Raw genomic sequence first — 444635 nt, forward strand, 5'->3', positions numbered from 1 at the left:
CCCATGGCTTTCGCCCCAGGTGGTGACGCGGAAAAGATGACCGAAACTATTGTGCGACATGAGCGGACCCGGACCCGATAAACCTTCGCCCCCTCCTTAGTGGAAAAGGCGGGGGCGGGACAAGGGTTTCGCGTCAAGTCCGGTCAGGAAGCGAGCTTCCAGCGCATCTCGCTGCCGAAGGCCAGAAAATCCTCGCGCGACAGCGGCTTGGCGAAGGCGTAGCCTTGCAGGAGGTCGCAGCCGAGCAGGCCGAGCATTTCGGCGTGATCCATGGTCTCGACGCCTTCGGCGACGATCTCGATATTGAGAGAGCGGCCGATCTCGATGATCGAACGCACCAGCGCCTGTTCGTTGTGCGAATTGAGGATGGGGGCGACGAGCTGGCGGTCGATCTTCAGGCGCTTGGGCTTCAGCTTCAGCAGGCTGACGATCGAGGTGTGGCCCGTGCCGAAATCGTCGATTTCGATATCGATGCCGAGCGCCTTGATGCGTTCGAGATTGGAGAGAACAATGTCGTCGCTCTCGTCGAGGAAGATCGATTCCACCAGTTCGAAGGAAATCTGGCCGGGCTGGATGGACAGACCGGTCAGGCTGTCGATCAGGCTTTCGTCGCGCAGGCGGCGCGCCGAGACGTTGACGGAAATCTTCGGCATGATCAGGCCGCGGGCGGCCCAGCGGGCGCAGTCGATGAGCGCCTTTTCCAGCACGATCCGGTCCAGCGTCGCCATGACGTTGAGGTCCTCGGCGATCTTGAGGAAGCGGTCGGGCGTCAGCAGGCCGTCGCGCGGATGGTTCCAGCGGATCAGCGCCTCGGCACCGGCGAGCTTCAGCGTGCCGGCGTCGATCTGCGGCTGGTAGTAGGGCACGAATTCGTTGTTCTCGATGCCAGCTAGAATGTCGTCGGCGATGCGCTTGTTCGAGATGATCTCGGCCTGCAGCATCTCGGTGAAGAATTCGTGGCGGTTGCGGCCCATGGCTTTCGCCCGGTAGAGCGCGATATCGGCATTGACGAGCAGCTTTGCCGTATTGACCGAATGCCCCTCGGCCAGCGCGACGCCGATGCTGACGCCGAAGCGGCAAAGATGCCCCTCATACTCCACCGGCTGCTGCATCAGCGTGATGATGCGGCGCGCCAGGGTGCTGAGATAGGCCTGGTCGGTGGTATTGGTGACGACCACCACGAACTCGTCGCCGCCGATGCGCGCGACGATATCGCCCTTGCGGGTGGAGGCGCGCAGCACTTCAGACGCGTGCACGAGCAACGCATCGCCGGCCGCATGCCCCAGTGTGTCGTTGATCTGCTTGAAGCGGTCGAGGTCGATATGGAGGATGGCTACACGCACCTCCATCGTCTCGCTGAGTTCGGCAATGCCGGTCAGCTCGTCGTCCAGCATGCGCCGGTTGCCAAGCCCCGTCAGCGGGTCGTGCAGGGCGTTATGCTCGATGCGGTCCTTCGCCTGTTCCAGTTCGACGTTCTTTGCGTCCGCCTGTTCCTTGGCAGCCTTCAGGTTCTGCTTGAGAATGACATCCTCGGTCACGTCGAAGGCGAGGCCGACGAGCCTGCGGGTGCCGCCGTGCCCGTGATGGATCTTGCCGACGGAGCGCACGTGACGGATTTCCCCACTCGACAGTATCACGCGGGCTTCGTGCACATAGGGCAGTTCCAGGTCGATGCAGCGGCCGACATTCTCGATGATTCCGTCCCGATCATACGGGTGAATGGCTGAAAGCCAGTCGTCGCGCGTCACCAGACCGTTGGTGAAGGTCAGCCCGTAGAGCTGGTGCATGCGCGGATCCCAGAAGGTCCTGTTGAGGTCGAGATCGGCCTCCCAGAGGCCGCACTGATAGGAATCGAGCGCAAGATCAAGGCGACGGGTGGTCTGTTCCAGCTCGGTGTTCTGCAGATCCGAGCGCTCCTTCGCGTCCTTGAGGCGGGCGTTGACCAGCACGTCCTCCGTCACGTCGAAGGCGAGGCCCACCAGCTTGCGTCGGCCGTCCTGCTCGACATGCAGCTTGCCGACAGATTGGACATGGCGGATCGTGCCATCAGGGTGGACGACCCGCGAGGTGCGCATGTAGGGCACGTTGTCCTCGATGGTCGTGTCGGCCTTGCGCTGGGCGTCCTCGCGATCGTCGGGATGGATGGCGTTGATCCAGGTCTCATGGGCGATGCGCGTGCCGGTGTTCTTCACACCGTAAAGCTGGTGCATGCGGTCGTCCCACAGCGTCAGCCCGTCTTCGAGGTCGGCTTCCCAGAGGCCGCACTGATAGGCGTCGAGCGCGAGGTCGAGACGTCGCGTGAGCTTGGCAAGCTCGGTGTTCTGGACCTCCGCATGCTCCTTGGCGGTCTTCAGCGCCTCGTTGAGCAGAACGTCCTCGGTGACGTCCCAGCTGATGCCGGTGAGCTTTTCCTCGCCGTTCGGACCGATGAGGCGCGAGCCGACATTGCGGATGTGGCGCCAGCTGCCGTCAGGCATGCGGATGCGGTACTGCGACTTGTAGTCGTTGCCGCCGGCGCGGATGAGGTCCATCGCGGCCTTGGCGCTTTCGATGTCATCGGGGTGAAGGGCGGCGCGCCATTCCACGTCGTGCGGGGTTTCGCCTTCAGGGAAGCCATGCAGCCGGTGCATTTGCGCATCCCAATTGCGTGCGCCGCTCGCGAAGTCGAATTCCCAGATGCCGATTTTCGACGCATCGAGCGCGATGTCGAGGCGCTGCGAGAGAGACTGCACCTGCCGCTCGCGCGCCCTCAGACGCGCGATGTTGCGCTGGCGCTCGCTGACGAGGCTGCCCGTCAGGAGGATGGGCACGATGACGACGAGGGCTGCGGCGAGGATGGACATCCGGATCTGCTGCAGGTTTTCCGGCGGATGCTGCCAGCCCTTTTTGGGAACCGCCGCAAGCTCCCAGCGCCCGCCGGGAAAATCGAGAACCTGCACGACCGGATCGTTCTCGAAGATTTCGGCATCGCCGAAGAACGGGTCGATGATGTTGTCGGGTACACTGACATCGCGGATGGCCAGATCGATGTCCGTCGCGTGCTGGGCCATGTCTCCGTGAGCGCGCGTATCGGCACCGAGGAGGCCGGCATCGGAAAAAAGTTTGCGCGCATCGACCAGTCCGTCGATATAGCCCCAGAAATAGGGCCGGGCATCGACCGTCGTGAAAACGGGCATGAAGAGGTGGAAGCCGCGTCCGCCCTTGGCGAATTCGACCGGACCGAACATCAGGGGGCGCCCGCGCGAACGATCCGTCTGGGCGGCCCGGCGGAAGGAGGGGAAGCGGTTGAAGTCGGTTCCGAGATATCGCTGGTTGCCGTCGAGCGGGAAAGCCTGGGAGATGACGCCGCCCGGGGCAACGCCAACACGGCGGAAATGGCTGTTCTGCAGGAGCAGTTTGCGGGCGAAGACGTTGAACTGGAGCGAGGCCTGCTGCGGCGCTACGGCGAACATGTTGGCGACGCTGCGCAGGGCCGAGACATTGCTGTTGACCTCGCTCTGCAGCCGTGCCCCGATCAATGCCAGGTCGCCTGCAACATGGGCCTGAAGTTCGGCGTGGTAGATGCGTTCGTTCTGCCGCTCATAGAAGACGCCTGCCGCCAGGATGACGACGCCCGCGATCGCCGCCGGCACGAGCGAAGGCCGGGCCCATTCTGCGATGGACGCCAGATGATGGCGAAGAGCGGCACGCAAAGGCAACAAACAATCCCCGATTATCCCGAAACGGTACGGGTGCGGTCCTTAAAATTGAATTTATAAGCAACTGAAATACTTGTATTTCCGCCGGTTCGCGTGCGTGTTTTTCCCACTTTGGGGCAAGAGACGGGAGCCAATTGTCTGACAATTCAGGGGATGACATGACAGCCCGCCTTGATTCAGGGGGGCTTTCCAGCCATCCATTGCGGCATTGTGCGCGACAAGGGCGAATTTTGCCATATTTGGGGGGCATCTGACGTGACCAGCAAAAAGACTGATTCATTTCCAGGGGTTCGTACGATGCGGTTGTTGATCGCAGCTTTGATGGCTATGGCCGTTTTCCTTTCGCCGCTCGTCGCATCGGCCGAAAGCGCCGATGTGGAGGCCACGATCACCGGCGTCGATACCGGCAACCTCTCCCTGTCGCTCGACGACGGCAAGAAGTACCAGGCACCGGAGGAGTTCAACTTCGAAGGTCTGGAGCCGGGTGTGAAGGTGCTGGTGTTCTACACCGAAATCGACGGCAAGCGCGTCATCAACGATCTCGAGATCATCCAGTAACAGGCCGCTGATGCGGGTCTGTCCTCAGAGCCAGCGCATGCCCGTTCCGTCCAGCCTGAGCACACGGTCCTGGAAGATGGGCGTGTTGGCCGCTTCTTCCTCTGCCATGCCGTTGAGCCGGAATGCCGCGCGGAAAACGCCGCCGTGGCTGACGCAGACGGTCGGCCGGTCGATCTCGGCGAGAAACGAGCCGATGCGCCAGCAGAGGATTTCGTAACTTTCGGCCGTCTCGCCCGGCGGAATGAAATTCCACTTCGAGCGTCGGCGCTCGCCCACCCGGTCCGGCGTCATCGCCTCCAGCTCATCGAGCGTGTGACCTTCCCAGTCGCCAAAGGAGACTTCGACGAGGCGCTTGTCGGTGCGGTAGGCAAGGGGAGGAAGATCCATGGCACGGCGCAGGATTTCCATCGTCTCGCGCGTGCGCCCGAGCGGGCTTGCCACGAAATCGAAATCCGAAACGGTCTCGCCGAGAAGCGCCTTGAGGGCGCGACCGTTGCCGGCCGCTTGCGCGCGGCCGGTATCATTGAGCGGAATGTCCTTCTGTCCCTGTAGCCTGCCCTCAGCATTCCACGCGGTCTGGCCGTGGCGGATCATGTAGATGAGCAAGATGCGGGGCTCCGGGTCAGTCCTTGATGACGGAGATGTCGGGCGCGTCCACAGCCTTCATGCCGACCACATGGTAGCCGCTGTCGGCGTGATGCGTCTCGCCGGTCACCGAGCGCGACAGGTCCGACAGCATGTAGAGGCCGACATCGCCCACTTCCTCGATGGTGACGGTGCGGCGCAGCGGCGCATTGTATTCGTTCCACTTGAGGATGTAGCGGAAGTCGCCGATGCCGGAGGCGGCCAGCGTCTTGATCGGGCCGGCTGAAATGGCGTTGACGCGGATGTTCTTCGGGCCGAGGTCGACGGCGAGATACTTGACGCTCGCCTCCAGCGCGGCCTTTGCAACGCCCATGACGTTATAGTTCGGCATGACCTTCTCAGCGCCGTAATAGGTCAGCGTCAGCATGGACCCGCCGTCGGTCATCAGCTTTTCTGCGCGACGGGCGACCGAGGTGAAGGAATAGACCGAGATCTGCATCGTCTTGGCGAAGTTGCCCGGCGTCGTGTCGACGTAGCGGCCCGTCAGTTCGTCCTTGTCGGAAAAGCCGATGGCGTGCACGAGGAAGTCGATCTTGCCCCAGGTCCTTTCGATGTTGTCGAAGACGGCATCGATCGACGCTTCGTCGGAGACGTCGCAATCGCCGGCCAGCACGGCGCCGATTTCGGCGGCCAGCGGCTCGACGCGCTTCTTCAGCGCATCGCCCTGATAGGTGAGGGCGATCTCGCCGCCCTGTGCGTGGATGGCCTTGGCGATGCCCCAGGCGATGGAACGGTTGTTGGCGACGCCCATGATGACGCCACGCTTGCCCTTCATCAGACCAGATGCCTGAACCATGGTTTGCCCCTTTGAAATCTAGAGCAACCCCCGCAAAGACGCAAAAAGGCTTTGCGTTCTTGGAGTTGCCTGAAATAAGTCGAAATTGCCTATGGCATAGGCGGCAATGCGGTTCAAGCGCGTGCCAGTTCAGGAACTGTTAGCATCCGTAACAATGGGTGCATCTTTCACTGAAACTTCGTAAATCGATTAAAGGTAGAGGCCTTCGCGCAATGACCGCATGAGGTCGATCATCTTGGCATCCGGCTTTTCCCACAGGAGCAGGCGGATTTCGGCGATGAGATCGCCACGCTCGCCGTTCTCCTTGACGAGGCCTTCGTCGGGAATGCGGATCGTCTGGTCGGAACCGGACCAGGCCGGGACCGTGACCGTAAGCGGACCGGCCGGACCCTCGATGGTCATATCGCAGCCGAGAACGGCATTCTCGATCGTCACCGGCAGATCGACCCTGAGGTCGAAGCCATCGACTCGGAAGCGGCCGGGCGCCACGCGCACGGTCACGACGGCATCGCCGCGCCTGAGGTTCTCGATGCGATGGCCAGCCTCCTTGAGGCGGATCACCTGTCCATCGGTCGTGCCCGCGCCGACCGGCACGCGGATGGTCTGCCCCTCCGGCGTTTCGATGGTCGGACGCACACGGTTGAGGATGTCCTCCACGCTGACGGTAACGTCGGCGACGAGATCCGGCGCCTTTTCAACCGTGGCGCGCGTGCCGCGGATACGGCGGATGATGGCGGAGATGATGGCCGCACCCGGCGCAGTGCCGCGGGCGGGCATCGGCGCTTGCTCGGCCGCCGGGTCTTCGGCTGTCTTGCGGGCCTCCTGGGTGGGGGCGGCTGCACCGGCCTGCGCCTGCGCCTGGGGTTGCGGCTGCGGGCGCGGCTTTGCCTCGGCGGGCTGGCCGCGGGAATCGACGCCGAAGATGCGGGCGATCATGTCTTCGGCGGCCTCGCCGGAGACGCGCGGACCGTCCTGCTGGCGGGGGGCTTCAGCCCGCGCCTTGCGGTCGGCCTGCTGCTGGCGCATCTGCTCCATGCGGCGAAGCTCGGCCTCGCGCTGCTGGCGGTCGTAGCGGGAGCGCTTGTCGGGATCGCGCAACAGATCATAGGCGCGGCCGGCCTCGGTGAAGCGCACGGTCGCGTTGGGGTCGTCGTGATTCTGGTCGGGATGCACGGCTTTGGCCACCGAACGCCACGCTGCCTTGATTTCGTCCTGGCCGGCATTCCGCTTCACGCCGAGAACCGAATAGGGATCACGCATAACTACCACCCGTTTTCGTTTTACCGCTCATGGTAGCGGGCGACGTTCTAACCGCCGGTTACGCGTTAGGGTTTACGGATTGCTAAGATCAGCCCTGAAGGTCGAAGGACAGCAGGAGCCATTCGCCGGAATTTCCAAGGCAGGTGCGCCCGGAATAGTTGGCGATGCCCTGGTAGGAGTGTTTCGTCGTCACGAAATCGCGGCAGGTGCGGCCGGCCTCGTCACGGTTTTCGGCAATCGCGCTGATGACGCCGGCACTGCCCGAGGCGGAATTCGCCCACGGAATCGGGTTGCCTGCGGCCTGGGCGAGATCGGCGGAAGAGACGGCGTTGCGCACGGTCACCTCATCGGAGAGGCGTTCGCCGTTGCCGTTCGCAGCGGCGCTCGTGCGGATGGTGTTGTCGACCTTGCTGTCGGCGAAAAGATCAAGGTCGTTCATGCAGCCGGACAGGAACGCAGCCGCGGTCATTACCCCAGCGATCGCGATGCAACGCGCCCAGTATGGCTTTGTCTCCGGCCGCGATTTTGCTATGACGTCCACTCCATCTGCCTCATGCAGTCAATAGATCGGCATTGAATCGAATATGAGCGAAAATGCGTTAACAAGCGGTGACTTCACCGAGGAAAACGAACCCTATGCCCTGTTCGGAAGCTGGCTCGCAGACGCCGGCAAGAGCGAGCCGAACGACGCCAATGCGCTGTCGCTCGCCACGGTCGACGAGACGGGCCTGCCCAATGTGCGCATGGTTCTCCTGAAGGGGTTCGATGAGCGGGGCTTCGTCTTCTACACGAATTTCGAGAGCCGCAAGGGCCAGGAAATCCTCTCCGCCGGCAAGGCCGCGATGTGCTTCCACTGGAAATCGCTGCGCCGCCAGATCCGCATCCGCGGCGAGATCGAGGTGGTCAGCGATGCCGAGGCCGACGAGTATTATGCCTCGCGGCCGCGCGGCAGCCGCATAGGCGCCTGGGCTTCGAAGCAGTCGCGGCCGCTCGAAAGCCGCTTCGCGCTGGAAAAGGCCGTCGCCGAATACACCGCCCGTTACGCCATCGGCGAAATTCCCCGTCCGCCGCACTGGTCCGGCTTCCGCCTGAAACCCGTTTCGATCGAATTCTGGCACGACCGCCCCTTCCGCCTGCACGACCGCGTGGAATTCCGCCACGCGGACGACGCCAGGGGCTGGACGAAAGTCAGGATGTATCCCTGAGGGGGAGGTTAGTGCCGCATCAGCCGGAAGGGGATGCCGGAGGCGAGCGCCCCGACATATTTCGGCTTCTGATACAGTCCGTTCAGCGAAATGCGGGGCAGTGCCGCTGGCGTGTCAAAGGAGCGGGCTGAGAGCGTACCGGGATCCGTGAGAACGGCCACGCGGAAGCCGAGATCCTTGGCAAGCTGGTGCTCGCGCGGCGAGACGGCGGCACGATTGCCATAGGGATAGGCGAAGGTATCCGGGCGGCGGCCGGTGATTGCGGCGATGCGCTCGGCGGATTCGTCCATTTCGCGGCGGGCTTCGGCGTCCGACAGCCGGGCCAATGCCCGGTGGCTCACCGTATGCGCGCCGATGGTCGCGAAAGGGTTGAGCACGAGGCTCTTCAATTCCGGCTCGCGCATGACCAGCCGTTCCGTGATCATCAGCGGATCGACGCCATGGGCGCGGGCGGAGGCGTCAAGCCTCTCAATGGCCGCGCTTTCCTCGGCATGTGTGTGAATGAACTGGGCGAAGCGCTCGTAAGCCGCCTGCTTCTGAAAGGGGGTGGCGAGCGGCAGGGTGACGGCGCCGGAGCCGAAATCGAAATCGAGATGGGGCGCGACGCGCAAGAGCTCGGTCAGCGTTTCCCACCAGATGCCATGGGTCTTGCAGGCAAAGCCGGGGGCGACGAACACGGTGAACGGCACCTTGTGGCGCGTGAAGACCGGTTGCGCATGCACCGCGTTGTTGCGGTAGCCGTCGTCGAGCGTGAAGGCGGCGAAGCGTTCGCCCGGCCGCGCGATGGCAAGGCGCGCCGGCATGTCGGCGAGCGGCACGAACTGATAGCCTTCTTCCGTCAGATGTCCGATGGCGGCATCGAGGAATTCCGGTGTGATCTCGAGATGGGCGTTCGGGTCGAAGACCTGCGGCATCTTCGGCCGCACATGGTGCAGCGTGAAGATCGCGCCCATGCCGCGCGCCGACGCCATGAGGCCGGCACGCTCCGCCAGATGCGCGACTTCGAGCCCGCCGGTGATGACGGCGCGCTTCAGCCCCTGTCGCATGACGCTACGGATCGGCATTCCCGCCTCCTGATGGTTGAACCAGCCGCCTTTATGAGGTGTGCATGGTATCCGAGGCGTTAACGCGGCCGATCCGCATCGCATTCTCGCCCGAAGGAACGGTTTCTCGGCGTGTCAGCACCTTTCGGCCTGTGGAAGAAGCTGCGATCTCGCCGCCGTCTTGTGTTGTAGTTCCGGCCGCCGCGCCGCAGCGGAGGCGAGAACCGTTGCGGGGCGTTCGGCAGGCGGGAGATCGTGTTCCGCCTCGGGGCAGGGGCGTCGGAACGGGATGCTTCCCTCGACCCGCGGCGGCTGGAACGTGAACAGGCGGACGACGTCCGAAAAGATGGTGATGATCGGGATGAACATGTCATCTCCTCCAGGCAAACTTGAACTGTCCTTATTGTCCGCCTGCTTGCCTCTTTCGCTCAAACGAGTTTATCGTCGATTTCAGATGACTTGAGGTTATGCGATGAAGCGCGGACGGTTGCCTTTGACGGCATTGCGGAGTTTCGAGGTGGCGGGGCGGCTTGGCAGCTTCACGCTGGCGGCCGACGAGCTTGCGGTCTCGCAAGCTGCCGTCAGCCGGCAGGTGAAGGAGCTAGAGGCCGAGCTTGGCAAGCCGCTCTTCGAACGACGCCACCGGTCCGTTCGCCTCACGTCGTCAGGCCATGCGCTGCTTGGCGTGCTCTCGCGCAGCTTCGACGCGATGGATGCGAGCCTGTCGGAAATCCGTGGCCGGCGCGGCGGCGGTCTGCTGGAAATCAGCGCCGAACCGTCCTTTGCCGCCGGTTGGCTCGTCTCGCATCTCGATGATTTCCGCGCCTGTTATCCCGAGGTGGATGTGGCGGTCGATTCCGACATGCGGCTCATCGAATTCCGCACCCACGAGGCGGAGATCGCCATTCGCCACGGCATGGACGCCAAAGCCTGGCCGCGCACGGAGGTCGATCACCTGACGGACGTGGACATGGTGGCGGTCATCGCACCCGGCCTGCTGGCGAACAGCCCGCCGCTTGAAACGCCCGCCGATCTTCTGGCGCATACCCTGCTGCACGAGGAAACCCGCAGCGTCTGGGAGCGCTGGTTCACCGCCGCCGGCCTGCCGGCAGTGCCGCTCGGCCGCGCTCAAATCTTCGCTGAGGGAAATCTGGTGCTGCAGGCGGTGCTGCGCGGCCACGGCGTCGCGCTGGTCGATCGTTTCCTGGCCGCCGAGGACATCGCCGCCGGTCGCCTCGTCCAGCCCTTCGATCTCTCGATCCGCCACGGCGCCTATTGGCTGGTGGCGCGCAGCTTCAAACGCCTTTCGCCGGAAGCGCAGGCTTTCAGGCTGTGGCTTTTGAAGCGTCTCGATGCGCGCGCAGGGGGCGGCCCTTAGGTTTTGGTGCCACCAACCGTGATCTGGTCCATGCGCAGATGCGGCTGGCCGACGCCGACCGGCACCCATTGGCCGGCCTTGCCGCAATTGCCGATGCCGGTGTCGAGCTTGGTGTCGTTGCCGACCATCGAGACGCGGCGCATGGCGTCCGGGCCGTTGCCGATCAGCATGGCGCCCTTGACGGGGGCCGTCACCTTGCCGTTCTCGATGAGATAGGCTTCCGTGCAGCCGAAGACGAATTTGCCGGAGGTGATATCCACCTGCCCGCCACCGAAGGAGACGGCGTAGATGCCGTTCTTGACGGAGGCGATGATCTCGTCCGGCGTCTTGTCGCCCGAGAGCATGTAGGTGTTGGTCATGCGCGGCATCGGGCGGTAGGCATAGCCCTGGCGGCGGCCATTGCCGGTCGCCTTCATGCCCATCAGCCGGGCATTCTGCCGGTCCTGCATATAGCCGACCAGTTTGCCGTCCTCGATCAGCACATTATAGGCCGAGGGCGTGCCTTCGTCATCGACGGTGATCGAGCCGCGGCGGTTGTCGATCGTGCCGTCATCGACGACGGTGACGCCCTTGGCCGCCACCTGCTCGCCCATCAGCCCGGCAAAGGCCGAGGTCTTCTTGCGGTTGAAATCGCCTTCGAGACCGTGGCCGACGGCCTCGTGCAGCATGACGCCCGGCCAGCCGTTGGAGAGCACGATATCCATCGTGCCCGCCGGCGCTTCGATCGCTTCGAGGTTTACAAGCGCCTGACGCAGCGCCTCGTCGGCGCCGGCATGCCAGCTTTCCTCGGTGAGGAAGGCATCGAAGGTCGTGCGTCCGCCAATGCCGTAGCTGCCGGTCTCCTGCCGGTCGCCCTGGCCGACGACGACGGAAATGTTGATGCGGGTCATCGGCCTGATATCGGTGACGCGGTGGCCATCGGCGCGCAGGATGTTGACGACCTGCCAGCTGGCTGCAACCGACGCCGTGACCTGCCGCACCTTCGGGTCCTTGGCGCGCAGATAGGCGTCGATCTCGGTCAAGAGCGCCACTTTGGCTTCAAAGGTCGGCGAACCGATCGGATTGTCCGGGCTGTAGAGCTGGCGGTTGGTGCCCTGGGGGGCTGCGGCATAGGTGCCGGAATAGCCGCGCGTCACGGCGCCGGCCGAATCGGCCGCGCGCTTCAGTGCAGACAGCGTCATCTCGCCGGAATGCGCATAGCCGACGGCTTCACCCGCGACGGTCCGCAGGCCAAAACCCTGGTCGGTGTTGAAGCTGCCGCCCTTGAGGCGGCCATTGTCGAAGGACAGCGATTCCGCCTGCGCATGTTCGAGAAACAGCTCGCCGTCGTCAGCGCTCTTCAAGGTTTCCCGAAGCACCGCCTGCACGGATGCCTCGTCGGCATCGAAAAGGGAGAGGAGGTCGGTGTTCATGGCAGGCTCCGCGAGCATTGAAAGACCGGGCTCATGTAGGTCCCCCGGCGGCGGGCGGCAAGCCCGCCGGGCGCCAGGCTTACGGCAGCGCGTCGTAGCCTTCGCCGAAACCCTTGAGGTCGACGGGGATGCCGATGCCTTCTTCCGGCGACTGGAAGACGATGAAGGTGGCCGTCGCGCCAGAGCGGAAGGTCTTCAAAAGCTCGTCCTCGAGCACGACTTCGGCATAGCAGCCATCGGCGAAGCAGCGCACGAAATAGGCGCGGCCGATATCCTTGCCGTCGACATTGAGGCCGAGCCCATTGGGCAGCAGCACGCCGAGCGGTGCGAGCACACGCAGAATCTTGGCCTTGCGGTCGGCGGTCTTCAGCACGACGACGGAGAGGCCGAGTTCCGGACGGTCTTCGGCCAGCACGTTCTGCATCAGCGCGCATTGTTCGCCCGAGGCGCCGGCCGGCTGGTCGCAGACGATGGACCAGGCGCCATGGTTCGATTTCACGGTGCCGGGCTGCTGGGCCGCTGCAAGCGACGGAAGCGCCATGGTGCCGAGCGAGAAGACGGCAAGGCCGAATGCCGCCCGGGACAGCCGGGAAAGGGAAGCAAAACCCATGAAAACCTCGGAATCTCGAATCAGTCGGGGTATCTTTGAAGGGACGGCGGAGAAATGAAAAGCCCCGAGCGCTCCTTTCCGATTGATTGAAGGCGGAAATTGGACGCTCGGGGCTGCACTTTATAATAAGGCGCGGTTAACGCGTCTCAGGCTGCGGGTCGGTAGAGCCGCACGGGACTGTTCGGCGCCCGCCGGATGACGCCCTTCGCTTCGAGGTCGAGTTGCACGGCCTTCAGCCACCAGCCAGCCTTGTCGCCGCCGGGAAACAGCTCTTCCGAGAGATGCGGCAGAAGCGCGTCGCGCGCGGCGGGTACGGTCAAGCCGGGAGCGTCCCCCGGCAGGATGGTCAGAAGGGCCGCCCGCATCGCCTCGTATTTCGCGCGGTCGGCGCGATAGGTCTTGCCGGGTCGAAGCACGTTTTCGATGGATATCTTTTCGCTAGGCATCGATTACTCCTCTCACATCGATCTTGGGGGTGCGGAAACCCATCGCGATCCAGGCTTTCAACAGCTTGGCGTAGAACGCCAGGTGATGGGTCTTCAGGTTGAGAATGTCGGCGGGAAGGGCGGAGGCGTCCTTGAGGTCGCCGACCATGGTGCGCAGTTCCGGCTTCGGCCGGGTCTCGACGGGCCAGAGATGCAGATAGACGCTCAGCCAGTGTGCGCCCTTCATCTCGAGGAAAGCCGGCGTGTTGCAGCAGGTCGCGACGATGCGGCGCGAGCCGGCATCGACGGTAAGGCGAAATTCCCGGAGGTTTTCCGCACCGGACAGGATCCTGATGCGATCCTTGCGGTATTCCGCACTCGGTGTCGCCTGGTAGGGCGTCAGCATGGGCCTTGCGCCGGGCAGGCGTTCGAGACGGGCGGCAGCCGCCCGGCAGCTGTTGCACAGGCATTCCGAAACGAGGATCGGTTCGCCCGTCACCTCGAAATGCGTTTTGCCGCATCGGCATCCGATGATCGTGGTCTTCGTCATGCTGCATGCTCCCTGGTTAAGTGAAACAGGTGCCGGATGTATCGATCGAGATGGTCGAGGCTTTCGCGGGCCATCGCCGGGTCGTTAGCGGCCTTGGCGAGCACGAAGGCGCCCTGGATGACGGTCTGCGTGTGGCGCGCAAGGCTCTCGGCCGTCCAGTCGGCATCGATGCCGCGTGCCTGCCGGGCAGCCTCGATATCTGCCTCAAGCGTCGCTGCATGGCCGAACATGCTGCGCGCGCAGGCATCGCGAATGTCGGGCGCGCTGGCATAGACCTCCTGCGCCAGCGTGCCGACGAGGCAGGTGAATTCGGCGATCTCGCCAGCAATGATCGCCTTGCGGAACGCGACATAGGCGAGCACGCGGTCGAGCGGATTGGTTGGCCCGTGATAGGGCGCAGCCTCGAAGAAGGCGCTGGTCGTCTCCGCCCAGAAATCCGCCGCGGCGACGCCGAGCGCCTCCTTGCTGGAAAAGTGGTGGAAGAAGGCCCCCTTCGTGACATTCGCCGCCTTGCAGAGATCATCGACGCTGGTGCCGGCGAAGCCCTTGGCGCGAATAAGGTCGCGGGCGGCTTCGAGAAGCCGGGTGCGGGCATTGCCCCGTTCTGGCGCGTGTTTGGTCGGTCTGGGCATGTAAAAAAACACACCATACGGTCGGTATGTGTCAAGCGAAGCAAATTTCGGCCAGGAGACTGGTGTCGGCAGCCTTTTAAAAAGGGCGGTTGCGGTATTGGTGGTGCAGCGAGGGGAGGGGTGCCGACACGATTGGACAGATCGCGCGCCAAAATGTGGTTTGGCCAGCGCAAAATGAGTCGCGGTGGCGGGGTACCGCGTGCGCCGACACGAGGGTCGCGGTGGCCAAACCTTTCATGCTATAGGGAATTGTGTGGAAACTGTGGGGATCGGCGGGAGGCTTTTGCTTTTGCGCAAAAATGCCGCACAGACGCAGCCCCATGGCTGTTGCGGCGAGCATGAAACTGTGGTTTTAAGCACTCAGTATAGCAGGGATTCTGCGCGTCTGTTTGATCCCAATCAAACGCCTTGGGGAGATACGTTGTGAAAAACAAAGCTTTTGCAGTTCTGGCCGCCATCGGCTGTCTGCTCTTTGCTTCGACCGCTTTCGCTGATCAGCCGTTTCCGTGGCAGAAGGGCCTTCAGCCCGCCGCCACCTCGATCATGGAAGAAATTCGCTGGTTCGAGCAGTACACACTCTGGTTCATCGTCCCGGTCACGCTGTTCGTTCTCGTCCTGCTTATCATCGTCGTCGTGAAGTTCCGCGAAAGCGCGAATCCGGTCCCGTCGAAGACCAGCCACAACACGGCAATCGAGGTCGTCTGGACGCTCGGCCCGGTCATCATCCTGCTGTTCCTCGCGGTTCCCTCCTTCCAGCTTCTCACCAAGCAGCTCGCGCCGACGGAAGAGCCGGAGTTGACGATCAAGGCTACCGGTTTCCAGTGGTACTGGGGTTACGAGTATCAGGTTGCCGACAAGCCGGTTTCCTTCGACAGTCTCCTGCTTGCAGATGGCGACCGCGCCGCGGCCGGCAAGGAAGACAAGTCGATCTATCCGCGCCTTCTTACCGTCGACAACGAAGTCATCATTCCCGTTGGCAAGCATGTTCGTCTCCTCGTCACCGCTGCCGACGTAATCCACGCTTTCGCGATGCCGTCCTTCGGCGTGAAGATCGACGCCATTCCGGGTCGCCTCAACGAGACCTGGTTCAAGGCCGACCGTGAAGGTCTGTTCTACGGCCAGTGTTCCGAGCTCTGCGGCAAGGACCACGCGTATATGCCGATCGCCATCCGCGTCGTCTCGCAGGAGAAGTTCGATACCTGGCTTGCTGCCGCCGCGACGAATGTCGGCGAGGCAAACAAGGCCCTGATGGCGTCTGTCGACGGTGCGGTTAAGGCCGTAGACGTCGCCCAGAACGCCGCGCAGTAATACCTAGGGAGTCTGATCCATGGCCGGAACATCCGCTGCCCACGGCGATCACCACGATCACCACGAACACAAGCCGCTCACCTTCTTCCAGCGTTGGTTCCTGTCGACCAACCACAAGGACATCGGCACCCTCTACCTCATCTTCGCGATCTGTGCGGGCATCATCGGCGGTACGCTGTCGGTGGTGATGCGCATGGAACTGCAGGAGCCGGGCATCCAGATCTTCCACGGTCTCGCCCAGATGGTCTACGGCTTCGAGGGCGATGCTGCCATCGACGGCGGCAAGCACATGTTCAACGTCTTCACGACGGCGCATGCGCTCATCATGATCTTCTTCATGGTCATGCCGGCCCTCATCGGCGGCTTCGCCAACTGGATGGTTCCGATCATGATCGGCGCGCCTGACATGGCGTTCCCGCGCATGAACAACATTTCGTTCTGGCTGATCATCCCGGCCTTCCTGCTCGTGCTGCTTTCGATGTTCGTCGAAGGCCCGGCAGGTGCGTATGGCGCGGGCGGCGGCTGGACGATCTATCCGCCGTTCTCGACGGCCGGCCAGCCCGGTCCCGCGATGGACTTCGTGATCCTCGGCCTCCATATCGCCGGTGCATCCTCGATCCTCGGTGCGATCAACTTCATCACCACGATCCTGAACATGCGCGCTCCGGGCATGACGCTGCACAAGATGCCGCTGTTTGCCTGGTCGGTTCTGATCACCGCTTTCCTGCTTCTGCTTTCGCTGCCGGTTCTGGCAGGCGGCATCACCATGCTGCTCACCGACCGCAACTTCGGCACGGCCTTCTTCGCCCCGGAAAACGGCGGTGACCCAATCCTCTTCCAGCACCTGTTCTGGTTCTTTGGTCACCCGGAAGTGTACATCCTGATCCTGCCCGGCTTCGGCATCGTCAGCCACATCGTGTCGACCTTCTCGAAGAAGCCGATCTTCGGCTACCTCGGCATGGCCTACGCCATGGTCGCGATCGGCGCCGTTGGCTTCATCGTGTGGGCGCACCACATGTACACGGTCGGCATGTCGCTCGACACGCAGCGCTACTTCGTCTTCGCGACGATGGTCATCGCGGTTCCGACGGGCGTGAAGATCTTCTCCTGGATCGCGACGATGTGGGGCGGTTCCATCCGCTTCACGACACCGATGGTCTGGGCGATCGGCTTCATCTTCCTGTTCACCGTCGGCGGCGTCACGGGCGTCCAGCTCGCCAATGCCGGCCTCGACCGCGCCCTGCACGACACCTACTACGTGGTTGCTCACTTCCACTACGTTCTGTCGCTCGGCGCCGTCTTCGCCATCTTCGCGGCCTGGTACTACTGGTTCCCGAAGATGACCGGCTACATGTACTCGGAATTCCTCGGCAAGCTGCACTTCTGGATCATGTTCATCGGCGTGAACCTGATCTTCTTCCCGCAGCACTTCCTCGGCCTCGCCGGCATGCCGCGCCGCTACATCGACTATCCGGATGCTTTCGCAGGCTGGAACGCGGTGTCGTCCTACGGTTCGTACATCTCGGCCTTCGCCGTGCTGATCTTCCTCTTCGGCGTCTTCGAAGCCTTCGCCAAGAAGCGCGTCGCCGGCGACAATCCTTGGGGTGAAGGTGCAAACACGCTGGAATGGCAGCTGTCTTCGCCGCCGCCGTTCCACCAGTGGGAACAGCTCCCGAAGATCAAGTAAGATCTTCCGAGATTTGGGGCCGCCGGCAACGGCGGCCTCAGTACTGGAAAATACCGGCGGAGGCCGGACGGTTCGTTGGATAACCCGACGCTTACCCCGCCCTCCGTCATCCTCGGGCTTGACCCGAGGATCCACTCTCCACGGTACACCGGAGGGTGTGGCATGGATCCTCGGGTCAAGCCCGAGGATGACGGAGGGCGGGGCATGAGGCTTGCCCACTCTGACAACGGAACGATACGGAAAGAACATGGCGGTTATCGAGCATCACGAAACGGTTCCGGGCGGCGGCGAGGTCTACTTCTCCGAAGCGTCGCCGCGTGATTTCTTCGAGCTCCTCAAGCCGCGCGTCATGTCGCTCGTCGTCTTCACGGCCTTTGCCGGCCTGGTCCTGGCGCCCGGCACGATCAACCCGTTCATCGGCGCCATCGCCATTCTCTGTATCGCCGTGGGCGCCGGAGCCTCCGGTGCCCTGAACATGTGGTATGACGCTGATATCGATGCGGTCATGACCCGCACCGCCAAGCGTCCCATCCCCTCGGGCCGTATCCGGCCGCAGGAAGCGCTCGCCTTCGGCCTGACGCTCTCGGCCTTCTCGGTCTGCATCCTCGGCCTTGCGGTCAACTGGCTCTCGGCCGGCCTGCTTGCCTTCACCATCTTCTTCTACGCCGTCATCTACACGATGTGGCTCAAGCGCTCGACGCCGCAGAACATCGTCATCGGCGGTGCGGCCGGCGCTTTCCCGCCGATGATCGGCTGGGCCTGCGTGACGGGCGGCGTGTCCATCGAGAGCGTCGTGCTCTTCCTCATCACCTTCCTGTGGACCCCGGCGCATTTCTGGGCGCTCGCGCTCTTCAAGATGCGCGACTACGAGGCCGTCGGCGTGCCGATGCTGCCGAACGTCTCGGGCGAAGCCACCACGAAGGTGCAGATCCTCATTTATGCGGTGCTGACCGCCGTCATCGCGGTCGTGCCGACCTGGCTCGGCTTTGCGAGCTTCGGTTACGGTCTCTTTGCCGCAGCGCTCGGCCTGGGCTTCGTGTGGTACTCCATCGGCGTGTTGCGCATGCCGGAAGGCGACAGTGCGATGGTGCCGGCCAAGAAGCTCTTCGCCTTCTCCATCGTCTATCTGTTCGCGGTCTTCTCCGGTCTGATGTTCGACCACCTGATCGCTTCCTTCGGATGGGTGTTTTAATGGAAACCGTCAATCTCACTGAAAGCCAGAAGAAGGCCCGCCGCGGCCGCAACATCGCGCTCGGCGCGGTGCTTCTGGGGCTTGTCGTCGTGTTCTACATCGTGACGCTGATCAAGTTCGGCGGCGGAATGGCGGGCTGACGATGAGTGAACCCCGCAAGACCGAAAAAAGCAGCATGGGCAATGGCGCGGTCGTCGCCATGTGCTGTTCCTTCGTGATCGGCATGGGCGCGATGGCCTTTGCCGCCGTGCCGCTCTATGAGATGTTCTGCAAGGTCACCGGCTACGGCGGTACGACGCAGCGCGTCGAACAGGCTTCGGACGTCATTCTCGACAAGACGATCAAGGTGCGCTTCGACGCCAATGTCGGTCCGGGCCTGCCCTGGACCTTCGAGCCGGTCGAGCGCGAGGTCGAGCTGAAGATCGGCGAGACCGTCCAGATTCTTTACAAGGCGCGCAACAATGCGTCCAAGGCGACGACCGGCCAGGCGACGTTCAACGTCACGCCGCAGGCCGCAGGCGCCTATTTCAACAAGGTCCAGTGCTTCTGCTTCACCGAAACAACGCTGAAGCCCGGAGAGGAACTGGAAATGCCCGTCGTCTTCTTCGTCGATCCGGAGATCGTCAAGCCGGTCGAAACGAAGGGCATCCACACGATCACGCTGTCCTACACCTTCTTTCCGCATGAGGCGTCGAAGCCGGTGGCTTCGGCTGCGGACGTGAAGACGGACGACGCGAACAAGCTTTGAAATTTATGCGTTTCCGGCTATGCCGGGAATGGAACGCGATACATTGGGGATACGTTACATGGCCGATGCGCACCAGAAGAAACACGACTACCACATCATCGACCCCAGCCCGTGGCCGCTGCTTGCCTCCATCGGTGCTTTCGTGCTCGCCTTCGGCGGCATCGGCTACATGCGCTATCTCTCGGGCGGCGCCTTCCACCTGTTCGGTGTGAACCTCGCCAATCCCTGGATCTTCTACATCGGCCTCGTGATCACGCTCTACACGATGTACGCCTGGTGGGCGGACACGGTGAAGGAAGCGCATGAGGGTCACCACACCCGCGTCGTCTCGCTGCACCTGCGCTACGGCATGATCATGTTCATCGCGTCGGAAGTGATGTTCTTCGTCGCCTGGTTCTGGGCTTTCTTCGATGCCAGCCTCTTCCCGGGCGAAGCCATTCAGGCCGCTCGCGTCGAGCACACCGGTGGCGTCTGGCCGCCGAAGGGCATCGAGGTTCTCGATCCCTGGCATCTGCCGCTCTACAACACCGTCATCCTGCTGCTTTCGGGCACATGCGTGACCTGGGCGCACCATGCGCTGCTGCACAACGACCGCAAGGGCCTCATCAACGGCCTGACGCTGACTGTGCTGCTCGGCGTCCTGTTCTCCTTCGTGCAAGGCTACGAATACGCGCACGCCCCGTTCGCCTTCAAGGACTCGATCTACGGCGCGACCTTCTTCATGGCGACCGGTTTCCACGGCTTCCACGTTCTGGTCGGCACGATCTTCCTGATCGTCTGCCTGGTGCGCGCGCTGCGCGGCGACTTCACCCCCAAGCAGCACTTCGGCTTCGAGGCCGCTGCCTGGTACTGGCACTTCGTCGACGTCGTCTGGCTCTTCCTCTTCTTCTCCATCTACATCTGGGGTGGCTGGGGCGCGCCGATCGCGCACATGTAAGCCCAGACGGCAAAACTGTTTCGAACGGCCGCAGCGATGCGGCCGTTTGTTTTTGGGGTATGGCCCGGCGCTTTGTCGCAGCTTTAATGTTGGACGCGCGGGCAGGGCGGCGTTACCTATCGACATCGGGCCGAAGGGCCGGCGACCTCTTTGACTGGAATGCATCATGGACGAGGACAAGGCACTCTATCCCCCGGTCGATCCGATCAGCGCGGGCCTACGCGGCTGTTGCCCGCGCTGCGGCCAAGGCAAGCTGTTCGACGGCCTGTTGAAGGTGAAGCCCGTCTGCGCAAGTTGCGGCCTCGACTACGCCTTCGCCGATTCGGGCGATGGTCCCGTCGTCTTCGTGCTCCTGATCGTCGGCTTCATCGTCGTCGGCTCGGCGCTGTGGATGGAGGTGAACTACAATCCGCCGCTCTGGGTGCACTTCCTGCTGTGGATACCCCTGGTCATCGTGCTCGGCCTTGCCCTGACGCGTGTGCTCAAGGGCCTGCTCATCACCCTGCAGTACCGCAACAATGCCCGCCCCGGCGAGATCGATCGTGGCTGAGGTTCCGGCAAGCCATCGCCCGCGTTCACCCGCAGGCAAGGGAAAGCTGGTCCTGACGGGCTTTGCCTTCTTTATTGCGCTCGCCATCCTGCTGTCGCTCGGCACCTGGCAGGTCCAGCGCCTGCACTGGAAGGAAAAGCTGCTCGCCGACATGACCGAGCGCCGGGTCGCCGCACCCGTAAGTCTTGCCGATATCGAGGCGATGGCCGCGAGGGGCGAGGATATCGAATATCGCCCGGTCACCGTTACAGGTGTCTTCGCCAACAACCGCGAACGCCATTTCTTCGCCACCTGGAACGGCCAGACCGGTTACTACGTCTACACGCCGCTTCAGCTCGCCGATGGCCGCTTTCTCTTCATCAACCGCGGCTTCGTGCCCTTCGAGGCGAAGGAGCCGGAAATGCGCAAGCAGGGCCAGCTCACCGGGGAGCAGACCGTGACCGGCCTTGCCCGCGCCCGCCTTGCCGAAAAGCCGTCCTCCATCGTGCCGGACAACGATATCGCCAAGAACATCTTCTATTGGAAGGACCTCGACGTCATGGCGTCCAGCACCGGTATTGCCGCCGACAGACTGGTGCCGTTCTTCGTCGATGCCGGCGATGCCCTGAACCCCAAGGGCCTGCCGATCGGCGGCGTCACCCAGTTCGACCTGCCGAACAACCACCTGCAATATGCCGTCACCTGGTACGGTCTTGCGGCCGCCCTTGTCGGTGTCGGGCTCTATGCACTGTTCCGGCGAAAAGGTGATCGCCCGGCGTCCTGAAATACCGTAGGAAGAACGAGGGCAGAGGGAGAGGGACATGCATGCAATCGCAACCATACTTGTCGCGCTCATAGCACTCGAGCACGTCTATATCCTCATCCTCGAAATGTTTCTCTGGGCAACACCACGCGGCCAGAAAGCCTTCGGCATGACGCCGGCGCAGGCGGAAGCCACGAAGGTGCTCGCCGCCAACCAGGGCCTCTATAACGGCTTCCTCGCCGTCGGCCTCTTCTGGTCGCTCGTCCACCCCGATCCGGGCTTCGCCTACCAGATCAAATTGTTTTTCCTTGGCTGTGTGCTGGTCGCCGGCCTATATGGGGGCGCAACGGCCGCGCGAAAAATTTTCGTCATTCAGGCGCTTCCCGCGGCCATCGCCCTTGTTGCCGTCCTCATTGCCGGATAACCGAGACGCATGAACGAGAACCGACCGGATTTGACCATCAGGCTGTGCGGCCCGCGCGGCTTCTGCGCCGGCGTCGACCGCGCCATCCAGATCGTCGTGCTGGCGCTGAAGGCCTATGGCGCGCCCGTCTATGTGCGCCACGAGATCGTGCACAACCGCTATGTCGTGGAAGGGCTCGAAGCCAAGGGCGCGATCTTCGTCGAAGAACTCGACGAGATCCCCGAGGAGCATCGCAAGCAGCCCGTCGTCTTCTCCGCCCATGGCGTGCCGAAGTCGGTGCCTGCCGATGCGGAAAGCCGCAACCTGTTCTATCTCGATGCGACCTGCCCGCTGGTCTCCAAGGTGCACAAGCAGGCGATGCGCCACCAGCGCCTCGGCCGCCATGTCGTGCTGATCGGCCATCATGGCCATCCCGAGGTCATCGGCACGATGGGCCAGTTGCCGGAGGGTTCCGTAGATCTGATCGAGACCGTCGAGGACGCCGACAAATATACGCCGCCGGATCCGGACAATCTCGGCTTCGTGACGCAGACGACGCTGTCGGTGGACGACACGGCCGGCGTCATCAAGCGCCTGCACGAGCGCTTCCCGAACCTCACCGCGCCAGCCGCGGATTCCATCTGCTATGCCACGACCAACCGCCAGGAGGCCGTCAAGCAGGCAGCACCCGGCTGCGATCTCTTCCTCATCGTCGGCGCGCCCAACTCGTCGAATTCCAAGCGCCTCGTCGAAGTGGCGTTGCGTGCCGGTGCCACCAAGTCGGTGCTCGTGCAGCGCGCCTCGGAAATCGACTGGGAGACGATCGGCGATATCAGGACCGTCGGCCTGTCGGCCGGCGCATCCGCGCCCGAAGTCATCGTCAACGAGATCATCGAGGCTTTCCGCATGCGCTACAATGCGGTGGTGGAGCTGGCCGATACGGTCGAGGAAAACGAACATTTCCTCGTCAATCGCGAGCTGCGGTCCATCGAGCTCACCTCCGCCGACATGGCCTTCGTCAATGGGGAATAGGGCGCTCCAGCGCGCCCGCTCTCCCTTCTTCACCCCGCAAGCCTGAGACCCGCCGTGGCCGTCTATACCGACATCACCGAAGACGATCTTTCCCGCTTCCTGACCGCCTATGACGCGGGCACTTTGCTTTCCTACAAGGGCATCGCCGAGGGCGTGGAGAACTCCAATTTCCTGCTGCACACCACCCAGGGCGCTTTCATCCTGACGCTCTACGAGAAGCGCGTGGATCGCAATGACCTGCCGTTCTTCCTCGGCCTGATGCACCATCTGGCGGAGAACGGCTTGTCCTGCCCGCTGCCGCTGCCGCGCAACGACGGTGCGCTTCTGGGCGAACTTTCCGGCCGCCCCGCCGCGATGATCTCCTTCCTCGAGGGCATGTGGCTGAGGAAGCCGGCGGCAAAACATTGCCGCGAGGTCGGTCGGGCGCTCGCCACGATGCATGTGGCTGGCGAGGGTTTCGAGATCACCCGCGAGAATGCGCTCTCCGTCGGCGCCTGGCGGCCGCTGTGGGAGAAGTCGGTCGATCGCGTCGATGAGGTCGAGAAGGGCCTGCGGGACGAGATCGCCGATGAACTAGCAGCCCTGGAAGCCAACTGGCCCGAAGGCCTGCCTTCGGGCGTCATCCACGCCGATCTCTTCCCCGACAACGTCTTCTTCCTTGGCGACGAGCTCTCCGGCCTGATCGACTTCTACTTTGCCTGCAACGATCTGCTGGCCTATGACGTCGCCATCTGCCTCAATGCCTGGTGCTTCGAGAAGGACGGTTCGTTCAATCTCACCAAGGGCATGGCGCTGCTGGAGGGCTACGAGAGCGTGCGCCCGCTGTCCGACGAGGAGGCTGCCGCCCTGCCGCTGCTTTCGCGCGGTTCGGCCCTACGCTTCTTCCTGACCCGCCTCTACGACTGGCTGATGACCCCGCCCGGCGCGCTGGTCGTCAAGAAGGATCCGCTGGAATATCTGCGCAAGCTGCGCTTCCACCGGCAGGTCCGGAATCCCGCGGAATACGGTCTCTCGCGATGAAACATGTCGATATCTATACGGACGGCGCCTGCTCGGGCAATCCCGGTCCCGGCGGCTGGGGCGCGGTGCTGCGTTATGGCGAGGTCGAGAAGGAACTCTGCGGCGGCGAGGCCGAGACCACCAACAACCGCATGGAACTGACGGCGGCGATGAGCGCGCTGACGGCGCTGAAGACGCCCTGCGAGGTCGATCTCTACACGGATTCGAAATACGTCATGGACGGCATTTCGAAATGGATTTTCGGCTGGAAGAAAAACGGCTGGAAGACCGCCGACAAGAAGCCGGTGAAGAATGGCGATCTCTGGCAGGCGCTCGATGCGGCACGCCTGAAGCACAAGGTCGAATGGCACTGGGTCAAGGGCCATGCCGGCCATCCCGAAAACGAACGGGCCGACGAACTCGCCCGCAAGGGCATGGCGCCGTTCAAGAAGGGCGGCTGACGCTACCGCTCACGGATCGAGAAACACGTCCTTCAGACCTTCGGCCGCCATGGCGACCTGAAGCGGAATGATCTCAACCGTCGCAAGCCCGTGCTGCTGGAACGGATCGGTCTCCAGCAGCGCTTCGACCGCCTCGAGGCTCTCGCCGCGTGTCAGGATGACGCCGCCGGTTCGCGGCACGCGCCGGCCGGAAAGCAGGAACGTGCCGTCGGCATAGTGCTTGCGCAGCCAGGCGATATGGGCATCGACATGCTGGTCGATCTCGTCCAGCGGCCTGACATAGGTGAGGATGGCGACATAGATCGGCGGCACGGCAAAGGCTCCAGGCGCGAAAACGGGCCACGGCGAGGCCGTGACCCGCAAGGATCAGCTCAGAGCTGCTCGATCATCGCGGCGGCGCCGGAGACGGTCGCCTGGCCGGGGCTTTCCTCGACATTCAGCGTCTTCACCACGCCATCCTCGACGAGCATGGAATAGCGCTTGGAGCGCACACCGAGCGTGCCGGCGGAGAGATCGATATCCATGCCGAGCGCCTTGGTGAAGGCAGCGTCCCAGTCGGCGAGGAAGCGCAGCTTGCCGGCGCCGCCGGTGGAATTGGCCCAGGCGCCCATGACGTGATGGTCGTTGACGGCGACGACGGCGATGTCGTCCACGCCCTTGCCGAGAATGGCGTCGCGGTTTTCCAGATAGCCCGGCAGGTGGTTCAGCGAGCAAGTGGGCGTGAACGCGCCGGGCACGGCGAAGAGCACGACGCGCTTGCCCTTGAAGAGGTCCTCGGTCGAAACCTCGGCGGGACCATCCGGCGTGCGTTCCTTGATCTTGAGCTCGGGCAGCTTGTCTCCAACGGCAATGGTCACGGCGTCTCTCCTATGAGGTCGGTATCGTATCGGCGGGCGGCCGAAAAAGGCCGGGGAGGGGGACTATAGGCGACAGTCACTCGATGGCAAGCGGGCTTTCCATCGTCTTGTCGCCGGCCCTGACCGTGAGCTTGATCGGGTTTTTGGCGAGATCGAAGACCTTCGGCTTGTGCAGCACCGGTACCTCGGCGACGAAGACGCCACCATCGCGCCGCACGGGGCCGGCCGCGCCGAACTCGAAGGTCGAGGTGCCTGACAGGAAGACGTCCGGCAGCGCGCCCTCGGCGGGCGCCTCGAAGCGCACGGAAATGCTCTTGCCGTCGGCCGCCCATTGCCCGGACAACGGCTTGAAGCCGTCGCCCGCGCCATGCGGCAGCGTGGCATCGGCATCGGAAATCGCCATTTCCTCCAGCGGGTTGGCGAAGTTCTCGGCGCTCGCATCCGCCGTCAACTCCGCCTGCACGGGGATACAGATGTCCTTGCAGACGCCGAGGAAGACCGTGGCGGTGATCGCGCCGCCCTCCGGCTTGGCAAGCGTCAGCGGCAGGCGCACGGGCGCGTCATAGCCGATATAGTGATTGGTCTGGTCGCCGAGGCGCTTTGGTGCGGGGAAGCCGACGGCGGTCAATTCCGCGCCGCTGATGGCGACCGACGGCGGAATGCCGCTGCCGCCGGGATCGCGCCAATAGGTCTTCCAGCCGTCATGCAACCGGATGTCGAGCATGGCGCGCACCGTGCCGTCGGCATTGGCCGGCAGTGCGATGAGGCGCACGTCGCCGCCCGGCGTCTCGACCCAGGGCGAGGTCGCGGCCATGGCGGGGGAACAGGCGAAAAGCAGCGCGAATGCAGCGGTTTCCAAGCGTTTCATGGACAAATATCTAGCGCCGCCCGTGCCGGCTTTCCAGCGACAAACGCGGATGGCGTCATCATAAATGCTTGATCGGCCGTGAACGCGCCATAGCTCTTCTGTGAGGGCCGGCATGCCGCGCCGGTCAAAAAGAATGCTTTTCATTTGGCGGCGAATTGGTAGGCTGTTTCCATCATGGCTATCTCGGTTCTGAAAAACAAACGAGAACGTGGCTTCCTTGACGGTCAGTTCCTGATCGCCATGCCGGGGATGGCCGATGCGAATTTTGCCCGCACCGTCGTCTATATTTGCGCACATTCCGAAGACGGTGCCATGGGCTTCGTCATCAACCGGCCGCAGCAATTGAGCTTTTCCGACGTGCTCTTGCATCTCGACCTTGTCGGCGAGGACGAGGTGATCCGCCTGCCGGGCTCGACGCTGAATTTCCCCATCCGCTGCGGCGGGCCGGTCGAAAGCGGCCGCGGCTTCGTGCTGCATTCGGATGACTATATGTCCGAATCGTCCATTCCCGTCAGCGACGATATTTCGTTGACGGCGACGCTCGATATCGTGCGCGCCATTTCGCGCGGGCACGGGCCGCAACGCGGCCTGATGATGCTCGGTTATGCCGGCTGGGGCGCGGGGCAGATCGAAAACGAGATCGGCGCCAATGGTTGGCTGTCCTGCCCGGCGCAGGAAGAGCTGATCTTCGACACGGATCTCGACAGCAAGTACGATCGGGCACTTGCTTTGATGGGCATCCAGCCTGCCATGCTGTCGGTGGAAGCCGGTCACGCCTGACGGCTCGCGGCAATCCAAATCTCTTTGGAACTTGTGCGGCGCTTCGCCGTTGTCTCGCCGCGTGAAGGAACACGCCGCAAGCAACAGGAGTATGACGGTGGGTAGCACGAGCGACAAGATCAAGGGCACGGCCAACGAACTGGCCGGCAAGGCCAAGCAGGCCGCCGGCAAGGCAACCGACAATCCGCGCCTGCGCGCCGAAGGCGCCGGCCAGGAAGCCAAGGGCAAGACCCAGAAGGCCGTCGGCAAGGCCAAGGATGCCGTCAAGGGCGCGGTCGACCGCCTCTGACAGGCCGTGGGGCTGTCGAGCCCCTAACACCGCGTTTCGATGCCCGTATCGGTGAAGGCCGATGCGGGTATCGTGCTGAGAGCATCCCCTCATCCCGGAAAGACCATGAAGCTTTTCACCTGCGAAACCTGCGGCCAGACCACCCATTTCGACAATCGCCTCTGCGTGCGCTGCGGCTCCTCGCTCGGCTTCCTTCCCGAGGACATGACGCTGCATGCACTGGTTCCCGAAGGTGAAGGGGGCTGGCGGATTTCTCCGCGGGAGGGGCTTTACCGCTTTTGCGACAACGCTGCGCATGACGTCTGCAACTGGATCCTTCCCGCCGACAGCGCCCATGCCTTCTGCCCCGCCTGCCGGCATAATCGCATCGTGCCCACGACGGATTCCAAGGGATTGGAGCGCTGGCGCCGTATCGGTGCTGCGCAGCGCCATCTCTTCTACTCCATCCTGCGCTGGAAACTGCCGCATCCGACGCGTGAAGAGGATCCCGCCGGCGGTCTCGTCTTCGACTTTCTCGCCGACGAACTGGATGCGGACGGCAATGTGATCGCGGCCGCCATGACCGGCCACGAGGATGGCCTGATCAGCCTGCGCGCCGCCGAAGCCGATGACGAGGTGCGCGAAAGCGTGCGCGTCTCGATGGACGAGCCCTATCGCACGCTGCTCGGCCATTTCCGCCACGAGATCGGCCATTTCTACTGGACGCAGCTCGTTCGCGACGATGTGACGCTAGCGGAGGCGCGCCGCCTTTTCGGCGATGAGCGCGCAGACTATGCCGCCGCCCTCCAGCACAATTACGAGCAGGGCCCGCCCGCCGACTGGCCGCTGAACTACATCAGCACCTATGCGAGCTGCCACCCGGCGGAGGATTTCGCCGAATGCTGGGCGCATTTCTTCCACATCGTCGACACGCTGGAAACCGCGCGCGCCTTCGGCCTCAACACAGATCCGAAGGGGCATGAGGAGCTGGAAGCCGAAATTACCTTCGACCCCTATCGCGCGCCGAATGCCGGGCGTTTGGTCGAAAGCTGGATCCCGCTCTCCGTCGCCATGAATGCCATCCAGCGCTCCATGGGCCAGCCGGACAGCTATCCCTTCGTGCTGCCGCCGCCGGTCGTGGAAAAACTCGATTTCATCAACCAATTAGTGCAACAGAGCGGCAATCGACAATAAGTCAGGTCAGGAGCATGGCAGGTCCGCGTCATCCGAAGATGAGAGATCAAGCGGCTCGCCGATTTCGATCGCGTGTCCATCAGGATCATAGAACCGGAACACTCGCTGCCCCCACTCCTGCCGTTCGACGGGGTGTATTAGAGCCACATGTGGCGCGATGGCTTCAAAGGCGGCATCGACGTCGTCATGCTCAAAATAGAGCAGAAGGTTTCGTCGTCCGTAAGGCGTGTTGTCCGATATCGGCGTCCCCCAGATGGTTCGCTCGAGAGTGCTTCCTTGGTGAATCGCAAAGCCCGTTTCAAAGAGGACGAAGTCTCCAAAGTCTCCGCTAATCTTCAAGCCGATCCGCGTTTCGTAGAACTCCTTCGAGCGCTCGATATTACGGACGAAGGGGATGGGATTGATGAAGCGCATCGCATTTCCCTTCGACCTTAAACCGTATTACGCCCGCTTCATCAGCGGAAACCGCTCCTTCAGAAGCCGCTGCACCGAATCGTAGCCGATCGGCGGGCCGAAGAGGTAGCTCTGGCCGAACTCGCAGCCCATATTGGCGAGTTCGATCGCATCCTCTTCGGATTCGATACCCTCGGCCACAACCTGCATCTCCAGCTCCCGCGCCATCGAAATGACGGAGCGCAGCAGCACCGTGCGCTTGTCGGAGCCGTCGCGCACCAGCGCCTTGTCGATCTTGATCGTATCGAAGGGGAAACGCGTGAGGTAGGAGAGCGAGGAATGGCCCGTGCCGAAATCATCGAGCGCGAGACCGAGGCCGATATCCTTCAGCTTGGAGAGGATGAGGCGTGCCTGCTCCGGGTTCTCCATGACGATGGATTCGGTGAGTTCCAGCTTCAGCTTCTGCGGCTCGCAGCGGGTCTTGGCGAGTGCTGCGCGCACGTCGTTGTAGAGCTCGTTGTTGAGGAGCTGCGCGCTCGACAGGTTGACCGAGACGAAGACGGGCAGGTCGCCGGTCTGCAATTGCCAGTCCATCAGGTCGCTCGCCGCCTTGTCGAAGGCGAAGAGGCCGAGCTGGTTGATGAGATCGGACGCCTCGGCGATCGGGATGAATTCGGCCGGCGAGATATTGCCGCGCTTGGGATGATCCCAGCGCATCAAGGCCTCGAAGCCGGCGATCTCGGCATCCTTGAGCCGCACGATCGGCTGGTAGACGAGGGACAGTTCCTTGCGCTCGATGGCGCGACGCAGGTCCGTCTCGATCTGAAGACGGTCGGCACCGAAGGTGCGGAAGGCGGGGCGGAACGGCTCGACGCGGTTGCCGCCGGCCTTTTTCGCCCGGTACATGGCAAGCTCGGCATCGTTGAGTAGGCCCGGCGCATCTTCCTGCTGGTCGACCCAGGAGACGAGGCCGATGGAGGCGGTGAGTATGATCTCGCGGCCGCCGAAATTGATCGGCACCATGATCGCCTTGCTCACCGCATCGGCGAAATCCGCGACCTTTGCCGGATCGCGCTCCGACATCAGGATCAGGCCGAACTGGTCGCCCGAGAGGCGCGCCAGCGTGTCCTGCGGCTTCAGGAGACGGCGCAGGCGGCGGGTGAGCGCGATGAGAATATTGTCGCCGGCAGCGATGCCGAGCGCATCGTTGACCTGCTTGTAGCGGTCGATGTCGATGGTCAGCACGGTCGGGCGCACATTGTCGGAACTGCCGGTCAAGGATAGGATCGACTGGAGGCGGTCGAGGAAGACCTGGCGGTTCGGCAGGCCGGTCAGGTTGTCGTGCAAGGCGTCCTGCAACAGACGGTCGACGGAATTGCGCTGTTCGGTGATGTCGATGATCGTACCGACGCAGCGGATGATCTCGCCATTGGCGCCGAGCACGGGGCGGGCGCGGATGGAGAGCCAGTGATAGTGTCCATCCTCGGCGCGCACGCGGAACTGATGGTTAAGCCGGCCCTTGCGGTGTTCCAAAAGCACGTCCAGCGTCGCGCGGAAACGGTCGCGGTCGTCGGGGTGCAGGCGCGGCAGCCAGTTGCGTGCCGGGCCGTGCATGACGCCGGGGGCAAGGCCGAGCTGGATGGAAATGTCGGGAATGGTGACGACGCGGTCGCGCGCAACGTCCCAGTCCCAGACGGTATCGCCGGAGCCTGTCAGCGCCAGCGACTGGCGCTCCAGATCGGAGAACAGGCCCTGGCTATAGGCGCCGCCGGCAAAGGCGTGCTGCATCACCGTGAAGCCGATGAGCAGCACGATCAGCACGAGGCCGCCGCCGAGCGCGGGCTGGATGATGTCGTTGTTGAGCTGGCCCGTCACCGTCAGCCAGGCGCCGAACAGCCAGACGAGGATCAGCGCCCAGGCGGGCACCAGCAGGATGGCGCGGTCGTAGCGGTTGAAGCCGAGATAGGCGATGAGCACGATGCCGACGGTGCCGGTCAGCGCGAAGGACAGGCGGGCGATGCCCGAGGCGATCGGCGGATCGTAGATCGCCACGCCGAAGAGCAGGCCAAGACCGAGGATCCAGGCGAGTGTCGCGTAGGAGAGATGCGCGTGCCAGCGATTGAGGTTCAGGTATGTGAAGAGGAAGACCACAAGGCCCGCCGCCAGGAACACCTCCGTTCCCGCGCGCCATATTCGTTCATCGCCGGCGGTGATGGATATGAGCTTGGAGAGGAAGCCGAAATCGACGCAGATATAGCCGAGCACCGCCCATGCGAGTGCCGCTGTCGCCGGCAGCATGGAGGTGCCCTTCACCACGAAAAGGATGGTCAGGAACACCGCAAGCAGGCCGGCGATGCCGAGCACGATGCCGCGATAGAGCGTGAAGGCGTTGACCGTGTCCTTGTAGGCGTCCGGCTCCCAGAGATAGATCTGCGGCAGATCGGGTGTGGCAAGCTCCGCCACGAAGGTGACGACCGTGCCGGGATTGAGCGTGATGCGGAAGACGTCGGCTTCCTCGCTCTGCTGGCGGTCAAGCGCAAAACCTTCGCTCGGGGTGATCGAGATGATGCGCTTGGCGCCGAGATCCGGCCAGAACAGTTTCGACTGCACGAGGCGAAAGTGCGGGGCTACGATCAGGCGGTCGATCTGCTCTTCCGAGACATTGGCGAGCGCGAAGACCGCCCAGTCGCCCTGGTGGTCCTCAGAAGTGGCACGCACCTCGATGCGGCGCACGATGCCGTCGGTGCCGGGGGCCGTGGAAACCTGGAAGGCCTCGCCGCGGCCGCTGTAGATCTCGGTGGTGGCCGTCAGATCGAGTGCGGTGTCGTCACGGGAAATTTTTACCGGCTCGACGGCGAAGGCGCGGCCGGTCAGCATGCCGACGAAGAGCATCGTTGTCAGAAGGATGAGGGCGAGCAACCGGCTGGCACGCGGCGTTTGCGGCACGGATGAAGACGTCATTGAAAGCGCATTGTCCTTAGGTAACTGCCCAGTCCTGTCGCGCCCCGATGTCGCTCACGACGGCCTGTCGGCTGCCAGAAGCGAAAACATCACGTGGTCGCGCCACTCCCCGTTTATCTTCAGATACTCCCGAAGGTAGCCTTCCTGCCGAAAGCCGGCCTTTTCAAGGAGACGGATGCTTCTTGTGTTGTCTGGAATACAGGCTGCCTCGATACGGTGCAACTGAAGGCTGGAAAAGATATAGGGTATGACCAGTTTCAGGGCACCGAACATGTGGCCCTGACCGGCATGGCGCTCGCCCATCCAGTAGCCGACCATGCAGCATTGCGCAGCACCACGCCTGATATAGCCGACCGTGAGGCCGCCCAGCAGCGTTTTCTCCGCCCGCTCGAAGACGAGCAGCGGCACGGCCTGGCCGGATGAAAATTCCTGTTCATTTCGGATGACGCGGGCCCGAAACGAACTTTCCGTCAGCTCGTCTCCCCGCCAGGTCGGCTCCCATGGCTCGAGAAAGCGTCGGCTTTCGGAGCGAAGCTGGTACCATTGCCGGTAATCATGAAAGCGCGGAAGGCGAAGCAGATGCCGGTCGTCGGCAAGTTCCACGGTGTCGGACTGCCGGGACAGAAACCGAAAAACCGATCGTGTCATTCATTCCTCCGCCCGCCTTGCCCAAAGCGCGTCTTTTTAAGAGATTATTCCGAGAGGCGCGATGACGTCAAATGTGGATGGTGCAAGAGAATGAAGGGCTGTTTCGAGCCGGATGCGCGCAAAGTGTCAGGCCAAGAAGCTTGGCACCTCGGACTGTCCACGGGCGCTGCCGCATCTCGGTCAGATGCTTGAGATTTGGGTATCTGCGGCCTATCCAGGAATTGTCATGTAGAACATCGCCGCTTGCCTGCGATGGAGGCGAGAGAGCTTGTTATGGAAGCTGGGCGGATCATTCTGCTAAACGGCACATCCAGTTCAGGCAAGTCGACCCTGGCGAGGGTGCTGCGGACGGCGCTACCCGAGCCATTCTGCTATTATGCTTCTGACCAACTGGCCGACGCGGGGTTCCGCACGATCAAGCGTGATGCCCGTCGGCATGGTCTTGAGCGCGCCCGGTTTTTCGACGGCTTCCATCGCTCCATTCTGTCCTTTGCCGAAGCCGGCAATGACCTGCTCGTCGAACATATCGTGGAGGAGGAAAGCTGGGCGCGCAGCCTGCAGCAATTGCTGGCGCCGCTGGATGTGTTCTGGATAGGCGTGCATGCTCCGATGGCGGAACTGGAGCGGAGAGAGTTGCAACGCGGCGACCGTTCTCCAGGCGAGGCAGTCTTTCACCTGAAAACCCACGACTATTGCACCTACGACCTGACGGTCGATACCAGCGAGCCGGAAGATGTCGTGGTTGAAAAGATCGTGACGGCATGGCGTGGTCGAACCCGCCGAGCGTTTAAAGCGTAGCAAGCCGCACGTTCTGCGTGATGGACGAAATCGGCCATCGGACGTCTGGAGACGGTTTATCTACCTGATCGATGTCCTCACGAAGAAGAAGGAGGCCAAGCCAACTACCGGCCACTATCGCGGGAAAATGGTCTTGTTTTGGTGCCATGCAAAAGCCGCATGCCTGCGGTGTAAGCATATGCATTTTCTCTGAGCAGGGGATCGACTATCTATTGATCAACGCAAGAGACACAGACGAAACAAACCCAAAGGATCAGACACATGAACATCTTCGCAAAGCTCAAGAAGAGTGCCGCTGAACGCCGCGCCGTCCGTGAACTCGGTGCCCTTGATGACCGCGCCCTGCAGGACCTCGGCATCTCCCGCGCCAACATCCAGGCTGCCGTCAAGGGCATGGTCGTTTTCGGCTGATACGGCTTCGGGGCAAGCGCCCCGCGCTACGAGGGATGACATCGGTGCGCCCGATGCGGCAGCGCCAGCCCGGTCATCCCTGATACCCGATCGGGATTCTCCCCCCAAGTCCCGACCAAGCAACCCGCCGCAAGGCGGGTTTTGTTTTTTGGGCACCCACCGTTGTCGACGCTCTCGTGTCCCGCTGCTATCACCGCAGGGCATGGACATCGAAAAAGCGGCCCCGTGAAAAACGTTCTCTTCATCTGCAGCCAGAACAAGCTCCGCAGCCCGACCGCCGAACAGGTGTTCGCAGACTGGCCGGGGATCGAAACCTCGTCGGCCGGCACCAACAATGACGCGGACAATCCGCTCTCAGCGGAAGAGATAGAATGGGCGAATATCGTGTTCGTGATGGAGAAGGCTCATCGCAGCAAGGTGCAGGCGCGATATCGCCGGGCTCTCAATGGAAAGCGGCTGATCTGCCTCGATATTCCGGATGACTATGTTTTCATGGACCCCGCGCTCATCGAGTTGCTGAAGGCGAAAGTGCCTCCGCATCTTTGAATGAGCTTGTCAGGCGAGGCAGTCTTCCCCTGACGGCCACAGTCGGGCCGTCAGGGATTTCAGGCTGCTCAGCTCGCCGCGCGATCGATGGTCCCGCGCGACAGCGAGCGGGTGATGTCGCCGGTCGGGACGAGGTGTTCCAGCGGGCCGATGGCCGAGATCGTCGGGACCGTGTCGAAGAACAGGCGGCCGGCGAGGTCGGTCAGGCGCTCGACGGTGATGCCTTCGAGGCGTTCCATCAGCTCTTCATTGGGGATCGGGCGGCCGTAGAGCATCATCTGGCGGGCGATCTGGCCGGCGCGGGCGGCCGGGCTTTCCTGGCCCATCAGAAGCTGGGCGCGGATTTGCGCGCGCGCGCGCTCGATTTCCTGCTGGTGGATGGTTTCCGACGACTTCTTCAGCTCGTCGAAGATGACGGGCATCAGTTCCGGCAGGTTTTCGCCGCCGGTTGCGGCATGGATGCCGAAGATGCCGGTATCGGAAAAGCCCCAGTGGAAGGCGTAGATCGAATAACACAGGCCGCGATGCTCGCGCACTTCCTGGAAGAGGCGGGAGGACATGCCGCCGCCGAGGATGTTGGCGAGGATCTGCGAACAGTAGAAATCGCGGGCGTGATAGGCCTTGCCCTCGAAGCCGAGCAGCACCTGCGCATCCATCAGGTCGCGCGTCTCGCGCACGTCGCCGCCGGTATAACGGGCGGGCTCGAAGACCGGCGAGACTTTTGGCGCGGTGGGCAGGCTCGAGAAGCGTTCTTCGACCTGCTTGACGAATTCGTCGTGCTTCACGGCGCCGGCCGCTACGACGAACATGCGGTCCGTCGTATAGTTGCGGTCGAGATAGCTGCGGATTTCGCCGGGCGAGAAGGAGAGGACTGTGTCCGGCGTGCCGAGAATGGCGCGGCCGATGATCTGGTCGCGATAGGCAACCTCGGAGAACTTGTCGAAGACGACGTCGTCGGGCGTGTCGTTGGCCGCGCCGATTTCCTGCAGGATGACGTGTTTCTCGCGGCGCAGCTCTTCGTCATCGAAGACGGATTCCGTCAGGATGTCGGCGAGGATGTCGACTGCGAGCGGGACGTGGTCCTTCAGCACGCGGGCATAGTAAGAGGTGGTTTCCGTCGAGGTGGCGGCGTTGACTTCGCCGCCGACATTTTCGATTTCCTCGGCGATCTGGCGGGCGGAGCGGCGCTCGGTGCCCTTGAAGGCCATGTGTTCCAGAAGATGGGCGATGCCGTGCTCGTCCGCGGTTTCGTTTCGCGACCCCGACTTGATCCATACGCCGAGAGCCACACTCTCGAGATGGGGCATGTTTTCGGTCACCACGGTCAACCCGGAAGCAAGCCGGGTGCACTCAACTTTCATCATGCGCACTTTCTGCGTTTTCAGCCTTTCCGCCGCCCGCGGGAAACCGGAAAGGCCCTCCCTTTAAACACGCAAATGCCGGGTGCAACCGCTCCCGGCCTTGCCTTAGCCCCGGATTCGCGAATGGTCGCCGATGAAGGCTTCCACGACGTCGAGCTCTGCGCTCAGCACGTCAAAACGCTCCTCCCTTTGCATCAAATCAGCAAGCCACGATGGAAGCGCCGGGTCAATACCGCACGCCGATTTTACTGCGGCGGGGAATTTTGCCGGATGCGCGGTGGCGAGCGTCACCATCGGAGAGCCCGGCTTTTCGTGTTTTGCAGCGACGAACACGCCGATCGCCGAATGTGGATCGAGCAGGTAGCCGGTCTCGGCGAGCGTCGTCTTGATGGTCTTTGCGACCTCTTTTTCCGAAGCGCGGCCCGCGCGGAATTTTTTCCGGATCGCCTTCAGTGCCTTGTCCTCAATCTCGAAGGCGCCCGACTGCTTGAGGCTTTCCATCGCGCGACGCACGGCACCCGCATCGCGGTCATAGGCTTCAAACAGCAGACGCTCGAAGTTCGAGGAGATCTGGATGTCCATCGACGGCGAGGTAGTCGCCTTGACGCCCTTCATCTCGTAACGGCCGGTCTTCATCGTGCGGGCGAGAATGTCGTTCTCGTTGGTGGCGATGACCAGTTTGTCGATCGGCAGGCCCATGCGCTTGGCGCCGTAGCCGGCGAAGATATCGCCGAAATTGCCGGTGGGAACGGTGAAGGAGACTTTCCGGTCCGGCGCGCCGAGGGCGACCGCCGTCGTGAAGTAATAGACGATCTGGGCCATGATGCGCGCCCAGTTGATCGAGTTGACGCCCGAGAGCTTCATGCCGTCACGGAATTTCGTGTCGTTGAACATCGCCTTCACGAGGTTCTGGCAGTCGTCGAAATTGCCTTTGATGGCGAGCGCGTGGACGTTCTTTTCCTTGGAGGTGGTCATCTGGCGCTGCTGCACCGGCGAGACCTTGCCCTCGGGGAAGAGGATGAAGATGTCGGTGCGCTCGCGGCCGGCAAAGGCGTCGATGGCGGCGCCACCCGTGTCGCCCGAGGTCGCGCCAACGATGGTGGCGCGCTCGCCGCGAACGGCAAGCGCATGGTCCATCAGGCGGGCGAGCAGCTGCATCGCCACGTCCTTGAAGGCGAGCGTCGTGCCATGGAACAGTTCCATGACGAAGGAATTCGGGCCGGTCTGCACCAGCGGCGCAATCGCCGGATGGCGGAACGTGGCATAGGCCTCGTCGATCATCGCGCGGAATTTATCGGCAGGGATGTCACCCTCGACGAAGGGCGAGAGAACCGTAAACGCGATCTCCTGATAGGATTTGCCGCGCAGCGCCCGGATCTCCTTCTTGGAGAAGGTCGGCCATTCGCGCGGTACATAGAGACCGCCGTCGCGGGCAAGCCCGGCGAGAAGCGCATCGGAGAAGCCGAGGGAAGGGGCCTCGCCCCGCGTCGAAACATAATCCACGTTCACAGGTCCTTGGAATGGTTGGGGGTTGCGGACGGGATCGTCCACCGGTCGTTCGGTCGCTGTGCTGCCATCGTCCTTCCGACCTTACCCGAAAGGCCACGCCTGCTGCAGGTCTCTTTGCGGCAGATCGTGGCAATGCCGTTGCGTGCGGCCCGTCGAAACGGGCCTCTCCGAAATTCTGCGGGCGGTTTCATTCGACAATCGATTTTTCGCCGCGTCGCTGCTATAGACCATCGCCTAGGGTCGTGAAAAGGCCCGTGAAACGAGTTCCGAAAGGCTTGGTCGCTGGGGGCGGGGCCTGATCGCAGGGGTAAAAGTAACGTGTTTGCAATGACGATCCGCCGCTTTCTCGGCATCTCCCTTCTCGCCCTCGTGGCCGGCTGCAACCAGACGGACAAGCCCGCCGATCTCGGCGTTTCCAGCGATACGGCCGGCGCCGGCACGCAGGTGACCGCCAATGCGCAACAGACGCAGGGCTCTGCCGTGATTCAGGGCGCCTGCCCGCAGGTCTATCTGCGCGACGGTACGTCCGTGCTGCGCCGCTACGCCAAGGGCGCCAAGGATGATCCATCGAAGTTGCTCTACCAGGTGACGCTTGCCGAAACGACGCGCCGCTGCGTGGTCAACGAAAGCCAGCTCGTTATGACGGTCATGGTCCAGGGCCGTATCGTCGTCGGCCCGGCCGGAAGCGCCGGCACCTCGGTCAATGTCCCAATCCGCGTGGCCGCCGCCGATGGCGACAACACGCTCTTCACGGATCTCGTGCAGTTCCCGGTCAACATTCCGGCCGAAGGCACGGCGCAGTTCGTCTTCACGAAGGACAACGTCACCATTCCCGGCGGCTCGGGCGGTTTCGTGCGCGCCTTCGTCGGCTTCGACGAAGGCCCGTACAACACGAAGTAACGGTCTCAACGCCATCCAGCAAAACGGCCGCGGAAGCATCTTCCGCGGCCGTTTTGTTTTCAGGTCTGAAAATAGATCAGATCGCTTCCTGCCATTCGGCAAGTGCCGCGATCACTTCGGGCAGGTCGGTCATGCGCGAGATCACGGTCTCGGCGCCGGCTTCCGTCAGACGGTCGGCATGCGAGGGATAGGTGTGCGAGGCGCCGGTGAAGCCGACGACGCGCATGCCGGCGGCGCGCGCACCGGCAATGCCATGCACCGAATCCTCTATGACCAGGGTGCGGGCCGGATTGGCGCCGAACTGCTTTGCGCCATGCAGGAAGATGTCCGGCTTCGGCTTGACGCGATCCGGACCGAGATCCTTGGCGGAATAGACATGGGGGGCGAAGACCTGCTTGAGGCCGACCTTCGAGAGCATCATGTCGAGGCGGTGCGAGGCCGAATTCGAGCAGATGCAATAGGGCTTGCGGATGCGCGACAGCATCGACTTGACGCCGTCGATGACCTTCACCTCGGCGGCAAGGCGCGCATCGAGCAGCTTTTCAGACTTGTCGAGCAGCGAGGCCGAGAGCGGAATGGAGGCTTCCCGCTCGATCGTCAGCAGGATGTTCTGCCAGGTCATGCCGGCGAAGCGCTCGCCCATTTCCTCGACGCCGATCGGATAGCCGGCCTCCGTCAGAAGCCGGGACTCGACCTCCGCCGCGATGATTTCCGAATCGACCAGAACACCGTCGCAGTCGAAAATGATGAGGTCGAAACCGTCCATGTCGTCGTCTTTCCTTTGGGAGCACCGATACGCCCGGCAAGCGTGGCTTCCCTACACCAAAGGGCCGAAGGCGACAATTGCCAGATTGGCAGGACTGTCGTGCTGCGACCCTGTGTTGAGGTTTTGCGAGGGTGAGTTGTGTTTTGCCGCTGCGCGCTGTTACCCTGGGAACAAGAATGTCGTGGGCGCGCCCTATAGTGCAGCCATTGACAGCACCAGTTCTACCAGGAGATCGAAATGGCAAGAGATCCGAATGGCAAGATCAAAGGCACCAGCGGCAATGACGTCCTGTGGGGCACTGCACGTGTTCTAAGCGACGGCACCTATGACAATTTCGTCGATTCCGATAGCGCAAGCGTCAATGGCGCCATCCGCGGCTACGGCGGCAACGACACCATCTTCGGGGATATCTACCAGAATCCCAAGGAAAACACGGAAGGTGACGTTGCCTATGGCGGTGACGGCGACGACCGTATCTTCGGCGATACAGGCACGGACGAGCCGAATTGGCAATACAACAGCCGCGGTGGTTCCGATACGCTCTATGGCGATGCCGGCAACGACAAGATCTACGGTCAGGGCGGCAACGACTATCTCCATGGCGGTGCCGGCAACGACCTGCTGGTCGGCGGCCTCAGCGGCGATACGCTCTATGGCGGTGACGGCGACGATGTTCTCTGGGCCGATATCGAGGGCGTCACCTATGCCGCGCAATCGCTGAACCGCCTTTACGGCGGCACGGGCCACGATACTCTCCGCGGTGGGGCCGGCAGCGACGATCTTTACGGCGAGGCCGGCAACGACAAGCTCTATGGCGGCGCGGGAGACGACGACATGGAGGGCGGCGACGGTGCCGATATTCTCTATGGCGGCGCCGGCAATGACGTCATGAATGGAGCCGATCTCTACGGAAAGGCCGACGGCGTCGACCGCCTCTACGGCGAAGCCGGCAATGACGACATGAAGGGCGGTGCCGGTAACGATTATCTTTCGGGCGGCTCTGGCGACGACTACTTGGATGGCGGTGTCGGCAACGACTATGTCGATGGCGGCACGGGCGCCGACACTTTCGTCTGCGGCGCCGGTAACGACACCTATGTCATCGACAATGCCAAGGATACGCTCCGCTTCGACTACTATGATACCGGGACGGACACCATCAGGTCCTCTATCAGCTGGAGCCTCGGCAACTATCAGGAAAACCTCACCCTGACCGGCACGGCCGCCATCTCCGGCACCGGCAATGACGCACGCAACATCATGCGTGGCAATGACGGGGCGAATACCCTGAACGGCAAGGGCGGAAACGACTTGATTTCCGCCGGAGCGGGCCTGGACAAGGTCTATGGTGGAATGGGCGCCGATGATCTCTATGGCGGCTCCGGCAAGGATATCTTCGTCTTCAAGTCGATCAAGGAATCGACTGTTGCCGCAAGCGGCCAGGATACGATCTACGATTTTGTCCGCGGTGATCGTATCGACCTGTCGGCCATCGATGCCAACACCACGGTCACCAACAACCAGGCCTTTACCTTCATTGCCAACGAAGGCGGCTTTACCGGCAAGGCGGGGCAGCTGATATACGACAGGCAGGCATCAGATACCTACATTTACGGCGATGTGAACGGCGACAAGACGGCCGACTTCAAGATCCACCTCGATGACGCCGTGACACTGCTGAAGGGCGATTTCATCCTGTAGCCGGTATCGCGTCGCAGGAGGCTTTGAGGGGCGGCTTACGGGCCGCCCTTTGCATTTACGGAAACAGCGCCGTGAATTGCCGTTCGCCTTCGGGCGTGAAGCGGATGGCACGGCTGTCCTTCTCGCGTCTGGCCCAGCCGTCGGCGATGAAGCGGCCAAGCAGCGCCTCGCCGAGCGAACCGGCAAGATGCGAGCGCCGTTCGCTCCAGTCGAGACAGGTGCGGCAGACCGGACGGCGCTGGGCTTTCAGCGATGACACGTCGATGCCGAGAGCCGCGATGCGGGCCTCGCCGCTCAGTGTCAGGTCCGCCTCGTCACCGTCGAGCATGACATCACCGTCTGCCACCAGCCGATCCAGCATGCGCACGCCAAAATCGCCGGCGAGATGGTTGTAGCAGACCCTCGCCTTGCGCAGCGCCGGATCCTTCGGGCCGGGGCGGGTGCGCATGAGGCCGCGATTAGCGGCAAAGCCCATGATGTTTTCGAGAAGCAGGCCCACCTCGTCGTCGGATAGAGCGAAATAGCGGTGCCGCCCCTGCTTGCGCTGGGCGACGAGGCCACCGGTCTCGAGCTTCGACAGATGGGAACTGGCCGTCTGCAGCGTGATGCCGGCCGCGCCCGCAAGCTCGGTCGCCGTCAGCGCCTGGCCGCCCATCAGGGCGGTCAGCATGTTGGCGCGGGCGGGATCGCCGATCAGCGCGCCGATCTGAGAAATGTCAGGTCCTTCCTTCATACTTCGATCATAGTCGAAGCATTCGCGCATGGCAATGTGGGAGAAGGGGGCATCGCGAAAACAAGGAGACGACGATGATCACCTGCTTCATCCGCTACGAAATCGACCCCTTCCGCAAGGATGCTTTCGCCACCTATGCGCAGACCTGGGGCCAGGCGATCCCGCGCTGCGGCGCCGATCTCATCGGCTATTTCGGCCCGCATGAGGGCTCGTCGACCACGGCCTACGGCGTCTACAATATCGAGAGCTTCGCCGCCTACGAGGCCTATCGCGCTCGGCTTGCTGCCGATCCGCTCGGGCGGGAGAACTACGATTTTGCCCGCAAGGAGCGTTTCATCCTGAAGGAAGACCGCATCTTCCTGAAGAACGTCTCGTTGCCGCATGCGCCGAGGATTGCGTCATGATCGCCGTCATCTTCGAAGTGGTGCCCGCACCCGGCCGCATGGATCTCTATCTCGACACCGCCCGCGACCTGCGCCCGCTGCTCGACGGCATCGATGGTTTCCTGTCCATCGAGCGCTTTCGCAGCCTCACCGACCCGACCCGTCTTCTCTCGCTCTCCTTCTGGCGCGACGAGACGGCGGTGAAGGCATGGCGCACGACCGAGGAACACCGCGCCGCCCAGTCCCTTGGCCGTGGCGGCGTATTCGACGCCTATCGGCTGCGCATCGCGAGCGTGGTGAGGGATTATGGGCTGAACGACCGGGATGAGGCGCCGGAGGACAGCCGAAGCTTTCATGCGGCGTAGCTATATCGAGCCGACGTCACGTATCCTCCCCATTCCGGGAGAGCAAGGCGCACTCTCTGCTCCAAAGAATGTGCCGTCCCTCTCCTACGTCATCCTCGGCCTTGAGCCGAGGATCCATACATCCCCACCGCATCGCTTGTGCGTGGATCCTCCGGGTCAAGCCCGAGGATGACTTTGGAGGGGAGGAGGCCTTCCGCCTTCTATCGCACTACTGAACCGTCACTTCCGAGCGCTCCCCGGCCTTGACGGTCGCCTTGCCCTCCTTCGGTGCCGTGTCGCCCTCATACTTCACGCGCACAACATAGTCGCCGGGTGGCAGGGTGTCCTGCCATTCGGTGCCGTAATTGTAGGACATGGATTTCTGGTTGCCCTGGATGTCCTTGGCGGCGCTGAGGATTTCGATGAAGCTGCCGCCCGGTGCCGAGATCGCCAGCACGCCGGCATTGAGGTTGACGACCACCTCCTTCATCTCGCCTGCCTTGAGGCTGATCGGAACCTCGCCGGTCGCCGAGCCGAGCTTGGCGGTGAGCACGAGGTCGCCGGTGGGAACGTCGAGTTTGGTGCCGGTGCCATAGCCATAGGTGACGCTCTTGCGCGTGCCGTCGATGGCTTTCTTCGCCTCGACAACCTCGAAGAATACGTTGCCGGAATCGACTTCCGGTCCGCCCTCGGCATAGACGGCCTTGTTGATCACGCTGCCGGAGCCGATGACGAGGTCGCGTTCGAGCGTTTCGCCGGCCTTGACCGAGAAGCTCTCCGAGACCTTGGAGGGGCCGATCGTGCCGTTGACCGTCACATCGCCGGCCGAGGCATAGAATTTCGCCTTGCCGTAATAGGTGGTGGAATAGCCGCCGAAAGCGATCTCGAGGGCGGCATTGCCATCGGCCTCCGTATCCTGCGGCGTGCGCTTCGGCGTGAGGATGACCAGGCCGGCGTCGAAATTGACGAAGGGTTTTGCGACCGCACCGTCCTTCGTCTCGAAGGGCACCTCCCGCTTGATCGCGCTTTGCAGCGTGGCCACGGCCACATATCTGCCCGGCGGGTAGTTGCCGGAATATTTGCCCTTGTACTGCGTTTCGACCGTGTCGCCGGCCGGCGCTCCATTGGCATCCGCCTTGTAGATCTGCCAGAAGACGTCGCTGTTATCGCCAAGCGAGGGGCCACCCTCGGAAAGCACGCTGTCGAACTCGGTGTTGAACTCGATAGCGGGCGCGGGTTCCGGTTCGGCGACCGCCACCTCTTCCTGCTTCGGCTTCGCCATCGGCGCTTCCGCCACCGTCTCGGTCAGTGCCGCGACGAGCTGGGTGGCGTCGGAGGCCTGGAAATATTTGCCGCCGGTGTTTTCGGCAAGGCAGGCCACCTGCTTGCCTTCCTCTTCCGTCAGGCCAAAGCCGACGACATGGGTGGTGAAATCGACGCCCTTCTTCTCCAGTGCGGAGGCGAGTGCGCAAGGATCGGCCTCGCAGGTCTCCAGCCCATCCGTCACCAGCACGACGGTCGCCTTTTCCTCGGTATATTTGAGGATATCGGCCGCCTGCTCGACGGACTGGCTGAGCGGCGTCTTGCCCTTCGGGCTGAGCCCGTTGACGAAGGCGGTGATCGCGTTCTCCGTGCCCGCACCCGGCGGCACGGCAAGCTCGATGTCGCTGCACGAGCCCTTTTCCCGGTGGCCGTAGACCATCAGGCCAAGCTCGGTTCCCACGGGTACCGATTTCAGCACCGTGCCGAGCGTCTCGCGGGCGATGTCGATCTTCGAGCGCCCGTCGATCTGGCCCCACATGGAGCCGGAGGCGTCGAGCACGATCATCGTCTTGTCGGCGGCAATGGTCTCAGTGGCGGCAAGAAGCCCCGCCAGAAGCAGGAAGGCGGCTTTCAGTCGCAAGGCAAATCCTCCTCGTTTTCACCGCAAAACCCGGCCGTCCGCGCCGGCAGGCTCAGCTCTCTCCCTTCGGAAACGTGCGGGCAGCGGAGGATATTCGCAACGGCTTGAATTCATCCGGAAAGTGCCGCGACGAAACGGTTTTCGCTTTTTCTCCAAAGCCTTCAGCCTTTGGTAACCATCTTCGGTAACCATAAGCACCATCACGTTCCGTTCCGAGTCAGCGTATCAGCGAGTATCACATGCCATCTGTTCTTTCGCTTGCAGACGTCTCCCGTTCGCCCCGCAAGAGCGGTTGGCTCGATACGATCATCAAGGGCGATTGCGTCGCGGCGCTCGAAGCGCTTCCCGACCAGTCCGTCGACGTCATCTTCGCGGATCCGCCGTACAACCTCCAGCTTGGCGGTGCGCTGCATCGTCCCGACCAGAGCCTCGTCGATGCCTGCGACGACGAATGGGACCAGTTCGCCTCCTTCCAGGCCTACGATGCCTTCACCCGCGCCTGGCTGCTGGCCTGCCGCCGCGTGCTGAAGCCCTCGGGCACCATCTGGGTCATCGGCTCCTACCACAACATTTTCCGCGTCGGCGTGACGCTGCAGGATCTCAATTTCTGGATCCTCAACGACATCGTCTGGCGCAAGACCAACCCGATGCCGAACTTCAAGGGTCGCCGGTTCCAGAACGCGCACGAGACGATGATCTGGGCGACGCGCGATCCCAAGGCCAAGGGCTATACGTTCAACTACGATGCCATGAAGGCGGCCAATGACGACGTGCAGATGCGTTCGGACTGGCTGTTCCCGATCTGCAGCGGCGGCGAGCGCCTGAAGGGCGACGACGGCAAGAAGGTGCATCCGACGCAGAAGCCCGAAGCGCTGCTCGCCCGCATCCTGATGGCCTCCTCCAAGCCCGGCGACGTGGTGCTCGACCCGTTCTTCGGCTCCGGCACGACGGGCGCGGTAGCCAAGCGCCTCGGCCGCCACTTCGTCGGCATCGAGCGCGAGCAGGCCTATATCGATGCCGCCCGCGAGCGTATCGATGCGGTGGAACCGCTCGGCAGCGGCACGCTTTCGGTGATGACCGGCAAGAAGGCCGAACCGCGCGTCGCCTTCAACACGCTGATCGAAAGCGGCCTGATCGCACCCGGCACGGTGCTGACGGACGCCCGCCGCCGCCACAGCGCCATCGTGCGCGCAGACGGCACGCTCGCCTCGGGCAATGACGCCGGCTCGATCCACCGCGTCGGCGCCAAGGTGCAGGGGCTCGATGCCTGCAACGGCTGGACCTTCTGGCACTATGCCGATGGGGCCGAGCTGAAGCCGATCGACGACCTGCGCGCCGTGGTGCGCGCCGGAATGGCCGGCATCGAGTAAGCTGCCCAACCCGAATTATACGTTTCTCCAGCTGCGGCCTCCGGTGTTCCCTGCATCGGGGGCTGTGGCTGTTTTGAGGGGGCGGACGGCTCTATCTTTTCGACAGGATTCCCAAACTTCCACGCCGCCGATTCAGGTGATGTTAACCATCAGCGGCTTACTGTGATCCAGCAAATACATCAGGCCAAGCAACGGAAATCGTTGTGAAAAGCTAGGGCCGATCAACCGGCCCGGCAGGCAGGATATCGCTTTTCCGGTTTTTGTACCTTCAGTCCCGGAAATGCGAAAACGCCCGGAGCTCACAAGGCTCCGGGCGTTTCGGTTTTGGGCTCGTTGCGGCTCTGCTTAGAGCGCGATGCCATGGGCGGCGAGATCGCTCTTCAGCTTTTCCGGATCGGTGAACAGCACGGCATTCCAGCCGGCCAGCCGCGCACCCTCGACATTGGCCGGCGCGTCGTCGATGAACAGCGTGTGGGCGGGCGAGAGGCCGAAATCGCGACTATGCTTCTCATAGATCGCGCGGTCCGGCTTGATCAGGCCGATCTCGCCCGAAACGGTCACACCGCGCGGCATGTCGAGGAAGGGAAACAGCTTGCGCGCTTCCTTAAACGTGTCGGCCGCGAAATTCGTCAGCATGGTCACGTCGCGGCCCTCCTGGATAAGCGCCTCCATGATCGCGACGCTCTCGACATAGGCGTGCGAGACCATTTCATGCCAGTGTTTGCGGAATGCGCGGATGTGCTCGACCCGGTCGGGATGCGCCTCGATCAAAAGTGCCTCGGCATCCTCCCACTTGCGGCCGCGATCCTGCTCCAGGTTCCAGTCGTGTGTGCAGACATTGGTGAAGAACCAGTTGCGTTCCGCATCGTCGGGAATGAGGCGGGTGAACGGGATATGCGGATCGTAATGGATCAGCACCTTGCCGATGTCGAAAACGATGTGGCGGATTTCGATGCTGGTCATGCGTTCCTCGTTTTGTCGAATGCGTCGGGTATGGCCTGTTTTATTGCCTTCTTCATGACGGTCGGCAGCGCCTCGCCGTCGAGCGTCGCCTTCGGTTGCCACCATCCGCCGTCCTTTGCCGTGCCGCGCGGCACGCGCGAGCGATAGACGGTGAGGCGCAGCTCGAAATGCGTGAAGACATGGGTGACGGTGCCGGTGGGGTGCCAGTCGGCGGGGAAGGGGGCGGCGGTGGTCGCGGTGTCGCCGTCGATGCGCGCCGTCCAGGCGCTGCCGGGCACTTCCGTCATGCCGCCGAGCAGGCCGCTCTCGATGCGCTTGCGCAGAAACACCGCACCGTCCTCATCCTCAGCCACGAAGGCAGCCCCCAGGCGCACCGGCTTCTCCTTCTTCGCCGCCTTGCGCGGAAAAAGTTCGGGATCGTCGCGGCCGAGCACGCGACAGTCCGCATTGAGCGGACAGAGCGCACAGGCGGGCCGGCGCGGCGTGCAGATCGTGGCGCCGAGATCCATCATCGCCTGGGCGAAATCGCCCGGCCGGTCCTCCGGTGTCATCGCGGCGACAAGTGCCCGCATTTCCGGCTTTGCCGCGGGAAGCGGCGTCTCGATGGCATGAAGGCGCGAGATGACGCGCTCGACATTGCCGTCGAGCACCGCGCTTTTACGGTTGAAGGCGATGGCGGCAATGGCGGCGGCGGTATAGTCGCCGATGCCGGGCAGGGCCTTCAGCCCATCCTCCGTATCGGGAAACACCCCGCCATGCTCGAAGGCGACCGCCTCGGCGCATTTCTTGAGATTGCGCGCGCGGGCATAATAGCCGAGCCCCGCCCAGGACTTCATCACATCCTCGTTGTCGGCCTTGGCAAGATCCGCAACCGTTGGCCAGCGCGCGGTGAAGAGCGCGAAATAGGATTTTACCGCCTGCACCGTCGTCTGCTGCAGCATGACCTCCGACAGCCAGATGCGATAGGGATCGGGTTTGACCCCGGCCGCTGCCATCGGCGGGCTCACGCGCCAGGGCAGGTCGCGGTGGTGCTTGTCGTACCAGGCGAGGATAAGGTCGGCGGGCGCCATGGTCCGGTAAGCTTGGGTCATGATTTGCCTGAACGGGATCGAAGCGCCTATAACTGGCGGACTGATCCGTGATGTTCAAGTGCTTCGCGGGTGAAACAGGAATATTTTCCCGCCAGGGGTAAAACGTGAACACGAAGACCCAGCAAAAGCCGCGGCGCGGCATCGTGCAGATCAGCGAAGTGGCCAATGGCCTCATCGATCCGGTGCTCGCCAAGCGCGCCGGCATTAACACCATGCTGCTCGGCTCGTGGGACGAGATTGCCGGTTCGGAATTCGCCGAATGCACAAGGCCGGAGCGCATCGCCTGGCCGCGCCGCGCCTCCGAAATGGCGGGCGAGGGGGGCGGTTACCAGGCTGGAGTGCTGACGATCGCCTGCGAGGGCGCGCGGGCGCTGTTCCTCAGCCATCAGCAGGGCGAGATCATCCAGCGCATCAACGGTTTTTTCGGCTTTCCGGCGGTCAACCAGATCAAGATCGTGCAGAAGCCGGTCAGCATCCAGAGCAACCGCCGGCCCAAGCCACGCCCGCTGACGGGGGCCGCCGCCCAGCATCTCGATCATCTCGTCGAAGGCATCGAGGGGGACGCGCTGAAGGCGGCGCTGAAGCGGCTCGGCACGGCGGTGCTCGGCCGGCGCAAATGAAGCGCAAAAGCCCGCGCCGGCAACCATCGAACGGTCACAATTCTTTGAAGTTACTAGCATTAACTCCGCTTGTTCCCGCCCCAAAGCAGGTATAACGGGAGAGCCGACAGCAAATCTGGACGCGTGTCAGCGGTTTCCGCCCGGATTGCGCCGAAAGATTCGAATTCCTATCCCTTCCCACAGGAGAGACCATGTCCCTTTCCGAAATGAGCCTGATGAAGCGCCTCTTCTCCGGCGTCGCCGTCGCCGCACTTGCCGTGACGCTGGCCGCCTGCAGCGACGAGAAGAAGGAGACCGCCAAGGCTCCCGAGACCAGCCAGACGACGACGGAAAGCGCAAGCTCGACGCCGGCCACGTCGACGGAAACGACGACCGAGACCGCGACGACGCCGACGACGAGCACGGCGAGCGGCACGGCTGCGACGACGACCACGACGACCACCGAGACCGCCCAGGCGCCCGCCGCCGAAGCCAAGTCCGTCGAACTGCCGACCTCCGAAGGCGATGTCGACATGGCGGAAGTGCTCAAGCCCGGCGCGCTGCCGGATATGGCGCTCGGCGAAGCCAACGCCCCCGTGACGATCGTCGAATACATGTCGACGACCTGCCCGCACTGCGCGGCCTTCCACAACAACACCTTCGACGCCATCAAGGCGAAGTATGTCGATGGCGGCAAGGTTCGCTTCATCGTACGCGAATTCCCCTTCGATCCGCGTGCTGCCGCCGCCTTCATGCTGGCGCGCTGCAACCCGCAGGACACGACGAAGCTCACGGAAGCCGCACAGTATTACCCGATGATCTCCATGCTGATGAAGCAGCAGGAAACCTGGGCTGCCGCGCAGGATGGCCGCGAAGCCCTGCTTCAGATGTCCAAACTCGCCGGTTTTACACAGGAGAGCTTCCAGGCCTGCTTGACGAACCAGAAGCTTCTGGATGATGTGAACGCGGTACGTGAACGCGGTGCCAAGGATTTCGGCGTCGCGGCGACCCCGACCTTCCTGATCAACGGCAAGCGCTATTCGGGAGACATGTCGGTTGACACCATGTCGGCCCTTATCGACAGCCTTCTCTGATCCTTCGACCGGTTTTGAAGCGGGCGGTGGCGGAAGCCGTGCGCCCGCTTTTTACGTTGAGGGGCAGGTGAACGCATGAAGTTCACCAAACTCCGCCTGCTCGGCTTCAAGTCTTTCGTCGAGCCCTCCGAATTCGTCATCGAGCGCGGCCTGACCGGTGTCGTCGGGCCGAATGGCTGCGGCAAGTCGAACCTCGTCGAGGCGTTGCGCTGGGTGATGGGGGAGAACTCCTACAAGAACATGCGCGCGTCCGGCATGGACGATGTCATCTTCTCCGGCTCCGGCAACCGCCCGGCGAGAAACACCGCTGAAGTCGGCCTCTATCTCGACAATTCCGACCGCACCGCGCCGGCTGCGTTCAACGATCAGGACGAGATTCAGGTCACGCGCCGCATCGAGCGCGAAAACGGCTCGGTCTACCGCATCAACGGCAAGGAGGCGCGCGCCAAGGATGTGCAGCTGCTCTTTGCCGATGCCTCCACCGGCGCCCGCTCGCCGTCCATGGTGGGGCAGGGCCGTATCGGCGAACTGATCCAGGCAAAACCGCAGGCGCGCCGCCAGCTGCTCGAAGAGGCGGCCGGCATTTCCGGCCTGCATTCCCGCCGTCATGAGGCGGAGCTTCGCCTGCGCGCCGCCGAGACCAATCTGGAGCGGCTGGAAGACGTCACCTCGCAGCTCGAAAGCCAGATCGAAAGCCTGAAGCGCCAGTCGCGCCAGGCGAACCGTTTCAAGATGCTCTCGGCCGATATCCGTCGGCACGAGGCGATGCTCTTGCATATCCGCTGGGTGCAGGCCAAGGAGGCCGAGGGTGAGGCGGAAAGCCAGCTCAACCAGGCCACCTCCATCGTCGCCGAGCGGGCGAATGCGCAGATGCATGCCGCCAAGGAACAGGCCGTCGCCAGCCTGAAGCTGCCGGAACTGCGCGAGAACGAGGCGAAGCTCGCCGCCGTGCTGCAACGCCTGCAGATCGCCCGCGCACAGCTGGAAGAGGATTCCGCCCGCCTGCTGCGCCGCCGCGATGAGCTCAGCCGCCGTTTGGCGCAGCTTGCCGAGGATATCGTGCGCGAAGAGCGCATGGTGGCCGACAACGCCGCCGTGCTGGACCGGCTGACGGCGGAGGAAGAGGAGATCGGCGAGATCCTCGCCGAGGCCGACGAGCGCGCCGAAGCCGCCCGCGAAACGATGGACGAGGCCGCCGCAAAGCTTGCGGAAAGCGAGGCTGCCCTAGCTGCCGTCACCGCCGAACGCGCGGAAGCCGCTGCCGTGCGCAACCAGCTGGAAAAGGCGATCCGCGATCTCTCGGAGCGCCATTTCCGGCTCGGCCAGCAATTGGATGCACAGGCGCGCGACCTCGACGAAATGGATGCGCGCATCCATGCGCTGCCCGATCCGGAAGAGCGCCGCGCCGCCGTGCAGCTTGCCGAAGAGGCCCTGGAGGCGGCCGGCGAAATGCTGGTCGCCGTGGAAGAGGCGCTGGAGGAGGCTCGTTTTGCCGAGAGCGCCCTGCGCCCCCCGGTCGATACCGCCCGCGCCCGCTTCGCCGGCATCGAGACCGAGGCTCGTACGATCAGGCGCATGCTGGAGGCCGGCGCTGCCGGCGGGTCCTTCGCGCCTGTCGTCGAGGATGTCGATGTTGATCGCGGTTATGAAACCGCGCTCGGTGCCGCCCTCGGTGACGATCTCGATTCCCCCGCCGACAGCGATGCGCCCGTGCACTGGCGCCTGTCAGGCGACGCGTCCGGCGATCCCGCCCTGCCATCCGGCGTCGCCGCTCTGATCACCCATGTCCGTGCGCCAAAAGTCCTGCATCGGCGGCTGGCGCAGATCGGCATTGCCGGAAGCGTCGAGGAGGCGCTGGCCCTGCTGCCGCAGCTGAAGCCCGGCCAGCGGCTCGTCACCCGCGACGGCGCCGTCTTCCGCTGGGATGGTCACGTCACTGGTGCCGATGCTCCGAGTGCCGCCGCGCTGCGCCTCGAACAGAAAAACCGTCTCGCCGAACTCGAAATCGAACTGGAAGACGCCCGCACGGCGCTCGCCGAAGCCGAAGCCGATCTCGCCCGCGCCGGCGAGACGATCCGCGCCGAGACGCTGCGCCAGCAGGCCGCCCGCGAAACGCAGCGCGCCGCCACCCGCGCGCTCGCCGAGGCCCGCGAGGCGCTGGAGGCTGCCGAGCGCGCTGCCGGTGATCTCATCCGCCGCCGCGCCGTGCTTGCCGAAACGCGTGCACAGATCGAGGCGCAGGTGGATGAGGCCGCGACCGCACTCGAGGATGCGCGTGGTGCGCTGGAGGATGCCCCCGATCTCGCCGATCTGGAGCTTCGCCTGCGCACCCACACGATGGATGTTGCCACCGACCGTGCGACGCTCGCCGAAGCCCGCGCCGCCCATGACGGCCTCGCCCGCGAAATGGCCGACCGCCAGCGCCGCCTGATGGCGATTGCCGCCGAGCGCGAGACCTGGAAGACCCGCGCCGCCAGCGCCGAAAACCACATCGCGACGTTGCGCGACCGCGAGGCGGAAGCGCGCGAGGAAATGGAAGAGCTGGCCGAAGCCCCCGACGAGATCGAGGACAAACGCCGCGAGCTGCTGACCGGCCTCACCAATGCCGAAGCCGCCCGCCGTGACGCCGCCGATGCCCTGCAGGAGGCCGAAAACCGCCAGCGCGAAGCCGACCGCATCGCCGCCACCGCGCTTTCGCAGCTCGCCGAATCCCGCGAGGTCAGGGGCCGCTCGGAAGAGCGTCTCGTCTCCGCCCGCGAGCGCCGTGTCGAGGGCGAGGCGCGCATCCGCGAAGCCCTGTCCTGCGCGCCGCACGAGGCGCTGCGTTTGACCGGCCATCCCGTCGATGCGCCGCTGCCCGATCCGCGCGAGCGTGAACGCGAACTCGACCGTCTCAAGATCGAGCGCGAACGGCTGGGCGCGGTGAACCTGCGCGCCGAGGAGGAGCAGAAGGAGCTGACGGAGAAGCTCGATGCTCTCGTTGCCGAGCGCGAGGATATCATCGAGGCGATCCGCAAGCTGCGCTCGGCCATCCACAGCCTCAACCGCGAGGGCCGCGAACGGCTGCTGGCCGCCTTCGATGTGGTCAATGTGCAGTTTCAGCGCCTGTTCACCCACCTCTTCGGCGGCGGTACGGCGGAATTGCAGCTGATCGAGAGCGACGACCCGCTCGATGCCGGCCTTGAAATCCTCGCCCGCCCGCCCGGCAAGAAGCCGCAGACCATGACACTGCTCTCCGGCGGCGAACAGGCGCTGACCGCCATGGCGCTGATCTTCGCCGTCTTCCTCACCAATCCCGCGCCGATCTGCGTGCTGGACGAGGTGGACGCGCCGCTCGACGACCACAATGTCGAACGCTACTGCAACCTGATGGACGAGATGGCGGCCTCCACCGAAACCCGCTTCATCATCATCACCCACAACCCCATCACCATGGCCCGCATGAACCGCCTCTTCGGCGTCACCATGGCCGAGCAGGGCGTGTCGCAACTGGTATCGGTCGACCTCCAGACGGCCGAGCAGTTGCGCGAGGCATCGTAGCCGCCGAAGACTGGCCGTGCTAGAATAGCTCCTTGTCGGAGGCAACGAATGAAGCTGTCCATCGCGAAAGAGCTCGAAAACTACATTGCGGACGAAGTTGAAAGCGGCCGCTTCGCGGATGCGAGTGCCGTGGTCAACGACGCATTGCGCCTGCATGAAAGCTATCTGGCGTCGGTTCGTGAAGACGTCGGCAAGGGGCTCGATGATCTCGCCAACGGCCGGTTCCGCTCGATAACGGCGGAAGAATTCCTGACCAAGGCACGCGCCGGGGCCGTGTGATCGTGGGCGCATTCCGCTTTACGGAAAGCGCCGAAACGGATGTAGATACCGTTATTTCCTACACGATGGCGACATGGGGAGACGCGCAGGCAGATGCCTATATCGGCGGCCTTTTCCATATTCTGGAGCTGATATCCGAAAACCCGTCGCTTGGCCGTGCTCGTTCCGAGTTGGCGGAGGGGTTGCACAGCTTTCCCTATCGCGAGCATCTCATCTTCTATTTGATCCATGACGACGCCATTCTGGTGGTCCGCGTCCTGGCCGCGAAACAGGGTTTGAAATCCAGTTTCTTCAAACGGTAGCAACGGAACAAAACCCCGCCTGATGCATTCATAACCGCCCGCGCGTTCTTGCGGGCGAGACATGCAATTGGGGATCAATTCAGTGAGCAGAGACGCACTTTACATGGTTATCGGCGCCCTCATCGTCGTGGTGGCCGGGTTTTCCTATTATGCCTATCAGCAGGAGAAGAAACCTGACGGTGTCGAGATCCGGGTGGACGAGCAGGGGCTTTCCATCGAGGGGAACTGACGGCGGCGGCCTTTGGCCGTCGATCTATATCATCGCCACGTAATATTGCATCGCCGTCGCAATTTTGACGCAGTGCAGCAAAATTACTATCGCGCCGCGTTTTCAAAGGGATGCAGTTCCTGTAGATTGAGAAAACGCATTTGGGGAGGCGTCGATGGAGAAGTGGGTCTATACCTTTGGGGATGGTCGCGCCGAAGGCAGCGCTGCAGACAAGAACCTGCTGGGCGGCAAGGGCGCGAACCTTGCCGAAATGTGCAATCTCGGCCTGCCGGTGCCGCCCGGCCTCACCATCGTCACCGCCGCCTGCAATCACTACTACGACAGCGGCCGCACCCTGCCGGCCGCACTGAAGGACCAGGTTCGCGACGCGCTTCGCCAGATGGAGGCGGTCACGGGTCGTACCTTCGGCGACACGACGAAGCCGCTCCTGCTGTCCGTCCGTTCCGGCGCGCGTGCTTCCATGCCGGGCATGATGGACACGGTGCTCAATCTCGGCCTCAATGACAGGACCGTCGAGGCGCTCGGCCACGATGCGGGCGACGCCCGCTTCGCCTGGGACAGCTATCGCCGATTCATCCAGATGTATGGCGATGTCGTCATGGGCCTCGACCACGAGGTCTTCGAAGAGATTCTGGAAGACGAGAAGGGCAGGCTCGGTCACGAGCAGGATACCGAACTCTCCGCGGTTGAATGGCAGCATGTCATTGCGCTCTACAAGGAGGTCATCCGCGAGGAACTGGGCGAGGAGTTCCCGCAGGACCCGGAAGTCCAGCTCTGGGGCGCCATCGGCGCGGTGTTCGCAAGCTGGATGAATGCGCGCGCCGTCACCTACCGAACGCTGCACAATATCCCCGCCGTCTGGGGCACGGCCGTCAATGTCCAGGCCATGGTCTTCGGCAATCTCGGCAATTCCTCGGCGACCGGCGTCGCCTTCACGCGCAATCCCTCGACGGGCGAAAACAAGCTCTACGGCGAGTTCCTCGTCAATGCGCAGGGCGAGGATGTCGTCGCCGGCATTCGTACACCGCAGAACATAACCGAAGAGGCGCGCATCGCGTCCGGTTCCGACCGCCCGTCTCTGGAAAAGCTGATGCCGGAAGCCTTCGCGGAGTTCCGTGGTATCTGCGACCGGCTGGAGCGGCATTATCGCGACATGCAGGACCTCGAATTCACCATCGAGCGCGGCAAGCTCTGGATGCTCCAGACCCGTTCCGGCAAGCGCACCGCCAAGGCGGCGTTGCGGATCGCCGTCGACATGGCGACGGAAGGGCTGATCAGCGAGGGCGAGGCCGTCGCGCGCATCGACCCCGCCTCGCTCGACCAGCTGCTGCATCCGACCATAGACCCGCGCGCGCGGCGCGACGTCATCGGATCCGGCCTGCCGGCGTCGCCGGGTGCGGCCACCGGCGCCATCGTCTTCACCTCCGAAGATGCGGTTCAGGCGCAGGAAGAGGGCCGCAAGGTCATTCTCGTGCGCATCGAGACGAGCCCGGAAGACATTCACGGCATGCATGCCGCCGAAGGCATTTTGACCACCCGCGGCGGCATGACCAGCCATGCGGCGGTCGTGGCGCGCGGCATGGGCACCCCTTGCGTTTCCGGCGCCGGTACGCTGCGCGTCGATCTGCGCAACGAGCTCCTGGTCGCGCATGGCGTCACGCTGAAGAAGGGCGACGTCATCACCATCGACGGCTCCTCCGGCCAAGTGCTGAAGGGCGAGATCCCCATGCTCCAGCCCGAATTGTCGGGCGATTTCGGCCGCATCATGGAATGGGCCGACCGCACGCGCCGCATGAAGGTGCGCACCAATGCCGAAACTCCGGCGGATGCGCGCGCCGCGCGCTCCTTCGGTGCCGAAGGCATCGGCCTGTGTCGCACCGAGCACATGTTCTTCGAGGGGACCCGCATCAATGTGATGCGCGAGATGATCCTCGCGGAGGATGAAGCCGGTCGCCGGGCCTCGCTTGCCAAGCTCCTGCCCATGCAGCGTTCGGACTTCGTCGAGCTCTTCGAGATCATGCATGGCCTGCCGGTGACGATCCGTCTGCTCGATCCGCCGCTGCATGAATTCCTGCCGAAGAGCGACGAGGAAATCGCCGAAGTGGCGAACGCCCTTTCCATCGACGAGGCCGTGCTGCGCCGTCGGGTGGATACGCTGCACGAATTCAACCCGATGCTCGGCCATCGCGGCTGCCGTCTGGCCATCTCCTATCCGGAGATCGCCGAAATGCAGGCGCGCGCCATTTTCGAGGCGGCCGCGGAAGCCGCAAAAACCACCGGTGCCGCCGTTGAGCCGGAGATCATGGTGCCGCTCGTCGGCCTCAAAGCGGAGCTGGACTATGTGAAGGCGCGCATCGACGGCATCGCCAAGGCCGTCATCGCCGAAAGCGGCGTAGCGATAGACTATCTCGTCGGCACGATGATCGAGCTGCCGCGCGCGGCACTGCGCGCGCATGTCATCGCCGAGTCGGCCGAATTCTTCTCCTTCGGCACCAACGACCTGACGCAGACGACCTTCGGCATTTCGCGCGACGACGCCTCGGCCTTCCTGTCGACCTATATCCAGAAGGGCATCGTCGAGCAGGACCCGTTCGTACAGCTCGATTTCGATGGCGTGGGCGAACTCATCCGCATCGCCGCCGAGCGCGGCCGGCGCACCCGCAACGATCTCAAGCTCGGCATCTGCGGCGAGCATGGCGGCGACCCGGCCTCGATCCATTTCTGCGAGGAGGCGGGGCTGGACTACGTGTCGTGCTCACCCTTCCGCGTGCCGATCGCCCGTCTTGCGGCGGCACAGGCCGCCTTCAACGGCAAGGCCTGATACGCCAGGCCTTCAATGGCGGCGCGGGCGCGCGTAGATCACGACCGGCCGGCTCCACATGACCGGCTCCATGCGGGTGGCACGGAAATCGGCCCGGCGATCGAGATCGATGCGCTGCAGGCATTCAGCGAAGGCATCGGTGTTCGGGCGGAAGCCATAGGCGCGGCACTTGTTCTCGTCATTGGCGCGCACCTCTGCGGCCGTCTGGCAACCGGCGAGGAAAAGCGCGGTCGCGGCAAGGGCGGCCAGGCGAATCAGGATCTTCGACATGGGAACTCCGGCAAACTGTTATGCGACAGAACTATCTCAAGTCGCTCGACAGTGTACAGCGCATTTGTGTTCGCCACGGATGTGACCGCCGGATCCGGACCGCGCGGTCAGGATGAAAGCCCTCATATGCGTTGCAGCACATCGACGAAAGCGTCGGCGAAGCGCTTCAGGCCCTCGGTTTTCGCATCCGGATTTTCCACACGGATGCCGGATCCCTCGGCATCGAGCAGCGCGAAGACCACGCTCAGCGCACCTTCGTCGCCTTTCGGCACGCGCAGTGCGGCAATGCGCAGGCAGTCGTCCGCCAGCCCGGAAGCGGGGAGATCGAAGAGGTAGTCTCCGCCAAGCTGGCTGGCGGCGGTGCGCACGGCCTCGGCAAATCCGGCCTCGTTTCCCGAGAAACCGTCGAGCGACAACTCGAGTTCGAGAAGCTCCAGGGGAAGGGCGGGTTCGCCGGTCGTGATGGCGACAGGCGTGTCGGCGGCAGTCTGCGTCGGCAACATCGTCTTGCTCCTAAAGCTGTTCCGGCAACGTGCGATGCTGTCCACCATTCGCGCGCGCGGCAAAGATCCATTACCCCCGTTTATGAAAACTCGTTAACGAGCGTGGCAATTTTACGGCACGCAAGGTTTTTCGCGTCGCTCGGCCAGAAACCCGGGGGATGGTGTCCACCACGACACCGATGGAAAAACCCGTCGTCCTGCGTTAGGGAAGGGAGCGGCAGCGGTGCCGCGGAGACATCGGGTAAGGCCATGGCGATCACGATCCAGTATGAACGGCCCGTTTCCCATGCGGCGCACTGGGCGCGGCGGCTCGCGCTGTTTTCCTGCGTCCTGTTTGTCGCCGTCGTGCTGTCGCATCGCTTTGGTCCGCTGACCACGCCGCATTTCCTGGTGCTTGCCGGCTTTGCCGCGGCAATGGCGGCGCTTGCCGTGCTGCTGGCGGCGCTCGGCCTTGCCCGGCTCTGGCAGGTCGGTGCGCGGGGCGGCAAGGCGGCGCTGGCGGCGCTGCTCTTTTCGCTTCTGCCGCTCGGCATTTCGGGCGCCGCGGCCTATGCCTATTTCTACCGGCCGCCGCTCTACGATGTCACGACGGATATGATCGCTCCGCCGCCCTGGCTTGTCGAACCCGCCGCCCGGCAGGACTGGCTACCCCGCGCCGGTGTCGTGACGGCGCGCGACCGCGAGGTGCAGCTCCAGGCCTATCCGGCCCTGTCCGGCCGGCGCTACGAGGGCGCGCTCGACCGCGTCTACGAGGGCGCCCGCAAGGTTGCCGCCGCCTACGGCATCACCATCACCGGCGAGGCCGGCCTCGACAATATCCTGGCGGATCTCGAAGACCTCGTCGTCGATCCGAGCAAGGTGGCCAGAAGCCAGGAAGACCTCGGCGAGGTGCCGATCCCCGAGACCCGCCCGGGCGCCATCCCGACCTCGCCTGCAATCGGCGGCTCGGGCGACGTGCTGCTGCAGGGCGAATGGCGCTCTCCTCTTTTCGGCTTCCGCTTCGACGTGGTCATTCGCCTGCGCGAAGAAGCGGAGACGACGCTGGTCGACATGCGGGCCGCGTCGCGCTACGGACCGCACGACCTCGGCATAGGCGCCGGGCTGGTCGAGGGCTATTTGAAGGCGCTCGATGCCGAACTGCTCGGCATTGCCGGAGATTAGCGCGTTTCCGGACGCGCGATCACTGCGCGTGGTCTGGAAATGCCTTAGGCGCCCGGTGCCGGGAAATAGAGGCCTTTCAGCAGGGCCGGCCCCTCGGTCACTACCTCGCCGCGCGCCAGCAGATCCTCCAGATGCGCCAGCACCGAAAGCGCCGCCGCGCCGTGCAGGCGCGGGTCGGTGTCGCGGTAGATCGCCTTCACCATGTCTGAAATCAGCCGGTCGCCCGCGCGAATGCGTTCGCGCACGGCGCGTTCACGCATGCGCCGGTGGGTCCGGAGCCCCCGCAGGAAGGAGGCCGGCTCCTGCACCGGGCCACCATGGCCGGGAAAATAGAGGCGGTCGTCTCTCTCCAGCAGCCGTTCCAGCGAAGCCATGTAGTCCGCCATGGCGCCGTCCGGCGGCGCGACGATGGTCGTCGCCCAGGCCATGACGTGATCGGCGGAAAAAACGATGCCGTCTTCTCCGTCAAGCGCGAAGGCTGCGTGATTGGCGGTGTGGCCGGGCGTCAAAAGCGTCGTCAGCGCCCAGCCGTCGCCCGCCAAACGCTCGCCGTTGCCAAGCGCGATGTCGGGCACGAAATCCGTGTCTGAACTCTCCGCAAAGGGATTGCTCTCGTCCTCATGTAACGGCCGCGCCGCCCGGTGCGGCCCTTCCGCGACGATGATGGCGCCCGTCTCGGCTTTCAATCGGCGGGCGAGGGGGGAGTGGTCGCGGTGCGTATGGCTGACGGCGATATGCGTCACCTCGCGCCCGGCAAGCGCGCGCATCAGCGCAGCGAAATGCGCCTCGTCCTCCGGGCCGGGATCGATGACGGCCACGGATTTGTCGCCGACGATGTAGCTGTTCGTGCCATGAAAGGTGAAGGGGCTCGGATTGTTGACCGTGATGCGCTGGACGCGCGGCGCGACAGGCACCGCCTCGCCATAGGCAGGCTTGAAGTCACGGTCGAAGGACGGAGCCTCGTTTTGCGGAGCACTGGACACGATCGTCACTTGTATTCGATTTCGATAAAGCTCATCGGCTTGTCGCCGCCATTGACGACATTGTGCGCCACGCCCGCCTCGCGCCGGTAGACGGCGCCCGTCTTGGTGTGCACGCGCCGCTCGCCCGTCTCTTCCTCGATCAGGAAGTCGCAATCGGTCATCGGCACGACGACATAGCCGAGCCCATGCACGTGATGGCCCGTATCGGCTCCCGGCTCGAAATCCCAGCGCGTGACGCGCACGACGGCATCGTCGAGCAGAACGGTGGGCACGGCCGGCGGACGGGCGCGAAACTGGGACATCAAGGCTCCTCGCGAGAAGGGCGGGCCCGTCGGCCTGCAAGGCAGCCGCGGGCCGCCCAAAGACGGTGATGCCGCGACCCTATCCGCCACCGCCGCGCCTGCCAAGCACCAAGCCGTCCTGCACACGAAATCAGCGGGGCCGCGAGAATTAAATCGCCGGAAGACAGAATACCCATTGTCCACCCCCGCGCCCTTTGCTAATCAGGCTCCCGCCGTGTTGGGGCGTCGCCAAGCGGTAAGGCACCGGTTTTTGGTACCGGCATTCGGAGGTTCGAATCCTCCCGCCCCAGCCACAGTTCCGGTGATGCAGCGATCCTCATCGTTTTGCACCATGCCGCCCTTTCGGCTTTCCAGCACTCTCCCCATCTTCCCCGGGTCAACCACTGGGAGAGCGAGATGCCCGAGACCATGGAATGCAGGCAGTGCGAAAGCACCTATACGGTTCACTATAATCACCACAAGCCATGGGAGACCAACGTGTTGCTCTGCCCTGAATGCGGCAACGACCTTGATCTCTATGTCGACGGTCCACGGCGCTATCTGATCCGCCAACGGGGGCGGCCGAAAGGGTGACGACGGGCGGCTACGCCGTGGATCGGGCCAAGGTGCCGAGGGGGATCAGTTCCTTCGCTCCCTCGTGCCAGGCATTGCCCTCCCAGTCGCCCAGCCAGCGCTCCACTCTCAGGCCCGCTTCGACAAGCAGGCCCTCCAGTTCCGTCTTTTCCGGAAAGGCGATGCGCGATGCGGCCGAGAGGCGTTTTCCGGTGGCCTGAATTTCGTAGTGGGTACCATAGGTCACGATACCGGTGGCGGGATCGTGGGTGACGTCGTTCCAGGCAGCGACGGTGCCGAAGCGCGGATGCTCGACGAGGCGTCGCGATTCGTCCGGTCCCCACTCTTCCCATTCGCGGCAGGCGGGATTGCGGCTGTCGAAGATGAAGCGGCCGCCGGGGGCAAGATGCGCGGCGATGGTGGCGAGCGCGGCGCGGCGGTCTTCCGGCGTCAGAAAGACCTGGAAGGCATGGCCGGTGAGCAGCACGAGATCGAAACGGCGGCCGAGTCGGAGCGTACGGGCGTCGCCCTCTATGAACTCCGCCATGCCGGGTTTTGCCCGGGCGATGGCGAGCATGGCGGGGGCCGGGTCGACGCCGACGACGATACGATCCTCCGCGAGCGCCGCCGCCAGTTCGCCGGTGCCGCAACCGAGATCGAGCACGCTTGCGGCATTCACGGCGAGAGCCTGACAATAGTCGAAGTCGGGCGCTCGCGCCCAGCCGTTTTCCAGATCGTAGAAATCGGCGAGATCGGGGTCGTGGTAGAGGCGGTCGTCGTCCATCTCGGGTCTCCAAATGAAATGGCCGCGCGTCTCCGCACGGCCATCAAGGATCGATCGACGCGCCGGCTTACTTCGCGGCGTCGAGAACCTTTTCGCAGTGCGAGGGGCCGCCCTTCGGATCGGGACGATCGGCGACGGCGCGGATGTTGATGATCTTGTAGCTCTCGCTCACGGTGAGCTCGACCGTGCAGGACTTGCCCTTGGCAAAACCGCCACGCCACTTGTAGAGCGTCGAACCACCCGAGCCCGCGGTGTCGGACTGCGGCGGGCCATAGGCCGCAAAGAAGCTGCCGGCGGTCTTGCCGTTCCAGCGGGCCTGCAGCGGGTTGGACGCGATTGTGGCGGTGGTGCATCCGGCGAGTGCAAGCGCGACGCCGGCCAGAATTGCAATGCGGGAGTTCATATGTGCCATTTCCTTGGACTTCGTGCGGCCGTGTGGAGGGCGACTCGAAAGAGAGCCTTGATTCGCCATAGCGCAGCCGGCGTGAAAGGGGAATCACTCACGACGAACTTTGTGTTTGTCCCCGTCGAAGCGCCGGAAATCTTGCGAATTTGCAACAGTGGGAGCGTGTCGAAAAGGGGGGCTTGCGCCGGATACCGATTAAAAAAATTTTTCGGGAAAGTGGCCCGTCGGGAGGCTTTTCAGCTGGTCGGAGTGGAGTGATTCGAACACTCGACCCCCACGTCCCGAACGTGGTGCGCTACCAGACTGCGCTACACTCCGTGACCAGCGGCGCCTCTATAGAACAGGGTTTTCGGTTCGACAAGCGCAAAATATCAAAAAAATTCGCGATCTTGGGGAAAGTGCCGGTGCGCCGGGAAATTTTTCTGTTTCGCTGGAACCGCTTTCCCGCTCTGCCGTTTGGGAGGCCATGGAACAGATAGCCGCCGATCTCTTCGGGAAGACCGAAATCCCCTATCCCGTCATGCTCGCGCGCATGACGGGCGCCATTCTTCTTGGCGCCGTTATCGGGGCGGAGCGGGAATATCGTGACCGGGCGGCGGGGCTGCGCACGCATATTCTCGTCGCGCTCGCGGCCTGCGTCTTCGCGCTGCTCTCCATCGAAAGCGTGCACATGGCCGGCTTTTCCGACGAGCAGGTGCGCATCGATCCGCTGCGTGTCATCGAGGCGGTCACGTCGGGCGTGGCCTTTCTTGCCGCTGGCATGATCGTTTTTTCGCGCGGCGAGGTGCAGGGATTGACCACCGGCGCCGGCATGTGGCTTGCGGGGGCCGTCGGGCTCTCGGTGGGGCTCGGCTACTGGTTCGTCGCAGTCTTTGCCACGGCGGCCTGCTTCATCGTATTGTTCATTCTCGGTAAAATCCAGGTTGCCAAGGCAAATGACGGCGACCGGGGCCGTGAATAAACATGATGCGTTCGATCATGTTCCTGCGCCGCCGGTCGAAATTCTGTTGCTTTACGAATAAATCGCGCACTATACCGTCTTTCATCAAGGCCGCGCGCTAGACGTGCGTTCGGCCCCGCATCCGGCCGATGAGGGCGGAGCGGTCGAGGGGCCCTTCGCCGCTCGGACAACGGCCCATCCCGGCCGGACATCCGGCGTCGATCTTTAAAGAGATAGTGTCATGCGATCATCGGGCAAGTCCGGTGTGGACGAACTCAGAGCCGTGCTGAAGGCGAGCGCCGCGGGCTTTCTGGCCATCGGCCTTTTCAGCTTCTTCGTGAACCTGCTGGTTCTGACCGGACCGCTCTTCATGCTGCAGATCTACGACCGGGTGCTCGCCTCCCGCTCGGAGGCGACGCTGGTGGCGCTGACCGGCCTCATCGTCGGGCTCTACCTCATCATGGGCGTGCTCGACCACCTGCGCAGCCGCATCGCCGCGCGTATCGGCGCCCGCTTCCAGGCCCGCTTCGACAAGCGCGTCTTCAACGCCGTGCTCGACCGCACGGCGCTGCACGCGCAGGGCATCTCCACGGTCACCGGCATGCGCGACCTCGACGCCATCCAGAAGGTGCTGTCATCGCCTGCCGTCTTCACGGTGTTCGACATTCCCTGGACGCCGCTCTTCATCTTCGTCATCTTCACCTTCCATCCTTGGATGGGCCTGCTCGGCGTCGTCGGCGGCCTCATCCTGGTGGCGCTCACCTGGCTCAACCAGAACGGCACGAAGGAAGACCAGGAACGGGCGATGATCGCCGGTCGCCAGTCCGACGAGATGACGCAGACGCTGCAGAAGGAGAGCGACACGGTTCGCGCGCTCGGCATGCGCCGCGCCGTTGCCGGCCGCTGGCAGCTGTTGCGCGACAAGGCGCTGGAAGCCAACATCCATTATTCCGACAGCAACGGTTTCTATTCGATCGCCTCGAAAACCTTCCGTGTTTTCCTGCAGTCGGCGATCCTGGCGCTCGGCGCCTATCTGGTGCTGCAGAACGAAATCACCGCTGGCGCGATGATCGCAAGCTCCATCATCATCGGCCGTGCGTTGGCACCGATCGAAGGCGCCATCGGTCATTGGGCGCTGATCCAGCGTGCGGTGCAGGGCTGGCGCCAGCTTTCCGAGCTGCTGACCCGCGTGCCGGAAGAAGACCCGCGCACCGCGCTGCCGAAGCCGCGCGCCATCCTCGACGTCGAGCAGGTCACGGTCGTGCCGCCGGGTGAAAAGGTCGCCACGGTGCGCATGCTGAGCCTTGAGCTTCGCCCCGGCCAGGCGCTCGGCGTCATCGGCCAGAGCGCGTCCGGCAAGTCGACGCTGGCGCGCGTGCTGACCGGCATCTGGCCGCCCGCCGGCGGCAAGGTGCGTCTCGACGGTGCGGCGCTGGAGCAGTACGGCACGGACGGCCTGGCCGACCATGTCGGCTACCTGCCTCAGGACGTCGTGCTCTTCGAGGGAACGATCGCCGAAAACATCGCCCGCATGACGCTCGATCCCGATCCGGTGAAGGTGGTGGAAGCAGCCAAGAAGGCTGGCGCGCATGACATGATCCTGCGCCTGCCCGATGGTTACGACACCAAGCTGCCGGCCATGGGCGGCCGTCTTTCGGGCGGCCAGAAGCAGCGTGTCGGCCTTGCCCGCGCGCTTTATGGCGATCCGGTGCTGCTGGTGCTCGACGAACCGAACTCCAACCTCGATGCCGAGGGCTCGATGGCGCTCAACCTTGCCATCCGCAACATGAAGGCCGAAGGCAAGTCCATCGTCATCATGGCGCACCGCCCGGCAGCGATCGAGGAATGCGAACTCATTCTCATCATGGAAAACGGCCAGCGCCTCGCCTTCGGCCCGCGCGACGACGTTTTGCGTGCGCACCTGCGAAACCATACGCAGGTCGTGGCCGGTACCGGCACCGGCGGCAGCAATAAGTAAGGACTAGGTCAATGGTTCGGGAAACGGGTTCCAGGGACAAGGTGTGGAGCGGTCGTCGCTATGCGATTGCCGGCTATACGACGGTTTTCGTGCTGCTCGGCGGCATGGGGGCCTGGGCGGCGCTGACACGCATCAACGGCGCGGTCGTCGCAGCCGGCATCATCGAGGTCGCCAGCAACCGCCAGGTCGTGCAGCACCTGACGGGCGGCGTGGTGGGAGAAATCCGCGTCAAGGAAGGCGATACGGTCAAGGTCGGCGACGTGCTGATGCGTCTCGATGACACATTTGACCGCTCCGAGCTCGCCGTCATCGAAGGTCAGCTGTTCAGCCTGCTCGGCACCGCCGCCCGGCTTCAGGCCGAGCAGGACGACAAGACGGAGATCACCTTCGATCCCGATCTTCTGAAAGCCGCCGCCACCGATCCGGAGGCTGCCGAAATCGTCACCGGCCAGAAGCGGCTGATGGCGGCGCGCGCTGAAACCCGCGACAAGCAGGCCGCGCAGCTGCAGGAAAAGAAGGCGCAGATCGCCAAGCAGAACGAAGGTCTGGAGAGCCGCATCCAGGCGCTGCAAACGCAGGTGAGCCTGATCGGCAAGGAGCTGGATGCGCAGAACAAGCTGCTTGCCCAGTCGCTGACGAATGCCAGCCGCGTTCTGGCGCTCCAGCGCGAGGAGGCGGAAATTCGCGGCACGATCAGCCAGGCGCGCTCCAATATCGCGGAGAATTCCGGCCGGGTCGCCGAAATCGAGATCGCCATTCTCAACATCCACTCCACGGTGCGTGAGGAAGCCACGACGGCGCTGCGCGAGATCGAGGCGAAGATCGCCGAACTCAAGGAAAACCGCAACGCCAAGCACGAGACGCTGAGCCGCATGGATATCACCGCGCCGATGTCCGGCGTCGTGCTCGGCATGCAGGTCCATGCGCTTCGCTCGGTCATCCGGCCGGCGGATCCGCTGCTCTACATCATTCCGCAGGAGCAGAACCTCGTCATTTCCACGCAGATTTCGCCGACCCAGATCGACCAGGTCCATGTCGGCCAGATGGCCCATATCCGTTTTGGCGCCTTCGACCACCGCTCGACGCCTGAAATATTCGGTCACGTGACGAAGGTCGCCGCCGACGTGCTGTCCGACCAGCGCACGGGCGCCACCTTCTACAAGGCGGAGATCAAGCCGGATGCCGGCGAAATGGCCAAGCTCGCCGACAAGCATGTCATGCCCGGCATGCCGGTGGAAACCTTCATCCAGACAGCCGAACGGTCGCCGCTCGAATATTTGGTGAAGCCGCTCGCCGATTATTTCACTAAGGCTTTCCGCGAGCGGTAGAGCTCCCGGCACGTTGCTTCGTCAAGGATCGAAGGGCGCTGCGGCGCCCTTTATCATGACGTGCTCAAGGAACAAATTCGCCCTTGGCGCATTCCTTTTGCAACAGACAAAGGGAAAGGAAATTTCAATGGCTCGGGCTTTGATACTCTGGTTGATGGGCGTTCCGCTCTTCGTTGTCCTGCTGCTCTGGTACTTCTTCTTCTGAGCAGCATACGGCAAACAAAAAGGGGCCTTTCGGCCCCTTTTTCAATGGCTTGGCAAGCGCCTCACTTGAGGGACTGTGCGGCGACCGTGGCATGGATGGTCGGGTCAAGCCCGACCATGACGTAGGAGGGGTTTGCGGTCCGTTACCCGAGAGCACTTTGCCCGAGTACACAAGGAACCTTCAGCCTCATCTTCAATGGTATGCAACGCCTCCTCCCCACGACGTCATCTTCGGCCTTGAGCCGAGGATCCACGCGGCATCCGCGGCGTGGGTGGATGGACCAAGCCCAACGGTGGTGAGAATAGGAGAGCACTTCGTTCTCCGCGAACGAAAAAGGGGCCTTTCGGCCCCTTCCGTCTTTTCTGGCAGGCCAGCTGCCACTACTCGTCGAGATCCGCAAGAATCTCCGCCGCGCGGCCGACGCTGGTGTGGCGCACGTCCACGTCCTGGCGGCGGCCCGCGAAGAGTTCGGTCGCCATGATCTTTTCGGCGAGATCGGCCGGGAGCGAGAGCAGCACGCGCTGGTCGTCCTTGTGGATGCCGCCGAGTTCCGAGCGGCGGCCCGAGATCATGCCGCCGGCCACCGTGTTGTTGGTGTCGGGGTCGATCAGGATGAAGGCGCCGGTCGTGCGGTTCTGCTCGTAGGTGTCGAAGATCGCCTGTTCGTCGAAGGTGAGATGCACCTTGCCGATGGCGTTCATGCCGAGCTTGTCCGCCGAAGCCCATTTCGAGGTCTTCAGGTCGAGCTGGCTGATCGGATCGACGCTGACGCGCTGGCGGCGCGAGCCGCTCTTCAACCAGTAGCGTTTGCCGGGCTCGATGCCCTCGGGCTGGAGCGCCACGAGCTGGGCGTCGAAGCCGCGGCCGGTCATCGGCTGGCTGTCGATGGCGACGATCATGTCACCGCGCGACACGTCCACCTGACGGTCGAGCACCAGCGTGATGGCGTCGCCGGCGACGGCGGCGTTGCGCACGAGATCGAAGGTGACGATCTTGGTGACGTTGGCGACCATGCCCGAGGGCAGGATGACGACCGAGTCGCCCGGCTTCACCGAGCCGCCGGCAACCGTGCCCTGATAGCCGCGGAAGCTTTCACCGGGGCGCGAGACGCGCTGCACCGGCAGGCGGAAACCGACCGTCTGGTTGGAACGCGTGGTGGCCTTTTCCAGCGTCTCGACGAGCGTCGGGCCTTCATACCAGGGCATGGCGGCGCGGCCGTCATAGACGACGTTCTCGCCCTTCAGCGCCGACATCGGGATGGCGGTGATCTGCTTGACGCCGAGCGTCAGCGCGATCTCTCTGAATTCATGCGTGATCTGCTCGAAGCGGGCACGGTCGTAGTTCGTCAGGTCGATCTTGTTGACGGCCAGCACGAACTGACGGATGCCCATCAGCGAGGCGATCGTGGCGTGGCGGCGGGTCTGTTCAAGAATGCCGGCACGCGCATCGACGAGCAGCACGGCGAGGTCGGCCGTCGAGGCGCCGGTCGCCATGTTGCGGGTATATTGCTCGTGGCCGGGCGTATCGGCAACGATGAACGAGCGGCGGTCCGTCGAGAAATAGCGGTAGGCGACATCGATCGTGATGCCCTGTTCACGCTCGGCCTGGAGACCGTCGAGCAGCAGGGCGAAATCAGGTAGGCCGAGATCGTTCTGCTTGCCGGAACTGTCGCGCTCCAGCGTCGCGGCCTGGTCTTCCTTGACGGCCTTGGTGTCCCAGAGCAGGCGGCCGATCAGCGTCGACTTGCCGTCGTCGACCGAGCCGCAGGTGATGAGACGAAGCGGGCGGGAGTCACGAATAGCCTTAGCCGTTTCGAGAGCCGGTTCTTCCACAGTGAAAACCTCGGCGGTTGCGGTGGCGGAAACGGTCATCTCAGAAATACCCTTCGCGTTTCTTCTTTTCCATGGAGCCGGACTGATCGCGGTCGATCGCGCGGCCCTGGCGTTCGGAGACGGTGGCCGTCTCCAGCTCGGCGATGATGTCGTCGAGCGTCGTGGCGCTGGAGCGGATGGCGCCCGTCAGCGGGAAGCAGCCGAGCGTGCGGAAGCGGATGACGCCCTCCTGCTTGACCTCGCCGGGCAGCAATTCGAGACGCGGGTCCTCGGCAAGGATCATCATGCCGTCGCGTTCCACATAGGGACGCTTTTCCGCGAAATAGAGCGGTACGATCGGGATATCCTCCGCCTGGATGTAGCGCCAGATATCGACCTCGGTCCAGTTGGACAGCGGGAAGGCGCGCACGCTCTCGCCCTGGCGGATCATGCCGTTATAGACGTTCCACAGTTCCGGGCGCTGGTTGCGCGGGTCCCAGCGGTGGTCCGGCGTGCGGAAGGAGTAGATGCGCTCCTTGGCACGCGAGGCCTCTTCGTCGCGGCGCGCGCCGCCGAAGGCCGCATCATACTTGCCGGCGTCGAGCGCCTGGCGCAGCGCCTCGGTCTTCATGATGTCGGTATAGCGCGACGAACCGTGCGTGAAGGGCGTGATGTTTTCCGCCGCGCCGCGCGGGTTCTTGTGCTCGATCAGGTCGAGATCGTAGTCAGCGACCATCTTGTCGCGGAAGGCGATCATTTCGGCGAACTTCCAGCCCGTGTTGACATGCAGCAGCGGGAAGGGGACGCGGCCGGGATAGAAGGCCTTGCGCGCGAGATGCAGCAGGACGGAACTGTCCTTGCCGACGGAATAGAGCATGACGGGACGCTCGAACTCGGCAGCCACTTCACGGAAGATGTGGATCGCTTCGTTTTCCAGCGCTTTCAGATGCGGATCGAGCGGCGGCTTGTGCGGTGCGTTCTGCTTCGCTTCCGCTTCGTGACGGGTATCGGACATGTAAACTCTTAACTCCGGGTGGATCGCCTTGGGAGGGCTTGTTTGGATCAGGCGGCGCTCGAGGCCGGGATGGGGGTGGCTTCGGGAACGTGCAGACCGCATTCGCGCTTCTCGTCGTTTTCCCACCACCAGCGGCCGGCCCGTTCGGGCTCGCCCGGCTTGATGGCGCGCGTACAGGGCTCGCAACCGATCGAGGGATAACCGCGGGCATGCATCGGGTTGATCGGCACGGCATGGTCGGCCACGTAGGCCTTGATGCGATCGATGTCCCAATCCACCAGCGGGTTGATCTTGATCAGGTTGCGCTCGGCGTCGAACTCCGCGAACGGCGTGTCGGCACGGTTGCCGGACTGGCCGCGGCGCAGACCGGTGATCCAGAAGGATGCCCCTTCGAGTGCGCGCGCAAGCGGCTTCAGCTTGCGCACGCCGCAACAGGCGTGACGGGCTTCGACGCTCTCGTAGAAGCCGTTGAGGCCGTATTGCGCGGCATAGGCGTCGATATCGTCCTGTGCCGGCACGTAGCGGGTGATGGTGATGCCGTACTGGCTCTCGGTCTCGTCGATGAGATCGACGGTCTCCTTGAACAGCCGGCCAGTCTCCAGCGTCACCACGTCGATGGCGAGGCGCTCCGTGCCGATGGCGGCGGTGATCACCTGGTCCTCGATGCCGAGGCTGGTGGTGAAGACGGCGCGCCCCGCAAGCTCGGCCACGAGCGAAAGACGGGTCGCGAGGTCGAGATTAGCGAGCTTGTCATTGAGGGCCTGCGCGGTCCCGTTTCCGGTGAGAGCAGTCATTCTATTCCATGCCTTTGCGAGAAGTTGCCGGATTATCGCAGCCCCGTCTCCCGGAAGACAGCAAAACGGATTTCCAAACTTTCAGCGCAGGAGCAAATATCTCTCCATCCGGCGCTCGCCGCAGAAATCCTGACGCTTCCGATGCATCGAAAACTTCCCGAAAAAACACGCGAAAAAATCTTGACAGAAAAATTCAGATTTAATAGCTGAGTTTGGTATTCAAGTTTATAGCGGGCGTGGGGCCCGCAGGGAAGGATTGGGCACTATGGCTATCACGATCAATGTCAGCGACGCCAACAAAGACGGCAAGGGCATCAACTTCGACGCCTATCTCGCGAAGTACGCCTCGACCTTCGTTCGTTCGGGTTACGGCGGCTTCAACAGCACCAATCCGATGGCGATGAGCGGCACGCAGTACTCGACCAACGATGCCAAGAAGTACGGCGTCGTGCTGACGTCGGGCAAGACGGCCTGGAACTACGACTTCATGACGCACAAGATCAGCGGCTCGCTCGACACCGTCGAGTTCGGCAACTCGATCGCTCTCAATGCCACCACCAGCAAGTTCACGCTCGTCTCCGACGTGAAGATCTCCGGCCTCAACGTGACTGACAAGGCGCTCGGCGGCGAGATCCTGAGTGCTCTCATGGGCGGCAAGGCCACCGTGGAAGGTGCCACCGCCGGCCTGCTCAAGGTTCTGAACGCTTCGCCGGTCACCTTCAAGGGCAGCACGGGCTCGGATTCGTTCAGCGGTTTTGCCAAGGCTGACAAGATTTACGGCGGCGACGGCAACGACACGCTGAAGGGCGCCGGTGGTGCCGATACGCTGTCCGGCGGCAACGGCAACGACACGCTTCACGGCGATGCCGGCCATGACCTGCTGAGCGGCGGCGCCGGCAACGACAAGCTCTACGGCGGCACGGGCGGCGACACGCTGAAGGGCGGCGCCGGCATCGACACGGCCGTCTACGCCAACGCGGCAAAGGGCGTAACGGCAAGCCTCGCCAAGTCGTCCATCAACACCGGCGAAGCCAAGGGCGACACCTACTCCTCGATCGAGAACCTGACCGGCAGCAAGTTCAACGACACGCTCGTCGGCAACAGCGGCAACAACCGTTTGAGCGGTTTGCAGGGCGACGACACGCTGACCGGCGGCAAGGGTGCGGACGACTTCGTCTTCGCTAAGGGCTACGGCAAGGACACGATCACCGACTTCCAGAACAATGTCGACGACATCGATCTGCGCACCTACAACTTCTCTTCGGTCGACAAGGTCCTGGACAAGGCCGTGCAGGTCGGCGATGACGTCCACATCAACTTCACGAAGACGGACATCGTCGTCATCGAGGACTTCCAGCTGAAGGACCTCGATGCCCGCGACTTCCTGCTCTAAGCAGTCTTGAGACGACCAGCATACGAAAGGCCGGGGTATCCCCGGCCTTTTTGCTTTGACGCCGGCTATCCGCCGATGCGTGCGGGCACGAGGCGGCCCCACTGCTCCTCCCAGAGATCGTGCGCATCGACCACGACCAGCCTGCGGGGATTGAGATCGCCCGAGATCATCTGCCGGGCACTGGCGAGCGCCTCCTCGACGGGCAATGGAATGGTATCGCGCGCCTGCGCGGGATCCGTGATGAAGGCGCACGGGCCGCCGACGCCATCGATGATGGTGACGACGAGGTCGGTTTCCTTGCTGATGTCGTGCTGTGAAACCTTGTGGTAGACGGGCATGGGCTCCTCCGGCAATGCCGGGCTAAACCCACGCCATCCTCAATGGTTCCAGATATTTAGCGGTCGCTCACGGCGGCGCGCGGATTGGCCCACGGCTCCTGGTTGGAACGGGCGAGCGGTTGCCTGCCAAGGATGTGGTCCGCCGCCTTCTCGCCGGTCATGATCGATGGCGCGTTGAGGTTGCCATAGGTCACATGCGGGAAGATCGAACTGTCGGCGACCCGCAGGCCCTCGACGCCGATGACACGGGTTTCCGGATCGACCACCGCCATCGGGTCGCTTGCCGCACCCATGCGGCAGGTGCCGGAGGGGTGATAGGCGCTTTCCAGATGTTCGCGCAGGAAGGCATCGATCTGATCGTCCGTCTGCACCTTCTCGCCCGGCTGGATTTCCGGCCCGCGGAAATCGTCAAAAGCCTTCTGGCCGAAGATCTCGCGGGTGAGGCGCACGCAGTGGCGGAATTTGATCCAGTCTTCCTCGTGGCTCATATAGTTGAACTTGATGACCGGGTCGGCCATCGGATCGGCGGAGCGCAGGGTCACGTTGCCGCGCGACTTCGACAGGTTGTAGCCGACATGCACCTGGAAGCCGTGGCTCTTCGCCGCCGCCTTGCCGTCATAGGAAATGGCGACGGGCAGGAAGTGATACTGGATATCCGGCTGCTTCAGCCCCGGCGCGGAGCGCAGGAAGGCGCAGGCCTCGAACTGGTTGGAGGCGCCAAGCCCGCCCTTGGAGAGCAGCCATTGCGCGCCCGCCACGCCCTGCCAGAACCACGGCAGCCAGGAATAGAGCGAGACCGGCTTGGTGGAGACCTGCTGGAAGTAGAATTCCATATGGTCCTGCAGGTTGGCGCCGACACCCGGCCGGTCGACCTTTACCTCGATGCCCATGTCCTTGAGGTGCTGCGCCGGGCCGATGCCGGAGAGCATCAGCAGTTTCGGCGAGTTGAAGGAGGAGGCCGAGACGATGACCTCCCTGTTGGCCCTGACCACCTCGATCTTGCCGCCGCGCTCGATCTCGACGCCGACGGCCCGGCCGTTCTCGATGACGATTTTTCGCGCAAAGCAGCGGACCAGCGAGACGTTCGGCCGCTTCATGGCGGGGCGCAGATAGGCGTTCGCCGCCGACCAGCGCCGGCCGTTGTAGATCGTCTGCTCCATCAGGCCGAAACCTTCTTGCTTGGAGCCGTTGTAATCCTCCGTCGTCTCGAAACCGGCCTGCTGGCCCGCCTGGATGAAGGCGTGGAAGAGCGGGTTCGTCACGGGGCCGCGGCGCACATGCAGCGGACCGTTGGTGCCGCGCCAGCCAGCCTCGCCGCCCAGCGACGTCTCCAGCCGCTTGTAGTAGGGCAGCACGTCCGCATAGGCCCAGCCGCGCGCGCCAAGCTCTTCCCAGCGGTTGAAGTCCTCCGCATGGCCGCGCACATAGACGAGGCCGTTGATGGAGGATGATCCGCCGAGCACCTTGCCGCGCGGTGCCGTGATGCGCCGGTTGTTGAGATGCGGCTCGGGCTCGGAGAGATAGCCCCAGTTATAGCGCTTCATGCTCATCGGCCAGGCAAGCGCCGCCGGCATCTGGATGAACGGCCCAATATCCGAGCCGCCATATTCCAGCACCATGACCCTATGCTTGCCATCCTCCGAGAGACGATAGGCAATGGCTGATCCGGCCGAGCCGGAGCCGATGATGATGTAGTCTGCGTTCTGCATGGTGGTGGCCCGCTTAAGCTTTGTTAGGCATGGTTGAGGTTTTCGATGCTGGGTGGCGCGTCTGGATTGAAAATCGGAAGGCACGATACAACCTTTATTGTCGAGTTCATCTTTGAGGTTGCGCGTGCGGAGCGATGAGTAAGAGTTTCCAGGAAAACCTGCTGCAGAAATTGAGCGCAGCCCAGCGAACACGCTTGGAAGCCGAGGCAGTGCGTAAGAAGAACACGCCGAGCCCCAAAATCGAAATATGGGGTGATTTTCGCCGTAGTTTTGTTTGGCAATTGAAGAGAGATGCCAGAGTGGCGGGATTGCTCTCGGTCGGTTTTCTTTGTGTGTGGGTCGGTTTTCTTTTGGCGAAAGTCTCGGCGGTTCTTGCTGTTTTGTGGTTGTCCGTGTGCGTTTTCATTGTCGTGTACGTTGCGCTTGCCATGTGCGATGCTGTTTTCAAGACGATGCGCACGATATACGGTCTCCTGACATTTCAGGACAGCAAATGACAGGCGAGCAAGCAACTCCGTGCGGGAGATGCCTTGTAATTTTTCGAAGATGCGCACCGCAGTCTTCAGTCATCACGGATCCACTCACCGTAAGTTTAACAATCAATACGGCGCCTCGACCTTGCCCATCGACACGTAGACCGTCTTCAGCTCCGAATAGTGCTCCAGCGCGGCCAACGAGTTCTCGCGGCCGAAACCGGACTGCTTGGAGCCGCCGAAGGGGATTTCCACGGGAGCGAGGTTGTAGGTGTTGATCCACAGCGTGCCGGCTTCCAGCTGGTCGACGACGCGGTGGGCGCGGGTGATGTCGGAGGTGAAGACACCGCCGGAGAGGCCGAATTCGGTCGCGTTGCCGCGTTCGATCACTTCGTCTTCGCTATCGAAATCGAGCACGCACATGACCGGGCCGAAGATCTCTTCGCGCGCGATGGTCATATCGTCGGTGACCTCGGCGAAGACGGTCGGCTGGATGTAATATCCCTCAGCCGAAACGGCATTGGGAATGCCGCCGCCGGTCAGCAGCGTCGCGCCCTCCGCCTTGCCCTTTTCGATATACTCCATGACCTTGTCGCGCTGCGCCTTGGAAACCATCGGGCCGAGCTGGGTCGCCTCGTCCAGCGGATCGCCGATCACGATCTTCTCGGTGCGCTCCTTCAGGCGGGACAGGAACCTGTCCTTGATGCCCTTCTGCACGAAGACGCGGGTGCCGTTCGAGCAGACCTGGCCGGTCGAATAGAAGTTGCCGAGCATGGCGCCGCCGATGGCGCTTTCGAGATCGGCATCGTCAAAGACGATGAGCGGCGACTTGCCGCCGAGTTCCATCGTGACATGCTTGAGATCGGAAGCCGCAGCCCCGGCGACCTTCTTGCCCGTCGGCACGGAGCCGGTCAGCGAGACCTTGGCGACGTCCTTGTGGTTGACGAGCAGAGGCCCCGTCGTGCGGTCGCCCTGGATGACATTGTAGAGGCCCTTCGGCAGGCCGGCCTCGACGAGGATCTCGGCGATCTTCAGCGCGCCGAGCGGCGTGTTTTCCGAGGGCTTGAAGACCATGGCATTGCCGCAGACCAGCGCCGGCGCGCCCTTCCAGCAGGCGATCTGCTGCGGATAGTTCCAGGCGCCGATGCCGACGCAGACACCGAGCGGCACGCGCTTGGTGAAGGCGAAATCCTGGCCGAGCGGGATGTAATCGCCGTTGAGGCCGGCCGCCGCGATACCGCCGAAGAATTCGAAGGCATCCGCACCCGAGGTCGGGTCGGCGATGATCGTCTCTTGGATCGGCTTGCCGGTGTCGAGCGTTTCGAGTTCGGAAAGCTCGCGGTTCCTCTCGCGCATGATCTCGGCGGCGCGCTTGAGGATGCGGCCGCGCGCCGTCGGGCTCATCGCCGCCCATTCCTTCTGGGCGCGCTTGGCGGACGCGATCGCCTTTTCCACGATGGCGGGCGTTGCCGCATGGAGCTTCGCGATCACCTCGCCGGTGGCGGGGTAGAGGCTCTCGAAGGGCGTGCCGGCGGTGTCTTCGACGTATTCGCCGTCGATGAAATGCGAGGCTTTGGGTTGGGCTCTCATCTTATTCTCCCCGCGGATAGCGTTTGGATTCCTCGAGATTGTCGAGGTTCATGTGGTTGCGCATGTAGCGTTCGGATGCCTTTTGCAGCGGCTGGTGATCCCACGGGTAGTAGGATCCGTTGCGCAGCGCCTCGTAGACCACCCAGCGCCGCGCCTGGCTTTCGCGCACGGCGGCGTCGAATTCGGCCATATCCCAGCGCGCCTCGCGCATCTGCCGGAAGGCGGCGAGCGTCGCCTTGATGACCGTGTCTTCCGACGTGGCAAGGTTGTTGAGTTCGTGCGGATCGGCCTCAAGGTCGTAGAGCTGCTCAGGGTCGAGTTCGCAGTGAATGTATTTCCACTTGCCCTCGCGGATGCCGACGAGCGGCGCGTAGGAGGCTTCCGCCGCATATTCCATCAGCACGGGCGAGATACGCTCCGCGCCGTTGATGATCGGCGCGAGGCTCTCGCCATCCGTCCAGGGCATCACCTCGTCCATGGAAATGCCGGCGAGATCGCAGAGCGTCGGCGTCACATCGAGATTGGAGGAGGGGGCGAGGTGCAGGCCGGGTGTCACGCCGGGACCGGCGATCATCAAAGGCACGCGGGCGGACCCTTCGAAAAAATTCATCTTGAACCACAGGCCGCGCTCGCCGAGCATGTCGCCGTGGTCGGAGCAGAAGAAGATCAGCGTGTCATCCAGCATGCGCGTGCGCGTCAGCGTGTCGACAAGCTCGCCGACTTTCTCGTCGAGATAGGAGATATTGGCGAAATAGGCCTGGCGCGAGCGGCGCACATGCTCGCCGTTGATGGCGAACTTGGCATAGTCGCAGGAATGCAGGATGCGCGCGGAATGCGGATCCTGCTCGTCCAGCATGCCGACGTCGGGCAAGAGGTGCTCGCAGTCTTCGTAGAGATCCCAGAACTTCTTGCGCGCGACATAGGGATCGTGCGGGTGGGTGAAGGAGACGGTCACGCACCAGGGGCGGCGGTACTCGTCGTCATTGTCGCGCGAGAGCTGGTAGAGCTTCTGGTTGGCGAGGAAGGCGACCTCGTCGTCATATTCCATCTGGTTGGTGATCTCGGCGACACCCGCGCCCGTCACCGAGCCCATATTGTGATACCACCAGTCGATGCGCTCGCCCGGCTTGCGATAATCCGGCGTCCAGCCGAAATCGGCCGGGTAGATGTCGGTGGTCAGCCGCTCCTCGAAGCCATGCAGCTGGTCCGGCCCGACGAAATGCATCTTCCCCGACAGCGCCGTGTAATAGCCGGCGCGGCGCAGGTGGTGCGCGAAGGTCGGGATGGAGGAGACATATTCCGCCGCATTGTCATAGACCCGCGTGCGGCTCGGCAGCTGGCCGGCCATGAAGGAGGCGCGGGCCGGCGCGCAGAGCGGCGAGGACGTGTAGTTGTTGCGGAAGCGCGCCGAGCGGGCGGCGAGCGCCTTCATATGCGGCGCATGCAGCCAGTCCGCCGGCCCGTCGGGGAAAAACGTCCCGTTGAGCTGGTCGACCATGATGATCAGGATATTCGGCTTGCTGGCGGTCACGGACAGGTCCTTGGAAAATGAAAAATCAGATTTAGCGTTTCTCTGTGACGGGCGCTCGCCGGCCCGCGTCGGGTGAAGCAGTACTCGCGACAGCGGCAAGCTGTGCATCCACGTAACTCTCGGTCAGCGCGATCGAGGTGGCGATGCTGACCGGAGCCGAACGCAGCCCCTGCCGCAGATAGAGCCCGTCGATCATGGCGGCGGCGCCATCGGCGATTTGCGCTGCGTCCTCGGCCGGGCAGAGCTGCTTGAGGCTGGAGACCAGGCTGGAATTCAGCCGCCGCGCATAGACGACGAGCAAGCGGCGTACCGCCTCGGAGCGCTGTGCCTCGGAATAGAAGGCAAGCCAGGCCGCCACCGTCTCGGGCGCGAACTGGTGCGCCTGGAAATTGACGCGGATAACAGCCGAAAGCCGCTCCCGCGGCGTTGCTGCCTCCCGGAGTGCGGCCACGGCATCTGCCCGCAACTGGCGCAGCAGGCTGCGGATCGTCTCGATGACGAGCTGTTCCTTGGAGCCGAAATAGTGATGGGCAAGGGCGGGGGATACGCCCGCATGGCGAGCGATTTCCGACATGGTCACGGTCAGCGAGCCGTGGTCGCCGACCGCTCTCAGCGTCGCGTCCACCAGCGCCTTGCGGCGCACCGGCTCCATCCCAACCTTCGGCATGTCATTCCCCTGATTTTTATCAAGCGTATTTTTAATTGATCGATCAATCAATAAAAATCTTCAGCGTTGGAGAGAGTTCAATCAGATGTCGCAAAGGTGCGTTATTTCGTGTTAGGCTGGCTTTGTTTTCATTCAATTTTCGAGGTGCGTCATGGTTCTCTCTCCCGGAATGAACCCACTCTCCGACGTCCGTGCCAAATGGGGCTGGTTCGTCGCCCTCGGCGCCGTCCTACTCCTTTTCGGCGGCATCGCGGCAGCCAATCTCTTCATCGCGACGGTCGCCTCGGTCTATTATGTCGGCGTGCTGATGATCGTCGGCGGGGCAGTGCATCTCGCCCATGCCTTCCAGGTCAAGGCCTGGCGGGAGACGATCGCCTGGGCGCTGAGCGCGCTGCTCTATCTGGCGGCCGGCGTGCTCGCCTTCGTCAATCCGGTTCTGACCTCCGCCGTTCTGACCCTGCTGATGGCCGCGGCACTGCTCGTCGCCGGCATCTTCCGCATCTTTGCCGCGTGGCGCGTACGGCCGGACAAGGGCTGGGGCTGGCTGATGGCGGGCGGTATCGTGACCGTACTCGCCGGCCTCGTCTTCCTGCTTGGCTGGCCGGTCAACAGCCTGTGGCTGCTCGGCCTTTTCCTCGCCTTCGATCTTGCCATGCAGGGCTGGGCGCTCATTGGCTTCGGCCTCGCGCTGCGCAAATAGGCAGCGCCCTTTACCTCTCGCCGCCATCGGCCCATCATGTCGGCGGGAGGATTGTTCATGGACGTTTCGGTCATCGGCTGGGCGCATACGCGCTTTGGCAAGCTTGAAGGCGAGACGGTCGAGAGCCTGATCGTGACGGTCGCGCGCGAGGCGATCGCCCATGCGGGGCTGTCGGCCGGCGATATCGACGAGATCGTGCTCGGCCATTTCAACGCTGGTTTTTCACAGCAGGATTTTACTGCAAGCCTCGTCTTGCAGGCGGACAACGCGTTGCGCTTCAAGCCGGCGACGCGGGTGGAAAATGCCTGTGCCACGGGCTCGGCCGCCGTGCATCAGGGCATTCGTGCCATCCGCGCCGGTGCGGCCCGCCATGTGCTGGTCGTCGGCGTCGAGCAGATGGCGAAAACACCAGCCGCCGAGATCGGTGCGAACCTGCTCAAGGCCTCCTATCTGCCGGAAGACGGCGACACGCCGGCCGGTTTTGCCGGCGTTTTCGGCCGTATTGCGTCCGCCTATTTCCAGCGCCACGGCGACCAGTCCGATGCGCTGGCCGCCATCGCCGCCAAGAACCATAAAAACGGTGTCGCCAATCCCTATGCGCAGATGCAGAAGGATCTCGGTTTCGATTTCTGCCGCACCGAAAGCGAGAAGAACCCCTTCGTTGCCGGTCCGCTGAAGCGCACCGATTGCTCATTGGTCTCCGACGGAGCCGCCGCCCTCGTGCTGGCCTCTTCGGATGCCGCCGCCAGCGCGCCGCGAGCCATTGGTTTCCGCGCCGCTGCGCATGTGCAGGATTTCCTGCCGATGTCGAAGCGCGACATCCTGAAATTCGATGGCTGCGCGGAAGCCTGGCGGCAGGCGCTCGCGCAGGCCGGGGCCACGCTCGACGATCTCTCCTTCGTCGAAACGCATGACTGCTTCACCGTCGCCGAGCTGATCGAATACGAGGCGATGGGTCTTGCCAAGCGGGGCGAGGGCGGCCGTCTGGCCCTCTCGGGCGAAACGGCCAGGGATGGCCGCCTGCCCATAAACCCTTCCGGTGGCCTGAAATCCAAGGGGCACCCGATCGGCGCGACGGGTGTTTCCATGCATGTTCTGACAGCCATGCAGCTTGCCGGCGAGGCGGGTGGTATCCAGGTGCCCGGCGTCACGCTCGGCGGCCTGTTCAACATGGGCGGGGCGGCCGTCGCGAACTATGTCTCCATCCTCGAACGGAAGCATTGAGACGAGGGCGGCCTATGCGACCGCCTTTGCCACGAGGTCAGGATGCTGCCCGATCACCCGCACATAGGCGACGGCGAAATCCGGGGCGGTTGCGCGGGCCTGTTCCCAGTCGCGCAAGGTCCCGACCGGCACGCGGAAACGATCGGCGAATTCGGTCTGCGACAGGCCAAGTGCGGTTCTGGTCCTGCGGATCAGTCGGGCGCGCTGACCGCGGTCCATGGCCTCGGCCGTCACGTCAAAGTCCTCCGGATCGGCCGGATCAGAAGGAAGAATGATAGGCTCTTTCTTCACTCTTGTTGCTCCTTCTCACCGAAATGAAGCGGGGCAGATCGTCCCGCCAGACAAAAACACCGGTAAACAGTTTCTCTTCGACACAGCCGATCACCTTGAACCGTTCTTCGCCGTCTTGCGGACGAAGGGATGGAAGGATCAGGTGATTTTCGTCCTCGAAGAGGTCATCGCCAAAGCCAAGAGATAGCCCGTGCTTCTCCCGGTTGACGGCGTCCTTTGCGGGATCGAACCTGTTCGTCATAAGGAATCATACGGAAATTCCGTAGATACGGCAAGCGGAAGTGCGGGATTCCCGTAGCGTGGCGGAATATGAGGGCAATCGACATGACCTATCTGATCGTCTTTTTGGGCGCGGGCATCGGCGGGGCCGGCCGGCATGGGGTGAATGTGCTGGCGGCAAAGCTGTTCGGCACGCATTTTCCAGCCGGTACCCTGATCATCAATGTGCTCGGTTGCCTGCTGATGGGTCTGATTGCCGGCGTCTTCGCCTTCAAGGTCAGCCTGCCGCAGGAGGCGCGGCTGTTTTTGACCACCGGCATCCTCGGCGGCTTCACTACTTTCTCCGCCTTTTCGCTCGATGCAGCCCTGCTCTGGGAGCGCGGCGAGATGGGGCTGGCGGCGCTTTATGTTGGTGCGTCGGTTTTTGTTTCGCTGCTGGCGGTCGCCGCCGGACTTGCGCTGACGCGGGTCATGCTCGCAGGAGGTGCAGTGTGAAGACCTTTCTAACCTCCTGGCAGGTCTGGGCGCTCGGCTCGGCAGTCTTCGCCGCGCTGACGGCGATCTTCGCCAAGATCGGCATATCGGATGTCAATTCCGACTTCGCCACCTTGGTGCGCACCGTGGTCATCCTGCTGGCTATCGCCTTCATTCTGACGCTTGCCGGCAACTGGCAGGCGCCCGGCACGGTGCCGGCGAAGAGCTGGATCTTCCTCATTCTCTCGGGATTGGCGACCGGTGCCTCCTGGCTCTGCTATTTCCGCGCGCTGCAAATCGGCAAGGCCGCACAGGTCGCTCCGGTCGATAAACTTTCCGTCGTGCTTGTCGCCGTCTTCGCCGTGCTCTTCCTCGGCGAGCAGCTTTCCACGACGCACTGGATCGCGGTTGCGATGATCGGCGGCGGCGCGTTGCTGCTTGCCTTGCCCATATGAGGGATTTCTTTTTCAACCCTTTGTAGTCGTTGTAGTTTCATCGAATTGTCACACTACGGAAACGGATTTTTTAGGGATCGCAAGAGAGACTTCGCGGCATTGTAGAAGCCTCGGAGCGCCCCATGTCCGCCGCCGAACTGCTCGCCCTTCGTCGCTTCGGCGATGGTGAGATCGTCACGCTCGCCAAGCTGGTCATCGAAACGGCGTTCCAGCCGATTGTCGAGGCCGCCACCGGTGCCGTCTTCGGCTACGAGTCGCTGATGCGTGGCTTCGACCGGCTGGGCTTCCGCTCGCCGCTTGATCTCCTCGACCGGGCGCATGAGGCCGGCCAGCTTCTTGCACTCGAGCACATGGTCAATAGCCGGGCGATCGCGGCCTTTGCGGCATTGCCTGATTTCCGCTCGCGCACGCTTTTCATCAATCTCGATTCCCGGCTGGTGGCCGAGGGTTCCGATCTCGTCGAGCGCCTGGCCGGCCATTTGTCTCGCGCCGGCATTCCGGCATCGTCGATCTGCTTCGAGATTTCCGAGCGCTTCAACAACGATCAGCTGCCGGATTTCGCATTGCTGGTGCGCAAGCTGCGGCTCGCTGGCTTCAAGCTCGCCATCGACGATTTCGGCGTCGGGCACAACGGCCTGAAGCTGCTCTGCGATCACCCGGTCGATTATCTCAAGATCGACCGCCACTTCATCTCCGGCATGGAGAGCGATGCGCGAAAGCGCCATCTGGTGCGCAACACCGTCAACGCCGCGCATGTGCTCGGCATCCGCGTCATAGCGGAAGGCGTGGAGAGCGAGGCCGAGTTCATCGCCTGCCGCGAAGCGGGCTGCGATCTCGTGCAGGGCTGGTTCGTCTCGCGCCCCGTCACGGATTTTTCGGCGCTGAGCCCCGTTTACGCGCAGGTGGCGCGGGCCGGCGGCACGCGCCGCTCCTCAAGCACGCTGGACAGCATTCTCATCCGCCGCGAAATCGAGCAGGTTGCGGTGCTCCGGGAAAACGAGAGCCTGGAGTCGGTCTTCGAATTCTTCCGGCGCGATCCCAAGCGCACCTTCTTCCCGGTGCTGAATGCCAATGACGAGCCGCGCGGCATCCTGCACGAATATCACGTGAAGGAGCTGAGCTATCATCCGTTCGGCCGCGACCTGCTGAAGAACAAGCTCTACCAGAAGAGCCTGTCGCATTTCGTCACCATGGCGCCCATCGCCGATCTCGATACGCCGGCCGAACAGCTGCTGGATGTCTTCACCGGCATGGGCGGCAATGAATGTGTGATCCTGACGGAGAACCTGCGTTATGCCGGCATCCTCTCGGCCTCGTCGCTGCTCAAGATCATCAACGAGAAGCGGCTGAAGACGGCAGAGGACCAGAACCCGCTGACCGGGCTGCCGGGCAACCGCTCGATCCGCGATTACCTGCAGGACAAGGCGCTCGACGGCGACCAGCTACGCTGCCTGTGCTACTTCGATTTCGACAATTTCAAACCGTTCAACGATCACTACGGCTTCCACAAGGGCGACCTCGCGCTGTCGCTCTTCGCCTCGCTGCTGCGCCGCGAATTCGTCGGCGAGGATGTCTTTGTCGGCCATGTCGGCGGGGACGATTTCTTCGCCGGTGTTTCCGGCCGGTCGGTGGAGGCGGTGCAGGATATCCTGGAACGGCTGCTTTCTGATTTCGCCCGCGAGGTGCGTTCGTTCTATTCGCCGGAGGATCAGCTGGCGGGCGAAATCCGCGGCCGTGACCGGGCGGGCCATCAGACAAAATTCCCGCTGATGCGCTGTTCGGCCGTCGTGCTGGTGGTGCCGGAAGGCGAGGTGATCGGCGAGGCGGGGCAGATCAGCAGCCGCATCGCCGCCCTGAAGGCGGATGCCAAGGAGAGCGACGGGGGGCTCGTGCTCTCCTCGGTTTCGGGCGAAATGCAGCCTGCGGCGGCTACACGTCGTCATTCCTAGAGCTTCCGGGCACCGGAAGCTCAGGGGCGGGCCCTTGCGGACCCGCCCCGTGCCACGTCAGCGAAGAATCTTCACCGTCTTCGCTTCGTGGTTCTTGCCGGACATGCCGAAGGAAATGGCCACCTTCTCGCCAGCCTTCAGTCCGGGATCGTGAAACCCCTTGGGCAGTTGGTAGACCGTGCCATCGGCAAGCGTCAGAGACATCGACGCCTTGTTGTATTCCTTGACCGTACCGGTCGCCGACTGGGCGGCGAGGGCAAGGCCCGGGGTGGCAAGAAGGGAAACGATGGCGAGATTGGAAAGAAGAACACGCATCTGTGTGATCCTGAAAAGCCCCTGATGGGGCTGCGAAGCCGTCCGGGAGACGTCGCGTCGCAGCTCGTCAAGCGACGGGCTGCCGGCGCTCCCCGGCTTCGGAAGAAAAGCTAGGCCCGGAAAAATCCGTTTTCAAATTAACAAGATTTAATTTTCGACGTCGTGAAACAGCCGGAATTTCAGGGCTTTGGGGCGGAAACTTGGCGATGTTCAAGCGCCACGTGATGTCGCAGCAAAGGCGCCCAAGCGATTCAAAAGATTCGGACTTTGGGTTAGAATCACCAGGACGATGCGGTCACAACATGCGGGGAGGCTCAATCCATGCCGGTTCCATCATCCATGTCCTATATCGGGCTCAGCGAACATGGCGGCCCTGATGTGCTGGTGCCGATGGAGGGGCGCACGCCGCAGCCGCGTAGCGGCGAGATTCTCGTGCGGGTCGAGGCGGCCGGCATCAACCGGCCCGACGTGCTCCAGCGCAAGGGCGACTATCCGCCGCCGCCGGATGCGAGCCCTATCCTCGGCCTGGAGATCGCGGGCGTGGTGGTGGCGATCGGCGAGGACGTCACCGGCTACCATCTCGGCGACAAGGTCTGCGCACTGGCCAATGGCGGCGGCTATGCGCAATATTGCGCGGTGCCGGCCACCCAGGCGCTGCCCTTCCCGAAAGACTATGATGCGGTGAAGGCGGCGGCGTTGCCGGAAACCTTCTTCACCGTCTGGGCGAACCTCTTCATGATGGCAGAGTTGAAGCCCGGTGAGAGCGTGCTCATCCATGGCGGATCGAGCGGCATCGGCACGACGGCGATCCAGCTTGCCGCAGCGCTGGGCTCGCGTGTCTTCACGACGGCCGGCACGGCGGACAAATGCGAGGCCTGCCTTAATCTCGGCGCCAGCCGCGCGATCAACTACCGCAACGAGGACTTTTGCACCGTCATCGCCGAAGAGACGGGCAAGGCCGGCGTCGATGTCATCCTCGACATGATAGGGGCCGCCTATTTCGAGCGGAACCTGAAGTCGCTCGCCCGTGACGGACGCCTGTCGATCATCGCCTTCCTAGGCGGCACCTTCGCAGAAAAGGTCAGCCTCGCGCCCATCCTGCAAAAACGCCTGCGCCTGATGGGCTCGGCCATGCGGCCGCGCACCGCGGCGGAAAAACAGGAGATCCGCGATGCCCTGCTGGAAAGGGTATGGCCACTGCTGGAGGAGGGGCGCATCGCCCCCGTCATCCACGCCGTCATGCCTTACACGGAGGCTGCGGCCGGCCATCGCATGATGGAGCATGGTGATCACATCGGAAAGATCGTGCTGACTTTCGACTAAGATCTATTCGGCACAGGTAATGCGGTCGCGGCCGAGATGTTTGGCCCGGTAGAGCGCCCGGTCGGCGCGTTCGAAGAGGTCTTCCGCCACCGTGCCGCAGAATTCGGCGATGCCGGCCGACATGGTGTAGCTGCAACACAGATCGGCCCGGTTCTCCGCCCGTGCCATGTGGCTGCGCAGCCGCTCGATCGCGTCGGTCGCCTGGCGCAGGCCGGTGCCCGGCATCAGCACCAGAAATTCCTCCCCGCCGATACGCGCGAAAAAATCGCCGCCGCGCAATTCCTGCCGGCCGGCGGCGGCGAAATGTTTCAGCACGCGGTCGCCATTGGCATGGCCGTAGCGGTCGTTGATGCTCTTGAAATTGTCGAGGTCGATCAGAACCAGCGAGAGCGGCGTGCCGTCGCGCAACGCCGCCTGCATGTCCGTCTCCAGCCGTTCCATGGCCGCACGGCGGTTGAACAGGCCGGTCAGCGGATCCGTGTCGGCGGCGAGCTGTGCGGCGTCGCGGGCAAGCTGCAGCACGCGCTCGTTGGATTTGAGCATGGTGATGTCGGTGAAGACATGCCACAGCCAGCCGCCCGGCAGCAGTGTCTCGTTGACCAGGAACCAGCGGCCGTCATTGATGTCGATCTCGAAGGTGCGCTGTGGGCTGCTGCGCCGCTTCCTGCACGCCATGTCGAGAAACGCCTCGACCGGCGTGCCGATCTTGGGGCCGACACGCTTGTCATGGCAGTTGCGCATGATGTCGGTGAATGTCGACGCGTTGGGCTGTACGTCGAAAAGCAGGCGGAACGCGCAGGAGCCGTAGGCGAGCTCGTCTTCCGGCGAAAACAGCGCGAAGGCGACGCCGGACGCATCGAGGCCGGACAGGATAAGGTCGGTCGTGGCGCGGTCGCGGAGAAGGGCGAGTGGCAGGATCGTATCGATCCTCGCCATGCCGCTTTCCTCCAGCCAGCCATGCCCTTCGCTCAACCGCACACGTTCTTCCTTTCCGGGACAGAATCATCGGGCGTCGCCCCGAGACAGGTGCCCTTTGTGGCAGAAGGCGGCGGTGTCGCAATCGCGACCGCCTGACGGCGTTAACAAATCCTCAATCGGCCCCGCCGGAGCGCGCGTGCGGAAGGCCAATGGCAAGAAGGATCGCGAATGCTGCCGGAAGCGCCAGCAGCGCATAGAGCCAGCGCGCAGCCGTCACCGCCCCATCGATGCCGCCCGGCTGCAACAGGCCGGTCGAATTGACGATGATGCCGGCGAGCGCCGCGCCGAAGGCGGCACCGAGCGCCTGCATGGTGGTGATCGCCGCCGAGGCCTTGTCCGTCTCGCCCGCCGGCGCAAGACGCATGACATGGGTCACGAGATGCGCCCAGCCCATGCCGATGCCGAAGCCCATGAGGAAGGTGAAGACCGTCGATAGCGCCAGAAAAAGCAGGTCGCTCCCGGGATTGTGCCGGGCGAGCGTGAAGACAAGCGCCGCAGTCGCCAGCGTTTCCAGCACCGCACCGATGAGGATGACCCGGTTGGCGCGCCGGCCGCTAAGGCTTGCGGTGAGGAAGGCTGCGGCCGTCCAGCCAAGCGCCAGAAGCGCCACGAGATAACCGGACACGAGCGGTGTCACACCGTGCAGCACCTGCAGGAAATAGGGAATGTAGACATCCGAGCATATCGTCACCAGCAGCATCAGCATGATGAGATAGACGCGGGCAAGGGGCGAGCCGACGCTGATCGTGCCGACCGGCAGGAGTCGGGCCTGTGCATGGCGCTCGATGGTGATGGCGGCGATGACGCCGAGCACTGCCGCGCCGGCAAGAACGCCCCGCAGCGCCGGCGCGGCCACCGAGCTTGCGAAGGACAAGAGCAGCACGGCCGTCACCAGAAGCACGATCTGCACGAAGGGCGTCTTCGTGGTCACGCGTTCGCCGTCGCCCGAGGGCAAGAGACGGGGCGCGACGAAGGCCATGATGACGGAGAGCGGCACAAGCAGCGCGAAGGCCTCGCGCCAGGCGCTCCCGGCGGCGAAGATGCCGCCGATGGTCGGCCCGAGGAAGGTCGCGATGCCCCAGACGGCGGCGTAGAGCGTGGACGCCGTGCTCCACAGTGGTTCGGGATAGACATAGCGGATGAAGGCATAGCCGAGCGCGACGAGGAAACCGGCGCCGAGTCCCTGGATCGCACGCCCCGCCAACACGATCTCCATGGTCGGCGCGATGGTGCAAACGAGGCTGCCGATGCCGAACAGCACCGCGCCGAAGACATAGCAGCGGTTGAGCGTGACGCTTTCAGGCCGGACGGCGACGAAGGTCGAGCCCAGCACGGAGGCCGCGACATAGATCGTCGTCGCCCAGGCGAAGAGTTCCAGTCCGCCGATATCGCGCACGATCGAGGGCATCAGCGTCGCGGTGATATAGGTCTCCACCGCATGCAGCATGATGCCGCCGCCGAGCATCAGCGTCCCGAAAAGATAGTCGCGGTGAAACAGGCTGGACAGCCGCGGCGCGGCCTCCTGGGAGGGGATGACACTTTCGGACATGACGGCGCCTTGCGAATTGGAGGTCGAAGACCTCGCACGGGGCACACGGCAGTTCAAGCCGTGACTTTTGAGTGTGAAGAGGAATGTCGTGTAAGGGCAGGTTGCTGCGCCATGAGGGCGGAAGCAGGCCCTGTGTCTCTACAGATGCCCGGTCCACCAGCCACGATCGCTGGAGACCCGGATCAGCACCATGATGACGGTCGCAACGATCCCGCCGATGAACAGCTTCGTGGCATGTCGGACGAGAGCCGGAGAGTCCGGGCCGGCCGCCGGCACCATCGGCTTGATGATGAAAAGCGAGATCATCACGAGGATGTCGAAGATAAGATAGACGAGGGGCCACGGCGGCAGGGCATACTCCGTGCCCGGGGTGAACACACGCCACAGGCAACGGACGATCACGAAGCCGGAGACAACCGCAAGGGTGATCGCTGCTCTGGATTGAGAACCCTGTTCGGCCATGGCTTCTGCCTTTGAAAGAGATGCCGGTATGAAAGCACGGCGCTGATGAAACGGCAATCATGGCCGTGGTGCAGGCCGGCCCCATTTCCCATGAAAGACGGGGCCGGCCTGCGGGCAGGCAGGGCTTACGGATTCCATTCGCCGGCAACCTGCCGGGTCGCCACGTTGAAGCGGTTCCACACATTGATCGCTGCGATCTCTACGACGAGGGCGGCCAACGTCTTCTCGTCATAGTGGCGGGCGGCCTCGTTCCAGACCGTGTCCGGAACCGGCTCCTCGCGGTCGGCGATGCGGGTCAGCGCCTCGGTCAGGGCCAGCGCCGCGCGCTCGGCGTCGGTATAGAACGGCGCCTCGCGCCAGGCGGCGACGGAGAGGATGCGGCGGTCGCTCTCGCCGGCCTTCTTCATCATGCGCGGATGCAGATCGACGCAGAAGCCGCAGCCATTGATCTGGCTGGCGCGCAGGTGCACGAGATGGGCGGTCTTTTCCGGCAGCTCTGTCTTCTGGGCCGCACCCTGCAACGCCTGCATGGCCTTCATGACTTCGGGGAGGACGGTAACGATATTGGTCATACGGGATTGCATTTTGGTGCTCCTTGCACTGTTTTCGCTTCGACGGTTGCGAGCCCTGTCACACCGGTGCGGCTTCGTTCGTCATGGCCATGACGCCACGAACCGAGGGAGTGTGACCGATGAGCGAAAAAAAATTTTGGACTGAGCGTTTCGAGGCCGAGCGCGGCCGTTTGCGCACCGTCGCCTTCCGCATGCTGGGCTCGCATGCGGAGGCGGAAGACGCCGTGCAGGAGGCATGGCTCCGGCTGGAGCGGGCCGGCGACGGCATCGAAAATCCGGCGGGCTGGCTGACGACCGTCGTCGGCCGCATCTGCCTCGACATGCTGCGCGCCCGCACGAAGCGCCGCGAAGACCCGATCGACGGCGACGAGGGGGAAGTTCAGCACGCCGACCCTGCGGCCGGTGCGGATGAACAGGCGGCACTCGCCGACTCGGTTGGCCTCGCGCTGCTCGTCGTGCTGGAGCGGCTCGCGCCCGTCGAGCGCCTCGCATTCGTGCTGCACGACATGTTTGACGTACCCTTCGAGGAGATCGGCCGCATCGTCGATCGCTCGCCGGTTGCCGCCCGCCAGCTGGCGAGCCGCGCCCGCCGCCGCGTGCAGGGCCTGCCGGAAACGCCGTCCGCCGATTACGACCGCCGCAAGAATGTCGTCGCCGCCTTCCTCGCCGCCTCGCGCGACGGCGATTTCTCCGGCCTGCTCGCGGTGCTCGATCCCGAGGTCGTCTTCCACGCAGATGCGGATGCGGTCCGGCTCGGTTCGCTTGCGGAGATGCATGGCGCCCAGGCCGTGGCGACCAATTTCAAGGGCAAGGCGACGGCGGCCAAGCTCGCCCTCATCGACGGCCAGCTCGGCCTCGCCGTCATTCTCGGCGGCCAGCTCAAGGTGGTCGTGCTCATGGAGGTCGAGGGCGATCAGATCATCGCGATCGACTCCATCGCCGACCCCGCGCGCATCGCGGCCTGCGAGGTGGAGTATCTGTAGGAGGCGGTCACGAGGAGATAGCCGAAGCCTCGACAACCCCCCACCCACCGACGTCATCCTCGGGCTTGACCCGAGGATCCACGCCACAAGCGAGGCGGTGCGGATGTATGGATCCTCGGGTCAAGCCCGAGGATGACGGAGAGGGACGAGAGCAGCCGGCGCGCGGCTGCGCGCTAAATCCCGATCCGTCCGATCGCCGGGATCTTGATCGCCGGCCGCATCACGTCGATGCCGGCGACGAGGCCCATGATGTGCAGCTCCAGCCCGCTGCGCATGCCGGCGGAGACCCCGAGCAGGCCGTAGAGCGTGGCATGCACATCCCTGCCATCGGCATCCACGGCAAACAGCTTTCCTTCCGGCAGGTAGTCGCGCCCCACGGCATCCGGCGGCAGCACGACGCCGAGCTCCGGCACGCTGCGCAGCACATGGGCGACGAAGGTGTTGGAGTTCGGCCCCGGCCAGATGCGGTAGGCGCCGGGCGTCGAATAGGGATAGGCGGCAATCGCCTTCTCGATCTTCGGGATCAGCCGTGCCGCCTCTTCGCCGCTCACGGAGGCGACGGTGCGCGGCGTGTTGGAATACCAGAAGGCATCGGGTGCATAGGCGTTCTTGCGCACCGGCGTGCCCCAGCCGACCTTGTCATAACGGTTGTAGCCTGCGGCATTCGCCTCCTTGGTGACGATCCAGGCGTGGCTTGCCACCGCGCCCTTCATGCCGCCTGTCGCGGCGGAGAAGATGTGGATCGTCGCCTGCGGCGTCGTCTTCGCCGCCGGCAGGATGCCGGCGGAGGTCCAGTTCGCTTCGCGCCAATTGGCCGGACGGTCCTTGATATACCAGTAGCCGGCGGCGCCCAATGCGGGCATCAGATAGATCACGAGAAAGAGGACAAGGACGTTCCTCAGCAATTTCATGCGGGGCGCTCCGAAACCGAGTGGGCAGTTCGATCGATTTCGGATAATACCGCAGCGGAAATCGGAAATTTGAGGGCACGATCATGGCAAATCCGGTACTTGTCGAAGTCACACGCGGCAATCTCGTCGAAAGCCGCCATCGCGGCATGGTCGTGGTGGTCGATGGCGATGGATCGGTGGTGTTTTCGCAGGGCGATATCGATGGCGGCGTTTTCCCGCGCTCGGCCTGCAAGGCCATGCAGGCATTGCCGCTGATCGAAAGCGGTGCCGCCGATGCGCACGCCTTCGGCAACCAGGAACTGGCGCTCGCCTGCTCCTCGCATAGTGGTGAAGCGGCCCATGCCCGGCTAGCCGGCTCGATGCTCGCCGCCGCCGGCGTCGATGAGAGCGTGCTGGAATGCGGCGCCCACTGGTCCTTCGAGCAGCCCGTGCTGATCGGCCAGGCCCGTCTGCTCGATCGCCCGACGGCCCTGCACAACAATTGCTCCGGCAAACATGCCGGCTTCGTCTGCGCCGCCTGCCACACCGGCAAGGACCTGAAAGGCTATGTGCGCTACGAGCATCCCGTGCAGGCCGAAATCCGCGGCATCATGGAAAGCCTGACGGGCGCGGCGCTTGCCGTCGACAATTGCGGCGTCGATGGTTGCTCGATCCCGACCTATGCCGTGCCGATGAAGGGCCTCGCCCACGGTTTTGCAAAAATGGCGACCGGCGTCGGCCTTGGCCCCGAGCGCGCAAAAGCCTCGCGCCGCCTGATGGAGGCCTGCATGGCCGAACCCTTCTTCGTTGCCGGCACGGGCCGCGCCTGCACGCGCCTGATGGAAACCGCCCCCGGTCGCATCTTTGCGAAGACCGGCGCCGAAGGCGTCTTCTGCGCCGCCATCCCGGAAAAGGGCCTCGCCATCGCGCTGAAATGCGAGGACGGCACGACCCGCGCCGCCGAAAGCATGGTCGCCGCCACGCTTGCCCGTTTCTTCACGGAAGAGCCCGACATCCACGCCGCCCTGATGGCCCAGGCCAACCGCTCCATGAAGAACTGGAACGGCATCCATGTCGGCGATATCAGGGTGACCGAGGCGTTTGCCGCCTGATCAGGCTTCCAGTATCTCCGCATCCAGCTCCCGATAGGGCGCCAGGACCTCCGGCGCCAGTCCGCTCGGCACGATAAGGCCGGTGGCGGAGCCAGTCGGCATGATTTTCCAGGGGGAGGCGCGGCCGAGTTTTTCGGCTGTGAGCAGGACCCAGGTGGCGGCGGCGTTTTCGGCGATGAGGCGCTTTGTGGCGGCTTCCTCCATATCGCCGGTCGTCAGGCCATGTGTCGGATGGGCGGCCGTCACGCCCATGAAATAGAGGTCGGCCTTCAGGCCGCGGATCGCCTCCAGCGCGAGTGCCCCCGTTGTCACCATCGAATGTTTGTAGAGCCGGCCGCCGATCAGCACGACCTCGGCCGTGGGGTGGCGTTCGAGTTCGCAGGCGATCGTCGGACTGTGCGTGACGACCGTGAAGGCGAAGCTGCGCGGCAGCGCGCGGGCAAGCGCCGCCGTCGTCGTGCCGCCATCGAGAAAGATCACCTGTCCCGGTTCGACCATCGCCGCCGCACGGGCGCCGAGTGCCGCCTTCTCATCGGTCGCCAGCGTCTGGCGTTCGGCAAGATCCGGCAGGGCGGGCGCAAGCGGCAGCGCCCCGCCATGCACGCGCTTCAACAGCCCCTCGGCCGCCATTTCCCGCAGATCCCGGCGGATCGTGTCCTCGGACAGATCCAGTTCTGCCGCGAGCGTCTTGGCGACGATTTCCCCGTCGCGGCTCAGGCGTTGGGCGATGAGCGCCTTTCTTTGGCTGGTCAGCATATCCGAACTCCGTCTTGATTATGCACGAAATTACACGAATAATCGTAAAATATCCAGAATAATCCGGATATTTCGTGCAAAATGTAAGGAGTAAGACATGTTGATCCTGATTGCCGGCCCCTATCGTTCGGGCACCGGGGATGACCCGCAGAAGATGGCGGAGAATTTGAAGCGGCTGGAGGCGCCGTCCTATGCGCTGTTCAAGGCCGGCCATGTGCCCATGATCGGCGAATGGGTGGCGCTGCCGGTCTGGCACGCGGCCGGTGGCCGGGAGATCGGTGACGCCCTGCACGAAGAAATCTTTTACCCGACGGCGCATCGCCTGCTCGAACTCTGCGAGGGCGTGCTGCGCCTGCCCGGCGACAGCAAGGGTGCCGACAATGATGTGCGCATCGCCCGCGAGCGCGGCATTCCGGTCTGGCATCGGCTGGAGGATGTGCCGGGCTGCGCGGCGGCGGCGTAATTTTTTCGAAAGCCTTGTCGGGAAGGGGCGGCGTGTTACGTCCTTGTGGCATGACGGGGTGAAAACGCCCCGCATCGCCAAAACCAAGGAGGACTTCCATGCGCATGATCTTCGTCAACCTGCCCGTCAAGGACCTGCCGGCGACCCGCCGCTTCTTCGGTGCCCTGGGCTTTACCTTCAACGAGCAGTTCTCCGACGACACCGCCGCCTGCATGGTGGTGGACGAAAACATCTTCGTCATGCACCTGACCGAGGAGAAATTCGCCCAGTTCATCAACGGCAAGGTCGGCGATCCCGAGCAGCAGACGCAGGCGCTCACCTGCTTCTCCGCCACGAGCCGCCAGGAGGTCGACGACTTCAAGGCCAAGGCGCTGGCCGCCGGTGGCCGCGAATGGAAGCCGAACATCGAATTCGGCCCGATGTACGGCTGCTCCTTCCAGGACATCAACGGCAATGTCTGGGAATTCATGCATATGGATCAGTCGGGCGGCCAGGGCTGACCAATCCCGTCTTAAAGTGAGGCCTACGCCTGATGGCGCAGGCCTTTTTGTTTAGTCGTCGTGGCTATGCGCCTCCGCGACGAAGCTGAGCGTCGCTGTGTAGCCTATCTGGTCCGCTTTCTGGTCGTTTTCCAGCGGCACGCTGTGATCGACGGCCAGCACGTTCAGTCCGTCATTGCGGATCGCCACCACGACCTCGCCGTCGGCATCGGTCGGTTCGCTCTTGAGGGAAGCCTGGTTGACGTAATCGAGCGTCACCACCGCGCCGGCAAGCGGTTTGCCGTCGTGCAGCACGCGCAAGCGGATCGGATCACCGGCCTTGCGGCCGATCGGGTTGTCGAGCGGTACGATCTGCAGATCCTGCTTCGGGAAGGCGGGCAGGGCGCCGTGGGCGTGGAGGAGCGACAGGCTGTTCTTGATGTAGTGGCCGGCGGCCTTGGCGTCCGCCACCTTGTCCTTCGCCTCGTTCACCCATTTGCCATCCGTCTTCTCCGTCCAGTAACCGTTGTCGAAGGTGAGAAGGATCGCGGCGGGTTCGCCCTCGGGCTTCAGGATCGCGTGTTTCTCGCGTTTGTCGATCTCCACCGGCGTTGCCGCGCCCTCCTCGGAGATCGCCAGCGCCTGCGTGATGCGCGCGGGATCATAGGGATCGTCACCCGCGCCATGGCCATAGACGACGCCGAGATTGCCCCAGCGCTCCGCCACCCAGGCGCCATGCGCCCCGGCGGTGAGGGGCAGCGAGAGGACGAGCGCGAGCGCGCCCGAAACAGCGAGAATCTGCTTCAGCATTCTGGTCTCCAAGTTAGTAATGTTATTACGTTACTGAAGCGGTGTAGCGTTCAGCCTTGCGGCCTGTCAAGCGGGCAGCGCGAAAGATCAATCCAGCAATTTGCGCAGCTTGGCTGGCGCCTTGAGGCGCCAGGACTCGGTTAGGCGGTGCCGAAGCTCCCCATCATCGATGACGGCGGCGCGCACCAGAAGCGCCGGCCAGCCTTTGTAATGGTCTGTTTCGTAATAGAGCTCGGGCGCCATCTCGATCAGGCGTTCCTTGTCGTCGAGCGGCACCATCAGCACCAGCGTTTCGGCATCCTTGATGCGCACGAAGAGCTTTCCGGCCACTTTCAGCGCCGGGGTGCCATAGGACGTGCCGGTCTCGACGCCGGGCAGGTCCTCGGCGAGGCGCTGAAGCCGCGCCAGAAGCGGATTGTCGGACATGCGAAATCCTCCCCGCCCAGGTTATACCAGGGCGGGGAGGACGGCGAGTGGGAGGATCAGGGGCGGCAAGCCGCTTCGCCGGGCTGGCTTTGCGCGCGGAAGAGGCCGAAGGGCAGGTCGCCCAGCGCGCGGGAATCCATCGTCTCGATTTCGGGATGGGCCAGCGGGTCGCGCATCCAGACGGGCGTCTCCGCAGGTTCGGCTTCGGCCTTCAAGGCCGTTGCGATCATGGAGAAAATCTTGAGCATTGCCTTCTCCTTTCGGTTCGCTACCATGGGTGATGGTTGATAATCGCGCCGAAAGGGCGTTTCTTCAATCGAGCACTTCGTGATCTGAATATAGAAAAACTATATGCGAAATCTCAGCCTCGTCCATTTGAACGGCCTTCGCGCGCTGGAGGCGGTGGGGCGGCTCGGCTCCCTGCAGGCGGCGGCCGAGGAGCTAGGCGTCACCGTCGGCGCCGTCAGCCAGCAGGTCATTCGCGCCGAGGAGCAGTTGGGGCGGGCGATCTTCGACCGCACCAACCGCGGCCTCGCGCAGACGGCCTTCGGCGCGCCCTTTCTCGCGCGCCTCTCGGCGGGCTTCGGGCAGATTTCCGAGGCGGTCGCCACCACTCAGCGCCGAGACGATGCGATCCTGACGATCTCCGTCGCGCCGATCTTCGCCTCGCGCTGGCTCATCCACCGCATCGATCGCTTCGCCGCCGCCCATCCCGATATCAGCCTGCGCATCGAGGCGACGACGACGCTGGTCGATCTCGCCCGCTCGGATGTCGATCTCGGCATTCGCGTCGGGCCGGGCACCTGGCCGGATGTGCGGGCGGAGTTTCTGATCCCGCAGGTGATGTTTCCGGTCTGCGCGCCTGTTCTGGCGGAGAAAATCAAAACACCGGATGATCTCGCCACGCAGCCGGCCGTGATCGATGGCAATGACCAATTCACCTGGGAGCGCTGGCTGAAGGCGGCGGGGCTCGATATACCGGCTCCCAAGGCCCGCCATGTCTTTTCCGATGCCTCGCTCTGCCTCGATGCGGCGCTAGCCGGGCAGGGGGTGCTGCTCGCCTGGCCGGTGCTCGCCTCCTGGGCGTTGAAGGAAGGGCGGCTCGTCGCGCCGTTTCCGCTGCGGGTCGAAACCGGCAACGGCTATTATTTCGTCACGGCTCCGGGTGTTCCGGAGCCGCGCAAAGTTTCTATCTTCAAGCGGTGGCTGCGGGCCGCCATCGCCGAGGATGAGGACGGTTTTGCCGGTGCCGTCATTCCAGCTCTTTCGCCCGCGTCTCCATCATCGCCCTGAAGGCCGGGCGCGCCTGGCAGCGCTCCAGCCAGGCCTTGACGTTCGGTGCCGCATCAAAGAGCTGCGGCTGGCTCATCGCATAGCGGAAGACTTCCGCGACATTGAGATCGGCCACGGTGAAGCGGTCGCCGACGACATGGCCGGTGGCGGCGAGATGCTGGTCGAAGCGCCGGAAGCATGTCTTCAGCGCCTTGGCCGCGCCGCGAATAGTCAGGCGCCCCGCCTCGCTCTCGGCCGCATTGGTATCGAGCGCCAAAATGATCTTCACGGCATGCGGCTCCACCTCGGTCGCCGCCCACATCGTCCATTGCAGCATTTCGGCCTCTTCCGTCACCGTCTGGCCGGAAAGCGGGCCGCCATGTTTGCGGGCGAGATAGAGGTTGATCGCCAGCGATTCGGTCATCACGAAGCCGCCGTCGTCGATGCAGGGAATGAGGCCGGTCGGGTTGACGGCGAGGAACTCCGGCGACTGCGTGTTGAGGGGAGCATCGGCCGCATGGGGATCGTCCACCCGGCGGGTCTGCACGACCGGCACGGAAACGAAGGGCAGGCCGAGTTCGCCGGCCAGCCAGTAGTTGCGCGAGGCGCGGGAGCGGTAGACGCCGTAAATGCTGAGCATGGATCCTCCTGATGCAAGCGGTTCGGCGACCGGACTTGCGATAGAACAATGTGCCCCGGCGTTTTCCGCCTTAGAACGGCATGAGACGCACGGGACCTGCCGACACAATAGGCGGCCGGTTGGTCGTGCGGTAGGCCGGTCGCCTGATCGATCGATGAATTGTCGTGATGGCGCGCTGCCTTTGCCGCATTGACCTCCTCTCGGCATGGGGCTATGGGCGAAAGGGTCCGCGCGATCGTGGATGGGGACGAAGAATGAACCGAGGGATGACACATTGGGGGATCTGCCTGCGCATGCTGTGCGCGGTCGCCCTGCTGTTCGTCGGTCTCGCCCATCGTCCGGCCATGGCCGCGATGCCCGCCGGTGTCTCGCTTGCGGAGTATGTCCTGCCCGACGGCACCTTCGCCGACCTCTGCCTGAACAATGTCGTTGATGGCAAGACGAAGCAGGCCATGCCGGGCAAATGCGAGGCTTGTCGCATCGGCGGCGCCATGCTGATGCCCGAGCCGGCGACGTTTGCCGCCACCGTTCTCACCTTCCGCCAGGTCGCCGCCCTTCCGCTCGTCGAAGAGGCGCTGCATTCCCGGCGCGAGCGGCCCGGCGCCCCGCCGCGCGCGCCACCCTTCCTGTCCGTCTGATTTTTGCAGTTCGCGCGGCGAAAACGCCGCCGTGCGCCCGAAATCCAGCCTGACAGGACTTCTTCATGTCCGTAATCTCCGACGCGCCGGTCCTTGCCGCCGCTGAACCCTCCGCGCTCGCGCAGCGCCTCTACCGCGCGATCTGGCGCTGGCATTTCTTCGCCGGCCTCATATCCGTGCCCTTCATGATCAGCCTCGCCATCACCGGCGGCCTCTATCTGTTCAACGACGAGATCGATGCCAGCCTGTTCCGCTACCGCAACTATGTCGCGGTGGGCGACACGGTTCTGCCGCCGTCGAAGATCGTCGAAAAGGCGATCGAGGCGGTGCCCGGCGGCACGCTCTCCTCCTATCGCACGCCGGCCGGTGCCGACCGTTCCGCCCGCGTGACGCTCTCGACCGATGCCGGCCGCGAACTGGTCTTCGTCGATCCCTATGACGGCGCCGTGCTCGACACGGTCGGTGCCAAGGAGGAGTTCAACGAGGTCGTGCAGGACCTGCACAGCCTCGATTATTTCGGCACCTCCTGGGAGCGGATCATCGAGGTGGTCGCCGGCTTCGCCATCGTGCTGACGCTGACGGGCATCTATCTCTGGTGGCCGCGCAACCAGACGGGCGGCGTTCTCAGTGTACGCGGCACGCCGAAAAAACGCGTCTTCTGGCGCGACCTGCATGCCGTCACCGGCATTTTCGCCAGCGTCGTCATCCTGTTCCTCGCCTTCAGCGGCCTGCTCTGGTCGGGCTTCTGGGGCGCCAAGCTCAATGCCAATCTCTCGGCCAACGGCATGGGCTATCCCGTCCAGCTCTGGGACAACGTGCCCCATTCCATGCTGATCACCACGGATGTGCAGCCCAACGCCTCCTGGCTGATGGAGAATGCACCCGTGCCGGAATCGAGCCTGCCTGCATCCGGCCAGACCGCTCTGCCGCCGATCGGCCTCGACAATGCCGTGACGATCGCGGATGCCGCCGGCATGCTGCCTGGCTATGAAATGTCGCCGCCGTCGAGCGAGACCGGCGTCTACACCGCCGCGATCTACCCGGCGGACCTGCACTATGAGCGGACCCTGCATCTCGACCAGTACACCGGCGAGCGCCTGGTCGATATCGCCTTTGCCGATTACCCGGCGACGGGCAAGGCGATCGAATGGAGCGTCAATGTTCACAAGGGGCAGGAATGGGGCCTTTTCAACCAGCTCCTGATGCTCGCGACCTGCCTTATCGTCATCGCCATGAGCGTGTCGGGCGTCATCATGTGGTGGAAGCGCCGCCCCGCAGGCCGTATCGGCGTGCCGCCCGCGCCGCGCGAAAAGCGCATCTACATCGGCCTCTGGGCAATCGCCGCCGTTTTCGGCGTGCTTTTCCCGCTGACGGGCCTGACCATTCTGGCGATGATCGTCATCGACCAGTTCATTCTCCACGTCGTGCCGCTGGCGCGCCGGCTCTTTACCTTCGCTTGATCATCGAAAGGATCTCCCCGTGAAAAACCTTCTCGCCTCCATCGTCGCACTGGCGCTTTCGGCCTCGGTCGCCTTCGCCCATGACTTCACTGTCGGCACGCTTGAAGTCCATCACCCCGCCTCGAAGGCCACGCTGCCCGGCCAGCCCGTCGGCGGCGGCTTCATGAGCATCGCCAACAAGGGAGCCGAGGCCGACCGCCTCGTCTCTATCACCGCGCCCGACGTTTCCGACGACGTGCAGATCCACGAAATGGCGATCGAGAATGACGTCATGAAGATGCGCCAGCTGCCGGATGGCATCGAAATCCCAGCCGGCGCGACGGTCGAGCTGAAGTCCGGCGGTCTGCATGTCATGTTCATGAAGATCAAGCACCCCTTCAAGGAAGGCGAAAGCTTCAAGGCGACGCTGAATTTCGAAAATGCCGGCGCCCTCGATGTCGATTTCACGATCGGATCCGCCAAGCCCGGCAATGCCACAGACGCCGAGGGCGGCGCCAACCATGAGGGCCATGGCGGCTGAGAACAGCGGATGAGGGGGCGCCTGGATATACCCCCTCATCCACCATGGCGTCTCTCCGTTCGGGCAAAAAGAAGAGACGCGTTCAGGGACGGATTACCCCGTCCGGTTCCGTTCGATCGTCAGGTGCGCGTAGCTGGACGATTCGCTGGCAAGATCGTCGGTGGTGCGTTCGTTCCAGCGGTAGCCGACGATGGCGCCATCCGGCGTGTCGTCGAAGATATTGCCGGAAATCAGCGCCGAGCCGGCCTCCTCGACCACGCTGACCGCGCAGCCGACCGGGCTCTTGCGCACGAGATTGCCCGAGACGACGAGGCCGCGCATATAGGGTCCCCAGCCGAGCATCAGGCCCCATTTCGGCGCGTTTTCCACCGTGTTTCCGGAGACGACCGTGTCGGCCTCCACCGCGATGCCGAAGCCGAAGCCCGCGCCGTCGTGGATATAGGGGCCATCGAGCTTGAGGTTGCGCACGACATTGCCGGTGACGGTGGCGAGCCGGCCGCCCTCGTTGAAATTGACGATCAGGATGCCGTTCGCCGCGCCGTCGATAAGATTGCCGTTGACGATGGCGCCCTCGAAGCCGAATTCCGAGTAGATCGCCGTCTCTCCGCTGTCGAGGCAGGTATTGCCCGCGATCTGGATGTTCGAGCCGGCATTGGACCGGATGGCGGAGAAGGCGCAACCCGAGACGTGGTTGTTCGTCACCATCACATCGTCGGCGCGAAAAATGTTGATGCCGTTGCCATATTCGCCGGTGCCGCCGCGCGTGGCGGAGATGCGGGCGATGCGATTGCCCGAGACGATGGTGCCGTCGCGGCCCTTCTGCCAACGATGGACGAGGATGCCGCCATTGCCGCAATCGAAGACCTGGTTGCCGGTGACGGAGAGGTCCTGGCTCTCGACGGCATAGAGCGCATAGTCGGCCGCGCCGGACAGCTTGTTGCGCTCGATACGCCCGCCGGAACGCTCCAGGCTGACGGCGGTCTTCGACGAGCCCTGGATCTCGCAGTTCTCGATGACGACATTGGCGACGTTGCTCAGATGGACGAGGCCTTCCACCGTGTCGCCGAGCCAGCGGTTCGCCCCGTCGATGACGAGATTGGCAAGCTCGATGCGGGAAACGCCATCGGCTGCGAAGAGATGGCCGCCGCCGCCATAGACGATGCGGGTGGCGCCCGGCACGCCGGTCAGCCGCGTGTTGTCGGGCAGGGTGATGTTGGAAATCGCATAGTCGCCGGGCGGCAGGAAGACCGGCGTGTTCCTGGTGGCCGCGTCCTTCAGCAGCTTTTCGAAGGCCTTGCTCTTGCGGTCGTCGGCGCCGGGGCGAATCCCATGCGCAGACGCATCGATGCTGCCGCGCAGATCGACGTCGACAATGGGCAGGCGTGTGTTGCCAGCCGCAACCGCCGGGGCGGTAAATCCGGCGGCGCCAAGACCGAGACCTGAAAGAAAGAACCGTCTGGTAACCATGGAAGCTCCTTGCCGAACAAAAGAGCAGGAACCGTGCCAGTTGCTTTCGTGCCGAAACGGAACAGTTTGGGTGATGCTCGCCCGGGTTGTTGGAAACGTCCCGGGAAAGGCCGGATTGGTGGCATTTCGCCGGTTTCCTTTAGGTTTGGATAACGACTCCAGATGTAGCTTTGGTTGTTCCGGGAAGAGCGGCGGCAGGCTGTGGCTTCCTTGCGTTTGGACTTTGCAGGGAACCATGTCGACGAAACTGTCCCACCTTGGCAATGATGACGCCGATGCGACCGCGCGTCTGATGTCCGCCAGCCAGCGTCTCATCACGGAGGCGGCGCGGCTTTTCCCGCTCGCCGCAGCGCAGAACGAGCGCACGATGTGGCTGGAAGCCATGATCGACGAGGTGCCGGACTACCTCTATTTCAAGGACCGCAACAGCCGCTTCGTCGTGGCCAACCGCGCCATCGTCAACGACAACAGGCGCGAGGGGCTGGAAAGCCTGGAAGGCCTGTCGGATTTCGATATCCACCCGGACCATGTTGCGCGCGGCTTCTTCGAGACCGAGCAGGAGATCATCCGCACCGGCCGGCCCATGCTCGATATGGAAGAGCTGATCCGCGATTCCAGCGGCAAGCTGAAATGGCTGCTCACCTCCAAGCTGCCGGTGCGCGACAGCAAGGGCGAGGTGATCGGCATCGTCGGCATCGCCCGCGATATCACCGAGCGCAAGCGCTCCGAAAGCCTGCATGTCGGCCAGGCGCATCTGCTGAAGATGATCGCGCTCGGCTCGCCGCTGGTCGATGTCTTCTCCTCACTCATCCTGCTGATCGAGGCGCATGTCTCCGATGTCACCGGCTCGATCCTGATGCTGGCGCCCGATGGAAAGCACATCGTCAATGGTGCAGCACCCAATCTCGACCCGGCCTATTGCCGGATGATCGAGGGGGCCGAGATAGGCCCGGCCATGGGCTCCTGCGGAACGGCCATGTGGCGCGGCGAGCAGGTCATTGTTTCCGATATCGAGACGGATCCGCTCTGGGCCGACTACAAGGCGCTCGTCGCGCCCTATGGTTTCCGTGCCTGCTGGTCGGCGCCCATACGCTCCTATCAGGGCAAGGTGCTCGGCACTTTCGCGCTCTATTCGCGCACGCCAGGCGAGCCGACGGCGGAATGCATGAAGCTCGTCGGCATGGCGACGCACATTGCCGGCATCGCCATCGAGCGCAAGGAAGCCGAAGATAGCATCCAGTTCATGGCGCATCACGACACGCTGACGGGCCTGCCGAACCGCAGCATGCTCGATGAGCGCGTGGCCTCGGCCATCGAGGCGGCGGACGATCGCGGCGGCTCCATGACGCTCGCCTTCATCGACCTCGACAATTTCAAGCTGGTCAATGACAGCCTCGGCCACCATGCCGGCGATGAGCTTTTGAAGATCGTCGCCACGCGCATGCTGCGCTGCGTGCGCGCCAGCGACAGCATCGTGCGCCTCGGCGGCGATGAATTCGTCATCCTCATCAACGGCGCCATGCGGCGAGGCGAAAACGTGGACGACCGGCTGCGCGCGGTGCGCGAAGCGATCGCCGAACCCGTCGTCATCGAAGGCCGGTCCTTCCAGGTCACCTGTTCGATGGGCGTCGCCGCCTATCCCGAGCATGGCCGCAACGTCACCGAACTGCTCGCGCGCGCCGACGTCGCAATGTACCGCGCCAAGGAAATCGGCCGCGATGCCATGCAGGTCTTCACCGCCGAGCTTGCCAACCGCGCGCATGAAAAGCTGGAGCGGCAGGAGGAGCTGCGCCGCGCTCTGGCCAAGGGCGAACTCTTCCTGCAATACCAGCCACAGATGGACCTTTCGACCGGCCGCATCTTCGCCGTCGAGGCGCTGATCCGCTGGCGTCACCCCGAGCGTGGCCTGATCGGCCCCGGCGATTTCATTCCGCTTGCTGAAGAGACCGGCCTGATCGGCCCGATCGGCGACTGGACGCTGCGTGCCGCCTGCCGACAGAACAAGGCTTGGCAGGTCTCCGGCCTGCCGCCCATCGTCGTCAGCGTCAACGTCTCGGCCCGCCAGTTCCAGGAGAAGGACTGGGTGGAGCGCGTGGCGGCGGCGCTTGCCGAGAGCGGACTGGAAGCGCGCTATCTCGAGCTGGAGCTGACCGAAAGCCTGATCATGCAGGATGTGCAGCAGGCGGTGGAGACCATGCACCGGCTGGAAAAGCTCGGCGTGCATCTGGCCATCGACGATTTCGGCACGGGCTATTCCAGCCTCGCCTCGCTGAAGAGCTTCCCTGTCGGCCGCCTCAAGATCGATCGTTCCTTCGTGAAGGATCTGCCCGAGGATGGCGACGATGCCGCGATCGCCCGTGCCGTCATTTCGCTGGCGCGCACGCTGCAGCTGCGCGTCATTGCCGAGGGCGTGGAAACCCGCGACCAGGTCGATTTTCTGCGCGAGGCTGGCTGCGACGAAATCCAAGGCTATTACCTGAGCCGCCCGATCGATGCCCGCGCCCTCCAGGCAATCCTCTGCATCCCGAATCTCTGACGATACGGGCCGGGAAGCCTCCTCGCTCTTGACATTGTTACGTTGATATCAACAGTAAGAACCATGTCCGACGATGTGTTGATTCCCTACGAGACCACGCTTTTCGTGCGTGACCATTGCCTGTGCCTGCATGCGCAGCGCGCGGCCCGCGCGCTCGCCCGCCGCTTCGACGATGCGCTGCGCCCGCTGGCGCTGACCAACGGCCAGTTCTCCCTGCTGATGGCGCTGAACCGCCCGGAGCCGCCGCCGATGGGGCCGGTTGCCGCGGTGCTGGCCATGGACCGCACGACGCTGACGGCCGCGCTGAAACCGCTCGAACGCCGGGGCCTCGTGCGCGTCGAGGCCGATCCGCGCGACCGTCGCGGCCGCTTGCTGCGCCTGACGCCCGAGGGCCGGCGCCTGTTGACGGATGCCTTCCCGATCTGGAAGGAAACCCACGAAAAGATCGACCGCCAGCTTTCCGCCGTTGATATGGGCGCGTTGCGCGCGGGCATGATGGCAATCGCCTGAGCGCCACTGGCAGAGCGCGCGAAAGCCGCTATCTTTCCTGCCATGAAGCCCGATCAGCTCCTCAAGCCGGCGCCCGCCGGTCTCTATTGCCCTGCCGGCGATTTCTACATCGATCCCGTCCGCCCTGTGGCGCGGGCGCTGATCACGCATGGCCATTCCGACCACGCTCGCGCCGGCCATGGTGCGGTGCTGGCGACGCGCGAGACGCTGGACATCATGGCGATCCGCTACGGCGAGGATTTTTGCGGCACGATGCAGGCCGCCGCCTTCGGCGAGCGCATCGACCTCGGCGGCGTCACCGTGTCGTTGCATCCCGCGGGCCACGTGCTCGGTTCCGCGCAGATCGCGGTCGAGAAGGACGGCCTGCGCATCGTCGCCTCGGGCGATTACAAGCGCGGCGCCGACCCCACCTGCGCGCCCTACGAGCCGGTGCCCTGCGACGTGTTCATCACCGAGGCGACATTCGGTTTGCCGGTCTTTCATCACCCGGATCCCAAAGCCGAGATGGGCAAGCTGCTCACGTCGCTCCGGCAATTTCCCGAACGCAGCCACCTGGTTGGTGCCTACTCGCTCGGCAAGTCGCAGCGCGTTCTGCGGCTGCTGCGCGATTGCGGCTATGATGCGCCGATCTATATCCATGGCTCGCTCGCGCGCCTGTGCGACTACTATGTCAGCCGCGGCATCGATCTCGGCGACCTGCGCCCCGCCACCACGGAAAAGAGCAGTCCCGCCGATTTCCGCGGCGCGGTCGTCGTCGGTCCGCCCTCGGCCTTTGCCGACCGCTGGGCGCGCCGCTTCAACGAACCGCTCATCGCGTTTGCCTCCGGCTGGATGATGGTGCGCCAGCGCGCCAAGCAGGGCGGCGTGGAGCTGCCGCTCGTCATCTCCGACCATTGCGACTGGCCGGAACTCACCGAGACGATCCGCGACCTCGCACCTCAGGAGGTCTGGGTCACGCACGGCCGCGAGGAAGCGCTCGTTCGCTGGTGCGAACTCTCCGGCGTGCCGGCCAGGCCGCTGCATCTGGTGGGCTATGAGGATGAGGGGGATTGATGCGCGCGACGATGCACCACCCGATATCAGGAGAAAAGCGTCAGGAGCCTGATATGCAGCATGCCGATGGTGCAGCCCACGAAGGCGCCCACGGGAGCAAAGGTGATTGCGCCGAGGATGCCCGCGATGTCGTAGCCGCCCCAAAGGCCGACAAAGAGACCCACCGTGCTGAGAATGGTGGTGATGGCATTGTGTATTTTTCCCATGAAATGGCACTTGGGGAGCCGCGCTGGACATCGCAAGAGGCAGCCTCGCCATGAGAGCCTTCGCCACCCTGCTGGACCGCCTTGTCCTCACCCCCTCGCGCAATGGCAAGCTGAAACTGCTCGCCGACTATTTTCGCGACACGCCGGATCCCGACCGCGGCTACGGCCTCGCCGCCATCGCCGGCACCCTGGACCTGAAGAGCGTTAAACCGGCGCTGCTGCGCGAACTCGTGCTGGAGCGTATGGACGAGGTGCTGTTCCGCTATTCCTACGACTATGTCGGCGATCTCGCCGAAACCATCGCGCTCGTCTGGGATCAGGAGCGCAAGGAGCGTGTGCCGGATGAAGCCCAGCCGCGCCTCGGCGCCGTCGTCAGCCGCATGAACGCGCTCGGCCGTACGGAAGTGCGCGGTGCGGTGCGCGATCTGCTCGATCGGTTGGATCCCTCGGCCCGTTTCGCCTTCCTGAAGCTTGCGACCGGCGGCCTGCGCATCGGTGTGTCGGCGCGGCTCGCCAAGCAGGCGCTCGCCGAATTCTCCGGCATGGACGTCACGGAAATAGAGACGCTGTGGCACGGATTGCAGCCGCCCTATGAATCGCTCTTCGCCTGGCTGGAAGGCACGGCCGACCGGCCGGTTCTGGCGACCCCCGCCATCTTCCACTCCGTCATGCTCGCCAATCCGGTGGGCGAGGGCGATCTCGACACTCTCGACCCTGCCGATTTCGCCGCCGAATGGAAATGGGACGGCATCCGCGTGCAGATGTCATCGTCCGGTGAAACGCGGCGGCTCTATTCCCGCTCCGGCGACGATATCTCCGCCGCCTTCCCGGATGTGCTCGACGCCATGAATTTCGAGGGTGTGGTGGATGGCGAGCTTCTGGTCGGCGGTACGGCGCGCACCAACAGCCCGACACGCACGTTCTCCGATCTCCAGCAACGGCTGAACCGCAAGACGGTGAACGCGAAAATGCTGGAGGACTTCCCGGCCTTCGTGCGCGCCTATGATATCCTGTTCGAAGGGGAGGCGGATGTGCGGCCTACCGCCTTCATCGAGCGCCGCGAGCGCCTCGCCGGCCTCATCGAAAAGGCGCCGCACGATCGCTTCGACCTCTCGCCGCTCGTGCCCTTCAAAAGCTGGGAAGAACTCGAGACGATCCGCCGCGACCCGCCCGACCCGGTCATCGAGGGCGTGATGATCAAGCGGCTCGACAGCGCCTACCAGGCCGGCCGCATGAAGGGGCCGTGGTTCAAGTGGAAGCGCGATCCGTTCAATGTGGATGCCGTGATGATGTATGCCCAGCGAGGCCACGGCAAACGCTCGAGCTACTATTCCGATTTCACCTTCGGTGTCTGGACAGCAGGACCCGACGGCGACGTTCTGGTGCCCGTCGGAAAAGCCTATTTCGGCTTTACCGATGCGGAACTGGAGGTGCTCGACCGCTATGTGCGCAACAACACGACCGAGCGCTTCGGCCCCGTGCGGGCGGTCCGGGCCGAGCCCGCCTACGGCTTCGTGCTGGAGGTCGCTTTCGAGGGCATCAATCGCTCCACCCGCCACAAATCCGGCGTCGCCATGCGCTTCCCCCGCATCGCGCGCCTGCGGCAGGACAAACTGCCGGCGGACGCCGACCGGCTGGAAACGCTGATGGCGATGGTGGAGGCCAAGGAGGCGTAAGCATCAGCGCGCGCGAAACCACGCGATCAGCCGCCATGCGGCAACCGGCAGCGCGATGATCAGCATGGCAAAGGCGCCAAGGCTTGCGATGAGCAGCATGTCGCCATAACCGGCGACCGGGCTGTTGCACTGGAAGCCGCCAAAACCGAAGGCGCAGTGGCGTTCGGAAATCGTGCTGGAGACCGCCAGAATGACGGCCGCGATGGCCGTCAGTGCAATGCTCGCAACGGGGAATGGGCGCGTGCTCATCGGCGGCGACAATTCCGTATAGGACCTTTGCGGTCAAGGCTTTGCTGGAGCGAAGCGAAACGAAGTTCTAGCTGTTGTAGGCGGCCGCGCTGGTGCCGTATCCGAAAAGCATTGAAACCCAGAAAAAGAAGGCGCCGGCCAGCAAGATACCGCCTGCGACAATGCCCGCCGAAAAATTGTACTTGCGACCGAGAATGACCGCGATGGCGGCGGGCGCCATCACAATCATCAACGCATGCCAGGCGTGGAAATAGGCAGGAACGGGCGATGTGTAATTATTCACCGTCGTTGCTATTATCCAGGCTGCGACGATAGCCGAGAGGACTGGCCACACCAGCCCGGTCAACAAAATCCCGTGGCGGCGATAGAGTCGCCGCGCCTCGGGAAAGGTAGCCAACAGGCCGATGGCCAATCCGGCGAATGCCACGATCTGCATATCACAGCCCCAGCGCGGAAAGATCCGGCCCGAGCGGCACGATGCGGTTGGGGTTGAGCGACTTGATCGAATAGTAGCCGTGCTTGATATGGTCGATGTTGACGGTCCCGCGCACGCCGGGAAGGTCGAGCACCCGTTTCGTGTAGGCCGAGAGCGCCGCATAGTCGGCAAGGCGCCGGCGGTTGCATTTGAAGAGGCCGAAATAGGCGGCGTCGAAGCGGATGAGGGTGACGAAGAGGCGGATGTCGGCCTCGGTGAAGGTGTTGCCCGTCAGGAACGCACGGCCATCGGAAAGGCGGTTTTCGAGCTCGTCCAGCATGGCGAAGACACCCTGGTAGGCTTCCTCGTAGGCGACCTGCGTGGTGGCGAAGCCGGCGCGGTAGACACCGTTGTTGAGCGCGGGATAGATGCGTTCGTTGAGCGCATCGATTTCGGCGCGAAGCGGCTCGGGATAGAGATCCACGCTCTCGTCGGCCAGCGTGCCGAAGCCGCTGTTGAGCATGCGCACGATATCGGCGGACTCGTTGTTGACGATGGTCTTCTTCTCGTTGTCCCAGAGCACGGGCACGGTGGCGCGGCCGGTGAAGGTCGATGCGGCGTGTGTGTAGAGCTCGTGCATGTAGGTCGCGCCGTTGAGCGCGTCGCGGTTGGAGCCGGGAAAGTCGCCGAATTGCCAGCCCTGGTCCGACAGCGCCGGCTCGACGACGGAGAGGGAGATCACATCGTCCAGTTTCTTCAGTTTGCGGGCGATCAGCGTGCGCGAGGCCCAGGGGCAGATGAGCGCGACATAGAGGTGGTAGCGGCCCTTGGCGGCGGCGAAACCGCCTTCACCGGTCGGGCCGGCGCTGCCGTCCGGCGTCACCCAGTTGCGGAAGCTCGAAACCTGCCGCACGAAGCCGCCCTTGGCGTCCGTGGCCTGTACCGGCTGCCAGTCTTCCGTCCATTTGCCGTTGACCAGCATTGCGTCACCTCGCGTCGTTTGATCGTGCATCCGAAGTAACGCCCGCGCGCGAAAACGGCAATTCGCGCGCCGATTGACACAGCGTTCACATCTTAGGCCATCAGCCGGTCGATGAGCGCCGAAGCGGCATCCGCGATCACCGTGCCCGGCGGGAAGATCGCGTCGGCGCCGGCCTGTTCGAGGGCTGCAAAATCCTGCGGGGGAATGACGCCGCCGACCGCGATCAACATGTCGCGCGCACCACGCCTGACGAGGGCAGCCTTCAGCTCCGGCACCAGCGTCAGGTGGCCGGCGGCAAGCGAGGAGGCACCGACGATATGCGCACCCTCGCGGATGGCCAGCTCAGCCACTTCCTCCGGCGTCTGGAACATGGCGCCGACGATGACGTTGAAGCCGAGGTCGGCGAAGGCCGTGGCGATCACTTTCTGGCCGCGGTCGTGGCCGTCCTGGCCCATCTTGGCGACGAGGATCGCGGGCTTTTCGCGCTTCAGCTTCTCGAAGGCGGCGACCTTGTCGACGGCCGTGTTGAAGGCACGGTCGTTGGCGCCCATCTCCTTGCGGTAGACGCCGGAGATGGTGCGGATTTCCGCGACATGGCGGCCGAAGGCCTTTTCCAGCGCCAGCGCGATCTCGCCGACCGTGGCGCGGGCGCGGGCGGCCTTCACCGCGAATTCCAAGAGGTTGCCGTCGCCGCTTTTCGCCACGTCGGTCAACCGGTCGAGCGTGCTTTCGGCGGCGGCCGTGTCGCGGGTGCCCTTCAACTGCTGAAGCTTGGCAAGCTGGCGGGCACGCACCTCGGAATTGTCGACCTTCAGCACGTCGACCTCGATGTCGCGCTCGGGTCGTGAGAAATTCACGCCGACGACGGTCTGCTGGCCGGAGTCGATGCGTGCCTGCGTGCGGGCGGCGGCCTCCTCGATCCGGAGCTTGGGAATGCCCTTTTCGATGGCTTTGGCCATGCCGCCGAGCGCCTCGACCTCCTCGATATGCGAGAGCGCACGCGCCGCAAGATCATGTGTCAGCCGTTCGACATAGGCCGAGCCGCCCCAGGGATCGATGATGCGCGTCGTGCCGCTCTCCTTCTGGAGGAGGATCTGCGTGTTGCGGGCGATGCGGGCGGAATGGTCGGTCGGCAGCGCCAGCGCCTCGTCGAAGGAGTTGGTGTGCAGCGATTGCGTGTGGCCCTGCGTGGCGGCCATCGCTTCCACCATGGTGCGCATGACGTTGTTCATCGGGTCCTGCGCCGTCAGCGACCAGCCGGAGGTCTGGCAATGGGTGCGCAGCGCAAGCGACCGGGCATCTTTGGGCGCAAAATTCTTCTTCATCAGCGTGGCCCAGATCAGGCGGGCGGCCCGCATCTTGGCGACTTCCATGAAGAAGTTCATGCCGATCGCCCAGAAGAAGGAGAGGCGAGGCGCGAAGGTGTCGATGTCGAGCCCGGCCGCGACACCCGCCCGGGCATAGTCGATCCCGTCGGCGATGGTATAGGCGAGCTCCAGGTCCGCTGTCGCACCCGCCTCCTGCATATGGTAGCCGGAGATCGAGATGGAGTTGAATTTCGGCATGCGCCGGCTGGTATAGCTGAAGATGTCGGAGATGATCCGCATCGAGGGCTGCGGCGGGTAGATATAGGTGTTGCGGACCATGAACTCCTTCAGGATGTCGTTCTGGATGGTCCCGGACAGCTTGTCCTCGGAAACGCCCTGTTCCTCCGCCGCGACGATGAACAGCGCCATGATCGGCAGTACCGCGCCGTTCATGGTCATCGACACGCTCATCTCGTCGAGCGGGATGCCGTCGAAGAGCTGGCGCATGTCGAGGATGGAATCGATCGCCACGCCCGCCATGCCGACATCGCCCGCCACGCGGGGATGATCGCTGTCATAGCCGCGATGGGTGGCAAGGTCGAAGGCGACGGACAGGCCCTTCTGGCCTGCCGCGAGGTTGCGGCGGTAGAAGGCATTGGACTCTTCCGCCGTCGAGAAGCCGGCATATTGCCGGATCGTCCAGGGTTGCTGGACATACATCGTCGGGTAGGGGCCGCGCAGATAGGGAGCAGCACCCGGCCAGGTGTCGAGATAGGCGAGATCGGCAAGGTCCGCCGCACCGTAGGCACCGCTGACGGCGATGCCTTCCGGGGTGAGCCAGGAAGCCTCGCCGGTCGCGGTCGTCGGGGCGGCGGCTTTCGACCAGGCGACCGTCGAAAAATCGGGAATCCGGCTCATGCGGCGGCTCCTGCGGTGAGATCGGCGAGCAGCACGGGCGTGAGCCTTGTCTTCGCGGCGGCTTCCGCCAGCGGCCCGAGCACGGTGAACGGCCGTTCCGTCTTCAGCGGGAAGAGCGTGGTGCCGACGATGGGCTTTGCCTTGCGGTCCGCTCGCGCCGTCTCCACCAGCGCCTTGATCTTGCCCGAGGCGATGGCGGCGGAGAGGCCGCCATCCCTTTCGATCCCGGCGAACGTCTCCCAGGCCTTTTCCGCCAGAGCATCCGTCAGCGCCTCGATACCGCCGGCGCCGGCTGCGGGATCGGCGACATGGGCGAGGTTGCTTTCGGTGATCAGCACGACCTGCGTGTTGCGTGCGATGCGGCGCGCCAGTGGATCGGGTACGCCGAGCGCCAGCGTGTGCGGCAGCACCGTGATCTCGTCCGCCCCGCCGGTGCCGGCGGAGAAGACGGCGATGGTGTTGCGCAGGATGTTGGTTTCCGGGTCGAGCCGGGTCAGCATGCGCCAGCTCGTCTCGGCATGAAGATGGGCGGGCTTCGGTTCGGCTATGCCGCAGGCAGCCTGCATGCGGGCGTGGATCCGCCGCGCGGCGCGCAGTTTCGCCGTCGTCAGGAACTGGTCCTGATCGGCCGCGAGCGACAGGCCCGTCAGGGCGAAGGTGGTTTCGGGGGCCATGCCCGCTGTATCGAGGAGGCGCAGGATTTCGGCGAGTGCCGCGGCGGCGACGGCAAGCTCCAGCGCTTCGCCGGCACCTGCATTGTGTACCAGACGCCCGTCCGCATTGAGCACGGTGCCGGAAAAACCGAAGCCGGCCAACTCCTTGACCAGGGCTGCGAGATCCGTTGTGCCGGACGCGGTGCCGGCAAGGGCCGCGCTGAAGGGATCGAGGCCGAAATGGACCGGCGCGCGCCGTGCGTCGGCTGCATCGAGCGCGCGGGCGAGCGTGCCGGCGAGCGCCCGGTCGGCATGCGGGGCTTCGAGGCGCAGCGAAAAGGCGGCGGCGGCGCGCGACGCTGCCGTCTTGCGGAAGGCGGTCTCGTCGCCGGCCGTCAGGCCCGCGCCATGGGCGCTGGCGCTGCCGGCAAAGACCAGCGCTATGCCGGTTGCGCCGTTTTCGAGATCGTCGGCCATTTGCGCGCGGGCGCGGACGAGATCAGCGTCGTCGCGGCGCTGGTTCACGGTCCAGGCGTCGCCCGCATGCGGCGTGCCGGCATGGTTGTGGGCGAGGGGCTCTGCGTCCACCCGGCGGGTGTAGATCGGCCGAATCGGCAGGCCGTCGTCGCTCTGCGAGACCAGCGTCGCGTCGAAATCGGCGCCCTTGAGGGCTTTTTCCGCCAGTTGGCGCCAGCCGGCTTCATCGATGGGCTGGAAACCCGCCTCGGTCAAAATGCTCGCGTCCATCCCGTCGCGCTCTCCGTTTTCCGGCATTCATATCCATTCGGGATACAGGGTAAAGAACCACTTTGGTAGAGTGCGCGCGCGGCCACAGTCCGGCGAAAAAGGTCACGCGCAAGCCTCGGGTCAGCCGCAAATGCCACAATTATGGCAGGGTTGTGGACCTAGTTTGCGCCTCGTTAGTTAGTGATTCAGCCTCCTCGTTCATCCTGCCTTTCCGTCAAACGGATACCGATCCCTTCCATGACCGACACTGCGCTCTCCCGCCGCCGCTTCCTTCAGTTTTCCGGGCTCGCCATGGCGACCGGCCTTGCAGGCTGCACCTCGTCCATGAATACGGACCGTTTCCGCGAGGAAACCCGGCCCTATTTCCGCAATCCCGCTCTGGAAGGCCGACCGGAAATCCTTGCCGACCGTCGCGGCCCCATCAGCATCTACGGCCAGACGCCGCCCTCGGGCCTGTTGCCCGATTCGTCGCACTATGCGGCAATGTACGGCCCCGTGAACGACGGCGGCTTCCAGGTTCCGGCGATCCCCTATCAGCAGATCGATGCGCGCTTCTACCGTCATGAGGTGGACAGTCCCTTCGCCGAGCCGCCGGGCACGATCATCGTCGATACCGGCAACCGCTTCCTTTATCTCATCCAGCCGAACGGCCGCGCCATGCGCTACGGCGTCGGCATCGGCCGGCAGGGTTTTGCCTGGTCAGGCCGTGGTGTTATCCAGTGGAAACAGGCCTGGCCGAAATGGACGCCGCCGGACGAAATGGTCCAGCGCCAGCCGGAGCTCGTCAAATATTCCGGCGCCAATGGCGGCATGGCCGGCGGTCTCAACAACCCGCTCGGCGCCCGCGCCCTCTATATCTTCAAGGACGGGCAGGACACGCTTTATCGCCTGCACGGTTCGCCGGAATGGAAATCCATCGGCAAGGCGGTGTCGTCCGGTTGCGTGCGTATGCTCAACCAGGACGTCATGGATCTCTATGACCGCGTGCGCGGCAAGGCACCGATCCTCGTCATCTGACGATCCGCCGATAGAGGCAAAGGGCCCGGATTGCATCCGGGCCTTTTCCGTTTTGCAGGCCTTAAAGTGCCGCTTGCACAGCGTCCAGGCGAGTGCGCTGTGCTTCATGCAACCATTAATAAGTCATTTCTAATTTTAATTACTACTTAAATAAAGCCTGCCACGCTGGGGTATCCAAAAGTCCCGAACGGCAAGGCATTTCCATGCAGATATCCACGAAACTCGGCGCGGTGACGCTCTTCCTGACGCTGCTGCTCGCCGGCGCCATTCTTTCCACCTATCTCGTTCTCAACACCATGTCGGCCAAGATGGGCACCATCGTCGTCGATCGGCTGGTTCCCGCCGCAAGCCTCAAGAAGGTCGGCGATCTCTACGCCGTCAACATCGTGGACACCGCGCACAAGGTGCGCAGCGGCGCGCTCTCCTGGGAAGAGGGGCACCGGCTGAACACCGAGGCCGTCGCCGAGATCCAGACGATCTGGGATGCCTATGCCGCGACCTATCTGACCGACGAAGAGCGTGGCCTCGCCAGGCAAATGACCGAGGAGATGCAGAAGCAGTCCGGCAGCATCAACGATCTGCTGGCCATCATGCAGAAGAAGGATCAGGCGGCGCTCGATACCTATGTGACGACCCGGCTTTATCCTACGATCGACCCGATCGGCACCTATGTCGCGGCCCTGATCGATCTCCAGATTCGTGTCGGCCAGGAAGAATATGCCGCGGCGGAGACGCATGAACATGATTACCGGCTGCTTCTCGCCCTGTTCGGCGCTGTCGCCGTTGCGGTCGCCGGCCTGTCCTTCTGGATCATCGTCGCCGGTGTCTCGCGCCCGCTGCGCACCATCACCAAGGTGATGCAGACGCTGGCGCAGGGCGTCACGGATTTCGAGGTGCCGTTCCGCAACCGCAAGGACGAGATCGGCCATATCGCCGGCGCCGTGGAAGTCTTCCGCCAGTCCGAGATCGCCAAGGTCAGGTTGCAGCACGAGGCGGAAGCCGCGCGTCTCCAGGCCGAGCAGGACCGCGTGCGCCTGCAGGAGGAGGCCGAGGCGGCCGCCCAGAAGCGACTCCAGCAGGCAACATCGGGCCTTGCCGCCGGCCTGCGCCGTCTGGCGGGCGGCGACCTGAGCTTCCAGCTCGACGAACCCTTCGCGCCGGATTTCGAGCAGTTGCGCAGCGACCTGAACTCCGCCGTGGCCGAACTCGGCGAGACGCTGCGCGCGGTCTCGCAGGCCATCGACGAGATGGACACCGGCACGCGCGAAATCAGTACCGGCGCCGATTCGCTCTCCAAGCGCACGGAACAGCAGGCCGCCTCGCTGGAGGAGACCGCCGCCGCCCTCGACGAGATCACCGCCAATGTCGCCAATTCGACGCGGCGCGCCGAGGAGGCCCGTTCCGTCGCGGCCGAGGCCAATGGCAGCGCCGCGCAGTCGGGTACCGTCGTCGCCAATGCCGTCAATGCCATGCAGCGCATCGAACAGTCGTCGAGCCAGATTTCGTCGATCATCGGCGTGATTGACGAAATCGCCTTCCAGACCAATCTTCTGGCGCTCAATGCCGGCGTCGAGGCGGCGCGTGCCGGGGAGGCGGGCAAGGGCTTCGCGGTGGTTGCTCAGGAGGTGCGCGAGCTCGCCCAGCGTTCGGCGCAGGCCGCCCGCGAGATCAAGGACCTCATTCGCAATTCGGAAGCGGAGGTGCGCAGCGGCGTCAAGCTCGTCAGTGAGACCGGCGATGCCCTGCAGGCGATCGGCGGCCATGTCGCGACGATCAACCAGCACATGGAGGCGATCGCAGTGTCCGCCCGTGAACAGTCCGTGGGACTTTCGGAAATCAACACCGCCGTCAACCAGATGGACCAGACGACGCAGCAGAACGCCGCGATGGTGGAGGAAACCAACGCTGCCTCCGCCACCCTGGTTACCCAGGCGGATCGCCTGCGCGGCCTGATCGAGCGGTTCTCCCTCGGCCAGCGGGTGCAGGCACCTCAGCCGGTACGCGCCATCCCGCAGCGTTCGGTGTCCGCCCGGCCGCGCGTTTCCGGCAATGCGGCGCTGAAGGCCGAGAACTGGGAAGAGTTCTGAGCCTCGTTTCAGGCAAATGAAAAAAGCCGCCCGGATCGCTCCGGGCGGCTTTTCATTGGGGAAAGGCCAATCAGGCGACGGTCGTCTTGACGTCGAGATTGCCGCGCGTGGCGTGGCTGTAGGGGCAGACGACGTGAGCCTTCTTGACGAGGTCTTCGACCACGGCCTTGTCGACGCCGGGTACGGAAACTTCAAGCGCTGCTTCGATGCCGAAGCCGCCGCCGTCTTCGCGCGGGCCGATGCCGACCGTCGCCGTGACCTTGGCCTCATCCGGAATCTTGACCTTTTCCTGGCCTGCGACGAACTTCAGCGCGCCGAGGAAGCAGGCGGAATAGCCGATGGCGAAGAGCTTTTCCGGGTTGGCACCGGCTGCGCCGTCGCCACCGAGTTCCTTCGGCAGTGTCAGCGTCACATCGACGGTGCCGTCTTCGGTTGCGCCATGGCCGGCGCGGCCGCCCGTTGCGAAAGCCTTGGTCGTGTAGAGAATGGGCATGGGTGTCTCCTTCCTGCTGTCGTTGTTGATGGGATTTAAATAGCGCAAAATTAAATTGCGCGCAATATGATTTTGCAAATTGCAATTTTTGCCGCTTGTGCGACAATGGAGCATGGTCGACAAACGTGACGAAGCTGAGACAGGCGCAATTCCCCCGGGCATGCTGGCACTCGACCAGCAGCTCTGTTTCGCCGTCTATTCCGCCGCCCACGCGCTCAACCGCACCTACAAGCCGCTGCTCGATCCCTATGGCCTCACCTATCCGCAATATATCGCGCTGATGACGCTTTGGCAGGAGGACGGCCGCACCGTGAAGGCGCTTGGCGCGACGCTCGGGCTGGATTCCGGTACGCTCTCGCCGTTGCTCAAACGTCTGGAGGCGGCGGGCTACATCACACGTGCCCGCGACAAGGCCGACGAGCGGCAGGTTCTCGTCACCCTCACCGACAAGGGCAGGGCCATGCAGCACGATGCCGTCGCCATCCGCACGGAGATCGGCAAGGCGACCGGTTGCACGCTGGAGGCCCTGCAGGCGCTGACGGCCGATCTACAGGCGATGACCGAACGGCTCGAGGCCGGCGCCGCGCGCGACGACGCCGCCTGAAAAGTACGATTTTACCGTAAAGCTTGTCCTGCGGCACCTGTTCGCGATTCAACCTTCGCGCTAGAGTGCGCGCGACGGCGAGTGAGCTGCCGAAGGGGGCACGGTTGAATTTCACATGGTCCTGGGAGAGGGCGACCGGCGCGGCGAGCCTGTGGTGCATCGCCGTGGGCGTCATCATGATGACGCTGTGGCTTGCCGAACCCGCCGGCCTTGCGGCCGCGCATCCGGGTCTGTTCGGCATGAAGTTCAACGCCGCGCTTGCCTTCGTGGTGCTCGGTGCAGGGCTTTACCTTGCCGCGCGCGGGCGGGTTCGCCTGGCCGTGCTGATGATGGTGCCGGTTTTCATCTATGGCGCGATCGCGTTTTCCCAGCATCTCTTCGGCATCGATACCGGCATAGACACGCTGCTCAACGAGCCCTTCGTCGACATCGGCACGAGCCGGCCGGGGCGTATCGCACCCAACACGGCGCTCTGCTTCATGCTGATGAGCCTCGCCATTGCCAGGCGTGCGCTTTGCCGGAAGAACGACATCGTTCAGGTCGCCCTCGGTTTTGCGACCTTCATTATCGCCGCCGCCGCTCTGGTCGGCTACGCGATCTCGCTCGACTTCGCGCATGACTGGATCCGCTTCACCCGCATGTCGTTCCAGAGTGCCAGTTGCTTCGTGGCGCTCAGCATCGCCATCATCTTCGTGGGCACGGAGAAAGCCGGTTACAACCGCCTGACCATTGCCGCCATTCTCGGTCTTCTGACCTATCTCATTCTGCTGGCGATGACCTATTACGAGCTGGCGCGCTACGAGACGGCCTTCGGCATCACCTTTTCGATCAACGACATCAACGCACGCGGGACGCTCTCCTCGCTCGTGTTGATTTCGGGCGCGCTCTATGGTGCGCTCGTCGTGCATCTCTACTACTCCTCCCGCCGCGTCCGCGCCATGGCGGCCGACCTTGCCGAAAGCCGGGGGCGTCTCGCCGCCATCATCGACAACGCGGTGGACGGTATCATCACCATCGACCAGCACGGCCTCATCCAGTCCGTCAACGACGCCTGCACGCGTATCTTCGGTTATGCGCCGGAAGAGATGATCGGCCGCAACGTCAAGATGCTGATGCCCGAGCCCTATCACAGCGCGCATGACGGCTATCTCGGCAACTACCACCGCACCGGTGAGGCGAAGATCATCGGCAGCGGGCGCGAGGTCGAGGGCCGGCGCAAGGATGGCTTCATCTTTCCGCTCGATCTCGCTGTCGCGAGGGTGGAGCTGAACGGCGCCACCATCTACAGCGGCATCGTGCGCGACATTTCCGAGCGCAAAGCAAGCGAACAGGCGCTGATCGAGGCGAATGCCGAGCTGGAGGAATTCGCCTACCGCACCTCGCACGATCTGCGCTCGCCGATCGCTTCCTCGCTGGGGCTGCTGGGTATTTCCAAGGATATGCTGGCGGAGGGCAATACGCCCGCGCTCGGCCAGATGCTGCAGCGCATGGAGGTGAATTTCCGGCGGCTCGACCATCTCATCCAGAACATCATCACGGTGACGCGCACCCGGCTGATGGAGGAGGACGAAAGGCCGATCGAGCTCCACGCGCTTGTCGCCGAGGCAATCGAGGCGCTCTCGCATCTCGACGATTTCAAGCGGATCCGCATCGAAAATCATGTGCCGGCCGAATTGACAATCGTCAGCAAGCCGTCGAAATTCCAGGTCATCGTCGGCAACATGCTCTCCAACGCGGTCAAGTATCATGACCCGAAGGAGGCCGAGCCGGCGATCGATGTCCGCGCTTTCCGCTATGGCGGGCGATTGCGGTTGTCGGTGGAGGACAACGGCCTGGGCGTTCCGCCCGCAAGCCGTCATTTGTTGTTCAAGATGTTCAAACGGCTGCACCCCAACCGATCCTTCGGCAGCGGGCTCGGCCTCTACATATTGAGAAAGAGCGCGGAGGCCCTCGGCGGCGCGGCGCTCTATGAAGCAAGAGATAAGGGCAGCCGCTTTATGATCGAGCTGCCCGACGGGGATTAAGATGAGAATCCATTCGATCCTGGTCGTCGATGACGACGAGAACGACCAGTTCATTTGTGAATACACGATCCGCAAGTTCGACCCGTCGATTCGCGTCCTCAAGGCGTTCGACGGCACGGAGGCGCTCGATATCCTGCGGAACGAGGAAATACCCGACGCCATCATCCTCGATATCAACATGCCGGTGATGAACGGCTTCGAGTTCCTTGACCGCTATGCGGAGGAATTCGAGCAGCACGCCCCCGTCGTCGCCATGCTCACCAGCTCGCATCTCGGCAAGGACCGTGAGCGGGCCATGCAATACAGTTTCGTGAAGAGCTATTTCGAAAAGCCGCTGCAGTCCGACCACCTGCGCATCATGGCCGAGCTTCTCGGCCATAAAGAGCCGTAACCTTGTCTTTGGAAAAATAGTTGCTATATTCTTTCCATGGAAAGGATTAAGGCCATGCAGCGCAAACCCATACAGCAGGTCAATGCGGAGGGCGCCGTACTCACCAAGGCGGCCGTCAATGCGGCGGACCGGCTGGGGCTGACGGCGCGCATCCTCTCGGCGGTCATCGGCGTGTCGGAGGCGACGGTCTCGCGGCTGAAGCGGCAGGACGTGCTGCTGGAGCGTGGCACGAAGCCGTTCGAGCTCGCCGTGCTGCTGGTTCGCCTGTTCCGCTCGCTCGACGCCATCGTGGGTGGTGACGAGACTGTCGCGCGAAACTGGATGACGGCGGAAAACACCGCGCTCGGTGCCCGCCCGGTCGATCGTATCGTCTCCATATCCGGCCTTGTCGATGTCCTTGCCTATCTGGACGCCCGCCGCGCTCTCGTCTGAGGCGCGGCCCTTCGCGGGCAGCGTCTGGCGGTTCGTCGAGGCGCAGCACCGCGTCTCGACGTTGAAACTCGTCGATACGCTGGATGAGCAGGCATTGCTCGAAGACATTCTCGAAGAAAGCAAACCGGTGCTGCCGCCCGAATGCGCCGGCCTCGATTACCTGCTTGCCACACCCTTCCGCTATGGCGCCATCTATCCGCACGGCTCGCGTTTCCGTCGGGCAGGCCGCACGCTCGGCGTCTATTATGCGGCGCTGACGGTGGAGACGGCACTGGCCGAAATGGCCTTCTACCGTCTCCTGTTCTTCTCGGAATCGCCAGCCACGCCGCTGCCGGCCAATGCGGCCGACTACACCGCCTTTTCCGCCGCCGTGGCGACCGGTGAGGCGATCGACCTCACGCTGCCGCCGCTCGACCGGGATGAGGCCTTATGGACGCACCCGACCGACTATGCCGCTTGCCAATCGCTGGCCGAAAGCGCGCGGGAAGGCGGGCTCGCCGCTATCCTCTACCGTTCGGTGCGCGATCCCGGTGCCGGCAACAACCTCGCGCTCCTAACGGCCAAAGCCTTTGCCACACCGAAGCCGGTGGAGCGCCAGACCTGGCGCATCCGCCTTTCAGCACTCGGCGTGCAGGCTTTGTGCGACCACCCGCCGAGGCGCATCGGCTTCTCCCGCGAGGATTTTTCCGCCGATCCGCGCATCGCCTCACGCGGATAAGGCGGCCTCCTCGAAGAAGTCCTCCGGGCCGTCCACCTCGATCAGCCGGCGCTTCTCGATCAGCCAGAAACGGTTGGCCACCGCCCGCACGAAGGCGCGGTCGTGCGAGACGAAGAGGCAGCTCGCCTGCTGCGCGGTCAGCTCCCGCTCCAAGGCTTCCTGACCCTCGATGTCGAGATGGTTGGTCGGCTCGTCGAGCAGATAGAAGTTCGGATTGGTGAGCCTGAGCACCAGCATGCCGAGCCGCGCCTTCTGCCCGCCCGAGAGCAACCCGACCGGCCGCCCCTGCATTTCCACGGAAAAGCCGGCACCGGCGAGCAGGCTGCGCGCCCGCTGATCGCCGACGTCGAAGCGGTGGATGATCGTGCCATGCGGCGTCTCCGTATCGGAGAGATCCGACAGCGCCTGGTCGCCATAACCGAGCACCAGCGACGGCGTCGGCTTGATGCCTTCCCGTGCCGCGCCATCGATTGCTTCGCGCAGCCGCAGCACGAACCGCGTCTTGCCGGTGCCGTTCAGCCCGAGCAGCACGATACGGTCGCCCTGGCAGATGAATTTTTGGGCGGTGCGGAAGAGCAGCGTGCCATCGGGGGTCTCGACCGGGCTATCCTCCAGCGTCACCAGCACCTTGGCATGGGTGCCGCGGTTGGCGAGCCGGATGGCGCCGGCGGAGTTCTCCTGGTGGGCGGGACGCGCCGCGTCCTCGATGCGCTCGGCGCGCGCCTTCAGTTGCTTGGTCTTCACCACCAGCAGGTCGCTGCCCGAATTGATGCCGATATTGTTGAGCTTCGCCGCCTGCTGACGCAGCTGAGCGGCGGCCTTCATGTCCTTCTCGAAGCGCCGCTCCTCGGCCGCATCCGCCTCGTCCAGTGCGGCGCGGGCGCGGGAATAGGGCAGGGCGAAGAGCTGCGAGCGTTCGGGCCGCAAGAACAGCGTGCGGTTCGTCACGGCATCGAGGAAGGCGCGGTCGTGGCTGGAGAGGATAACCGGCATATCGCGCGGCAGCGTGCCGAGCCAGCTTTCCAGCCGGGCGATCTTTTCGAGGTCGAGATGGTTGGTCGGCTCGTCGAGCAGCAGCACATCCGGCTCGCTGACGCGCACGCGGGCAATCAGCGCGATACGTTGCCAGCCGCCGCTGAGCGCCGCCAGCGGGCGTTCGCGTAACGCCTCGGGCACCTCGAGTTCTTCGAGCGTCACATCCGCCCGCCAGCTTTCGCTGTCCTGCTGTTCGAGTGAGAGCGCGTCGAGCACGGCCTCGCGAAAGGTCAGTTTCTCCAGGCCTGGGGCGAGGTTCTGTTCCATATGCCCGACGGTGAGGCCGCGGGCGCGGGTAATCTCGCCGCTGGTCGGCTCGACATCGCCGGTGATGCAGCGGAGCAGGGTGGATTTGCCGCGCCCGTTGGCGGCGACGAGGCCGATACGGTCGCCAGCGGCGATCGCCAGGTTGAGATTGGCAAAGAGGGGGGTGGAGAGCGTGACGCCGAGCGCACGGATATTGATGAGCGACATGAAAAATCTCTGGTCTTCAAGGCCTCGCGGCGCGGCATCAGCCGTCGATCACGCGAAAAGGCACAAGGAAATTGGATGCGGGGAAACCGCATCGCCGGACAGGCGGACCAGAAGAAAAGTGTGTTCGTTCCGATCAGCCCTGCAAACGCATCTGCAGGGCAAGATTGGGACCGTGCGTGCGGTGTGGCAGAAATTCGTGTTTCACGCGCAGTCCTCTCTTACGTGTTGCGAACGGGCAAGCGATACCATCGGTAGGCGCAATTGGCAACCGGGAGAGGGGAAGGGGGCAAGCCGGAGGCTCAGATCTTCTCCGCGAGGAAGTCGATAAACGCCCGGATGCGGGCCGCCAGATGCTCGTGGCCGACATAGACGGCATGCACCTGTTCCGGCTGCTCCGGATTGTAATCCGCAAGCACCTCGACCAGAACGCCCGCTGCAATGTCGCCTTCGACATGGAACTTGCCGATGCGCGCGATGCCGAGCCCCTGAAGGCAGAGCAGCCGCGCGACGGAGCCGCTGGCAGCCATCAGATTGCCGGCGGCCGGCGCTGGATAGACCATGCTTTCGCCGGGATCGCGGAACGGCCATTCGCCCGGCGTGCGGCCGAAGGTGAAGGTGATGCAATTGTGCGTGGCGAGATCCGTCGGCGTGCGCGGCGTGCCGCGCCGCGCAAGATAGCCGGGCGTGGCGACGGTCACGCGATGGCTGACCAGCAGCTTACGCGCCTTGAGCGCGGAATCGGCCATCGGCGCGGTGCGGAAGGCGATATCGGTGCGTTCCTCCACGAGGTCGATCAGGCCGTCGCTCAGCGACAATTCCAGCTTCACATCCGGATAGAGCGCCAGGAATTCGCCGACGAGCGGGATGATGTAGCACTCGCCGAAGCCGATCGTGGCGTTGATGCGCAGCAGGCCGCGCGGTTTCGCCTGCGCGCCGCGCGCGACCAGCCGCTCCATCTCGTCGATTTCCGCCAGCACGCGCCGCGCCCGCGCCAGATAGGTTTCGCCTTCCGGCGTCAAGAGGAGAGAGCGGGTGGTGCGCACCAGCAGGCGCGTGCCCAGGCGATCCTCGATGCGGGTCACCAGCTTGCTCACCGCCGAGGGCGTCAGCTTCAGCAACCGGGCCGCGGCGGAAAAGCTGCCGGTCTCGGCGGCCGCGACGAAGACATCCATTTCACCGGTGCGATTATCCATGGTTTGATCCTGTGAATTTATTTCACAGTCCTTTATCCATTGCAGATTCTTATCATTCAAGTGGCCGCACCGCATATTCCCGCCGTAACTCCCGCACGGCGTCCGATTGCGCCGCCCAAGCTCCTAAGGTGCTCCATGCCACTTGCTCTCTTCGCACTTACCGTCGCGGCCTACGCGATCGGCACCACAGAATTCGTGATCGTCGGCCTGTTGCCGACCGTCGCCTCCGATCTTCACATCACCCTGCAGCTCGCCGGCCTCATCGTCTCCGTCTACGCTCTCGGCGTCACCTTTGGCGCGCCGGTGCTCACCGCGCTTACCGGAAAGCTCGGCCGCAAGCCTTTGCTGCTCGGGCTCATGGCGCTCTTCATCGCCGGCAATGCCATCGCTGCCCTGTCGCCGAGTTATGAAATGCTGCTCGTCGGCCGCGTGCTCTCGGCCTTTGCGCATGGCGTCTTCTTCTCCGTCGGCGCCACCATCGCGGCCGATCTCGTGGCACCCGATCGCCGCGCCTCGGCCATCGCCATGATGTTCATGGGCCTGACCGTCGCCATCGTGACCGGCGTGCCGCTCGGCACCTTCATCGGCCAGACCTTCGGCTGGCGCGCCACCTTCTGGGCCGTCGCCGGCCTCGGCCTCGTCGCTTTCGCGGCCGTCGCCCTGCTGCTTCCGAACAACCTCAAGCGCGAAAAGCCGGCGGGCCTGATGGACCAGGTGCGCGTGCTCGGTTCCGGCCGCCTCATCATCGTCTTCGCCATGACGGCGCTGGGCTATGGCGGCACGTTCGTCACCTTCACCTTCCTGTCGCCGCTGCTGCAGGAGATTACCGGCTTCTCCGCCAACACGGTCAGCCTCGTTCTGGTGCTCTATGGCGCGGCCATCGCGGCCGGCAATATCTTCGGCGGCAAGGTCGCGGACAAGGATCCCGTCAAGGCGCTCGTCGTGCTCTTCGCCCTGCAAGCCATCGTGCTCGTCGTGCTCACCTTCACCGCACCGTCGCCGGTCTTCGCCCTGGTCACGCTCGCCGCGCTCGGCTTCCTGTCCTTCGCCAATGTGCCGGGTCTCCAGCTCTATGTCGTCGACATGGCCAAGCGCCATCGCCCGGCCGGCATCGATGTCGCCTCGGCCCTCAATATCGCCGCCTTCAATCTCGGCATCGCGGCCGGCGCCTGGATCGGCGGATTGGTCGTCGCTTCCCCGCTCGGCCTCGGCGCCACGCCCTGGGTCGGTGCCATCCTCGTCGCCGGTGCTCTCGGCCTGACGCTCATCAGCGGCGCGCTCGACCGCCGTGAGCACAGCCAGTCCGATGCCGTCTGCCAGCCGGCCTGAACCCTTTCAAACCCATCAGGAGAATTCCATGAAAACCATCAACGCCAATGGCGCCCACATTCCCCAACTGGGCTTCGGCACCTTCCGCATGCCGGAAGCCGATGTCCTCTCCATCCTGCCGAGGGCGCTCCAGAGCGGCTTCACCCATGTCGATACCGCCCAGATCTACGAGAACGAGGCGGCCGTCGGCGACGCCATCCAAAAGTCCGGCGTCGCGCGCGAAACCATCTTCCTGACCACCAAGGTCTGGGTTGCGAATTATGCAAAGGATGCCTTCGCGGTTTCCGTCGCGGAAAGCCTGCGCAAGCTGAAGACCGACCATGTCGATCTTCTCCTGCTGCACTGGCCAAACGAGGCGGTGCCGCTCGAGGTGCAGATCGCCGAACTCAACGCCGTGCGCGAAAAGGGTCTTGCCCGGCATATCGGCGTCAGCAATTTCAACACGGCGCTGATGGCCGAGGCCGTGCGCCTGAGTGCCGCGCCGCTCGTCACCAACCAGGTCGAGTACCATCCCTTCCTCGACCAGACGGCGGTGCTGGAGGCAGCCGGGAAACACGGCATGGCGCTGACCGCCTATTTCGCCATGGCCGATGGCAAGGTGCCGGCCGATCCTGTTCTCAATGAGATCGCCGCTGCCCATGGCAAGTCCGCCGCGCAGATCGCGCTGCGCTGGTTGATCCAGCAGCCGGACGTGGTGGCGCTGACCAAGACGGTAACGGAAGCGCGGCTTGCCGAAAACCTGGCGATCTTCGACTTCGCGCTGACGCCAGACGAGATGGCACGCATCCATGCGCTCGCCCGTCCCGATGGCCGCATCGTCAGCCCGGATGGCCTGGCGCCGGTCTGGGACCGCGCGGCTTAATGATATCAGGCGGGGCTCCAATCTCCGCCGATTCCGCCCTGGGGAGAGGCCGGCTTTCCAAATCGCTGCCGGGCAGGTATGGGTATCGCGCCGCCCGGTGTGCGGCAGGGAGCCCTTCATGCAGTCCTCGTCTTCATCCGTCCTCGCGCCGGATTGGTCGGCCATTGTTGCCGTCGTGCTTGGCGCGACGGCGTTTTCCGTGGCGCAGGGGCTCACCTATCCGCTCGTCTCGCTGACGCTGGAATCGCGCGGCTATTCCTCGTCGATGATCGGCGTTAACGCCATCGCCTATGCCGCCGGCATGGGGGCCTCGACCCTGCTCGTCGGCAGCCTCACCGCGCGCTGGCGGCCGGATCGGCTGATCATCTTCAGCCTCATCATCTGCTCGCTGTGCCTGGCAACCTTCGCGGCCACGTCGTCCTTCGTCGTCTGGGGGCTCGCCCGCTTCCTGCTCGGCTTCTTCGCCAGCGTCATCTTCATGCTCGGCGAGGCCTGGCTGAACGCCGCCTGCCCGGACCGCCTGCGCGGTCGCGTCTCCGGCCTCTACGGCATGGGAATCTGCGGTGGCTTCGCCGCGGGACCGCTGGCGATCCCGCTGTTCGGCAGCGCTGGCGGGCTCGGTTTTGCGCTGACGGCCGTCTATCTCGCCATCGTCGCCTTTGCGACCGCCATGCTGATGTTCTCGACAAAAACGGCGCCCGAACCGTCGTCCACGGTCGATGTCTTCCGCTTCTTCAAGGCCGCGCCCATTCTCGTCGGCATGGTCTATGTCTTCGGCTTTGCCGATATCGCCGCGATCTCCGCCATGCCGGTCTATTTCGTGAAGACGGGCTACAGCGAGGCCTTCGCCGCCATCACCGTGACGGTGATGGCGCTGCCCACCGCGCTCGCCCAACCCTTCATCGGCGTGCTGCTCGACAAGTTTCCGCGCGAGCGGGTGGCGCTCGCCACGGTCATTGTTGCTGCCGCGAGCTATCTCGTCCTGCCGTCGGTAACATCGGAAATCGCGATCCTGGCGCTTCTGGCGGTGATGGGAACGGCGATCTTCTCGCTCTATACCTGCGCACTCACCATGCTTGGCGAACGCTACAGCGGCTCCATGCTGGTTGCCGGTTCGGCTGCTTTCGCGCTCGTCTATGCGGCAGGCAGCGCCACCGGCTCGGGCCTCACCGGCGCGATCATGGAAGCCGGTGGCCCGCAGGCCGGGCCGCTCTCGGTCGGCCTCGGCCTCACCGCCTTCACCGCCCTGCTGATTCTGACGCGCAGGCGCTAGAGCCGCCGTGGCCGTTCCGCAGAACAAGGACGAACTGCTTGCCGCCATCGCGCTGGAATCCGGCAAGCTCCTGAAGGCGCTGGACGATGTTGCGCCGGATCGCGTGCAGATGCGCACGATGGAGGGGCATGCCAAGGGCACGCTCATGAGCCCGTGCGATCTCGTGGCCTACCTTACCGGCTGGAACGAGCTTGTGCTGAAATGGCTGGAGCGGGATGCGGCCGGCGAGCCGATCGATTTTCCGGAAACCGGTTTCCAATGGAACGAGCTTGGAAAGCTCGCCCAGAAATTCTACCGCGACTATGCGGATGTTCCCTATCCCGCACTTGTCGCGCGCCTTGAGGCGGCGAAGGGGAGGATCGTCGAAGCCATCGGCCGGCACGACGATGCGGCGCTCTACGGCCGCCCTTGGTATGGAAAATGGACGATGGGCCGGATGATCCAGTTCAACACGTCGTCACCCTATGCCAATGCGCGTGGCCGGCTGCGCAAATGGTTGAAATCCCAGGGCAGCGCGTGAGAAGGCCATCCCGCGCGGACGCGGGATGGCGAAGGCAAAAATCAGACGAACTGGCTGAGGCCCGGCACGGAGGCGACGACTTCGTCGACCACGTCGGCACCGGCATGTTCGCGGGCAACGGCCATGGTTTCCTTGGCGAGGCCGGAGATCTCGCCCATGCCGAGACCCTGGCTCATCAGCTGCTGGCCGAGACCCATGATGCCGCCGCCGCCGATGGCGCTCATCAGGCCGCCAAGCAGGCCGCCGCCGCCGGTGCCTTCGCCATTGTACTGGGCGACCAGCTCGGAGGCGCCGGGAATGGATTCGATCATCCTGGCGACCGGGCCGTCCGCCGCTTCGCGCTGCAGGAAGCCGAGCATCATGCCGATGGCCTTTTCAGCAAGGGCCGGGTCGATGCCGACGGCATCGGCAACGCGGGTGACGAGATCGTTCATGGAAAATCCTCCGAAGAAATTGACGTTGACGTCAAGGTAAATGAACTCTCCGGCAAATTCAAGCCGGCTTCGCATTCCGTGGCAGGGGCACGAAGGCCTTGAAATCGTGTTGTTCCCGTGCCGGACTATCCTTATAACTTGCCTGAGACGATTCAATGAAAACCGTCGGCGCGCGGCAATCCGCGCTTTCGGGAATCGGACGAGGAACCGGCAGTCAGGGAGTTTTCAGCGTGACGGATTCCATTCTTCAGGACGGCAAGCTTTATATCGGCACCAGCCGCAAGCCTGACGACACCAACAACAAGCCGGAATATCTGGAGCTGAAGTTCGGCAACCGCCACGGCCTCGTGACGGGCGCGACCGGCACCGGCAAGACCGTGACGCTGCAGATCCTCGCCGAAGGCTTTTCGAATGCCGGCGTGCCGGTGTTCTGCGCCGACGTGAAGGGCGACCTCTCGGGCATCGGCGCCATGGGCGAGCCGAAGGACTTTCTCCAGAAGCGCGCCGACCAGATCGGGCTCACGCCCTACGACTTCCAGGAATTCCCCGTCATATTCTGGGATCTCTACGGCGAGAAGGGCCACCGCGTCCGCACGACCATGTCCGAGATGGGGCCGCTTTTGCTCTCGCGCCTGATGAACGCGACGGATGCGCAGGAAGGCGTCATCAACATCGCCTTCAAGATCGCCGATCAGGGTGGCCTGCCGCTGCTCGACCTCAAGGATTTCCAGGCGCTGCTCAACTATATGGGCGAGAACGCCACGACGCTGTCCAACCAGTTCGGCTTCATCTCCAAGGCCTCCGTCGGCTCGATCCAGCGCGAATTGCTGATCCTCGAGCAGCAGGGCGCCGAACAGTTCTTCGGCGAGCCGGCGCTCAAGATCTCCGACATCATGCGCACCACCAATGACGGCCGTGGCGCGATCTCGGTGCTTGCCGCCGACAAGCTGATGATGAACCCGCGCCTCTATGGCACCTTCCTCTTGTGGATGCTCTCCGAGCTGTTCGAAGTGCTGCCGGAAGTCGGCGACCCGGAAAAGCCCAAGCTGGTGTTCTTCTTCGATGAGGCGCATCTGCTGTTCAACGATGCACCGAAGGTTTTGACCGAGCGGGTCGAGCAGGTCGTGCGCCTCATCCGCTCCAAGGGCGTGGGCGTCTATTTCGTCACGCAGAACCCGCTCGACGTGCCGGAAACGGTGCTCGCCCAGCTCGGCAACCGCGTGCAGCATGCGCTGCGCGCCTATACGCCGCGCGAGCAGAAGGCGGTGAAGACGGCGGCCGATACGTTCCGCCCCAACCCGGAATTCGACTGCGCCACCGTCATCACCAATCTCGGCACCGGCGAGGCTCTGGTCTCGACGCTGGAAGGCAAGGGCGCGCCCTCGATGGTGGAACGCACCCTGATCCGGCCGCCGGCCTCGCGGCTCGGCCCGGTCACGGATGCCGAGCGCAAGCAGATCATGGGCGTCAGCCCCGTCGCCGGCCTTTACGACGAGGATTTCGACCGCGAATCCGCCTATGAAATCCTCATGGCGCGCGCCAAGAAGGCGGCCGATTCGGCTGCTGCGCAGGAGCAGGCGCAGGCCGAACAGTCCGCCGGGCAATCCTCTGGCGGCAGCCGCTGGACGCTGCCCGGTTTCGGCGACGACGAGCCGGCGGCACCCGCAGCACCCAAGCAGGCAAAGCCGCGCTCCGGCTATCAGCGCGAGACGGTGGCGGAAGCGGCGATGAAATCGGTGGCGCGAACCGTCGCGTCCTCGCTCGGGCGCGCGCTGGTGCGCGGCATTCTGGGCAGCCTGCGGCGCTAGGCGTCGCGTGTTCTGAACGGAAAACTGAGGCGAGGGGATATCATTCCCTCGCCTTTTTCGTCAGGCCTTCACCGCCACGATGAACAGCCGCGGGAAGCGCAACAGCCGTCGGCCGTCGGCCATCGGCGCGTAGGCCTTGGCGATGCGGTTTTCGTAGTCGGCAAGGAAGCCATCACGCTGCCCGGCCGGGATACGGTCGAGATAGGGCCGCAGCCCCGTGCCCTTCACCCATTCGACGATCGCCGCCGCATCGGCCATCGGATGATTGTAGGCGGTGTGCCAGACATCGACGCGCGCCGCCTTCGGGCCGAGCGCGTCGATGTAGGCGGCGGGCGCGGGCAGCGGCTTGCGGCGCGGCGTGCCGGCCTCGAAGGCCCTCTTCCAGGGGCCGGCCATCGCACTTTCCTCCATCAGCAGATGGGAGGGTTCGGAAAGATTATCCGGCATCTGCACGGCGAGCACGCCGCCCGGACGCAGGCCATCCATCAGCTCGGCCAGAAGCGGCAGGTGATCCGGCAGCCACTGGAAGACGGCGTTGGCGTAGAGCAGGGCGGACGGCATCGGCGGGCGCCATTTCGCCAGATCGCATTCGACGAAATCGATACCCGGCAGGCGCTGGCGGGCAGCCTTCAGCATGTCCGCGGCATTGTCGACACCCTTGACGCCGCGCCCGGGAAAACGCTTCGCCAGCAGCTCCGTCGAGTTGCCGGGGCCGCAGCCGAGATCGAAGACCAGACCGGCGACGAGATCGTCGGGCACCTGGGCGAGCAGGTCGCGCGCCGGGCGTGTGCGTTCGTCCTCGAATTTCAGGTATTGGGTGGCGGACCAGGCCATGTCAGAGGCTTTCGAGCGAGGGCAGGATCAGCGAGGGGCCGAGATCGAAATATTCGTCCGGCATGTTGGCGCGGTTGATCCACACGGTGCGGAACCCGAACTTCGTGGCGCCGGCAATGTCCCAGCGGTTGGAGGACTGGAAGGAGACGACATTGGGATAGAGCCGGTAATGCGTCGTCACGAGATCGTAGACGCTCGGCGCCGTCTTGTAGGTCTTCAGGGTATCGACGGAAAAAATGTCGTCGATGACGGTGTCGAGCGCGGCGTTCTTCACCGCCGAGGCGAGCATGGAGGGCGAGCCGTTCGACAGGATGGCGATATGCGCGCCCCGGCTTCTCAGCGCCTTGAGCACGGCGGGCACCTCCGGGTAGCAATCGAGCTTCCAATAGGCATCGAGCAGCTTCTGCCTGAGCGCCGGATCGACCCCGCCGACCCGCTTGAACGTATAGTCGAGCGCCTGTTCGGTCAGCTGCCAGAAATCGGCGTAAGCGCCCATCAGGGCCCGCGTCCAGGAATATTCCAGCTGCTTGGCGCGCCACATCTCCGAAAACGCCTGATAATTCGGCCCCACATCCCCGGCATGCCGCCGCACCGCCGCATGCACATCGAACAGCGTGCCATAGGCATCGAACACATAGGCGGCATGGGACATGAACGGCGATTCCTCCAGCATTTACGGGGGATTGGGTGGTATCGGCGGGGGAATGTCAATTGTGGAGTTGAGGAATGCGGTTCTCGACAACGTTGGCGGCATACACCAAAGGCGAGCTCGATGGCGTATGTCTCGCGGCCTCTGGGCACCGCATTTCTACGAGCGCTCGATAACTGGCAAATGATGGCGGCCCTCGGTCCGTGCGATGCCCCACGCGAAACCCATTGCCTAACGCCCTTGGTGCACGACCAAAAGCATGCCTACAACAATTTCATTTTTGTGGGCCGATATTAAAAATGGCCATCGTCGCCCCGCCGGTGATCCAGGCCTGCTTGCTGTCCGAGGAAAAGCCAAGCGTCAGGCTGCCCCAGCCTGGCATCCGAAATCGCTGAAGAACAGAGCCATCAGTCATCGACACAAGGCCGATATCTTCATGGTCACCGGGCATTGTTATCAAGGCATATTGGTCATCCGGGCTGATCGCAGGGAGATCGCTGTTCGAGAACTGCTTGGCAGTTCCCATTATAGACCAAACCAGCCGACCCGAGCTTACGTCTCTCAACTCCGCGATCATGCCTGACTGTGGCGTCGGCGTCGGGCAGGGATTATGAAATTCGCATATCAATCCGGTTGCGCTCAGATTTCCCATGATCAGCACCTTGGTGCCGTCCATGGAAAGCGTGTAACTCGCTCTAGCTGTCTTGTTGTGGATAGGCAGAATGCGCGGGCTCTCACCTTGATCCCAGAGCAACCAAGTATTTGGCAGCCAGGCAGTCAAAACACGCGCCCGCCCGCTCTTGTCGACACGAGAAGATATCCCGGTTAAGTTTTTGTAGCTGGGTAGACCTGATATCGCTGCGGTTTCAACGTCTTCCAAAATCTGCCCGACCTTCGCGTCAACGAGAGATATCGTCGGGTTTAGGTCTTCATGTTCTGGTTTGTAGTACGCGCCCTTGGTCCCGAACGTCGCGAATGCCAAGCCTGAGCCGCCGATCCAAAAGATTTCGTCCAGCGGTCCATTCGGATGCGAGAGAGCCGGCAAACGCGTTTGCCTGCCATCGTTCGTGAACAAATAGGGTTGCAGTGGCCCAAGCGCAAAACCCCCTCTATTGCTATTCCGCTTGACACCGATGACCTCGGACGAGTCGGCAAGCCATTCGAAGGGCACCGTCTTGTCGCTGAAGACGGATGAAAGTACACGCCCCGGAAAAGTGTGGTTTGCATCGGACCGATTGAGGCCACCGATCCATAGTCCCTCAATACTGTGAAAGCTGAATATCTTGCTTCCGTCGGGCGAAAGTGAAACCGGGTAGCCGCTTTGCGGGAGAGGTAGGCAACGGATCGCCGACAGAGTTGCCGGCCCCTCAGGTTGTGGCTCAAGGGATTCAATGGTCTTGGCCCAATTGCCAGTGCAGTTGATCGCCAGTGGAGCGCTGATCGCGACTGGAGCGAAAGCAAAGCTAAGCACTACCAATGCGGCCGATCTAAGCATATGCCACTCTCCATTTTTACTGACACCGTATCGTGTTCGGAAACCTAAAAGTTCCTGAATCGCGTGGCGGCATTCGATGAGTCGGAATAGAACACAACAGTTCCACGGTGGCAGCCGAATGGCGCGCCGCTATCGGTTTCGTCGAAATTGGAACCTGTCGCAATGCCCGCTTCCGGCAAGGCGGCTATCGTTATGTGTCGGCTGTCGAGCAGCCGCGTATTTCAGCCCGCCGCCAACGTTCCTGGAAAGAAGATACCTCGTTCGTGAGGGGAACGCCCCGAAGAACCTACCCCCTCAGAACCGCGTAATCACGCTGATCCCCAGATCCGCCGCCTTGTCCATCGCCATCAGCGCCGGAACGGCCTCTTCCAGGCTGATATGGCGGCCGATCAATTTTTGCGGCGTAAGCTTGCCACTTTCAATCATCGCCAGCATCGCGTCGTAGCGCCAGGCCTGCATGCCGTGGCTGCCGTAGATTTCGAGTTCGTGGCCGATGACCTGGGCCATGGGGATCTGTGGCGTCGCATGATCGGCGAGCATCAGGCCGACCTGCACGTGCCGTCCGCGGCGGCGCAGGTTCTTGATGGAGTTGAAGCAGGTGACGGGTGAACCCAGGGCATCGACGGAGGCATGCGCGCCGCCGCCGGTGAGGTCCCGCACAGCCTCGGCGACGTCGGCGACCTCGCGGGCATTGATGGTGGCGACGGCGCCCATCTTGCGGGCGAAGTCCAGCTTCTCGGCAGAAATGTCGATGGCGATGGGGTTGGCGCCGAGCGCCGCTGCGATCATGATGGCGGAGAGGCCGACGCCGCCGCAGCCATGCACCGCCACCCATTCGCCGCCCGTCACGCGCGCCTGATCGACCACCGCGCGGAAGGATGTGGCGAAGCGGCAGCCGAGGCTGGCGGCGGTGGCGTAGTCCACCGTTTCCGGCAGATGCACGAGATTGTGGTCCGCGTAGTCGATCGCGACATATTCGGCAAACGAGCCCCAATGGGTAAAGCCGGGCTGGAACTGTTCCTCGCAGACCTGCTGGTTGCCCGAGCGGCATTCGCCGCAATGGCCGCAACCGGAGACGAAGGGCACCGTCACGCGCTGGCCTTCGCGGAACCGGCGCACGCCCTTTCCGACCGCGACGACCTTGCCGGCCAGCTCGTGGCCCGGCACATGCGGCAGCTTGATATCGGCATCGTGGCCCATCCAGCCATGCCAGTCGCTGCGGCAAAGCCCCGTCGCTTCCACCTTGATCACCACGCCGCCTTCGGCCGGCGTCGGGTCGGGCAGGGTGCGGATTTCAGGGGTGGTCTCGAAGGCCTCGTAATACATCGCGCGCATGATCGTCTCCCTTTGCTTCCTGTATTGCATGCACCCCGAAGGGCCTCAATCGCGCGACCCATGATAAGACCTGATACACCCATTCAACATCTTGAATGGACAAGCGGCGTGCGCTGTCGGAAGGCAGATGCAGCTTGACCGGCCCTGCCGGCCGGGCGTTTGATGGGCGAAAAGGAGTAGAACAATGCCAGTCGATACATCACCACGCTCGACGACCTGGACCTTCGTGGACGGCGAATGGATTTCGGGCAACCCGCCGCTGATCGGCCCCACCTCGCACGCCATGTGGCTCGGCTCGACCGTGTTCGACGGCGGCCGCTGGTTCGACGGCATCGCGCCGGACCTCGACCTGCATTGCCAGCGCGTCAACCGCTCGGCGCAAGCGCTGGGCCTCAAGGCGACGATGCGGGCGGAAGAAATCGAGACGCTCGCCTGGGAAGGCGTCAAGAGGTTCGACGGCAAGACGGCGATCTATATCAAGCCGATGTACTGGGCCGAGCACGGTTCTCCCAGTGGCGTCGTCGCGCCGGATGACGAGTCGACGCGCTTCGCGCTCTGCCTCTTCGAAGCCCCGATGGGCGATCCGAAGGCAGCGTCCTCGCTGACCGTCTCGCCCTTCCGCCGTCCGACGGTGGAATGCATGCCGACGGATGCCAAGGCCGGCTGCCTCTACCCCAACAATGCCCGCATGCAGATAGAGGCGCGCAAGCGCGGCTTCGACAACGCGCTGGTGCGCGACATGCTCGGAAATGTTGCGGAAACGGCGTCGTCCAACGTCTTCATGGTCCGGGACGGCGTCGTCTTCACGCCGGCCGCCAACCGCACGTTCCTCGCCGGCATCACTCGCAGCCGGGTCATCGGCCTGCTCCGCGAAGCCGGCTTCGAGGTGGTCGAAACCACCCTGACGGTCGCCGATTTCGAGGCCGCCGACGAGATCTTCACCTCGGGCAACTATTCCAAGGTCGTTCCGGTAACGCGTCTCGACGGCCGCGACCTGCAGCCCGGCCCGATCACCGCCAAGGCCCGCGACCTCTATTTTGACTGGGCCCATTCCAGCGGGGATGCGTAAACGACAAGAAAGCCGGTCAAACGACCGGCTTTCTGCTTTCAAAGGCCAGTTTCGCGACGCCTATTCCTGCCCCGCGGCATCCTCCGTCTTGTTGTCGCCGGTCGCGGCCTTCTGCTCGGCCGCCGCGGCGCGCTCGCTTTCGCGCACCACATGCAGAAACTCGGCGGCGATCGGTGGCGACACCTCCACCGTCTTCTTCTGCTTGTCGTATATGCAGACATAGGTGATCTGGCTCTTGGCCTCCGGCGAAAGCCCTTCGACGGCGGCGATGCCGAAAGACTCCGTACCGGTCGGCTCGACGAACACGGTCGGCGTTCCCAGCGCCTCGGGCAGGCTCGCCAGGCAGCTTTTCTCCACATCAGCGCGGAATTCCTCCCAGGCGTCGGAGGAGGAGGCGTGGGCCAGCGGGGCGGCGAGCGAAAGGGCGAGGAGGGCAAGGGGGATGGCGCGCATGAAAAACTCCACATTGGCGGGGGACGGGCGAAATGCTGCAAATCACAATTCGTTCCGCTTCACCTTTGATCTAACAGGAAAAACCGGAAGGATTTTGTCGAAGGTCAGGAAATTTTGGAACCCGGGCGGTTGCCTCTTCCAGTTGCCGCTCCTATGTTCCGGTCACGGATTTCCTTTAAAAATTCCGTCGCCAAGAGGAGACACCACAATGGCTTTCGAACTTCCGCCGCTTCCCTATGATTACGACGCCCTCGCGCCCTTCATGTCGCGCGAAACGCTCGAATATCACCACGACAAGCACCACAAGGCCTATGTCGATAACGGCAACAAGCTGGCGGAAGAAGCCGGTCTGGCCGATCTCTCGCTCGAAGAGATCGTCAAGAAGTCCTACGGCACCAACCAGGGCCTCTTCAACAATGCCGGCCAGCACTACAACCACATCCATTTCTGGAAGTGGCTGAAGAAGGACGGCGGCGGCAAGAGCCTGCCGGGCGCCCTCCAGAAGGCCATCGACAGCGATCTCGGCGGCTACGACAAGTTCCGCACCGATTTCATCGCCGCCGGCACGACGCAGTTCGGTTCGGGCTGGGCCTGGCTCTCCGTCAAGGACGGCAAGCTCGCGATCTCCAAGACCCCGAACGGCGAAAACCCGCTGGTGCACGGCGCAGAGCCGATCCTCGGCGTCGACGTCTGGGAACACTCCTATTACATCGACTACCGCAACGCCCGCCCGAAGTACCTCGAAGCCTTCGTCGACAGCCTGATCAACTGGGACTACGTCCTGGAGCGCTACGAAGCCGCCACGAAGTAATTTTCGCACGCAGTGGCATTTCGGAAACCCCGGTCGTAAACGGCCGGGGTTTTTGTTTGCTCTGTCATTTCACCTGCGTTGTGCTAGTTTGTACACATCTCAACACAGGTGGCGACCATGAGCAGCACAACGATGACGATCCGCGTCAGTACGGATCTGAAGGAACGGCTGGACAGACTGGCGGCGGATACACGGCGAAGCCGGTCGTTTCTCGCGGCGGAAGCCGTCGAGGCCTATGTGGCGAGGGAGCTTGCCATCGTCGATGGTATCAATGAAGCGCTTGGCGATGTCCGTGGCGGGCGGACGATAGCGCATGACGATGCGATGGCCGAATTGAATGCCGCAATCGATGCTGCCGAGCGCGAAAGAAGGTGAAGCGGCCCGTCCGCTGGTCGCGCGCGGCGCTCGATGATCTCACTGAGCAGGTGCGCCATATCGCTCTCGATGACCCCGCGGCCGCCCGCGCCGTTGCCCAGCGAATTGGCGCCGCCGTTCGCCTGCTGGGTGAGCGCGCCATTGGGCGGCCGGGCCGTGTCGGTGGCACCTATGAGAAATCGGTGACCGGCTTTCCCTATGTGATCGCCTATAGCCTGGAAATGATGGACGGCCGCGAAACGCTGTTCGTCCTGCGTGTCATTCATACGGCGCGTGACTGGCCATCCGGCGAATGGCCGGACTAGGGCGCCGCCGCCCGGTTCTCCACCCATCCGGCAATCCACAACTGCCGCAGCCCATCCCCTTCGCCGCGAAAATACGCCTCCGTCCTCTCGCAAGCCTCCACTCGGTCTGCGCGAAAATTGCGGATGGCCTGGCGCAGCTCGCACCAGGCGACGATGTTGGCCGTTTCCGAATAGTAGATGAGGGCGATGGGGTGGATGGTGCGTTCGGTGGCGCGGGCATATTCGTCGCGGTAGTCGATCAGCAATTTTTCTTCGTCGCGAATGGCGCGGCGCGCGGTGGCGAGGTCGATGCCTTCGGGCTGGCGCGGCACGCTGCCCCAGGCATGCAGCGCGCGGGCCGAGAGCGTCTGGCGCAGCGGCGGCGGCACCGCACCGGCGATTTTTTTCGCGACGCGGCCGGCGGCGGCCCTCAGTTCGGTGTCGCCGGTGCGCTCGAGAAGCGCGAGCGCCAGAACGATCGCCTCCGTCTCCTCGATGGAAAACATCAGCGGCGGCAGATCGAAGCCGGGGCGCAGGATATAGCCGATGCCGCGTTCGCCCTCGACGGGCACGCGCATCGCCTGCAGGGCGGCGATATCACGGTAGATCGAGCGCACTGTCACCTCCAACCGGGCGGCGATCTCGGCGGCCGTTATCGGGTTGCGGGCAAGCCGCAAAATCTGGATGATCTCGAACAGCCGCGAGGCCTTGCGCATCGGTTTCCCCATCACAACTGACACATCCCTGTCAGTTGGCTTCCTTTATAGCACGCCCCAAGCGCTTGAAACAAAAGGCAGCATAGGGCCGCCGCGCAGAAAACGGCAATGGACAACTGACATGACCTACAGTGAAAATCTCTGGCTCTTCTTCCTGCTCGTCTCGGGCATCATCATCGTGCCGGGCATGGACATGGTTTTCGTCATGGCGAGCTCCCTGTCGGGCGGGCGCAAGGCCGGTCTTTCGGCGACCTTCGGCATCATGGCGGGCGGGCTGGTGCACACGCTCTATGCCGCGCTCGGCGTCGGCGTGCTCCTGCATTTCGCGCCGCAGCTCTTCAATGCGCTGCTGGTCGCCGGCGCGCTCTATGTCGCCTGGATCGGCTGGCAACTTTTTCGAAGCTCGATTGTCATCGATTCCGTCGATGGCATCGACCGGCGCGGTCTCGTCACCCGCTTCCGCCAGGGCGCGCTGACGAGCCTGATGAACCCGAAGGCCTATCTCTTCATGCTTGCGGTTTTCCCGCAGTTCCTGCGCCCGGAATTCGGCCCCGTCTGGCGGCAGGCAACGATCATGCTGCTGGTGATCTGGGTGACGCAGCTCGCGGTCTATGGCGGGCTGGCGCTGGCCGCCGCCCGCAGCCGCGATGCGCTGACCGGCAATCCGGCGGTTACCCGCTTCATCGGCCGCGCGGCCGGCGTGCTCCTGGTGGTCATCGCCGTTTTCACACTGTGGCGGGGCTGGGGCAGCCTCTGATCCAAAAGGATTTCGGCCGTCAAAAAGATTTTACTTTCATCGGGTTCCTAAAATGCAATCATGCCCCTGCATCGTCAAACCGGCGGCGCGGAGACAGCCGCCCGCCAGAATCGGGAGCAATCGATGAAGTTCAGAACTTTGGCAGCCGCGGCCGCGCTTGCCGTCATCGGCGCAGGCGCCGTCGTGGCGGCGGATGAACCGCAGGTCGTCCGCCAGGAGATGATGAAGAAGGTCGGCGGCGCCATGGGCGCGCTCGCCGGCATCGCCAAAGGCGAAAAGCCCTACGACGCCGAGATCGTCAAGGCATCCCTGACCACGATGAGCGAAGTGGCCAAGGCCTTCCCGGAACAGTTCCCGGCCGGCTCCGAAACGGGTCACGAGACGGAAGCAAGCCCGAAGATCTGGGAGCAGATGGACGACTTCAAGGCGAAGTCCGCCAAGCTAGGCGCGGATGCCGACGCCGTGCTGGCGAGCCTGCCGGCGGATCAGGCGGCGGTGGGGGCGGCCCTCGGGGCGATCGGCCCCAATTGCGGGGCCTGTCATGAGGTCTACCGCATCAAGAAGTAAGCGGTAGGCCGGACAATCCCTCACAAGACATGCACTGTCCCGGCGCCGGCCGCCGGGGCGGTGCGTCTACGGCTTTGCGCGGCGGGGCGCTGATCCCCCGGGGCGAAGCCTCGAAGCAACGGGTTCTGGCGAGAGGACACGCCCATGGCGCTCAAAAAACTCCTTGGCGGCATCGTTCTGCTCGGCGCGGTCGGCGCCGGAGCGTTCCTGTTCATCACCCGGCCGGAGCGTCTGACGGCGGAAACCTGGGCCGCCGCGGGCGATCCCGATCTTGTCAACGGCGAGCGCATCTTTCATGCCGGGGGATGTGTCAGCTGTCACGCGGCGCCCGGCGCGCCCGACGACCAGAAGCTGGTGCTGGCCGGAGGGCTTTCGCTCAAAAGCCCGTTCGGCACGTTCCACGCACCGAACATCTCGCCGGACGAGACGGCCGGCATCGGCGCCTGGACGCTCGCCGAATTCGGCGATGCGATGCGGCGCGGCACGGGCCGCGACGGCGAACACCTCTATCCGTCCTTCCCCTACGCTTCCTATGCGCGCATGACGGTGAAGGATGTGAACGACCTTTACGGCTACCTGAAAACGCTGCCAAAGAGCGCCAATGTTGCGCCCGGACACGACCTGCCGTTCCCCTTCAACATCCGCCTGGCCCTCGGCGGCTGGAAGTTCCTCTATCTCAACGAGGATCCGCGCGTGACGCTCGCCGATGCCGACGAGACGGTGAAGCGCGGGCAATATCTCGTCGAGGGGCCTGGCCATTGCGGCGAATGTCACACTCCGCGCGACCTGCTCGGCGGCCTGAAGGTCGATCAGTGGCTTGCTGGCGGGCCGAATCCGGAAGGCGAGGGGCGCATTCCCAACATCACGCCGGCGGAAGGCGGCTTCGGCAGCTGGAGCGCCGGCGACATCGCCAGCTACCTCGAAACCGGCTTCACTCCGGATTTCGACAGCGTCGGCGGTTCGATGGTGTCGGTCCAGAAGAACATGGCGCAATTGCCGAAGGAGGACCGCGAGGCGATCGCGGCCTATCTGAAGGCGGTGCCGGCACATTGAGGTGACTGCGGTTCCCCGTCACCCGGCATTATCCACCGCTCGCAGACGAGCGGTGGATGATGCATCGCTGGGCTGCGGCGGTGCTAGAGGATGAAATCGCCGGCCGACAGGGCTTTCGTGCCATCCAGAACAATGGCGAAATCGGCAGTGCCGTTGCCGTCCGTATCGCCGTAGACGAATGCATTCCCGCCTGACACCTTGTAGATCAGTTCGCCCGCGACCTTCGAAAACGCGACGGCACCCTTGAAGGCGAAGGCCTGATCGCCGCCGATTTTGTCGTTCGCATCGATTGCCTTGAGGTCGATCCTGTCCTGGCCGGACTTGAAGTCGGTGATCGTGTCGCGACCCGCCTTCGCAACCGTCGAATCCGATTTGGATTTGAAGACGAACGTGTCGCGGTTGTTGTTTCCAGACAGGATGTCCGCGCCCGCGCCGCCATAGAGCGTATCGTCGCCAAAGCCGCCGGAGAGCGTGTCGTTCCCGTTGCCGCCATCCAGCGTGTCGGCGTTGGAATCGCCGAAAAGCTTGTCGTTGCCGTCCTGGCCGAACAGGGTGTCATTGCCATATCCGCCGCGCAGCGTATCGTTCCCGGCGCCGCCATAGGCTTTGTCGACACCGGAATCGCCGTTGATGGCGTCGTTGCCGGCTCCGCCCTTCAAGGTGTCGTTCCCCAGGCCACCGAGAATTTTGTCATTGCCGGCATTGCCGTTGATCGTGTCGTTTCCGCGTGCGCCATAAAGGACGTCGCCATAGCGCGTGCCGTTGATCGTGTCGTTGGCGCGCAGAAGATAGTTCAGCGCCCCCTTGGCGTCGGCGGCGATATAATAGTCGAACAGCTGGGCCGCGGTTATGTTCAGGTCGCTGACCGACAGAACCTTCGTCCCCGCAACCGCCAGCTCCGCCGCGGTGATCGTGCCGGACGTCACATCGGTGAGCGAACCGTTGCTGGTCACATAACCAAAGTTCGTCCCTGTCAGCAGGGTATAGTTCTTCGAGTCGTCGAAGAATTTCGCGCTGGTTTTCGTCAGTTTCGCGTCGTCGTAGGTCAACAGGTCCGCGATATCCAGCGCGGACAAATCGAACCCTCTGGTCCCGATGTTTTTCAGTGTTATGACGGCCATGTAAATCCCCTCCAGGACGGTACAGGCTCCCGAAAATTATCGGCAGCCGACGCGATAGACATTGAGTCCAAGTTCTGCACGAGTATTGCGAAGGGAAGACGACAGTCGCGGCATCGGTGAATGCAACTCCCTGTACGCTTCAGGTATGCGGGCAGGCTTCGAGAACCAGACTTGAAGCTTTCAGCTTGCAGGCACTCATGGCAAAGCGTGTGACAGACGGTCTGTTTTGCCGGTGTTATGGCACGGTGCAACCGACATCCGCCGTATTGTCGAAGGTGGGGATGGGGACTGGCGGGTCGTCAGCCGCCAGCCTTGCGGTGCTCGTTGCCATACATGTCGAGATAGTCGAACAGTTCCGGCGAGCCGAGCCCGATGGCGTCGAGGATTTCCCGTGCAAAGGAGACCGGCGCGGCGCCCGACGCGGTGATGACGCCGCCGCCGCGCACGGCCTGCGGCTGGTCGCGGTACAGGGCGGCACCCCGATAGTCCGGCACGAGGTCGCGCAACTCGCTGGGGTGGTTGCCGGTATGCGCGCGGGTATCCAGCAGGCCCATGCGTCCGAGCGCCAGCGTGGCGTCGCAGATGCCGGCGACCGGCTTGCCCGCCGCGACGAAGCGTGCGACCGCAGCCGAGAGATCGGGCACGTCGTCGCTCTGCCAGATGGTGCCGCCGCACAGGACCAGCACGTCGAAATCGGCGGGCTGGGCATCCTCCGCTGCCCCCGACGACTTGATGGAGACGCCGCCGAGTGACGTTACGTCCCGGCCGCCGGGTGTCAGGGCAGCGGTCCGGGCTGCGCATACATGGCGCGCGCTCGCCATCAGCAGGCCGCATTCCCAGTCCGCGTAGCCCTCGGTGAGTACGATCGCCAGTCGCTTCGTCATATCCTGTCCTCTTTTCGTGCGTTTCAGCCCAAGGCCTGTACGTAGCGCATGCCCGTGACAGGGCCGGCGCGGAAATTCATCTGCTCGTAGAAACGGTGCGCGCCGAAATTGCCGGTGGCGGCGCTGACGGAGAGATAGCCGCAGCCGGCGATGCGGGCATGCTCGCGGGCGCGCGAAACGAGGTGGCGGCCGATGCCATGGCCGCGATGATCCTTGCGCACGAAGATCTGGTGCAGTTCCATGCCGCGCATGCCCTCGGCGGCGCGGTACATCGGCACGAGCAGCGCGTAGCCGATCAGCCGGCCGCCCGCTTCGGCGACAAGCGCGGTGATCCAAGGATTTGCGCCGAACAGGTCGCGGTCGAGGTCTACGGCGGAGATTTTCGCGGTGTCGCCGTGGCATTCGGCGTGCAGCGCGATCATGTCGAGGATCTGCTGCAGATCGCCCTGGCGCGCGGCGCGGATGGTCAGCATCGGCGGGCGTTCGAGGGCGGCTGGGTCCAGTTTGATGACGGTATTGGGCATTTCGGGCTCCTTGGTTTTCGTGCCATCAGGTGCCCTTTAAAACAACAAAGCCGCCTGATGGCGGCTCGTTGACATGATCAAACAGCCGCTCCTATCGGAACAGCCAAAAATACGTCGCGGCGATGTGCGTGCTCTTGATCATGGTCGCGATATTCTCCGTTTCGCGGCCGTTGTCAATCGGCTTTTTTCACGCGCCCGGAACACGGGGAAATGAAGCGGAGGCTGGTCAGGCCTCCGCTTCCTCCGTGCCGGCGGTGGCTTGCCCGTCCATGGCGCCGGCGTGTCGGGTTTCGTCGATGCCGAGTTGTTCCTTGATGGCGCGGCGGATGTCTTCCTCGATCGCCTCGCGCTGCTCGTCCGGCAGGGCGGCGAGGCTCGCCTCGTCGAGACCCATACGGTCGAGGATTTCCTTCCGCAGGCGCTCGGCGGGCGTCATCTTGGAAAGCTCCATGAATTCGGCGATCAGGCTGTCGCTTTCGGCCTGCGCCTTCTCGACCTTGGCATTGGTGAGCCACAGCGCATTAGCAAGGCCGGATGGCATCGTGCCTGCCGCACTGACGGTCGGGATATTCTTCCGGGCAGACGATTGTCCATCCGTGCCCGCATAGGCGCTCTCGTCGCTGGTCGTGCGCTGCCGGGTGGTCGCATAGGCCGAAATGAGGCTGCCGTCGATCTTCATGGAAAAGGTCTCCCTGAAACGTGTTCGGGGAGACCTTTAGCGGGTGCAGCTTTTGCGAGACTTGCTGCGGTGTTTCGCGCGATCGCGTTAAGAGCATTTCCAGCCGAAGCGAACCCGCTTCGGCTGGAAATTCGGTAAAACAAATGCCCTAAGGCAGCGTGTAGGCGATGACGTAGTCGCCCGGCTTGGTGCCGACCGAACCATGGCCGCCGGCAACGATCAGCACATATTGCTTGTCGCCGACCGTATAGGTCATGGGCGTCGCCTGTCCGCCGGCAGGAAGGCGGCCTTCCCAGAGTTGCCGTCCGGTGGTGACGTCATAGGCGCGGATATAGTCATCGACCGCAGCACCGAGGAAGGCGACGCCGCCCTTGGTGATGATCGGGCCGCCGATGCCGGGCACGCCGAGCTTGAAGGCAAGCGGCAGCGGCGTCATGTCCCGGACCGTGCCGTTCTTGTGCTTGTAGGCGATGTGACCCGTTGCAAGGTCCGCACCCGCGACATAGCCCCATGGCGGCGCCTGGCAGGGGATGCCGAGCGGACCGAGGAACGGTCCCATGAAGACGCCGTAGGGTGCGCCGTCATTGCGGTTGAGGCCCTGTTCGGAGCCCTTCTCGTCCTGCCCCTTCGCCGGGATCTGATCGCGCGGCACGAGCCGCGAGGTGAAGGCGAGATAGGTCGGCATGCCGAACATGATCTGCCGTTCGGGATCGACCGCAACCGAGCCCCAGTTGAACGTGCCGAAATTGCCGGGATAGACGATGGTGCCTTCCAGCGAGGGCGGCGTGTAGCGGCCCTCGTATTTCATCGACAGGAAGTCGATGCGGCACTTGAGCTGGTCGAACATGGTGACGCCCCACATGTTCTTTTCCGTCAGCGGATCGGGCATGAAGGTGAGGCCCGAGACCGGCTGGGTCGGCGCGGTGAAGTCTTCTGGGATCGCGCCCGTCGGCGCCGGCACTTCCTTGACCTCGATGATCGGCTCGCCGGTGCGCCGGTCGAGCACATAGATGTCGCCCTGCTTGGTCGGGCCGACGAGGGCGGGGATGGTGGCGCCATCCTTGGTGATGTCGATCAGGACAGGCTGGGCCGGCACGTCCATGTCCCAGAGGTCATGGTGGACCGTCTGGCGCACCCAGCGCATGGCGCCGGTCTTGATATCGAGTGCGACGATGGAGGACGAGTATTTTTCGACATGCTCGCTGCGGCCCATGCCGAGCTGGTCCGGCACCTGGTTGCCGAGGGGCACATAGACGAGGCCAAGCGCATCGTCATAGCTGAATACCGACCAGGAATTCGGCGAGTTGACCGTGTAGACCTGGCCCTCCGGCAGCGGCGTGGTGGTATCCGGATTGCCGGAATCCCAGTTCCAGATCAGCGCACCGGAATTCACGTCGAAGGCGCGGATGACACCGGACTGCTCCTGCGTCGAATAGTTGTCGTTGACCGCGCCGCCGATGATGATCTTGCCATCGGTGATGGCCGGCGGCGATGTCGAATAATAGTAGCCGGCCGGATTGTACGGCATGCCCTTTTCGAGGTGCAGCACGCCGTTTTCGGCGAAGCTCGTGCAGACATCGCCTGTTTCGGCGTCGAGCGCGATCAGGCGGGCATCCGACGTCGGCAGATAGACGCGGGCCGCGCAGGTCGTGCCGGCGGTGGCCGCCGGATCGGCATAGTAGGTGACGCCGCGGCAGGTCTGGTGCTGGCGATCCGGGTTCATGCCGGAATTGGAATCGTATTTCCACTTCTCCTTGCCGGTGGCGGCGTCGAGCGCGATTGCCCAGTTGTGCGGCGTGCACATGTAGAGCGTGTCACCCACCTTGAGCGGCGTCACCTGGTAGGTGGTCTCGCCGACGTCGTCGGGTTTCTTCACGTCGCCGGTCTGGTATTGCCAGGCGACAGCCAGTTTCGCGACGTTGTCGGTATTGATCTGGTCGAGCGGCGAATAGCGCTGGCCGTACGGGGTGCGGCCATACTGGTGCCATTCGCCTGACGGCACGTTGCCGCCCAGCGCCGGTGTCGCATTCACGATATCGGTCGGCAGCGCGCCGGAGAGATCGTGCTGATCCTGCGTCATCGAATAGCCGGCGACGGCAATCGCGACGATCACCGCAACGCCGAGCGGCAGCGCGGAGGCGGGGTAGGGCGTGCCGGTCGGGCTGGCGAAGCCGAGCGGCCGGCGGATGCCCGGCAGCATCAGCCACAGGCCGAGAAGCACGATGACGCCGCCGCGCGGGCCGAGCTGCCACCAGTCGAAGCCGACTTCCCAGACCGCCCAGCCGAGCGAACCGAGGACGATGAGGGCATAGAGCCAAAGTGCGGCGCTGGAGCGGCGGAAGAGCAGGAAGGCCGTGGCGAGAAAGGCAAGGCCTGTGACGAGATAATAGGGACTGCCGCCGAGCGACAGCAGCCATCCGCCCCCGCCCGTCAGCACCAGACCGATGAGGGCGACGAGCGTGGCAGTGAGAGAAAGCAGCATGATAGTCTCCGTGGCAATGCCGGCGGGGAGGGGCCGACATGACGTCCGGCTCAAGGGAGGACGCAGGAGAAATTAGGGCAGAACCGTGACGCTTCAATGCGCGCGACCAGGCGATTTTGCATGGCTGCGATGAGCTGACTGCGTCTCAGTGCAGGCTACGTTCCGCAGAAGGTCGCGGTGATCTCCTCGCCGGGCTTGGGCGGTTGGGCATAGGCGGCAAAGGTCGGCTGGTCTTCGTAAGGCCTTGAAAGAACGTCATTCAAGGCTTCGAACAACGAAAAATCGCGGTGGTCGACGGCCGCCGTCAGAGCCTCGTCGACCTTGTGGTTGCGCGGGATGAAGGCGGGGTTGACCATGCGCATCGCCGTCGCGCGGGCGGTAGCCTTCGTCGCATCCTGCGAAAGCCGTTCGCGCCAGGCGGCAAGCCAGGGATCGAGCGCTGCCTGGTCCTCCAGCAAGGCCCCGAGCGCGGCGTCTGCGCTCTCATTTTCGGCCGCATCGGCAAGCCGGCGGAAGGCCAGTGTATAGTCGGCCTTCTGCTCGTACAGCGTGACGAGCAGATCGCGGATCAGATCCTGATCGCTTTCGCGCTCCTCGTCACCCAAGCCAAGCTTGGCGCGGATCACGCTTTTCCAATGAACCTGAAAACGGTCCATGAAGCGGCTGACCGCGGCATTCGCCGCCTCCACTGCCTTGTCCTCGTTCTCGTCGAGAATAGGCAGCAGGGCTTCGGCAAGGCGCGCAATGTTCCACTGGCCGATGCCGGGCTGGTTGCCGAAGGCATAGCGACCGTGCTGGTCGATCGAGGAATAGACGGTGCGCGGGTCGTAGCGATCCATGAAGGCGCAGGGCCCGAAGTCGATCGTCTCGCCCGAGATCGTCATGTTGTCGGTGTTCATCACGCCATGGATGAAGCCGACGCCGAGCCATTTCGCGATGAGCGACGCCTGCCGTTCCGCCACCGCGTCGAGCAGCGCAAGATAGGGCTTTTCGGCATTCTTCAGCTCGGGGTAGTGCCGGTCGATGACGTGGTCGGCGAGGATGCGCAGATTATCGATTTCACCGCGTGCGGCGAAAAACTGGAAGGTGCCGACGCGGATATGGCTGGCGGCCACGCGCGTGAAGACGGCGCCGGGCAGCACGCGGTCGCGATAGACCGGCTGTCCGGTGGTGACGGCGGCAAGCGCGCGGGTCGTCGGAATGCCGAGCGCATGCATCGCCTCGCTGATGATATATTCGCGCAGGACGGGCCCGAGCGCGGCGCGGCCGTCGCCGCGACGCGAATAGGGCGTCTGGCCGGCACCCTTCAGCTGGATGTCGCGGCGTTTGCCCGCGCGGTCGATGACCTCGCCGATCAGGATCGCCCGCCCGTCGCCGAGCCGCGGCACGAACTGGCCGAACTGGTGGCCGGCATAGGCCATGGCGAGTGGCAGGGAGCCGGGCAGCGGTACGTTGCCGGAGAAATAGGCCGCGCCGTGGCGCTCCAGCGCATCGGCGTCCAGGCCGAGCGCTTCGGCGAGCGGGCGGTTGAACGCGATCAGCCGTGGCGCTTCCACCGGCGTCGGATCGACCGGCGCGAAAAAGCCGTCCGGCAGGCGCGCATAGCTGTTGTCGAAATGGATCGTCGCGGCGCTCATGATCATCCGTCCCTGGTGGAATTGCTGTAGAGATAGGGTCGCGCATGCGCAAACGAAAGGTTTGTCAGGCGACGATCAGGAAAAGACCCAGACTTTGGCCGAGCTGGGCGAGGCGGCGCAGCCGGTAGGGCAAGCCGTAATAGAGGCGCTTCAGGCCGGGGCGCAGGCGCTCGGTCCAGAGGCCTGCATAGGCGCGGCCGGCAAGGCTGGCGGGCAGGGCATAGGACTGCAGCCTGAGCGTCCGGTTGCTCCAGCTGTCCTTGTAGTCGGCGGGATTGCCGAGCAGGTCGTAGGTCTTCACGCCGCGCTCGATCAGCCAGCAGACGGTCATGTCCATCTGCACCTTGCCGGGGGAGACCTCACGGAGTGCCCAGTCGAAAGCGCCGAGATAGGCGTGATAGTGGCCGTGATGCAGGAAGCCGATCTCGCCCGCGACAAGCCGGTCGCCGGCCTTCAGAATGGAAAGGCAGGCGCCGGATAGGTCCGTCTCGTCTCCCGAAAGCGAAGCGAGAAAGCGGTCGAAGCCGTCGAAGGCGAGCCCCGTGCCGCGCCGGCCGGTTTCGCGCAGCCATTGGCGCTTGAGGGCCACGCAGGCCGCCACGCCCTCGGCAAAACCGGCGTCGCCGGGGAACAGCACGGCAAAGGAGAGGGCACCCTCGCGCGCCAATGCATTGCGCCGCCGGTTACGGTTGCGGCGTTGCGTCTTGCTGAGCGTGTCCGTATAGGCCTGCGGCGTCGCGAACGCGGAGAGGTCCAGCATCGCGGCGCTGTTGGCAAGCGAGGCGAGCGGCGGCGTTGCGCCAAGCAGGCCGGCCAGAGCGGAGCCGTCGGGCACGCCGTCGAGAAGCGCAACGTCATGACCCGCCAGCCTTGCCAGCAGTCCGGCGGTCGCGCCGCCGCCATGGAGCGGATCCATCAGGAGATTGGCATATTGGCTATGCGGCCAGCCGAGCGGCTCCAGCCGCTTCAGCGCGCCGCCCGACGCCATCAGGGGCCAGACGGCAATCAGCCGTCCGTCCTGCCAGAGCGTATGGATTTCCGGCCGGCATTTCGGCCCGGCGAAGGTCTCGGTCCATTTGAGACACCAGTCGGCACTCTGGAAATAGGTGAGGGGATCGCCGGCGCGGATCTCGAGATCACGCCAGGCCGCCGCCGCTTCGGCCATGGCCGCGCGATCGCGGAGCACGCGGTGCTCCGCGCCTGCCTCGCCTGGCAGTGCGCGCATCAGAAGGGTCATGACGCTTCCGTTGGTTTCCTGCGGCGACGCTAGCAGCAGCGTCTCAACAAAACCTTTCCCTCGGCCCGTCTTGCCGCTTTTGTCCCCGCTCCGGGCCTTGCCGCGCGCGCAAGCCAGACTTTCATCATCGTTTCTTCAACAAGCGGACTGAATAAGCGGGCGTGTCCGTCCGTCCCTTTCTCAGCATGTCATGCGTGTGTCAGGTCGGCAGGGCCGGCGCGCATCGTCGTTTCCTTGAGGGAGGATAACGTGCAGCGCAATGTCCATCGCATGATCGGGGCGCTTGTCGCCTGTCTTGTTCTCCTGGTAGCGCCCTCGGCTTTTGCCGCCGAGCGTTATGCGCTGCTCATCGGCAATGCCGATTACGAGGATGCCGAGCCGCTGGAAAACCCGCTGAACGATATCGATCTTGTGGGCGAAGCGCTGGAGCGGGCGGGTTTCGACGTGACCCGCGTTACCGATACGGACAACCTCGCCATGCTCTCGGCGCTGAACACGTTCACGCGCCGGGCGGAGAAGGCGCAGGACCCGGTGCTCTTCGTCTATTTCTCCGGCTATGCCGTGCAGCTCGACGGCGACAATTTCCTGCTTCCGACCGACGCCTCCGGCCGTACGCTGACAGGTCTCAAGAACCGCTCTCTTCCTGTCTCGCAAGTCAGCGACACGCTGCGCGGGATCGGCAAGGGCCTCAAGGTCGTGCTGTTCGACGCCGCGCATGAAAATCCGTTCCCGACGCTGCGCGATATCCCCGATGGCCTCGCCGAGCCGAAGAACGGCACGGGCATCCACTATGCCTATGCCGCGGCCCCCGGCACGACCTACGACTACGAGGGAACGCCGATCAGCCCCTTCGCGTCGGCCTTCGTCGATGCGATCAGCATTCCCGGCATCGCGCTGGAGGATGCCTTCCGCAAGGTCGGCGAGATCGTCAAGGAGCGCAGCAAGGGCAAGCAGGACATCTGGCAGAGCGATGCCGACTACGGCAAGTTCGCGCTGAGTTCCAAGGGCGACAAGGTCGACGACGCGGAAATCGCCTTCTACGAATTCGCCTCGCTCTCCGACAGCCGCGAGGCCTACGACCGCTATCTCAGCCGCTACCCGCAGGGCACCTTCTCCACCATCGCGCAGCGCAAGATCGACCTCATCGGCAAACGATTCGAGAAGGAGCACGAGGACACCGGCAATCTGCCTTATCTCACCTTCTCCAACGACCGGCATGATCCCTGCGGCCGCTTCTCTTTCAACGACAGCGACCGGAGGCTCGGCGATCTCTACAAGGACGGCCAGCTCGCTCTCGTGGATTTCCGCTTCTGGACGCCGCCGGAAAGCTGCGACACCATTTCCTATTTCACGACGGTCTATTCGCATGAGCGGCTGCGCAACATCATCACCTCGGCGGGCATTCCCGAGCGTCGCATCCATGTCGCGACGCAGGATGACCTGAGCCCGAGCGAAGAGCGGTCGATCTACGATTATTTCGACGAGGATCGCCGCGGTTACGCGCAGTCCCTGATGTTCCGTGCGATCAACGACGAGCGCCGCCATGGCTTCGGCGTCGCGGTGAAGACGCCCGACGACAATGCCCGCGAATATGTCGACGAGATCGACTGCGGCGAGGGCTGCCTGCGTTTGCGGGGCCTGGTGCGCCTGCGCGACAACAGCGTGCGCTCGCTGGAGGACTACGAGCTGGAATTCGTCGACGTGCGCCGCTTCGGTTACTTCGATCGCTACCGCGACCTGCTGCGCGATTTCCCGGCCGACGATCATGCATCCAACGATCATTCCAACCCGTCGAGCCACCAGGCCAAGTCCGATGCCTATGCCGACAACGGCAGCACGAACCACGATGACGGCTACGGTTCGGATGCCGATCCCTACCGCACATCGCGCTCGGTCGGCGGCTGGGACATCGTCGCCGATTTCGGCAGCGACCGGCGCTTCCTGAACTGCCGCGCCACCCGCCGCGGCGACGGCGACCGCACGGTCGCCTTCCGCTGGTACGGCGACGACCACGTGACCTTCGGCTTCCAGGATACGGCCTATGACTATGCCGACAGTTACGCGAGCGACGCGAAGTACTGGATCGACGACGGCAAGGGCTACGATGTCAGGGGCAAGGCCTATGGCCGCCAGGAGATCGCCTACGATCTCGGCAGCGACCGTTCCGTCATCGAGGCCCTGAAACGCGGCAGCCGCCTGCGGATCGGCGATATCAGCACCAGCCTCAAGGGCTCGACGGCCATGCTGAACGATCTGCAGGCCTGTGTGGGGGCCTTTCACTGATCCCGGTTAGGACGACCCTCTGACCGGAAACTTGATGGTCGGCACCGGCATGGTGCCGGCCTTTCTTTTTCGGGATCGCACTGCCGGCAAACCTGTCGTTGAAAATAAAAAAGGCCGGCGCTGGGGCCGGCCCAAGGTCTCGATGATGTCACCGACTGTCGGCGTTTAATGGCTGCCTGCTCGTCAAATTTCCTGGTTCATGCTACGCGCAAGCACGCTTCATGACCGGCAACGCTATCTGCTTCTTCCTTATTCTCTTCCAGCGCCACGGCTGCAAGATAGGCCAGCAATGACATGCTGTCCTGCCGTGCAAGATGCTGAACGAGCTCAAGAAGATAGCGGATTTGATCCTGGTGACGGCGCATCATTTTTTCCTTTCTGCTATGCGACGCAATAAGCATCAGGATTTCTTAAAGCGCTTCAATCCCCAGTTATAAGGGTAATTTATCCCATAAAGCGGCACTTCGAGCCCCTTTTTAGTCCATTTCGGCAGCTCTATTCTCGTTTTGCGAGAGTTGGGTTGCATGATGATCAAACGATATACGCTGATAATCCTGCCCGTGATTCTGATGCTTTCGGCCTGCGCGGGCACGTCAATGCCACCCTCCGCCAGCACCCGCCCCATGGACGAGGTGCCGACGCAGGTAACGCTGGCCAGCGGTGACCGCCAATATGGCTTCAGGAACGGCTGCGTGATCGTGCTGGAGCCGAAACGCGCTGTGGTGAAGACCGAGGGACGGACTTGCGTGCTTCACCACAGGGATATCGCGCTGCTTTATGCCTCAGGAGATTGAGCCGGCAGGAACGACATCTTCCCCGCCACCTTGATCGCGAAGGCGTATTCGAAGGCGATTTCCTCCAGGCGCTGGAAGCGGCCGGAGGCGCCGCCGTGGCCGGCGCCCATATTGGTCTTGAGGAGGATCGGCTCGGTGCCGGTCGTCTTTTCGCGCAGCTTGGCCACCCACTTGGTCGGTTCCCAATAGGTGACGCGGGGGTCGGTCAGTCCTGACAGTGCGAGGATGGCGGGATAGGGTTTTGCCTCGACATTGTCGTAGGGCGAGTAGCTTGCCATCAGCTGGTAGAAATCCTTGCTGTCGATGGGATTACCCCATTCCGGCCATTCCGGCGGGGTCAGCGGCAGCGTGTCGTCGAGCATGGTGTTGAGCACATCGACGAAGGGCACGGCGGCGATGATGCCGCCGAACTTTTCCGGCGCCATGTTGGCGATCGCCCCCATCAGCATGCCGCCCGCCGAGCCGCCTTCGGCGACGATGTTCGCGTAGGACGTGAACTTCTCTTGATTCAGATAATCGGCCGCGGCGATAAAGTCCTTGAAGGTGTTGGTCTTCTTGTCCATCTTGCCGTTTTCGTACCAGGCGAAACCCTTGTCCTTGCCGCCGCGGATATGGGCGATGGCATAGACGAAGCCGCGATCGACCAGCGACAGGCAATTGGTGTTGAAGGACGCCGGAATGGTAATGCCATAGGCGCCGTAGCCGTAGAGCAGGCAGGGTGCGGAGCCGTCGAGGGGCACGTCCTTGCGATAAAGCAGCGTGATGGGAACGGTCTCGCCATCCCAGGCCGGGGCAAAGACGCGGCGGGTGACGTAGTCGTCGGGATTATGGCCCGACGGCACTTCCTGCGTCTTCAGAAGCGTGCGCTCGCGCGTCGCCATATTGTAGTCAAAGAGCTGCGAGGGCGTCGTCATCGAGGAATAGGAAAAGCGGATGACGTCGGTGTCGTATTCCGCCGCGCCCGACAGGCCGAGCGAATAGGCCTCCTCGGCAAAGGCGATGGCGTGTTCCTCGCCGCTCTTGCGGTCGCGCACGATGATGCGCGGCAGGCCCTCATGGCGCTCCAGCCAGACGAGGTGGCGAGCAAAGGCCATGTGGTTGAGGATGAGTGTGCCGGCGCGGTGCGGCACGACATCCACCCAGTTCTCGCGGCCCGGCGCCGTCACCGGCGTCTGCATGATCTTGAAGTCCTTGGCGCCATCGGCATTGGTCAGGATGTAGAAGACGTCGCCGCCCTCCGTCATCGAATATTCGAGGCCCGTCTGGCGCGGCGCGACGAGAACCGGGGTGGCCGTCAGATCCTTGGTCGAAAGCAGGCGGTATTCGCTCGTCTCGTGGTCATGGATGTCGATATAGATGAAATCGTCGATCAGCGAGCCGCCGACGCCCATGAAGAAGCCCGCATCCTTTTCCTCATAGACCAGCCGGTCGTTCTCCTGCCGCTCGCCGAGGATGTGATGGAAAATCTTCGACGGGCGGTGGTTCTCGTCGAGTGCGGTGTAGAAGAAGCTCTTCGCATCCGGCGCCCAGACGCCGTCGCCGCCGGTGTTGACCAGCGTGTCGTGGCGGTCCTCGCCGGTCGCGAGATCGCGCACTTTCAGCGTGAAATATTCCGAGCCCTTGTCGTCATAGCCCCAGATGCCGACGGAATGATCGGTGGAATGGTCGATGCCGGCAAGGCGGAAATAGTCCTTGCCATCCGCTTCCTTGTCGCCGTCGAGCAGGACCACGCGCTCGCCGCCGTCGCGCGGCTCGCGGAAGTAGCGCGGCTGCTCGCCGCCGGTGACATAGGCGGTGCCATAGGCATAGGGGCCGTCCTTGACCGGCACAGAGCTGTCGTCTTCCTTGATGCGGCCGCGCATCTCGGCAAACAGCAGCTTCTGCAACGCCTCGGTATCGGCCATCGCCGCGTTCATATAGGCGTTTTCGGCCTCCAGATGTGTGCGGATTTCCGGCTGGAGGATCGAGGGATCCTTGAACATCGCCTGCCAGTTCTCGTCGCGGAACCAGGCATAGTCGTCGGTGCGGGTGATGCCGTGACGGGTATCCGTCACGGGCTTCTTGACGGCGACGGGGGCGGTGGGCAGGTTCTTGAAGACGGGCAAGATGTCACTCCGGAAATGCTCTGGGCGGGACACCAGAGATAGAGAGCCGGGCGCGCCGCATCAAGCAAGCTTTTGCAAAAGGCAGCACCGCCGATAGGCGGTGCAGAGCCGGAGCTGCAACCTCCCATGAGAGAAATACATCTACGCTGCTTTTGTGTTCTTCAGCCGGGCAGGGTGCGCTTTGCCTTGCGTTTGGCGGGGCGCAGTTCGTCGGCGATGGTCATGCCGATGATCGACAGGGGAAGCGCCAGCATGGCGCCGGCGGCACCCCACATCCAGGTCCAGAAGATGATGGCGGTGAAGATGATGAAGGCGTTGACCTCCAGCCGCTTGCCCATCACGGCGGGCATGACGAGGTTTTCCATGGCAAGGTGCACGACGAAGAAGGCGAGCGCGGGCATCAGGCCCATCATGACCGTATCATGGGTGAGCAGGCCGGCGGTGGCGAGCGCGATCGTCATCAGCGTCACGCCGAGGAAGGGCACGAAGCTGGAGATGAAGGCAAACACCCCCCACAGCGCCGGCATGGCGAGCCCGCCGCCCCAGGTGATGAGCGTGGTGACGACGCCAAGCCCGGCATAGACCAGCGTCGCGGTGGCGAAATAATAGCCGAGCGCGCTGTCGATGGCGTTCATGATGCGGATGGTGGTGAGCCGCTGGCTGCGGCGGGGAAAGCCCATGATGATCATCTGGCGCAGCTTCAGCCGGGCCGAGAGGAAAAGCACGAGCGCGGCGAAGAAGATCATGCCCTGCAGCAGGGCCGGCGTCAGGCTGGAAGAGAGGATGCCCAGGATGCTGCCGGTGTTCTCCAGCACCTTTTCCATCGACATCTGGCCGGACTGGAAGGTTTCCGGATGGATGCTGAGCCAGCCAAGTCGGGAAAACAGCGGCGTGATGCGATCGTAAGCGCCACGCACCAGATCCGGTGCATTGGAGGCGAGTTGGGCGATGGGATCTGCCAGAACGCCGGCGACGAGGAAGAGGCCGGTGCCGAAGGCGCCGGCCAGAAGCAGGGCAGTTGGCAATGGGGGAATGCCGAACTCGTTCAGCTTCTCCGCGGCCACCCCGAAGATGAGGCCGGTGACGACGGCGAGACAGAGCGGAATGAGGATCGGCGCCATCAGATAGACGACGCCCATCGCCATGATGAAGAAGATGCCGATGACGGCCCAACTGCTCGCCATGTCGAGGCCACGGCGGCGCGGCGCTTCTTCCACAAGATCCTTTTCGAGGTCGAGGCCGGCGCGCAGGAGGCGCCGTTCGGCCGGCTTTGCCGACATGTCATGCATGGTGTGTTCCCCAATTCCGCCTTTTGAACGCGCGGGAGGCCATGAAGTTCCATCAGCATTTGCCGTTGAAACCGCAGGTGGGTTGCGGGGTGTCGTCAAATCGACATATTGCGCGTTAACCCCGAATTAAGACGTCGGAAACGACGCCACGAAGAGGAGTGTCCCTTTGAAACGGCAGGTATCCGGGCTTCTCGCCGCCCTCTGCACACTGACGCTCGCGTCCCCCGCGTTTTCCATCGATGCGCGCATCCGCGGCCAGCTGGAAAAATTGACGCCGGAAGAACGACTGGAGCAGCGTTGCGACATGGAGGCGATGGACAAGATCGGCGCGGCGAAGGACGGCTTTCGCCCCGACAAGGTGATCGCCTACGCCTTCGGTGATCCCAAGCTCGACGGCACCACCTTCAGGACGAAGGGCGCGGTCTTCCGCAGCCAGGGCGAATGGTACCGCCTGTCCTACAAATGCGAAGCCAGCGCCGACCGCCTGGAGGTCAACGCCTTCAAGTACAAGATCGGCGACCAAGTGCCGCACGAGGACTGGGCGGCGCATTATTTGTATGATTGAGCGGGGTTTGTAAGACTGAGCGGGCGACGTCACAGGCGAGCCCAAGGATATCATTTCCTGCCCAACGACATCGCCAAATGAAAACGGCGCGTCCTCACGCGCCGTTTCTAACATTACGCCGAAAGCTTCAGCCCGATCCCCCAGGGATCGATCAGCGAGACCGTATCGCCCGAGCGGGTGCTTGCCAGCGAGAGTTCGTCCAGCTTCGCGACGGCGGCGTCCAGTTTGGCCTTGTCGTTGAAGCGGATCGTGTAGTCGGCAAGGCCGGTCATGCCGGTCTGGCGCTTCGGCTGGCCGCGGGAGTTCCAGACATTGGCCGCCACGTGGTGGTGGTACTTGCCGGTGGCGAAGAAGCTTGCGCCCGGATAGCTCGTCATGATGTCGAGGCCGAGCACGCCGTTGAAGAAGGCGTTGGCTTCCGGAATGTCGGAGACCTGCAGGTGGATATGGCCGATGACCGTGCCGTTTTCCTGGTGCGTCCAGCCGTCCTTCGGGGCTTCGTCATAAAGCGCCTGCAAATCGAGCCGGTTCGTCGCCATCTTCACGGTGCCGTCAGGCACATAGGTCCATTCCGACCGGTCGCGGTCGCGATAGATCTCGATGCCGTTGCCCTCGGGATCGTCGAGATAGATCGCCTCGCTGACGAGGTGATCGGACGCGCCGGTGAGCTGGACATTGTTGTGCGCGGCATGCGCCAGCCAGCGGCCGAGCTCCTTGCGGTTGGGCACGAGGAAGGCGGTGTGGAAGAGGCCGGGCGCATTGCGTGGTGCGCGGGCGGAATTGTTGCCCGTCGTCAGCGTCAGAAGCGGACGGCCGGCGACGCCGAGCGTCTCGCCGGATGCCGAGGTATCGAGAACCGTGAGGCCCATGACCTTCTGGTAGAAGGCCGAGGTCATCGGCAGGTCGACCACCGTCAGGTGCGAGTGATCGACGAAAGCCGGCATGTCGACGGCGTGGGTCTTGGTCGTTGCATCAGTCATGGGGGCGGTCTCCGCGTGCGTGGGGCCGGCCTTGGCGACGGCGATGCCGGCGGCGGCTGCGCCGAGGAACGTGCGTCTGTCGAGGTCCGTCATGATATCCATCCTGTGATCGGTTTCCCTCGGAAACCGTTGTGTTGGGGTGAATATGGCGGAAGCGCCGTGTTCACGAAAGACGACGTTTCGGCGATTTACTGTCAACGCAGCGTTGACGATGAGCGCAAGATAGCTTGATTCCGATCAATGCCGTTTGACAATGCCGGTGCCATTTTCCCCGCAGGCTTTCCAACAAGGGAGACGGAAATCGTGACGGATCTGGCTGGCTACAAGGACATTCTTCTCACCCGCAAGCGCGAGCTCTATCATCGCCTGAACAGGATCGAGACCGATCTCGACACGCTGAAAAGCGGCGACAGCGCCGATCGTGCCATCGAGCGCGAAAACGACGAGGTGCTAGAGGAATTCGGCGCGACCGGCCTCAAGGAGTTGAAGGCCATCGAAGCGGCTCTGGATCGCGTCGCCGCCGGGACCTTCGGCACCTGTGCCAAGTGCGGCAATCCCATCACACTGGCGCGTCTCGCCGCCGTGCCGCATGCCGCCCTCTGCGAGGAATGCATCGCGCAGGCGTAAGAAACGGCAACCTTTCGTGATCCGCCGAGAGCACCGAAGGTCTTGTTTCAGAACGCCGAACACGCCACCATGGCCCGACCGACACAACAGGGCAGGCCAGCGTGGAAATCAAGGGCGTCAAATGGACCTATGACCGGTCGGAAGTGATCGCCGATGGCATCGTGCATGGCGTCGGCGTGGTTTTCGCGCTGATCGGCGTCACGGCGCTGATCTTCTACGCCACTGTCTGGGCGACGAGCGGGCAGCTCGCGGCCGCCTGGGTCTATGGCGTCGGCCTCGTCGCGGCGCTCGCCACCTCCTTCGCCTACAATCTCTGGCCGGTCTCGAAGGTGAAGTGGCACCTGCGCCGCTTCGACCATTCGGCGATCTTCGTTTTGATTGCGGCCACCTACACGCCCTTCCTGCAACGCGGCATGGACGATCCGCTGCTCGCCGGCATGCTGATCTTCATCTGGCTGATGGCGGCGGCCGGTGTGGCGCTGAAATTCCTGTTTCCCGGCCGGTACGACCGGCTGGCCATTCTCGTCTATCTCGCGATGGGCTGGAGCGGCGTGTTCGCGGCCGGCCCCCTGACGACGCATCTTCCGATCGCCACGCTCGTGCTGATCGTCGCCGGCGGCGTGCTCTATTCCGTCGGCGTGATCTTCCATGTCTGGGAAAAGCTGCGCTTCCAGAACGCCATTTGGCACGGCTTCGTTGTCGCCGCCGCCGCCGTGCACTATTCCGCCGTCGTCACCAGTGTGGTGATGGGCGCGCCCGGCCTCTGAACGCTTCACTGCGCAGCGGGGGCGGCACCCTGCGCCGTGGTGCAGCCTTCGGCCGGATGCAGCGATTTCACCAGCTTGCCGACGAAGGGCGAAATCTCGGCCTTCATCGATTCGGGATATTCCAGCACGAAGGATGCCACGGCATCGTCGCAAAGCCGGATAGTGCGGTGATAGAGGATGCGGTCGCCGCGTGTGCCCGAAAGGCTTGCCCAGCCGGCCTTCTGCCGATCGTAGCTCAAATCCCAGCCCTCCTGCTTGTAGGTGGCGCGCCGGTCGGCGACGTCAAGCTCGAAGGGACCGGCCGCGAGATAGTGGCCCCAGACGGCCAGGGCCGCGCCCCCCTTCGAATAGGTACGCCCATCGCCATTATCGGCCTCGCTGGACAGCGCAAAACCCGGCGGGATATCCACGGCATAGCCGAAGCGATCGTTGACATAGGGCTCCCAACCGGCTGCGGCGGCGAGGGTCGGGAGGAGGAGAAGAAAAACGGAAAAAATCAAACGCTGCACGAAAAACCCCTTAAATGCCTGTGCTTTCATGACGGCCCAGCATCGCGGTTTCATCGAGCATGACAACACATGACTGGACAGGTTTCCCGCTCCTCCTGTAAGCGAAGGCAAACAAGTGGGGGGAACCACCATGGACATAACAATACGCGACGCCGTGGAAGCGGATCTCCCCGGCATACTCGACATCTACAACGATGCCGTTGCCAACACCACGGCGATCTGGAACGATGCGGTGGTCGATCTCGACAACCGCAAGGCCTGGTTTGCCGCCCGCCGCGAGCGCGGTTTTCCCATCCTCGTCGCGCTGCGCGGAAAACAGGTGATCGGCTACGCTTCCTACGGCGACTGGCGCGCCTTCGACGGTTTTCGCCACACGGTAGAGCACTCCGTTTATGTGCGGAGCGACGTGCGCCGCACCGGCAGCGGACGCAAGCTGATGAAGGCGCTGATCGAGCGCGCGACCTTCAACGGCATCCATGTCATGGTCGGCTGTATCGAGGCGGAGAACGCCGCCTCGATCAAACTGCACGAGCAGATGGGTTTTAGCATGGTTGGCCGCTTCAGCGAGGTGGGCATCAAGTTCGGCCGCTGGCTGGACCTGACCTGCATGGAGCTGAAACTCTCGAAGTAGCGACCCGGACGATCAGTCCGGATCGAAGCTCAGCGCGACGCCATTCATGCAATAGCGCAGGCCCGTCGGCGGCGGGCCGTCGGGGAAGACGTGGCCCAGATGGGCGTCGCAATCCGTGCAGCGGATTTCCGTGCGCGTCATGCCGTAGGAATAATCCGAATGGTCCGTCACGGCGCCGGGCGCGATCGGCTGGTAGAAGCTCGGCCAGCCGGTGCCGGAATTGAACTTCGTCTCCGACCGGTAGAGCGGTGCGTTGCAGCAGATGCAGCGATAGGTGCCCTTCTTGGAGAGATCGAAGTCCGGGCTGGAAAAGGCGCGCTCCGTGCCGTGTTCGCGCGTGATGCGGAACTGCTCAGGCGTCAGAATTTCCCGCCATTCTTCCTTGGTCTTGTAGACTTTCAACGTCGTCGTATCGTTCATGACGTCCTCCTGTTGGAAACATAGATAGGATGCGGGAAGGGTGAAGACAATCGGCTCTGCGCAGCTTGAAAGCGCCATGATTTCCTCCTATCCTCCATATTGATGCAGAAGGAGGAAATCATGCCTTTGAACATCAAGGACAATGAGGCGCACATCCTTGCCCGCAAGCTCGCGGAGGCGACGGGCGAGAGCCTGACTCAGGCCGTCAAGGTCTCCCTTGAGGAGCGGCTGGCGCGCATTCAGGTTGCCAACGGGCCGCGCCTTGCCGACCTGCTGGACCGCATCGCCCTCGACTGTGCGAGCCTGCCGGTTCTCGATCCGCGTTCGCCAGAAGAGATCCTCGGCTATGACGAAAACGGCTTGCCGCGATGATCGTGCTGGACACGTCAGCGCTTGTTGCCATCCTCACTGACGAGCCGGAACGGCGCGCCTTCAACGAAGCCATCGAAGGCGCCGCCGAACGGGTCATGAGCGCGGCGAGCCTCTTGGAAACCAAGATGGTGCTGTTCGCCCGCTATGGCAGCAGCGGCGTGAACGCGTTCGATGCTTTTCTGCTGCGGGCCAATATCCGGATCGAGGCTGTTACGGCGGCACAGGCCGAGATCGCCTTCGATGCTTTCCGCCGTTTCGGGCGCGGCACCGGTCATGCCGCACATTTGAACTATGGTGATTGCTTTTCCTATGCATTGGCGCGTGAAAACGCCGCGCCCTTGCTGTTCAAGGGTGGTGATTTCGGTTTGACCGACGTAGAAAAGGCGCTCTGATTTCTTGCAATGCCAATGACGGGCGAAGCCCGCAAATGAGGGGAGGGGCATGACAGCGGACACGATGGGCCTGACCTTCCTCGCCTTCTGCCTGCCGTTTCTCGGTGCGCTCGCCGCGCCGGCGCTGACGCGGCTTCTCGGTCATCACGCGGCCTGGCCGCTGGCGCTCGTACCGCTGGCCGTTTTCCTTCATTTCCTCGGCTTCAATGCCGAAATCGCCCGCGGCGAAATCGTCACCGGCGGCTATGCCTGGGTGCCGTCCTACAATGTCAGCTTCTCCTGGCTGATCGACGGGCTCTCGCTTGCGTTCCTGCTGCTGATTTCCGGTATCGGCGCGCTGATCGTGCTCTATGCCGGCGGCTACCTGAAGGGGCATCCGCATCAGGGGCGGTTCTTTTCCTTCATCCTGATGTTCATGGGGTCTATGCTCGGCGTCGTCGCGTCGGACAGTTTCCTGATGCTCTTCGTCTTCTGGGAGATGACCTCGATCACCTCCTTCCTGCTGATCGGCTTCGACCATGCGCGCGAGGCCTCGCGCCGCGCGGCGCTTCAGGCGCTAATCGTTACGGGCGGCGGCGGGCTCTTCCTGCTCGCCGGGCTGCTGCTGCTCTGGGACGTCACCGGTGTTACCCAGTTCTCGCTGCTGATGTCCTTCGGTCCCGAGTTGCGCGCCAGCCCGTTCTATCTCGCCATCCTCTTCCTCGTGCTGGGCGGCGCTTTCACCAAGTCGGCGCAGTTTCCGTTCCATTTCTGGCTGCCCAACGCCATGGAGGCGCCCACACCGGTCTCGGCCTATCTGCATTCGGCGACCATGGTGAAGGCCGGCGTCTATCTCCTGATGCGGCTCAACCCCGTGATGGGCGAAACGCCCGCCTGGGAAACCGTCCTGCCGGCCGTCGGCGGGCTGACGCTGCTCGTCGGCGCCGTGCTCGCCATCCGCCAGACCGATCTCAAGCTGATGCTCGCCTATACGACGGTGGCGTCGCTTGGTCTTCTCGTCATGCTGACCGGCTTCGGCTCGGAGCATGCGATTGCCGCCGCGGCGCTCTATCTCGTCGCCCATTCGCTCTTCAAGGGCGCGCTCTTCATGGTCGCCGGCCTGATCGATCACGAGACGGGCACGCGCGATATCACGAAGCTCGGCGGCCTCCGGCGCGCCATGCCCGTCACCTTCCTCGCGGCTCTTCTCGCTGCGCTTTCGATGGGCGGCCTGCCGCCGTTCTTCGGCTTCCTCGCCAAGGAGGAGGTCTACGCGGCCCTATCCGGCGGGAGTCTGCGCCAGATCGCCTTCACGGCCGCCGCCATCATCGGTAACGGCCTGATGTTTGCGGTCGCCTTCGCCGTGGCGCTGAAACCCTTCCTCGGCGCACCCGTCCAAACGCCGAAACATGCGCATGAAGGCCCGGCGCTGCTGTGGATCGGCCCGATGTTGCTGGCGGTCAAGGGCCTCGTCATCGGCCTGTTTTCCGCGGTCACCCATGCCCTTCTGACCTCGCCGCTCGCCTCCGCCATCTCGGGCGCGCCGCAGACCGTCACCATCTCCGCCCTGCCGCATCTCAGCCTCGCCTTCGGCCTGTCGCTCTTGACGGTCGCCTTCGGCCTCGGCGTCTTCCTGATGCTGGACCGGGCGCGGGAGGCGGCGAACCGTCTGGTCGAGGATATCGGCTGGGGGCCGGATCGCGGTTTCGACCAGGCGATGACCGGCCTCGTGCGCGCCGCCGCCGCCATCAGTCGGCTCCTCCAGCCGGGTCGTATGGAAATCTATATGACCGCCACCTTCGCGGTGATCGCGCTGGCGCTGCTGGTGCCGCCGGTGGTTTATGGCGAATGGCCGCGCCTGCCGGTCTGGCCGGCCGGAATGCCGTTCCATGAGCTGGCGGTGATGCTGCTCGCCGCCCTTGGCATCGGCGCGGTGCTGACCGCCGGCAACCGCCTGACGGCCATCGTGGCGCTCGGCATCCAGGGGCTCTGCGTCGCCTTGCTCTTCCTGCTGTTCGGCGCGCCGGATCTCGCCTTCACCCAGTTCATGATCGAGACGCTCTCCGTCGTCATTCTCGCCCTGGTGATGACGCGCCTGAAACTCACGCCGCGCGATCACCGACCGCTGCGGGAAAAAATCCCCGACGCGGTGATCGCCATTGCCTGCGGCGTCGGCTTCGCGCTCTATCTCCTGAGGGTCACGCAGGGCCGCTTCGACACCGCGCTGACGGATTTCTTCAATCTCTATTCGAAGACCATCGCGCATGGCGCCAATGTGGTGAATGTCATCATCGTCGATTTCCGCGGTACCGACACGCTCGGCGAAATCGCCGTCGTCATGGTCACGGGCCTGGCGATCCTCTCGATCATCCGCATCCGCAAGGGGAGGGCCGGGGCATGAACACCCTCATCTTCCGCACCGTCGCCCCGTTCCTCACCGCGCTCATGGCGCTGTTTTCCATTTTCGTTTTGCTGCGCGGCCATAACGAGCCGGGCGGGGGCTTCATCGGCGGGTTGATTGCCGTGTCGGCATTGGCGATCTTCGGCATTGCCAATGGCATTGCGGCGGTGCGCCGCGCGCTGTGGTTCCATCCGATGGCCATTTCCGCCTTCGGCCTGTTCATCGCCTGCCTTGCCGGCCTGCTCTCGGCCGCCTTCGGCGTGCCGTTCATGACGGGGCTCTGGATCACTCCGACCGTGCTCGGCGTCGAAATCCCGCTTTCCTCCGTGATGCTGTTCGATACTGGCGTCTATCTCGTCGTGGTGGGCGCGATCACGTCGATTGCGCTGGCGCTGGAAGCGGGGGACGACGTCTGATGGAGTTTCCCTTCGTCCTTCTGATCGGCCTTTTCTTCGCCGCCGCCGTCTATCTGATGCTGTCGAAGTTTCTGGTGCGCGTGCTGCTCGGGGTGGTGCTGCTCGGCAATGGCGTGAACCTGCTGCTCTTCACCAACGGCCGCATCCTGCGCGAGATACCGCCGATCATTCCCGAGGGACACGACGTGCCGGCGACGCTGACGGCCAATGCGCTGCCGCAGGCGCTGATCCTGACGGCCATCGTCATCTCCTTCTCCTTCTTCGCCTTCCTGCTGGTGCTGGTCTACCGCGCCTATCAGGACCTCGGCACCGACAATGGCAATGAGATGCGCTTGGCGGAGCCGGAAGACGATCCGCTACCGCCGACCGGCTACTGACAGGAACCGCCCCGCCAATGGCCGCAAATCCCGCCGATCTTTCCGCAGCCCTCGTCCTGACGCCGGTTCCCGCCGCCGACTGGCTGGTCGTGCTGCCGCCTGCCTGGTGTCTTCTGGTCGGCGCGGTGCTGCTGATGCTGCGCAAGTCGCTGCACCTGCAGGCGCTGATCGCCATTCCCGCGCTCGCCGTGCTTGTCGTCATCGATGCCCTTCTGCTCGCCCATGTCGCCGCCAACGGACCGGTGACGATGGTGATGGGGCGTTGGCTGCCGCCCTTCGGCATCGCGTTTACGGCTGACCTGACCGGCGTGCTCTTCGCGCTGGCCGGCGCGGTCGTCGCCTTTGCAGGGAGCGTGCATGCACTCGCCGATATCGATGCGAGCGGCCGGCGCTACGGTTTTTATCCGTTCCTGCTCCTGCTGATGGCCGGCGTCTCCGGCGCGTTCCTGACGGGCGACATCTTCAACCTCTATGTCTGGTTCGAGGTGCTGCTGATCTCGTCCTTCGGCCTGATCACGCTGGGGTCCGAGCCGCGCCAGATCGACGGCGCGATCAAATATGCCTTCCTCAACCTCGTCGCGACGACGCTGTTCCTCGTCACGACGGGCTATCTCTACGGTATCTTCGGCACGCTCAACATGGCCGACATCGCGGTGAAGGCGGCAGCGGGCCGCGCCGAACTGCCGCTGATGACGCTGGCCACGCTGTATTTCCTCGCTTTCGGCATGAAGGCGGCGGCCTTTCCGGTGAATTTCTGGCTGCCGGCCTCCTACCACACGCCGCGCGTCGTGGTGTCGGCGCTGTTTGCCGGCCTGCTCACCAAGGTCGGCATCTATGCGCTGCTGCGCACGCTGGTCATGCTGTTTCCCGTCGAGCGGGAGGAACTGAGTTTCCTCATCGCGATTGTCGGTGTCGCCACCATGCTTCTCGGCGCGCTTGGCGCGCTCGGTCAGAGCGATATCCGCCGGCTGCTCGGCTATGTCGTCATTTCCGGTATCGGCGTGATACTGGCGGGCCTGTCGCTGGGCAGTCCCGGCGGCATCGGCGGCGCCATATTTTATGCGCTGCATTCCATGGTGGTGATGACGGCGCTCTACATGGCAGCGGGACTGGCGGGGCGGCTGGCCGGCTCCTTCGATCTCAACCGGCTGGGCGGGCTCTATAGCCGCTCGGCGCTGTTTTCCGCCCTGTCGCTGGTGCTGTTCTTCGCCGCCTCCGGACTGCCGCCCTTCTCCGGCTTCTGGCCGAAAGTGATGGTGGCGAAGGCGGCGATCGATATCGGTGCCTGGTGGCTGACGGCATCGGTGTTCCTCGCCGGCTTCCTCACCACCATCGCGCTCGGCCGCGTCTTCGCGCTCGCCTATTGGCGCGCGGAGGTGCGGGGGCTACCGGCGCAAAGTATTCCCGCAAGCGCGCTGCTGCCGCTCGCCGGCCTCACGGCGCTGACGGTCGTCTTCGGTCTCTTCCCGGATGCGTTGCTGTCGCTGGTCCAGCATGCCGAGCAGAGCCTTGCCAATCCGGACGCCTATATCGGCTCCGTCTTTCCGGGAGGGAAGTGACATGCGGCCCGCCGTCATCATCGCCGTCTTCACGCTGGTCTGGCTTGCGGTTTCCGGCAGTTTCACCATCCCCAATCTCGTGCTCGGCATCGCCGCCGCGGCGCTGTCACTTCTTCTCGTCCGGGGCCATATCCAGCCGGACGGGCGGCGGTTGCGGCCGTTGAAGGCGCTCTCGCTGCTCGCTCTTTTCCTCAGGGAACTGGCGCTTTCCGCCTGGAAGGTGGCGGTGCTGGTGGTCCGCCCGAAGATGGACCTGAAACCGGGCATCTTCGCCTTTCCGCTGACCGTCGACCGGGACTTCGAGATCACGCTGCTCGCCAATCTCATCACGCTGACGCCGGGCACGCTGTCGGTCGATGTCTCCGAGGACCGGAAGACGCTGTATGTGCATGCGCTCGATTGCTCCGACCCGGCCGGCGCGCGGCGCGATATCGCGAATGGTTTCGAGAAGAAAATCCTGGAGGCCTTCCGCTGATGGGCGCTCAAATGATCCTTTCCGTGGCCTGCGGCATCGCGCTCCTGCTGATGTGCGCGGCCTTCTTCCTTGCCGCCTGGCGCGTCATCAAGGGGCCGACCCTGCCGGACCGCATCGTCGCGCTCGACACGCTCACCGCCATCGCCATCGGCTTCATCGCCGTCATCGCCATCAGGACGGGGTTCAACCTCTATATCGACATCGCCATTGCGCTCGGTCTCGTCGGTTTCCTCGCCACCGTCGCTTTCGCGCGGTTCGTGCTGAGCCAGGGCATGCAGCCGGGCGAGGCGGCCGCGCCGGAAGAAACGGCGGCCGATGCCAGGGCACGACGCGGCGGTGGCCATGCCAGGAGGCTGCGCTGATGCTGGATCTCGTTCTCGCGCTTGTCGTCGGCGTCATGCTCGTCGCGGGCGGTGTCTTCACCTTTCTCGCCGCGCTCGGCATTCTGCGCCTGCCGGATGTCTATACGCGCATGCACGCGGCCTCGAAGGCCGGCACGGTCGGCTCGGGTCTCATGCTGCTGGCGGCCGGCATCCATTCGCTCGACATCGCGATCTTCACCCGCGCGCTCGCCGGATTCGTCTTCTTCGTACTGACGGCACCGGTTGCCGCGCACCTCGTCGCGAAGGCCGCGCATGCGGCCGGCTATCGCCTGTCACGGCTTGCCGTGATGGACGACATGCGCGCGTCCCGCAAGCACGCCGCCAAGAAGCGTTGAAAAACGGTTGAGATAGCCCCCCTCAGAATTTATAGTATCCTGCGCTTTCCGGTGGATTTCTTTCCTTGTCGGAAGCTCTCATGTTTCTTTTCCAAAATACTTCTGGACTTTGAAGTTTGGAATGATATTCCAAAAGAAGTAAAGCATTCGGGTTGATTTAGCTTGATTGCGTGCTTCCTGTTTAAGTTGAGCTGGATGCGCATTCGCGCTCCTTCGGTATATGCACCGGATCCGGCTTAACTGGCGCGGTGGCGGCAATGTTCGAAAGTTATATTAACGTAAAATGCCCGTATTTCGGGATGAAGCCTGCCTGAAGACATCGATCTGATGCCAGTTTCCCCGATTCGGTTGCTTTGCTCGGAATTCAGTACCCTGCCGATGGAGAGAGACATCGGCTTTCGTCCATCCGACAGGAGAAAGACATGACAGAAACCACCCTTGGCACCAGCTCCAACCTGCTGGTGGAGCTGACCGCCGATATCGTCGCCGCCTATGTCGGCAACCATGTCGTTCCGGTCGCCGAACTGCCGGGTCTCATCGCCGACGTGCATGCCGCCTTGAACAACACGACGCAGCCCTCTGCCGCCGTCGAGGCGCCTGTGGTCGCCGAGAAGCCGAAGCCACCGGTTCCGGTGAAGAAGTCGGTTCAGAACGACTACATCATCTGCCTTGAGGACGGCCAGAAGTTCAAGTCGCTGAAGCGCCACCTGATGACCCACTACGGCATGACGCCGGAGGAGTACCGCGAGAAGTGGGACCTCCCGGCCGATTATCCGATGGTTGCTCCGGCCTATGCCGAAGCGCGCTCACGCCTGGCCAAGGAAATGGGCCTGGGCCAGCGCCGCAAGGGCAAGTAAGCCCTTCGCATTACAGAACGAAGAAAGGCCGGAGCGTCGCCGCTCCGGCCTTTCTTCGTTTGGGCGTTGCCCGGCACTGCAGTGGGGAAAACCGGGGTGTAGATTTGAATTAAGGAATATAAGCCTATATCGGGGATGTCGATCGCATATTTATGAATAGATTCAATGGCTGGTTGCATCGAGCTGCTTCATTCATCCCCGCTCTTGCTCTAGGGTGTATGAATAAATTCCTATCAACGGAGTGGCCAGTCATGCATCAGTTCATCGTATCCCAGAGGCGGGCGTCCCGAAATTGCCGGTCTGCGGCACCGGAAACCAAAGGTGCGGGGGGCGGGCAGGAGGGCGCTCGGCGTGCGGCGGCGGATCCTGACGGGCCGACCGTGCCGCCGGGTGTCGCCTGCCGGATCGTGCGCCAGCTCGTGCTGGAGATGACGGCCATGGCAAGCGAGCGGCCGCTGTGGCGCCGCGACGGCCGGCGCTCCACCTGCCATGTGCGCCAGATCGCCATGTATGTCTGCCATGTCATCCTGCAACTGTCCCTGTCGGATATCGGCGCGGCCTTCGGGCGTGACCGCACGACGGTCGGCCATGCCTGCAACGTGGTGGAGGACCGGCGCGACGACGCCTCGTTCGATGCCTTCGTCGCGTCGATCGAGCGTGTCGTGCTCTCGGTCTTCGGTCCCGCAGGGATCGGCAGCCATGGTTGAGGACGCGGACCGCGAACACGCCGCTGCGCTGGCGAGGTTTCTGCGCTTTCTGCTGGCCGCGGGCGATGTTTCGTTCGACGGGAAGCGGCTTCTGGCCGCGGATGGCCGGACGGAGACGGTTTCCCGCGACATCCTGGCGGATGCCGTGCGCCTCGGCCTCGTCACCCGCGCCGGAAGCCGGCTGGCGGCCAATCCGGAGGCGCGCGCCCATCTCAGGCGTCGGCTGTGCACGGCTGAAACACCCTTCGCCGCCCAGCATCGCGATCTGGCGCCGGTGGTGGTGGTGCATGACGGTACCCGGCAGACGGCGATGGCCAATCGGCTGGAATCGCCGCTTGCCGCGCTCGCCCGGCTGAAGGAGAAGACGGGCGAGGCCTGGCTGCCGGACGGCGCCATCGCCGCGGGTGAGCGCCTGCATGCGGATTTCACGCGCGGCGGCCTGCAGCCTCGGATGACCATGTCCTGGGAACCGCGCATCGCGACCCGCCAGAAGGGCGAGGCGGGGGCGGCGCGCGAGTTGACGGACACGGCGCTTGCCGCCCGTGGACGGGTGGCGAAGGCCATAGAGGCGATCGGGCCGGAACTGTCGGGGGTCGCGCTCGATGTCTGCTGCTTCATGAAGGGGCTGGAGACGGTGGAGCGCGAGCGCCAGTGGCCCGCCCGTTCGGCAAAGCTCCTGCTGCGCGCCGCCCTCATGGCGCTGGCCCGCCACTATGCACCGCCGGTGCCGCCGTCGCGGCGGATGCATGCCTGGGGCAGCGAGGGGTTTCGTCCGGATTTGCCGCGATAGCGGCGGTCCCATCGCGAAGGGTCCTTTGACAGGGGACCTTCGCGATGGATCGCGGTCAAAAATGGACTTTGAAAATGCTGTTGCCGCTGGTTTAGAAAGTGCTTGCGCTTTCTCCCGAAAACGCTGTTAACTTCGCGTCAACCATCCCGGTTTCTCCAGTATTGCAGGCTTTTCATGACATTCCGGCGCAGCGCTCCCGTTGCTCTCATCCTGGCTGTCGTCATCGTCGTGGCCGGCGCCGCGCTGGTGACGAGCCGCCTGTTTTCCGGCATGACCGATGCCGTCGAAAGCGATCAGTTCCAGACCATGCAGGCGATCGTCGAAACGGCGATCCGCGATTCGGAGAACAAGGCTTTGGCGCGCGCCGAGCTGATCGCCGAACTGCCGACCGTGCGCCGGCTCTTCGCCGCCGGCGACCGGGCAGGACTGAATGCGGAACTTTCCGCCAGTTTCGCCGGCCAGAAGGCACGGCACGGCGTCGACCAGGCGCAGTTCCACACGGCCGATGCCATCTCGTTCCTGCGCCTGCACGATCCCGACAAATTCGGCGATGACCTGAGCCGCACCCGCCCGCTCGTCGTGGCGGCCAACAAGGAGCGGGTGCCGATGAAAGGCGCCGCCGTCGCGCGCAACGGACCAGGCATCTTCGGTGTCTCACCGGTGCTGGATCCTTCCGGCAAACATATCGGGACGTTCGAATTCGGCATCGACTACGGCAGCGTGCTCGCCAATCTCAAGACCGCCTATGGCCTCGATCTCGCGCTGTTCATCGACGAGAGCATCCTCAAGGAGTACGGTCAGGGTATCGATCCCGAGCGCATGGGAGAGCAGAACCGCGTCGGCAAGTTCATCCGCATCGAGGCGACCAACGCGCAGCTGATGGCGGAACTGGCCGGCCCCGGCGATGTCGCCGTCGTCAACGAGCCGCTGCGCTATGTGCGCGAAGCCCAGGGCCTGGCCCGCGGCGTGGTGCTCCTGCCGGTGACGAGCGGTTCCGGCACGCCGCTCGGCGTGATCGCCGCCTCCCAAGATTTCAGCGCATCGCGCGCCGCCGTCAGCCGGTTGCTGATCTGGCAGGGGGTCGTCACCCTCGTTGCCATCGTGCTGCTCGCCGCCTTCATCCTCGTCGTGCTGCGCGGCTTCCTGTTGCGGCCGCTTGCCGTGCTCGGCGAGCGGTTCGATGCGGTGGGCCATGGTGGGCCATTGGCGCCGATCGAGGGCACGGAAAGCTTCCCGACGGAAATGCAGCCGATGCTCCGGCTCTACGAGCGCATCAGACACCGCCGCGCAGAGCCGGAAAAGGCCGCGTGACATGGCTGCTCTCCGTTTCCTGTCCGCCGGCCTTGCGGCGCTGATCGTTCTCCTCGCCGGCCTGTGCGCTCCGGCTCTTGCCGATTCCAGCCTGCCGCGCGACGAGGGGCTGCCGATCGCCGTGCAGGCGGCGGCGACGGTGTTGTCGATCGAGAGTTTCGACGAGAATGCGGGGAAATTCCGCGCCACGGTCGATCTGCGCCTGCGCTGGAGCGATTCGCGTCTGGCGAGCGGTGATGGCGACGGCACGCCGCAGACGCTGCGCAACAGCGCCGCCGAGGCGCGCATGAAGGAAATCTGGGTTGCGCCGGTGCGTATTGCCAACCAGGCAGGCGAGGCCGAACTCTCGGAATACGGCCTGAAGATCTACCCGACCGGCCGGGTGGAGCTGCTGCACCGGGTGACGGCCGATTTCACCGTGAACGTCAATGTCGAGCGCTTCCCGTTCGATCGCCAGAAACTCGCCATCGAGATAGCAGCCGACGGTTTGACCACTGCGGAAATGATCCTGCGCTTCGACCAGTCGGATATCGATTTCAGCCGTCCCTCCGCCAATGCGGACCTTGGCGGCTGGACCATCGGCCTCATCGACCTCAAGAGCGCGCCGCAGCCGGGCTGGTACAACGGCACCCATGCGCGCGTCATCGCCGCACTGGACATCGAGCGCAAGCTCGGCCTCGTCGTGGCCTCGATCTTCATTCCGCTGCTCGCCTCGCTGCTCATCCCGCAACTGGCGATCTGGCTCAACACCATGGAGGATGGCGTTTTCCAGGTGGATACCTATGAGATGGTCAACATCATCATCGGCGGTCTCTTCGCCATCATCGCGCTGAATTTCACGGTCTACAGCAGCTACACCGTGCTCTCGGTCGGCGACAACACGGTCAACCGGCTGTTTGCGCTGAACTATATCGGGCTTGCCACGGCGCTCTTCGTCAATGTCGTCTTCTCGCGCTTCAACGTGGTGGCGCGACTGTTCGGCCCCTATGTGCAGGAACAGGCCTATACGGCGATCATGTGGGCGATCCCGACACTGATCTTCGTGCTGGCCGTGTCGTTCCTGTTCGCCGCCTATGTATAAGTCCTAAGCGGCGACCTTGATCGCCGCTTCCTCGCGGATGCGCTTGATCATCGAGCGCAGGCCGTTGGCGCGCTGCGAGGAAAGGTGCTCGACGAGGCCGATCGTGTTGAACGTGTCGATGGCGTCGAGTGCGGCGATCTCGGAGGCGCGCTTGCCGGAATAGATGGCAAGCACGATGGCGACGAGGCCGCGCACGATATGGGCGTCCGAATCGCCCTCGAAGGTCATGACGGGGTCGGCACCTTCGCCAGTATGGCTGACAAGCCAGACCTGGCTGGCGCAGCCCTGCACCTTGTTGGCCGCCGTGCGCTTGTCCTCGGCGAGATCGGGCAGCGCCTTGCCGAGTTCGATGACGAAGCGGTAGCGATCCTCCCATTCTTCCAGGAAGGCGAAGTCGTCGATGATCTCTTGCAGCGTGGCCATGGCGGGTCTCTCGAAGTTTGCCCTGATATAGGCGAGGCGCGCACAAAAAGAAACGCCGCAGGGACTGGGTCCATACGGCGGTTGCAGGGCAACGAGTCAGGCAGGCAGTAAACTTGGCAGGCGGTAAACTTGAAACTTGGATCCGGCTCAGCCCTTGGTATCCGGGCGGCGGGTCGGGATGGCGATGGTGCCGGTGATGACCTCGGCGTCGGCATCGACATGGGCCGCCATCTTCGGCAGCGGCTGGTCGAGGGCTTCGCCTTCCGCCGGTTCGGCCTTGGCGACGCCGGTGCCGTCCTCGGCAAACTGGGTGTCGAGGAACTTGTAGGCGATGTGCGCGCCTTCCCGTGCCCGGTGGCCGAGCGCCACGAAGGTTTCCGTCCCCTTCTGGCAGACGTCAGGCTTTTCCAGGCACATGGCCGTTACATAATGAAGCGCTTCGGTGGCGGCGCTGAACGTATCGCCGAGCTCGACGCTCGGTCCCTTTTCCAGTTTCGCGGACGAGGCCGGATCCAGGAAGGGCAGCAGCACCAGCACAAGTGAGAACCAGAACGTTCCCTTGATCAGAAACCACATCGCTTGCCATCCTCATTATACGCCTTGGCTCTTGGTGGCCTTCGGCTTGATTGGTCCTTGGCGAACCGTTGATGCGAGAATAGGGGCCGGAAGGAAATTCCCCTTTGCAGGAATCAGTCAGGTTTTGCCCAGTTTTGATTAAAATTCGAACGATCGGCAGCTTTACCGGCATTTGAGGCAGATTTTAGCGATTGCCGTTAAGGATGAAGGCGGCCCCTTGCGGCCTGAGGCGCCGGAATGCCGGGAGCCCGCTTTCGACCACCTTGCCCCAGAAGTTAATATGAACAGAAAAATGCCGCAAAATGAGGCGCTTACGCCCCGTTAACCACGCCGGACGAATGGCCGTTGGATTGCCCCGAAATGGGACTTTTGGGGCTTTTTGCCCCCCTTTCCGACCCACCCCGTTTATCCTTTCCTAAGTCGCCGGTGCGATTTTGGGCTCACAGAAAAGAACATGAACGACAGGGTTTTGCGTTGCGCCAATTGACCATCATCGCTGACAGAATGGCGGCCCGCCTGGGCGCCGTTGCTGGCGTTGCTGGCGTGGGCGCCGATGCGCGCCCGTCGGCTTCCCTTCGCGCGACGACGCTTGCGCTGCTGGCGGCCGTTCCCGGCCTGCCGCTTGCCCTTTCCACCGTCATGCCCGCTTCCGCCGCGCTGCCGGCCGGCATCGCGCTTGCCGGTGCCGGTGCGTTGCTGGCCGCCGCCGCATCCTCCGTGCGCGAGCCGAAGCCCCTTCCTTCGAGAAGCTTCGCGGAAGAACTGGCCGCCGCGGCACCGCCCGCGACCTCTCCTTACGATCTGTTCGCCGGCCTCGTGACGCTGCACGATGCGCGCGGTCTCGTCACCGCCGTGCACGGCCGCGACCGCGCCGACATGCTCGCCTGGATGCGCGACCCGCTGGGCCGCGGTTATCTCGACCAGATCCATGTCTCCGATCGCATCGGCTTCCTTGCCGCGATCGACCGCCTGCGCCAGGGCGGCGCGCGTGAGACCGTCGATATCCGCATCGACCGGCCGCGCATCGAGGCGAATGCCGAGCAGTTCATGCATATGCGCGTGGAAATGACGGCGATGACCGCGCAGGACGGCTCGCTCGTTGCCGTCGTTGCCCAGTCGCGCGATATTTCCGAAGAGGCGCTGCTGCGCAGCGAGACGGCCCGCAAGGCCGCCGAAGCCGAATCGGCCAATGACGCCAAGACGCGTTTCCTGGCCGCCGTGAGCCACGAGCTGCGCACGCCGCTCAATGCCATCCTCGGCTTTTCCGACATTCTCACCGGCGAATATTTCGGCAAACTGGAGAACGACCGCCAGCGTGAATATGTGGCGCTGATCCACCAGTCGGGCTCGCATCTCCTGTCGGTGGTCAACACCATGCTCGACGTTTCCAAGATCGAGGCGGGCCGCTACGAGCTTCTGACCGAACCCTTCGCGGTGGCCGACAGCGTGCGCACCTGCGAGCAGATGCTCGGTCTCCAGGCGCGTGAGAAGGGCATCAAGCTGACCAGCCGCGTGCCGCGCGCCATCGGCGAGGTGGTGGCCGACCAGCGGGCGATCCAGCAGATTCTCATCAATCTCGTGGGCAATGCCATCAAGTTCACCGATCGCGGTGGCATCGTCACCATGGATGCGGCGCGCGAGGGGCGTGACCTGCTCTTGACCGTCAGCGATACCGGCATCGGCATTCCCGCTGACAAGCTGGCGCTGATCGGCCAGCCCTTCATGCAGGTGCAGAACGAATATACCCGCAAATATGAAGGCACCGGCCTTGGCCTGTCGCTGGTCAAGGGTCTCGTGGCGTTGCATGGCGGCGCGTTCGTGATCCAGAGCAAGCCGGGCGAGGGCACCGTCATCACCATCCGCGTTCCCGCCGATGGCGCAGGCATCGCACACGAAAACGACTTGCATGCCGCCGGCGCATCCACCGTCGATTTCCCGCCGCGCCTTGCGATGGACATGGAGACCGTTTACCAGCCGTCAGGCGATGGCAAGGACAGGACCGATGAACGCGCACGTCAGAAAACAGCCTGAGCGGCGGCCGCAGGGCCAGGCCCGCAAGGGCCGTTCCGGTGCGCGCGCCGCCGCCCCGCCGCCGCGCCGGCCGAATATCGTCATTACCGGGCTGGTCGCGCTCGGCGGGCTTGCCGCGCGCAATCCCACCCTGATCGGCGGCACCTGCGCCTTCGTCGTCGTCTTCTCTTTCGTTGCGGCCAATGCGCTGTGGTATCAGCCGGGCGGTCATCCGTCGCCTTTCCTGAAGACCCGCTCGGCCGACAATTCCCTTGGTTTCACCGCCACCCGGCCCGAACCGCACGACGTGACGACCTTCGTCATCGAGCGACAGGAAGAGGGCGAGGAACTGCCTGAAATCACCGGCGTCACGCCGGGCGAGCGTCCGTTCGACGAGGTGGCGACGGTCATTGAGCAGAAGCCGGTCACGACGGCAAAGCCTGCCGCCGAGGAGGAGGCCGATCCGGTCGCCGCCGCGATCATGCAGGCCGAAGCCGATCCGGCGGTCACGTCGGCCGTTGCAAGGCCGGTGCAGAGCGAGATGGTGATGAAGATCCAGAAGGGGCTGAGCAACATCGCCTACACGGACATTGCCGTCGATGGCCTGATCGGCGAGAAGACGCGCGTGGCGATCCGCCATTTCGAAAAGCACTATCGCCTGCCGGTAACGGGCGAACCCAACGAGCAGGTTCTCGCCAAGCTCAAGGATATCGGCGCGCTCTAGGGGGCTCCGCATCATCCGACGCCGAAGCGTGCGTGCTTCGGCTGGAAAGGCTCCAGGAACGTGCTGGTACTACGACGAAGGTCGTAGGCGAAACGCAAGGTCTGGCTGCCTCCCCTAAGGGAAGCCTTAACCATATGGGCCGGATGATCTTCCGATGACCGGGAGGAACGCCGAGCCATGCCCCATGCTGCCTTGCGCGAGACGTCGCATATCCAGGAAGAGCCGATACCTGACCTTGCAGACGATGTCGCGGCCCTGCGCCGGGTCGTCGGTTCGCTTGCCGCCGAGGCGTCCGACCTCGGCCTGCATCTGGTCGATATTGCCGGGTCCATTCAGGACACCGCAGCGCAATCGCGCGAGCATGCGACGCTCTTCACCCGACTGACCCAATCGGCGACCGCGATCGCCGGCGCCAATGGCGACATTGCCCGCGCGCTCGGCGAGACCGACACGCTGGCGGCGAGTGCGCGCGCGATGTTGGGCGAACAGGCGGTGCAGCTCGACGGCTCGATTGCCGCCATCGATCATATGGTGACGGCCTCCAACGAGATCGGCACGGAAATCGCCGCCTTTTCCGGTGCGCTCGCCGATGTCGGGCGGCTCGCCGATGGTATCGGCACCATCGCGCGGCAGACGAACCTGCTGGCACTGAATGCCGCCATCGAGGCGGCGCGGGCGGGTGAAGCCGGCAAGGGCTTTGCCGTCGTGGCGGCGGAGGTGCGGGCGCTGTCGCTGGAAACCTCCAACACCACGGCCTCCATCCAGAAGACGCTGCAGGCGCTCCGCACTCGCATCGAGCGGCTGGAAACGGCGGGCGAGGGCGCGCGCGTTTCGGCCGAGGGCGTGAAGGCGACCGCATCGGCCGTGCAGGGATCGTTTGCCGGTGTGGAGGAGGTCATGTCGAAGATCCTCGACAGCGCCTCTTCGCTCGCGGCGACGACAGGGGCGGTGGACAAGGAATGCAGCGAATTCGCGCATTCGATCGGTGCGGCCTCGGCGGAGGTCATCCGTTCCAACGACGTGCTTCAGAAGGCATCGGCCAAGGTCGGCGAGGTGGTGACGATTTCCGAACGTATCATCCAGGCCACCGCGAGCGCCGGGATCGAGACACCCGACAGTCCCTATATCCGCCGCGTGCAGAGCCTCGCGGATGCGGTGTCCGCGCGCTTTTCGGCAGCGGTGAGGAGCGGCGAGATCGGCATGGAGGCGCTGTTCGACCGGCAGTACCGGCCGATTCCCGGCTCGGATCCCGTGCAGATGGCGACACGCTTTACCGACTTCACCGACCGGGTTCTGCCCGATATCCAGGAGCCGGCGGTGGCGGGCGACAGCCGCATCGCCTTCTGTGCGGCCATCGACGAGAATGGTTATCTGCCGACGCACAACAGGAAATTCTCCGAGCCGCAACGGCCCGGCGATCCCGCCTGGAACACCGCGAACTGCCGCAACCGGCGCATCTTCAACGACCGTGTTGGCCTTGCCGCGGGGCGCAACACCGATCCCTTCCTGCTTCAGACCTACCGGCGCGACATGGGCGGTGGACAGTTCGTGCTGATGAAGGACATTTCCGCGCCCATCACCGTCAACGGTCGTCATTGGGGCGGGCTCAGACTGGCGATCCGGGTCTAGAGTTTGGCGGGGAAAAGTGGAACCCGGTTTTCCCGAAAAGACAAAGGAAAACAAAAGAAACGAGAGACTGCCTGGTTCAGGATGAACCTGACAGACGCTCGTATCCGTCCCGCATGCCCAAAGCTCGCGATTGCCCTGTGCGCTTGCGCCGTGTAGGACGCCGCCATGCGCCTTCGTACCGATATCTTCGTCTCCGCCTTGATGCGCCGCGTTTTTTCGCGCGGCGATTTCGCGGCCGTCGAGACGAAGGGGGCGGAGGAGGCCGGCGCGGTTTTCGTGCGCCAGGTCTTTCGCGACGGTGCGGAAAGCCTGTATGCGCCGGCGCCGCAGGCATTTTTCGACGAAGGCGAGAGCAACAGGGCGCGGCTGTTCGAAACGCGGCTCGAACGCGTCGACGCGACAGCGGTGGCCGAGGCGATCGCGCGGGAGCGGCGGTTCGACGGCGATCTCTGGGTCGTGTCGATCGAGGCGGACGATCTTGGCGATCTCATGGACGTCGCCGGTGCGCAACCCGCTGACGACGGGTTCTTTCGCCGTTAACCCTCGCGGAAAGCTTTTGCGGCGCGGCCGCAATTGAAACGGATTCTTTGCCGACAAGGCGCTAGGACGTAGTCACGTCAATGATGGACGCCCGATAGAATGACCAAATACCAGATAACGGTCGACATGACGTCGACGCTCATTGCCCGCCAGGCCAATAGCCAGTGGATCCTCGATCCCGGCGTCAGGATCACCACCAAGGGAACGGCCGTGGATGCGGGCGGCGCCTATACCGGCCGCTCGCTCTCCTTCGACGGGCGTGTGACCTCGACGGCCGGCAACGGCGTGGTCTTCGGCGATGCAGCGATCGCGGCCAAGCCGGGTTATGTCACGGTCAAGGCCGATGGCGTCGTTTCCGCGAAGCTGATCGGGCTGACGGCGTCGGGAACCGGGCTCGTCCTCAACATCCAGGGCACCCTTTCGGGCGGCACTGCGGCCGGCATCTTTGCCGGCGACAGCCTCAACTTCACCAATACGGGCTCGACGCTCTCCAGCGCCGGCCGCGGCATCAGGGCGACGGGCGACGACGCGCTCGTCACCAACCACGGCCTGATCAGGAGCGGCGGCGACACCGTCGCGGTCTCCGGCGTCGCGGCGATCATCACCAACTACGGCATGATCAAATCCACCGCGGACGACGGCATCCGCAGCGCCGGCAGCAAGGCGACCGTCACCAACAGCGGCACGGTCGACAGCAGACTGGACGCGATTGTCGTGACGGGCAAGGGCGCCATCGTCACCAACAACGGCAAGGTGCTTTCCCGCGGCGACGAAGGCCTTGTCGTGACGGGCGCAAATGCGGTGATTTCCAACAACGGCTCGATCAAGGCCGCGCAGGACGCGGTGCGGCTCGATGGCGGTTCGGTCAATTTCGCCAATCACAAGACGCTGGTCTCCACGTCCGGCCAGGGCATCGATGTCGGCGGCGCGAAGGCGGAGATCACCAACAACGGCGTGATCAAGGGTGCGGCCGGCATTCTCATCGATGGTGCCTTTGCGACGCTGACAAACAACAAGACGGTGACGGCGACGGACGGCATCGCGGTTACGCTGCTCGGTGGCGGCAAGAACATCTTTTCCAACAACGGCACGATCACCGCCGCAGGCACCGCCCTGAGGGGCGGCAACGGTATCGAGATCGTCACCAACAACGGCACGATCGACGGCAAGGTCGTTCTGGGCGCCGGCAACGACAGTTTTGACACGCGCGGCGGCAAGGTCCTCGGTACGGTGGCCGGCGGCAAGGGCAACGACACCTATCTCGTCGCCGATGCATCGCTGAAGCTCATAGAGAAGGCGGGCGAGGGCACCGATACGGTGCAGTCCTCCGTGCGCTACACGCTCGGCGCCAATATCGAGAAGCTGGTGCTGCTCGGCACGGCGGGCATCAGCGGTACGGGCAACGGCCTCGCCAATGTGCTGATCGGCAACAGCGGCGGCAACACGCTGTCAGGTCTCGGCGGCGACGACATCCTCGACGGGCGGGCCGGCAACGATACGCTGAAAGGCGGTGCCGGGGCCGATGTCTTCATCTTCTCCAAGGGATCGGGCAAGGACACGGTGACGGATTTCACGCCGGGGACCGACCGCGTCGATCTTTCCGATCTGCCCGCCATCACCAGCTTTGCCGACCTCGTGAAGAACCATGCAGCGGAGAGCGGCGGCGACGTGCTGATCCGCGCGGGCAGCGACGTGCTGACGCTCAAGCATGTCGATCTCTCGGATCTGTCAAAGGGCGATTTCCTTTTCTGACGGCCTGTTCCGGGGGGAACAGCGGCGAAGGCGGCAGCGTGGGAAAAGGGAGGCACAGGCAACGACCTGTGAAGCCCTGGAGAAACGCCCATGTTTATCGTGCTGCCCGCCCTTGCACTGCTGATTTCGGGAATGTTCGTCGTGACCATGCTGGCCGCGCTCTCCGCCGAGCGCACCGAAGGCACGGCAGTTCGCCTGCCGCCCAGGCGTCCGGTGTTCTGAAAACCGTTTCCGAAATCAATCGGCGCCGCGTTGCGGAGCCTTGAGAAAGCCGATCAGCCGGCGGCGCGGTGCTGCCTGTCCCCGGAGGACCTGTCGTGATGATCCTGCCCGTCCGCATCCGTGCTTTGACTGTTGGCCGCCTTCGGCAAGCCATCGCCATTCGTATAGCTGTCCGCCCGCTGCCAACTTTCGACCCGGAGGGTCGCTTCGGCCGGATCTAGCGATGCGATGAGCGTTTCGGCGCCCCCTTCGGCCAGGTGCGGGTAGATTTTCCGCAGCACGAACAGGCTGTCTTGCGCCGGCATGGCGAGCGCCACAAGCGTTTCGGCGAGCTGCCGGCCGGAGACATCGAGAAGGATACGTTCCGACAGCCATTGGCTGGAGGCGAGCGCGTCGGCGAGCGTGACGGCGATCATGCCGATCTCGCCGGCGCGCGCAAAACGCACGAACAGCGCCTGGTGGGTCTCCGTTGCGGGCTCGAGCCGCACAGGCACTTCGGCGGCGGGTGTCGCGGCACGCACGAGGGCGCGCAGTTCCGCGCGGATATCCTCTTCCCGTTCCAGGCGTGCGGCTTCCGCAAGTGCGGTCGCGCGGTCTTCGCCCGTGCGGCGGCTCGCATGGTCCTGGTGGCTGCCGACGAGCGCCTCGATGACGGCGGGCGAGAGATCGTCCCGCCTGCCGATGGCGCGAGCCTGCTCCGGGCCGGTCGTGCGCAGGATGCGCATCAGCACGACGTCGGGGATCGCCCGCGAACCCATGAGGAAGATGGCGGCGATGCCGATCGGCTGGCGAGCAATGAAGAGCGCGGTTTCATCGGGAATCTGCGGGCAGCGCGAGAGCGCGGCGACGGCCTGGCGGCGGGCCTCCTCGGTGGAGGCGCCGTAGAGCGGCTCGAAGAGTTCGCCGAACTGGCGCAGATCCGACCGGGAGGGAAAGCGCAGGCTCTCGAAGCTCGACACCGTGGCCATCAAGACGATGTCCTTCGGCCGCCCTGCCTGCGGTCTCTCCAGTTCGCGAAACCTGTCCGCCACGAAACACCCTATCCCCGAAGCGACAGCCCCCTGCCGCTTCCATCTGTTCTCGGCGAAACCGAGAGAACCGGAAGCGGATCGACGCCTGTTCGCTATCGTTCCGGGATCAAACGGTTTTCTGGTTTTAACGCCCGTCGCGCGGAGGCGACCGTAAACACAATCCTAACGGCGGTATGATTAACAGCCGGTAAAGCCGTGGGGCGCTTCTGTGTCATTAGAAGATGAAATGATCGGCGGTGAGATCGATCTTGCCTGAAAGGCGGATCATCATGTCGACCTTCCCGTCGCCATTCATGTCGCCGGTGATATGGGTCTCGGAGCCGACTTTGGCGTAGCGCAGTTCACCGATGGTCTTGGAGAATTTGTCCGTTCCGATGAACTTGAAATCCTGTATGCCGACCTTCGTGGAATTGCCGTCGTAGCGGCTGATGTCGATGACGTCGAATTCGGCGGGCTTGAAGTCCTTGATGAGGTCGGCGGTGGCTTTCGTCTTGCCGGTATCGCCGGTCGAAAAGATGAAGTGGTCGGCGCCCTTGCCGCCGGTCAATATGTCCGCCCCCTTCTTGCCGTACAGGATGTCGTCGTATTTCGTTCCCTTGCGGATATCGTTGCCGTTCGTCCCCGTGATCTCCTCATATTTGAATTTCACGGAGATGAGGACATAGGTGGAGGACGCGAAGGAAGTGCCACGCCAGTCGATCCGCAGCTCGTTATCCCAGACGGTGATGTCACTCTTCGTCAGCCCGTGCATGTTGGTCTTCAGGGTGAAGCCGATCATGGGGTTCAAGACGTCGTAGAAATCCTTGATGACGGGGCCGTTGCGCGAATAGTTCGAGAAGACGCCGACATTGTTGATGTCGCCATTGGCGAACCTGATGGAAATCTCCTTGCCGGCGAAGTCGATGGAATAGATGTTGTTGGTGTCAGCGTAGCCGATCTCCGCGCCGGCGCCGGCGCCGACGGTGACGTCGCCCCAATTCCAGTTCTTCCAGGGGCCCGAGGTGCCGCGGAAGAAATAGCCTGTTTCGATGGTCTTGCCCGAGAAGCTCACGATCTCACCCCTGAATGAACGTCGGCCAACCTTATGCCGCGCGGGCTTGTCTTGAGGTTAACGCCGCCATGCCTGTGCCGCGGGGAACAGCGCAGACCGATCCATCACGCTAGGATTAACAACATGTTAACCCATTGCTCGTTAGTTTTAGGGGTATGGATCGGCTCGTCTATTGAGTGAGACGTGTTATGATTCGAACTTGGGAACGGTGGTCGCTGGCGCGTCTGCCGATCCGAATGGGAAAGGTGCGATGTTCCGGATACCGGGCGGTCGCCAGACACATTCCCGTGAATGGGAAACTTCTGGACCCGTTTCGCCGTTTTCCACCCGTATGCGACTGGGATGACAATGCGTGTCGCTACCGGGTGACGGAACCGGATGCACCGGCCCGTGATGGGCAGGGTGAGATTTGTAGGAGTGCTTCATCCGTCTCGATTCTTCTTTTGGAGGCGAGAATGGCAGACGTTGTAAGATTGAAGGAATGGCTGGCGCGAACCCCGAGACGTGCTTCCCTTCCACATGCGGCTCCGGCCCAGGTTCTTCTCTTTACGGGTGTGCGCTACGAGCGCCTGACCCCCGCCATGCTCGCATCGCGCGGCAAGGCGGCGAAAGCGAGCGCCCAGGAACCGGCCCGTCGGCCCTGAGCCGCGCCGGAGCAAACCGGCATTGCAGTCGCGCAGCTTGCGCGGTTGTTGTTGCGCTGTGAAACCAGATTGCTGCCCAGCGGCCTTGACCGCCACGACTATGCGCTGACCCGCCTTTGAGCGATGGTTCTGCAAGTGGCAATATCGCTATATTCCCGCACTTGTAGGCCGCCATGACGCTTTATAGAGCCGGGCCGTTCGTTGGCGGCGGTGATTTCGACATCGTGCCGGATGGAACGATCGACGTCTCCGTCGACGATTCCCCTCCATACCTTCCCTGAAAAATCAAACGCCCTTCGTGCCGCCGAATCTTTTTTCGTTTTGAAATGCGGTTCGGCAGGGCCCGTTTGTTTCTGCAATACGGCAATTTCGGCCTCTGCGGCACCTATGAGACGTGGTTTCGGCGAATTGTTTCTCGCATGTTTCAATGGTGTTTCAAGTATATTTCATTATTTCTTCGATGTATTTTCGTTTAAAATAAAAAATTTGCGATTGCTTTCTAATTGCGCGAATAAATCTTCAAGTATTTTCGTATTGACGGCAATCAATACCGGACATTTTGCGGAGAGGCATCGTCGGAACAGCAGGAGTTGAAGCGGAAGCCGCCAAGCGGAGGCTTCCGGCGTGATCACTCGTGCCCGATTTCGGCGCCCCGGGGCAGGGGCGAACCTGCGATGCCGCAGACCCGGCATGATTTTTCCCGAACGCAGGCGGTGGTCGCCGGCGCGGGGTTCAAAGATGAGAGGGAATGACAATGGTGCTCAAGATTTTCACGGCGGACTCGATCGGCACGGGCGTACGGGCAGAACTGGGATATGGCGATATCCTGTATGTCGGTGAAGATGCAACGGTGGCACGTACGGACGCGACAGTTGCCGATGCTGCTGTCATCCGCGCTCTGGCGGGTAACAATACGCTGGATATCCGCGGTACGATTATTGGCAGCGAGGCTGGTATTCTTCTGGGCGACAACGCGAGCACGGACAGTGATTTCACGGTCAAGCTCTCCTCCACTGCTTTTGTGAAGAGCTTCAGCAACGCTGCCATCCGAGTAAATGCCTTTACGACCGACATTACAAATGATGGACGGATCGAAGGTATGATCGGCATCGAGTTTAACGGCGCTGCCATTACAAACAGTTACATCACCAATAACGGCACAATTGCCGGAGACAATTACGGCGTCGTGCGCGGATCGGCTGCGACAGAAACGATGATATTCACCAACAATGGTTCGGTTAGCGCAAAGTATGGTTCCTATTATTCGTCGGACAGCTTGAACGCCATGGATGTCGTCGTCAACAACGGGAAGATGTCCGGCGATGTCGATCTCGGCGGCGGCACGGACCGGTATGAAGGCGCGTCGGGAGAAATGGTGGACGGCTATGTCAATGGCGGTTCCGGCAACGACACGATTTATGGCGGCAAGGGCAATGAGGACCTCTACGGTGGCCAGGGCGCTGATTATCTCGATGGTGGTGCGGGCGGCGACTACATTAACGGCGGCAGCGAAGGCGACATCGTGTTTGGCGGCGCGGGCGACGACAGGATAGACGGTGGCGGAGACGCCGATGAACTGCACGGCGGCATGGGCAACGACATCTACCTGGTGAACCAGAGCGACGATGTGATCATCGAGATCAAGAGCGAAGGGATCGATACGGTGGAGACCTCCGCCAACTACACGCTTTCGGCCAATGTCGAGAACTTCGCGGCAACCGGCTCGCTCGGCATCACGGGTATCGGAAACGAATTAGCCAACACGCTGGCCGGCAATGGCGGGCAGAACGCGCTGTTCGGCATGGCGGGTAACGACACGCTCGATGGCGGTCAGGGAGCGGACTATCTCGAAGGTGGAGAAGGTAACGACATCTATATTGATGAGGCCTTTGAAGACACGATCGTCGAAAAAGCGGGCGAAGGCATCGACACCGTCAAGGCCTCCACAAGTTATATGCTGTCGGACAATATCGAAACGCTGATCCTGATGGGAACTGGCGATATTGCCGGCAGAGGCAATACGGGCGCCAATACGCTGATCGGCAATAGCGGGGTGAACAAGCTGATCGGCTTGGATGGTGACGACATCCTGGACGGCAAGGCCGGGATCGACACGTTGGAGGGCGGCAAGGGGAACGATATCTATATCGTCGATAACAGTGCCGACATTGTCACGGAGCTTCCCGGCGAAGGCACGGACACTGTCAAGGCCTCCAAGACCTACACGCTGTCGGCCAATATGGAGAAGCTGATCCTGACGGGCACGGCCAACATCAACGGCACCGGCAGCGCCGATGCCAACACGCTGACGGGCAATTCGGCCAAGAACACGCTGAAGGGCATGGGCGGCAACGACCTGCTGGATGGCGGCGCGGGTGTGGACCGGCTGGAAGGCGGGCTCGGCAACGATACCTATGTTGTCGACAATGCCGGCGACGTCGTGGTCGAGGTCTCGGGCGCGGGCAGCGGCACGGATACCGTCAAGGCTTCGGTGAGCCATACGCTTTCCGGCAATGTCGAAAACCTGATTTTGACCGGTACAGGCGCACTGGCCGCGACGGGCAACGGTGCCGCCAATGTCCTGACGGGCAATACGGCCAAGAACACGCTGATCGGGCTTGCCGGCAACGACACGCTGGATGGCGGCGCGGGTGCGGACCGGCTGGAAGGCGGCCTCGGCAACGACACCTACAAGGTCGACAGCAGCGGCGACGTGGTCGTGGAGCTTGTCGATGCCGGCACGGATACGGTCATGGCGTCGGTCAACCACACGCTTTCGGCCAATGTCGAGAAGCTGGCCCTGATCGGCAGCGCAAATCTCAACGGCACGGGCAATGCGCTCGCCAACACGCTGACGGGCAATGCCGGCAACAACATCCTCAAGGGCATGGCCGGCAATGACGTCGTCAACGGCGGCGGCGGGATCGACCAGCTGTTCGGCGGCGCGGGCAAGGACATGTTTGTTTTTTCCTCCGCGGCGGATTCGAAGGCCGCCGCGCAGGACAAGATCTTCGATTTTTCGCAGGCCGAGGGCGATCGCATCGATCTGAAGGGCGTGGACGCCAACGCGCTTCTGGCCGGCGACCAGGCGTTCAGCTTCATCGTCGGTAGCGCCTTCCACAAGACGGCGGGCGAACTGCGCTTCGAGGTGAAATCCGGCGACACGATCGTTCAGGGTGACACCGATGGCAACGGCGTGGCGGATTTCAGCTTCGTGCTCGATACGGCCGTGACCCTGAAGGCGGGCGACTTCCTGCTTTGATCAAAGGCGACTGGAGGGGCGCAAACGCCCCTTTTCGCGTGCGATCAGTTCGGGGTGAACGTCTCGCAGCTGGCATCCGCGAGGAAGCCGACGGCGGCCTGCTGGCGGCTTTGCGTGGGCACGAAGGTGCGCAGCACCGCATAGCCTTCCTCGCCGCGCATTTCGACAAGGATCGATTGTTCCAGGTCGGCCGGCAGGGCCTTGCGGATGCCGATGAGCTGGATGGGGGTGGCGACCAGCGTGTCGAGGGCGCCGGACACGGAGGTGCGGTCGTTCATGCTGAAGACCTCGTTGGAGGCTTCGTCATAGACGGCCAGCGACCAGAAGGGCACATCGCCATCCGCAAACAGCCGGATCGGGCCGTTTTCGACGGAAAAGGTGCAGACCGCGGTCTTCATCGCCGGGTCGTCGTTGAGCGGCGCGAGCGTGTCGCCGACGGCGGCGAGCGGGAAGAAGCGGTTGTTTTCTCCGAACGTCTGGACGCGTGTATAGGCGTCGCGTCCGGTGAAGCTCGGCAGCGAGAGGATGATGACGATATGCAGCAGGGCCGCGCCCACCAGGCCGATGGCGATGGCATAGAGGAAGCTACGCATCGGCGCAGTCCAGCCTTGATATGCCGGGCATGGCAAGGTCGATGACGCCGGAACTGCCGGCGGTCGGCGTGTCGAGAAGCGTCATGACGAGCAGGAAAGGCGCCTTGCCTTCCGGCACGGCGAGCCAGTTGCCCGACGTCGCGGTGGAAGCGATGCGGATGGAAAAATGGCTGTCGGCGCTGCGCAGCACGGACCAGGCGTTGAGGCCGTCGGGCAGGCCGGGACGCACGCCTTGCAGCGGATTGCCGTTGCGGTCGGCCGCATGCAGCGTCCACAGGCGCGCCGGCGGCGCGATGCCGGTGATCTCGTAGCGGCAGTTTTCCGAAAGCGTGCGGTTGTCGCTGTCGGTGGCGGCGGTGAAGGTGAGGCCCTCGGCGCCACCGAGCAACAGCTTGCCGTCGCGGGCGCGGTGCGCCTTGGCATAGGGGTCGGCATCGATCGTCTGGGCGGCCGGGAAGGCCGTCCACGGGCCGAGCGCGATGGCGCCGAAGCCGACGGTTGCCCTGAGCGCATAGATCGAACTCAGAATGCCGAGGCCGAAGGCGAGGGCGAGCGCGGTGGCGATGACGAGGGGAGTTCGGAACAAGGCGATCGACCGTTGGAATCAGCGTTTCGTTACTCTGTCCGCTTCGCCGCAGCAACGTCAAGCTTGGCATCCAGCGCGGCAACCCGGCCATCGGCCTTGAGCGGCGTGGCTTCGTTCAGCTGGCGGGCGACATCCTTCAGCAGCTTCGTGACATCGGTGGAGAGCGAGCGCGGACGCACCAGCGCGGGCAGTGGATTGTTCTCGTCCGTCGTCGCCGCCGCGACCTCCGCCGCCTTGGTGCCGTCGGGCAGCGGGTTTTCGATGCCGGGGATGGGACGCAGCTCGATGCCCTGATGAGCGTAGTCCATCAGGCGCTTGAAGGTCATGGCGGGCAGCGAGCCGCCGGTCATGTTGTTCGTCGAGGTGTAGTCGTCGTTGCCGAACCAGACGGCCGTCGTGTAGTTGCCGGTGAAGCCGACATACCAGGCGTCGCGATAGGCCTGGGTGGTGCCCGTCTTGCCGCCGGAGACGATGCCGCGATCGAGCGCGCCGCGCCGTGCGGTGCCGCTGACGGGAATGGTGACGAAGATGCGGTTCATCGACGAATCCGCCTGTTCGGACAGGACGCGCCTGGCCGGCGGTTCGTCGCGGCCGAAATCGTAGAGAATATCGCCGTCGTAGTTCAGGATCTGGCTGACGCCATGGCGGCGCGCCTGCACGCCGCCGGCCGGGAAGACGGCATAGGCGGTCGCCTGGTCGAGCACGGTCACCTCCGACGTGCCGAGCGGCATGGTCTTGTCGGTGCGGATCGGCGTCTCGACGCCCATGTCCTTGGCCATTTCGGCGATGCGCTTGGTGCCGAGCTTTTCCTTTGCAAGCCGCACCGGCACGGAGTTGATCGACTTCGCCATCGCCGTCATCAGCGTCATGCGGCCGGCGAAGCTGCGGCCGTAGTTCTGCGGCGACCAGCCGCCCCAGCTGATCGGGGCGTCGACGATGGTCGTCTCGGGCGTCATGCCGGATTCCATCGCCGCGGCATAGGTATAGGCCTTGAAAGACGAGCCCGGCTGGCGCAGCGCCCGCGTGGCGCGGTTGAACTGGCTCTCGCCGTAGTCGCGCCCGCCCACCATGGCGCGCACGGCACCGCCGTTCTCGACCATCACGAGGGCGCCCTGCTTGACGCGGTAGCTCTCGCCATACTGGCGAAGGCCGCTTTCCACCGATTCCTCGGCGGCGGCCTGCAGGCCCATGTCGATGGTGGTGCGCACGACGAGCGAGTGCTGGGCAAAGGGTTTTGCGATGCGCTGCACCTCGTCGAAGGCCCAGTCGAGGAAGAAATCGGGCGCGGTCTTCTCGTTGCGGTCGATGACGCTGGCGGGATTGCGCCTTGCGGCGATCACCTGGCCCTCGGTCATCAGCCCACCCTGCACGAGATTGGTCAGCACCTCGTTGGCGCGGGCGCGGGCGGCGGGCAGGTTGACGTGCGGCGCGTAGCGGGCGGGGGCCTTGAACAGGCCGGCGAGCATGGCGGATTCGGCCAGATTCACATCGGTGACGTTCTTGCCGAAATAGAACTGGGCCGCAGCGGCCGCGCCAAAGGTGCCGCCGCCCATATAGGCGCGGTCGAGATAAAGGCGCAGGATCTCCTTCTTGGAGAGGTTCGCCTCGAGCCAGAGCGCGAGGAAGGCTTCCTTGACCTTGCGCTCCAGCGTGCGTTCGTTGGAGAGGAAGAGGTTTTTCGCCAGCTGCTGGGTGAGCGTGGAGCCGCCCTGCACGACGCCGCCGGCACGGGCGTTTTCGTTCATGGCGCGGGCAAGGCCCAGGAAATCGATGCCGAAATGGCTGAAGAAGCGGCGGTCCTCCGTGGCCAGCACGGCCTTGATCAGGTGATCGGGCAGCTCGTCGATGGGGGCGGAGTCCTCGTGGATGATGCCGCGGTGGCCGATCTCGTTGCCGTAGCGGTCGAGGAACGTGACGGCGAAGTCGCTCTGCGCGCGCCAGTCGCCCTTGGTTTCCTCGAAGGCGGGCAGCGCCAGGGCGAGCAGCAGCACGAAGCCGGCAGTGCCGAGGTTCATGCCTTCGCCGGCGACCTCGAACACGGCCCTCTTCCAGCCCTTCACCTGGAAGCGGCGGAAGAAGATGGTGATCTCCTCCCAGATTTCGGCTGCGCGGAAACCGGCGTTCCAGACCGTGGAATCGATCCAGGAATCGAGACGCAGGAAGATGTGCCGCTTGCGGCGGCGCGGTTTTTGAGGCTTCTGGCTTTCGTCTTCCATGTTCACCGACCTCGTCCCGGAACGGGCGTCGCCTTTTTCTCGGGACCGGCCGCAGCCTGCCCGCGTCCGGTTAACGTCTTCTGACCATTTCCTATTCGGAGACGATATCAGCCTTTTGAAGGCAGCAGAACGGAATTTGCGGGGAAGGGTTACCGGCCGGCCGGACTTGACCTTTGGACCCGAGAGGTTCAGGGGTCAGGCATGACGACAGACGATATGCAGGAGCCGGGCGCGCTTCCCTTCTGGAAGACGAAGACGCTCGCCGAGATGACGGACGGAGAATGGGAAAGCCTGTGCGACGGCTGCGGGCTCTGTTGTCTCAACAAGCTGGAGGATTGGGACACGGGTGAGATCGTCTGGACGTCGATCCGCTGTGTGCTGCTCGATGGCGAGAGCTGTCGCTGCAAGGACTATGAAAACCGGCAGGCCACCGTGCCCGACTGCATCCGGCTGACGGTCGAGAGCGTGGAGAAGATCAGCTGGTTGCCGCCCACCTGCGGCTACCGCCTCATCCGTGACGGGCATGACCTCTACTGGTGGCACCCGCTGGTTTCCGGCGATCCCGATACCGTGCATCAGGCCGGCATTTCGGCGCGCGGGCGCACGATCAGCGAGGAGGGCATCGATGTCGAGGATTACGAGGACTATCTCGTGACGTGGCCCCTGGAAGTGGGCGCGGAAAAATAGGCCTTCGCTGCGATCAGTTCAGGGTCGCGGCAACCAGTGCTTTCGGCGCGACGTTGCGCCAGGCGGTGCCGATGAGATCGCGCACCCGCTCGTCATCGGCGCTGTCGAAGTAGAGCGATGTCCAGCCCTTGGCGCCCCAACCGCCCGGCACCGGCGCGCACAGCCCCGGATCGGTCTCCACCACCATCGCCTGCTGGCCGGGCGTCAGCTTCAGCACCGCACGACCGGCCTGCGGCAGGGACATGAAAATCTTCTCGCCCACCCGGAAGTCGCGCTTCCCGAAATGGGCACTTTCCCGCGCCTCCGGCAGGCCGAGCGCGATGGCGATGAGATCGTCCGAGGTCATGCCGGAGAGTAGCACTCTTCGGTGTTTCGCAAAAGATTTCGCTAAATAGGAAAATAGTCCTTGACGGCGTGACGGTCGTTTGATAGGGTTATGGCATAGTCGGAAAGGTGCGGGCGGAGATCGCCGGTTTACCTGAGGCTCGAAGGGGCGGAGGTCTCCGCCCGTGGTCGGCTCGACAGGAATATTTTGACAGGCGCTCGGTTCCATCGATCCGGGCGCCTTTTCATTTGGGGGATGCGATGGACGCGGCGATCGATCTCGAGCTGTTCGGCGTTTCGCCGCGGCCGGCGGTTTATGACGGGCTTGGCGGATGGCGGGCGGATTTCGCGGGAGCCGCGGCGCCGATGCTGGACACCAAGGCGGAGGGACCAATCGATCCCTTCCTCGATATGCAGGCCATGCTGCTGGAGATGACGAAGGAGCTGCGCGAGCGGTTCCAGCGGTTTCAAAGCCAGAAGGCTTCGGCCGAGCGCGATGCCGACATCGCCGAAGACGAGGCCGTGCGGAAACTGGCGCAGAGCGATGCCAAGGCGGCCATCGAGGCGGTGTCGCTGATCGTGCGCACGCTGGAGAAGATCGACAGCCTGCAGCGCACGCTGATCGGCGAGCGGGCCGAGGCGGAGGCGGCACGCGGCGAGCCGGAGGACGAGGCGGCCCTGGCGGCCGAATTCGACCAGCTGGTCGAGAAACGCGTGATGGAGCGATTGAATGCGGCGAGGGAAGACTGGCGGCGAGAAGCCGGGATTGGCGGCGATGCTGCCGCGCGCGCGGAAAACGGACCGTAAGGCGCGGCGAGCCTGCGCGGCAGTCGGCAGGACATTCGGCAAGCAGGTGCATCGGATGGCCGCAGGGTTCAGGACGATCAAGACGAATGCGGCGGCGGAAAAGCTGCTCGAGGAGATGGACGCGCTGGAGGCCGGACTAGGCGGCGGGAATGGTCGACCCCTTGCAAAACCGGGGGCGTCGCTGAACGATGCTCCGATCTCTCCCTCCGAGGGAGGGGTCGGCAAGGGGCGCGAGTGTTCCGATTTCGAGCCTCCGGATGCGCCGTCTTCCAGGGATGGGCGGCTTCATAGCCGCCGGCAACTGAACCGCTGGCACTTCACGGGCCGGCTCGCGCAGATGCCCCCGCCGGGCGACTGGCGGGTGTGGCTGCTAATGGGGGGGCGCGGCTCGGGCAAGACGCGGGCGGGGGCGGAGTGGGTGCATGCTCTGGCGCTATCCGCACCGGACCTGCGCATCGCGCTTGTGGCGGAAACGCTCGGCGATGCGCGTGAAGTGATGATCGACGGCGTCTCGGGGATTTGCCGGATTGCCGGGCGGGCGAGGCCCGATTTCGAGGCGTCGCGCCGGCGGCTGGTCTGGCCGAACGGTTCGATTGCGCAGATCTTTTCGTCGGAGGATCCGGAGAGCTTGCGCGGGCCACAGTTCCATCTGGCCTGGTGCGACGAGGTGGGGAAGTGGAAACATGCGCAGGAGACCTGGGACATGTTGCAATTCGGCCTGCGACTCGGCGCCGACCCTCGCATGCTGGTAACGACGACGCCACGGCCGCTGCCGCTGCTGCGGGCGCTGGCGGCCGATTCGAAGACGGCGGTGCGGCGCATCCGCACGCAGGACAATGCGGAAAATCTCTCGCCCGGCTTCATCGCCGCCATGGCCGACCGCTACGGCGGCACGCGGCTGGGACGTCAGGAGCTGGACGGCGAGCTGATCGCCGACCGCGAGGATGCGCTGTGGAGCCGGGCGCGGCTGGAGTCGATACGGCTGCGCAACGCCGGCCCGCTGTCGCGCATCGTCGTGGCGGTCGATCCGCCGGCGACGGCGTCTGCCGCGTCCGTCTGCGGCATCGTGGTGGCGGGGCTGGATGGCACGGGTCGCGCGGTGGTACTGGCGGACTGTTCGGTGACGGGAGCGAGCCCGGCGGGCTGGGCGGGGGCTGTCGTGCGGGCCTTCAAGCGGTTCGATGCGGACCGGGTGGTGGCGGAAATCAACCAGGGCGGCGACATGGTGACGGCCATGCTGAAGAGCGTGGAGGCGGACCTGCCGGTCACCACGGTACGGGCGACACGCGGCAAGTTTCTGCGCGCGGAGCCGGTGGCGGCGCTCTACGAGCAGGGGCGCGTGGCCCATGCCGGCGCCTTTGCCGAGCTGGAAGACCAGATGTGCGATTTCGGCCCGGACGGGCTTTCCGCCGGGCGCTCGCCGGACCGGCTCGATGCGCTGGTCTGGGCGCTGACGGCGCTGGTGCTCGACCGGCAGAGCGAGCCGCGGGTGCGAGGGGTTTGACGATGGCAATCGATCGCAAGGTTTTTTTCGACGGCGTGCGCGGCGCGCTTTATGACGGGCGGTTGGCGGGAACGCAGGTCGCCGGGCTGACGGCCTTGCTCGACCGCTTCGAGGCGGGCGGCGAGACAAGGGACCGGCGCTTCCTCGCCTATATGCTGGCGACGGCGCACCACGAAACCGGCGGGCGTCTGCAGCCGGTGCGCGAGACTTTCGCCGAGACGGATGAGGCGGCGATCGACAGGCTCGACCGGGCTTTTGCCGCCGGAAAACTGCCGCAGGTTTCCGAGCCCTATTGGCGGCGCGATGCGGCGGGGCACAGCTGGCTCGGGCGGGGGCTGGTGCAGATCACGCATCGGCGCAACTACGAGCGGCTTTCGGTGCTGACGGGCATTGACCTCGTTTCCCGGCCGGAGCGGGCGATGGAGATGGCGGTTTCCGTGGACATCCTCTTCGTCGGCATGCTGCGCGGGGCCTTCACGGGGCGGCGGCTGGCGGGCCACTTTTCGGCGGGCCGGGCGGATTGGGTGGGTGCGCGACGCATCATCAACGGGCTGGACAGGGCCGAGCGCGTGGCGGGGTACGGGCAGGCGTTTTTCGCGGCGCTGGGCGGATAGCTGTGGCCGTGGCGTGGATCCTCGGCTCAAGGCCGAGGATGACGGTGGGGAGGCTTGGCCTTTCCGCTCTTGAACAGCTCGGCACAGGAGACGCCACGATGATGCGCGTACATCCCTTCTTTGGTCATTCTCGGCCTTGAGCCGAGGATCCATGCCACGGGTGCTGCGCCACCGATGTTTTTCACATTCGACAAACCGAGGACATCATGAAACTCCCTTCTTTCCTCTCCCGGCGGCGTCCGGTGCCGGCGGAAACCAAGGCTTCAGGCTTTTTCGCGCTGACGGCCGAGGGCCGGGCGCATTGGTCGAGCCGATCCTATGCCTCGCTGTCACGCGAGGGGTTCATGAAGAACCCGGTGGCGCACCGGGCGGTGCGCATGATCGCAGAGGCGGCAGCGTCCGTGCCCTGGCTGGCCTATGACGGCGAGACGGAGCGGCCGGAGGCGCTGGCGCTCGCGCTGCTGCGGCGGCCGAACGGACGCATGGCGGGCACGGATTTCTTCGAGATGCTCTATGGGCATCTGCTGCTTTCCGGCAACGCCTTCGTCGAGGGCGTGCGGGTGGGCGAGGGGTTGCGGGAACTGCATCTCCTGAGGCCCGATCGGGTGCGCATCATCGAGGGTCGGGATGGCTGGCCGGAGGCCTATGAGTATCGCGCCGGCAATCATGTGCGCCGTCATCCGGTCAAGGATGGGGCTGCGGGCGAGGGACAGGCAATCCTGCATCTGAGGCTGTTTCATCCGCTCGACGACCAGCTGGGGTTCGCGCCGCTCGAGGCGGCCTTGATGGCACTCGATCTGTCCAATGCAGCGGCGATCTGGAACAAGGCGCTGCTCGACAATTCGGCGCGTCCCTCCGGCGCGCTCGTCTATCAGCCGAAGGAGGGCGGCAACCTGACGCCCGACCAGTACGACCGGCTGAAAAGCGAATTGGAGGAGGGGTATTCCGGCCCGGCGCGGGCCGGCCGGCCGATGCTGCTGGAAGGCGGGCTCGACTGGAAGGCGATGGGGCTATCGCCCCGCGAGATGGATTTCGTCGAGGCGAAGAACGGCGCGGCGCGCGACATCGCGCTCGCCTTCGGCGTACCGCCCATGCTGATCGGCATTCCCGGCGACGCCACCTATGCCAACTACCAGGAGGCCAATCGCGCCTTCTGGCGACTGACCGTGCTGCCGCTGGTGAGCCGCACGGCAGCGGCCTTTGCAGGATGGCTTGATGAGGACGGCGACGGTGCGCTGCGGCTGGTGCCGGACCTCGATCAGGTGAGCGGGCTGGCAGCGGAGCGCTCCGAACTCTGGGCGCGGGTGGGGGCGGCAACCTTCCTCAGCGACGAGGAAAAACGCCGGGCGGTCGGATACTGACAGGGGCCGGGCGCGGATCGGGCGCAGTCCGAGCCAAGACGACAACGGACTGCTGGCCGTCATCATGACGGTTGCGGAAACTATTTTTGCTACCGGCGCTGCGTCAACTGCAAGTTTTAAGGGTGCGTGCGTGCAGTGCGCCTGGATACAGGTTTCTGCACAGTCTTTCTGCCGAAAGAACAAGAAAAAACAAACGTTTGGCTGCGTGACTTGAATCGTCTCCGCGCCGAGCGGAATCTTTGTATGAAGCCGTTGAATCGGGTTTCGAACAGATCGCCCCAACCGACTCAAAAGACTCAGGGATTGGTTTTGCCCAACCTCGCGTGAGGCGGGGCATCTGTGGCCGCCTATGGCTGATCGACCTTGATTTTCACAATAAACTGAAAGGCTTAACAATGGCTGACTTCGGAAACGATGGCGGGCTTTGGACGGCCCGTTTGGTCGGCGCGTCGGCGGGGGCTGCCGTCTCGCTCATCTATCTCCTGCCGAAAAGCCGCCGCGAGGCGGGGTGCCGGTTCTTCACCGGGCTTGCCTGCGGCCTCGTCTTCGGTGGGCCGGCGGGGCTGTGGATCGCGGTCCGGCTCGGGATCGCGGGTTATCTCGGGCCGGCGGAAGTGCTGCTGACGGGCTCGGCGGCGGCGAGCCTTTCGGCCTGGTGGGGGCTCGGCGTGCTGGCGCGTATGGCGGAGCGGATGCGGCGATAGCCAACAGGCAGCCGGATCGCAGGGCGGCCGGCCTATGGGCCAATTCCTCATTTCACATCGGAGAGACCAATGACAACCACCGACCTGCCGGTCTGGCGGACGAAGAAATATGCCGATCTGACACTTGCGGGCGTCTCCGGCGACGGGGTGTTTTCCGGCTATGCCAGCCTCTTCGGCGAGGTGGATCTCGGCAAGGACGCGATTGCGCCGGGCGCCTTCGGGCGCTCGCTGGAGAAACGCGGACCCGCGGGTGTGCGCATGCTCTTCCAGCACGACCCGGCCGAACCCATCGGGCGCTGGCGCACCATCCGCGAAGATGCGCGGGGACTCTATGTCGAGGGTGTGCTCTCGCCTGGCGTGGCGCGGGCCCGCGAGGTGCTGAACCTCATGAAATCGGGCGCCCTCGACGGTCTTTCCATCGGTTTCCAGACGGTCCGTTCGAGGACCGATCGGGGCAGCGGTGTGCGCCGGATCCTCGAAGCCGACCTCTGGGAAATCTCGATCGTCACCTTCCCCATGCTGCCCTCGGCGCGGGTGTCGAACGTGAAGAATGCGCGGTGGTTCCGCGACAAGGAAACGGAGCTCGTGCGCACCATGCGCCGGGCAGCCCGGATGATGATGAAACGCTAACGGAGACCAGAAGCATGACGGATACCAGGACAACCGCGCCGGAGATCAAGGCCGTGCCGGAAACGATGACCGCCGCCTTCGACGACTTCATGCAGGCCTTCGAGGCCTTCAAGGAGACCAACGACATCAGGCTCGGTGAGATCGAGCAGAAGCTGACCTCCGACGTGGTGACGCGTGAAAAGGTCGACCGCATCAACCGCGCCATGGACGAGCACAAGCGCGTCATCGACCAGCTGGCACTGAAGAAGGCGCGCCCGGCGCTCGGCGGCGGCGGGGCGGCGAGCCTGGAACTGGCCGAACACAAGGCGGCCTTCTCGGCCTATATGCGTCGCGGCGACGAAGGTGCGTTGCGCGCGCTGGAGGAGAAGGCGATGTCGGTCGGCTCGGCCTCGGACGGGGGCTATCTCGTACCGCCGGAGGCGGATACGGATATCGGCCGCCGGCTTTCCGCCGCCTCGCCGATCCGGGCGCTGGCGACGGTGCGGCAGGTCTCCGGCTCCGTGCTGAAGAAGCCGTTCGCGACCGCGGGCATGGCCGCCGGCTGGGTGGCGGAAACTGCATCGCGTCCACAGACCGGCAATGCGCAGCTTGCCGAGCTCTCCTTCCCGACGATGGAACTCTACGCCATGCCGGCGGCAACCGCCGCGCTGCTCGACGACGCGGCTGTCGATGTCGAAAGCTGGATCGCCTCGGAAATCGGCATCGTCTTCGCCGAACAGGAAGGCACGGCCTTCGTTTCGGGCGACGGCACGAACAAGCCGAAGGGGTTCCTCAGCTATACCAATGTCGCCGATGCCGGCTGGAGCTGGGGCAATATCGGCTACATCGCCACGGGTGCGGCGGGCGCCTTCAAGGCCAGCGGGCCGTCCGACGCTCTCATCGACGCGATCTATGCACTGAAGGCCGGCCACCGGCAGAACGCCAACTTCGTCATGAACCGCAAGACGCAAGGCGCGATCCGCAAGTTCAAGGATGCCGACGGCAACTATCTCTGGCGTCCGCCGGCCACGCCCGGCCAGGCCGCCTCGCTGATGGGCTTTGCCATCACCGAGGCCGAGGACATGCCCGACATCGCCGCCGACAGCTTTTCCGTCGCCTTCGGCGACTTCCGCGCCGGCTACCTCGTCGTCGACCGCACGGGCGTGCGCGTGCTGCGCGATCCCTATTCCGCCAAGCCCTATGTGCTGTTCTACACGACCAAGCGCGTCGGCGGCGGCGTGCAGAATTTCGAGGCGATCAAGCTGCTCAAGTTCGCAGTGAGCTGACGGTTTCGGGCAATTTTCTTCTCACGCTTTCCCTCGCACCGGCGGCTGTTTCCTGACGCCGGTGCCGCGGGCGCGGTTTTCCTCCCGGCCGCGCCCGCACCCTTTTTCCTTATCCGACAGGATCGCCATGACCATCGCCGAACTTTTGCCGCCGGCCGCCGAGCCGATCACGCTTGCGGAGGTGAAGGCGCATCTGCGCCTGGAGACGACCGACGAGGACCTGCTGCTGTCGGGACTGATCCGCGCGGCGCGCCTCCATCTCGAGAACCAGACGGGGCTCTGCCTGATTTCGCGACTGCTGCGCCTCTATCTCGACGACTGGCCGGACACCCATGTGATTCAGATTGCCAGAGGGCCGGTGCAAACCATTGAGATCGTGACGCTTTACGACGCGGTTGGTGCCCCGGTCGAAATCGACACGTCCGGCTATGTGCTGGACGGCGTGGCGCGGCCGGCGCGGCTGGTGCTGCCCGGGCGGCGCGCGACCGAGCGGGCGCTGAACGGCATCGAGATCGATTTCATCGCCGGTTTCGGCGAGAGCGGCGCGGATGTGCCCGATACGCTCAAGCGGGCGCTGCTTTTGCACGTCGCCGCCATGTTCGAGCTGCGCGGCGTGCTTGCGCTCGACGAGCAGCCGGGGGCGATGCCGCAGGGATACGAGCGTCTGATCGCCCCCCATTGCCAGCGGAGGCTCTGATGGCGCGCGACAGGATCATCGATCCCGGTGCGCTCTCGGCGCGGCTCGTGCTGGAGCAGCCGGCCGAGACACCGGACGGGCAGGGCGGCGTAACGCAGGGCTTTTCGGCATTGGCGACGCTCTGGGCGCGCATCGAGCCGGTCTCTGCACGTGCGGAGGAAACGGCGGGCGCGCTGCCGGTGACGGTGACGCATCGCATATGGCTGCGACGCCGAAGCGACCTTGCGGGTGGCATGCGGTTGCGCAAGGGCGGGCGGCTCTTTGCGCTGCATGGTTTCCGCGACCCCGACGAGACCGGGCGCTACACGCTGTGCGACTGCGAGGAGATCAAGCCATGAGCGCAGCAGGGGCCTTGCAGAAGGCGATCTACGAGAGGCTGTCGGGCGATACGGCCCTGACGGCGCTGCTCGGCGGCAATGCCGTGACAGACCGGCGCCTCGACGCACCGGTCGCGCCCCTGGTGGTGGTCGCCGGTATTGTCAGTTCCGATCATTCGACGGCGACGGAACCGGGCGAAGAGCACATGGTCACGCTGGATATCTGGTCCGATGCGGCCGGGCACCGGCAGGCGCAGGCTATCGCTGCCGCCGTGCGCTCGCTGTTGCATGATGCGGCGCTCGTGCTTGCCGGCTATCGCCTGGTGTTGCTCTTCCATCGCGAGACACGGCTCTCGCGCGACGGCAAAACCCGCTTCCACCACGCCGAAATGCAGTTTCGGGCTGTGACGGAACCGGCAACCTGAACAACCTCAAGGAAAGGACCTGACCATGGTGGCACAGAAGGGGCGGGATCTGCTGCTCAAGATCGAGAACGGGGCCGGTTTTGCGACCGTTGCGGGGCTGCGGTCGAAGCGGCTGTCGTTCAACGCGCAGCTCGTCGACGTGACGGATGCGGATTCGGCGGGGCGCTGGCGCGAACTTTTGGGCGGCGCGGGCGTGCAGCGCGCGGCCGTGAGCGGCAGCGGCATTTTCAAGGACCAGGCATCCGACGCGCTGGTGCGCACGGTGTTCTTTGCCGGAACGATTGCCGAATGGCAGATCGCCATTCCTGAATTCGGCATCATTTCCGGCCCGTTCCAGGTGGCGGCGCTCGAATATTCCGGCGCGCATGACGGCGAGATCCTGTTCGAGATCGCGCTGGAATCGGCGGGTTCCTTGACCTTCGAGGCGCCCTGATGGGCGCGCGGGCGAACCGGCGGCGCGGCGAGATCGAAGCCTTCCTCGACGGCGAGCGGCGGGTGCTCTGCCTGACGCTCGGCGCGCTCGCCGAACTGGAGACGGCTTTTGCCGTCGACAGCATGGCGGGGCTGGCCGAGCGCTTCTCTTCCGGCCGGCTGAAGGCGGATGACCTCATCCGCATCATCGGTGCGGGACTGCGCGGCGCCGGCAACCTTTTCAGCGACGAGGACGTGGCGGGCATGGCAGTGGCCGATGGGCTTGCGGGCTTTGCGCGCATCACGGCCGAGTTGCTGCAGGCGACATTCGAGGCGGAGGGCGAGGCGTCAAACCCTCCGGTGCCGCATTCGGCCTGAGCGCGGAGGCCGCTGCCTTCCCCTGGGAGGCGGTGCTTCATGCCGGGCTCTGCCGGATGCGGCTTCCCGCGACGGCCTTCTGGGCCATGACGCCACGCGAACTGGCCTATGTGCTCGGCCTGCTGCGGCCCCTGCCGATCGCGACGCGGCGTGAAGAGCTGATGGCCTTGATGCAGGCCTTTCCCGACGAAAAGGAGTGAACCATGGCGCAAGCCGACGACCGGTCGCTGGATGGCACCAAGCAGACCGCCGAGCAGCTTTCGACAATTTTCGACGACCTGGAGGCACGTTCCCGCTCTTTCGGTTCGGCGCTGACGGGTGCGCTGAGAGGCGCCGTCATCGACGGCAAGGGGTTGGAAGGCGTGCTCACCGGGCTTGCCCGGCGGATGAGCGATATCGCGCTTTCGGCCGGGTTGAAGCCGCTGGAGGGGGTATTCTCCTCCGGCATTTCCACGCTGCTAGGCGGCGTGACACCCTTCGCCAAGGGCGGCGTTGTTGCCTCTCCGACCTATTTCAGCAGCAGCGGCAGCGGCGGCGGGCTTGGCCTGATGGGCGAAGCCGGGGCGGAGGCGATCCTGCCGCTGAAGCGCGGGCCGGACGGCGCGCTTGGCGTGGCGACCGAGGGCAGCGGCAATGCCGGCGCGCGCATCGTTTTCAACGTGACGGCGCAGGATGCGGCGAGCTTCCGGAAATCCGAAGGGCAGATCGCGGCCATGCTGACGCGCGCCGTCGGGCGCGGGCAGCGCAGTTTGTGAGGCTGGGCCTCGAAACCGGAGACAGACATGGCAGGATTTCACGAGGTGCGGTTTCCGCTGCGTGTCGCGCTCGGCACGAGCGGCGGGCCGGTCCGGCGCACGGACATCGTCAGCCTTTCCAACGGGCGCGAAAACCGCAACCGACGCTGGCAGGATGCGCGGCGGCGCTACGATGCGGGATCGGGTGTGCGCTCGATCGACGATCTCTATGCCGTGCTCGCCTTCTTCGAGGCGCGGGCGGGGCAATTTTACGGGTTCCGGTTTCACGATCCCGTCGACCACAGGTCCGGCGCGCCGGCGGCATCGCCCGCGGCGGGAGACCAGGAGATCGGTACGGGCGACGGCACGACGGCGGCCTTCCAACTGGTCAAGCGCTATGCCGATGCCGGAGGCGGAACGATGCGCATCATCGAAAAGCCGGTGGCGGGCACGGTGATCGTCTCGGTGGCGGGCAGTATTGTGCCGGTGGACGACTATACGGCGAATGCCGCGACGGGCATCGTGACCTTCAAGCCGGGCAAGGTTCCGGTTTCGGGCGTCATCCGCGCGGGGTTCGAATTCGACGTGCCGGTGCGTTTCGATACCGATCGTCTCGACATCGATCTCGCGCAGTTCAATGCCGGGCGCATTCCCTCCATTCCGCTCGTGGAGATCAAGCCATGAGGACGATACCGGCGGGGCTTCAGGCCCATCTCGACGGTGGCGTGACGACGCTCTGCCATGCCTGGCGCGTGACGCGGCGCGACGGTGTGGTGCTGGGTTTTACCGATCATGACCGCGATCTGGCCTTCGACGGCACGGATTATGTGGCGGCAAGCGGGTTCGAGGCGAGCGAGGCGGAGGACAGCAACGGGCTTGCCGCCGAAAGCGGCGAGGTTTCGGGTGGCTTTTCCGCCGAGGCGATCCGGGCGGAGGATCTTTCGGCCGGGCGATACGACCGGGCCAAGGTCGAGGTTTTCACGGTCAATTGGGAGGATCCATCCGAACGGCTGCTGCTGCGCACGGCGGAACTGGGCGAGGTGCGCCGCGAAGGCGGGCTTTTTCGCGCGGAATTGAGGCGGCTGACACACGGGCTCGACCAGGTGCGCGGGCGCATCTACGGGCATCGCTGCGATGCCGTTCTCGGTGACGGGCGCTGCGGGGTGAATGCCACGGCCCCCGCCTACCGGGCGGTGGCGACGGTACTGGCGGTGCCGGATGAAATGCGGCTGCGGGTGGCCGGGCTTTCGGGATTTGCCGAGCGGTTCTTTCGCTACGGCATGCTGACGGTGACCGACGGCGCGGCAGCGGGGCTTGCGGCCGATATCGAGGATCATCGCAAGGCAGAGGGCGCGGACGAACTGGTGCTTTGGCTGCCGGGGCCTTCGGGCCTCGCCGTCGGCGATACACTCGAAGTGACGGCGGGCTGCGACAAACGCTTTTCCACCTGCAAGGCGAAGTTCGCCAACCAGCTGAATTTCCGTGGATTTCCGCATATGCCGGGCAGCGATTTCACCTACGGCTACGCGGATGGCGACACCGTGCATGACGGGAGGCCGCTTTATGAGTGACGAGGTGACCGGCGAGCGGGTCGTCACCGTGGCGCGCGGCTTCATCGGCACGCCCTATCGGCATCAGGGCGCGCTGAAGGGCGTCGGCTGCGACTGTCTGGGGTTGATCCGCGGCGTTTGGCGCGAGCTTTACGGGGCCGAACCGGAAGTGCCGGCGCCCTACGCTCCCGACTGGGCGGAGCGGGCGGGCGAGGAGCGGCTGCTTGCGGCCGCCGCGCGACATTGCGGGGCGCCATTGCCCGTTTCGACGCTGCGTCCGGGCGATCTTCTCATCTTCCGCTGGCGAACCGGGGTGGCGGCCAAACATGCCGGCATCGCGGCGCCCGGCGGCCGGTTCATTCACGCTTACGAGCAGGCGGCGGTGATCGAATCGCCGCTCGTGCCCTGCTGGCGTCGGCGCATTGCCGGCGTCTTCCGTTTTCCGGAGATTTTCTGATCCATGGCAACGCTTCTCTTCCAGGCGGCCGGTGCGGCACTCGGCAGCGTGTTCGGGCCGTTCGGCGCCATTCTCGGCCGGGCGGCGGGTGCGCTCGCGGGTTCGGTGGTGGACCGCTCGCTCATCAACGGCATGACCAAGATTTCCGGCGCGCGGCTCGGCGATGCGCGCATTCCCGGCGCAGACGAGGGCGCGGCGATCAGCCGTGTCTACGGCACCGCGCGCATCGGCGGCACGCTGATCTGGGCGACGCGCTTCGAGGAGGAGGCATCCGTCGAGCGCACTGGCGGCAAGGCGAGCGGACCGCGCGTCGAGACGTTCCGCTATTTCGCGAATTGCGCGGTAGGCATCTGCGAGGGACCGATCGCCGGCATCCGGCGCGTTTGGGCGGATGGGCGCGAGCTCGATCTGACCGGGGTTGCGATACGGCTCTACCGGGGCACGGCGGACCAGGCGCCCGATCCGCTGATCGAGGCGAAACAGGGCACCGGCAACACGCCGGCCTATCGCGGGCTTGCCTATGTCGTCTTCGAGCACCTGCCGCTCGACACCTTCGGCAACCGCATTCCCGTGCTGCAGTTCGAAGTCCTGAAGCCGGTCGGCTCGCTGGAGGAGAAGATTCGCGCCGTCACGATCATTCCGGGCTCCAGCGAACACGGCTACGACCCGCGACTGGTGACGGAAAAACTGGAAGCGGGAAAGGGGCGCAACATCAACCGCAACACGCTTGTCGCAGCGACGGACTGGGAGGCCTCGATCGATGAGCTTCTGACGCTTTGCCCGAATCTCGAACGCGTCGGGCTGGTCGTTGCCTGGTTCGGGACGGACTTGCGGGCGGGGCATTGCCGCATCGTGCCGGGCGTGGAGGTTTCCACCCGAACGGATGAAAGTCGGCCATGGCGCGTCTGCGGCATCGGGCGGGCGGCGGCGCATGTGGTCAGCGAGAGCGGCGGCGGACCAGCCTATGGCGGCACTCCGTCCGACGCCAGCGTGGTGGCGGCCATCAAGGACCTGAGTGCGCGGGGGATCGAGGTCTACCTCTATCCCTTCGTGTTGATGGATGTGCCCGCAGACAACGGTTTGCCCGATCCCTATGGCGGCCTGGCGCAGGCGCCCTATCCCTGGCGCGGGCGTATCACCTGTCATCCGCAATCGGCTGGCGGCACGGCGGCGGCAGGCAGTCAGGTCGCGGCCTTTGTGGGGAGCGCGCAAGCGGGGGATTTTTCGGTTTCGGGCGAGGCGGTTTCGGGGCCGGCTGGCGACGAGGGATTTCGGCGGCTGATCCTGCACTATGCGCTTCTGGCGGAAGCGGCGGGCGGGGTTGACGGGTTCCTGATCGGCTCGGAAATGCGCGGTTTAACGTGGCTTCGCGACGGGGCGGGCGAATTTCCCTTCGTATCGGCGCTCTGCGACCTCGCCGCCGACGTGCGGGCGGTGCTGCGGCCGGCGACGAAGATCACCTATGCCGCCGACTGGAGCGAATATTTCGGCTTTCTGCCGGCCGATGGCAGTGGGGAGGTGCGCTATCACCTCGATCCGCTCTGGGCGTCCACGGCCATCGATGCCGTCGGCATCGACAACTACATGCCGCTCGCCGACTGGCGGGACGGCGACATCCTGACCGGCAATCCGGACGGATTTCGCCATGGCGACGACCTGGATGCGATGCAGGGCCTGATCGCAGCGGGCGAGGGTTTCGACTGGTATTATGCCAGCGACAGTTTTCGCGCGGGGCGCGTGCGCTCGCCGATCACCGACGGGGTGGCGGGCAAGCCCTGGGTGTTTCGCTACAAGGACATCGAGAGCTGGTGGACGAATTTTCATCACGAACGCGGCCCCGGCGGAGCGGAGCTTGCCGGGCACACGGCCTGGGTGCCGCGATCGAAACCGGTCTGGTTCACCGAACTGGGCTGTCCGGCGATCGACAAGGGCCCGAACCAGCCGAATGTCTTCGTCGATCCGAAAAGTGCGGAAAACGCCTTGCCGTATTTTTCGGGCGGTGCGCGCAGCGATTCCGTCCAGCGGCGGTTTCTCGATGCGCATCATGGCTGGTGGCAGGGGAGCGGACCGGAGGCGGGCATGGTCGATCCCGGCCATGTCTTTGTCTGGACCTGGGACGCCCGGCCCTATCCGGCTTTTCCGGAGACCACGGCGCTGTGGTCGGACGGCGGTAACTGGCAGCGCGGGCACTGGCTGAATGGCCGGTTGGGCGCCGGGACGCTGGCGGATGTCATTGCGGCGATCCTGTCCGATCACGGGTTTTCCGCCTTCGACGTTTCGGGTGTTGCCGGCGACCTGCCAGGCTTCGTGCAGGCGGAGCAGTCCTCCGCGCGTGCTTTGCTCGAGCCGCTGATGGAGGCTTTCCAGATCGATGCGCTGGAAGCGGACGGCAAACTGGTCTTCCGGTCACGGCAAAAATCGGCGCTGCCGCCGCTGCAGATCGATATTCTGGCCGAACGGCCCGACGAAGCGGCTTTCGAGGAAAGCCGCGGTCATGCCGGCGATTTCTCCGGCGAGGCGATCCTCGATCATTTCGATGCTGCCGCGGCCTATGGGCGCGTGACCGCGCGTTCCCGCCGCATGGCCGGCGGCAGCGACCGCGTCCTTCGGCTGGCACTGCCGGCGGTGCTGCATGACGGCGCGGCGGCATCCGCTGTCGAGGCGGTCCTGCGCGACCAGCGGGCTGCGCAACGCCGCGTCACGTTCCGCCTGCCGCCGACGATGCTCGATTTGACGCCCGGCGATGTCATCCGGTTTGCGGACGGGCCGGAGGGGCGTTTTCTTATCACCGGCCTGACCGACGGGCTGGTGCGGGAGGCGGAGGCGCGCGCCATTGCCGCCGGTGACAGCCCGGCATCCGCACCGGCGGAGGGCGGCCGCTCTCCCACTGGCGGGGCAGGACCGGCAGATGCTTTTGCGCCCGAGGTCGTCTTTCTCGACCTGCCGGTCTGCGGGGGCGGCGCGGTCGAGGATTTCGCTCGGGTCGCGGCCTATGCGAAGCCGTGGCGGGCGATGGTCGTGTCGAGTTCCGACGGGAGTGAGGGGTTTCGCGCCCGCGCGCGGCTGGAGCGGCCGGCGCGGATCGGCTGGCTTTCGGCGCCGCTTGTTCCCGGCGTGCTCGGGCGGTTCGATCCTGAACGGGAAATCGTGCTCGATCTGGCGTCCGGCGGGCTTTCCTCGGTCGATGTGGTGACGATGCTGAACGGTGCGAACCGGCTGGCGGTGCGTTCCGAAAACGGCGGCTGGGAGATCATCGGCTTTGCCGGAGCAAGCGAGACCGCGCCGGGGCGCTGGCGATTGACCACGCTGTTGCGCGGCCTGCACGGAACCGAGGATGCAATGGCGGCAGGGCATCCTTCGGGAGCGATGGCGGTCGTGCTGGACGAGGCCGTGCGGCCCGTCGGACTTGAAATCGAGGAGGCGGGGCGGCTTTCCAACTGGCTTATCGAGGCGACGGGGGCGACCGAGGGACGGGCAGGCCCCTTCGCTTTCGCCGGCGGCGAGCGGGCGCTGACGCCGCTCGCACCAGGGCATCTGCGCGGACGGCGCGGTGCGGACGGCGCCGCGAAGTTTTCCTGGATACGGCGCGGTCGTATCGATTCGGATACCTGGCTTGCCGCCGACATTCCGCTCGACGAGCCGATGGAAGCCTATCGCCTCGACATTCTCTCCGGCAGCACGGTGGTGCGGCGCGTCGAAACCGGCAGCCCCGCCTTTACCTATCCGGCTGCTTTGGAAATTTCCGACTTCGGCATGGCGCAGGCGTCGATCCGCATTCGCGTGCGCCAGATGGGCCGGGCGGTGCCGCTGGGCGTGGCGGCGGAAGCCGATCTTACTCTCTAACGAAAGGATGACCGATGAACGACGAGATGAAACCCTGGTACAAATCGCGCACCGTCTGGGGCGCCCTGATCGCCATCGCCGCCTCGCTTGCCAATGCCGCGGGTGTCGAGGTGACGGCCGGAGACGAAGGGGAATTGGCCGATCTCCTGGTCGCCGCGGCAGGCACGATCGGCGGCCTCATTGCCGTTTACGGACGGATTTCGGCTCGCCATCCGGTGCGCTGAAATCCGCCATAAAGTTCCGTCCCCCATTCATTTGCCATTCAGCGAGGATCGTTTATTGCTTGCATCATAGTGATCCGCACCTGAAAGTATGTTCATGGCCTCGCCACTTCTCATCACCGCCCTTGCGGCCAGCCTGACCCTGCCGGGTCCCGTCCCGACGGGATCCGGGAGCGAGGTCGTGCAGGTTGCGGGCGACTGCAGCGCCGCCGCGGAGCAGGTGGTGTCCGAGACGGGTGGCGAGCTTCTCTCGGCGCAGCCGAAGGGCGATACCTGCGTGGTGACCGTGCTGGTGCCCGGCAAGGGCAATGCCCGGCCGCGCAAGGTGACGGTGCGCGTACCGATGTAAAGCCGCCGGGCATTCGGCCCGGCGATGGAAAGCAGAACGTAGAAAGAGGCCGAATGCGCATCCTGGTGGTGGAGGACGACGTCAACCTGAGCCGGCAGCTCAGCGAAGCCCTGAAGGACGCCGGCTATGTGGTGGACCAGGCCTTCGATGGCGAGGAGGGACACTATCTCGGCGATACCGAGCCCTATGACGCCATCATTCTCGATATCGGCCTGCCGGAGATGGATGGTATCACCGTTCTGGAAAAATGGCGTGCCGACGGCAAAGGCATGCCCGTTCTCCTGCTGACCGCCCGCGACCGCTGGAGCGACAAGGTGGCCGGCATCGACGCGGGTGCCGACGACTACGTCGCCAAGCCATTCCATGTCGAGGAAGTGCTGGCCCGTATCCGCGCGCTCATCCGCCGCGCGGCGGGCCATGCGAGCGCCGACATCATCTGCGGTCCCGTGCGTCTCGACACCAAGGGCTCCAAGGCCTCCGTCAATGGCGAGGCGCTGAAGCTGACGTCGCACGAATACCGCCTTCTCTCCTATCTCATGCATCATATGGGCGAGGTGGTTTCGCGCACGGAGCTGGTCGAGCATATGTACGATCAGGATTTCGACCGCGATTCCAACACGATCGAGGTTTTCGTGGGGCGTCTGCGCAAGAAGATCGGCGTCGACATGATCGAGACCGTGCGCGGCCTCGGCTACCGGATGCAAGCGCCGGCCAATGGCAAATAACGCCAGGCGCTCCCGCTCGCTTACCTTCCGCGTTCTGTTCCTCGCCTCGCTGTGGGCGGCACTGGCCCTCATAGCCATCGCCGTCGTCATCTCGACGCTCTATCGCCAGAGCGCGGAAAGGAGTTTTCGCGATCTTCTGCGCGCGCAACTCTACAACGTGATCAATTCCGTCTCGACGGACGAGCAGACACGGCTGTCGGGCACGCCGCAGCTCGGCGACCTGCGTTTCTTCCAGCCGCAATCGGGCTGGTACTGGATCGTCGAGCCGATCGGCGGGGCGCTGGCAAGCGAGACTCTGACCTCTGCATCCCTCGGCACGGGCAGCATTCCGATCCCCGATACGGACAGCATTCCCTTCGATACGCGTTACGAGCGTTTCTATACGACCATCGATTCCTTCGGCAACGATGTGGAAGTGGGCGAGACGGAAGTGGTGCTGGATGACGAAGGGCGCACGGCGCGCTTTCGTGTGGTCGGGAACCGTGATGTGCTGGAGAAGGATATCGACGATTTTTCCGGCAGTCTCTACCTCGCGCTCGCCGGCTTTGGCGTCGGGAGCCTGATGCTCAACGCGGCCGCGATCCTCATCGGTCTGCGTCCGCTCGACCGGGCGCGCAAGGCGCTGGAAAAAATCCGGGCGGGCGAGAGCGAGCAGCTCGATGGCGATTTTCCCAGAGAGATCCTGCCTTTGGCGAGCGAGGTGAATGCGCTGATCGACAGCAACCGGCGCATTGTCGAGCGGGCGCGCATGCAGGTGGGCAATCTCGCACATTCGCTAAAGACGCCCATCGCCGTGCTGCTCAACGAATCGCGCCTGATCGCTGCCCCGCAGGGCGAACTTGTGAAGACGCAGGCCGAGGCGATGCAGAGCCAGGTGCAATCCTATCTCAACCGAGCCCGCATTGCCGCCCAGCGCGAATCCGTGCTGGCGCGCACCGAGGCGCAGCCGGTGCTGGAGCGGCTGGTGCGGGTGATGCGGCGGCTCAATGCCGACAAGCTGTTTCCGCTGACGGTGGATCCTCCGGGCCTCGTGCTCGCGATGGAACAGCAGGACGTGGAGGAGACTGTCGGCAATCTCTTGGAAAATGCGGCGCGCTACGCCCGCACGGTGGTCGATTTGCGCGTTTCCATGGCGCCGGCAGATGTGCGTGGCAATGACGACGGTCGCAAGAGCTGGATCGTTATCGAAGTGGAAGATGACGGGCCGGGGCTCGAACCGGACGAGATCCGCGAAGCGATGAAGCGCGGCAAGCGGCTCGACGAGAGCAAGCCGGGTACCGGGCTCGGCCTTTCCATCGTCAGCGAGATCGCGTCGGAATACCAGGGCACCTTCGGGCTCTCGCGCGGCGCGGGCGGCGGACTGCTGGCGCGGCTCGTGCTGCCAGCCGTCACAAAGGATGTTGCCTGAGGCGGCGGACAATGCAACAAGAGACGTATTCGCGACAATGAGGATCGCGGGACGGACGAATTGCCGGTCTTTTGCCGGCCTTGCAGGAAGAGAGACGGTCGAGCGGATGAAGACGGGTTTGCGCGGCGCCTTTTTCCCCCTCCTTCTGGCAGTCGTGACGGCCTCGGGGTGCACGACCACATCGGGCGGCAAGGCTTCCAGCGGTGGTGCGACCGCGGCGGGTCCTGGTGTCTACATCACCGCGCTCCAGGGCGGGCTCGTCAGCCGCAACACGGCAACGCAGCTTTCCAAGGCCGACATGCAACGGGCGCTCGAAGCCGAATATCGTGCGCTGGAAGCCGCGCCGGGCGGCCAGCCGGTCGTGTGGCAGGGGTCTGGCGTTGCGGGATCGGTCGTGGCGGCCGCGCCGTTCCAGGTCGGTTCGCAGAACTGCCGGCAATACAGCCACACACTGACTGTCGACGGTCGCGACACCGCGACGCGCGGCGCGGCCTGCCGCAATGCGGATGGGGCCTGGACGCCGCTTTCGTGACAAAACCGGCATTTTCCGGCCGGCCGTTTGACCCTTGCGGCGAAACGCCTCAATTTTGCGTCATTGTTCCCAGGGGAATTGGAAACGCCGCCGCGTTCCAGTAATTGAACGGTCATGCTTTTCTGGATTCTCGTCGCCATCCTGACGGCTGCCGTGGCTGCCGTCCTCCTCCTGCCCCTGTTGCGGCGCCCGCCGGCGTCCGTTGAAGGGGCCGGCCATGACGTCGAGGTCTATCGCGACCAACTCGAAGAATTGAAGCGTGACGAGGCGACGGGTCTTATCGGTGCCGGCGAGGCCGAGCTTGCCCGCGCGGAAGTCGCGCGCCGGCTGATCGCCGCCAGCAAGGCCGAAGCCAGGGAGAAGGCACGCACGAGCGGGCGCAACCGTCTGGCGCAGGCCTTCGTCATCGTGGTGTTGCCCGCCATCGGGCTCTGTCTTTATTTGGCGAGCGGCCGGCCGGAGCTTCCGGCCCAGCCGCTCGCAGAGCGCCTTGCCAACCCCGGCAACGATATCAGCATCCTGATCGCCCGGGCGGAAAGCCACCTCGCGCGCAATCCGGACGACGGGGCTGGCTGGGATCTGCTGGCGCCGATCTATTATCGCAGCAGCCGGATGGAGGATTCCGCGAATGCCTATTCGCAGGCGATCCGCCTGCTTGGCGCGAGCCCGGAACGGCTGGATGGCCATGCGGAGGCGCTGATCGCGCTTGCCGACGGCGTGATTACGGCCGACGCACGCCGTCAGCTTGAGGAATCACTGAAGCTCAAGCCGGACAATCCGCGCGCGTACTACTATCTTGCGCTGGCGCTGGAGCAGGAAGGCAAGAAGCCGGAAGCACGCGCCGCCTTCGAGGCGCTGGCCAGGGAGACACCGGCCGATGCGCCCTGGCTTCCGCTCGTCAACAGGCACATCGCCGCGCTGGGCGATGGCGATGGCGGTGCGGCAGGGCAACTCGGCAACCCGACGGCGGACGATGTCGCAGCGGCCGAGGACATGTCGACGGGTGATCGGCAGCAGATGATTGCCGGCATGGTGGAAAACCTTGCGGCGAAGCTCCAGGAAGATCCCACCAATTTCGAAGGATGGATGCGCATCATCCGTTCCTATGTTGTGCTGGATCAAAGGCCGAAGGCCGAGGCTGCGTTACAGACGGCGCTGAAAACCTTTCCGGCGGACAGCGAGAACGGCAAACAGCTTCTGGCGCTTGCACGGGACCTATCGATCTCGGTTGAGGGCATCAAACAATGACGCGCAAACAGAAACGTCTGGCAGTCATCGGCGGCGGTGTCGCCTTCCTCGTGGCGGCGGTGCTGCTCGTCATGTTCGCCTTCAGCCAATCCATCGCCTATTTCTATGTGCCGGGCGATCTCGCCAAGGCCAATCTCGAGCCGGGCACGCGCATCCGTCTCGGCGGTCTGGTCGAGGCCGGCACGGTCAAGCGGGACGAGGGCTCGACGGTAACCTTCACGGTCACGGATACGCTGGCGACGGTGCCGGTGACCTATACGGGCATCCTGCCGGATCTTTTCCGCGAAGGGCAGGGCGTGGTCGCCGAAGGTGCGTTCGGCATGGACGGTCTGTTCGTCGCCGATACCGTGCTTGCCAAGCATGACGAGACCTATATGCCGAAGGACGTGGCGGACCGTCTAAAGGCGCAGGGCGTGGAACTCTCCGGCAAGGAAACGATCAAATGATCATCGAGCTTGGACACTATGCCCTGGTTCTGGCGCTGGCGACGGTCATCGTCCAATCGGTGCTGCCGCTGATCGGCACGATCCGGAACGACCGTTCGCTGATGGCCGTGGCGCCCGCCGCCGCCCTTGCCGGTTTCCTGCTGGTGCTGTTCTCTTTCTCGGTGCTGACCTTCGCCTACGTCGTCTCGGATTTTTCGGTCGCAAATGTCTGGGAAAATTCGCATTCGCTGAAGCCGATGATTTACAAGATCTCGGGCGTGTGGGGCAACCATGAGGGCTCGATGCTGCTCTGGCTCCTCATCCTCGTATTCTTCAGCGCGCTCGTCTCGACATTCGGTTCGAACCTGCCGGAGCGGCTGCGCGCCAATGTCCTGGCCGTCCAGGGAATGATCTCGGCGGCTTTCGCGCTGTTCATCCTTTTGACGTCCAACCCGTTCATCCGCCTTTCGCCGGCGCCGGCCGAGGGGCAGGACCTCAATCCGGTACTGCAGGACATCGGCCTCGCGATCCATCCGCCGTTGCTCTATCTCGGCTATGTCGGCTTCTCCATCTGTTTTTCCTTCGCCATCGCCGCGCTGATCGAGGGACGGATCGATGCGGCCTGGGCACGCTGGGTGCGGCCGTGGACGCTTGCTGCCTGGAGCTTTCTGACCGCCGGCATCGCCATGGGCTCCTATTGGGCCTACTATGAGCTCGGCTGGGGGGGCTGGTGGTTCTGGGACCCGGTGGAAAACGCATCGTTCATCCCCTGGCTTGCCGGCACGGCGCTCTTGCATTCCGCGCTCGTCATGGAAAAACGCGAGGCGCTGAAGATCTGGACCGTTCTTCTGGCGATCCTCACCTTCTCCATGTCGCTGCTCGGCACCTTCCTCGTGCGCTCGGGCGTCCTGACCTCGGTCCACGCTTTCGCGACCGACCCGACGCGCGGCGTCTTCATCCTCGCCATCCTCGTCTTCTTCATCGGCGGTGCGCTTTCACTTTTCGCCTTCCGGGCCGCGACGCTGAAGGCCGGCGGGCTTTTTGCGCCGATCTCGCGGGAGGGCGCGCTCGTCCTCAACAACCTGATCCTGACGACGGCGGCTGCCACGGTGCTGACCGGCACGCTCTATCCGCTCGTGCTGGAAGCGCTGACGGGTGAGAAGATCTCCGTCGGTCCGCCCTTCTTCAACCTCACCTTCGGTCTGCTGATGCTGCCGCTGCTGCTGGCCGTGCCGTTCGGGCCGCTGCTCGCCTGGAAGCGCGGTGACATCTTTGCGGCCGGGCAGCGGCTCTTTGCGGCCGTCGCGGTCGGTCTGGTCGTTGCGGCCGGCGTCGTCTACGCACATGGCGGCGGGCCGGTTCTCGCCTATTTCGGCATCGCTATCGGCTTCTACATGATTGCCGGTTCGCTGACAGATCTCTGGATGCGCGCTGGTGTCGGCAAGGTGAAGCCCAACGTCGCCTTCCGCCGTCTGGTCGGCCTGCCGGGCTCGGCCTTCGGCACGGCGCTCGCCCATATCGGTGTGGGCGTGACGGTCATCGGCGTCATCGCGGTGACGGCGTTCGAGACGGAACATGTCGTGGAAATGAAGCCGGGCATGCAGGTGGAGGCCGGCGGCTACACGCTAACCTTCGACGGCATGCGTCGCGGGCAGGGGCCGAACTATTCGGAAGAATCCGGTCACTTCACCGTGGCACGGGGTGGCGTGACGGTCACGGATATCTGGTCTTCCAAGCGCCTCTACACGGCACGCCGCATGCCGACGACGGAAGCGGGCATTCGCACCTTCGGCCTGAGCCAGCTCTATGTGTCACTCGGCGATGCCATGGCCGACGGCGGCATCGTCGTGCGCGTCTGGTGGAAGCCGATGATCCTCTGCATCTGGATCGGTGCGCTGATCATGATGGCGGGTGGTGTCGTTTCGCTCTGCGACCGGCGCCTGCGCGTCGGCGCGCCGCAGAAGGCACGCAAGATGAAACCAGCGCTGGAGGCGGCCGAATGATGCGCCGCCTGCTGCTCACTCTCGCTTTCCTGCTGACTGCGGCGCCGGCCTTCGCCGTCAATCCCGACGAGGTACTGGCTGATCCGGCTCTCGAAGCGCGCGCGCGGGCGTTGTCGGCGCAACTGCGCTGCATGGTCTGTCAGAACCAGTCGATCGACGATTCCAACGCGGAGCTTGCCCGGGATTTGCGCCTTCTTGTGCGCGAGCGGCTGAAAAATGGCGATAGTGATAAAGCGGTGATCGACTATGTCGTTTCGCGTTATGGCGAATTCGTGTTGCTGAACCCGCGCTTGCGTGGCGAAACCCTGCTGCTCTGGGGGGCGCCGATCGTGCTCTTTCTTGCCGGCGCGACGGCCATGGTCCTCTTCGTACGCCGACGCGGCGGAAAGACGACGGGAACCCCGCTTTCCGATGTCGAAAAGGCCGAACTGGAGCGTGCGCTCAAGCGCGAATAGCGGATTTTTTCAACATTACCAAAATTTCATGCCGCGGATAGTGCGCTGTAATGTGCGTCGGCCTATCTCTTCCTTCATCAGCCGCCGAACGCGGCCACGAAAGCAGAGAAAAGGTGCAAAGAATGTCCAAGATTTCCGCATTCCGTCCAGGCCTCAAGACCGTTCTGAAAACGACCACCGTCGCCGGGATTGCGGCCGTTATGCTTGCAACCGGCATTCCCGCCACCGTGACGCAGAGCTTTGCGGAAGCCGTTTCCGTTCAGGGCCCGCAGGTCGCGAGCTTCGCAGACGTCGTCTCGGCCGTCTCGCCCGCCGTCGTTTCCGTTCGCGTCCAGTCCGATATCAAGCCGGCCAATGACGAGAGCAATTTCTCGTTCAATTTCGGTGGCCGCGGCTTTGACGAGCTCCCCGATGACCATCCGCTGAAGCGCTTCTTCCGTGATTTCGGCGGTCAGGACGAACTTCGCGGCGATCGCGGCCCGGGCCGCCAGTTCGGTGATCGCGGCGACCGTCGCGACCGCAAGCCGCATCTGCGCCCGACCTCGCAGGGCTCCGGCTTCTTCATCTCGGAAGACGGCTACATCGTCACCAACAACCACGTCGTCAGCGACGGCTCGGCCTTCACGGTCGTCATGAACGACGGCACGGAACTCGATGCCAAGCTCGTCGGCAAGGACAGCCGCACGGACCTCGCCGTCCTCAAGGTCGAGGAAAAGGACAAGCGCAAGTTCACCTATGTGGACTTCGCCGATGACAGCCAGATCCGCGTCGGCGACTGGGTCGTGGCCGTCGGCAACCCGTTCGGCCTCGGTGGCACCGTGACGGCCGGCATCATCTCGGCCCGCGGCCGCGATATCGGTTCCGGCCCGTATGACGACTACCTTCAGGTGGATGCTGCCGTGAACCGCGGCAATTCGGGCGGCCCGACCTTCAATCTCTCCGGCCAGGTCGTCGGCATCAACACCGCGATCTTCTCGCCATCCGGCGGTAATGTCGGCATCGCCTTCGCGATCCCCGCTTCCGTGGCCAAGGGCGTCGTCGCCGACCTGATGAAGGACGGCAAGGTCGATCGCGGCTGGCTGGGCGTGCAGATCCAGCCGGTAAACCGTGACATCGCCGACTCGCTTGGCCTGGCCGATGCCGCCGGTGCCCTCGTCGTCGAACCGCAGGCCGACTCGCCCGGTGCCAAGGCCGGCATCAAGAAGGGTGACGTGATCACCGCACTCGATGGCGAACCGATCAAGGACCCGCGTGACCTTGCCCGTCGTGTCGCACAGATCGCGCCCGGCAAGAAGGTCGACCTTTCGGTCTGGCGTGACGGCAAGTCGCAGACCATCCCGGTCGAGATCGGCACGCTTGCCGGCGAGCAGATCCAGGCTGCGACCGGCACCGACGAAGCCGAGCCGGAAGCCCCGGCCAGCGAGCAGGCGCTCGCCGATCTCGGCATCACGGTCACCCCCGGCGATGACGGCCTGACGGTTTCCGCCGTCGATCCGGACTCCGACGCCGGCGATCGTGGTCTCAAGGAAGGCGACCGCATCACCTCGGTAAACAACCAGACGGTCAAGTCTGCCGACGATGTCGTGAAGGTCCTCAACGGTGCCCGCAAGGACGGCCGCTCCAAGGCGCTGTTCCAGATCGAGACCAAGGACGGCAGCCGCTTCCTGGCGCTGCCGATCGACCAGGGCTGATCGGCTCCACAGCCTTCTCGAATGGCGCCGCGAGATCGCAAGGTTTCGCGGCGTTGCCATATCCGAGCCTGGCTTCTAGCCAAGGTCCGCCGAACATGCTGTAAGGTCCGTACGATGAAGATATTGATTGTGGAAGACGATCTGGAGGCGGCCGCCTATCTCTCGAAGGCCTTTCGCGAGGCGGGCATCGTGCTCGACCATGCAAGCGATGGAGAGAGCGGCCTCTTCCTCGCGACCGAAAATAGCTATGACGTTCTGGTCATCGACCGCATGTTGCCGCGCCGGGATGGCTTGTCGCTGATATCCGAGCTGCGGCAGCGCAACATCCATACGCCCGTCCTGATCCTTTCCGCGCTCGGCCAGGTCGATGACCGAGTGACGGGTCTCCGTGCCGGCGGCGACGACTACCTGCCGAAACCCTATGCCTTCAGCGAGTTGCTCGCTCGCGTGGAGGTGCTCGGCCGTCGCAAGGGCACGCCGGAGCAGGACATGGTCTACCGCGTCGGCGATCTCGAACTCGACCGGCTCTCCCACACCGTGAAGCGCGCCGGCAGGGAAATCCTGCTCCAGCCGCGCGAATTCCGCCTGCTCGAATATCTGATGAAGAATGCCGGCCAGGTGGTGACGCGCACCATGCTTCTCGAAAACGTCTGGGACTATCATTTCGACCCGCAGACCAATGTGATCGACGTGCATGTCTCGCGGCTGCGCTCGAAGATCGAGAAGGATTTCGACCAGCCGCTGTTGCGCACCGTTCGCGGCGCCGGATACATGATGAAGGACGAGGCGGCGGGCTGACCTCCATGAATGGACTGCATGGACTGCTCGGCCGCCTGACCGTTCTCTACCGCACCACGGCGGTTCGCCTTTCCGCGGTCTATCTCCTGCTTTTCGCTACGTGCGCGGCGTTCCTCGTCTTCTACGTCTCCACCATGTCGGAGGGGCTGCTGCGGCAGCAGATGCGCGACGCTGTGGCGCAGGAAACGGAACAGATCGAAAGCATCTTCAACAAAAGCGGCATGAACGGCCTTCTGCGCACGCTGGAACGCCGCGCGCGCCAGCCGGGCGCCAATCTCTACATCATCGCGAGCCCGACGGGCGAGGTGCTGGCCGGCAATGTCGCGTCGCTGCAGCCGGGCGTGCTGGACACCGAGGGCTGGACCGAAACGCCGTTCCGCTATCAGCGGTATCAGGAGGAGGCGCGCGGCGGCAATCGTCCGATGGCCTATGCGCAGGTCATCGTGCTGTCCAATGGGTTGCGTGTGCTCGTCGGCCGCGATCTCGGCGAGCCGGAGAACTTCCGGAAGCTGGTACGCCAGGCGCTGATGGTGGCGCTCGGCGTGATGGGCATCGGCGCGCTCGCCATCTGGTATCTCATCGGCCGCAATGCGCTGAAGCGGATGGACCGCATGTCCGGGGCGAGCCAGCGCATCATGGCCGGTGATCTCTCCCAGCGCCTGCCGACGAGCGGCTCCGGCGACGAGTTCGATCGTCTCTCCGAATCGCTTAACACGATGCTCGGCCGCATCGAAAAGCTCGATGAAGGCCTGAAACAGGTCTCCGACAACATCGCCCACGATCTCAAGACGCCGTTGACCCGTCTGCGCAACAAGGCGGAAGCCGCCCTTGCGGGCGATGAAAAGGCCGAGTACCGCATCGCGCTAGAGGAAATGATCGGCGAGTCCGATCAGCTTATTCGCACCTTCAACGCGCTCCTGATGATTTCCCGCGTGGAGGCGGGGCAGGCGCCGGCGGAAATGAGCATGATCGATATCAGCGGGATCGCTCGCGACGGCGCGGAACTCTATGAGCCCGTCGCGGAAGACAGCGGGCTGCGCCTCGTCACCGAGATTGCCGAGACCATCGAGATCAAGGGCAATCGCGAGCTTGTGGGGCAGGCGCTCGGCAACCTCATCGACAACGCGATCAAATATGCGGAAGGCGGCGAAGGCGAGCCGGAGATCCGCGTTGCGCTGGCCCGTCGCGAGGGTGACGTCGTGCTGTCGGTCGCCGACAACGGCCCCGGCGTGCCCGATGACAAGCGTGATGATGTGGTGAAGCGCTTTGTGCGCCTCGATGCCAGCCGCTCCAAGCCTGGCACCGGCCTCGGCCTCTCGCTGGTCGGTGCCGTTATGGAAATGCACCAGGGCCGGCTGGAGCTCGCTGCGACCCATCCCGAGCGGGAAAACAATCGGGGGCTGACCGTGAGAATGGTTTTCCCCGTCCGTTCAGACTGATACACCTCGTCTGAAAAAGGGCGAGGAAATATCATGAGCGTAACGGAGACGACGCGGTTTTCCGATCTTTTGGTCTCTCCGATCCGGCCGCTGAGCCAGACGGAAGTCAAATCCGTGCTGTCCGATCTCAAGGATTGGGCGACGGACCACGCCGCGATTGCCAGATTGCTAGGCGAGGAAGGCCCGCTGAAGGACTTCATCGTCGCGGCCTTCACGCTCTCGCCCTATCTGCGCGATACGGCCCGCATCGATCCCCGTCTCCTGGCGCGCGCGCTCGATGAGCCGATCCTTCCAGCCATCCATGATACCATCGCCCGCACCCGCAAAGCATGGGAGCCGGCGGACGGCGAGGTGACGGAAGCCGTGCTGATGACACGGCTGCGCGTCGCCAAACGCGAGGTCGCCTTTCTCACGGCGCTTGCCGATCTCGCCCGGATTTTCGACGCGCGCCGCACCACCGCACTTCTCACCGAGCTTGCAGGCGCGGCCACATCTGCCGCCATCGACCATCTCCTTCTCGCGGCCCATCAGAGCGGCAAGCTGGTACTGCCCGACCCCGCGCATCCGAGCGAAAAGTCCGGCCTGATCGTGCTCGGCATGGGCAAGCTCGGTGCCGCCGAACTCAATTATTCCTCCGATATCGACCTCGTCGTCTTCTACGATCCGATGGCCGAAGTCGCCGTCGATGCGAGCGAGGCGGTGGAGACTTTCTCCCGCCTCGTGCGCCGCCTCATCCGCATCATGCAGGAGCGCACGGCGGACGGCTATGTCTTCCGCACGGACCTGCGCCTCAGGCCCGATCCCGGTGCTACGCCGCTCGCCATCTCCTTCGATTCCGCCATGCTCTATTATGAAAGCCGCGGGCAGAACTGGGAGCGCGCGGCCTTCATCAAGGCCAGGCCCGTTGCCGGTGACGTCAAAGCCGGCGAAACCTTCCTGAAGGGCCTGACACCCTTCGTTTTCCGCAAATATCTCGACTATGCGGCGATCGCCGACATTCACTCCATCAAGCGGCAGATCCATGTGCACAAGGGCCATGGCGAGATCGCGGTGAAGGGGCACAACGTCAAGCTCGGCCGCGGCGGCATTCGGGAGATCGAGTTCTTCGTGCAAACCCAGCAGCTGATCGCCGGAGGCCGCGTGCCGGCGCTGCGGCTGCGCGCCACGGAGCCGATGCTCGGGGAACTTGCCAAAGCGAACTGGATCGACACGGCGACGGCGGAAGAATTGACGGAGGCCTACTGGTTCCTGCGCGATGTCGAGCACCGCATCCAGATGGTCCGCGACGAGCAGACCCATCTGCTGCCAGATACCGAAGCCGAGTTGAAGCGCATCGCGTTCATGCTGGGCTTTGGCGATACAGCGAGCTTTTCCGCGAAACTCGTCGAGGTGTTGAAAACGGTCGAGCGGCGCTATGCCGCGCTGTTCGAGCAAGAGGCAAAACTCTCCTCGGAGACCGGCAATCTCGTCTTCACTGGCCAGAAGGACGACCCGGATACGCTGGAGACGTTGAAGCGTCTCGGCTTCGAGCGGCCCGCCGACATTTCGCGCACCATCCGCACCTGGCATTACGGCCGCTACCGGGCGACGCAATCGGTCGAAGCGCGCGAGCGGCTGACGGAGCTGACGCCGCAATTGCTGCGTGTTTTCGGCGAGAGCAAGCGGGCGGATGAGGCGTTGTTGCGCTTCGACAATTTCATCTCCGGCCTGCCGGCAGGGATCCAGCTCTTCTCGTTGCTTGGCAACAATCCCGCGCTGCTGTCCCTCATCGTCAATATCATGTCCTCGGCGCCACGCCTTGCGGAGGTGATCGCTGCGAAGCCCCATGTCTTCGACGGCATGCTGGATCCAGGTCTTCTCGCAGAGCTTCCGACACGCGCCTATCTCGCGGAGCGGATAGAGGGCTTCGTCTCCGGCGCGCGGCACTATGAGGAAATCCTCGACCGTCTTCGCATCATCGCCGCCGAGCAACGCTTCCTGATCGGCATCCGCTTGCTGACCGGCGCGATCACCGGAAAACAGGCCGGACGCGCCTTCACCCATGTCGCCGACCTCATCGTGGCTGCCGCTCTCAAGGCGGTGCTGGACGAGGTGGAGGCGGCACACGGCAAATTCCCGGGCGGGCGCGTGGCGCTGGTGGGCATGGGCAAGCTCGGGAGCTTCGAGCTGACGGCAGGCTCCGACATCGACCTGATCCTGCTCTATGATCACGACAGCGATGCCTTCGAGTCGGATGGTGCCAAGCCGCTCGACAACATGAAATATTTCACCCGCATCACTCAGCGGCTGATCGCAGCACTGTCCGCTCCGACGGCTGAGGGCGTGCTCTACGAGGTGGACATGCGGCTTCGCCCGTCCGGCAACAAGGGACCGGTCGCGACCCGCATCACCTCCTTCGCCAAGTATCAGGCCGAGGAGGCCTGGACGTGGGAGCACATGGCGCTGACCCGCGCCCGTGTGCTCTGCGGCGACGGAAGCCTCGTGAAGGAAGCGGAGGACATTTTCCACACCATACTCTCGCGCAAGCGAGAGGCCGCCAAGGTCGCCAAGGACGTTGCCGAGATGCGCGACCTCATCGACCAGGAAAAGCCGCCGAAGGACATCTGGGACCTGAAGCTTATCGCGGGCGGACTGATCGATATCGAGTTCATCGCTCAGTTCCTCGCGCTGGTGGCGCCGACGCGCGGCGTGCCGCAGCCGGACAAGGTTTTGCCCACGGGCGAAGCGCTAGCCATGCTCGGCGGGACGATGATGGATCCCAACGATCTCGACACGGTGGAAAAGGCGCTGTCGCTCTATACGGAGATTTCACAGATCGTGCGCCTGTGCGTCGACGGCGGTTTCGATCCGAAGGAGGCACCGGCCGGGCTTGTCGATCTCGTATGTCGGGCAGGCGATTGCCCCGACCTGCGCACGCTGGAGGCGGAAATCCGTCGGATATCGAAGGTGGTGCGCAAGATCTTGCAGGTGACGGTTAGGGGCTAGTCCCAACTTCTGGGCGGCTGTTTCCAACCTCTCTAACCTCTCCTTCGTCATCCTCGGCCTTGAGCCGAGGATCCATGCCACAAACTCTAGTCTTGCCGCGGGGTGTGGATCCTCGGCTCAAGGCCGAGGATGACGTTGGTGGGTGGGGTAGGCGTGGTCTTCCCGCTCCTTCACGCCGCCAGATGCAGTGCCGCCAATCGTTCCCGATCCGGAATGCGCACGGAAATGATCGTTCCCTTGCCTTCCATCGACCGGATGCGCATCGCCCCGCCGTGCAGATGCGCCAGCGAACGCGAGATGGCGAGGCCGAGGCCGGAGCCGCCTTTGCTTTTGGCGTACTGGCTCTGGACCTGCTCGAAGGGCTGGCCGATCTTCTGTAATGCGGACTTCGGAATACCGATGCCGGTATCGGCGATCGTCAGCGTTACCGCACCGTCCACCTTGCGCGCCCGTACCACCACCTTGCCGCCTTCGTTGGTGAACTTCATGGCGTTCGACAGGAGGTTCAGAAGAATTTGCTTCATCGCGCGGCGGTCGGCCACGGTCAGGAGACGGGTGGGGCAGGTTTCCTGCACCTCGATATGTTTCTTCTCGGCCTGCAGCATGGTGAGGCGCATGGTTTCCTCGATCAGTGGCGCGAGATCGATCGTCTCGCAGCTGATGCGCATGTGGCCGGCCTCGATCTTCGACATGTCGAGAATGTCGCTGATCACGTTGAGCAGATGTTTGCCGCTCTCGTGGATGTCGCGCGAATATTCGCGGTACTTGTCCGAGCCAATCGGACCGAACATCTGGTTCTGCAGGATTTCGGAGAAGCCGAGGATGGCGTTGAGCGGCGTGCGCAGCTCATGCGACATGTTGGCGAGAAACTCCGACTTGGCGCGGTTGGCCGCCTCTGCGCGTTCCTTTTCCGCCTGGTAGTTGGCAATGGCGACGGAGAGTTCCGATTTCTGCCGCTCCAGCTTGGCGCGCGAGGCCGAGAGATCGCCGATGGTGGCCATCAGTCGGCGCTCGGATTCGCGCAGCCGCACCTGATGGCGCTTCATCATGGTGATGTCGGTGCCGACGGAGACGAGGCCGCCGTCGCGGGTGCGCCGCTCATTGATCTGCAGCCAGCGCTCGTCCGCGAGCTGTACTTCGCTGGTCTGCGAGGCGCCGGTGCCGTCCGCATCGGCGATGCGCCGCTCGATGACCGGGCGCGCCGCTGCGGCATAGACCGCCGCACGCTCGGTGCCCGGCACCAGCACGTCATCCGGCAGCCCATAGGCCTGCTGATAGTGCGCGTTGCACATGACGAGCCGGTCGCTCTTGTCCCAGAGCACGAAGGCTTCCGACGTGCATTCGATGGCGTCGGCAAGACGCTGGTCGGCTTCCTGATAACGCTGGGCGAGCCGGTGCTGCTCGGTCACGTCCATGGCGATGCCGATCATGTGCATGCGGCCCGAGGACATGCGGATCAGCTGGGCGCGGGCGCGCAGCCAGACATAGTGCCCTTCCGCGTGACGCATTCGAAAAACCTGGTCGACCTGCTTGGCTTCGCCGCGGGCAACCGCACGGGCCACCTGATAGATGCCGTCGTCGTCGGGATGCATCAGGCGCGCGGCATCGCCGAAGGAGAGCACGCTGTCGCGTGGCGGCATGCCGAGCATTTCATACATGGAGCGCGACCAGAACAGGCGGCGGCTCGACAGGTCGAAATCCCAGAGGCCGCAACGGCCGCGTGCGAGTGCCGTTTCGACACGCAGGTTGGACTCCGCGAAGATTGAATCGGCGTCCCGCGCGCGCTTTGCCTGGATGTAATAGGCGTAGAGGACGACCAGCAGGATCGCCGAAATTCCGGCAAAGAGCGTCACGTTCAGCGCCACTTCGTCGCGCCAGAACAATGCGACCCGGCTTAGCGGGTTTGCCACGATGACAAAGCCGCCCTTGCGCGGCATCTGCACGAGGGACGCGTAATAGTCCTCGCCTCCGATGCGGGTCCGGAACACGCCGTCAGGGTCACCGAAATACTGGTTGGCCGCGAGCTCTGGCGAAAACCGCGCAAGCGACTGGCCGACATAGCGTGCTGCGGCGAGCGAGGCGCCGAAGATCCGGCCCTTTTCCTCGACGAAAAGCACGAGCCCGCCGGCCTGCATGCGATCCTGCGGGAGGTTGAGCGACAGCGCCGCCTCGACGGCCATGCGATCGGATTGGGCGAGGCTTTCGGCCATGGGGCCGGAGAACACCGCGCCGACAGCCAGCGCCGTCAGCGAAGTCGTGTCCTTCACGGCGGTGTCCATCCGGTCGTGTTCGACCATGATGCCGACCATGCGCGAGATGGCCACCACGAACAGGAAAGCGATGATCAGGATCGGTATCGACCGTTTCAGCACGGGCTCGGCCCGTGTCAAATGCCGCCCGGCAGGTCCGGCGAAAATCTTCGCCTGTCCCGTCAGCTCATTTTCCCAGGCCGCAAATCCCGGGAATCTGAGACGAGTCCACCCGCCGGATGCGCGTCCTCGTTGCGCGTCCGCCATAGTCTTCAAACCTTGTAACCCTCTCGTGATTCGGCGCGCCGCTCGCCCGAATCTGCCCTAATGAATCAATTGTGATTCGGCTTGTCCAGAGCAAAAGGTAAAACTTTATTAACCATATTTCGCTGGTGGAAACTTGTATGCGTAAACGAAAACGGGCGCCGAAGCGCCCGAAATCGTTCAGTTTTCAGCGTTTCAGCCCTTGAGCATACGCTCGACGATGTCGGAAACATCGGAAGAGAGTTTTTCGCCGGCGGCAATCGCGCGCAGCGCGTTGCGCGCGTGATCCGAGCGGCTTTCCTCCAGCGCACGCCAGGAGCGCATGGAGGTGAGGATGCGGGCGGCGAGCTGCGGGTTCTTCGGATCGATCTCGAGGATCTGATCGGCCAGGAACCGATAGCCCGCGCCGTCCGCCCGGTTGAAGCCGGTCGGGTTGGAGAAGGCAAAGGTGCCGACAAGCGCGCGCACGCGGTTGGGGTTCGCCTTGTTGAAATGCGGGCTCGACATCAACGCTTTGACGCGTTCCAGTGCGCCATCGCCCGGAATGGTCGACTGGATGGAGAACCACTTGTCGATGACCAGAGCGTTGTCGGCAAAGCGGGCGCGGAAGGCTTCCAGGGCTTCGGCCGTTTCCGCTGCATCAGGGAAACGGTGCGCGAGCACGGTCAGGGCGGCGCTCAGATCCGTCATATTGTCCGCAGCCTTGAAGGCTGCCGCTGCACGGGTAGGCGCGCCGTCGGAAACGGCGAGATAGGCAAGGGCCGCATTGCGCAGTGCGCGCTTTCCGGCGCTGGCAGCGTCCGGCGTGAAGGCGCCCTTGGTGCCATGGCTTTCGAACAGCGCGGAGAAGACGGCGGGGTTGCGGTTGGCGATGAAGGCCAGCACGGCTTCACGGCCGGCGCGGATGGCGTCCGGATCGTTGTTGCTGCCGAGCTCGCGGGCGATGTCGGATTCGGAGGGCAGGGCCAGTGCCTGCGCGCGGAATGCCGGTTCCAGTGTCTCGTCGCCGGCAATAGCGATCAGCGTGTCTGCCAGCACCGGATTGGTCTCGACCGGTTCGCCGGCGCGCGCCTTGCGGGCGGCGTCCACGAGGTTCGGTAGCGCGAGATCGTTCAGCGCCTGCCAGCGGGAGAACAGATCGCTGTCGTTGCCGGCGATCTGGGCGAGATCATCGGGAGCCTGCTCGAAATACAGGTTGATCGGCGCCGAGAAGCTGCGGTTCAGCGACACGACCGGGCGCGAAGAGATGCCGGAGAAGCTCACCGTCTGGCGGCGCTCCTTCAGGTGCAGCACGTCGCCGGTGATGTCAGCGCCGCTGACTGAAGAGGGCACTGCTTCCGAGCCATCGGCGAGGATCAGGCCGAAGCGCAGCGGAATATGCATCGGCTCCTTGGTGCCCTGGCCGGGTGTCGGCGGGATCATCTGTTCCAGCGACAGCGTGAATTCGCCCTTCGCCTGATCATAGCTGGAGGAAACGCTGACGAGTGGCGTGCCGGCCTGATGATACCAAAGCGAGAACTGGCCAAGGTCGACGCCATTCGCCTCCTCGAAGCACTTCACGAAATCCTCGATCGTCGCGGCATCGCCGTCGTGACGCTCGAAATAGAGGTCCATGCCCTTCTTGAAACCATCGGGGCCGACGATGGTCGCGATCATGCGCGTCACCTCGGAGCCCTTCTCGTAGACGGTCGTCGTGTAGAAGTTGTTGATTTCGCGGTATTTCGTCGGGCGTACCGGATGGGAGAGCGGGCCGGCATCTTCCGGGAATTGTTCCGATTTCAGGTGACGCACTTCGGCAATGCGCTTGACTGAGCGCGAGCGCTGATCGGCCGAGAACTCGTGGTCGCGATAGACCGTCAGGCCTTCCTTCAGGCACAGCTGGAACCAGTCGCGGCAGGTGACGCGGTTGCCGGTCCAGTTGTGAAAATATTCGTGGGCGATGATCGCCTCGATATTGGCATAGTCCTGGTCCGTCGCGGTTTCCGGATCGGCCAGCACATATTTGTCGTTGAAGACGTTGAGCCCCTTGTTCTCCATGGCGCCCATGTTGAAATCGGAGACCGCGACGATCATGAAGATGTCGAGGTCGTATTCACGGCCGAACACCTCTTCGTCCCACTTCATCGAGCGCTTCAGTGCATCCATCGCGTAAGCCGCACGTGCTTCCTTGCCGTGCTCGACATAGATCTTCAGCGTGACCTCGCGCTCCGACAGGGTCGTGAACGTGTCTTCCACGACGCCGAGATCGCCCGCGACCAGTGCGAAGAGATAGGACGGCTTCGGGTGCGGATCGAACCAAGCGGCGAAATGTTTTCCCTCGCCGTAACCGGCGCCGCCGAGGAAATTGCCGTTGGAGAGGAGGAGAGGGCAGCTCGCCTTGTCGGCGATGATGTTGACCGTGTAGACGGCCAAAACGTCCGGCCGGTCGGGGAAGTAGGTGATGCGGCGGAAGCCTTCGGCCTCGCACTGCGTGCAGTAGATGCCGTTCGAACGATAGAGGCCCATCAACTGGGTGTTGGCCTCGGGATTGATCATCGTGGTGATCGTGATCTCGAAAGGTTCTGTCGCCGGCAGGTCTCGGATCGTCAGGCTGTCGGGCGTTGCGTCGTAGCGCGCCGCGTCCATTTCAATCTGGTCGAAAAGCAGGCCGGTCATGACGAGTTCGTCGCCGTCGAGCACCAGCGGCGCATTCGCATCGACGCCTTCGCGGCGATGGAAGATCAGACGGGCCTCGACCTTGGTTTCCGTGGGATCCAGTTCGAAGGTCAGATCGACGCGCTCGAGAACGAAGTCAGTCTGGCGATAGTCCGCCAGGTGGATGATCTGGCCGTTCTCTGTCCGCATGGATATGTCCTGCTCTATGCCGCCGCTGGCTGTCCCGTTTCCGTACAACGAGATACCTGTAAAAGACGGTCTGCCCCCGAATTCCGCGAAAAGATATGCTTATTCGCTTAACATCTCATTTCCATGGAACCCCCATTCACAATTTTGTGCTGCACCGAACGGATCGTTCTCCGATCAAAAGAATGTTTGAAGCATCACGAGAATTCATCCCATCCGGCGGACAATCCCGTTAGAATTGCGGTCTCCGAACCGGTTTCCCGGCCTTGTTCAACGCCCGATGCCGCGGCCCGCCGGCCGTGACGAGTTCCCCATGGATACGCAGTCTCCCGATCCCATGAAGGGGATTTTCCTCAAGGTCGCCTCGGTGGTGGTCTTCCTGTGCATGTCGGCGCTCATCAAGGCGGCGGGCAAGGATCTGCCGGCAGGACAGATCACCTTCCTGCGGTCCGCCTTCGCCATGGTGCCGATCCTCGTTTTTCTCGCAGCGCATGGTCAGCTGCGCGACGCCTTTCGGACGGAGGATATTTTCGGCCACTTCAAGCGCGGTTTCGTCGGCATTCTGTCCATGGGCTTCGGCTTCTACGGCCTTATCCATCTGCCGTTGCCGGAATCGATCGCGCTCGGCTATGCCCTGCCTCTTGTCACGGTCGTCATCGCCGCCGTCTTTCTCAAGGAACAGGTCGGCATCTATCGCTGGACTGCGGTTCTTGTGGGCCTCACGGGCGTCGCGATCATCAGCTGGCCGCGCTTGACGCTGTTTCGTGACGGCGGTTTCGGCTCTTCGGAGGCGATGGGTGCGCTTGCCATGATGGCGTTCGCGGTGCTCGGTTCCTGCGCCATGGTGCTGGTGCGCAAGCTGGTGCAGACGGAGCGCACGCCGACCATCGTGCTCTACTTCTCGCTCTTTGCCTCGCTCTTTTCGCTCGCGACCTTGCCTTTTGGCTGGGCGGAACTCAGCTGGCCGGCGCTGGGCCTGATGGCGCTCGCGGGCTTCTGCGGCGGCATTGCCCAGCTGTTGCTGACCTCGAGTTACCGCTATGCGGACGTTTCAACCATCGCGCCGTTCGAATATACCTCGATCGTGCTCGGCCTCATCGTCGGTTATTTCCTCTTCGGCGACGTGCCGACGGGCACGATGCTCCTCGGCACTGCTATCGTCGTCACCGCCGGCATCTTCGTCATCTTCCGCGAGCATCGCCTGGATTTGAAGCGGCGCGCCGAGTTGCGGCACAAGTTGCCTCAGGGCTGACGCCATTCCGGTGTCGTGGTGTCCTCGACGCGCTCTTCCGTCACCGCATCGGGTTGCAGCGCGGCGGCAGCAGCGTCCGCGCCGAGCGGCTGCGCGGCCATGGCCTGAAAATCGGTCTTGCTGACCAGGCCGTCACTGGCTTCGCGCCGGCTGATGCGCCAGGCAGCATAGGCGCCATAGAGGGCGAAATAGACGGCGAGCACGACAAACAGCGCGCCGGGCCCGAAGCGGTCCATGATCGGCCCGACCACGATCGGTCCGGAAATGGTGCCGACGCCATAGACGATCATCATGCCGGAGGACACCTCGACATATTCGTCGGGCTGCGCCCGGTCGTTGGCATGCGCCACGTTCAGCGCATAGATCGGGAAGATCACCGAGCCGACGAAGGCTGCGACGACATACAGGAGAACCGGCGGCCCGCCGGCGACGACGGCCATGGCGATACAGGAGATCGTGCCGACGATGCCGCAGACGACCATGACGAGGCGGCGATCCATGCGGTCGGAGGCGCGGCCGATCGGGATCTGCGCGATGGCGCTGCCGATCAGCACGGAGGCAAGCAACGTTGCGCCCTCGGCGGTCGAGAGGCCGGTGCGCTGCGTGAAAACACCGCCGAGATTGAGCCATGCGCCGGAAAGCGCGCCCGCGAGGAAGGCACCGACCACGGCCACGGGCGAGCGTCGGTAGAGCGCCGGAACGTTGAAGCGCGCCTGCGTCGGCGGCGCCGGCAGCGGTGATGAGGTGAGGGCGGTCGGCATCAGTGCGATCGAGAAGATGATGCCGCAGACGATGAAGAGCGAGGTGTTGGAGGGGTCTCCCAGCGGTACGAGATATTGTCCGCCGATCGTGCCCACCATGGTCGTGATGAGGTAAATGGAGAAGACCGAGCCGCGGTTCTCGTTGGTCACGCGCTCGTTCAGCCAGCTTTCGATGATGAGATAGCTGCCGGAAATGGCAAAGCCGGAGATTGCGCGGAACAGCATCCAGGCGCGCCAGTCGACGACGAGCGCGCAGAGCAGGATGCCGATGGAAAGCAGCGTGATCAGCGCCACGAAGACACGCACGTGGCCCACCAGCAGCACGAATTTCGGTGTCACGATGCAGGAGAGCGTAAAACCGATCGTGTAGCCGGTGGCGATCATCGAGATCGTCTGCGTCGACCAGCCCTCGGCCACGGCGCGCACCGGCACGACGTAACTCTGCAGCCCGAAGGCCACCATCATCAGCAGCGTGGACAGCATGAGGCTGAAAATGGAGACGAGGGTCGCCAGCATGGGGGCTCCGGGAAGAGGGGCATTCGTTTATCGAATGTCGCTCTATTGCGGGAACCGCGCGCTGTCCACAGCGACAGCGGCTGGCGTAATCCAAAAGAATTTTGGAGGGTCCGGGAATTCCCGGAAGGGTTGTGTTATGAAGGCACGTCGGGTGTAAATCCGACATAACGAAAGGAGGTGAGACGTTTGAGAGTCCGGCTTACGCTGACGATCAGGTTCAGAGGTTGGCGCTTCACCCTGACGATCAGCTAAGAAACGGAGATCGGGCTTTGGCCCGGTCTCCACCGGAGAAAAGGCGTCTCACCTCCTCACGAGGAAGATCATACCACGGCACGCACCGTGGTCAAAGCCCGGTCGGTTGGGCCTGCTCAGTTGGGCAGGAATGCCTTGAGCGGGTCGCGGCGCTGGGCGGCATCGCGCGGCAGCGAGGCCAGCACGGAATATTCCCGGGCGGCGTTCACGGCGGCGCGGATGTCGGCAATGTCTGAGATCAGCTTGCGAAAGGCGGCCATGGTCTGCTCCTGATGGTGTCTATACACACGGGCATGTGTGCCCGTTGCGTGGCTCAGCGCTGGATGAAGTCGGCGTAGAGCTGGACGGGACGGATGATGCGGGCGAAGCCGGTGGCCGTGAGCTGCTCATTGGCCGGAGCGGCGATGCCGAAGCCGTGGCCGGCGCGCCGGCCGGTGTGGCGGAGCGTCTCGAAGCTCGAATGAATGGGCCGAAAGCGGGCGGTCATAGGTCGTTTCCTTAAATCCTGTCCTCCCGTGTCGATATATTGCGCCGCAGCATGGATTTTGCAATGCGACATTCCGCCCGGCAGATATGTGCAATTCACATGGCTGCTGAAACAATTTGTTCATGCTGAAGGCAGATTTGCGGCAGATTCGGGTGCAGCTGAAGAATTCGATTTTGTAAGATGTTGAATTGATTGAATTGGGCTTGGCTGGTCAGCCTTGAAGCCCTGCGCGAAAAGCGAGCAAGTCCTGCCAGGCCAGCCGCTTGCTGATCGGGGCTGTGGCCAGATCCTGCGGGTGGAGGGTCGCGAAAGCCGGGATCGAACGGCCGGAAATTTCGATTTCCCGCCATTCTCCACGCAATTGATGGATCGTCTCCTGGGAGCGCAACAGGAAGCGGGCAGCGAAATTGCCGAGAATCAGCAAATGATTCGGCTCGGCAAGAGCGATCTGGCGTTCGATGAACGGGCGGCAGATATCGGCTTCGCGCTGCGAGGGCGGGCGGTTGCCCGGCGGCCGCCAAGGCACGATATTGGTCAGCAGCAGGTCGGTGCGGGCAAGCCCGATGCCGGCAAGCATGCGCTCCAGCACGGCACCTTGCCGGCCGGAGAATGGTTGCCCATCGCGGTCGTCGTCGGCATTCGGCATGGCGCCGATCACCATGATGGAGGGGTTGGCCTTGCCCTCTGCGAAGACGAGGCAGCGGGCGCTGGTTTTCAGGTTGCAGCCGTTGAAGCTTTCCATCGCCGTGCGCAGTTCGTCCAGCGAGCGCGCACTATTTGCCGCAAATTCCGCCTCGGCGATCGCCTGGCTGTCCGGGATCGCGACGTTCGGCATCGCGGCAGGCGGTGCGGAGCGTGGCTGTTCCTGCCGTGATGGTGCCTGCCTTGCCTGCTGTTGAGCGGGAGCGGTCTCCCGCTGCGCAGGGGTGCCCCGCGCAACGCGCATCGCTTCGAACTCGGCGATGCGGTCGACGGCTTCTTCTTCCAGCAGCCATTCCACGCCCGCATCCGCATAGAAATGCAGAAGCGAACGAAGCTGCTCGGGGTGAAGGTCATTGGCGGCGGTCATGTCGCGTATCTTAGCGAAGCCGGCTCCCGGAGGAAAGCGCCGCCGTCACGCCGCCCATTGCGCCACGTCGTCGCTTTCACCGATCAGCGCCAGACCATGGGCGATGGAGAGCAGTTCGCCGCCGGTCTCGATCTTCCCGCCGTCGAAGCGGCGCGTGAAAATGCTGCGCACCGCCGGGACGAAGGAGGTGCCGCCGGTCAGGAAGACCTTGTCGACGTCGCCGGCCGCGGTGTTCGTCTTTTCCAGAACCTCGTCCAGTGCGCCCTCGATGCGAACAAGATCCGGCGCAATCCATGTTTCGAAATCCGAGCGCTTTACGGTCTTGCGGCCGGCGGCGCCCAGCGGGGCGAAATTGAACTCGGCTTCCTCTGCGTCCGACAGGGCCATCTTTGTCGCCGAGATAGACTGATAGAGCGGATAGCCCTCGTCATGTTCGACGAGGTCGATGAAGAGCTCCAGTTTCTCCGGTTCGAGCGCCGAGCGGACAAGCGACTTGAGGTCAGCGAATTCACGCGTCGTCTTGAAGATCGACAGCTGGTTCCAGCGTGCGAAATTCGCGTAGTAGCCGGAGGGCACCTCCAAAACCTTGTCGAAGCTCTTGAAGTGCGACCCCTTGCCGATTTCCGGCGCCACGAGATGGGCGATCATGCGCGAATCGAAATGGTCGCCGGCAATGCCGACCCCCGAATGGCCGATCGGCGTCGCGGTCAGCCGGCCTGCCTGCCGTTCGAAGCGGATCAGCGAATAGTCGGTCGTGCCGCCGCCGAAGTCGGCGACCAGCACGTTTGCGTCGCTCTTCAGTGTCTGCGCGAAGTAATAGGCGGCCGCCACCGGTTCGTAGACGTAGTGGATTTCCGGAAAGCCGAGCCGCGTCAGCGCTGCATTGTAGCGTTCGAGCGCAAGGTTCGGGTCGGGGCTGGCGCCGGCGAACTGCACCGGCCGACCGGCGACGAGCCGGGAGACCGAGCCCGGCCATTCCTCGCCCGCATAGGCCTTCAGCCGGCGCAGGAATACCTCCATGAGGTCGTCGAAGGAATGTCGCCGGGCAAAGATCAGCGTGCCCTGGAAAAGCGCGCTCGCCGCGAAGGTCTTGATCGACTGCAGAAAACGGCAATCGCCGGGATTGTCGATGAACTGACGGATCGCCGCCTGTCCGGCCTCCACCTTCAGTGCCTGCGCTCCCGCCACCGGATCCTTCATGAAGGAAAGCGCGGTGCGCATCGTATCGGTCTCGCCGACGCTGCTGGTAAAATGCATGGATTGCGTTTCGCTGCCGCCGGAAGCGAGCGCGAGAACCGTGTTCGTCGTGCCAAAATCAAGCCCGAGTGCCCGTGCCATCGCCGTGCCCCTCTCATCTGTCGAAATGTGTTGAAGCGGCGCAAATGGCGCCGCGCGAAAGGGCGCATCAGATGCGCTCTGAAATGAAGAGGGCGCGAAATGACACAGGCGAGGGGGAATGGCAAGGGCGGATGCCTGTCCGACCTCGCAAAACCGGCAAGCCAAAAGGAGGCTCGCCGGATGGAAGTTCAGACCGAATGCGCCGCGCCGCCGTCGCAGCGCACCAGGCTGCCGGTGACATAGCTCGCTGGGCCGCTGCACAGGAAGGCGGCGGTGGCAGCGAATTCCTCGACGGTGCCGTAACGGCGCGCGGGGATCGCCTTTTCCGAGGCGGCCTTTACGTCGTCCACGCTCCTGCCGCTGCGCTCGGCGGCGGCGGCATCCAGGCTCTTCAGCCGGTCGGTGAAAATGCTGCCGGGCAGCAGCATGTTGCTGGTGATGCCGTATTGCGCGACTTCCGTCGCCAGCGTCTTCGACCAGCCGGCAAGCGCCGGGCGCAGCGTGTTGGACAGGGCAAGGCCGGAAATCGGCTCTATGACGCCGGACGAGGCGACGGTGAGGATACGGCCCCAACGCTGCTCCTTCATGCCAGGCAGAAGGCGGTTGGTGAGCGTGATGAGGCGCAGCACCATGGACTGGAAATAGGCGAGAAGCTTCTCTTCGCTCATGTCCTCGGTGGAGCCGGGCGTCGGTCCGCCGGAATTGTTGACGAGGATGTCGATACCGCCGAGCTTTTCGCCGACCGACGAGACGACGGTTTCGACGAAGTTTTCCTCACCGAGATCGGCCTGCACCCAGTCGGCGCGGCCAAAATCTTCGGCATTGATCGCCGCGCAATTGGCGGCAAGCGTCTCGGCGCTGCGACCGCAGAGCAGCACATGGGCGCCCTCGCGGGCGAGCGCCACGGCGATGCCCCTGCCGAGGCCGCGGGAGGAGGCGAGAACGAGGGCGCGCTTGCCGGCAATACCGAGATCCATGGCGATATCCTTGTATGTTCGATGTCAGTCGGCGCGGTAGGGGACCTTGCCGGGATTGAAGAGGTTTTTCGGGTCGAGAGCAGCCTTGATCGCCTGCGCGACCGCGCGGCGGGCCGAATTTCCGAAGGTGAGATAGGCACGGCGCTTCTCCGTTCCCACCCCATGTTCGGCGGAAAAACTGCCGCCGGCTTCGGCGACACTGGTATAGACCGCATCCTCGATCGCCGCCTTGAGGTCCGCCGCCGCCACGCCGTCGCCGATGACGGAAATATGCAGGTTGCCGTCGGCGATATGGCCGTAGACATAGGCGTCGAAGCCTGGATCGACTGCCTTCAGTCGCGCCTTGAGGCCTGTGACATAGGCGTCGAGTGCGCCGGGCGGTACCGAGACGTCGAAGGAGGGCGCGCCCGGCTGGACGCGATAGATGAAGTCGCTTTCCTCGCGCAGCGCCCAGAAGCGTCGTGCCTGGTCGAGCGACGCGGCGACGATGCCGCTGGTCAGGCCATGCTCCTCCCAGAGGCCGGCGAGGCCATCTTCCAGCGCACTGCGGGCGTTTTCTTCGCTGGCCGCTGAAACCTCCATCAGCAAAACGGCCGGTGTCTCTTCGTCCAGCCAGTCGACCTCGAAGCTGCGTTCGCGCGCGCTGTCGACGAAGAAATTCCGCCACATCAGTTCGGCGCCCTCGAGCTGCAGGGAAGGCTGCGCCCGGAAATAGCCGATCAGCGCGAGGGCGGATGTCGCATCCGGGACGCCGACGAGGGCGGTCGCGCGGATCGGATTGAAGCTTTCGAGCTTCACCACCGCCCGGGTGACGAAGCCGTAGGCACCTTCGGAGCCGATGAGGAGTTGCTTGATGTCAGGGCCGGCACTGACCTTCAGCACACGCGTCAAATCGCTGACGAGGCTGCCGTCCGGCATGACGGCCTCGACGCCGAGCACCTGGTGGCGCATCACGCCGTTGCGGAAGGCCAGGATGCCGCCGGCATTGGTGGCGATCATGCCGCCGATGGTGGCGCTGCCGCGCGCGGCGAGATCGATGCCGGGCGTGAGGCCGAATTCTGCGGCGGCCTCCTGCAGGGCCTGCAGCGTCACGCCGGCACCGACGGTCGCGGTGCGGGCGAGAGGGTCGATCGCCTCGATACGGTCGAGTTTTGCGGTCGACAGGATCAGTTCACCCGGCCGGCTTATCCCTCCGCCGACGAGCCCGGTGCGTCCGCCCTGCGGCACCACGGGGACATTGTTCTCGATGCACCAGCGAACAATGGCGACCGCGGCCTCCGGTGTCGCAGGCTGCGCCATGGCACCCGCGCCGAAATTGTCGGGGTGTTCGCCGGGGTGCCGGCCGTTGAGCTTCTCGCCTCCGATAAGGTGGAGATCTGTGCCGAATTCGTTCAAGTCTTGCTGGAGCGATCGGATAATCTCGGACATGGGTGACAATGCTCTCCGCGGGCTGGCTGTCGAATGCCTAGTCCCGAGAGACGGCGGAATCAAGCGAGGTGTGACGAGCGCTCCGACAAATGATTGACGTTTACGTCTTAGTCAATAAACTTGCGACTTGTCATGAGGTCATGCGCAAATGCCGGAAAGTCTGTCGCAGAACGGCTCGACAAGATTTCCGGTATTTGTCATGACAGGGTCGACCTTAAGGGATTTTCCGCGGCTTTGAGGGGTTGCGGGTGGAGAGAGCAATGAGCGAAGAAATGGAACTTCCCGAACGCGAGTCGATGGAATTCGACGTTGTGATTGTCGGTGCGGGCCCGGCGGGTCTGTCTGCGGCGATCCGGCTGAAGCAGGTCAATCCGGACCTCACCGTCGTCGTGCTCGAGAAGGGCTCGGAAGTCGGCGCGCATATTCTTTCCGGCGCGGTCGTCGATCCCATCGGCATCGACCGCCTGCTGCCCGACTGGCGCGAGGATGAGAGCCACCCGTTCAAGACCGAGGTGAAGGACGACCACTTCCTGCTGCTCGGCCCGGCCGGTTCGATCCGCCTGCCGAACTTCGCCATGCCGCCTTTGATGAACAACCACGGCAACTACATCGTCTCGCTCGGCAATGTCTGTCGCTGGCTGGCGACCAAGGCGGAAGAGCTCGGCGTCGAGATCTATCCCGGCTTTGCCGCCTCCGAAGTGCTCTACAATGACGAGGGCGCCGTCATCGGCGTCGCGACCGGCGACATGGGCATCGAGCGCAACGGCGAGCCAGGCCCGAACTACACGCGCGGCATGGCGCTCATCGGCAAGTACACGCTGATCTCGGAGGGCGTGCGCGGCTCGCTCGCCAAGCAGCTGATTGCGAAGTTCGATCTCCAGAAGGATCGCGAACCCCAAAAGTTCGGCATCGGCCTCAAGGAACTCTGGCAGGTCAAGCCGGAGAACCACAAGCTGGGTCTCGTGCAGCACTCCTTCGGCTGGCCGCTCGGCATGAAGACCGGCGGCGGCTCGTTCCTCTATCACCTCGAAGACAACATGGTCGCCGTCGGCTTCGTGGTGCACCTCAACTACAAGAACCCCTATCTCTTCCCCTTCGAGGAATTCCAGCGCTTCAAGACGCATCCGGCGATCAGGGGCACGTTCGAGGGCGGCAAGCGCCTGTCCTATGGTGCGCGCGCCATCACGGAGGGCGGCTACCAGTCGGTGCCGAAACTGTCCTTCCCCGGCGGCGCGCTGATCGGCTGCTCGGCCGGCTTCGTCAACGTGCCGCGCATCAAGGGCAGCCACAATGCGGTGCTCTCGGGCATTCTCGCCGCCGAGAAGCTGGCGGATGCGATTGCCCATGGCCGCGCCAATGACGAGCCGATCGAGATCGAGCAGGGCTGGCGCGACAGCGCCATCGGCTCGGACCTCAGGAAGGTGCGCAACGTCAAGCCGCTGTGGTCGAAGTTCGGCACGGCTATCGGCGTGGCGCTCGGCGGGCTCGACATGTGGACGAACACGCTGTTCGGCGGCTCGATCTTCGGCACGCTGAAGCACGGCAAGACCGATGCGCAGTCGCTGGAACCGGCCGCCAAACACAAGCGGATCGACTATCCGAAGCCGGATGGCGTTCTGACCTTCGACCGTCTGTCCTCGGTGTTCCTGTCGAACACCAACCACGAGGAAGACCAGCCGATCCATCTCCAGGTGAAGAACCCGGAGCTGCAGAAGACGTCGGAACTCGACATCTATGCCGGTCCGTCGACGCGCTACTGTCCGGCCGGTGTCTACGAATGGGTGGAGAAGGACGGCAGGCAAGTCTTCGTCATCAACGCGCAGAACTGCGTGCACTGCAAGACCTGCGACATCAAGGACCCCAACCAGAACATCAACTGGGTGCCGCCGCAGGGCGGCGAAGGGCCGGTCTATCCGAATATGTGATGCGCTCAGCGCAAAATAACGAAGGCCGCCCTTGAGGCGGCCTTTTTACTGCTGTGCCGCCTTTAGCCATGGCGTGTTGCTCGCCGACGATTCAACTTGCCGATCAAAGGCCGTCACCTCTCCTCCGTCATCCTCGGCCTTGAGCCGAGGATCCACGCGTACGGCACTCCCCGAATTCGTGGCATGGATCCTCGGCTCAAGGCCGAGGATGACGGAGGAGAGGGAGGTGCTTCCGATTCCCGCCCGGGCGTTTTTGGCAGGGCCGATCCCGCCTTCTTTTCGTCACCGACCTTAATCGTTCCTGCAACCGCAGCGCGCTCCTTAACCCTCGATTAACCATAACCGCATAATTCTCGGCCCCGAGGACTGATCTTAAAGGGGCTTTAACCATGTCGATTTCCCGCCGCGGATTCCTGCTTGGCGCGTCTGCACTGCTGGCAGGCTGCGCGACCAACGGCACCAGTGACCGCGCCAATTACGGCGACCGGCTGGACGAGAAACATCCGCTGAAGGCGATGTCGCTCGACAAGATCAAGCCGGAACTGCGCCGCCAGGAAGTCGCCTACAGCACCGATCACGCCGCCGGCACCATCGTCGTCGATACGCCGGCCCGTCGGCTTTACTACGTGCTGGGCGGTGGCCGGGCGATGCGTTACGGTATCGGCGTCGGCCGGCAGGGTTATTCGCTGGCGGGCAGCGCCTATATCGGTCGCAAGGCGGAATGGCCGACCTGGACGCCGACGCCGAACATGATCCGCCGCGATCCGAAGAAGAACCTGAAATATGCCGGCGGCCTCGAAGGCGGCCCGAACAACCCGCTTGGCGCGCGCGCCATCTACCTCTACCAGAACGGCAACGACACCATGTTCCGCATCCATGGCACCAACCAGCCCTGGTCGATCGGCCAGGCCATGTCGAGCGGTTGCGTGCGCATGCTGAACCACGACGTGATCGACCTTTACGAACGCGTCAAGGTCGGTGGCCGGGTGCATGTCATCCAGGGCCGGCGCGACGCCTGATTTTTCCTGACATGTCGCAATAAGCAAAGGCCGGCTTCTGCCGGCCTTTTGTTTTGCGGTTGAAAAAGTTGAATTGTATCATACCATTGCCCCCGTGCTTCCGGTCTTGGATAAAGTCGGGACGGTCTTGCGGATTTGATGGGCTCATGACGCATTGGGGTCAATCGCAGACGCATTTGTACCGGCATTCGACCCCGCACCTGCAAAAGTCGAGGGTGCGGTATCGCGGTTTTATCCGCATTCGCTAACGATCAAGGGCCCGGCGGCGACGGTGCGGCAGGGCCTGACTGGGCACAATGACACCGTCGACATGAGGGAACGGATATGAAACATCTTCTTGCTTCCACCTGCCTCGTCGCTGGCCTTCTGGCCATGACGGGCGCTGCACGCGCCGAATGCGGCGACGTGACCATCGCCAGCATGAACTGGCAGAGCGCCGAAGTGCTGGCCGCACTCGACAAGTTCATTCTGACCGAAGGCTACGGCTGCAATGCCGAAGTCATCGTCGGTGACACGGTTCCGACCATCACCTCGATGATCGAAAAGGGCGAGCCGGATCTGGCGCCGGAAGGCTGGGTCGACCTGCTGCCGGACGTCGTCAACCGCGGCATCGAGGAAGGCAAGCTGATCGGCGCTGCCGTGGCACTCTCCGACGCTGCCGTCCAGGGCTGGTGGATCCCGAAATACATCGCCGACGCCAATCCCGACATCAAGACGATTGACGATGCGCTGAAGCATCCGGAGCTGTTCCCGGATCCGGAAGACGCCAGCAAGGGCGCCGTGCACAACGGCCCGCAGGGCTGGGGCGGTACCGTCGTGACCGGCCAGCTCTACAAGGCCTATGGCGGCGAAGCGGCGAACTTCACGCTCGTCGACACGGGCTCGGCCGCCGGCCTCGACGGTTCGATCGCCAAGGCCTACGAGCGCAAGCAAGGCTGGGTCGGTTACTACTGGGCCCCGACGGCGCTTCTCGGCAAGTACGAGATGGTGAAGCTCGAGCATGGCGTTCCCTATGACGCCGCCGAGTGGAAGCGCTGCAACACCGTCGCCGACTGCGCAGACCCGAAGAAGAACGACTGGCCGAAGGACAAGGTCCAGACGCTCGTCACCAAGGGCTTCTCCGAGCGTGCCGGCGAAGACGTCATGGGCTACCTTAACAAGCGCGCCTGGTCGAACGACACGGTCAACAAGCTGATGGCCTGGATGACCGACAACCAGGCGAGCGGCGACGATGGCGCCAAGCACTTCCTGGAAGAGAACGAAGCCCTGTGGAAGGACTGGGTCTCGCCGGAAGCTGCCGAGAAGATCAAGGCCGCTCTCTGATCGCCTGATCAAGGATTCGGGCGGCGCGTTTTCGGCGCGCCGCCCTTTGCCTTCGTTTTAGCGCATGCCTTTGGCGCAAATCGCAGCGCCCTTTCCCTCGGCATGCTTCAGGGTTGGCTCATGAAACCGGCGCAAGACCGGACAGAGCCGGAAGGGGATCGACATGGACTGGTTTACGAAATTTCCCACAATGAATGCGGATAGCCTGCGTGACCTCAAGAAGGGCATCGACGAGGCGTTCCGCGGATTTACCCGCGCCTATGGTGACGGCATCGAATCGATCTTCGTGCCGCTGCAGCACTTCCTGATCTGGTCCGAGCGGTTCATGACCAAGACGCCCTGGCCGATCATCATTCTGCTGATCGCCGCCATCGCCTGGTTCGCCAGCCGCAACTGGAAGATCGTCGCCGGCACGGTCGCCACGCTGCTCCTCATCGGCTATTTCGACATGTGGGACGATACGATGAAGACGGTCTCGATGATCTTCGTCTGTACCGTGCTGTCGATCGCCATCGGCATTCCGATCGGCATCATCATGTCGCGGTCGGATCGCGTGCAAAACGTGGTCAATCCGATCCTCGACGTCATGCAGACCATGCCGAGTTTCGTTTATCTGATCCCGGTCGTCATGCTGCTCGGCATCGGCAAGGTGCCCGGCCTCATCGCCGTCGTCATCTACGCCATACCGCCGATGATCCGCCTGACCAATCTGGGTATCCGCCTCGTCGACAAGGACGTGCTGGAGGCGGCCGATGCCTTCGGCTCGTCGAGCTGGCAGAAGCTGAAGAACGTGCAGATGCCGCTGGCGCTGCCAACCATCATGGCCGGTATCAACCAGACGATCATGATGGCGCTCGCCATGGTGGTCATCGCCTCGATGATCGGCGTCCAAGGCCTCGGCCAGCCGGTTCTGAAGGCGATCTCCAACCAGTATTTCACGCTCGGCATCTTCAACGGCCTTGCCATCGTCGGCATCGCGATCATCTTCGACCGCGTCAGCCAGGCCTTTGGCAAGCGCCTGCAGAAGCACCGCGAGATCGTGCACGGCTGATCCGAAACACAGACACGGAAAAGGGCGCCCCCGGCAAAACCGCGGGCGCCCTTTGTCGTTTCGGCCTAGCGCTTGGGAGAGAAGATGCCGGTCGAGAGCGCCACGCCGCCGCCGACGACCAGCGCGGCCGTCATCTCGGCCATACCAAAACTTTCGCCGAGGAAGATCGCGCCGCCTAGTGTTGCGAGCACCGGCGTGATGGCGGTGAAGGCGGCGGCCTGGCTGCCGCCGAGGGCGCGGATCGCGGTGCCGTAGGCGAAGGTGGCGACGAGGCCGGAAAGAATGCCCTGGCTGGTGATCTGAAGCGCAAGGTCGGGCAGGGTGGCGGCGGCAAGGTGCGTGCCGAAGATCGCGGCGAGCACCAGATGGATCAGGAACGACCAGACCGCGATGATGGCGGCCCCTTCGAGGGCGGAAAGGCCCGAGCGGCGGAAGGCATGGGTGAAGCCGGCCCACAGCACGGCGCCGATCGGCAGCAGCACGAAGCCGGTCGCGGTCATGCCGCTTTTCAGCATGCTTGCGGTGAGCAGGATCGCGACGCCCGCAACGATGGCGGCAAGGCCGGCAAGGCGCATGCGGTCCGGCCGCTCGCCGAACAGGACCATGCCGATGAGCGCGGTTGCCAGCGGCAACGAGCCGCCGAGCAGGATGCCGCTCGGTGCGGCCGGCGTGACATGCAGCGCCGCCGCCGTGACCTGGAAGAAGACGGCGCCTGCACCGGCCGCCATCACGATGATCAACTTGAGCGGCACGTTCTTCGGCAGAAGCCCGGTCTTGAGCCAGATCGGCGCCAGCAGGATGGCCGGCACGCCGTAGCGGATGAGGCCGATATCGATCGTGCCGAGTGGTGTTGCGGCCGTGTGGCGCGTCGCCAGCACCCAGAGCGCCCAGATCAGCACCGTCACCACGCCGCCCGCATAGCCGGCGACAAGCGGATTGGATTTGTCTTCGGAGGAAAGCGAGACCATGGCCATGGCGGGTATCCTTTCTGCGCTGGCTCATTTCTGCCGAGAATCTAGCGTCGAAGGCCGGGGCATGTCCTTGCGTGTTGTGCTCTTGAGAACGTAAGATGAGCAGGATTTCACCAATCCAGGCCATGAAAGTTTTCGAATATGCCAAATCTGGATAAATTCGATATCGCCATCCTCAAGGTGCTGCAGGAGGATGCGCGTGCGACCAATGTGGAGATCGCCGAGCGCGTGAACCTTTCACCCTCACCCTGCCTCCGACGCATCCGCAATCTCGAAAAATCCGGCGTGCTGCGTGGCTACCGGGCGGATATCGACCGCAAGGAAGTCGGGCTCGGCCTGACCGTCTTTGTCGAGATCAAGGTGGGGCATCACAGCCGGGAAAACGCCATGGCGCAGCAGGAGGCGCTTCTGGCGGTGCCGGAGGTCGTCTCGTGTTTTCTGATCTCGGGCAATGCGGATTTTCTGGCGGAGGTGGTGGTTGAGGATCTTTCCGCCTATGAGCGTCTCCTGACCGAGACGCTGCTCACCATGCCTGGTGTCACCGACATCCGCTCCAATTTCGCGATCCGCAGCATCAAGACAGGTGGGCCGTTGAAATTGCCGTCGCTCTGACAAACGCAAACCGCCCCGGCGAGAGCGCCGGGGCGGGGGACGGCCGGGAGAGGCAGGGCCGTCCTCGGGATGCCGCACTGGAGAGAGCCGGCGGCATCCGGTCCTGCCGTCATTGGGCAGGGACGGCAGAAGTGGTTGCAGACTTCCAAGCCACCACCATCAGGCCGCCGATGACGGTGATATGTTCGGCGACGAAATGGAATTCGATGGTGCGCATCGGTTCCTGCATCGCCCAGAAATTGTGGGCGATCGGAATGGTGAGCGCGGTAAAGACGGCGAGCATGCCGGCGCCGAGCCAGGTCCAGCGGTTGGAAATGATGAGGGCCGAGCCGATGAGCTGCGTCAGTGCCGTGGCGACATTGAAGAAGGCCGCCGGCTCAAGGCCGAAATGCGTCATCTCCAGGAGGCCGCCATCGAAATCGGCCAGTTTGGCGATGCCGGACAGCCAGAACATCGAGGTCAGGATCGTGCGGGCGATAAAGCCGAAGGTGCGGCTCTCGGTAATGCTTTCAATCAGGGCGGACACGTAAATCTCCAATAAACGTCATAGGTTTGCGGGAAGGGTTCTGTGTTCCTTTCCCGTGTGCCGCCCGCCGTTTTTCGTTTCGTTCGGTGGGCTGCGATGGCCTATGTCTACCAGAGTTCCTTGCCGCCCCTGTCACCTTGGTAACACCCCTCCGCCGCTCTGGAAGCGAGCAGCGGAGGGCGATTTTCGAGTTTAGAAACCTGCCAGTACGAGCTTGCCGCGCGTGCGCCCGCTCTCGATCATCGCATGGGCCTTCTTCAGGTTTTCCGCATTGATCGTGCCGACGGTTTCCGCCAGCGTCGTGAGCAGGGTTCCCGCGTCCACAAGGCGCGAGACCTCGTTCAGAAGGGTGTGCTGTTCGATCATGTCAGCCGTCTGAAAGAGTGAGCGGGTAAACATCAGCTCCCAATGCGTCGAGACGGCCTTGCGCTTGAAGGGCATGACGTCAAGCACCTTCGGATCGTCGATCAGGCCGAAGCGGCCTTGCGGCGCGATGGTCTCTACGATGGCGGCAAGATGATCCTCCGTATTGGTCGTCGAGAAGACGAAGGCCGGTGCGCCGAGGCCGAGGGCTGCGACCTCACCGGCGAGCGGCTTGCTGTGATCCACCACATGATGCGCGCCAAGCGACTTGACCCATTCCGCCGTTTCGGGCCGCGAGGCGGTGGCGATGACCGTGAGGTCGGTCAGGTGGCGGGCAAGCTGCACGGCAATCGAGCCGACGCCGCCGGCGCCGCCAATGATGAGGAGCGCCCTGGCGGCGCCCGGCACGGCGTCGTGCACCTTCAGCCGGTCGAAAAGCATTTCCCAGGCGGTGATCGCCGTCAGCGGGAGGGCGGCGGCGGCGGCAAAATCGAGCGAGGCGGGCTTGCGGCCGACAATGCGCTCGTCCACGAGGTGGAACTCGGAATTCGTGCCCGGTCGATCGATGGCGCCCGAATAGAACACGGCGTCGCCCGCCTTGAACAGCGTGACATCGGGGCCGACCGCCTTGACGATGCCGGCGGCGTCGAAGCCCAGAACGCGCCATCCGCCATCGGCGGGCGCCGCATTGCGCCGCAGCTTCGTATCGACCGGATTGACCGAGACGGCCTTGATCTCGACCAGCAGGTCGCGTCCCTGCGGCTCCGGTGTGGGCAGGTCGATCTCGACGAGGGCTGTGTCGGCGGTGATGGCCTGCGGGGTCTGGTAGGCGATGGCGCGCATGGGTGTCTCCTTTCGCGTTGAATGGAGACTAGATGAAGAGTAACGTCTGATAACGCAAGAATGCACATTTTGTGCACATAGTGTCGAAAAGGATACCGTGACATGTCCCGCCCGCGCGCCAAGCTCACCAAGAATTTCCCCGGCTGCCCGGTCGAATCGACGCTCTCCTTCCTCGATGGAAAATGGAAAGGTGTGATTCTCTATCACCTGATGATGGAGGGCACGCTGCGCTTCAACGAGCTGCGCCGCCGGCTGCCCAGCGTCACGCAGCGCATGCTGACCAAGCAGCTGCGCGAGCTGGAAGATGCCGGCATCCTGTCGCGCACCATCTTTCCCGTCGTGCCGCCGCGCGTCGATTATGCGCTGACAACGGCCGGCCGAAGCCTCGAGCCGATCATCCGGGCGCTGGCCGCCTGGGGCGCTCAGAACGTGATCTGCGAAGATGGCCAGAACGTCATCCGCCTTGCCCCGCAAACGGAAACGGCGTCCCCCGGAAGGGACGCCGCCTGATTTTCACGCTCGTGAGCGCCGCCTATTCGGCCGGGCAGACCGGCGTTTCCTCGTTGTCGATCTTGTCGAGCGTCATCGAGACCAGATAGATGCCGAAGCCGACCACCGTGGCTGCCGCGCCCACGAAGCCCATCGATCCATAACCGTAGCCGGCGCTGATCGCCATGCCGCCAAACAGCGCGCCGAGCGCATTGGCAACGTTGAAGGCGGAGTGGTTAAGGGCGGCGGCGAGCGTCTGGGCATTGCCGGCAACGTCCATCAGGCGCGTCTGAAGCGCGGGGCCGACGACGAAGCTGCACCCGATGAGGAAGCAGCAGACGCCGAGCAGGATCGGGTTCTCCGCCGTCAGCGACAGGCTGATCAGCACGAAGAAATAGAGCACCAGCGACCAGCCGATAGTGCGCATGAGAGAAAGATCGGCAAGCTTGGCGCCAAAAATGTTGCCGACGATCATGCCGCAGCCGAAGATCGCCATGATGACGGGCACCATGCTGACATGAAGGCCGGCGACCTCGGTGACGATCGGCGAGATATAGCTGAACACCGCGAACATGCCGCAGAAGCCGGTGGCCGCAATGCCGAGCGTCAGCCAGACCTGCTTGCGCTTCAGCGCGCCGAGCTCCGTCAGCGCATTGATGCCCTTCGGGGCCTTGTCGCGCGGCAGGAAGATGGCGATGAGGGCCACCGTCAGCATGCCGGTGATCCCTACGGCGACGAACATGAACTGCCAGTCGAAGAGCTGGCCGAAGAAGGCGGCGAGCGGCGTGCCGATCAGCGTCGCGACCGTCAGACCGAGCATGACCTTGCCGACGGCCTGCGTGCGCTTGTTGACCGGCACCATGGAGGCGGCGACCAGCGCGGCAACGCCGAAATAGGCGCCGTGCGGCAGGCCGGAGAGGAAGCGGAACAGGATGAAGCTCTCGAAGGTCGGGGCGACCGCGCTGGCGAGATTGCCGGCCGCAAACAGGCCCATCAGCACCAGCAGCAGGTCGCGGCGGCGGAAGCGCGCGCCGATGACCGCGATGACGGGAGCACCGACCACGACGCCGAAGGCATAGGCGCTGATGACGTAACCGGCCTGCGCCGTCGTTACGCCGAAGGTCGTGCCGACATCCGGCAGCAGGCCCATGATGGCGAATTCGCCGGTGCCGATGCCGAAGCTGCCGACGGCCAGCGCCAGAATGATGAGAGTAACGGTGAGGGCCGAAAGCGGCGGCTGCCCGGAGGAGAGGGCGGCGTTGGGCAGGGGGTGTTCAGTCACGGGTCGGCTCCGCAGATAGGATGGCGCACGCGGTCAATCCATGACGGTCCCTCACAAGGGCGGCCACTCCTCCTGGCTGCTGCTGTGGTTTGGTCCGGCCGGATCGGCCACGATAGGAAGGTAGGTTCAAGCCGGCGCACGCACTCCCGACGCACGCGACCGGCTTGCACTATATCAAACTAAGGCAAACTTCCTATCCCGATTTTTCACCGCCCTGCTTTTGGCCAACACGGGGCCATTTCACGATTTGTTGCACTCTGTTTCGACCACGCCTGTTAATCGCCGCTTTCTCGACTATCTAATGGATCGACTTCATCCCTTCAGGCGTTCTCGGCCGATAAACGGAGTAGACGAATGCGCGTACAGGCAATTTTCAATAGGGACGGGGGGACGTTCCGCACCACCGACATGGAGGCCTATGCCCGCCATGCCGAGAGGGTTTTTGCGGAGGCAGGACATCATCTTGATTGCGATATCGTCGAAGGGGCCGATATCGAAATGGCGCTGCGCCGCTGTTCGGACCGCAACGATCTCGATGCGATGCTGGCCGGCGGCGGTGACGGCACGGTCTCGGCCGCCGCCGGTTTCGCTTGGCAGAACAAGATGCCGCTCGGCATCATCCCGGCCGGCACGATGAACCTCTTCGCGCGCTCGCTGAAGATCCCGCTCGATATCTGGCAGGCGATCGATGCACTGGCTGATGGCGACATCGCCGCCGCCGATATCGGCACGGCGGATGACCGCGCCTTCGTGCACCAGTTTTCCGCCGGCCTGCATGCCCGCATGGTGCGTATGCGCAACTCGATGACCTACAAGTCCCGTGTCGGCAAGATCGCCGCCAACACCCGTGCGGCTGTCGGCGTCATCTTCAATCCGCCGGAATTCGAGGTGGAGTTCGATGTCGATGGCGTGCAGGAGCACCGCAAGGTCTCGGCCATCAATGTCTCGAACAACCGGTTCGGCGAAAACGGCCTGCTCTATGCGGAAGACCTGACCGGCGGCCATCTCGGCTTCTACACGACGAACCCGCTGAAACCGGCCGGCGTCGCCAAGCTCGCCTTCGATATCCTGCGGGGAAAATTGCGCGAAAACGCCGACGTCACGGAAATGACCGGCACGGCGGTGGACCTGCATTTCCCGAAGGTCGATCGCGCCATCAACTGCGTCATCGACGGTGAATTGCTGCCGATGGACCGGGACGTCTCGATCCGCCTGCATCCCGGCGAACTGAAGGTCATCGTGCCCAAGGCCGAGGAGAAGGCCGCGACATCGGCCGAAACGGCCGCCGCCTGATGCGGACCGCGCCGGTTACCTGCGAGGTTCGGTATCGTCTGGATCCCGAAAGGATGGCGGATTTTTACGATTATGCGCGGATCTGGACCACGCTCATCGAGCGCCATGGCGGAACGCACCATGGCTATTTCATGCCCCGCGAAAAGCCCGAAGGCGCTGCTGTGAGTTTTCCCGGCGCGGGCGGTGATGGGGCTGGCGATATCGCCGTTGCGCTCTTCACGTTTCCGGATGAAGCGGCCTATCTGCTCTATCGCGACAAGGTCGCCGAGGATGCCGATGGCATCGCGGCCAATGCCCGCTTCTCAAAGAATCCGCCCTTCTCAAGCTACGACCGAACCTTCCTGCAACCGCTTTCGGGCGATTGACGGCCTCCGCGCGACGGTCGCGCGAAGGCCGGTCGTGTCTTAGATACGCGGCAGATAGGTCTGGTAGTCGAAATCCGAGACCGTGCGCAGGTAGGTGATCGCTTCCTTGCGCTTCGTATCGCCGTAAAGCTTCTGATAGTCCGCGCCAAAAGCGTCCTTGATGAAGGGCGAGGCGGAGAATTCTTCCACGGCGGTCAGGAAATCGTGCGTCAGGCGCTTGGCATCCGGCGCATCCTTGCCCGGTTCCGTCACCGGACCCGGATCGAGCTCGTTGTCGAGGCCGAGCAGGATGCCGCCGAGGATTGCCGTCAGCAGCAGATACGGGTTGACGTCGGCTCCCGCGACGCGGTGCTCGACGCGCGCTGCCGGGCCGTCCTTGTCCGGGATGCGGATAGCGGTGCCACGGTGGCCGAAACCCCAGGTCAGATCAACAGGTGCGAAGGAGCCCGGCTGGAAGCGGCGATAAGAATTGGCGAAGGGCGCGAAGATCAGCTGCGCATCGCGCATCGTCTGCAACATGCCGGCGCAGATCGACTTCAGCTTGGCCGGATCGCCGCCCTTGGCGTCGAGGATGTTCTTGCCGTCCTTGTCGATGACGCTGCAATGCACATGCAGGCCCGAGCCCGCCTGGTCGGCATAGGGCTTTGCCATGCAGGTGGATTTCAGGCCGAAGCGCGGCGCGGCCAGCTCGGCGATGCGCTTGAGGTAGATGCAGTCATCCGCAGCCGCCAGCGCGTCCGGGCGGTGCAGCAGGTTGATCTCGAACTGGCCGGGCCCGAATTCCGCCGTCGTGGCGTCGGCCGGCAGGTCCATATCCTTCGCCCAGGCGCGCACCGTCTGGAGATAGCCGTCGAGCGCGTCGGTGGCGCGCATGTCGTAGAGCTGGTAGCCGTTCGGCTGGTCGCGATACATCAGGGAAGCCGGCGGGCGCGGCTTGCCTGTCACGTGCCAGTCGTCCTGCACCACGTAGAATTCGAGTTCGGTCGCGACGACGGGCGTCAAACCCCTGTCTTCAAAGCGCTTCAGCATGCGTGCGAGAATGGCGCGCGGATCCATGAAGGAGGCGGTGCCGTCGAATTCGTGCATGGTGGCCAGCACCTGCTTCGAGCCTTCCGGCGCCCAGGGCAGGACGGTCAGCGAGCGGCGGTCGGGGATGCAGACGCCGTCGGGATCGCCGACGGAAAGCGACAGACCGGTGATGTCGTCATTGTCGTCGCCCCAGATGTCGAGCGACTGGGTGGAGGAGGGCAGGCGCACCGAACCGTCCCAGATTTTCTTCTCGCCTTCGAGCGGAACCTGCTTGCCGCGCAGGTCGCCGTTCATGCCGACGAGGAGGATTTCGATACGGGCCGGAGCATTGGCAGGCGGAGAACCGGCTGCCGTCTTGTGGTTTGTCATGGTGCCTGCTTTTGGTTTGGCGGGAAGCATGGACAAGAAATTTTGCTTGCGTTCGATCTCTTGCCAAATGCCTGTTGTATGGGCATTTTCCTAACCCATTCTGTCCCGGCGTTCAATAAGGCGGGACCTACCCCCAAGGATGTAGTCAAATGTCGAAGACCAGCGCAGCAGCCGTTTCGAACCTCGGTGCCCTCGATGCCGCCCATCATCTTCATCCCTTCTCGGACATGAAGAAGCTGAACGCGGCCGGCACGCGCATCATCGAGCGCGGTGAGGGCTGCCACATCTTCGACAATCACGGAAAGCGTTACCTCGACGGCTTCGCCGGCCTCTGGTGCGTCAATATCGGCTATGGCCGCAAGGAGATCGCGGACGCCGTCGTGCGCCAGATGAACGAGCTGCCCTACTACAACACGTTCTTTGGCACGACGACGCCGCCGGCCGTGCTGCTTGCCCAGAAGATCACCTCGCACGCCGGTCCGAACATCAACCGCGTGTTCTTCACCGGTTCCGGCTCGGAGGCCAACGACACCTGGTTCCGCATGGCCCGCGTCTACTGGGGCGCCATGGGCAAGCCGACAAAGAAGGCAATCATCGCCCGCAAGAACGGCTATCACGGCTCCACTGTCGCCGGCGCTTCACTCGGCGGCATGAAGTGGATGCACGAGCAGGGCGACCTGCCGATCGCCGGAATCCACCACATCGACCAGCCCTTCTGGTATGCCGAGGGCGGTGACCTGACCTCGGACGAATTCGGCCTGAAGATGGCCCGCCAGCTGGAAGAGAAGATCGACGAACTGGGCGAAGACAATGTCGCCGCCTTCGTCGCCGAACCGATCCAGGGTGCTGGCGGCGTCATCGTGCCGCCGGCGACCTACTGGCCGGAAATCGCCCGTATCTGCAAGGCGCGTAACATCCTGCTCGTCTGCGATGAAGTCATCTGCGGCTTCGGCCGCACCGGCCACTGGTTCGGCCACCAGCACTTTGGCGTGGAACCGGATCTGGCGCCAATCGCCAAGGGCCTGTCCTCGGGTTATCTCCCGATCGGCGGCGTCATGGTCTCCGACCACGTCGGCAATGTGCTGGTCGAGGAGGTCGGTGATTTCAACCACGGCTTCACCTATTCCGGCCACCCGGTCTGCGCCGCCGCCGCACTGGAAAACCTGCGCATCATCGAGGATGAAAAGCTCGTCGAGCGCGTGCACGACGATATCGGCCCCTATCTCGCCGCAGGCCTCAAGTCGCTGGAAGACCTGCCGATCGTCGGCGAAATCCAGCAGGTCGGCCTGATGGCCGCCGTGCAGCTCACCGAGGACAAGACCACCCGCAAGCGCTTCGAGGACAAGGAAAAGGCCGGCGTCACCGTGCGCAACCATTGCCTGGAAAACGGCCTCGTGCTGCGCGCCACCGGCGACCGCATGCTCTTCTCCCCGCCGCTCGTCATCAGCCATGCCGAAGTCGACCAGATGATCGACATCACCCGCAAGGGCCTGGAACATGCCTGGAAGGTGATGACGGCCTGATTGGAAACGAAAAGGGGCGGTTTACCGCCCCTTTTCTTTGGCCCTGTACCGGCGCTTTACTGAAACGCCGTCTCGAAGAAGCTCCTGAGCTTGCGGGAATGCAGCTTCTCCGTCGGCATGCCGGCGAGCTTTTCCAGCGCACGGATGCCGATGCGCAGATGCTGGTTGACCTGCTTGCGATAAAAAGCGGTGGCCATGCCGGGCAGTTTCAACTCGCCATGCAGCGGCTTGTCGGAGACGCAGAGCAGGGTGCCGTAGGGCACACGGAAACGAAAGCCGTTGGCGGCGATGGTGGCGGATTCCATGTCGAGCGCGATGGCGCGCGACTGCGAGAGGCGCTTGACCGGGCCGCGCTGGTCGCGCAGTTCCCAGTTGCGGTTGTCGATGGTGGCGACGGTGCCGGTGCGCATGATGCGCTTGAGGTCGTAGCCTTCGAGGCCGGTGACCTCTTCGACAGCGCTTTCAAGCGCCACCTGAACCTCGGCCAGCGCCGGGATCGGCACCCAGACGGGCAGATCGTCGTCGAGCACGTGGTCCTCACGCACATAGGCGTGCGCCAGCACGTAGTCGCCCAGCGTCTGGCTGTTGCGCAGGCCGGCGCAATGGCCGAGCATCAGCCAAGCATGCGGGCGCAGCACGGCGATGTGGTCGGTGATCGTCTTGGCGTTGGAGGGGCCGACGCCGATATTGACCAGCGTGATGCCGCCATGGCCCTTCTTCTTGATGTGATAGGCCGGCATCTGCGGCAGGCGGCCGGGCGTGATGTTGGGTTCCGGCTTGTCGGCGCCCGCCACCGTGACGAGGTTTCCGGGTTCGACGAAGGCCGTGTAGCCGTTGCCGCCCTCGGCCATCTGCTGGCGTGCCCATTCGCAGAACTCGTCCACGTAGAACTGGTAGTTCGTGAAGAGCACGAAATTCTGGAAATGCTCGGCGCGGGTCGCGGTATAATGACTGAGCCGAGCAAGAGAATAGTCGATGCGCTGCGCGGTGAAGGGACCGAGCGGCAGGGGTTCGCCGGGGCCGGGCTCATAGGAGCCGTTGGCGATTTCGTCGTCCGTCGTCGTCAAGTCAGGGGCGTCGAAGAGGTCGCGCAGCGGCAGCTCGATGCCCTCGGCAATCTCCGCCTCCACATAGGCGCCTTCGCCAAAGGCGAAATGCAGGGGGATCGGCGTCGTCGATTCCGACACGATGACGCGCACACCGTGATTGCGCATCAGGAGGCCGAGCTGTTCCTTCAGGTAGTGACGGAAGAGTTTCGGGCGGGTGACGGTCGTGGTGTAGATGCCGGGCGCCGCGACATAGCCATAGGAGAGGCGGGAATCGATATGGCCGAAGCTGGTCGTCTCGATCGAGACCTGCGGGTAGCAGGCACGGAAGCGCTTGGGTGGCGTGCCCGTTTCGCCGAGCGAGACGAAGGCATCGGTCAGGAATGTCGTGTTGCGGTCGTAAAGCTCCTGAAGAGCATCGACCGCGGCCACCGGATCCTCGAAGGAGCGCGGCTCGTAAGGCTCTGGCGTGGCGAAGGAAAGCGGCTTTGGGGAAAAGATTCGTTTGCTCATGAATCACTATAGGGGCTGTTTTTTTACAAGCAAACGACAAGTCCGGCGTGCCCACAAGTCCTATCTTGGCGCCGCTAGAATGATGCCGGCGCCGACCAGCGCCAATGCTGCCCCCGCCATGTCGAAACGGTCGGGCCGCATGCCTTCGGCCAGCCACAGCCAGAGCAGCGAGGCGGCGATGTAAACCCCGCCGTAAGCCGCATAGGCGCGTCCTGCAAAGGCGCTGTCGACCTGGGTGAGCAGCCAGCCGAACAAGGCCAGTGAAGCCATGCCGGGAAGCAGCCACAGCATGGATTTGTCGAGACGCCACCAGGCCCAGAAGGCAAAGCAGCCGGCGATTTCGGCAAGGGCGGCGGCGGAAAAGACGAGGAGGGGTTTCATCCGGGCTCCGGGGTAGAGAAGGCTGGCCCGGTTTAGCACGGAAGGAAGGGATGGGAAGTGATCAGCTCATCGACTGGCGCTGGAGGGTGATGAAGAGCATGAGGCCTGCGCCCTGTTTTTCGATGCCGAGACCGCCGGCATTGCTCCAGGCAAGGGCGCCGACCGGGGCGATCATCATCGCCGAAAGGGCGAGGATGCGCAGCGCGGTGGCGGAGGTATGGAGGAGGGCGGCGGTCATGTGTCGTTTCTTCCACGGCGGATCTTGATTTGGCTCAGAGCGAGGCGCTGCAGGCGTGCGGCGTGGCGCAGGCGATCAGCTTGCCGGTCGTGTTGTGCGTGCTGCGGCGATAGTCGGTCTCGACGGCGGCGGCCAGCATGATGGCGAAGATGGCCATCAGCAGGGTTATGATCGTCAGGCGGCGTGCAAGAATGTCCATGGTGTTCGTCCCTGAATGCGGTTTCAATATACGTCTTGTCGCATTGCGGGACTGAACGCTCCCTGAGAGGGCAATTCATCTCCCGTTCAGAAACGGTGTGATTCGGATTTCGGCCTCCGCTCGCGCCCTGTCTCCAAACAAAAAGGCCGGCGCGAGCGCCGGCCTTTTTCCGAGAGTGTTCCCGTTCAGAGCCGCGACCATGTCTGCGACTTGCAGAGTACCGCGAGCACGCAGCCCTTCAGGCGCAGCGAATTGCCCTTGACCGCGCCGGATCCGCTATAGGTCTTGTCGGTTTCGGGGTCGGTGATCGAGCCGGAATAGTCCGCGCCCGAGCCGTCGAGCTTGCCGATACGCTTGCCGGCGAATTTTCCCGATTTCAGCGTGATGCAGAAGCTGCCGCCGCATTTGGCGATGGCGGCCGTCGCGCCGCTCGCCGTCTTCCAGCTGCCTTCGATCGGCTCGGCGGCGAGCGCCATGCCCGGCGCCACGAGAAGGGCGGCGGCAATCCATGTCCTCAGTTTCATTCTCTTCCTCCTCCAGAGTGAGAAGGGAAGAATATCTTACGCAAACGTAAAGGTAAATATGTGCGGGCATCGGATTCGCGGGCGTTTTCCAGGCCCCGGAGGGGCGGAAAACGCGGATGTTAAAAACCGGCACCGTTTTGCGTGGTTAGCGAAAGGTTGAAATCGCCGGTTGAACAATCCGTAAATTTTAACACAAATCCCGCCGTTTCCAGCGGGTCTGATGTTTAACGAAAATCCAATTTTACCAAGCGTTTGGATTTTGTTCGTCTCAAATTAATCATGCATTTTAAGCGCATTTTGAAAGCCCCGCGGCATAGTGGAGCCATAAGACGAGCACGGAACAACCGGCCGGCAAAACTCTGAAGGAAGACCAAAGCCGCACAAGACGGCAGGCGCCGGAAGAGGCCCGAAAGGGCAGGTAAAACAGGACACTAAAGCAGTAAACCAGGTCAGACAGGGACTAACGAAAATGGCACGCTTTGACTTTCAGAATACCGAAACGGCCGCCATGACGGGCGGCGAAAACCGCGCTGAAATCTTCTGCGACATGGGCCTCATGTATGCGACCGGCCGCGGCTGCGACGTCGATGTGATCCAAGCCCACAAATGGCTCAATATCGCTGCCATCAAGGGTTGTGACCGCGCCGCAGAACTGCGCGCCGACCTTGCCGCAACAATGAGCAAGACCGACATCGCTCTGGCGCTGCGCGCCGCTCGCGAGTGGATGACGGTTCACTGAGACAAGCCGGCTGGCGCCGGCGGCAAGAAAAGCATCACGACCAGCGGACGATAAACGGCGCTAGAACCGGATCCGTCCGCAGGCCAAAGAGGCTCTGCCGCTCAAGCCAGCCGCTTCAAAACCAGCGGCAAGGCTTCCTCCAGCAACGCCATATCGTTTTCCGGCCCGACGCTGATGCGGATGCATCGGTTGAGGGGGGCAACGCCCGGCATGCGAATGAAGACGCCATGTTCCATCAATCCATCGACAATGGCCCTGGCGTGGGTGCCGTCGCGGCCGCAATCGATGGTAACGAAATTGGTGGCGGAGGCGAGGGGAAGAAGACCGTTGGACTGTGCGATCCGCGAGATGCGCTCGCGGGACGCGCCGATGCTGGCAATGACTTCTGCCAGATAGGCCTGGTCTTTCAGTGCGGCGAGTGCCGCCTGAACCGAAATCCGGGCCATGCCGAAATGATTTCGGATCTTGTCGAAGGCCTGCGTATTGCCGAGCGTGCCGATCGCATAGCCGATCCGCGCGCCGGCAAGGCCGTAGGCCTTCGAGAATGTGCGCATGCGTAGGATGTTCGGCTGGCCGATCAGCGCCGAGATGGACGGGATCGTGCCCTCAGGCGCCGTTTCGCCATAGGCCTCGTCGAGGATGAGCAGCGTCGTCTCCGGCAGCGCGCGGGCGAAGGTCACCACGCTATCGGCATCCCACCAGCTTCCCATCGGATTGTCGGGATTGGCGAAATAGACGAGCGGCGCGTTTTCGCGCTTCACCGCCTCCAGCAGGCCGTCCAGATGCTCCTTGTCGCCCGCATAGGGCACCGTCACCAGCCGGCCGCCAAATCCGTTCACATGATAGTTGAAGGTCGGATAGCCGCCGAGCGAGGTCACGACCGGCGTGCCGGGCTCTATGACCAGCCGGGCGATCTCGCCGAGTAGCCCGTCGATGCCGCCGCCGACGGCGATATTCTCGCGTGAAATACCGTGATGCAGCGCCAACGCTTCGCGTAGCTCAAAATTCTCCGGATCACTGTACATCCAGGTCGTTTCGGCCGCCCCTCGCATCGCCTCCAGCACGGAGGGCGCCGGGCCGAAGCCGCTTTCATTCGCGCCAATGCGGGCTTTGACCACAAGGCCCCGGTTGCGCTCGATGGCCTCCGGCCCGACGAAGGGCACGGTGGCGGGCAGGGTCTGGGAGAGGGCGGTGAAGCGGGAGAATGCGGACATGAGGCGCCTGACAATCGATGAACGGACGGAAGCTTGCCGGCGTGCAAAATGCCCGCCGGAATCGCTTTCCGGCGGGCACCCTAACCAATAAAGTGCGGCGTTGGAACGCTCAGCTGAGCGCCGAGCCGATACCGCCTCTTTCGACGCCCACCATGTAGCGCCGCTCGTCCTTCTTGGGTTTGGCTGTGCCGCCCCCGGTGAAGTAATCGGCGCGCACGATGGTGTGCAGCAGCTCCTCGTCGATTTCCTTGATGAACTGTACGCCGATACGATTGTCGTTGCGGTAGACCTCTGCACAGCCGATACGCGAGGCGACGCCGACGATCGAGAGGTAATAGTGTAGCGGCAGGCCGATCGTGGTGGTGACATTGAAGCTCGCGCCGCCCTGCGAGATGTCGACCAGCTTGCAGCTGCGCATCTTTGGCGCGGCCAGGTCGAAACCGACGGTCATGAGCATGCCCTGCCGGTTGACGGCAAAACGCTCCCATTTGCGTTCGTAAAGTCCTGCGGCTGACCGCGGATCGGCACCGATGCTCATTGCCACACTCCCGATGGGGGGACGTCATGTCCGAACGATATTACGGGGGAGCTTCGCAGGTGAGTGTTTTGTTTCGTTAAAACAAATATTTAAAAGTTTAGCGGCCTGCTTTTTTGTGGGACTGGCGCTTCAGGCGTCGTGCGTCTCGCCCTGCCGGCCGAGCACCATGTTGAGAAAGTCGACATCGAGGAACATGTTGAAACGCACCACCAGTTCCTCGCCATCGCGCTTGTATTCCGTGCAGGGGATCTCGTCGCGGATGCCGTGGATTTCCAGATAGAAATTCTCCGGCAAAGTCAGCGTTTTGTTGATGGAAAGCACCGCCCCGGCGCTGGAAATGCTGCGGATGAGGCAGGTGTAGCGTAGCGCCGTGCTGAGATGGTGGCCGATGGGGGTAATAAAGCCGGGCCTGTCGAGGCGATACTGGACGAAGCTGCGTTTGGGGTGACGCAGGTGAAGCTGCTCGTGCATGTGGTCGAGGGGCATGGCGCCCTCCGCTGCTGTTTCCGGATAGCGAGTGTATCGAAACGGGATGGATAAAACGTGAAAACGGCCGCTCGTGTTTTAACGAGCGACCGTCAGATGGTTCGGTCAGGCCTGGTCTTCACTTCTTCGCCCACCGGTCTCTCCTCCGTCATGGTCGGCCCTCGGGTTGAACCCGAGGATGACCCGACCATCCACGCTCCGGGCGCGGCGGTGGATCCTCGGCTCAAGGCCGAGGATGACTTCGGTGGGTGGGGCTACCGGCAGCGGAAAGGCCCAGCCTTTTACTGGAACGCCTGAAGGCCCGTCTGCGCGCGGCCGAGGATTAGTGCGTGGATGTCGTGCGTGCCTTCGTAGGTGTTGACGGCTTCGAGGTTCATGACGTGGCGAATGACGCCATACTCGTCCGAAACGCCGTTGCCGCCGTGCATGTCGCGCGACACGCGAGCGATGTCGAGCGCCTTGCCGCAGTTGTTGCGCTTCATCAGCGAGATGAGCTCGGCCGGCGCGCGGTGTTCGTCGAACAGGCGGCCGAGGCGAAGCGCGCCCTGCAGGCCGAGCGAAATCTCGGTCTCCATGTCGGCGAGCTTTTTCTGGATGAGCTGGGTGGCGGCGAGCGGTTTGCCGAACTGCTTGCGGTCCATCGTGTACTGGCGGGCAGCGTGCCAGCAGAATTCGGCGGCACCCATGGCGCCCCAGGCGATGCCGTAGCGGGCGCGGTTGAGGCAACCGAACGGACCGGCAAGGCCAGCCACTTCCGGCAGCAGGTTCTCATCGGGAACGAACACGTCCTGCATCATGATCATGCCGGTGACGGAGGCACGTAGCGAGAACTTGCCCTCGATCTTCGGCGTCTCGAAGCCCTTCATGCCGCGTTCCAGCACAAAACCCTTGATCTTGTTGTCATGCGCGTCGGACTTAGCCCAGACGACGGCGACATCGGCGATCGGCGAATTGGTGATCCAGTTCTTGGCGCCCGAGATCAGGTAGCCGCCGTCGACCTTCTTGGCGCGGGTGATCATCGAGGAGGGGTCCGAGCCGTGGTCCGGCTCGGTCAGGCCGAAGCAGCCGACCCATTCACCGGAGGCGAGCTTGGGCAGGTACTTCTTGCGGGTCTCTTCCGTGCCATAGGCGAAGATCGGGTGCATGACGAGCGACGACTGCACGGACATGGCCGAGCGGTAGCCGGAATCGACGCGCTCGACTTCGCGGGCGACGAGGCCGTAGGAGACGTAGTTGGCGCCCACGCCGCCGTATTCCTCCGGCACGGTGGGGCCGAGCAGGCCGAGTTCACCCATCTCGCTCATGATCTCGCGGTGGAAGATTTCGTGGCGGTTGGCTTCGGTGACGCGCGAGGCGAGCTTGTCCTGGCAATAGGCACGGGCCGTATCGCGGATCATGCGCTCTTCGTCGGTCAGCTGGTCTTCGAGCAGAAAGGGATCGGCCCAGTCGAAAGGTGCCATCTTGGCGCGCGCCTGTTCCGGGGTGGCGCTGTGGTGCTCGCTCATGGGGATCCTCCTGTCGCGGTTCTGTCGTTGCAGAAGTGCTACATCAGCTTGGTTCTCTCCGAAAGGGCGGGAACGAAATGGGCGGGCCGACACTTTGGCTATTTATGAATGCCCTCATGAATCCGCAGAATGAGCCATCCCCCGCATTTTGCCGCCTTTGCCTTGATCCTGCCGTTCCCGGTGAGCAAGTAATCTGACGATGAGCAATTCCACGAAAGAGAGGCCGAGCATGCGCGATCGCTTCAAGCGGTCGGTCGAGCGATTGGTGCCGGCCGAAACACGGCTGGGAGATCTGTTCTGGCCGTTCCACCGCAACACAGAGCGCAAGGCGCCTGCCTCCCGGCGTCGCGCCGCCGAGGGCACGCCTCTCGTCGAAGTCACCGATTTCGGCAGCAATCCGGGCTGTCTGCGCATGTTCATGCACATTCCCGAAGGCCTGCCCGCCGGGCGGCCGCTTGTTCTGGTGCTGCATGGCTGCCAGCAGGATGCCGCCGGTTACGACCGCGCGGCCGGCTGGACGTCGCTTGCCGAGGAGCGCGGTTTCGCCGTCGTCTATGCCCAGCAGCGCGAGGCGAACAATCCGCGGCTCTGCTTCACCTGGTTTCGCCCGAGCGAGGTGACGCGCGACCGCGGCGAGACGATGTCGATCCGCCAGATGGTGGCGCATGCGGCCGGGCAGGCGGGAAGCGATGCCGAACGCATCTATGTCACCGGCCTCTCCGCAGGCGGCGCGATGACCGCCGCGATGCTCGCCAACTACCCCGCGCTCTTCGCCGGCGGAGCCATCATCGCAGGCCTGCCCTTCGGCGCGGCACGTGATGCCACCCGTGCCTTTGACGCTATGGCAGCCGCACCGGAGCGCACGCCCCGCAAATGGTCCGATCTCGTACGCGACGTTTCCCCGCGTATCGCGCGAAAACCCGCAATCTCCATCTGGCACGGCACCGCCGATGCGACCGTCGCCCTGTCCAACGGCGAGGCGCTGGTCGAGCAATGGCGCGACCTTTATCGCCTGCCGAAGGATGCTTTCGTCGAAAAAAAGCTGAAAGGCCGGCGTACCCGAATCTGGCCCGACAAGGACGGCAAGCCGCTCGTCACCTTCCACGCGATCGACGGCATGGGCCACGGCACGCCGGTGCTGCCGGGCGAGGGCGGCGGTCATGCCATCTCCGCCGAGCCGTTCATGCTGGAGTTGGGATTTTCCTCGACGCTGGAGATTGCGAAGGAATGGGGGCTGGCGCGGAGGTGGAAGCGGTAAGCGCGTATTGCGCGAGATGCTTCATAAATCGCCCGCTGGCGTGTAGCTCCATATCGCGTGCACTTAATAGAGCATGTGAGCGTGAGAGGTTGATCGCAAACCTCTCCGTCGTCATCCTCGGGCTTGACCCGAGGATCCACGCGGCAAACACAGCGCGTGTGGATGGATCCTCGGGTCAAGCCCGAGGATGACGACGGGGGGGGTGGCGTTTACCGTGAGCCTCGGAGTGCCTGGTCGCTTGCCGAATGGCATACCCGCTTACCCCAGCAGCCACGCGTGCTCCTTGGCATTGTTAAATTTCCAAACGCGCTTCGGCCCGGCCATGACGTTCAGATAATAGAGGTCATAGCCGTGAATGGTGGCGCAGGGGTGATATCCCCTCGGCACCAGCGTCACGTCGCCATTCTCCACCGCCATCGCCTCGTCGAGCGAGCGGTCGTCCGTATAGACCCGCTGGAAGGCAAAGCCCTGCGGCGGGTTGAGGCGGTGATAGTAGGTCTCCTCGAGAAAACTTTCGTTCGGCAGGTCATCCCGGTCGTGTTTGTGCGAGGGATAGGACGAGGTGTTGCCGTTCGGGGTGACCACTTCCACCACGAGCAGCGAATGGGCGGAATTGTCGTCTTCCGGCATGATGTTGTGCACGTGGCGGACATTCGAGCCCTTGCCGCGGTGAAGTTCCGGATGCGTGCCGGGCGGAATGGCCTTGGCCTTGTAATCGCCGCCGCCCGGGGCCGAGCAGACGGCGAGTTCCAGATCCGTCTCCGCCGTCACCGACCAGTTGGAACCAGCCGGGACGTAGAGGGCATGCGGTGCGCCCTCGAACGGGCTCATGCGCTCGCCGAGCACGCCGAAATCCTGGCCCGAGGCCGTGGCCTTGCCCTTGCCAGAAATCCACACGAGGCAGACTTCCCGGCTTCCCGTTTCCGCCGCGACGATCTCGCCGGGCTTCATGCGGTGCACGTCGAAGCCGACATAGGTCCAGCCAGCGCTCTCAGGCGTCACATGGCTGACGCGGCCGTGGGCGCCGTTCGGTTTCACGAGCAGGTTCGGCATGGGTTTGGTCCTTTCCTTCAGGCGGTCGGGTAAGGCTTATCCCTTGGGAAAGCCTTCCGTTTCGACAGTATAGCCGGCTGCGGTCATCACGCGCATCAGTTCGGCATAACCGACCTCGGCCATCTTTGCCGGCGGGGCGTTGCGCGGATCCTGCTCGGCTTCCACGACGAACCAGCCTTCATAACCGTAGTCGGCAAAACGCTTGACGATCGCGCCAAAATCGAGCGAGCCGTCGCCCGGCACGGTGAAGGCGCCGAGCGCCACCGCGTCGAGGAAGGATTGCTTGGTGCGGTCGAGACCGTCAACGACCGACTGGCGGATGTCCTTCACATGCACATGGTTGATGCGGGCATGATGGTTGTCGATGGCGCGCAGCACATCGCCACCGGCAAAGGCTAGGTGCCCGGCATCGAGCAGCAGCGGAATGCCTTCGCCCGAATTCTTCATGAAGGCATCGAGTTCCGGCTCGGTCTCGACCACGGCGGCCATGTGGTGGTGGTAGGACAGCGGCATGCCCTGCTCGGCGCACCATTCGCCAAAGGCGGTGAGCTTGCGGCCATAGGCCTTCATCTCGTCATCGGAAAGACGCGGCTTGGTGGCGAGCGGCTTGGAGCGGTCACCCTGGATAGAGCGGCCGACTTCGCCATAGACGATGCAGGGCGCATTGACGGCCTTGAACAGCTCAATCATCGGGAGGATGCGGTCCTTGTTGGCCGTAAGTTCCTCGTCGACAAGCGTGCCGGAGAACCAGCCGCCGCACAGCGTCACGTCGGCGGCGCGCAGGATCGGCAGCATTTCCTGCGGGTTGCTCGGGAAGCGACGGCCCTGTTCCATGCCGGTGAAGCCGGCGGTGCGCGACTGGCGCAGGCACTCCTCGAGCGAAACGTCGTCGCTGAGTTCCGGAAGGTCGTCGTTCCACCAGGCGATGGGCGACATGCCGAGTTTGGCTTTCATCATAGTCTCCTTGGCGGGAAGCGGGGCTTCCCATGTCATTGTTTGTATCTCTCCCTCCCTCTCTTCCGTCATCCTCGGGCTTGACCCGAGGATCCACGCATCCGCACCGTCCTGTCTGTGGCATGGATCCTCGGGTCAAGCCCGAGGATGACGGTGGGGAGAGGAGGGCGTTATTCGTCTTAACCGATCGTCTGCGAGGCGCGAGCCTTCACATAGGCCTCGCGCGCCGTGTTGACCTCGCTGCGCGGGCTGACCTCCGGCACCGCGACATCCCACCAGTGGCCACCTTCCTTGGTGGTGATCAGCGGATCCGTGTCGATGACGATCACCGAGGTGCGGTCGTTGCCCTTGCTGTTCTGGATCGCGGTTTCGAGATCGGCGATGGAGGAAACCTTGACGGCGACCGCGCCCATGCTTTCGGCATGCGCCCTAAAGTCGATATCCGGCATCATTTCGATCATCGAGTCCTTCAGCAGATTGTTGAAGTTCGCGCCGCCGGTGCCCATCTGCAGGCGGTTGATGCAGCCGTAGCCGCGGTTGTCGAGCACGATGATGGTGAGCTTCTTGCCGAGCATGACCGAGGTCGAAAGCTCCGAGTTCATCATCATATAAGAGCCGTCGCCGACCATGACGACGACATCCGCCTCCGGCCGCGCGATCTTCACGCCAAGCCCGCCGGCAATCTCGTAGCCCATGCAGGAGAAGCCGTATTCCATGTGGTAGCCGCCCGGCTTCTGGGCCTGCCACAGCTTGTGCAGTTCTCCCGGCAGACCGCCGGCCGCGCAGACAAGCACGGAATTCTCGCCGCCGATCGTGCGCTGCACCGCGCCGATGACCTGTGCGTCGGAGGGCAGGTCGGCATTGGTCGGCGCGGTCGCGCGGGCGACGGCGGCCATCCATGTGTCCTTGCGGGTCTTCGCCGTTTCCGTGAAGGCGGCGGGCGCCTTCCAGCCGCCGAGCGCCTCGGACAGCAGCGTCAGGCCTTCGCGCGCATCGGCGACGAGCGGCTGGCTGTCCCGCTTGGCGGCATCGAAGGCGACCGTGTTGAGGCCGATCATTTTGATATTGTCGTTCTTGAACAGCGCCCAGGAACCGGTGGTGAAATCCTGCATGCGGGTGCCGACGGCGAGGATCACGTCGGCCTCTTCGGCAAACGCATTGGCGGCCGAGGTGCCGGTCACACCGATGGAGCCCATGCAGAGCGGATGATCGTCCGGCAGCGCCGACTTGCCGGCCTGTGTGACGGCGACCGGGATGCCGTGCATGCCGGCGAAAGCCTTCAGCTCGGCCGTCGCCTGCGAATAGAGCACGCCGCCGCCGGCGATGATCAACGGCTTTTCGGCTTTGCGCAGCGTGGCGATGGCGGCGGCCAGTTCGTCGGTATCGGGGCGGGGGCGGCGATGCGTCCAGACCTTCTCGTTGAACAGGCTTTCCGGATAGTCATAGGCCTCGGCCTGTACATCCTGGCAGAGCGACAGCGTCACCGGGCCGCAATCGACCGGGTCGGTCAGCACCTGCATGGCGCGCTTCAGCGCCGAGATGATCTGCTCGGGACGGGTGATGCGGTCGAAATAGCGCGAGACGCAACGGAAGGCGTCGTTCACCGAGACGGTGCCGTCGTTGAAGTCCTCGATCTGCTGGAGGACCGGATCGGGGATGCGGTTGGCGAAGACGTCGCCGGGCAGGAAGAGCACGGGCAGGCGGTTGACGTGGGCGACACCGGCCGCCGTCACCATGTTGAGCGCGCCGGGGCCGATGGAGGTCGTGCAGGCCATGAAGCGCTGGCGGAAGCTGGCTTTTGCGAAGGCGACGGCGGCATGCGCCATGCCCTGTTCGTTGTGGGCGCGCAGCGTCGGTAGTTCGTTGCGCACCTGATAGAGCGCCTCACCGATACCCGCGACGTTGCCATGGCCGAAAATGCCCCAGACGCCGGCGAAGATCGGCACCTTCTTGCCGTCGACGACGGTCATCTGCGCCTTCAGGAAATGCGTGACGGCCTGCGCCATCGTCAGCCGGATCGTCTTGCCCATGATATTCCTCCCGTATTCTCTTTATTACAGGCCGCGCGTGCGAAGCCAGGCGTCGGTCAGCTCGCGGAAGCGGCCGGCCATGTCTGCGATCGCAGCCTCGTCATCCATTTTTCCCGCCATCCAGGCGCGGGCGGCATCCACGAAGATCGTGCGGCCGACGGCAAAGCCCTTCACGGCCGGTGCCACCGTCGTCGCCTCGAAGGCTTTCACCAGTTCCTCCGTCGGCGCTTCGAGGCCGAGCAGCACGATACCACGGCAATAGGCATCATTTTTGGCGATGACAGCCTCGATTTTCTTCCAGGCTTCGCTCGAAGCCTGCGGCTCCAGCTTCCACCAGTCCGGCTTGATGCCGAGATCGTAGAGTTCCTGCAGCGCGGTGGAGATCGTATCATCCTTGAGCGGGCCATTCTTGCCGGCGATGATCTCGACCAGCAGTTCACGGCCGACGCGGCGGGCGGCTTCGAACAGCGTGCGCAGCTTCTCCTGCTGCTCCTTCTTGAGGGCAGCCGGATCGTCCGGATGGTAGAAGCACAGGCACTTGATGCAATGGTCGAGCGGCCATTCCACCAGCTGCGAGCCGATATCCTGGCTGAATTCGAAACGCAGCGGCTTGGAGCCGGGCAGTTCGACCGGGCGGCCGATCCACGAGAAATTCTGCGTGGCGGCGTCGAAGAAGGCGTCGCGGCCGAAACGCTCGTCGATCAGCATGCCATAGCCGGGGCGGCCTTCGGCGACGCGGGCGGTGGCCTGTACGGTGAGGCGCTTGAATTCCGAAATCTTCTCATGCGGCACGTCAAGCTCGTCGGCGATATCGACGAGCTGCATGCGGTGGTCGCAGGCGAGCGCCATGAGGAGGGGGATGTCGTCCTGCTTGCGGTTGGTCGCCCAGTGGATGTGGTTGATCGCCTCGTCCTTGCGCAACGCGCGGTGCTTGCTGCCGTTCTTCAGGAAGAACGAGAGCTCGTCCCAGCTCGGGTATTCCGGCGAGCAGAGCAGGCGGGAAACGGCGAAGGCGCCGCAGGCATTGGCCCAGGTGGCTGAGGTCTTGTGGTCCTCGCCCTTCAGCCAGCCGCGCAGGAAGCCGGATAGGAAGGCATCGCCGGCACCCAGCACATTATAGACCTCGATGGGGAAACCGTCGCCGACCACGCCGTCTTCCAGATCGTCGGAGATCGGTCCGTCATAGACGATGCAGCCCATGGCGCCGCGCTTCAGCACGATGGTTGCCGGCGAAACGGCACGGATCGCTTTGAGCGACGAGAGCACGTCATCGGCGCCCGAGGCGATCATGATTTCCTCTTCGGTGCCGACGATCAGGTCGCAATCCGGCAGGACGGACTTCATGATGGCGGAGACGCGGTCGGACTTCACATAGCGCTCGAAACCCTCGGCGTGGCCGGCAAGGCCCCAGAGGTTCGGGCGATAATCGATATCGAAGATGACCTTGCCGCCGTTTGCCTTGGCGATGCGGATCGCCTTGCGCTGCGCGGCTTCCGTGTTGGGGCGGGAGAAATGCGTGCCGGAGACAAGTACGGCACGGGAGCAACGCACGAAGGCCTCGTCGACGTCGCCCTCGTCGAGCGCCATGTCGGCGCAGTCGGTGCGCACAAAGATCATCGGCGAGACGCCTTCGGATTCGATGGCGAGCAGCACCAGCGCGGTCAGCCGATCCTTGTCAGTCTTGATACCTTCAACGTTCACACCCTCGCGGGCGGATTGCTCGCGGATGAAACGCCCCATCTGCTCGTCGCCGACGCGGGTGATGAGCGCCGATTTCAGGCCGAGGCGGGCGGTGCCGATGGCGATGTTGGCGGGGCAGCCGCCGACGGATTTGGCGAAGGAGGCGGTGTCTTCGAGCCGCGTGCCGAGCTGCTGGCCGTAGAGATCGACGGACGAACGGCCGATCGTGATGACGTCGAGCGTTCTGGCTTGATCAGTGTGCGGCATGTCTTCCTCCCGGTCTCGCGGCGCCGTCATGAGAGCGCGGCGACATTCTGGGAAAATGAAACATGAATTCCATTATTATGTCAATTCGGAATGTTCATTCCATTTTTATTTCACTGCATTTCATTTGGATGTGCGGCGCAGGCTGCGCCGTTTTTCTGCAATCGCGACCGGCAGGGCCATGGCGAGCGCCATGGAGGCGGAGAGCGAGCGGAAGCCGGCATAGTCGGCTTCTGACACTTCGAACCAGTGCGTGGCGGAGGCGGCCAGCGGCGAGAAAACCGAGTCGGTGATGGCGATGATCGGCACGCCGCGGGCGGCCAGTTCCTGCGCCTGCGTCAGGCTCTCGGCCGCATAGGGCGCGAAACTCGCGGCGATCACGGCGTCCTTGTTCGTTGCGAATTGAACCATCTCGGGGTCGATGCCGTTGGGCGAGGCGACGATCTGATGGCGGATGGCGAGCTTGCCGAAGGCATAGGCGATATGGGCGGTCAGCGGATAGGAGCGGCGCTTGGCGACGAGATAGATGGTTTCGGCGCGAGCGAGCAGATCAACGGATTTGGAGAAGGTCTCACCGTCGATGGTGCTGGCCAGGCGGGCGACGGACTGGCTGGCGGCGGTCAGGAAGCCGGACAGCAATTCCGTATCGCTGTTGGCGGCCGGTCCCGCTTCCAGCGAGGCAAGGCGTTCCTCATAGGAGAGCGTGCGGTCGCGCAACCGGGCGCGAAAAACGTTCTGCAGGTCGGAAAACCCCTCGTATCCGAGATGATGGGCGAGGCGCACGAGCGTCGAGGGCTGCACGTCGGCGGCCGTCGCGATGCTGGCGGCGGTGCCGAAGGCCATCTCGTCGGGATTGGACAGGGCATAGGCCGCCACCTGCGCCAATCGTTTCGGCATGGTCGCCTTGCGCTCGATAATCACGCTGCGCAGGCTATCGAAATCGCGCGGCACGCGCGAAAGGGCCGTTTCGGTGTTGCTCATTGTGGTTCTCCTCAGCGGCCATTCTGCGATAAACGAAATAAATATTCCATATTATCGGAAAAGATAGTTTTCGTTCCAAATCTTTCCCGCTATGGATGGCACTAGAGGCGCCCGTGTGGCGAGATATAGCAATTCCGTCGCCGCTGCGTAGCGGAATTCAGCGAGGAGGAGACGTCATGAAAGCGCTTGGCATCGGATTGATCGGAACCGGCTATATGGGCAAGTGCCATGCGCTCGCCTGGAACAATGTCAGCACGGTCTTCGGCGATGTGGATCGTCCGCGCCTCGTGCATCTGGCGGAGGCCAATCCCGAGCTTGCCGCCACCCGCGCCCGTGAATTCGGCTTTGCAAAATCGACGGCCAACTGGCGCGATCTGCTCTCTGATCCCGATGTCGATGTCATCTCCGTCACCACGCCGAACCAGTTCCACGCCGACATGGCGGTCGCGGCGCTTGAGGCGGGCAAACACGTCTGGTGCGAAAAGCCGATGGCGACGGCTTTTGCTGATGCTGAACGTATGCTGGCCGCCCAGCGCTCTTCCGGCAAGGTGGCCGTGATGGGCTACAATTACATCCAGAACCCCGTCATGCGGCATATCCGTTCCCTGATCGACGAGGGTGCGATCGGCACGGTCAACCATGTGCGCGTCGAGATGGACGAGGATTTCATGGCCGATCCGGAAGCGGCGTTCTACTGGAAGAGCGAGGCGTCCTCCGGCTATGGCGCGCTCGACGATTTCGCCGTGCATCCGCTGTCGCTGCTGTGGAGCCTGTTCGGCCATGTCGAGGCGGTCATCGCCTCACTGGCGAAGCCCTATGCCGACCGTCCGGTGAAGGACGGCGGCCGCCGCGCGGTCGAGAACCACGATATCGCCAGCGTCCTGATGCGCCTTCCCGGCGGCATTTCCGGCGTGCTGATGGCCAACCGTTCGGCCTGGGGTCGCAAGGGCCGCATCGCCTTGCAGGTCTATGGCTCGAAGGGCTCGATCCTTTACGATCAGGAGCGCATGAACGAGTTCCAGCTCTATACGACCGATGGCCGCGCCACCGAACAGGGCTTTTCCACAATCCTGACGGCGCCGCATCACAAGCCCTATGACCGCTTCATTCCGGCCCCCGGCCACGGCCTCGGCTTCAACGATCTCAAGGTCATCGAATGCCGCGAGCTGATCGCCGCAATATCAGGCATGGCGTCGCATTCCATCGATTTCAACCATGGCCTGCGCATCGAGAAGACGGTGCATGCCATGGCGCAATCGTTCCGCGAAGAACGCTGGGTGGAAATCGCTCCCGCGTGATTTTTTCGGCAACCCGGCCAAAAAAATCCACCGGCTTAGTCATTGAAACCGCTCACCCCATACGTAATACTGGCGGCAATAATGCCGGAGGGAAGGGCATGTTCAAGCGAATACAAAAACGCTGGGCGCCGGTATTCTTCGTGTCGATCGCCGTCGTCGTGTTCAACGCGAATGCCGCTGAGGCGAAACGCGTTGCACTGCTGATCGGCAATCAGAAGTACGAAGAGACCGCCCAGCTGAACAACCCCGCCAACGACGTGGAGCTGATGCGCGCCTCGTTCGAAGCGGCGGGTTTCGACAGCGTCAAGACTGTGCTCGATCTCGACCGCTCCGCCATGGTGAAGGCGTTGCGCGAGTTCGAGGACGAGTCCGTCGATGCGGATATGGCGGTGGTCTATTACTCCGGCCATGCCATGGAGATGAACGGGATCAACTATCTCATCCCCGTCGATGCGGCGCTGAAGAGTGACCGTGACGTCGAGGACGAAAGTGTCGCCATCGACCGCGTGCAGCGTTCGCTGGAAGGCGCCAAGAAGCTGAAGCTCTTCATTCTCGATGCCTGCCGCAACAATCCATTCTCCGCCGCGATGACGCGCTCGGTCGGCACCCGTGCGGTGACGCGCGGCCTTGCCCGTGTCGAACCCGAATCGGCCGATACGCTGATCGCCTTCGCCTCGAAGGCCGGTACGGTGGCGCTGGACGGGGAGGGCAAGAACAGTCCGTTCGCGACCGCGCTCTCCAAATATCTGACCGAGCCGGGCCTCGACGTGCGCATCGCGCTCGGCAAGGTGCGCGACGAGGTGGTGGAAGCCACCAATCGCGAGCAGGAGCCCTTCGTTTATGGTTCGCTCGGCGGTGCGCAGATCTTCCTGAACATCAAGGAAGTGAACATCAACGTCACCAACAGCGGCAACACGGAAGTCTCGCCGAACGGCCAGTCCGAAGCGGCGGCCGACTGGCAGAATATCCGCGACCTCGCCGATGAGGACCTGATCAACGCCTTCATCGCCAAACACGGCAAGGACCCGGTTTACAAGATGCTGGCGGAGAAGAAGCTCGCCAGCCTCAAGGAAGCCACCCAGACCGAAGGCCAGGATGCCGACGGCATCGCCTGGGATGCGCTGAAGGAATCGACCGACGCGGCAGCGCTCCAGCGCTTCCTCGAACGTTATCCGGACAGCAAGCATCGCAGCGACGCCGAACACCTCATCGCCGCGCTGGAGCCGAAGAAGGGCCTCAGCGTCAATGTCGCCGGCAAGGAGACGCCCGCCTCGCGCGATTGTTTCCTGCTGGCCGGCGAGCCGCAGTCGCTGCCGGGCTTCATGGGCGTCAACTTCCTGAAGATCGATGCCAAGCGGGCGCTCACCGCCTGCGCTCAGGCGGTCAACGAAAACCCGTCTGACGGCATGCTCGTCAACCTGCTCGGCCGTTCGCATGATGCTGACCGCAACTATGTCGAAGCGCGCCGGAACTACGAAAAGGCCATCGAGCTCGGCAATATGTACGCGCTCACCAACCTGGCCTGGTTCTCGATCTATGGCACGGATGGCCCAGTCGACGTACCGAAGGGCCTATCGATGTTCGAAAAGGCCTCGACGGCGGGCAATTCCTACGCCCAGGCCTCGCTCGGCTGGCTCTACCGAGAAGGTTATGGCGGCACGCGCCAGGACTATGCGGAAGCCGTCAAGTGGTACCAGCAGTCGGCCAACCAGGGCTATGCCAATGCCATGGCGACAATGGGCTGGTTCTACCGCGAGGGCCTAGGCATCTCGCAGGATTACGTCCAGTCGCTGGCCTGGTACCGCAAGGCCGCAGACGCCGGCGATGCCAATGCCATGTCCTCGCTCGGCTGGGCGTATCAGAACGGTCTCGGCACGTCGCAGGATTATGCCGAAGCCAAGGTCTGGTACGAGAAGGCCGCCAATATCGGCGATTCCTACTCGATGGCCTCGCTCGCTTGGCTCTATGACGTCGGCAACGGCGTGAAGCAGGACTATGTCGAAGCCCGCTACTGGTACGAGAAGGCGGCCAATGCCGGCAGCTCCTATGCCATGGGCAACCTGTCGCGCCTCTATGACCAGGGCCTCGGCACACCGGCTGACGCGAAGGAAGCCGTCCGTTGGGCCGCCGCCGCCGTCGAAAGTGGCGATCCCACCAAGTTGAAGGAACTGAAGGAAACGCCAGCCAATTTCACGGTGGCCTTCCGCAAGGAATTGCAGGGTCTGCTCAGCGAACGCGGCTATTACAGCGGCTCGGCCGATGGCGAATTCGGTGCGGCAACACTTGCCGCCATCGACAAGCTGGCCGCCGGCCGCAACGACAGCACCGCGCTGTCGAGCTCGGGTTCCTCGACCGTCACCTCGACCGACCAGTCGACGTCGACGCTTGGCAGCGGCTCGGATGTCGACCAGTGCTATGAACTGGCCGGCGAACCCAACCTGCGTCCCGGCTTCCTCGGCAAGCTTTTCGCCAATATCGACTACGGTCGTGCGATCTCGGTCTGCGAATCGGCTCTCAATGCCAATCCGTCGGACAATTCGGTTCGCAACATGCTGGGCCGTGCGCACGATGCCGCGAAGAATTTCGCAAAGGCCCGTGAGCACTACCAGAAGGCTGCGGACGAGGGGAACCTCTACGCCCTGACCAACCTCGCCTGGTATTCGATCTACGGCACGGACGGCCCGGTCGATATGGCCAAGGGCACCCGCATGTTCGAGCAGGCCTCGAATGCCGGCAATCCCTATGCTCAGGCGTCGCTCGGCTGGCTCTACCGTGAAGGCTATAACGGCACGCGCAAGGACTATGAGGAGGCCTTCAAGTGGTACAGCAAGGCGGCCCAGCAGGGGTATGCCAATGCGCAGGCCACGATGGGCTGGTTCTACCGCGAAGGTCTCGGTACGCAGCGTGACTACAACGTGTCGCTCGACTGGTACAAGAAGGGCGCGGAAGGCGGCGACGTCAATGCCATGTCCTCGGTCGGCTATGCCTATCAGTCCGGTCTCGGCGTTGCCGTCGACTATGTCGAAGCGCGCAACTGGTACGAAAAGGCCGCGGCCCAGAACGACTACTATTCGATGGCCTCGCTGGGCTGGCTCTACGATGTCGGCAACGGCGTGACGCAGGACTATGCCCAGGCGATCGACTGGTACGAGAAGGCGGCCAATGGCGGTAATACCTACGCCATGGGCAACCTGTCGCGCCTTTACGATCAGGGCCTCGGCACGCGTTCCAACGCCAAGGAGGCTGCCCGCTGGGCCGCCGCCAGCGTCGAGGGCGGCGACCAGGGCAAGCTGCAGGAACTGAAGGGCTCGCCGGCGAATTTCACGCCGCAGTTCCGCAAGGAGTTTCAGCAGATCCTGAAGGATCGCGGCTATTACAGCGGCCCGATCGACGGCGATTTCGGCATCTCCACGCAGAACGCGATCGATCGCCTGGCCGCCCGCACCTGACCTTCCGGAAAAGGCCTGAAACAAAGAACCGCTGGAAACGACCCGTTTCCAGCGGTTTTTCTTTGGCGGTGGTCAGGCCGCGTGCTTCAGCAGCCAGGCATCGTGCTGTGCGAGAAAGGTTTCGAGACGTTCGGAGTAGTCCTGGGCAACCGCCGCCTTGACGCTCGGCCGCGCCGCCAGCGCCTTCCGCCAGCCCGCGACCTTGGCCAGGCCGTCGAAGACGCCGGTCGGCATGATGCGATCGAAGGTGTCGAAGTAGCGGAAGATCGGTGCGAAGACCGCATCGACGAGGCTGAAGCGTTCACCGGCGAAAAACGGCCCGTCGCCCAGTGTGGCTTCGACACGGGCAAATTTTTCGACCAGTGCCCTGCGCTTGGCTTCGAAGGTTTCGGCATCCCGTGCGGTCTCGAAACCCCAGAGATCGCCGAGGATGGACGAGCCGAACTCCATCCAGCCGCGATGCTGGGCGCGTACCAGCGGATCGGCGGGGTGAAGCGGCGTGCCGATCTCGATATCCTCGAGATATTCGCAGATCACGGCGCTTTCGAAGAGTACGGCCTCGCTGCCGTCGGGCCGGCGTACGAGCAGCAGGGGGACTTTGCCGAGGGGCGAAAGGGCGAGGAACCAGTCGGGTTTGGCCGCAAGGTCGATGGTACGGCGTTCGAAGGGGACACCCTTTTCGGCGAGCGCGATGGCGGCGCGCTGGACATAGGGGCAGAGGTGGTGGCTGACGAGGATCAATGCGGGCTCGCTCATGCAAGGTCTCCTGTTGACGACGATGTAGATGCATTTGCATATATGTAGGCTTGCCATTGCCGTCAAGATGAATGTAATTGCATCTATGAGCGATTCATCCAGAAATGCCGCAGAAAAACCCTCCGAAGCCGCGACGCGATTGTGGATCCGCCTCATGCGCGCCCAGCGTCTGATCCTTGCCGCCATCGAGCAGGATCTCAAGGCCGCCGGCATGCCGCCGCTTGCCTGGTACGATGTGCTGTGGGAGCTGGTGCGTGCGCATGAGGGAAGGCTTCGCCCCTACGAGATCGAGGAGCGCACTTTGCTGGCGCAGCACAATCTCTCCCGTCTGCTCGACCGGATGGAGGAGGCCGGCCTCGTGCGCCGCGAGATTCTGCCCGAGGACGGACGCGGCCGCTGGGTGCTGGTGACCGGGGAGGGGCGTGCGACACAGGCCCGTATCTGGACCGTCTATGCGGCGGCGATAGAGCGCCATCTCGGCGCGAAAGTGGATGACGCGGCGGCGGCCATACTTGCCGACGGGCTGGAGAGGCTGACGCACGGCGCCTGAGCCTCGAATGCGAAACGCCGGGGCAGGACCCCGGCGTTCGAGTGTCTGCAAGCGCTTCCGCTTAAAGCAGGAAATCGCTCGCGATATATTTGTCCAGGCCGGCATCGATCTGGAAATCGGCAACGCCGTCGCCGTCCACATCGCCGGAAATGATCGTGCCCGCGTAGCGCAGCTCGCCGGCCGTACCGGAAAAGCTGTCCTTGCCGATGAACACGAACCGGTTGTTGGCGGACGTGTTGATGTTGGCGTCGAGCACGCTGAGGTTGATCCTGTCGCCGTCGCTGTCGGGGTTGAAGTCGTCGATGACGTCACGCTGCGAGCCGACCTTGCTGTCGGAGAGACGGGTGAAGCCGAACGTATCGGCGCCCGATCCGCCGACCAGGAAGTCCTTGCCCGATCCGCCGTAGAGACGGTCATTGCCCGAATTGCCATAGAGGCGGTCATTGCCGGCATCGCCATAGAGTATGTCGATACCATTGCCGCCATAGAGCTTGTCATTGCCCGCGAGGCCTTCGAGCTGGTCCTTGCCGCTGCCGCCCTTGAGGACATTGGCGCCGCTCGTGCCGATCAGCGTGTCGTCATAGCCGGTGCCTGTAGCATTCTCGATGCGCGACAGGATTTCTATACGGTCAGAAATGGCCCAAGCCTTGCCTTTGCTGAGGTTGACATAGATGCCGCTCCCTTCCTCGCTGCTGGAATCCTGCAGGGAGTAGTTGATCGTATCGATGCCGTCGCCGCCGTTGAAGCTGTTTTCGAAGCCGGCGGAGTAGAAGGTGTCGTTGCCGCTGTCGCCGTAATAGACGCTCTGGTAGCTCTTGACCTTGAAGACATCGTTGCCGCTGCCGCCGTAGACCTTGTCATAGGCATCGGGATCGTAGGCCGCGCCGCTGTGCGTATAATAGTCGTTGCCCGATCCGAGCGAGATGACGTTACCGCCCTCGAAGCTGTTGCGCACGGTGTCGTTGCCGGTGCCGGCATTGACCCTGTTGAAGCCGCCCCATTTGTCGGTGCGGTTCAGGATGATCTCGTCGTTGCCGCCATAGGCGTAGACGTCCACCTCGATCCGGTAGTTCTGGACGATGAGATCGTCGTCGTCCGTACCATCAATGATGACTGCCATCTTCGTATTCCTTTTTGCCACATCGAACCTGTTGCGCGATTTTTAGCGCCGGCAAGCTGAACCGCCGTTGAACAGGACGGGAACGGCGCGGCGATTTCGAGGCGATTGTTTGGAGTTTTGCGGGCAGGGAGGCGATTTGACCGGGAGCCGCGACAGAGCACTTGATTGCCGTGTCAGGCCGAGGCCGGTGATCTTGTCAGAGGGTTCTGCAATGCGCGGGTGATTCCCATCAGGCTCTGCGTCCGGCGCGCGAAAGCCCGGCGCCAGGCGGTCTTTTCACAGGCGTGGCTGCGGAAAAATCCGGAAATTCGGCAAAGACGGTTTCATTTCGTCCCGACCGTCAAAAAAGCCTTGCAATCGCAAGCTCTGCCGCATAGTGAAACCGCGAGCGGAGAGGTGGCCGAGTGGTCGAAGGCGCTCCCCTGCTAAGGGAGTATACCGGAAACGGTATCGTGGGTTCGAATCCCATCTTCTCCGCCATTGATTTCCCTTAGCGTATTGTTTTCATTTTTTCATCTGGCGTAGCTGCTCTGGCACCCCGCTCACAATTCCATTGCATAGGCTTCTTGCGTTCGGATGGCCGCCTGTCGCGCGGATAAGCCACGAGCGCAATGATTCGCGTGGAGTTTTGGGCGCGCCAGATCGTCTGCTCCTTTTTTCCCGCTGCGGCGATTTTGCAGTGAGGCAGCTACAAAATGGCTGAGGCTGGAAACCCTGACCTCACACTCAGTTTGAACGCATCTTGACAGCCCCATCGCCGGTCTCGGCTGCTGCTGCTGTTGGCGCGCTCCAGCCTCTTGCCAAACGGTGGGACCGCCGGGGCGCCTTCGCGCCTGGCCGAAGTGAAGGCGGTCGCGGGGCGAACCGGAGAGCGGTTTCGAAGTCTGGAGGGGGCGGTTGGAGGCGGCCCTTTCGCCGAGACCCTTCGTATCGGGTCAGAGTGGCGGAACAGGCAGCTATGGGGAGAACAAAGCTCGATTTGCTGTGAGCAAGATCGCGCGGCGCATCGTGGAACGCGAAACGGAAACGACTGTGCGTCAGCAAGCCAACGTTGTGAGCTGATGGAGATTATACTATTATTGGCGCACTTCTTGCAATATGACTTATTTTCAATGTGACGTGGCGGAGGCGCCCGATCATACAGGTCGTTTCGACTGGGCATACTCCCAGTCGTGGTGGCGCTTCCGCCGGGTTCCGGCGGTCGCTACACAGAGCATATAGTTAGAACAGAAGTGTGCCGAAATGGGGGCAATTTCAGCATGGACAGGTCTTGTAAGGAAAATCGGCAGCAATTTTTGCCGACCGCAATAACGAACTCGGTACACGACGAAACGCCTGGAGGATCCAAAGCCTCCTCTGCTTGTTCCCCGATTCGAATGGACCTGAAATTTGGAATCGCGCCGTTTTTGCTGGCCGTTCTCATTTCTTCACCGCTGCTTGCCCAGCAATCCCCCGGTCAATTGCCAAATCAGCAAACCGAAAAGGCGAACACATACCCTGTTCTTCTTGATGGGACGCTTTCGGTCGAAGGCGATCTGGAAGACGACGCTTCGGAGAGAAGTGGCTTTCTTCGCTTCGATACCGCTCTGGCCCCATGGCTGGCTTTCAAGCAGACGCTCGCGCAGGACTATGGGATCACCATCGGGGGTTCCTACGGTGTGATGTGGCAAAATTATCAGGATAGTTTCATCGGCGAGCAGAACGCGGTCGGCAGCAAATTTACGTTGAACACCTCGATCGATTTGCTTAATCGCGGTCAGCCTGACGCCTTGTCGTTTGACATGGCGATCGAAGACAGGAGACCGCTCGGCACGAATTTGCCACCGCTGTGGGGCGGAATTTTCGCGGGCTCTGCCACGGCGACAGCCGCCACATGGGGCGAATTCGACCTGGGCATCACGCAGGCCTACGTTCGGCAAAATCTGTTTGATAACCGCTTTCAGTATGCGATCGGCAAGCTCTTCGCACCAAACTTCGTGAACGCTTATCCGTTCTTCGACGACAATCGGCAGTTCTTCAATCAGAATTTCACCACCAGCCCGACGATCGCTGTCCCTTTGCGTGGCTTTGGCATGGCCGGCGCGTTGTATCCGACCGACAACAACCTTTACGTCTCCGGCGGCATCTATACGCCTTACAGTGACGACACGGGCTGGACGATCGACGATTTCTTCCAGCGAAATCAGTATTTTTATAATCTCGAGGTGGGTTTCAGTGGTGTTGGCGGAACGGGCGTTCCCATTCAGGGGCGCGGTCCGATGGATGCGAACAACTATCACATCTCGACCTGGTACCGCGATGAGCTGGATGACGGCACACCGGAGGCCTATGGGGTGGCGTTCAACGCCAACCAGATGATTGGCGAAAACACCATGTGGTTCCTTCGCGGAGGGTGGTCGCGCGGGACGCTGATCGATCGCAGTCTGAGTGCGGGGGTCGGTTATCGCCCGTCCAATGCGCCTTCCGACTTGTTCGGGTTTGCGGTGGGGTGGGTACGACCGTCCAATGAACGCCTGGACAGCCAATACACCGCCGAGGCGTTTTATCGATTTCACGTCACGCCGCAGTTTGCCATCACGCCGGACGTTCAGCTCATTCTCAAACCTACGCTCGATCCAACGGCAGATAGTCTTTGGGCCTTCGGTCTGCGCGCGCGTCTGTCATTTTAGTTAGACGTATCATCTGTTTGTAATATCCGAGTTTTTTGGCGCCGGACGCCGATAGTGAAGGGGTGTAACAATGGAAACGACGCGACGAAACCTGCTGGGCGGCGGGGCCGCCGTTGCTGCTGCTTCCCTATCGGGGCTCTTCTCGAGTCCGGCGATGGCAGCGGCGCAGGCCGGTGATTTTGACATCAGCCAAGCGTTTTCTCAGTTCATGCAAGACATTGGCGGGAGCGCGGCGGACGCGGGCGGCACCGTAAAATTTACCGGGCAGGATCCGATCGTGCGCAGCCGCTTCCGTATCGGAGCGTGCATGGCGATACCCGCCATGGCGGCTGCTGTCGGTGCCGCAGCGATCTGGCGGGCGCGGACTGGCGAGACGCAGGATGTGGCGGTTGATTTACGCGAGTCCGTTTACAACGTGATGCCGCTTATCAAAATCATTCTGCAGAAAAAGCAGGCGGCGGGCCGCTTTGACCTCGACGATCCCATCCCTGGAATGTTCACGTTCGTTCCGACGCTCAACGACAAACTCTTCCAGGGACCGCTGCTGCTCGACAATCCGATGGGGTTTGCGGTGTTCCAAACCCGTGATGACCGTTTTGTCACGCCAACGGGACTCTATCCGCATCATTTTGATGGTATTCTCAACCTGTTGGGAGCCTCCCCGAACGTTGCCTCCATCACGGAGGCGTTCCGCAAGCGTGACGCGTTCGAACTCGACAACACATTCGCCGAAGCCGGGCTTGTCCTCGGTGTCCATCGCACCACGCGAGAGTGGGCGGACCTCCCCGAGGCAAAGCACCTGGCCGCTCGGCCGCTTATTGAAATTGTCAAAATCGCCGACGGCGATCCCATACCCTTCGATCCCAGTCCCGCAGCGCCGCTGTCCGGCATCAAGGCTTTGTCCTGCACACATGTCATTGCCGGAAGCACTGCGGCGCGCACGCTTTCAGAATATGGGGCCGAGGTGATGCACATCGCCCGCGACCAGTCGTTCGAGCATGAAATCATTTGGTCGGATATCAATATCGGCATGCGATCAAGCTTCGTAAATCTGCGAAATCCGGCCGAAAATGAAGGGTTCAGGACAAAGTTGCTGGCAGATGCGGATGTCTTTATCGAGAGCTTCCGCGGTCGATCCATGGAAAACCTGGGCTTTGGCGTCGAGGAAGTCGCTTCCAAGCATCCCGGTATCGTCTACCTGTCCGTGCGCTGCTACAGCTGGGATGGCCCATGGTGGAACCGCGCTGGTTTTGACATGGAAGCCCTTACAGTTTCAGGTTTCACGCTGCTGGAAGGTGAGGGGCGCCCCAGCTGGCCGCCCACAATGGTGCTGAACGACTATATTGCCGGTTATCTCGGGGCTGCCGGCATCGTCGCTGCTCTCCGCCGCAGAGCGACCGAAGGCGGTAGTTACCACGTTCGCGTCAGTCTCACGCGCGCGGCCATGTGGTATCAAGGACTCGGCATGGTGGACCGCACAGCCTTCGACCCCAAACACCCCGACCATCGCATGATCCAGCCGAGAACCATCGAGGGGCAGACGCCGTACGGCAAGCTTCGCCGTCTGGCGCCTCAGGTCCAGCTTTCGAAAACGCCGGGCAACTGGCCCGAACCTTTGTTGCGTGTGCGCGGCGCCGATAGACCTGAATGGGCTGGACGATAAATCGAACGCCCTGACATCTCCAAAGGCTGCCAACGGGCTTGCAGGAGCCTTTCGGCGTCATGACCGCGTGAGATCAAGCTTCCCGAGTGCGTGGAGTGGTGTCGAGAGTGTCGAACAGGCCAACAGGCGCAGCAATTACGCCAATCGCTCTGCTCGCATCCGTCGGCCAGTGTGCGTCGCTGTGCCTATCCCTCACGCTGGCGCGGCAGCTGGATGTTGCAGGCTTCGAGGCCTATGTGGTCGCGTCTGCGGTCTATATGGTGATGCTCGTTGTCGGTACGATGGGGGTCGACAAACTCGCAATGTACGTCCTGCCGGCGTCGATAGATCGGGAAGATTGGTCCACCACGCACGGTTTCCTGCGATTTGGCGTGCGCCGAATAGGCCTTTCCTCATTCGTCCTGGCCCTCGTCGTCATTTCGGCCATCTCCCTCATCAGCGAGGTTTCCGTTGAAATAAGGGCGGCGATCATTGTCAGCTGTCTGATCCTGCCGGTCGGAGCCTTGGTGCATTTCGGCATCGAGGTCATGACCTCCGCTGGTCGCGAAATCATCGCCACTGCCATTTTGCGCGTTCTGATGCCCGCGACGACGCTTGTGATCGTCGGACTCTGTGCATGGCAAGGCAGTATAAGCGGGCCGGGTGCGATCCTCGTCTGGGGCGTGTCCTGGATGTTTGCAGGAGCGGTGCTTGCATCACTGCTCGGAAGGCGGTTGCCTACTGAGATTTGGGCAAGCGAACCGAGGGACGAAGCGGAGTTATGGATCGGATATGCCTATCCGTTTCTCGTCCATCGCGGCATCCTCGCTCTGCTCACCCATTCCGGTGTCATCCTGTTGGATTTTCTGTATGCGTCGCCGACAGCGGTCGGAGCTTATGCCATATCACTTGCAATCATCACGCCCATGGCATCCGTCGTGATAGCGACCAACCGCGCTTATGTCCGCGCCATGTCCGTTCTTGCAAAGGCCGGAGACACCGAGGGAATCTTCGAGCTTTGGAAGAGGCGCGCGCGCTGGGTTTTGCCGGTTCTGACTTGCTTCACCGTTATGGTGCTGCTGCTGGCGCGGCCTCTTGTCGGCTTGTTCGGTGAGGAGTTTGTGGAGGAGGGAGTAACGCCACTTCGCATTTTTGCTGTCACCATGGCAATTTCCGCGACGTTCTCGCTTTCTCCGACCTATCTCAAATTCACGCGTCAACGCTCCAAGGTTCTGAAAATTGCGGTTGCGACGGCAATCGTTCAGTTCGGGTTGCTTCTGGCGCTTGTTCCGCTGTGGGGAGCCACTGGTGCCGCTATCGCATCGGGGACATCGTTAAGTGCAATGGTTTGCATCTGTACGCTCATCGTCTTGCGAGAGGTAAGCGCACGGTGAGTCCATTTTTTTTAAGACGTCCAGCGGATACCGGAAATGGTGTCACGCGCGCTCGAAGACAAAGATTGACGGCCGTTTTGATTTAAGGCTGCCATTCTCCATATAAGTAGGCAACAGACGCTGGATCGGAAATCTTGTGGCGTCCGTTGCTCGAAGGATCAATTGACGAGCATTGGCCGCGGGAGCATCCGTTCCGTCACCGGGCACCCCTCCTGGATTCTTGTCCAGGACGAGACGTTGAGCTTCATCTCGCACCGCGCGAGATAGGTACCGCCATCGACCTTCAGGCAGGCCGTCTGACCGAGTTCGAACAGGACGCCGCGATTTCGGCATTTGCAATTGTGGGCGTCAGCCATTGTGGGGATCAGCCCCAAGGCCAAGCCGGTTACGAGCACTCCAAGGCGCATGGCTGAGGCTCCAAACAATATGCCGACAATAATATACCTGCCTGACGTTGCCGTCAAAACGACCGCGGCCCGCCGAAGCGGCGGCCTCGAGGCCTTCCTGTGGGATGCCCTGGTCGCCGGATAGCCTGATGATGGCTTTCCGGTGTCACGGAGACTCCATCCCGGTCTTGTCGCCGCATCGAACGACGTTCGGTGAACGCTATCGTTAAACTTGTCGCCGTTAGCGTTAATTCCGGCTTCTGCTTCCGAGTGGCGTCACGCCGGCCTAATGTGCGGCATCACTTCAGCCCACGGAGCGGCAAATGGCCTTGGTTAAGGGTACGAAATTCGCGGACGAGCTTCACGGTACGTGGGACAACGATTCTCTCTATGGCGGCGCCGGCAACGATGTCTTCTATGCCAGTGGCGGGGACGACCGGTTCAGTGGCGGTGCGGGCTGGGATCGGATCGATTACAGCAGCTATGCCGGTCGTCTTTCGATCGTCCTGAACGGCTCCGGCAAAAGCGGCGTCTACGCGAACGGCCGGTTGCACGACACGCTTATTTCCATTGAGGAGATCACGGGCGGCAGCGGCGATGACTATTTTGTCGGCAATGCCTATGACAACATCTTTTCCGGCGGCGCCGGACATGACTATTTCGTCGCGAGTGCCGGCAACGATGCGTATCGCGGCGGCGGCGGCTACGACATGCTGGATTTTTCCGCGATCAAGGCGGGCCTGCGCTTCGAGATCAATGCCGCAAACGGTGTCACGAGCGTGCGCTATGCCGGCGGCGGCCTCAACACGATGAGCAGCATCGAAAACATCATCGGCACGAAATTCGGCGATGTGATCAAGGGTGACGGCGCCGACAACTATTTCCGCGGCGAGGGCGGCAATGACAGGCTATCGGGCGGCGCGGGAGGCGATGTGCTGAACGGCGGCGCTGGCAAGGACAAGCTGACGGGCGGTGCGGACGCCGATATCTTCGAATTCGTGACCGGCTTCGGCCGCGACACCATCACCGATTTCAATGCCAGGGGCAGCGATCACGATATCCTCGACCTCAGTGGTGTCGCCTCGCTCGACAATTTACAGCAGCTCCTTGACGATCATCGCATCTACCAGAGCGGCAACAACGTCGTCATCAATGCGGCGAAGGGCGACGTGATCGTTTTGAAGAACGTCGATATCGCTGACCTCACAGCCAGCGACTTTCTCTTCTAGGGCGCGATTGGTCGTAAACGGCCTGACGCGTTTGCCTGCCCAATAAAGAGGTTTAGCCCGGGATCGATCGTCCCGGGCTTTTGCTTGTTGTCGCCAAAACGCGCGGAGCGTTGAGAGGGGGGACTACAGTACATCCCGCCGGCGGAGGTCGCCGTCGAGGGCCGATCCTGGCAGAGCCTGCCCGTTCCGAGCGCGTTCCCAAGCGGGCCAACGCAGAGAATCGCGTCGAATCGACTCCTTGAGAATGGCGTATGATTCCCGCTTTCGGTGTGACGTGCGGACTCGCGCCGGGGCGTGGCGGAGTTTCGAAAAGCCAGTGCTGCCATGTTTATGAAGGTGTTTTGCCTTCATTTCGCCCGTTCCGCGGCAGGTAGCGTTGGGGGTCGCAATGCGCTAAGTGCCCGCTTCATAAGGCCTTTTGTTAATAATCCATAAACTTTTAGCGATCTCCTCCGCCATTTTGTGTCCTTTCCGCAACAGCGTTGGGCGAAGGCAGTCACAAAGTCCGCCTCGTTTCAGTTTGGAGATTGCTTACGGAACCGCGTCGAGTATTTTCACTCTCGGAAGCAGGGGCGGTTGATCGTCCACTTCTTGAACTTGGGGATGGGGCAGGGAACGCTGTCCTTCAGCAAAAAACCCAGACCCGTTTGAAACTTTTTGACTGGAGGTCAGAAATGAACATCAAGAGCCTTCTTCTCGGCTCCGCTGCAGCTCTCGCAGCAGTATCCGGCGCACAGGCTGCCGACGCTATCGTCGCTGCTGAGCCCGAGCCCATGGAATACGTTCGCGTTTGCGACGCTTTCGGCACCGGCTTCTTCTACATCCCGGGCACCGAAACCTGCCTCAAGATCGGCGGCTACGTTCGTTTCGACGTTGGTGGCGGTGAGCGTCTTGGTCTCGACACGAACGGTGCAAACGGTTACGGCATCCACGGTGGTGACGAGTGGAACACGGCTGCACGCTTCACGCTGAACGTCGAAACCGCTTCGGACACCGAATACGGTGCTCTGAAGACCTTCGTTGAAACCCGCTTCAACTATCGCGGTCAGACTGTCGATGGCGTCGGCGCTGCTCTCGGTCGTGATGTCTACACGGGTCACGGCACGGACGTTTCGCTGAACTTTGCCTACATCGACCTCGCTGGCTTCCGCGTTGGTAAGACCGAAACGGCCTTCTACACGTTCGTTGGCTACGCCGGCAACGTCATCAACGACGACCTGATCTCGGGCGGCGTATACGATGCAAACGTGATCCAGTACAACTACGACAACGGTTCGGGCCTCACGGCTGTGATCTCGCTCGAAGACACGGACGGTGCTGATTCCCGTCGTGACTACGTTCCGAACATCGTTGGCGGTCTTGGCTACTCGACCGGCGCCTTCGGCGTGAAGCTGGTTGGCGGCTACGATGCAGCTGTTGAAGAAGGCGCGCTCAAGCTCCGCGCTGACGGCACCTTCGGTGGCGTTTCGGTCTTCGCAATGGCTGGCTGGAACACCGATGGCGACCAGCAGAACGTATACGCTACCTGGCAGGGTGATTGGGCTGTCTGGCTCGGTGCATCTGCTGCTGTTACCGAGCGCGTAACGCTCAACGCACAGGTTTCGTTCGACGACGGCGACGCTCTCGCCGCTGTTGCCAACGCAAACTTCACCGTTGTTCCGGGCTTCGTTGTAACGCCGGAAGTTGTCTACCACGACGACGGCACCGACGACTCCTGGGGCGGTATGATCCGCTTCCAGCGTTCGTTCTAATCTGACCTAGGTTAGATAAAGGCCCGCAGCTCTGAAAGGAGCTGCGGGTTTTGCTTTTGCGGGCTGCAATTTTTCCAAGCACCGAAAAATCTGCCCTTGAGAGGCTGCCATTTGATGGCGTTCTTCTCGCTCTGCCCGGTTTTTCAGCCAGCGCCACGTGCGCATGACACGTAGTCTTGCTATCGCAAGGGCGTGAGTACGTGACGAGGCCGGTAGCCCCCGCCCAGAATTTTCAGAATCTTGGAAGAAACGCAGACAGGGACGGGAAGACGTCCCGATGGTGTAGGAGCGGCGCGTGGCCGTGGCCGCGTGCGGTTTGCGCGGTGACGTTCGCCCGGTTCTCCATCATGGCTTGAAGCGTCTGCTCGGAGAAGAGCTTTGAATGCTCGCCGCGAATGACCAGCATCGGCTTTTCGGCAAGGCTTTCGAACTGCGGCCAAAGCGTCGGCAGCGGTTTGCTGAAATCGATGGCGTAAAGCTGGTCGTTCAAGGCGGGATCGTAGTCGGGGACCAGGGCGCCGGCGCGCTCGGTGTACAGTGCGTGGGCCATGTCCAGCCAATCGATAGGATCGAGAGCAGGGAAGGTCGCGCCGTGCACTGCCGCAAGGCCGTTTGCGGCCTCCTCGAAGGAGGAATAGATCGCGCGGCGACCGAGATAATCCCGGATTTCCATGAGGCCCTGAGCCTCGATTTCCGGCCCGATGTCGTTCAGGACCGTTGCGGTGATGAGATCCGGCCGAAGCGCAGCCATGACATGCAGGATCAACCCGCCGCGCGAGGTGCCGATGAACAGGCACCGCTTCAGGCCAAGCGTGTCGCAGAGCGCGATCACATCCCGGCATTCCGTCATTACATTGTAGTTGGCAGGGCTCGGGTCGTATTGGGAAAGTCCGCGGCCGCGATAATCCACCGCGACGACCCGGCGAGGGGCCGCCGGAGCGTGAGCGAGCATCAGGGCAAGCTGGTGAAAATCACGTGCATTGCGGCTGAGGCCTGGCAGGCAGATGACCGGTAGCTGCGCCTTTACGCCTGACGTCGCGGCCGGATAGTCGCGGGCATGCAGTCTGAGTCCGTCCTCGCTCGAAAAGAAGATGTCGCGAAATGCCTGTGCGCCCGAAGCTGTCATGCCGATGCCTTGCTCATGAAAAAACAAGGCATCATCGCCGATTTCGGCGTCAAGTCATCTCCAAAATGCCGCGCTACCGCCCGACGCTGAGATCGTGCACGATATCGGCGGTTTGGCCGAGACGGGTCTTGTAGACCTGATAGTTCTCCATCACGCGCTGCACATAGCCGCGGGTTTCGGAGAACGGAATGCGTTCGATCCAGTCGACCACCTCGTCGATCGGCTTGCCGCGCGGGTCGCCATACCGGGCGATCCACTGCGGCACGCGGCGCGGGCCGGCATTGTAGGCGATGAAGGTCAGCACGTAGGAGCCGCCGAAATCGCTGATCTGCTCGCCGAGATAATGGGCGCCGAGCGTCGCGTTATAAGCGGCATCCGTCGTCAGCCGTTCCTTGGAATAGGCAAGACCGTAGCGCTTGGCGACGCCCTGGGCGGTGCCGGGCATCAGTTGCAGAAGGCCCTGGGCATTGGCCGGTGAAACGGCGGCCGGATTGAAGGCGCTCTCCTGCCGCGCAATGGCGTAGGCCAGCGCCTTGCCGGAGCCGGAAATATTGGCTCCGTCGGGAATGACGCCGATGGGGAAGGCGAGCGCCGCGACATCGATGCCTCGCCCGAAGGCGATCTTGCCGATCTGCAGCGAAAGCTGGTGGTTGCCGCCTTTTTCTGCCTGCGCTGCCAGAAGCGCAAGTTCGCCGGGGCTCATCAGTTCGCCGGCAAGCGCACGGTAAAGACTGTCGCCCCGCCAGCCGTGCCCGGCGGCCTGGAGACGGGCGATGGCCTGCACGGCTTCACGCTGCTGGAAGCTGGCGCGCTCTTCTGCCGTCGGCGTGGGGTAGGTGACGTTCAGCGTCTTGCGGCCGAGCCGCGCGCCGGCAAGCTGGCCGTAGAAGGTACCGGGAAAATTCGCCGCCTTGGCGAAATAATCCTTCGCATCGCCCGGCCCGCCTTTTTCCGCCGCCCGACCAAGCCAGTACCAGGCGCGGGACACGGAAAGCGGCCGGTCGGATGTCTGCAGGATGCGCTGGAAATGGCCGGCTGCCGTCTTCGCATCGCCAAGATCGCGCAAGGCATACCAGCCGGCATGGAACTCCGCCTCGACGATATCGGTCGGATCGTCCGCCCCGTGACGGGCGGCGACACGATAGGCATCGCGATAGTCGCCGAGATCGGCAAGGCCGCGGCTGACGATGCGCTGCTCGTTCCACCAGGCGCCGGGATTGACGAGGCGGGCGGGATCTTCCGGCATGGCGGCAAAGAGCTTTGCCGCCGCGCGGTATTCCTGCTTGCCGCGCAGGTTGCGGATGCGCAGGAACGTATAGGCCGGATCCTTCTGCCAGCTGGCATCCACCGCCTTGATCAGATCGCCGGCATTCTTGTTCTTGCGGATCACCGCCGCCCAGGCACGGTAGAGCGACTGTGCCTTGCCGAGATCGCCGAAACGCTGCGCCTGGTCGGCGCGATCGCGGTACAGCAGCATCTCCATGCGCGTCTTGTGGTCCTCGGCGCTGAGCAGCGTGCCGAATTCGGCAAGAATCGCGTCCTCGACATCCTTGGAAAGCGCGTCCTTCTGCCAGAACGAGCGCAAGATATTGGTCGCGCGGGGCGTATCGCCCGCCGCGACGAGTGCGCGGGACAGTACGATGGCGCCCTCCGCCGTCTCCGGCCTTGTGGTGCCGAAGGCGGCGAGCACATCTGCTGTCGCCGGATTTTCCCGCGCCATCGCCTTCTCGGAATTGGCACGCAACGCCGTGAGGCCCGGCCAGCCCTTCAGCTCGCGCTGGGCATTGGCGATTTCCCAGGAGGGCACGCCGCGCTGGCCGGAAACGGCAATCGCCCAGGTCAGGATATGGCGGTCGAGACTTGAGGCGGGCAGGCGGTCGCGCGCGACGATCGCCGCCGCGGCATCCCGGTTGGACAAGGCATCGAGCCCCTGGCGGAGTTCGGCGCTCACGACCGGCACGGCGTCGGCGCGCGGAATGGCGCTGGTGATGACGTCTTTCGACGGCATCTCGGCGGCAAAGCCGAGCGGCTTGATGTCGGCGGTGCTGTCGGCCTCGACGGGCGATGAGCGCAACGCAAGTCCGGCTATACCGGCAAGCAGCAAGGCGCAAAGGGCGAAACTGTTTGTCGAGATCATGCTACATCCCGGATGCCGTGGCAGGCGACGCGTCGGCGCGTGGTTTTCCGCCTGTTTGTGAACACTCATTAACCCTTTGTTGCCTTAACGAAACCTTAACCGCTCATCTCACTAAGCCGTGAAGGCCGCTTCATCCAAGGCGACGGATCAGGTGAAACGAATATTCGTGTACCAGAGCCAATTCCGCCTTGTTTGTGCATGAAAAACGCCCGTCGCGGCGCTTGCCGCATGACCGTCACCCGACTATTGTGCCAGCGTTTTTAACCACGGAATACGGCCAAAGCATGTAAGCCCACGGGCGGCTTTGGCCTCAGGAGTTCTGGATGTTCAAGGGATCCCTTCCCGCTCTCGTCACCCCCTTTACCGATGCCGGCGCCGTCGATGAAGACGCGTTCGCCGCCTATGTCGAATGGCAGATCGGTGAGGGCAGCCACGGTCTCGTTCCGGTGGGTACCACCGGCGAGTCGCCGACGCTGTCCCATGACGAGCACAAACGGGTGGTGGAACTCTGCATCAAGGTGGCAAAGGGCCGCGTTCCAGTCATTGCCGGCGCAGGCTCGAACAACACCAGGGAAGCGATCGATCTCGCCCAGCACGCCGAAAAGGCCGGTGCGGATGCGGTTCTCGTCGTGACGCCCTATTACAACAAACCGACGCAGAAGGGCCTTTTCGCGCATTATGCGGCGATTGCCGGCGCCGTGAAGCTGCCGATCGTCATCTACAACATTCCCGGCCGTTCCGTCGTCGACATGACGCCGGAAACGATGGGCGCGCTGCACAAGGCGCACCCGTCGATCATGGGCGTCAAGGATGCAACGGGCAAGATCGAGCGCGTGTCCGAACAGCGCATCACCTGCGGCAAGGATTTCGTCCAGCTTTCCGGCGAGGACGCGACCGCACTCGGTTTCAACGCCCATGGCGGCGTCGGCTGCATCTCGGTTACGGCGAATGTCGCGCCGCGCCTGTGCGCCGAGTTCCAGGAAGCGATGCTGGCGGGTGATTACGCCAAGGCGCTGGAGTACCAGGACAAGCTGATGCCGCTGCACAAGGCGATCTTCCTGGAGCCCGGCCTTTGCGGCGCGAAATACGCGCTGAACCGCACCCGCGGTATGAGCCGCTTCGTGCGCTCGCCGCTTCTTCCCACTCTGGAGCCGGCAACGGAGTCCGCGATCGACGCGGCACTGCGCCATGCCGGCCTGCTGAACTGATATGGCAACAAAAGCACGCCCGGCGACGGTCAAGAAGATTGTAGCGGAAAACCGCAAGGCCCGCTTCAACTACGAGATCATAGACACCTACGAGGCCGGTCTGGTTTTGACCGGCACGGAGGTCAAATCGCTGCGTGAAGGCAAGGCGAACATCGCGGAATCCTACGCATCCGATGAGGGCGGCGAGATCTGGCTGATCAATTCCTACCTGCCGGAATACCTTCAGGCGAACCGCTTCAACCACGAGACCCGCCGCCGTCGCAAACTGCTGCTTTCCAAACGCGAGATCCATCGTTTGCGCGTCGCGATCAACCGCGAGGGCATGACGCTCGTGCCGCTGAAAGTCTATTTCAACGATGTCGGCCGGGCCAAGCTCGAGCTTGCGCTCGCCAAGGGCAAGAAGCTGCACGACAAGCGCGAGACGGAGAAGGAACGCGACTGGAACCGCCAGAAGGGCCGTCTGCTGCGCGATCGCGGCTGACGCTTTCTTCTCAAGCGCCGGCGATCACGCCGGCGCGTATCCCGATTTCACGATGAAATTTAGAACTGCGCGTAGAGCTGCGCGATGACCGACTGCTGGGCAGCGCGGGCAAGTTCGGCGCCGTTCGTTTCCGCCGGCACGTCCGGCGAGGGGGCCGGGTTGGCGCTTGGTGTGCGCGGGGCGAGGAAGGACGAGAGCAGGGCGTTGAGGTCGCTACTCTCGATGGCGAGGCGGGCCGTCGGGTTGCGTTCGGCTGCAATGCGCGCTTCGCCCGTCGCCTGGGAGGCGGGTACGGCATAGGCGGGAACGTTCGAGATGCCCGGCTGGCCGTTCGGCGCATAGAGAAAGCTCAGGTCGCCGATGTCCTCGGCGGTTTCCGATGGTGTCGAGACCTGCGTGATCGGCTGCGGCACGGTGAGAGCGGCAAGGGCGGAAACCGCAGGACGGTTTTCTATCGCAGGCGTTGCCGAACGCAGTTCAAGCGCGTTCGATGCTGCCCGGTAGCTGTTGCCCGAAAGCGAGACTGCGTCCACCATGTTTCCTTGATGTCCCAATGCGAAATGACTGTACGGCAATGGGAATATCAGGAGAACCTTGCGGAACATTAATGGCCGGCAGGCGCATTTGATTCAATGTTTAACGAAGCATTGAAAGTGCCGGAATTCAGGGCTTTGGAACTGGACGTTGTCGGGAGAAATCGACGTGCGTGGCCTGAACGCATTAACGTCCCGGCTTGGGACGTTAATGAAAAGACGGTGGAGATTGGCTTACTCGGCGACGTTGTCTACAGGCTCCACCGTGCGCTGCGGGCGCTCCGACGGGTCACGGCCGATTTCGGCCTTCAGTGTGCCGAGGTCGATGAAGTAGTCGGCCTGGCGGCGCAGGTCGTCGGCAATCATCGGCGGCTGGGTCTGCATGGTAGACACAACGGAGACCTTGCGCCCCCGGCGCTGCAATGCCTCGACGAGGGTGGTGAAATCTCCGTCGCCGGAGAAGATCACGAGATGGTCGACGGTTTCGGACTGCTCCATGGCATCGATGGCGAGTTCGATATCCATATTGCCCTTGATCTTGCGACGGCCGAGTGAGTCGGTGAACTCCTTGGCGGGCTTGGTGACGACCTTGTAGCCGTTGTAGTCGAGCCAGTCGATCAGCGGGCGGATCGAGGAGTATTCCTGGTCTTCGATGAGGGCGGTGTAGTAATAGGCGCGCAGCAGATAGCCGCGTTTCTGGAAGGCTTTCAGAAGCTTCCTGTAGTCAATGTCGAAGCCGAGTGTCCTGGAAGCCGCATAGAGATTTGCACCGTCGATGAAGAGTGCGATTTTCTCGCGGGGGTCGAACATGTCGGAAAATCCTTTTAAGTAGAAGTTGAGCTAAACGGTTCGGTTTTGAACATGTTCCGGCGTTTCCGGATGCACTGGCCGGTTGAATTAACTCTTTTTCATATAATCTTCATTTAGGGCAGCCGAACACGCTTTCCAAGCAAACCTAGGTTGCGGATACGATTTTTGTCACCGGCATCGTTTCAGCAATTTCAAGGGCTTCGGAATTGAAGAACAGTTCCCGCACCTTACCCTATTTGTCAGATATTTGGTCTTTTTGCCTACCGTAACGTCAGGACTCAACCATAAATTACATGGGCAGCCTTATGACACGCGATCGCGGGGATAGGGGAAGGAAAAACTTGAATTTTTCCTGCTTTGCCTGTATCGGGCATGCAAACTCCTGAAATTCTCGATCACAAAGGACAGGCAATGGCCCGTGTCACCGTTGAAGATTGCATTGACAAGGTAGACAACCGCTTCGAGCTGGTTCTGCTTGCAAGCCATCGCGCCCGCCTCATCTCGCAGGGTGCCGCCATCACCATCGACCGCGACAACGACAAGAACCCGGTCGTTGCTCTGCGTGAAATCGCCGACGAGACGCTCTCGCCCGACGACCTCAAGGAAGACCTGATCCACTCGCTGCAGAAGCATGTCGAAGTGGACGAGCCCGAGCCCGATCCGGCAAGCCTGGCTGCCGACAGCGCATCCACGACGGCGACCGCTGACGAGGACGAGGACCAGCCGGAAACCATCACCTTCGACCGCATGTCGGAAGAAGAGCTGCTGGCCGGCATCGAAGGTCTTGTACCGCCGGAAAAGAGCGACGATTACTGATTTCGGTAATTTACCGAAGCCTTTGATATTGCGAATGCCGGTGCGCCCCTCTTATGGTCGGGGCGCACTTTTTTTTGCCCCGCCGCGCGGGGAGGGAGCCGACCGAGAATGATGCGCCAATATGAACTCGTCGAACGGGTTCAGAAGTACAAGCCCGACGTCAACGAGGCCCTGCTGAACAGGGCCTATGTCTATGCCATGCAGAAGCATGGGCAGCAGAAGCGGGCGAGCGGCGATCCCTATATTTCGCATCCCCTCGAAGTCGCCGCCATCCTGACCGACATGCGCCTCGACGAATCGACGATCGCAGTGGCCCTGCTGCACGACACGATCGAGGACACCAGTGCGACGCGTGGTGAGATCGACGAACTGTTCGGCGAGGATATCGGCGCGCTGGTCGAAGGCCTCACCAAGATCAAGAAGCTCGATCTCGTTTCGAAGAAGGCCAAGCAGGCGGAAAATCTGCGCAAGCTGCTGCTTGCCATTTCCGACGACGTGCGCGTGCTGCTCGTCAAGCTCGCCGACCGGCTGCACAATATGCGCACGCTGGATCATATGACGCCGGAGAAGCGTGCCCGCATTTCCGAGGAGACGATGGATATCTATGCGCCGCTCGCCGGCCGCATGGGCATGCAGGACATGCGCGAGGAGCTGGAAAACCTCTCCTTCCGCCACATCAATCCAGAAGCCTTCGAGACCGTCACCAACAAGCTGGAAGAACTGTCCCGCCGCAACGAGGGCCTGATCCGCAAGATCGAGGACGAGCTGCGCGAACTGCTTGTGGTCAACGGCCTGGAGGATGCTCTGGTCAAGGGTCGTCAGAAGACGCCCTATTCGGTGTTCCGCAAGATGCAGTCGAAGTCGTTGTCCTTCGAGCAGCTGTCCGACGTCTACGCCTTCCGCATCCTCGTCGATGACGTTCCCGGCTGTTATGCCGCGCTCGGCATCGTGCACACGCGCTGGCGCGTCGTGCCCGGCCGGTTCAAGGATTACATCTCGACGCCGAAGCAGAACGACTACCAGTCGATCCACACCACCATCGTCGGCCCGTCGCGCCAGCGCATCGAACTGCAGATCCGCACCAAGCGCATGCACGAGATCGCCGAATACGGTATCGCGGCGCATTCGCTGTACAAGGACAAGGAAGTGGTGATCGGCGAGGTGCGCACGACGTCGCCGCGCTCCAACGCCTATGCCATGCTGCGTCGGACGATCGAAGCGCTGGCCGAAGGTGACAATCCGGAGGAATTCCTCGAGCACACCAAGCTCGAGCTCTTCCAGGATCAGGTGTTCACCTTCACCCCGAAGGGGCAGCTGATTACCCTGCCGCGCGGCGCCACACCCATCGACTTTGCCTATGCGGTGCACACCAATATCGGTGATACCTGCGTCGGCGCCAAGATCAACGGCCGCATCATGCCGCTCGTCACGCGGCTCTCCAATGGCGACGAGGTCGAGATCATCCGCTCCGGCATCCAGGTGCCGCCGCCGGCCTGGGAAGAGATCGTCGTCACCGGCAAGGCGCGCGCCGCCATTCGCCGCGCGACCCGCGCCGCCGTGCGCAAGCAATATTCCGGCCTCGGCTACCGTATCCTGGAGCGCACCTTCGACCGCGCCGGCAAATCCTTCTCGCGGGACGGTCTGAAGCCCGTGCTGCATCGACTTGGCCAGAAGGACGTCGAGGACGCCATCGCCTCGGTCGGCCGTGGCGAACTCTCCTCGCTCGACGTGCTGCGGGCCGTCTTCCCGGACTATCAGGACGAGCGGGTGACGGTGAAGCCCAACACGGAGGAGGGCTGGTTCAACATGCGCAGCGCCGCCGGCATGGTCTTCAAGCTGCCCGGCAAGGCGAAATCCGCGCTCGAGGGTGCAGAGGCCGAAGCCGGTCCTGAAGCCCTGCCGATCCGCGGCCTCTCCGGCAATGCCGAGGTGCATTTCTCCGCCGGCGGCGCCGTGCCGGGCGATCGTATCATCGGCATCATGGAGAAGGACAAGGGTATCACGATCTACCCGATCCAGTCGCCGGCGCTGCAGAAGTTCGACGACGAGCCGGAGCGCTGGATCGACGTGCGCTGGGATCTCGACGAGGCCAACAACACCCGCTTCATGGCGCGCATCATGATCAACGCGCTGAACGAGCCGGGCACGCTGGCCGAAGTTACCCAGACGATCGCCACCAGCGACGTCAATATCCGCTCCATGTCGATGACGCGCGTTGCGACGGATTTCACAGAGGTGCACATCGATCTCGAGGTCTGGGATCTCCGCCAGCTGAACCAGCTGATGGGCCAGCTCAAGGAGCTTCAGTGCGTCTCGACGATCAGTCGCGTGTTTACATGACGGTTTCCATGCAAAAATATGGCAGCCTGCCCTGATTAAGGCAGGTTTGCCCAACATTTGACCAGTCGTTATGCGCATTGCGCATGGCTGTATTGGAATAGTGTCGCTGGTGCCAAAAGGGGTCTCACCCTATCTTCTGCGTCGGGAGGTAACCGAAAGAGGTTTACCATGTTGAAGCAGATCAAGAACTTTGCCCGCGCCCTGCGCGTTCCGAACGCCGATGAGCGCGAAATCGCCTATCTCAACAGCGCCATCGACCGTATCGACCTGGAATATCGCCAGCGTCAGATCGACCGCGGCCTGTTCCGCAAGTCCTTCTAAGGTCTTGAGATCCAGTGGCGCACCGGGTGCGCCACGGCCGATCAGGGCGCTATGATGGCGCCATTGAAATGCCACTAACGGATCGGCTATGTCTTGGGCATGTTGTTCAGACGCCGAAAAAAGGCCTCGATGGCCGACCGGTTGCGCGAATTCTTCTGGCCGCGCAAGGGGTTGACGCGTCCGGCGCGCTATCTTGCGAAGCGAATCCTGCGTCTCTCCGCGTCGCCGCACGCGGTTGCCGCAGGTGTTGCCGCCGGCATGTTCTCTGCGTTCACGCCGCTCCTGGGTTTCCATATTATTCTGGCGATGGCGCTCGCCTATCTCATGGCCGGCAATCTGCTGGCTGCAGCGCTCGCCACGACCATCGCCAACCCGCTCACCATTCCCCTGATTGCGCTCGCGACGTTCCGCGTCGGCGAGGCCCTTCTCGGCATCACCTCCAGCGAGGCGGTGACGGCCGCTGAACTCTTCCACCGGCTGGAGCACCTGCAACTGTCCGAACTCTGGCAGCCGGTGCTGAAGCCGATGCTTGCCGGCGCAGGTCTTCTCGGCCTCGTGACGGCCGCTATCGCCTATGGCGTGACGCGGTTTGCCGTGCGCTCCTTCAAGGCGCGGCGTCACGCGCGCCTTCTGGCGCGTGCCGGCCTTTCCCCGACCCGAACAACCGCATTTTCCCCCGGAGAAACGACCCCATGATCATCGGCATCGGCAGCGACCTCATCGACATCCGCCGGGTGGAGAAGTCGCTGGAGCGGTTTGGCACGCGGTTCACCGACCGCTGCTTCACCGAGATCGAGCGGGCTAAGTCCGACGGGCGCAAGAACCGCGCGGCTTCCTACGCCAAGCGCTTCGCCGCCAAGGAGGCCTGTTCCAAGGCGCTTGGAACGGGTCTGGCGCAGGGTGTGTTCTGGAAGGACATGGGTGTCGTCAACCTGCCGGGCGGCAAGCCGACCATGAAGCTGACGGGCGGTGCGCTCGAACGACTGAGGCAGATGCTTCCCGAAGGTCACGAGGCGCGAATCCACATCACCATCACCGACGACTTTCCACTTGCACAAGCTTTCGTGATCATCGAGGCGCTGCCGGCCGGAACGCCCGGATAACCAGTATCCCGCGTCTTTTTGACCGACGTGATTTCCAACAGACAACCTTTCCTCTATAGAGGGCCCCATGTTCGCAAATAAGGAAAAGTCCGGCGTGGCAGAGAAGACTGAAAAGGCCGAAGGCGGCCTGTGGGAAAACGTCAAGGTCATCATCCAGGCGCTGCTGCTTGCCGTGGTGATCCGCACGGTGCTCTTCCAGCCCTTCACCATCCCCTCCGGCTCCATGATGCCGACGCTGCTTGTCGGCGACTACCTTTTCGTCAACAAGTTCTCCTACGGTTATTCGAAATATTCGCTGCCGTTCTCGCCGAACCTGTTCTCCGGCCGCATTTTCGCAAGCGAGCCGAAGCGTGGCGACATTGTCGTGTTCCGCTTCCCGCCGAACCCTGATATCGACTACATCAAGCGCCTTGTCGGCCTGCCGGGCGATCGCGTCCAGGTCAAGGACAGCGAGCTCTTCATCAACGGCGTGGCCGTCCCGCGCGAGCACAACGGCTTCTTCCGCGCCGACGACCAGTACGACACCGGCGAAGACGTTCCGGTCTTCCGCGAGACGCTGGACAACGGCGTTGCCTATGACACGCTGGACACCCGTCCCGGCACGGTTGGCGACAACACGCGCGAATTCATCGTACCCGACGGCCACTATTTCATGATGGGCGACAACCGCGACAACTCGGCCGACAGCCGTTTCGATGTCGGTTTCGTTCCGGCCGAGAACCTCATCGGCCGCGCCAGCCTGATCTTCTTCTCGCTTGGCCATGACACCGCGTTCAGCGAAATCTGGAAGTGGCCGACGAACCTGCGCTGGGATCGCCTGTTCAAGGTCGTTGAATGAAGGGCGCCATTCCGCTGAACGACGTCAACCGCAAGGCTCTCGAGGAGCTGATCGGCTACGCCTTCACCGACAAGGACCGTCTCGACCGGGCGATCACGCATGCGAGCGCCCGGCCGGGAAAAGGCAGCAACTACGAACGGCTCGAATTCCTTGGTGACCGCGTGCTCGGGCTCTGCGTCGCCGAGATGCTGTTTCGCACCTTTCGCGATGCCAAGGAGGGCGAGCTTTCCGTTCGCCTGAACCAGCTGGTCAGCGCTGAAAGCTGTGCGGCGGTCTCGGATGACCTTGCGCTGCACCGCTTCATCCGCACCGGTGCGGATGTGAAGAAGCTCACCGGAAAAGCCATGCTGAATGTGCGCGCCGATGTGATAGAGTCGCTGATCGCCGCGATCTATCTCGATGGCGGGCTGGAAGCCGCGCGCGGCTTCATCCTGCGCAACTGGGAGGGCAGGGCGGCCCGCGCGGAAGGCGCGCGGCGCGATGCCAAGACCGAATTGCAGGAATGGGCGCATGCCCGCTTCGGCCTGACGCCGAACTACAAGGTGGACGAGCGCTCCGGCCCGGATCACGATCCCCGCTTCACCGTGACGGTGGAGATCAAGGGCGTGAAGCCGGAAACCGGCATCGACCGCTCGAAACGGGCCGCGGAACAGGCGGCCGCAACGAAGATTCTGGAACGCGAAGGCGTCTGGCCCAAGGGCAGCGGCGCGGAATAAACGGACATCATGACCGAAGAAACGAACATCCCCGCCGAGAATGGCGACACTGGCGCGGGCCCGACCCATTCGGGCTTCGTGGCGCTGATCGGTGCGACCAATGCCGGCAAGTCGACGCTGGTCAACCGCCTCGTCGGCGCCAAGGTGTCGATCGTCAGCCATAAGGTGCAGACGACGCGCGCCATCGTGCGCGGCATCGCCATCCACAACAACGCCCAGATCGTCTTCATGGACACGCCCGGCATCTTCAAGCCGCGCCGCCGGCTTGACCGCGCCATGGTGACGACCGCCTGGGGTGGCGCCAAGGATGCGGACTTCATCATGTTCCTGATCGACAGCGAGCGCGGCCTGAAGGGCGACGCCGAAACGATCCTGGAAGGCCTGAAGGAAGTCCACCAGCCGAAAATCCTCGTCTTGAACAAGGTGGACCGCGTCAAGCCGGAGGACCTCCTGAAGCTGACGGCTGCCGTCAACGAGGTCGTCAAGTTTGAGCGCACCTTCATGATCTCGGCGCTGAACGGTTCCGGTTGCGAAGACGTGATGGATTATCTCGCCGGCGCACTGCCCGAAGGACCGTGGTACTATCCGGAAGACCAGATTTCCGACCTGCCGATGCGCCAGCTCGCGGCCGAAATCACGCGCGAAAAGCTGTTCCTGCGTCTCCATCAGGAGCTTCCCTATTCCTCGCATGTCGAGACGGAAAAGTGGGAAGAGCGCAAGGACGGTTCGGTGCGTATCGAACAGGTCATCTATGTCGAGCGTGACAGCCAGAAGAAGATCGCGCTTGGCAAGAACGGCGACGCGATCAAGGCGATCTCCACCGCATCCCGCAAGGAGCTGTCTGAAATCCTCGAGCAGACCGTGCACCTCTTCCTCTTCGTGAAGGTGCGCGAAAACTGGGGCGACGACCCGGCTCGCTTCCGCGAAATGGGCCTGGATTTCCCGACATCGTGATTTTGAGAGTGGGGCTGCGATGCAGCCCCCATTGTTTTAGGCCCGCGCTCGACGCTCCGGGCTTTTCACAACTTCGCGTGCCTTTTCCACCAGTCGCTGCATCGCCCAGATGCCGAGATCTTCAAGCGGTTGCGGCTGGCAGATGAGGTAGCCCTGGTAGAAGTCGCAGCCGGCGGCGGCGAGCAGGCCCATCTTCTCCGTCGTATCGACGCCTTCGGCAATCACCGACATATCCTGCGCATGGCAGAGCGCCACGAGCGCGCGCAGCGTCGGAAGGGCGGCGGAGCGGGTGAGGCTTTCGACCAGCTCGCGGTCGAGCTTGATGGTCTCGGCCGGGTACTCGATGATCTGCTGCACCGAGGTATAGCCGGCGCCGAAATCGTCGATCGAGATGCGGAAGCCGCGGCTGCGCAGGATTTCGATATTGCGGCGGGATTGTTCGCCGAGCTTGACGGCAAAGGTTTCCGTCAGCTCGATTTCGATATGGCGCGCATCCACGCCATGGCGATCCGCACAGTCACAGAAATGGTCGCTGATCGACTTCGTGTAGAGTTCCGCCGACGAGATGTTGATGCAGAGGATCGTCTCGGCGCCAAAAAGCTTCTTGATCTGGGCGTATTCCCCCATTGCCCGGTCTATGACCCACCAGTCGATCTTGCTGAAGAGGCCGGTCGTCTCGGCGATAGGGATGAATTCGTCGGGCGTCACGCGGCCGAGAACCGGGGAGTTCCAGCGCAGAAGCGCCTCGCAGCCTATCACCTTGCCGTGACCGTCGACGATGGGCATGTAAACGAGGTGGAATTCGCGGTCCGGATCCAGAACACGCAGTTCCTCCTCGATGCGACGCTGGCGGTTGCGCTTTTCGTGCAGCGAGCGGGAATAGCGCGCCGACCCGTTCTTGCCCTGCGATTTGGCCTGGTACATCGCCGCGTCGGCATTGGCGACGAGTTCCGGCAGTGTGCGGGCGTCTTCGGGATAGACGGCAATACCGATACTGGCCGTAACGGGATAGGCCTTGTCCAAGACCTCGAAACCTTCGCCGAACAGCGCCAGAATGCGGTTCGAGGTTTCCGTGATCGTGCCGCTGCCCGGCTGGCAGCGCAGCATGATGGCGAATTCGTCGCCGGAGAGGCGGGCAAAAAGCCCGTCCGGCAGGCCGCGCTCGGAAACCGCACGGGCAACGATGGCGGAGATGCGGGCGGCGAGCGTCTTCAGCAATTCGTCGCCGATCTTGTGGCCGTGTTTGTCGTTGACGAATTTGAAGTTGTCCACGTCGATGAAGAGCAGGGTGCAGCCGATGTCCTCGGCTTCTGCCTCTTCGAGAATCTGCGTCGAGCGGATGTTGAAATATTCGCGGTTGGAAATGCCTGTCAGCGTGTCCGTCCAGGAGGCGTTCTGCACGAGGTCGAAGGATTGTTTCGAGTGGTCGTGCAGGCGCTTGACGTTAGCGGAAAGGCGGCCGATTTCACCGGCTTCGTTCATCTCCGGCAGCGCACTGCGGTTTCCGGTCATCACATCGGTAAGCTGGCGGTCGAGGCTGGCGATGGGATTGGTGATGTAGCGGCGCACCAGGCCGAGAACCAGCGCGATGGTGCAGAGGCTGAGCGCGATCGCGCCGACCGCCAGCAGGGACTTCAGCGTCCACAGCCGGTTGTCAAGGAAGGCTGGGTCGGGCGTCAGGCGCGCGAAGAGCGAGGGGCTGAGGGTGGCCGTCGCCGAAAGCGCACCCTGGGCGAGGAGCTGGTGCCGGCCGATTTCGATCTGCGCACCGTACTCCTTTTCCAGCGCCCGCTTCATGTCGAGGAACAGTTTTGGCCGCACCGCAGTCTGCACCAGGATCGCGCCGTTCTTCGCGCTCGCCACGGGGCGGTTGAAGGTGAGCGGATCGATGAATTCCGAGTGTACGATCAGCGGTTCGATGCCGCTCACATCGAGATAGCTCCAGGAGGAGAGCCGCGGGCTGGCGATCATCTGGCGGGCATGTTCGATCTGCTGCGGCGTGATCTCGGCAAACGGATCGTCGCTGTTTTCGTAATAGTAGTCGACCGTCAGCGGCGGGCGGACGATGGCGACCGAGATGAACTTCTTGCCGTCGTCGGAGAGCGAGGTAATGCTCTGCTGCAGACGCACGCCGAGCGCGTTGCTGCGATAGGCGGCGTCCGGCTCGTTGACGAAGAGACGCACGGCTCCGCCCTCGACGAGCGAATAGATGAGGCTGCGGTTCTGCGTCACCTCGTTCTGGAAGACGGCCGTCAACAGCCCCATCTGCTGCCAGAGCCGTGCCCGCTCCAACCCGATGACCGAGGAACTCTGCACGTAATAGATCAGCGATGCGGCGAGCACGTAGCCCGCGAGAACGACCGGAAAGATGAGGGAAAGGGCGCGTTTACCGAGCGTCACTGATTTGAGCCAAACTGCTGATGATGCGGCGGCGGGCCTGGACCGACTGCACGGTCAGCTCCTCCTGAAACTGGCTTTTGGCCAGAATTTCCGGTGCGGCATAGATTTCGGGATTGGAACGCATGTCTTCCGGCAGCAGCGCCAGCGCGGCGGTGCTTGCGGTCGGCATGTTGAGTTTGATGGCGTTGCGGGCACCGTTTTTCGCATTGCTGATATAGTCGACCAGCTTCAGCGCGAGATCCTTGTTTTCGGAGCGCGCGCTGACGGAAACGCAGTCGAGCCAGGAGAGCGTGCCTTCCTTCGGCACGACGTAGCGCCAGAGGCCCGGCGAGGAGACCTTGTCGTTCAGCGTGTACTGGTCGCCGCTGTAGCCGAGCGCCATCCAGATATTCGGCCCTTTGTCGGCGCTCTGGATGGAGGTGATGACATAGTCGTAGGTGAGCACATAGGGCACCTGCGCCTTCATTAGCTCGTAGGCCGCCTTCAGCGTATTGTTGTCATTGGCGTTGACGGATTTGCCGAGCAGGGCGAGGGGGGCGACGAAGGCTTCGGCATGATCGTCATACATGGCGATATGGCCGCGCAGGCTTTCCGCCGGCTTCATCATGTCCGCCCACGAGCTTGGCGGGGTGTTGATCTTGTCGGAGCGGTAGAGGATGCCCATCGTGCCCCAGAAATAGGGCACGCCGAAGCCGCCGCAGCGCTTCGTCCAGGTGTCGGCATAGTCCTTCAGCGACGGCACGTTCGCGGTGTCCAGCGCCATGATGACGCCGCGGTTGCCATAGAGCCGGGCACCGTTCTCGTTGGTAACGACCACGTCGACATTGCTGTTGGGATCGGCGAGGACTTCGTCGCGAACATCGCCGCTGTCGTAGAAGGTCTGGCGGACCTCGACACCCGTTTCGGCAGAAAAATCCTTCAGGATCTGCTCGTCGATATAGGATTCCCAAATGAGCAGGTTGAGCGTGGTCGCGCCTGCGGGGAAAGCCGTGGCGACGGCCGTCAATGAGACTGCTGCAAAAAATGCGCCGCGCATGCCGAAGGCCCCGTTTCCCCTACGGGGACAAGATAGGCGGCAAGACTTTATGAAGCGTTACAACCGGTAAGCTCCTGTTTTTGTCCATTCAACCCTGATGCGCTTCTGCCCGACCGCCGGCCTCGTGATATATGTTGTGGACGTGACGACAGCCCGTCGGCCACGCAATTGGCCTGCCTACGGGCGCGCACTATGGTCGCCGCCCGCCAGCTTGCCACCCAGAGGAGTTCGACATGGCCCCAACACCGCAGAAGATCGCGAACCTGATCGCATCCGAGATCAAGGCAAGCGCCGCGCAGGTTGCCGCCGCCGTCGGGCTCTTGGACGAGGGCGCGACGGTGCCCTTCATCGCGCGTTACCGCAAGGAAGTGACCGGCGGTCTCGACGATACGCAGTTGCGCACGCTCTCCGAGCGCCTGACCTATCTGCGCGAGCTGGAAGCCCGCCGCGCTTCCATTCTCGAGTCCATCGCAGGGCAGGGTAAGCTGACGGACGAGCTTTCAGGCAAGATCGCTTCCGTGATGACGAAGGCCGAGCTCGAGGACATCTATCTGCCCTACAAGCCGAAGCGTCGCACCAAGGCAGAAATCGCTCGCGAGCGTGGCCTTGGCCCGCTCGCCGAGCAGATCCTTGCCGACCGTGCTCTGGTGCCGGCGGAGCTGGCTGAAAAATTCCTGTCGGCCGAAGTGCCGGATGTGAAGACGGCGCTGGAAGGCGCGCGCGATATCGTCGCCGAGCAGCTGACGGAAAACGCCGATCTGTTGAAGCGCCTGCGCGAATACATGAAAAGCAATGCCTTCCTGCGCTCGCGCGTAGTCGAGGGCAAGCAGGAGGCCGGCGCGAAGTTTTCCGACTATTTCGATCATACCGAACGCTGGTCCGGCGTGCCCGGCCACCGGGCGCTCGCCATGCTGCGCGGCTGGAACGAGGAGTTCCTGTCGGTCGATATCGTCGTCGATCAGGACAGCACCGAGCCGGTCAAGCCCGTAGAACGCATCATCGCCTCCTTCTATGCGGTCGGCGTGAAGCCGGGTGACAAGTGGTTGGCCGAGGTCATCGGCTGGACTTGGCGCGTCAAGCTCTCCATGTCGCTGTCGCTCGATCTGATGCGCGAGATGCGCGAGCGTTCGGAAGAAGAGGCGATCCGGGTTTTCGCCCGCAATCTCAAGGACCTGCTGCTCGCCGCTCCCGCCGGCACGCGCGCCACGATGGGCCTCGATCCGGGCATCCGCACCGGCGTCAAGGTCGCGGTGGTCGATAACACCGGCAAGGTGGTGGAGACGACGACGGTCTATCCGTTCCCGCCGAAAAACGACGTGCGCGGCACGCAGGCCGAGCTTGCGAGCCTCATCCGCAAGCACAAGGTCGAGCTGATCTCTATCGGCAACGGCACGGGCAGCCGCGAGACGGAAAAGCTGGTCGCCGACATGCTGGCCCAGCTTCCGGGCGCCAAGCCGACCAAGGTCATCGTCTCGGAAGCCGGCGCCTCGGTCTATTCGGCCTCGGAAACGGCGGCTGCCGAATTCCCCAACCTCGACGTCTCCTTGCGCGGCGCTGTCTCCATCGCCCGCCGCTTGCAAGATCCGCTGGCTGAACTCGTGAAGATCGAGCCGAAGTCGATCGGCGTCGGCCAGTACCAGCACGATGTCGATCAGGGGAAACTCTCCCGCTCGCTCGATGCCGTCGTGGAAGACGCGGTGAACGCGGTGGGTGTCGATCTCAACACAGCGTCGGCGCCGCTGCTCGCCCGTGTCTCCGGCCTCGGAAAATCCTCGGCGGAAGCGATTGTTGCGCATCGTGACGCCAACGGCCCCTTCGAGAGCCGCAAGGAGCTGATGAAAGTCTCCCGCCTCGGCGCGCGCACCTTCGAACAATGCGCAGGCTTCCTGCGCATTCCGAACGGCAAGGAGCCGCTGGATGCCTCCTCGGTGCATCCGGAAGCCTATGGTGTGGCCAAGAAAATCGTCGCCGCCTGTGGGCGTGACGTGCGCGCCCTGATGGGCGATAGCGCCGCGCTGAAGCAGCTCGACCCGAAGATCTTTGTCGACGAGCGCTTTGGCCTGCCGACGGTCAAGGACATCCTCGCCGAACTGGAAAAACCCGGCCGCGACCCGCGCCCGGAATTCAAGACCGCGACCTTCGCGGACGGTATCGATGACATCAAGGACCTGAAGGTCGGCATGCTCTTGGAGGGAACCGTCACGAACGTCGCCGCATTCGGCGCCTTTGTCGATATCGGCGTGCACCAGGATGGCCTTGTGCACGTCTCGCAGCTGGCCGATCGTTTCATCAAGGACCCGCATGAGGTGGTGAAGGCCGGCGATGTGGTGAAGGTGCGTGTGACGGAAGTGGATGTTCCCCGCAAGCGCATCGGTCTCACCATGCGCAAGGACGGCGCCGCGCCCGCCGCGCGCGACAACGGCCCGCGCAACGACAAGAACACCCAGATGAAGCCGAAATTCAGCCAGGCGGCCCCCAAGCAGCAGGCCCCGTCGCAGGGTGCCTTCGGTGCGGCCTTCGCCGAGGCGCTGAAGAAGAAATAAGCCCTAGTTTTCCTAATGGCTCCTGGCAGAAATCGTCGTTTGTTTTGACCCGCCCCTTTGCGCATAGTCGCGACATGGGCGGGCTCAAACAGGCCGGGCGTACGGCGCTCCGCTGCCTGAAAGACAGGAAAATTGACGATGACGATGACGATTTCACGCCGGCAGGCAATTGCCGGCGCTCTCCTTGCCATTCCCGCTGTTTCGGCCATGGCCGGCATGGCGGGGGCGGCCTCTGGTGGCACGCCGCAGGAGCAGCTTGCCGAACTGGAAGCGCGCCATAAGGGCCGCATCGGCGTTGCCATACATAATCTCGCAACGAATGCCCGGCTCGGCCATCGCGCCGACGAACGTTTCCTGATGTGCAGCACGTTCAAGGCGCTGCTGGCCGCGCATATCCTTGCCCGCGTCGATCGCAAGGAAGAGGCGCTGGACCGTCGTATCGTCGTCAAGAAGGCCGATCTCGTCGACTGGGCGCCGGTCGTGGAAACGCGCGTCGGCGGCAAGGGTATTACGATTGCCGAACTCTGCGAGGCGACGATCACGCTCAGCGACAATGCCGCCGCCAATCTGCTGCTCGGTGCTTCCGGTGGCCCCAAGGCGCTCACGGCGTTCCTGCGCGGCTTCGGCGATGAGATCACCCGTCTCGACCGCACCGAGCCGACGCTCAATTATCATGACACGCCCGATGACGAGCGCGACACGACCACCCCGGTCGCGATGACGGAGACTCTGCGCAAGCTGATTTTTACGGATGTACTGTCCCCACGTTCCAAGGCCCAGCTCGCCGCCTGGCTCGTCATGAACAAGACAGGCGATACGCGATTGCGTGCCGGCTTCCCGGCCGACTGGATGACCGGCGACAAGACCGGCACGAATGGCGACAAGGCCGGCAATGCCAATGACGTGGCGGTCGCCTGGTCGCCGAACCGCGGCGCCATCGTCGTTTCGGCCTATGTCGAAATGCCCGGTATTTCCGGTGACGAGCGAAATGTCCTCATCGCCGAAATCGGCCGCATCGCCGCAGCCGTCTGATTTTGCGGGGCGCTGCCGAAAGGGCGGCGCCTCAGCCTTCCAGTTCCCCCTTCAGTGCCGAAAGCACGCTCATCGCGTGCCCCGCATATTGGCTGATCCAGCGGTCGTGGATCGCCTGGATGGGCAGAGCGTTGAGGTGGTTCCAGCGTTCGCGACCCTCCTTGCGGGGAATGATCAGCTCCGCCTCTTCCAGCACCTTCAGATGCTGCATCACCGTGCAGCGATCCATCTCCGGAAATTTTTCGCACAGCGCGCCCGTGGTCAGCGGCGCGTGCTTGATCGCATCCAGCATCTGCCGCCGCTTTCCATTGGCGAGCGCCTTGAAAACGGCGTCCTCTGTCGATTCGCTTGACATGTTATATTTTTATAACATATTTTTCCAGGGTACAAGACAGAGGGGGGCCGTGCGCCCCAAGGAGGACGGCATGACGCTGGAATTTCGTGTGAACGGGCGGATCGGCAGGCCGGTCGCCGAGGTCTTCGATGCGGTGGTCAATCCGAAGAAGCTGAGCGGCTATTTCACCACGATTGGCGGCGCGAGCGCGCCGCTTGTCCAAGGCACCACCGTGACATGGTGGGGCATGGCGCCTGTCATCGTCGATACGGTCGAGGAAAACGCGCTGATCGTCTTTCGCTGGGATGCGATGGTCGAGGAGGGCGAGGCGCCCTACAAGACGCGCGTCGAGATGCGCTTCAAGCCGCTGGACGATGGCGGCACCATGGTGACCATCGCCGAGACCGGCTGGCGCGACAACGATCGCGGCCAAAAGTCTTCCTATATGAACTGCGAGGGCTGGTCGCAAATGCTGGCCTGCATGAAGGCCTATGTCGAATACGGCATCAATCTGCGCGAGGGCTATTACCCGAGCGAACTCAAGGGCGTCGTCGCCTCCGAGCAGCAGGATTTTACGTGAGGAGATGGCGATGAGCGCAGACATCAAAGGCGGCATCAACATCGCGATGAAGGTGCCGACCCATCAATATGCGGCAACCGTCGCCTTCTATCGCGATGTCGTCGGCCTGAAACCCTTCGAAGCGAAAGCGCCGGCCATCGGCTTCGAACTCGGCCCAAACCGGCTGTGGATCGACGAGGCGCCGAACTACAGTCAGGCCGAAGTCTGGCTCGAGCTTTTCACGCCCGACCATGCGGATGCGCTAGGCCATCTGGAGAAAAACGGCGCCGTGCGCTGCGACGCCGTCGAGGATCTGGGGGCTGGCTTTCGTGGCGGCTGGATCATGAACCCGGCCAATATCGTGCACATGGTGCGTGAGCCCGATGCCTGGTGACCACGCAATACCAGGAAAAGTGAGGCGCGGTTTTCCGTCCGGAATTGCGTGAAATGTCAGATTGCGGCCGGCGGCACAAGACCGTCGGCGGCCGCCATCGGCATGGCCTCGCTGGCCGGCGTCTGGTGCTGCAGCACGACGACGCGGCTGCCCGTCGGTACGCGGCTGTAGAGATCGATGATATCCTGGTTGAACAGCCGCACGCAGCCGCTCGACACGGCCTTGCCGATCGACCACGGCTCGGATGTGCCGTGGATGCGGAACAGCGTGTCCTTGCCATCCTTGTGCAGGTAGAGCGCGCGGGGGCCGAGCGGGTTGGTCAGGCCCGGCTCCATGCCGCCCGCCCATTTCAGGTTCCGCTCCGGTTCGCGGGCGATCATGTTCGGCGTCGGCGTCCAGCGCGGCCATTCGGCCTTGCGGCCGATGCGCGCCGCGCCCTCGAATTCCAGCCCTGCCTTGCCCACGCCAATGCCGTAGCGCATCGCCATGCCTTCGCCCTGCACGAGATAGAGGAAGCGGTTCTGCGTATCGATGACGATGGTGCCGGCCGGCTCCACGGTCTGGTAGGCGACCTGCTGGCGGAAATATCTCGGGTCCACCCGGCTGATATCCATCGCCGGCAGCGGGAAGCGCTCGTCGGGATGCGGTCCGTACATGGCGACATGCATGGGATCCGGCCCCTTCTTCTTCACCTCCATCGTGGTCGTGGCGCAGCCGGCCAGCGTGGCGGCGAGGGCAAGAAGGGCAAGCGGGCGGAACACACACATCAAGACGGCACCTGTCATTTCGAATGTCAAATCTGGCCTTTGCGGCCTTTGGCCGGTTCTTCGGGGGCAAAGCCGGCGCGGGCAGGGCGAGAAAAAAGCAAAACTGTGGCAAGGGCTTAGGTGTGGCCGATACGCCACGCGTCGTTCCGACGCATAGGGCGGTGTGCGCCGGCTTGCGGCGAACCGGCGGACGGCGTAAGGCTTCCTGCATGCAATGGAGTGACGAGGCCATCGTTCTGGGCGTGCGGCGCCACGGCGAGACATCCGTGATCGTCGAGGTGATGACGCGCGAGCGCGGGCGCCATCTCGGCATGGTGCGCGGCGGTCGTTCGCGGACCATGCAGCCGGTGCTCCAGCCCGGCAATTCGGTCGATGTCACCTGGCGGGCACGGCTCGACGAGCATCTGGGCGAATTCCGCGTCGAGCCGCTCGAACTGCGCGCCGGCCGGCTGATGGAGACGGCGACGGCCGTCTACGGCGTGCAGGCCATGGCGGCTCTGCTGCGCTTTTTGCCGGAGCGCGATCCGCATCCGCATCTCTATGAAGCGCTCTCCGTCATCCTCGGCCACCTGCATGAGCCCGCCGATGCCGGCGAGCTGTTCATCCGTTTCGAGCTTGCCGTGTTGAACGATCTCGGTTTCGGGCTCGATCTGCTCGAATGTGTCGCGACGGGGGCGAAGGACGATCTCTGCTACGTCTCGCCGAAATCCGGCCGCGCCGTCTCGCGCGCCGCTGGCGCGCCCTGGGCCGACAAGATGCTGGCATTGCCCGCCTTCCTGGGTGATGAAAGCCGTCATGCAGCCGATGCCGCCGCCCTTGCCGATGGCTTCCGCCTGACGGCCTTTTTCCTCAACCGCCATGTCTGCGAACCGCGCGGGCTGGAGCTCGCCAATGCCCGTGAGGGCTTCGTGCAAGCGGCGCTGAAGGCGCTCGGCGGACCGAAAAACGATCAACCCGAAGAGGCGCATGCATGACGGTGGAAATCTATCCGGGGCTGACGGTCGGCGGCATCGGCACGCTGCCGCTCGACGTGGTGCAGCGTGACGGTGGCCTGAAGGTCCTGCAAGATATGCTGTCGGGCGATCTGCCCGCGCCGCCCATGTGCCGCACACTCGCCTTCTCGATGCGGGAGGTGGAGGACGGCCGCGTCGTTTTCTCCGGCATGCCCTCCGCCGATCACCTCAATCCGCTCGGCACGGTGCATGGCGGCTGGACGGCGACGGTGATGGATTCCGCACTCGGCTGCGCGGTGTTCTCCGTCATCAAGCCGGGCGAGGCCTACACGACCATCGAATTCAAGCTGAACCTCGTGCGTCCCGTACTGCCCGGCATGGGCGAGGTGTTCTGCGAGGGAAAGATCGTCCATCGCGGCCGCACCATCGCCACGTCGGAAGCCTGGCTGCGCGACAAGAACGGCAAGCTTCTGGCGCACGGCACCGAAACCTGCGCCATCTTCCCCATCGAAAATCTCATGCGATAACCCCGAAGAGATTACTGCGCTGAAACGTAACCCTGTTTGGCGTTTGGATAAAACCGGGTAGTCTCGCCGCCCGGACTGTGCCGTGCTGGAGACGCAATGCTCGAAATCCTTTCCCTGGTCGCGATTGGCCTTGCCCTCTACACCCTCAACGCTTCGCGCAACAGCGCGCAGAAACTCGGCGAAGAGGTGATGCGGCTGAAAGGCGAGGTCGAGGCGCTGAAGGCGAGCGGCGTTGCGCTGCCGTCTCCGGAAGCCGAACCCATCGCCGAAACGCTCGAAACTGTGCGGGAAGCGGCGACGGACGAGCGGGCGCCGGCCGATTTCACCAGCCCCTGGACAGCGAAGAGCGGCGAGGCGGATGCCGGCCGCGCGATCTTCGGTGGTGAGACCTCCGCCGTGCCGACCGAAGCCGTTGCTGCGAGTGAAACGGCGGAGGAGGGAGCGGCCGCGCCAGCTGTCACGCCCGCCAAGCCGAAGGAAAGTTTCGAAAGCCGCATCGGTGCGCGCTGGGCCGTCTGGGTGGGCGGCATTGCGCTGGCGCTCGGCGGCATCTTCATGGTGAAGTATTCCATTGAGGCCGGCCTGCTGAGCCCCGCCGTACGCCTGTCGCTGGCGGCTGCATTTGGCCTGGTCCTGATGGCGGCGGGTGAATTCGTGCGCCGCCGCACCCAGCCGCTGATCGCCAACGCTTTCCAGAACGCCATGATCCCCGGCGTGCTGACGGCCGCCGGCGCCATCACGCTCTTCGCCGTCACCTATGTCTCCTACGAGTTCTATTTCTATTTCGGCCCGGTCACGGCCTTCGTGCTGCTCGCGGCCGTCTCCTTTGCGACGATCGGCCTCTCGCTGCTGCACGGGCAGGCACTCGCCGGCCTGGGCCTCTTGGCCTCCATGCTGACGCCGGCGCTGGTCGCGACGCAAGAGCCGAGCGCCTGGGGACTGTTCGGTTTCCTCATCGTCGCCTGGCTTGCCACCTTCGCCGCCGCGCGCATCCGCCGCTGGCAGGTCGTACCGGCGCTCGCCAATGCCGGCATGGCGCTGTGGAGCGTGCTCTATCTTTCGCAGGCCAGCACCGTCGATGTGGTGCCGGCGCTCGTCGCCCTGCTGGTGCTTGCCCTTGGCCACGGCCTGATCTGGCCGGGCGCTGTCAAGGCCGAAGACCTGCCGCAGCCCGCCGACGCCAAATCGTCCGACGCGCTCGACCGGCTGCTTGCACCGCCCGCTGTGGCGGTGTCGCTCACCGGCGCGCTCGCCATGACTTTCCCGGCGCTGGTGCTGGCAAGCGCCGTGCCGACGCTCGCCCATGCCGATTATGCCTTCGTCATCATAACGCTTGCGCTCGCCGTGCTCGGCGCGCTGCGCGGCTGGGCGGTCTACGCGGCCATTCTCTCCGGCATCGCCGTGCTCATGGGCACCGCCAGCATCGCGGCCGTGCCGGGCGGCATCTTCCTCGATGGCATCGGCACGCTGGCACCGCCGACGCTGGAGGGAACGACGCCGGTCGCCGTCGTCGCCGGCCCGCTGCCGGTCAATCTGCTGCTCGTGCTTGCCGTGCTCTATGCCGCCATCGGCCTTGCCGGTGTGCGCCTGCGCAGCGCCTTGCCCGGCTTCGCCGCTGTTTGGAGCGTGCTGGCCCCGGCCGTTCCCTTTGCGGTCCTCAGCATCAGCTTCTTCACCTTCGGCAACCTTTCCTTTGATGCCAAGCACGGGCTTCTCGCTCTTGTCCTCGGCCTCGTCTTCTTCGCCGCCGCGGAAGCCTTTTCGCGCGAGCAAGGGGAGGAGGAGGGCCTTTTCCTTCCGCAATGGACGCTTTCCGCCGGCGGCTTCGCCTTCCTCGTTCTGGCGCTGCATGCGCTGACGGATGGCCTCGTCACCACGCTCGGCATCATCCTGCTCGGCACCATCGCCGTCTTCGCCACCCGCCTGCGCCGCTGGCCGGTGCTGCCCTGGCTGATGGCCGGTGCCGCCGCCGTCGTCGCCGGCCGCATCGCCTGGGAGCCGACCATCGTCGGTGCTGCGAACCTGTCGAAAACGCCCGTTTTCAACCAGCTTCTCGCCGGCTACGGCATTCCCGCCGTCCTGCTGGCGGTCTCGGCCTTCGAGCTGCGCCGCTGGCCGGGCGAGCGCATCCGCAATCTGCTGCAGGCACTCGCCAGCCTCTTCCTGCTTCTGACGGCGGCGATCCTCGTGCGCCATGGCATGAATGGCGGCGTGCTTGACAGTTCCGTACCGACGCTCGGCGAACAGGCGACCTACACGCTGCTCGTCATCGGCGCCTCGGCCATCATGATGTCGCTCGACCTGAAATCGCCGAGCCCGGTCTTCCGCTATGGCTCGATGGTCGTCGGCGGTCTTTCGGTCCTGTCAGTGCTGAGCGCCCATTTCATTGGCCTCAACCCCTATTTCACCGGGGAACTGCTCGGCAAATGGCCGGTGCTCGATCTCCTGCTCGTTGGCTACCTGCTGCCCGGCATCGCCTATGGCGGCCTGGCCTGGTATGCGCGCGGCCGCCGGCCGATGCCCTATGTCATCATGCTCGCGCTTTCCGGCGTCGCGCTGGTCTTCGCCTGGGTTACGCTGTCGGTGCGCCGCTACTGGCACGGCGAAGGCATCGCGGACTGGAAAGGCTTCCTCCAGTCGGAGACCTATACCTATTCGGTGGTCTGGCTGCTGCTCGGCGTGCTGCTTCTGGCGGTCGGTTCGAAATTCGATTCTAAGAGCATCCGCCTTGCCTCCGCCGGCCTGGTTTTGATCGCGGTGGTCAAGGTCTTCCTGATCGACATGGCCAATCTCGAGGGAATCCTGCGTGCGCTTTCCTTCATCGGGCTCGGCGCGGTGTTGATCGGCATCGGACTGTTCTACCAGAAGATCCTCTCTGGAAAGTCCGGGACGGGCGAAAAGCCGGAATTGAATGCGCAGGCCTGACAGGCTAGGTCTCTGGTGATCAATTCCGGATTGCCCCTTTACGACCATGTCCTTCGCCTGCCTCGCCGCCGCCTTCACACCTCTCGGGCCGCTCGCCGAACGCCTGCTGCCGCAGGCCTTCGTCGCCGATGACGGCTCGCACGATGCCGCCCATCTCATCCGGGTGTGGAAGAATGCCCGGCGCATCCAGGCGCAGGAGGGGGGGAACCCGCGCCTTCTCGCCGCCGCCGTGCTGTTGCATGATTGCGTGGCTGTAGAGAAGAACTCGCCGTTGCGCGCCGAGGCCTCCCGCCTTGCCGCCGAAAAAGCCGCGGCACTTCTCGCCGCCGAAGGCTGGAGCGATGCTGATGTGGCCGCCGTCAGCCACGCCATCCTCACCCATAGCTTCTCCGCCAATATCGCGCCCGAGACGCTGGAGGCGAAGATCGTGCAGGATGCCGACCGGCTCGATGCCATCGGCATGGTGGGCGCGGCACGCTGCTTCTACATTGCCGGCCGCATGGGCAGCGGCCTCTACGATCCCATGGATCCGCTTGCCGAAAACCGTCCGCTCGACGACAAGGCCTTCGCCATCGATCATTTCGAGGTCAAGCTGTTCAAGCTTGCGGACGGTTTTCAGACGGCGGCAGGCGCCCGCATGGCGCTGGAGCGCACGGAGCGCCTGCGCGCGATCCGCGACATGCTTCTGGATGAAATCTGAACGAAAACATGCTTTTGTGCCGCTGGATTGAATCGCCCCGGCAGAGCGTTGAATCAAAATTTGAAGGAAGGGACGTCGGATGAAGATCGAGGGCCTCAACATTCACCCGCTGAAGAGTGGCCGGGCCATCCCCGTCGAGAGCGCGACGGTGCGCCTCGATGGCCTCGCCGGCGACCGCCGCTTCATGATCGTCGAACCGGACGGCCGCTTCATCACCCAGCGCGAGCTGCAGGCGCTCGCCCGCGTCGAGGCGACGGCCGTGGGAGAAAGCCTGCATCTCGAAATGGACGGCCGCCAGATTTTCGCGAGCTTCGAACCGGAAGACCGCCTCGACGTCACCGTCTGGGATAGTCCCGTCAACGCCGCCGTGGCCGACGAGGCGGTCAACGACGTGCTGTCCGATTGGCTCGAACGTCCGGTCAAACTCGTCCACATGGATGCACTGGCGCACCGCGCCGAGGGCGAGGACTGGGCCGGCACACCGGCGCCCGTCGGTTTCGCAGACGGTTTCCCTGTTCTCGTCACCACGACCGGGTCGCTTGCCGATCTCAACCGGACGCTGGTCGCCAAGGGCCAGGACCCCGTCGGCATGGACCGCTTCCGCACCAACATCCTCGTCTCCTGCGACGATCCTTGGGAGGAAGACCTCTGGGAGGCGATCGAGATCAACGGCATCGTCTTCGATTTCGTCAAACCCTGCGCGCGCTGCATCATGACCACGCAGGACCAGATGACCGGCGAGCGCATCGGCGGCAATCCCATCCAGGGCCTCGCCGAAAAGCGCATGTCCGCCGACCGCCGCGTGCCCGGTGTGCTCTTCGGCTGGAACGCCGTGCCGCGCGGGGAGGGCGAAATCCGCCTTGGTGATACGGTGCGCGTGACGAAGACGCGCACCGAACGCTGGCCGATGAAGATCCGGGCCTAAACCCAGCCGCGCCGCTTGAAGTAGAGATAGGGCATCAGCGCCGAGACGATCATCAGGCCGATGGCGTAGGGATAGCCGAAGTGCCATTGCAGCTCAGGCATCAGCTCGAAGTTCATGCCATAGGCCGACGCGACCAGCGTCGGCGGCAGGAAGACCACCGAGGCGACGGTGAAGATCTTGATGATCTGGTTCTGCTCGAGATTGATCAGGCCGAGCGTCGCATCGAGCAGGAAGTTGATCTTGCCCGACAGAAACGCGGCATGGTCGCCGAGCGAGGCGGCGTCGCGCTGCACGAGCTTCACCAGCTGGCGGATTTCCTTCGACGGCTTGCGCGTCGGCGTCTCCAGCGCCGCGTGATAGGCGACGAGGCGGGAGATGCTGACGAGGCTTTCGCGCACGCCGCTCAGAAAGTCGCCCTTGCGGCCGAGCTGTTCGATCAGGGCTTCGAGGTCGCGCGTCTTCTTGGTGGAGGAGGCCTTCTTGCTGCGGAAGACTTCGCGCGAAATGCCGTCGATCTCGTTGCCCAGCCGCTCCAGCACATCCGCCATGCGGTCGATCACGGCCTCAATGACGCCGAGCATGACGTCCTCGCCATTCTCGTAGCTGTGGCCGTTGCCGCGCAGCGCCCGTGCGCAGAAGGTGGCGAAGGGCTTTGCATCGGCATGGCGCACCGTCACGAGCGTCGGGCCGCGCAGGATGAAGGTGATCGGCGTCTTGGCCGGCTCGTCGCTGTCGAGATTGGTCAGCGCCGTCATGGTCATGAAGGCGGCCCCGTCCTCCTGGTAGAGGCGGGCGGAAAGCTCGATGTCCTCCATCTCCTCGCGCGTCGGCATGGAAATGTGCAATGCCGCCTCGACGTCGCTCGCTTCCTCTGGCGTCGGGTTCAGAAGGTCGTACCAGAGGGCGGGCGCGATGGCCTGCTCGATAGCGGGATTGGAAATTTCGCGCAGGCAAAAACGGTCAGCCTTGCGGGCATAGATCTGCAGCATGCTTTGCTCCTTGGAGGGCGCTCTCGCCATCCGGAGCAAGCCGAAACGCTGCTACCGGACAGGCCGCTCGATCGCTCTCGATAGTCGACTGTCGGGGTCCATTGATCTTTATCCGGGTTCAGTTGGCGTCCTGTGACACCTGAGGGTGGGATGCGCTCAAAATCGTTCCGCGTCAAGCACATCCGCGGGCCGCTTGAATCGAAATATCCCATCAACAGGGCTGATCGCTCGGTCAATTAAATTCGCTTTTGTTAATTGATGGCGCGACGTAGGTTTCGGGCATTCGATTTGGAGACGACCATGTCCGCCCCATCCACCGTTGCGGCGCCTGCCGCGAGCCGGCCGATGCCCTGGCTCATCATCATCGCCGGCTCGCTGATTGCCGTGCTGACCTTCGGCCCGCGCTCGGCGATGGGCTTCTTCCAGCTTCCCATGCTGCAGGATACCGGCTGGGACCGCACGACCTTCGGCCTCGCCATGGCCTTGCAGAACCTCGCCTGGGGCGTCAGCCAGCCGTTCTTCGGCGCCATCGCCGACAAGTTCGGCACCTGGCGCGTGCTGCTGATATCGGGCCTCGTCTATGCGCTCGGCCTGTTCCTCATGTCGCTCGGCACCTCGCCGCTCTGGCTGCATATCGGCGGCGGCGTGCTGGTCGGTCTCGGCGTCGGCTCCGGCTCCTTCGGCATCCTGCTCTCGTCTTTCGCGCGCAATGTCACGCCCGAGCAGCGCTCCATGGCCTTCGGCATCTGCACGGCGGCGGGGTCTGCTGGCATGTTCCTGTTCGCGCCGCTCTCGCAGGGCCTGATCAGCGCCTATGGCTGGTCGGACAGCCTCGTCTATCTCGGCGTGCTGATGCTGCTCGTGCCGCTGATTGCCATTCCGCTGCGCGGCAATTCCTCCTCCGGCATCACGTCAGCCAATGAATACAAGCAGACGATCGGCGAGGCGCTCAAGGAAGCGCTCGGCCATCGCAGCTACTTGTTGCTTGTCTCCGGCTTCTTCGTTTGCGGTTATCAGGTCGCCTTCATCACCGCACATTTCCCGGCCTATCTCGGCGATCTCGGTATCGATGCGCGCTATGCCGTGATCGCGCTGGCGCTGATCGGCTTCTTCAACATCATCGGCTCGCTCGCCGCTGGCGTCATCGGCCAGCGCTATTCGAAGCCCTATTTCCTCGCCTATATCTACATCGCCCGCTCGGTCGCCGTCTCGGCCTTCATCCTGCTGCCGAAATCGCCGGCTTCCGTCATCATCTTCGCCATTGTCATGGGCCTGCTCTGGCTCTCCACGGTGCCGCCGACCAACGGCCTCGTCGCCATCATGTTCGGCACGAAACACCTCGGCCTGCTTGGCGGCATCGTCTTCCTGTCGCACCAGATCGGCTCGTTCCTCGGCGTGTGGATGGGTGGCTATCTCTATGACCATTTCGGCACCTACGATCCGGTGTGGTGGCTCGGTGTCGCGCTCGGCATCTTCGCGGCTGCGGTGCACTGGCCCATCCAGGAAAAAGGCGTGCCACGCCCGGCCATGGCCTGATAAAATGCGGACGCCGCCCGAAGGATTTCGGGCGGCGCTTCTTGCAAAGCGTCACAAAAGTTTCTAAATCTGAACCACCGGCCCATGCCGGTTTTGTTTTAAGGCTATTATGCTCAAATTGAGCAAAATGGCGAAGCCGCCGAAATCAGGCGGAAGAGGAGGGTTCCATGACCATTCTGGCCCCGCATGCGGCAGAAGCCGAGGCTGCGCGTCCGCTGACGGCTGCCGAGCGCTTCGGTGTCCTGGAAAAACCGGACCTCACCTTCACGCCCGAAATCGCCCGCGAGACGGAACACCTCTACGAGAAGGTGAAGCAGTTCATCCCCGCCTTCGAATGGCCGGTCTATGCGCCCTATGTCGCTGCCATCAACCGGCTGAAGCGCGAGCGCGGCGCCGTCATCCTGGCGCACAATTACCAGACGCCGGAAATCTTCCACTGCGTTGCCGATATCGTCGGCGATTCGCTGCAGCTCGCCCGCGACGCCACCAAGGTCGATGCCGAGATCATCATCCAGTGCGGCGTTCACTTCATGGCCGAGACTTCCAAGCTTCTGAACCCGGAAAAGACCGTACTGATTCCGGATTCGCGCGCCGGCTGCTCGCTGTCGGAATCGATCACCGGCGAGGATGTGCGCCTGCTAAAGCAGCGTTATCCGGGCGTTCCCGTGGTCACCTACGTCAACACGTCGGCAGACGTGAAGGCGGAGACTGACATCTGCTGCACCTCGTCCAACGTGCTCGCCGTGATCGAGAGCCTGGAGAGCGACACGGTGCTCTGCATTCCCGACGAATATCTCGCGATGAACGTCGCCAAGCAGACCAACAAGAAGATCCTGACCTGGAAGGGCCATTGCGAGGTGCATGAACGCTTCACGGCGGCCGAACTGCTCTCCTACAAAGAAGCCCATCCCGGCATCGAGATCATCGGCCATCCGGAATGCCATCCCGACGTCATCGCCGTCTGCGATTTTGCCGGCTCCACCTCGGGCATGATCAACTATGTGAAGGACAACAGGCCGTCGCGCGTGCTGCTCGTCACCGAATGCTCGATGGCGTCGAACATCCAAGCGGAACTGCCCGGCGTCGATTTCATCAAGCCCTGCAATCTCTGTCCGCACATGAAGCGCATCACGCTGCCGAAGATCCTCGACAGCCTGGTGACCATGACGGAGGAGGTCCTGGTCGATCCGGCAATCGCCGATCGCGCCCGCCTTGCCGTCGAGCGGATGGTGAACCTGAAGCAGTAGGTCTCCTCTCGTCTGGAGGAGGAGGGGCGGGAGTGCCCCCGCAGCGCGCCCTCCGGGCAGGAGGGCGAAGCGGCGTGTCGGAGGAAAGAGCATGCCCATTGACAGTTTCCGCCCGCAATCCTGGAACGGCATCGACGATATCGTCATCGTCGGCGGCGGCCTTGCCGGCCTGTTCTGCGCCCTGAAACTCGCGCCGCGTCCCGTCACGATCCTCGCCGCTGCCCCCATCGGGCAGGGCGCCTCGTCGGCCTGGGCGCAGGGCGGCATCGCCGCCGCGATGAGCCCCGGCGATACCTTCGACAAGCATGTGGCCGACACGCTGGAAGCCGGTGCCGGCATCGTCGATGAGAAGATGGCGCGCTTCATGGTTTCCGAGGGGCCGTCGCGCATTCACGACCTGCTCGATTACGGCGTGCCCTTCGACCGCGACCTCGAAGGCAAGCTGATGCTCTCGCGCGAAGCCGCCCATTCCGAGCGCCGCATCGTGCGCGTCAAGGGCGACATGGCCGGTAAGGCCATCATGGAAGCGCTCATCGCCGCCGTGCGCAACACGCCGTCGATCCGCGTACTGGAAGGCTATGTCGTCGAGGAACTGGTGCGCGAAGGCCGCTTCATCTCCGGCGTCGTTGCTCGGCCGGATGCCGGCCAGGCGAAGAACCGCGTGCATTTCCCGGCCCGTGCCGTGGTGCTGTGCTCCGGCGGCGTCGGCCACCTCTTCGCCGTCACCACCAATCCGTGGCAGGCCTGCGGGCAGGGCGTCGGCATGGCCGCCCGCGCCGGTGCCATCATCGCCGATCCGGAATTCGTGCAGTTCCACCCGACCGCCATCAATATCGGCCGCGACCCCGCGCCGCTCGCCACCGAGGCCTTGCGCGGCGACGGTGCGCACCTCATCAATTCCGCCGGCCACCGCTTCATGCTGGATATCCACGAGGATGCCGAACTCGCCCCGCGCGACATCGTCTCGCGCGGCGTCTATGCCGAGGTACAGGCCGGCCGCGGCGCCTTCCTCGATTGCACCAAGGCGGTCGGTGCGCATTTCCCGGACATGTTCCCAACGGTCTATGCCTCCTGCAAGGCGGCCGGCATCGATCCTGTCACCCAGCCGATCCCAGTTGTGCCCGCCGTGCACTATCATATGGGCGGCGTGCTCACGGATGCCGAGGGGCGGACCTCGATCGACGGTCTCTGGGCTGCCGGCGAGGTCACCTCGACGGGCGTGCACGGCGCAAACCGCCTGGCCTCCAATTCGCTGCTCGAAGCCGTGGTCTTCGCCGCGCGCATCGCCGAAAACATCAAGGGCATGCTGCCGGAGCCGAAGCTCAACGACTGGGGCAAGAATGCCGGCGAGAGCGACGATCTCGTGACCATCGAAGACAGCGCCGCCCTGAAGCGCCTGCGTCGCATCATGAGTGACCAGGTCGGCGTCATCAGGACGCGTGAGGGCCTGAAGACGGCGATCCGCGAGATCGCCACGCTGGAGCGCGAAAACAGCCGCATGCGCTTCCACAACATCGTCACGACCGCCAAGCTCATCGCGACGGGCGCCTACCTGCGCGAAGAAAGCCGCGGCGGCCACTACCGCTCCGATTTCCCTGAGCAGAAGGCCAACTGGAAACACCGCACCTTCATCACGCTTGCGGAGGCGGAGAAGGTGGTGGCGGAACTCTCGGAAACGGCGGCGGCGTAACCCCGCTGTCTTTCTCACGACATTGAACAGGACAAGCCCATGACCACCTCCTATCTCCCCGTCCTTTCCCCCCTGATGGTGGAAGACCAGGTGCGCGCGGCGCTTGTCGAAGACCTCGGCCGGGCGGGCGACATTACCAGCCAGGCGACGATCGGGCCCGACATGAAGGCGTCGGCGGAGTTGAATGCGCGCGACCACGGCGTCGTGGCCGGGCTCGATCTGGCGCGCGAGGCGTTCCGGCTGATGGATCCCACAATCCGTTTCGAGGCCTTCGTGAAGGATGGCGACAAGCTCGCACCCGGCACCGTCATCGCGAAAGTCTCCGGGCCGGCGCGTGCGGTGCTGTCGGCCGAGCGGGTGGCGTTGAACTTCCTCATGCATCTCTGCGGCGTCGCCACCCATACCGCGCGTTTTGCCGAAGAGATCGCGCACACGTCGGCAAAGGTCTGCTGCACGCGAAAAACCATTCCGGGGCTGAGGGCACTGGAGAAATATGCGGTGCGCATGGGCGGCGGCTCGTCGCACCGCTACGGGCTCGACGACGCGATCCTCATCAAGGACAACCACATCGCGGTGGCCGCTGGTGTCGAAGGTGCCATCCGCTCGGCCCGCGCCTTTGCCGGCCATCTCGTCAAGGTCGAGGTGGAGGTGACGACGCTGGAGGAACTAGAGGAGGCGCTGGAGGCGCAGCCGGACGTCATCCTGCTCGACAATATGGGGCCGGAACTGTTGCGCCGTGCCGTCGAGATCAACCGCGATTGCGCCGGCCTGACGGACGAGACCTATGCCGGCGATCAACGCCGCGTGAAGCTGGAGGCGTCCGGAAACGTCAATCTCCAGACGATCCGGGCGATTGCCGAAACCGGCGTCGACTATATCTCGACGTCGAAGATCACCATGGCCGCGCCGACACTCGACATCGGCCTCGACGTCGTGGTGCGCTGACGGGAACACCCGGGAGAACGATGCGTTCCGGTTCCATGGCCAATCATGGAAAGGACGCATCATGTGGAAGATTTTGACGCTCGCGACGATGGCGGGCGCGATTGCGACAGTCGGCGTGCCCGCGCTCGCGCAGCAGGCGAAAAGCACGGCGCAAGCCAATTTCGTCGATCTCAAGGGCAAGGAGACCGGTCGCGCGCACCTCACCGCCAGCAGGGATGGCGTGCTGTTCGAGGTCGAGGTCTCCGGCCTCGAGCCGCGCAAATGGGTCGCCCTGCATATTCACGAGACAGGAAACTGTGATGATCACGCGGAAGGCCACAAGGCATCCGGCGGCCACTTCAATCCTGGAAAATCGGAACACGGCTTCCTCGCCGCCAACGGACCGCATGCGGGCGATCTTCCCAACCAGTATGTGGCCGAAGACGGCGTGTTGCGCGCCCAGATCTATTCGTCTCTCGTGCGTCTGGACGATCCCGAACGCGGCATTCGCGGTCGTGCGATGATCGTGCATGCCGGATCGGATGACTACCGTACCGATCCGGCCGGTGGCGCGGGCGATCGCATCGCCTGCGCCGTGATCGAATAAGCCTATTCGGCCGGGGCCGGTTCAGGCTCCGGTCCGCCCAGCTTCTGGCCGAAGGCGATGCGCACGCGCCGGTTCATCTCGCGCGTCGTCCTGAACCATTGCGGCGTCGATACCCAGTAGCGCAAGGTCAGCGTTGCCGAACTTTCGCCGAGACTGTCGATGAAGACCTGTGGCGCGGGCGCGGATTCGATGGTCGGATCCTCGCGGGCGATGTCGAGCAGGCGATCGATCTCGTCGTCGATGTCCCGGTTGTCCGGTACGGTTACTTGAAGGTCGTGCTTGCGGGTGCGCTCGCGGCTGTAGTTTGTGACCGGCGTGTTCCAGAGCGTCGAATTCGGAGCGAGGCGATAGAGGCCATCGCTTGTCCTGAGTTCCGTGGCAAACAGGCCGACCTCGGTGATCGTGCCGGTCACGTCCTTCGTCTCGATATATTCGCCGACCCGGAAGGGCCGCAGCACGAGCAGCATGATGCCGGCCGCGATGTTCTGAAGCGTGCCCTGGAGAGCCAGGCCGATAGCGAGACCAGCGGCGCCGAGCGCGGCGATGATCGATGCGGTCTGCACGCCGAACTGGCCGAGCACCGTGACGAAGACGAGGATCAGCACGGCGTAGCGCAGGATATTGGCGAAGAAATGCGCGAGCGTCATGTCGATGCCGCGCACATGCGACAGGCCGGACAAGGCCCAGCGGTGCAGCAACCGCGATAGAAACCAGCCGAGCACGAGCAGAACGAGCGCGCCGAGAATGGAGAAGGAATATTGCACGGCGAGCGCGCTCGCCTGCGTGAGCGCCGCCCGCGAGGCGACGATGATTTCGGTGGCTTGTTGTTCCATGGATCCTTTCCCCATCTGTTGATGTCGATGGGGAATGGCAGGGCGGCGGAGAAGTTCCGCCTATCGCGTCCCGACCTTGAGGCCGGGGGCCGGGCGTTCTTCGAGAATACGGCGGCGGAACCGGAAGAGGGCGGCAGGCCGGCCCCCGGTGGCGGAGGTCGAGCCGCCGGTCGGCTCAACGAGCTCCGCCCCCTCGACCAGCCGGCGAAAATTCTGCTTGTGCAGGTGCCGGCCCGAGATCGCCTCAACGGTCGCCTGCAACTCGGTGAGCGTGAATTCCGGCGCCATCAGTTCGAAGATCACGGGGCGATATTTGAGCTTGCCGCGCAGGCGCGCCATGGCGGTCGCGACGATGCGGCGATGGTCGTGGCGCATGGCGATGCCCGGCGAGGACGTGCAGGGGCGGGTCCGTCCATCCGTGACGGCTTCTTCGGCAAGGCCGGCCTCATAGAGCAATTCGTAGCGCTCCAGCACGCGCTCCTCATCCCACGGAAAATCGTCCAGACCGAAGGCGAGACGGATGCGGGTGAGCGGCATGGGCGTCGTGTTGAGGCGCTCCTCGCGCATATCGTCGTCCACCCAGCGCTTGAGGGCGGGGATGATCAGCTGGTCGATCACCGCTGGCCGGCCCTGCCGCCAATCTTCCCACGGCAGATAGGTGTACCAGTTGCGCCAGGCGGCACCGGCTTGCGCCAGCCGCTCGTTGGCCTCGGTGTCGGTGCGTGTCAACGCCAGGTAGCCGACGGAAACCATGTGCGTTCCCGCTTCGTCCGGCAGCTTCTGCCGGCCGCGATCGCCGAAGGTATAGAGTTGTTCGATATAGCCGAGTTTCAGTGCCGTCTGCGCCTCCACACTGGCGCGCAGGCTGGTTTCGAAGGTGCGGTGCAGTTGCGGATCGAAGGGGCCGAAGGGCAGGGCGTCACGTTCTCCGCCATGGCCGCCGATCGCGAGGATGCAGGGGCTGCGGCCCGAAATCGCGACCACCGCCGCGTTGAGGCCGATTTCGACCGGGGGGCGCGCGCGATGATCCGTCATGGGTCCACCGGAACTGCGGAAAAGAGGAAGGGACTGTCGCCGACATAGTCCGCCCCCCGTCCGATCGCCCTGACGGCGGCGACGAGCCTGCCGCCGCGTCCCAGCACATGATCGCCGATCTCGACGAGCCGGGCATTCGGTGTCGCCTGCACGGAGGCTTTTCGCAGGCGCTGCGCGAGGTCGTGTTCGTCCTGATCAGGCTCCACGGCAAGGGCAGAAATGAGCGCGGCGGCGGGCGAGCGTGAGACGCCCATCATGCAATGCACCAGCAGCGGCGCCTGCCGGTCCCAGCCACGCGCGAAATTGACGATGGCGGCGACATGCTCCTCGCCGGGAGCGACGAGATTGCCCGTGCCGGCAAAGGCGATGTCGTTGACACCGACGATGAGATGACGCCCGACGTCGATGACCGCGGGGCGATGGAAGTTCTGTTTGGGTGCGACAAGGCTCAGCATCTCGCGACACCGGTGCCGGATGGCGAGTTCCGCGATCTTTCCCAGTGGCGCGACGACGATCGTGCCCATGGTCACACCGCTGCTGCGAGCGGGCCGCGCTCGCGCTCCAGCACCGCGAAGCGTTCGGCAAAGCGGCGCTGGGCCTCCGCCGTCGGCACGGGTGCGATCTCGATCATGTCGAGCGTGATGCCGCGCGGCGCGCCGAAGAATTTCACCGCCTCGGCATGAGAAAAACCGGCCAGCTCCGTCGCTTCGAAGAAGGCGGCGACCTGATCGGCCTTCTTGATCTTCGCCTTCAATGTCGCGGGCGTTGCCGGGGGCAGGCCGAAGCGCAGATGCACGGCCGCCTCAAGGCGCTTTTCCACCGTCTTGTATCCGCCGCCGACCACCGCCTTGAAGGGCGAGATCATGTCGCCGATCACATATTCCGGCGCATCGTGCAGCAGGGCGATCAGGCATTCGTCTGCATTGCAGCGGTTCTGCCGGCGAAAGATCGCCTCGACCACGAGCGAATGCTGCGCCACCGAAAAGGCATGCTCGCCATGCGTCTGGCCGTTCCAGCGGGCGACGCGCGCAAGGCCGTGGGCGATGTCGGAGAGTTCGATATCGAGCGGCGAGGGATTGAGCAGGTCGAGGCGCCGGCCCGACAGCATGCGCTGCCATGCGCGGGGTTCCGTCTTGGCGCGGGCCGCACCGCTCATTGTGCCGGCACCTCGGAGGCCTCTTCGGGGAAGGCAAGGCCGGTCCAGCCGGGCAGGGCGACGGTAACGGCGATGCCGTCGGCGGTAATCGGCGTGCCGGCGTTCATGGCGTCGGCCGCGCGGTCGATGCGCACGATGGCGAGGCCGTACTTGCCGGAGACGCTGCCGAGCGTTCCGACTGGCTTGCCACCGGCCATCAGCTCGGCGCCGCCGGCGGGCAGTGCGCTTTCACCGGTGACGATGACCGGACGACGCCGGGCGGTGCCGCGATGCTGCATGCGCGAGACCACCTCCTGCCCGACATAGCAACCCTTGCGGAAGGAAAGGCCGCCGTTCAGATCCAGCAGCACATCATGCGGGAAGGCGTCGGACAGCGGGTAGTCGCGACCGGCCTCCGCCAGGCCGGCGCCGATGCGCAGGGTGTCGTAGAGTGCCGGATCGTCGCTGCCGCCGGCGCCGGGCCGGCGTGAGACGTCAAGCCCGGCCTTGGCAAAGCGGGCGTCGCGGGCAACATCCGCCTCCGCGTCATCCCACGTGACGGTCGCATCGCTGCCTTCGACCACGGCGAGATCGACGGCGGCGCGCAGCTTGTACATGGTCAGCCGCTTGAGGAGCGCGTCGCGCTGGTCCTCCGTTGTTTCAAGAAGGAAGGCATCCGGACCGTCGCGGCGGATGAGAAAATCGAAGAAGATCTTGCCTTGCGGCGTCAGGAGCGCGCCCGGCCGGATCTCGCCCTCGGGCAATGACGGCAGGTCGGTGGTGATGAGCGCCTGCAGGAACGTTTCGGCATCTTTGCCGGAAAGTCGGAGAAAGGCGCGGCCGGAAAGCGTGACGGAAGGCATGGTTCGATCCAGATTTTCATACGCCGGCAGTCTGCGCCGGCATCCTGGCGCATCGGAGCGCCGTCGAAACAGAAGTAGAACGGCGGCTGCGCTTTCGCAAGGTCGGGACGGCTTGTCTCGCCATCCGGGATGGATATGAAAGGCACGACACAAGACGAGGCATGGATGAAACCGGCGGCACTTCCCGACGATGCATGGAGCGCCTGGCACCCGCAGGAACTCGCCCGCAGGTTTTGCGGCATCGCGCGCCCGTGGTGCGTCGTCGGCGGCTGGGCGCTCGATCTCTGGCACGGGGTGGAGACGCGGCCGCACGAGGATCTGGAATGCACCATCCTGCGCGATGATCTCTGCCTCTTTTGCGCCGCGCTGCCGGAAATGCGCTTCCATGCCGTGGGAGACGGACGTGTCGAGCCGCTTGGCGCGGGCGAGGTGCCGGCCGCAGGCATCGCCCAGGTGTGGTGCGAAGACGTTGCGGCGCGTTGCTGGCGCGTGGACATGATGCTGGAGGACGGCACGCCGGATATTTGGGTCTACAAGCGCGATCCGTCCGTCCGCCGGCGCCGTAGCGAGATGGTGCGCGTGACGGAAGATGGCATTCCCTATCTCGCGCCCGAAGCGGTCCTGCTCTTCAAGGCAAAATATCGGCGCGACAAGGATGAGGCCGATTTCGCGCAGGCGCTGCCGAAGCTCGATATCCCGCAAAGGCAGTGGCTCAAAGTCCGGATCGCCGAAGCGCATCCGGATCACGGATGGTTGCGGGCGCTATAGGCTCAGTCGCCGGTGACGAAGAATTTCCACTGGCCATCGGGCGTGATGCCGATGCGGTAGAAATTGTAGCTGCCGAATTCCTGCATGTCGGTGAAGTCGCCCGCTGTCACGATGCGCAGCAGCTCCACCTTTTCCGGGGGCGTGAGACCCGCCAGCGGCTTTTCGGCGAAATAGGGCCAGACATACATCTCGTCCGGCGTGCCCTGGCCGACATGCACGAAGCCGGTGGCCAGCACGTCGAGCAGGATGGCCAGCACCTCGATGCCGTCGCTGTCGCCCGACTGGCCCTTCAGCGTCTCGACAGGGCCTTCTTCGGTCTCGACGATGGAGACCTGGGTTTCCGTGACGCCCTTGCCGAGCAGCGGGCGCAGGCGCTCGATATCGCCGGAGGCTGCGGCCTCGACGATGAGCTGGCGCATGCGGCGTACGGCTTCCGGCGCCTTGCTGATGTCGTAAAGCACCTCGACGGGCGTCAGCGGCTCGTCCGGCTTGTCGTCGGTGACGACAGGCTCTTCGCCGGCCGGCTCGGTCACGGTCTCGCCCTTGCGAATCAGCGGATCGGGCATCGGCAGTTCGAGCGGGGAGGCGTCTTCCGGCTGCTGCTCTTTCTCGACGGGGGCGGCCTTGTCGGCCTCTTCCGCCGGCTTCTGCGGCGTTTCGCCCGGCTGATGCTTCAATTCGCTCAGCGCGAAAGCGGGCCGCACGGGCGCGACAAGCGCCGTCGTCCCTGCAAGCACCGACAATACGATAAGGCTGCTGCGAAACAGCTTTTTGCCGTCAGCGGACGTCTGCATGACCTATGTCTTTCCAGCCTGGAGCATTTGAACACAATTCCGCACGCAGCATGGCTGCGCACTGTGGCGGAATTGCTTATTGCAGGATGCGCTCGGGGGAGAATTCTCCAGCCAGCAGACGCTCGCGAAGCGAATCAAGCATCGCCTCCGCGCCCTTTTCGCCATGAACACGGATAGTTTCGCGCAGCGCGAGCGCAATGGCTGCGTCGGCGATGATTTCGAGCTCGATGCCGTCAGCCATGCCGTCAGCCCAGGCTTCGTTCTGGTATTCCAGAGCGGCCTGCATCTTCTCGTGCACGATCATCTCGTCGATATCGTTGAGGCTAGGTTCCATTGAGCGGTCCATACGCGGCATTCAGTTCTTACTGCACTGTTAACGACCTTAGCAGCCTTTTCCCAAAACGGCACTGGGTCATGAGAAAAGAGGTTAATTAACCGCTAATTTCCGAACCTTGCGGTAATTTCTGTGGCAAGTGTTGCACCTTCGTTACGGTATCTCTCTTCTGCGACAACAGCCGAGTCGGTGCAAGCGGTATAGATGGCCGCAAAGGAGCGATATCCCCGGTTGAACGCCGCCGTCAGTCTCTCCTGTCGTCCGGGTTCCTTGCCCGCTTCGAGCTGAATGAGCTGTTGCATCGAGGCCCGCCAGTTGTCTTCGGCCTTGTCGGTGCAGAGGTTTCGCAGGTAGTGCACAGCGCCCAAAATCTCCGAAAGACGCTCCAGACGCTCGTCATAGGGTGCCGGCTTTTCTTCAATTGTGGCAGTCGGCGACGTTTCTTTCGCCGCGTCGCCGGTCGCCTTCTGGCCGAAGGAGGGGCCGGCAAGGAGGAGGCTGATAAGGAGCGTGGTGCGAATCACCTTCATGTAGAAAGCCTCGCCCGCTCGGCTTCCAGCCGCGCGATGCATTCGCGCACGCTGTCCGGCGCCGGCATTTTCGCGATTTCGTCCGCCGTGTACCAGCCAACGCTTGCGGCATCGTCGGCGGCGACGGCAACGGCCGAAGCATCCGCCTTCACCTTGAAGACCGACAGAAAGAAGGAGGGGCTGCCCGGGCCATCCTCGCCGCCGGGCAGACCGTAGGTCGCAAAAAGCACCGGCTTTTCCGCCTGGATGCCGGTTTCCTCGAAGAGTTCGCGCAACGCCGTTTCGGCCGGGGTCTCGCCGTCCTCGCCGCGCCCGCCCGGAAAGGCATACATGGCGTCTAACGGCGGCTTGGAGCGCAGCACGAGCAGATAGCGCCCGTCGCGCTCGATGATGGCGGAGGAGGCGGGCTGGGGCTTCTTCGACTTCTTCATCGTGGTCCGGTCTTCTGGCGCTTCATTGACCCCTTATAGGCAAAGTGCGATGACGACGCCATGTGTGGACATTATGCATTGCTCGCCAGAACGGACCTGATCAAGGCGTTTCTCGATATCCTTGATATCGAAGACCCGCCACCCCGCTACAATATCGCGCCGACCCAGCCGATCCTCGTCGTCGTCGCCGGTGAAAAGCAGGAGCCCGGCAGCAACCTGCCGGAGCGCAGGGCCATGCTGGTGCGCTGGGGCTTCATGCCCGGCTGGGTGAAGGATCCGCGGGATTTTCCGCTGCTGATCAATGCGCGCTCGGAGACGGCCATCGGGAAGGCGTCGTTTCGCGCCGCCATGCGCCACCGCCGCATCCTCGTGCCGGCCTCCGGCTTTTTCGAATGGCGTCGGCCGGAAGACAAGAGCGAGAAGGCGCAGGCCTATTTCATCCGCCCCAAGAAGGGCGAGATCGTCGCCTTTGCCGGTCTCATGGAGACCTGGTCCTCGGCGGATGGTTCGGAGGTCGATACTGGAGCAATCCTGACGACGAAGGCCAATGCCGACATTTCGCGCATCCACGATCGCATGCCCGTCGTCATCCGCCAGGAGGATTTTTCGCGCTGGCTGGATTGCAAGACGCAGGAACCGCGCGATGTCGTCGACCTGATGAAACCGATCGACGAAGGATTCTTCGAGGCGATCCCGGTCTCCGACAAGGTCAACAAGGTCGCCAATATGGGAGCCGACATCCTCGAGCCTGTCGAGGAACGGGCCGATCCCGCTCCATACGAGAAGAAGGGCACCGATACGCCCCCATCGTCGGGCCAGCTCTCGCTGTTCTAGGTCTTAGTCGAACAGCGGCTGAAGCGCGGCCGGAATGTCGCGCTCGCGGCGCGGCTTCTCGGCTTTCGTGCCCGGTTTGCACTGGGTCGCCGCGACCACCGCGCGCAGGCCGATCGGCTTGTAGCGCGCCTGCAGGTTTTCGCGGGCTTTCGTGGTGTCGGCCGGTTTCTTGATTTCGTTCTGCATTCTCGTTCTCCTGAAGTCTTTCTCATCAGGCAGCGCCCCGATCCCCCGGTTGCGGCCCCAATGAGCTATGCGTTTAGGTGGCCCTTTCGGCCAAATTCTGCTCAAACTTTGATCGCTCTGCGGCAGACGGCCAAATTGGCGGGTTTTCATGGTCAAGAATTGTGACCGCCGTAACAATCATTTAGGCGGCATCTGTCGTACCCTGATCTTCAGGAATGCGGCGATGATCGCGCGCAGGCTGAAAGGGTCGTCGCAACCGGCGGCGTCGGGTTGCGGGCATTTCTCATGGTCATCGCATTCCTCGCGTCCGGTGTGTTTCATCGTGGTTCCCCTTGGGTTTCCGGCGGTTTGTCCCGCTTCGATGCTCTGTTTTTCTCATGGGGAAGCGGCCTGTCGTGTCACCCCGGGAACAGGTGCATGGACGGAAGGATTTTCGCCGGGAAAGGCGCGCGCCCGCTTGACCGGACGCTTGCGGGGCGCGATAAAGCACGCATGAAAACGGTACTCTGCATTCGCCGGAGCATTATTCGCTAGCGCACGCGCTGGCCCGGCCGTTTTCGTCCCCCAAAATCCCCGGATGACAAACGACCCGGCCAGCCGGGTTTCTGCATTTCTGGGAGATTTCCATGGCCGAAAAGCCGGTCCTGTCGCTTTACAACACGCTCACCCGCTCGAAGGGCGCCTTTGCGCCCATCGATCCCGACAATGTGCGCATGTATGTCTGCGGCCCGACGGTCTATGACTTCGCCCATATCGGCAATGCGCGCCCGGTCATCGTCTTCGACGTGCTGTTCCGGCTGCTGCGCCATGTCTATGGCGAAAACCACGTCATCTATGCGCGCAACATCACCGACGTCGACGACAAGATCAACGCACGCGCGTTGCGCGATTTCGGCACGGAGATCGCAAACGGCACGTTGTCGCTCAACGAGGCGATCCGCCGCGTGACGGAGAAGACGGCCAACCAGTTCCATGCCGACATCGTCGCACTCGGCGCCATGCAGCCGACGCACGAGCCGCGCGCCACGGAATTCGTCCAGCCGCGCGAGGACGGCAAGGTCGACATGATCACGCTTATCGAGCGTCTCATCGAACGTGGCCACGCCTATCAGGCCGGCGGCGAGGTGCTGTTCGACACCCAGTCGATGGCCGATTACGGCGATCTTTCCAAGCGTCCCCTCGACGAGCAGCAGGCCGGCGCCCGCATCGCCGTCGATGTGCACAAGAAGAACCCTGGCGATTTCGTGCTGTGGAAGCTGTCCTCGCCGGAAGAGCCAGGCTGGGACAGCCCGTGGGGCCGCGGCCGTCCGGGCTGGCACATCGAATGCTCGGCCATGTCGGCCGCCTATCTCGGTGAGACCTTCGACATCCATGGCGGCGGGCTCGATCTCATCTTCCCGCACCATGAAAACGAGATCGCCCAGTCGCGTTGCGCGCATGGCACCAAAGTCATGTCGAATGTCTGGATGCACAACGGCTTCCTGCAGGTCGAAGGCCGCAAGATGTCGAAGTCGGAAGGCAATTTCTTCACGATCGCCGAACTGCTGCACGAGGAGAAGTTCGGCGGCCGCAAATGGCCGGGCGCGGTGCTGCGCCTCGCCATGCTGATGACGCATTACCGCGAGCCGATCGATTTTTCCGTCAAGCGCCTGGAGGAGGCCGAGCGCCTCATCGCCAAGTGGCCGGCCGGCGGCAACCCGGCGGAAGGCCGCGTCGATGAAAGCGTTCTTGCGCCGCTCTACGACGACCTCAACACGGTCGGCGCGGTGCAGGCGCTGCATGCGCTCGCCCAATGCGCCAACAACGATCCGCTGATGTTGCCGGTCTTCGCCGCGAGTGCCGAACTGCTCGGCGTCCTGCCGAAGAAGGTCGAGGTCTCCAAGGCACTGGAAGACAGTGTCGAAAGCCTCATCCAGCTGCGTCTGGAAATGCTGAAAGCGAAGAATTTCGCCGAAGCCGACAAGCTGCGCGACGACCTCGCCGCCAAGGGCATCCAGCTCAAGGACGGCAAGGACCCGGCGACGGGCGAGCGGGTGACGACATGGGAGGTGAAAAGGTGACGACGCCTTTCTACACCGGCGGATGCCAGTGCGGTGCCGTGCGCTTTCACGTCGAGGGCGCGCTGGGCGATGCATCGGTCTGTCATTGCCGCATGTGCCAGAAGGCAAGCGGCAATTTCTATCTGCCGCTGGTGTCGGTTCGCGATGCCAAGCTTACTTGGACGCGCGGCGAGCCGAAGCGGTTCCAGTCGTCGAACCACGGCTTTCGCGGTTTCTGTGCGGATTGCGGCACGCCGCTGACCTATGAGGCGCCGGATGGCGTGGCGCTGACAATCGCCGCCTTCGACGATCCGGCCGAGATCGCGCCGCGCATCCAGTGGGGTATCGAGGCGAAGCTGCCCTATGTGGACGCGATCCCCGGCCTGCCGGGCGAGGACACGATGGCCGATCAGGATGCGGCCTCGTTCCTGGCCGATCTCGTCTCCTACCAGCACCCCGATCACGACACCGACACCTGGCCGTCGGAGCGCAAGCGATGAGCATTTCGCGCATCTATACCGGCGGTTGCCAGTGCGGCGCGGTGCGCTACCGTGTCGAGGGTACGCTCGGCGATCCGCATCTGTGCCATTGCCGCATGTGCCAGAAGGCGGCGGGCAACTATTTTCTGCCGCTCGCCAATGCGCCCCGCGAAAAATTCTCCGTCACACGCGGTGAGCCCGGCTGGTTCCAGTCGTCTGAGATCGTGCGCCGCGGTTTCTGTCCGGCCTGCGGCACGCCGCTGTTCTACGACGCGCGCGGCGCGGACCATATCAACGTGACGCTCGGCTCGCTCGATGACCCCGATGACGTGCGACCCATCGCGCAATCCGGTGTCGAATCCCGGGTGGTGTTTTTCCAGCACCTGCCGAAGCTACCCGAGAGCGAAAGCAATGAAGGCGAGGGGGGCGAGGAGCGGCATGTGACGATCCGCGCCTCGAACCGCCAGCATCCCGATTTCGACACAGACCATTGGCCGCCACAAGATTGATAGACAGGGGATTGAGAGATGGGGACTGAAAGATGACAGAGACCGTTCGAACCGGAGGCTGCCAGTGCGGCGCCGTGCGTTTCCGCATCAAGGGCCAGCTCGGCCGCCCGTCGATCTGCCATTGCCGCATGTGCCAGAAGCAGTTCGGCGGCTTCTTCGGCCCGCTGGTTACGGCCAAGGGCGAGGTGGACTGGCTGCGCGACGAGCCGGCCTATTTCCAGTCCTCGATCAACATCGCGCGCGGCTTCTGCAAGCAATGCGGCACGCCCTTGACCTACAAGCATCCCGGCGGTCTGGAGATCGCCATCGGCGCCTTCGACGACCGCAGCGATCTCGCACCGCAGATCCAGGTGAACTACGGTTCGCGCCTGCCCTGGGTCGAGCAGATCTTCTCCGCCCCCGTCCATGACGACCCGAACTACTATAGCCAGCAGGAGCAGATCATCTCCTTCCAGCATCCCGATCATGAAACCGAAAACTGGCCTGCCCACGGAATGAAATTATGAGTGAAGCCCTGCGGACCCTCTATCCCGAAATCGAACCCTATGCCTCCGGCCATCTCGATGTCGGCGACGGCCACGTCATCTATTGGGAACGCTCGGGAACGCCGGGCGCAAAGCCGGCGGTGTTTCTGCATGGCGGTCCGGGCGGCACGATCTCGCCGACCCATCGGCGCCTGTTCGATCCGGCGCTATACGATGTGATGCTGTTCGACCAGCGCGGCTGCGGCAAGTCCACGCCCCATGCGGAACTGGAAGCCAATACGACCTGGCACCTCGTCGCCGATATAGAGCGCCTGCGCGAAATGGCGGGCGTGGACAAGTGGCTGGTCTTCGGCGGCTCCTGGGGCTCTACGCTGGCGCTCGCCTATGCCGAAAAGCATCCAGAGCGCGTGTCCGAGCTCGTCGTGCGCGGCATCTACACGCTGACCAAGGGCGAACTCGACTGGTATTATCAGTTCGGCGTCTCGGAAATGTTCCCGGACAAGTGGGAGCGTTTCATCGCGCCCATTCCGCCGGAGGAGCGCCACGAAATGATGCTCGCCTATCATCGCCGCCTGACGAGCGACGACAAGGCGACGCGCATCGAGGCTGCCCGTGCCTGGAGCCTGTGGGAAGGCGAGACGATCACGCTGCTGCCGGAGCCCTCGACGAGCGGCAAGTTCGGCGAGGACGAATTCGCCCATGCCTTCGCCCGCATCGAAAACCACTTCTTCGTCAATGCCGGCTGGATGGACGAGGGGCAGCTGCTGCGTGATGCGCACAAGCTCACGGGCATTCCCGGCGTCATCGTGCATGGCCGCTACGACATGCCGTGCCCGGCCAAATATGCCTGGCAGCTGCACAAGGCCTGGCCGGAGGCTGAGTTCTATCTCATCGAAGGCTCGGGCCATGCCTTTTCGGAACCGGGCATCCTCGACCGCCTGATTTACGCGACCGATAAATTCGCCGGCAAAAAGTAAGACAGATCGTTCCCAGGGAGGGAACACATGCAAAAAGACCGTATCCACCTTTTCGACACCACCCTCCGGGACGGCCAGCAGACGCCCGGCATCGACTTTTCCGTCGAGGACAAGATCGCGATTGCCGGCATGCTGGATGCGTTCGGCCTCGATTATGTCGAGGGCGGCTATCCCGGCGCGAACCCGACGGATACGGCCTTCTTCGCCAAGAAACGCACGGGCCGCGCGAAATTCGTCGCCTTCGGCATGACGAAGCGCGCCGGCGTCTCCGCCTCCAACGATCCGGGCCTTGCGGCCCTGCTCGATTCGCGCAGCGACGCGATCTGTCTCGTGGCGAAAAGCTGGGACTACCATGTGCGCGTCGCGCTCGGCTGTTCCAACGAGGAGAACCTCGAGAGCATCGAGGAATCGGTCAAGGCCGTGATCGCTTCCGGCCGTGAATCCATGGTCGATTGCGAGCATTTCTTCGACGGCTACAAGGCCAATCCGGACTATGCGCTGGCTTGCGCGAAGACGGCGTTTGGCGCGGGTGCGCGCTGGGTGGTGCTCTGTGACACCAATGGCGGAACGCAGCCGTCGGAGGTCCAGGCCATCGTCAACGCGGTGATCGCCGCGGGCGTGCCGGGCGACAATCTCGGCATCCATGCGCATAACGACACGGGGCAGGCGGTTGCCAACTCGCTCGCTGCCGTGGAGGCTGGCGTGCGGCAGATCCAGGGCACGCTGAACGGCATCGGCGAACGCTGCGGCAATGCCAATCTCGTGACGCTCATCCCGACGCTGGCGCTGAAGGAAGCCTATAACGCGCGCTTCGAGATCGGCATCGACACGGAAAAACTCGCCGGCCTCACCAAGCTCGCCCACACCTTCGACGAGCTGCTCAATCGCTCGCCCGATCATCAGGCGCCCTATGTCGGCGCCTCCGCCTTCGCCACCAAGGCCGGCATCCATGCCTCGGCGCTTCTGAAGGACCCGCGCACCTACGAGCATGTCACGCCGGAAAGCGTCGGCAACCTGCGCAAGGTCATGGTATCGGACCAGGGCGGCAAGGCGAACTTCATCAATGCACTGAAGCTGCGCGGCATCACGGTGCGCAAGGACGATCCGAAGCTCGACCAGCTCATCCAGATCGTCAAGGAGCGTGAGGCGACCGGCTATGCCTATGAGGGGGCGGATGCGAGCTTCGCGCTGCTCGCCTCTCGCACGCTCGCCACGGTGCCGGATTTCTTCCATGTGGAGAGTTTTCGCGTGATGGTCGAGCGTCGTTATGACGCCAACGGCCAGCTGAAGACCGTCTCGGAGGCTGTGGTGCGCGTCATCGTCGATGGCGAGACCATGATGTCGGTTGCCGAGGGGCACGGCCCGGTCAACGCGCTGGACCTCGCACTTCGAAAGGACCTCGGCAAGTACCAGGCCGAAATCGCCGATCTGGAGCTGGCCGACTACAAGGTCCGTATCCTCAATGGCGGCACGGAGGCCATCACCCGCGTGCTGATCGAATCGACCGATGCGTCGGGTGCCCGCTGGTGGACGGTCGGCGTCTCGGACAACATCATCGACGCCTCCTTCCAGGCGCTGATGGATTCAATCGTCTACAAGCTCCTGAAGAACCGCGGCGAGGCGGGCAGGGTGGCGGCGGAGTGACGGCGATGGTTCAGCGCGGCTCAACCATCGCTTCACGCGAATGAATTGGTATATTCACGATCCTTGGAGTATCTCGTCGGGAAATCCATACATCGACGGGAAATGACACCATGGCCGACGCAAATTCCACCAGCGGCCCTCAATCCGGCGATTCGCCGCGCGGCTTCGCCTTTGCGCTGACGGCCTATGTACTCTGGGGCTTCCTGCCCTTCTTCATGAAGGCGGTCGCGCATATCCCCGCATCCGAGGTTGTGGCGCACCGCATCATCTGGTCGGTGCCGCTCGCCGGCCTCGTGCTTGTCTGGCTTGGCCGCACGTCGGACATCAAGGTGGCGCTGCGCTCGCCGCGCATGCTCGCCATGGCCACGCTGACGGCGATGCTGATCACCATCAACTGGGGCATCTATGTCTGGGCGATCGGCGCCGGCCGTGCCATCGAGACGGCACTCGGCTACTACATCAACCCGCTGTTTTCGATCTTCCTCGGCGCCGTTCTCCTCAAGGAGAAGCTCGACCGGGCACAGATCGCGGCCATCGCGCTCGCCGCCATCGCCGTTGCCATCCTCGCCTTCGATGCAGGCGGCCTGCCATGGGTGTCGCTCAGCCTTTGCATCTCCTGGGGCTTCTACGCCTTCTGCCGCAAGGCGCTGCCGATCGGTCCGAACCAGGGTTTTTTCCTTGAGGTGCTGATCCTCAGCGTACCGGCGATCGGCTATGTGATCTGGCTCGAATCGACAGGCAACGGCCATTTCGGCGACACGGGTATGGCGGATGTGCTGTGGCTGTTGTCCTGCGGCCTCGTCACGGCGATCCCGCTGATGATCTATGCCAATGGCGCCAAGCTTCTGCGCCTCTCGACCATCGGCATCATGCAGTACATCGCGCCCACGATGATTTTCATCATCGCCGTCTTCGCCTTCGGCGAGCCCTTCGGCACGACCAAGCTCATCGCCTTCGTCTTCATCTGGGCCGCGCTCTTCATCTATTCCGGCTCCATGCTGCGCAGCGCGCGTGCACGCCGGGTGGCCGCCGCGGAACTGAAGCCTGCCGAATAGGCATAAAAAACCGGAGGTCGATGCCTCCGGTTTTCATGAATTCCAGACAAGGATTTTAGAGGCGGGCGATGATCTCGGACTCGCCCTCGCGGTCCACGTCGCTGGCCCAATGATCGAGCAGGGCAGAGACGATCTCTTCGGGATCGTCGATCACCAGCGGCTGGACGAGATGGGCGGTGTGGATGAAGCCTTCGTCGGCCATGTGGCGGATGAGCTTCAGCATCGGATCCCAGAATCCGCCGATATTGGCGAAGACCATAGGCTTGCGGTGACGGCCGAGCTGCGCCCAGGTCATCACCTCGACGATCTCCTCTAGCGTACCGATGCCGCCCGGCAGCGCCACGAAGGCGTCGGCGCGGTCGAACATCTTGTGTTTGCGCTCGTGCATGTCGGGCGTGATGATCAGTTCGCTGAGCTGTCCCAGGGAATGCCGGGTGGCCTCCATATCCACGAGGAATTGCGGTATGATGCCGGTAACGCGGCCGCCATGCGAGAGCACGCCGCTGGCGACGGCGCCCATGATGCCCTTGGTGCCGCCGCCGTAGACGAGGCGCAGATGGTTTTCCGCCATCGCCTTGCCGAGGTGCCGTCCGGCATTGATGTAGGAAGCGTCGCGGCCGGGCTGTGAACCGCAATAGACGCAGACGGATCGAATCGGAAGGTTGTGTTCTGTCATGGCGGGGATTCAGCCACCCGGCCGGATATCCGTCAAGGATTATGACGGAAAAAGCATGGGGCAGGGCATGTCACGCAAAACGGTGTCGCGGTTTTGCGCCCGGGAAAGGCGAAAAACAAGGGTCGGAGAGCCCGGAACGTCCCCGGAACCTTGTGCAAGGCATTGGGAATCGATAGCAATTTCCACAGGGGACTCCCGGCAAGCCGGGACAGAGAGAGATTGGATGATGAAGAACAAGACCGGCCTGGTGGCCCTGATCGTGCTGGCGGTGGCGACACTGCTGATGGTTTTCCTCGTGTTGCCCAATATGAACAAGGACAAGCCGGTCGAAACGCCGGTCGCCAAGCTGGCCGAAACGCCCGCCGGAGGCGGCGAGACGACGACTGCCGACGGTAAGCAGGCGCGCAGCACGACCGAAGCCGGCGACACGGCGGCCGCCACCGGCGAGCAGCCTGCTGCCAGCACCGAGGCGACCGCCACGCAGGAAACGGCCTCGGCCGAAACGACGCCCGCCGATGCGACCGCCGGCTGGGTTACCCCCGCCTTCGATCTTCTGCGTGTCGAGCCCGACGGCTCCACCGTGATCGCCGGCCGTGGCCAGCCGAACACTAAGCTGGAAATCAAGAATGGCGAGACGGTCGTCGCGACGGCCGATATCGGTCCCACGGGTGATTTCGCCGCCGTCTTCGACCAGCCGCTTGCTGCCGGCGACTATCAGCTGACCCTCAACGTCAAGGACGACAAGGGCGGCAGCAAGATTTCCGAAGAGGTCGCGACCGTTTCCGTGCCCAAGGATGCCAGCGGCGAACTGCTTGCCATGGTCTCCAAGCCCGGCGAGGCGAGCCGCCTGATCACCGTTCCGGAAACGAAGGAAAAGGCCGCTGCCGAGACCACGGCGGAAAAGACGATCGAGCAGCCGGCTGTGGAACCCGCAGCGGCGACCGAAACGGCCAAGGCAACCGATACCGGTACGGCAGCGACGGGCGAGCAGCCTGCCGCGACCGAGACGGCTCAGGCGACCGCCGAGGGCACCTCCGCATTGGGCGAGGCCACCACGACCTCTGCTGCGAGCGGTGTAGGCTATGGTGGGGGTAATCTCCTCGCCCGCGTTTCTGCCGTCGAGCTGGAAGGCGACCACATGTTCGTCGCCGGTACGGCGAAGCCCGGCGCGCTTGTTCGGCTCTATGCCGATGACAAGCTGGTCGGTGAAGCCAAGGCCGACGAGCAGGGCCGCTACGTGGCCGATGGCAAGATGGACCTGACGGTCGGTCGCCACACGATCCGCGCCGACGTGATGAGCGCTGACGGCAGCAAGGTCGAGTTCCGCGCGTCCGTGCCGTTTGACCGGCCGGAGGGCGAGCAGATCGCGGTCGTGGCACAGGAAACAGGCACCGGCGGTGCCGGTCCGGCGTTGGGCCTTATCGGCGGCGGCACTTTCGACAAGCTGCGTGGCGAAGCTGAGAAGGCCGTCGCGCTTCTCAAGGGCCTCTATGCGAATGGTCGCCTGCCGAGCGTCGAGGAACTGGCTGCCGCACGTTCTGCGACCGAAATCGCGCTGAAGTCGCTTGCCGAGTTCAAGCCGGGTGCGGAAGAGGGCGAAGCGGCCCGCGAAATGGCCGAGAAGGCCTCCAAGGCTGCGGCCTCCGCACTTGCCACGCTGCAGGCACTGCCGTCTGATGCGACGGCGGTTGGCGCCGCCCTCGGTTCTGTTGAATCGGCGGTCGCGGGTGCCCTGGCACCGGCCATCGAAAAGGCAGCTGCGGTCGTCGAAACCGCGACGGCTGCCGCCGACAGCTCCATCGAGGCGCTGGCCGGCCAGGCGACCGCCTTGCAGCAGCAGTTCGTGGCGTTGTTCTCCGATGGCCGCAACGCGACCACGGCGGAAATACAGACGGCCCGCACGGGGCTGGAGGGTGCGCTGAAGGCCATTACCGGCTTCACCGCGCCCGCTGGTGCAGCCACGGATGTTCAGGCTGCGATCGACAAACTCAAGGGCTGGGCCGCAACCGCGCTCGAGCGCTTCGCCGCCGTTCCGGCCGGCGCCGGCAAGGAGGCTTACCAGCAGGCGCTTGCGTCGCTGGAAGGCATGCCCTCGCTGCAGGCGCCCGCGACCGCGGAGACGGCTTCCGGCACCGCGCAGACCGGTACGGCCGATAGCGGCCAGGCCGTTGCCGGCACGGACACCGGTGGCGGCGCTCCGGCCACGAGTGAAACCGCATCGGGTGACGGACAGACCGTTACCGGTAACGGTGTGTCCATGGATGGTGCGACGGCCGGCGCAAGCACCGGCGAGGCTGCCGCCGGAGAGCCGGAGACCGTCGAGCAGGCACCGCTGCAGGCCAGCAAGACCTCGGTCATCATCCGGCGCGGCGACACGCTGTGGCAGATCTCGCGCCGCATCTATGGCAAGGGTGTGCGTTACACGACGATCTATCTCGCCAACGAGGACCAGATCACCGATCCGGACCGGATCATTCCCGGCCAGGTGTTCGGCGTGCCGGACAAGGCGGCTGAGACGGACGAACAGGCGGAAGAAATGCACCGCAAGCACGTTCGCGGCAATTGATCCTTCTCAATTTCCCTCTGCTGGTTGCGAAGCGACCGGCGAGGGCCTATCTCAGGAATACGGCGTCCATCACGGGCGCCGTATTTTCATTTCAAGCATGGGTGTAGGGCAGGGGCGGTTTGCCGTCCGGCTTGCGCCCAGCAATGACAGAGCCGGGGCGTGACGGGTCCGGGCGGAGGCCGCATGGCGACGACGACGAAAAAGACGGTTTCGGCCGACAGCAGCAATCCCTTTTCAACCCTGGTGAATCTCTGGCCCTATATGTGGCCCTCCGACCGGCCGGACCTGAAAATGCGCGTCGTCTGGGCAACGGTCTTCCTGCTGATCGCCAAGATCGTGCTGCTGCTCGTGCCCTACTTCTTCAAATGGGCGACGGATGCGCTGAATGGCAAGGCCGATGCCGTCGGCTTGCTGCCGGCCTTCCTCACCGGTGCCGCCATGCTGGTGCTCGCCTATAACGGCGCGCGCATCCTGCAGGCCGGCCTCAACCAGCTGCGCGACGCGCTCTTTGCCAGCGTCGGGCAATATGCCGTGCGCCAGCTCGCCTACCGCACCTTCGTGCATCTGCACCGCCTGTCGCTGCGCTTCCATCTGGAGCGGCGCACCGGCGGCCTGTCGCGCGTCATCGAGCGCGGCACCAAGGGCATCGAGACGATCGTGCGCTTCACGATCCTCAACAGCGTGCCGACCTTCATTGAATTCCTGCTGACGGCCGTCGTCTTCTGGATGGGCTACGGCTTCCAATACCTGCTCGTCACCGCCGTCACGGTCTGTCTCTACATCTGGTTCACGGTGCGTGCATCCGACTGGCGCATCTCCATCCGCCGCTCGATGAACGACAGCGACACCGAGGCCAATACGAAGGCGATCGACTCGCTCCTGAACTTCGAGACCGTCAAGTATTTCGGCAACGAGGAGATGGAGGCGCGTCGCTTCGACCAGTCGATGGAGCGCTACGAGAAGGCCGCGACCCAGGTCTGGACCTCGCTCGGCTGGCTGAACTTCGGCCAGGCGCTGATCTTCGGTGTCGGCATGGCGATCATGATGGTGATGTCCGGGTTTGCCGTGCAGGCCGGCACGCAGACGGTCGGCGATTTCGTCTTCATCAACGCGATGCTGATCCAGCTCGCGATTCCGCTCAACTTCATCGGCTTCGTCTATCGCGAAATCCGCCAGGGCCTCACCGATATCGAGCAGATGTTCGATCTCCTCGAAGTCGAGGAGGAGGTGCAGGACAAGCCCGGCGCGACGGATCTCATCGTCGCCGACGGTGCGATCTCCTTCAAGGATGTGCACTTCGCCTATGATCCGAAGCGGCCAATCCTCAAGGGTATCTCCTTCGACGTGCCGGCCGGCAAGACGGTCGCCGTCGTCGGTCCCTCGGGCGCCGGAAAGTCGACGCTGTCGCGGCTGCTCTATCGTTTCTACGACGTGCAGGAAGGCGTGATAACGATCGACGGACAGGATGTTCGCGACGTCACGCAGAAGAGCCTGCGCAAGGTCATCGGCATGGTGCCGCAGGATACCGTGCTGTTCAACGACACGATCGCCTACAACATCCGCTATGGCCGTCCCGGCGCCAGCGACGAGGAGGTCTCCGCCGCAGCCGAGGCCGCGCAGATCGGCCCCTTCATCCGCCACCTGCCCGAGGGCTTCAAGGCGATGGTCGGCGAACGGGGCCTGAAATTGTCCGGCGGCGAGAAACAGCGTGTGGCCATCGCCCGCACGATCCTCAAGAGCCCGCCGATCCTCATCCTCGACGAGGCGACGTCGGCGCTCGATACCCGCACGGAGCAGGAAATCCAGGCGGCACTCGATGTCGTCTCGCAGAACCGCACGACGCTCGTCATCGCCCACCGCCTGTCGACCGTCATCTCGGCCGACGAGATCATCGTCCTCAAGGACGGTGTGATCGCCGAGCGCGGCACGCATGGCGAACTCATGCAGCGTGGTGACGGCCTCTACGCCTCCATGTGGAACCGTCAGCGGGAGGCCGTCCAGGCCGAGGAACGCCTCAAGCAGGTCCGCGAGAGCGATGAGCTGGGCATCGTCGTTCGTGGTGCGCCGGCGGCGGAGTGATCAGTCGGCCGGGCTGGCGAACAGGATCAGGTTGCCGTCGGGATCGCGCAGGATGAAGTTGCGCGCCCCCCACGGCTGCGTCTTCAAAGGCAGATGGAAGGACACACCGGCCGCCTGATAGTCGAGAAAGAGCTTTTTCAGCCCGGCGGCCGTGTCGAGCGTGATCGAAGCCGATAAAAGCTCTTCGCGCTCGCGGATGTCGCCGACAAAGACCGGCGCTGCGACCTGCCGCAGGCAGAGCCGCGCCGCATCCCGCGTGACGATGCCGAAGAACGGCGGTTCGCCATAGGCGAAATCGGCCGCAAAGCCGAGTTTTTGCGTGTAGAAGGCAAGGGCGACTGAAAAATCGCTGACATAGAGCACGGCCTCCGCGCCGCTGAGCACGGGTGCTTCGACAGGTGGTGTCGCGGCAGGGTCACGCATGGCAGGGCTTCCTTTTTTGAGCGCTGCCCAATCCTCAAAACCGTTCTGGCGGGCGACGACCGCCTGCGCATCGGCCAGCGAAAACGATGCTGCCAGCACCTCGCGGTCGGTCAGGTAGCGGAGGCGGGGCAGGGCGGCGCGGATCGTCGCGGCCACGGTATAGTGGCCTTCGCGATGCCAGTGCAGGATCTGCTTGGCCTGCTTCCTGAGGTTTTCGAGATTGGACATGGGCGCAGCTACGGGTTTCGGTCGTAGGTGGGCATTGCCCCTTCGGTCTCGCCGATGCGCCCTACAGCAACGAGGAAACTTTCCGACGTTGACCAAACCTTGTCAATACGTCGCTAAAAGGGGAAGGGCTTCGGAGGTCAAGGATGGACACGATCGGTGAAGATGGGCTTCTCAGGCATCCTGTGCCGGTGTCGGCTGCACTCCGGCTGTTTTTCCTCGCGACCGGCCTCTTCGTCATCGTGATCGCGACCTATGAGCTGTACCGCGGCGTGTGGCCTTTCAATTTCGCCAGCCCTTTCTTCCTGTTCCTCATCTTCGGCGCCTGGTCGGTCGGTGGCCCCATTGCCTGGGCCGGGCTGACGGGACCGTCGACGCTCTGGACGATCGGGCGGGGCCGTATCGTCATCGAGCGCAAGCAGCCGTTCCGCAAGCTGCAAAGCGATGTTTTTGCGCAAGGCGATGGTTCGCGTCTGGTGGTCGCCGAACACGAATCCATGGACGGCGATCCGACATGGAGCGTGGTGCTCGCGGCACCCGATGGCCGCCGTTTCGAGACCCGCCGCCTGCAAACGCGTGTCGCCGCCGAGCGACTTCTGGCGCGGATCGAGGCGGCTTTTACCACGCCGGAACCTTCACCCCAGCCACCGGATTGAGCCACAGGGCGCGGGCCGGCTGGGGGCTATTCGCCACGCCGCATTGCTCCCGGCGGGTTTTCACGCTAGGTCGGTGGCGTGAAATTGTCAGGAGATGTCGGAAGATGAGTTTGGTCGATACGATACGCAGCACCCTGGTGCCGATCCATCGGGAGGGCTGGAAGTTCGTGGCCGGCTTCTTCGTCGTTTCCCTGCTGCTGGGAGCCGCGTGGGAGCCGCTGATGTGGATCGGCTTCGTCCTCACCGCCTGGTGCGCCTATTTCTTCCGCGATCCCGAGAGGCTGACACCGCAGGATGACGATCTCGTCATCAGCCCGGCGGATGGCCGCGTCTCTGCCATCGCCATGGTGACGCCGCCGGCCGAACTGGAGCTCGGCGACAAGCCGATGCTGCGCATCTCGGTCTTCATGAACGTCTTCAACTGCCATGTGAACCGTGCGCCGATGCGCGGCCGCGTCTCGCGCGTCGCCTATCGCGCCGGCAAATTCCTCAACGCCGATCTCGACAAGGCGAGCCAGGAGAACGAGCGCAACGGCCTCGTCATCGAAAGCGCCCATGGCTCGATCGGCGTGGTGCAGATCGCTGGTCTCGTGGCGCGCCGCATCCTGTGCTGGACCGTCATGAACGACAGCCTTGAAGCCGGCGAGCGCTTCGGCCTCATCCGTTTCGGCTCGCGCCTGGATGTCTTCCTGCCCGAGGGCGTGCAGCCGCGCGTCAGCCTCGGCCAGACGGCGATTGCCGGCGAGACGGTGCTGGCGGAATTCGGCTCGGCCAAGGGACCGGTCGTCAGCCGTCGCGGCTGAGCGATTGATCATTCGCAGCGGCGGCCTATCTCGGATTGAGACGGCCGCTGCAGATGAGAGAGAACGAAGCGAAAAGCGATGGACACACCGTTTCCGCCCTATGAGCCGAATGGCCCGAACGACGAAGCCCGTGGCCCGCGCCTGCGCGAAATCCCGCTGCGCGTGATCATCCCCAATGTCATCACGGTTCTGGCCATTTGCGCCGGCCTGACGGGCATCCGGCTCGCCTTTGAAAACCGCTACGAGCTGGCGGTCGGCATGGTACTGCTGGCTGCCTTTCTCGATGGCATCGACGGCCGCATCGCGCGCCTCCTGAAGGCCACGTCGAAATTCGGCGGCCAGATGGACTCGCTTGCCGATATCGTCAATTTCGGCGTCGCACCGGCGCTGGTGCTCTATGTCTTCATTCTCGATCAGGCGCGCTCCTTCGGCTGGATCGCGGCACTGATCTACGCCATCGCCGCCGGTCTCCGCCTTGCGCGCTTCAACGTCATGGCCGAGCGCGAGACCAAGGCGAAGTGGCAATCGGAGTATTTCGTCGGCGTACCCGCGCCGGCAGGTGCCATGCTGGTGCTCCTGCCGGTCTATGTCGGTTTCCTCGGGCTTGCGCCCACGCCGCTCTTCGCCTATCTCGCCTCCGGCTACACGGTGCTGATCGGCTTCCTGCTGGTCAGCCGCCTGCCGGTCTGGTCGGGCAAGTCGGAAGGCAGCCGGGTGCGCCGCGATCTGGTTCTGCCGATCATTCTGCTGGTGGTGCTCTATGTCGCGACGCTGATGAGCTTCACCTGGGAGACCATGGTCATCACCGTCGTCGGCTATCTCGCGACCCTGCCGTTCGGTGCGCGCTCCTGGCAGCGCAAATACGGCGGCTGGACCGCGCCGACGACCAATGGCGCCAGCGAATTCCCGGAAGAGCACGAAGGTCAGTAAGCCAACCGTCATCACATCCGCGTGAGCCCGTCAAAAGCCCTGCCCACATCCCGTGGCAGGGCTTGATTTTTTGGTGCAGGTCGACTAACTAGCAAGCAAATAGATAGCAAGCTAATAATGTTTGGGCTACCAAGATGACGGCTAATGATCCCCGCGAGCATCTGCTCGACGACCTCTCCCGCGTTCAGCGCAAGATGCGCGCGCTCTTCGATGCGCGCGTGAAGGAGAGGGGCCTGACCCTGCCGCGCGCCCGCGCGCTGCTCATTCTCGGCCGTGGCGCCCAGCTCAACCAGCGGGAACTGGCCGAGGAACTGGATATCGAGACGCCGACGCTGGTACGCTTGCTCGACGGCATGGAGAAGCAGGGTTTTATCGAGCGCCAGTCGGTCGAGGGCGACCGACGCGCCAAGCAGATCGCCATGACGCCGCACGGCGCCCAGGTGGCCAAGGAGGTGCTGGATCTCGCTCGTTCGTTGCGTGCCGATGTGCTGAACAGCATCACCATCGCCGACATGCACACGACCGTGAAGGTCTTCTCGGCCATGGCGGACAATATCGCCCGCAGCTGTCGGGAGAGCGTCGAGGCATGAGCACCGTCCCCGCCACCGAAACACGCGGGGAGGAGGACGAGGCAAAAGAGCCGATCGGGCCGGTACCGGCCGCCCCGCCGCCGGCAGCACCTCCGATGCCGCCCGCTCGTGCCGCGGCCTATATGGCCGCCTCCACGCTGCTTGCCCTGACGCAGGGCTTCGGCATGAACCTCGTCGCCGCCAACATTCCCCAGCTGCAAGGGCCGTTCGGCGCGACCAGCGCGGAGGCCGTCTGGCTGATGGCCGCCTATATGGCGCCGAATGCCTCGCTGTCGATCGCGCTCATCAAGATCCGCAACCAGTATGGCCTGCGCCACTTCGCCGAACTCGGCATCGCCGTGTTCCTGGTCGTCACGGTGCTGCATGTCTTCATCACCGATCTGCAATCGGCGCTCGTACTGCGCTTCTTTGCCGGCATCGCGGCGGCACCGCTGTCCTCGCTCGGCTTCCTCTACATGCTGGAAGCCTTTTCTCCGGCCCGCAAGCTGACCATCGGCCTCTCGTTGGCGCTTACCAATATCGCGCTCGCCGCACCGCTGACGCGCATCATCTCGCCGCCGCTCATCGCGCTCGGCAATGTGCGAGGATTGCTCATCCTCGAAGTCGGCCTTTCCATGCTCGCCTTCGCGGCGATTTATCTCCTGCCGCTGACGCCGCTGCCGCGCGCGAAGGTCATCGAGAAGCTCGATATCGTCAGCTATCTCTTCATCGCCATCGGTTTCGGGACGGCTGCCGTCATCCTCGTCACCGGCCGCACCTATTGGTGGCTGGAAGCGCAGTGGATCGGCGAATTGCTGGTGTTGATGATTGCGTCCCTGACCATTGCCGCCATTCTGGAGCTGAACCGGGAACGGCCGCTGATCGATCTTCGCTGGCTCGTCAGTCGCGACGTGCTGCACTTCGCCGCCGTCCTGTTGCTGTTCCGCCTGATGCTTGCCGAGCAGACAGCCGTTGCCGCCAACTTCTTCCAGATCATGGGCCTGCAGAACGACCAGCTGGTCGGTCTCTACACCGTCGTCGCGCTGGCGACGCTCGTGGGCGGCCTGGTCTGCGCGGCGATCATCAAGCCCGGCCGTGAGCCGACCATCCATATGGTCGCCCTGCTGTTGATTGGCGTCGGCGCTTTTCTCGACAGCCATGCGACGAACCTGACGCGCCCGCATGAAATGTATCTCAGCCAGGCGATGATCGCCGTCGGCGGCGCCCTGTTTCTGCCGCCCGCCATGGCGTCCGGCTTCGTCATGGCGCTGCGCAAGGGGCCGCAATATATCCTGAGCTTCATCGTCGTCTTCCTGGTCACGCAGAGCCTCGGGGGGCTGGCCGGCTCGGCGATCTTCGGATCCTTCATCACGCTGCGCGAAAAATTCCATTCGAACGTTCTGGCCCAGGCCATGACGCTCACAGATCCCTTGGTCGCCACCCGCGTCTCGCAGCTTTCTGCAGCCTATGGTCGCGTGATCACCGACCCGGCGCTTCTCAAGGCCGAGGGCGTTTCGCTGCTCGGCCAGCAGGTGACGCGCGAGGCCAATGTGCTCGCCCATAACGATGCGTTTTTCGTCATCGCGCTGCTGGCGGTCGCCTCCGCCGTCGCGCTCGCCACCCACCGAATCTATGTCCATATGAAAGAGGCCAGCGCCCGCGTGAGCGGTGAAGCGGCCGTTGAAGGTTGATGCCATGAAACAGTATATCCGCAACACCGCGACCGCTCTTGCTGTCGTCCTCGGCCTGGTCGGCATCGGCGTCGTCGCCTATGCTTGGCAGCTGCCGCCGTTTTCCAGCGAGGTGCAGACGACCGACAACGCCTATGTGCGCGGCTACGTCACCCTGATCAGCCCGCAGCTCGCCGGCTATGTCACCGATGTCCCGGTGAAGGACTACGAGACCGTCAAGGCTGGCGCCGTGCTTGCGCGTCTCGACGACCGCATCTACCGCCAGAAGGTCGAGCAGGCGAAGGCCACGCTCGCCAGCCAGCAGGCAGCGCTCGCCAATTCCGCCCAGCAGGAGAACGCCGCCAAGGCCAGCATCGGCGCCAGCGAGGCCGCCCTTGCCAGCGCCACCTATGCCAAGCGCCGGGCGGAAGAGAGCTGGAACCGCGTGGAAGAGCTTTCCAACAAGGGCATCGCCACCCAGGCTGACCGCGAGCAGAGCCGCACCACGCTGGATCAGGCCGAGGCCGCGGTCTCGCAGGCGCAGGCCAATCTGGAAGTCACCCGGCAGAACCTGCAGACCATCATCGTCAGCCGCGATTCCCTGCGCGCTGCTGTCGCCGGGGCGGAGGCCTCGGTCGAACTGGCGAAGATCGATCTCTCCAACACGGTCATCACCGCGCCGCGCGACGGCGTGGTCGGCGAGGTTGGCGTCAAGCTCGGCCAATATGTCGCCGCCGGCACCCAGTTGATGGCCGTCGTGCCGCACGACACCTGGGTCATCGCCAATTTCAAGGAAACGCAGCTCGCCTATATCAAGCCGGGGCAGGCGGTGGAGGTGCGCGTCGATGCCTTCAAGCATGCAACGCTGAAGGGCCATGTCGAACGCTTCTCGCCGGCGGCCGGTTCGGAGTTCAGCGTGATCAAACCCGACAACGCGACCGGCAATTTCACCAAGGTCGCCCAGCGCATCCCGGTGCGCATCGCCATCGATGACGGGCAGGATCTGTCGAAATATCTGGCGCCGGGGCTTTCGGTGGTGGTCACGACGGTGGTGGGGAAGTGACGCGGAAGGCCTGAGCGGCGCTGTATCGTGCGGCGTGGATCCTCGGGTCAAGCCCGAGGATGACGACAGAAGAAAACACTGTTGGAAAAGTTATGGTCCCGCGTGCCGCGCGGTTTGAGAAACGGGAGGCATCTCCTCCTCTCCGTCCTCCTCGGGCTTGACCCGAGGATCCACCCGGCGCGCACTGACCCCGATGAGGTGAAACCTGCCGACAATCACTCCGGCAGGCGGTAATCCACCAGACGCCCCTGGCGCATGTCGAACAGCTTGCCCGTTTCCGTATAATCGGTCGCGACCAGCGGCAGCAGAGCCTTGGCCACTTCGGACGGATGCTGCACCGTCGAGGGATCTTCGCCCGGCACGGCCTGGGCGCGCATGGCGGTGCGGGTGGCGCCGGGGTCGACGGAGGTGATGCGTAGCGCCGTGCGCTGCGTCTCGCCGGCCCAGGTGCGGGCGATGGCTTCGACGGCGGCCTTTGAGGCGGAGTAGGGACCCCAGAAGGGCTTGCACTTGTGGGCGGCGCTCGAGGAAAGGATGACGGCGCGGCCGGCATCGGACTTCAGGAGCAGCGGCGCCACCGAACGGATCAGCCGCCACGTCGCGGTGACGTTGATGTTCATGACCTTCTCGAACACCTTTGCCTCGACATGGTCGATCGGCGAGATGATGCCGAGAACGCCGGCATTGGCGACGAGAATATCGAGCTTGCCCCAGCGTTCGAAGATCGAACCGCCGAGCTTGTCGATCGCCGCCATGTCGGCGAGATCGAAGGGCACCAGCGTCGCGCTGCCGCCTTCCGCCTTGATCGCATCGTCCAGCTCTTCGAGGCCGCCGACGGTGCGGGCGCAGGCGATGACATGCGCACCGGCCTTGGCGAGTTCGAGGGCAGTGAAATAGCCGATACCGCGCGATGCGCCGGTGACCAGCGCAATGCGGCCGTTCAGGTCGATGCTCATGATGTCTTCAATTATCCGTTGCTAGCCATGACTGAGACCTTCCGTCCCATCGTCTCGCCTTCCTTGTCAAGGAGGCGCGTCGGATAGTCGCCGGTGAAGTAATGGTCGGTAAACTGCGGCCGGGCCGGGTTGCGATCCTCGCCGCCGACGGCGCGATAGAGGCCGTCGATGGAGATGAACTCCAGTGAATCCGCGCCGATATATTTCGCCATCGCCTTGACGTCATTGTACTGGTTGGCAAGCAGCTTGTCGCGGTCGGGCGTGTCGATGCCGTAGAAATCCGGGTAGAAGATCATCGGGCTGGCGACGCGGATATGCACTTCCTTGGCGCCGGCATCGCGGATCATCTGCACGATCTTCAGCGAGGTCGTGCCGCGCACGATGGAATCGTCAACGAGGATGACGCGCTTGCCGGCGATCATCGCGCGGTTGGCCGAATGTTTCAGCTTCACGCCGAAGGCGCGGATCTGCTGCGTCGGCTCGATGAAGGTGCGGCCGACATAGTGGTTGCGGATGATGCCGTATTCGAAGGGAATACCGCTCTCCTGGGCATAGCCGAGCGCCGCCGGCGTGCCGCCGTCCGGCACCGGCACGACCACGTCGCCCTCGACCGGATGTTCCTTGGCGAGGTTGATGCCCATGTTCTTGCGCGCGACATAGACGCTGCGGCCGCCGACGACCGAGTCCGGACGGGCAAAATAGACATATTCGAACAGGCAGAGCCGTTCCGGCTGCGCATTGCCCGACTTCTTCGCCTCGATGGTGATCGAGCCGTCCGGCTGGATTTCACAGACGATGATCTCGCCGTTCTCGACGTCACGAATGAACTTGGCACCGATGATGTCGAGGGCGCAGGTTTCGGACGCGAAGATCGGCTTGCCGTCGAGTTCACCCATGACCAGCGGACGGATGCCCGTGGGATCGCGGGCGGCGATCAGCTTGGTGCGGGTGATGCCGAGCATCGAATAGCCGCCTTCCATCTGGCGGATGGCGTCGATGAAGCGGTCGGTCGTGTTCGTGTAGCGCGAGCGGGCGATGAGGTGGAGAACGACTTCCGTGTCGGAGGTCGACTGACAGATCGCGCCACCGGCAATCAGCTGGCGCCGCAGCGTCAGACCGTTGGTGAAGTTGCCGTTGTGGGCGACGGCGATGCCGCCGACTTCCAGTTCGGCAAAGAGCGGCTGAACGTTGCGTAGCGCCACTTCGCCCGTCGTGGAATAGCGCGTGTGGCCGACGGCGATGGTGCCGGGCAGTTTCGCCAGCGTCGCCGGGTTGGTGTAGTGGTCGCCGACAAGGCCCATATGCTTTTCGGTGTGGAACTGCTTGCCGTCGAAGGACACGATGCCGGCCGCTTCCTGGCCGCGATGCTGAAGCGCATGCAGGCCGAGCGCCGTCAGCGTCGCGGCATCCGGATGGCCGAGAATGCCGAAGACGCCGCACTCTTCGTGAAGCGTATCGCCATCGAGATCGTCGTCGTGGCGGCCGGGGAACAGGAAATCGCTCATTGCTGCAAGCCTTTGCTCGGGACCATAGGAGGTTGCACGGGTCGTCGTCGGGTGCCGGCCATGCCCATATGGGTATGGCCGAAAGCATTTGCCACCGAGGCCCGGAAGCGTCAGTGGCTGATGGTCTATCCTACCAAAAAATCGGGGAGCCTGCCCTCGTCAAATTTCGCGAGCGGCGGCTCCCCTGATCGTTTTATCCGTTCGTGGCGGGTATTTCTTCCGCCGGTGCCTGGTCGGCACCACCCGTGCCGGTGCCCGTGTCAGTGGCGGCGCCATCCGGGTCTTCCGTCGTGCTGCCTTCGCCCGTCGCCGGCGCACCTTCGGCCGGCTTGCCGCGCAGGCGGTCGATGATCGTGGCATCGGCATCCTCGGGCAGCAACGCGATGAGGCGCGCGCCGAGATTGTCGAGAAGCGGCTTCGACTTCGCCGTCGTGACCCACGGCGGCTGCTGCTGCGGCGCGACCAGCCAGTTGAAGAACAGCATGGCGACCACAACGAGCAGAATGCCGCGCGCGGCACCGAACAGGAAGCCCAGCGTGCGGTCGAGCGCGCCGATGCGGCTGTCGATGATGAAATCGGCAATCCGCATGGTGATGAAGGAGATCACGATCAGCGCGACGAGGAACACGGCGCCGGCCGAGCCGACCATCGCGACGGTGTCGCTCGTCGTATAGTCCTTCGCGTAAGGCAGAAGCACCGGATAGAGGAAATAGGCGGCTGCCGCGGCACCCACCCAGCTTGCGACGGACAGTACCTCGCGCGAGAAACCGCGCACCATCGCCAGCACGGCGGAAAACAGCGCCACGCCGATGACGATACCGTCGAGAATTGTGATGGGCATGTTCGTCCTACTCCAAACCCGAAATGTCGCCAGACCCCACGTCCCGTGCGGAGCGCACATTAGCGGAAGGCGTCTTTGCCGTCCCGGTTCGGTACGTTCAAAACCCGCGTTTCCCACAGGGCTTTATGCGTATCGAAGGCCGTCAGACGTCTTCGTCTTCCCGCTTGAGGGCGCGTTTCGATCCGGCAATGCGCGCCACCAGATCCGGCAGGCTGTCGATCTCGCTCCAGCGGCTGCCGGCGCCCTTGGGCAGATCGGCGGAACCGGCGGGCAGGACGGCCTGCGAAAAACCCAGTTTTTCCGCCTCCTTGAGGCGCTGGGCGGTGTGCGCCACCGGGCGAATGGCGCCCGACAGGCTGACTTCGCCGAAATAGACGCAATCGGCGGGAAGGGCAAGACCGGCAAGCGAGGAAACGAGCGCGGAGGCGACCGCAAGGTCTGCTGCCGGCTCCGAGATGCGGTAGCCGCCCGCCACATTGAGGTAAACATCGTGTTGACCGAGCCGCACACCGCAATGGGCCTCGAGCACCGCGAGGATCATCGAAAGCCGCGCGGAATCCCAGCCGAGGACGGCGCGGCGCGGCGTGCCAAGCGAGGTGGGCGCCACCAGCGCCTGCACTTCGACGAGCACGGGCCGTGTACCTTCCATGCCGGCAAAGACTGCCGCCCCCGGCGATTTCGAATTGCGCTCGCCGAGGAAGAGTTCGGACGGATTGGAAACCTCGCGAAGTCCCTTGTCGGACATTTCGAAGACGCCGATCTCGTCCGTCGGGCCGAAACGATTCTTCACCGTGCGCAGGATGCGGTAGTGATGGCCGCGATCGCCCTCGAAATAGAGCACGGCATCGACCATATGCTCGACGACGCGCGGGCCGGCGATCTGGCCTTCCTTGGTGACATGGCCGACCAGCACCATGGCGGCACCCGTCTGCTTGGCGAAGCGGATCATCGCCTGAACGCCGGTGCGCACCTGGGTCACCGTGCCGGGTGCCGCGTCCGCCGTGTCGCTCCACAGCGTCTGGATCGAATCGATGATGACGAGGTCCGGCCGCTTGCCTTCGCCGATCGTCGCGAGGATATCCTCGACATTGGTTTCCGCGGCGAGCAGCACGTCGGTCTCGGCGGCATGGAGGCGCTGCGCGCGCAGGCGCACCTGCGCCACGGCCTCTTCGCCCGAGACGTAGATGATGCGGTGGCCGCGACGGGAGAGGGCGGCGGCGGCCTGCATGAGAAGGGTGGACTTGCCGATTCCCGGATCGCCGCCGATCAGGACGGCCGAGCCGCGCACGAAGCCGCCGCCGGTCGCCCGGTCAAGCTCGCCGATGCCGGTATGGATGCGTGGGGCTTCCTCGATTTCGCCCGACAGCGCCGTCAGCGCGACGGGCCGGCCTTTTTTCGGCACCTTGCCGGGGCCAGAGCCGATGCCGCCCATCGGGTCTTCCTCGACGACGGTGTTCCACTCGCCGCAGCCCTCGCATTTTCCGACCCAGCGGTTATGCGCGGTGCCGCAGTTCTGGCAGATGAATTGGGTGCGGGCCTTCGCCATCAGGACTTGCTCTCCGGAATCATTCGGAAAGCCCTTAGCACGAAAAACACTGATAGCACAAAACGGGAACGGAGTTTATTTTTTCACGGCCTCATAGCGGCGTTCATAACGGCGGCCGAGGCTGGTCAGCAGCTCGTAGTCGATCGTGCCGCCGGCGAGCGCCACGTCCTGAATGGGCATGTGGCGGCCGAACACCTCGATGAAATCGCCCGCACGCACGCTGCCGGCCGGCAGGTCGGTGACGTCGAAATGGGTGAGGTCCATGGTCACGCGGCCGATGAGCGGTACGGTTCTGCCATGCAGCACGCCGCTGGCGCCGGGAATGTTGGCCTTGCGCAGCGGCACGCCGGAGCCGGAGAGGCTGCGCATGTAGCCGTCGGCATAACCGAGGGCGGCCACCGCGATGCGCGTGTCGCGCGTGAACACCGTTGAGGCGCCGTAGCTGACGCTCTCGCCGGCCTTCGCGTCGCGGACCTGAAGGATGCGCGCCTCGGCGGTCACGACCGGCTTCATCGGGTTCGGCACATCGTTGACGGCTGCGCCACCATAGAGCGCGATACCGGGGCGGGTGAGGGTGAAATGATAGTCCTCGCCGAGGAAGATGCCGGCGGAATTGGCGAGCGTCGCATCGATATCGTCGAAGGCCGACACGACGCTGCGGAAGCGCTGGAGCTGCTGGCGGTTCAGCGGATGGCCCGGATCATCCGCGCAGGCGAGGTGACTGAGCAGCATGAGCGGCGAGAAGCTCGCGGGACGTGACGTGTCGTCGGCAAGCGCCAGCGCATCCTCGACGCGCAGGCCAAGCCGGCTCATGCCGGTATCGACATGCAGCACGCAGGGCAGGTCGCCGCCATCGGCAATCGCCGCCATGAACACGACGAGCTGTTCTTCCGAGACGATGACGGGCACGAGGTCGAATTCGAAGAAAAGACGTTCGGAGCCGGCCCACATGCCGGACAGCACATAGATGCGCACATCCGGCAGCACGCCACGCAGGGCCACCCCCTCGGCCGGGGTCGCTACGAAGAAATCGCGCGCGCCCGCATGGTGGAAGGTCTTTGCCGCAGGTTCCAGCCCGATGCCATAGGCGTCGGCCTTCAGCACGGCGGCGGTGCGCGCGGCACCCGAGCGCCGCGCCATCGCGCGCCAGTTGTCGGCCAGTGCCGAAAGGTCGACCGTCAGGCGGGCATGATCCTCGCCGGCGACGGGCAGGGTGGGACGAGAGGAAGTGTGATGCGTGCTCATGGTTCTGAAATTACAGCCTGTGGACTGTCGCGGCAATACGCTCTTCGGCCGCATTGCCGCCGGCAGGGGGCGGCTCTATGGTGCCCGCAAAAAAGGAAAAGACCATGGGACGGCGTATAACAAGGACATTTATCGCGGTGATCCTGGCTTTGGCATGCCAGACGCCGGCAAATGCGCAAGATAGACCGACGGATGCCGAGATGCGCGATGCGCATGCCGTGCTGCTCGGACTCTCGCAGGATGGCGCCGAACCGGAACGCAACGAAAGCGCCGACACCTACTATTCGATCGTCGACAATCCCAATGCGCCGCGGCTGGTAACCCGCCTCGAAGTCTCCGGTGCGCCCTGCCGGGCGCGCACCACGTCGGCGCTGCAATTTCCGGGACAATGGGCGGCATTGACGATGGGCCTCGTCGATCTGAGCCGCGTGACCGCGGTCACGGCCTATGCCTCCGTTGACGACATGATCGCCGAGGTCAATCCGATCCCCTTCGATTCGCCCGCCGCGGAGCAGATCGTGCTGACGGGACCCGGCCTCTACTGTTCGAGCCGCATGTCGCTGTCGGGGCAAAGCAGTGCATCGGACGACATGTGTTCCGACCGGCTGGACCTCACCATGGCGGACAAGGGGGAGAAAGAGCGCGGCCACAAGGCGCTCGCCATCGTGGCGGATGTTTGCAAGGCGCCGGCTTTTGTCAAGAAGTAGGAAGGCGTCGGGCGCTTCTCCGCTGCAGCGCATGCCGCGCTCTTTTTATGACGCCGCCCTCTCCTCCGTCATCTTCGGGCTCGACCCGAGGATGATGTCGGTGGGTGTGGTGGCCTGACGTAGCATACGGACACGGCGCGAACAGTACCGTCCGCGTCCTCAATCCTCAATGCTCGTACTGCGTGAACGACGGATCCGCCAGGTCGGTGAAGCGGGTGAACTCCGACTGGAAGGCGAGTTTTACGGTGCCGGTCGGTCCGTGACGCTGCTTGGCGATGATGACGTCGGCCGTGCCCTTCACGGCCTCGAACTTCATCTTCCATTCCTCATATTTCGGATCGAACTCGTCGCGCGGCTCGAGGTTCTTCACGTAATATTCCTCACGGAACACGAAGAGCACCACGTCGGCGTCCTGTTCGATCGAACCGGATTCACGAAGGTCGGAGAGTTGCGGGCGCTTGTCCTCGCGGCTTTCCACCTGACGGGAGAGCTGGGAGAGCGCGATGATCGGCACGTTCAATTCCTTGCCGAGTGCCTTCAAGCCCGTGGTGATCTGCGTGATTTCCTGCACGCGGTTGTCGCTGGATTTGCCCGAGCCGGTCATGAGCTGAATATAGTCCACCACGAGGCAATCGAGGCCGCGCTGGCGCTTGAGACGGCGCGCGCGGGCGGACAACTGGGCAATCGAGATACCACCGGTCTGGTCGATATAGAGCGGCACCTTCTGCATCATTTGGCTGCAGGCGACGAGCTTTTCGAAATCGGCCTCGGAAATGTCACCGCGGCGGATTTTTGACGACGAGACTTCCGTCTGCTCGGAGATGATACGCGTGGCGAGCTGTTCGGACGACATTTCGAGTGAGTAGAAGCCGACGACGCCGCCGTTCTTCGCCTTGAACGAACCGTCCGCCTGCACTTCCGGCTCGTAGGCCGCGGCGATGTTATAGGCGATGTTGGTGGCAAGCGAGGTCTTGCCCATGCCGGGGCGTCCGGCAAGCACGATCAAGTCGGAGCGCTGCAGGCCGCCCATGCGGCCATCGAGCGAATGGATGCCGGTGGAAATACCCGACAGCGAACCGTCGCGCTCGAAAGCCTGGCCGGCCATGTCGATGGCGAGTGCAACCGCATCGTTGAACGATTGGAAACCGCCGTCGTAGCGGCCGGTTTCGGCCAGTTCGAACAGGCGGCGCTCGGCATCCTCGATCTGGGTCTGCGGCGGCATGTCCAGAGGCGCGTCATAGGCGATGTTGACCATGTCCTCGCCGATATTGATCAGCGAACGGCGCAGCGCGAGGTCATAGATCGCGCGGCCATAGTCTTCCGCGTTGATGATCGTCACGGCTTCGGCGGCGAGGCGCGCGAGATATTGCGGGATGGTGAGATCGCCGACCTTGCCGTCCGACGGCAGGTGCGTCTTCAGCGTGATCGTCGTGGCGATCTTGCCCATGCGGATCGTGTCGCCGGCCAGCTCGTAGATCTTGCGGTGCAGCGGCTCGTTGAAATGGATCGGCTTCAAGAAGTCCGAGACGCGGTAATAGGCGTCGTTGTTGACGAGGATGGCGCCGAGCAGCGCCTGTTCGGCTTCGACGTTGTTCGGTGCCTCGCGGTGGTGCAGCTCCGCGTTCTCGCGACCGGCCTGGCTGAGCTTGCGCACGGCATCGTTCATCGTCCCGAATCTCCCCGTCTCTGTTTTCGAAGGTCGCTGGTTTGGTTCCTTTGGCCCCAGGGGTCAAGCGCTTCCGCTCCGGCCCCTCCGTTAGACCCGTTGTTAGACTTTTCCACAGGCGACGCGGACACGGCAAGCCCGGATTCATCCGGGCCTACAGGCTTTCGATTGACTCACGTCCCGAATCTCAAAGCGACGCCTCCTGCGGAAATTGGCGGGCGCCCCGCCTGTCGCCTTTCGGATTGCTCTCATGCGCCTTCAGACAATCCTCGCCGCGGCCGATATAGCCGCGCGTCAGAGGCACAGCCTCCTGGTCATGCGCGAGCTGAAGCTGGAAGACGACGAGATTCTGCCAGCGGAAGGCGCTCTCGGACGCTGCGAGATAAAATTCCCAGATACGACAGAATTGCTCGTCGTAGAGCGCCTTCGCCTCGTCGCGCTTCGCCATGAAGCGCTCGCGCCAGTGACGCAGCGTCTCGGCATAGTGAAGCCGGAGGATTTCCACATCCGTCACTGCAAGCCCGCTCTTTTCCACCGCCTGCATCACCTCCGAAAGGGCAGGGATGTAGCCGCCGGGAAAGATGTATTTCTCGATGAAGGGATTGTTAGCGGACGGTTTGTCCGTGCGGCCGATCGTGTGCAGCAGCATCACGCCGTCATGTTTCAGCAGGGAGGCGCTCTTCCGGAAGAAGGTGAGGTAGTTCGGCCGGCCGACATGCTCGAACATGCCGACGGAGACGATGCGGTCGAAGGGGCCTTCGGTATTGCGGTAGTCCTGCAACAGGAATTTCACCTCCTCGGTCAAGCCCGCATCCCGCGCCCGGCTTTCCGACAGCGCATGCTGCTCGTCCGAAAGCGTGACGCCGGTCACCTTCGCGCCGACCTGGCGGGCAAGGTAGAGCGCCATGCCGCCCCAGCCGCTGCCGATGTCGAGCACGCTCTGGCCCGGCCTGTTGATGTTGAGCTTGGCGGCGATGTGCCGCTTCTTGGCAAGCTGGGCGTCATCCAGCGTCTGGTCGGGATGCTCGAAATAGGCGCAGGAATATTGCCGGTCCTGATCGAGGAACAGATCATAGAGCGCGCCGGTCAGATCGTAGTGGTGCTGCACGTTGCGGCGCGAGCGTACCACGCTGTTCTTCTCCCGCACCCAGCGGAACACATAGCGTATGCGCTCCAGCAGGCGGTTCCAGCCGGTGTCGTAATATTTGAAATCGGGATTGCCGGTGAAGACGGTTTTCAGCAGGCCGTACATGTCGCCCTCGACGATATCGATATCGCCGGTGCCGTAGTGATGGCCGAGATAATAGGCCGGATCGACAGCGATGCCCCACACGGCTTTGCGGGTATTGAGACGCACATGCACCGCGTTTCCGGTGCCATCGCCGAAGGTCTGGCTGCTGCCGTCGGGATAGGTGATTTTAAGGTTGCCGGTCTCGACGAGGCGGGAAACCAATGTCTGCACAATGAATTTCATTCGCTAAACTCCGTCACGCTTAAAAATCTGGCGGAAACGGGTCTGGTCGGAAACCGGCCTGAAAGCGGCCCAACCGCCAATCCAGTCTAACGATCTATAAATATTGATGCGAAAATCGGGATTTCAACCCGTGCTTTTTGGCCCCCAAAACGAAACGGGCCGGCAAAAGCCGGCCCGTTCTGCAACCATCCGATAAGCGGATATTATGCGTCGTCTTCTTCGACGCCGTCAGCTTCCGGGTCGAAGAAGTCGGCAGCCGTCAGAGCGTCTTCGTCAACGCCGTAGATGGCGTCGGCCGAGGTCAGGCTTTCGCCCTTCGACTGGCGCTCGGCTTCTTCAGCCGAACGGGCAACGTTGACTTCGACCGAGATTTCGACTTCGGCATGCAGGTGCAGCACGACCTTGTGCAGGCCGATGGCCTTGATCGGGGTGTTCAGTTCGACCTGGTTGCGGCCGACGTTGAAGCCTTCGGCAGCGAGAGCTTCGATCACGTCGCGGGCAGCGACGGAGCCGTACAGCTGGCCGGTTTCGCCAGCCGAGCGGACGATGACGAAGGACTTGCCGTCGAGCTTTTCGGCAACCGTCTGGGCTTCCGACTTGCGCTCGAGGTTACGGGCTTCGAGCGTTGCACGCTCGGATTCGAAACGCTTCTTGTTGGCTTCGTTGGCGCGCAGCGCCTTGCCGAGCGGCAGCAGGTAGTTACGGGCAAAGCCGTCGCGAACCTTGACGGTTTCGCCCATCTGGCCAAGCTTGGCGATGCGTTCGAGGAGAATGACGTCCATTTTAGAGTTCCTTTCGTTGAGTCTCAGATGTTCTGGTTTTTCTTGTCCGCCGGGCCTGCGGGCGTCAGCGCAATGGCGCGCCGCGTATCCATCAGGCCCATGAGGAGGATGACGAAGACCGGTATCGTGAAGAGCAATACCGAGATGTAGGCGAACCACAGGGCAATCAGCCGCCACGGCTTGCCGCGCGTCTTGAAATGCAGGCTCGCGAAGCCGGCAAGCACGAAACCGGCCCCGAAGGTGCCGCAGACGAGCGCGCCGATGATCGCCGGTACGCCGCCCATGAAGGTGAGGACGAGACCGGCGAGAAAGAAGAAGATTGCATTGCGGTGCATGCGCAGCGTCGAAGGCATGTCTTCGCGCGGGCGAAGACCCTTGCCGGAAACGCGCACGATGAACGTCGCGATGTAATAGGCGGCAAACAGCAGGAAGACCCAGAGCGCGCCCTGGACGAGCGGCAGCGCCAGCGAGAACACGCTCTTCAGCTGGGCGATGGCCGCGGCATCGGGATTGTAGAGCGGTTCCTGCGCCTTCAGCGTCTCGATCACGATATCGACGAGCGCGCCGGCCATTTCATCGCTGTAGCCGACGATCGCGCCGACTGCGATCATGCCAAGCGTCACCATGATGGCGAGATGGGCGAGGATGTTTGACAGCGGATACCAGGCGAGCGCGTTTTCCGGGCCGCCGAGTTCGGAAGCCGGGCGGGCGAGGTTCGCGAGGTTGGAAAGCCAGCCAGCCGGGATCAGCGTGATCAGCACGATCAGCGCGGCGAAATTCGACGAGACGAGGGCGGACGCGGTGATACCGCCGGCGACGACGGCGATGAAGGCGCTGGCATTGCCCCAGCCGAGGCCGGCAATCAGAATGGGAAGGGCGGACGCAGCGTAAAGCACGATCGCAAGCGACGACTGCGCATTCGCGCTCAGCGACAGCAGAGCGGCGGTCACACCGGCAACGAGGCCGGTCGCAATCGTGGTTGGCGTCAGGGTCTTCAAGGTCGCTGTCCTGTCTGATCAGACAGTTAGAGGAGGTTCCTGAGACATTGATTCAGGACTGTCTCCCCAACATGGGGTTTTGGTCTCACCCGAGATCGGGAGAATACCGGCGGATCCGATCCGCGCCCAACGCGGAAGGGAAATGGGGAAGGCGGAAACCGTCTTCCCCGGAGTCAAGGCTCGCGATCTGACGTTGAGTCAGGCCGCAGAGTCAGCAGCTTACGCTACGACGTAGGGCAGCAGGCCGAGGAAGCGGGCGCGCTTGATCGCCTGGGCGAGTTCGCGCTGCTTCTTCTGGGAAACGGCCGTGATGCGGGACGGAACGATCTTGCCGCGCTCGGAAATGTAGCGCGAGAGAAGACGAACGTCCTTGTAGTCGATCTTCGGAGCGTTTGCGCCCGAGAAGGGGCAGGTCTTGCGGCGGCGGTGGAACGGACGGCGTGCCGGAGCGGAAGAAACATCAGCCATATCAAAAATCTCCTTCTGCTTCGATTACGCGCGGTCTTCGCGGGCCGGACGGTCGCCACGCGGCGGGCGGTCGCCGAAGTCGCGGCGCGGACGGTCGCCGAAGTCGCGGCGCGGGCCACGGTCGTCGCCTTCGCGGCGCGGACGGTCGTCGCGGTCACGCTTCTGCATCATGGCCGACGGGCCTTCTTCGTGCGCTTCAACAGCGATGGTCATGTAACGAAGGATGTCTTCGTTGATGCGCATCTGGCGCTCGACTTCGTGGATCGCAGCAGCCGGAGCGTCGATGTCCATCAGCGCATAGTGAGCCTTGCGGTTCTTCTTGATGCGGTAGGTGAGGGACTTGAGGCCCCAGTTCTCGACGCGGCCAACCTTGCCGCCGAACGATTCGATAACGCCCTTGTACTGCTCGACGAGAGCGTCGACCTGCTGGGCGGACACATCCTGGCGCGCCAGGAATACGTGTTCATAAAGAGCCATGTGGCTTTGCCTTTCTTGCGTTTACACCCGAAACCGGCGCCAAGCCTCAACGACAGTTCTCAAAGGCGCGAGGCCGAAAGCAAGAAAAGCGTTAATCCAGACGGTCGAGAGCGGAGACACGGGAGGCCGGAGCCCTTGGCTCCAAACGGCAGATCTTTGAGGATTTGCCGGCCCTCCGTTCAGCCACCAGCCGATTGACCGGGTGTGTTGAACAGCGCGCTTATACGGATTTTTCACCGGAAGGCAAGGGCAGGGGCCAGAAAGCTGTGTTCCGTTTCGGGAAAGGGGCTGGAACCAAATTGGAAGTGCCGCGTTTTCCTCCCCGATCCAACCAGATGGAGTGACCGACATGCAGGACCCAAACCTCGTCAATCGTCCCCCGGAAGATCGTTATACGCCTCCGGTGGATGATCGCGGCCCGACCGTCGTCAACGCCAGCAATGGCGGTAGTGGCACAGGCGGCTGGGCAGTTGCCGTAATTCTCGCCGTGCTCGTCGCGGTGGGTATCTTCTATTTCGTCGGCAGCGGAACGCCGGGTGACGGCGTCGATCCGAATGCCAACACCTCTGCCATCGGCACGCAGGACACGGCTCCGGCCGGCGGCACTGCAACCGAAGGTCAGACCGGCGGCGCAACGGGCGGCACGCAGACGCTGGAGACCCAGCCAAGCGGCGGTCAGCAGCCGGCCGAAGGTGGCGGCGCAACCACGACCACGCCTTAACGTCACCCGCATGGGCACGACTGGAAACCCGCCGGAAACGGCGGGTTTCTTTTTGGCTTTCCGCATTATTTTTCAAACACGATGTCGGCTTGCCGGAGGATGGCGCGTCTTCCAGGCATCGGCCGTCCTCGAACGGCCTGGCAAACAGAGTAGGAGGATATACCAATGCCGAAGAACACAATCTGCCTGTGGTTCGACAAGGATGCTGAAGCGGCTGCCCGCTTCTATGCCGAAACGTTTCCCGATAGCGCGGTGGGCGAGATCACGCGCGCCCCTGGCGACTATCCCGACGGCAGGCAAGGCGACGTCCTCGTCGTGGGCTTCACTGTTGCCGGCGTGTCGTGCATCGGATTGAACGGTGGCCCGACCTTCAAGCATAACGAGGCGTTTTCCTTCCAGATCTCGACAGAGAATCAGGAGGAGACGGACCGCTACTGGAATGCGATCGTCGGCAACGGCGGTCAGGAAAGCGAGTGCGGCTGGTGCAAGGACAAATGGGGCATTTCCTGGCAGATCACGCCGCGCACGCTCATGGAGGCTCTTGCCGCCGGCGGCGGCGAGGCCAAGCGCGCCTTTGATGCCATGATGACGATGAAGAAGATCGACGTCGCCGCAATCGAGGCTGCCCGGCGCGGCTGAAGCATATGTCGATAGGGAGGCGGAACGGCAGTCCGTTTCGCCTCCGTTTCGTGTCAGATCGGCGCCGGATACTGCCGGTGGATCCGCGCGATACCCTCGAGCACTTCGGCCGAAAGCGTCATGTCCTTCGCCGCTATATTGGTCTTCAGCTGCTCCATCGACGTCGCGCCGATGATGACCGAGGCCATGAAGGGCCGTGTCAGGCAGAAGGCCAGCGCCATCTGTGCGGGGTCGATGCCGGTTTCCCTCGCAAGCTCGACATAGGCCTTGACGGCCGGCTCCTGCAGCGGCTGGTAACGCCCGCCGAGATCGCCGTTTTTCGTCATGCGCGATCCCTCGGGCTTGGCTCCGTCGAGATACTTGCCGGTGAGAAGGCCGGCGGCGAGCGGCGAATAGGCCAGCAGACCGATATCCTCGTGGTGCGACAGCTCCGCGAGGTCGAGATCGTAGGTCCGGTAGAGCAGATTGTACTCGTTCTGGATCGAGGCGACGCGCGGCAGGCCCTTCTCCTCGGCGAGCCGCAGCATGCGCATCGTGCCCCAGGCCGTGTCGTTTGAGAGGCCGAGCGCGCGGACCTTGCCTGCCTTGACGATCTCGCCGATGGAATCGAGGACTTCCTCGATCTCGGCGGAGACCTTTTCGCGGTCCTGCTTGGCCGGCTCGTAGCTCCAGGCGTTGCGGAAATGGTAGTGCCCGCGGTTCGGCCAGTGCAGCTGGTAGAGATCGACATAGTCGGTCTTCAGGCGCTGCAGGCTGTCGTCGATCGCCTCCAGGATGCCCTTGCGGCTCATCGGTGCGCCGCCGCGAATATAGGGACGGCCGGGGCCGGCGACCTTGGTGGCGAGGATGACCTTGTCGCGGTTGCCGCGCGCCGTCATCCAGTTGCCGATGAAGCGTTCGGTATCGCCATAGGTTTCCGGCGAGAGCGGCGTCGTGGGATAAAGTTCTGCGGTATCGATGAAGTTGACGCCTTGAGAGAACGCGTAGTCGAGCTGGTCTTGGGCTTCCTGCTCGCTGTTCTGCGATCCCCAGGTCATGGTGCCGAGGCAGATCTCCGACACGCTCATGCCGGTCCTGCCGAGCGGATTGTATTTCATGGGAGGGAAAATCCTTTTGTGGGAACCGCGCGAATGTAGGCGGCTTCCCGCGAAGTGCAAGACGGCGGGTGCGATTCCCTGTGCAAGGCCTGGCAAAGGACGGGCCGGGGAGAGCGCTTCATGGCGCAATGCCTTGACTTGGCAGGCCGGAATGTGAATGGAAAAGGAAACAGAAGACGGGAGAAACCCCTATGAGCGTAGCATTCACCTTCCCCGGCCAGGGCAGCCAGGCCGTTGGCATGGGCAAGGAACTCGCCGACGCCTTCCCGGAAGCGCGTGCCGTTTTCGCCGAAGTCGACGAGGCCCTCGGCCAGAAGCTTTCCACCATTATGTACGATGGTCCCGAGGAGACGCTGACGCTGACGGCCAATGCCCAGCCGGCACTGATGGCCGTATCCATTGCCGTCATGCGTGTGCTGGAAGCGCGCGGCCTGTCGCTGAAGGACAAGGTCGCTTACGTCGCCGGTCACTCGCTCGGCGAATATTCCGCACTCTGCGCCGCCGGCACCTTCTCGCTCGCGGATACCGCGCGCCTCCTGCGCATTCGCGGCAATGCCATGCAGTCGGCCGTTCCGGTCGGCGAGGGCGCCATGGCGGCGATCATCGGCCTGGAACAGGCAGATGTCGAAGCCATCTGTCAGGAAGCTTCCAAGGGCGGCTCGTGCCAGATCGCCAACGACAATGGCGGCGGCCAGCTCGTCATTTCCGGCTCCAAGCCGGCCGTCGAGGTCGCAGCCCGTCTCGCGACAGAAAAGGGCGCCAAGCGCGCGCTGATGCTGTCGGTCTCCGCACCCTTCCATTCCGCCCTGATGGCGCCGGCCGCCGATGCCATGCGCGAGGCGCTCGCTGCCGTCGAGGCCAAGGCTCCGGTTGTGCCTATCATCGCCAATGTGCGCGCCGCCCCGGTCAGCGATCCGCAGGAGATCGTTCGCCTGCTCGTCGAGCAGGTCACTGGTCAGGTGCGCTGGCGCGAGACGGTCGAATGGTTCGGCAAGAACGATGTGACGACGCTGTACGAAGTCGGCTCCGGCAAGGTGCTGACCGGCCTTGCGCGCCGCATCGACAAGTCCGTCACCGGCATCGCCATCAACACGCCCACCGATATCGACAGTGCGCTTGCAGCACTCCTCGGCTGATCTCTTCTATAAGGAACGCACCCATGTTTGATCTTTCCGGCCGCAAGGCACTGGTTACCGGCGCATCCGGCGGCATCGGCGAGGAGATCGCCCGCATCCTGCACGCTCAGGGCGCCATCGTCGGCCTGCACGGCACCCGCGTCGAAAAGCTCGAAACGCTCGCCAACGAGTTCGGCGAACGCGTCCAGATCTTCCCCGCGAACCTCTCCGATCGCGCCGAAGTCAAGGCGCTCGGCGAGAAGGCCGAAGCCGAACTCGGCGGCGTTGATATCCTCGTGAACAATGCCGGCATCACCAAGGACGGCCTGTTCGTGCGCATGAGCGATGACGACTGGGATGCCGTTCTCGAAGTGAACCTCACGGCCGTCTTCCGCCTGACGCGCGAGCTGACCCACCCGATGATGCGCCGCCGTTATGGCCGTATCATCAACATCACCTCTGTCGTCGGCGTCACCGGCAATCCGGGCCAGGCGAACTACTGCGCCTCCAAGGCGGGCATGATCGGCTTCACCAAGTCGCTCGCCCAGGAAATCGCGACCCGCAACGTCACCGTCAACTGCGTGGCGCCGGGCTTCATCGAAAGCGCGATGACCGGCAAGCTGAACGACAAGCAGAAGGAAGCGATCATGGGGGCCATTCCCATGAAGCGCATGGGCACCGGCACGGAAGTCGCGTCCGCCGTCGCCTACCTCGCGTCGTCGGAAGCATCCTACATGACGGGCCAGACGCTGCATGTGAACGGCGGCATGGCGATGATCTAAGGTGGACGAAATGCCCCAGCGGGCCGGCATGAATTGCATGTTGACCGCTGGTGCACCGGCCATTTTCGGACTTTGCGGCAGACTTAAACCGTGTTAATCGGGCCATGACTGTCAGCAGTCGACGGGCAAATGCCTGTGCAATCGCGTGGTATGGAACAGTATCGCCGATGCCGCATTGCCGGTTGAAGAGATTGCCGGATATGTTCTTGAGGCATATCGGGCGTGTTGAGTGCCCGGCGCTGTGAAAGGCGCCGATCAAAAAAACAAAGGTCGAGGAATCCGACATGAGCGACGTAGCAGAACGCGTAAAGAAAATTGTCATTGATCATCTGGGCGTTGACGCCGAAAAGGTCAGCGAAGGCGCAAGCTTCATCGATGACCTTGGCGCGGACTCGCTCGACACCGTCGAACTGGTCATGGCCTTCGAAGAAGAGTTCGGCGTCGAGATCCCGGATGATGCCGCTGACTCGATCCTGACGGTCGGCGACGCCGTCAAGTTCATCGAGAAGGCCCAGGCCTAATCATCGATACCGGCGGGCCGCTGATCCGGCGGCCCGTCCCGGTCTCCTCCCGGAGGCCTACCTCCTCTTGGGGCAAAGACATAGAATTCTATAGGGTGGATCACGGACGATGAGGCGTGTCGTTATCACGGGTACCGGCATGGTATCCCCGCTTGGCTGTGGCACCGAAATTACCTGGAGCCGGCTTCTTGAGGGCCGCAGCGGCGCTGCCAGGGTAACGACCTTCGAGGTCGAAGATCTTCCTGCAAAGATTGCCTGCTCGATCCCGCTCGGCGATGGCACTGACGGCACCTACAATGCCGACCAGTGGATGGAGCCGAAGGAACAGCGCAAGGTCGATCCCTTCATCACCTATGCCGTCGCCGCCGCCGATATGGCGCTGATCGATGCCGGCTGGCATCCCAAGACCGACGAAGACCAGATTGCGACCGGCGTGCTCATCGGCTCCGGCATCGGCGGCCTCGAAGGCATCGTCGAGGCCGGTTACACGCTGCGCGACAAGGGTCCGCGCCGTGTTTCGCCCTTTTTCATTCCCGGCCGCCTGATCAACCTCGCCTCCGGCCAGGTCTCGATCAAGCACAAGCTGCGTGGCCCGAACCATTCCGTCGTCACCGCCTGCTCGACCGGCGCGCACGCCATCGGCGATGCCAGCCGCCTGATCGCGCTGGGTGATGCCGACGTCATGGTCGCGGGCGGTGCCGAATCCCCGATCTGCCGCATTGCGCTTGCCGGCTTTGCCGCCTGCAAGGCGCTGTCGACCGAGCGCAATGACGACCCGACCGCCGCCTCGCGCCCCTATGACCGTGACCGCGATGGTTTCGTCATGGGCGAGGGCGCCGGCATCGTCGTTCTCGAAGAGCTGGAACACGCCAAGGCGCGTGGCGCGAAGATCTATGCGGAAGTTGTCGGCTACGGCCTGTCGGGCGACGCCTACCATATCACCGCGCCTTCGGAAGATGGCGACGGCGCTTACCGCTGCATGCAGATGGCGCTGAAGCGCGCCGGCATTCCGGCGAGCGAAGTCGATTACATCAATTCGCACGGTACATCGACCATGGCCGACACGATCGAGCTGGGCGCGGTCGAGCGTCTGATGGGCGATGCCGCCTCGCGCCTCTCTATGTCGTCGACCAAGTCTGCCATCGGCCACCTGCTCGGTGCCGCCGGCGCTGTCGAAGCCATCTTCTCGGCATTGGCGATCCGCGATAACATCGCGCCGCCGACGCTGAACCTCGACAATCCTGCCGTCGAGACGGCGATCGACCTTGTGCCGCACAAGGCGCGCAAGCGCGAGATCAACGTGGCGCTGTCCAACTCGTTCGGCTTCGGCGGAACGAATGCATCGCTGGTTCTCAAGCGCTACGCCTGACCCCGATCCGGGGCGTTTGCCCCGGCGCGCCGCCACCCGCCCGAGGGCTTTGCCTCCGGTGCGCCGTACACCCGAATGTGAAGAGCGGGTTCATCCTGCTTTTGCCGTATTGCTCTGCTGAACACGTCGAGCAATGCCAGAACCCATGAGGACAGTCCGTGAGCGACACGAACGAACCCGGCGAGACCCAGTTTGGCCGCGGCGAGGCATCCGGCCAGCCGCGCATCATTCCGAAGTCCGCCAGCGAGGCCCTGCGCCCCGAACAGGTGCCTGAGCCCCCGAGCCGCCGCCGCTCGCGCAAGGCCCGCAGCCAGCTCGTTATCTTCCTGAATTTCGTCATGACCGTGATCGTCTTCGCGACTCTGATCGGCGTGGGCGTTTTCTACTATGGTGTGAAGAGCTACGAGGAAACCGGTCCGCTTCAGGCCAATACGAATTTCATCGTGCGTGCGGGTGCGGGCACCAACGAGATCGCCTCGAATCTCGAGCGCAACAACATCATCACCGACAGCCGCGTCTTCCGCGTGCTCTCGCGCATCTATCTCGATGGCGACACGCTGAAGGCCGGCGAGTACGAAATCAAGTCGGGCGCGACCATGCGCGAGATCGTCGAACTCCTGAAGTCCGGCAAGTCGATCCTCTACAGCGTTTCCGTTCCCGAGGGCCTGACGGTCAAGCAGGTGTTCAAGCGCCTGCAGGACGATCCGGTGCTGGAAGGTGACCTGCCGCAGGAACTGCCCGCCGAGGGCTCCCTGATGACCGACACCTACAAGTTCTCGCGCGGCACCAAGCGCGCCGACATTCTCCAGCAGATGCTGGCGGCGCAGAAGAACCTGATCGACCAGATCTGGGAAAAGCGCGACGATAACCTGCCGGTCGCCACGCGTGAGGAATTCGTGACGCTCGCCTCGATCGTCGAGAAGGAAACCGGCCGTGCCGACGAGCGCCCGCGCGTCGCCTCCGTCTTCCTCAACCGTCTCGACAAGGGCATGCGTCTGCAGTCCGACCCGACGATCATCTACGGCATCTTCGGCGGCGAAGGTAAGCCGTCCGACCGTCCGATCTACCAGTCGGACCTCGAAAAACAGACGCCGTACAATACCTACATCATCAAGGGCCTGCCGCCGACACCGATCGCCAACCCGGGCCGCGCGGCGCTCGAAGCCGTCGCCAATCCTTCGCGCACCAGCGACCTCTATTTCGTCGCCGACGGCACGGGCGGCCACGTCTTCGCCGAGACGCTGGACGAGCACAACCAGAATGTCCGCCGCTGGCGCAAGCTGGAGGCGGAGAAGGCGGCGGCAGCCGCCAAGGAAGCCGAAGGCGCAACGGCGCAGTGATCGGCATCACCTTCAAACGGCCCCGACGCTTCTGTCCGGGGCCGTTTTCTTTATGGGCACAAGCTTTATGTGGATCGCGGCCTGTTCGGCGCGCTTGCCCGTTTCCAACCCCGTGAAACTGCTTCACTTTGGAACTTGAGGTCGCGCGGGCTGCGCGGACCCGGCTGCCTCCCGTTCCGGTGAGGTGCCACAGGAGGCTGACATGACATTGCAATCGATGACCGGCTTTTCGCGGGTCGAGGGGACCAGCGGGCGCACGCGCTGGGCGTGGGAGTTGCGGTCGGTGAACGGCAAGGGGCTGGACCTGCGCCTGCGCCTGCCGCCCGGTCTCGAGGCGCTGGAGGCGGATGTCCGCCGGCTGGCGGGCGAGGCCTTCTCCCGTGGCAATCTCCAGATCGGGCTTGCCACCAGCGTCAGCGAGGCGCAGGTCGAGGCCGTGGTGAACCAGGCGGCGCTCGCCGCCGTGCTGGCGCTGCGCGACCAGCTGGCCGGCACCATCGATCCCGCGCCGCTGAAGCTCGACACGTTGCTCTCGGTACGCGGCATCGTCGATTTCCGCGAGGCCGAGGAGAGCGAGACGGACCGCTCGACGCGCGACGCCGACATCCGCACCGGCCTTGCCGAGGCGATCCGCTGTCTCGCCGACATGCGCCGCAAGGAGGGGGCAGCCCTTGCCGAGGTGTTGTTGGGGCAGGTGGCGCGCATCGAGGCGCTGACGGCGACCGTCGAGGCCGACCCGTCGCGCAGCGTCTCGGCGATTGCCGAGCGGCTTTCCGCGCAGGTCGCCGTGCTGATGCAGGGTGCGACGGCACTCGACCGCGACCGCCTGCATCAGGAGGCGGCGCTGATTGCCACCAAGGCGGATCTGCGCGAAGAGATCGACCGGCTGAAGGCGCATGTCCGTGCGGCGCGTGAGCTGATCGCCGAAGGCGGGCCGATCGGGCGCAAGCTCGATTTTCTCGCACAGGAATTTAACCGGGAATCGAATACCATCTGTTCCAAGTCGAACGCGGCTCAAGTAACAGCTGCAGGCATCGAATTGAAGGTCGTCATCGACCAGTTCCGCGAACAGGTCCAGAATCTGGAGTAGGCCATGGCCGAGCCATCGAAGCACATCCACATCGAACGCCGCGGGCTCATGCTCGTCATCTCCTCGCCCTCGGGCGCAGGCAAATCGACGATCGCGCGCAACCTGCTGGAGGCCGATCCGGGCCTCAGCCTGTCGGTCAGCGTCACGACCCGCCAGCGCCGCGCCAGCGAGATCGCCGGCCGGCACTACCACTTCATCAACCACAAGGAATTCGAGCGCCTGCGCGACAGCGATGCGCTGCTGGAATGGGCTGAAGTCCACGGCAATTTCTACGGCACGCCGCGCGAGCCGGTGGAAGAGGCGATGTCCGCCGGCCGTGACATGCTGTTCGACATCGACTGGCAGGGCGCCCAGCAGCTTCAGGAGAAGATGCCGGCCGATGTCGTTTCCATCTTCATCCTGCCGCCGTCGATGACCGAGCTTCAATCGCGCCTGCACCGCCGCGCGGAGGACACCGAAGAGGTCATCCAGACCCGCCTTGCCAATTCCCGCGCCGAAATCGAGCACTGGCGGGAATATGACTATGTCATCCTCAACGACGACCTCTCCGTCGCCTTCGACGCCGTGCAGAGCATCGTCAAGGCCGAGCGCCTGCGCCGCGACCGTCGCCACGGGCTATTCGAGTTCGTGACCAAGCTGGTGACGGAAAAGCCGGTTTTGTAGATGCGTTGACTGCGACAAAGGTTCGCCGTGACCAGGTATGCTCGCTTTGTATGCCTTCAAAATGTCGCCGGAAGCGGACGGAGGGAAGGGGCCTTTTGTGCGGCATACAGGCTGCTGGACGATCCATCGTTTGACGAAGGCGGCCGGGCACGCTTGGAAGGAATTCTTGCGTGGTTCCGTGTAAGGCTGCCGATTCCAGAGCGCTTCAATAAATCCACATCGAAGGGAGCCTGGCGCAGCCAAGCGACCGCGGGGCTGAGCTGGTTCAAGGAGGACGCCAAGCCCGCGATCGAAAAAGCTTTTGAGCTTGTCAGCCTACTGGCCGACTATGGATATCCCATTGAGGTGCTTTGGACTGAGCGGCCTGGTTTTGTCGTCTACGAAGACGAGCAGCAGATTGTTGCAGAACCGTTCTACGATACGCCAGGCTGAATGTCGCGGCTCAGCCGAGCGCGTTCGCCAGCCGCACGAATTCTTCCACGCTCAGCGTTTCCGCCCGCCGCTGCGCATCGATCTCCGCCCGTGCCAGCAGCGCTTCCCCACCCAGCGATTTCACACTCTGGCGCAGCATCTTGCGGCGCTGGCCGAAGGCGGCGTGGGTGACGCGCTCGAGTGCTGCCACGTCGCAAGGCAGCGGATTGGCGACCGGCTCCAGATGCACGACCGAGGACGTCACCTTCGGCGGTGGCGTGAAGGCCTGCGGCGGCACGTCGAAGGCCATGCGCGCGTCCGTGCGCCAGCCGCAGAGCACACCGAGACGGCCATAGTGGTCATCGTTTTCCTCTGCCACGATGCGCAGGCCCACTTCTCGCTGGAACATCAGCGTCAGCGAGTCCCAGAAGGGCGGCCAGGTCTTCGGCAGCAGCCAGTTGACGAGCAACTGCGTGCCGACATTGTAGGGCAGGTTGGCGATGATGCGCACGGGCTCGCCCGGTGCCAGCGCCTCGAAATCCGTTTTCAGCGCGTCGCCCTCGATGACGGTCAGGCGACCCGGATAGTGGTCCGAAATCTCCGCCAATGCGGGTAGGCAGCGCGCGTCGCGCTCGATGGCGATCACGCGCTTGGCGCCGAGCGCCAGGATGGCGCGCGTCAGGCCGCCGGGACCGGGGCCGACCTCGATCACCGTGTGGTTCTCTATGGGGCCGGCGGTGCGGGCGATCTTCTGCGTGAGGTTCAGGTCGAGCAGAAAGTTCTGGCCGAGCGCCTTCTTGGCGTCGAGCCCATGGCGCTGGATGACGTCGCGCAGCGGGGGAAGTCCATCGAGGGCGGCCATCAGGGTGTGTCCTCCGTATTACGCGCATGCATGGCGAGTTCCTGCGCGAGGCGGAGCGCCGCCAGCAGGCTGTCGGGTCTGGCGATGCCCTTGCCGGCGATGGCGAAAGCGGTGCCGTGGTCCGGCGAGGTGCGGATGAAGGGCAGGCCAAGCGTCGCATTGACGGAATCGTCGAAGCCGAGCGCCTTGGCAGGGATCAGCGCCTGATCGTGATACATGCAGAGCGCCACGTCATAGGTGGCGCGGGCAGCGTCATGGAACATCGTATCGGCCGGCAGCGGACCGACGGCGGCAATGCCGGCGGCCTTGAGGCGCTCGACGGCGGGACGGACGATTGCATCGTCCTCCAGTCCGAGCGCACCGCCTTCGCCCGCATGGGGGTTGAGGCCGGCAATGGCAAGGCGCGGTTCGGCAATGCCGAAGCGCCGGCGCAGGTCACGTTCGGTGATCACGGCCGTCTCGACGATCAGGTTTTCCGTCAGCGCCGCCGGCACGTCCTTCAGCGGGATGTGGATCGTCACGGGAACAGCCCGCAGCTTCGGCCCGGCCAGCAGCATGACGGGCAGAGCCGTGCGGCCCACGGTTCTGGCGGCGAGGTCGGCAAGGAATTCCGTATGGCCGGGAAAGCCGAAGCCGGCATCGTAGAGCACGGCCTTGGCGATGGGATTGGTCACGACGGCGGCGGTTCGTCCGGCCGTGGTGAGCGCCACCGCCGTCTCGATGGCGCCGATAATGGCGGCAGCGTTGCCGGAGTCCGGTTCGCCGGCAATGACGGGAACGGCGCAATCGCAGGGCAGGACAGGCAGGGCGTCGCCGAAAATACCCGCCGCGGTTTCCGGTGTGGCGGGCGCCACGGCGATATCGAGCCCCAGACGAACGGCCCGCTGACGCAAAACACCGGCATCGCCGATGAAGAGGAAAGGCGGCAGGGAGAGGGACTGACGAGCCGACCAGAGGGCGAGCGTTATATCCGGCCCGATCCCCGCCGGGTCGCCCATGGTGAGCGCCAGCGGAGGAAGTTGCGTCATCGTCATGGGATGCCTGCCAAAAACGGTGTGGGGGTAGCGCGCTCCGCAGGGCGGAGCGCCAGAGCCGAGTGCAGTTCCGGCAAGAGATTTCGAGCGGTTTGCCGCGGCTGCGGATCAGCGGTCGGTGATCGTCGCCTTCTTGCGCAGTTCGGCGAGGTACTTCTTGCTGTTCTCGTCGCCTTCGTTGCCCTTGGACTTGGCGAGATCCTCGGCACGGAAGACCATTTCCGCGGCCACGTCGTCGTTGACTTCGCGCTTCTTGCAGATCGCGAGATATTCGACGCCGCGTTCCGTGACGCGCGTGCCGGTCGTCTGGCCGTTCGCCTTCTCGATCAGCGGCTTCCAGTCTTCCGGCAATTGCGGCGCCAGCACGCGGCCCAGATCGCGGATCGACACGTCGCGCATGGTCGCCGCGAAAACCTTGGCCTGATCGCAGCCGGGGAATTTAGAGCGCGAAGCCTCGGCCTCGGATTTGCGCTTGCCGAGAATGGCGTTGCGGCGCTTTTCCGGCACGACGAAGATGACCTGCTTGAGGAAATACTCGGTGGTGACAGGCTTCTTGCCGCCGTTTTCCTGCATGCGTTCGACGAGCGACTTGCCGTTGGTTCCGCTGTTTGCGTAGCGGGCGTTGACGACGCGCGGCCAGCTCATCTGCAGGGCGATGTACTGCTTGAAATGTTCCGAGCCGACACCGGCCTGGTCAAGGACCTGGCCGAGCTGCTTGAGCGTCATCTTGTTGGTCGCGGCGAAGCGCGCATAGGATGCGTCGACCTCCGCCGAGCTGACGGAAGCGCGCACACGCAGGATTTCCGCGCGCTTCAGGGCATCGTCGATCATCTGCTCGCGGGCCAGCGCGCGCACATTGCCCTTGGCGCGCTGCAGGCGCAGAAAGGCCGCGCGCCGTTCGACGTCACCGGACGTGATTGGCGAATTGTTGACAACCGCCACCACCGTGCTGCCCGCGGCTTGAACTGTGCCGGCGGGAACCACGATCGTCACGGCTGCCGCGAACGCCACGCCCATCATCATGGAACGCACCAGAGATTGCCTGCCCATCATGCCAGTCCCTTTCCCAAACCCATTGCACGCCCGCTTCAGCGCGCCGTAAAGCGCGCACGGCCGATAGCCGGCGAGCGTTTCTCCCGGATGTGCATAATACATGCGGCCAAACGATGACAAGAGCGGCCGGGCGCTTACTCGAAGCCCGTCAGCGTCGTATCGCCCACGCGAACGTCGCCGAGCGTGCGGAACATGAGGCGTGCGCCGATCGACCAGTCGTTCGCCGTGGAGTTCGATTTGTCGCGCGTCTGTTCATAGACGATGGAGAAAACGGTGTCGCGGTCGTCATAGGAGAAGCCGACGCCGTTGCGCGACAGGCTGTGGCTGCGCAGATCGTAGGTCAGCGACCCGAACACCGACCAGTAATCCCGGAACTTGAAGGCGGCTGCCGTCTGTATTTCGCTGGCATTCCGTGTGAGCCCGTAGTCGGGCTGCGCGGCGATGCGCGTATAGGTGATCTCGGTTTCGAACCGCGCGCCATCGAACCGCAGCGACGTGTCGGACCGGCGAACGGACAGATCATCCTTGTCGAGCCGGGCGCTGGAGGCCAGCGAAAGCCCGTTCGGCAGGTCGATGCCGGCCATGCTGACATAGTCGGAGGCATCGGTTTCTAGGCCGGAATTCGCGCCGGCATTGACCAGGTCGTCGGTCGCAAAGGAGTTCACGCCGCCGAGATGGAACGACTGGCCCACAATGCTGCGCAGGCGAAGGCCGTTGTCGAAGGTGCCGGTGTAGCGCATGCCGACATTGGCGCGCGTGCCGCCCTCGATGCGGTCGAAGCCGGAGAACTTGTCGCGCTCGAAGAGGTTCGTCGCGTCGAACACGAAGCTCTGGGCATCCTCGTTCGGCAGGCCGCCGGCATAATCCTCGCTCGGCCGGGCATAGATCTGCGCGATCGGCTCGAAGAGATGCGTGCTGTTGGCGGTCGTCGCGAGGATCGGATAGCGCGCTTCCAGACCCGCCGTCAGCATGGTGCGCGTCGCGCTGTCGTCCGTGTTGTAGCTGCCGGCATAGCCGGCAGGCGCCGTCATATCGAGGCGGTGCAGGTCGCCGCGCGCAGCCAGCATCGGCGTCAGTACAAGGCCGCCCGGCACGATGAACTGGCGCTTCCATTCCAGCTCGCTCGTCAGGCGCGTCGTGCCGCCTTCAAGCCCGCGGAAGCGGTCGCTGGCGCCGAGCGAATAGAAGTCCGCGAGGTCGCGCTGGATGTTGGTGACGTTCGTGGTGATGCTGAGCTCGCCGCCGAGCACCGGCTGCGGCACGATGTATTCGTGATCGAGCGTCTGGGCGATGGCCTGCTGACGCTCCAGCTTGCTGTCCGGATCGGCGTCCTGCACGTCGAAATAGAAGGCGCGCAGGTCGAAGCTGTTGCGGCGGCCAAGGCCCGTCAGGTAGCCCTGGTTCGTGTGGATGCGGTCCTTGAGGCCGTCGAGCTCATAGGTACGCGAAAAATTGTTGTCGCTTTGCAGCATCACGTCCCAGCCGAAAGTCCAGCGGGGATTGATCCTGAACTGGCCTTCGGAGGCGACCATGCCGCGGAAACCGTCGCGCCGGTCGCTCGTATTCTCATCGAAGGACGAGGGGTTCCATTGGTTGATGCCGGCGGCCCGAAGCGTCACGAGGCCATTGTGGAAACGCTTGCGGAATTCCACTTCGGCGAGGAAGCCCTGGCGGGTCAGGATAGTCGGCGAGACCGTCGCGTCCATATCAGGCGCGAGCGCGAAATAGTAGGGCGTCGTGATGCCGAGGCCGAGCTTCTGCGCGTAATTGAACTGCGGGAAGAGAAAGCCTGTCTTCCGCTTCACCGTATGGTCCGGCATTTCAAGCACGGGAATGTACGCGATCGGCTTGCCGAACATCTCGAATCGCGCCTTTTCGAGGCGGATCGTGTGCGTGCGGCCATTCTGGACGACACGCTCGGCCTTGATTTCCCAGAGCGAGCGGTGGGTCGGATTGGTGGCGCAGGGCGTGCAGGCGGTATAGACGGCGTGGTTGAGGATCAGTTCCTCGCCGTTGACGCGCTCGCCGCTGTTCGCCGCTAGCTTGGTGAGGTCGGTTGTCTCGATGCGCAGCGCATTGATGAAGCCGTTGGCGAAGTCGTCCGACAGGTCCATCTCGTCGCCATAGACGCGGTTGCCGGTCGGCTCGATCAGCTCGATATTGCCGACGGCCCTCAGGCGGCCGGTCTTCTGGTCGTATTCCACCTGCCGGGCGACGAGTTTGTAGCCGCCGTAATTGATCTGCACCGCGCCGCGGGCGATCACCTTGTCGGTGTCGTTGTTGTAGACGAGTTCGTTGGCCGCCAGCAGCAGCTTGGCGTCATCGGGAAGATTGGGTTCCATCGCACCGATATTCGGTGCCTGAGCCTGCGCGGGGAGGGCCGAACCGGACACAATGGCGCACATGGCCGCACCTGCAAGCAGGGCGGCTTTCAACCACCGATTCGTTTTGCGGTCACCTGCCGCCACTAGCCGTCCTCCTGATGCAGAAGAATCGTCGCACCCAACGACATTGCGACGACCACTGGGAGCCAGGCCGCAACGAACGGAGGAACAACACCGCTGCTTCCGAATGCTTTCACAAGCACGGTGACGACATAAAGCATGAAGCCGGAAAGGATGCCACCCAGAATCACCGCACGTGATTGATTAAACCGGCTAAATTTTAACGATACACAGGCAGCGATCAGCGTCATTGCTACCAGAAGCAGCGGTAGCGAGAGCATGGAATGGAACTGCGTTTCCATCGCATCGGTGGGGAAGCCGAAGGACTTTGCCGCCTCTATCTTCCGGCCAAGCCTGAAAAACGGAATGGATTCAGGCTTTTCAAGGCTCTCCGATACGAATTCCTGTTTCAGGTTGGTACGAAGCTGCACCTCGTCGAGACGAACCGGCAACTCGCCGTTGCGTGTCTCGTGCACGTTCTTAAGCAGCCAGTAACCATCTTCCAAAGTCGCCGAATCGGCGTCCTGGCGAAGCACGATGCGATTCTCGTCGTCGAAGTGGATAACGGTGACATTGAGGAGGCGCGTTCCGTTGTCGAGAACGGCCTTCGCGCCGATGATCGCCTGGTCCCCCTCGTAGATCTGCCGCAGCCACGGAACCGCGTTTTCGGGGCGCGAGGCATTGGTGGCGCCCCAGCCGGCCTCAAGCTCCAGCGCCTTCTTGGATCCCCAGGCCGCGATCGGGTTGATCGCGAGGACCGCCAGAACGCCGAACAGGAAGGCGCCGATGACGAAGGGGCGCAGGAACTGCCAGACCGAAATGCCGGCCGCACGCGTGACAACGAGTTCGTAGCGCCGGTTGAGCGAGATGAGTGCCGCCATGCCGGCAAACAGCGCGACGAAGGGCACCGTCTGCATCAGGATCGTCGGAATGCGCAGCGCCGTCACGACGAGCCCGCTGGAAATCGTATAACCCGGCAGCCCGCCGACCCGGTTCGACATCTCGCTGAAATCGATGATGAAGATCAGCGAGAATATGCCGAGCAGGAACCAGAAGGTGGTGATGGCGTAGCGGCGGAAAAAGTAGAAGCCGAGGGTAGGGATCATGGATGGCCACTCTTGCCGGAGGAGGCCTGGTTGCCCCTGTTCAACCGCGCCAGCACGCGATCGCGCAGGTCCGTCAGCCGTTCGCCGAAGCTGACGGGCAGTTCCAGGGTCTTGTTGCGGCCGAGATGATGGATGGCAAGCGCCGCGGTGGCGATGGGAACGAGGTACATGATGATGACGAAGGTGACGGAACCCTCCGCATTGTTCGCCGCGTAGAAACTGATCCAGCGCACGAAGAGCGCCGTCAGCAGCGCGGTGATCATCGGGTGCACGCGTGCCTCGCGATGCGAGCGCGCATCCGCGCTGACGACGAGGGCGATGAGCCCGAAGACCGTCGGGAAAAGCCATTCCGTGAAGCGGCGGTGCAGTTCCGCCGTGAACGAGCCGGGCTCCTTCTTGTAATGGGGATCGTCCGGGTCGGGGTTGAACAGATAGAACAGGTCGCGATCCTTGGCGCGGATGTTCGATGCGCCGGCGCTCTGGGTCAGGTCCGCGAGATCGAAGGCGTAGGAATCGAACTTGATGATCGAGACATTGCCGTCCGGCAGCTTGCGGTGCACCTCGCCGTCCTTCATGACCAGCGCCGAACTGTTCTCGTCCACCGCGCCCTCGCGTGCATAATAGACCATCTCGAAGCGTGGATCGCGCGTATCGGCAACGAAGAGGCCGTGCAGCACGCCGCCGTTGCGGCGCTGCGCCACCTGCACATAGAGGCCGTCGGCGATCTTGCGGAAGGTGTTTTCCTGCACCACGGCGGACAGCATGTCCGCATGGGCCGTGGCGATCATCTTGCGCACGGCCATGCGCGAATAGGGCTCGACGAAGTTGTCGACGGCGAAGGAAACCAAGCTCATCGCCACGGCGAGCATCATCACCGGGCGGATGATCGTCATGCGTGAGCTGCCGGCCGAATTCAGCACCGTCAGCTCCGAATCCGAGTTCATGACGGTCAATGTCTGCGCGACGCCGATGACCAGCGCGAAGGGCAGGATGATCGGCACGACCGAGGGCAGGATGAGTGTTGCCAGCTTCAGGAAGGCGAAGGTCGACTGGCCGCTGTCCGTGACGAGGTTGATGTTGGTCAGGGCCTGCGTCACCCAGACGATGCCGAGCAGGGGGACGAGCGTGGCGACGAACATGAGCGACGCCCGCCGCAAGATATAGCGCTCGATCAATTTCATCGTTTAGTCCGCGTTTCCGACAAGCGGCTCCGGTTCATGACGCCCGTCGCAACTGGATGGGCATATAAGCTTTCTTGAGGCTGATGCCATAGCGGAGATCCTCCGCCGACAAGGAAAATTTATGGCGAACAAGCATGCCTAACACTCTGTAAACAAGGTCTCGCATCTTGCCAAGCGCCGCAAAAGCGACAAGGAATTGATGCGATTTGCGGTCTTCCGGGGTGATCCCAGGGCGCTCACTGGCCGAACGGCCCCCATGCGGAGTAAATTCATGGCTTCCACCTTCGATATCGGTTTTGCAAAGACGGCGCGCGTTTCCGGGGGGCTTGCGATCCTTCTGCAGGTGGCTGGAGAGGCCGCAGCGGGAATCGGCGATGTCGATCCGGACGGTGCGGTCGGCCGCGCCGCCGGCATTGCGAAGTTCACCGGCAAGGCCTTGAAGGCACTCGACGTTCTCGCGCCGCACGGCGCGTCTGCCGATCGTATCGTCCTGCTCGGCCTTGGTGACGCGGACAAGCTGACGGCCTATGACTGGCTGAAGGCCGGCGGGGCGGCGGCCGCGAAGATCCGTGGGGCGGACAAGGCCACCGTCTATCTCGACGCGCCGGGTGTCGTCGTCACCGCCAGGAACGTTGCTGACTTCGCCCTTGGCATGCAGCTCGGCGCCTACAGCTTCGATACCTACAAGACGAAGAAGGCCGACGAGGAGGAGACAAAAAACGGCAAGGCCGTGAAGGTGGCGCTCGTCACCGCCGTCGCTACCGCCGCCAAGAAGGCGAACGAGGTTTCCGATGCCGTCGCCGAGGGCGTGATTCTGGCCCGCAACCTCGTCAATGAACCGGCCAACGTGCTCGGCCCGGTCGAGTTCGCCGACAGGGCCAAGGCGCTCGAAAAGCTGGGCGTCGAGGTGGATGTCCTGACCGAGCGGGATATGAAGAAGCTCGGCATGGCGGCGCTGCTCGGCGTTGCCCAGGGCTCCGTACGCCCGCCGCGCCTTGCCGTGATGCACTGGAAGGGCGGCAAGGAGAAGGATCGCCCGATCGCCTTTATCGGCAAGGGCGTCGTCTTCGATTCGGGCGGCATCTCGATCAAGCAGGCTGCCGGCATGGAGGACATGAAGGGCGACATGGGTGGTGCGGCGGCCGTCATCGGCCTCATGCACACGCTCGCCGCCCGCAAGGCCAAGGCCAATGTCGTCGGCATTCTCGGCCTTGTGGAAAACATGCCTGACGGAAACGCCCAGCGTCCCGGCGATATCGTGAAATCCATGTCCGGCCAGACGATCGAGATCATCAACACCGATGCCGAAGGCCGTCTCGTGCTGTGCGATGCGCTCTGGTACTGCAACGAAACCTTCAAGCCGCAGTTCATGGTCAATCTCGCGACGCTGACCGGCGCGGTCATGGTCGCGCTCGGCAGCCACCATGCCGGCCTGTTCTCCAATGACGACACGCTGTCCGGCCGTCTCACCGCCGCCGGTCTTGCGACGAACGAACGCCTGTGGCGCCTGCCGCTCGGCCGCGAATACGACAAGATGATCGACAGCAAGTTCGCCGATATGAAGAACACCGGCGGCCGTTATGCCGGCTCGATCACCGCCGCGCAGTTCCTGCAGCGTTTCGTCAAGGATACGCCCTGGGCGCATCTCGACATCGCCGGCACCGCTCTGGGTTCGCCGACCGACGAGATCAACCAGTCCTGGAGTTCCGGCTTCGGCGTGCGCCTGCTCGACGAGCTGGTGCGTGCGAATTACGAAGGGTGAGGAGAGGGTGAGCGAAGTCCTCTTCTATCATCTGACCGAATCGAAGCTTGAGGACGCGCTGCCGCCGCTCCTGGACAAGAGCCTCGAGCGTGGCTGGCGCGTCGTCGTGCAGACGGGCGATGCGGAGCGCCGCGACGCGCTCGACACGCATCTGTGGACATTTCGCGAGGACAGTTTCCTGCCGCACGGCACCGACGAGCAGGCCTTCGCGGCCGAGCAGCCGGTGCTGCTGACGACCACGCCGGACAATGCGAATGCCGCGACCGTACGTTTTCTCGTCGCGGGCGCCGAGCCGCCGCCGCTCGATGTCTATGAACGCGTCATCTTCATGTTCGACGGCTACGATCAGGCGGAGGTCGAGACGGCGCGCGCGCACTGGAAGCGCCTGAAGGGCGAGGGGCACCAGCTCACCTACTGGCAGCAGAACAGCGACGGCCGCTGGATGAAGAAGGCCTGAGCCTCAGCGTTCGCCGCCCGCGCCGTCATAGGCTTTCTGGGCGTCCAGCACCGCCTCCATGTGTCGTTCCGCCCAATGGGCGATCGCCGCGACGGTTTCCTTGAGTGTCGCCCCAAGCGGCGTCAGTGCGTATTCGACGGTCACGGGGATGGTCGGATGGACCGTGCGCGAGACGAGGCCGTCCCGTTCCAGCTTCTTCAGGGTCTGCGACAACGCCTTTTGCGAGATGCCCCTGATGTCGCGCTTCAGGTGGTTGAAACGCATCGGCCCATGTTTCACCCGGTCGAGGATGAGCAGCGCCCATTTGTCGGCGAGCCGGTCGAGAACCTGCCGTGTCGGGCAGTTTTCTTCATAGATATCATAAATATACGCCATCGTGCCGTGACCTCGCTCGGGCGCTGGTTTCCAAGGGGAAACTACCGGAGTTCAAAGTGCCTCCTTACGCCGATTTCCTTTCTTCATTATGTATCATTTCGAAATCAGGTTTCAAAATTATACCAAGGAGAGAGAAATGGCAGGCAAGATTCTGGTTCTCGGCGCCACGGGCAACGTCGGTACGCCGCTGGTGAAGGCCCTCGTTGCAAAGGGTGAAAGCGTGAGGGCGGCAACCCGCTCGGGCAGGGCCGTGGCCGGGGCGGAAGGCGTTGTCTTCGATTATGCCGATACCGCAACCTTCGCTGCCGCCTTCGAAGGCGTCGATCGCGCCTATGTCATGCTGCCGGCCGGCTATGTGGACGCCAAGGCGTTGCTGCTCCCCGTCATCGAGGCCGCCGCGGCGCGCAAGGTGAAGGTGGTGTTCCAGAGCGTTTTCGGCGTCGATGCGGATGACAGCATTCCCTATCGCCAGGTGGAGATCGCGCTGGAAAAAACCGGCACGCCCTATGTCATCCTGCGGCCGAACTGGTTTTCCGACAATTTCCACACCTACTGGAAGGCCGGCATCGCCCACGGCACGATCGCGGTCCCGGCCGGCGAGGGCAAGTCGAGCTTCATCGATGTGCGCGATATTGCCGACAGCGCTGCCGCCGCACTGACCTCCGGTGCCTTCGACAACAGGGCCTTCAACCTGACCGGCCCCGAGGCCTTGGGCTACGCCGAGGCGGCAAAGCTCCTGTCCGAGATAACAGGCAAGCCCGTCGCCTATCAGCCGGTGGATGACGCGACCTTCGTCGGGATTCTGACGGGTGCGGGTGTGCCCGACGACTATGCCAACTTCCTCGCCGCCATCTTCCATCCCGTCCGCGAGGGTTGGACGGCGCCGGTGTCCGATGCCGTGCAGACCCTGACCGGCCACGCCCCGCGCTCGCTTGCTGCCTATGCGGCCGACAATGTGGCGGCCCTCAAGGCATAGGCGCCGTCTGGGCGGCAGCTCCGGCTGCCGCCATCTTTCGATGCGACAATGACCCATGTCGCCTTGCGAAAACCAGTTTGTGGGTATATACCCGAAAAAATGAACAAGGATATCTGCCACTGCATTGTGCTGCGCAAGGCATCGCGAAGGGTCTCGTCCTATTATGACGAGGCCCTGGCGCCGCTGGGCGTGAACATTGCCCAGTTCAGCCTGTTGCGCCACATCAGCCGCATGGCGCCGGTCTCGCTCACCGACCTCGGTGCGCGCGTCGAGCTCGACCGCTCGACGGTCGGCCGCAATGCTAAGGTTCTGGAGCGTATGGGGCTGGTGGACATCCGTTCCGGCAAGGACCAGCGGGAAGCCACTTTGACCGTAAGCGAGGCAGGCCAGGCGATTCTGAGGGAAGGGGCGCCGCTCTGGGATTCCGTGCAGGACGCGATCGAAGCGCGCCTCGGCCCTGACGGTGCCGACCGGTTGCGGGAGCTTCTCGCCGCACTCTGATTTTTTGCTCATAAAGGGGTATCTACCCGTAAATTGGCCGCTCTGCCGGCACCCAGGAAAGGGACTTTGAACATGGTTTCCACACGTGTCGCCGAATGGATGGCGGATCGGAACCTGCATTACGGCTGGGTGGTCGCGGCGACGACCTTCCTCACCATGCTGGCCACGGCCGGCGCCATGGGCTCGGCGGGGGTGATGATCCAGCCGCTGCATCAGGAATTCGGCTGGGATATCGCCGACATTTCCTCCGCCATGGCGGTGCGGCTGGTGCTCTTCGGCCTGCTCGGCCCGTTCGCAGCCGCCTTCATGAACCATTTCGGCATTCGCCAGGTGGTGGGTACGGCGCTGGCGCTCATCATGGGCGGCATCGTCATGTCGTTCTTCATGACCGAAGTCTGGCAGCTCCTGCTGCTCTGGGGCGTGGTGATCGGCGTCGGCACCGGCATGACGGCGCTGGTGCTCGGCGCGACCGTCGCCGCCCGTTGGTTCTCCAAGCGCCGCGGCCTCGTCGTCGGCCTGATGACGGCCAGCAACGCCACCGGCCAGCTCGTCTTCCTGCCATTGCTCGCCGCGCTGACGGAGGCTTACGGCTGGCGCGCGGCGCTGACGCTCTCCGTCGCGGTCATCGCCACCGCCATGGTGCTCGTCCTGCTCCTGATGCGCGATCACCCCGCCGATGTCGGCCTGCCGGCCTATGGCGAGACGGCGATCGTCAAGCCGCCGAAGCAGGATCACAGTCTCGGCGCGACGCTGCTCGCCCCGCTCGTCACGCTGAAGAGCGTTTCCGGCAATGCCGTCTTCTGGGTACTGTTCGGCACGTTCTTCGTCTGTGGCCTTTCGACCAATGGCCTGATCCAGACGCACTGGATCTCGATCTGCGGCGATTTCGGCATGGCGGCGGTGACGGCGGCCGGCACGCTTGCCGTCATCGGCATCTTCGATTTCCTCGGAACGGTCTTCGCCGGCTGGCTTTCCGACCGCTACGACAACCGTGTCCTGCTGTTCTGGTTCTACGGTCTGCGCGGCCTGTCGCTGCTCTACCTGTCCTTCTCAGGCTTCAGCTTCGTGGAACTCTCGGTCTTCGCCGTCTTCTACGGCCTCGACTGGGTCGCCACGGTGCCGCCGACCGTCAAACTCGCCGCCGAGAATTTCGGTCGCGAAAAGGCCGGCATGGTCTTCGGCTGGGTTTTCGCCGGCCACCAGCTGGGAGCCGCCACCGCCGCCTTCGGCGCCGGCTACCTGAAGAGCGACTTCGATACCTATATGCCCGCGCTGCAGATCGCCGGCCTCGCCTGCATCCTCGCCGCGCTCTCGGTCATGCTGCTCAAGCGCCCGGGTCCGGCCCCGCTCGCTGCAACGGCCTGAGGACGGCGAAAATGAAAAGGCCCGCTCGAAGCGGGCCTTTTCTCAATCGTGGAACGCTTCGACGAACTTGCGCCGGCCGAGCATGAAGGCATCGGCGACGTGGCGCAGCGGAGCGAGATCGACGTCGGATTTTCCGGCCTTCACGATCTCGGCGAAACGCTTGTAGAGCATCGGATATTCCTGCTCCGGCTCGTCATGCACCAGCTTGCCGTCAATCGAAAGCTTCGCGCCGCCTTCTGACAGCACCATCTCGCCGGCCTCTGTCTGCGCCACGATATCCCAGCTCTGCTTGCCCGTCTGGCGCCAGTCGAATTCGGCCTTGAGGTCGAGCCCCTTGGCGTCGGAGAAGGTCATCGACGCGGCGATCGGCGCATCGCGGTTCTCAGGGAATTCCAGCGTCGCGGCCGTGATGAAGGCCGGGCGCGGCAGGATGTGGGTGACGATGGAGAGCGCATTGATGCCCGGATCGAACACGCCAAGCCCGCCCGCCTGCCAGATCCATTCCTGGTTCGGGTGCCAGTGGCGAACGTCTTCCTTCCAGTTCACCTGCATGGAGCGCAGCGTCGTGCCGGCGATGAAGCTCTTTGCCGCTTCGACGGCCGGCGCATAGCGCGAATGCCAGCTGGCAAACAGCGACAGGCCCTTGGATGCGGCCAGCGCCTCGAGATCGGCGACCTCCGACAGCGTGGCGCCCGGCGGCTTTTCGAGGAAGACGTGTTTGCCGGCCGAAAGCGCCTTTTGGGCGGCTTCGTAGCGGTATTGCGGCGGCATGCAGAGCGAGACGGCCTGGATGGCGGGCACGGCCGTCAGCATCTCGTCGATCGACTTGAAATTGTCGATGCCATCGACGACACCGTGGCGGCTGGCGGCGGCGATCAGCTTGTAATCGCTGTTCTTGGCGACGGCCGGAAGATGCTGGTCGCGCACGATCTTGCCGACGCCGACGATTGCGAGATTGATCGGGGACATGTCTCCACCCTCATTTGTATGATGATTTAGCCGGTGTTTTAGCAGAACCGCCGGCGGCGGCAAGGGCGTGTTTTCATGTGTCTCTGCCTAACCTTTGTGCATCTGCCTGAAAGCCGTATTCGTCTTTCGTCTAAGGCGGGCTCTCAGCTCGGGAAAACGGGGCTTCGGACTTGAAACGAACCCTGAAATCGGCACTCTGACCATGCTTGGCACCAAAGCAAGAACAGGCCGGGCGGGGAGGAGTTATCATGAAGACGCTGCTGGTTTTCAGCCGGCTGATCGACACGATCACGGAAAATATCGGGAAGGCCGTTGGCTGGCTGATCCTGGTCGCCGTGCTCGTCAGCGCCGGAAATGCCGTCATCCGAAAGGTTTTCAACATATCGTCCAACGCCTGGCTCGAGGCGCAATGGTATCTGTTCGGGGGTGCCTTCATGCTCGCCGCCGCCTATACGCTGGCGCAGAACGAGCACATCCGAATCGACGTGGTCTACGGCAAGTTTTCCCGGCGGGTGCAGCACTGGATCGATCTGCTCGGCCATCTCCTGTTCCTGATGCCCTTCGTGCTGCTGATGGTCTATTTCCTCGTGCCCTATGTGCTGATGTCCTATCGCTCGGGCGAGGGGTCTTCCAGCGCCGGCGGCCTCATCGTCTGGCCGGCCAAGGCCATCCTGCTTGCCGGCTTCCTGCTGCTTGCCTTCCAGGGCGTTTCGGAGATCATCAAGAAGCTCGCCATCATGCGCGGCGACATGGAGGACCCCACGCCCTATGTGCCGACGCATGCGCCGCTTGACACCGCAGTCGAGGAGAAGGGCGCATGATCGAGTTCATTGCCGAAAACCTCGCACCGATCATGTTCGTGTCGCTGATCGTGTTCCTGCTGCTGGGCTATCCGGTGGCATTCTCGCTCGCGGCCAATGGTCTGCTGTTCTTCATCATCGGCGTTGAACTCGCGCCGCTTTCCGATTCGATCAATCTTTCCTGGCCGCTGCTCAACGCAATGCCGGAACGGCTATGGGGGGTGATGTCGAACGACACATTGCTCGCCATCCCCTTCTTTACCTTCATGGGGATCGTGCTCGAACGATCCGGCATGGCTGAGGACCTGCTCGACACGATCGGCCAGCTCTTCGGGCCTATCCGCGGCGGTCTGGCCTATGCGGTCATCTTCGTCGGCGCACTGCTGGCGGCCACCACGGGTGTGGTCGCTGCCTCGGTCATCGCCATGGGCCTCATCTCGCTGCCGATCATGCTGCGCTACGGCTATGACCGGTCGATCGCTTCCGGCGTCATCGCCGCCTCCGGCACGCTCGCCCAGATCATCCCGCCGTCGCTCGTCCTCATCGTGCTCGCCGACCAGCTCGGCCGCTCGGTCGGCGACATGTATGCCGGCGCGCTGATCCCGGGTCTGGTTCTGACCGGCCTCTACATGGGCTATATCCTGATCATGTCGATCGTCCGACCGAACTCCATGCCGGCATTGCCGCTGGAAGCGCGGTCGCTGGGTTCGGGCGTCACGTCGCTGATCATCGCGCTCGCGGTGGCCGCCGGCATCGCCTATGCGGCGCATGTCTATCTCTATCCGACCCATGGCGAGAATGCCGACATTCTTGGCGGAACCGTCGGCGTGATCTTCATCTACGCCGTGGCGCTGGCGGACAAGACGTTCAACATCAATATGATGTCGCGTCTCGCCCAGCAGGTCATCATCGTGCTCATCCCGCCGCTGGCGCTGATCTTCCTCGTGCTGGGCACGATCTTCCTGGGCATTGCGACGCCGACGGAGGGTGGCGCCATGGGCGCGGTCGGCGCGCTGATCATGGCCGCGGCGAAGGGACGGCTTACTCTGGACGTCATTCGCTCCGCACTGGCCGCGACGACCCGCCTTTCGGCCTTCGTGCTGTTCATTCTCATCGGTGCGCGCGTCTTCTCGCTCACGTTCTACGGCGTGAACGGGCATCTGTGGGTCGAACACCTGCTTGTCTCCATGCCCGGCGGTGAAACGGGCTTCCTGATCGCGGTGAACGTGCTGGTGTTCTTCCTGGCGTTCTTCCTCGATTTCTTCGAGCTCGCCTTCATCATCGTGCCGCTGCTCGCACCCGCCGCCGACAAGCTCGGGATCGACCTCATCTGGTTCGGCGTGCTGCTCGGCATTAACATGCAGACGAGCTTCATGCATCCGCCCTTCGGCTTTGCGCTGTTCTACCTGCGTTCGGTTGCGGCCAAGGTGCCCTATCTGGACAAGCTGACGGGCAAGAAGATGGAGCCGGTGACTACGGGGCAGATCTATTGGGGGGCTGTGCCCTTCGTCTGCATCCAGATCGTCATGGTGGGCCTGACCATCCTCTTCCCCGGCATGGTCATGCACTACAAGGGCGAAGGCAGCGGCGTCGATCCGGCGACCATCAAGATCGAGGTTCCCGGCTTCGGCACGAATGGCGGCGGGCTGACATTGCCCGACAACGGCGGCGGCCTCGGCCTGCCGGGTGGCTTGCAGCTGCCAGCCGGCAATCCGCTGGATGGCGGCACCGAGCAGAAGCCGGCCGAGGGCGGCCAGCAGGGCACGGAGCAGAAACCGGCCACCGACCTGTCGAGCCCGCCGTCCTTCAACTGACGGCAAGAAGCATGAAAACGGCCGGCGTCATGCCGGCCGTTTTCGTTTTGCGAGCGGCCAAACAAAAACCCCGGAGCATCGCTGCTCCGGGGCCTCCATTGGTCTCAGCCGGACGCTTAAAGCTTGTTGCCGCGCTGCTGGATCATCATGAATGTATCGTAGTTGTATTCGGCGATCTGCAGGTTGAGATAATACTCGCCACGGAAGGCCTTGATGGAGTCCCAGATCTTTTTGAAGGTCGGGTTTGCGGCTTCCATCTCGGCATAGACCTCATTGGCTGCATCGAAGCAGGCCGAGAGGATCTCCTGGCTGAAGGGGCTGAGCTTGGCGCCGGCCGCAACCAGGCGCTTGATTGCCGGCGGGTTCAGCCAGTCGTACTTTTGCAGCATGTTTGCGTCGGTGGCCTGGCAGGCCGTGCGCAGCAGCGACTGATACGCCTTCGGTAGGCCCTCGAAGGCCGCCTTGTTGAACAGCGCATGCACCGTCGGGCCACCTTCCCAGAAGCCGGGATAGTAGTAATAGGGCGCGACCTTCACGAAGCCGAGCTTCTCGTCGTCGTAGGGGGTCGTCCATTCGGCGGCGTCGATCGTGCCCTTCTCCAGCGCCGGATAGATATCGCCGCCAGCGATCTGCTGCGGCACGACGCCGAGCTTTTCGACGACCTTGCCGGCAAAACCGCCGATGCGCATCTTCAGGCCCTGGAGGTCGGCGACCGTCTTGATTTCCTTGCGGAACCAGCCACCCATCTGCACGCCGGTATTGCCGCCGGGGAAGCCGATAAGGCCCTGCGTCGCCAGGAATTCGTTGAACATGTCTATGCCACCGCCATGGTACTGCCAGGCGTTCATGCCGCGCGCATTGAGCGCGAAGGGCACGGCGGCACCCAGCGCCCAGACCGGGTCCTTGCCCCAGTAGTAGTAGGAAACGGTGTGGGCGGCTTCCACGGTGCCGGCAGCGGCGGCATCGGCGGCCTGGAGGCCGGGCACGATTTCACCGGCTGCGAAGACCTGGATCTGGAAATTGCCATCGGTCGCTTCGGAAACGTATTTCGACAGCACTTCGGCGCCGCCATAGATGGTGTCGAGTGATTTGGGGAAAGACGAGGCGAGACGCCAGTTGATCTTCGGATTGCTCTGCGCGATGGCCGGCGATGCCAGCACGGTGGCGGCCGCACCGCCCACACCCGCGACACCGGCCTTCTTGATGAATGAACGACGATCCATAGTTTCCTCCCAATGGCGGACGGATGTTTTCATCCGCCCTCGTGTCATCAGGCCGGAGCTAATCATGTCGGGAAGGGGGTTTCAAGCCAAGGGGACAAAGAACGCGGAACCGGCCCGCTACGACTTTCGTCTTAGATGAGACGTCCTGCTATCTGCCTGTTTTTTGAGCGTTTCTTGAGAGGACGTGGCATGGCTCAGCTCGCCATCGCCTCCTCATACTCCGCCGAAAGCTCCAGCCACTGTTCCTCGGCATCGTTCAGCTTGTCGACGGCCATCGAGCGCAGCTTTGCCTTCTCCGCGGCCTTGGCCGGGCTCTTTTCATAGAGCGTGGGATCTGCAAGCTCCGCATCGAGAAGCTGAATCTGTTTCTGCAGTTTTGCCGTCAGCGATTCGATTTCGTTGATCTTTTTCTTGAGCGGCGCGAACTGGGCACGGCGGTCGGCATTGGCCTTGCGCTGGTCGGCCTTGTTGGCCGTATCGCCGGTGGAGGCCGCCTTGTCCTTGTCGTCCTTCTTGGGCGACTGGACGATGAGGCTGCGATATTCCTCCATGTCGCCATCGAAGGTCTTCACGGTACCATTGTTGACCAGCCACAGCCGGTCGACGGTCGCCTCGATGAGGTGACGGTCATGCGAGATCAGGATGACGGCGCCTTCATAGTCGTTCAACGCCTCGATCAGCGCGCGGCGGCTGTCGATATCGAGATGGTTGGTCGGCTCGTCGAGGATCAGCAGGTTCGGTGCATCGAAGGCGGCAAGGCCCATCAGCAGCCGCGCCTTCTCGCCGCCGGAAAGGTCCTTAGCGGGCGTCGCCATCTTCTCCGTGGCAAGGCCCATCTGGGCCACGCGAGCGCGCACCTTGGCTTCCGGCGCCTCGGGCATCAGCCGGCGCACATGTTCGACAGCCGATTGCTCGGGCATGAGGTCGTCCAGCTGGTGCTGCGCAAAGAAGCCGATCTTCAGGCCCGGCGCGCGCTTGACCGCGCCTGTCTCGGCCTCCAGCCGGCCCGAGATGAACTTCGCAAAGGTCGACTTGCCATTGCCGTTCGAGCCGAGCAGCGCGATGCGGTCGTCATTATCGATGCGCAGGTTGATCTGCTTGAGGATCGGCTTGCCCGGCGTATAGCCCACCGCGCCGCCCTCGATGGCGATGATCGGCGAGGCCGGCTGCTTTTCCGGCTCGGGGAAGGTGATCGGCTGGACATGCGTCTCGATGACGGCCGCCACCGTGCCCATGCGCTCCAGCGCCTTGACGCGGCTCTGCGCCTGCTTGGCCTTGGTGGCCTTGGCCTTGAAGCGGTCGATGAAGCTTTGCAGATGTTTGCGCGCGGCGTCGTTCTTCGCTTTGGCCTTCATCTGCAATTCGTCGTTCTCGGCCTTCTGGCGCTCGAACTGGTCGTAGGAGCCGCGATAGAAGGTCAGCTTCTGCTGGTCGAGATGCACGATGGCGTTGACGGCGGTGTTCAGGAGATCGCGGTCGTGGCTGATGATGATGACGGTGTGCGGATAGCGGCGCACATAGTCTTCCAGCCACAGCGTGCCTTCGAGGTCGAGATAGTTGGTCGGTTCGTCGAGCAAGAGCAGGTCCGGCTCGGAAAACAGCACCGCCGCCAGCGCCACGCGCATGCGCCAGCCGCCGGAGAAGCTTTTGGCGGCGCGCTGCTGCGCCTCATGATCGAAGCCGAGGCCGGCGAGAATACTCGCCGCGCGCGATTCCGCGGAATGCGCCCCGATATCGGTGAGCCGCGTCTGGATTTCCGCGATACGGTGCGGATCCGTCGCCGTCTCCGCTTCCTTGAGGAGGCTCGCGCGCTCCTTGTCGGCGGAAAGCACGATCTCGATCAGCGATTCGTCCGTGCCCGGCGCTTCCTGCGCCACCTGGCCGATGCGCGCATTCTTCGGCATCGTGACGGTGCCGGCTTCCGAGGCAAGCTGGCCGGTGATGACGCGAAACAGCGTCGACTTGCCGGTGCCGTTGCGCCCGACAAGGCCCACCTTCACGCCGCTCGGCAGCGAAAGGGATGCGTTATCGATGAGGAGACGCCCGGCAATGCGGGCGGTGAGGCCGGAAATCGTGATCATGCCGGCTCTATAGAGCAATTCCCGCGAAAGTGCGAAGCGGTTTTGTGTCCGGAATGCGCTGGAAGTCGGCATTGTGGCTTGCAGGTATTAGGTTAGGTTGCCGGCAGTCAGAACGGAGAGAATCGTGCGCCAAAGGATTATTGTTTGCCCGTTGATTGAGCATGATGGGGCGTATCTTCTATGTAAGATGCCGAGCGACCGGGGCGTTTTTCCGGGCCAATGGGCACTTTCAGGCGGCGGTTTGGAACCCGGAGAAAATATACACGAAGGCCTGCTCCGTGAAGTCAGAGAGGAATTGGGGGATAGCTTGGTAATCGAAGCCGTCCAACCTTGGACGTTTCGCGACGATATCAGGATCAAAACCTATCCTGATGGATCAACCGAACAAATTTATATGATCTATCTCATATTCGATTGCAGAGCGGCAAATCGCGACGTGAATATCAACGACGAGTTTGAAAGCTATGCGTGGGTTAAGCCCGACGAGCTTGAGAACTACGATTTAAATGACGCCACGCGCACGACCCTGCAAGCCAAGGGGCTCATTCGCTCCTGAGGGCGTGCCAGCGTCCACTTCGGGGAAAAGCGGCACAAAAGCGAGAAGCCTTCAGCCCGTCGCACCCGCCCGATAACCACGCCCCACCCGCTCCGCCACCTCGGCAGAGTAGATGCGAAGTGCGATGCCGGTGTCGGCGGCGTAGGTGAGGGCCTGGTCCGCCTGATCGTAGAGCATGGCGGGGGCGTCGGCCGAATCGGTCATCGAGACGCCGGCGGTCAGCGTCAGGAAGCCGGCGGGAAGCTCGCGGTCCATGAAGGGGAAGGGCTTTTCGGCGACGCGGGCGGCAATGCGACGCGCGATGGTCACGGCGATCTCGCGGCTGACGTCGGGCAGGAGCAGGCAGAACAGGTCCGGCCCGGTGCGGGCGACGAAATCGTCCTTCTTGACCGAGCGGCGGAAGATCGAGGCGAGCCGCTTCAACGTCTTTTCGGCAGCGCCTGCCGGATGCGTTTCGGCGAATTCCTTGAGCTGTTCGACACGGAAGAGCAGGAGGGCGGCGGTGCCGTCCTCGGCTTCGGTCTGGAAGAACGTCTTCAGCCGGCCAAGCAGGGCGGCATGGTTTGCAAGACCCGTCACCGGATCGTGCGTCAGCGCCTCGCGGCTGAAGGTCAGGCCTGAGCGCAGGCCGTCGAGATGGGCCTGAAGATCGCCGATCCGCTCGGCGGAGTTGCGGTCGTGGCCCAGAATGTCGCGCACGATCGACAGCAGCCGAACGGTATCGGTCGCGAAATCCGAAATGCCGAGCACCGGGTCCTTGCGCATGCGGGCGGAAATTTCCTCCAGTTCCTGCATGGAGGCGGCGCGATGGCGGCGATTGGCCTCGGAAGTCTCGGCGATTTCGGTGAGCAGGCGCACGGCTTCGCCCGCGGCCTGCCCGGCGGCCAGCACATTGTGGCTCGGCAGGGAGTGGCGCAATGCGATGGCATCGAGCGCCGCCTGCTCCGGCGTCTTGCCAAGCGCGGCGATCTCGCGCGCCACGCCGGCATTGCCGTTCAGGGCTTCGAAGATCAGCTCGTAGTTGCGCGGCAGCCCGGCAATGCCGAGATTGGCCATGACATGGGCGATGCGCGCCATGATCGGCGGAACGGTGGACGCGGTGTCCTTCGGGGCGGGGGCGGCCTTGTTACTCATGATACGCCATCAGATAGGGCGCAGCGGCATTCGTCTGCGCTCAAGGAAGATCAGTTGGCGTAACTATCGGATTGTGCGGTTAATTTTGCGTTTGCTGAAAGAGAAATCGCACGGAATTGACAATGTGCAGTTGCGTCGGCTTCCAAGGGCGGCGGGTCTGCCACCCTTGGAAGCCGCCGGTGTCAGGCGATGCGCCGCGTCAGGGCGAAGGACCGCATGAGCTGGCCGATGACGGACGGCCGCTGCCGGGCTGCGGCAGTGCGGGTGACGCGCGCCTGCTGCTGCAGCTCGCGCATGGCGGCCGCATAGCCCTCGGCGTGCGCCTGTTCCAGCGCCACCGCGAAGGTCTTCTCGATCACCGGATAGCATTCCTCCGGCAGATAGGCGTTCGGGGCATCGGTGCCGTAGACGCGCGCCATCTTGCAAAGCGTGCTGCCGAGCAGAGCTGCCCATTCCTCGTTGCTTCTTGCCATCTTTCTTCCCTCTCTCAGGTGAGGTCCGCCGCCTCGGCGTCACCTCCAACGGCAGCGACTATCTCATCGCCGGCCGCGGCTGCCTGTCACCTGGGTGACAGCGCCGGACAGCCCCTCCATCGATGCCGTGCGCTCAGATAACCCAGGACTGTTTCACGACTATTGCAGGAAAGCGGTGTCACACTCAACTTGTGGCCCGCAAAAATGACGAGCCCTCGGTGCGGACGAAATAGATGAGATCGAGCGTCAGGCTCGGCCCCCCAACCGCCGTCAGCATCCCGTGGCACTGGCCGCGATGGTGGGTCTGGTGGTTGAAAAGGTGGGTGAGGGCGTGGCCGAGGGGGTGGGTGATTAGGGTGGGGTTGGTCAGCGGCGTATAGGTAATGTCACGCGCGATCTGCTCCTCGTCGAGCCTATCGATATAGGCGACGATGCGCGCATCCTCGGCCTGGCGGGCGGCCCAGAGGTCGGCGACGTCCTTGCAGAGCACGGCATCGAGGGTGGTCGGGGCTTCGCCCGTGCCGGTGAAGCGCTTCAGCCAGATCCGGTCGGCCGCAAGCAGATGGTTCAGCGTGCGGTGCAGCGAGCCGAAGAAGGCGCCCAGGTTCCTGCGGTAGGCATTGTCGTCGAGTGCGCTCACGGCTTCGTAGAGCGTGCCGTTGGCCCAGGCATTGTAGGCGGCGTACATGCGGTAATGGTCGAGCATACTGATCTCCGTGCTTTGCCCGACTATAGCGGATGCCTGCATCGGTGGCGGTGATGTCACCCATGAAATTATCTGATTTGCACAGCCGGCCGCCCTGCGCTCCAATGCCGGAAAATCGATGACGAGGATTTCATGACCCGATTGCTCTATGCGCTTGCCGGCGCCGACAAGGCCCGCCAGTTTTCGCCCCATGTGTGGAAGACCGTGATGTCGCTCGCCCACAAGGGACTTGATTACGAGACGATGCCCGTCGGCTTCACCGAGATCTCCGGTATTGAGAACGGCGGCACGGCGACGGTTCCTTTGCTGCGGGATGGTGACAAGCTCGTCAGCGACAGTTTCGCCATCGCGCTCTACCTCGACGAGGCCTATCCCGACCGGCCCTCGCTGTTTGGCGGCCAGGGCGGCCAGGCGATGGCTCGCTTCATCGAAAGCTGGTCTCAGTCCACCTTGCACATGGCCATCACCCGCATCGCCATCCTCGATATTCACAACCTGCTCGGTGAGGCGGACCAGGCCTATTTCCGCCGCAGCCGCGAGGAGCGCCTCGGCGCGTCGCTGGAGGAGATCGCAGCGGCCGGCAGGGCGGAGATCGAAACTTTCGCCAAAAAGCTGCAACCGTTGCGCAACATGCTGAAAACCCAGCCCTTTATCGGCGGCGAAAGCCCGCTCTTTCCCGACTATATCGTCTTCGGCGCCTTGCAGTGGCTGCGCATCACGGCCGGCACGACCGTGCTGGAGGCGGACGACCCGGTGGCGCTCTGGTTTGCCCGCTGCCTCGATCTGCATGGCGGCATCGGCCGGCGTGTGACGGCGGGATGAAAGTTTGCGGCCGGCATCGCCAAAAGCCGCCACCCCCTTGTTTTGCGGCACGTTGGCGGCTATTGAACCGCCACTTTCACCGGAAAACCAAAGGGAAACGGGAAAATGGCGATTGAACGCACCTTTTCGATGATCAAGCCGGACGCGACGAAGCGCAACCTGACCGGCGCCATCACCAAGATGCTGGAAGATGCGGGCCTGCGCGTCGTTGCTTCCAAGCGCGTCTGGATGAGCAAGCGCGAAGCCGAAGGCTTCTACGCCGTGCACAAGGAACGCCCCTTCTTCGGCGAGCTCGTTGAAGGCATGACCTCCGGCCCGACGATCGTTCAGGTTCTCGAAGGCGAAAACGCCATCCTCAAGAACCGCGAAATCATGGGCGCCACCAACCCGGCCAACGCCGACGAAGGCACGATCCGCAAGACGCATGCCCTGTCGATCGGCGAAAACTCGGTTCACGGCTCCGACGCCCCGGAAACCGCTGCCCAGGAAATCAAGTACTGGTTCTCCGACACCGAAATCGTCGGCTGAATCGGTTTGTTCGGCTGAGGCCGGAAATCCCTGACATGTTTGAGAAACCGGGGCCGAGAGGCTCCGGTTTCTTCATTTTGCGGGATCGAAACGGAAGATCGGCTGGCCTGACAGCATCAGCGCCTCGGCGGGGTGATGCGTGTAGCTGGCGCAGGTCCGGTCGAGGCGCATCGCGAAATCCGTTGCCAGTGCCAGCTTCATTTCCGGTGGCTCGACCGTCAGCACGAAATCGGCAAGGCGGGCTATATCGCCTGCCGCAAACAGCAGTTCCGCCACGATGGGGGCTTTCACCTCGTCCTTCGCGAAGGGTGCCAGCGGAGAGGATTTGAGCAATGCGGCAAGCTCCGTCCACAGCGGCCATTTGCCCTGGAATTTTGCGCTGATGTCCTTGGGCATGTCAGGCAAATCGGCGCTTTTGCCGGTGAGATAGGGCGTAAGCGTATCGATTGCGATGACCCGGTCGATCACGTCGCGGACCGAAACGTCGCCGACGGCGCGCATATGGACGTCGATGCTTTCGAGCGTGCCGTCGACCACGGTCGGGTCGGCTTCGTTTTCCCGCAGGACCCTGTAGGCGGTCAGCCACGCCGTATTGAGCAGGCCGCCGGATTTGATGCGTCCTGCCTCGATATCGGCCATTACGGCCTGTGCGGCCTTTTCCGCAGGCGGAATGCTGCCCGTCTGGTTCACATAGGTCATCAGGAAATCGCGTTCTGGCTCCTGCGCCGCCGCGACCGTTACCGTGTGAAGACTCTTCTGCTGGGCCTGCATCCCGGCATCCGGCAGCGGGATGCGCGGCAGGGCCGGCCTGCCGACGAGAGCCGGCGCCCAGCTCCACATGCGGGTCAGGTCCGGAATCATGGACTGGTCGGCAAAGCCGGCGACGAAGACCGGCCAGGCATTGGGGTCGCGCTGGGTGGCGGCGAGGCCGGCCTGGACGTAAAACAGCTTGTGGCGGCCCGCCGATGCGGCGAGTTTGGCTTTCTCCTCGTCCGGCCAGTCGACGACGGCGGGCACGATGCTGCCGAGAAGGGATGTCCGCCGTTCGGGCGGCAGGCCGGCGATGGCGGTGAACAGCTTTTCCTCGTCTCCCGCCTGGAGGATCGCCCGTAAGGTGGAGATCAGCCCGTTGAACTCTACGGGATCGCTCACTTTGAGCGCATCATAGCCGCCCCGCGTCGCGTCGATCGCGCCGGCAAGGTCGATGGCATCGCGCACGCCGGCATCCCGCAGCCCATGGGCGAGCGTGGCTGCGTCGTCCATGGAAAGCCCGCCGTAGCGGATTTTCAGATAGCCGGCCTCCGCGCCGAAACCTCGCGCCTTCAGCCGCGGCAGTTTTTCCCGGTCCGCCAGAACCGCATCCGAAAAGGCGAGGATTGCGGCCTCCGCCGCGCAGGCTGCCGTTCCCTCGGCGTGAACCGTCGTCGTGGAGAGCACCGAAAAGCCGAGGGCCAAGGCAGGCAGGAACCGCATGCGAACATCCTCCCGATGAAACCGTTTCAGGCGGAACGCATGAGCCGTGCCGAAAATTCGTCAACCGGCGGCGCATTTCGCCGTTTCGAAATGCGCCGGCGCCTTGCCGTCCTTGAAAACCGCGGGGTTCTTGTCATAGGCGGGGCCGACGACCAGCGCCTTTTCCGGCAGGATGCTCTGGTCGAGATTGGACGTGACCTGGGTTTCCAGCGTCTGCAGCGTATTCCCATCAGGGCCGAGAAGCGAAATCGCGACCTTGTAGGGCTGGTTCTTCTTCACGCAGGTGATGTCGGGGCTTTCCAGCACCACGCGCGTCAGGTTCGGGAAGATCTTGCGCTCCAGCGTCAGCGGCGCCCCGCCGGCCGGATTTTCGAATTCGGCCTTCACGATGGAGCCCTCGGGCAGCGGCTCCGTCTGCTCCAGCGTCACCATGTAGGTCGCATAGGCGAGACGGTAGTTGAAGACGAACATCTTGCCGGTGAGTTTCAGCGGGTCGGGGCCGGTCTCGCGCTGGCAGGCGGTAAGCAGAAGCGCAAGAGGCAGGGCGATGAGAAGGGCTTTCTTCATGGCTGGGGCTCCTCGCGATTGCGGCGATAGTGGCGGCTGGCTTTCACCCGGTTGCCGCAGACGGCCATGTCGCACCATGCGCGCGAGCGGTTGCGGCTGCGGTCGAGAAAGAGCCAGTTGCAGTTCGGGCAGATTTTCAGCCGCTCCGGCTCCGGCCGCGACAGCAGCATCAGCGCGGAGCGGGCCGTGGCGCAATCGAGCGCCTGCGGCCGCTCGCCGGAAATCCGGAGCGTCGCCGAGATGGCGTCGAGCAGGTCGGCCAGAAGTGCGGGCTTTCCGCGCCCGAGCACTTCCGCGCGAAAATGCCGGTCGATCGCCTCGCGCAGCCGCACCAGCCCCGGGCGCGCCGGCTCGTCCACCGGCTCGAGCGCGCCGAACAGATCCCGCTCCGCCCCGTGCCGGTTTGCGCCGGAGGAAAAGGCATCCATCGTTGCGGCGTCGGAGAAGCGGTCGATGCGGCGTTGCGGATCGGCACGCAGCACGACGGAATTCGCGACATCGAGCGCGAGCGCGCCTCCGGAGAAACGGTGCGGGGTCCAGGAAAAGGTCATGCGATATTCTAACTGGTAAAAGCAGTTTTGCCAGTTATAATTTGTCTGCCAGAATCCGGGAACCGCCATGGCCTATTTCCTCCAGCAGATCGCCAATGCCGTGCCCGTGGCAGCGCTCTATGCGGCGCTCGCCTTCGGCTATTCCATCGCCTTTGCCGTCACGCGCCGGGCGGATATCGGCTACGGTGCGCTCTTTGCTTTTTCGGCGCAGATGTTCGTGCTGTTTTCCGGTTATGGCTGGAGCCATCTGTGGCTCGTTCTTCCCGCCGCGCTCGGTTTCGGCGCGGTGATGGCGCTGCTCTACGGGGTCGGCGCGGGTCTCTTGGTGGGGCGGCATGTCATGCGCCCGCTCGCCTTTTCCTCCGACAATACGGTGGTGGTCGCGGCCCTCGGCGTCGTGCTGGTACTGATGGAGACGGCGCGGCTTGCTTCGGATACCCGCAGCCTCTGGCTCCCGCCGTTCCTCAATACACGCGTCGTTTTCTGGGAGGATCCGGCCTTTCCCGTCGTGCTGACGGTGATCCAGCTTGCCAACGCCGCCGCCATGCTCGCCATCGTCGCCATCGGCCACGTGATGCTCGCCCGCTCCGCCTGGGGCCGGCGCTGGCGGGCGGTATCGCAAGACCGGAAGGCGGCGGAGCTCTGCGGCGTTGATGCGGCCGGCATCTATCTCTCGGCCTATGCGGTGGCTGCCTTGATCGCCTGTCTGACCGGCATCCTCGCCGTCTCCTACTACGGCAACATGGATTTTGGTGCGGGGCTTGTCTTCGGTGTGAAGGTGCTGTTCATCGCCGCCATCGGCGGGGCAGGGGCGCCCCTGCTTTCGGCTCTCGGCGGCGCGGCCATGGGGCTCGCCGAAACGCTGTGGAGCGCCTATGGCGATTTCCTCTGGCGGGATCTGGTGATCTTTTCCGCACTCGTCCTGCTTCTAGTGATCTTTCGCCGTGAGAAGCCGGTGCCCTAGGCCCACTTCTCCCGCGCCCGGTCGTCGCTCTCCTTGGCATCGACCCAGCCGCCATCGCGGCCGTCGGCGAAATGCTCCTTCTTCCAGAAGGGCGCCGATGTTTTCAGGTAGTCCATGACGAAGGAAGCGCCGTCGAAGGCGGCGTGGCGATGCGGGGCCACCGCGATGACCAGCACGATGTTTTCGCCCGGCGCGATCTTTCCGACGCGATGGATGGCGGTGAGGCCGAGCAGCGAGAAACGCGCGATGGCCAGCTGGCAGATGCGGCCGATCTCGGCTTCCGCCATGCCGGGATAGTGTTCCAGTTCCAGCGCGGAGAGACGGCCGCCCTCATCGCGGCAGAGGCCGACGAAGCTGACGACGGCGCCTGCATCCGTCCGGCCGCCGGTGAGGCGCGCAGCCTCGACCGTGGCGTCGAAATCATCCTTCTGGACGCGAACAATGACCGGAGCCGAAACGCCGGCCACGGCTCAGCCACCCGTCATCGGCGGGAAGAGGGCGATCTCGCGGGCGCCGAGGATAGGCTCGTCGTGCTCGACATGCTCCTGGTTGATCGCGATGCGGATCACCTTCTCGTGCTCGAGCGCATGGGCATATTCGTCACCGAGCGACTTGAGGTGCCGCAGCAGGTCGGCGCCGGTCTTCACGCTGGCGGGCAGGTCGATGTTCTCCTCGCCCTTACCGATGCGTTCGCGCACCCAGGCGAAATAGACGAGCTTCGTCATCTCACTCGTCCACGATGTGCTTCAGGCCGGCGCGGAAATAGTCGTAGCCGGTATACATGGTGATGAGGGCGGCGGCCCAGAGCAGGGTGATACCGATCTCGGTCGTGTAGGGCAGGACCTTCTCACCGGCGGGGCCTGCGAGCAGGAAGCCGATGGCCAGCATCTGGATCGTCGTCTTCCACTTGGCGATGCGCGTCACGGGCACACTGACCTTGAGGTCGGCGAGATATTCGCGCAGGCCCGAGACGAGGATCTCGCGGCAGAGAATGATGATGGCCGCCCAGATCGTCCAGCCGGCAATGGTGCCGTCGGCGGCCATGAGGAGCAGCACGGAGGCGACCAGCAGCTTGTCGGCGATCGGGTCGAGCATCCGGCCGATGTTCGACGTCTGGTTCCAGATGCGGGCGAGATAGCCGTCGAGATAATCGGTGATCGAGGCGGCGGCGAACAGCCAGAAGGCCGTCCAGCGCGCGAAGTCAGACGATTCGAGCCGCCCCTCCATGAAAAAGCAGAGCACGATCAGTGGAACGGCCACGATGCGGGCGTAGGTGAGCAGGTTCGGGATATTGTATGCGCGGGAAGCCATGGAATCTTCAGTCTCGATCAGTTTGGGCTAGATGAGGTCTTTGTGACAGCGCCGTCAACCTTTGTTTCCGGCAATTCTTGGCGAATTTACGGTGCTCGGCTGAATGTGGGAGCGAAGTGCGTATTTTTGAATGGCTAAGCCGGCGCAGCCATTCTCTTTCGCTTGCCCCAGCCAGGTCGGATCGGTCTCTTGGGATCGAAAATTTCGCAACAATCCCAAATAGAATGCAGATCGCTTGGGGGGCTATTGCCGGATATGAGCACAATGTATTATTGCAATCTTCCATTGATTATCGACAAAGGGTTGCAACTGAAACATGACCGTCTTTACCATTGAGCCGGGTAAATCCAACATCGACATTCCAGCTGGTGCCTACGATGTAATCACGATCGTCGCCAATAGCCTCAGTCTCAACAGGTTGTGGTTCGCCGGCGATGTTTCGGTTTCCCAATTTATCGCCAAACCGGCATCAAAGCCGATTCACCTCTTTATGGACAACTACCATTTGAGAGGTACAGCCGGTAATGACACATTCGACCTGACTGGTGTAACGCAGAACGACGTTGCTCATTCCATTGATCTTTTGGCGGGCGACGACACATTCCGAGCGGGCTCCGACGGTGCGTGGGTCGATGGCGGCAGTGGAAATGACAAGCTCTATGGCGGCGATGGACAGAACACGCTTCTTGGAGGTGCGGGAAACGACCGAATCTATGGCGGCACCGACATGAACAAGATGTCCGGGGGAGCTGGTGCCGATGTCTTTATCGCAGCCAAGCGTATCGCGGGCGTGGATAACAATAGTGAAAATACGATTTCCGACTTTGTTCGGGGCGTCGATAAAATCGATATCTCCTCCTATGGCGTATCCAGCTTTCGCCAGCTTCAGTTCATTCTCGAAACCGCGTTTAAGGGTGATGCCTTTTTCAGCGCAAACTTTGGGGATTCGCTGAACTGCTTCACCATCACAGGCGTCGCTAAGGCAAAGCTGAGCGCCGGAGACTTTCTTTTCTATACGGGCAGCGCGCGAAACGTCGTCGGGACAGATTTGTCGGATCGGCTTTTTGCCAGCTCCAGCGGCTCGACGTTGCGCGGTGGGCTTGGCCAAAATGAACTCTTTGGCGGCAGCGGTATCGATGTATTTGTTGCGCCTGCGCGCAAAGTGGCGCAGTGGAATGACGATAATACAAACACCGTGTTTGATTTCACTCCGGGTAGAGACAAGCTCGATGTATCGGCCTATGGAATTGCAAGCCTAAAGCAGCTGAGCCACATTCTTGAGAAAAAATCAGAGGGCGATACATACTTCGAAGTAGCGCTTCATTCCTTTAAAATCGATTTTACATTGAAGGGTGTAGAGATTGATCAGCTACGCTCTCGTGATTTCATTTTTTACACTGGAGACGTGACGGAAGTCATTGGCGACGCTCAGCGCGACTATCTCTTTGCCGGTTCCAAGGGATCGATTTTGAAAGGGCTAGCCGGCAATGACCTGCTTATCGGTGGTGACGGGAACGACCGGCTCGATGGTGGCAAAGGTGATGACAAGTTCATCGGTGGCCTTGGAGATGATGTCTACATTGTCGACAGCGATCATGACTTGATTGTCGAAGCCCTCGGAGAGGGTGTCGATCTCGTGATATCCTATTCCAATACGGGTTTTAAACTGGCCGACAACGTTGAAAACCTCATTGTGAAAGGAGCTTCGGAAAGCGTCGATGGTGAAGGCAACGATCTCGCGAACGTCATCACGGGTAATTCCGGCGCAAATTGGCTTGTGGGCAATGGTGGTAACGACACTCTGATCGGAGGCGCAGGGCGCGACGAACTCGACGGTGGTGCTGGAAACGATACGCTGAAAGGCGGCTCTGGAGTCGACAACATGATGGGGGGCGCCGGAGATGACGTCTACATCGTCGATGAGAAGTATGACTTGGTGAACGAAGACTGGCAGGGCGGCATCGACCTTGTTAAGGCTTCATGTAGCTACACGTTGGGGTGGGAAGTCGAAAACCTGACTTTGACGGGCACCGGCAACATCAATGGTACCGGCAACGACGTCAGCAACACCATCAAGGGAAACTCCGGGAACAACGTGCTCAGAGGCAATGGCGGTAGCGACATCCTGGTGGGTGGTGCGGGCGACGATATGCTCGACGGCGGTTCACTCGACGATGGCATCGGCATCGATAGGATGTATGGCGGCACCGGCAATGACAGCTATCTGGTTGGTGAGACCCGCGACAAGGTGATCGAGAAGGAAGGTGAGGGAATAGACAGCGTGGAATCCTGGGTCAGCTACGTGCTGCCGGCCAATGTCGAAAACCTGACCTTGAAAAATGCTGGTGACGCAGACGGCACGGGCAATAAGCTTGCCAACGTAATCGTGGGCGGACGGCTCGAAAACGTGCTGAAGGGCATGGCAGGTAACGACACGCTTATCGGTGGTCGTGGCGCAGATGAACTCTATGGCGGTACCGGCAAGGATACGTTCGTCTTTACCTCGGTAAAGGATTCAACGATTTTCACCTCGGGCCGCGACACGATCTTTGATTTTGCAAGTAGTCAAGGCGATCGCATCGATCTCTCGGCTATCGACGCGAAGACTTCGACCTCGAAAAACGATGCCTTTGCCTTCATTGGTGTGAAGGACTTTTCAAAGAAGGCCGGTGAGCTTCGCTTCGAAAAGAAGGTGGGGGAAACCTATATCTACGGCGATGTGGATGGCGACGGGAAGGCCGATTTCTCAATCAAGCTCGACACTGCTCTCACATTGCTGAAGGGTGACTTCATTCTGTAGGCGTAAGCGAGGCAGCACGGCGATGTCGTGAAGGAACGGGCGCTGGAGACATTCAGCGCCCTTTTCGTTCAGCGCTATCCCGCCGCATCGTCGTGGAAATGGTTGTAAACGATCCGCGCGACGCTTTCGGAAATGCCGGAAACCGCCATGAGGTCGGCCATTGCGGCGCGGGAGACGGCTTTGGCGGTGCCGAAATGCTGGAGCAGGGCGCGCTTGCGCGTCGGGCCGATGCCGCCGATTTCGTCGAGCGGGTTCTTGACCATCTCCTTCTTGCGGCGCGCGCGGTGCGAGCCGATGGCGAAGCGATGGGCCTCGTCGCGCAGGCGCTGCACGAAATAGAGCACGGGGTCGCGCGGCGGCAGGGAGAAATCCGGAATGCCGCGCATGAAAAAGCGTTCGCGGCCGGCCTCGCGGTCGGCACCCTTGGCGACACCGATGGCGACGACCTGGTCGGTGATGCCCAGTTCTTCGAGGATTGCCCTGACCGCCGTCATCTGGCCCTGGCCGCCGTCGATGAGGATGACGTCGGGCCAGGCCGGGAAGGGCTGGTCGGCGGCGTCGGTGTTCTGCTCGGCGGTGCGGTCCGGCAGGCCTTCTTCCTTCATCAGGCGGGAGAAGCGCCTTGTCATCACTTCCTTCATCATGCCGAAGTCGTCGCCGGGCGTGATGTCGGTCGATTTGATGTTGAACTTGCGGTACTGGCTCTTCACGAAGCCTTCCGGCCCCGCAACGACCATGCCACCCACGGCATTGGTGCCCATGATATGCGAGTTGTCGTAGATCTCGATGCGGCGCGGCACGGCGGGCAGCTTGAAGGTCGCGGCAAAACCTTCGAGCAGGCGCGACTGTGACGCCGTTTCCGCCAGTTTGCGGCCATGCGCCTCGCGGGCATTGGCCACGACATGGTCGACGAGATCCTTTTTCTCGCCGCGCTGCGGCACCGAAATCGCGACCTTGTAATTCGAGCGCTCCGACAGCGCCTCCGCGAGGAGGGTTATCTCCTCCACCGGCTCCGACAGCAGGATCTGCCGGGGACAGGGCTTGTCGTCGTAGAACTGGGCGAGAAACGCGTTGAGCACTTCCGCGCCCGAAAGCTGCGGGTCGGCCTTCGGGAAATAGGCGCGGTTGCCCCAGTTCTGCCCGGTGCGGAAGAAGAAGACCTGGATGCAGGAAATACCGCCCTCGTGGTGGATGGCGAAGACGTCGGCCTCCTCCACGCCCGCCGGGTTGATGCCCTGGTGGCTCTGGACATGGGAAAGCGCCGCCAGCCGGTCGCGGAAGACGGCGGCGCGCTCGAAATCGAGGTCCTCGGCGGCGGCATTCATGGCCTCGGCCATGTGCGCCTTCACCTTCTGGCTTTTGCCCGAGAGAAAGTCCTTCGCCTCCTGCACCAGTTCGGCATAGTCGGCGTCGCGGATCTCGTTGGTGCACGGGCCGGAACAGCGCTTGATCTGATAAAGCAGGCAGGGCCGCGTGCGCGTCTCGAAAACGCTGTCGGTGCAGGTGCGCAGCAGGAAGGCGCGCTGCAGCGAGTTGATCGTGCGACCCACCGCGCCGGCGGAGGCGAAGGGACCGAAATAGTCGCCCTTGCGGCTGCGCGCACCGCGATGCTTGAAGATCGCCGGCGCCCTGGAATCACCTGTCAGCAGAATGTAGGGAAACGACTTGTCGTCGCGCAAAAGCACGTTGAAGCGCGGGCGTAGCCGCTTGATGAGGTTGGCTTCGAGCAGCAGCGCCTCGGTCTCGGTGCGCGTGGTGACGAATTCCATGTTCGCCGTCTGGCGCACCATCTGCGTGAGACGGTTGGAATGCACACGGCCCTGTGCGTAGTTCGATACGCGCTTCTTCAGGCTGCGCGCCTTGCCGACATACAGCACGTCGCCCTCGGCATTGAACATGCGATAGACGCCGGGACTGTTGGGCAGGCGATTGACGAAGTGCTGGATCAGCTCGGCGCCGGTTACACCCTCTGGCACATCGCCGCCCTCGTTCCAATCGATGCCGGGCGTGGCGGCGAGGGGCGCGCCGGGGCTCGCCGCCGGGCTCTCCTGAAGCTCGTCGTCCTCGTCCGGTTCGTTCTCGTCATAGAGGATGCCGCCATCCTCCACCTTGCGGCCGTTCATTCGGCGATCTCCGCGACATCGGGTGTTTCCCAGGCGAGATGCTGTCCGCCGTCGAGCGCTATCATTTGCCCGGTTATCGAGGGCGTGTCGAACAAAAAGCGAACTGTGCGGCCGAATTCCCCCAGATCCGGCCCGCGCCGCAGGATCAGGCCCTCGACCTGCGCCTGGAAGGCGGCATCGTCCTGCCGCTCGTTCGGCAGCGACGGTCCGGGGCCGATGGCATTGACGCGCACCTGCGGAGCAAAGCTCTGCGCCATGGTGCGCGTCGCCATCCACAGGGCGGATTTGGAGAGCGTGTAGGAATAGTAGCGCGGCGTCGGGTTCCAGACGCGCTGATCGATGATGTTGACGATCGAGCCGGCAGAGCCTGCGGGCAGCTGGCGCACGAAATCGCGCGCCAGGATCGACGGCGCCTTCACATGGACGGCGAAGTGCCGATCCCACAGCGCATCGTCGAACTCGCCCACCGTGTCCGGCTGGAAGAGCGAGGCGTTGTTGACGAGAAGGTCGAGCGGCCCGAGTGCTGCGCCTGCCGCATCGACGAGCCTTGCCGTCGCTGCGCCGTCGGAGAGGTCGCATTGCACCACGGCTGCCCGTTGGCCACGGGCCCGAATTGCGGCGGCGAGCGCGTCGGCGTCTTCGAGAGAGCCATTCGCATGGATGGCCACGGCAAAGCCGTGCGCCGCAAGATCGTCCACGATGGCCTTGCCGATGCGTTTTGCGCCGCCCGTCACCAGGGCCGTTTTCATGGGTTTGTTCAAGAAAAGTCCGTCCTGCCGATTCATTTGATTAACCGGCCCAAGATATAGACATCCCTGCGCAGGCTTAAACTCCCCATGACAATTGGTTGCGGAAAAATTAACCGCAAAGAGTGCTTCAAAGTAATTTGAAGTATATATTGTAAGAATTTCTGATTTCTGAAATCATGGTTAACAATTCACCTGGTGCGCAAAAGTCACATCCAAATTGTGCCATTGCTCTGCCACAATGATTTCACATTTTGGCTCTTTCAATTCCTCAATCTTTATTCAATTTCACCTCAACCGGGCGGGACTGAATTGGAAATGACGACGCCCGACAGCCTCCCAAGAGAGGGCGTCGTTTAGTAAAGGAGAATATCATGCGTACACTTATCGCCACCCTCATCGCTTCGACCGTTTCGATGGTCGCTTTCCAGGCCGCTCACGCTGCTGACGCTATCGACGAAGTTCCGCAGGCTCCGGCTTCGGAATATGTCGAGCCGGTTGCCTCGGGCAACTGGGCCGGCGCTTACGCCGGTGGTACGGCCAGCTGGCAGCGCGGTGACTTCCAGCGTCAGGGCGACGCCAAGGCTAACGGCATGGGCGGCGGCATCTACGGCGGCTACAACATGCAGAGCGGCCAGCTGGTTTACGGCGGCGAAGCCGACCTGAACTACTCGGGCGTCGATGCCAAGGGCAATGGCCTCACGGCCAAGCAGGGCGTCAACGGCTCCCTGCGCGGTCGCGTCGGCGTCGATCTGAACCCGGTTCTCGTCTACGGCACCGCCGGTGTTGCTGCCACCAACACCGAAATGAGCAACGCTGCCGGCAAGGACAAGAACACCTCGGTCGGCTGGACGGCCGGCGCCGGTGTCGAAGCCTTCGTGACGAACAATGTCACGGCGCGCGTCGAATACCGCTACAGCGACTACCAGGGCAAGAACTACAACCTCGGCGGCACGAACGTGAAGTCGGACTTCCAGGACCACGCTGTTCGCGTCGGTCTCGGCGTCAAGTTCTAAGCCTTAAACGGTATCGGAATACGGAAAGGCCGGGCGAAAGCCCGGCCTTTTTGCTTGGCAGTCTGAAAGAGATGAAACCGCCTCAATCCTTGAATTTGGCGTAGTCGGGGAAGACGGCCTCGAAGCGCGTCAGGAAGCGCTTCAGCTTTGGCCGCCCGCGCTGCCACTTGCCGGCAAAACGCAGCTCGATGTAGCGCAGCATCGCGGCGAGCGCGAAATGGCCGGCATTCGGCTTCTTGGCGAGACGCGGCATATTGGCCTCGAGATGATCGAGCGCCCGCCCGGCCTTTTCCCACTGCCGGTCTATCCAGGGCTGGTGCACCTTTTCCTCCGGCCGCGAGCGGCGCTCATAGACGATGGCGAGCAGGCAGTCGCAGACGCCGTCGGCCGTCGCCTCGAGCACATCGACCTCGGTGCGCTTGGCCGCATTGCGCGGATAGAGCGAGCCGCGCGTCTGGCGGTCGATGTAGTTCATGATCGCCCGGCTGTCGAAGACAGCGACGCCGTCGTCGGTTACGAGCGCGGGGATTTTCCCCAGCGGATTGGCGGCAAGCAGCTCCGCAGGGTCGGCATTGGTGTCGACGGAGACCGATTCGGCGGCAAGGCCGGCGAAATGCGCGGCCATACGCACCTTGGTGGAGTAGGGCGACGTGGTGGAATAGAAGATTTTCATCGTCTGGGTCCTGATTAGCGGATGGATGGCTGTTCGATGGATTTGGCGCGGCAGGCGGCGCGGTCGACTTCGGGACAGGGGCGGAAGCCGAGATCCGGCGTCATGCAGATGCGGATCTCCTCCAGTTGTCCGCCTGCGCAGGTGACGGCGATGCCCTTGCGATCAAGGCCGGGATTGGCGGAAACAAGAGCCTGCTCCATGGCATCCGGCGACGCGCGGATGTCATCACGTTGCGGCTCCAGGCTCTTGGGGATGTGGACACGTTCGCGGGCGGCGCGCACCACCGAAAAATAGTCTTTCTGGCTGAGGCCGGAACAGCTGCCGTGTTTGCGCCACTGGTGGCCGATGAGGCCCATGGATGGAATGATGTCGAGCACGGTGCGGCCGAGGCTTTCAGGCACGCGATCGGATTCGCGTGTCCGGCAGAATTCCGGATAGCCGCGTTCATTCTGCGGCCAGAGACCGTGCACGATGAAGCCGTGGTCGTTGCCCCGGCGGCACTGCTGCGTCTTGCCGGCGGCATCGTTTTCGGCGCACCAGCTGGGCGACCACGAAAGGGAGAGAACGTAGAAATCGAACCCCTTGCCGACAGGGATTTTTGCCTGCGTCTGCGGGACCTTGCGGCTTTCTTCGACCTTCGCTTTTTCGGCCGGCTTTTCCTCGCCGCAGCCGACAAGCGCCAGCAGGCCGGCGAGGGCCAGCAAGGCGGATCGGGCGCGAAGTAAAGGCGTCATGGAGGTCTCCCGGTTCGGCGCGCGATTGTTGCCGCCGAACGGCAAAGGTCAAGAGGCCTTCGTCTCGCCAGCGAGCCAGAAGGACCGCGCAGAAGCGAAGCGGTCCTGCGCCAGCCGCTCCTTAAGGAAGGGAAGCAGCACGTCGAGTTCCGGCTTCAGCGTATAGGGCGGGTTGACGACGATGAGGCCGGAGCCGGTCAGCCCGGTCGTCCCGCGATCGCTTTTCACCGTCAGTTCGGTACACAGCATTTTCGGAATGCCGGTCTCTTTCAGCGCCTTGTGGAATTCGGCGATGGGGGCATTCTTCTTGAGCGGATACCACAGACAATAGACCCCGCCGGGGAAGCGGCGCACAGCCTTTTCCAGCCCGTCCACCAGCCGTTCGTATTCGCCCTCGATCTCGAAGGGCGGATCGACCAGCACGATGCCGCGCTTCTCCTTCGGCGGCAGATGCGCGCCGAGCGACAACCAGCCGTCGAGATGGGTGATGCGGCTCTGGAAGTCGTTGTCGAAGAGCCGGTGCAGCGTCTCGTAATCATCAGGATGCAGCTCCATCGCCGAGAGCCGGTCCTGCGGGCGGAACAGCATGCGGGCGAGTTTTGGCGAGCCGGGATAATGGGTTAGCCCGCCTTCCGGATTCAGTTCGTGAATGACCTTGAGATACGGTTCAAGAACGGCGGCCACGGCGGGCGGGAGGTCTTCGGCCAGCAATCGCCCGATGCCATCCAGCCATTCGCCCGTTTTCTGCGCTTCTTCGCTGGAAAGGTCGTAGAGCCCGATGCCGGCATGCGTATCGAGCACGCGAAAGGCCTTGTCCTTGGCCTGCATGTAGACGACGAGACGGGCGAGCACGGCGTGCTTCAGGACGTCGGCGAAATTGCCGGCATGGTAGATATGGCGATAGTTCATGCGGTCCCCGCGCGATCAAACGCTCTGATGCGACGATGAATTGTTGCGATGGTAGAATGATTTGCCTTTTGGGGCTTTCCGCTCTGCAATATAGAAAAGCCATGAACGTTGCGACCCCCCATCTCGGAAAACCGCGGATCGGCCATTCTGCCTGTCCGCACGACTGTCCCTCCACCTGCGCGCTCGATATCGAGATCGGCGCGGATGGCCGCATGGGGCGCGTCAAGGGCAGCGCCGACAACAGTTATACGGCCGGCGTCATCTGCGCCAAGGTCGCACGCTACGCCGAGCGGCTCTATCATCCCGATCGCCTGATGAAGCCGATGGTGCGCAAGGGCGCCAAGGGCAGCGGCGAATGGGCCGACATTTCCTGGGACGCAGCCCTCGACGCCATCGCGGAGAATTTCGTCAAGGCCGAGCAGGCCCATGGTGTGGAGGCCGTCTGGCCTTACTACTATGCCGGCACGATGGGGCTCGTGCAGCGCGATTCCATCGAGCGCCTGCGCCATGCCAAGCGCTATTCCGGCTTCTTCGACAGTATCTGCACCAATCCCGCCTGGACCGGCTTCACCATGGGCGCAGGCACGCTCCGCGGTCCCGATCCGCGCGAGATGGCGAAGTCCGATTGCGTCGTCATCTGGGGCACCAATGCGGTCTCCACCCAGGTCAACGTCATGACCCACGCGATCAAGGCCCGCAAGGAACGCGGCGCCAAGATCGTCGTCATCGACATCTACGATAACCCGACGATGAAACAGGCGGATATCGCGCTGAAGCTGCGCCCCGGCACGGATGCCGCGCTCGCCTGCGCCGTCATGCACGTCGCCTTCCGCGATGGTCATGCCGACCGCGCCTATATGGAAAAGTTCGCCGACGATCCGGTGGGCCTCGAAGCCCATCTCGCCACCCGCACGCCGGAATGGGCGGCGGCGATCACCGGCCTGACGGTCGACGAGATCGAGGCCTTCGCGGCCCTCGTCGGGCGGACGAAAAAAAGCTACCTCCGCCTCGGCTACGGCTTTACCCGCAGCCGCAACGGCGCAGTGTCCATGCATGCCGCTCTCTGTATCGCCACGGTGCTCGGCTCCTGGCAGCATGAGGGCGGCGGCGCCTTCCACAGCAATTCCGCCATCTTCCACCTGCGCAAGGCGGAGCTGATGGGCATGAAATTCGTCGATCCCGACATCCGCACGCTCGACCAGTCGCAGATCGGCCGCATCCTGACGGGCGATGCCGTTGCCCTGCGGGACCGCGGTCCCGTTACCGCCATGCTGATCCAGAACACCAATCCGGTGAACGTCGCCCCCGAGCAGCGCCTCGTCAAACAGGGCTTTCTGCGCGACGATCTCTTCGTGGCGGTGCACGAGCAGTTCATGACCGACACGGCCAAACTCGCCGATATCGTGCTGCCCGCCACCATGTTCGTCGAGCATGACGACATCTATCGCGGCGGCGGCCACCAGCACATCATTCTCGGCCCGAAACTCGTCGAGCCGCCCGCGACGGTGCGCACCAATCTCTTCGTCATCGAGGAGCTGGCCAAGCGCCTCGGCGTGTCGGATATGCCGGGTTTCGGCCTGTCGGAACAGGAGCACATCACGAAGATGCTGCCCTATTACGACATGGATTTCGACGGCCTGAAGGAAGAGAAGTGGATCGATTGCCAGCCGGATTTCGAGGCTGCGCATTTCGGCAAGGGGTTTGGCTTCCCGGACGGCAAATTCCGCTTCCGTCCCGACTGGACGAACACGCCGGCCCCCAACAAACCGCCAAAGGTGCTCGGCGCCTTCGGTCCGCATGAGGACCTGCCGGTTTTCCCGGACTATGTGACGGTCATCGAGGAGGCGGACGAGGTGCATCCTTTCCGCCTCGGCACCTCGCCGGCCCGCACCTTTCTCAATTCCAGCTTCACCGAGACCAAGGGCTCGCGCGAGCGGGAGGGCCGGCCGGAGGTGATGATCCATCCCGAGGATGCCGCAGCGCAGGGGATTGCCGATGGCGATGTCGTGCAGCTCGGCAATGTCAGGGGCGATATCCGCCTGCACGCCAAGGTCACCGACGGCGTGAAGCCCGGCGTGCTGATCGCCGAGGGCATCTGGCCGAACTCCGCGCATCTCGATGGCGAGGGCATCAATGTGCTGACCGGCGCAGATCCCGTCGCGCCCTATGGCGGCGCCGCCTTCCACGATAACCGGGTCTGGCTGCGCAAGACGGCCTGATATTTCAAACCAGGGATTTTTCATGACGGCCAATGCTTCGTCCGCCATCCGCATCGTCGATCAGCAGACGGTCTGGAAGCGCTTCATCCACCTCCAGACGCTCGTGCTGGAGCAGACCCGCGCCGATGGCCGTGTCGAATTTCTCGACCGGGAGGTGCACGATCACGGTGCCGCCGCCACCGTGCTGCTCGTCGATCCCGTCAGGCAGTCGGTGGTCTTCGTGCGCCAGTTCCGTCCCGGCGCCTTCTTCGGCGGTCATTCCGACGGCTTCCTGCTCGAAACGCCGGCCGGCCTGCTCGACGACGATGGTCCCGAGGAGGCTGCAAGCCGCGAGGCCATGGAGGAGACGGGCTATGCGGTGCGCGACATCCGCCATCTCTTCGACATGTATTCCAGCGCCGGCACGCTCACCGAGCGCGTCTGCTGCTTTGCCGCCCATGTCGATGCCTCGAAACGCGACGGCAAGGGCGGCGGCGTCGAGGACGAGGGAGAGGATATCGAGGTCGTCGAGATGCCGATCGACGAAGCCTACGGCCTGATCGCCACGGGAGTCATCGTCGATGCGAAAACCATCATGTTGCTGCAATGGCTGATGCTGAACCGGGCGGAATTCGCTCCGGCATAGGAATCAGCCGAGCGAAAGCACGCTCTGCGCCGGATCGGTGCCGCCGGGCAGGGTGCCGGCGGCAAAGCCGGCGAGGACACGTCGATAGAGCGCATGCTCCTGCACGAGGACGCGCGCCGCGAGGCTGTCGGCCGTGTCGCCGTCGAGGATCGGTACCACGGCCTGCGCGAGGATCGGGCCTTCGTCCATGCCGGCATTGACGAGATGCACCGTGCAGCCGGAGACGCGCATGCCCGCATTGATGGCGCGCTGATGCGTGTGCAGTCCCGGAAACAGCGGCAGCAGGGACGGGTGGATGTTGAGGATGCGGCCCTCATAGGGGCGGATGAAATCCGCACTGAGGAGGCGCATGTAGCCCGCAAGGCAGAGAAGGTCCGGGCGATAGTCCGCAAGTGCTGCGAGGATTTCCGCCTCATGCGCATCTTTGCTGGCAAAATCCTTGCGCAGGAAGCTGCGGGTCGGGATGCCCAAGGCCTCGGCCTTGGCGAGCCCGCCGGCATCGGCCTTGTCGGAGAAGACCGCGACGATTTCGGCCGGGAAATCCGGTGCCGCGGCCGCCTTCGCCAGAGCCAGCATGTTGGAGCCGCCGCCGGAGATGAAGGCGACGACGCGCTTGCGGGTCTGGCTCGTCATAGAGCGAGCGTGCCCTTGTAGATCGTGCCGGCGGCACCCTCTTCACGCGCGACCATGCGGCCGAGACGGAAGACGCTCTCGCCTTCGCCGGTCAGCACGGCGGCGACCTCGTCGGCTTTCTCGGCCGGCACGACGGCGATCATGCCGACGCCGCAATTGAAGGTGCGCAGCATTTCCTTGGCCTCCACGCCGCCGGTCTTGGCAAGCCAGGAGAACACGGCCGGCGCCTTGACGGCGTCGAGATCGATTTCGGCGGCGAGGTGCTTGGGCAGCACGCGCGGAATGTTTTCCGGGAAGCCGCCGCCGGTGATGTGCGCCAGCGCCTTGATGGACCCCGTCTCGCGGATCGCCTTCAGGAGCTGCTTCACATAGATCTTCGTCGGCGTCAGCAGGGCTTCACCCAGCGTCTTGGAAGCGTCGAACGGCGCCGGTGCGTCCCAGGCGAGGCCCGAGAGCGTGACGATCTTGCGCACCAGCGAATAGCCATTCGAATGCACGCCCGAGGAGGCGAGGCCGAGGATGACGTCGCCTTCGGCGATGTCGCCCGCCGGCAGCAACTGTCCGCGCTCGGCGGCGCCGACGGCAAAGCCCGCGAGGTCATAGTCGCCATGCGAATACATGCCGGGCATTTCGGCGGTCTCGCCGCCGATCAGCGCGCAGCCGGCCTGGCGGCAGCCTTCGGCGATGCCCTGCACGATGGCCGCACCCTGATCCGGGTCGAGCTTGCCGGTGGCGAAATAGTCGAGGAAGAAGAGCGGCTCGGCGCCCTGCACCACGAGGTCGTTGACGCACATGGCAACGAGATCGATGCCGACGGTGTCATGACGGTCGGCATCGATGGCGATCTTCAGTTTGGTGCCGACGCCGTCGTTGGCCGCGACGAGCACCGGATCCTTGAAGCCTGCGGCCTTCAGGTCGAAAAGGCCGCCGAAGCCGCCGATCTCGCCATCCGCACCGGGGCGGCGCGTCGAGCGCACGGCCGGCTTGATCTTCTCGACCATCAGGTTGCCCGCGTCGATATCGACGCCTGCATCGCTATAGGTCAGACCGTTCTTTCCCGACTGGCTCATGCTCTCGTCTCCGGACTTGCGCGCTGTTCGCGCCCGATTGGCATGATGGGGCGGCAAGTGCAAGACGAATGCCGGGAAGTCAGGGCTTTTTTCACCGATTTACCCGGCACGGGGGCCCATTCGCCCGCCGAGCCTTGACCGCAATCCGCGACACATCCTATCTCCATCCCGTAGCGGCGACGATTGGAAAAACGAGGAAGAGCACGATGGCAGCCCATATCAGCGGCGCGGGATTGAAGCGGCAGGTGATCTTCTGGCTCATCGCCTTCGTCTTCTTCGTGCTGTTCCTCCTCGTCTTCAGCGACATTCTCCTGCCGTTCATCGCCGGCATGGCGCTGGCCTATTTCCTCGATCCGGTCGCAGACCGGCTGGAGCGCATCGGTCTCAGCCGCATGATGGCGACGGTGGTCATCCTCGTGACCTTCGTCATCCTGTTTGCCCTGTCGCTGATGATCATCATTCCCCTGCTGGCAACGCAGGCCGCGGAATTCCTGGAAAAGCTGCCGGGCTACGTCACCCAGCTCCAGGAGCTTGTAGCCAATTTCAATCCCAATCTGCTGCCGACATGGATCAGCAGCCAGATGGGCACGATCAAGCAGAGTTTCTCCTCCATCCTCGCGGAGGGCGCCGGTTTCCTCGGCACGGTGTTCAAGCAGCTGTGGAATTCCGGCATGGCGCTGGTCAACATCGTCTCGCTGTTCGTCATCACGCCGGTCGTCGCCTTCTACCTGCTGCTCGACTGGGACCGCATGATCGCCAAGGTCGACAGCTGGGTGCCGCGTGACTATGTCGGCAATGTCCGCCAGATCGCCACCGAGATGGACGCGGCGATCGCCGGCTTCGTGCGCGGGCAGGGCTCCATCTGCATCATCCTTGGTCTGTTCTACGGTGTCGGCCTTTCCTTCGCGGGCCTCAATTTCGGCCTGCTGATCGGCCTTTTCGCCGGTCTCATCAGCTTCATTCCCTATGTCGGCTCCCTGGTCGGGCTGGTGCTTGCCATCGGCGTGGCCATCGTGCAGTTCTGGCCGGATTACTGGATGGTCGTGCTCGTCGCCGCCATCTTCTTCCTCGGCCAGTTCATCGAGGGCAACATTCTCCAGCCGAAGCTCGTCGGCTCGCGCGTCGGGTTGCATCCGGTCTGGCTGATGTTCGCGCTGGTCGCCTTCGGCGCGCTGTTCGGCTTCGTCGGCCTGATGATTGCCGTGCCGGCAGCGGCGGCGGTGGGCGTGCTTGTCCGTTTCGGCCTGTCGCGCTACCTTGACAGCGATCTCTATTATGGGGCGAGCAAGCCCGTTCTCCTGGAAGAGAGCACGCCGGACGGCGAATGAGTGAGAGTATCCGAGTAAAGCCATGACTTCGCGCAAGACAGCCGAGCAGCTGCCGCTCGCCTTCGAACACGACCCGGCAACCGGTCGCGACGACCTCCTCATCGCCGAACCCGTCGATGCGGCGGTCGCGATGATTGACGCCTGGCCGCACTGGCCGGCACCCGTCGTCATCATTGCCGGTCCCGTAGGCTCCGGAAAGTCGCATCTCGCCGCCATCTGGCGCGAAAAGGCCGGCGCGGCATTGATAGAGGCAAAGGCCGGCACGGGCGCGGAGGAAGCGGCCGAACACGGCCCCGTCCTGATCGAGGATGCCGATCGCCACGGCTTCGACGACCGCACCCTGTTCCACATCATCAACAATGTGCGCCAGCACGGCCATACGCTGCTCATCACTTCCAGGCTCTGGCCGATGTCCTGGCCAGTCGATCTGCCGGATCTGCGCTCGCGCCTCAAGGCAGCCACCGTCGTGGAGATCGGCGAACCCGACGACGAATTGCTGTCACAGGTCATCGTTAAACTCTTCGCCGACCGCCAGCTCTTCGTCGACGACAGGCTGGTCGCCTATATGGTGGCGCGCATGGAGCGCTCGCTGGAGGCGGCGCAGACGCTGGTGGAGCGGCTCGACCGTCTGGCGCTCGCCCGCGGCAGCCGCATCACCCGCACGCTCGCGCAGGAGGTGCTGGGCGAAATGGTCGGCGGCGAGGATTGACTGTCACAGTTCTGTCGTCAAACTGCGCTAAGCGCTTCGGAAAAAAGTAGAAATCGTTTCCGTCAATTGTGACGGCAGGCAGGGCGGATTTTTCATGGACACGGCGAACCCGGACCTTTCTCAAGAAAATCCCGCCGAGGGCGCGCAGGGGCAGGCACCGGGGATCGATGTCGAAGCGCTGATGACAAGCCCCGAACGCTTCATCAACCGCGAATTCTCCTGGCTGCAATTCAACCGTCGCGTCCTCGAGGAGACGCTGAACACCGCCCATCCGCTGCTGGAGCGCGTGCGGTTTCTGTCGATCTCGGCGGCGAACCTCGATGAGTTCTTCATGGTGCGTGTCGCCGGCCTCGAAGGCCAGGTGCGCCAGGGTATCGCGATCCGCAGCCCCGACGGCAAGACCTCGGCCGAACAGCTCGACGACATTCTGAAGGAGATCGACAATCTCCAGATGGAGCAGCAGGCCTCGCTTGCCGTGCTCCAACAGTATCTCGCCAAGGAAGACATCCTGATCGTCCGCCCCACGGCGCTTTCGAGCGACGACAAGGTCTGGCTGCAGCAGGAATTCACCCAGTCGATCTTCCCGGTGCTGACCCCGCTCTCCATCGATCCGGCGCATCCGTTCCCGTTCATCCCCAACCTCGGCTTCTCCATCGGCCTGCAGCTTGAGAGCACGATGGGCAAGGAGCCGATGACGGCGCTGCTGCGTCTGCCCGTTGCGCTCGACCGCTTCATCCGCCTGCCGGATGCCAAGGGCGCGATCCGCTACATCACGCTTGAGGACGCTGTCGGCCTTTTCATCGGCAAACTTTTCCCCGGCTATATCGTGCGCGGCTCGGGCACGTTCCGCATCATCCGGGACAGCGATATCGAAGTGGAGGAAGAGGCCGAAGATCTCGTGCGCTTCTTCGAGACGGCGCTGAAGCGCCGCCGCCGCGGTTCGGTGATCCGTATCGAGACCGATTCCGAAATGCCGGAATCGCTGCGCCGCTTTGTGGTCGGCGAGCTCGGCGTGCCGGATAACCGCGTCGCCGTTCTGCCGGGCCTTCTCGCGCTCAATACGCTCTCGGAAATCACCAAGGCGCCGCGCAACGATCTTCGGTTCGAGCCCTACAATGCGCGATTTCCCGAACGCGTCCGCGAGCACGCCGGCGACTGCCTCGCCGCCATCCGCGAAAAGGACATGGTCGTCCACCACCCCTACGAAAGCTTCGACGTGGTGGTCCAGTTCCTTCTCCAGGCTGCGCGCGATCCTGACGTTCTGGCGATAAAGCAGACCCTCTACCGTACCTCGAACGACAGCCCGATCGTGCGCGCGCTGATCGACGCGGCCGAAGCCGGCAAGTCGGTAACGGCGCTGGTCGAACTGAAGGCGCGCTTCGACGAGGAGGCCAATATCCGCTGGGCACGCGACCTCGAGCGTGCCGGCGTACAGGTCGTCTTCGGCTTCATCGAGCTCAAGACGCATGCCAAGATGTCGATGGTGGTGCGGCGGGAAGAGGGCAAGCTTCGCACCTATTGCCACCTCGGCACCGGCAACTATCACCCGGTCACGGCGAAGATCTACACGGACCTGTCCTTCTTCACCTGCAACCCGACCATCGCCAACGACATGGCGAATATCTTCAACTTCATCACCGGCTACGGCGAGCCCGAGGCAGGCATGAAGCTCGCCTTCTCGCCCTATACGCTGCGCCCGCGCATCCTGCGTCATATCGAGGAGGAGATCGCGCATGCGAAGAACGGTGCGCCGGCGGCGATCTGGATGAAGATGAATTCTCTTGTGGATCCGGAAACGATCGACGCGCTTTATCGTGCGAGCCAGGCGGGCGTGGATGTCGATCTCGTGGTGCGCGGCATCTGCTGCCTTCGCCCGCAAGTGCCGGGGCTGTCGGACAATATCCGCGTCAAATCGATCGTTGGTCGCTTCCTTGAACACTCCCGTATCTTCTGTTTCGGCAATGGCCACGGGCTTCCCTCCGACAAGGCGCTGGTCTATATAGGCTCCGCGGACATGATGCCGCGAAACCTGGACCGGCGGGTCGAGACACTCGTGCCTCTGATCAACCGGACGGTGCATGAGCAGGTTCTCTCGCAGATCATGTTGGGCAATCTCATCGATAACCAGCAGAGCTACGAGATCCTTGCGGACGGAACGTCACGGCGCATGGAAGTGCAGCCCGGTGCCGAGCCGTTCAACGCTCAGCACTACTTCATGACCAATCCCAGCCTGTCGGGCCGGGGTGAAGCCCTGAAGTCCAGCGCACCGAAGGCGATCGCGGGCTGGCAAGGCCGCCGCAGGAAATAAACTGGAACCGCATGGTTGAATCTGAAGCGCAGGGGCGTTTGCCTGGAATTGCCCCGGTGTCGGTCGTGGATATCGGTTCCAACTCGATTCGCCTCGTCATCTACGAGGGCATGAGCCGTTCGCCGGCCATGCTGTTCAACGAGAAGGTCATGTGCGGCCTCGGCAAGGGCCTTGCGAAGACCGGACGCATGGACCAGGCGAGCGTCGAACGCGCGCTGAATGCGCTGCACCGTTTCAAGGCCCTCTCCAGGCAGGCCCGCGCCTCCACCATGTATGCGCTGGCGACCGCCGCTGCGCGCGAGGCGGAAAACGGCCCTGATTTCATTCATCAGGCCGAGATGATCCTCGGCCAGAAGGTGCGCGTGCTGACCGGCGAGGAGGAGGCCTATTTCTCCGCGCTCGGTATCGTCAGCGGTTTTCATGATACCGACGGCATCGTAGGCGACCTCGGCGGCGGCTCTCTGGAACTGATTGATGTCGCTGGCGGCATGATCGGCCGCGGCATCACGCTGCCGCTCGGCGGCATCCGGTTGTCGGAAGCCTCGGGTGGTTCGGCGGCCCAAGCCCGCATCGTCGCGCGCAAGTATCTGCGCCACGCCGATCTCTTGAAGAAGGGTGCCGGCCGTGCCTTCTATGCCGTCGGTGGTACCTGGCGCGCCATCGGCACGCTGCATATGGAGATCCAGAACTATCCCCTGCATATGATCCAGGGCTACGAACTCGGCTTTTCCGACGCCATGGACTTCCTGACGGACATCGTCACCGCCAAGGACCAGAAGGATCAGGCCTACGGCGCGATCTCCAAGAGCCGCCGCAACCTTCTGCCATTCGGCGCGGTCGCCATGCAGGAGACGATCGCCATCATGAAGCCCTCGCGGGTCTTCTTTTCCGCGCAGGGCGTGCGCGAGGGTTATCTCTATTCGCTGCTCGCCGACCGCGAGAAGACGCGCGACCCGCTGCTTGCCGCCGCCGGCGAACTCGCCATCCTGCGCGCCCGCTCGCCCGAGCATGCCCGCGAACTCGCCGCCTGGACGGGCCGCATGATGCCGCTTTTCGGCATCGCCGAAACGGCGGAGGAACACCGCTACCGCGAGGCCGCCTGCCTTTTGGCCGATATCAGCTGGCGCGCGCACCCGGATTACCGTGGCCTTCAGGCTTTGAATCTCATCGCGCACGGCACCTTCATCGGCATCACCCATCCCGGCCGCGCCTTCATCGCGCTTGCCAACTACTACCGTTTCGAAGGCCTGAACGACGATGCGGTGAGCAGTTCGCTGGCCGGCATCGCAACACCGCGCCTGCGCGAGCTCGCCAAGCTTGTCGGCGGCCTACTGCGCATCGTCTATCTTTTCTCGGCGTCCATGCCCGGCGTCGTGCCGCATCTGGCGTTCCGCAGGTCTGGCAATCCGGATATCGATCTCGAACTCGTCGTGCCCTCGGATTATTCCGAGCTTGCCGGCGAACGCCTCGATGGCCGCCTGCAGCAGCTTGCGAAGCTGACCGGCAAGCGGCTTGCCTTCACGTTCCTGTAAGGATGGCCATGCGAATCCCGTTCGGACCGATCTTCGCAGCCGGCCTTCTCCTCGCCGGCCATGCCGCCGCACAGGAGTGGCAGGCAACCGAGCGCGTGGAACCCTATACGGTACAGGGAACCACGGGCCTCGAAATCTACCGGTCGATAGGGGAACGCGGTCCGCAACTCGGCGTTGCCCGCGTCATCGCCCATACCGGCTTCAAGCTGACCTGGACGCGCAAATACGAGCGCCAGGGCGATGCCTGCGTCATCACGGTCAACAAGCCGAAGCTCGTCATCACCTACACCTTGCCCAAGCTGAAATCGAAGCTCTCCGAGCCGCTGAAAGGCCGCTGGGACACCTTCATCGCGGGCGTGACCGCGCACGAGAAGATCCACGGCGACTTCATCAAGGACATGGTCAAGCAGATCGAGGCGATGAGCGTCGGCATGACGGTCGAGAACGACCCGAACTGCAAAAAGATCCGTCCGCAGCTTCAGGCCCGCCTTGGCGAACTTTCTGATGCCCAGCGTGCGCGCAGCCGTGATTTCGACAAGGTCGAACTGAGCGACGGCGGCAATGTCCATCAGTTGATCTTGCAGCTGGTCGATCCGCGCTAATATATCTCCCGTCAGCCATGGTAATACCGGCTTGCTTTTTCTGCGCGAATGCTTTTTCAATTCTGGGTAGATGCGAAACGGTTTTGTGTGGGGGAGCAGCATGGCCACGATCAAAGCATTGTCTCTCGGTGATGCCGGCCTCAAGCTCGAGATCGATACTTCATTCTTCTAAGGGCCAGGACGGACGTCTTGGGGAGGGGCTGAAATGGCAAAATTTCTCGGTAGCAAGGTCGATCAGGATCAGGTGATGACGGCTCTGCATGTTCAGTTCGGGCCGATGCCGGGCTGGGAGCAGGTGACGGCCAAGGACCTCGGCCTGAGTGGTGGATCGAAAACCTTCTTCGCCAACAGCGTCTATGCGGATGCCGGGCTGGAAATCTATCGCGATCAGCAGAACCCGAAGAATTTCATCCTGAATTTTTCCGCGCTGGAATTCGACGGCGTTCCCGCCGTTTTCGGCCACTATCTGGGCAACCCGCCGAAGTTCGACACGAAGTATGCCGACGACTACGCGAAGATCTATGCGGCGGTCGGAAAGCTCGCCAAGGGCGGCGATGTTCTCGTCACCGGTTTCAGCCTCGGCGGCTTGGCCGTCAACCAGATGGCGGACCGGGCCAATACGGAATTCTCGAAATCGGATCTCACCTTCGTCGCGCTCGGAGGAGAATACATCTCCAGCTCTTCCGCCAAGCTCGTCAATCTCGGGGCTTACAACGATTGGTTCTTCGGCGCGTACAATGCCTATGCCCGGCTCTACGAAAAGAACGACCCCGGTCTGAAGACTATCAAGAATTTTGCCGAAACCGTCTTCGCCGAGGACCGCCACCTCGACAAGCTTCCGGCCGGAAGCTTTTTGAGGGAGTTCTTTTCCTTCGACCGAACCGAAACCCATCTGCCCAACTCGGTGAACTGGGCCTTTCATTTTGAGGACGGCGGCAAGAAGAGCTTTATCGTCGACAACTATGATTGGGGCCATGCTTCCTTTGCCATGTACGATGCGGTGATGGCGATAGGCGCGGCGCCATTCTCCAGCGAGCTTTCGCTGAAAACCGCAACCCTTTTCGACTTTGACACCGAAGAGGGGGGCGTTCTCAATGTCGGCGGCTACCTGTCGGAATTCGCGGTGACGCCGAAGACGCTCTACACGATCGGCTCGATCGCGGCCCGGGATGTCATCAACGGCGGCAAGTACCATGATCGCATCGCCGGCCTGGGCGGAAACGATACGTTGAAAGGGGCCGCCGGCAACGACAAGCTCTACGGTGGCGCAGGCTCGGATAAACTCTATGGCGGCGCCGGCAAGGACACGCTGGTGGGCGACAGCGGCAATGACGTGTTGAAAGGCGATGCGGGCAACGATGTGTTGCTCGGCGGTGCAGGCGCCGACAGACTTTATGGTGGAGCGGGCGCGGATACGTTCGTTTTCCGCTCGCTGTCGCATTCAACGACGGCCGCGAGCCGGCGCGATACGATCTACGATTTCAAGCCGTCCGAAAAGGACCGGATCGACCTCTCGGTCATCGATGCCAATACAAAGGTCTCGGGCAACCAGGAATTCAAGTTCATCAAGACGGCCGACTTCCACAAGAAGGCCGGCGAACTGCGCTACGAAAAGACCGGTGGGGATACCCTCATCCAGGGCGATGCAAACGGCGATGGCAAGGCGGATTTCGCCATTCTCATCGATGCGAGCGTGACGCTCAGGCTGGGGGATTTCATTCTCTAGGGCATTTCCAGCCAAAGCGAGTTCGCTTCGGCGTCGGATCGTGCGGTAAAATAAAACCCTGGACCATGTCCAGCGGAGGAGCCGGCGGCGTCCGAAGAGGCCGCCGGCTCTTGCTTATTCCGCCTTCAGGAAGTCGGCGACATCGAGAAGCACGAATTCGTTGTCGTCGGCCTTGTCCAGCGCGCGGCCGGCGGAGAAGGGCAGGTTGTTGTCGTTGCCGACGATGATGCGGGTCTCGTCCACGCGGTCGACGTTCTCGATCGTGAGGAACGGCATGTCGTAGAAGCCGTCGCCGCCACCCTGGCGCTTCTTGTTGTCGGGGTCGGCGATCTTGAGCAGATCGATGTAGCCGATCTTGCGCACGGCCTTGCCGACGGTCTCGTCGGTCATGGCGATCTTGTAGATGCGCTTGACCTTGGAGGCGGTGGCGAAGCAATCCGGTTTCGGGTCCTTCGGATCGGCGCAGGCCTTGTCGGCGGTGCCCACGCCGTTGTCGCGCTCGATCACCAGCGCCGTGGTGGCGTCCAGCATGTTAAAATCGCCGATCGCTTCGCCGCCTTCAGCGAGCGGATAGAGCCAGCTGCGGCCCGTCCAAGCCTTCGAGGCGACGTCGAGTTCGATGATGCGCAGCGCCGGGCGACCGTCCGCCTGCTCGACGCTCTCGCTGTCGACCCAGATCGGACCTTCCAGCAGGCCGTAGAGTTTTGCGCCGTCCTTCGAAAGCGCAAGGCCCTCGTAGCCGCCGGAGCGCTTGAGGTTGAAGGCCGGCATCTTCTTCGAGGGATCAGCCTGCACGGCGAGCGTTGCATTGTCGGGCGAAGTCACCGGCTTGCCGTCGACCTCGGTGGCGATCACGTCGGTCAGCTTGCCCTCCAGGTCGAATTTCAGGATATAGGGACCGAACTCCTCGCCGATCCAGAAACCGTCGGCGACCGGCTGGATGGATTCGATGTCGAAGTCACCGCCGGTGAGGTAGCGCTTCTCGGCTCCTTCCATGACGATCGGGAAGGGCGCCTTCTTGTCCGGGTCGGAAAGGAACACGGTCTTGACGGGCTCCATCGTGCCCTTGTCCCAGTCGAAGCGCACATTGTGGATCATCAGCATGGCGTCGGTGGAGTTGAGCTTGTTGCCGAAGCCGTTATCGGACAGCGTCCAGAACGAGCCGTCCTCCATGGCCTTGATGCCGGAGAAGCCCTGCATGGGCTGACCATCGAAAGGCAGCGAAAGGCCGGTCTCGCGCACGCCGTCCTTGCCCATGACGGTGCCGAGCGCGTCGACGCGCTTGCGGTCGGCGGTGGAAAACTTGCCCGAGGTCTTGAGGTAGCCGGCAGCGTCGGCGGGGGCTGCGATGATCGTGTTGGCCGGAAGGATCGCATGGGCCTTCAGCGTGGCCGGAAATTCCTTCTCCGCGGCGAAGGCGACGGTCGTCATCAGAAGCGAAAGAGCAGCGGTGGTGAAAAGATGTTTGGTCATAACAGTCCTCATGGTTCGCAAAGCGACGCCGCTAGATAAGCGTGCTGCATGACCGCTGCTTGACAGTTGCTTGTCGCTTTCGTGACGGCGGCAAGCAGTCCGCGGAAGCCCTGCCGCCTGATGAGACCCCGGCTGGCGGGCAAAATCCGCGCCGCGATTGCGAGGTCGCCGCAATGGTTAATTCACCCTTGATTTTTCAGCTGCGGCTTGTTCAATTCTTGCTTGAATTCCGCGACGGCGTGGTAAAGTCCGTGACAGGTGGCGTCCCGGCGCGGTTCTCCACGGGGAGGTTTCTGTTGCCGGCGGCCGGTTTGCGCAACGAACCGGACTGGACGGGTCGCGCCTGCGGACGAGTTTGCCGCATCGTCGCGGCGCCGGCATCCGGAAAACGGCATCGCCTTCGGGCACCATGAACAGGGGAACGGGAGAGAACGCAGATGAGCAGCATCACAACGGATGTCAGTGCCACCCTCAACGGCAAGAACAGCTTCAGGGTGGGTGACGATGTCTATCGCTGGAACGATCGCTGGATCACCATGGTCGATGTATGGGCCGACGACAACGGGCCGATCCGCGAGGTGGATTTCACGCTGGGCGGCAACAGCTGGGGAACCTACCTGCTGAAGTTCAGCGGCAAGACCGACTCCACGATCGTCGACAAGACGACGGGCACGACCGACGACAATCGCGTCTATATCGACTTCATTTCCTTCGACAGCAGGGGCACGAACAAGCTCACGCTGGTCAATGCCGAGGTCGGCGTGATCAATGGCTACCGAGGTTCCGAAACGGTCAAGGTCGGCTTCTATGCCAATGCCGTGACCCTTGGCCGGGGCGACGATACGTTGACGCTGACCGGTGCCGGTGAAGTCGGCACGGCGCTGCTCGGCCGGGGCGACGACAGGCTGATCACCGCCAACGGTCTCATCAACACGGTCGATATGGGACGCGGCAACGACACGGTCTCGCTGGGCGTCGGTGGGGCCGATTACATCCAGCTGGGGCGTGACGCCGACACGATCAAGTTCAAGGCGCTTGCCGACCCGGTCAAGAATGTCATCGTCGACGGCGGCGAGGGCATATCGGACGACCTGCCGGGGGCCGAGGATTCCGACACAGTCAATTTTTCCGCCTTCTCCGGGCGTCTGCGGATCGACCTGAACGGGCGCTCCGATGTGGAGACTTCCGACGGTATCTTCACCATCCGGAATTTCGAGAACGCGATCGGCGGCAAGGGAAGGGACGTCATCACGGCCAATGACGACGCGAACCTTCTGAGTGGCGGCGGCGGTGCCGATATCTTCGTCTTCGGATCGCGGGCGGCCATCAAGGGCGATCATGTTACCGATTTCGATCAGGGCGAAAAGGACCGGATCGATTTCTCGGATATCGATGCAAACAGCGCCGCGAACGGGAACCAGGCCTTCAAGTTCATTGCCAAGGCGGGGTTCAGCGACACGGCGGGCGAGTTGCGTTATCTGGTGAAATCCGGCGACACCCTTGTGCAGGGTGACGTCAACGGCGACGGCAAGGCGGATTTCACCCTTACCATCGACGGCAGCTTTACCCTCAAGGCCGGCGATTTCATCCTCTGAGCGAACCCGCAAAGAGCAAGGGCGGCCCGTGGCCGCCCTTTTGCGTCTTCAGTGTGGCAAGTCGGACGCCGCTGGGATTTCCACCGCCTCGATCTTCTTGTCGACGAAGCGCAGCGCCACCTTGCCGCCGATGAGGTTGAGGGCGGTTTCGCCGAAGAGGTCGCGGCGCCAGCCGTGGAGCGCGGCAACCTCGGCAGCCTCGCCTTCGATGGCGATCTTTTCGAGATCGTCGGAATTGGCGATGATCTTGGCGGCGACGCCTTCCTTTTCGGAAACGATCTTCAGCAGCACCTTCAGCATTTCGCTGGCCGATGCGGCCCCTTCCGGAACGTGGGTCTGGCGCGGCAGGCGCGGCAGGTCGGTCTTCGGGATTGCCAGCGCCTCGGCGATGGCCTCGAGCAGCGCGGCGCCGGATTGCGAGCGTTCCCATCCCTTGGGAATGGTGCGCAGGCGCGCAAGCGCCTCTGCGTCGGCGGGCTGCTGCTGGGCGATTTCGTAGATCGTGTCGTCCTTCAGGATGCGCGAGCGCGGCACGTTGCGGCTGCGCGCCTCACGTTCACGCCAGGCGGCGACCTTCTGAAGCACGGCGAGTTCGATCGGCTTCTTGACGCGCATCTTGAGCCGCTTCCAGGCATCGTCGGGATGCAGGTCGTAGGTATCGCGCGATTCCAGAACCGCCATTTCCTCGGTCAGCCACAGCGAGCGGCCGGCCTCCTCGAGTTTTTCCTTCAGCGCCAGGTAGACGTCGCGCAGATGCGTCACGTCGGCCAGCGCATATTCGAGCTGCTTGTCGGTAAGCGGGCGGCGGCTCCAGTCGGTGAAGCGCGAGGACTTGTCGATATGTTCGCCCTTGATCTTCTGTACGAGCTGGTCGTAGGAGACGCTGTCGCCGAAGCCGCAGACCATGGCCGCGACCTGCGTGTCGAAGATCGGATGCGGAATGAGATTGCCACGGTTGAAGATGATTTCGATGTCCTGCCGCGCGGCGTGAAACACCTTGAGCACGGCGGAATTCGCCATCAATTCGAAGAAGGGCGCGAGATCGAGACCCTTGGCGAGCGGATCGACGATGACCTCGATCTCCGGGCCGGCGAGCTGGATCAGGCAAAGTTCCGGCCAGAAGGTCGTTTCCCGCAGGAACTCCGTGTCGATGGTCAGATACTCGGAACGTGCGAGCGTCTCACAGGCGTCGCGAAGGGCTGCGGTGGTCTCGATGATCTGCATGATGGTCTCGGGCGGACTTTCTCGATTTTTTGATCGGGCAGCTTTAGACGGTCCGCGGTTTTGCCACAATCGAAAACTTGCCTCGCTTCCCCACGGCGTCATCCTCGGGCTCGCCCCGAGGATCCATCGGTTTCTGCGGCATGGATGGTCGGGGCAAGCCCGACCATGACGGAGGATGGGGGGTCAGGTTACGCGCACATAGCTCGTCATGCCCGTCTTCTGGTGTTCGATGATGTGGCAATGGAACACCCAGTCGCCCGGATTGTCGGCGACCAGCGCCAGCTGCACCTTCTCGTCCGGCAGAATGAGATAGGTATCGGAAAAATGCGGGCGGATCGTCTGCTTGTTCGAATTCATCGGCCGGAAGGCGAGGCCGTGCAGGTGCAGCGGGTGGACCTGCGGCGTCGGGTTCTCGACATTGAAGATATAGGTCCGGCCCGCCTTCATCTCGGCGAGCGGCGCGGTCGGGTCGCCGGTATCGTCGGCCCACGGCACCTTGTTGATGGCCCAGAAATTGTAGCCGAGCGATCCGCAGATGCCGTCCTTCGGCCGTTCCTCGGCGGAAGCGCTGAGGATGAAGGGCAGTTGCGTGGCGGCGGACAGGTCGGGCTCGGAGAGCGGATTTGCGGCCAGCGCCGGCAGGTCGCCGATATCGCGCTTCAGCGAGCTGCCGACGGCGCGGAAGGTGGCAAGCGTCGCTGGCTTGGTGCCGCGCAGGTCCATGAGCGCAGCGACGCCGCCTTCCGTGTCCGGCATGCGCAGAACGAGGTCGAGCCGCTGGCCGGGGCCGATCATCAGGTGATCGAGCGCAAAACGTTCGGCAGCCGGGTTGCCGTCGAAAGCGATCACCTGTGCCTCCGCTCCGTCGAGGTTCAGCGCAAGGATGCGGGTGACGTCGGTGGCGGCAAGACGCAGGCGCACCAGTCCGCCGGCGGGCGCATCATATTGCGGCGACCGTCGCCAATTGGCGGTGCGCACGGTGCCGAATGTGCCGGCGCGGGCGGCATCGCGCGGCTTGAACTGGGCAATGAACTGCCCGTCGCCGCCGAGCCGCCAGTCACGCAGGTTCAGCACGATCTCCGCGTCGAAGACGGGGTCGGCGGGATCCTCCACCACGATGAGGCCGGTGAGGCCGCGGCCGATCTGCTCCAGCGTGTTGCAATGGGGGTGATACCAGAAGGTGCCGGCATCGGGCGGCGTGAAGCCATAGTTGAACCCGTCGCCGCCATAGACATAGGGCTGCGTCAGAAAGGGCACGCCGTCCATCCGGTTGTCGATGCGCAGGCCATGCCAGTGGATGGTGGTGGGTTCGTCGAGCCTGTTGTCGAGCCTGAGCGCAAAGGGTTTTCCGCGCTGCATGCGCAGCACCGGCGGTATTTCGCCGTCGCCATAGGTCATGATGCCCCTGGTGGGGCCTTTGTCGGTAATCAGCGCCTCGGAGTTCCGCGCCACGAGCGTCGTCTTGGCCTCGGCCTTCGCCGAGAAGCCGCCGAAGCGTCCCGCGAGACTGACGCCGCCGGCATAGGCTCCGGCGACGAGGGCGCCCTTCATCAGTGTGCGGCGTGTCAGCATGGCAAATCCTCCGGTGCGTCACCCGCTTCTAAACCTGAGGGTCAAACTCAGCAATGAGCGCGACAGGACCAGATTGCCGCAGGCTCACGGGTGGCCGTTGCGGTCCTTGTCGGAGGCGGCAAGCTTGTTGAAGAAGAAGGAGGTGCGCAGAAGGTTGCGGAAGCGGCTGCGCCGTTCGCCCGTCGGCACGGCCGGCCGGGCGCTCATGCGCAGTCCCGTATAGGCCATGAAGGTGACGAGGATGACGGCAGTATAGAGAAAGAGCGCCTGCGGTCCGAAGAACTGCAAGAGCACAGAGGCGAAGAGCGGGCCGATGATCGCGCCGCAGGACCAGAAGAACAGCATGCCGGCCGAAACCAGCGCGTGTTCGCCTTCGCCGGCATGGTCGTTGGCATGCGCGGAACACAGCGAATAGAGCGGCATGGCGAAAGCGCCGAAGATGAAGATGCCGACGAGGTTGCGCCACTCGTCGCCTCCCGCGAAGAAGGCGAGATAGAGCGCAGCACAGGCCGAGCCGAGCGTTGCGACGAGGATGATCAGGCGCCGGTCGAGCCGGTCGGAATAGATGCCGAGCGGGTATTGCAACACCACGCCGCCGACGATGCCGGCACTCATGAAGTTCGCGATGGCCGTTACCGAAAGCCCGATGTCATGCGCATAGATCGGCCCCAGATTGCGGAAGGCGGCGTTGGTCAGCCCGACGACGATGCAGCCGACCGTGGCGAGCGGCGAGATGTTCCAGAGCTTCTTCACATCGAAGCGGATCGCTTCGGGAACAGTCGGGCTGGAGCGGTCGGCAAGCGAGATCGGCACCAGAGACAGCGACAGCGCCATGGCGACGATGGCGAAGAGTTCGAAGCCGCCAATGCCGATGCCGGGAATGAGATATTGCGCGGCCGTCACCGAGCCGAGATCGACGAGGCGGTAGACCGAGAGCGTGCGCGCCCGGTTGGCATTGGTCACGGAGGCGTTGAGCCAGCTTTCGACGGTGGCGAAGAGGCTGGCAAAACAGATGCCGGCGACGATGCGCATGACGAACCACATCAGCGGATCGATGAGCAGCACCATGGCAATCGCCGATGCCGAGGCGATGGCCGCCATGGCAGAGAACGTCCTGATATGCCCGATCGCCCGCAGCACGCGTGTCACATAGATGCAGCCGATGGCAAAGCCGATGCTGTAGCCCGCTCCGACGAAGCCGATGACCGACGTCGAAAACCCCTCCTGCGAAGCGCGCAGCGCAATGAACGTGCCCTGAAGGCCGTTGCCGCCGATGAGAATGCCTGCGGTGAGGAGAAGGGGAATCAGGGGGCGAATCGTGGACATGTGGCCACTATGGCGGAGGATTTGGCGAATGGGAGAGGGAATTGGGAAAGTTTTGGGACTCCGCGCGCCTTGGCATCATCGTTTGTGATGTCAGTCCAGCGGCGGCTTTTCCGGTGTCCAGGTACATTCGGTGGTGGCCGTGGTCGCTTTGCTCCCATCCACGTCCTGCGCGGTAAGCGAGACCGTCATCGCGCAGCCGCCTACGCATGTTTGGCCAACCGTTCGCGTATCGCTTTCCTGGCGGGCAAATATCAGGTTGGTAGTCGAGAGCGGGCCGAGGTGGCGAGGCTGTCCGGGTTGAAAAAGCATCGGTTCATCGACCTCGATTTCATTCACGGATACGAGCCGCATTTCGCGCCACTCGAGAACCCGATCTTTTTCGGCGTTCACGACCGAGACGGCGATGCCCTCGGGCCAGCAGCCGGCAGCAGCGATTTTGAATGAGACGCTGGTTTTAACGGTGTCCGTCGTGCTCGTTGCATATTGCCAGAGGGAAACGAAGACGAGGGCGGCGGCAATGAATTGTGAAGCACGAAGGAAATACCGCATGCGCGTGTTCAATTCCGTGCCGCAACTTCCGCAGCGCTTTGCTCCTGCATTGATAGGAGATTTGCACTCGGGGCAGTGGAAGGCGGCGGTGGCGTTTGTATCGGTCATCAAGGTTCGCCTACGGGGATGTTTCGGAAGAAGAGCGTGCTCTATAAGTGCTCAGCGGAGAGCGAATTCTTAATGTGTGCGGCAGATTTCTAGCCACATTTTCCCCGCCCTCCAAACCCATGCCTACAATCCTCAAATCCTGCCGCGGATACACCGGAGCGCGTTGCCGGCGAGGCGGGATCGGTGCCCTGGGGTTCCGGCGGTTACGCACGCCGGGGTTTCGGGGCGCGGCAGAAAATGGTTTCCCTCACGGGCTCACCTGTCGTGATACCCCGTGGTGTGCCTGTGCGGCACAGAGGACATGACCGGCGATGGCCGGATGCGGCGGCGCGAATGCCGCCTGCGTCGGACCTTTCGCATTGCCCGGCTTAGGCCGGTGTGCAGTGGCCCTGGAAAAGGCGCCGGTTCGCGTAGAGAAACCGCAGTTGCCGCGACAAGACACCGAACGGGGCGCCGGAAGGCGTCATATACACAATTCATCCGAGGCACCTTGTGGCGCCCCGTCCGAACCCGATCCGTCGGGACAGAAAGAGGCCAACCCACGGATGCCCGGAGCATTGCGTGGCTTTGCGCGCTGGCGAAAGGAGAACGCGTATGGATGTCATGCCACCCAGCCATGCCCAACCCCCGCGGGACGGACTTGCCGAACGTGCGATGCGGCAGGCCGCGACGATCCTCAGTGAACTGACGGCATGCCGCCGGCGAGCCTGCCGGCGCAACGGCTGTTGCGGCTCGCTGGTCGAAAACGGGCGCGGAGTGGTGCCTTCGGGCGCGGCGCGCGAATTTTCGCACCTCCCGCCCTGTATCGTCGGCATCGATGCCGAACTCGCCAGCGTTTTCGTCGAGCAATCCCGCATCCTGCTGGCGTTTCTCGATAAACATCCCTGTTACGAACTGCATCCGGCGCGTCTGCGGCGCGCGCACGGCAAGCAATAGCTGGAGGCGCGGGGGCAAGATCGGCGGCTCGCCGTCTTCAAAACCCGCCAAGCCTTGACAAACGGGCCTCATCATGCGCTTTTCCGCCCGATTTTTCCTGGGTAAACGCGCCGGATTCTTCCCGCGTGGTCCCTCACGCATTTCAGGATACAACGATGCACCGTTACCGCAGCCACACCTGCGCCGCCCTCCGCAAGGCCGATGTCGGCCAGACCGTTCGTCTTTCGGGCTGGGTTCACCGCGTCCGCGACCATGGCGGCGTGCTCTTCATCGACCTGCGCGACCATTACGGCATCACCCAGGTCGTCGCCGATCCGGACAGCCCGGCCTTCAAGAAGGCCGAGACGGTGCGCGGTGAATGGGTCATCCGCATCGACGGCCTCGTCAAGGCGCGCACGGAAGACACCGTCAACAAGGGCATGCCGACCGGCGAGATCGAGCTCTATGCGCAGGAGATCGAAGTGCTCTCCGCCGCCAAGGAGCTGCCGCTGCCGGTCTTCGGCGAGCCGGAATACCCGGAAGACGTGCGCCTGAAGTACCGCTTCATCGACCTGCGCCGCGAAACACTGCACAAGAACATCGTGCGCCGCACGCAGATCATCTCCTCCATGCGCAAGGGCATGGGCGAGGCCGGTTTTGCCGAATACACCACGCCGATCCTGACGGCCTCCTCGCCGGAAGGCGCGCGCGACTTCCTCGTGCCGTCGCGTATCCACGAGGGCAAGTTCTTCGCGCTGCCGCAGGCCCCGCAGCAGTACAAGCAGCTCTTGATGGTCGCCGGCTTCGACCGCTACTTCCAGATCGCGCCGTGCTTCCGCGACGAAGACCCGCGCGCCGACCGCCTGCCGGGCGAGTTCTACCAGCTCGACGTCGAGATGAGCTTCGTCACCCAGGAAGACGTCTGGGAAACGATGGAGCCGATGATGACGGCCGTCTTCGAAGAGTTCGCCGAAGGCAAGCCGGTCACGAAGCAGTGGCCGCGCATTCCCTATGACGAAGCCATCCGCAAATATGGTTCCGACAAGCCCGACCTGCGCAACCCGATCGTCATGCAGGCCGTGACCGATCATTTCGCCGGCTCCGGCTTCAAGGTCTTCGCGAACATGATCGCGTCGAACCCGAAGGTTCAGGTCTGGGCGATCCCGGCCAAGACCGGCGGCTCGCGCGCCTTCTGCGATCGCATGAACGCCTGGGCGCAGTCCACCGGCCAGCCCGGCCTCGGCTACATCTTCTGGCGCAAGGAAGGCGACAAGCTCGAGGGCGCAGGCCCGCTCGCCAAGAACATCGGCGAGGAGCGCACGGAAGCCATCCGCCAGCAGCTCGGCCTTGAAGACGGCGACGCCTGCTTCTTCGTCGCCGGCGACCCGGCCAAGTTCTACAAGTTCGCCGGTGAAGCCCGCACCCGCGCCGGCGAAGAACTGAACCTCGTCGATCGCGACCGCTTCGAAATGTGCTGGATCGTCGACTTCCCGTTCTACGAATACAACGAGGAAGAAAAGAAGATCGACTTCGCGCACAACCCGTTCTCCATGCCGCAGGGCGGCCTGGAAGCCTTCGACAGCAAGGATCCGCTGGAGCTGAAGGCCTACCAGTACGACGCGGTCTGCAACGGCTTCGAAATCGCCTCGGGCTCGATCCGTAACCAGTCGCCGGAGCTGATGGTCAAGGCCTTCGAAAAGGTGGGCTTGAGCCAGCAGGACGTGGAAGAGCGCTTCGGCGGCCTCTACCGCGCGTTCCAGTACGGCGCCCCCCCGCACGGCGGCTGCGCCTTCGGTATCGACCGCGTGGTGATGCTGCTCGTCGGTGCCAAGAACCTGCGCGAAATCTCGCTGTTCCCGATGAACCAGCAGGCGCAGGATCTCTTGATGAACGCCCCGTCGCCGGCATCGCCGACGCAGCTTCGGGAACTGGCGCTGCGCGTCGTTCCGTCCAAGAAGGACTAAGATTTCGGGAGGCGAGGGCCGTGTTGCGGCTCTCGCCTTCGGAACCCTGGGCCGACAGGCCCGTTCTCCCCGCGTCAATCAGAGGAGAACGACTATGCGTAAGACACTTGTTTCGGCCGCAGCCGTGGCCCTTCTGGCCCTGAGCGGCTCGGCCTTTGCCCAGGATACCGTCATCATCCAGGATCCGGTGACCACCCAGTCGACTGTCGTCGTGCCGGGAGAAGTCCGCACCTATGTGCTGGAGCAGCAGGTCCCGTCCGTCGCCTATGATGGTGATGTCGTGGTGGGAACCGTTGTTCCCGATACGGTTGAAATCCACACGATCGACGGCCATGCCGACTATGCCTATTCCGTCGTCAACGATCAGCGGGTGATCGTCAATCCGCAGACCCGCACCATCGTGCAGGTCGTGGAGTAACATCCCGAACAGACGGAGCTCGGCGTTCGCGCCGGGCTCTTTCTTTGCGGCAGGCGGAAAGACGCCACAATGCCGCGAATTCGCCGCCAGTCGAGCCCAATTCCGTGCATAATCGGTCGAAATGCACTCCTAGCGTGAACAGACGCCCGCAAGAGGCGATTCACGACTGGAGGGACTTTTCATGACCGATATGCAAGCCGACGATCCGGCACCTGCGACATCCTCTCGCCCCTTTCCCTATCCCGAGCCGCGCGGCAACCTGACGACCTTCCTGCGTTCGCCCGGTGTCAAGTTCATCATGATCGGCGTCATCTCCGTGGCGCTGCTCGTTCCTTTGCTGCTCGTCTGGGGCCTCACAGAAGAGCGTGCCCAGCGCGCGGCGGATGTCTCGCGCCGTATCGCCAACGGCTGGGGCGGTGACCAGGCGATCAACGGCCCCTATATCGCCGTGCCCTTCGAGGTGCAGCGCAGCCGCGAGGTGGATGGCCGAACCGTTGTCGAGCAGACGACCGAATGGGCGCTCGTCATGCCGGAGGTGTTGGATGTCACGGCCGACCTCAAGGCGGAAGAGCGGAAGCTCTCGATCTACACATTGCCGGTCTACAACGGTGCGCTGACGCTGAAGGGCCGTTTCGGCAGCAATATCCTGCAGGACCTCGCGCAATTCTCCGGCACGCCGCAACTCGACCGGGCCATCCTCGTGCTCAACATCAACGACATCACCGGCATCCGCTCCGATGCGGGCGTGAAGATCGACAACGGTGCCGTCAGGCCCTTCGATCCCGGCATGCGGCAGATCTCCGCGATGAGCGTGGTCGGTGCGGATGGTTACGCCACGCCGCAATCGAGCGCCGGCGTGCATCGTCCGATCGAACGAGCGCTGATTGACAGCGGCTTTGCCTTCGAGATTGCGCTGTCGCTTAACGGCTCGCGCAGCTTCGCCGTGGCACCCGCCGGCCAGACGACGAGTTTCGCCGCCAAGGCCAACTGGCCGCATCCCGGCTTCGAGGGCCTCTTCCTGCCGGAGGAGAAGGCCATCACGGCCAAGGATTTCTCCGCCAAGTGGACGATCCCCTATCTCGCCCGCGGTATCGACCGTGTCGCCTCTGGCCCAACGCTGCCGTTGTCCGGAAGCATGATGAGCATCAACCTCGTGGAACCCGTGCAGTTCTATCAGGTGGTGTCACGGACGCTGAAATACTCGATCGGCTTCATCTCGCTCGTCTTCCTCGCCGTCTTCGTGGTGGAGTTGAAGGGCGGGCGCATGGTGCACTGGATCCAGTATGTGCTGACGGGGCTTGCGCTGATCGTCTTCTACGTGCTGCTGCTGGCGCTCGCCGAACATACCGGCTTCACCATCGCCTATATCGTGGCGGCGTTCGCAACGACCCTGCTCATCGCCGCCTATCTCGGCAGCGCCACCGGCAGCCGAAAGAACGGCCTGTCGCTCGGCGCCGTGCTCATCTCGGCCTACGGCGTCATGTATCTGGTGCTCAGGGAAGACGAATATGCGCTGCTCGCCGGCGCGCTGATCTCCTTCGTGACCATCGCCGCCACCATGTATGCGACACGCCGCGTGGAATGGTCGGCACCGGCACCGCAGGCGGTGCGTTGAGATCACTTGGAAACAAGAAGGCCCGGAGCGATCGCTCCGGGCCTTCCTTTGTTGCGATGCGCCTGAACGGCTTACATCTCTTCGTTGGCCGTGACGGTGACGCCGAGGACCTGCGGAATGGTCTGCGGTGCGCCCATGGCGGCACCCATGATCATCGGGAACGGCACCGGCTCCTTCGGCTGGGCGCTGATCGTCAGGCTCTTGGGGTCGTCAAGGAAGGTGTTGGCGGCGGCCGAGATCTGGTTCTGCAGATCAGGCATGTTGAGCTGCGCGATCATGACCGGGATCAGGCCCTTCAGCGACTGCGCCATCTGGTCGCCTGTGACACCCTGTTCGCTGCCTGCGAAGTCGAGCAGCTTCTTGGTGATCGAGGCGTCCTCGAAGGTGATCGAAGCGCTGTTGAAGGTCAGCTGCTGCACGAGGCCCATCATGGACATGCCCAGCGCCGCATTTGCCTCTTCCTTGTTCGGGTTGGATTCGGAGGCCTTGATGGCTTCCTGGATCCCCTTCAGGAAATCGAGCGTGTAGCCGGAGAACTCCAGTGCCAGGTTGAGGCGGCCGACATCCTTGAAGTCAAAGGAATATTCGTCGACGGCGAGCTTGCCGCTTGCCAGTTCCCAGCTGCCGGACATGGCGACCTTGCCTTCGAGCGAGGTCATGCCGAGCTTGGCGAGCGTGTCCTTGGCCTTCGGATCCTCGACGGTCGTCAGGTCAGCCTTGAGGTCCGACAGGGTGGCGTCGAATTCGAGGCCGGCATCGCCGTCCATGCGCGTGATGTTGGCTTCCATGCCGGACATGGAAAACACTTCCTTGCCCTTGGCGGAGACATTGACCGGACCGGTGGTGGCCGATTCGTACATCACCAGCGATTCGAGCGTGCCGGGTGTCACGGTGCCGGGAATGGAAACACCATTGATCGCGATGTCCTTGGCCGTGACGGTCGATTCGGCTTCGGTGACGTTGACGTCCTGGAAGCCGACGGTCTCGACCGTGTAGCCGCCGTCGCCGTCTTCCTCGACGCCTTCCATGGTGACGGTGCCGAGCTTGATCGGCGCTTCGGCCCCGGCGGCCTTCAGTTCCGTGCCTTCAAGGGTGACGGTCGAACCGTCGACGGCAATGTTCGAAGAGCTGATCGTAACGCCGGACGTTGCATAGGTGGCGTTGAGCTTTGCCAGCAGGTCCGCGCCGTCGAGCGCGAAGGCGGGGCTTGCCAGGGAGGCGAGCGCGGCGCCGGCGAGGAGGGTGCGGAAATGGGAGGTGCGCATCATGAATTGGCTCTCTTTCTGGATTTTTGGACGGCTGCCTTGCCGTTACCGCTCATAGACGGGCGGCGCGGCGACTATATTCGGGCCGGCGCAACTTTCTATAGAATTCTACGGCTATGGCCGCATATTCGTGACAGGCTTTACAAACCGCTATCCACAGCTGGATCGCCCGGATTCCTTGCCGCGAATCGGCTGGCGGGCTAGTCAAGAGCCATGGGACAAAACACTTTGCCGCCGGATGGCGGAGACGACAATATCCTGCCGGTCGACCTCAAGGCGGCGCTGGAAGAGCGCTACCTTGCCTATGCGCTGTCGACCATCACCCAGCGCGCGCTGCCGGATGTGCGCGACGGCCTGAAGCCGGTTCACCGCCGCATCATCCATGCGATGAGCGAAATGGGCATCCGCGCCAATTCGTCCTTCAAGAAATGCGCGCGTATCGTCGGCGACGTCATCGGAAAGTTCCATCCGCATGGCGACCAGTCGGTCTACGATGCGCTGGTGCGCCTCGCGCAGGATTTCTCGCAGCGTTATCCGATCGTCGACGGGCAGGGCAATTTCGGCAATATCGACGGCGACAATGCCGCCGCCTACCGATACACCGAAGCGCGCATGACCGATGTCGCGACGCTGCTGCTCGACGGTATCGATCAGGACGCCGTCGATTTCCGCCCGACCTACAACGAGGAGGACGAGGAGCCGATCGTCCTGCCGGGTGCTTTCCCGAACCTCCTGGCGAACGGATCCTCCGGTATCGCGGTGGGCATGGCGACGTCCATTCCCTCGCACAACGTGCATGAACTGTGCGATGCCGCCCTTTACCTCATCCGCCACCCTGAAGCGGAGGTGGAGAAGCTCGTCGAATTCGTGCAGGGTCCGGACCTGCCGACCGGCGGCATCATCATCGACGGCCGCGAAAGCATCATCGAGGCCTACAAGACGGGCCGCGGTGGTTTTCGCGTGCGCTCCAAGTGGCAGACGGAAGATTTGGGCCGCGGCGGCTACCAGATCGTCGTCACAGAGATCCCCTATCAGGTCCAGAAATCGCGGCTGATCGAAAAGATCGCCGAACTGTTGATCGCCCGAAAGCTGCCGCTCCTGGAGGACATCAGGGACGAGTCGGCCGAAGACGTGCGCATCGTGCTGGTGCCGAAGAGCCGCACCGTCGATCCGACGATCCTGATGGAATCGCTGTTCAAGCTGTCGGAGCTGGAAAACCGCATTCCGCTCAACATGAACGTGCTCTCGATGGGGCGTGTTCCGAAGGTCATGGGCCTCAAGGATGTGCTGGTCGAGTGGCTCGCCCACCGTCGCGAAGTGCTGCAACGCCGCTCGCGCCATCGCCTTGCCGCCATCGAGCGCCGCCTCGAGATTCTCGGCGGTTATCTCGTCGCCTATCTCAACCTCGACGAAGTGATCCGGATCATCCGCGAGGAGGACGAGCCGAAGGTCTCCCTCATGGAAACCTTCTCGCTCACCGACGTGCAGGCCGAAGCGATCCTCAACATGCGCCTGCGCTCCTTGCGCAAGCTCGAGGAATTCGAGATCCGCAGCGAATTCGACACGCTTTCGAAGGAAAAAGCCGAAATCGAGGCGCTGCTCGGCTCAGACGAGAAGCAGTGGCAGACCGTCGCCTGGGAAATCGGCGAGGTCCGCAAGAAATTCGCCAAGGCGACGGAGCTCGGCCGCCGCCGCACCCAGTTCGCCAGCGCGCCGGAGGCCGATGTCGAGGCGATCCAGCAGGCGATGATCGAGAAGGAGCCGGTGACGGTCGTCATCTCGGAAAAGGGCTGGATCCGTGCGCTGAAGGGGCACATCGCCGATACATCAGGCCTCCAGTTCAAGGAGGGTGACGCGCTGAAGGTGGCCTTCCCGGCGCAGACGACGGACAAGGTGCTGATCGTGACGACCGGCGGCAAGGTCTATACGCTCGGCGCCGACAAGCTGCCGGGCGGTCGCGGCCATGGCGAGCCGCTGCGCATCATGGTCGACATGGAGAACGATCAGGACGTCCTGACGGCCTTCGTGCACGACCCGCAGCGCAAGGTCATTGTGGCCTCGCAGGCCGGTAACGGTTTTGTCGTTGCGGAGACCGAGATGGTTGCCAATACCCGCAAGGGCAAGCAGGTGATGAATGTCGGCATGCCAGACGAGGCCAAGCTCGTCGTGCCGGTGCGCGGCGATCACGTCGCCGTCGTCGGCGAAAACCGCAAGATGCTCGTCTTCCCGCTGGCCCAGCTGCCGGAAATGTCGCGCGGCAAGGGCGTGCGCCTGCAGCGCTACAAGGACGGCGGCATCTCCGACCTGCGCTGCTTCGCCATCGCCGACGGCCTTTCCTGGGACGACAGCGCCGGCCGCAACTTCGTGCGCACCCGGGAAGAGCTTGCCGAATGGCTCGCCGACCGCGCGACCGCAGGCCGCACCGTGCCGAAGGGCTTCCCGCGCAGCGGCAAGTTCAGCGGCTGATCAACCGGAATAGGGGACGCTGACGTCGCGCAGGAAGCGCGTCGCGCCCTCTTCGTCGATCTCGCCGGCGGCGACGGCGAGGACGAAAGCGATTACATCGGCTTGCGATGCCTCGATCAGATTGCCGTTGAGTATCAAGAATGTAAACGCGGCAAGAAAGCCGGTGCGCTTGTTCCCGTCAGAGAAGGGGTGATTGCGCACGATGCCGTAGAGATACGCAGCGGCCAATTCGAAAAGATCCGGCGTGCCATATGCTGCCTTGTTGAGTGGGCGAGCCAGAGCAGCCTCCAGAGCGTTCTGATCTTTAAGGCCGCCAAGCCCGCCATGCTCGAGAAGCTGCTCTTCGTGCATGACCTCCACAGCTTGGCGGGTCAGCCACTTAATGTCTCTCATTTCGCGAGTTCGCGGAGGGCGACGCGATATTTCTCCATACCCATTCGGGCGGCTTTGAGTTGTTCCGCCAGATCGGCGTTTTGGGGAATAAGCTGGATTTGACCGCTTTCTTCCTTCAACGTCAGTTCATCCCCCGCCTTGACGCCCATGCGGTCGAGGACGTCCTTCGGGATGATAATGCCTTCGGAATTGCCGATCTTGCGGATGGTGATATTCATGGCTTTGCTCCGTTATAACTGAGTTATAACATCGCCTGCGGCCAGTCTCAAGCCTCACCCCGTGAACGGAAACTCTGCCGCCGCATCGCTTTCCTTGGCGGCGCGGGCCTTCGAGCGCATCTGCCAGAGCGAATGGACCAGCAGCGCGAGGATGAGGATGGAGCCGCCGATAAGGGTTTGGGTGGTGGGCGTCTCGGAAAAGACGATCCACACCCAGATCGGGGCCAAGACCGTTTCCAGCAGGTAGAACATGCCGACCTCGGGCGCTGACAGATAGCGCGGGCCCGTGGCTAGGCAGAAGAAGGCGAGCGGGATCATGATGAGCCCGTTGAACAGGATGAAGCCGGGGGCGGCGATCTGGAAGCCCGTGTCGGGCAGCAGGATCAGCGCGGCTATGCCGGGAAAGATCGCGGTGACCAGGGGCACGAAACCCAGGTCGAGGCCGCTGCGGCGGCTCAGCGTGATCGCCGAGGCCAGCAGGAAGGCCGACGAGGCCGCCATCGCATCGCCGAAGAAGTTCCCGCTTTCCAACCCGTCATGCACGATCAGCATGACCCCTGCGACCATCGCCGCCATGGTGATGAGGGTGGCGTTCGAAGGGCGTTCTCCGAGGAAAATCCAGGACAGGATCGCCGCGAACATCGAGGTGAAGGCGAGGATGAAGACGACGTTCGCCGTCGACGTGTTGAAGACCGCCAGCATGAAGGTCAGCGAGTTTATGCCGTAGAGCACGCCGATCAGCAGGCCTAGCGGCCCGGGTATCAGCGCCACGCGCTTGCCGAGCGCAAAACGCACGACCGACCAGAACAGGATCGCCATCGCGAATGTCGCAAAGCTGCGCGTCGCCAGCACCGACCAGACCTCGCCATGGGCCGAGCGGATCAGCGGGATATCGAAGGAGAGGGCGAGGCCGCCGATGGCGGTGATGAGAAGACCCTTGCGGTGAAGGGCGGGATCGCTTGTCTGGGACACGATGGGACCGAATCGATGCTAAGAGGCAGTATCCTGCTCATCATAGCGTTCCCAGCCGCGTGGCATCAGGTGTTCCTGCGGCAAAAACTTTGTTTTGTAGTCCATTTTGCGCGATCCCTTGACCCAATAGCCGAGATAGACATGCGGTAGGCCAAGCGCCTTGGCGCGCCTGATATGGTCGAGGATCATGAACGTGCCGAAGGAGCGGTCGGCCAGCTCGGGATTGTAGAAGGAATAGACCATAGACAGGCCGTCGCCCATGCGATCGGTCAGCGCCACCGCGAGCAGTTCGCCCTGCGGGCGCTCCTGCAGCCCCGAGCCTTCCTCGCGCTTGCGATACTCGATGATCTTGGTGTTGACATGCGTGTCCTCCACCATCATCGCGTAGTCGAGCACGGACATGTCCGACATGCCGCCTTTCTGGTGGCGGGCGTCGAGATAGTGCCGGAAAAGGGAATATTGCTCGCTCGAGGGTTCGGCGGGATATTCGTTCGCGATCAGGTCGGCATTGGCCGCCAGCACGCGGCGCATCGAACGCCGCGGTGTGAACTCGTTGACGAGGATACGCACGGAAATGCAGGCACGGCAGCTTTCGCAGGCGGGGCGATAGGCGATGTTCTGCGAGCGGCGGAAGCCGCCCTGGGTCAGGAGATCGTTCAGTTCCGGCGCCCGCTCACCCACCAGATGGGTAAAAACCTTCCTCTCCATCTCCTGCGGCAGGTAGGGACAAGCCGCAGGCGCGGTCAGATAGAACTGCGGAGAAGGTGTTGCCTGCGTATTCATCGGCCGTGAGGCGACTCCATCGCTTTGTGACGCGTCTATGCCAATACCATGGCCTAGTTCGAAAAAAGGTCAACTAGAGGATTTCGCCGGTGCCTCCTGATTATCTCAATACCGGTCGCGGCGCACCATGACCGTGCCCAGCAGCAGGTCGTGCAACAGCCGGCCACGGTCGGTGAAGAGGCCGACGAGCACGACGAACGGCGTCAGCACGGCATTGCCGATCCAGAACAGCGCGAGGTGCACGATCGCCGTGAGGAAATCCACGGGGCGACCATCGACGCGGGCGAGTGCAAGGCCCATGACATTCATTCCAGCGCTTGCCTGCGACGGACCACCCATCGTCAGGCCGAAATAGAGCATGGCGACGATGGCGAAGAGGGCAGGGTAAAGGAAGAAGCCGAGGCCGAGCGTCAGGATGCCGAGGAAGAAGACGATCACAGCCGCCGGAACCCAGAGAAGGGCGACGATCGCATAGTCGATCAGAAACGCGAAAATCCGCCGGGACAGCACACCGCGATAGGCCTGCCAGTCCGTCGTCGGAACCCGCGTTTCATTGAAATCAGCGCTCATCTGCCCGTCTCCGTGGTGGAACATGTGGGACATATGGGGATGGTTTTGGGGAAAACAACGGCGGAACAGGAGAGTGCTCTCATCCAGTCTGCTGACCCCCTCTCCCTGTTTGCGGGAGAGGGCCAGGTTGAGGGGCTATGCCAGCCTCAACCCTTCTTCGCCAGATGCCGCGCCACATCCATCGCGAAATAGGTGAGGATGCCGTCGCAGCCGGCGCGCTTGAAAGCGAGCAGGGTTTCGAGCATGACGCGCTCGCCGTCGATCCAGCCGTTCATGGCGGCCGCCTTGATCTGGCTGTATTCGCCGGAGACCTGATAGGCGAAGACGGGAAGGCCGAAGGCTTCCTTCATGCGCCAACAGATGTCGAGATAGGGCAGGCCGGGCTTTACCATCAGCATGTCGGCGCCTTCCTCCACGTCGAGGGCGGCGTCGCGGATCGCCTCTGTGCCGTTGGCGGGATCGATGTAGTAGGTCTTCTTGTCGCCCTTCAGCAGGCCGCCGGTGCCAATCGCATCGCGATAGGGACCGTAGAAGGCGGAGGCGAATTTCGTGGCATAAGACATGATGCCGACATTCTGGTGCCCGGCGGCATCCAGCGCGTGGCGGATGGCGCCGATGCGGCCGTCCATCATTTCCGAGGGAGCGATGATATCGGAGCCGGCATCGGCCTGGAGCACGGCGGCCTTGGCCACCAGGTCCACCGTCTCGTCGTTGACGATGACATCGCCGCGCAGCACGCCGTCATGGCCGTGACTGGTGAAGGGGTCAAGCGCGACATCGGTGATGACGCCGATATTGGGCACGGCCTTTTTGATGGCGCGCGTCGCCTCGTTGATGAGATTGTTGGCGACAAGACAGTGCGAACCCGTTTCGTCGCGAAGGTTCATCTCGATATTCGGGAAGGTGGCGATGGCGGGGATGCCGAGATCGGCGGCTTCCCTTGCCGCTTCCACCAGCTTGTCGATGCTCATGCGATCGACACCGGGCATGGCGGCGACGGGATCGACGACATTCTCGCCGGGCACGACGAAAACCGGCCAGATGAGATCATCCACCGTCAGTCGGTTTTCCTGCACGAGGCGGCGTGTCCAGTCGGCTTTCCGGTTGCGCCGCATGCGGCGGCCGCCGGTGATATCGTCGACAATGTGCCTGCTGCCGGTCATGATGTCATTTCCCTTGCGCGATCTTTTCTGCGCCTCATATCACGCCGAAACCGGCAATCAAATCGCGAGGGGGAAGGAGACCTGCGGCATATGGCCGTGCATGATCGATTTTGCGGGCTTTATGCGGCCTCGCCTTGCCCTTACTGTCCGCCGCATGGTTGCTGATTCTGCCAAAGGCCCCAGGCCGAGCCTGACCGAAACGCTGTTCACGCTGTTCCTGCGTCTGGTGGCGGTGGGCTCCCTGTGGTTCGCCTTGCAATACTGGGCGATGCTGACGGGCTTCTCCTTCAACGGGCAGGGGCGTTTCGATCTGCTGCCGCCGGCCTGGAAGGCGGCCTATACGGCGCTGGCCGTTCTCTTCCCCGTAGCAGCTGTTGGACTGTGGCTTCTCGTCTCCTGGGGGCCGGTCATATGGCTCGTCGCGGCAGCCACGGAAGTCGCCATGCACGAGGCCTATCCCTCGGTTTTCGGCATCGACCGGCCGCTCGTTTTTATGCATGTGGCGATCGCCGTTCTCTTCGTTCTTTTCCGCATCGCGCTCTTCATTCAGCGCCGCCGGCAGGCCCGCACGGTAAGAACTGATTCACCGTGAGACAGGGTCGCCTTCCGGTAAGGCGCTGTTAAGCCTGCGGTTTAAGTAGAATTTTAGATGCATTCGTTAGGTTCTCACTCAAGGCGGGAAAACAAACCACACCGCCAAACAAAACAGTGAGGCAGTAACCATGAACACCAAGATGAAGCCGCAGCAGGCCCCGGTCGTCGATACGCAGGAAGATGCGATCCGCAACCTTTATCTGGAATCCCTCCACCTCGTCGAGCGTCTGCACCGTCGCCTGCTCGATGTCATCAAGGACGAATTCGACCGCGCCGGTCGCTCCGATGTCAACGCCGTTCAGGCGCTGCTCCTCTTCAACATCGGCAACTCGGAACTGACCGCCGGCGAGCTGCGCTCGCGCGGTTACTATCTCGGCTCGAACGTCTCCTACAACGTCAAGAAGCTCGTCGATCTCGGCTTCATCAACCACCAGCGCTCGCGCATCGACCGTCGCTCGGTCCGCATCAGCCTGACGGAAGAAGGCCAGGAAATCGCCGAGACCGTCGCCAAGCTCTATGAGCGCCATATCGGCTCGATCCAGAAGGTCGGCGGCATCGGCGAAGGCGAATTCAACCAGATGAACAAGCTGCTCCAGCGCCTCGATCGCTTCTGGAACGACTCGATCCTCTACCGCCTGTAAAACCAGGCCCCATTTCGACCTCCTCCATAAAGCCGGCCGCGTTCCCTGCGCGTCCGGCTTTGCTGTTTTGTCACTACCTTCGCTCTCCGACTCATCGGGCACAAGAGGAGAAACGAACGTAGGGAGGAAGGACAACACCTCGCTCGTTTTCCACCTGGGTAAAGAGCTGCTTGTCGCGAACCTGCGTGTCGATGCTCTTGCTGCATGCAATCGAGAATTGGGGGAGGCCGCCAAAGGCGATATATACGACCTGCTCGCTGTCGGGATCCTCGTGTATTTCCGTGACGGGAACCGTAAATTTGGAGCAGGTCTCGGTTGCAGCGTTCGGGGCTTCTTTTTCGCCGGCAGGCGCGTCCAGGCGCAGGTTGCAGAGGCCAAGGATGTCATCGCAGTCTATGTGACCCTCGATGGACCACACCGGCGTGCCTTCTCTATACGCTTCGAACCTGACCTGTTTTTGCCAATTGTTTTCGAATTCCGCATCGTCCTGTGTGTAGATCACGCGGGTATTGTCGAATTCCAGCGCGTAAATTGCCCGGTCTGGCGGGCAGGATGCCGCGTTTGCGGGGGCGGCCGCCAATGCCAATGCCGTCGAAATCGGCATCATCGCCTTCAAAATCTTGCCAACTGCCATGTTCCCCATATCCTTGGCTTCATTGTTTTTGCAGATGACATGTGGCCGTTGCGATAGCAAAGCACAGCCTGCATGACAAAAGCGGTGAACCGCACCGCGAAAACCTTTTCCAAGCTTTTTGGGCGCATTTCCGAAAGGCATGGCAAGCCCGCGGAAGTCACCGGGACACGAATTGGCCATATTGCTGTGACACCCGGACGCTGGGCTTAAGGTATGCGCGGGCGGCAGGGCCGGTTTGCGTTTGTTAACCCTGTTCGTGATAGCTGCATCGGGTATGGACCCTCGGGTCATGTGCCCAGGGCGCACCCGCCGCTTTGAACGGCGTCTCAGGAGATGGTAGGATTGATGTCTCGCAAAACCGGAATTGATGTGTTCTCGCGCCGCGCCTTCCTGCGCTCCGCCGCGACCTTCGGCGCAGCCGCCGTTGCCGGCCCCTCGCTGGCCCAGACGGCGCTTGACGATGTCCTCAATGCTCCGCGCCGCGGCAACTGGGACGACCAGTTCGACGCGCAGGCTTCGCGCTCGACAGCAGGCGTTCAGTCAAACAATCCCGTCCTCGGGCCGGGTTCGATCCCGAACATCCAGCAGGCGATCTCCGACTACCAGCAGATCGTGTCGGCCGGCGGCTGGCCGCAGGTCGGTGCCAGCCAGAAGCTGCAGATCGGCGTGGTCGATCCCGCCGTGCAGACCTTGCGCCAGCGGTTGACCATTTCCGGCGACCTGCCGCGCGCCGCCGGCATGTCCAATTCCTTCGATTCCTATGTGGATGGTGCGGTAAAGCGTTTCCAGGCCCGCCATGGCCTGCCGCAGGACGGCGTGCTGGGCGAATATACGCTGAAGGCGATGAACGTGCCCGCCACGACGCGCCTGAGCCAGCTGAACACCAACATGGTGCGTCTGCAGACCATGTCGGGCGATCTCGGCCAGCGTTACGTCATGGTGAACATTCCCGCCGCCTATATCGAGGCGGTCGAAGGCAGCCGCGTGGCCTTGCGCCATGTCGCCGTGGTCGGACGCATGAGCCGCCCGACGCATATTCTCAATTCCAAGATCTACGAGGTCATCCTCAACCCCTACTGGACGGCGCCGCGCTCGATCGTCGAGAAGGACATCGTGCCGCTGATGCGCAAGGATCCGACCTATCTCGCGCGCAACAACATCCGTCTGATCGACGGCAAGGGCCAGGAAGTGGCGCCGGAGACGGTCGACTGGAACGCCGAGAAGGCGCCGAACCTGATGTTCCGCCAGGACCCGGGCAAGATCAACGCCATGTCCTCGACGAAGATCAACTTCCACAACCCGAACAACGAATACATGCACGACACGCCGCAGCAGGGCCTGTTCAATAAACTGATGCGCTTCGAGTCCTCGGGCTGCGTGCGCGTGCAGAACGTGCGCGACCTCACCACCTGGCTGCTGCGCGATACGCCTGGCTGGTCGCGCGAGCAGATCGAAAAGGTGATCAACACGCGCGTCAGCTCGCCAATCAAGCTGGCCGTCGAGGTTCCGGTCTATTTCGTCTATATCTCGGCCTGGTCGGCGCGCGACCGCGTCGTCCAGTTCCGCGACGACATCTACCAGATGGACGGCGCCACCGAACTCGCCCTGCAGACCGGCTACAATCAGGAAGGCGGCCAGTCCGTCGATAGCAACCTGACGCCGCAGTAAGGCAATTCGTCCGACTTTTTCGAAGGCCCTGCTTCCTCCGGAATGCGGGGCCTTCTTTTTTCCGGCTTCCGACGCTCTGTCGTTTTTATCGCATAACGCGCGTTGAAATGGCGCAAACCGTGGAGCGGATATTGCCCTTGCCATGCGAGGACGATAAACACCGTGCCACCCACCCTTAAGGAGCCTCGAGGATGAGCCAGTCTTCCGCCACCGACGTTTTCTTCACGCGTTCTCTTGCCGATACCGATCCGGACATTTTCGGCTCGATCCAGAAGGAACTCGGTCGCCAGCGCCATGAAATCGAGCTGATCGCGTCCGAAAACATCGTTTCGCGCGCCGTGCTCGAAGCCCAGGGCTCGATCATGACGAACAAGTATGCCGAGGGCTATCCGGGCAAGCGCTATTACGGCGGCTGCCAGTTCGTCGACATCGCCGAAGAACTGGCCATCGAGCGCGCCAAGAAGCTGTTCGGCGTCAACTTCGCCAACGTCCAGCCGAATTCCGGTTCGCAGATGAACCAGGCCGTCTTCCTCGCGCTGCTCCAGCCGGGCGATACCTTCATGGGCCTCGACCTCAACTCGGGCGGCCACCTGACGCACGGCTCGCCGGTCAACATGTCCGGCAAGTGGTTCAACGTCGTGTCCTACGGCGTGCGTGAAGGCGACCACCTGCTCGACATGGACGACGTTGCCGAGAAGGCCCGCAAGAACAAGCCGAAGCTCATCATCGCCGGCGGCACCGCCTATTCCCGCATCTGGGACTGGAAGCGCTTCCGCGAGATCGCCGATGAAGTCGGCGCCTATCTCATGGTCGACATGGCTCACATTGCCGGTCTCGTTGCCGGTGGCCAGCATCCGTCGCCGTTCCCGCATTGCCACGTGGCCACCACCACCACGCACAAGTCGCTGCGCGGCCCGCGCGGCGGCGTCGTTCTGACGAACGACGAGGATATCGCCAAGAAGATCAACTCGGCCGTCTTCCCTGGTCTCCAGGGCGGCCCGCTGATGCACATCATCGCCGCCAAGGCCGTTGCCTTCGGTGAGGCGCTGCAGCCGGAATTCAAGGAATATGCCGCGCAGATCGTCAAGAACGCCAAGGCGCTCGCCGAGACGCTGAAGGCCGGCGGCCTCGACATCGTTTCTGGTGGTACCGACAACCACCTGATGCTCGTCGACCTTCGCAAGAAGAACGCGACCGGCAAGCGCGCGGAAGCCGCCCTCGGCCGCGCCTACGTCACCTGCAACAAGAACGGTATCCCGTTCGACCCCGAAAAGCCCTTCGTCACCTCGGGTGTGCGTCTCGGCACGCCTGCCGGTACGACCCGCGGCTTCAAGGAGGCCGAATTCCAGGAAATCGGCAACCTGATCGTCGAGGTTCTCGATGGTCTTAAGGTCGCTAATTCCGACGAGGGCAATGCCGCTGTCGAAGCCGCGGTGCGGGAGAAGGTCGTCGCGCTGACGGACCGCTTCCCGATGTACTCCTATATGTAAGGAAGACTGATGCGCTGCCCCTATTGCAGTTCGGAAGATTCGCAGGTGAAGGATTCCCGTCCCGCAGAGGACGGGGCCGCCATTCGCCGCCGGCGCATCTGCCCGGATTGCGGCGGTCGGTTCACGACCTTCGAACGGGTGCAGCTGCGCGAGCTGATGGTTGCCAAGAAGACGGGCCGCAAGGCCCCCTTCGACCGTGACAAGCTGCTCAAATCCTTCGAGATCGCGCTGCGCAAGCGGCCGGTCGACCGGGACCGCATCGAACGCGCGGTCTCGGGCATCGTCCGCCGGCTCGAAAGCTCCGGCGAGACGGAAATCTCCTCCGAAGAGATCGGCCTTCAGGTGCTTGAAGCCCTGAAGGCGCTCGATGACGTGGCCTTCGTGCGCTACGCGTCGGTCTATCGCGACTTTTCCCATGTCGACGACTTCGAGAAGATTCTCGCCGAAGTCGCCGCCAAGATCGCCCGCGATCCGGGCGCCGACGGTTAGATGTCGGGCCTGGGCGCAGACGACGAGCGCTTCATGGCAGCGGCAATCCGCCTCTGCCGCCGCAACCTCGGCCTGACCGCCACCAATCCCTCCGTCGCCTGCCTCATCGTCAAGGACGGCGTGATCGTCGGTTCCGCTGTGACGGCGCCCGGCGGACGGCCGCATGCGGAAACGCAGGCATTGGCCATGGCCGGGGAGGCTGCGCGCGGCGCAATCGCCTATGTGACGCTCGAACCCTGCTCGCATCACGGGAAGACGCCGCCCTGCGCGGACGCACTGATCGCTGCGGGCGTCGCCCGCGTCGTGGTCGCCGTGACCGATCCGGACGAGCGCGTCGCGGGCAGGGGACTTTCCATGCTGCGGGACGCCGGCATCGCGGTGGAAACCGGCCTGCTGGAGGCGAATGGCAAGACCGCACTTGCCGCCTATCTCTCGCGACAGACGAGGAAGCGGCCCTATGTGACTCTGAAACTTGCCGTTTCCGCCGATGGCATGCTTGGCCATCTCGGCGTGGGGCAGGTGGCGATCACCGGTCCTGTCTCCCGCGGCCAGGTGCATGTGCTACGGGCAGAGAGTGACGCGATCCTCGTCGGCATCGGCACCGCACTGGCCGACGATCCGGAACTCACCTGCCGCCTGCCGGGGCTCGAAACGCGCTCGCCGGTCCGGATCGTGCTCGATCCGCGGCTGGAACTGTCGCCGGGATCGAAACTCGCGCGCACGGCTTCGACAGTGCCGGTCATCGTGGTGACGGCGAAGGATGGCAAGGACGATCCGGCTTTTGCCGCCCGCCAGGACGCCCTGGAAGCCTTGGGCGTCGAGGTGCTGATCTGCGATCCGCGCCGTCTCGATACGCTGCTGGCGGCGCTGGCGACGCGGGGCATCTCTTCGCTGCTTGTCGAAGGCGGCGCGCGGACGGCACAGTCTTTCCTCCAGGCGGGGCTTGTCGATCGCATCCTGCTGTTCAACGGTTCTGCCACCCTTGGCAAGGAGGGGGTCGCGTCCCCATGTGTTTCCGGACAGGTGCCGGCGGGTTTTTCGCTTCGCCGCACCGCGCGCTATGGCGCGGACAATCTTGAAGACTACGAAAGAGACGAGTGATGTTTACCGGTATTGTCACTGACATCGGAACGGTCGAGAAGGTCGAGCCCATGAATGAGGGGGTTCGCCTGCGCGTGCGCACCAACTACGACCCCGCCACCATCGACATGGGCGCCTCGATTGCCCATTCCGGCACCTGCCTGACCGTCACGGCACTGCCGGATGAGGGCACGAATGCTCGCTGGTTTGAAGTCGAGGCCTGGGAAGAGGCATTGCGGCTGACGACGATTGCCGGCTGGACGGCCGGCACGAAGATCAATCTGGAACGCTCGCTGAAGATCGGCGACGAACTCGGCGGCCACATCGTCTCCGGCCATGTCGACGGCAAGGCGGAAATCCTCTCCGTCGAGGCCGAGGGTGACGCGACACGCTTCCGCATTCGCGCGCCGGAGGGATTGGAGCGCTTCGTCGCACCGAAGGGCTCGATTGCGCTGGACGGTACGTCGCTCACCGTGAACGCAGTCGATGGCGCGGTTTTCGACGTGCTGCTCATCCGGCACACACTCGACGTGACGACATGGGGCGAGCGCAGGGCGGGCGATTTCGTGAACTTCGAGGTCGACACCATGGCGCGTTATGCGGCGCGGCTTGCGGAGTTCCCTGCTCCCAGGGCGTGACGGGCGCGTGACTCCAGGAGGCTGTGTCTCGTGTTAATACATCGCGGCCTGATATTCCCTTCGCGGCGGTAACGATATCGATACCTCTCGGCCTCTAGTGTCCGACCATTCGGACGCAGGAGGCCGTTGCTGCATGGCACCCGACTACAACACATTGTTGCTTGCGATCGGCCTTGCAGGCTTCTGCCTGTCGGCAACACTGTTTGCGACCTGGCTTTCCGCAAAGGTCGAGCGTTTCCTGCTCTGCTGGTCCATCGGCATCGGCTGCATCGTGCCGGCAGTTGTCGTCTACGGCCTCTATATCGAGCGCCCGACGGTCGTGGTCGGCTGCCTTGCCTTCCTGCTGCAATTTCTCGGCTTTTCCTTCATTTACGGTGCAGCCTACCGCTTTCGCACTGGCCTCAGCGGGCGGCGGCGCATTCTCGGCGTCTTTGCCGCTTGCGCGATCCTTTCCCTTCCGTGGCTCATTGCCGGATATGACGGCCTTGCCTTCATCACGCTCAACGTCCTGATCACAGCCTGCCTCGTGGCGACCGCGCATGAATACTGGCGGGGCCGCGACGAGGCGCCGCTGCCGCTGACCGGGATCGTCATTCTCTATCTGCTGACGGCGCTGTCCTTTGCGTGTTGCGCCGGCGTGCTCATCCACGAAGGCAGGTGGGTGATGGGGCATGCTCCGGACAACTGGGCGGAAAACCTCAACCTCATCGTGGCGATCCTGGGCATCACCGGCATCGGCGCCATGTCGCTGGCGCTCAACCAGTGGCGCGTTGCCGGCAGTCACCACCGCGCCGCCATGACGGACGCGCTGACGGGCCTACTCAATCGTCGCGCACTCTTCGACCGTTATATTGGGGAACCCGTCACCGATCACATCGCCGCGATCGCCTTCGACCTCGACAATTTCAAGTCCGTCAACGACCGCCATGGCCACGCGGCCGGCGATACGGTGCTAAAAGTCTTTGCCGACGTGCTGCGCGACGTCTGTGAAACATCCGCATGCCTGGCCCGTCTCGGCGGCGAGGAGTTCGTGGTGGTACTCGATCGCACCCTGCCGGACAGGGCGCAACGCATCGCCGAGCGAATCCGCATGGACTTCGCGGCAAAGCTCATTCCGATCGGCAAGCGCTCCATCACCTGCACGGTGAGCGCCGGCATCGCCTTTGGCGGCGATGACAGCAGCAGCTTCGATTCTCTGCTGAGCAACGCCGACAAGGCGCTCTACATGTCGAAGCGCGGGGGCCGCAACCGCGTGTCGCTTGCCGCCTGATGCCTCAGGCCCCGGGCTCGCCTTCCCAGTAGTCGACGGTCTCGCCCGTAGGGCCAATGGTGCGGAATTCTGTTCGGCCACCGAGCGCACGGCGTGTCTTGGCAAGGAATTTCCCGGAATCCGGATATTCGCAGATCTCCGTCGACGCCATGGAGGAGATGGAGAGATATTTCAGCGGCACCGTGCCGGTATTGATGATCTGGTGTGCCGTCTCCGGTCCGCCGGCCGGCGCACCAAGCACGTCGCCGGGGCCGATCAGGTGCCGCTCGTTACCATAGCGATAGGTGCCGTGACCTTCGAGAATGACGAACAGCTCGTCCTCGACATGGTGGCTGTGGAACGGACAGCCGGATTTTCCCGGCGGCACCTCGCCATAGCCGATGCCGAGGTCCTTGAGGCCAAGGGTGGTGCCGAAGGCGGTGTCTCGGCTTTCGTAGAGGCTGCCCTGCGTCCAATGCTCGAGTTGCAGTTTGGCAAGCGTGACGATGGGCGGTGTTTGAGCGCTCATGGAAGGTCTCCTTGTGGCGGTATTTCATGGTTCCTGTTATGTTCCGTGATGTCAATGCCGCAGCACCTGGTGGCCACATCGGGGAAGGGCGGAAATCGCCGCACCCGGTGGAAAACTCTTGCCAAGCCTCGCCGGTCGTGGTTTGACCGCCGCTTCTGCCCGCATTTGCGTGGCCCGCCTCCAATTTTCAGGTGATACATGGCCAACACCGATAATCCTCATCTTCTCATCGTCGAGGCGCGCTTCTACGACGACATGGCCGATGCGATGCTCGATGGCGCGAAAAACGCGCTCGATACCGCCGGCGCCACCTATGATATCGTGACCGTGATGGGCGCGCTCGAAATTCCCGCTGCCATCGCCATGGCGCTTGACGGCATGGACAATGGCGGCACGCTCTATGACGGTTTCGTCGCGCTGGGCATGGTCATCCGTGGCGAGACCTACCATTTCGACATCGTCGCCAACGAATCGAGCCGCGCCCTCATGGACCTCGCCGTCAGCGAGAGCCTGCCGATCGGCAACGGCATCCTGACCGTCGAGAACGACGAGCAGGCCTGGGCCCGCGCCCGCCGCTCGGAAGGCGACAAGGGTGGTTTTGCTGCCCGCGCCGCGCTGACGATGATCGAACTGAAGAAGAAACTGGGCGGCGAACTGTGACGACGGACAAGGACCAGCAGCCGGTCAAGCCGGCCAACCAGCGTGGCGCGGCGCGCCTTGCGGCCGTGCAGGCGCTCTACCAGATGGATATCGGCGGTTCGGGCGTGCTCGAGATCGTCGCCGAATATGAGACGCATCGCCTCGGACAGGAACTCGACGGCGACACCTATCTCAAGGCCGATGCCTCGTGGTTCCGCTCGATCGTCGCCGGCGTCGTGCGCGATCAGCGTCTGCTCGATCCGTTGATCGGCACAGCGCTCCAGGACGACTGGGCGCTGTCTCGTCTCGATTCCACGGTGCGCGCGATCCTGCGCGCCGGTACCTTCGAGCTGAAGGAACGCAAGGACGTGCCGATCGCCGTGATCGTCACGGAATATGTCGAGATCGCCAAGGCGTTCTTCGAGGATGAAGAGCCCAAGCTGGTGAATGCGGTTCTGGACCGGATCGCCAAGCAGCTTCGGCCAGACGCGCGAAAATAGCACACGCAAATAACGGTAGGCAGCATGAGCACGGGTACGGTCGAAGGTCTTGAACGGGAGCTTTCGGCCGCACGCCGCAATGTCTTCCTGTTAACGTTGGCACAGGCGCTTCTGGCCTCGTCCGGTCCGATCGTGTTCTCCGTCGGCGGTCTTGCGGGCTATAACCTGCTCGGCCCCGACAAGTCGCTCGCAACCGCCCCGCTCACCGGCTTCAACATTGGCGTCGCGCTGGGCGCCGTCTTCGTGGCGATCGCCGCCCGCATGCTCGGCCGCGCTTATGGCTTCATCGTCGGCGCGCTGATCGGGGCAGGGGGGGGCCTGATTGCCGCGATTGCGCTCTTCCGTGGCGACTTCTGGCTCTTCGCGCTCGGCTTCGTGCTCGTCGGCATATCGAGCGGTTTTGCGCAGAAGATCCGTTTTGCCGCCGCCGATGCGTCCCCCTCCTTTTACAAGCCCCGCGCGATTTCCTGGATTCTGGCCGGCGGCGTCATTTCCGCCATTCTCGGCCCGCAGGTGGTGATCCTCACCAAGGACCTGTTCGAGCCGGTGCTGTTTGCCGGCGCCTTCGTCGCGCTCGCGCCGCTGTGCCTTGCCGCCATCGTGCTCTTCCTGTTCCTGCGCCTGCCCGATCACAAGGCGGCTGGTGTGGCGAGCGGGCAGGCGGCGCGGCCGCTCCGTGAGATCGTGCTGACGCAGCGCTTCCTCACCGGTATGATCTGCGGCATTTCCACCTATGCGCTGATGACCTTCATGATGACCGGCGCGCCGCTTGCCATGGTCATCGGCTGCGGTTTCTCGCCGGAAATGGCGACACTCGGCATCCAGTGGCACGTGCTCGCCATGTTCGCGCCGAGCTTCTTCACCGGCATGCTGATCCAGCGCTTCGGCTCGGAGAAGGTCGTGGCCGCCGGCCTCGTCATCCTCATGGGCTGCGCGACCGTGGCGCATGCGGGCATCGAACTCTGGAACTTCTGGGGCGCGCTGATCCTGCTCGGCGTCGGCTGGAATTTCGGCTTCATCGGCGCCACCGCCATCGTCGCCTCCAGCTACCGGCCGCACGAGGCCGACAAGGTTCAGGGCTTCCACGACATCATCCTGTTCGGTGCCGTGGCGCTTGCCTCCTTCTCCTCGGGCAAGGTGTTCAACGCCTATGGCTGGCAGACGATAAACCTGCTGTTCTGGCCGATCACCGGCATCAGCCTCGTTCTCGTGCTGCTTTTGCTTTTGCGCAATCGCCGCGCCGCCGTCTAATCGGTTCAGATCGACCCGCGCCAAAAAATCCGTTTTCTAGAAGCGGTTGCCGCAGTGCGGCGACTTGACGCAACCGATTCGCAAACGCACTCTGGCCGCGCGCCGGCCCCTGTCTTGTGAGGAGGCAAGCAGGAGCGGGCGCATATCGGCTGCGGGGAGAGGACCCCGTGGCTTCCTAGGAGGACAGAGCGAAATGACCATATTGTTTGGCGTTATCGCATGCGGGTTGCTTTCGGTGGTCTATGCCATCTGGGCGACACAGTCGGTGCTTGCCGCCGACCAGGGGAATGCCCGCATGCAGGAAATTGCAGGTTATATCCGGGAAGGGGCGCAGGCCTATCTCACCCGGCAGTACAAGACCATTGCGATCGTCGGTGTTGTCGTCTTCGTCGGCACCTGGCTGCTTCTTTCCGCTACGGCCGCCATCGGGTTTCTGATCGGTGCCGTCCTGTCTGGCGTTGC

At 63.4% G+C, this 444635-nt stretch carries 444 protein-coding genes and 3 tRNA genes (2 of these 447 running past the window's edge); 250 read left to right on the top strand and 197 right to left on the bottom strand.

Going from position 1 to position 444635, the window contains the following annotated elements:
* Both aroC and MUU55_RS07615 read right to left on the bottom strand, forming a co-directional pair.
* Positions 1 to 60: the 5' end (the start) of a chorismate synthase gene (gene aroC / locus MUU55_RS07610; RefSeq protein WP_244760175.1), read on the bottom strand. The gene continues 1038 nt to the left of window position 1, outside the view; the window shows 60 of its 1098 coding nt (coding positions 1-60); it begins with the start codon at positions 58 to 60; its stop codon lies off the left edge, out of view.
* 83 nt (positions 61 to 143) lie between these two features.
* A complete protein-coding gene (locus MUU55_RS07615) occupies positions 144 to 3698 on the bottom strand; it encodes a bifunctional diguanylate cyclase/phosphodiesterase (protein ID WP_244760176.1) in 3555 nt (1184 codons plus the stop codon).
* Between the two features lie 297 nt (positions 3699 to 3995).
* Here MUU55_RS07615 and MUU55_RS07620 point away from each other — a divergent pair, with 297 nt between their 5' ends.
* Entirely contained in the window at positions 3996 to 4256 is a 261-nt protein-coding gene (locus MUU55_RS07620) for a DUF1344 domain-containing protein (protein ID WP_244760177.1), read from the top strand.
* Between the two features lie 24 nt (positions 4257 to 4280).
* Here the strand turns inward: MUU55_RS07620 and MUU55_RS07625 are convergent, their stop codons facing one another.
* The 4 genes from MUU55_RS07625 to MUU55_RS07640 form a co-directional block, all read right to left on the bottom strand.
* On the bottom strand, positions 4281 to 4862 hold the full coding sequence (locus MUU55_RS07625; protein WP_244760178.1) for a histidine phosphatase family protein: 582 nt from the start codon (positions 4860 to 4862) through the stop codon (positions 4281 to 4283).
* 16 nt (positions 4863 to 4878) lie between these two features.
* Positions 4879 to 5697 carry an enoyl-ACP reductase FabI gene (gene fabI / locus MUU55_RS07630; protein WP_244760179.1) on the bottom strand — a complete coding sequence of 273 codons (819 nt, stop codon included), beginning with the start codon at positions 5695 to 5697 and terminating at the stop codon, positions 4879 to 4881.
* Between the two features lie 189 nt (positions 5698 to 5886).
* Positions 5887 to 6957 (bottom strand): DnaJ C-terminal domain-containing protein, encoded by a 1071-nt coding sequence (locus MUU55_RS07635; RefSeq protein WP_244760180.1) that lies wholly within the window; start codon positions 6955 to 6957, stop codon positions 5887 to 5889.
* A gap of 88 nt (positions 6958 to 7045) precedes the next feature.
* Positions 7046 to 7426, bottom strand: coding sequence for an RT0821/Lpp0805 family surface protein (locus MUU55_RS07640; RefSeq protein ID WP_244760181.1), 381 nt, complete (start codon positions 7424 to 7426; stop codon positions 7046 to 7048).
* Positions 7427 to 7541: 115 nt separating this feature from the next.
* On the opposite strand from MUU55_RS07640, the gene pdxH reads away from it, so the two are divergent.
* The gene (gene pdxH / locus MUU55_RS07645) at positions 7542 to 8162 is read left to right on the top strand and encodes a pyridoxamine 5'-phosphate oxidase (protein WP_244760182.1); all 621 of its coding nucleotides are present in this window, start codon (positions 7542 to 7544) and stop codon (positions 8160 to 8162) included.
* Positions 8163 to 8170: 8 nt separating this feature from the next.
* On the opposite strand, the gene MUU55_RS07650 is transcribed toward pdxH, so the two are convergent.
* Together MUU55_RS07650 and MUU55_RS07655 are read right to left on the bottom strand one after the other, a co-directional pair.
* Positions 8171 to 9226 carry a polysaccharide deacetylase family protein gene (locus MUU55_RS07650; RefSeq protein ID WP_244760183.1) on the bottom strand — a complete coding sequence of 352 codons (1056 nt, stop codon included), beginning with the start codon at positions 9224 to 9226 and terminating at the stop codon, positions 8171 to 8173.
* A 114-nt stretch (positions 9227 to 9340) separates the two neighbouring features.
* Entirely contained in the window at positions 9341 to 9574 is a 234-nt protein-coding gene (locus MUU55_RS07655; protein WP_244760184.1) for a hypothetical protein, read from the bottom strand.
* Between the two features lie 103 nt (positions 9575 to 9677).
* On the opposite strand from MUU55_RS07655, the gene MUU55_RS07660 reads away from it, so the two are divergent.
* Positions 9678 to 10583: a LysR substrate-binding domain-containing protein gene (locus MUU55_RS07660; RefSeq protein WP_244760185.1), complete on the top strand. Its 906-nt coding sequence runs from the start codon at positions 9678 to 9680 to the stop codon at positions 10581 to 10583.
* Here MUU55_RS07660 and tldD read toward each other — a convergent pair.
* From tldD to MUU55_RS07685, 5 genes are all read right to left on the bottom strand, one after another.
* Positions 10580 to 11995, bottom strand: a complete 1416-nt coding sequence (tldD, locus tag MUU55_RS07665) for a metalloprotease TldD (protein WP_244760186.1) — start codon at positions 11993 to 11995, stop codon at positions 10580 to 10582. The genes MUU55_RS07660 and tldD overlap by 4 nt on opposite strands.
* Positions 11996 to 12074: 79 nt before the next feature.
* The gene (locus MUU55_RS07670) at positions 12075 to 12605 is read right to left on the bottom strand and encodes an invasion associated locus B family protein (RefSeq protein ID WP_425314156.1); all 531 of its coding nucleotides are present in this window, start codon (positions 12603 to 12605) and stop codon (positions 12075 to 12077) included.
* A 146-nt stretch (positions 12606 to 12751) separates the two neighbouring features.
* The gene (locus MUU55_RS07675) at positions 12752 to 13051 is read right to left on the bottom strand and encodes a DUF6958 family protein (RefSeq protein WP_244760187.1); all 300 of its coding nucleotides are present in this window, start codon (positions 13049 to 13051) and stop codon (positions 12752 to 12754) included.
* Positions 13044 to 13580 carry a GFA family protein gene (locus MUU55_RS07680; RefSeq protein WP_244760188.1) on the bottom strand — a complete coding sequence of 179 codons (537 nt, stop codon included), beginning with the start codon at positions 13578 to 13580 and terminating at the stop codon, positions 13044 to 13046. Before MUU55_RS07680 ends, MUU55_RS07675 begins: the two co-directional genes overlap by 8 nt.
* Positions 13577 to 14212: a TetR/AcrR family transcriptional regulator gene (locus MUU55_RS07685; RefSeq protein WP_244760189.1), complete on the bottom strand. Its 636-nt coding sequence runs from the start codon at positions 14210 to 14212 to the stop codon at positions 13577 to 13579. Before MUU55_RS07685 ends, MUU55_RS07680 begins: the two co-directional genes overlap by 4 nt.
* A gap of 423 nt (positions 14213 to 14635) precedes the next feature.
* On the opposite strand from MUU55_RS07685, the gene coxB reads away from it, so the two are divergent.
* From coxB to rnhA, 12 genes are all read left to right on the top strand, one after another.
* A complete protein-coding gene (gene coxB, locus MUU55_RS07690; RefSeq protein WP_244760190.1) occupies positions 14636 to 15520 on the top strand; it encodes a cytochrome c oxidase subunit II in 885 nt (294 codons plus the stop codon).
* 19 nt (positions 15521 to 15539) lie between these two features.
* On the top strand, positions 15540 to 17207 hold the full coding sequence (gene ctaD / locus MUU55_RS07695) for a cytochrome c oxidase subunit I (protein WP_244760191.1): 1668 nt from the start codon (positions 15540 to 15542) through the stop codon (positions 17205 to 17207).
* A 247-nt stretch (positions 17208 to 17454) separates the two neighbouring features.
* Positions 17455 to 18399, top strand: coding sequence for a heme o synthase (locus MUU55_RS07700; RefSeq protein WP_244760192.1), 945 nt, complete (start codon positions 17455 to 17457; stop codon positions 18397 to 18399).
* Positions 18399 to 18539 carry a hypothetical protein gene (locus MUU55_RS07705; RefSeq protein WP_244760193.1) on the top strand — a complete coding sequence of 47 codons (141 nt, stop codon included), beginning with the start codon at positions 18399 to 18401 and terminating at the stop codon, positions 18537 to 18539. The genes MUU55_RS07700 and MUU55_RS07705 overlap by 1 nt, the downstream gene beginning before the upstream one ends.
* Positions 18540 to 18541: 2 nt before the next feature.
* Entirely contained in the window at positions 18542 to 19147 is a 606-nt protein-coding gene (locus MUU55_RS07710; RefSeq protein ID WP_244760194.1) for a cytochrome c oxidase assembly protein, read from the top strand.
* A 58-nt stretch (positions 19148 to 19205) separates the two neighbouring features.
* Complete coding sequence (locus MUU55_RS07715; RefSeq protein WP_244760195.1) at positions 19206 to 20084, top strand: cytochrome c oxidase subunit 3; 879 nt, start codon at positions 19206 to 19208, stop codon at positions 20082 to 20084.
* A gap of 166 nt (positions 20085 to 20250) precedes the next feature.
* Positions 20251 to 20634, top strand: coding sequence for a DUF983 domain-containing protein (locus MUU55_RS07720; protein WP_244760196.1), 384 nt, complete (start codon positions 20251 to 20253; stop codon positions 20632 to 20634).
* A complete protein-coding gene (locus MUU55_RS07725) occupies positions 20603 to 21397 on the top strand; it encodes an SURF1 family protein (protein WP_244760197.1) in 795 nt (264 codons plus the stop codon). The genes MUU55_RS07720 and MUU55_RS07725 overlap by 32 nt, the downstream gene beginning before the upstream one ends.
* A gap of 37 nt (positions 21398 to 21434) precedes the next feature.
* Positions 21435 to 21800, top strand: a complete 366-nt coding sequence (locus MUU55_RS07730) for a DUF1304 domain-containing protein (RefSeq protein ID WP_244760198.1) — start codon at positions 21435 to 21437, stop codon at positions 21798 to 21800.
* Positions 21801 to 21809: 9 nt separating this feature from the next.
* Positions 21810 to 22811, top strand: coding sequence for a 4-hydroxy-3-methylbut-2-enyl diphosphate reductase (gene ispH, locus MUU55_RS07735; protein ID WP_244760199.1), 1002 nt, complete (start codon positions 21810 to 21812; stop codon positions 22809 to 22811).
* A 54-nt stretch (positions 22812 to 22865) separates the two neighbouring features.
* Positions 22866 to 23831 (top strand): homoserine kinase, encoded by a 966-nt coding sequence (locus tag MUU55_RS07740; protein WP_244760200.1) that lies wholly within the window; start codon positions 22866 to 22868, stop codon positions 23829 to 23831.
* Positions 23828 to 24271 (top strand): ribonuclease HI, encoded by a 444-nt coding sequence (gene rnhA / locus MUU55_RS07745; RefSeq protein WP_244760201.1) that lies wholly within the window; start codon positions 23828 to 23830, stop codon positions 24269 to 24271. The genes MUU55_RS07740 and rnhA overlap by 4 nt, the downstream gene beginning before the upstream one ends.
* A 9-nt stretch (positions 24272 to 24280) precedes the next feature.
* Here the strand turns inward: rnhA and MUU55_RS07750 are convergent, their stop codons facing one another.
* The 3 genes from MUU55_RS07750 to MUU55_RS07760 all read right to left on the bottom strand — a co-directional run bounded on the left by MUU55_RS07750 (position 24281) and on the right by MUU55_RS07760 (position 25996).
* Positions 24281 to 24574, bottom strand: a complete 294-nt coding sequence (locus MUU55_RS07750; RefSeq protein WP_244760895.1) for a YciI family protein — start codon at positions 24572 to 24574, stop codon at positions 24281 to 24283.
* A 68-nt stretch (positions 24575 to 24642) separates the two neighbouring features.
* A complete protein-coding gene (locus MUU55_RS07755) occupies positions 24643 to 25128 on the bottom strand; it encodes a peroxiredoxin (RefSeq protein WP_244760202.1) in 486 nt (161 codons plus the stop codon).
* Between the two features lie 76 nt (positions 25129 to 25204).
* Positions 25205 to 25996, bottom strand: coding sequence for a protein-disulfide reductase DsbD domain-containing protein (locus tag MUU55_RS07760; RefSeq protein WP_244760203.1), 792 nt, complete (start codon positions 25994 to 25996; stop codon positions 25205 to 25207).
* Positions 25997 to 26170: 174 nt separating this feature from the next.
* Between MUU55_RS07760 and MUU55_RS07765 the strand changes: the two genes are divergently transcribed.
* From MUU55_RS07765 to MUU55_RS07775, 3 genes are all read left to right on the top strand, one after another.
* Positions 26171 to 26776 (top strand): YqgE/AlgH family protein, encoded by a 606-nt coding sequence (locus MUU55_RS07765; RefSeq protein WP_244760204.1) that lies wholly within the window; start codon positions 26171 to 26173, stop codon positions 26774 to 26776.
* A gap of 97 nt (positions 26777 to 26873) precedes the next feature.
* A complete protein-coding gene (locus MUU55_RS07770) occupies positions 26874 to 27065 on the top strand; it encodes a CsbD family protein (protein ID WP_244760205.1) in 192 nt (63 codons plus the stop codon).
* Positions 27066 to 27170: 105 nt separating this feature from the next.
* On the top strand, positions 27171 to 28238 hold the full coding sequence (locus MUU55_RS07775; protein ID WP_244760206.1) for a zinc-binding metallopeptidase family protein: 1068 nt from the start codon (positions 27171 to 27173) through the stop codon (positions 28236 to 28238).
* Positions 28239 to 28244: 6 nt separating this feature from the next.
* Here MUU55_RS07775 and MUU55_RS07780 read toward each other — a convergent pair whose 3' ends face one another.
* The 3 genes from MUU55_RS07780 to MUU55_RS07790 all read right to left on the bottom strand — a co-directional run bounded on the left by MUU55_RS07780 (position 28245) and on the right by MUU55_RS07790 (position 32240).
* Positions 28245 to 28652, bottom strand: coding sequence for a VOC family protein (locus MUU55_RS07780; protein ID WP_244760207.1), 408 nt, complete (start codon positions 28650 to 28652; stop codon positions 28245 to 28247).
* Between the two features lie 27 nt (positions 28653 to 28679).
* Positions 28680 to 31523 carry an EAL domain-containing protein gene (locus MUU55_RS07785; protein WP_425314166.1) on the bottom strand — a complete coding sequence of 948 codons (2844 nt, stop codon included), beginning with the start codon at positions 31521 to 31523 and terminating at the stop codon, positions 28680 to 28682.
* Between the two features lie 123 nt (positions 31524 to 31646).
* The gene (locus MUU55_RS07790; protein WP_244760209.1) at positions 31647 to 32240 is read right to left on the bottom strand and encodes a GNAT family N-acetyltransferase; all 594 of its coding nucleotides are present in this window, start codon (positions 32238 to 32240) and stop codon (positions 31647 to 31649) included.
* 273 nt (positions 32241 to 32513) lie between these two features.
* Here MUU55_RS07790 and MUU55_RS07795 point away from each other — a divergent pair, with 273 nt between their 5' ends.
* From MUU55_RS07795 to MUU55_RS07805, 3 genes are all read left to right on the top strand, one after another.
* Positions 32514 to 33038: a chloramphenicol phosphotransferase CPT family protein gene (locus tag MUU55_RS07795; RefSeq protein WP_244760210.1), complete on the top strand. Its 525-nt coding sequence runs from the start codon at positions 32514 to 32516 to the stop codon at positions 33036 to 33038.
* 261 nt (positions 33039 to 33299) lie between these two features.
* Positions 33300 to 33449, top strand: a complete 150-nt coding sequence (locus MUU55_RS07800; RefSeq protein ID WP_244760211.1) for a DUF1127 domain-containing protein — start codon at positions 33300 to 33302, stop codon at positions 33447 to 33449.
* 225 nt (positions 33450 to 33674) lie between these two features.
* Positions 33675 to 33995, top strand: coding sequence for a low molecular weight protein tyrosine phosphatase family protein (locus tag MUU55_RS07805; protein ID WP_244760896.1), 321 nt, complete (start codon positions 33675 to 33677; stop codon positions 33993 to 33995).
* A gap of 68 nt (positions 33996 to 34063) precedes the next feature.
* On the opposite strand, the gene MUU55_RS07810 is transcribed toward MUU55_RS07805, so the two are convergent.
* Both MUU55_RS07810 and thrC read right to left on the bottom strand, forming a co-directional pair.
* The gene (locus MUU55_RS07810; protein ID WP_244760212.1) at positions 34064 to 35359 is read right to left on the bottom strand and encodes a M16 family metallopeptidase; all 1296 of its coding nucleotides are present in this window, start codon (positions 35357 to 35359) and stop codon (positions 34064 to 34066) included.
* A gap of 102 nt (positions 35360 to 35461) precedes the next feature.
* Positions 35462 to 36859: a threonine synthase gene (gene thrC / locus MUU55_RS07815; protein WP_244760213.1), complete on the bottom strand. Its 1398-nt coding sequence runs from the start codon at positions 36857 to 36859 to the stop codon at positions 35462 to 35464.
* A 333-nt stretch (positions 36860 to 37192) separates the two neighbouring features.
* Here thrC and MUU55_RS07820 point away from each other — a divergent pair, with 333 nt between their 5' ends.
* Positions 37193 to 37765 (top strand): hypothetical protein, encoded by a 573-nt coding sequence (locus MUU55_RS07820; RefSeq protein WP_244760214.1) that lies wholly within the window; start codon positions 37193 to 37195, stop codon positions 37763 to 37765.
* Between the two features lie 76 nt (positions 37766 to 37841).
* Here the strand turns inward: MUU55_RS07820 and MUU55_RS07825 are convergent, their stop codons facing one another.
* Positions 37842 to 38531, bottom strand: a complete 690-nt coding sequence (locus tag MUU55_RS07825; protein WP_244760215.1) for an HAD family hydrolase — start codon at positions 38529 to 38531, stop codon at positions 37842 to 37844.
* A 237-nt stretch (positions 38532 to 38768) separates the two neighbouring features.
* Here MUU55_RS07825 and MUU55_RS29075 point away from each other — a divergent pair, with 237 nt between their 5' ends.
* Positions 38769 to 40232 (top strand): calcium-binding protein, encoded by a 1464-nt coding sequence (locus tag MUU55_RS29075; protein ID WP_280518888.1) that lies wholly within the window; start codon positions 38769 to 38771, stop codon positions 40230 to 40232.
* 55 nt (positions 40233 to 40287) lie between these two features.
* Here MUU55_RS29075 and MUU55_RS07840 read toward each other — a convergent pair whose 3' ends face one another.
* Positions 40288 to 40965 (bottom strand): ArsR/SmtB family transcription factor, encoded by a 678-nt coding sequence (locus MUU55_RS07840; RefSeq protein ID WP_244760216.1) that lies wholly within the window; start codon positions 40963 to 40965, stop codon positions 40288 to 40290.
* Between the two features lie 74 nt (positions 40966 to 41039).
* Here MUU55_RS07840 and MUU55_RS07845 point away from each other — a divergent pair, with 74 nt between their 5' ends.
* Together MUU55_RS07845 and MUU55_RS07850 are read left to right on the top strand one after the other, a co-directional pair.
* The gene (locus MUU55_RS07845; protein WP_244760217.1) at positions 41040 to 41369 is read left to right on the top strand and encodes an NIPSNAP family protein; all 330 of its coding nucleotides are present in this window, start codon (positions 41040 to 41042) and stop codon (positions 41367 to 41369) included.
* Entirely contained in the window at positions 41366 to 41713 is a 348-nt protein-coding gene (locus MUU55_RS07850) for an antibiotic biosynthesis monooxygenase family protein (protein WP_244760218.1), read from the top strand. The genes MUU55_RS07845 and MUU55_RS07850 overlap by 4 nt, the downstream gene beginning before the upstream one ends.
* A gap of 208 nt (positions 41714 to 41921) precedes the next feature.
* Here MUU55_RS07850 and MUU55_RS07855 read toward each other — a convergent pair whose 3' ends face one another.
* A complete protein-coding gene (locus MUU55_RS07855) occupies positions 41922 to 43595 on the bottom strand; it encodes a vWA domain-containing protein (RefSeq protein ID WP_244760219.1) in 1674 nt (557 codons plus the stop codon).
* Between the two features lie 239 nt (positions 43596 to 43834).
* On the opposite strand from MUU55_RS07855, the gene MUU55_RS07860 reads away from it, so the two are divergent.
* A complete protein-coding gene (locus MUU55_RS07860; protein WP_244760220.1) occupies positions 43835 to 44965 on the top strand; it encodes a site-specific DNA-methyltransferase in 1131 nt (376 codons plus the stop codon).
* 345 nt (positions 44966 to 45310) lie between these two features.
* Here MUU55_RS07860 and MUU55_RS07865 read toward each other — a convergent pair whose 3' ends face one another.
* Both MUU55_RS07865 and mutY read right to left on the bottom strand, forming a co-directional pair.
* Positions 45311 to 45928, bottom strand: a complete 618-nt coding sequence (locus MUU55_RS07865) for an HAD family hydrolase (protein ID WP_244760221.1) — start codon at positions 45926 to 45928, stop codon at positions 45311 to 45313.
* A complete protein-coding gene (gene mutY, locus MUU55_RS07870) occupies positions 45925 to 47019 on the bottom strand; it encodes an A/G-specific adenine glycosylase (RefSeq protein WP_244760222.1) in 1095 nt (364 codons plus the stop codon). Before mutY ends, MUU55_RS07865 begins: the two co-directional genes overlap by 4 nt.
* A gap of 104 nt (positions 47020 to 47123) precedes the next feature.
* Between mutY and MUU55_RS07875 the strand changes: the two genes are divergently transcribed.
* The 7 genes from MUU55_RS07875 (at position 47124) to ppdK (ending at position 55883) form a co-directional block, all read left to right on the top strand.
* A complete protein-coding gene (locus tag MUU55_RS07875) occupies positions 47124 to 47639 on the top strand; it encodes a DUF721 domain-containing protein (protein ID WP_244760223.1) in 516 nt (171 codons plus the stop codon).
* Positions 47640 to 47830: 191 nt separating this feature from the next.
* The gene (locus tag MUU55_RS07880) at positions 47831 to 48712 is read left to right on the top strand and encodes a DsbA family protein (protein WP_244760224.1); all 882 of its coding nucleotides are present in this window, start codon (positions 47831 to 47833) and stop codon (positions 48710 to 48712) included.
* Between the two features lie 75 nt (positions 48713 to 48787).
* Positions 48788 to 52252, top strand: a complete 3465-nt coding sequence (locus tag MUU55_RS07885) for a chromosome segregation SMC family protein (protein ID WP_244760225.1) — start codon at positions 48788 to 48790, stop codon at positions 52250 to 52252.
* A 48-nt stretch (positions 52253 to 52300) separates the two neighbouring features.
* Positions 52301 to 52531, top strand: coding sequence for a ribbon-helix-helix domain-containing protein (locus MUU55_RS07890; RefSeq protein WP_244760226.1), 231 nt, complete (start codon positions 52301 to 52303; stop codon positions 52529 to 52531).
* A gap of 2 nt (positions 52532 to 52533) precedes the next feature.
* Complete coding sequence (locus tag MUU55_RS07895; RefSeq protein WP_244760227.1) at positions 52534 to 52833, top strand: type II toxin-antitoxin system RelE/ParE family toxin; 300 nt, start codon at positions 52534 to 52536, stop codon at positions 52831 to 52833.
* A gap of 82 nt (positions 52834 to 52915) precedes the next feature.
* On the top strand, positions 52916 to 53062 hold the full coding sequence (locus tag MUU55_RS07900) for a hypothetical protein (protein ID WP_244760228.1): 147 nt from the start codon (positions 52916 to 52918) through the stop codon (positions 53060 to 53062).
* A 154-nt stretch (positions 53063 to 53216) separates the two neighbouring features.
* The gene (gene ppdK / locus MUU55_RS07905; protein ID WP_244760229.1) at positions 53217 to 55883 is read left to right on the top strand and encodes a pyruvate, phosphate dikinase; all 2667 of its coding nucleotides are present in this window, start codon (positions 53217 to 53219) and stop codon (positions 55881 to 55883) included.
* A gap of 12 nt (positions 55884 to 55895) precedes the next feature.
* Here the strand turns inward: ppdK and MUU55_RS07910 are convergent, their stop codons facing one another.
* Complete coding sequence (locus MUU55_RS07910) at positions 55896 to 56153, bottom strand: hypothetical protein (protein WP_244760230.1); 258 nt, start codon at positions 56151 to 56153, stop codon at positions 55896 to 55898.
* Between the two features lie 122 nt (positions 56154 to 56275).
* On the bottom strand, positions 56276 to 56656 hold the full coding sequence (locus MUU55_RS07915; protein WP_244760231.1) for a hypothetical protein: 381 nt from the start codon (positions 56654 to 56656) through the stop codon (positions 56276 to 56278).
* Positions 56657 to 56911: 255 nt separating this feature from the next.
* Here MUU55_RS07915 and MUU55_RS07920 point away from each other — a divergent pair, with 255 nt between their 5' ends.
* Positions 56912 to 57817 carry a DUF1499 domain-containing protein gene (locus tag MUU55_RS07920; RefSeq protein WP_244760898.1) on the top strand — a complete coding sequence of 302 codons (906 nt, stop codon included), beginning with the start codon at positions 56912 to 56914 and terminating at the stop codon, positions 57815 to 57817.
* Between the two features lie 44 nt (positions 57818 to 57861).
* On the opposite strand, the gene MUU55_RS07925 is transcribed toward MUU55_RS07920, so the two are convergent.
* Positions 57862 to 58800: an MBL fold metallo-hydrolase gene (locus MUU55_RS07925; RefSeq protein ID WP_244760232.1), complete on the bottom strand. Its 939-nt coding sequence runs from the start codon at positions 58798 to 58800 to the stop codon at positions 57862 to 57864.
* Between the two features lie 5 nt (positions 58801 to 58805).
* Positions 58806 to 59102, bottom strand: coding sequence for a cupin domain-containing protein (locus MUU55_RS07930; protein WP_119254548.1), 297 nt, complete (start codon positions 59100 to 59102; stop codon positions 58806 to 58808).
* A gap of 218 nt (positions 59103 to 59320) precedes the next feature.
* Here MUU55_RS07930 and MUU55_RS07935 point away from each other — a divergent pair.
* Together MUU55_RS07935 and MUU55_RS07940 are read left to right on the top strand one after the other, a co-directional pair.
* Positions 59321 to 59395 (top strand) — tRNA-Gln (locus MUU55_RS07935).
* 103 nt (positions 59396 to 59498) lie between these two features.
* Positions 59499 to 59675: a hypothetical protein gene (locus MUU55_RS07940; RefSeq protein ID WP_244760233.1), complete on the top strand. Its 177-nt coding sequence runs from the start codon at positions 59499 to 59501 to the stop codon at positions 59673 to 59675.
* A 10-nt stretch (positions 59676 to 59685) separates the two neighbouring features.
* Here MUU55_RS07940 and MUU55_RS07945 read toward each other — a convergent pair whose 3' ends face one another.
* The 3 genes from MUU55_RS07945 to MUU55_RS07955 form a co-directional block, all read right to left on the bottom strand.
* Positions 59686 to 60438 (bottom strand): class I SAM-dependent methyltransferase, encoded by a 753-nt coding sequence (locus MUU55_RS07945; protein WP_244760234.1) that lies wholly within the window; start codon positions 60436 to 60438, stop codon positions 59686 to 59688.
* Positions 60439 to 60505: 67 nt separating this feature from the next.
* Positions 60506 to 60841, bottom strand: a complete 336-nt coding sequence (locus MUU55_RS07950) for a hypothetical protein (RefSeq protein ID WP_244760235.1) — start codon at positions 60839 to 60841, stop codon at positions 60506 to 60508.
* A 244-nt stretch (positions 60842 to 61085) separates the two neighbouring features.
* Positions 61086 to 61162, bottom strand: a tRNA-Pro gene (locus tag MUU55_RS07955).
* Between the two features lie 148 nt (positions 61163 to 61310).
* Between MUU55_RS07955 and MUU55_RS07960 the strand changes: the two genes are divergently transcribed.
* The 3 genes from MUU55_RS07960 to MUU55_RS07970 all read left to right on the top strand — a co-directional run bounded on the left by MUU55_RS07960 (position 61311) and on the right by MUU55_RS07970 (position 65090).
* Entirely contained in the window at positions 61311 to 61805 is a 495-nt protein-coding gene (locus tag MUU55_RS07960; RefSeq protein WP_244760236.1) for an MgtC/SapB family protein, read from the top strand.
* 220 nt (positions 61806 to 62025) lie between these two features.
* Positions 62026 to 63762, top strand: a complete 1737-nt coding sequence (locus MUU55_RS07965; protein ID WP_244760237.1) for a type I secretion system permease/ATPase — start codon at positions 62026 to 62028, stop codon at positions 63760 to 63762.
* An 11-nt stretch (positions 63763 to 63773) separates the two neighbouring features.
* Positions 63774 to 65090 carry an HlyD family type I secretion periplasmic adaptor subunit gene (locus MUU55_RS07970; protein WP_244760238.1) on the top strand — a complete coding sequence of 439 codons (1317 nt, stop codon included), beginning with the start codon at positions 63774 to 63776 and terminating at the stop codon, positions 65088 to 65090.
* 585 nt (positions 65091 to 65675) lie between these two features.
* Here MUU55_RS07970 and cysN read toward each other — a convergent pair.
* From cysN to MUU55_RS07985, 3 genes are read right to left on the bottom strand one after another with little or no spacing between them, the layout of a single operon-like run.
* Positions 65676 to 67166, bottom strand: coding sequence for a sulfate adenylyltransferase subunit CysN (gene cysN, locus MUU55_RS07975; RefSeq protein ID WP_244760239.1), 1491 nt, complete (start codon positions 67164 to 67166; stop codon positions 65676 to 65678).
* 1 nt (position 67167) lies between these two features.
* Positions 67168 to 68121 carry a sulfate adenylyltransferase subunit CysD gene (gene cysD, locus MUU55_RS07980; RefSeq protein ID WP_244760240.1) on the bottom strand — a complete coding sequence of 318 codons (954 nt, stop codon included), beginning with the start codon at positions 68119 to 68121 and terminating at the stop codon, positions 67168 to 67170.
* Positions 68122 to 68168: 47 nt separating this feature from the next.
* On the bottom strand, positions 68169 to 68915 hold the full coding sequence (locus tag MUU55_RS07985) for a phosphoadenylyl-sulfate reductase (protein ID WP_244760241.1): 747 nt from the start codon (positions 68913 to 68915) through the stop codon (positions 68169 to 68171).
* A 265-nt stretch (positions 68916 to 69180) separates the two neighbouring features.
* Here MUU55_RS07985 and MUU55_RS07990 point away from each other — a divergent pair, with 265 nt between their 5' ends.
* A complete protein-coding gene (locus MUU55_RS07990) occupies positions 69181 to 70308 on the top strand; it encodes a calcium-binding protein (RefSeq protein ID WP_244760242.1) in 1128 nt (375 codons plus the stop codon).
* A 65-nt stretch (positions 70309 to 70373) separates the two neighbouring features.
* On the opposite strand, the gene MUU55_RS07995 is transcribed toward MUU55_RS07990, so the two are convergent.
* Genes MUU55_RS07995 through betI form a run of 6 tightly spaced genes read right to left on the bottom strand, consistent with a single transcriptional unit; the run spans position 70374 to position 76616 of the window.
* Positions 70374 to 70646 (bottom strand): hypothetical protein, encoded by a 273-nt coding sequence (locus MUU55_RS07995; RefSeq protein WP_244760243.1) that lies wholly within the window; start codon positions 70644 to 70646, stop codon positions 70374 to 70376.
* A gap of 56 nt (positions 70647 to 70702) precedes the next feature.
* Entirely contained in the window at positions 70703 to 72355 is a 1653-nt protein-coding gene (gene betA / locus MUU55_RS08000; RefSeq protein WP_244760244.1) for a choline dehydrogenase, read from the bottom strand.
* Positions 72356 to 72378: 23 nt separating this feature from the next.
* Positions 72379 to 72909: a hypothetical protein gene (locus MUU55_RS08005; RefSeq protein WP_244760245.1), complete on the bottom strand. Its 531-nt coding sequence runs from the start codon at positions 72907 to 72909 to the stop codon at positions 72379 to 72381.
* Positions 72910 to 72954: 45 nt separating this feature from the next.
* Entirely contained in the window at positions 72955 to 74418 is a 1464-nt protein-coding gene (betB, locus tag MUU55_RS08010) for a betaine-aldehyde dehydrogenase (protein ID WP_244760246.1), read from the bottom strand.
* A gap of 1 nt (position 74419) precedes the next feature.
* A complete protein-coding gene (betC, locus tag MUU55_RS08015) occupies positions 74420 to 75949 on the bottom strand; it encodes a choline-sulfatase (protein ID WP_244760247.1) in 1530 nt (509 codons plus the stop codon).
* Positions 75950 to 75980: 31 nt separating this feature from the next.
* Complete coding sequence (gene betI / locus MUU55_RS08020) at positions 75981 to 76616, bottom strand: transcriptional regulator BetI (protein ID WP_244760248.1); 636 nt, start codon at positions 76614 to 76616, stop codon at positions 75981 to 75983.
* 151 nt (positions 76617 to 76767) lie between these two features.
* On the opposite strand from betI, the gene MUU55_RS08025 reads away from it, so the two are divergent.
* Together MUU55_RS08025 and MUU55_RS08030 are read left to right on the top strand one after the other, a co-directional pair.
* Positions 76768 to 77316, top strand: a complete 549-nt coding sequence (locus MUU55_RS08025; RefSeq protein ID WP_244760249.1) for an HdeD family acid-resistance protein — start codon at positions 76768 to 76770, stop codon at positions 77314 to 77316.
* Positions 77317 to 77373: 57 nt separating this feature from the next.
* Positions 77374 to 78540: an acetyl-CoA acetyltransferase gene (locus MUU55_RS08030; protein ID WP_244760250.1), complete on the top strand. Its 1167-nt coding sequence runs from the start codon at positions 77374 to 77376 to the stop codon at positions 78538 to 78540.
* 12 nt (positions 78541 to 78552) lie between these two features.
* Here MUU55_RS08030 and MUU55_RS08035 read toward each other — a convergent pair whose 3' ends face one another.
* Together MUU55_RS08035 and MUU55_RS08040 are read right to left on the bottom strand one after the other, a co-directional pair.
* The gene (locus MUU55_RS08035; RefSeq protein ID WP_244760251.1) at positions 78553 to 78831 is read right to left on the bottom strand and encodes a helix-turn-helix domain-containing protein; all 279 of its coding nucleotides are present in this window, start codon (positions 78829 to 78831) and stop codon (positions 78553 to 78555) included.
* The gene (locus tag MUU55_RS08040; RefSeq protein ID WP_244760252.1) at positions 78800 to 79072 is read right to left on the bottom strand and encodes a BrnT family toxin; all 273 of its coding nucleotides are present in this window, start codon (positions 79070 to 79072) and stop codon (positions 78800 to 78802) included. Before MUU55_RS08040 ends, MUU55_RS08035 begins: the two co-directional genes overlap by 32 nt.
* 83 nt (positions 79073 to 79155) lie before the next feature.
* Between MUU55_RS08040 and crcB the strand changes: the two genes are divergently transcribed.
* From crcB to MUU55_RS08055, 3 genes are all read left to right on the top strand, one after another.
* On the top strand, positions 79156 to 79545 hold the full coding sequence (gene crcB / locus MUU55_RS08045; RefSeq protein WP_117368909.1) for a fluoride efflux transporter CrcB: 390 nt from the start codon (positions 79156 to 79158) through the stop codon (positions 79543 to 79545).
* A complete protein-coding gene (locus MUU55_RS08050; RefSeq protein WP_244760253.1) occupies positions 79542 to 79979 on the top strand; it encodes an EamA family transporter in 438 nt (145 codons plus the stop codon). Before crcB ends, MUU55_RS08050 begins: the two co-directional genes overlap by 4 nt.
* A 122-nt stretch (positions 79980 to 80101) precedes the next feature.
* Positions 80102 to 81928, top strand: coding sequence for a GGDEF domain-containing protein (locus MUU55_RS08055; protein ID WP_244760254.1), 1827 nt, complete (start codon positions 80102 to 80104; stop codon positions 81926 to 81928).
* A gap of 57 nt (positions 81929 to 81985) precedes the next feature.
* Here MUU55_RS08055 and MUU55_RS08060 read toward each other — a convergent pair whose 3' ends face one another.
* Complete coding sequence (locus MUU55_RS08060) at positions 81986 to 82243, bottom strand: DUF1344 domain-containing protein (protein WP_244760255.1); 258 nt, start codon at positions 82241 to 82243, stop codon at positions 81986 to 81988.
* A 321-nt stretch (positions 82244 to 82564) separates the two neighbouring features.
* Here MUU55_RS08060 and MUU55_RS08065 point away from each other — a divergent pair, with 321 nt between their 5' ends.
* On the top strand, positions 82565 to 83566 hold the full coding sequence (locus MUU55_RS08065) for an NAD(P)H-quinone oxidoreductase (RefSeq protein ID WP_244760256.1): 1002 nt from the start codon (positions 82565 to 82567) through the stop codon (positions 83564 to 83566).
* A 3-nt stretch (positions 83567 to 83569) separates the two neighbouring features.
* Here MUU55_RS08065 and MUU55_RS08070 read toward each other — a convergent pair whose 3' ends face one another.
* The 4 genes from MUU55_RS08070 to MUU55_RS08085 form a co-directional block, all read right to left on the bottom strand.
* On the bottom strand, positions 83570 to 84544 hold the full coding sequence (locus MUU55_RS08070; protein ID WP_244760257.1) for a GGDEF domain-containing protein: 975 nt from the start codon (positions 84542 to 84544) through the stop codon (positions 83570 to 83572).
* 112 nt (positions 84545 to 84656) lie between these two features.
* Positions 84657 to 86093, bottom strand: coding sequence for an MFS transporter (locus MUU55_RS08075; protein ID WP_244760258.1), 1437 nt, complete (start codon positions 86091 to 86093; stop codon positions 84657 to 84659).
* 138 nt (positions 86094 to 86231) lie between these two features.
* Positions 86232 to 86555 (bottom strand): hypothetical protein, encoded by a 324-nt coding sequence (locus tag MUU55_RS08080; RefSeq protein WP_244760259.1) that lies wholly within the window; start codon positions 86553 to 86555, stop codon positions 86232 to 86234.
* Positions 86556 to 86680: 125 nt separating this feature from the next.
* Positions 86681 to 87139, bottom strand: a complete 459-nt coding sequence (locus tag MUU55_RS08085; RefSeq protein ID WP_244760260.1) for a carboxymuconolactone decarboxylase family protein — start codon at positions 87137 to 87139, stop codon at positions 86681 to 86683.
* A 107-nt stretch (positions 87140 to 87246) separates the two neighbouring features.
* On the opposite strand from MUU55_RS08085, the gene MUU55_RS08090 reads away from it, so the two are divergent.
* Positions 87247 to 88110 carry a sigma-70 family RNA polymerase sigma factor gene (locus tag MUU55_RS08090; protein ID WP_244760261.1) on the top strand — a complete coding sequence of 288 codons (864 nt, stop codon included), beginning with the start codon at positions 87247 to 87249 and terminating at the stop codon, positions 88108 to 88110.
* A 173-nt stretch (positions 88111 to 88283) separates the two neighbouring features.
* Here MUU55_RS08090 and MUU55_RS08095 read toward each other — a convergent pair whose 3' ends face one another.
* Positions 88284 to 89021 carry a DUF3750 domain-containing protein gene (locus MUU55_RS08095; RefSeq protein WP_244760262.1) on the bottom strand — a complete coding sequence of 246 codons (738 nt, stop codon included), beginning with the start codon at positions 89019 to 89021 and terminating at the stop codon, positions 88284 to 88286.
* A gap of 83 nt (positions 89022 to 89104) precedes the next feature.
* Between MUU55_RS08095 and MUU55_RS08100 the strand changes: the two genes are divergently transcribed.
* Complete coding sequence (locus tag MUU55_RS08100; protein ID WP_244760263.1) at positions 89105 to 90112, top strand: asparaginase; 1008 nt, start codon at positions 89105 to 89107, stop codon at positions 90110 to 90112.
* Here MUU55_RS08100 and MUU55_RS08105 read toward each other — a convergent pair whose 3' ends face one another.
* Positions 90113 to 90868: a DeoR/GlpR family DNA-binding transcription regulator gene (locus MUU55_RS08105; RefSeq protein ID WP_244760264.1), complete on the bottom strand. Its 756-nt coding sequence runs from the start codon at positions 90866 to 90868 to the stop codon at positions 90113 to 90115.
* 97 nt (positions 90869 to 90965) lie between these two features.
* Between MUU55_RS08105 and MUU55_RS08110 the strand changes: the two genes are divergently transcribed.
* On the top strand, positions 90966 to 91331 hold the full coding sequence (locus MUU55_RS08110; RefSeq protein WP_244760265.1) for a DUF4406 domain-containing protein: 366 nt from the start codon (positions 90966 to 90968) through the stop codon (positions 91329 to 91331).
* Positions 91332 to 91429: 98 nt separating this feature from the next.
* Positions 91430 to 91831 (top strand): VOC family protein, encoded by a 402-nt coding sequence (locus MUU55_RS08115; RefSeq protein WP_244760266.1) that lies wholly within the window; start codon positions 91430 to 91432, stop codon positions 91829 to 91831.
* Between the two features lie 51 nt (positions 91832 to 91882).
* Here MUU55_RS08115 and MUU55_RS08120 read toward each other — a convergent pair whose 3' ends face one another.
* The 3 genes from MUU55_RS08120 to MUU55_RS08130 form a co-directional block, all read right to left on the bottom strand.
* Complete coding sequence (locus MUU55_RS08120) at positions 91883 to 92620, bottom strand: DUF4198 domain-containing protein (protein WP_244760267.1); 738 nt, start codon at positions 92618 to 92620, stop codon at positions 91883 to 91885.
* 87 nt (positions 92621 to 92707) lie between these two features.
* Complete coding sequence (locus tag MUU55_RS08125; RefSeq protein ID WP_244760268.1) at positions 92708 to 93046, bottom strand: MmcQ/YjbR family DNA-binding protein; 339 nt, start codon at positions 93044 to 93046, stop codon at positions 92708 to 92710.
* A gap of 56 nt (positions 93047 to 93102) precedes the next feature.
* Positions 93103 to 93294, bottom strand: coding sequence for a hypothetical protein (locus MUU55_RS08130; protein WP_244760269.1), 192 nt, complete (start codon positions 93292 to 93294; stop codon positions 93103 to 93105).
* 103 nt (positions 93295 to 93397) lie between these two features.
* Between MUU55_RS08130 and MUU55_RS08135 the strand changes: the two genes are divergently transcribed.
* On the top strand, positions 93398 to 94339 hold the full coding sequence (locus MUU55_RS08135) for a LysR substrate-binding domain-containing protein (protein WP_244760270.1): 942 nt from the start codon (positions 93398 to 93400) through the stop codon (positions 94337 to 94339).
* On the opposite strand, the gene MUU55_RS08140 is transcribed toward MUU55_RS08135, so the two are convergent.
* The gene (locus MUU55_RS08140) at positions 94299 to 94958 is read right to left on the bottom strand and encodes a glutathione S-transferase family protein (protein ID WP_244760271.1); all 660 of its coding nucleotides are present in this window, start codon (positions 94956 to 94958) and stop codon (positions 94299 to 94301) included. The two genes, MUU55_RS08135 and MUU55_RS08140, sit on opposite strands and share 41 nt — an antisense overlap.
* A 266-nt stretch (positions 94959 to 95224) precedes the next feature.
* Between MUU55_RS08140 and MUU55_RS08145 the strand changes: the two genes are divergently transcribed.
* The 3 genes from MUU55_RS08145 (at position 95225) to MUU55_RS08155 (ending at position 97576) form a co-directional block, all read left to right on the top strand.
* A complete protein-coding gene (locus tag MUU55_RS08145) occupies positions 95225 to 95596 on the top strand; it encodes a hypothetical protein (protein ID WP_244760272.1) in 372 nt (123 codons plus the stop codon).
* A 74-nt stretch (positions 95597 to 95670) separates the two neighbouring features.
* Positions 95671 to 97056, top strand: a complete 1386-nt coding sequence (locus MUU55_RS08150; protein ID WP_425314167.1) for a PepSY-associated TM helix domain-containing protein — start codon at positions 95671 to 95673, stop codon at positions 97054 to 97056.
* 19 nt (positions 97057 to 97075) lie between these two features.
* Positions 97076 to 97576 carry a copper chaperone PCu(A)C gene (locus MUU55_RS08155; protein ID WP_244760274.1) on the top strand — a complete coding sequence of 167 codons (501 nt, stop codon included), beginning with the start codon at positions 97076 to 97078 and terminating at the stop codon, positions 97574 to 97576.
* A gap of 93 nt (positions 97577 to 97669) precedes the next feature.
* On the opposite strand, the gene MUU55_RS08160 is transcribed toward MUU55_RS08155, so the two are convergent.
* On the bottom strand, positions 97670 to 99043 hold the full coding sequence (locus MUU55_RS08160; RefSeq protein WP_244760275.1) for a TIGR03808 family TAT-translocated repetitive protein: 1374 nt from the start codon (positions 99041 to 99043) through the stop codon (positions 97670 to 97672).
* Between the two features lie 235 nt (positions 99044 to 99278).
* Here MUU55_RS08160 and MUU55_RS08165 point away from each other — a divergent pair, with 235 nt between their 5' ends.
* The 3 genes from MUU55_RS08165 (at position 99279) to MUU55_RS08175 (ending at position 103142) form a co-directional block, all read left to right on the top strand.
* A complete protein-coding gene (locus MUU55_RS08165; protein ID WP_244760276.1) occupies positions 99279 to 101579 on the top strand; it encodes a sensor domain-containing protein in 2301 nt (766 codons plus the stop codon).
* A gap of 63 nt (positions 101580 to 101642) precedes the next feature.
* A complete protein-coding gene (locus MUU55_RS08170; protein WP_244760277.1) occupies positions 101643 to 102089 on the top strand; it encodes a MarR family winged helix-turn-helix transcriptional regulator in 447 nt (148 codons plus the stop codon).
* Between the two features lie 42 nt (positions 102090 to 102131).
* The gene (locus tag MUU55_RS08175; RefSeq protein WP_244760278.1) at positions 102132 to 103142 is read left to right on the top strand and encodes a ligase-associated DNA damage response exonuclease; all 1011 of its coding nucleotides are present in this window, start codon (positions 102132 to 102134) and stop codon (positions 103140 to 103142) included.
* 26 nt (positions 103143 to 103168) lie between these two features.
* Here the strand turns inward: MUU55_RS08175 and MUU55_RS08180 are convergent, their stop codons facing one another.
* The gene (locus MUU55_RS08180; protein ID WP_244760279.1) at positions 103169 to 103348 is read right to left on the bottom strand and encodes a hypothetical protein; all 180 of its coding nucleotides are present in this window, start codon (positions 103346 to 103348) and stop codon (positions 103169 to 103171) included.
* A 50-nt stretch (positions 103349 to 103398) separates the two neighbouring features.
* On the opposite strand from MUU55_RS08180, the gene MUU55_RS08185 reads away from it, so the two are divergent.
* The gene (locus MUU55_RS08185) at positions 103399 to 105024 is read left to right on the top strand and encodes a cisplatin damage response ATP-dependent DNA ligase (protein WP_244760280.1); all 1626 of its coding nucleotides are present in this window, start codon (positions 103399 to 103401) and stop codon (positions 105022 to 105024) included.
* A gap of 3 nt (positions 105025 to 105027) precedes the next feature.
* Here MUU55_RS08185 and MUU55_RS08190 read toward each other — a convergent pair whose 3' ends face one another.
* The 5 genes from MUU55_RS08190 to MUU55_RS08210 form a co-directional block, all read right to left on the bottom strand.
* A complete protein-coding gene (locus MUU55_RS08190) occupies positions 105028 to 105273 on the bottom strand; it encodes a hypothetical protein (protein WP_244760281.1) in 246 nt (81 codons plus the stop codon).
* 67 nt (positions 105274 to 105340) lie between these two features.
* Entirely contained in the window at positions 105341 to 105709 is a 369-nt protein-coding gene (locus MUU55_RS08195; RefSeq protein ID WP_244760282.1) for a hypothetical protein, read from the bottom strand.
* 1 nt (position 105710) lies between these two features.
* Positions 105711 to 106670 (bottom strand): glutathione S-transferase family protein, encoded by a 960-nt coding sequence (locus MUU55_RS08200; RefSeq protein WP_244760283.1) that lies wholly within the window; start codon positions 106668 to 106670, stop codon positions 105711 to 105713.
* Between the two features lie 92 nt (positions 106671 to 106762).
* The gene (gene scpA / locus MUU55_RS08205) at positions 106763 to 108895 is read right to left on the bottom strand and encodes a methylmalonyl-CoA mutase (protein WP_244760284.1); all 2133 of its coding nucleotides are present in this window, start codon (positions 108893 to 108895) and stop codon (positions 106763 to 106765) included.
* Positions 108892 to 110295 carry a methylmalonyl-CoA mutase family protein gene (locus tag MUU55_RS08210; protein ID WP_244760285.1) on the bottom strand — a complete coding sequence of 468 codons (1404 nt, stop codon included), beginning with the start codon at positions 110293 to 110295 and terminating at the stop codon, positions 108892 to 108894. Before MUU55_RS08210 ends, scpA begins: the two co-directional genes overlap by 4 nt.
* Before the next feature lie 237 nt (positions 110296 to 110532).
* Between MUU55_RS08210 and MUU55_RS08215 the strand changes: the two genes are divergently transcribed.
* Positions 110533 to 111312, top strand: a complete 780-nt coding sequence (locus tag MUU55_RS08215) for a L,D-transpeptidase (RefSeq protein ID WP_244760286.1) — start codon at positions 110533 to 110535, stop codon at positions 111310 to 111312.
* A gap of 203 nt (positions 111313 to 111515) precedes the next feature.
* Positions 111516 to 113399, top strand: coding sequence for a methyl-accepting chemotaxis protein (locus MUU55_RS08220; protein ID WP_244760287.1), 1884 nt, complete (start codon positions 111516 to 111518; stop codon positions 113397 to 113399).
* A gap of 70 nt (positions 113400 to 113469) precedes the next feature.
* Here the strand turns inward: MUU55_RS08220 and MUU55_RS08225 are convergent, their stop codons facing one another.
* Entirely contained in the window at positions 113470 to 113892 is a 423-nt protein-coding gene (locus MUU55_RS08225; protein ID WP_244760288.1) for an organic hydroperoxide resistance protein, read from the bottom strand.
* Between the two features lie 112 nt (positions 113893 to 114004).
* Between MUU55_RS08225 and MUU55_RS08230 the strand changes: the two genes are divergently transcribed.
* The 5 genes from MUU55_RS08230 to MUU55_RS08250 all read left to right on the top strand — a co-directional run bounded on the left by MUU55_RS08230 (position 114005) and on the right by MUU55_RS08250 (position 118061).
* The gene (locus tag MUU55_RS08230) at positions 114005 to 114496 is read left to right on the top strand and encodes a MarR family winged helix-turn-helix transcriptional regulator (RefSeq protein WP_244760289.1); all 492 of its coding nucleotides are present in this window, start codon (positions 114005 to 114007) and stop codon (positions 114494 to 114496) included.
* Between the two features lie 104 nt (positions 114497 to 114600).
* A complete protein-coding gene (locus tag MUU55_RS08235; RefSeq protein WP_244760290.1) occupies positions 114601 to 116520 on the top strand; it encodes a sensor histidine kinase in 1920 nt (639 codons plus the stop codon).
* 1 nt (position 116521) lies between these two features.
* Entirely contained in the window at positions 116522 to 116911 is a 390-nt protein-coding gene (locus tag MUU55_RS08240; protein WP_244760291.1) for a response regulator, read from the top strand.
* Positions 116912 to 116965: 54 nt separating this feature from the next.
* Entirely contained in the window at positions 116966 to 117343 is a 378-nt protein-coding gene (locus MUU55_RS08245; RefSeq protein ID WP_244760292.1) for an MbcA/ParS/Xre antitoxin family protein, read from the top strand.
* Positions 117303 to 118061 carry an RES family NAD+ phosphorylase gene (locus MUU55_RS08250; protein ID WP_244760293.1) on the top strand — a complete coding sequence of 253 codons (759 nt, stop codon included), beginning with the start codon at positions 117303 to 117305 and terminating at the stop codon, positions 118059 to 118061. Before MUU55_RS08245 ends, MUU55_RS08250 begins: the two co-directional genes overlap by 41 nt.
* Here MUU55_RS08250 and MUU55_RS08255 read toward each other — a convergent pair.
* Positions 118050 to 119570 carry an ABC-F family ATP-binding cassette domain-containing protein gene (locus tag MUU55_RS08255; protein WP_244760294.1) on the bottom strand — a complete coding sequence of 507 codons (1521 nt, stop codon included), beginning with the start codon at positions 119568 to 119570 and terminating at the stop codon, positions 118050 to 118052. The genes MUU55_RS08250 and MUU55_RS08255 overlap by 12 nt on opposite strands.
* 299 nt (positions 119571 to 119869) lie before the next feature.
* Positions 119870 to 120763, bottom strand: a complete 894-nt coding sequence (locus MUU55_RS08260; RefSeq protein ID WP_244760295.1) for a LysR family transcriptional regulator — start codon at positions 120761 to 120763, stop codon at positions 119870 to 119872.
* 135 nt (positions 120764 to 120898) lie between these two features.
* Between MUU55_RS08260 and MUU55_RS08265 the strand changes: the two genes are divergently transcribed.
* The 4 genes from MUU55_RS08265 to MUU55_RS08280 all read left to right on the top strand — a co-directional run bounded on the left by MUU55_RS08265 (position 120899) and on the right by MUU55_RS08280 (position 124747).
* Entirely contained in the window at positions 120899 to 122092 is a 1194-nt protein-coding gene (locus MUU55_RS08265; RefSeq protein WP_244760296.1) for an MFS transporter, read from the top strand.
* Positions 122093 to 122120: 28 nt separating this feature from the next.
* A complete protein-coding gene (locus MUU55_RS08270; protein WP_244760297.1) occupies positions 122121 to 122954 on the top strand; it encodes an aldo/keto reductase in 834 nt (277 codons plus the stop codon).
* 118 nt (positions 122955 to 123072) lie between these two features.
* Positions 123073 to 124227, top strand: a complete 1155-nt coding sequence (locus tag MUU55_RS08275) for an MFS transporter (protein WP_244760298.1) — start codon at positions 123073 to 123075, stop codon at positions 124225 to 124227.
* Between the two features lie 7 nt (positions 124228 to 124234).
* Complete coding sequence (locus tag MUU55_RS08280; RefSeq protein WP_244760299.1) at positions 124235 to 124747, top strand: ClbS/DfsB family four-helix bundle protein; 513 nt, start codon at positions 124235 to 124237, stop codon at positions 124745 to 124747.
* A gap of 41 nt (positions 124748 to 124788) precedes the next feature.
* On the opposite strand, the gene MUU55_RS08285 is transcribed toward MUU55_RS08280, so the two are convergent.
* On the bottom strand, positions 124789 to 125181 hold the full coding sequence (locus tag MUU55_RS08285) for a hypothetical protein (RefSeq protein ID WP_244760300.1): 393 nt from the start codon (positions 125179 to 125181) through the stop codon (positions 124789 to 124791).
* A gap of 242 nt (positions 125182 to 125423) precedes the next feature.
* Here MUU55_RS08285 and MUU55_RS08290 point away from each other — a divergent pair, with 242 nt between their 5' ends.
* Positions 125424 to 126989: a helicase HerA-like C-terminal domain-containing protein gene (locus tag MUU55_RS08290; protein ID WP_244760899.1), complete on the top strand. Its 1566-nt coding sequence runs from the start codon at positions 125424 to 125426 to the stop codon at positions 126987 to 126989.
* Between the two features lie 60 nt (positions 126990 to 127049).
* On the opposite strand, the gene tam is transcribed toward MUU55_RS08290, so the two are convergent.
* The 4 genes from tam to MUU55_RS08310 all read right to left on the bottom strand — a co-directional run bounded on the left by tam (position 127050) and on the right by MUU55_RS08310 (position 131302).
* Entirely contained in the window at positions 127050 to 127823 is a 774-nt protein-coding gene (gene tam / locus MUU55_RS08295) for a trans-aconitate 2-methyltransferase (RefSeq protein WP_244760301.1), read from the bottom strand.
* Between the two features lies 1 nt (position 127824).
* Positions 127825 to 128475 carry a haloacid dehalogenase type II gene (locus MUU55_RS08300; protein WP_244760302.1) on the bottom strand — a complete coding sequence of 217 codons (651 nt, stop codon included), beginning with the start codon at positions 128473 to 128475 and terminating at the stop codon, positions 127825 to 127827.
* A gap of 271 nt (positions 128476 to 128746) precedes the next feature.
* Positions 128747 to 129967, bottom strand: coding sequence for a hypothetical protein (locus tag MUU55_RS08305; RefSeq protein WP_244760303.1), 1221 nt, complete (start codon positions 129965 to 129967; stop codon positions 128747 to 128749).
* Between the two features lie 294 nt (positions 129968 to 130261).
* A complete protein-coding gene (locus MUU55_RS08310; RefSeq protein WP_244760304.1) occupies positions 130262 to 131302 on the bottom strand; it encodes a zinc-dependent alcohol dehydrogenase family protein in 1041 nt (346 codons plus the stop codon).
* Positions 131303 to 131486: 184 nt separating this feature from the next.
* On the opposite strand from MUU55_RS08310, the gene MUU55_RS08315 reads away from it, so the two are divergent.
* Positions 131487 to 132371, top strand: a complete 885-nt coding sequence (locus MUU55_RS08315; protein ID WP_244760305.1) for a branched-chain amino acid aminotransferase — start codon at positions 131487 to 131489, stop codon at positions 132369 to 132371.
* A gap of 60 nt (positions 132372 to 132431) precedes the next feature.
* Here MUU55_RS08315 and MUU55_RS08320 read toward each other — a convergent pair whose 3' ends face one another.
* Complete coding sequence (locus MUU55_RS08320; RefSeq protein ID WP_244760306.1) at positions 132432 to 132824, bottom strand: hypothetical protein; 393 nt, start codon at positions 132822 to 132824, stop codon at positions 132432 to 132434.
* Between the two features lie 208 nt (positions 132825 to 133032).
* On the opposite strand from MUU55_RS08320, the gene MUU55_RS08325 reads away from it, so the two are divergent.
* The 3 genes from MUU55_RS08325 (at position 133033) to MUU55_RS08335 (ending at position 134315) form a co-directional block, all read left to right on the top strand.
* Entirely contained in the window at positions 133033 to 133635 is a 603-nt protein-coding gene (locus MUU55_RS08325) for a superoxide dismutase (protein WP_244760307.1), read from the top strand.
* Between the two features lie 117 nt (positions 133636 to 133752).
* Positions 133753 to 134010 (top strand): CopG family ribbon-helix-helix protein, encoded by a 258-nt coding sequence (locus tag MUU55_RS08330; protein ID WP_244760308.1) that lies wholly within the window; start codon positions 133753 to 133755, stop codon positions 134008 to 134010.
* Positions 134007 to 134315 (top strand): type II toxin-antitoxin system RelE/ParE family toxin, encoded by a 309-nt coding sequence (locus tag MUU55_RS08335; RefSeq protein WP_244760309.1) that lies wholly within the window; start codon positions 134007 to 134009, stop codon positions 134313 to 134315. The genes MUU55_RS08330 and MUU55_RS08335 overlap by 4 nt, the downstream gene beginning before the upstream one ends.
* Here MUU55_RS08335 and MUU55_RS08340 read toward each other — a convergent pair.
* Positions 134312 to 135010: a helix-turn-helix transcriptional regulator gene (locus MUU55_RS08340; protein ID WP_244760310.1), complete on the bottom strand. Its 699-nt coding sequence runs from the start codon at positions 135008 to 135010 to the stop codon at positions 134312 to 134314. The two genes, MUU55_RS08335 and MUU55_RS08340, sit on opposite strands and share 4 nt — an antisense overlap.
* Before the next feature lie 121 nt (positions 135011 to 135131).
* Between MUU55_RS08340 and MUU55_RS08345 the strand changes: the two genes are divergently transcribed.
* The 3 genes from MUU55_RS08345 to MUU55_RS08355 all read left to right on the top strand — a co-directional run bounded on the left by MUU55_RS08345 (position 135132) and on the right by MUU55_RS08355 (position 137387).
* Positions 135132 to 135767 carry a LysE family translocator gene (locus MUU55_RS08345; protein ID WP_244760311.1) on the top strand — a complete coding sequence of 212 codons (636 nt, stop codon included), beginning with the start codon at positions 135132 to 135134 and terminating at the stop codon, positions 135765 to 135767.
* Positions 135768 to 135890: 123 nt separating this feature from the next.
* Positions 135891 to 136334 (top strand): c-type cytochrome, encoded by a 444-nt coding sequence (locus MUU55_RS08350; RefSeq protein ID WP_244760312.1) that lies wholly within the window; start codon positions 135891 to 135893, stop codon positions 136332 to 136334.
* A 144-nt stretch (positions 136335 to 136478) separates the two neighbouring features.
* Positions 136479 to 137387, top strand: a complete 909-nt coding sequence (locus MUU55_RS08355; protein WP_244760313.1) for a c-type cytochrome — start codon at positions 136479 to 136481, stop codon at positions 137385 to 137387.
* Positions 137388 to 137470: 83 nt separating this feature from the next.
* Here MUU55_RS08355 and MUU55_RS08360 read toward each other — a convergent pair whose 3' ends face one another.
* From MUU55_RS08360 to MUU55_RS08390, 7 genes are all read right to left on the bottom strand, one after another.
* The gene (locus MUU55_RS08360) at positions 137471 to 138508 is read right to left on the bottom strand and encodes a calcium-binding protein (RefSeq protein WP_244760314.1); all 1038 of its coding nucleotides are present in this window, start codon (positions 138506 to 138508) and stop codon (positions 137471 to 137473) included.
* 299 nt (positions 138509 to 138807) lie between these two features.
* Positions 138808 to 139392, bottom strand: coding sequence for a DJ-1/PfpI family protein (locus MUU55_RS08365; RefSeq protein WP_244760315.1), 585 nt, complete (start codon positions 139390 to 139392; stop codon positions 138808 to 138810).
* A 23-nt stretch (positions 139393 to 139415) separates the two neighbouring features.
* Complete coding sequence (locus MUU55_RS08370; protein WP_244760316.1) at positions 139416 to 139916, bottom strand: GNAT family N-acetyltransferase; 501 nt, start codon at positions 139914 to 139916, stop codon at positions 139416 to 139418.
* A 226-nt stretch (positions 139917 to 140142) separates the two neighbouring features.
* Entirely contained in the window at positions 140143 to 140595 is a 453-nt protein-coding gene (locus MUU55_RS08375) for a hypothetical protein (protein ID WP_244760317.1), read from the bottom strand.
* A gap of 148 nt (positions 140596 to 140743) precedes the next feature.
* Positions 140744 to 143077: a glucose/quinate/shikimate family membrane-bound PQQ-dependent dehydrogenase gene (locus tag MUU55_RS08380; protein ID WP_244760318.1), complete on the bottom strand. Its 2334-nt coding sequence runs from the start codon at positions 143075 to 143077 to the stop codon at positions 140744 to 140746.
* A gap of 155 nt (positions 143078 to 143232) precedes the next feature.
* Positions 143233 to 144720 (bottom strand): protein adenylyltransferase SelO, encoded by a 1488-nt coding sequence (locus MUU55_RS08385; RefSeq protein ID WP_244760319.1) that lies wholly within the window; start codon positions 144718 to 144720, stop codon positions 143233 to 143235.
* A 58-nt stretch (positions 144721 to 144778) separates the two neighbouring features.
* A complete protein-coding gene (locus tag MUU55_RS08390) occupies positions 144779 to 145951 on the bottom strand; it encodes a GNAT family N-acetyltransferase (protein ID WP_244760320.1) in 1173 nt (390 codons plus the stop codon).
* A gap of 249 nt (positions 145952 to 146200) precedes the next feature.
* Between MUU55_RS08390 and MUU55_RS08395 the strand changes: the two genes are divergently transcribed.
* Together MUU55_RS08395 and MUU55_RS29080 are read left to right on the top strand one after the other, a co-directional pair.
* Positions 146201 to 148234 (top strand): caspase family protein, encoded by a 2034-nt coding sequence (locus tag MUU55_RS08395; RefSeq protein WP_244760321.1) that lies wholly within the window; start codon positions 146201 to 146203, stop codon positions 148232 to 148234.
* A gap of 34 nt (positions 148235 to 148268) precedes the next feature.
* The gene (locus MUU55_RS29080) at positions 148269 to 148403 is read left to right on the top strand and encodes a hypothetical protein (RefSeq protein WP_280518891.1); all 135 of its coding nucleotides are present in this window, start codon (positions 148269 to 148271) and stop codon (positions 148401 to 148403) included.
* Between the two features lie 28 nt (positions 148404 to 148431).
* Here the strand turns inward: MUU55_RS29080 and MUU55_RS08400 are convergent, their stop codons facing one another.
* On the bottom strand, positions 148432 to 148635 hold the full coding sequence (locus MUU55_RS08400) for a hypothetical protein (RefSeq protein WP_244760322.1): 204 nt from the start codon (positions 148633 to 148635) through the stop codon (positions 148432 to 148434).
* A 123-nt stretch (positions 148636 to 148758) separates the two neighbouring features.
* Between MUU55_RS08400 and MUU55_RS08405 the strand changes: the two genes are divergently transcribed.
* Positions 148759 to 149028 carry a hypothetical protein gene (locus MUU55_RS08405; RefSeq protein WP_244760323.1) on the top strand — a complete coding sequence of 90 codons (270 nt, stop codon included), beginning with the start codon at positions 148759 to 148761 and terminating at the stop codon, positions 149026 to 149028.
* Here the strand turns inward: MUU55_RS08405 and MUU55_RS08410 are convergent.
* The gene (locus MUU55_RS08410; protein ID WP_244760324.1) at positions 149010 to 151133 is read right to left on the bottom strand and encodes a S9 family peptidase; all 2124 of its coding nucleotides are present in this window, start codon (positions 151131 to 151133) and stop codon (positions 149010 to 149012) included. The two genes, MUU55_RS08405 and MUU55_RS08410, sit on opposite strands and share 19 nt — an antisense overlap.
* A gap of 161 nt (positions 151134 to 151294) precedes the next feature.
* Positions 151295 to 152422: an AI-2E family transporter gene (locus MUU55_RS08415; protein ID WP_244760325.1), complete on the bottom strand. Its 1128-nt coding sequence runs from the start codon at positions 152420 to 152422 to the stop codon at positions 151295 to 151297.
* Between the two features lie 166 nt (positions 152423 to 152588).
* Between MUU55_RS08415 and MUU55_RS08420 the strand changes: the two genes are divergently transcribed.
* Positions 152589 to 152987, top strand: a complete 399-nt coding sequence (locus MUU55_RS08420) for a DUF930 domain-containing protein (protein ID WP_425314157.1) — start codon at positions 152589 to 152591, stop codon at positions 152985 to 152987.
* Positions 152988 to 153100: 113 nt separating this feature from the next.
* On the opposite strand, the gene MUU55_RS08425 is transcribed toward MUU55_RS08420, so the two are convergent.
* The gene (locus MUU55_RS08425) at positions 153101 to 153967 is read right to left on the bottom strand and encodes a VOC family protein (RefSeq protein ID WP_244760901.1); all 867 of its coding nucleotides are present in this window, start codon (positions 153965 to 153967) and stop codon (positions 153101 to 153103) included.
* A gap of 303 nt (positions 153968 to 154270) precedes the next feature.
* Between MUU55_RS08425 and MUU55_RS08430 the strand changes: the two genes are divergently transcribed.
* Positions 154271 to 154594, top strand: coding sequence for a TraR/DksA family transcriptional regulator (locus tag MUU55_RS08430; protein ID WP_244760326.1), 324 nt, complete (start codon positions 154271 to 154273; stop codon positions 154592 to 154594).
* A gap of 101 nt (positions 154595 to 154695) precedes the next feature.
* Entirely contained in the window at positions 154696 to 155361 is a 666-nt protein-coding gene (gene trhA, locus MUU55_RS08435; RefSeq protein ID WP_244760327.1) for a PAQR family membrane homeostasis protein TrhA, read from the top strand.
* A 5-nt stretch (positions 155362 to 155366) separates the two neighbouring features.
* Here trhA and MUU55_RS08440 read toward each other — a convergent pair whose 3' ends face one another.
* Complete coding sequence (locus MUU55_RS08440) at positions 155367 to 155870, bottom strand: hypothetical protein (protein ID WP_244760328.1); 504 nt, start codon at positions 155868 to 155870, stop codon at positions 155367 to 155369.
* 130 nt (positions 155871 to 156000) lie between these two features.
* Between MUU55_RS08440 and MUU55_RS08445 the strand changes: the two genes are divergently transcribed.
* On the top strand, positions 156001 to 156501 hold the full coding sequence (locus MUU55_RS08445) for a GNAT family N-acetyltransferase (RefSeq protein ID WP_244760329.1): 501 nt from the start codon (positions 156001 to 156003) through the stop codon (positions 156499 to 156501).
* A gap of 12 nt (positions 156502 to 156513) precedes the next feature.
* Here the strand turns inward: MUU55_RS08445 and msrB are convergent, their stop codons facing one another.
* Positions 156514 to 156921 (bottom strand): peptide-methionine (R)-S-oxide reductase MsrB, encoded by a 408-nt coding sequence (gene msrB / locus MUU55_RS08450; protein WP_244760330.1) that lies wholly within the window; start codon positions 156919 to 156921, stop codon positions 156514 to 156516.
* Between the two features lie 120 nt (positions 156922 to 157041).
* Here msrB and MUU55_RS08455 point away from each other — a divergent pair, with 120 nt between their 5' ends.
* From MUU55_RS08455 to MUU55_RS08520, 14 genes are all read left to right on the top strand, one after another.
* Positions 157042 to 157293 carry a type II toxin-antitoxin system VapB family antitoxin gene (locus tag MUU55_RS08455; protein WP_244760331.1) on the top strand — a complete coding sequence of 84 codons (252 nt, stop codon included), beginning with the start codon at positions 157042 to 157044 and terminating at the stop codon, positions 157291 to 157293.
* On the top strand, positions 157290 to 157685 hold the full coding sequence (locus tag MUU55_RS08460) for a type II toxin-antitoxin system VapC family toxin (RefSeq protein WP_244760332.1): 396 nt from the start codon (positions 157290 to 157292) through the stop codon (positions 157683 to 157685). Before MUU55_RS08455 ends, MUU55_RS08460 begins: the two co-directional genes overlap by 4 nt.
* Positions 157686 to 157734: 49 nt before the next feature.
* The gene (locus tag MUU55_RS08465) at positions 157735 to 160065 is read left to right on the top strand and encodes a putative monovalent cation/H+ antiporter subunit A (protein ID WP_244760333.1); all 2331 of its coding nucleotides are present in this window, start codon (positions 157735 to 157737) and stop codon (positions 160063 to 160065) included.
* A complete protein-coding gene (locus tag MUU55_RS08470; RefSeq protein WP_244760334.1) occupies positions 160062 to 160481 on the top strand; it encodes a Na(+)/H(+) antiporter subunit B in 420 nt (139 codons plus the stop codon). The genes MUU55_RS08465 and MUU55_RS08470 overlap by 4 nt, the downstream gene beginning before the upstream one ends.
* Positions 160481 to 160858: a Na+/H+ antiporter subunit C gene (locus MUU55_RS08475; protein WP_244760335.1), complete on the top strand. Its 378-nt coding sequence runs from the start codon at positions 160481 to 160483 to the stop codon at positions 160856 to 160858. The genes MUU55_RS08470 and MUU55_RS08475 overlap by 1 nt, the downstream gene beginning before the upstream one ends.
* Positions 160859 to 160875: 17 nt before the next feature.
* A complete protein-coding gene (locus MUU55_RS08480) occupies positions 160876 to 162417 on the top strand; it encodes a Na+/H+ antiporter subunit D (RefSeq protein ID WP_244760336.1) in 1542 nt (513 codons plus the stop codon).
* A gap of 1 nt (position 162418) precedes the next feature.
* The gene (locus MUU55_RS08485; protein WP_244760337.1) at positions 162419 to 162892 is read left to right on the top strand and encodes a Na+/H+ antiporter subunit E; all 474 of its coding nucleotides are present in this window, start codon (positions 162419 to 162421) and stop codon (positions 162890 to 162892) included.
* Positions 162892 to 163254, top strand: a complete 363-nt coding sequence (locus MUU55_RS08490; RefSeq protein WP_244760338.1) for a cation:proton antiporter — start codon at positions 162892 to 162894, stop codon at positions 163252 to 163254. Before MUU55_RS08485 ends, MUU55_RS08490 begins: the two co-directional genes overlap by 1 nt.
* Positions 163254 to 163610 (top strand): monovalent cation/H(+) antiporter subunit G, encoded by a 357-nt coding sequence (gene mnhG, locus MUU55_RS08495; RefSeq protein ID WP_244760339.1) that lies wholly within the window; start codon positions 163254 to 163256, stop codon positions 163608 to 163610. The genes MUU55_RS08490 and mnhG overlap by 1 nt, the downstream gene beginning before the upstream one ends.
* A gap of 422 nt (positions 163611 to 164032) precedes the next feature.
* Positions 164033 to 164467 (top strand): Ros/MucR family transcriptional regulator, encoded by a 435-nt coding sequence (locus MUU55_RS08500; protein ID WP_244760340.1) that lies wholly within the window; start codon positions 164033 to 164035, stop codon positions 164465 to 164467.
* Positions 164468 to 164718: 251 nt separating this feature from the next.
* On the top strand, positions 164719 to 165174 hold the full coding sequence (locus MUU55_RS08505) for a helix-turn-helix domain-containing protein (protein WP_244760341.1): 456 nt from the start codon (positions 164719 to 164721) through the stop codon (positions 165172 to 165174).
* On the top strand, positions 165167 to 165964 hold the full coding sequence (locus MUU55_RS08510) for a DUF6456 domain-containing protein (RefSeq protein ID WP_244760342.1): 798 nt from the start codon (positions 165167 to 165169) through the stop codon (positions 165962 to 165964). The genes MUU55_RS08505 and MUU55_RS08510 overlap by 8 nt, the downstream gene beginning before the upstream one ends.
* 174 nt (positions 165965 to 166138) lie before the next feature.
* A complete protein-coding gene (locus MUU55_RS08515) occupies positions 166139 to 167275 on the top strand; it encodes a cache domain-containing protein (RefSeq protein WP_244760343.1) in 1137 nt (378 codons plus the stop codon).
* A gap of 1 nt (position 167276) precedes the next feature.
* Entirely contained in the window at positions 167277 to 168356 is a 1080-nt protein-coding gene (locus MUU55_RS08520) for a ligand-gated ion channel (RefSeq protein ID WP_244760344.1), read from the top strand.
* 3 nt (positions 168357 to 168359) lie between these two features.
* On the opposite strand, the gene MUU55_RS08525 is transcribed toward MUU55_RS08520, so the two are convergent.
* Together MUU55_RS08525 and MUU55_RS08530 are read right to left on the bottom strand one after the other, a co-directional pair.
* Positions 168360 to 168779: a SufE family protein gene (locus MUU55_RS08525; protein WP_244760345.1), complete on the bottom strand. Its 420-nt coding sequence runs from the start codon at positions 168777 to 168779 to the stop codon at positions 168360 to 168362.
* 147 nt (positions 168780 to 168926) lie between these two features.
* Positions 168927 to 169355: a DUF5330 domain-containing protein gene (locus tag MUU55_RS08530; RefSeq protein ID WP_244760346.1), complete on the bottom strand. Its 429-nt coding sequence runs from the start codon at positions 169353 to 169355 to the stop codon at positions 168927 to 168929.
* 504 nt (positions 169356 to 169859) lie between these two features.
* Here MUU55_RS08530 and MUU55_RS08535 point away from each other — a divergent pair.
* The 6 genes from MUU55_RS08535 (at position 169860) to MUU55_RS29085 (ending at position 176232) form a co-directional block, all read left to right on the top strand.
* A complete protein-coding gene (locus MUU55_RS08535; protein ID WP_303277441.1) occupies positions 169860 to 171386 on the top strand; it encodes a sensor histidine kinase in 1527 nt (508 codons plus the stop codon).
* Positions 171358 to 172089: a peptidoglycan-binding domain-containing protein gene (locus tag MUU55_RS08540; protein ID WP_244760348.1), complete on the top strand. Its 732-nt coding sequence runs from the start codon at positions 171358 to 171360 to the stop codon at positions 172087 to 172089. The genes MUU55_RS08535 and MUU55_RS08540 overlap by 29 nt, the downstream gene beginning before the upstream one ends.
* A gap of 177 nt (positions 172090 to 172266) precedes the next feature.
* Positions 172267 to 173718: a methyl-accepting chemotaxis protein gene (locus tag MUU55_RS08545; protein ID WP_244760349.1), complete on the top strand. Its 1452-nt coding sequence runs from the start codon at positions 172267 to 172269 to the stop codon at positions 173716 to 173718.
* Between the two features lie 165 nt (positions 173719 to 173883).
* Positions 173884 to 174258, top strand: a complete 375-nt coding sequence (locus MUU55_RS08550) for a DUF1491 family protein (protein ID WP_244760350.1) — start codon at positions 173884 to 173886, stop codon at positions 174256 to 174258.
* Positions 174259 to 174357: 99 nt separating this feature from the next.
* Positions 174358 to 176010 (top strand): M10 family metallopeptidase C-terminal domain-containing protein, encoded by a 1653-nt coding sequence (locus MUU55_RS08555; protein WP_244760351.1) that lies wholly within the window; start codon positions 174358 to 174360, stop codon positions 176008 to 176010.
* 90 nt (positions 176011 to 176100) lie between these two features.
* Complete coding sequence (locus tag MUU55_RS29085) at positions 176101 to 176232, top strand: hypothetical protein (protein ID WP_280518892.1); 132 nt, start codon at positions 176101 to 176103, stop codon at positions 176230 to 176232.
* A gap of 53 nt (positions 176233 to 176285) precedes the next feature.
* Here MUU55_RS29085 and MUU55_RS08560 read toward each other — a convergent pair whose 3' ends face one another.
* A complete protein-coding gene (locus tag MUU55_RS08560; RefSeq protein WP_244760352.1) occupies positions 176286 to 177263 on the bottom strand; it encodes a hypothetical protein in 978 nt (325 codons plus the stop codon).
* 214 nt (positions 177264 to 177477) lie between these two features.
* Positions 177478 to 178314, bottom strand: coding sequence for a M10 family metallopeptidase C-terminal domain-containing protein (locus tag MUU55_RS29300; protein WP_244760353.1), 837 nt, complete (start codon positions 178312 to 178314; stop codon positions 177478 to 177480).
* A gap of 455 nt (positions 178315 to 178769) precedes the next feature.
* On the opposite strand from MUU55_RS29300, the gene MUU55_RS08570 reads away from it, so the two are divergent.
* Complete coding sequence (locus tag MUU55_RS08570) at positions 178770 to 178958, top strand: hypothetical protein (RefSeq protein WP_244760354.1); 189 nt, start codon at positions 178770 to 178772, stop codon at positions 178956 to 178958.
* Positions 178959 to 179712: 754 nt separating this feature from the next.
* Entirely contained in the window at positions 179713 to 182220 is a 2508-nt protein-coding gene (locus MUU55_RS08575) for a beta strand repeat-containing protein (RefSeq protein ID WP_244760355.1), read from the top strand.
* Positions 182221 to 182264: 44 nt separating this feature from the next.
* Here MUU55_RS08575 and MUU55_RS08580 read toward each other — a convergent pair whose 3' ends face one another.
* Genes MUU55_RS08580 through MUU55_RS08590 form a run of 3 tightly spaced genes read right to left on the bottom strand, consistent with a single transcriptional unit; the run spans position 182265 to position 185615 of the window.
* Entirely contained in the window at positions 182265 to 182813 is a 549-nt protein-coding gene (locus MUU55_RS08580; protein WP_244760356.1) for a DUF1254 domain-containing protein, read from the bottom strand.
* Positions 182806 to 183399: a DUF1214 domain-containing protein gene (locus MUU55_RS08585; RefSeq protein WP_244760357.1), complete on the bottom strand. Its 594-nt coding sequence runs from the start codon at positions 183397 to 183399 to the stop codon at positions 182806 to 182808. Before MUU55_RS08585 ends, MUU55_RS08580 begins: the two co-directional genes overlap by 8 nt.
* A 29-nt stretch (positions 183400 to 183428) precedes the next feature.
* Positions 183429 to 185615 (bottom strand): transglycosylase domain-containing protein, encoded by a 2187-nt coding sequence (locus MUU55_RS08590; protein WP_244760902.1) that lies wholly within the window; start codon positions 185613 to 185615, stop codon positions 183429 to 183431.
* Positions 185616 to 185816: 201 nt separating this feature from the next.
* On the opposite strand from MUU55_RS08590, the gene MUU55_RS08595 reads away from it, so the two are divergent.
* Positions 185817 to 186302, top strand: a complete 486-nt coding sequence (locus MUU55_RS08595) for a YcgN family cysteine cluster protein (protein ID WP_244760358.1) — start codon at positions 185817 to 185819, stop codon at positions 186300 to 186302.
* A gap of 13 nt (positions 186303 to 186315) precedes the next feature.
* Here the strand turns inward: MUU55_RS08595 and MUU55_RS08600 are convergent, their stop codons facing one another.
* Entirely contained in the window at positions 186316 to 186648 is a 333-nt protein-coding gene (locus MUU55_RS08600) for an MmcQ/YjbR family DNA-binding protein (RefSeq protein ID WP_244760359.1), read from the bottom strand.
* 239 nt (positions 186649 to 186887) lie between these two features.
* Between MUU55_RS08600 and MUU55_RS08605 the strand changes: the two genes are divergently transcribed.
* The 31 genes from MUU55_RS08605 to MUU55_RS08755 all read left to right on the top strand — a co-directional run bounded on the left by MUU55_RS08605 (position 186888) and on the right by MUU55_RS08755 (position 216602).
* The gene (locus tag MUU55_RS08605) at positions 186888 to 187433 is read left to right on the top strand and encodes a hypothetical protein (RefSeq protein WP_244760360.1); all 546 of its coding nucleotides are present in this window, start codon (positions 186888 to 186890) and stop codon (positions 187431 to 187433) included.
* Between the two features lie 115 nt (positions 187434 to 187548).
* The gene (locus MUU55_RS08610; protein ID WP_483315988.1) at positions 187549 to 188937 is read left to right on the top strand and encodes a DNA-packaging protein; all 1389 of its coding nucleotides are present in this window, start codon (positions 187549 to 187551) and stop codon (positions 188935 to 188937) included.
* A gap of 2 nt (positions 188938 to 188939) precedes the next feature.
* Entirely contained in the window at positions 188940 to 189551 is a 612-nt protein-coding gene (locus MUU55_RS08615; protein ID WP_244760361.1) for a glycoside hydrolase family 19 protein, read from the top strand.
* A 206-nt stretch (positions 189552 to 189757) separates the two neighbouring features.
* Positions 189758 to 190912, top strand: coding sequence for a phage portal protein (locus tag MUU55_RS08620; protein ID WP_244760362.1), 1155 nt, complete (start codon positions 189758 to 189760; stop codon positions 190910 to 190912).
* A 395-nt stretch (positions 190913 to 191307) separates the two neighbouring features.
* Positions 191308 to 191616 (top strand): DUF6107 family protein, encoded by a 309-nt coding sequence (locus MUU55_RS08625; RefSeq protein ID WP_244760363.1) that lies wholly within the window; start codon positions 191308 to 191310, stop codon positions 191614 to 191616.
* A 69-nt stretch (positions 191617 to 191685) separates the two neighbouring features.
* The gene (locus MUU55_RS08630) at positions 191686 to 192246 is read left to right on the top strand and encodes an HK97 family phage prohead protease (protein ID WP_244760364.1); all 561 of its coding nucleotides are present in this window, start codon (positions 191686 to 191688) and stop codon (positions 192244 to 192246) included.
* A 14-nt stretch (positions 192247 to 192260) separates the two neighbouring features.
* Complete coding sequence (locus MUU55_RS08635; RefSeq protein WP_244760365.1) at positions 192261 to 193511, top strand: phage major capsid protein; 1251 nt, start codon at positions 192261 to 192263, stop codon at positions 193509 to 193511.
* 127 nt (positions 193512 to 193638) lie between these two features.
* Entirely contained in the window at positions 193639 to 194208 is a 570-nt protein-coding gene (locus tag MUU55_RS08640) for a head-tail connector protein (RefSeq protein ID WP_244760366.1), read from the top strand.
* Complete coding sequence (locus tag MUU55_RS08645) at positions 194208 to 194546, top strand: phage head closure protein (protein ID WP_244760367.1); 339 nt, start codon at positions 194208 to 194210, stop codon at positions 194544 to 194546. Before MUU55_RS08640 ends, MUU55_RS08645 begins: the two co-directional genes overlap by 1 nt.
* Complete coding sequence (locus MUU55_RS08650; protein WP_244760368.1) at positions 194543 to 194950, top strand: DUF3168 domain-containing protein; 408 nt, start codon at positions 194543 to 194545, stop codon at positions 194948 to 194950. The genes MUU55_RS08645 and MUU55_RS08650 overlap by 4 nt, the downstream gene beginning before the upstream one ends.
* 25 nt (positions 194951 to 194975) lie before the next feature.
* A complete protein-coding gene (locus tag MUU55_RS08655; RefSeq protein ID WP_244760369.1) occupies positions 194976 to 195383 on the top strand; it encodes a phage major tail protein, TP901-1 family in 408 nt (135 codons plus the stop codon).
* On the top strand, positions 195383 to 195739 hold the full coding sequence (locus MUU55_RS08660; protein WP_244760370.1) for a gene transfer agent family protein: 357 nt from the start codon (positions 195383 to 195385) through the stop codon (positions 195737 to 195739). Before MUU55_RS08655 ends, MUU55_RS08660 begins: the two co-directional genes overlap by 1 nt.
* Complete coding sequence (locus tag MUU55_RS08665; RefSeq protein ID WP_280518922.1) at positions 195736 to 195939, top strand: rcc01693 family protein; 204 nt, start codon at positions 195736 to 195738, stop codon at positions 195937 to 195939. Before MUU55_RS08660 ends, MUU55_RS08665 begins: the two co-directional genes overlap by 4 nt.
* Positions 195940 to 195942: 3 nt before the next feature.
* Positions 195943 to 196494: a phage tail tape measure protein gene (locus MUU55_RS08670; RefSeq protein ID WP_244760372.1), complete on the top strand. Its 552-nt coding sequence runs from the start codon at positions 195943 to 195945 to the stop codon at positions 196492 to 196494.
* A 27-nt stretch (positions 196495 to 196521) separates the two neighbouring features.
* Positions 196522 to 197157: a DUF2460 domain-containing protein gene (locus MUU55_RS08675; protein ID WP_244760373.1), complete on the top strand. Its 636-nt coding sequence runs from the start codon at positions 196522 to 196524 to the stop codon at positions 197155 to 197157.
* Entirely contained in the window at positions 197154 to 198044 is an 891-nt protein-coding gene (locus MUU55_RS08680; protein WP_244760374.1) for a DUF2163 domain-containing protein, read from the top strand. Before MUU55_RS08675 ends, MUU55_RS08680 begins: the two co-directional genes overlap by 4 nt.
* Complete coding sequence (locus MUU55_RS08685; protein ID WP_244760375.1) at positions 198037 to 198480, top strand: NlpC/P60 family protein; 444 nt, start codon at positions 198037 to 198039, stop codon at positions 198478 to 198480. The genes MUU55_RS08680 and MUU55_RS08685 overlap by 8 nt, the downstream gene beginning before the upstream one ends.
* Positions 198481 to 198483: 3 nt before the next feature.
* On the top strand, positions 198484 to 202323 hold the full coding sequence (locus tag MUU55_RS08690; protein WP_244760376.1) for a baseplate multidomain protein megatron: 3840 nt from the start codon (positions 198484 to 198486) through the stop codon (positions 202321 to 202323).
* A 14-nt stretch (positions 202324 to 202337) separates the two neighbouring features.
* Positions 202338 to 202547 (top strand): hypothetical protein, encoded by a 210-nt coding sequence (locus MUU55_RS08695; protein ID WP_244760377.1) that lies wholly within the window; start codon positions 202338 to 202340, stop codon positions 202545 to 202547.
* 94 nt (positions 202548 to 202641) lie between these two features.
* Complete coding sequence (locus MUU55_RS08700; RefSeq protein WP_244760378.1) at positions 202642 to 202893, top strand: hypothetical protein; 252 nt, start codon at positions 202642 to 202644, stop codon at positions 202891 to 202893.
* A gap of 53 nt (positions 202894 to 202946) precedes the next feature.
* Complete coding sequence (locus MUU55_RS08705; protein ID WP_244760379.1) at positions 202947 to 203618, top strand: response regulator transcription factor; 672 nt, start codon at positions 202947 to 202949, stop codon at positions 203616 to 203618.
* Entirely contained in the window at positions 203608 to 205026 is a 1419-nt protein-coding gene (locus MUU55_RS08710) for an ATP-binding protein (protein WP_244760380.1), read from the top strand. The genes MUU55_RS08705 and MUU55_RS08710 overlap by 11 nt, the downstream gene beginning before the upstream one ends.
* 106 nt (positions 205027 to 205132) lie before the next feature.
* Positions 205133 to 205558: a hypothetical protein gene (locus MUU55_RS08715; RefSeq protein WP_244760381.1), complete on the top strand. Its 426-nt coding sequence runs from the start codon at positions 205133 to 205135 to the stop codon at positions 205556 to 205558.
* Between the two features lie 114 nt (positions 205559 to 205672).
* The gene (gene ccmI, locus MUU55_RS08720; protein ID WP_244760382.1) at positions 205673 to 206806 is read left to right on the top strand and encodes a c-type cytochrome biogenesis protein CcmI; all 1134 of its coding nucleotides are present in this window, start codon (positions 205673 to 205675) and stop codon (positions 206804 to 206806) included.
* On the top strand, positions 206803 to 207252 hold the full coding sequence (gene ccmE, locus MUU55_RS08725) for a cytochrome c maturation protein CcmE (protein ID WP_244760383.1): 450 nt from the start codon (positions 206803 to 206805) through the stop codon (positions 207250 to 207252). Before ccmI ends, ccmE begins: the two co-directional genes overlap by 4 nt.
* A complete protein-coding gene (locus tag MUU55_RS08730) occupies positions 207249 to 209234 on the top strand; it encodes a heme lyase CcmF/NrfE family subunit (protein WP_244760384.1) in 1986 nt (661 codons plus the stop codon). The genes ccmE and MUU55_RS08730 overlap by 4 nt, the downstream gene beginning before the upstream one ends.
* A complete protein-coding gene (locus MUU55_RS08735; RefSeq protein WP_244760385.1) occupies positions 209231 to 209689 on the top strand; it encodes a cytochrome c-type biogenesis protein in 459 nt (152 codons plus the stop codon). The genes MUU55_RS08730 and MUU55_RS08735 overlap by 4 nt, the downstream gene beginning before the upstream one ends.
* 122 nt (positions 209690 to 209811) lie before the next feature.
* A complete protein-coding gene (locus tag MUU55_RS08740; protein WP_244760386.1) occupies positions 209812 to 211380 on the top strand; it encodes a Do family serine endopeptidase in 1569 nt (522 codons plus the stop codon).
* Positions 211381 to 211494: 114 nt separating this feature from the next.
* Positions 211495 to 212178 carry a response regulator transcription factor gene (locus tag MUU55_RS08745; protein WP_244760387.1) on the top strand — a complete coding sequence of 228 codons (684 nt, stop codon included), beginning with the start codon at positions 211495 to 211497 and terminating at the stop codon, positions 212176 to 212178.
* 5 nt (positions 212179 to 212183) lie between these two features.
* Entirely contained in the window at positions 212184 to 213617 is a 1434-nt protein-coding gene (locus MUU55_RS08750) for a sensor histidine kinase (RefSeq protein ID WP_244760388.1), read from the top strand.
* A 33-nt stretch (positions 213618 to 213650) separates the two neighbouring features.
* On the top strand, positions 213651 to 216602 hold the full coding sequence (locus tag MUU55_RS08755) for a bifunctional [glutamine synthetase] adenylyltransferase/[glutamine synthetase]-adenylyl-L-tyrosine phosphorylase (protein WP_244760389.1): 2952 nt from the start codon (positions 213651 to 213653) through the stop codon (positions 216600 to 216602).
* A 170-nt stretch (positions 216603 to 216772) separates the two neighbouring features.
* On the opposite strand, the gene MUU55_RS08760 is transcribed toward MUU55_RS08755, so the two are convergent.
* Both MUU55_RS08760 and pepN read right to left on the bottom strand, forming a co-directional pair.
* The gene (locus MUU55_RS08760; RefSeq protein WP_244760390.1) at positions 216773 to 219127 is read right to left on the bottom strand and encodes a PAS domain-containing sensor histidine kinase; all 2355 of its coding nucleotides are present in this window, start codon (positions 219125 to 219127) and stop codon (positions 216773 to 216775) included.
* A gap of 183 nt (positions 219128 to 219310) precedes the next feature.
* Positions 219311 to 221959: an aminopeptidase N gene (gene pepN / locus MUU55_RS08765; RefSeq protein ID WP_244760391.1), complete on the bottom strand. Its 2649-nt coding sequence runs from the start codon at positions 221957 to 221959 to the stop codon at positions 219311 to 219313.
* Positions 221960 to 222269: 310 nt separating this feature from the next.
* Here pepN and MUU55_RS08770 point away from each other — a divergent pair, with 310 nt between their 5' ends.
* Positions 222270 to 223208, top strand: coding sequence for a DMT family transporter (locus MUU55_RS08770; RefSeq protein ID WP_244760392.1), 939 nt, complete (start codon positions 222270 to 222272; stop codon positions 223206 to 223208).
* Here the strand turns inward: MUU55_RS08770 and MUU55_RS08775 are convergent.
* From MUU55_RS08775 to MUU55_RS08805, 7 genes are all read right to left on the bottom strand, one after another.
* Positions 223199 to 224485: an MFS transporter gene (locus tag MUU55_RS08775; RefSeq protein ID WP_244760393.1), complete on the bottom strand. Its 1287-nt coding sequence runs from the start codon at positions 224483 to 224485 to the stop codon at positions 223199 to 223201. The genes MUU55_RS08770 and MUU55_RS08775 overlap by 10 nt on opposite strands.
* 368 nt (positions 224486 to 224853) lie before the next feature.
* Positions 224854 to 224997, bottom strand: coding sequence for a hypothetical protein (locus tag MUU55_RS08780; RefSeq protein ID WP_158565446.1), 144 nt, complete (start codon positions 224995 to 224997; stop codon positions 224854 to 224856).
* Positions 224998 to 225050: 53 nt separating this feature from the next.
* Positions 225051 to 225224 (bottom strand): hypothetical protein, encoded by a 174-nt coding sequence (locus MUU55_RS08785; protein ID WP_244760394.1) that lies wholly within the window; start codon positions 225222 to 225224, stop codon positions 225051 to 225053.
* Positions 225225 to 225435: 211 nt separating this feature from the next.
* The gene (locus tag MUU55_RS08790) at positions 225436 to 226293 is read right to left on the bottom strand and encodes a uracil-DNA glycosylase (protein WP_244760395.1); all 858 of its coding nucleotides are present in this window, start codon (positions 226291 to 226293) and stop codon (positions 225436 to 225438) included.
* 45 nt (positions 226294 to 226338) lie between these two features.
* Positions 226339 to 227631 (bottom strand): Hsp70 family protein, encoded by a 1293-nt coding sequence (locus tag MUU55_RS08795; protein WP_244760396.1) that lies wholly within the window; start codon positions 227629 to 227631, stop codon positions 226339 to 226341.
* Between the two features lie 188 nt (positions 227632 to 227819).
* The gene (locus MUU55_RS08800) at positions 227820 to 228608 is read right to left on the bottom strand and encodes an SDR family oxidoreductase (RefSeq protein WP_244760397.1); all 789 of its coding nucleotides are present in this window, start codon (positions 228606 to 228608) and stop codon (positions 227820 to 227822) included.
* Between the two features lie 24 nt (positions 228609 to 228632).
* Positions 228633 to 230036 carry an FAD-binding oxidoreductase gene (locus MUU55_RS08805; RefSeq protein ID WP_244760398.1) on the bottom strand — a complete coding sequence of 468 codons (1404 nt, stop codon included), beginning with the start codon at positions 230034 to 230036 and terminating at the stop codon, positions 228633 to 228635.
* Positions 230037 to 230296: 260 nt separating this feature from the next.
* Between MUU55_RS08805 and MUU55_RS08810 the strand changes: the two genes are divergently transcribed.
* From MUU55_RS08810 to MUU55_RS08825, 4 genes are all read left to right on the top strand, one after another.
* Positions 230297 to 231961 (top strand): electron transfer flavoprotein-ubiquinone oxidoreductase, encoded by a 1665-nt coding sequence (locus MUU55_RS08810; RefSeq protein ID WP_244760399.1) that lies wholly within the window; start codon positions 230297 to 230299, stop codon positions 231959 to 231961.
* Positions 231962 to 232350: 389 nt separating this feature from the next.
* Positions 232351 to 232980: a L,D-transpeptidase gene (locus MUU55_RS08815; RefSeq protein ID WP_244760400.1), complete on the top strand. Its 630-nt coding sequence runs from the start codon at positions 232351 to 232353 to the stop codon at positions 232978 to 232980.
* A gap of 324 nt (positions 232981 to 233304) precedes the next feature.
* Entirely contained in the window at positions 233305 to 234303 is a 999-nt protein-coding gene (locus tag MUU55_RS08820) for an ABC transporter substrate-binding protein (protein WP_244760401.1), read from the top strand.
* A gap of 163 nt (positions 234304 to 234466) precedes the next feature.
* Positions 234467 to 235354, top strand: a complete 888-nt coding sequence (locus tag MUU55_RS08825; protein ID WP_244760402.1) for an ABC transporter permease — start codon at positions 234467 to 234469, stop codon at positions 235352 to 235354.
* A 65-nt stretch (positions 235355 to 235419) separates the two neighbouring features.
* Here MUU55_RS08825 and MUU55_RS08830 read toward each other — a convergent pair whose 3' ends face one another.
* On the bottom strand, positions 235420 to 236328 hold the full coding sequence (locus tag MUU55_RS08830; RefSeq protein WP_425314158.1) for a DMT family transporter: 909 nt from the start codon (positions 236326 to 236328) through the stop codon (positions 235420 to 235422).
* 138 nt (positions 236329 to 236466) lie between these two features.
* Between MUU55_RS08830 and MUU55_RS08835 the strand changes: the two genes are divergently transcribed.
* The gene (locus tag MUU55_RS08835; RefSeq protein WP_244760403.1) at positions 236467 to 236937 is read left to right on the top strand and encodes an Lrp/AsnC family transcriptional regulator; all 471 of its coding nucleotides are present in this window, start codon (positions 236467 to 236469) and stop codon (positions 236935 to 236937) included.
* Positions 236938 to 237046: 109 nt separating this feature from the next.
* Here the strand turns inward: MUU55_RS08835 and MUU55_RS08840 are convergent, their stop codons facing one another.
* Together MUU55_RS08840 and MUU55_RS08845 are read right to left on the bottom strand one after the other, a co-directional pair.
* Complete coding sequence (locus tag MUU55_RS08840) at positions 237047 to 237463, bottom strand: DoxX family protein (protein WP_244760404.1); 417 nt, start codon at positions 237461 to 237463, stop codon at positions 237047 to 237049.
* 192 nt (positions 237464 to 237655) lie between these two features.
* A complete protein-coding gene (locus MUU55_RS08845; RefSeq protein WP_244760405.1) occupies positions 237656 to 238669 on the bottom strand; it encodes a zinc-binding alcohol dehydrogenase family protein in 1014 nt (337 codons plus the stop codon).
* 102 nt (positions 238670 to 238771) lie between these two features.
* Here MUU55_RS08845 and MUU55_RS08850 point away from each other — a divergent pair, with 102 nt between their 5' ends.
* Positions 238772 to 239179 carry a winged helix-turn-helix transcriptional regulator gene (locus MUU55_RS08850; protein ID WP_244760406.1) on the top strand — a complete coding sequence of 136 codons (408 nt, stop codon included), beginning with the start codon at positions 238772 to 238774 and terminating at the stop codon, positions 239177 to 239179.
* Positions 239180 to 239201: 22 nt separating this feature from the next.
* Here MUU55_RS08850 and MUU55_RS08855 read toward each other — a convergent pair whose 3' ends face one another.
* Positions 239202 to 240440: an MFS transporter gene (locus tag MUU55_RS08855; RefSeq protein ID WP_244760407.1), complete on the bottom strand. Its 1239-nt coding sequence runs from the start codon at positions 240438 to 240440 to the stop codon at positions 239202 to 239204.
* Between the two features lie 354 nt (positions 240441 to 240794).
* On the opposite strand from MUU55_RS08855, the gene MUU55_RS08860 reads away from it, so the two are divergent.
* Positions 240795 to 241733, top strand: coding sequence for a diacylglycerol/lipid kinase family protein (locus MUU55_RS08860; RefSeq protein ID WP_244760408.1), 939 nt, complete (start codon positions 240795 to 240797; stop codon positions 241731 to 241733).
* Positions 241733 to 242098: an NIPSNAP family protein gene (locus MUU55_RS08865; protein WP_280518894.1), complete on the top strand. Its 366-nt coding sequence runs from the start codon at positions 241733 to 241735 to the stop codon at positions 242096 to 242098. The genes MUU55_RS08860 and MUU55_RS08865 overlap by 1 nt, the downstream gene beginning before the upstream one ends.
* A gap of 39 nt (positions 242099 to 242137) precedes the next feature.
* Here the strand turns inward: MUU55_RS08865 and MUU55_RS08870 are convergent, their stop codons facing one another.
* Positions 242138 to 243496, bottom strand: coding sequence for a glutamine synthetase family protein (locus MUU55_RS08870; RefSeq protein ID WP_244760410.1), 1359 nt, complete (start codon positions 243494 to 243496; stop codon positions 242138 to 242140).
* A 149-nt stretch (positions 243497 to 243645) separates the two neighbouring features.
* Between MUU55_RS08870 and MUU55_RS08875 the strand changes: the two genes are divergently transcribed.
* Entirely contained in the window at positions 243646 to 245019 is a 1374-nt protein-coding gene (locus MUU55_RS08875) for an aspartate aminotransferase family protein (RefSeq protein ID WP_244760411.1), read from the top strand.
* Between the two features lie 56 nt (positions 245020 to 245075).
* Here the strand turns inward: MUU55_RS08875 and MUU55_RS08880 are convergent, their stop codons facing one another.
* The 5 genes from MUU55_RS08880 to MUU55_RS08900 form a co-directional block, all read right to left on the bottom strand.
* A complete protein-coding gene (locus tag MUU55_RS08880; protein ID WP_244760412.1) occupies positions 245076 to 246578 on the bottom strand; it encodes an AMP nucleosidase in 1503 nt (500 codons plus the stop codon).
* 60 nt (positions 246579 to 246638) lie between these two features.
* Positions 246639 to 246959 carry a YnfA family protein gene (locus MUU55_RS08885; protein WP_244760413.1) on the bottom strand — a complete coding sequence of 107 codons (321 nt, stop codon included), beginning with the start codon at positions 246957 to 246959 and terminating at the stop codon, positions 246639 to 246641.
* Positions 246960 to 247020: 61 nt separating this feature from the next.
* Positions 247021 to 247197: a hypothetical protein gene (locus MUU55_RS08890; protein WP_244760414.1), complete on the bottom strand. Its 177-nt coding sequence runs from the start codon at positions 247195 to 247197 to the stop codon at positions 247021 to 247023.
* Between the two features lie 34 nt (positions 247198 to 247231).
* Positions 247232 to 247396, bottom strand: a complete 165-nt coding sequence (locus MUU55_RS08895) for a hypothetical protein (protein WP_244760415.1) — start codon at positions 247394 to 247396, stop codon at positions 247232 to 247234.
* A 185-nt stretch (positions 247397 to 247581) separates the two neighbouring features.
* Positions 247582 to 247920, bottom strand: coding sequence for a DUF2147 domain-containing protein (locus tag MUU55_RS08900; RefSeq protein WP_244760416.1), 339 nt, complete (start codon positions 247918 to 247920; stop codon positions 247582 to 247584).
* A gap of 469 nt (positions 247921 to 248389) precedes the next feature.
* Here MUU55_RS08900 and MUU55_RS08905 point away from each other — a divergent pair, with 469 nt between their 5' ends.
* Complete coding sequence (locus tag MUU55_RS08905; protein WP_244760417.1) at positions 248390 to 248659, top strand: SEL1-like repeat protein; 270 nt, start codon at positions 248390 to 248392, stop codon at positions 248657 to 248659.
* 101 nt (positions 248660 to 248760) lie between these two features.
* Here the strand turns inward: MUU55_RS08905 and MUU55_RS08910 are convergent, their stop codons facing one another.
* The 4 genes from MUU55_RS08910 to MUU55_RS08925 all read right to left on the bottom strand — a co-directional run bounded on the left by MUU55_RS08910 (position 248761) and on the right by MUU55_RS08925 (position 252402).
* A complete protein-coding gene (locus MUU55_RS08910) occupies positions 248761 to 249873 on the bottom strand; it encodes a pyridoxal phosphate-dependent aminotransferase (protein WP_244760418.1) in 1113 nt (370 codons plus the stop codon).
* A gap of 109 nt (positions 249874 to 249982) precedes the next feature.
* Positions 249983 to 250411: a PilZ domain-containing protein gene (locus tag MUU55_RS08915; protein ID WP_244760419.1), complete on the bottom strand. Its 429-nt coding sequence runs from the start codon at positions 250409 to 250411 to the stop codon at positions 249983 to 249985.
* A gap of 129 nt (positions 250412 to 250540) precedes the next feature.
* On the bottom strand, positions 250541 to 250897 hold the full coding sequence (locus MUU55_RS08920; RefSeq protein ID WP_244760420.1) for a hypothetical protein: 357 nt from the start codon (positions 250895 to 250897) through the stop codon (positions 250541 to 250543).
* A gap of 281 nt (positions 250898 to 251178) precedes the next feature.
* Positions 251179 to 252402 carry an acyl-CoA dehydrogenase gene (locus MUU55_RS08925; protein WP_244760421.1) on the bottom strand — a complete coding sequence of 408 codons (1224 nt, stop codon included), beginning with the start codon at positions 252400 to 252402 and terminating at the stop codon, positions 251179 to 251181.
* A 229-nt stretch (positions 252403 to 252631) separates the two neighbouring features.
* On the opposite strand from MUU55_RS08925, the gene MUU55_RS08930 reads away from it, so the two are divergent.
* Complete coding sequence (locus MUU55_RS08930) at positions 252632 to 253660, top strand: extracellular catalytic domain type 1 short-chain-length polyhydroxyalkanoate depolymerase (protein ID WP_244760422.1); 1029 nt, start codon at positions 252632 to 252634, stop codon at positions 253658 to 253660.
* 258 nt (positions 253661 to 253918) lie between these two features.
* Here the strand turns inward: MUU55_RS08930 and iolB are convergent, their stop codons facing one another.
* The 5 genes from iolB to MUU55_RS08955 form a co-directional block, all read right to left on the bottom strand.
* Positions 253919 to 254713, bottom strand: a complete 795-nt coding sequence (iolB, locus tag MUU55_RS08935; protein ID WP_244760423.1) for a 5-deoxy-glucuronate isomerase — start codon at positions 254711 to 254713, stop codon at positions 253919 to 253921.
* Between the two features lie 36 nt (positions 254714 to 254749).
* Entirely contained in the window at positions 254750 to 255667 is a 918-nt protein-coding gene (gene iolE / locus MUU55_RS08940; protein ID WP_244760424.1) for a myo-inosose-2 dehydratase, read from the bottom strand.
* A gap of 179 nt (positions 255668 to 255846) precedes the next feature.
* Entirely contained in the window at positions 255847 to 257697 is a 1851-nt protein-coding gene (gene iolD / locus MUU55_RS08945) for a 3D-(3,5/4)-trihydroxycyclohexane-1,2-dione acylhydrolase (decyclizing) (RefSeq protein ID WP_244760425.1), read from the bottom strand.
* A gap of 24 nt (positions 257698 to 257721) precedes the next feature.
* Positions 257722 to 259644, bottom strand: coding sequence for a bifunctional 5-dehydro-2-deoxygluconokinase/5-dehydro-2-deoxyphosphogluconate aldolase (locus MUU55_RS08950; RefSeq protein ID WP_244760426.1), 1923 nt, complete (start codon positions 259642 to 259644; stop codon positions 257722 to 257724).
* 120 nt (positions 259645 to 259764) lie between these two features.
* Positions 259765 to 260622 (bottom strand): MurR/RpiR family transcriptional regulator, encoded by an 858-nt coding sequence (locus tag MUU55_RS08955; RefSeq protein WP_244760427.1) that lies wholly within the window; start codon positions 260620 to 260622, stop codon positions 259765 to 259767.
* Between the two features lie 176 nt (positions 260623 to 260798).
* Between MUU55_RS08955 and MUU55_RS08960 the strand changes: the two genes are divergently transcribed.
* Positions 260799 to 261920 carry a Gfo/Idh/MocA family protein gene (locus MUU55_RS08960; RefSeq protein ID WP_244760428.1) on the top strand — a complete coding sequence of 374 codons (1122 nt, stop codon included), beginning with the start codon at positions 260799 to 260801 and terminating at the stop codon, positions 261918 to 261920.
* A 98-nt stretch (positions 261921 to 262018) separates the two neighbouring features.
* Complete coding sequence (locus MUU55_RS08965) at positions 262019 to 265369, top strand: caspase family protein (protein ID WP_244760429.1); 3351 nt, start codon at positions 262019 to 262021, stop codon at positions 265367 to 265369.
* 72 nt (positions 265370 to 265441) lie between these two features.
* Here the strand turns inward: MUU55_RS08965 and MUU55_RS08970 are convergent, their stop codons facing one another.
* Entirely contained in the window at positions 265442 to 266125 is a 684-nt protein-coding gene (locus MUU55_RS08970) for a glutathione S-transferase family protein (protein ID WP_244760430.1), read from the bottom strand.
* Positions 266126 to 266210: 85 nt separating this feature from the next.
* Between MUU55_RS08970 and MUU55_RS08975 the strand changes: the two genes are divergently transcribed.
* A complete protein-coding gene (locus MUU55_RS08975) occupies positions 266211 to 266675 on the top strand; it encodes a MarR family winged helix-turn-helix transcriptional regulator (RefSeq protein ID WP_244760431.1) in 465 nt (154 codons plus the stop codon).
* Positions 266676 to 266736: 61 nt separating this feature from the next.
* Here MUU55_RS08975 and MUU55_RS08980 read toward each other — a convergent pair whose 3' ends face one another.
* On the bottom strand, positions 266737 to 267795 hold the full coding sequence (locus MUU55_RS08980; RefSeq protein ID WP_244760432.1) for a calcium-binding protein: 1059 nt from the start codon (positions 267793 to 267795) through the stop codon (positions 266737 to 266739).
* Positions 267796 to 268185: 390 nt separating this feature from the next.
* Between MUU55_RS08980 and MUU55_RS08985 the strand changes: the two genes are divergently transcribed.
* The 4 genes from MUU55_RS08985 (at position 268186) to MUU55_RS29305 (ending at position 273500) form a co-directional block, all read left to right on the top strand.
* Positions 268186 to 268275 (top strand) — tRNA-Ser (locus MUU55_RS08985).
* Positions 268276 to 269171: 896 nt separating this feature from the next.
* Positions 269172 to 270464, top strand: a complete 1293-nt coding sequence (locus MUU55_RS08990; RefSeq protein WP_244760433.1) for a carbohydrate porin — start codon at positions 269172 to 269174, stop codon at positions 270462 to 270464.
* Positions 270465 to 270534: 70 nt separating this feature from the next.
* Complete coding sequence (locus MUU55_RS08995) at positions 270535 to 272127, top strand: CoA transferase (protein WP_244760434.1); 1593 nt, start codon at positions 270535 to 270537, stop codon at positions 272125 to 272127.
* Positions 272128 to 272234: 107 nt separating this feature from the next.
* Positions 272235 to 273500: a lipopolysaccharide biosynthesis protein gene (locus MUU55_RS29305; RefSeq protein ID WP_244760435.1), complete on the top strand. Its 1266-nt coding sequence runs from the start codon at positions 272235 to 272237 to the stop codon at positions 273498 to 273500.
* 158 nt (positions 273501 to 273658) lie between these two features.
* On the opposite strand, the gene MUU55_RS09005 is transcribed toward MUU55_RS29305, so the two are convergent.
* On the bottom strand, positions 273659 to 273907 hold the full coding sequence (locus tag MUU55_RS09005; protein ID WP_244760436.1) for a hypothetical protein: 249 nt from the start codon (positions 273905 to 273907) through the stop codon (positions 273659 to 273661).
* A gap of 302 nt (positions 273908 to 274209) precedes the next feature.
* On the opposite strand from MUU55_RS09005, the gene MUU55_RS09010 reads away from it, so the two are divergent.
* Both MUU55_RS09010 and MUU55_RS09015 read left to right on the top strand, forming a co-directional pair.
* Positions 274210 to 275115 carry a calcium-binding protein gene (locus tag MUU55_RS09010; protein ID WP_244760437.1) on the top strand — a complete coding sequence of 302 codons (906 nt, stop codon included), beginning with the start codon at positions 274210 to 274212 and terminating at the stop codon, positions 275113 to 275115.
* Positions 275116 to 275789: 674 nt separating this feature from the next.
* Positions 275790 to 276866 (top strand): porin, encoded by a 1077-nt coding sequence (locus MUU55_RS09015; RefSeq protein ID WP_244760438.1) that lies wholly within the window; start codon positions 275790 to 275792, stop codon positions 276864 to 276866.
* Positions 276867 to 277098: 232 nt separating this feature from the next.
* Here MUU55_RS09015 and MUU55_RS09020 read toward each other — a convergent pair whose 3' ends face one another.
* Together MUU55_RS09020 and MUU55_RS09025 are read right to left on the bottom strand one after the other, a co-directional pair.
* The gene (locus MUU55_RS09020; RefSeq protein WP_244760439.1) at positions 277099 to 277992 is read right to left on the bottom strand and encodes an alpha/beta fold hydrolase; all 894 of its coding nucleotides are present in this window, start codon (positions 277990 to 277992) and stop codon (positions 277099 to 277101) included.
* 73 nt (positions 277993 to 278065) lie between these two features.
* Positions 278066 to 280129: a lytic transglycosylase domain-containing protein gene (locus MUU55_RS09025; RefSeq protein WP_244760440.1), complete on the bottom strand. Its 2064-nt coding sequence runs from the start codon at positions 280127 to 280129 to the stop codon at positions 278066 to 278068.
* 323 nt (positions 280130 to 280452) lie between these two features.
* On the opposite strand from MUU55_RS09025, the gene dapA reads away from it, so the two are divergent.
* Entirely contained in the window at positions 280453 to 281337 is an 885-nt protein-coding gene (gene dapA, locus MUU55_RS09030; RefSeq protein ID WP_244760441.1) for a 4-hydroxy-tetrahydrodipicolinate synthase, read from the top strand.
* A gap of 1 nt (position 281338) precedes the next feature.
* Positions 281339 to 281818 (top strand): SsrA-binding protein SmpB, encoded by a 480-nt coding sequence (gene smpB, locus MUU55_RS09035; protein WP_117369261.1) that lies wholly within the window; start codon positions 281339 to 281341, stop codon positions 281816 to 281818.
* A 59-nt stretch (positions 281819 to 281877) separates the two neighbouring features.
* On the opposite strand, the gene MUU55_RS09040 is transcribed toward smpB, so the two are convergent.
* Both MUU55_RS09040 and MUU55_RS09045 read right to left on the bottom strand, forming a co-directional pair.
* A complete protein-coding gene (locus MUU55_RS09040) occupies positions 281878 to 282354 on the bottom strand; it encodes a hypothetical protein (protein ID WP_244760442.1) in 477 nt (158 codons plus the stop codon).
* Positions 282355 to 282585: 231 nt separating this feature from the next.
* Positions 282586 to 283161 (bottom strand): LabA-like NYN domain-containing protein, encoded by a 576-nt coding sequence (locus MUU55_RS09045; protein WP_244760443.1) that lies wholly within the window; start codon positions 283159 to 283161, stop codon positions 282586 to 282588.
* A gap of 411 nt (positions 283162 to 283572) precedes the next feature.
* On the opposite strand from MUU55_RS09045, the gene rpoZ reads away from it, so the two are divergent.
* The 8 genes from rpoZ to era all read left to right on the top strand — a co-directional run bounded on the left by rpoZ (position 283573) and on the right by era (position 290249).
* The gene (rpoZ, locus tag MUU55_RS09050; protein WP_244760444.1) at positions 283573 to 283977 is read left to right on the top strand and encodes a DNA-directed RNA polymerase subunit omega; all 405 of its coding nucleotides are present in this window, start codon (positions 283573 to 283575) and stop codon (positions 283975 to 283977) included.
* 108 nt (positions 283978 to 284085) lie between these two features.
* Positions 284086 to 286317: a RelA/SpoT family protein gene (locus MUU55_RS09055; protein ID WP_244760445.1), complete on the top strand. Its 2232-nt coding sequence runs from the start codon at positions 284086 to 284088 to the stop codon at positions 286315 to 286317.
* Between the two features lie 168 nt (positions 286318 to 286485).
* The gene (locus MUU55_RS09060) at positions 286486 to 286638 is read left to right on the top strand and encodes a DUF3563 family protein (protein ID WP_244760446.1); all 153 of its coding nucleotides are present in this window, start codon (positions 286486 to 286488) and stop codon (positions 286636 to 286638) included.
* A gap of 99 nt (positions 286639 to 286737) precedes the next feature.
* Entirely contained in the window at positions 286738 to 287334 is a 597-nt protein-coding gene (locus MUU55_RS09065) for a DUF2062 domain-containing protein (protein WP_244760447.1), read from the top strand.
* A complete protein-coding gene (gene acpS, locus MUU55_RS09070; RefSeq protein WP_244760448.1) occupies positions 287331 to 287741 on the top strand; it encodes a holo-ACP synthase in 411 nt (136 codons plus the stop codon). Before MUU55_RS09065 ends, acpS begins: the two co-directional genes overlap by 4 nt.
* A gap of 67 nt (positions 287742 to 287808) precedes the next feature.
* Entirely contained in the window at positions 287809 to 288579 is a 771-nt protein-coding gene (lepB, locus tag MUU55_RS09075; protein WP_244760449.1) for a signal peptidase I, read from the top strand.
* Positions 288576 to 289295, top strand: coding sequence for a ribonuclease III (gene rnc, locus MUU55_RS09080; RefSeq protein WP_244760450.1), 720 nt, complete (start codon positions 288576 to 288578; stop codon positions 289293 to 289295). The genes lepB and rnc overlap by 4 nt, the downstream gene beginning before the upstream one ends.
* 9 nt (positions 289296 to 289304) lie before the next feature.
* The gene (gene era, locus MUU55_RS09085; protein ID WP_244760451.1) at positions 289305 to 290249 is read left to right on the top strand and encodes a GTPase Era; all 945 of its coding nucleotides are present in this window, start codon (positions 289305 to 289307) and stop codon (positions 290247 to 290249) included.
* A gap of 36 nt (positions 290250 to 290285) precedes the next feature.
* Here the strand turns inward: era and MUU55_RS29310 are convergent, their stop codons facing one another.
* Both MUU55_RS29310 and MUU55_RS09095 read right to left on the bottom strand, forming a co-directional pair.
* Positions 290286 to 292649, bottom strand: coding sequence for a putative bifunctional diguanylate cyclase/phosphodiesterase (locus MUU55_RS29310; protein WP_244760452.1), 2364 nt, complete (start codon positions 292647 to 292649; stop codon positions 290286 to 290288).
* Positions 292636 to 293685, bottom strand: a complete 1050-nt coding sequence (locus MUU55_RS09095; protein WP_244760453.1) for a polyamine ABC transporter substrate-binding protein — start codon at positions 293683 to 293685, stop codon at positions 292636 to 292638. The genes MUU55_RS29310 and MUU55_RS09095 overlap by 14 nt, the downstream gene beginning before the upstream one ends.
* Positions 293686 to 293918: 233 nt before the next feature.
* On the opposite strand from MUU55_RS09095, the gene MUU55_RS09100 reads away from it, so the two are divergent.
* Together MUU55_RS09100 and bla are read left to right on the top strand one after the other, a co-directional pair.
* Complete coding sequence (locus MUU55_RS09100) at positions 293919 to 296228, top strand: Tex family protein (RefSeq protein ID WP_244760454.1); 2310 nt, start codon at positions 293919 to 293921, stop codon at positions 296226 to 296228.
* Positions 296229 to 296366: 138 nt separating this feature from the next.
* Positions 296367 to 297260 carry a BKC/GPC family carbapenem-hydrolyzing class A beta-lactamase gene (bla, locus tag MUU55_RS09105; protein ID WP_244760455.1) on the top strand — a complete coding sequence of 298 codons (894 nt, stop codon included), beginning with the start codon at positions 296367 to 296369 and terminating at the stop codon, positions 297258 to 297260.
* 31 nt (positions 297261 to 297291) lie between these two features.
* Here bla and MUU55_RS09110 read toward each other — a convergent pair whose 3' ends face one another.
* Complete coding sequence (locus MUU55_RS09110) at positions 297292 to 297615, bottom strand: ArsR/SmtB family transcription factor (protein ID WP_244760456.1); 324 nt, start codon at positions 297613 to 297615, stop codon at positions 297292 to 297294.
* 70 nt (positions 297616 to 297685) lie between these two features.
* Between MUU55_RS09110 and MUU55_RS09115 the strand changes: the two genes are divergently transcribed.
* Together MUU55_RS09115 and MUU55_RS09120 are read left to right on the top strand one after the other, a co-directional pair.
* A complete protein-coding gene (locus MUU55_RS09115; protein WP_244760457.1) occupies positions 297686 to 298174 on the top strand; it encodes an SRPBCC domain-containing protein in 489 nt (162 codons plus the stop codon).
* A 10-nt stretch (positions 298175 to 298184) separates the two neighbouring features.
* Positions 298185 to 298547 (top strand): hypothetical protein, encoded by a 363-nt coding sequence (locus MUU55_RS09120; RefSeq protein WP_244760458.1) that lies wholly within the window; start codon positions 298185 to 298187, stop codon positions 298545 to 298547.
* A gap of 56 nt (positions 298548 to 298603) precedes the next feature.
* Here MUU55_RS09120 and MUU55_RS09125 read toward each other — a convergent pair whose 3' ends face one another.
* Positions 298604 to 299314, bottom strand: coding sequence for a L,D-transpeptidase (locus tag MUU55_RS09125; RefSeq protein WP_244760459.1), 711 nt, complete (start codon positions 299312 to 299314; stop codon positions 298604 to 298606).
* Positions 299315 to 299523: 209 nt separating this feature from the next.
* Here MUU55_RS09125 and recO point away from each other — a divergent pair, with 209 nt between their 5' ends.
* The 5 genes from recO (at position 299524) to MUU55_RS09150 (ending at position 305344) form a co-directional block, all read left to right on the top strand.
* The gene (gene recO, locus MUU55_RS09130) at positions 299524 to 300288 is read left to right on the top strand and encodes a DNA repair protein RecO (protein WP_117369295.1); all 765 of its coding nucleotides are present in this window, start codon (positions 299524 to 299526) and stop codon (positions 300286 to 300288) included.
* The gene (locus tag MUU55_RS09135; protein ID WP_244760460.1) at positions 300285 to 300794 is read left to right on the top strand and encodes a PaaI family thioesterase; all 510 of its coding nucleotides are present in this window, start codon (positions 300285 to 300287) and stop codon (positions 300792 to 300794) included. The genes recO and MUU55_RS09135 overlap by 4 nt, the downstream gene beginning before the upstream one ends.
* Before the next feature lie 96 nt (positions 300795 to 300890).
* Complete coding sequence (locus tag MUU55_RS09140; protein WP_244760461.1) at positions 300891 to 303719, top strand: DUF2339 domain-containing protein; 2829 nt, start codon at positions 300891 to 300893, stop codon at positions 303717 to 303719.
* A gap of 46 nt (positions 303720 to 303765) precedes the next feature.
* Positions 303766 to 304419 (top strand): HD domain-containing protein, encoded by a 654-nt coding sequence (locus tag MUU55_RS09145; RefSeq protein WP_244760462.1) that lies wholly within the window; start codon positions 303766 to 303768, stop codon positions 304417 to 304419.
* 79 nt (positions 304420 to 304498) lie between these two features.
* Positions 304499 to 305344 (top strand): MOSC domain-containing protein, encoded by an 846-nt coding sequence (locus tag MUU55_RS09150; protein WP_244760463.1) that lies wholly within the window; start codon positions 304499 to 304501, stop codon positions 305342 to 305344.
* On the opposite strand, the gene corA is transcribed toward MUU55_RS09150, so the two are convergent.
* Complete coding sequence (gene corA, locus MUU55_RS09155; protein ID WP_244760464.1) at positions 305341 to 306333, bottom strand: magnesium/cobalt transporter CorA; 993 nt, start codon at positions 306331 to 306333, stop codon at positions 305341 to 305343. The genes MUU55_RS09150 and corA overlap by 4 nt on opposite strands.
* 300 nt (positions 306334 to 306633) lie before the next feature.
* Here corA and MUU55_RS09160 point away from each other — a divergent pair, with 300 nt between their 5' ends.
* The 5 genes from MUU55_RS09160 to MUU55_RS09180 all read left to right on the top strand — a co-directional run bounded on the left by MUU55_RS09160 (position 306634) and on the right by MUU55_RS09180 (position 312337).
* Positions 306634 to 307869 carry an MFS transporter gene (locus MUU55_RS09160; RefSeq protein ID WP_244760465.1) on the top strand — a complete coding sequence of 412 codons (1236 nt, stop codon included), beginning with the start codon at positions 306634 to 306636 and terminating at the stop codon, positions 307867 to 307869.
* Positions 307870 to 308036: 167 nt separating this feature from the next.
* Positions 308037 to 309116 carry a quinolinate synthase NadA gene (gene nadA / locus MUU55_RS09165; protein WP_244760466.1) on the top strand — a complete coding sequence of 360 codons (1080 nt, stop codon included), beginning with the start codon at positions 308037 to 308039 and terminating at the stop codon, positions 309114 to 309116.
* Between the two features lie 91 nt (positions 309117 to 309207).
* Positions 309208 to 310806, top strand: a complete 1599-nt coding sequence (locus MUU55_RS09170; protein ID WP_244760467.1) for an L-aspartate oxidase — start codon at positions 309208 to 309210, stop codon at positions 310804 to 310806.
* A gap of 39 nt (positions 310807 to 310845) precedes the next feature.
* A complete protein-coding gene (nadC, locus tag MUU55_RS09175; RefSeq protein ID WP_244760468.1) occupies positions 310846 to 311751 on the top strand; it encodes a carboxylating nicotinate-nucleotide diphosphorylase in 906 nt (301 codons plus the stop codon).
* A 61-nt stretch (positions 311752 to 311812) separates the two neighbouring features.
* Positions 311813 to 312337: a superoxide dismutase family protein gene (locus tag MUU55_RS09180; protein WP_244760469.1), complete on the top strand. Its 525-nt coding sequence runs from the start codon at positions 311813 to 311815 to the stop codon at positions 312335 to 312337.
* Positions 312338 to 312339: 2 nt separating this feature from the next.
* Here the strand turns inward: MUU55_RS09180 and MUU55_RS09185 are convergent, their stop codons facing one another.
* The 5 genes from MUU55_RS09185 to ygfZ are packed head-to-tail and all read right to left on the bottom strand — an operon-like array spanning position 312340 to position 316203.
* Entirely contained in the window at positions 312340 to 313170 is an 831-nt protein-coding gene (locus MUU55_RS09185; RefSeq protein WP_244760470.1) for a mechanosensitive ion channel family protein, read from the bottom strand.
* Positions 313171 to 313230: 60 nt separating this feature from the next.
* Positions 313231 to 314205, bottom strand: coding sequence for an NUDIX hydrolase (locus tag MUU55_RS09190; protein WP_244760471.1), 975 nt, complete (start codon positions 314203 to 314205; stop codon positions 313231 to 313233).
* Positions 314202 to 314729, bottom strand: coding sequence for a tyrosine phosphatase family protein (locus MUU55_RS09195; RefSeq protein WP_244760472.1), 528 nt, complete (start codon positions 314727 to 314729; stop codon positions 314202 to 314204). The genes MUU55_RS09190 and MUU55_RS09195 overlap by 4 nt, the downstream gene beginning before the upstream one ends.
* Before the next feature lie 2 nt (positions 314730 to 314731).
* On the bottom strand, positions 314732 to 315361 hold the full coding sequence (locus MUU55_RS09200) for a YfbR-like 5'-deoxynucleotidase (protein ID WP_244760473.1): 630 nt from the start codon (positions 315359 to 315361) through the stop codon (positions 314732 to 314734).
* Positions 315358 to 316203: a CAF17-like 4Fe-4S cluster assembly/insertion protein YgfZ gene (ygfZ, locus tag MUU55_RS09205; RefSeq protein ID WP_244760474.1), complete on the bottom strand. Its 846-nt coding sequence runs from the start codon at positions 316201 to 316203 to the stop codon at positions 315358 to 315360. Before ygfZ ends, MUU55_RS09200 begins: the two co-directional genes overlap by 4 nt.
* A gap of 165 nt (positions 316204 to 316368) precedes the next feature.
* Between ygfZ and MUU55_RS09210 the strand changes: the two genes are divergently transcribed.
* Positions 316369 to 316971 carry an amino acid transporter gene (locus MUU55_RS09210; protein ID WP_244760475.1) on the top strand — a complete coding sequence of 201 codons (603 nt, stop codon included), beginning with the start codon at positions 316369 to 316371 and terminating at the stop codon, positions 316969 to 316971.
* A 2-nt stretch (positions 316972 to 316973) separates the two neighbouring features.
* Here the strand turns inward: MUU55_RS09210 and MUU55_RS09215 are convergent, their stop codons facing one another.
* The 4 genes from MUU55_RS09215 to MUU55_RS09230 all read right to left on the bottom strand — a co-directional run bounded on the left by MUU55_RS09215 (position 316974) and on the right by MUU55_RS09230 (position 319060).
* Positions 316974 to 317765 (bottom strand): hypothetical protein, encoded by a 792-nt coding sequence (locus MUU55_RS09215; RefSeq protein WP_244760476.1) that lies wholly within the window; start codon positions 317763 to 317765, stop codon positions 316974 to 316976.
* Between the two features lie 76 nt (positions 317766 to 317841).
* Positions 317842 to 318111: a hypothetical protein gene (locus tag MUU55_RS09220; RefSeq protein WP_244760905.1), complete on the bottom strand. Its 270-nt coding sequence runs from the start codon at positions 318109 to 318111 to the stop codon at positions 317842 to 317844.
* A 92-nt stretch (positions 318112 to 318203) separates the two neighbouring features.
* Positions 318204 to 318629: a TIGR02301 family protein gene (locus tag MUU55_RS09225; protein ID WP_244760477.1), complete on the bottom strand. Its 426-nt coding sequence runs from the start codon at positions 318627 to 318629 to the stop codon at positions 318204 to 318206.
* Positions 318626 to 319060 (bottom strand): NUDIX domain-containing protein, encoded by a 435-nt coding sequence (locus MUU55_RS09230; RefSeq protein ID WP_244760478.1) that lies wholly within the window; start codon positions 319058 to 319060, stop codon positions 318626 to 318628. Before MUU55_RS09230 ends, MUU55_RS09225 begins: the two co-directional genes overlap by 4 nt.
* Positions 319061 to 319120: 60 nt before the next feature.
* On the opposite strand from MUU55_RS09230, the gene MUU55_RS09235 reads away from it, so the two are divergent.
* Positions 319121 to 319894: an SOS response-associated peptidase gene (locus MUU55_RS09235; RefSeq protein ID WP_244760479.1), complete on the top strand. Its 774-nt coding sequence runs from the start codon at positions 319121 to 319123 to the stop codon at positions 319892 to 319894.
* Between the two features lie 3 nt (positions 319895 to 319897).
* On the opposite strand, the gene MUU55_RS09240 is transcribed toward MUU55_RS09235, so the two are convergent.
* On the bottom strand, positions 319898 to 320080 hold the full coding sequence (locus MUU55_RS09240; RefSeq protein WP_244760480.1) for a hypothetical protein: 183 nt from the start codon (positions 320078 to 320080) through the stop codon (positions 319898 to 319900).
* Between the two features lie 626 nt (positions 320081 to 320706).
* Here MUU55_RS09240 and cysS point away from each other — a divergent pair.
* From cysS to rarD, 7 genes are all read left to right on the top strand, one after another.
* Entirely contained in the window at positions 320707 to 322140 is a 1434-nt protein-coding gene (cysS, locus tag MUU55_RS09245) for a cysteine--tRNA ligase (protein ID WP_244760481.1), read from the top strand.
* A complete protein-coding gene (locus tag MUU55_RS09250; protein ID WP_244760482.1) occupies positions 322122 to 322619 on the top strand; it encodes a GFA family protein in 498 nt (165 codons plus the stop codon). The genes cysS and MUU55_RS09250 overlap by 19 nt, the downstream gene beginning before the upstream one ends.
* The gene (locus MUU55_RS09255; protein WP_244760483.1) at positions 322616 to 323107 is read left to right on the top strand and encodes a GFA family protein; all 492 of its coding nucleotides are present in this window, start codon (positions 322616 to 322618) and stop codon (positions 323105 to 323107) included. Before MUU55_RS09250 ends, MUU55_RS09255 begins: the two co-directional genes overlap by 4 nt.
* A gap of 32 nt (positions 323108 to 323139) precedes the next feature.
* Positions 323140 to 323613 carry a GFA family protein gene (locus MUU55_RS09260; protein WP_244760484.1) on the top strand — a complete coding sequence of 158 codons (474 nt, stop codon included), beginning with the start codon at positions 323140 to 323142 and terminating at the stop codon, positions 323611 to 323613.
* Positions 323610 to 324569 carry a prolyl aminopeptidase gene (gene pip, locus MUU55_RS09265; protein WP_244760485.1) on the top strand — a complete coding sequence of 320 codons (960 nt, stop codon included), beginning with the start codon at positions 323610 to 323612 and terminating at the stop codon, positions 324567 to 324569. Before MUU55_RS09260 ends, pip begins: the two co-directional genes overlap by 4 nt.
* Before the next feature lie 27 nt (positions 324570 to 324596).
* Positions 324597 to 326213, top strand: a complete 1617-nt coding sequence (gene cimA, locus MUU55_RS09270; RefSeq protein ID WP_244760486.1) for a citramalate synthase — start codon at positions 324597 to 324599, stop codon at positions 326211 to 326213.
* Between the two features lie 110 nt (positions 326214 to 326323).
* A complete protein-coding gene (gene rarD / locus MUU55_RS09275) occupies positions 326324 to 327268 on the top strand; it encodes an EamA family transporter RarD (protein ID WP_244760487.1) in 945 nt (314 codons plus the stop codon).
* A gap of 55 nt (positions 327269 to 327323) precedes the next feature.
* On the opposite strand, the gene MUU55_RS09280 is transcribed toward rarD, so the two are convergent.
* Positions 327324 to 327944 carry an LOG family protein gene (locus MUU55_RS09280; protein WP_244760488.1) on the bottom strand — a complete coding sequence of 207 codons (621 nt, stop codon included), beginning with the start codon at positions 327942 to 327944 and terminating at the stop codon, positions 327324 to 327326.
* A 223-nt stretch (positions 327945 to 328167) separates the two neighbouring features.
* On the opposite strand from MUU55_RS09280, the gene MUU55_RS09285 reads away from it, so the two are divergent.
* Both MUU55_RS09285 and MUU55_RS09290 read left to right on the top strand, forming a co-directional pair.
* Complete coding sequence (locus tag MUU55_RS09285) at positions 328168 to 330510, top strand: LysM peptidoglycan-binding domain-containing protein (protein WP_244760489.1); 2343 nt, start codon at positions 328168 to 328170, stop codon at positions 330508 to 330510.
* Between the two features lie 183 nt (positions 330511 to 330693).
* The gene (locus MUU55_RS09290) at positions 330694 to 332589 is read left to right on the top strand and encodes an ABCB family ABC transporter ATP-binding protein/permease (protein WP_244760490.1); all 1896 of its coding nucleotides are present in this window, start codon (positions 330694 to 330696) and stop codon (positions 332587 to 332589) included.
* Here MUU55_RS09290 and MUU55_RS09295 read toward each other — a convergent pair whose 3' ends face one another.
* Positions 332590 to 333240: a VOC family protein gene (locus tag MUU55_RS09295; RefSeq protein ID WP_244760491.1), complete on the bottom strand. Its 651-nt coding sequence runs from the start codon at positions 333238 to 333240 to the stop codon at positions 332590 to 332592. It lies immediately after the preceding gene.
* Positions 333241 to 333383: 143 nt separating this feature from the next.
* Here MUU55_RS09295 and MUU55_RS09300 point away from each other — a divergent pair, with 143 nt between their 5' ends.
* The 6 genes from MUU55_RS09300 (at position 333384) to MUU55_RS09325 (ending at position 338928) form a co-directional block, all read left to right on the top strand.
* On the top strand, positions 333384 to 333893 hold the full coding sequence (locus MUU55_RS09300) for a hypothetical protein (protein WP_244760492.1): 510 nt from the start codon (positions 333384 to 333386) through the stop codon (positions 333891 to 333893).
* A gap of 104 nt (positions 333894 to 333997) precedes the next feature.
* Entirely contained in the window at positions 333998 to 334696 is a 699-nt protein-coding gene (locus tag MUU55_RS09305; protein WP_244760493.1) for a phosphatidylserine decarboxylase, read from the top strand.
* A 78-nt stretch (positions 334697 to 334774) separates the two neighbouring features.
* Positions 334775 to 335626: a CDP-diacylglycerol--serine O-phosphatidyltransferase gene (pssA, locus tag MUU55_RS09310; protein ID WP_244760494.1), complete on the top strand. Its 852-nt coding sequence runs from the start codon at positions 334775 to 334777 to the stop codon at positions 335624 to 335626.
* Positions 335627 to 335760: 134 nt separating this feature from the next.
* Entirely contained in the window at positions 335761 to 336216 is a 456-nt protein-coding gene (locus MUU55_RS09315) for a MarR family winged helix-turn-helix transcriptional regulator (RefSeq protein WP_244760495.1), read from the top strand.
* Positions 336217 to 336311: 95 nt separating this feature from the next.
* Positions 336312 to 337886, top strand: coding sequence for an MFS transporter (locus tag MUU55_RS09320; RefSeq protein ID WP_244760906.1), 1575 nt, complete (start codon positions 336312 to 336314; stop codon positions 337884 to 337886).
* A gap of 4 nt (positions 337887 to 337890) precedes the next feature.
* Entirely contained in the window at positions 337891 to 338928 is a 1038-nt protein-coding gene (locus tag MUU55_RS09325) for an HlyD family secretion protein (protein WP_244760496.1), read from the top strand.
* 215 nt (positions 338929 to 339143) lie between these two features.
* On the opposite strand, the gene MUU55_RS09330 is transcribed toward MUU55_RS09325, so the two are convergent.
* The 5 genes from MUU55_RS09330 to alr all read right to left on the bottom strand — a co-directional run bounded on the left by MUU55_RS09330 (position 339144) and on the right by alr (position 345021).
* Positions 339144 to 339884: an SDR family NAD(P)-dependent oxidoreductase gene (locus MUU55_RS09330; protein WP_244760497.1), complete on the bottom strand. Its 741-nt coding sequence runs from the start codon at positions 339882 to 339884 to the stop codon at positions 339144 to 339146.
* Between the two features lie 11 nt (positions 339885 to 339895).
* A complete protein-coding gene (gene purF, locus MUU55_RS09335; protein ID WP_244760498.1) occupies positions 339896 to 341389 on the bottom strand; it encodes an amidophosphoribosyltransferase in 1494 nt (497 codons plus the stop codon).
* A gap of 193 nt (positions 341390 to 341582) precedes the next feature.
* Complete coding sequence (locus tag MUU55_RS09340) at positions 341583 to 342230, bottom strand: CvpA family protein (RefSeq protein WP_244760499.1); 648 nt, start codon at positions 342228 to 342230, stop codon at positions 341583 to 341585.
* Between the two features lie 142 nt (positions 342231 to 342372).
* The gene (gene radA, locus MUU55_RS09345) at positions 342373 to 343776 is read right to left on the bottom strand and encodes a DNA repair protein RadA (protein ID WP_244760500.1); all 1404 of its coding nucleotides are present in this window, start codon (positions 343774 to 343776) and stop codon (positions 342373 to 342375) included.
* A 75-nt stretch (positions 343777 to 343851) separates the two neighbouring features.
* Positions 343852 to 345021, bottom strand: a complete 1170-nt coding sequence (alr, locus tag MUU55_RS09350) for an alanine racemase (RefSeq protein ID WP_244760501.1) — start codon at positions 345019 to 345021, stop codon at positions 343852 to 343854.
* A 200-nt stretch (positions 345022 to 345221) separates the two neighbouring features.
* On the opposite strand from alr, the gene MUU55_RS09355 reads away from it, so the two are divergent.
* The gene (locus tag MUU55_RS09355; RefSeq protein WP_244760502.1) at positions 345222 to 345728 is read left to right on the top strand and encodes a hypothetical protein; all 507 of its coding nucleotides are present in this window, start codon (positions 345222 to 345224) and stop codon (positions 345726 to 345728) included.
* Between the two features lie 166 nt (positions 345729 to 345894).
* On the opposite strand, the gene MUU55_RS09360 is transcribed toward MUU55_RS09355, so the two are convergent.
* The 6 genes from MUU55_RS09360 to rpsF form a co-directional block, all read right to left on the bottom strand.
* A complete protein-coding gene (locus MUU55_RS09360; protein ID WP_244760503.1) occupies positions 345895 to 347394 on the bottom strand; it encodes a replicative DNA helicase in 1500 nt (499 codons plus the stop codon).
* Positions 347395 to 347581: 187 nt separating this feature from the next.
* Positions 347582 to 348868 carry a cyclopropane fatty acid synthase gene (locus MUU55_RS09365; RefSeq protein ID WP_244760504.1) on the bottom strand — a complete coding sequence of 429 codons (1287 nt, stop codon included), beginning with the start codon at positions 348866 to 348868 and terminating at the stop codon, positions 347582 to 347584.
* A 203-nt stretch (positions 348869 to 349071) separates the two neighbouring features.
* Positions 349072 to 349650: a 50S ribosomal protein L9 gene (gene rplI, locus MUU55_RS09370; protein WP_244760505.1), complete on the bottom strand. Its 579-nt coding sequence runs from the start codon at positions 349648 to 349650 to the stop codon at positions 349072 to 349074.
* 23 nt (positions 349651 to 349673) lie between these two features.
* A complete protein-coding gene (locus MUU55_RS09375) occupies positions 349674 to 350648 on the bottom strand; it encodes a YybS family protein (protein WP_244760506.1) in 975 nt (324 codons plus the stop codon).
* A 219-nt stretch (positions 350649 to 350867) separates the two neighbouring features.
* Complete coding sequence (gene rpsR, locus MUU55_RS09380) at positions 350868 to 351116, bottom strand: 30S ribosomal protein S18 (RefSeq protein ID WP_117369403.1); 249 nt, start codon at positions 351114 to 351116, stop codon at positions 350868 to 350870.
* A 24-nt stretch (positions 351117 to 351140) separates the two neighbouring features.
* Positions 351141 to 351593, bottom strand: coding sequence for a 30S ribosomal protein S6 (rpsF, locus tag MUU55_RS09385; protein ID WP_117369405.1), 453 nt, complete (start codon positions 351591 to 351593; stop codon positions 351141 to 351143).
* Between the two features lie 349 nt (positions 351594 to 351942).
* On the opposite strand from rpsF, the gene MUU55_RS09390 reads away from it, so the two are divergent.
* Together MUU55_RS09390 and MUU55_RS09395 are read left to right on the top strand one after the other, a co-directional pair.
* Positions 351943 to 352314 carry a hypothetical protein gene (locus MUU55_RS09390; protein ID WP_244760507.1) on the top strand — a complete coding sequence of 124 codons (372 nt, stop codon included), beginning with the start codon at positions 351943 to 351945 and terminating at the stop codon, positions 352312 to 352314.
* Positions 352315 to 352479: 165 nt separating this feature from the next.
* On the top strand, positions 352480 to 352953 hold the full coding sequence (locus MUU55_RS09395) for a VOC family protein (protein ID WP_244760508.1): 474 nt from the start codon (positions 352480 to 352482) through the stop codon (positions 352951 to 352953).
* A gap of 53 nt (positions 352954 to 353006) precedes the next feature.
* On the opposite strand, the gene MUU55_RS09400 is transcribed toward MUU55_RS09395, so the two are convergent.
* Positions 353007 to 354050, bottom strand: a complete 1044-nt coding sequence (locus tag MUU55_RS09400) for an aldo/keto reductase (protein ID WP_244760509.1) — start codon at positions 354048 to 354050, stop codon at positions 353007 to 353009.
* A 191-nt stretch (positions 354051 to 354241) separates the two neighbouring features.
* On the opposite strand from MUU55_RS09400, the gene fabD reads away from it, so the two are divergent.
* The 8 genes from fabD (at position 354242) to MUU55_RS09440 (ending at position 361362) form a co-directional block, all read left to right on the top strand.
* The gene (gene fabD, locus MUU55_RS09405; protein ID WP_244760510.1) at positions 354242 to 355186 is read left to right on the top strand and encodes an ACP S-malonyltransferase; all 945 of its coding nucleotides are present in this window, start codon (positions 354242 to 354244) and stop codon (positions 355184 to 355186) included.
* A 23-nt stretch (positions 355187 to 355209) separates the two neighbouring features.
* A complete protein-coding gene (gene fabG / locus MUU55_RS09410) occupies positions 355210 to 355947 on the top strand; it encodes a 3-oxoacyl-[acyl-carrier-protein] reductase (RefSeq protein ID WP_244760511.1) in 738 nt (245 codons plus the stop codon).
* Between the two features lie 284 nt (positions 355948 to 356231).
* Positions 356232 to 356468 carry an acyl carrier protein gene (locus MUU55_RS09415; protein WP_018327362.1) on the top strand — a complete coding sequence of 79 codons (237 nt, stop codon included), beginning with the start codon at positions 356232 to 356234 and terminating at the stop codon, positions 356466 to 356468.
* 109 nt (positions 356469 to 356577) lie between these two features.
* Positions 356578 to 357837, top strand: coding sequence for a beta-ketoacyl-ACP synthase II (fabF, locus tag MUU55_RS09420; RefSeq protein ID WP_244760512.1), 1260 nt, complete (start codon positions 356578 to 356580; stop codon positions 357835 to 357837).
* A gap of 158 nt (positions 357838 to 357995) precedes the next feature.
* Entirely contained in the window at positions 357996 to 359177 is a 1182-nt protein-coding gene (mltG, locus tag MUU55_RS09425) for an endolytic transglycosylase MltG (RefSeq protein ID WP_244760513.1), read from the top strand.
* Positions 359178 to 359379: 202 nt separating this feature from the next.
* Positions 359380 to 360267, top strand: a complete 888-nt coding sequence (locus MUU55_RS09430) for a YicC/YloC family endoribonuclease (RefSeq protein WP_244760514.1) — start codon at positions 359380 to 359382, stop codon at positions 360265 to 360267.
* Positions 360268 to 360270: 3 nt separating this feature from the next.
* Positions 360271 to 360930 (top strand): guanylate kinase, encoded by a 660-nt coding sequence (gene gmk / locus MUU55_RS09435; protein WP_064329653.1) that lies wholly within the window; start codon positions 360271 to 360273, stop codon positions 360928 to 360930.
* Between the two features lie 153 nt (positions 360931 to 361083).
* Positions 361084 to 361362: a hypothetical protein gene (locus MUU55_RS09440; RefSeq protein ID WP_244760515.1), complete on the top strand. Its 279-nt coding sequence runs from the start codon at positions 361084 to 361086 to the stop codon at positions 361360 to 361362.
* Between the two features lie 10 nt (positions 361363 to 361372).
* On the opposite strand, the gene rsmA is transcribed toward MUU55_RS09440, so the two are convergent.
* From rsmA to lptF, 6 genes are all read right to left on the bottom strand, one after another.
* Positions 361373 to 362203, bottom strand: coding sequence for a 16S rRNA (adenine(1518)-N(6)/adenine(1519)-N(6))-dimethyltransferase RsmA (gene rsmA / locus MUU55_RS09445; protein ID WP_244760516.1), 831 nt, complete (start codon positions 362201 to 362203; stop codon positions 361373 to 361375).
* A complete protein-coding gene (pdxA, locus tag MUU55_RS09450; protein ID WP_244760517.1) occupies positions 362203 to 363237 on the bottom strand; it encodes a 4-hydroxythreonine-4-phosphate dehydrogenase PdxA in 1035 nt (344 codons plus the stop codon). The genes rsmA and pdxA overlap by 1 nt, the downstream gene beginning before the upstream one ends.
* A 108-nt stretch (positions 363238 to 363345) precedes the next feature.
* Positions 363346 to 364290, bottom strand: a complete 945-nt coding sequence (locus tag MUU55_RS09455; RefSeq protein WP_244760518.1) for a SurA N-terminal domain-containing protein — start codon at positions 364288 to 364290, stop codon at positions 363346 to 363348.
* A gap of 134 nt (positions 364291 to 364424) precedes the next feature.
* A complete protein-coding gene (locus MUU55_RS09460; protein ID WP_244760519.1) occupies positions 364425 to 366758 on the bottom strand; it encodes an LPS-assembly protein LptD in 2334 nt (777 codons plus the stop codon).
* Entirely contained in the window at positions 366758 to 367840 is a 1083-nt protein-coding gene (gene lptG / locus MUU55_RS09465; RefSeq protein ID WP_244760520.1) for an LPS export ABC transporter permease LptG, read from the bottom strand. Before lptG ends, MUU55_RS09460 begins: the two co-directional genes overlap by 1 nt.
* Entirely contained in the window at positions 367837 to 369021 is a 1185-nt protein-coding gene (gene lptF / locus MUU55_RS09470; RefSeq protein ID WP_244760521.1) for an LPS export ABC transporter permease LptF, read from the bottom strand. Before lptF ends, lptG begins: the two co-directional genes overlap by 4 nt.
* Positions 369022 to 369292: 271 nt before the next feature.
* Between lptF and MUU55_RS09475 the strand changes: the two genes are divergently transcribed.
* Complete coding sequence (locus MUU55_RS09475) at positions 369293 to 370783, top strand: leucyl aminopeptidase (protein ID WP_244760522.1); 1491 nt, start codon at positions 369293 to 369295, stop codon at positions 370781 to 370783.
* 7 nt (positions 370784 to 370790) lie between these two features.
* On the top strand, positions 370791 to 371240 hold the full coding sequence (locus MUU55_RS09480; protein ID WP_244760523.1) for a DNA polymerase III subunit chi: 450 nt from the start codon (positions 370791 to 370793) through the stop codon (positions 371238 to 371240).
* A gap of 3 nt (positions 371241 to 371243) precedes the next feature.
* On the opposite strand, the gene MUU55_RS09485 is transcribed toward MUU55_RS09480, so the two are convergent.
* Positions 371244 to 371615 (bottom strand): winged helix-turn-helix transcriptional regulator, encoded by a 372-nt coding sequence (locus tag MUU55_RS09485; RefSeq protein ID WP_244760524.1) that lies wholly within the window; start codon positions 371613 to 371615, stop codon positions 371244 to 371246.
* Between the two features lie 136 nt (positions 371616 to 371751).
* Here MUU55_RS09485 and MUU55_RS09490 point away from each other — a divergent pair, with 136 nt between their 5' ends.
* From MUU55_RS09490 to MUU55_RS09500, 3 genes are all read left to right on the top strand, one after another.
* Positions 371752 to 372591, top strand: a complete 840-nt coding sequence (locus tag MUU55_RS09490; protein ID WP_244760525.1) for an SDR family oxidoreductase — start codon at positions 371752 to 371754, stop codon at positions 372589 to 372591.
* A gap of 99 nt (positions 372592 to 372690) precedes the next feature.
* A complete protein-coding gene (locus MUU55_RS09495) occupies positions 372691 to 373092 on the top strand; it encodes a MarR family winged helix-turn-helix transcriptional regulator (RefSeq protein WP_244760526.1) in 402 nt (133 codons plus the stop codon).
* Between the two features lie 72 nt (positions 373093 to 373164).
* On the top strand, positions 373165 to 374457 hold the full coding sequence (locus MUU55_RS09500) for an MFS transporter (RefSeq protein ID WP_244760527.1): 1293 nt from the start codon (positions 373165 to 373167) through the stop codon (positions 374455 to 374457).
* Between the two features lie 42 nt (positions 374458 to 374499).
* Here the strand turns inward: MUU55_RS09500 and MUU55_RS09505 are convergent, their stop codons facing one another.
* Entirely contained in the window at positions 374500 to 375426 is a 927-nt protein-coding gene (locus MUU55_RS09505; protein ID WP_244760528.1) for a Gfo/Idh/MocA family protein, read from the bottom strand.
* Positions 375427 to 375674: 248 nt separating this feature from the next.
* Between MUU55_RS09505 and MUU55_RS09510 the strand changes: the two genes are divergently transcribed.
* Entirely contained in the window at positions 375675 to 376247 is a 573-nt protein-coding gene (locus tag MUU55_RS09510; protein WP_244760529.1) for a TRAP transporter small permease subunit, read from the top strand.
* Positions 376244 to 378040 (top strand): TRAP transporter large permease, encoded by a 1797-nt coding sequence (locus tag MUU55_RS09515; protein WP_244760530.1) that lies wholly within the window; start codon positions 376244 to 376246, stop codon positions 378038 to 378040. The genes MUU55_RS09510 and MUU55_RS09515 overlap by 4 nt, the downstream gene beginning before the upstream one ends.
* A gap of 116 nt (positions 378041 to 378156) precedes the next feature.
* On the opposite strand, the gene MUU55_RS09520 is transcribed toward MUU55_RS09515, so the two are convergent.
* Both MUU55_RS09520 and MUU55_RS09525 read right to left on the bottom strand, forming a co-directional pair.
* Positions 378157 to 379263: a TRAP transporter substrate-binding protein gene (locus tag MUU55_RS09520; protein WP_244760531.1), complete on the bottom strand. Its 1107-nt coding sequence runs from the start codon at positions 379261 to 379263 to the stop codon at positions 378157 to 378159.
* 194 nt (positions 379264 to 379457) lie between these two features.
* The gene (locus MUU55_RS09525; RefSeq protein WP_244760532.1) at positions 379458 to 381344 is read right to left on the bottom strand and encodes an ABC-F family ATP-binding cassette domain-containing protein; all 1887 of its coding nucleotides are present in this window, start codon (positions 381342 to 381344) and stop codon (positions 379458 to 379460) included.
* 124 nt (positions 381345 to 381468) lie between these two features.
* On the opposite strand from MUU55_RS09525, the gene nudI reads away from it, so the two are divergent.
* On the top strand, positions 381469 to 381900 hold the full coding sequence (gene nudI / locus MUU55_RS09530; protein WP_244760533.1) for a nucleoside triphosphatase NudI: 432 nt from the start codon (positions 381469 to 381471) through the stop codon (positions 381898 to 381900).
* Between the two features lie 51 nt (positions 381901 to 381951).
* Here nudI and MUU55_RS09535 read toward each other — a convergent pair whose 3' ends face one another.
* The 3 genes from MUU55_RS09535 to MUU55_RS09545 form a co-directional block, all read right to left on the bottom strand.
* Complete coding sequence (locus MUU55_RS09535) at positions 381952 to 383034, bottom strand: GGDEF domain-containing protein (protein ID WP_244760534.1); 1083 nt, start codon at positions 383032 to 383034, stop codon at positions 381952 to 381954.
* A gap of 182 nt (positions 383035 to 383216) precedes the next feature.
* Positions 383217 to 383507: a hypothetical protein gene (locus MUU55_RS09540; RefSeq protein ID WP_244760535.1), complete on the bottom strand. Its 291-nt coding sequence runs from the start codon at positions 383505 to 383507 to the stop codon at positions 383217 to 383219.
* Positions 383508 to 383691: 184 nt separating this feature from the next.
* Entirely contained in the window at positions 383692 to 384213 is a 522-nt protein-coding gene (locus tag MUU55_RS09545; protein WP_244760536.1) for a DinB family protein, read from the bottom strand.
* A 132-nt stretch (positions 384214 to 384345) separates the two neighbouring features.
* Here MUU55_RS09545 and MUU55_RS09550 point away from each other — a divergent pair, with 132 nt between their 5' ends.
* Both MUU55_RS09550 and ndk read left to right on the top strand, forming a co-directional pair.
* Positions 384346 to 385035 (top strand): glutathione S-transferase family protein, encoded by a 690-nt coding sequence (locus tag MUU55_RS09550; RefSeq protein WP_244760537.1) that lies wholly within the window; start codon positions 384346 to 384348, stop codon positions 385033 to 385035.
* Positions 385036 to 385140: 105 nt separating this feature from the next.
* Complete coding sequence (gene ndk / locus MUU55_RS09555; RefSeq protein WP_028736091.1) at positions 385141 to 385563, top strand: nucleoside-diphosphate kinase; 423 nt, start codon at positions 385141 to 385143, stop codon at positions 385561 to 385563.
* 72 nt (positions 385564 to 385635) lie between these two features.
* Here ndk and MUU55_RS09560 read toward each other — a convergent pair whose 3' ends face one another.
* From MUU55_RS09560 to MUU55_RS09570, 3 genes are read right to left on the bottom strand one after another with little or no spacing between them, the layout of a single operon-like run.
* Complete coding sequence (locus MUU55_RS09560; protein ID WP_244760538.1) at positions 385636 to 387036, bottom strand: hypothetical protein; 1401 nt, start codon at positions 387034 to 387036, stop codon at positions 385636 to 385638.
* Between the two features lie 60 nt (positions 387037 to 387096).
* The gene (locus tag MUU55_RS09565) at positions 387097 to 387603 is read right to left on the bottom strand and encodes a hypothetical protein (RefSeq protein WP_244760539.1); all 507 of its coding nucleotides are present in this window, start codon (positions 387601 to 387603) and stop codon (positions 387097 to 387099) included.
* Positions 387600 to 388154, bottom strand: a complete 555-nt coding sequence (locus tag MUU55_RS09570; protein WP_244760540.1) for a CGNR zinc finger domain-containing protein — start codon at positions 388152 to 388154, stop codon at positions 387600 to 387602. The genes MUU55_RS09565 and MUU55_RS09570 overlap by 4 nt, the downstream gene beginning before the upstream one ends.
* A 67-nt stretch (positions 388155 to 388221) precedes the next feature.
* Here MUU55_RS09570 and MUU55_RS09575 point away from each other — a divergent pair, with 67 nt between their 5' ends.
* Positions 388222 to 389118 (top strand): branched-chain amino acid ABC transporter permease, encoded by an 897-nt coding sequence (locus tag MUU55_RS09575; RefSeq protein WP_244760541.1) that lies wholly within the window; start codon positions 388222 to 388224, stop codon positions 389116 to 389118.
* On the opposite strand, the gene MUU55_RS09580 is transcribed toward MUU55_RS09575, so the two are convergent.
* The 3 genes from MUU55_RS09580 to pgsA are packed head-to-tail and all read right to left on the bottom strand — an operon-like array spanning position 389115 to position 390429.
* The gene (locus MUU55_RS09580; protein WP_244760542.1) at positions 389115 to 389585 is read right to left on the bottom strand and encodes a molybdenum cofactor biosynthesis protein MoaE; all 471 of its coding nucleotides are present in this window, start codon (positions 389583 to 389585) and stop codon (positions 389115 to 389117) included. The genes MUU55_RS09575 and MUU55_RS09580 overlap by 4 nt on opposite strands.
* Positions 389586 to 389588: 3 nt before the next feature.
* A complete protein-coding gene (gene moaD / locus MUU55_RS09585; RefSeq protein WP_244760543.1) occupies positions 389589 to 389843 on the bottom strand; it encodes a molybdopterin converting factor subunit 1 in 255 nt (84 codons plus the stop codon).
* 1 nt (position 389844) lies between these two features.
* Complete coding sequence (gene pgsA, locus MUU55_RS09590) at positions 389845 to 390429, bottom strand: CDP-diacylglycerol--glycerol-3-phosphate 3-phosphatidyltransferase (protein WP_244760544.1); 585 nt, start codon at positions 390427 to 390429, stop codon at positions 389845 to 389847.
* Between the two features lie 316 nt (positions 390430 to 390745).
* Between pgsA and MUU55_RS09595 the strand changes: the two genes are divergently transcribed.
* Positions 390746 to 393229 carry a calcium-binding protein gene (locus MUU55_RS09595; RefSeq protein ID WP_244760545.1) on the top strand — a complete coding sequence of 828 codons (2484 nt, stop codon included), beginning with the start codon at positions 390746 to 390748 and terminating at the stop codon, positions 393227 to 393229.
* Positions 393230 to 393303: 74 nt separating this feature from the next.
* On the opposite strand, the gene uvrC is transcribed toward MUU55_RS09595, so the two are convergent.
* Together uvrC and MUU55_RS09605 are read right to left on the bottom strand one after the other, a co-directional pair.
* Positions 393304 to 395352 carry an excinuclease ABC subunit UvrC gene (gene uvrC, locus MUU55_RS09600; protein ID WP_244760546.1) on the bottom strand — a complete coding sequence of 683 codons (2049 nt, stop codon included), beginning with the start codon at positions 395350 to 395352 and terminating at the stop codon, positions 393304 to 393306.
* Entirely contained in the window at positions 395349 to 396101 is a 753-nt protein-coding gene (locus MUU55_RS09605) for an SDR family oxidoreductase (protein WP_425314160.1), read from the bottom strand. The genes uvrC and MUU55_RS09605 overlap by 4 nt, the downstream gene beginning before the upstream one ends.
* Before the next feature lie 371 nt (positions 396102 to 396472).
* On the opposite strand from MUU55_RS09605, the gene MUU55_RS09610 reads away from it, so the two are divergent.
* Positions 396473 to 397114: an outer membrane protein gene (locus MUU55_RS09610; RefSeq protein WP_244760548.1), complete on the top strand. Its 642-nt coding sequence runs from the start codon at positions 396473 to 396475 to the stop codon at positions 397112 to 397114.
* Positions 397115 to 397196: 82 nt separating this feature from the next.
* On the opposite strand, the gene MUU55_RS09615 is transcribed toward MUU55_RS09610, so the two are convergent.
* From MUU55_RS09615 to MUU55_RS09625, 3 genes are read right to left on the bottom strand one after another with little or no spacing between them, the layout of a single operon-like run.
* Entirely contained in the window at positions 397197 to 397787 is a 591-nt protein-coding gene (locus MUU55_RS09615) for a glutathione S-transferase family protein (RefSeq protein WP_244760549.1), read from the bottom strand.
* A gap of 14 nt (positions 397788 to 397801) precedes the next feature.
* Positions 397802 to 398521 carry a ribonuclease T2 family protein gene (locus tag MUU55_RS09620; RefSeq protein ID WP_244760550.1) on the bottom strand — a complete coding sequence of 240 codons (720 nt, stop codon included), beginning with the start codon at positions 398519 to 398521 and terminating at the stop codon, positions 397802 to 397804.
* Between the two features lie 48 nt (positions 398522 to 398569).
* On the bottom strand, positions 398570 to 399430 hold the full coding sequence (locus MUU55_RS09625) for a 23S rRNA (adenine(2030)-N(6))-methyltransferase RlmJ (protein WP_244760551.1): 861 nt from the start codon (positions 399428 to 399430) through the stop codon (positions 398570 to 398572).
* Between the two features lie 101 nt (positions 399431 to 399531).
* Between MUU55_RS09625 and MUU55_RS09630 the strand changes: the two genes are divergently transcribed.
* On the top strand, positions 399532 to 401649 hold the full coding sequence (locus tag MUU55_RS09630) for a molybdopterin-containing oxidoreductase family protein (protein ID WP_425314161.1): 2118 nt from the start codon (positions 399532 to 399534) through the stop codon (positions 401647 to 401649).
* A 22-nt stretch (positions 401650 to 401671) separates the two neighbouring features.
* Entirely contained in the window at positions 401672 to 402274 is a 603-nt protein-coding gene (locus MUU55_RS09635) for an NUDIX domain-containing protein (protein ID WP_244760553.1), read from the top strand.
* Positions 402275 to 402277: 3 nt separating this feature from the next.
* On the opposite strand, the gene purN is transcribed toward MUU55_RS09635, so the two are convergent.
* Together purN and purM are read right to left on the bottom strand one after the other, a co-directional pair.
* On the bottom strand, positions 402278 to 402907 hold the full coding sequence (gene purN / locus MUU55_RS09640) for a phosphoribosylglycinamide formyltransferase (protein WP_244760554.1): 630 nt from the start codon (positions 402905 to 402907) through the stop codon (positions 402278 to 402280).
* Entirely contained in the window at positions 402904 to 403977 is a 1074-nt protein-coding gene (purM, locus tag MUU55_RS09645; RefSeq protein ID WP_244760555.1) for a phosphoribosylformylglycinamidine cyclo-ligase, read from the bottom strand. The genes purN and purM overlap by 4 nt, the downstream gene beginning before the upstream one ends.
* Before the next feature lie 206 nt (positions 403978 to 404183).
* Here purM and MUU55_RS09650 point away from each other — a divergent pair, with 206 nt between their 5' ends.
* The 6 genes from MUU55_RS09650 (at position 404184) to MUU55_RS09675 (ending at position 412182) form a co-directional block, all read left to right on the top strand.
* A complete protein-coding gene (locus tag MUU55_RS09650) occupies positions 404184 to 405305 on the top strand; it encodes an AI-2E family transporter (RefSeq protein ID WP_244760556.1) in 1122 nt (373 codons plus the stop codon).
* 22 nt (positions 405306 to 405327) lie between these two features.
* Positions 405328 to 406014, top strand: a complete 687-nt coding sequence (gene hdaA / locus MUU55_RS09655) for a DnaA regulatory inactivator HdaA (protein WP_244760557.1) — start codon at positions 405328 to 405330, stop codon at positions 406012 to 406014.
* A gap of 94 nt (positions 406015 to 406108) precedes the next feature.
* Positions 406109 to 408322: an RNA degradosome polyphosphate kinase gene (locus tag MUU55_RS09660; RefSeq protein ID WP_244760558.1), complete on the top strand. Its 2214-nt coding sequence runs from the start codon at positions 406109 to 406111 to the stop codon at positions 408320 to 408322.
* A gap of 11 nt (positions 408323 to 408333) precedes the next feature.
* A complete protein-coding gene (gene ppx / locus MUU55_RS09665; RefSeq protein ID WP_244760559.1) occupies positions 408334 to 409854 on the top strand; it encodes an exopolyphosphatase in 1521 nt (506 codons plus the stop codon).
* 8 nt (positions 409855 to 409862) lie between these two features.
* On the top strand, positions 409863 to 410456 hold the full coding sequence (locus MUU55_RS09670) for a DUF922 domain-containing Zn-dependent protease (protein ID WP_244760560.1): 594 nt from the start codon (positions 409863 to 409865) through the stop codon (positions 410454 to 410456).
* Between the two features lie 205 nt (positions 410457 to 410661).
* Positions 410662 to 412182: a calcium-binding protein gene (locus MUU55_RS09675; RefSeq protein WP_244760561.1), complete on the top strand. Its 1521-nt coding sequence runs from the start codon at positions 410662 to 410664 to the stop codon at positions 412180 to 412182.
* Positions 412183 to 412296: 114 nt separating this feature from the next.
* On the opposite strand, the gene MUU55_RS09680 is transcribed toward MUU55_RS09675, so the two are convergent.
* Positions 412297 to 413655, bottom strand: a complete 1359-nt coding sequence (locus MUU55_RS09680) for an esterase-like activity of phytase family protein (RefSeq protein WP_244760562.1) — start codon at positions 413653 to 413655, stop codon at positions 412297 to 412299.
* Between the two features lie 437 nt (positions 413656 to 414092).
* Here MUU55_RS09680 and MUU55_RS09685 point away from each other — a divergent pair, with 437 nt between their 5' ends.
* The gene (locus tag MUU55_RS09685) at positions 414093 to 415250 is read left to right on the top strand and encodes a calcium-binding protein (RefSeq protein WP_244760563.1); all 1158 of its coding nucleotides are present in this window, start codon (positions 414093 to 414095) and stop codon (positions 415248 to 415250) included.
* A 48-nt stretch (positions 415251 to 415298) separates the two neighbouring features.
* Here the strand turns inward: MUU55_RS09685 and rnd are convergent, their stop codons facing one another.
* The 4 genes from rnd to MUU55_RS09705 all read right to left on the bottom strand — a co-directional run bounded on the left by rnd (position 415299) and on the right by MUU55_RS09705 (position 420029).
* A complete protein-coding gene (gene rnd / locus MUU55_RS09690; RefSeq protein WP_244760907.1) occupies positions 415299 to 416468 on the bottom strand; it encodes a ribonuclease D in 1170 nt (389 codons plus the stop codon).
* Positions 416469 to 416657: 189 nt separating this feature from the next.
* On the bottom strand, positions 416658 to 418046 hold the full coding sequence (locus tag MUU55_RS09695; protein ID WP_244760564.1) for a multicopper oxidase family protein: 1389 nt from the start codon (positions 418044 to 418046) through the stop codon (positions 416658 to 416660).
* Between the two features lie 84 nt (positions 418047 to 418130).
* Positions 418131 to 419372: an MFS transporter gene (locus MUU55_RS09700; protein ID WP_244760565.1), complete on the bottom strand. Its 1242-nt coding sequence runs from the start codon at positions 419370 to 419372 to the stop codon at positions 418131 to 418133.
* A 90-nt stretch (positions 419373 to 419462) separates the two neighbouring features.
* The gene (locus tag MUU55_RS09705; RefSeq protein ID WP_244760566.1) at positions 419463 to 420029 is read right to left on the bottom strand and encodes a zinc ribbon domain-containing protein; all 567 of its coding nucleotides are present in this window, start codon (positions 420027 to 420029) and stop codon (positions 419463 to 419465) included.
* A 594-nt stretch (positions 420030 to 420623) separates the two neighbouring features.
* Here MUU55_RS09705 and MUU55_RS09710 point away from each other — a divergent pair.
* The 4 genes from MUU55_RS09710 to creD all read left to right on the top strand — a co-directional run bounded on the left by MUU55_RS09710 (position 420624) and on the right by creD (position 424941).
* Positions 420624 to 420965, top strand: coding sequence for a hypothetical protein (locus MUU55_RS09710; protein ID WP_244760567.1), 342 nt, complete (start codon positions 420624 to 420626; stop codon positions 420963 to 420965).
* Between the two features lie 155 nt (positions 420966 to 421120).
* On the top strand, positions 421121 to 422908 hold the full coding sequence (gene aspS, locus MUU55_RS09715; protein ID WP_244760568.1) for an aspartate--tRNA ligase: 1788 nt from the start codon (positions 421121 to 421123) through the stop codon (positions 422906 to 422908).
* 94 nt (positions 422909 to 423002) lie between these two features.
* Entirely contained in the window at positions 423003 to 423326 is a 324-nt protein-coding gene (locus MUU55_RS09720) for a DUF1236 domain-containing protein (RefSeq protein ID WP_244760569.1), read from the top strand.
* A 181-nt stretch (positions 423327 to 423507) separates the two neighbouring features.
* Entirely contained in the window at positions 423508 to 424941 is a 1434-nt protein-coding gene (gene creD / locus MUU55_RS09725; protein ID WP_244760570.1) for a cell envelope integrity protein CreD, read from the top strand.
* A gap of 71 nt (positions 424942 to 425012) precedes the next feature.
* Here the strand turns inward: creD and MUU55_RS09730 are convergent, their stop codons facing one another.
* Entirely contained in the window at positions 425013 to 426209 is a 1197-nt protein-coding gene (locus MUU55_RS09730; protein WP_244760571.1) for a hypothetical protein, read from the bottom strand.
* A 210-nt stretch (positions 426210 to 426419) separates the two neighbouring features.
* Here MUU55_RS09730 and parC point away from each other — a divergent pair, with 210 nt between their 5' ends.
* Complete coding sequence (gene parC / locus MUU55_RS09735; RefSeq protein ID WP_244760572.1) at positions 426420 to 428672, top strand: DNA topoisomerase IV subunit A; 2253 nt, start codon at positions 426420 to 426422, stop codon at positions 428670 to 428672.
* On the opposite strand, the gene MUU55_RS09740 is transcribed toward parC, so the two are convergent.
* The 6 genes from MUU55_RS09740 to hemB form a co-directional block, all read right to left on the bottom strand.
* Positions 428673 to 429065, bottom strand: a complete 393-nt coding sequence (locus MUU55_RS09740) for a type II toxin-antitoxin system death-on-curing family toxin (protein ID WP_244760573.1) — start codon at positions 429063 to 429065, stop codon at positions 428673 to 428675. It abuts the gene before it with no gap.
* Positions 429062 to 429283, bottom strand: coding sequence for an AbrB/MazE/SpoVT family DNA-binding domain-containing protein (locus MUU55_RS09745; RefSeq protein WP_244760574.1), 222 nt, complete (start codon positions 429281 to 429283; stop codon positions 429062 to 429064). The genes MUU55_RS09740 and MUU55_RS09745 overlap by 4 nt, the downstream gene beginning before the upstream one ends.
* A 54-nt stretch (positions 429284 to 429337) precedes the next feature.
* Positions 429338 to 430255 carry a DMT family transporter gene (locus MUU55_RS09750; protein WP_244760575.1) on the bottom strand — a complete coding sequence of 306 codons (918 nt, stop codon included), beginning with the start codon at positions 430253 to 430255 and terminating at the stop codon, positions 429338 to 429340.
* A gap of 18 nt (positions 430256 to 430273) precedes the next feature.
* Positions 430274 to 431038 carry an arginyltransferase gene (locus MUU55_RS09755; RefSeq protein WP_244760576.1) on the bottom strand — a complete coding sequence of 255 codons (765 nt, stop codon included), beginning with the start codon at positions 431036 to 431038 and terminating at the stop codon, positions 430274 to 430276.
* 105 nt (positions 431039 to 431143) lie between these two features.
* The gene (locus MUU55_RS09760; RefSeq protein WP_244760577.1) at positions 431144 to 431608 is read right to left on the bottom strand and encodes an RDD family protein; all 465 of its coding nucleotides are present in this window, start codon (positions 431606 to 431608) and stop codon (positions 431144 to 431146) included.
* Between the two features lie 146 nt (positions 431609 to 431754).
* The gene (gene hemB / locus MUU55_RS09765; RefSeq protein ID WP_244760578.1) at positions 431755 to 432771 is read right to left on the bottom strand and encodes a porphobilinogen synthase; all 1017 of its coding nucleotides are present in this window, start codon (positions 432769 to 432771) and stop codon (positions 431755 to 431757) included.
* Positions 432772 to 432925: 154 nt separating this feature from the next.
* Here hemB and MUU55_RS09770 point away from each other — a divergent pair, with 154 nt between their 5' ends.
* Both MUU55_RS09770 and ldtR read left to right on the top strand, forming a co-directional pair.
* Entirely contained in the window at positions 432926 to 433363 is a 438-nt protein-coding gene (locus MUU55_RS09770) for a DUF6163 family protein (RefSeq protein ID WP_244760579.1), read from the top strand.
* Positions 433364 to 433493: 130 nt separating this feature from the next.
* Complete coding sequence (gene ldtR, locus MUU55_RS09775) at positions 433494 to 434006, top strand: transcriptional regulator LdtR (protein ID WP_244760580.1); 513 nt, start codon at positions 433494 to 433496, stop codon at positions 434004 to 434006.
* A 91-nt stretch (positions 434007 to 434097) separates the two neighbouring features.
* Here ldtR and MUU55_RS09780 read toward each other — a convergent pair whose 3' ends face one another.
* Positions 434098 to 434640 (bottom strand): hypothetical protein, encoded by a 543-nt coding sequence (locus MUU55_RS09780; RefSeq protein ID WP_244760581.1) that lies wholly within the window; start codon positions 434638 to 434640, stop codon positions 434098 to 434100.
* 345 nt (positions 434641 to 434985) lie between these two features.
* On the opposite strand from MUU55_RS09780, the gene MUU55_RS09785 reads away from it, so the two are divergent.
* From MUU55_RS09785 to MUU55_RS09810, 6 genes are all read left to right on the top strand, one after another.
* Positions 434986 to 436308 carry a L,D-transpeptidase family protein gene (locus tag MUU55_RS09785; RefSeq protein WP_244760582.1) on the top strand — a complete coding sequence of 441 codons (1323 nt, stop codon included), beginning with the start codon at positions 434986 to 434988 and terminating at the stop codon, positions 436306 to 436308.
* Positions 436309 to 436499: 191 nt separating this feature from the next.
* Positions 436500 to 437798 (top strand): serine hydroxymethyltransferase, encoded by a 1299-nt coding sequence (gene glyA, locus MUU55_RS09790; protein ID WP_244760583.1) that lies wholly within the window; start codon positions 436500 to 436502, stop codon positions 437796 to 437798.
* A 9-nt stretch (positions 437799 to 437807) separates the two neighbouring features.
* A complete protein-coding gene (nrdR, locus tag MUU55_RS09795) occupies positions 437808 to 438287 on the top strand; it encodes a transcriptional regulator NrdR (RefSeq protein WP_244760584.1) in 480 nt (159 codons plus the stop codon).
* Positions 438288 to 439388, top strand: a complete 1101-nt coding sequence (gene ribD, locus MUU55_RS09800; protein ID WP_244760585.1) for a bifunctional diaminohydroxyphosphoribosylaminopyrimidine deaminase/5-amino-6-(5-phosphoribosylamino)uracil reductase RibD — start codon at positions 438288 to 438290, stop codon at positions 439386 to 439388. It abuts the gene before it with no gap.
* The gene (locus tag MUU55_RS09805) at positions 439388 to 440005 is read left to right on the top strand and encodes a riboflavin synthase (protein WP_244760586.1); all 618 of its coding nucleotides are present in this window, start codon (positions 439388 to 439390) and stop codon (positions 440003 to 440005) included. The genes ribD and MUU55_RS09805 overlap by 1 nt, the downstream gene beginning before the upstream one ends.
* 133 nt (positions 440006 to 440138) lie before the next feature.
* Positions 440139 to 441275: a GGDEF domain-containing protein gene (locus MUU55_RS09810; RefSeq protein WP_244760587.1), complete on the top strand. Its 1137-nt coding sequence runs from the start codon at positions 440139 to 440141 to the stop codon at positions 441273 to 441275.
* A 4-nt stretch (positions 441276 to 441279) separates the two neighbouring features.
* Here the strand turns inward: MUU55_RS09810 and MUU55_RS09815 are convergent, their stop codons facing one another.
* Positions 441280 to 441783: a cupin domain-containing protein gene (locus MUU55_RS09815; protein ID WP_244760588.1), complete on the bottom strand. Its 504-nt coding sequence runs from the start codon at positions 441781 to 441783 to the stop codon at positions 441280 to 441282.
* A 198-nt stretch (positions 441784 to 441981) separates the two neighbouring features.
* Between MUU55_RS09815 and ribH the strand changes: the two genes are divergently transcribed.
* The 4 genes from ribH to MUU55_RS09835 all read left to right on the top strand — a co-directional run.
* The gene (gene ribH / locus MUU55_RS09820; protein WP_244760589.1) at positions 441982 to 442443 is read left to right on the top strand and encodes a 6,7-dimethyl-8-ribityllumazine synthase; all 462 of its coding nucleotides are present in this window, start codon (positions 441982 to 441984) and stop codon (positions 442441 to 442443) included.
* Positions 442440 to 442922 (top strand): transcription antitermination factor NusB, encoded by a 483-nt coding sequence (nusB, locus tag MUU55_RS09825; protein WP_244760590.1) that lies wholly within the window; start codon positions 442440 to 442442, stop codon positions 442920 to 442922. Before ribH ends, nusB begins: the two co-directional genes overlap by 4 nt.
* 24 nt (positions 442923 to 442946) lie before the next feature.
* A complete protein-coding gene (locus tag MUU55_RS09830) occupies positions 442947 to 444173 on the top strand; it encodes an MFS transporter (protein ID WP_244760591.1) in 1227 nt (408 codons plus the stop codon).
* Between the two features lie 193 nt (positions 444174 to 444366).
* Positions 444367 to 444635 carry the start of a sodium-translocating pyrophosphatase gene (locus MUU55_RS09835; protein ID WP_244760592.1) on the top strand. It continues 1867 nt past the right edge of the window, so the window shows 269 of its 2136 coding nt (coding positions 1-269); the start codon lies at positions 444367 to 444369; the stop codon falls past the right edge of the window.

The sequence above is a fragment of the Shinella curvata genome, from assembly GCF_022899935.1.
Classification (GTDB): domain Bacteria; phylum Pseudomonadota; class Alphaproteobacteria; order Rhizobiales; family Rhizobiaceae; genus Shinella; species Shinella curvata.

Excerpts from the sequence above, each read along its gene's own strand:
- MUU55_RS07620 (WP_244760177.1), top strand. The coding sequence starts at position 3,996 with ATGCGGTTGTTGATCGCAGCTTTGATGGCTATGGCCGTTTTCCTTTCG.
- fabI (WP_244760179.1), bottom strand. The coding sequence starts at position 5,697 with ATGGTTCAGGCATCTGGTCTGATGAAGGGCAAGCGTGGCGTCATCATG.
- MUU55_RS07635 (WP_244760180.1), bottom strand. The coding sequence starts at position 6,957 with ATGCGTGATCCCTATTCGGTTCTCGGCGTGAAGCGGAATGCCGGCCAG.
- MUU55_RS07640 (WP_244760181.1), bottom strand. The coding sequence starts at position 7,426 with ATGACCGCGGCTGCGTTCCTGTCCGGCTGCATGAACGACCTTGATCTT.
- pdxH (WP_244760182.1), top strand. The coding sequence starts at position 7,542 with ATGAGCGAAAATGCGTTAACAAGCGGTGACTTCACCGAGGAAAACGAA.
- MUU55_RS07650 (WP_244760183.1), bottom strand. The coding sequence starts at position 9,226 with ATGCCGATCCGTAGCGTCATGCGACAGGGGCTGAAGCGCGCCGTCATC.
- MUU55_RS07655 (WP_244760184.1), bottom strand. The coding sequence starts at position 9,574 with ATGTTCATCCCGATCATCACCATCTTTTCGGACGTCGTCCGCCTGTTC.
- MUU55_RS07660 (WP_244760185.1), top strand. The coding sequence starts at position 9,678 with ATGAAGCGCGGACGGTTGCCTTTGACGGCATTGCGGAGTTTCGAGGTG.
- tldD (WP_244760186.1), bottom strand. The coding sequence starts at position 11,995 with ATGAACACCGACCTCCTCTCCCTTTTCGATGCCGACGAGGCATCCGTG.
- MUU55_RS07670 (WP_425314156.1), bottom strand. The coding sequence starts at position 12,605 with ATGGGTTTTGCTTCCCTTTCCCGGCTGTCCCGGGCGGCATTCGGCCTT.
- MUU55_RS07675 (WP_244760187.1), bottom strand. The coding sequence starts at position 13,051 with ATGCCTAGCGAAAAGATATCCATCGAAAACGTGCTTCGACCCGGCAAG.
- MUU55_RS07680 (WP_244760188.1), bottom strand. The coding sequence starts at position 13,580 with ATGACGAAGACCACGATCATCGGATGCCGATGCGGCAAAACGCATTTC.
- MUU55_RS07685 (WP_244760189.1), bottom strand. The coding sequence starts at position 14,212 with ATGCCCAGACCGACCAAACACGCGCCAGAACGGGGCAATGCCCGCACC.
- ctaD (WP_244760191.1), top strand. The coding sequence starts at position 15,540 with ATGGCCGGAACATCCGCTGCCCACGGCGATCACCACGATCACCACGAA.
- MUU55_RS07700 (WP_244760192.1), top strand. The coding sequence starts at position 17,455 with ATGGCGGTTATCGAGCATCACGAAACGGTTCCGGGCGGCGGCGAGGTC.
- MUU55_RS07705 (WP_244760193.1), top strand. The coding sequence starts at position 18,399 with ATGGAAACCGTCAATCTCACTGAAAGCCAGAAGAAGGCCCGCCGCGGC.
- MUU55_RS07710 (WP_244760194.1), top strand. The coding sequence starts at position 18,542 with ATGAGTGAACCCCGCAAGACCGAAAAAAGCAGCATGGGCAATGGCGCG.
- MUU55_RS07715 (WP_244760195.1), top strand. The coding sequence starts at position 19,206 with ATGGCCGATGCGCACCAGAAGAAACACGACTACCACATCATCGACCCC.
- MUU55_RS07720 (WP_244760196.1), top strand. The coding sequence starts at position 20,251 with ATGGACGAGGACAAGGCACTCTATCCCCCGGTCGATCCGATCAGCGCG.
- MUU55_RS07725 (WP_244760197.1), top strand. The coding sequence starts at position 20,603 with ATGCCCGCCCCGGCGAGATCGATCGTGGCTGAGGTTCCGGCAAGCCAT.
- MUU55_RS07730 (WP_244760198.1), top strand. The coding sequence starts at position 21,435 with ATGCATGCAATCGCAACCATACTTGTCGCGCTCATAGCACTCGAGCAC.
- ispH (WP_244760199.1), top strand. The coding sequence starts at position 21,810 with ATGAACGAGAACCGACCGGATTTGACCATCAGGCTGTGCGGCCCGCGC.
- rnhA (WP_244760201.1), top strand. The coding sequence starts at position 23,828 with ATGAAACATGTCGATATCTATACGGACGGCGCCTGCTCGGGCAATCCC.
- MUU55_RS07760 (WP_244760203.1), bottom strand. The coding sequence starts at position 25,996 with ATGAAACGCTTGGAAACCGCTGCATTCGCGCTGCTTTTCGCCTGTTCC.
- MUU55_RS07765 (WP_244760204.1), top strand. The coding sequence starts at position 26,171 with ATGGCTATCTCGGTTCTGAAAAACAAACGAGAACGTGGCTTCCTTGAC.
- MUU55_RS07775 (WP_244760206.1), top strand. The coding sequence starts at position 27,171 with ATGAAGCTTTTCACCTGCGAAACCTGCGGCCAGACCACCCATTTCGAC.
- MUU55_RS07780 (WP_244760207.1), bottom strand. The coding sequence starts at position 28,652 with ATGCGCTTCATCAATCCCATCCCCTTCGTCCGTAATATCGAGCGCTCG.
- MUU55_RS07785 (WP_425314166.1), bottom strand. The coding sequence starts at position 31,523 with ATGCTCTTCGTCGGCATGCTGACCGGCCGCGCCTTCGCCGTCGAGCCG.
- MUU55_RS07790 (WP_244760209.1), bottom strand. The coding sequence starts at position 32,240 with ATGACACGATCGGTTTTTCGGTTTCTGTCCCGGCAGTCCGACACCGTG.
- MUU55_RS07795 (WP_244760210.1), top strand. The coding sequence starts at position 32,514 with ATGGAAGCTGGGCGGATCATTCTGCTAAACGGCACATCCAGTTCAGGC.
- MUU55_RS07800 (WP_244760211.1), top strand. The coding sequence starts at position 33,300 with ATGAACATCTTCGCAAAGCTCAAGAAGAGTGCCGCTGAACGCCGCGCC.
- MUU55_RS07810 (WP_244760212.1), bottom strand. The coding sequence starts at position 35,359 with ATGATGAAAGTTGAGTGCACCCGGCTTGCTTCCGGGTTGACCGTGGTG.
- MUU55_RS07820 (WP_244760214.1), top strand. The coding sequence starts at position 37,193 with ATGACGATCCGCCGCTTTCTCGGCATCTCCCTTCTCGCCCTCGTGGCC.
- MUU55_RS07825 (WP_244760215.1), bottom strand. The coding sequence starts at position 38,531 with ATGGACGGTTTCGACCTCATCATTTTCGACTGCGACGGTGTTCTGGTC.
- MUU55_RS29075 (WP_280518888.1), top strand. The coding sequence starts at position 38,769 with ATGGCAAGAGATCCGAATGGCAAGATCAAAGGCACCAGCGGCAATGAC.
- MUU55_RS07840 (WP_244760216.1), bottom strand. The coding sequence starts at position 40,965 with ATGAAGGAAGGACCTGACATTTCTCAGATCGGCGCGCTGATCGGCGAT.
- MUU55_RS07845 (WP_244760217.1), top strand. The coding sequence starts at position 41,040 with ATGATCACCTGCTTCATCCGCTACGAAATCGACCCCTTCCGCAAGGAT.
- MUU55_RS07850 (WP_244760218.1), top strand. The coding sequence starts at position 41,366 with ATGATCGCCGTCATCTTCGAAGTGGTGCCCGCACCCGGCCGCATGGAT.
- MUU55_RS07860 (WP_244760220.1), top strand. The coding sequence starts at position 43,835 with ATGCCATCTGTTCTTTCGCTTGCAGACGTCTCCCGTTCGCCCCGCAAG.
- MUU55_RS07865 (WP_244760221.1), bottom strand. The coding sequence starts at position 45,928 with ATGACCAGCATCGAAATCCGCCACATCGTTTTCGACATCGGCAAGGTG.
- mutY (WP_244760222.1), bottom strand. The coding sequence starts at position 47,019 with ATGACCCAAGCTTACCGGACCATGGCGCCCGCCGACCTTATCCTCGCC.
- MUU55_RS07880 (WP_244760224.1), top strand. The coding sequence starts at position 47,831 with ATGTCCCTTTCCGAAATGAGCCTGATGAAGCGCCTCTTCTCCGGCGTC.
- MUU55_RS07885 (WP_244760225.1), top strand. The coding sequence starts at position 48,788 with ATGAAGTTCACCAAACTCCGCCTGCTCGGCTTCAAGTCTTTCGTCGAG.
- MUU55_RS07890 (WP_244760226.1), top strand. The coding sequence starts at position 52,301 with ATGAAGCTGTCCATCGCGAAAGAGCTCGAAAACTACATTGCGGACGAA.
- ppdK (WP_244760229.1), top strand. The coding sequence starts at position 53,217 with ATGGAGAAGTGGGTCTATACCTTTGGGGATGGTCGCGCCGAAGGCAGC.
- MUU55_RS07910 (WP_244760230.1), bottom strand. The coding sequence starts at position 56,153 with ATGTCGAAGATCCTGATTCGCCTGGCCGCCCTTGCCGCGACCGCGCTT.
- MUU55_RS07915 (WP_244760231.1), bottom strand. The coding sequence starts at position 56,656 with ATGTTGCCGACGCAGACTGCCGCCGACACGCCTGTCGCCATCACGACC.
- MUU55_RS07930 (WP_119254548.1), bottom strand. The coding sequence starts at position 59,102 with ATGTCCCAGTTTCGCGCCCGTCCGCCGGCCGTGCCCACCGTTCTGCTC.
- MUU55_RS07940 (WP_244760233.1), top strand. The coding sequence starts at position 59,499 with ATGCCCGAGACCATGGAATGCAGGCAGTGCGAAAGCACCTATACGGTT.
- MUU55_RS07945 (WP_244760234.1), bottom strand. The coding sequence starts at position 60,438 with ATGGACGACGACCGCCTCTACCACGACCCCGATCTCGCCGATTTCTAC.
- MUU55_RS07950 (WP_244760235.1), bottom strand. The coding sequence starts at position 60,841 with ATGAACTCCCGCATTGCAATTCTGGCCGGCGTCGCGCTTGCACTCGCC.
- MUU55_RS07960 (WP_244760236.1), top strand. The coding sequence starts at position 61,311 with ATGGAACAGATAGCCGCCGATCTCTTCGGGAAGACCGAAATCCCCTAT.
- MUU55_RS07965 (WP_244760237.1), top strand. The coding sequence starts at position 62,026 with ATGCGATCATCGGGCAAGTCCGGTGTGGACGAACTCAGAGCCGTGCTG.
- MUU55_RS07970 (WP_244760238.1), top strand. The coding sequence starts at position 63,774 with ATGGTTCGGGAAACGGGTTCCAGGGACAAGGTGTGGAGCGGTCGTCGC.
- cysN (WP_244760239.1), bottom strand. The coding sequence starts at position 67,166 with ATGACCGTTTCCGCCACCGCAACCGCCGAGGTTTTCACTGTGGAAGAA.
- cysD (WP_244760240.1), bottom strand. The coding sequence starts at position 68,121 with ATGTCCGATACCCGTCACGAAGCGGAAGCGAAGCAGAACGCACCGCAC.
- MUU55_RS07985 (WP_244760241.1), bottom strand. The coding sequence starts at position 68,915 with ATGACTGCTCTCACCGGAAACGGGACCGCGCAGGCCCTCAATGACAAG.
- MUU55_RS07990 (WP_244760242.1), top strand. The coding sequence starts at position 69,181 with ATGGCTATCACGATCAATGTCAGCGACGCCAACAAAGACGGCAAGGGC.
- MUU55_RS07995 (WP_244760243.1), bottom strand. The coding sequence starts at position 70,646 with ATGCCCGTCTACCACAAGGTTTCACAGCACGACATCAGCAAGGAAACC.
- betA (WP_244760244.1), bottom strand. The coding sequence starts at position 72,355 with ATGCAGAACGCAGACTACATCATCATCGGCTCCGGCTCGGCCGGATCA.
- betB (WP_244760246.1), bottom strand. The coding sequence starts at position 74,418 with ATGAGAGCCCAACCCAAAGCCTCGCATTTCATCGACGGCGAATACGTC.
- betI (WP_244760248.1), bottom strand. The coding sequence starts at position 76,616 with ATGCCGAAGGTTGGGATGGAGCCGGTGCGCCGCAAGGCGCTGGTGGAC.
- MUU55_RS08025 (WP_244760249.1), top strand. The coding sequence starts at position 76,768 with ATGGTTCTCTCTCCCGGAATGAACCCACTCTCCGACGTCCGTGCCAAA.
- MUU55_RS08030 (WP_244760250.1), top strand. The coding sequence starts at position 77,374 with ATGGACGTTTCGGTCATCGGCTGGGCGCATACGCGCTTTGGCAAGCTT.
- MUU55_RS08040 (WP_244760252.1), bottom strand. The coding sequence starts at position 79,072 with ATGACGAACAGGTTCGATCCCGCAAAGGACGCCGTCAACCGGGAGAAG.
- crcB (WP_117368909.1), top strand. The coding sequence starts at position 79,156 with ATGACCTATCTGATCGTCTTTTTGGGCGCGGGCATCGGCGGGGCCGGC.
- MUU55_RS08055 (WP_244760254.1), top strand. The coding sequence starts at position 80,102 with ATGTCCGCCGCCGAACTGCTCGCCCTTCGTCGCTTCGGCGATGGTGAG.
- MUU55_RS08060 (WP_244760255.1), bottom strand. The coding sequence starts at position 82,243 with ATGCGTGTTCTTCTTTCCAATCTCGCCATCGTTTCCCTTCTTGCCACC.
- MUU55_RS08065 (WP_244760256.1), top strand. The coding sequence starts at position 82,565 with ATGCCGGTTCCATCATCCATGTCCTATATCGGGCTCAGCGAACATGGC.
- MUU55_RS08075 (WP_244760258.1), bottom strand. The coding sequence starts at position 86,093 with ATGTCCGAAAGTGTCATCCCCTCCCAGGAGGCCGCGCCGCGGCTGTCC.
- MUU55_RS08080 (WP_244760259.1), bottom strand. The coding sequence starts at position 86,555 with ATGGCCGAACAGGGTTCTCAATCCAGAGCAGCGATCACCCTTGCGGTT.
- MUU55_RS08085 (WP_244760260.1), bottom strand. The coding sequence starts at position 87,139 with ATGCAATCCCGTATGACCAATATCGTTACCGTCCTCCCCGAAGTCATG.
- MUU55_RS08090 (WP_244760261.1), top strand. The coding sequence starts at position 87,247 with ATGAGCGAAAAAAAATTTTGGACTGAGCGTTTCGAGGCCGAGCGCGGC.
- MUU55_RS08095 (WP_244760262.1), bottom strand. The coding sequence starts at position 89,021 with ATGAAATTGCTGAGGAACGTCCTTGTCCTCTTTCTCGTGATCTATCTG.
- MUU55_RS08100 (WP_244760263.1), top strand. The coding sequence starts at position 89,105 with ATGGCAAATCCGGTACTTGTCGAAGTCACACGCGGCAATCTCGTCGAA.
- MUU55_RS08105 (WP_244760264.1), bottom strand. The coding sequence starts at position 90,868 with ATGCTGACCAGCCAAAGAAAGGCGCTCATCGCCCAACGCCTGAGCCGC.
- MUU55_RS08110 (WP_244760265.1), top strand. The coding sequence starts at position 90,966 with ATGTTGATCCTGATTGCCGGCCCCTATCGTTCGGGCACCGGGGATGAC.
- MUU55_RS08115 (WP_244760266.1), top strand. The coding sequence starts at position 91,430 with ATGCGCATGATCTTCGTCAACCTGCCCGTCAAGGACCTGCCGGCGACC.
- MUU55_RS08120 (WP_244760267.1), bottom strand. The coding sequence starts at position 92,620 with ATGCTGAAGCAGATTCTCGCTGTTTCGGGCGCGCTCGCGCTCGTCCTC.
- MUU55_RS08125 (WP_244760268.1), bottom strand. The coding sequence starts at position 93,046 with ATGTCCGACAATCCGCTTCTGGCGCGGCTTCAGCGCCTCGCCGAGGAC.
- MUU55_RS08130 (WP_244760269.1), bottom strand. The coding sequence starts at position 93,294 with ATGCTCAAGATTTTCTCCATGATCGCAACGGCCTTGAAGGCCGAAGCC.
- MUU55_RS08135 (WP_244760270.1), top strand. The coding sequence starts at position 93,398 with ATGCGAAATCTCAGCCTCGTCCATTTGAACGGCCTTCGCGCGCTGGAG.
- MUU55_RS08140 (WP_244760271.1), bottom strand. The coding sequence starts at position 94,958 with ATGCTCAGCATTTACGGCGTCTACCGCTCCCGCGCCTCGCGCAACTAC.
- MUU55_RS08145 (WP_244760272.1), top strand. The coding sequence starts at position 95,225 with ATGACACATTGGGGGATCTGCCTGCGCATGCTGTGCGCGGTCGCCCTG.
- MUU55_RS08160 (WP_244760275.1), bottom strand. The coding sequence starts at position 99,043 with ATGGTTACCAGACGGTTCTTTCTTTCAGGTCTCGGTCTTGGCGCCGCC.
- MUU55_RS08165 (WP_244760276.1), top strand. The coding sequence starts at position 99,279 with ATGTCGACGAAACTGTCCCACCTTGGCAATGATGACGCCGATGCGACC.
- MUU55_RS08170 (WP_244760277.1), top strand. The coding sequence starts at position 101,643 with ATGTCCGACGATGTGTTGATTCCCTACGAGACCACGCTTTTCGTGCGT.
- MUU55_RS08175 (WP_244760278.1), top strand. The coding sequence starts at position 102,132 with ATGAAGCCCGATCAGCTCCTCAAGCCGGCGCCCGCCGGTCTCTATTGC.
- MUU55_RS08180 (WP_244760279.1), bottom strand. The coding sequence starts at position 103,348 with ATGGGAAAAATACACAATGCCATCACCACCATTCTCAGCACGGTGGGT.
- MUU55_RS08185 (WP_244760280.1), top strand. The coding sequence starts at position 103,399 with ATGAGAGCCTTCGCCACCCTGCTGGACCGCCTTGTCCTCACCCCCTCG.
- MUU55_RS08190 (WP_244760281.1), bottom strand. The coding sequence starts at position 105,273 with ATGAGCACGCGCCCATTCCCCGTTGCGAGCATTGCACTGACGGCCATC.
- MUU55_RS08195 (WP_244760282.1), bottom strand. The coding sequence starts at position 105,709 with ATGCAGATCGTGGCATTCGCCGGATTGGCCATCGGCCTGTTGGCTACC.
- MUU55_RS08200 (WP_244760283.1), bottom strand. The coding sequence starts at position 106,670 with ATGCTGGTCAACGGCAAATGGACGGAAGACTGGCAGCCGGTACAGGCC.
- scpA (WP_244760284.1), bottom strand. The coding sequence starts at position 108,895 with ATGAGCCGGATTCCCGATTTTTCGACGGTCGCCTGGTCGAAAGCCGCC.
- MUU55_RS08210 (WP_244760285.1), bottom strand. The coding sequence starts at position 110,295 with ATGGACGCGAGCATTTTGACCGAGGCGGGTTTCCAGCCCATCGATGAA.
- MUU55_RS08215 (WP_244760286.1), top strand. The coding sequence starts at position 110,533 with ATGACCGACACTGCGCTCTCCCGCCGCCGCTTCCTTCAGTTTTCCGGG.
- MUU55_RS08220 (WP_244760287.1), top strand. The coding sequence starts at position 111,516 with ATGCAGATATCCACGAAACTCGGCGCGGTGACGCTCTTCCTGACGCTG.
- MUU55_RS08225 (WP_244760288.1), bottom strand. The coding sequence starts at position 113,892 with ATGCCCATTCTCTACACGACCAAGGCTTTCGCAACGGGCGGCCGCGCC.
- MUU55_RS08230 (WP_244760289.1), top strand. The coding sequence starts at position 114,005 with ATGGTCGACAAACGTGACGAAGCTGAGACAGGCGCAATTCCCCCGGGC.
- MUU55_RS08240 (WP_244760291.1), top strand. The coding sequence starts at position 116,522 with ATGAGAATCCATTCGATCCTGGTCGTCGATGACGACGAGAACGACCAG.
- MUU55_RS08245 (WP_244760292.1), top strand. The coding sequence starts at position 116,966 with ATGCAGCGCAAACCCATACAGCAGGTCAATGCGGAGGGCGCCGTACTC.
- MUU55_RS08250 (WP_244760293.1), top strand. The coding sequence starts at position 117,303 with ATGTCCTTGCCTATCTGGACGCCCGCCGCGCTCTCGTCTGAGGCGCGG.
- MUU55_RS08255 (WP_244760294.1), bottom strand. The coding sequence starts at position 119,570 with ATGTCGCTCATCAATATCCGTGCGCTCGGCGTCACGCTCTCCACCCCC.
- MUU55_RS08260 (WP_244760295.1), bottom strand. The coding sequence starts at position 120,763 with ATGGATAATCGCACCGGTGAAATGGATGTCTTCGTCGCGGCCGCCGAG.
- MUU55_RS08265 (WP_244760296.1), top strand. The coding sequence starts at position 120,899 with ATGCCACTTGCTCTCTTCGCACTTACCGTCGCGGCCTACGCGATCGGC.
- MUU55_RS08270 (WP_244760297.1), top strand. The coding sequence starts at position 122,121 with ATGAAAACCATCAACGCCAATGGCGCCCACATTCCCCAACTGGGCTTC.
- MUU55_RS08275 (WP_244760298.1), top strand. The coding sequence starts at position 123,073 with ATGCAGTCCTCGTCTTCATCCGTCCTCGCGCCGGATTGGTCGGCCATT.
- MUU55_RS08285 (WP_244760300.1), bottom strand. The coding sequence starts at position 125,181 with ATGAACGATCTCGTCACCCGCGTTGCCGATGCCGTCGGCATCGACCCG.
- tam (WP_244760301.1), bottom strand. The coding sequence starts at position 127,823 with ATGGCCTGGTCCGCCACCCAATACCTGAAATTCGAGGACGAACGCACA.
- MUU55_RS08300 (WP_244760302.1), bottom strand. The coding sequence starts at position 128,475 with ATGTCCCATGCCGCCTATGTGTTCGATGCCTATGGCACGCTGTTCGAT.
- MUU55_RS08305 (WP_244760303.1), bottom strand. The coding sequence starts at position 129,967 with ATGCTTAGATCGGCCGCATTGGTAGTGCTTAGCTTTGCTTTCGCTCCA.
- MUU55_RS08310 (WP_244760304.1), bottom strand. The coding sequence starts at position 131,302 with ATGCGCGCGATGTATTACGAGGCCTTCGAGACCACCCCTGAAATCCGC.
- MUU55_RS08315 (WP_244760305.1), top strand. The coding sequence starts at position 131,487 with ATGCCAGTCGATACATCACCACGCTCGACGACCTGGACCTTCGTGGAC.
- MUU55_RS08320 (WP_244760306.1), bottom strand. The coding sequence starts at position 132,824 with ATGCGCGCCATCCCCCTTGCCCTCCTCGCCCTTTCGCTCGCCGCCCCG.
- MUU55_RS08325 (WP_244760307.1), top strand. The coding sequence starts at position 133,033 with ATGGCTTTCGAACTTCCGCCGCTTCCCTATGATTACGACGCCCTCGCG.
- MUU55_RS08330 (WP_244760308.1), top strand. The coding sequence starts at position 133,753 with ATGAGCAGCACAACGATGACGATCCGCGTCAGTACGGATCTGAAGGAA.
- MUU55_RS08340 (WP_244760310.1), bottom strand. The coding sequence starts at position 135,010 with ATGCGCAAGGCCTCGCGGCTGTTCGAGATCATCCAGATTTTGCGGCTT.
- MUU55_RS08345 (WP_244760311.1), top strand. The coding sequence starts at position 135,132 with ATGACCTACAGTGAAAATCTCTGGCTCTTCTTCCTGCTCGTCTCGGGC.
- MUU55_RS08350 (WP_244760312.1), top strand. The coding sequence starts at position 135,891 with ATGAAGTTCAGAACTTTGGCAGCCGCGGCCGCGCTTGCCGTCATCGGC.
- MUU55_RS08355 (WP_244760313.1), top strand. The coding sequence starts at position 136,479 with ATGGCGCTCAAAAAACTCCTTGGCGGCATCGTTCTGCTCGGCGCGGTC.
- MUU55_RS08360 (WP_244760314.1), bottom strand. The coding sequence starts at position 138,508 with ATGGCCGTCATAACACTGAAAAACATCGGGACCAGAGGGTTCGATTTG.
- MUU55_RS08365 (WP_244760315.1), bottom strand. The coding sequence starts at position 139,392 with ATGACGAAGCGACTGGCGATCGTACTCACCGAGGGCTACGCGGACTGG.
- MUU55_RS08370 (WP_244760316.1), bottom strand. The coding sequence starts at position 139,916 with ATGCCCAATACCGTCATCAAACTGGACCCAGCCGCCCTCGAACGCCCG.
- MUU55_RS08375 (WP_244760317.1), bottom strand. The coding sequence starts at position 140,595 with ATGAAGATCGACGGCAGCCTCATTTCGGCCTATGCGACCACCCGGCAG.
- MUU55_RS08380 (WP_244760318.1), bottom strand. The coding sequence starts at position 143,077 with ATGCTGCTTTCTCTCACTGCCACGCTCGTCGCCCTCATCGGTCTGGTG.
- MUU55_RS08385 (WP_244760319.1), bottom strand. The coding sequence starts at position 144,720 with ATGATCATGAGCGCCGCGACGATCCATTTCGACAACAGCTATGCGCGC.
- MUU55_RS08390 (WP_244760320.1), bottom strand. The coding sequence starts at position 145,951 with ATGACCCTTCTGATGCGCGCACTGCCAGGCGAGGCAGGCGCGGAGCAC.
- MUU55_RS29080 (WP_280518891.1), top strand. The coding sequence starts at position 148,269 with ATGGTCGGCACCGGCATGGTGCCGGCCTTTCTTTTTCGGGATCGCACT.
- MUU55_RS08400 (WP_244760322.1), bottom strand. The coding sequence starts at position 148,635 with ATGCTTATTGCGTCGCATAGCAGAAAGGAAAAAATGATGCGCCGTCAC.
- MUU55_RS08405 (WP_244760323.1), top strand. The coding sequence starts at position 148,759 with ATGATGATCAAACGATATACGCTGATAATCCTGCCCGTGATTCTGATG.
- MUU55_RS08415 (WP_244760325.1), bottom strand. The coding sequence starts at position 152,422 with ATGCATGACATGTCGGCAAAGCCGGCCGAACGGCGCCTCCTGCGCGCC.
- MUU55_RS08425 (WP_244760901.1), bottom strand. The coding sequence starts at position 153,967 with ATGACTGATGCAACGACCAAGACCCACGCCGTCGACATGCCGGCTTTC.
- MUU55_RS08445 (WP_244760329.1), top strand. The coding sequence starts at position 156,001 with ATGGACATAACAATACGCGACGCCGTGGAAGCGGATCTCCCCGGCATA.
- msrB (WP_244760330.1), bottom strand. The coding sequence starts at position 156,921 with ATGAACGATACGACGACGTTGAAAGTCTACAAGACCAAGGAAGAATGG.
- MUU55_RS08455 (WP_244760331.1), top strand. The coding sequence starts at position 157,042 with ATGCCTTTGAACATCAAGGACAATGAGGCGCACATCCTTGCCCGCAAG.
- MUU55_RS08460 (WP_244760332.1), top strand. The coding sequence starts at position 157,290 with ATGATCGTGCTGGACACGTCAGCGCTTGTTGCCATCCTCACTGACGAG.
- MUU55_RS08465 (WP_244760333.1), top strand. The coding sequence starts at position 157,735 with ATGACAGCGGACACGATGGGCCTGACCTTCCTCGCCTTCTGCCTGCCG.
- MUU55_RS08470 (WP_244760334.1), top strand. The coding sequence starts at position 160,062 with ATGAACACCCTCATCTTCCGCACCGTCGCCCCGTTCCTCACCGCGCTC.
- MUU55_RS08475 (WP_244760335.1), top strand. The coding sequence starts at position 160,481 with ATGGAGTTTCCCTTCGTCCTTCTGATCGGCCTTTTCTTCGCCGCCGCC.
- MUU55_RS08480 (WP_244760336.1), top strand. The coding sequence starts at position 160,876 with ATGGCCGCAAATCCCGCCGATCTTTCCGCAGCCCTCGTCCTGACGCCG.
- MUU55_RS08485 (WP_244760337.1), top strand. The coding sequence starts at position 162,419 with ATGCGGCCCGCCGTCATCATCGCCGTCTTCACGCTGGTCTGGCTTGCG.
- MUU55_RS08490 (WP_244760338.1), top strand. The coding sequence starts at position 162,892 with ATGGGCGCTCAAATGATCCTTTCCGTGGCCTGCGGCATCGCGCTCCTG.
- mnhG (WP_244760339.1), top strand. The coding sequence starts at position 163,254 with ATGCTGGATCTCGTTCTCGCGCTTGTCGTCGGCGTCATGCTCGTCGCG.
- MUU55_RS08500 (WP_244760340.1), top strand. The coding sequence starts at position 164,033 with ATGACAGAAACCACCCTTGGCACCAGCTCCAACCTGCTGGTGGAGCTG.
- MUU55_RS08505 (WP_244760341.1), top strand. The coding sequence starts at position 164,719 with ATGCATCAGTTCATCGTATCCCAGAGGCGGGCGTCCCGAAATTGCCGG.
- MUU55_RS08510 (WP_244760342.1), top strand. The coding sequence starts at position 165,167 with ATGGTTGAGGACGCGGACCGCGAACACGCCGCTGCGCTGGCGAGGTTT.
- MUU55_RS08515 (WP_244760343.1), top strand. The coding sequence starts at position 166,139 with ATGACATTCCGGCGCAGCGCTCCCGTTGCTCTCATCCTGGCTGTCGTC.
- MUU55_RS08520 (WP_244760344.1), top strand. The coding sequence starts at position 167,277 with ATGGCTGCTCTCCGTTTCCTGTCCGCCGGCCTTGCGGCGCTGATCGTT.
- MUU55_RS08525 (WP_244760345.1), bottom strand. The coding sequence starts at position 168,779 with ATGGCCACGCTGCAAGAGATCATCGACGACTTCGCCTTCCTGGAAGAA.
- MUU55_RS08530 (WP_244760346.1), bottom strand. The coding sequence starts at position 169,355 with ATGTGGTTTCTGATCAAGGGAACGTTCTGGTTCTCACTTGTGCTGGTG.
- MUU55_RS08535 (WP_303277441.1), top strand. The coding sequence starts at position 169,860 with ATGGCGGCCCGCCTGGGCGCCGTTGCTGGCGTTGCTGGCGTGGGCGCC.
- MUU55_RS08540 (WP_244760348.1), top strand. The coding sequence starts at position 171,358 with ATGAACGCGCACGTCAGAAAACAGCCTGAGCGGCGGCCGCAGGGCCAG.
- MUU55_RS08545 (WP_244760349.1), top strand. The coding sequence starts at position 172,267 with ATGCCCCATGCTGCCTTGCGCGAGACGTCGCATATCCAGGAAGAGCCG.
- MUU55_RS08550 (WP_244760350.1), top strand. The coding sequence starts at position 173,884 with ATGCGCCTTCGTACCGATATCTTCGTCTCCGCCTTGATGCGCCGCGTT.
- MUU55_RS08555 (WP_244760351.1), top strand. The coding sequence starts at position 174,358 with ATGACCAAATACCAGATAACGGTCGACATGACGTCGACGCTCATTGCC.
- MUU55_RS29085 (WP_280518892.1), top strand. The coding sequence starts at position 176,101 with ATGTTTATCGTGCTGCCCGCCCTTGCACTGCTGATTTCGGGAATGTTC.
- MUU55_RS08570 (WP_244760354.1), top strand. The coding sequence starts at position 178,770 with ATGGCAGACGTTGTAAGATTGAAGGAATGGCTGGCGCGAACCCCGAGA.
- MUU55_RS08575 (WP_244760355.1), top strand. The coding sequence starts at position 179,713 with ATGGTGCTCAAGATTTTCACGGCGGACTCGATCGGCACGGGCGTACGG.
- MUU55_RS08580 (WP_244760356.1), bottom strand. The coding sequence starts at position 182,813 with ATGCGTAGCTTCCTCTATGCCATCGCCATCGGCCTGGTGGGCGCGGCC.
- MUU55_RS08590 (WP_244760902.1), bottom strand. The coding sequence starts at position 185,615 with ATGGAAGACGAAAGCCAGAAGCCTCAAAAACCGCGCCGCCGCAAGCGG.
- MUU55_RS08595 (WP_244760358.1), top strand. The coding sequence starts at position 185,817 with ATGACGACAGACGATATGCAGGAGCCGGGCGCGCTTCCCTTCTGGAAG.
- MUU55_RS08600 (WP_244760359.1), bottom strand. The coding sequence starts at position 186,648 with ATGACCTCGGACGATCTCATCGCCATCGCGCTCGGCCTGCCGGAGGCG.
- MUU55_RS08605 (WP_244760360.1), top strand. The coding sequence starts at position 186,888 with ATGGACGCGGCGATCGATCTCGAGCTGTTCGGCGTTTCGCCGCGGCCG.
- MUU55_RS08610 (WP_483315988.1), top strand. The coding sequence starts at position 187,549 with ATGGACGCGCTGGAGGCCGGACTAGGCGGCGGGAATGGTCGACCCCTT.
- MUU55_RS08615 (WP_244760361.1), top strand. The coding sequence starts at position 188,940 with ATGGCAATCGATCGCAAGGTTTTTTTCGACGGCGTGCGCGGCGCGCTT.
- MUU55_RS08620 (WP_244760362.1), top strand. The coding sequence starts at position 189,758 with ATGAAACTCCCTTCTTTCCTCTCCCGGCGGCGTCCGGTGCCGGCGGAA.
- MUU55_RS08625 (WP_244760363.1), top strand. The coding sequence starts at position 191,308 with ATGGCTGACTTCGGAAACGATGGCGGGCTTTGGACGGCCCGTTTGGTC.
- MUU55_RS08630 (WP_244760364.1), top strand. The coding sequence starts at position 191,686 with ATGACAACCACCGACCTGCCGGTCTGGCGGACGAAGAAATATGCCGAT.
- MUU55_RS08635 (WP_244760365.1), top strand. The coding sequence starts at position 192,261 with ATGACGGATACCAGGACAACCGCGCCGGAGATCAAGGCCGTGCCGGAA.
- MUU55_RS08640 (WP_244760366.1), top strand. The coding sequence starts at position 193,639 with ATGACCATCGCCGAACTTTTGCCGCCGGCCGCCGAGCCGATCACGCTT.
- MUU55_RS08645 (WP_244760367.1), top strand. The coding sequence starts at position 194,208 with ATGGCGCGCGACAGGATCATCGATCCCGGTGCGCTCTCGGCGCGGCTC.
- MUU55_RS08650 (WP_244760368.1), top strand. The coding sequence starts at position 194,543 with ATGAGCGCAGCAGGGGCCTTGCAGAAGGCGATCTACGAGAGGCTGTCG.
- MUU55_RS08655 (WP_244760369.1), top strand. The coding sequence starts at position 194,976 with ATGGTGGCACAGAAGGGGCGGGATCTGCTGCTCAAGATCGAGAACGGG.
- MUU55_RS08660 (WP_244760370.1), top strand. The coding sequence starts at position 195,383 with ATGGGCGCGCGGGCGAACCGGCGGCGCGGCGAGATCGAAGCCTTCCTC.
- MUU55_RS08670 (WP_244760372.1), top strand. The coding sequence starts at position 195,943 with ATGGCGCAAGCCGACGACCGGTCGCTGGATGGCACCAAGCAGACCGCC.
- MUU55_RS08675 (WP_244760373.1), top strand. The coding sequence starts at position 196,522 with ATGGCAGGATTTCACGAGGTGCGGTTTCCGCTGCGTGTCGCGCTCGGC.
- MUU55_RS08680 (WP_244760374.1), top strand. The coding sequence starts at position 197,154 with ATGAGGACGATACCGGCGGGGCTTCAGGCCCATCTCGACGGTGGCGTG.
- MUU55_RS08685 (WP_244760375.1), top strand. The coding sequence starts at position 198,037 with ATGAGTGACGAGGTGACCGGCGAGCGGGTCGTCACCGTGGCGCGCGGC.
- MUU55_RS08690 (WP_244760376.1), top strand. The coding sequence starts at position 198,484 with ATGGCAACGCTTCTCTTCCAGGCGGCCGGTGCGGCACTCGGCAGCGTG.
- MUU55_RS08695 (WP_244760377.1), top strand. The coding sequence starts at position 202,338 with ATGAACGACGAGATGAAACCCTGGTACAAATCGCGCACCGTCTGGGGC.
- MUU55_RS08700 (WP_244760378.1), top strand. The coding sequence starts at position 202,642 with ATGGCCTCGCCACTTCTCATCACCGCCCTTGCGGCCAGCCTGACCCTG.
- MUU55_RS08705 (WP_244760379.1), top strand. The coding sequence starts at position 202,947 with ATGCGCATCCTGGTGGTGGAGGACGACGTCAACCTGAGCCGGCAGCTC.
- MUU55_RS08710 (WP_244760380.1), top strand. The coding sequence starts at position 203,608 with ATGGCAAATAACGCCAGGCGCTCCCGCTCGCTTACCTTCCGCGTTCTG.
- MUU55_RS08715 (WP_244760381.1), top strand. The coding sequence starts at position 205,133 with ATGAAGACGGGTTTGCGCGGCGCCTTTTTCCCCCTCCTTCTGGCAGTC.
- ccmI (WP_244760382.1), top strand. The coding sequence starts at position 205,673 with ATGCTTTTCTGGATTCTCGTCGCCATCCTGACGGCTGCCGTGGCTGCC.
- ccmE (WP_244760383.1), top strand. The coding sequence starts at position 206,803 with ATGACGCGCAAACAGAAACGTCTGGCAGTCATCGGCGGCGGTGTCGCC.
- MUU55_RS08730 (WP_244760384.1), top strand. The coding sequence starts at position 207,249 with ATGATCATCGAGCTTGGACACTATGCCCTGGTTCTGGCGCTGGCGACG.
- MUU55_RS08735 (WP_244760385.1), top strand. The coding sequence starts at position 209,231 with ATGATGCGCCGCCTGCTGCTCACTCTCGCTTTCCTGCTGACTGCGGCG.
- MUU55_RS08740 (WP_244760386.1), top strand. The coding sequence starts at position 209,812 with ATGTCCAAGATTTCCGCATTCCGTCCAGGCCTCAAGACCGTTCTGAAA.
- MUU55_RS08745 (WP_244760387.1), top strand. The coding sequence starts at position 211,495 with ATGAAGATATTGATTGTGGAAGACGATCTGGAGGCGGCCGCCTATCTC.
- MUU55_RS08750 (WP_244760388.1), top strand. The coding sequence starts at position 212,184 with ATGAATGGACTGCATGGACTGCTCGGCCGCCTGACCGTTCTCTACCGC.
- MUU55_RS08755 (WP_244760389.1), top strand. The coding sequence starts at position 213,651 with ATGAGCGTAACGGAGACGACGCGGTTTTCCGATCTTTTGGTCTCTCCG.
- pepN (WP_244760391.1), bottom strand. The coding sequence starts at position 221,959 with ATGCGGACAGAGAACGGCCAGATCATCCACCTGGCGGACTATCGCCAG.
- MUU55_RS08770 (WP_244760392.1), top strand. The coding sequence starts at position 222,270 with ATGGATACGCAGTCTCCCGATCCCATGAAGGGGATTTTCCTCAAGGTC.
- MUU55_RS08775 (WP_244760393.1), bottom strand. The coding sequence starts at position 224,485 with ATGCTGGCGACCCTCGTCTCCATTTTCAGCCTCATGCTGTCCACGCTG.
- MUU55_RS08780 (WP_158565446.1), bottom strand. The coding sequence starts at position 224,997 with ATGGCCGCCTTTCGCAAGCTGATCTCAGACATTGCCGACATCCGCGCC.
- MUU55_RS08785 (WP_244760394.1), bottom strand. The coding sequence starts at position 225,224 with ATGACCGCCCGCTTTCGGCCCATTCATTCGAGCTTCGAGACGCTCCGC.
- MUU55_RS08790 (WP_244760395.1), bottom strand. The coding sequence starts at position 226,293 with ATGACCGCCGCCAATGACCTTCACCCCGAGCAGCTTCGTTCGCTTCTG.
- MUU55_RS08795 (WP_244760396.1), bottom strand. The coding sequence starts at position 227,631 with ATGGCACGGGCACTCGGGCTTGATTTTGGCACGACGAACACGGTTCTC.
- MUU55_RS08800 (WP_244760397.1), bottom strand. The coding sequence starts at position 228,608 with ATGGATCTCGGTATTGCCGGCAAGCGCGCCCTCGTTCTCGCCTCCTCC.
- MUU55_RS08805 (WP_244760398.1), bottom strand. The coding sequence starts at position 230,036 with ATGTCCGAGATTATCCGATCGCTCCAGCAAGACTTGAACGAATTCGGC.
- MUU55_RS08810 (WP_244760399.1), top strand. The coding sequence starts at position 230,297 with ATGAGCGAAGAAATGGAACTTCCCGAACGCGAGTCGATGGAATTCGAC.
- MUU55_RS08815 (WP_244760400.1), top strand. The coding sequence starts at position 232,351 with ATGTCGATTTCCCGCCGCGGATTCCTGCTTGGCGCGTCTGCACTGCTG.
- MUU55_RS08820 (WP_244760401.1), top strand. The coding sequence starts at position 233,305 with ATGAAACATCTTCTTGCTTCCACCTGCCTCGTCGCTGGCCTTCTGGCC.
- MUU55_RS08825 (WP_244760402.1), top strand. The coding sequence starts at position 234,467 with ATGGACTGGTTTACGAAATTTCCCACAATGAATGCGGATAGCCTGCGT.
- MUU55_RS08830 (WP_425314158.1), bottom strand. The coding sequence starts at position 236,328 with ATGGCCATGGTCTCGCTTTCCTCCGAAGACAAATCCAATCCGCTTGTC.
- MUU55_RS08835 (WP_244760403.1), top strand. The coding sequence starts at position 236,467 with ATGCCAAATCTGGATAAATTCGATATCGCCATCCTCAAGGTGCTGCAG.
- MUU55_RS08845 (WP_244760405.1), bottom strand. The coding sequence starts at position 238,669 with ATGCGCGCCATCGCCTACCAGACCCCGCAGGCCATCACCGCCGACACA.
- MUU55_RS08850 (WP_244760406.1), top strand. The coding sequence starts at position 238,772 with ATGTCCCGCCCGCGCGCCAAGCTCACCAAGAATTTCCCCGGCTGCCCG.
- MUU55_RS08860 (WP_244760408.1), top strand. The coding sequence starts at position 240,795 with ATGCGCGTACAGGCAATTTTCAATAGGGACGGGGGGACGTTCCGCACC.
- MUU55_RS08865 (WP_280518894.1), top strand. The coding sequence starts at position 241,733 with ATGCGGACCGCGCCGGTTACCTGCGAGGTTCGGTATCGTCTGGATCCC.
- MUU55_RS08870 (WP_244760410.1), bottom strand. The coding sequence starts at position 243,496 with ATGACAAACCACAAGACGGCAGCCGGTTCTCCGCCTGCCAATGCTCCG.
- MUU55_RS08875 (WP_244760411.1), top strand. The coding sequence starts at position 243,646 with ATGTCGAAGACCAGCGCAGCAGCCGTTTCGAACCTCGGTGCCCTCGAT.
- MUU55_RS08880 (WP_244760412.1), bottom strand. The coding sequence starts at position 246,578 with ATGAGCAAACGAATCTTTTCCCCAAAGCCGCTTTCCTTCGCCACGCCA.
- MUU55_RS08885 (WP_244760413.1), bottom strand. The coding sequence starts at position 246,959 with ATGAAACCCCTCCTCGTCTTTTCCGCCGCCGCCCTTGCCGAAATCGCC.
- MUU55_RS08890 (WP_244760414.1), bottom strand. The coding sequence starts at position 247,197 with ATGACCGCCGCCCTCCTCCATACCTCCGCCACCGCGCTGCGCATCCTC.
- MUU55_RS08895 (WP_244760415.1), bottom strand. The coding sequence starts at position 247,396 with ATGGACATTCTTGCACGCCGCCTGACGATCATAACCCTGCTGATGGCC.
- MUU55_RS08900 (WP_244760416.1), bottom strand. The coding sequence starts at position 247,920 with ATGAAACTGAGGACATGGATTGCCGCCGCCCTTCTCGTGGCGCCGGGC.
- MUU55_RS08905 (WP_244760417.1), top strand. The coding sequence starts at position 248,390 with ATGGCACGCTTTGACTTTCAGAATACCGAAACGGCCGCCATGACGGGC.
- MUU55_RS08910 (WP_244760418.1), bottom strand. The coding sequence starts at position 249,873 with ATGTCCGCATTCTCCCGCTTCACCGCCCTCTCCCAGACCCTGCCCGCC.
- MUU55_RS08915 (WP_244760419.1), bottom strand. The coding sequence starts at position 250,411 with ATGAGCATCGGTGCCGATCCGCGGTCAGCCGCAGGACTTTACGAACGC.
- MUU55_RS08920 (WP_244760420.1), bottom strand. The coding sequence starts at position 250,897 with ATGCCCCTCGACCACATGCACGAGCAGCTTCACCTGCGTCACCCCAAA.
- MUU55_RS08925 (WP_244760421.1), bottom strand. The coding sequence starts at position 252,402 with ATGAGCGAGCACCACAGCGCCACCCCGGAACAGGCGCGCGCCAAGATG.
- MUU55_RS08930 (WP_244760422.1), top strand. The coding sequence starts at position 252,632 with ATGCGCGATCGCTTCAAGCGGTCGGTCGAGCGATTGGTGCCGGCCGAA.
- iolB (WP_244760423.1), bottom strand. The coding sequence starts at position 254,713 with ATGCCGAACCTGCTCGTGAAACCGAACGGCGCCCACGGCCGCGTCAGC.
- iolE (WP_244760424.1), bottom strand. The coding sequence starts at position 255,667 with ATGAAAGCCAAACTCGGCATGTCGCCCATCGCCTGGTGGAACGACGAC.
- iolD (WP_244760425.1), bottom strand. The coding sequence starts at position 257,697 with ATGGGCAAGACGATCCGGCTGACGATGGCGCAGGCCGTCACGCATTTC.
- MUU55_RS08950 (WP_244760426.1), bottom strand. The coding sequence starts at position 259,644 with ATGCCGCACACTGATCAAGCCAGAACGCTCGACGTCATCACGATCGGC.
- MUU55_RS08955 (WP_244760427.1), bottom strand. The coding sequence starts at position 260,622 with ATGAGCAACACCGAAACGGCCCTTTCGCGCGTGCCGCGCGATTTCGAT.
- MUU55_RS08960 (WP_244760428.1), top strand. The coding sequence starts at position 260,799 with ATGAAAGCGCTTGGCATCGGATTGATCGGAACCGGCTATATGGGCAAG.
- MUU55_RS08965 (WP_244760429.1), top strand. The coding sequence starts at position 262,019 with ATGTTCAAGCGAATACAAAAACGCTGGGCGCCGGTATTCTTCGTGTCG.
- MUU55_RS08970 (WP_244760430.1), bottom strand. The coding sequence starts at position 266,125 with ATGAGCGAGCCCGCATTGATCCTCGTCAGCCACCACCTCTGCCCCTAT.
- MUU55_RS08975 (WP_244760431.1), top strand. The coding sequence starts at position 266,211 with ATGAGCGATTCATCCAGAAATGCCGCAGAAAAACCCTCCGAAGCCGCG.
- MUU55_RS08980 (WP_244760432.1), bottom strand. The coding sequence starts at position 267,795 with ATGGCAGTCATCATTGATGGTACGGACGACGACGATCTCATCGTCCAG.
- MUU55_RS08990 (WP_244760433.1), top strand. The coding sequence starts at position 269,172 with ATGGACCTGAAATTTGGAATCGCGCCGTTTTTGCTGGCCGTTCTCATT.
- MUU55_RS08995 (WP_244760434.1), top strand. The coding sequence starts at position 270,535 with ATGGAAACGACGCGACGAAACCTGCTGGGCGGCGGGGCCGCCGTTGCT.
- MUU55_RS09005 (WP_244760436.1), bottom strand. The coding sequence starts at position 273,907 with ATGCGCCTTGGAGTGCTCGTAACCGGCTTGGCCTTGGGGCTGATCCCC.
- MUU55_RS09010 (WP_244760437.1), top strand. The coding sequence starts at position 274,210 with ATGGCCTTGGTTAAGGGTACGAAATTCGCGGACGAGCTTCACGGTACG.
- MUU55_RS09015 (WP_244760438.1), top strand. The coding sequence starts at position 275,790 with ATGAACATCAAGAGCCTTCTTCTCGGCTCCGCTGCAGCTCTCGCAGCA.
- MUU55_RS09020 (WP_244760439.1), bottom strand. The coding sequence starts at position 277,992 with ATGACAGCTTCGGGCGCACAGGCATTTCGCGACATCTTCTTTTCGAGC.
- MUU55_RS09025 (WP_244760440.1), bottom strand. The coding sequence starts at position 280,129 with ATGATCTCGACAAACAGTTTCGCCCTTTGCGCCTTGCTGCTTGCCGGT.
- dapA (WP_244760441.1), top strand. The coding sequence starts at position 280,453 with ATGTTCAAGGGATCCCTTCCCGCTCTCGTCACCCCCTTTACCGATGCC.
- smpB (WP_117369261.1), top strand. The coding sequence starts at position 281,339 with ATGGCAACAAAAGCACGCCCGGCGACGGTCAAGAAGATTGTAGCGGAA.
- MUU55_RS09040 (WP_244760442.1), bottom strand. The coding sequence starts at position 282,354 with ATGGTGGACGCAGTCTCGCTTTCGGGCAACAGCTACCGGGCAGCATCG.
- MUU55_RS09045 (WP_244760443.1), bottom strand. The coding sequence starts at position 283,161 with ATGTTCGACCCCCGCGAGAAAATCGCACTCTTCATCGACGGTGCAAAT.
- rpoZ (WP_244760444.1), top strand. The coding sequence starts at position 283,573 with ATGGCCCGTGTCACCGTTGAAGATTGCATTGACAAGGTAGACAACCGC.
- MUU55_RS09055 (WP_244760445.1), top strand. The coding sequence starts at position 284,086 with ATGATGCGCCAATATGAACTCGTCGAACGGGTTCAGAAGTACAAGCCC.
- MUU55_RS09060 (WP_244760446.1), top strand. The coding sequence starts at position 286,486 with ATGTTGAAGCAGATCAAGAACTTTGCCCGCGCCCTGCGCGTTCCGAAC.
- MUU55_RS09065 (WP_244760447.1), top strand. The coding sequence starts at position 286,738 with ATGTTGTTCAGACGCCGAAAAAAGGCCTCGATGGCCGACCGGTTGCGC.
- acpS (WP_244760448.1), top strand. The coding sequence starts at position 287,331 with ATGATCATCGGCATCGGCAGCGACCTCATCGACATCCGCCGGGTGGAG.
- lepB (WP_244760449.1), top strand. The coding sequence starts at position 287,809 with ATGTTCGCAAATAAGGAAAAGTCCGGCGTGGCAGAGAAGACTGAAAAG.
- rnc (WP_244760450.1), top strand. The coding sequence starts at position 288,576 with ATGAAGGGCGCCATTCCGCTGAACGACGTCAACCGCAAGGCTCTCGAG.
- era (WP_244760451.1), top strand. The coding sequence starts at position 289,305 with ATGACCGAAGAAACGAACATCCCCGCCGAGAATGGCGACACTGGCGCG.
- MUU55_RS09095 (WP_244760453.1), bottom strand. The coding sequence starts at position 293,685 with ATGCGCGGCGCATTTTTTGCAGCAGTCTCATTGACGGCCGTCGCCACG.
- MUU55_RS09100 (WP_244760454.1), top strand. The coding sequence starts at position 293,919 with ATGGCCCCAACACCGCAGAAGATCGCGAACCTGATCGCATCCGAGATC.
- bla (WP_244760455.1), top strand. The coding sequence starts at position 296,367 with ATGACGATGACGATTTCACGCCGGCAGGCAATTGCCGGCGCTCTCCTT.
- MUU55_RS09110 (WP_244760456.1), bottom strand. The coding sequence starts at position 297,615 with ATGTCAAGCGAATCGACAGAGGACGCCGTTTTCAAGGCGCTCGCCAAT.
- MUU55_RS09115 (WP_244760457.1), top strand. The coding sequence starts at position 297,686 with ATGACGCTGGAATTTCGTGTGAACGGGCGGATCGGCAGGCCGGTCGCC.
- MUU55_RS09120 (WP_244760458.1), top strand. The coding sequence starts at position 298,185 with ATGAGCGCAGACATCAAAGGCGGCATCAACATCGCGATGAAGGTGCCG.
- MUU55_RS09125 (WP_244760459.1), bottom strand. The coding sequence starts at position 299,314 with ATGTGTGTGTTCCGCCCGCTTGCCCTTCTTGCCCTCGCCGCCACGCTG.
- recO (WP_117369295.1), top strand. The coding sequence starts at position 299,524 with ATGCAATGGAGTGACGAGGCCATCGTTCTGGGCGTGCGGCGCCACGGC.
- MUU55_RS09135 (WP_244760460.1), top strand. The coding sequence starts at position 300,285 with ATGACGGTGGAAATCTATCCGGGGCTGACGGTCGGCGGCATCGGCACG.
- MUU55_RS09140 (WP_244760461.1), top strand. The coding sequence starts at position 300,891 with ATGCTCGAAATCCTTTCCCTGGTCGCGATTGGCCTTGCCCTCTACACC.
- MUU55_RS09145 (WP_244760462.1), top strand. The coding sequence starts at position 303,766 with ATGTCCTTCGCCTGCCTCGCCGCCGCCTTCACACCTCTCGGGCCGCTC.
- MUU55_RS09150 (WP_244760463.1), top strand. The coding sequence starts at position 304,499 with ATGAAGATCGAGGGCCTCAACATTCACCCGCTGAAGAGTGGCCGGGCC.
- corA (WP_244760464.1), bottom strand. The coding sequence starts at position 306,333 with ATGCTGCAGATCTATGCCCGCAAGGCTGACCGTTTTTGCCTGCGCGAA.
- MUU55_RS09160 (WP_244760465.1), top strand. The coding sequence starts at position 306,634 with ATGTCCGCCCCATCCACCGTTGCGGCGCCTGCCGCGAGCCGGCCGATG.
- nadA (WP_244760466.1), top strand. The coding sequence starts at position 308,037 with ATGACCATTCTGGCCCCGCATGCGGCAGAAGCCGAGGCTGCGCGTCCG.
- MUU55_RS09170 (WP_244760467.1), top strand. The coding sequence starts at position 309,208 with ATGCCCATTGACAGTTTCCGCCCGCAATCCTGGAACGGCATCGACGAT.
- nadC (WP_244760468.1), top strand. The coding sequence starts at position 310,846 with ATGACCACCTCCTATCTCCCCGTCCTTTCCCCCCTGATGGTGGAAGAC.
- MUU55_RS09180 (WP_244760469.1), top strand. The coding sequence starts at position 311,813 with ATGTGGAAGATTTTGACGCTCGCGACGATGGCGGGCGCGATTGCGACA.
- MUU55_RS09185 (WP_244760470.1), bottom strand. The coding sequence starts at position 313,170 with ATGGAACAACAAGCCACCGAAATCATCGTCGCCTCGCGGGCGGCGCTC.
- MUU55_RS09190 (WP_244760471.1), bottom strand. The coding sequence starts at position 314,205 with ATGACGGATCATCGCGCGCGCCCCCCGGTCGAAATCGGCCTCAACGCG.
- MUU55_RS09195 (WP_244760472.1), bottom strand. The coding sequence starts at position 314,729 with ATGGGCACGATCGTCGTCGCGCCACTGGGAAAGATCGCGGAACTCGCC.
- MUU55_RS09200 (WP_244760473.1), bottom strand. The coding sequence starts at position 315,361 with ATGAGCGGTGCGGCCCGCGCCAAGACGGAACCCCGCGCATGGCAGCGC.
- ygfZ (WP_244760474.1), bottom strand. The coding sequence starts at position 316,203 with ATGCCTTCCGTCACGCTTTCCGGCCGCGCCTTTCTCCGACTTTCCGGC.
- MUU55_RS09210 (WP_244760475.1), top strand. The coding sequence starts at position 316,369 with ATGAAACCGGCGGCACTTCCCGACGATGCATGGAGCGCCTGGCACCCG.
- MUU55_RS09215 (WP_244760476.1), bottom strand. The coding sequence starts at position 317,765 with ATGCAGACGTCCGCTGACGGCAAAAAGCTGTTTCGCAGCAGCCTTATC.
- MUU55_RS09220 (WP_244760905.1), bottom strand. The coding sequence starts at position 318,111 with ATGGACCGCTCAATGGAACCTAGCCTCAACGATATCGACGAGATGATC.
- MUU55_RS09225 (WP_244760477.1), bottom strand. The coding sequence starts at position 318,629 with ATGAAGGTGATTCGCACCACGCTCCTTATCAGCCTCCTCCTTGCCGGC.
- MUU55_RS09230 (WP_244760478.1), bottom strand. The coding sequence starts at position 319,060 with ATGAAGAAGTCGAAGAAGCCCCAGCCCGCCTCCTCCGCCATCATCGAG.
- MUU55_RS09235 (WP_244760479.1), top strand. The coding sequence starts at position 319,121 with ATGTGTGGACATTATGCATTGCTCGCCAGAACGGACCTGATCAAGGCG.
- MUU55_RS09240 (WP_244760480.1), bottom strand. The coding sequence starts at position 320,080 with ATGCAGAACGAAATCAAGAAACCGGCCGACACCACGAAAGCCCGCGAA.
- cysS (WP_244760481.1), top strand. The coding sequence starts at position 320,707 with ATGGCCGAAAAGCCGGTCCTGTCGCTTTACAACACGCTCACCCGCTCG.
- MUU55_RS09250 (WP_244760482.1), top strand. The coding sequence starts at position 322,122 with ATGGGAGGTGAAAAGGTGACGACGCCTTTCTACACCGGCGGATGCCAG.
- MUU55_RS09255 (WP_244760483.1), top strand. The coding sequence starts at position 322,616 with ATGAGCATTTCGCGCATCTATACCGGCGGTTGCCAGTGCGGCGCGGTG.
- MUU55_RS09260 (WP_244760484.1), top strand. The coding sequence starts at position 323,140 with ATGACAGAGACCGTTCGAACCGGAGGCTGCCAGTGCGGCGCCGTGCGT.
- pip (WP_244760485.1), top strand. The coding sequence starts at position 323,610 with ATGAGTGAAGCCCTGCGGACCCTCTATCCCGAAATCGAACCCTATGCC.
- cimA (WP_244760486.1), top strand. The coding sequence starts at position 324,597 with ATGCAAAAAGACCGTATCCACCTTTTCGACACCACCCTCCGGGACGGC.
- rarD (WP_244760487.1), top strand. The coding sequence starts at position 326,324 with ATGGCCGACGCAAATTCCACCAGCGGCCCTCAATCCGGCGATTCGCCG.
- MUU55_RS09280 (WP_244760488.1), bottom strand. The coding sequence starts at position 327,944 with ATGACAGAACACAACCTTCCGATTCGATCCGTCTGCGTCTATTGCGGT.
- MUU55_RS09285 (WP_244760489.1), top strand. The coding sequence starts at position 328,168 with ATGATGAAGAACAAGACCGGCCTGGTGGCCCTGATCGTGCTGGCGGTG.
- MUU55_RS09290 (WP_244760490.1), top strand. The coding sequence starts at position 330,694 with ATGGCGACGACGACGAAAAAGACGGTTTCGGCCGACAGCAGCAATCCC.
- MUU55_RS09295 (WP_244760491.1), bottom strand. The coding sequence starts at position 333,240 with ATGTCCAATCTCGAAAACCTCAGGAAGCAGGCCAAGCAGATCCTGCAC.
- MUU55_RS09300 (WP_244760492.1), top strand. The coding sequence starts at position 333,384 with ATGGACACGATCGGTGAAGATGGGCTTCTCAGGCATCCTGTGCCGGTG.
- MUU55_RS09305 (WP_244760493.1), top strand. The coding sequence starts at position 333,998 with ATGAGTTTGGTCGATACGATACGCAGCACCCTGGTGCCGATCCATCGG.
- pssA (WP_244760494.1), top strand. The coding sequence starts at position 334,775 with ATGGACACACCGTTTCCGCCCTATGAGCCGAATGGCCCGAACGACGAA.
- MUU55_RS09315 (WP_244760495.1), top strand. The coding sequence starts at position 335,761 with ATGACGGCTAATGATCCCCGCGAGCATCTGCTCGACGACCTCTCCCGC.
- MUU55_RS09320 (WP_244760906.1), top strand. The coding sequence starts at position 336,312 with ATGCCGCCCGCTCGTGCCGCGGCCTATATGGCCGCCTCCACGCTGCTT.
- MUU55_RS09325 (WP_244760496.1), top strand. The coding sequence starts at position 337,891 with ATGAAACAGTATATCCGCAACACCGCGACCGCTCTTGCTGTCGTCCTC.
- MUU55_RS09330 (WP_244760497.1), bottom strand. The coding sequence starts at position 339,884 with ATGAGCATCGACCTGAACGGCCGCATTGCGCTGGTCACCGGCGCATCG.
- purF (WP_244760498.1), bottom strand. The coding sequence starts at position 341,389 with ATGAGCGATTTCCTGTTCCCCGGCCGCCACGACGACGATCTCGATGGC.
- MUU55_RS09340 (WP_244760499.1), bottom strand. The coding sequence starts at position 342,230 with ATGCCCATCACAATTCTCGACGGTATCGTCATCGGCGTGGCGCTGTTT.
- radA (WP_244760500.1), bottom strand. The coding sequence starts at position 343,776 with ATGGCGAAGGCCCGCACCCAATTCATCTGCCAGAACTGCGGCACCGCG.
- alr (WP_244760501.1), bottom strand. The coding sequence starts at position 345,021 with ATGAGCACGCATCACACTTCCTCTCGTCCCACCCTGCCCGTCGCCGGC.
- MUU55_RS09355 (WP_244760502.1), top strand. The coding sequence starts at position 345,222 with ATGCGCGATGCGCATGCCGTGCTGCTCGGACTCTCGCAGGATGGCGCC.
- MUU55_RS09360 (WP_244760503.1), bottom strand. The coding sequence starts at position 347,394 with ATGAACGATGCCGTGCGCAAGCTCAGCCAGGCCGGTCGCGAGAACGCG.
- MUU55_RS09365 (WP_244760504.1), bottom strand. The coding sequence starts at position 348,868 with ATGAAATTCATTGTGCAGACATTGGTTTCCCGCCTCGTCGAGACCGGC.
- rplI (WP_244760505.1), bottom strand. The coding sequence starts at position 349,650 with ATGGACGTCATTCTCCTCGAACGCATCGCCAAGCTTGGCCAGATGGGC.
- rpsR (WP_117369403.1), bottom strand. The coding sequence starts at position 351,116 with ATGGCTGATGTTTCTTCCGCTCCGGCACGCCGTCCGTTCCACCGCCGC.
- rpsF (WP_117369405.1), bottom strand. The coding sequence starts at position 351,593 with ATGGCTCTTTATGAACACGTATTCCTGGCGCGCCAGGATGTGTCCGCC.
- MUU55_RS09390 (WP_244760507.1), top strand. The coding sequence starts at position 351,943 with ATGCAGGACCCAAACCTCGTCAATCGTCCCCCGGAAGATCGTTATACG.
- MUU55_RS09395 (WP_244760508.1), top strand. The coding sequence starts at position 352,480 with ATGCCGAAGAACACAATCTGCCTGTGGTTCGACAAGGATGCTGAAGCG.
- MUU55_RS09400 (WP_244760509.1), bottom strand. The coding sequence starts at position 354,050 with ATGAAATACAATCCGCTCGGCAGGACCGGCATGAGCGTGTCGGAGATC.
- fabD (WP_244760510.1), top strand. The coding sequence starts at position 354,242 with ATGAGCGTAGCATTCACCTTCCCCGGCCAGGGCAGCCAGGCCGTTGGC.
- fabG (WP_244760511.1), top strand. The coding sequence starts at position 355,210 with ATGTTTGATCTTTCCGGCCGCAAGGCACTGGTTACCGGCGCATCCGGC.
- MUU55_RS09415 (WP_018327362.1), top strand. The coding sequence starts at position 356,232 with ATGAGCGACGTAGCAGAACGCGTAAAGAAAATTGTCATTGATCATCTG.
- fabF (WP_244760512.1), top strand. The coding sequence starts at position 356,578 with ATGAGGCGTGTCGTTATCACGGGTACCGGCATGGTATCCCCGCTTGGC.
- MUU55_RS09430 (WP_244760514.1), top strand. The coding sequence starts at position 359,380 with ATGACATTGCAATCGATGACCGGCTTTTCGCGGGTCGAGGGGACCAGC.
- gmk (WP_064329653.1), top strand. The coding sequence starts at position 360,271 with ATGGCCGAGCCATCGAAGCACATCCACATCGAACGCCGCGGGCTCATG.
- rsmA (WP_244760516.1), bottom strand. The coding sequence starts at position 362,203 with ATGGCCGCCCTCGATGGACTTCCCCCGCTGCGCGACGTCATCCAGCGC.
- pdxA (WP_244760517.1), bottom strand. The coding sequence starts at position 363,237 with ATGACGATGACGCAACTTCCTCCGCTGGCGCTCACCATGGGCGACCCG.
- MUU55_RS09455 (WP_244760518.1), bottom strand. The coding sequence starts at position 364,290 with ATGATGGGCAGGCAATCTCTGGTGCGTTCCATGATGATGGGCGTGGCG.
- lptG (WP_244760520.1), bottom strand. The coding sequence starts at position 367,840 with ATGATCCCTACCCTCGGCTTCTACTTTTTCCGCCGCTACGCCATCACC.
- lptF (WP_244760521.1), bottom strand. The coding sequence starts at position 369,021 with ATGAAATTGATCGAGCGCTATATCTTGCGGCGGGCGTCGCTCATGTTC.
- MUU55_RS09475 (WP_244760522.1), top strand. The coding sequence starts at position 369,293 with ATGGCTTCCACCTTCGATATCGGTTTTGCAAAGACGGCGCGCGTTTCC.
- MUU55_RS09485 (WP_244760524.1), bottom strand. The coding sequence starts at position 371,615 with ATGGCGTATATTTATGATATCTATGAAGAAAACTGCCCGACACGGCAG.
- MUU55_RS09490 (WP_244760525.1), top strand. The coding sequence starts at position 371,752 with ATGGCAGGCAAGATTCTGGTTCTCGGCGCCACGGGCAACGTCGGTACG.
- MUU55_RS09495 (WP_244760526.1), top strand. The coding sequence starts at position 372,691 with ATGAACAAGGATATCTGCCACTGCATTGTGCTGCGCAAGGCATCGCGA.
- MUU55_RS09500 (WP_244760527.1), top strand. The coding sequence starts at position 373,165 with ATGGTTTCCACACGTGTCGCCGAATGGATGGCGGATCGGAACCTGCAT.
- MUU55_RS09505 (WP_244760528.1), bottom strand. The coding sequence starts at position 375,426 with ATGTCCCCGATCAATCTCGCAATCGTCGGCGTCGGCAAGATCGTGCGC.
- MUU55_RS09510 (WP_244760529.1), top strand. The coding sequence starts at position 375,675 with ATGAAGACGCTGCTGGTTTTCAGCCGGCTGATCGACACGATCACGGAA.
- MUU55_RS09515 (WP_244760530.1), top strand. The coding sequence starts at position 376,244 with ATGATCGAGTTCATTGCCGAAAACCTCGCACCGATCATGTTCGTGTCG.
- MUU55_RS09520 (WP_244760531.1), bottom strand. The coding sequence starts at position 379,263 with ATGGATCGTCGTTCATTCATCAAGAAGGCCGGTGTCGCGGGTGTGGGC.
- MUU55_RS09525 (WP_244760532.1), bottom strand. The coding sequence starts at position 381,344 with ATGATCACGATTTCCGGCCTCACCGCCCGCATTGCCGGGCGTCTCCTC.
- MUU55_RS09535 (WP_244760534.1), bottom strand. The coding sequence starts at position 383,034 with ATGAGTAACAAGGCCGCCCCCGCCCCGAAGGACACCGCGTCCACCGTT.
- MUU55_RS09540 (WP_244760535.1), bottom strand. The coding sequence starts at position 383,507 with ATGGCAAGAAGCAACGAGGAATGGGCAGCTCTGCTCGGCAGCACGCTT.
- MUU55_RS09545 (WP_244760536.1), bottom strand. The coding sequence starts at position 384,213 with ATGCTCGACCATTACCGCATGTACGCCGCCTACAATGCCTGGGCCAAC.
- MUU55_RS09550 (WP_244760537.1), top strand. The coding sequence starts at position 384,346 with ATGACCCGATTGCTCTATGCGCTTGCCGGCGCCGACAAGGCCCGCCAG.
- ndk (WP_028736091.1), top strand. The coding sequence starts at position 385,141 with ATGGCGATTGAACGCACCTTTTCGATGATCAAGCCGGACGCGACGAAG.
- MUU55_RS09560 (WP_244760538.1), bottom strand. The coding sequence starts at position 387,036 with ATGCGGTTCCTGCCTGCCTTGGCCCTCGGCTTTTCGGTGCTCTCCACG.
- MUU55_RS09565 (WP_244760539.1), bottom strand. The coding sequence starts at position 387,603 with ATGAAGAAAGCCCTTCTCATCGCCCTGCCTCTTGCGCTTCTGCTTACC.
- MUU55_RS09570 (WP_244760540.1), bottom strand. The coding sequence starts at position 388,154 with ATGACCTTTTCCTGGACCCCGCACCGTTTCTCCGGAGGCGCGCTCGCG.
- MUU55_RS09575 (WP_244760541.1), top strand. The coding sequence starts at position 388,222 with ATGGCCTATTTCCTCCAGCAGATCGCCAATGCCGTGCCCGTGGCAGCG.
- moaD (WP_244760543.1), bottom strand. The coding sequence starts at position 389,843 with ATGACGAAGCTCGTCTATTTCGCCTGGGTGCGCGAACGCATCGGTAAG.
- pgsA (WP_244760544.1), bottom strand. The coding sequence starts at position 390,429 with ATGGCTTCCCGCGCATACAATATCCCGAACCTGCTCACCTACGCCCGC.
- MUU55_RS09595 (WP_244760545.1), top strand. The coding sequence starts at position 390,746 with ATGACCGTCTTTACCATTGAGCCGGGTAAATCCAACATCGACATTCCA.
- uvrC (WP_244760546.1), bottom strand. The coding sequence starts at position 395,352 with ATGAACGGCCGCAAGGTGGAGGATGGCGGCATCCTCTATGACGAGAAC.
- MUU55_RS09605 (WP_425314160.1), bottom strand. The coding sequence starts at position 396,101 with ATGAAAACGGCCCTGGTGACGGGCGGCGCAAAACGCATCGGCAAGGCC.
- MUU55_RS09610 (WP_244760548.1), top strand. The coding sequence starts at position 396,473 with ATGCGTACACTTATCGCCACCCTCATCGCTTCGACCGTTTCGATGGTC.
- MUU55_RS09615 (WP_244760549.1), bottom strand. The coding sequence starts at position 397,787 with ATGAAAATCTTCTATTCCACCACGTCGCCCTACTCCACCAAGGTGCGT.
- MUU55_RS09620 (WP_244760550.1), bottom strand. The coding sequence starts at position 398,521 with ATGACGCCTTTACTTCGCGCCCGATCCGCCTTGCTGGCCCTCGCCGGC.
- MUU55_RS09625 (WP_244760551.1), bottom strand. The coding sequence starts at position 399,430 with ATGAACTATCGCCATATCTACCATGCCGGCAATTTCGCCGACGTCCTG.
- MUU55_RS09630 (WP_425314161.1), top strand. The coding sequence starts at position 399,532 with ATGAACGTTGCGACCCCCCATCTCGGAAAACCGCGGATCGGCCATTCT.
- MUU55_RS09635 (WP_244760553.1), top strand. The coding sequence starts at position 401,672 with ATGACGGCCAATGCTTCGTCCGCCATCCGCATCGTCGATCAGCAGACG.
- purN (WP_244760554.1), bottom strand. The coding sequence starts at position 402,907 with ATGACGAGCCAGACCCGCAAGCGCGTCGTCGCCTTCATCTCCGGCGGC.
- purM (WP_244760555.1), bottom strand. The coding sequence starts at position 403,977 with ATGAGCCAGTCGGGAAAGAACGGTCTGACCTATAGCGATGCAGGCGTC.
- MUU55_RS09650 (WP_244760556.1), top strand. The coding sequence starts at position 404,184 with ATGGCAGCCCATATCAGCGGCGCGGGATTGAAGCGGCAGGTGATCTTC.
- hdaA (WP_244760557.1), top strand. The coding sequence starts at position 405,328 with ATGACTTCGCGCAAGACAGCCGAGCAGCTGCCGCTCGCCTTCGAACAC.
- MUU55_RS09660 (WP_244760558.1), top strand. The coding sequence starts at position 406,109 with ATGGACACGGCGAACCCGGACCTTTCTCAAGAAAATCCCGCCGAGGGC.
- ppx (WP_244760559.1), top strand. The coding sequence starts at position 408,334 with ATGGTTGAATCTGAAGCGCAGGGGCGTTTGCCTGGAATTGCCCCGGTG.
- MUU55_RS09670 (WP_244760560.1), top strand. The coding sequence starts at position 409,863 with ATGCGAATCCCGTTCGGACCGATCTTCGCAGCCGGCCTTCTCCTCGCC.
- MUU55_RS09675 (WP_244760561.1), top strand. The coding sequence starts at position 410,662 with ATGGCAAAATTTCTCGGTAGCAAGGTCGATCAGGATCAGGTGATGACG.
- MUU55_RS09680 (WP_244760562.1), bottom strand. The coding sequence starts at position 413,655 with ATGACCAAACATCTTTTCACCACCGCTGCTCTTTCGCTTCTGATGACG.
- MUU55_RS09685 (WP_244760563.1), top strand. The coding sequence starts at position 414,093 with ATGAGCAGCATCACAACGGATGTCAGTGCCACCCTCAACGGCAAGAAC.
- MUU55_RS09695 (WP_244760564.1), bottom strand. The coding sequence starts at position 418,046 with ATGCTGACACGCCGCACACTGATGAAGGGCGCCCTCGTCGCCGGAGCC.
- MUU55_RS09700 (WP_244760565.1), bottom strand. The coding sequence starts at position 419,372 with ATGTCCACGATTCGCCCCCTGATTCCCCTTCTCCTCACCGCAGGCATT.
- MUU55_RS09705 (WP_244760566.1), bottom strand. The coding sequence starts at position 420,029 with ATGACCGATACAAACGCCACCGCCGCCTTCCACTGCCCCGAGTGCAAA.
- MUU55_RS09710 (WP_244760567.1), top strand. The coding sequence starts at position 420,624 with ATGGATGTCATGCCACCCAGCCATGCCCAACCCCCGCGGGACGGACTT.
- aspS (WP_244760568.1), top strand. The coding sequence starts at position 421,121 with ATGCACCGTTACCGCAGCCACACCTGCGCCGCCCTCCGCAAGGCCGAT.
- MUU55_RS09720 (WP_244760569.1), top strand. The coding sequence starts at position 423,003 with ATGCGTAAGACACTTGTTTCGGCCGCAGCCGTGGCCCTTCTGGCCCTG.
- creD (WP_244760570.1), top strand. The coding sequence starts at position 423,508 with ATGACCGATATGCAAGCCGACGATCCGGCACCTGCGACATCCTCTCGC.
- MUU55_RS09730 (WP_244760571.1), bottom strand. The coding sequence starts at position 426,209 with ATGATGCGCACCTCCCATTTCCGCACCCTCCTCGCCGGCGCCGCGCTC.
- parC (WP_244760572.1), top strand. The coding sequence starts at position 426,420 with ATGGGACAAAACACTTTGCCGCCGGATGGCGGAGACGACAATATCCTG.
- MUU55_RS09740 (WP_244760573.1), bottom strand. The coding sequence starts at position 429,065 with ATGAGAGACATTAAGTGGCTGACCCGCCAAGCTGTGGAGGTCATGCAC.
- MUU55_RS09745 (WP_244760574.1), bottom strand. The coding sequence starts at position 429,283 with ATGAATATCACCATCCGCAAGATCGGCAATTCCGAAGGCATTATCATC.
- MUU55_RS09755 (WP_244760576.1), bottom strand. The coding sequence starts at position 431,038 with ATGAATACGCAGGCAACACCTTCTCCGCAGTTCTATCTGACCGCGCCT.
- MUU55_RS09760 (WP_244760577.1), bottom strand. The coding sequence starts at position 431,608 with ATGAGCGCTGATTTCAATGAAACGCGGGTTCCGACGACGGACTGGCAG.
- hemB (WP_244760578.1), bottom strand. The coding sequence starts at position 432,771 with ATGACCGGCAGCAGGCACATTGTCGACGATATCACCGGCGGCCGCCGC.
- MUU55_RS09770 (WP_244760579.1), top strand. The coding sequence starts at position 432,926 with ATGGTTGCTGATTCTGCCAAAGGCCCCAGGCCGAGCCTGACCGAAACG.
- ldtR (WP_244760580.1), top strand. The coding sequence starts at position 433,494 with ATGAACACCAAGATGAAGCCGCAGCAGGCCCCGGTCGTCGATACGCAG.
- MUU55_RS09780 (WP_244760581.1), bottom strand. The coding sequence starts at position 434,640 with ATGGCAGTTGGCAAGATTTTGAAGGCGATGATGCCGATTTCGACGGCA.
- MUU55_RS09785 (WP_244760582.1), top strand. The coding sequence starts at position 434,986 with ATGTCTCGCAAAACCGGAATTGATGTGTTCTCGCGCCGCGCCTTCCTG.
- glyA (WP_244760583.1), top strand. The coding sequence starts at position 436,500 with ATGAGCCAGTCTTCCGCCACCGACGTTTTCTTCACGCGTTCTCTTGCC.
- nrdR (WP_244760584.1), top strand. The coding sequence starts at position 437,808 with ATGCGCTGCCCCTATTGCAGTTCGGAAGATTCGCAGGTGAAGGATTCC.
- ribD (WP_244760585.1), top strand. The coding sequence starts at position 438,288 with ATGTCGGGCCTGGGCGCAGACGACGAGCGCTTCATGGCAGCGGCAATC.
- MUU55_RS09805 (WP_244760586.1), top strand. The coding sequence starts at position 439,388 with ATGTTTACCGGTATTGTCACTGACATCGGAACGGTCGAGAAGGTCGAG.
- MUU55_RS09810 (WP_244760587.1), top strand. The coding sequence starts at position 440,139 with ATGGCACCCGACTACAACACATTGTTGCTTGCGATCGGCCTTGCAGGC.
- MUU55_RS09815 (WP_244760588.1), bottom strand. The coding sequence starts at position 441,783 with ATGAGCGCTCAAACACCGCCCATCGTCACGCTTGCCAAACTGCAACTC.
- ribH (WP_244760589.1), top strand. The coding sequence starts at position 441,982 with ATGGCCAACACCGATAATCCTCATCTTCTCATCGTCGAGGCGCGCTTC.
- MUU55_RS09830 (WP_244760591.1), top strand. The coding sequence starts at position 442,947 with ATGAGCACGGGTACGGTCGAAGGTCTTGAACGGGAGCTTTCGGCCGCA.